Genomic DNA, 461,373 nt, shown 5'->3' with positions numbered 1-461,373 from the left:
AGCCTGAAAACGCCCAGAAGCGCATGGATGCCCTGCTCTCCGGCAGCTATGGAACGGCTTCCCTGGACGGCGTCCTGTCCCCGAACGACACCCTGGCCCGTGCAGTGCTGACCTCCGTACGCAGTGCAGGCAAGCCGCTCCCGATCGTGACCGGCCAGGACTCCGAAGTTGAGTCCGTGAAGTCGATCATTGCCGGCGAGCAGTACTCCACCATCAACAAGGACACCCGCAAGCTCGTTGAGCACGCCATCACCATGGTGAAGGACCTCCAGGCCGGCAAGCAGCTGGAGATCAACGACAAGGACTCCTACAAGAACGGCGTCAAGACCGTCCCCGCGTTCCTCCTGCCTCCGCAGATCGTGACCGCTGAGAACGTCAAGACCGCTTACGTTGACGATCCGGTACTCGGCCCGATCACCAAGTAACACCCTCTTCAGAGCAAGACAGCAAGCCCCGGTCCGCCAGCAGGTGGGCCGGGGCTTTCTCTTGCCCGCATTTCTGCTGGGACACCGCTGCCTGGCACGTACGTGTCCGAGCTAGCGGTGCGCGGTGTGGTCGGACATGGCGCGGCGGCACCGCTCCTTGCACAGCCACCCACCCCTGCGGAATGAGAGGATGTCAGTCATGACGCTCCCTATCGCCAAGCCGTGGCTTTCCTCCCAGACCAACCAGGATCCCCGGGCTGCCACCGGCCGGCGCTTGAAGTGGGGCGTCGTATCTACGGGCAACATTGCCAACAGTGTTTCCAAGGATCTGTCCCTGCTGGAAGACGCAGAACTCTACGCCGTGAGTTCCCGCACCCAAGCTGCCGCTGATGCGTTCGCGCACACGCTGGGTTTCGCCAAGGGCTACGGGGACGACGGCGGTGTTCCCGGCTACCAGCGTTTGGTGGAGGACCCGGCCGTGGACGTGGTCTACGTGGCCACACCCCATGCCCAGCACTTCCAGATCGCCGCAGCCGCTATAAAGGCCGGCAAGCACGTGCTCTGCGAGAAAGCCCTCACCATCAACGCCCGTGAGGCCTCCGAGCTGGTGAAAATGGCGCGGGAGAATAACGTGTTCTTCATGGAGGCCGTGTGGAGCCGTTTCCTGCCGAGCATGCAGCGGGCCTTCGAGATCGCAGCCTCGGGTGAGCTCGGACAAATCCAGTGGGTCAGCGCGGACCTTGGTTTCCCTGCACCCTATGATCCTTCGGCACGCATCTGGGCCCTCAACGACGGCGGCGGGGCTCTCCTGGACATCACCGTCTACCCCTTGCTGTGGGCCTTGGGAACCCTGGGATTCCCGCAGTCCGTCACGGCGATAGGCACGCTGAACGACGACGGCGTGGACACCCAGAACGCCCTGACCCTGGGCTATTCAAGTGGCGCGCAGGTTCAGCTCACTTCATCGTTGATGGCGCACGGCCCCCGGACGGCCACCGTTGCCGGCGGTCTGGGGTTCCTGCAAACCGTGGGCTCAGTGAACAACCCTCGTGAGCTGATGATCCGGATTGGCTGGGACGAGCCGCGGCACGAGCACTTCGAGACTGTGGGCATCGGCTACACGTATGAACTCCGCGAAGTAACGCGTTGCATCCAGCAAGGACTGACCGAAAGCCCGGTCATGCCACCGGAAGATTCCATCAACGTCATGCGCCTCTTTGACGGTGTCCGCTCCCAGTTGGGGATCCGGTATCCGAACGACGCGCGGTAAAAGCACCGCTCCGGCGACGACCTCCCTGGCGACCGACCTCCCTGGCGACGTGGCCGCCCAGCGAGTGCCGCCGTCGTGAGTTAACGCAGGCGCGCTATCTCCCGCGTGCCAGCGCAGCTAGCGCCGTGGACCGGCGGTTTGCTTTGCCAGCTTGCGGTCCACGGACAGAGCACCGGGCCCAAGGAACACGAAGGCCACCGAGATCGCGGCGTAGATGATCAGGAGTTCCGCGGTCACGCCGGCCTTGTCGGTGAGCAAGGGCTTGCCGGCTTCGGTCACGAACCAAATCCCGGCAAACATGATCGCGGCAAGGAAACCTGCCACCCGGGTCAGGGCGCCAAGTACCAGGAGCAGGCCCAGTCCCACTTCACCGGCAATCAACAACCAAGCCACGATCTCCGGCTTCTGCACGCCCATGGCGGCAACGGATGCAGCAAAGGCAGCATGCCCGGCCATGAGCTTCTGGATGCCGTGGACCATGATGAGCACGCCGAAGACCACCCGCAGGATGGTGATGCCACGGGCGGAGGACTTGGGTGAGGGGTGAAGGAATTTCACGCGTTCCAATCTTCCATGCCTGGGGCTGGGGTCCAAACGCGAGCCGGACTCAGTGGGTCAGGCCAGCAGCGCCGGGATATCCTTCACGCCGTCCAGGATGTGGTGGTGCGGGTGCACGGCAAGGTCTTCGCGGCCCAGCTTGCCGGTCAGGACTCCGACGGCGGTGACTCCCGCGTTATTGGCAGCGGCAAGATCATTCACGGTATCCCCCGCGGCCAGCACTGCGCGGACGTCCTGGACTCCGGTCAGTTCCATGGCACGGTGGATCATGTGCGGTGCCGGTCGTCCTGCGGCTACTTCGTCGGAGCAGACGACGGCGTCCAACAGGTTATCGTCGTCGGCGCTCCAGCCCAGCCGCGCCAGGAGGGGCTCGGCGACGTCGCGCGAGAAGCCGGTTGTCAGGGCCACTTTGACGCCTTGCCGGCGGAGTTCGCGGAACGCGTCTTCGACGCCCTCAAGTGCTACCGGCGGGTTGGCGTCGTAGAACTCCACGAGCAATTCCTTGAAGCGCTTGAAGGCGGCGGCGACTACCTGCGGCGTGGCAGCGCCTCCCCCGGCTTCAATGAGCGCTGTGATGGCCTCAACTTTGTCCGCACCCATCCATTGCTGCACTGCCTCAGGTGTGGTGGCCACTCCGGTTTCTTCAACGCAGCGGGCAAGGGCTACGTACACGTCTCCGTGTTCGTCGATGGTGGTTCCGGCCATATCGCAGGCAACAAGCTTGATCATGGGGTGGCTCCTTCAGTGTGGATGCGGACCAGGGCGGCCCTGCGTTCCACGGTGTTGTCGATGGTGAAGTTGGTCAGCGCCGGCAGGTAGCGGTCCTCCGAGTATTCGAGGGGTTGCCCATCGGCTGATCTGGTAATGCGGCGTTCGCGCAGGAGCGGAATGCCTTCGGTTTGTTCCAGGAGTTCGGCATCCTCCTCGGTGGCGGCGACGGCGTCGATGGTGTGGCGTGCACTGTGCAGGTCAACGCCTTGGTCCTTGAGGAAAGCGAAGATGGAGCCTGAGTCGGTATCAAAGTCGAACAGTTTCCGGCCCACCTCCAGGATGAACGTGGTGCGCTCGATCATCGCCGGCGCGTCATCCAGATAGCGCACCCGCAGGAGTTCCACCACGGTGGTGCCTGGCATCAGGCCAAGTGCCTCAGCTGCTTCCGGACTGGCTTCGCGCCGGGCCACTTCAAGGGTCCGCTGCCCGGGCTTTTTTCCGATCCCGCTGGCCCACTCAGTGAACGAGTTGAACGTCGAGAACGACTGCGATGGCACGGACGAGCGCACCATCGGTGGGCGGCCGCGCCCGCCGGTCACTGCACCTTCAGAGCGCAGGAAGGCGAGCGCCTGGCGGATAGGTCCGCGCGATGTTCCGAACTCCCGGCACAGCTCCGCTTCGCTGGGCAGCTGGAATCCGGGCGGCCAATCACCGTCAGTGATCCGGCGCATGAATTCCTCGCTCAAACGGACATGGAGGGGTTCATTCTGCTGTGTGCTCACCACTTGATAATACAAGTCGAGTGACCGGATAACACTGTATTTGAGCCGCTGTAGGTGAATTCGGCATGAACTCACATGAACAGAAGTTAAATTCGGATTAACTTGTATATACAAGATGCGATCTGACTTGATTTACCCTTCCTGGAGCCGTCAAGGTCAGTGATGTGAACAACCCAAGCATTCCCACCACAGCCGCCAGCAGCACCATAGGCCAACCCAGCGACGTCCTGATTGTGGGCGCCGGAATCGTGGGCCTGGCCCACGCCGCGCATGCCGTCTCCAACGGCCTGACTGTCACCATCATTGAACGGGACCATCACGCCGTCGGCGCCTCTGTTCGTAACTTCGGCCACTGCTGCATCACCGCGCAGTCCGGCGAACTGTACGAGCTCGCGCAGACCTCCCGGAAGTACTGGCTGGAGTTCGCCGAGCGAGCCGGGTTTTGGGCGTCCGAAGCCGGCGCTGTGGTCCTTGCCCGCACCGAAACCGAAATGGACGTCCTGCGCGAACTCTCCGAGGTGCGCGAGCCTGGACAGGTTGAGCTGCTCTCCCCCGCCGGGACCCGGGACCGGTTGGGTGCCACTGTTTCCGCCCGGGAACGAACGCACGACGACGACGGTGCTTCGGGTGCATCATGGCCCGCTCTGGTGGGCGGCGCCTTCCTCCGGGACGACCTACGCGTCGACCCCCGCACCACGGTGGCACAGTTGGCCGAGTGGCTGAGCCGGCAGCCCGGCGTCGAGCTTCACTGGAACACCGCCGCGCTGGGCTTCAATGAGTCCGCGGAGGGCGTCACCGTGCAGACGTCGCGCGGCGGGCTTCGTGCGAAGCGGGTCTTCGTATGCGTTGGCCACGACGTCGACTATCTGTTCCCGGATCTGGCCACCGAACACCGGATTCAACGGTGTTCGCTGCAGATGTCCTTGGCGGCCCAACCGTCAGGAGTCGAGTTCGCACCTGCAGTTCTCACGGCAACCTCGATGCTCCGGTACCCGGCTTTCACGGACATGCCCGCCGCCGCTGCACTCCGCGAGGAGGTATCGGAGAACCAACCGGAACTTCTGGAGATCGGCGCCAATGTGATGTTTACCCAGCGTCCTGACGGCACCATCATCCTGGGCGATTCCCACCACTATGCCCGCACGGCGGATCCCTTCCTGGACGAATCCGTCACCTCCACGCTCAACGCTGAAATCGAGTCCAGGATCGGCGAACCATTGGAGATCATCCAGCGCTGGCAAGGCATCTACGCGTCCTCCGACGTCGGCCCGGTCCTTGTCCGGGAAGTCCGCCCCGGCGTCACGGTGGTGTCGGTGACCTCCGGCGTTGGCATGACCCTGTCCTTCGGCCTGGCACACCGCAACGTATCCCACTTGTACTGAAATTTCCCGTTCTCTCCCATCCCCTTCACATAAGGATTCCCATGAAAACCTCGCTCTTCACCGGTTCCGCGCTAGCCCTCGCTACCGTTTTGGCGCTCACTGCCTGCGGTGGCTCGGCCCAGTCCTCCCCCGAAGCCACGACCGCCACCTGCCCCAATGGTGAGATCAAGTTCGGCATCGAGCCCTATGAGGACCCGGCCAAACTGAAGCCCGCTTACGACGTCCTGGCGGCCGCGCTGTCCAAGAAGCTCGAATGCCCCGTCAGCGTCCAGGTGGTGGAGGATTATGCCGCCGAGGTGCTTGCCATGCGCAACGGCAAGCTGGATCTGGGCCAGTTCGGCCCGCTGGGCTACGTGTTTGCTGATGCCAAGGCCGGGGCTGAGCCCTTGGTTTCCTTTGGCACTGCCGGGAAGGAGCTCAGCACTTACACCGCCGGGATCTGGGTTCCGAAGGACAGCCCCATCCAGGCCATTGGAGATTTGAAGGGCAAGTCCCTTGCCCTTGGCAGTGTGGGGTCCACCTCAGGTGATGTCCTGCCTCGCTTCGGCCTGCGTGAAGCCGGAATCGCCGATGCCGACATCAAGATGGACTACACCGGCGGCCATCCCGAAGCCCTGTTGGCACTGACCAACGGCAAGGTGGACGCGGCGCAGATCAACTCGCAGACCCTGGCGACGGCCATCGCCGCAGGCACGTTCGCTCCGGAGAATTTCCGCCAGGTGTGGACCTCCAACCCCATTCCCAACGACCCCATCACCGTGCGCGGCGACGCAGATCCCGCATTCAAAGCAGCCGTGAAGGATGCGTTCCTCAGCCTGGATCCCGCCGACGTCGCAAAGGTTGGCGAGTTCCTGGATGTCACCCCTCCAGGTCCGCTCCTGGAGGTCACCAAGGACAACTACACGCCACTGTTTGAGCTCGCCGAGACCATGGGCCTCACCGAGAAGGATCTGTAATGACTCTCTCGGTCCAAGGCTTGCGGAAGTCCTTCAGCGGCAGGACTGTCCTTCAAGGAGTGGACTTCTCCGTAGCCGCCGGCGAACTTGTGGCATTCCTGGGCGCCAATGGCTCCGGGAAGTCCACCACCCTGCGCTGTGTCATGGGCATCACGTCGCCGGACGCAGGGAGCATCAGCATCGATGGGGCTGCATTGGAATCTTTGCAGGGCCGTGAACTGCAGCAAGCCCGCCAACGCATGGCCATGATTTTCCAAAAGATCCATCTCGTCCCGCGCCGCACTGCCTTGGACAACGTTTGCGCCGGAGCCTTGGCCCGTATCCCCACGGTTCGCTCGCTGAGTCCAGTCCTGTTTCCGTCGGACGTCCAACAGGAAGCCCTCGACTGCCTGGACCGCGTGGGCCTGGCTGATCGCGCCTTCGACCGCGTGGGCCGCCTTTCGGGCGGACAGCAGCAGCGCGTCGCCGTAGCCCGGGCACTCTGCCAGCGCGCCGACGTCGTACTCGCCGACGAACCTGTCTCCGCACTGGACCCGCACGCCGCAGAGCAGGTGATGGCACTCCTGCGCGAACTCGCCCACTCCGAAGGGCTGGCGGTGGCAGCGGTCCTCCATCAACCCGATCTCGCGCTGCGATACGCCGACCGGTCCATCGGGCTGCTCCAGGGCTCCATGACGTTCGACCTCCCCTCCACAGAGGTCACGGCCGACCACCTCGACACGTTGTACGCCCCGGACAGGGACGTTTCAGACAGGACCCAGGCAGCATGACTCCCCACACTTTGACCCCGGCCGTCGCCCGCCGGAACCACACCAGCACACCCCGCGTGGCACTGGTCCGCCCGAAGAAGCCGCTGCGGTGGATCACGACGGCGGCAGTGGCGGCCGCCGTCGTCGGGCTTCATGCCGTGGCCATCGAGGGTACTGACTTCAAGCCTGAGCTCTTGGTGGACGGTTGGAAGGGTATGGCCGCGTTCATCGGCGACGCGTTCCCGCCGGACCTCAGCTGGGAAAAGACGCTGAAGCCCGGGCTCGAAGCCACCCTGGTGACCCTGTGGATTGGTTTGCTGGGCACCACGCTGTCCGTGCCGTTCGCCCTGCTGCTCGCGGCGCTGGCCGCCGGGAACACCAGCCCGCACCGGCTCGTCTACCAAGCTGCACGCGCCATCCTGTCCTTCTTCCGGGCCGTTCCGGACATCGTGTTTGCGCTGATCTTCGTAACCGCCGTGGGTCTGGGTCCTTTTGCCGGGGTGTTGGCGCTGATCTGCCACAACACAGGTGTGATGGGGAAGCTGTGGGCGGAATCCATGGAGGAAATCGACGCCGGGCCGCAGGAAGCACTCCGCACGGCCGGTGCCAACCGGATCCAGCAGGTCGCCAATGCCACGCTGCCCATGGTGGTTCCGCAGTTCGTGGGGCTGCTGCTGTACCGCTTCGACGTCAACGTGCGGTCCTCGCTGGTCCTTGGACTGGTGGGAGCCGGGGGCATCGGGCTGTTGATCAACCAGTCCATTAAGTCGTTCCAGTTCGACTCCATGCTCACCCACATCCTGATCGTGTTGGTGCTGATCATCGTGGTGGACCAGTTCTCCGCGTGGATCCGCAGGCGTCTGGCCGCCTAACGCTGCCTTGTTGCCCAACTAACGTTCCACTGAGTCCTCATTGCGACGTTCGCTGTCACCGAGTTGGGTCAGTGGGGGCAGAATGGGAGGTGGCCCCAGATTGTGGCCACGGTCCTGAAGCGGGCCGGGTGTGAACGGAGCAGGCATGCAGGTTGACGTTGTGGTTGTTGGCGGAGGAGCCATGGGATCAGCTGCCGCCTGGCAACTCGCCCGGGCCGGGCGCTCGGTGGTTCTGTTGGAACAATTTGAGGCCGGACACCACATCGGCGCTTCGCACGGCGCAACCCGCAACTTCAACACCGCCTACGCCGAGGCCGACTACCTCGATCTCCTGGCCGAATCCAAGACACTCTGGGACGAACTCGCGGCCGAGCACGGGGCTCCCCTGTTGGACATGGTGGGATTGGCGAACCATGGCAACCTTCCCCGCCTGAAGCAGGTCAGGGAGGCCCACGAGGAACGCGGCGTCGAAAGCTACTTCATCTCCGCCGAAGAAGCCGCCAACCGCTGGCGCGGAATGAACTTCGCCACGGACGTCCTCTTCGTGCCCGGCTCCGGCCGGATCCGTTCGGCGGACGCCCTGGTGGCGCTGCGCAAGTCCGCAGAAGCCCACGGCGCCGTTTTCAAGTATTCGACGCCGGTCCGGGACATCCGCATCGATGGCCCCGAGTCGGTGGTGGTAGTGACCGAAGAGACCGAGTACATGGCTGCCCGGGTAGTGGTGGCAGCGGGTGCCTGGACCCCGAAGGTCCTGAACGGACTCGCCAAGCTCCCGGCCTTGGTGGTGACCCAGGAACAGCCCGCCCACTTCACCCCCACAGACGACACGCTGGTGTGGCCTGGCTTCAACCACAGCCCTGATCCCGATCCGAACAACGAACTCTACGAATACTGGTTCAGCCCCGTCTACGGCATGCTCACCCCAGGCGAAGGCGTCAAAGCAGGCTGGCACGGAGTGGGGCCCGTCATGGACCCCGACGAGCGCACGTTCGAGCCCATCCCGCAGCAGCTCGAAGCGTTGGTGCGGTACGCAGAAGAGTGGCTGCCCGGCGTCGACCCTTCCACCGCAGTTCCCATCAGCTGCACCTACACCACCACGCCCAACGAGGACTTTGTGCTGGACAGCTTTGGGCCGTTGGTGGTGGGCGCCGGTTTCTCGGGCCACGGGTTCAAGTTCACCCCGGCTATTGGCCGGGTGCTGAAGGACATCGTCGACGGCGGCGTGGCACCGGAGCGGTTCCGCGCTAACCGCTAGGAGTTTTGTACAGATAATGCCCCCAAGACCGCGTCTTGGGGGCATTATCTGTACAAAAACTCGGAGCTCGGGCGCCCGTGAAAGGCACCCGAGCTCGAAGGACTACTTCTTCAGGTCTGCGAGGACCTTGTTGAACGTAGCCGACGGGCGCATGATTTCAGCGGCCTTGGCGGCGTCCGGACGGTAGTAACCGCCGAGGTCGACGGCGGGACCCTGGACTGCGGCGAGCTCGCCGACGATTGCCTCTTCGTTGGAGGTCAGGGCTTCGGCGATTGCCGTGAAGTCCTTGGCCAACTCGGCATCTTCGGTCTGCTTGGCCAGTTCCTGTGCCCAGTACGTGGCCAGGTAGAAGTGGCTTCCGCGGTTGTCCAACTCGCCGACGCTGCGGCGCGGGGACTTGTTTTCCAGCAGGAACGTACCCGTGGCGCGGTCCAGCGTGTCGGCCAGGACCTGTGCGCGGGCGTTGCCCGTGGTGGTGGCAAGGTGCTCGAAGCTGACGGCAAGGGCAAGGAACTCGCCCAGGCTGTCCCAGCGGAGGTGGTTTTCCTTGACCAGCTGCTGGACGTGCTTGGGAGCGGAGCCACCGGCGCCGGTCTCGAACAGGCCGCCACCGTTGATCAGCGGAACGATGGAGAGCATCTTGGCGCTGGTGCCGAGCTCGAGGATCGGGAACAGGTCCGTGAGGTAGTCGCGGAGGACGTTGCCGGTGACGGAGATGGTGTCCTCGCCCTTACGGATGCGCTCCAGGGTGAAGGCCGTGGCCTCAACCGGGGAGAGGATCTTGATCTCGAGGCCCTCGGTGTCGTGTTCCTTGAGGTACTCGTTGACCTTGGCGATCAGGTTGGCGTCGTGGGCGCGGGTTTCGTCCAGCCAGAACACGGCCGGGGTCTGGGATGCGCGGGCACGGGTGACGGCCAGCTTGACCCAGTCGCGGACCGGGATGTCCTTGGTCTGGCACGCGCGCCAGATGTCGCCCGGGAAGACCTGGTGCTCGGTGAGGACGTTGCCCTTGCTGTCCACGAGCTGGACGGTGCCGGCTGCCTGGATTTCGAAGGTCTTGTCGTGGCTGCCGTATTCTTCGGCTGCCTGTGCCATGAGGCCCACGTTGGGAACGGTGCCCATGGTGGTGGGATCGAACGCGCCGTTGGCGCGGCAATCGTCCAGGACAACCTGGTAGATGCCGGCGTAGGAGCTGTCCGGGATGACGGCCAGGGTGTCGGCTTCCTTGCCGTCCGGGCCCCACATGTGGCCGGAGGAACGGATCATGGCCGGCATGGAGGCGTCAACAATGATGTCGGACGGGACGTGCAGGCTGGTGATGCCCTTGTCGGAATCGACCATGGCCAGCGCGGGACCGTCTTCGAGGCCCTTGGTGATGGCTGCCTTGACGCCTTCGCGGACGTCCTCGGGCAGGTCTTCGAGGCCGCTGAGGATTGCTGCGAGACCGTTGTTCGGGCTGATGCCTGCGGCTGCGAGCTGCTTGCCGTAGGTGTCGAACAGCTCGGAGAAGTAAGCCTTGACGACGTGGCCGAAGATGATGGGGTCCGAGACCTTCATCATGGTGGCCTTCAGGTGTGCGGAGAAGAGGACGCCCTCTTCCTTGGCGCGGGCAACCTGTGCCTTGAGGAACTCGTCCAGGGCGTCGGCGCGGAGCACGGTGGCGTCCACAACTTCGCCGGCCAGGACGGGGAAGTCCTTCTTGAGGACCTTGGTGCTGCCGTCTTCCTTGACCAGCTGGATGGTCAAGGAGTCGTTGGCGTCCAGGACAACGGACTTCTCGTTGGAGCGGAAGTCGTTCTCGCCCATGGTGGCCACGTTGGTCTTGGAGTCAGCGGACCAGGCACCCATGGAGTGCGGGTTCTGGCGGGCGTAGTTCTTCACCGACAGGGGTGCGCGACGGTCCGAGTTGCCTTCACGCAGCACCGGGTTCACAGCGGAGCCCTTGATTTTGTCGTAGCGCGAGCGGATGTCCGTCTCGGTGTCCGAGGAAGGGTTGTCCGGGTAGTCCGGGAGGGCGTAGCCCTGGGCCTGGAGCTCGGCGATGGCAGCCTTGAGCTGCGGCACGGAGGCGCTGATGTTGGGCAGCTTGATGATGTTGGCTTCCGGCTGCTTTGCCAGTTCACCAAGTTCAGCAAGGGCATTGCCCGTGCGCTGTTCTTCTGTCAGGAAATCACCGAACACGGCGATGATGCGACCGGCCAGCGAAATATCGCGGGTCTCCACCTCTACTCCTGCGGTGGAGGCATACGCTTCAACAATCGGCAGGAATGAGTACGTTGCCAGCATCGGCGCTTCGTCTGTGTGGGTATAGATAATCTTGGCCATTGGCGGGGTTCTCCCTGAAAGTCTGCAGATTTCAACATCTCCTAACTTACCCGAGTAGACCGTTTTGACGGCCCTTCGTGTCCGGGATCACTCTCTGCGTTACCGCTCACAACAGGACCCACGCCCGACGGCGGGCTGGCCGCCGCCGCTGCCGGCCGCCGTCGTGCGCTTCTCCGGGCTCCCCCGACGAGGGTGCGCGGACATGAACTGCCCAGCCTCGACAAGAAGTGACAGCAAGTTATCACAAACTCTGAAACATCTCTTTACAAACTTGTCATACGTTGGGTAACTTCAATTGCGTCAGTCGGCGGTCGCCATCACTGGCCGCCTCACTCCCTCGATAGGTAGGAACAACGTGACAAAAACCAAGACCCTGGCCACAAGCCTGCTGAGTCTGTCCGCTGCCGCAATCCTGGCGTTGGTTGGAACCACCAGCGCCAACGCGGCACCGGTCAACACCACAGACTCCAGCGGCGCTGCGGTCAGCAGCCATGCAGTGTCGGACACCGGCGCTGCAGACTACTGGACGCCGGAACGCATGAAGAATGCCAAGTCCGGTGAGATCCTCTCCGCAAAAGCACTGGAACGCGGCAAACTCCTCAACGTCGGCAAAGCCCCGGTCACCGAAGCCCCGGGCGCCGTCAGCAGCATCGCCGGCCAGGCACCCGCAGCTGATTCCACAACCATCGACCGCAAGGTCAACCAGAGCGAAACTCCGGTCAAGCACATCGGCAAGATCTTCTTCACCCTGGGCGGCTCCAACTACGTCTGCTCCGGAAACTCCGTCACCGCAGCCAACAAGAGCACGGTCTCCACTGCCGGCCACTGCGTCAACGAAGGCCCCGGCGCTTACGCAACCAACTTCGTCTTCGTGCCTGCCTACCTCAACGGCGCGGCACCCTATGGGAAGTGGACGGCAAAGGCGCTGTACTCCCCCACCCAGTGGGCCTCCAATGGCAACATGCAGTACGACACCGCCTTCGCTGTCATGAACACCCTCAACGGCCAGAAGCTCGCCGACGTCGTCGGTTCCTCGGGCGTCCAGTTCAACGCCGCCCGCGGCCTGAGCTACAAGTCCTTCGGCTACCCGGCAGCCTCGCCCTTCAACGGTGAATCGCTCAAGAGCTGCTCCGGCAAGGCCACCAACGATCCCTACAATCCGCAGTTCAACAGCCAGGGAATCCCCTGCAACATGACCGGTGGTTCCTCGGGCGGTCCGTGGTTCATCGGCACCAGCTCCTCCGGCTACCAGAACTCCGTGAACAGCTACGGATACGGCAGCAACTCCAGCACCATGTACGGCCCGTACTGGGGCACCGTCATCCAGTCCACGTACAACACCGCAGCGGCGTCATAGCGCTCCTGAATTGCCACGCACGTCCCTGTTAAGAATGTGCGGATAAAGCACGACGGCGGCCGTCCCCTACCGGGGGCGGCCGCCGTTTCGCTGTGGTTCTTTGTGCTTGGTGCGCTGTGATGCTCAGCGCACCGTGGTGCTCAGCGCTTGCGCGCCAGGCTGGCCCACGCCGCCCGTTCCCTGGCCGAAGCGCAGCGAGGGTTAGGGCGGCGGTGGGGATTAGTGGAAGAAGTGGCGTGCGCCGGTGAAGTACATCGTGATGCCGGCGGCGTTGGCTGCGGCGATGACTTCCTCGTCGCGGACTGAACCGCCCGGCTGGACGACAGCGCGGACACCGGCGTCGATCAGGATCTGCAGGCCGTCAGCGAACGGGAAGAACGCGTCGGAAGATGCAACGGCACCGCGTGCGCGCTCAGGTGCGTTGGCACCGCTGGTGTTGGACGCGCCGCCCGCACCTTCGACGTCGGACTCCACCGTCACGCCCAGCGTGTTGGCGCGCTCGACGGCCAGGCGGCAGGAGTCCAGGCGGTTGACCTGGCCCATGCCGATGCCCACGGCTGCACCGTGGTTGGCGATCAGGATTGCGTTGGACTTTGCCGCGCGGCAAGCGGTCCAGGCGAAGGCGAGGTCGGCGAGCGTTGCTTCGTCTGCGGCTTCGCCGGCAGCGAGGGTCCAGTTGGCCGGGTTGTCGCCGTCGGCATCTACCTTGTCGGACATCTGGACCAGGACGCCGCCGGAAACCTGGCGCATCTCCGACGGGTAGCGGCCATAGCCCTCGGGCAGGGCAAGGAGGCGGATGTTCTTCTTCTTGGAGAGGATCTCCACCGCTTCGGGCTCGAAGTCCGGGGCGATGACAACCTCGGTGAAGATGTCCGCAACCGTGCGGGCCATGCCTGCGGTGACGGTGCGGTTCGCCGCAATGACGCCGCCGAAAGCGGAGACGGGGTCGCAAGCGTGTGCCTTGGCGTGGGCGTCCGCGATCGGGTCTGCAGCGTCGGCGGAACCAACGGCCACACCACACGGGTTGGCGTGCTTGATGATCGCAACGGCCGGCTCGGCGAAGTCGAAGGCGGCACGGAGGGCGGCATCGGCGTCGACGAAGTTGTTGTAGCTCATGGCCTTGCCGTGCAGCTGGTCGGCCTGGGCGATGCCCGCCGGAGCAGCTTTGTCCACGTAAAGCGCGGCCTGCTGGTGCGGGTTTTCGCCGTAGCGGAGGACCTCGGAGCGTTCCAGGGACAGGCCTGCGTAGGCGGGCCAGTCGATGATGCCGTCGCCGTCTTCGTCCAGGAACTGGCTGGCGGTCCAGGAAGCAACAGCGTTGTCGTAGCTGGCCGTGTGCGCGAAGGCCTTGGCAGCCAACCGGCGGCGGGTGTTGAGGTCGAAGCCCCCGTGAGCTGCGGCGTCGACTACTGCGCCGTAGAAGTTGGGGTCCGTGACAATGGCGACGGCGGCGTGGTTCTTCGCAGCCGAACGCACCATGGCGGGGCCTCCGATGTCGATCTGCTCAACAACGTCGTCCTGGGGCGCACCGGACTTCACGGTCTCGACGAACGGGTACAGGTTGACCACGACGAGGTCGAAGGTTTCGATCTCCATGCCGGCCAGGGTGTCCATGTGGGCCGGGACGCGGCGGTCGGCCAGGATGCCACCGTGCACTCGCGGGTGCAGGGTCTTGACGCGGCCGTCCAGCATTTCCGGGGAGCCGGTGACTTCTTCGACTTCCTTCACCGGGATGCCCGCGGCGGCGATCTTCTTGGCGGTGGAGCCGGTGGAAACAATGGCGACGCCGGCTGCATGCAGGCCCTTCGCGAGCTCCTCCAGTCCCGTCTTGTCGTAAACCGAGATCAGTGCACGGCGGATGGGAACACGGTCAAGCTGCGTCAAGCTCACAAAAGTCTCCGTCTTAGTTCGCGTAGATATCGCGGGTAGTCTCGCGGGTGGTGGGATACGGGCAGTTTATCGTGTTTCGTGGTTGGCCCGGTTTTGCGTCTTTGCGACCCTTCCGTTGCGAGGCCCACTCTGCACCCTTGGCCCGGCCCAAACCCTGCACACCCGGCCCCACAAATCCCACCCCCACGTTGCGAGGCCCACTACGCACCCTTGGCCCGGCCCAAACCCTGCACACCCGGCCCCACAAATCCCACCCCAGCGTTGCGAGGCCCGCACTACACCCCTGGCCCGGCCCAAACCCTGCACACCCGGCCCCACAACTCCCACCCCCAGCATTGCGAGGCCCGCACTACACCCCAACCCAGGACCCAGGACCCAGGACCCAGGATTACGACGCCGGACCCCGCCACCCGCGCGACACCAATGCATCGCGCACCTTACGTTCCGCGTTGGCCCATCCACTTTTCATTTGAACGTCGGAGAACCTGAGCACGATCCAGCCCATAGACCGAAGCCGGTCGTCACGTTCGATGTCTTTGCCCCACTGCACGGGGTCGGAGCGATGATGGTCGCCCTCATACTCCATGGCAATTTTGTACTCCCTGTACTGAAGGTCTGGCGTGGATACATATCTACCGTGTTCATCGAAGACCGGCTGCGTAACCGCTGGTTCTGGCAGCCCGGCGTCGACTATTTTCAACCGCAGCCTGGATTCCTGCGGAGAGTCGACCCCAACGCGAAGCAACGGCAGTATCTCCCGGGCCATCCTGATTCCCTTGACTTTGGGTCGCCGGTCAATGACTTCCTGGATGGCCTCGATCGATGACAGCGGATTCTCCCGAGCCAACAAAAAGTCTCCGGCCGCCACAAGCGAAGACCGCCCCATGTGCCGGGCTAGATCCAGCCATGTCCACTCAGGCGATGTCAATTGCACCCCGTTGACTACACGAACATCCTTGGCCAAGAGCGGCGCCCGATGCCCGATCACTCCCCTACGTTTGACTCGTCCAATCTCGTGTCGTCGCGTCACATGTATCGAGCCGTTGTTGCCTTCCTCCTCCAGATATATCGGAAGGGGAATCGACCAGAGGAGCGCAGAGGTCACATGGCTGACCGCGCACCTGGGAGTGACTGCCGTATGCAGCCGGGCAAGTAGGGCAACGTTCGGGCGAGCGCTTCGGTTAAGACGGATACCCCGGCTAGGTGTGACGAGGCCCGCTGATTGCAGCCTCCCGCGTGGGACCCCGGCGGCGTAGGCATCGCTGACCAGGAAGCCTTCGGGGTCGATCGCGGGCGGCAGGGGCATGGGTTTGCGCATTGGACCATGCTTGCGCGAAACGGTCGGCGGCGTTGCGTTATCCACAGATTTGGCCCCCGGAGGGCGCATGGACTGTTCCTCCACAGAAGTGCTCCCTGCGTTGCGAGGCCCACTCTTCCCACTAAACCAGCCCCAAACCCTGCAAAACAGGCCCCACAACGAAGGGGCCCACCCACTGCGAGGCCCACTCTGCCCACTAAACGAGCGCCAGACCCTGCAGAACAGGCCCCACAACGAAGGGGCCCACCCACTGCGAGGCCCGCTCTGCCCACTAAACGGGCCCCAAACCCTGCAGAGCGGGCCTCACAACATAGGGTTGATCCATGGAAGCCACCGAGGTTGTTCTTGTTGCCGATGTTGGGAAGAGCCGTTGCCGCGTGGAGTTGCGCAGCGGCTCTGAATTGCTGGGGGCTGCCGACCAGCACGGCTTCGCCGGCGTGCACGTGGACAACGGACCCACCCTGGCGTTCGAGCTCCTTCTCGAAACGCTCAGCATGTTGCCGCCCGGCCTGCCCGTCGGTGCCGTGACCAGCGTGGGTGCCGCAGTGGCCGGCGTCGAAGCATCTGCGGAGAAGTCGCAGGAACTCGCCACCATGTTGTCCAGGAGATTCAGCGTCCCCGCTGCGGTCCTCTCTGACGCTACGGCCGCCCAACTCGGCGCACTCCAGGGAGCCCCGGGGACCACGCTCATTGTGGGTACCGGTGCCGTGGCCTTCCGTTTCGATGAAGCCGGCGTCCTGCATCGGGCCGACGGCTGGGGACCCTATCTGGGTGATCGGGGCAGTGGACGGTGGATTGGACAGCAAGGACTTCAGGCCGTCCTTGAAGCGTACGACGGCGGCCCGGCCACCTCGTTGTCGGCCGCGGCGGCCGCTCTGGTTGAGTCGCCGGCGATGCTCCCGGGGTGGCTCGCCGCCCATGAGAACCCCTACCGCGCCATGGCCCGTTTCGCGCCGCTGGTTCTGCACGCAGCGGAGGCGGGCGACGCCGTCGCGCATGACATCATCGGCGAGGCGTGCCGCATCCTGACCCGCACCGTGAAGCTGGCCAACGGCGAGGCGGCCGGTTCGTCCCGCGTGGCGCTCCTGGGCGGAGTGGTGGGATCGGACTTCTTCGCGTCGCTCTTGCGGAAGTCCCTCGCTTCGGCTGGGATTGAGGTGGTTGCACCGCTCGGCGATGGCTTGGACGGTGCTGCCCTCGCTGCGACGCGCCGCGGGCTCATCCAGGAAAGGTACATCCACCGTGACGGAACAAACTGGCCCGACTAACGCCGACAAACTAGCGGGCCTGCGCACGGAACTCGCCGGGTTGGCGACCGAGGCCACGGCAGACGGCCTGGAAAACCTGGATATCCTGGGAACCGAGGAACTGGTCTCCGCGATGCTTGCCCACAGTGCAGGAGTACACGCTGCCGTTGAGGCCGCCAGTCCCGCAATCGTCCAAACGGTCGACGCCGTTGCGGAGCGGCTCCAGCGCGGTGGCCGCCTTTTGTACGTGGGAGCCGGCACGGCCGGGCGTCTCGGTGTGCTCGACGCAAGCGAGTGCCCGCCAACGTTCGGCACCCCGCCGGGACTCGTCGTCGGGCTCATCGCGGGCGGTACCAAAGCGATCCAGCACCCCGTGGAGTACGCCGAGGACAACGCAACTGCCGGGGCACGGGACCTGCACGATATCAACGTCACTGAAGCGGACGCCGTCGTGGGCATTACGGCCTCCGGCAGGACGCCGTACGTGATCGGCGCGCTGGAAGAAGCACGGAAGAGGGGCGCGTTCACGGCGTCGCTGGCGTGCAACAAGGGCTCGGCCGTAAGCCACGTCGCGGATGCAGCGATCGAAGTCGTTGTAGGTCCGGAGTTCATTGCCGGCTCTACAAGGCTGAACTCAGGGACGGCCCAGAAACTTGTCCTCAACATGATCAGTACGTTGGTGATGGTGAAACTCGGCAAGACGTACGGGAACCTCATGGTGGATCTTCGCGCCACGAATGAGAAGCTGCTGGCCCGCTCCCAGCGCACCGTCCAGCACGCTACCGGCGTCTCTGCCGAGGAAGCTGCTGCGGCTTTGGACTCCGTGGGTGGTTCGGTAAAGGCGGCCATTTTGGTGCTTCTGACCGGCATCGAGGCTGGTCAAGCCAAGGGTGCTTTGGAAGCAGCCGGTGGTTTCCTGCGACGGGCCATCGAGAACCAGAAGTAACGCGGACTTCCGCACCGTGCGCAGCGCATAAAGTTGCATGCAGGAGGCCCAATGAATACATACACAGCCGTGCCCAGCGGCGAGCAAGTTGTGCAGGAACTGCCGTGGCGGTGGAAGGTCCAGGGACGGATTTTCGTGATCGGCGGGCTTGGATTCATGTTCGATGCCTGGGATGTCACGCTCAACGGCATCCTGATTCCGCTGCTGTCCAAGCACTGGTCCCTGCAAGCTGCTGATGCGGCATGGATCGGCACGGCCAACCTTATTGGCATGGCCGTGGGGGCGTTCGCGTGGGGCACGATCGCGGACACCATCGGCCGCAAAAAGGCGTTCACTGCCACCCTCCTGATTTTCAGCATCTTCACGGTTCTGGGTGCCTTCGCCCCGGACATCGTGTGGTTCTGCATCTTCCGCTTCATGGCCGGCTTCGGCCTGGGCGGCTGCATCCCCGTGGACTACGCGCTGGTGGGTGAGTTCACGCCCCGGAAGCAACGTGGCAAGGTGCTCACGGCCATGGATGGCTGGTGGCCGATCGGTGCTGCGCTCTGCGGCTTCGTCTCCGCCGGACTGGTGGCGGCCTTCGGGGACTGGCGGCTCACCATGCTGATCATGGTGCTGCCCGCTTTGTTGGTCTTCTGGATCCGGCGTTCGGTTCCGGAGTCGCCGCTGTTCCTGATCCGGGCGGGCCGCCGTGCCGAGGCCGCGGCCGTGATCGATGGCTTGGTGGAGGCCACCGGCGCTTCGCCGCGCGCTTACAGCCTGCCTGAACCGCAAGCCGCTCCGCGCCTCTCCCCCGGCAGTGCGTGGGCACAGCTGCGGCGGATTTGGCAGTTCAACTGGAAGATCACCACTGCTGCGTGGGCCCTGTTCTTCAGCATCCTGTTGGTCTATTACTTGTCGCTCACGTGGATGCCGCGCATTCTCATTGGTGCCGGTTTCGAGGAGTACAAGGCGTTCGTCACGACGGCGAGCATGGCCGCCGTCGGACTCTTGGGCGTGGTGGTCGCGGCGCTGCTGGTGGAGCGCGTGGGCCGCAAGTGGATCCTCGCTATTACTGGTCCTTTGTCCGCGCTGACACTGGTGATCGTGGCGTTCGTGGTGGATGTGCCCTCGGCTGCTGTGTTCTGGCTGCTGGTGTTCGGGTTCGTGGTCCAGGTGGCCATCCCGGTCCTGTACGCGTACGTCTCCGAGCTGTATCCGACCGAGCTACGAGGCTCGGGCTTCGGCTGGGCTTCGACGTTCTCCCGGATCGGCGCAGGCTTTGGTCCGTTGGTGTTTGCCTCGTTCTTCTGGCCCGAGTTTGGGTTGGCTCAGTCGTTCGCGATGGCCGGTGGCCTGGTGTTGCTGTCCGTGCTGTGGATGGCGTTCTTCGCCCCGGAGACGAAGCAGCGCGAGCTCTCCTAAACCGCGGCTTCACCCGACTAATACGCAGATCAGGTGGTTCCCGGGGCTGGGAACCACCTGATCTGCGACGTACTTGGGTGTGGGCCTATGTGGGCGTGGGCCTCCGCGGGTGTGGACCTATGCGGGGGCGCCGGCGAGGTCTGCGAGGGTCTGGACCAGCAGGCGACGCTCCACTACCTTGATGCGCTCGTGCAGGGATTCCTCGGAGTCCTCCGGAAGCACGGTCACCGCTTCCTGGGCAATGATGGGCCCGGTGTCCACGCCGGCGTCGGCCCAGTGAACGGTGCAGCCAGTGACTTTGACGCCATAGGCCATCGCGTCGCGGACACCGTGGGCGCCCGGGAAGGACGGGAGCAGCGCCGGGTGTGTGTTGACGTACTTGCCGTCGAAAGCGTTGATGAAGTCTTCGCTGACGATCCTCATGAAACCGGACGACACCACGACATCCGGTGCATAGGACAGGACCTTGTCGCGCAGGGCAGAGTCCCACTCAGCGCGCGTTTCGAACGAGTTGAAGTTGACCACGAAGGTCTCGATTCCGGCCTCGTCTGAGCGCTCCACACCGTACGTGTCGGGGCGGTCGGCGCCCACAGCGGCGATCTCGACATCCAGTTCACCCGACTTCACGGCGTCGATGACTGCCTGAAGATTGGAACCGGTACCGGAGACGAGGACAACAATGCGCATTGCACTAGCTTATGGGCGGCTCGCGTAGGCTGGAAAACATGAATCCCGACGTCGGTCCCAAGCCGAGCCAGCAACCCCGCTCCGAGGCCGAAAAGTCAGCCCTCGGCGTGACCCAAATCCTGTTCCGTGCTTTCCTTCTGACAGCTTTGGGTGCGTTCTTCGTGTTCTCCCTGAACGTGAACTACGTCTGGTTGAGCGCCATTCTGACGCTCGCTGGTTTGGTGTTGGGGATCGTCGTGCTGGTGCGCACGCTGAAGTACAAGCACCCGCGGCTGATTCTTTTCGGGACAATTTCCGGACTGGTGGTCACGGCCGTGATGTGCCTGCTGATCCTGACGTCGGTGCTTTTCTTCAACCAGGTCAGCACGTACCAGGATTGCTCCCGCGGGGCGCTGACGGAGTCCGCCAAGTCGCAGTGCCTCACGCAGCTCGAGAACTCCATGCCGGGACCGCTGCGCTAAACCGACACCGGAGCAGCCCGGCGTAAGGGGCGTCGATCCGCTCAGGCGTGTTCGTCGTCGTACGCTGCTTCATCGAGGTTAGCCTCGCGCTCCTTCTGGCTGCGTTCCAGCCAAGGCCCCACCGCGTAGCCAATAACGACGCCGATACCTACTTCCGCGGCCAGCCAGACTGCCGTCCACAACGGATGGGGTCCGATTTCGGTGAGCCGCCCAATACCGGCCGAACCGCGGGCGATCCACGCCAAGGCACCACCCAGGAGTCCCGCAACGGCGCCAATGAACGCGCCCAGGAACAGCGTTGAAGCGGCCGCGGTGAACCAGCGGGCCTTGATCTTGATGGAGAGCCACTCGTCAAAATGGTTCTCGCCTTCACGGAGGAACCACCAGCCGGCCAGGATTCCGGCGACGACGGGCAGCGCAAGTGCCATGGCTCCGGCGTCGAGCTGTCCTGCGGGGAGGGCGCCCAAAACGGGGACCGCCGGGAGCGGCCCCACGGCTGTGCCCAACGGACCGGCTGTGGAGCCGATGCCGAGCGAGAAGCCGGCGCCCGTGGACCAGGAAAGGGCGAAAATGACGAGGTTTGGCAGGAAGCCCAGCTGCGCGATGGTGAGGACGGCCCCGCCGAGCGCGCCGGCCTGGATGCCCTCGTAGACGGCGATGATGTCCGTCCAGTGCCAGACGATGGTCACCGCCAAAAGCAGTGCGGCCAAACTGACCGAAGCCATGGCCGCAACGAACCCGGCCTTCAATGCCGAGCCCACGTACGAGCCCGCCCAACGGGAATGTTGGCTGGTCTTCGCAAGCCAGGCGACGGCGTCGACACCGATCAGGCGGCTCCAAGAGCCGGCCTCTCGTCGTGCGCCCACGATCATCCCCAAGCCAAACGAAACCAACGGAATGGTCATGGCGAACCACAGGTTGATGACCACTTCGGGGGTGCGGCACACGAAACCGGTTGCGGCCCCGAACGCCGCGTACACCACGAAGGCGCCGAGAAATGCCTGCCACAGTTGGTCGGTGTAGGAAGCCCGGGCAAGCCGACGACCCGCGCGCCACGCCAGCAGGAACGGGATGAGCGTCAGGCCCAACGGAATCAGGGAGAGCAACCCCGAACCTGGCTGGGCCGCGGTGCCGATGTTGACCTGCGCCAGTTCCAGCGGAACACCGTGGATCAGCAGCCAGGCTTGTCCGCCCAAGCGGGCCAGGGAGTCGACGTTGCGGTCCTGGAAACCATCGGTTGCCCAGACTCCCACCAGCGGCAACACCACCACGATGGCCGAAATGAACGCCGCCTGCGCCGCTTCCAAACCACCCTGGAGCCAAAGGGGCATCGGGAGGCCACGGTTTCCGGTCTGATCAGCGCGCAGTTTCATCGTGATCTATCGTGCCACGGCGGGCCGCTCCCACCCCGCAGGCTCCCCTGAAATACCGCGAATTCCAGCGCTTTTTCCGTGCGGCGGCCGTAAAATGGGAGGTGTTCTCCCGGGGCACGGAGCCCTCAACGACCACCTCAGCTCCGCCCCACCTGCGCAAACTTTGCAAGGCCCGGAAACAAACGAAGCCGGGAACTAGGAGCGGCCAATGGATCGGTGTCACAACTCATAACAGAAAGTCGTACTAGCAGCTGGTGCAGCCGCCAACGGATTCTCTCCATAGGCTGCACCAGCCTTCTTTTGGCCCCGCCGCACGCACCCCACCTGCACCCCACCGCACCCCACCGCCGAGGGGCGACATCTCAGCACTTTGAAGCCCACACATACTGCCGAGAGCTAACCCCTCACGAGCCAACCCACGACGGCGGCTCGGCAGCCCAAGCGCGCACCCCACCACCCCTCACCTCACCCCCCGCCGAGGGGCGACCTCTCGGCACTTTGAAGCCCACACATACTGCCGAGAGCTAACCCCTCGCGAGCCAACCCACGACGCCGGTCGGCCAGCCCAAGCGCGCACCCACCACCCCACCCACCCCGCCGAGGGGCGACATCTCAACACTTTGGAGCCCACACATACTGCCGAGAGCTAACCCCTCAATGAAGGAACGCACGACGGCTGCTGGCCAGCCCAAGCGCGCACCCCACCACCCCGCCGAGGGGCGACATCTCAGCACTTTGGGACCTTCTTACGGTCGAGAGCTAACCCCTCGCGAGCCAACCCACGACGCCAGCTGGCTAACTCAAGCACGCACCCCACCACCTCACGCCGAGGGGCGACATCTCGGCACTTTGAAGCCCACACTTACTGCCGAGAGCTAACCCCTCGCGAGCGGCCCCTAAAGCTGAGGCCCGTAAATGAACTCCTTGGCGTGGTTGACGGCCTTCTTGAAGGCGTCGTTGCGGAGTGTCACCTGCTCCCGGCTGGCTCCCCCATTGGGTTCAAGAAAGGTCGTGGGTCCGGGCCGGAGCATCCAAATGTCACCGGCCGGCGGAAGGTAGAACACGCCGAAAGACCGGTGCTCGGGGTCCTCGGTCCAGATCGGCACCACGGCAACCGCAGCGCCGGTGTCCGGATTGATCCACTGGGCCCGGGGCGTCGGCTGTTCATGGACTTCGGGGTCCAGGAAGGGCGCCGTTCCCCTCCCCCAGCGTTTCTCGAACCGCTCGTAGAACGCAGGAATGATGTGGCCGTCGTACGGACGCCAGGCGCTCATGAATGACTCCTTGGTGATCTCGATTTGCGGACCGATGGTTCCCAGCGGGGCGGCCCAAAAGTCAGCGGCGACTCCTTGGCGCCCGCGGAGGGTTTGGGTGAAGTCTCGTTACGGTGCACGCGGACTTTCACGGGGGTACCTTCGGTCCCGGACGAAGCCCCACCTTGGGAACCGGGCGTTCGCCGCGCATGATCGTAAGCCGCCCGCTTCCTTGGGTCCGACAAAACGACGTACGCCTGCATGATGGCGTGCAGTTCCTGGAGGTCGGCCGCGGTGGTGGTGCCGCCGTCGTCGACCTTTTGGCGGGTGTCCGGGTGATGTGTCCGAAGCAGCGTGCGGTAGGCGCGCGTGATTTCTCGGGTCGTCGCATCCGGCGACACGTGAAGAGTCGCGTAGTGGTCAGGTTTGATACTCACTGCTGGTTCCGGTTTCTGCCGCGGAGGTGGAGATGGCCCCCGGCTGAACCGGGGGCCATCGCTCGGGAGACGACATCGGGGGCCGCTTTCATGTGCGCTAAAAAACGCTGTGACGTGGCGCGAAGCCTGCGCCCAACTATTCCGATGCGGCCGCTTCCGTCGTTCCCGGCCGGCGCTCCGCTGGCGGGCCACCCCCGGGTGAGCCTTCCGGCGGAGCGTACGGTTATGCGTTGATTTCCTGCCTCTGCCCGCTGGAAGTAATTTCGATGCGCCGCGGCTTGGCCTTCTCTGCGACCGGGATCCGGAGTGTCAGGACGCCGGCGTCGTAGTTGGCTTGGATGCCGTCGGTATCGAGGGTGTCGCCGAGGATGAGCTGGCGGCTAAAGACACCCTGGGGGCGTTCGGCGGCGAGCATCTCGGTGTTCTCGCCCGCGGGCGACTTGCGCTCGGCCTTGACCGTGAGGACGTTCCGTTCAACATCCAGATCCACGGTCTCCGGATCAACCCCTGGCAAGTCGAAGGCAACAACGAATTGTCCGTCCTCCTGCCATGCATCCATCGGCATTCCGGCCGGGCGTGCTGTTGTGCCAAAAACCTGTTGGGCGAGCCTGTCGAATTCGCGGAACGGGTCAGTGCGCATCAGCATTTGGTTCTCACTCCTTAGATCTTGATGCTGATTCTGTTGTTCGTGCCAGCCACTTGATCTGTATCGGCTGGTATAGATTTTTTATAGCACTGGTGAGAGAGTGGATGCAAGTAGTTCTTCGGAAGATTTTTGGAGGTCTTTGATGGCAGCTTCGGATGGCACGACTGCCGCTGAAGGGTACGACGGCGGCCCGGCTGCTTCCGCGGCGAACGGCACCCCACCTTCTGCTGACGACCGTGACGCACGCGGGGTCTACGCGATCTCTGTGGCGGCGGAGCTTGTCGGCACGGGGCAACAGAACATCCGGCAGTACGAGCGCAAGGGCCTGGTCACCCCGGACAGGACCGACGGCGGCACACGTCGCTACAGCGAGGACGACCTTGTGACGCTTCGCAGGATCGGAGTGTTGTTGGATGAGGGGCTCAACCTCGCCGGCGTGAAAATGGTGCTCGAGTTGGAGGCTGAGAACCGGGGGCTGAGCGAAGACAACCGGGGGCTGGTTGACGACAACCGGGAGCTCCGGGCTGATAACCGGGGGCTGCGCAAGGATTTGAAGCGGGCGCGGGGTGGGGACGCTTGAGTCCGCAAGCGAACAGTGCACATACCGGGCAACCCGGACCTGTGCACTCTCCACGGAAGAGAAGATGTCAATGAGTACAGGGCAACTGGATGTGGTGAATGGGAAGTGGCATCAAACCTTAAGGTCGACACGTCCCGATAGGGCCCCCTGGATTCTACAGAACCGCCGTCATCCCGCCCCAGCCCGTGCCAACGCGGGAAGCCGTGGGCCACGCCGCTCCCCCGCTGCCGGCGTAGAGCCACAGCTCGCCGGCTGCGTTCCGGGCCAGGATGTCGGCATTTCCGTCACCGTTGAAGTCGCCCGGGCCAACAAGGGAGTTCATGACGTTCCAGCCCTGCCCGATGACGCGCTGCTGCTGCCAACTGCCGTATCCGTTGGGCGGGTAGAGCCAGAGCGCGCCGGAGCTGTCGCGGGCAACAAGGTCGGAGACGCCGTCAGTGTTGAAGTCGCCCACGCCGGTGATCTCGGACATGCCATTCCAGCCCGTACCTACTTGGATGGCTGACAGCCAGCCACCGGCTCCGTTGCCGCGGTACACCATCAGCACGCCTGAGGCGGTTCGGGCTGCGATGTCCACATGGGAGTCGCCGTTGAAGTCCCCCGCGGATTCGATGGCGGTCATTCCGGACCAGCCTGTGCCGACCTGAACGCGGGAAAGCCAGCCACCAGAACCGTTGCCCGGGTAAAGCCAGAGCAGCCCGCCGGTGTCACGCGCCAGGACGTCAGCGTTGCCATCACCGTTGAAGTCGCCAGGAGCAACCAGGGCATTCATGACGTTCCAGCCTTGGCCCACCTGGACACGAGGCAGCCAGCCACCTGAGCCGTCGCCCGGGTACAGCCACAGCACGCCCGAAGCTTCCCGGGCCAGGACATCAGCGAAGCCGTCACCGTTGAAGTCGTTCTTGACCGGCGGCTCAACGTTTGCGTCGATGATGCCCACGGATGCTCGCAAGTAACTGACCACGTAGACCTTGTCCGAGGCGGTGTTGACGCCTGCGGCTACGGGCTCGTTGCCTGTGTACACGGTGTAATTGGTGTTGTTTTGCCCGTTGATGACGGTAGTGCCGCCGCTGTAGGTGGCCGCGTAGATCTTGTTGTTGGTGGGGTTGACTACTAGCTCGTTGACGCGGGTAGTGGTCCCGATGGTAGCGATCTCGGCGTTGGTTGAGCCGTTGAAGACCTTCACACCGCCAGCAGTTGACGGCCCGTCTACGACAACATAAATCCGGTTGGTGGCAGTGTTAACAGCAACGAGGCCGAGTTGGCTGGACGATGCGAGAGTTGCGTCGATAGTGTCGCTGGCTCCGTCGATGACCAGGAGTTTGGAACCCGGATTCGCAACGGTCGACGCGTAAACCTTATTGGTCACAGTGTTCACGGCCACGCTGAGGATGGGGCTCCCGCTCGGGGCGATGGTTCCTGTCACGAAACCGCCGGCTCCAATGACCTTGATGGTTCCGTTGGACAGGACATAGGCCTTGCCCGTCACAGGGTTCACCACGATGTCCTGCGCTCCGCCGGCGAACGGTACGAACGTGGTGGCCAGGGTGGCTCCGTCAATGATGGTGACACCACCTTTGACGCCTACGTAGATCTTGTTGGTGGTCTCGTTGACGGACACGATGTATGGCTGCTCGCCGACCGTAACTGAGGCCTTGACGAGCTCCGTTGCCCCATCCACCACTGCTACCGTTCCACCGACCAAGCTTGCGTAAACAGTGTTGGTGACGGTGTTGACTTCGACGTCCCACGGCATGTCACCGGTGTTTATGGTGCCGCTGGCACTAACGCCGTTGATGACGGAAACGCCTTCGAAGGAAGCCACGTAGGCCTTGTTGGTCACCTGGTTGACCGCGATATTCCCCGGGCGTTCGCCGACCGGAACGAAATCCGTCACGGCGTCGGCAACAGCCGGCGTAGCATTCAGGCCCAAAGGCCCGGACAACAGAGCCAGCCCCAACCCGACGGCGACCATACCCGCCGCTGCCCGGCGCCGCCGTCGTGCATTTACTTCCCCGAGCGCGCGCGAATTATCCCCAGCAGCAACCATGGCAAGACCCCCAGAACTTTCGACGCCCAGCACGTCGGATACGCGAAGTCTACTTGGACGCTGGGACAAAACAGAGAACCACCTGTTAACCAACTCTTCCTCCACAGGCCACCGGATCGAACCCGCCACGCCAACCGCCCGGACCACCGTGGAAGGCGTGAGGATCGCAATCGTCGCCGAATCATTCCTGCCATTGATGAATGGGGTAACCCACTCGATACTGCGGGTGCTGGAGCATCTACAGGAGCGCGGGGATGAGGTGATGGTGATCGCGCCGTCGACGTCGGACACTGATGTTTCGAGCGTCGAGAAGGGTGCGTATGTGCACCGGCTTCCCTCCGTGCCGCTGGCCGGATATACGAATGTGCGGGTTGCGTTGGGTGGTGTGAATCGGGTCAAGCGAATCCTTGCCGATTTCTCCCCCGACGTCGTTCATCTCGCTTCCCCGTTCGTCCTCGGCTGGCGCGCCGTGCAGGCCGCCCACCAACTCGGCATCCCGACCGTGGCGATCTACCAAACCGAGGTTCCCAGCTATGCCGCCCGCTATGGCGTGCCGTTCCTGGAGAACTGGGCCTGGAACCGCGTGGACAACATCCACCTCCTGGCCACCCGAACCCTTGTGCCGTCCACGTTCGCGCTGAACCAGTTGCGCGGACGCGGCATCCTGCGCGTGGATATGTGGCGACGCGGTGTGGATACCGCCCGCTTCAACCCCGCTAAACGTTCGACGGCGTGGCGCAGCTCGGTAGCGCCCGACGGTCACCGGATCATCGGCTACGTCGGTCGGCTCGCCGTGGAGAAGCAGGTTGAGGATCTCGCCGTGCTGGCTGATCTGCCCAACACGAAGCTGGTGATTGTGGGTGACGGCCCGCAGCGCGCGGCTCTTGAAGCACGGCTCCCACACGCGCACTTTGCCCGATTCCTCGGCGGGGATGGCCTCGCTGAGGCTGTTGCCAGCTTTGACCTTTTTGTCCATCCCGGCGAGTTCGAGACCTTCTGCCAAACCATCCAGGAAGCCATGGCGTCGGGCGTTCCGGTGGTGGCGACCGGCCGCGGCGGGCCCTTGGACTTGGTCGAAAACTCCCGCACCGGGTGGCTGTACGAGCCCGGGAACCTCACCCAGTTGCGCGGCTACGTCCAGGACCTGACGGGCGACGACGCCAAACGCCGCGCGTTCGCCACGGCAGCAACCGCCTCGGTCCAGGGGCGGACGTGGCCTGTGCTCAGCGCCGACCTGGTGCGGCATTACACCGACGTCATCGCTTCCTTCTCCCGCGAAAACGGGCCCACAGAACTCACCTCAAGCAAAGGACCCTCCTCATGAAGATTTCCGTGATCGGCTGCGGCTACCTCGGCGCAGTCCACGCAGCAACACTCGCTTCGATGGGCCACAACGTGGTGGGCATCGACGTCGATTCCTCCAAGGTGGAGCAGCTCAACAAGGCTGTGGCCCCCTTCCACGAGCCCGGTCTGGACGAGCTCCTCCAGGACGGCCGCACCACTGGCCGGCTCGTGTTCACCACGGATTTCGCCGTTGCAGCTGATGCGCAGGTGCACTTCCTTTGCGTGGGTACCCCGCAATCCAAGACCTCTGACACCGCGGATCTGTCCTACCTGATGGGCGCCACGAAGAGCCTCCTCCCGCACCTGGCCAAGGGTGCCGCCGTCGTCGGTAAATCGACAGTGCCGGTCGGCACGGTGGAAACGCTCCGCGCGATCCTGGCCCGACGCTCGGACGTGCTGCTCGGCTGGAACCCTGAGTTCCTGCGCCAGGGCACGGCGGTGAAGGACTCGCTGGTTCCCGACCGGCTGGTTTATGGCGTCCCGGGTGGCAAGGGTGCCGCGGCCGGCGCTCCGGTTACTGCCGTGCTGGATGCGGTGTACGAGCCGCTGATAAGCGCCGGCATCCCGCGGCTTGTCTGCAACTTCGCGACGGCGGAACTCATCAAGTCGGCGTCGAACGCCTTCCTGGCTACGAAGGTCAGCTTCATCAACGCGATGGCTGAGCTTTGCGACGCGTCGGGCGCTGACGTCAGCGAACTCAGCGAGGCTATGGGCCTGGATCCGCGTATCGGCAACCGCTACCTGCACGCCGGACTGGGCTTCGGCGGCGGCTGCCTGCCCAAGGACATCCGGTCGTTCCGTGCGCAGGCACGCGAACTTTCGGTGCCGTCCGTGGATGAGTGGATGGCCCTGGTTGATTCGGTGAACCTGGACCAGCGATCCCGCGCCGTGGAGGTGGCCCGCGAGATGTGCCGCGGCTTCCTTTCCGGCCGCACGGTGACCATCCTCGGCGCAGCCTTCAAGCCCGACACCGACGACATCCGCGACTCCCCCGCCCTGGACGTCGCCCAGCAACTCGCTGCGGCAGGCGCTCACGTCACCGTCACCGACCCCAAAGCCATCAACAACGCCTGGATCCGCTACCCGCAAATCCGTTTCGAAGCCGACACGAAACGCGCCCTCGAAGGCGCCGAACTGGTGCTGCTGCTCACCGAATGGGACGAATACGTGTCGCTGTCGCCCTCGGTTGTGGGAGGCCTCGTACGACGCCGGATGGTGCTGGACGCTCGGAACGTTCTGGACGCTGAGGCCTGGCGGAGTGCGGGATGGACCGTGCGCGGGTTGGGGACGGGGGCTTCGGTTGTTGGTGCGGGGCGCGAGAGTGAAGCTGGGGTTGACGTGTCAGGGCGTTCCGGCGGTCCTGGGCGTGCCGGTGGGAAGAAGCACGCGCGGGCGTAAGCCCTTCGCAGGCGTGAGCCCTTTGCGGGCCCGGGCCCGGGCGGTCGCTCTGCCGACCGTAACGTGCGCCCCACCCAAAGTCATAGATAACTTCTCCTCCCCTTGTAGATGTGCCGAATGTTATGGTCACGGGACGCGCCATCGCATCGGCGCATCTACAAGGGGGCAATAAGTGAAAAAGGGTTCTATTCGCACGGCCAAAAACCGGCATTTGTCTGGCAAGTCTTCCTGGACTCAAAGCAGGAAGGCACTGGGGCTGGTGGCGATCGTGTCTTTATTGGCTATGAGCACTGCCTGCGGCCAGGGAGGGACAACAACTGCCAGTTCGGTGAACAGCACAACGTCAACTCCTTCTGCGACACCGTCGCCAACACCCAGCAAAGTCGCTGGGACGGTCTGTAAGAGTGAGAACGCGACTCAGAAATCGTCCGGTGAGACCTACGTCTGCGCGATTGACCGCGCCGGCACATTGACGTGGTTGGACTCAGCGACCGCCAAGAAACTTTCCGATGATCGAGCTGCGGAAGCGGCGGCGAAGGCTGCAGCCGAGAAAGCGGCAGCGGACAAAGCAGCTGCGGACAAGGCAGCTGCTGACAAAGCCGCAGCTGACCAGGCAGCGGCAGCTCAAGCCGCGGCCGCAAAAGCAGCAGCCGATAAGGCCGCTGCTGACAAGGCGGCTGCTGACGCCGCGGCCGCCAAGCTTGTTCCCAAGACTGTCGTCCCAGCGGCGCCGCAGGCACAGAGTAACTGCGATCCGAACTACTCGGGTTGTGTTCCCGTGGCATCCGACGTCGACTGCGCCGGAGGCAAAGGCAATGGGCCGGCGTATGTGCGGGGACCGGTGACTGTCATTGGTTCTGATATCTACGGCCTCGACAATGACGGAGATGGAATCGGCTGCGAGAAGTAGTCATCGTGTGGGTGACCGTGGCCGAGAGGCTGCGGTCACTCCGCATGTTGCACGCGCGGGCGTGAGCCCTTTGCTTTACTGGGGACATGGAAGAGCCTGCAAGAAAGGACCGTACCCTCAGAGCCGAGGGTACGGTCAACGCGCGCGATCTCGGCGGATTGGAGCGCGTTGACGGAACGCTGACGCCGAGCGGAGTGTTCTTCCGCAGCGACAACGTGGACCGGATCAGCCCCGATGGATGGCAGCACTTGCACGAGGCCGGGATCCGTACCGTCGTCGATCTTCGCCAACCGGAGGAACGCGAAAGGGACACCCAGAAACGCCCCGCCTGGCTCACCACCATCAACGTGGACCTCGATGGCCTTGAGAACACGGATTTCTGGGCCGGCTACTGGGACAACGGTTTGGTGGGCACCGCCATGTACTTCCTGCCGCACCTCACTGAAATGCCCGAACGAGCGGGAGCTGCTGTCTCGGCCATAGTCAACGCACCGCCGGGCGGTGTCCTCTTTCACTGCATGGGCGGCAGGGACAGGACCGGCATCATTGCCATGATTCTGCTTTCGGCCGTGAGCGCCGATACAGAGGAGATCGTTGATGACTACCTCGAAACGGTCCGGCTGGGCGATACCAGAGCAGCCAGCGACAACCGGAACAATGCCGAATCTCTACTGAACGAACTCTGCGAGCGCCACGGAACCACCACGGAAGGTGCCTTCCGAACGGCACTGGCCGGCTTCGACCTTCCCGGATTCATCAAGGCAGCTGGCCTCCACGAAAGTGACCGCGCCGCACTGTTCAGCTGGCGCGGCAGCGTCGTAGAGACCGCGGGTGCAGGTTCCTTGTGACGTCGTAAGAGTCGCCACGGCTCCAGATTCTGCCGGTCAAAGCCTGCGCGAGCTTCGGTGGCGATCTAACGTTGTCGCTGCATCGCGTCCAGAACTGACAGCAGCCTGGGTGCGTCCCGAAGGGTGTTGTCAACGATTCTCGTAGCCCGCAACCACGGCTGAGAATTCTCAAAGTAGATACGTTGACCGCCGACGTATCGCCGCATCGACGGATGTTCCGGGTCCGGGTTGCTCCCGTCCCTTATGGACATCCGCCTGGCTGTCTCGGAAAAGGGCACATCAAGGAAAATCGAGTAGTCCCAGAGTCCAACCAGCTCATCGCGGTGGAGGAACATGCCCTCTACTAGCACCAAAGCGTTGTCCGGGGCCAGCTGGGGTTTGACCTCGATTCTTACGTTATTGCCGGCATCTGTGGCCGCCCTTCGAATTCTTCCGTTCCCGCCATTTCTCAAAGGTGCGAGGACATTGTGGTCGAAAGCAGTGTAATCGTAAGTATCCAGCCAGAATCCCTCTGGAGATGCTCGGCCCCGGCGGTGGCGGACATCCTGAAGGTTGAGAAAATCATCCAGGTGAATTGTCACGACGGGCCGCCCATGAATTGCGAGGGCGAGCGCTTCCACGAAGGTTGATTTACCGCTTCCATCAACCCCGTCGATAGCTATAAGTTGACGGCTCGGTCCTAGCGCAAGTACTTCCTCGGCAAAGAACTGCAGCAGTTGCGCCCGACGCGGCACTCCGTTTTCTCTCGTCATCAGACAATGGTGGCACTGACGACGGGAATCACCCCAAGAGGTTCAGAGTGAACCTTGGCGCGATCAGTCCATCCGGCTCTGAACCTCCAAGAGGAACTTAACGCCGGCGTCGGACAACTTCTCATTCATCCGCACCCAACCTGGGCGTTCCCATAGCTCCAGTCGGTGCAGGTTACGTGTGACGTCGTAGTAGAGGTCGCTCGCCCACGACAGAGGAATCTCGCCACCCGTCCGGGTTCTCAAACCGCCGTGGTGAAGGGCGGCCTGGATCACTTGGTCCCGAAGATTGTAGGGCGGCTCGTCGCCAGTCAGCTCCCAATGAACGAACAGGGGCGTTGCCAAGCGTTCGGCATCGCTGCCTGGGTTCGCGAACTGGTCTGCCAGGAAAGCCCACAGGGCTTCGGGATCCCCGGCCAGTTTCCGTCCCCTGGGCGTGAGGAGCAGTTTGTCCTTGAGCTTGCGCAGAAGCTTCCACTCCTGCAACTGCTCCCGAAGACTCCGGATGGGCAACGTGCTCACCTCGACCCGTCCAGCCGAGATCCATTCGTCGTCCCAGCCAAGCTCGGTCATGGCGTGCTTGACGAAGGACGGCTTCAAGTATCCAGCAGAGGTCAACGGCAGACCGTCGTGCTGGGCTTCCTGGAGAAACCATAGGATCGGGCCCAGAACGTCCTCGTAGTCCGCAACCGTCACTTCACCTGACCAGAGCCGCTGCGCCAAACTGCGCAACTGTCCGCTGACTGCCACCAGATCAAAAGCTTTCGGATCGAATTTCAAGACACTCTCCTGCGTCACGAATTCAAGCCACTCAACGGCTTCCCTATGCTCGGGGTGCTTGGGGTTGGAGACAACAGCAACCACGTTGGCGTAGCCAGCCACTCCGCCGGAATCCTCAATAGGTCCCCGCATCGCACCGTCAAGGCAAGCGATGGTGTTCTCTTGCAGCTCGGCCGGGCCCACAACCTCAATCTCATGTGTCCAGCTGTCGCCGAAGTCGTACTCGTAAAGGAGGTCTGATACTCCCGGCTTCTGAGGGTCAAACAACTCCAGCAGCCGCGCGGCGGCCGGGTTTTCGGCACCTTCTGGACCGTCGCCGTCGTCGACGTCCATGAAGAGGCGCTTTTTACCCGACCGGTCGTGGCCAGCTACGGCGTAAAGGTGGGAATTCCTCCACCCAAACGCGCACTGGATGGCACCGTGCAACTCGGCGAGGGTGGCACTTTCCGGGAGGACAAGCTGACGCCAGATCAGGGGCTCCGTGCCACTGATCGAAAGGCGAAGCTCGACCGCCGGAACGGTTTGAGGCGAATCCATAACGGCAATTCTGCCAGTCACCCCCGATCCCGCGTCACTCGCCACCGGTTCCTCTCACTACCTCTATGTAGGGGGTCGAACTCAACGAGGACAAGGACTTGCCAGTGATCACGCATTTCTACCCGGCGGCGCTTCGCATCATCACGTGCGTCGTAGCTGTTTGCTCGGCTGTGTCGGCAACCCTGCTTGGTACGGCGCCCCCTCCTGATGGCCTCGACGTCCTGGACCCCGCAGATTTGAGGGCAATGGCCGTCGTCCTGACCATGGCGCTGGGAGTCGTGGCGCCGATCGCCGTGCTGATGGTCGGCTCCCTCAAGTGTCTTCTTCTCAAAGCGGGCGTCTTTGCTGCAGCCGGGTTCGGCAATGCCATGATGCTGAGCCCCTTGATAGTGGTTCCGTTCCAGGACACTTCCACTTTGCTGGCTGTGATTTTCTCGGTCGCGCTGACCATCGCGAGCATCGTCACCTACATGGAGTCGGTGGAACGACGGAACGCACGACGGCGGGCCAACACCTAGGCGCTCACCCTCACCACCTATTTTCTTCCGCACCAACACCTAATTTCTCCGCGTACGGCACCTAGTTGCCTCTTTTTGCCACCTAGTGGAGGAAAACGGGCATAGTCTCCTGTTGTGCCTTCGAAGCGGGAGTCCCGGTGTCCGGCGGGAGCCCCACCCGCTTTGGCGTAGGAGGCACTGCGGCACGGCTCCACCCGTCTACCCCCAGGTGGAGTCGTGCCCAGCCAGAGACTCCGTGAGCCGTCACAGGAGTACACGAGAACGATTATTGATAGTCTCGAACGTGCCTGCCGCCAAGGAAAGCCGTTCATGAAACCCGCCACCAGCTCCACCCAGACAGCACGCCATACCGGGGAACGGCCAGCCACCCCCAACCCGAAGCTCCTGCTCTCAAGCCAACTCATTTTCAATATCGGGTTCTACTCTGTGGTGCCGTTCATCGCGCTCACCATGGCCAACGACTTCGCCATGAGCGCGGTAGCCATCGGGGTTGTCCTGGGAGCTCGGACCTTTGCCCAGCAAGGGATGTTCCTGGTGGGCGGTGCCATCTCCGATCGCTGGGGTGCCCGCTACACGATGGTCGCAGGCTGCATCGTCCGGGTGAGTGGCTATCTGCTCTTGGCTGCGGCCGACAACTTCAGCCTCTTCCTCGCGGGAGCCATCGTCACGGGCATCGGTGGTGCGTTGTTCTCACCGGCCCTCGAAAGCCTGGTGGCCGCAGCCGAGGCACGGCGGGAACCGTCCGGGAAGCACCGGCCAACCTTGTTCGCGTCGCTCGTTATCGTGGGCGAATTCGGGGCCGTGGCAGGCCCGTTGCTCGGCAGCCTGCTCCTGGGTTTCGGCTTCGAAGTCTCCCTCTACGTCGCCTCGGCTATCTTCGCGGTGATGGCCTTCGTCTTCTGGCGGTTTCTGCCGCGCGCCGACCGTCGCGGACAGCCAAGAGACGCAGCAGTCCCCAAGCACCAACTGCTGGCCTGCCTTCGGGACAAGCGCTTCGTCGCGTTCGCCTGCTTCTTCAGTGTCAGCCTGCTGGCGCACAATCAGCTGTACTTCGGGCTCCCGGTGGAGCTGCGACGCAGCGGCCTCGACGCCGGCGCACTGGGTTTCGTGTTCGCGTACGCGTCCTTGTTGACGGTTTCGTTGCAGTGGCCCATCGCCAAGCTCATGCGCCGATTCGGCGAGCGCAACGCCCTGACATTGGGCCTCAGCCTGAAAGCCGCAGGATTCACCGCCGTCGCAATACTGGCCACTCAGCCGCCCATCGCATCGTTGCCAGTGTTGCCGGCCCTGGCTCTCGTCACCGGCCTGTGCCTTGGAAACATGTGTGCGAATCCCACGGCGATGCGGCTCGTTTTGGACTTCGCCGGTGGCCGGCCCACCGGCGCCTATTACGGTCTCCTCGCCAGTTGCGGGGGCGCAATGGTGCTGATCGGCAACACGGCCATGGCGCCGCTTTACGAGTTTGCAGACCAAACCTCGACGGCGGCCGCCTCGCCTTGGCTGTTCACTGGCGTTATCGCTGTGGTCTCGGCGGTTGCGATCCGCCGATTCCTCCCAGTGCCGGCCCGGGCAGTGGCCTAGCGGCCTACCCTCAGCCGGATGAGCCTGTACGCGATACCCACCACGAACATCAGCACGCCCAGCCCCGCGGACAACGGCGGCAGCGTCGCGACGAGAACAACGCACGCAATCGCTCCAGCCACCTGCAGGAATTTCGGGTATCGCCGGTCCTCACGTGGCTGGGTGTAAGCGGCGACGTTCGCCACCAAGTAATAGAGCAGCACGCCGAAGGACGAGAAGCCGATGGCACCGCGAAGATCGGCGACCGCGATGATCAGGCAGATCACTACAGCAAGGGTCACCTCGGCCCTGTGGGGAACCTTGTACTTGGGGTGGACAGCAGAGAGCCAGTGCGGAAGGTCGTGTTCGCGGGCCATTGCCAGGCTGGTCCGGCCGAGTCCGGCGACCAGTGCCAGCAGTGCACCCAGCGAGGCGACAGCGGCTCCGATGCGGACAACAGGTTCTGCCCACGCCAGCGTTCCTGCGCCGACTGCATCGGCCAGCGGTGTCGGCGTACCGGCAACACCCTGGGGCCCAAGGGCAGCCAGCAAGGTCACGGCGATGACGGCGTAGATGAGGATTGTGATGCCCAACGCGATCCCGATGGCCCGGGGAATGGTGCGTTGGGGCTCCCGGACTTCCTCGCCCATGGTCGCGATCCGCGCATACCCGGCGAACGCGAAGAACAAGAGCCCGGCGGATTGCAGGATCCCGTACCAGCCTTCGGCCAGCAACCCCTCCCCCAGGAAGTCGCCGAAGTCAGGACCGGACCCGCCCCACACTGCGGTGACAGCAATCGTCAGGGCAGCTAGAACCGCAATCACCAGTACACGGGTGAGCCCCGCCGTTCGGGTCACCCCGTGATAGTTCACCGCGGTCAAAAGTACGACGGCGGCAATCGCCACCGGGCGTTCCCAACCTTGCGGTGCGGCGTAGGCGGCGAAGGTCATGGCCATGGCCGCAGCGCTGGCGGTCTTGCCGATGATGAAGCCCCACCCGGCAAGGAACCCGGCCCAGGCTCCCAGCCGTTCCCGCCCGTAGACGTAGGTCCCGCCCGACGTCGGGTATCTGGCCGCGAGTTGCGCTGAGGACGTCGCGTTGCAGAAGGCCACGAAGGCAGCCACCACCAGGCCTATGAGCAGCCCGGATCCTGCGGCAGCAGCGGCCGGGGTGAAGGCTGCGAACACTCCCGCACCGATCATGGAGCCCAAGCCAATGAGGGAGGCATCGAACGTGCCGAGTCGACGGGCCAAGGCCGGGGAGTTATTCACTGAAACCCTTCACGCTGAGGGACCGGGCTCAGGGCATGGCGTCGGAGACCGGCGTTGGGAGAATTGCTTTCAGCTTATCCCGGCTCCTCTTGGCGGAAGTGAATTCCCAACCAGCATGAAGAGTCCATTGCGGGACGTTGCGCCGGTCTTGCGCAGTGCATTGGAGATGTGGTTTTCCACGGTCCTGGCGCTGATGCCCAGGTGTTCGGCAATCTCCACGTTGGTGCGGTGTCCTGCCAGCACGGCCACCTCGATCTCCCGTTCAGTGAGCGGTGTGGTCCTGAACGAGTTGAAGGAGAGTTGCTCGTTGGCTGCCGGGAACCTGACGGCGAACATGGACGAAGCCTGAGCCATGGCGTCTGCAGCGGCAGTGTCCCCTTCTATGACGTGCCTCTTGAGCGCGCCACGGAGAAGCATCCCCACTTGGTAGGTGTCGATGTCAGGTTCGTAATGCATCAGCAAGAGACCGAGAAGCTTGTGGTCACCTTCCACCACGGCGGTTGCGATGCCGATGAGTTGATCGTGAATCGTGACGCCGCTGTCCCGCAGGATCTTCTGCAACAGATCCAGGACCGGACGCCCCGGGTTTAGGCAGGTGCACAGCAGTGCAGTCATCAGGGCTTCCAGAACGTAGCCGCTCTTCAGCTGGCGCCGGACGAGCTTCGCGGCCTTGCGGTCAAACGTGGACGGCTGAGCGCTGTTGTGGGCAACCAGCTCATAGGCTCCCTTTCCAACACCAGGTAAGGGTCCGACGTCGGGCACTTCAGTCCGCGCCTGCGCGGCAATTGAGAGGGCCGGCGGCGTGGCAGTGGTTGCGTGGCGTAGGCCCGCGAGGCGCAGCATCGCATCGTAAAGGGCATCGACCACGAAGCCAGGCCTGCCCATCGCGAAGACGCTGCTCATGAGGTATTCGGCTTCTTCAAAGTGCCCGCGATACAGCAGTCCGTGGGCGGCGATGTAGCTGCTGGTGATCACGCCGAATTGGTCCAGGTTCTTGCGTGCTTCGGTCCGCCAGTCCAGAGCGAAGACAAGGGATTCCTCAACGCGTCCGGAAGCGAACATAGCGAAGCCGCGGATGAACGGCCGGAGGTGGGAGAAGGCGTCGTCATCATTCTGGCCTTCGACGGCGTCGTAAGCTGCGGCTGGCCTGAAACGGTAGAGCTCCAGTAGCCCGTGGACCAAGCCGCCCATCCCGGAAGGTTGAGGCTCCAAGGCATTGAGCGGCGTGGCCGCAGGAACCCGGCCGTGCGAGGCACTGAGGAAAGTGATCGCGTGGTCGACTTCTTCGGCAAGGTGCGGGTGATCGGCTGCGACGCTTTGGAGAATCTCGACGGCGGCGCCGGGGCCGAGTCCTGTGTGGACGGCGAGCATCGCGCGGGTAATGGTGACGAAGAGGAGGTCCTTGGGATCGGCGTCGGACGTTGTGGTTTCGTCGCAGATTCGGACCGCCCGCCGGACGTCAACAGGGGCACCCCAATAGATCCGGAGCACGGATGCGGCGTTGGCGGCGTTCTTGTTGGCTTCCCACCGCTCGAAACGGATACGTTCCCTTGCGGAACTGTGGTCGTGGAAGTGGCGGGCGGTGACGGCGTCGCCGTCGCCCCTTTCAGCTCTCAAGGTAGCCAGGACGCGGACGAGGCAGTCTGCCGTTGTCCGGTTTTCCTGCTCTGCCCCCGGTACGGCTTCCAGCACACCGGCGATCTTTCTGCGCAGGAGTTTCCGGTCCCTGAGGTTCTTGTTGCCGCTGAAGTAGTCAGCGATGACGGGTGGGCTGATGGCGGCGATGGAGCCATTGTGGTGATCGTCCATGACGGAGAGAAAGCCCCTGCGTTCGAGGCCTTCCAGTGCCTCGGGCTGGATGACTTTTTGAAGGACGTCCACGCGGGCGGTTCCGAGGATTGCCATGGTGTGCAGGGCTGTGAACTCGTCTGCGCTGAGCTCCGCCAGGAGCGACTCGAGCGTGCCCCGCAGGTGCTCGTTCCAGAGGGTGTTGCTGGTCATCCCCCACTGCTTATCCTTCATGACCAGCAAGTTGCTCAGGGACGCGGTCTCGGCGATCCGCACGATGAGGCGGGGGTTGCCGGCAGACTTGGTGAGTATCCGGGCTGTGGTGTCCGCATCAGCCGGGGCACCGAGGACGTGTGCGATCAGCATGTGAACCTGCTCGTAGTGGAGCGGGTCCAGTTGCAGATGTGCCTCGCGGCCGTTGTTGAGGATGGCCAGCTGCCCTTTGGAAAAGGCCCAGGTTTCGGGGGCCGTGGCCACCATGGGGCAGGTGGATCGGCGTCGAACCGCCTCCAGAACTGCCAGTGATTCGCTGTCCACCAGGTGGAGATCGTCGACGACGAGAAGGTGCTTCCCGTTGGTGGCCAGCTGACTGGTCAACACGTCCGCGATGTCGAACACGCCGCTGCGGCCAGGCCTCAAATCCAGCCCGAGTCCTTTGATGGCTGCATACGGGATGGTGCGGTGCGTGCGCAGTCCGGTGATGAAGTGAACGGCTACGCCGGTCTTTTCCAAATTGCTCATGACACTGCGGACTACTGACGTCTTGCCGCTGCCCGGGGCGCCGACGACCCTCACGCCGATCCCGCGTGCGACGTAGTCGAGGATTCGCTGAACCTCAGAATCGAACACTCGACCCAACCTTCTGTTTCTGTGGATGCCCGACATGCGGCTCACTTCGCAGGCTAGATCGAGAAAACGGGACTAGGTGGCAAAACGGCCTTGCACAGGCCGATTTGGGACCGTCTAGGTGGCGATTTGGGCAAATCTAGGTGGTGGCGGGACTCGTCTAGGTGGTGGGGCTGTTCGGTAGTCAGGTGATCCATGGGATGCTCCCTCAGCTCTGTTGGTGGATTACCTCCAACGCTACGGAGGGCTGAGCGAGAGTTACATGGGTGTAATTCGCTATGTGGATATGTATTCGAACTATCGTTTCCTGACTAGGAAATATGTTCTATATAGGCTTTCGCAGGCACGCTACCGGGCAGCCCGCCGTCGCATCGCATTTGACACAGGCCAGCTCGCAGGATGAGAGTGTTGCTCAATCACCCGGAACCGTCAGCGTGAAGGGGTGATTCTCGGGCATTCCATTGTGGGGGGACAAATGAGGATCAATGCTGCGCATCACCAACCTGTCCAAGAGCTACGGCCGCCATCGCGTGGTCAACAACGTCAATCTCCTAGTTCCGTCGACCGGAATCCACCTCATCCGGGGTGAAAACGGAACCGGCAAAACCACTCTCCTCAAGTGCCTCGCGGGGCTGGAGCGGTTCACCGGAGAGGCGACCTGGCACAAAAGCGATCTCCGCGACTATGTCACTGCAGCCTTCGCTGATTCAGCCCTTCATGAGCGCCTCACGGGAGTGCAGAATCTGAGCGCACTCCTGGACATCCCCCGGCGTCAGGCCGTTGCCCATCCCACCATCAGGACATTCCTCAGCCGCGATCTGCTGAATCGGAGATCGTCCACCTACTCGTTGGGGCAGCGAAAGAAGCTCAAGCTGGCAGCGGCTTTCGCAAGTGGCCGGCCATGCATTCTGCTGGACGAGCCGAACGCAGGCCTTGATGAGCCTGGGAGGCGTGCGCTTCGCCAAGCGCTCGAATCCGCTGAAGCGAGCACTTGTGTCATGGTCTTTGATCATAACTACTCCCCTTACGGAGACCTTGCCTCTTCCAGCTTCACCATTCGCCGAGGGAAAGTCCGTCTCGACCGGGAACCCGGGGCGCTCGTTCGATGAGCAAGTATCTGCAATCCCTGAGAACAGAACTCCGATACCAGCTCTGGAGCAATGCCTTGGTTCTACCCATCGGCGGTTTGGCAGCGTCGCTGGTCTTCGCCTTCGTCGGGAGCATCAGCAACGTCACGGCCACACTGTCGAGGCTGCAGACCTCGGAGGCACACGCTGCGGAAAATGGCCTGTCTTTGGGCGCAGCCATGGAACAACCAAACAACGTCCTCATCCAAGGCGCCCAACGTATCGTGGACAATCCCCTCCGCTTTGACTACGAGGCCGCCTACTTCGCCGACCGCGCCCTGGAGGGTACTCATGCCATCGGCACAGGGCTGGAGATGATCACTTTCTTGGTCATCCCGCTGCTCTTCTTCATCTATGGATGCGGGACAGCCGTGGGCGATGTTCGCCGGCGGATTCTGAAGGATCGAATTGTTGCTCAGGACGCTGCGGCCTATGTGGCAGGGAAGCTGACAGCAATCGCATTGGTTTCAGTGGCGGCGGTGGTCCTAGCAGCCTTACTGAGCTGGGGTGCAGCGCCGGCACTGAGGGCGCTCTTCCTACAGGGCAATAGCCACGACTTCATCTATTCAGTCAACGACGCCGGTGCTGGCAACCCCATCATTCAGATCGCGTTCGCCAGTGCTGTAGCCATCGGATTTGGTTCGTTAGGGCTCTTTACTGGGCTCGTGGCCAGGAGCATGCTGATCCCTTGCTTGGCCGCCGGCGCATTGCTCCTGCTGCTACCCTTCGCGGGTCCCTACGATCCCCGCAACATCCTTACGGCTGCGGCAGAAGGCGTCTTCAACTACTGGGGCGGATTTAACCCACGTGCGCCTTTTCCAGTGTGGACTGAGCTCGGGGTCTTGCTGTCCGTAGCGGCCTTGGTCCTGGTGGCTCTGGTCTCGACGGCGGCCTGGTCACGGATGTCGAAGTTCGTCTAATCCAGAATCACCGCTTTGAGGGCAAACAAAAGCAGGGCCGGTCAATGACCGGCCCTGCTTCTTTGTTATCCGAAGACTAGATAGCCTGGATGTTTACTGCCTGGGGACCCTTGGGGCCCTGCTCGACGTCGAAGGAAACCTTCTGGTTCTCTTCGAGGGAGCGGTAGCCCGAGGAGTTGATCGCAGAGTAGTGAGCGAAAACGTCCTGGCTGCCATCTTCAGGAGAGATGAAGCCGAAGCCCTTTTCGGAGTTGAACCATTTCACGGTACCTGTAGCCATTTTTTTCAGTCCTTACTGAAGGTGGAGATGCTCCCGACTTTCGGGTCTCCGGTGTGGGGTGTTCTCCACCGTTACTTCAGAAGGTCACGATCCAGAGGGACCGTGGGGACTGCCTGAACTACCAAATGCCAAACACAACAACACCGTCAAGTCTACAGAGTTCTGAGCAGATAGCTAGTGCTGGGAAATATTTATCCATCCGGTGGTGATCGGAGGACTCAAAAAGTGTCAGGGATCTGGCTTAGCCTGTGAATCAGGAGACTGGCAAGAAGCTGGTACAGACCCGGATCATCGAGAGATCATATGGACTTCTACGCCATCAATGCGCTGCGTGAGAACCACGCAGGTTGGGCACTTCTCCGCGCCCAGAACGCGCCATTGGCCCTGCACTTCTTCATAGCCGCCTTCACGGGCCCCAACCAACGCAACGTTGGGCGCCAGCAGCTCTTGGATACGTTGGACGATGTCCTGTTCGGAGTCCGGGAAACCTTCGGCGAGGACAGGTTTCCCCGCAGCGCCGCTGAATACCTTGACGACTGGGCAGACCCGGAACGCGCCTGGCTGCGGAAATATTACGTCCCGGGTGCGGACGAGCCCCACTTCGATCTCACCGCCGCAGCGGAGGATGTCGTCAGATGGGTGGAGAGCCTCAAGGGCCGCGATTTTGTCGCCACGCAGTCCCGGCTCACCAGCATCTTCGCTGTCCTGAAAACACTGGTGCAGCAATCCGAAACGGACCCCGAGGTGCGGCTTGCCGAACTCCAACGGCAAAGGGACCAGATTGATCACGAGATGGATCGGATCCGGGGCGGAGACGTCAAAGTCATGACGGGCCCGGAGGCCTTGGACCACTTCCAGCAGCTCACCGCTTTGGCCAAGGATCTACTGTCCGATTTCCGTGAGGTCGAGCAGAACTTCCGGAAACTGGACCGCCAGGTGCGGGAGCAGATCGCCACTTGGGACGGTAGCCAGGGTGAACTTCTGGACACTATCTTCGCCAACCAGCAGGACATCGGCAGTTCCCTTCAAGGCCGCACGTTCCAAGGCTTCTGGGACTACCTGATGTCACCCCAGCTCAGAAACGAACTCAGCGACCTCCTCAGGAGGGCCACCCACATTGAGGCGTTAGCGGGATCAGAGAACCTCCATGCCATCACCAACCTGCATCAGGACTGGCTGCCGGCAGTTGAACAGACTCAGGGCACAGTCAGGCAGCTGTCACAGCAAATGCGGAGGCTCCTTGACGACAAAGTGTTTCTGGAGAACAAACGCATTATGCAACTGATCCGAAGCATCGAGACGAGCGCCCTGGACACGAGGGAGCACCCGCCGTCGAGCGTTCTTATGGACCTGGAAGCGTCGTCTGTGGACGTCGCGCTGCCGTTCGAACGGCCACTATATGAACCCGGCAGCCGCGTGATGGTGGTGGATGAAGTAGTGGCGGCGGATGATCAAGACCTTGATGCGAGCGCGCTGTTCAATCAGTTCCATGTAGATAGGGAGCGGCTGAAATGGAACATCGATGACGTCTTGGAACGCAAAGACCAGGCAACTCTCGAAGAGGTTACCGACGCCCATCCGTTGACTCAAGGACTCGCGGAACTCGTCCAGTACTACCAGCTTGCGGTCGAGTCGGACTGGGCCACCATCGATCCGGAGACGACTCAGAACCTTCGGTGGCAGCTCCCGGACGGAACGCTAAAGGAAGCAACCATGGACCAGATCATCTTTGTGAGGCCGGCATGAGCACTGAACCAGCAAGCACACCCGACGAGCTGCCCGCCGTAGTGACGCGGCTGTTCAAAGGTGTGATGTACGCAGAGGCTGACCAGAAGATGTGGCAATCCCTGATCACGTTGACGTCCCAGGTGAGGGACTATGTGGCGGTTCTTGGCCTCAACTTGATCGTCGATGAGTCGGAAGGCTACGCGTTCCTCAAGTCACGTGAGGATCCCGAAGGTGTCCTCCCCCGGCTCATCCCACGCCGGCAACTCACGTTCGATGTCAGCCTGATGCTGGTCCTGCTCCGAAAGCGGATGCTGGAGTTCGACACCAACAGCAGTGAACTCCGGCTCATCATGACAGAGATGGAAATCAAGGACATGGTGTCCGTTTTCCTGCCCGAGTCCAGCAATGAAGCCCGGCTCCGGGACCGGCTGGGAACCAACATCAAAAAGGTGTTGGAGCTCGGCTTCCTGCGGAGGCTCAAAGGCCAGACCGAAGCCTACGAGGTCATGCGCATCGTCAAGGCCTACGTCGACGCCCAGTGGTTGGAAGAGTTCGACGCGCGGCTGGCGGACTACCGCGACTCACTCACCGGAGGCAACAAATCATGACCACCGACGTTCAGGACACGCTGTTCAGCATCGAGGAGACACCGGATAAGGAGCACGACGACGTCCTGCCGCCCGGGTTTCGGCTCCAGCGTTTGGAGCTGCTCAACTGGGGCACTTTCCATGACGGAGTGCGGACGTTCCGTTTGGACAGTGCCAACAGCCTGCTGACCGGAGATATTGGCTCCGGGAAGTCCACTGTGGTGGACGCGATCACCACGCTGCTTTTGCCGGCCAACCGGATCGACTACAACAAAGCCGCTGGTGCGCAGAAGCGCGAACGGACGCTGATGTCCTATGTTCGCGGCTATCACAAGAGCACCCGCAGCACAGGCGGCGAGTACTCCAAACCCGTCGCGCTCCGGGCGCCCGGCACCCTCACAGTAGTTCTCGGCATCTTCCACAACGCCGTGCTGGAGAAGACCATCACCTTGGGCGTCACATTGTGGACCATGCAGGAAGCGGGCACACCCACGCGCTTCTATTCCCTGGCGGAAGGAGAGCAGTCCATTGCGGAGGATTTTTCCAACTTCGGGCAGGATCCCGCAAAGCTGAAGAAGAGACTGAAGGCCAACGGCGTCAAGGTGGAAGACACCTTCGATCCATACGCGGCGGCTTTCAAGCGAAACTTTGGCATCAGCGGCAATCAGGCCATGGAGTTGTTCCATAGGACCGTCTCCATGAAGCAGGTGGAGAACATCACCCACTTCGTCCGGACCAACATGCTGGAGGACGATGATGTTGAGGCGAGGATCAGCAAGCTGATCGGCCACTTTGATGACCTCAAGAAGGCGCACGAAGCCGTGGTTCGGGCCAAGGATCAGATCGACCTGTTGCGGCCGATCTGTGCCGGGGCGGCCAGTCACCTCAAGCTCAGCACCGAAGAAGAACTTGCCCGCCAGCAGCGCGATCAGCTGCATTCGTGGTTCACCGATCAGCAATTGATCCTGAGCCTGGAGCATCAGGGCGAGCTGGACCGAACAGCGCAAAAGCTCCGCGAAGACAGCACCCACGTCGCCTCGGACATCGCCCGGCTTCGGCATGACCTCTCGATCGTTCAAGAGGACATCCGGACAAGTGGCGGTGGCCGTCTTGCTGCTATCGACGCTGAGGTGGCACAGCTTGAAGAGTTGTCCCAGACGCAACGAAAACGATTCGAGCAGTACGCGAGTGCCGTCGTCGAGCTTGGGCTGGTCACGCCCAATGACCGGGTGCTGTTTGAGGCGAACCGTCAGCAATTGGAGCAGGTGGAGCAGGACCTGGCTGCTACCACGGCCGAGTTGCAGGATCGGCGTACGGCCCTCCATTCGGAGGTCCTTGCGCTGGACTCTCGGCGGGAGGACCTGGACGCTGAATTGACGAGCCTTGGTTCGCGCCAGACCTTGCTGGGCCGTCAGCAGTTGGAGCTTCGTCGCCGTATTTGCGAAGGCACAGGGATTGCTGAGGCGGCACTGCCCTACGCTGCCGAGCTCCTGCGTGTCCGCGATAGCGAAGCTGAGTGGCAGGGCGCTGCCGAACGAACGCTCCGGAGCTTTGCGTTACAGCTGTTGGTATCCGCTGAACATTATGCTGCCGTGAGCTCGTGGGTGGATGGGAATGACCTCAAGGGCAAACTGGTGTACCGCCGGGTTGGCGATTCCTATCCGCAACGGATGCCTGCGGTGGGGACGCTTGGCGCGAAGATCGCCATCAAGCAGGGTACGCCGTTCCGCGATTTCATCCTGGATGAACTGAACACCAGGTTCGATTACGTGTGCTGCGAGAGCATGGAGGACTTCCGTCGGCTGCCAAAAGCCCTGACCATCAATGGCCAGTTGAAGGGCGCCCGTGGACGGCATGAGAAGGATGACCGCGCGGGGCTGATGGATCGTCGCAATTTTGTTCTGGGGTGGGACAACCATGACAAGATCGTGCGGATTCGTGCCGAACGGGATGATGTTGATGGCAAGTACCGCAGTGTTCGTGCCCAGCTTGCCAAGGTGGACGCGTCCCTGGGTGACTCAGGGCGGATGATCAAACTGCTGGGCAACGTCGGGTCCGTCACGGAGTTTTCGGAGATCAGCTGGCAACTGACTGCCCGCAGGGTCCAGGACCTGGTGGATGAAAAGCGTCAGCTTCAACTAGCCAGCAGCGTGCTCCAGCAGCTCACCGCCAAGAAAACCGAAATCGAGGACCGTATCGGGAAGCTTCAGGAACGGTCCGACAAGATTCGTGAACGAATCGGGGCAAACGATAAGGACGCCCGTGATATTGCAGCGGCAATCGTGGAATGTCGCCTGACTCTTCAAGGACAGCCGCTAACCAACGACGGCGATGTGCTGGCCGCCGTCGAACGGCTCACTACCGAGACCCTCGGGGACAGGGCGCTCACCTACCGGAACACCGTGTCCACCGAGAGCTCGGTTCGTTCGGGGCTGACCACCAGAATTGACGCGCTCACCAAGAAGATCGCGACGGCCGCGGCATCAACGGTGCGGCTGATGGCAGACTTCCGCAACAAATACCCCAACGAGACCACAGAAGTAGATGCGACCCTTGAGGCTGCCGATGAATACCTCGGGCTCTTGGAACAGCTTGAGCGTGATGACTTGCCCCGGTTCGAGGCACGATTCAAGGATTCACTGACGCAGAACACCATTCATGAGGTAGTGGCGTTCAACGCCTTCCTGGATAGCAGGCGGCAGGACATCGTGAACAGGATCGGCAAGATCAACCTGTCCCTGGCTGATATCGAATACAACCCTGGCAGACACATCCAGCTGGAACACCAGAACTCGACTGACCTGGATGTCCGGCAGTTCGGCATCGATCTAAGGGCCTGCTCTGAGGGAACCATTGGTGACGACGATCAGTACTCGGAGCAGAAGTATCTGCAGGTGGAGCGGCTGATTGAGCGGTTCCGGGGTCGAGAAGGCTTCTCCACCCTGGACGAGCGCTGGACTGCCAAAGTGACCGATGTCCGAAACTGGTTTACTTTCTCGGCGTCTGAGAAATGGACAGAAACCGGTGAGGAGTTTGAGCATTTCACGGACTCCGGAGGTAAATCGGGTGGCCAAAAAGAGAAGCTTGCGTACACCATCCTGGCGGCCGCCTTGGCCTTCCAGTTCGGGTTGGCTTCCAGCAAAGGATCCGCACGAAGCACCGGCCCCGGAAAAGGCAGGAGCTTCCGCTTTGTGGTGATCGACGAAGCCTTCGGTCGAGGCTCCGACGAGTCTGCCCGTTACGGCATGGAATTGTTCCAGCGGATGAAACTCCAGCTCCTGATCGTCACCCCGCTGCAGAAGATCAACGTGATCGAGCCGTTTGTGGCGCACGTGGGCTTCGTTGCGAATACGAACGGTAACGATTCCCAGCTGCGCAACATGACCATCACCGAATACCGAGAGGAACGGGAGAAGCGTGCCGTCTAAGACTTCCCGGTGGACCTCGCTCGCTGCGCTTCGTTCGCTCTCCCTGACGGCGTGGGACCGTGGCCAACTCATGCGAGAGGCCTTGGAGCCCTCGGGTGTGTATCCACGGCGCCGGGCCTTGAAGCGGCCTTCCGCCACGGAGCTTCGAGACGATTACGCGGCCGCACGCGAATGGGCTGCGGCTCTGTTCACCGCCGCTGGGCCTTACAGCCTCGAAACGGTCGACGTCGGCCGCACCACTATCGGGTCTAACCAGCTTCCCGCTGTGGCTGTGTTTGCATCAGCCGCGGATGAAGCAGCCTTTGTTGGCAGATCACGGGAGTTGGCTCGATTCCTGTCCTTGGCTGATTCGCTGGCTGGCTTGGACCCTTTGTTGCGGAGGTGGGCTGCTCGGCGGCCAAAGCCGCTCCTCGATCTGGGGGAAGCCGCGCTGACGGCTGCGCGTGTCGCCTCGTGGCTCCGGGAACATCCTTCTCCTGGTGTTTTTGTCCGGCAGTTGAGCCTTCCTGGGGTGCATACAAAGTTCATCGAAACTCACCGCAGGACTATCGATGAAATGGTGGCTGTGCTGGTGGGATCGCAGGCTTCTGCGCCGCTGGATGATCCAGCAGATTTGCCGATCGCCACGGATACCGATGAGGGTTTACTTGGTGCTCCGGCTGCCCGGACACCGGCAGCGCGTTTCGCTTCACGTCACGGATTCCTTCATCCGCCGGAGCAGCTGCGCTTCCGAATGCTGGACCCCTCAATTCCATTGCTCGGTGATGCCCGGGACGTGACGGTGACGGCGTCTGCCTTTCAGTCTCTTCGGCTCCCTGTGACGACGGTGATCATCACCGAAAACCTCGTGAACTTCCTCGCTCTCCCCGAGCGTGCCGGTGCCATGGCGATCTTTGGCAAGGGCTACGGCTTCTCCGCACTGCGGGACGCCGCTTGGTTGCGGGACTGCGAGGTGCTGTACTGGGGCGATCTGGACACCCACGGTTTTGGCATCCTGGATCAGCTCCGGGCAGTCCATCCGCAGGTAACGAGCGTGCTGATGGACGAAGCGACTCTGCTGGCACATCGTGAGATGTGGGGCGAGGAGACTTCGCCTTCGCGGGCTGCGCTGGGCCGGCTCACTGTTGAGGAGACGGGGGTTTACGAGGGCCTGCAGTCGGGCTCATATGGGGATCGGGTACGGCTGGAGCAGGAGTTGATTGGGTGGGAGTGGGCGTCGGATCACTTGCGACATAGACCCCCTGCCTAATGCCGTACAAATACCGTACACTCGAATGAGGAGGTAGAGACCATGTCGATGACCAAGACCCGACGACTGGAACTACGCACCGACGAGACCACCGACCAGTTGATCTCAGAGGCGGCGGAGTTACTGCACGTTTCCAAGACGGCGTTTGTCACTGATGCTGCCAGGCAGGCCGCGGAACGAGTAGTTGCACGCGCGGACACCACCCTCATGGCCCCGGAGATTTTCGACGCTATGATGGCTTCTCTCGACGTGGCCGACGAGTCGCCCGAACTGGAGACGCTGTCCAAGCTTCCACGGCTTATTCGTCGATGACCCAGCCCAGTTATTCAATAGTAAGGTTGGCCCCCGGAATGGATCTGGGGGCCTTCGACTGTGGCGAGGAGAGCTACAACCTGTGGCTCACAGAGCACGCCGCGAAATCAGTGGAATCTGGTGCCAGCATGGTCTACCTCTTCATTGAGAGCCAGATATCCACCGAGCAAAAGGTTGTTGGATACTTTGCCATTTGTCCGACGCAGGTGGTCCGGGACGATATGCCCAAGCCCCTCCAGCGGAATCTGCTGCGGAGCACACCCGCTTGGCTACTGGCAAAGCTTGCCCTTGACCGTTCTCTTCGCGGGGATTCTGAAAAGCGATGGGGCTGGCAACTCCTCAGAGTTGGATTGGAAACGATCGTTGAGGCCGCTTCACTAGGAGGCGGGCAGGTCATCGTGGTCGACGCTGACAATCCTGGACTGATTGGCTGGTACACCCGCCACGGCTTCAAATCCACGGGCGGAGATGATCTCCGCCTGTATATGAAGGTTGCGACTGCTCGAAAGTACCTTCTGGATAACTGAGCCGCACTGACAGCCGCAGCCCCGATGTCCGGAATGCCCAGCGCTGCTATACCTCGGGCCTGACTTTTCAGATCGCCTTTTTATCGCTGCTGCGTTTCGTCACCGTTGGTCGTGGCAGTGAGCCTGTCTTTGATCACCCAACTGGCAATTGACGGAGCGGCAGTCGCTATAAGGCACGCCGTCGCCCAGACGTTGTCCAATAGGCCGCTGACGAGCAGAAACAGGCTAACCGCGATCACCACCCACGTTGTGATGTCGAGAAGCCGAATCAATTTTGTAGTCGACATGTGCGAATCATCCCCCTAGATACGTTCCGAAAGCCTATGTCTTTTGGACACACGCGGCATCCTGCTACCTCGCATCGGGGACGTTCCAGCGGCAGCCGTTTCAGGTGCTCAGCCAGTAGAAATCCGTCTTCGTCCATCCCCTTACAGGTCTCCGAAGCGTACAGTTCACCCCATGGGACCGACCCTGGATACGGTCATCATCGGCGCAGGCCAAGCCGGCCTCACGACGAGCTACTGGCTCACGTAATTCGGCGTCGAGCATCAGCTCCTGGAACGTCGCGATTCCCCGGGCGGCGCCTTCCAGGACCGCTGGGACAGCTTCTACATGAATACCCCCAACCTTGCGCTGGAACTCCCCGGCATGCCGTACGACGGCGACGACCGGGACGCGTTCATCTCACGCATGCTGTCGTCAACCTCTTCAGGCGCTACGCAGAGCTTATTGCCGCTCCGGTCCACACGGGCGTGGAGGTGACCCGGCTATCCCCTGCGTCGGACGGCGCCTTCAATCTTGGGACATCGCTCGGGAACCTGCGGGCCAAGAACGTGGTCCTCGCGACGGGCGCATACCAAGTCCCCAAGATCCCCGCCCTGTCCGCCATGCTCCCCGCCGGCGTGACACAACTCCACACTCATGATTACCGCAACCCTGAGCAACTGCCGGAGGGCGCCGTGCTGATAGTCGGCACCGGTCAGTCAGGCGGACAGATCGCCGAGGAGCTCCACGCCGCCGGCCGCGAAGTCCACCTCTCCGTCTCAATCGTCCCCGAGGCGCCCCGGAGATACCGCGGCCAGGACCTCATCTACTGGATGCTCGAAACCGGCAAGCACGGTCCCGAGTTCGGCGTCAACGCCCTCACCCGCGAAGCACTCCCCTCCCCCGCCGCCCGTTTCGCGCCGAACCCCCTGCTCTCGGGTACCGACGGTGGCCACGCCATTCACCTCCGCGAACTCGGCTGTCGCGGCATGCACCTACATGGTCATCTGGAAACCATCGACGACGGCGACATCACCTTCAGCGACGACCTCGCCGACCCCCCCCACGGCATTTGGGGCGATCTTCGCGCAACAGTCGGGAAAGGCAATCGACGCACACATTTGCCGCGTACCTGCCGATACGCATAGCAGGGTCAGTTAGAGCACTGCCGTCATGATGTTCCAGCCGACGCCGACTTGTTTTCGTGGCAGTATCCAATGACCGCGTTCGCCTCTGGGGTAAATCCAGAGGTTACCAGACGAGTCTCGCGCCACGATGTCCACGTTCCCATCTCCATCGAAATCACCCGAAGAGGCAAGGGTAGTCATTACATTCCAGCCCGTTCCTATCTGGAAAGGGGCTTGCCATCCCCCGGTTCCGTTTCCCGGGTATAACCACAACGAACCGGCCGGATCTCGGGCAAGAACGTCGGCTGCGTTATCACCATTCAGATCACCTGGGCTGGTGATTAAACTCATCCCACCCCATCCGGTTCCAACTTGAGTGCGAGCAAACCAACCGGCTTTGCCGTTTCCAGGGTATAGCCAAAGCGCACCCGCATTGTCTCTGGCAAGCACATCGGACATGCCGTCACCGTTGAAGTCTTTGACGCCTTGGATGACGGACATCGCGTTCCATCCAGAGCCAATTTGTGTTCGGGGCAACCAACCACCTCGACCATTTCCGGGATACAACCAGAGGCCGCCTGAAATATCACGGGCCATGACATCAGTACTTTGATCGCCGTTGAAATCGCCACCACTTGTAATGGCTGACATGGAGTTCCACCCAGAACCTATTTGGAGTCTCGGCAGCCATCCTCCTTGGCCATTGCCCGGATACAGCCACAGCGTTCCCGTGGTGTCCCTAGCAATGACGTCGGCGTCACCATCGCCATTGAAATCCAACTTGACCGCGGGATCGGGCCCCGATTGAGCATCGAAATCGTAGCGGGCAAGTGCGAAGCTACCGACCCCTAAGGGCCTCGCGCTCGTTGCCGGCGCGTTTATGAACCCAGCAGCCACCACTCGGCCATCGTTCAAGGCCGCAGAGTCCATCATGTAAGCGCTACCTGCGGCGAAGTCGGTGGCTACCAGGCCGCTAATTCCAATGGACTTATCAACGGTGCGATCGGCATTCATCCTCCACAACGCAAATTTGTCGCGTCGGTCGTATGTTCCCCACCCGGCGACTATCACCCGATTGTTGTTGTCGACTTCCAAATCCGATATGTTCATGTCCGGAACCGTTAGCGCATCAAGTGGAGCACCTCTGGAAGTGTAGGCCACCAAAGTCGGGTACGAAGTTGCAATGAGAGTTCCGTCCTGAAAGCTCGCCACCGCCTGAACTTGCGGACTATTGAGACGGTGGATGACTCCAGACCCTGCCATTCGCGTGTCGGGTTGTCCCTCTGCAGTGAACTGAAAGATGCTGCCATACTGTTGGCTGTTCTGTTGCCCCTGAACAATGCGACCGCCGCCACCCGCGACGATGATAAAACCCTTCTTGTCAACGTCGATGTCTTCAGCTGCCCAGAAGACGGCGCCCTCCGGCAAGTTCACTGCGTCAAAGGTTGCAGCCAATCGTCCAGTTGAAGAAAAGCGCCAAACCCCGACTGCCACGTTTCCCGGTGACCCTGCTATCAGAATCGAGCCGTCCGTGGCCAATTCGAAAGCATCAAACTGGACTTCATTCGGCAGTCCCGGACCATTCGTCGGCAGAGTGGCCACTCCCGAAACTCCGAACGCCAGGTCTGGCTTCCCATCAATATTGAGTTGCCCAACGGCGGGAATACCATGGACCCCGTTCCGGGATATTGCTCCTAGAAGCAGCACTCGCCCATCAGGCCTGACCTCCAGGTCTTTCACGGCATGGAGGAAGGTCACGTCAACGACGCCAGCCTTGCCAAATGCTGGATCGGCTTGGCCGGAAGGCAGAAGCCGAACGACTATCGTCCGGCTTGCTTCCTGCGTCGCAACAATCCCCAAGATCAGCGTCCGATTTTTGGCATCGACGCCGGTTGCCAGCGCACCCGGTCCATTCGCCCCGCCAAAGTCGTTAACGTAAATGCCGGATTTCCCGAAAGTGGGGTCCAAGTGTTGGCTCGCAGAAGCCTGGGCAGCAGGCTCCCCCGCGACCCCGAGGGTTGATGCGCCAACCAAAGCGACTACGTAAGCGACCAGCACCCTAAGACGATTTCTCGACGATTTCTTCCTTGCCATTTGTTCAGTTTCCCCGTTTTCCTACACTTGAGTAAGTTACGAACAGTATTGTTATGTCCGATGGATGCCTCACCCATCTTGGTACTGATCTGCCCGTCGCGGCTGCTATTGCTTTACGGCATCAATTCTTCCCATCGAGCGGCAGCCCTTCTTTTGTTCCCCAACTCGGCCCCTGCACCTCTAAAGCTCCGTAGCTGACTCGTGCGATTCGTGGCTAGCCACCTTCTTCTGAAGCGTCAGCACGAGGCTCCAACCCGTGGTTAGTAAGGTATTTCAGCGTCCGCTCGATGGCGTCAATCTTCCGTTTCAGCTCCTTGAGCGCAGGCGCCGACGCATCAGAGAACTCATCAAGCCGCTCGTGTTCACGCCGCACCTCTATTTCGGTTTCCACGAGGACCGCCCAGAAGCCTCCGTCAGGATCTAGATGCTGCCGCTGGCGCAGAATTGCTGCAGCGAGCCGGCGCTCAATAACGCCAACAAGAGTTTCCGCCGTGGTTCCAGGACTGGCCAATCCGTATGCAATGCCGCCACCACCTGCCGTAACGAGTGTGCCCGCAGTTAGCAGGCCACCAATCATTCCGCCGGGACCGAAACTGGCTAAGGCGCTCGTGATCACTGCGGCTCCTGCAAGGCCTGGTCCAGCAGCGAGCGCCAATCCACCGGTCGCGACGACGATTGCTGCCGCGCCCGCACCAAAGGCACCCCACTTGATCCAGTTGACTCCGCGACTACCGCTGAGTGCTTCTTGCGCAAGCTTGGCCGCCACGAACACGTCGGCCCCGTACTGGCTTCCCAGCCCCATTTCGGCGGAGAGGTCTTCCATGGCTTCCTGCCACAGTCTTCTGGAAAAAGTGATCTCGAATGGACGTATGACGTTCTCTGCTGCCAGCACTGTCAGAAGGACAGCAGCTTCGCCTTTGGGAACATGACTGCTTGGAAGCGGCTCAGGTACCACCGCACCCAAATCGGAAACGTCGAATGCCAGCCTCGCAATTTCAGATGGTATCCCCCGGCCTTCGCGCGAGTTTCGTTTCTTGATGTCTTCGACGACCGACGCTTGCACTTGACGAAGCGCTCCCGCGAAACGATCATTCCCTTCGCCTTCCAAACGCGCCTTCAGGAGATAGGCATACCGTAGGGCCAGAAGTGCGAAGTGCTCAGTGGCGTCCAAGGGAATGTCAAGCCCGTTGTCGGCTTGTGCAACTTCAGTGGACTTAGACCCAAAAAGTGCAAAGCCGATGGCATCCACTACCGCGTCATTCGCGAGGTAACCGACGGCAGCGTGCGCGGCAATTAACACTTTATTCGTGTGAATACGAAAATCAATTAACCAAGGGAAGACGGATGACACTCCACGGTGGGCAGCTACGGGGTCGGCAGCATTCCAGAAGTTCACCCACCATGCCAAATTGGTCGGCGGCTCGCTCAACGTGTCACGAAGTTTGTCGACGTCGAATGCCCCACTCGCCAACGGGCTACCCATGGTGACCATACCCGCGACCTCAATACCAACGGGCAGACGCCGGAGGATGTCGGCTGCGATGACTGATCCCAGACTGTGACCAACGATCACGAGCCTTCCTGACTCAGGAAGTTTACTCAGAATGCGTTCCAGTACCTGTGCCCGAATTTTCGGATTAGTTAGGTAGTTGCGTGCTTGTTTGAGCAATGGCGACGCAACTGCAGCATCGACCAAAACGTCACTGCCGACGTAGCCGTTCCCTCTATCGTGACGCCCGAGCCTGTACTCCAGGGCTCCGATGCGACGCTCGAAGTCGCGTCGATTCTTTCTAGCTGCTTCCCGGAGAGGCTGCTTTACAGTCAAGCCCGGCAACTGGCACGGCTGGTCGGTGCCTTTTAGCAAATGTGCATATTTTGGGGCTATAACCCGAAATGACTCCAGCTCGGGGTAACCGAGCCGTGCCAAAGACTGCGTCAGCGCAACCATCCAGCGGTCCTCTGGGTCCCCAGTTCCCACTCCGTGCAAGAACAGCAAGATTGGTTCATTAGACAAGAAAAATCCCTTCGCATCCACCCTGGAAATCCTTAACGGCATGACCTGGCCTTTGGGCAAGCATAGTCATGAAAAAGGTGTCTTCCCGAAGAAACGAAACCTTGGTGCGTCTCACCGGCATAAGTCAAAGCGGTTTTACAAAATAACGCCGTAAGCCTAAAGCTTTCCTCGTGGCACCGAGGAGCAAGACCCCCCGTTTGACCCATCAGGATGACACGCTTACCAGCGCGCGGTTGTGCCACCGTCTTTCGATTGGGGCGACGTCATCTACGCCAACCTGGGCAAGCTTGGTAATTTCTCGGCCAAAGACTTTTAGGAGACCGCTGCCAGATGGACGTCGAATTCGCTATATGCGCGACTTGCTAATTCGCGAACCCGTGCCAGCAAGGCCTCCGGCTCCCGCGAAAGATCCAGCGGAAACTCCACCACGGATACTCCTGTGTTCAGTACTCTGCGGGAACGGGGGTTTCCCGCACCTGCGTAAACGAGCCAAGCACGCGGTACCCCAAGCGCGGTGCAGTAAGCCAGCATTTGGTAATGGTCCGCATTGGGATAAGCTCCACCGGCAGATGCGGCCTTGTACTTGGCATCGAAGATCATCGCCGGCCGTCCACGAACGGAGTGCACCACGTCCACATACATCCGTACTCTGTCGCTGCTCGGGTACCCGGGCTCTGCTTCATCCATGAAGACTTCGTATTGCCATTCGGTCAGCCCTGGGTATGGCTCCAGCGCCTCCTTTAGCGCGGTCGCAGCAAAGTCCTCAAACACGGTGGCCATGTTCACCACAAAAGACGCGACTGCACGGTGACCCATTCCAGCTTCGGCGGACATGTTCCGAAGGATGATCTCGGACAACCTCAATGCCGGCACGTAATGCCCGTTGATACGAGATTCGCTCCAAGACGGCAGCGGAGCTCCATGGTTCAAAGCCGAAACGCCGTCGAGTTTTGAATCCAAGTGCGCAAGTCGCGCAACAAGTGATTCAGTCAAACGGGGAACATGGAGCATCATCCGAATGGCCGCACGAAGAATCTGGTTTTCCACTACGTCCGAGGTGTAGTCGTCATAGGACACTTCTAGTGGCAAGAGCATCCCAGGCCGGCGGGTCATCTGATCGCCGACGCGAATGCGCCCTCTGACTGTTCGCAGTGATTCTTCCATGTGCACGTAGCCGTTGAGAGGGCCCCGTTCGAGTGCCCGTTCACCGTGCCTTGCAAGCGATTCACCCAGCGCAGCAAAGAGATCCTTATCCTCTTCCGCAGCCACGTTGTCTGGCCTAAACCCAGGGCCGGCGGCGTAGCCCAGCAAAAAGAGCAGCCTGCTGAGACCTACCTTTTCCTTAGGGTTCACCCTGACCAGAAGGTCATCGATCTGGACGGCTCCAACCTTGCCAGAAGGCAGAATTGTCCAAGCACCGTTATGGGCCGGGACAACGGTAACCAAACCCGTATCCCGCAGGGTGGCCGCTACATCGCGTTCCAGCACGACGGGCTCCGGGTAGCCCTGAAGCTCGTCGAGGATGATCTGCGTCTGCATTAGGCTTGGGCGTTGCCGGGGTCCGAAACATCGGCATCCAGGCCGTCTACACTGCTCGCCTTGCGCCGAATGGCGGCGAGGCCGAACTTCTCACGGATCTTTTCCCGACTCAATTGTCCGAAATAGTGTTCCTCGAGCAACGGCAACAACTCGTACCTCCAGATCTCGGCCAAGCCCTGATCAGTTTCCGCATGCTCCTTCATGAAGTATGAAGGCCCTATCATCAAGTCGCGCTTCGTGTCGCCTAGTTCGCTATTCAGTGCATTTAGGAGGTTGGCGCGTAGGGCCGGCTGCCCACTCGTCTCCAGAAAGCGCTCAAGCATGCCCGAGATCAAGCCTTCCTGTGGATGAAGCTCCACGAACGCGAAGCGCCGTCGAATCGCGGCGTCCACCATGGCAATTGAGCGGTCGGCCGTATTCATCGTGCCGATGATGAACAGATTCGGTGGCAGCACGAATGTCTGGTGCGGGTTGTACTGCAGGTTGATTCCTTGGTCACGGTACTCCAACAGGAAATACAGCTCACCGAAGATCTTGGCCAGATTCCCGCGGTTCATCTCATCGATGATCAGGAAATACGGCTTGTCACGGTTCCCGTCCAGCGAAGCCTCTGCGGCGATTCGCCGCAAAGGTCCGGGTTCCAGGCTGAAGCCAACATCCCCGCCGTCGGACTTCGCGGGACGATAGCCCTCAAAGAAGTCTTCGTACGCGTACGAAGGATGGAACTGTACCGTCTTGACGTGATCTCCGTGCTCCTCCCCCGCAAGGAACCGTGCGATCTTTCCCGCCAAGTAGGTCTTGCCTGTTCCCGGCGGTCCGTAGAACACAATCTGCTGACGTGTTTGTAGGAGCCGAATGACTTCGTTAATGTCGTCCCGCTCGACATGCAGTTTAGTTGCGAGGTCGGCGGTCGCTTCGCGCAGTTGAGGTACGACTGCGGGTTGTAGCGGCGTGGTCGGCCCCGGTTCGGTTACTGTCACCCCGGTTTCGGTCTCGAACCATGCTTTGATAATCGAGAGCCCATCTGTGAGGTCAACGACGGAGCCCTGTTCCTCCAACAACCGCGGCATCGGCGCCGGGAGATCATCATTAGCTATGGGTTCGCGGCGCCACGAGACTTGCCTACGCAAACGGGATGTCTCATCGTCCACGTACTCCGCTTCGCCGGTGATAACGCCCAAGTAGAGGTTGCTTTCGAAGGCTGTCAGGACGAAATCGTCCACCTTCATCTGGCTGAGGAATCGGTAGAACTCTTGGGCCCGGACTTTACGTTCCGCATAGTCGATGTGCTGATATCCGGCATTTACCGCGGCCTGTACCTCATCAAAATTGCTTCGAGGAGACGGTGAGCCGAGGTGCTGCGCCCTGAGGGAGGCGAAGTCCTTTCCGAGCCAGGAATCGGCCATCCCAACGCCGCCCTGATTTTGGCGAACCAGCCAAGCCCGTCGCCCCGAATTATCCGACGGCTGCCACTCGCTAAGGTACGGTTCGGCATACCACTCTACGTAGTCGTCCGAATCGCCCTGCTGAGCCCGACGGATATTGAGCAGGTCCTTGGCAATATCGAGATCGGAATCCCCGCTCGGCCCCCCGATAATTCCCGCGAACGCGTTGCGGATTTTGATCCGGTGATCACGGCTGACTATAGGCTGCAGGTGATCGGGCCACGCCAGAAAGTCGATGCAGTAACGGATTGTTGGCCAGTCCTTGGTGACCGCCTGCGTCAGTCCCATGAATGCCCACGGGTCCTCAAGAGCCACGTTGATTACGCTCGCAGGCTGCTCCGTAACGTGCTCCACAAAGCGGCTGAGCCAACCAACATGGTCTGCGACTTGAATATTGAAGCCTACTCCACCGTTGAAGGAGCCTTTAGCTTGAAGCCCTTGGCGGAGCACCTCCGGCAACTCGGCATCGGCCTCGGGCTCGGGCACCCACGATAGGACTTTCTCCACCCGGGCGATCTTCGTTGCCGGCGTAACGTTCTCCAGCGGAAATACCTGTAGGTAAACCAGCTCCGCAGCGAGAAGGACGGTCTCCCTTGGGGCGTCTGCCAGCTGTCGCTCCAACTTGGCCATGAAGGAGCCCGGGCCCACGTCGGTGTTCTTGCTCCGATTAGCAAGATCATTGGCCGTTTCCGACGTCCAGGTGTACGTGCGGCCGTCCGTAGGCGAAGGCTCGCCACGGAGACCGCTTCTAATGATCAGCTGGGCCGGAGTCTCGGCCTGCAACGTATCAAGAGGTGCTGCATTCACTTTGTCACCCCGCCATGCCCGGAATGCAGCACGGTCTTCAGGGCTCCATTCATCAGTCGGGTCCACATTCATGACAGTCCACATCAGTCCCTGCGCGTCCAAGCGGTCGCGAAGTGGAATGCCATGTTCGGGAGCCAGTCGAATAATTTCATCGAGCGCCTCCAAGAGCAGAGCATACCTACGTGCCGGATCGCCATTTGCACCTCGGTCTTCCCAGGCGACCAGCTTGAGGAATTTCTTGACCGCGCGTGCACGATAGGGAGGGAAGGTGAACGGGTCTCTGGCAAGCAAAAGAATCGAAGCGAATCCAATGATGCCTCCAACCGAGAACTGCTCCGGATTGTGCGGGCGGAGTAGTGCGGCGAAATCGTCGATGCAGCGAACTTCTGGCTCTCCATCCCAAAGCAGATCAATAGCTTGGCGAAGTTCTCCAGGCTTCGACCGGCCCAAATCGACCAGGCGCATCATGAAGTACTGGTTCACCAGATTCGACGACGAAATGTCGCGTCGCAGCACCTCAAACCATTCGGTGTCCCGGTTCAGGTAGATCTCACGGGCTTTTCTCAGGCGTTCTGCTAGGGCCATTTTGTAGTCGTACTCATCAGCGTCCAAGTCGACCGACTTAGCGAAGAGTGCCGCAAACTCCATGAACCGATCCCAGGGGGCATCGTTCATGGCAATGGCCGGCCTCACAAGCCGCCCCGGAGATCTACCATCAATAAAAGACATCTTCGAACTCCGTACTGTGTTCATTCAGTTCAACCAAAATATCCTGTGGTTGCAAAGCAGCCATGGACTGTCACGAGGCGCGTATGTCCATCTACATACCTAGCACTGTGGATACTTCCATCAGCACCCGACACGGGTACTCCGTCTAAATGACGCCTAGCCCTGGCACCGCATTCCGCGTCGGCATAGACATCGCTGACACGGCCTCATTCATCAGCCTTCGGAAAGCTGCCAAACACGACCAATCACTGTCAAGGCGCAAGTCTCTCCTCGGACGTTACGCGACTGTTTTCCCATCTGGCAACGTATGGCGATCAATGACCAGCAACGGACTACTACGACCGCGTGGCACCAGGCGATTCCTGCAACAGTCAGCACCTTCGCGATCCACTCGACGGAAACAGACCGCACGGGCTTTCGACGCGCCAGCGCACATTGTCCTTAGATCGGTCTGGCTTCCTTCATAGCCACGGCGGCGACACACCGACCGCAGGCAAGGAACGGGTCAAACCGGCGCGGCACCGATAGCCGTCATGCGCGAATCGTCGGATCCGCGGAACCTCTCGGCGTACTCCGAAGTGCGGAAATGTCGGAGCCTCCTACTACGCTTTCAAGTACAACACATTGATGGGGGCTACTATGAGCTACAACTCGAACGTTCAGACTGCACTGAGCCTGGTTTCTCAAGGCTTGGATCCTGTGATCCAAGAAGTCTTGGACCCACACCTTGGAGGCCTGGAATGGCCCATGGTGCTGCAAGAGCTTGACCGGATAAAGGGTCGTGCTGGTCGGACGTACTCGCGGACTGACGTCCAGTGCCAGCTGCGTGTCATTACAGAGCGACTCGGACCGCTCGGATTTCCTTTCGATGCCAACGATCCACACCGAAAGATGAGCATCTACGGTGGCGAGTTGCGGTTGGTTCGCAACCGATGGGCTCACAACGACGAATTCACCGCGCTGGAAGCCATGCGCGCTGTTGATACCGCATACATTCTTCTGACCAGCGTGGGCGATCAGGAACGGGCGAATCTCGCGGCGCTTGAACGTTCCCGGCTCCTCCAGACCTTGGTAGAGGCCGAAGCTACGTCCGATGCCGATGACGATGAGGTTGACAACGACTCCACGGCGGTTGCGACCCCAGACGTTCTCGTCCCTCCGGAACGTTTCAAGAAACCCCAGGAACGATTCGCCTCCCGGCAGACTATTTATGAACCTTGGAATGTCGTTGTCACTGGTGATGTTGACACTCTGGAGAACCTGCCGAAGAAGTCTGCAAAGGAATCTGTACGGGCAACGATTGAAGAAATCGTGGATTCAGAGGGGCCTATACACAGGGATCGTCTCACCAAGCTCGTGGGTTATACCTATGGTTTGAGCAAGGTGCACGAAGCCCGCGCAAGAAAAATTCTGTCGCAGCTAAGGGCATCCACCTGCTACACGGATAAGGACGGATTTGTGTGGCCTGATGGTATCGAGTTGTCCAAATGGATGATTTATCGCACGAATTCTGTGGGGACGCCTCGGAACTTCCTCGAGATCAGTCCTCGGGAACTTGCCAATGCCGCGTCGGATATTCTTCAAAACGGTTCTCTCGGTGAGATCGAATTGCGTCGGACTACACTCGAAATTTTTGGCCGAAAGAAAGCAAGTAAAGCCTTTATCTCTCACTTTGGCAAGGCCGTTAAACTCGCAAACCTTGAGGGGATATTCACTCAAGACCCTAGAACCGCCCTCTTCACTCTTCCCTCCGATGCTTAGGAAGCTAGATGCCCAAGATTTTTGACAACACCACCCAGCATCTAGGAGCTGGCCTTCGCGCCACCTTTGAAGCTCATTCCAGGATCGATATTGCGGCCGGTTATATGGATCTCCGCGGCTGGGATTCCCTCGCCGATATCGTAGACACTAAGTTTGGAGTTTCAGGCACGCACCCGCGGCCGGCTGCAAATGAGCTGTTCGACGGTTCCGCTGAACCAATTGCACGGATTCTGGTCGGAATGGTTGCGCCGGCAGACTCACAGCAAATCCTCGACTCGCTCCAGAGAGAGCTGGAAGCCCCAAACGAGCACGATGACCTTGCGGATTTTGAAACCGCCCGGATCCGCAAGGCTCGCTTAGTTAGCCACCTTCGTGAGCAGTTGATGCGCGGTCTATCCAGCGCGGAAGGCCAACGTACGCTCCAGGCACTCAAACGTCAACTCCAACAAGGTTCTGTTCAGGTCAAGGTTTTCACCTCACGCCCTCTACATGGCAAAACCTACATCCTGCACAATGAGGCTGGACACTACGCTCCCACAATGGCCTACGTTGGCTCCTCGAATCTGACCAAGGCCGGCCTTTACAGCAATCTTGAGCTTAATATCGATGTCATGGATCAGGACGCCTCCGCAAAGTTGGCTCAATGGTTCGAAACTCACTGGAACGATCCCTTCTCCCTCCCGGTGACGGCGGAAATTATCGCACTCATCGAGGAGTCATGGGCTGACGAACAGCAAGCAACCCCTTACGAAGTCTTCCTTAAAATTTGTTTCTTGATGTCGCAGGATGTTCGGGACGGCTTTGGCTATGTTCTTCCTGCCTCGCTTAAGAATCTCCTGCTCGACTATCAAGACAGCGCCGTGCGAATTTTGGCCAGACGAATAGTCCGACGGGGTGGAACCATGCTGGGTGATGTGGTCGGCCTCGGAAAAACGCTGACGGCCATTGCCACTGCCTCAATGCTCCAGAATGCGGAGGATTACACCACATTGGTCCTCTGTCCCAAGAACTTGGAACAGATGTGGACTGACCATCTCGACGCCTATGACGTTCAAGGCAAAGTCGTGGCGTACTCAATGGCGGCGAAGCTGCTCCCGGATCTGAAGCGGCACCATCTGGTGATATGCGATGAGTCTCATAACTTGCGCACGGGTAATACGCGTCAGGATTACCAAGCAATCAAGGAGTACGTCCGGTCGAACGATTCCAAGGTCCTTTTACTTACAGCCACGCCTTATAATCTCGCTTTCGAAGATGTCGCGAATCAAATCGGCCTTTACATCGACGATGACGATGACCTGGGGATTCAGCCAAACGCCGCTCTGGCACTCGACCCGGGGATTGCCGACAAGGTGAACGGCAAGACAAGTACATTTGGAGCGTTCCGCCTTTCCGAAGAGGCCGAAGACTGGAAGCGCCTCATGAGCGACCATCTTGTGCGGCGCACACGGTCGTTTATCAAGCGAACCGCCAAGACGACCGAACGTGTCCTCCAGGATGGTCGTGTCGTGCAAAGCGAATACTTGGAGTTTGCCGACGGCACGCACTTCTTCTTCCCCCAACGCATCGCCCAGCCGATAAGCCACGCATTTGATCAGGACGACGCAGCTAGGCTCATGGAGGATGATGAGACGCTAGATGCGATCAAGTCCCTGAAGCTGCCCCGATACGTTCTGGCGAACTACGATGCTCCCACACACAGGCACACTCAGGAGGATCTAAGCATCCTCGATGACATAAAGTCCGGCAGGGGTAACGTTGCTGGCTTTGTGCGGACCGGGCTCTTCAAGCGCCTTTCATCGTCGGGACATTCGTTTATTCTGTCTCTTCAACGGCAAAGGGCGCGTAATGAGCTGTTTCTCTTCGCCATCGAAAATCGCTTGCCCATCCCCCTCGGAACCATAGCGGAGCAAAATCTCGGAACGCCTAACGACGACGATGTCGAGGCAGCGTCCGAGTACGGCTCTGCGTCAGCACGCTATGAGAACTTGCGGCAGCACCTACCGAAGTCGACAAAGTGGATTAATTCCACGATCTTCAGCGATGCCTTAGCGAAGGATCTGGAGGAAGACAACCACATCCTGAATTGGCTGCTTGACCGATTCGGCACTTGGGATCCCGCAAAGGACTCCAAGATCAACACTTTGGTCGATCTGCTTCAGGAACAACACCCTGGCGAAAAGGTCTTGGTGTTCACCGAGTATAAGGACACAGCGGAATACGTTGCAGAGACTCTGCGTGAGGCCGGCATAGGCAATGTCGGCCTCGCTACCGGCGACTCCGGGGATCCCGGGTCAATCGCCCGCCGTTTCTCGCCGGGCTCCAACAAACTCCCTGGTCATTCGACGGTTGCCGACGTAGCGGATCCAATTGATGTGCTGATCGCAACAGATGTCCTCTCCGAAGGACAAAACCTTCAGGATGCCCACATTGTGGTCAATTATGACCTCCCTTGGGCAATTATCAAGCTCATCCAGCGAGCAGGCCGCGTTGACCGGGTAGGCCAACAATCGGAGTCAGTTTTCGTGTACTTGATATCGCACGAGAAAGTTGAGGAGCAGCTAAGTCTCCGCCAACGAATAAAACACCGTCTCGAGTCGTCAGCACAGGCGTTCGGATCTGACGAACAATTCTTCGGCACCGACAAAGAAGTACGGGTTCTGGATAACTTCTACCAAGGCTCGCTCTCCGATGAAGAGGCGGAGGAAGACGCCGCCGACGCTGTCAGCGAGGCATGGCTTGTTTGGTCTGCAGCAGCAGAGAAACACCCCGAAATTACCCAACGGGTGATGACCATGCCTGACCTGATTCACTCGACGCGTACTCAATACACCAAGGAAATGGTTGGCGGAGTGGCATGTTATGTATCGACCGACTCTGGGATCGACGCATTCGCGCTTTCGTCCGGCGGGCAGGATGGTCTTCGGGTACGGGAACGTCTGCTCACACCGGTGGAAGCTTTCCAGGTTTTCCGTGCTGAACTGGAGACGCCCACGGCCGAGCTACGTCCCGATCACTTCGAGCGGGTGAAAGACCTGGTGCGCGGTCCTCTCACGAGCGAAACAGTAGCCGCGGGAAACCTTAAAGGCGTGAGAAAACGCGTGTGGGAACGATATGCGAACTCATTGGACCTCGCGAAGGCACAAGAGGCTCTCGAGGCCCTGCACGCGAGACCCCTTCAACAATCCGCCGAACAACGGCTGCGTTCGGCACTCCGCAACCGGATGTCCGACGACGATGTTCTCGCCTTGCTAAATCAACTTCACGGGGATGAACGCCTCGTGGTTCCTCCATCCGATACCGACCCGGTGCGGATCATTTGTTCTTTGGGAGTGCTCGACTGATGTCTGAATTGCTGAAGCTTATCGAATCGAACGACTACCAAACCCTCTTCCTCCGCCACTTGCGTTGGTCGAGACCCGACCTCCAAACCATTTCCACAAATAATGGCAAGAGTCAGTCGTTGACAGCCAAGAACGTGTCCAGCTACAAAGGACTTCGCGTGTGGGTGTGCTCAGAACTTCCCGATTCGAACGGTCAGGCAGCGCTTGACCGTTCAATCGCTGCGAAATCCACGGATCGTCTGGTGATTTTTCACAATGAGCACCAACAGGTGTGGCGCTGGCCAGTACGCACAGTAAAGGGCTCGTCTGTGGTCCACCGTCTTTCTTCACATCGCCACGTCAACGGCCAGTCCAATCCGAAGCTCCTTAATCGGCTTGAGACAATCACGCTGCCTGTGGCACAGGAACTTGGCGTCACGGACGTGCTCGAAAGACTGCGCCAGGCATTCGATGTCGAAACCGAGAGGGAGACCAAGCGGGCATCCAGGCTCATGGCTGCAATGTTCGATGCGTTGACCAAGGCAGAGGTAAACGAGCATGAGACCTCGGTGACTCTGGCAAGGTCTCTTTTCCTCATGTTCGGTGACGACACAGACATGTGGGACAAGAACCTCTTCCAAGACTTCATCATCAATCACACCCGTTCAGACGGCTCCGACATTGCTTCAAAACTGAACGAACTCTTTGTCCAGTTAGACACTCCCGACGTCAATCGCGTGGAGACGACACCTGCGTTCAACAAGTTTCCGTACGTCAACGGCGGAGTCTTTACTGAACCGATCAAGCTCCCTGACACAGTTGGGAAGGCATTCCGCGATGCCATTCTGGAAGCGTCAAAACCTGACTGGTCTGATATTTCGCCGGCCATATTCGGCTCGATGTTCCAGTCAGTACGGGATGCAAAAACCCGACGGGAGTTCGGCGAGCACTACACATCCGAGCGCGACATATTGCGCACTCTGGAACCGTTATTCCTTGAAGACTTCCGAGAGCGGTTCTCGGCTGCCATCGGCCATCGCGAAGAGAGCTCAAAGCTAGAGAAACTCCGGGAAGATCTCGCGAAAGTCAAATTTCTCGACCCCGCGTGCGGCTGCGGCAACTTCATCGTTATCTCCTACCGCGAGCTCCGGATGCTGGAGATCGATATCCTTGAACGGCTTAAGGCTCTAGAGCACCGCCGCGGAAACGAAGCTGGATCGCAACTAGAAGTACATCTCGGTATCGATACCGACGTCTTCGGTCGACGCAGCTTTCTTTCCCCAAAAGTTTCTCTAGAAAACTTCTTCGGTATCGAGATCGACGAGTGGCCTGCTCGCATTGCAGAAACCGCAATGTTCCTCATTGAGCGACAATGCGACATGCGGATGCTCGAGCGCTTGGGCTGGGCCCCTACACGCCTCCCGATCGCACGAGCGGCAACAATCGCAACATCGACACCGGACTACCCAGACGGTGGAAATGCGCTGCGCCTTGAATGGAAGACGTTATTTACTCCGGACGATCGAACCGTGATCGCCGGAAATCCACCATATCTAGGTAAAACACAACGCTCTTCGGACCAAACCGCTGACATGAAGCGCGTGTGGGGTTCCTCGTACTCCGGGGAATTGGATTTCGTTACTTCTTGGTTCCCGAAGGCCGCCGAGTTCCTTCGAGGCACCGGAGCAAGATTTGCCTTTGTCACGACGAACTCTATCCATCAGGGCGTTAGCGTTGCGAATCTATATGGTCCGGCATGGTTCGATGGTTGGTCGATTGAGTTTGCCTACCCGACGTTCCCTTGGGACGGGCAGGCAGGAGTTCATTGTTCGATCTCAGGCTACGCAGAACATCCCCGCGAACGCATGCTATTCAGGCCCGACGATCAAGGTGGATTCCAGCCGCATAAGGTGCCCAATATTAATCCTTATCTTGCTGCCGCACGGGACGTTATGGTGCAAGAAATTCGCATTCCACGGTCTAAGCATCTTGAAAAGGATCTTCGTTTCGGATCAATGCCCGCCGATGGTGGGCATCTCATCGTGGACAAGGAGCAAGTTGCCTTGTTCAAGCAGGACCCCATAGCAGCTCCTTTCCTACGTAGCTTCGTTGGATCAAAGGAACTCGTGCAGAATCGGGAACGCTGGTGCATTTGGATGCCCGTACGGGATGAATTCGCTCTGCACAACAGCGACATTTTGCGTGAAAGAATAGAGGCAGTTGCGCAGTATCGCGATGATCCACGCAAAGATAAAGGCGTCTATGCTGATCGCCACAATGCCCACCGATTCCACCGAGTAAAGGACCGTACTGCATCGTATCTCTGTATTCCGCGAGTCGTCAGCGAGAACCGCAAATACTTTACAGCGGCACGGTTCGGACCCGAAGTGATCGCCAGTGATGCGGTATTTACAGCACCTGACGAAGACGGATTCCTTTTCGGGCTAATTTCATCCTCGATGTTCATCGCTTGGCAAAAGTCAATCGGCGGAAGACTTAAGTCGGACTATCGATTCTCAAGCACGATTGTTTGGAACAACTTCCCGCTCAAGTCTGTGACGTCTGAGGATCGTCAAGCCGTTATCGACGCAGGAAACCTCGTACTGGCAGCACGTGAAGAGCATCCCGGGCTGTCCCTTGCCCAGCTATATGACCCGAAGAAAATGCCGACCAACCTCCAGCAGGCCCACGAACATTTGGACGAGGTTGTCGATCCACTTTTCGGTCTGGATGACGAGCCTTCCGAAGAACGGCGACAGCAATGTTTGTTCGATCGCTACGCGGAGCTGACCGGTCAATAAGGCTCTTCAGCTATAGAACAATCAGGACAAGCAACGACTTAGGGTCCCTGCTGTAAGCAGGCTTAGGCTCAGCCGACATTTCATGTGACACCGAGTCCATCAAAGTCAGCTTAGTATCGCTATAGGTCTACACAGCCGACGAATAGCGCGGGGCAGCTCAGAAGCCCCGCGCTGTTCGGGCGGTTTCGGGGGCACCTTACTGGTTCCTTGCGAGTTGATGCTGAACGTTCCCCCGCATCACAAAAAGGATGCCCAACTCTTCCACCGTTCCTTCCACCTCGAATCGTAGAGCTTTAGGTCTAGATGCAGCTTCCGAACACAGGCTCCTGTCCCCACTAGACAACAGCACACCGGCGTCCTGGGGATTACCAACAGCACAGTTATGCCTGGAACGGCATGTGGCACGCTAGAGCATTAATTAGCGACACAGCTATGCTATTTTAAAGCGAATGTAAGCAAGTTCGAGGGCTTGGGGGCTCGGCCGCTCTCTCTTTCGCAGTGGGACGCTCATAAGTTTTTGCTCATGTCGTTCCTGCAGCCCGTATTTCAGCATTGGCCCGTCGACCTCCGCCAAGATGTCGCTTCTAATTTCCACGATCAGATCGGGCCGGATGCCGAGTATACCGGCGTCAAAGGCGGCATGGTGGATTTTGCACATTGCCATTCCATTGGAAACATCGGGCGTGCCCTTCTCGTCCGAATCCGGGATGATATGGGCGGCATCCAACAATTGCCGATGCTTCAGGTTGCACACGGCACACCGAGTGTCATAGGCCTTTATAACGCTGGAACGAAACAATCGCTGATGAAGCCGCGTCCTGGCGAGCCGCGTGCCGTACCGTTTAGCGATCTTGAGTTCCTGAGGATCCAGGTGATCACCGTTTAGGACGCCAAGTTGGGGATCTATATCAACGACAAATTGCTGATGCTCCTGCTCTTCGGATACGAGGTAGACGGGAAACACAGGCTGGTAAACCCCTGGCGCGATCCCGAAGAACCAAATGAGAGGAAGATGATCGGTCATGGCACGCCGCAAGGCTCGGTTGTCAGCTGCATCCGCGTCGTCGCCCTGCCATTTGTAGCGAAGCATGCCATCAGAACCAACTTCGTCTTCATAGGGCCGTTCCTGCCCGGCCCGTCGAAAGGTAGTGGTGATCGACAACGCCGCGTCGAGAGCTCGCGGCTTCCAGATGCCCCGTTGTCTGCTCTTGAGTGGAATTCGCTCATTCTCGAAATGGAAATCTTCAAGGTCAAGATAGTGGACGGCCTCCTCACCGTCATTTGTGCGGGCAGCCAACCATTCCTGCGCTGCCTGCCGAACTCGCTCATCCCACGACGCAGATTTACCGACCAGGAGGCCGACCACATCGACTTCGGGGATCTTGAAGGCACCGTGAACAGCACGACCAGACTCTAAATAGACATTAGGGAACCTACCTGTTTGTACCCAGTCGACAATTGTCGTTTGATGCACACCGATCTTCTCGGCCGCTTCACTCGTGCTGAGGTGGCGGCCGCTAACCACCGGGGTAGCCGGAAATACTCGGTTCATCCCGCCAGGATATAGGACGCCTTCAGTCGTCAGTTGCCCAACATGTGGGAGGAATGCTTGCCGGAGAACCATCGACCGGTTACCCGAGACATGCGGAACCTGCCCATGTAACCAACATCCTCGGTTGTCACGTCGACTCCCCAGGAGCGGCCGTCAGTGCGCTCAGGCAAACCGATCACTGAGCTTGTCAACGCTTGGTACCAGCCATAGCTGGTGGCTAGGTGCAGATGCGCCGAAATCATCGAACGAGCTTCGCGAGCAAAAGTGATGTTCGGACACAACGATTTGGGATGCATCAGCATCTGTTCCAGATGCACGCGCAGATGAAGAGAATCTGCCCCTCCCAGCAGCATCGCGGCCCAACTTTCAGTTTCTTCGATCTGCTGATCAGCTGGCCCGGCATCCCCGACGAGGGTATGACGCAATTCGTTTGCGAGATCCTGCTTGGTAGGCAGGTCGTCAGGCGTTCCCTTCAGGAGCTCTGCCACCCTCGAAATATTGTGGTTGAGGATGACCGCCGCACAATCGGCTCCAAAGAGCCGCTTAATGCCCGTCAGAACGGCTCCATCGTCCGGCATTCCGAGGTTCATCCACACCGTCATACCCCGGCTAGGGTCCGCCCATGCAAGGTGGGTGAGTAGAACGACGGCCAGTGAGAACCAATACGTCATGTAGGGCCGGAGGTCGCCAGAACCAATTGGATTCAGTGGGGGAACCCAATCTCCATGCGGACGACTGACAGCCCTCAACACAGAGGACAGGTCATATTCTGAATTAGTCAGACTTGACGTCCACCCCGCATTGAACTCATTCCACTGCCAGCCAAGGTCATCGGTACGCCTTGCCGCATGGATTGAGTCGACAATACTTTGCAGTCGTTTTAACAGTGACCCGAGAAGGTTCAGAGCCTCGGAGCTGATCGGAACCGTACTCAAAGTCGTTTGAGTAATAGCAGACAGACCGCGCAGGACCATGCCCGCATTCGGCGCCGGCTCCCGACGCAGGACCACCCATTCCTCCGAAGAGAGTTTCGGCACATTGCCTGGCAACATCATTTCACGTATGAAGCGTTCAAGTTTGCCCAAAAAGACGTAATTCGCCGGACTTGTGGCATGCCTTCCGATCTGGTCCCTCACAACCGGCAATCCATCAACGAGGGCTCGCAGGGTGGCGACATCTTCTGGCTTCAGCAAAGCCAATCTCAAAGCGACACGCGCCTCGAAGGCAAGGTCCGTCATCTGCGTTCTCCAGTCCGGCGTTTGTGTGCGTATGGAAGGCAAGGATCAGCGAATGCGCAGGTTAGTCGGTTCAAGACTTCGTCCGCACCCACAACCGCGAAGGCCTCCCCCGCGTCCCATCCGACATCTTTCCCGTTCCCACCAGCTTCGGCTCCATGAATCGTCGGAAAGTATCCCTCATGAGCGTTTCGCCGGCTACTGCTTCGTGAAGATCTCGCAGGTCCTTGAGCGTAAACGGTTCCTCAAGAAGTACCCCCGGATCCGGCGCCTCAGCGTACGCTAGGCGCATCCTCCCCACAGCGTTGGCCACAATGTCAGCGTGGCCGTACGGCAACCGTGCCACAACCTCCGGGTCCGCCATTACTGAAACCAGCCTGACGCCGTCGGACGCCAACGCGGACTCAAGCGCAGCAAGCGGCACCATGTCGACGTGCGCAACTGAGAGGACCCAGCCGCGGTCGTCACGATCCGGATCATCGAAGACGTGAAGCTGTTGAGGCACACGGCCAGTAATCCCGACTTTCTCGCGAAGACAGCGGAGCACCGCATCGGAAAGAAGCTCGCGCTCTCTGAGGAAGGTCCCAGGGAGCGCCCACTCCCCCGCCCTATCACCGCTTGCACGCTGAACCAACAGCACACTCAGCGCGCCCTCCGACACGGTAAGGACCGCCGCATCCACTGCAACTGAGGGTCTCGGATAGTCCAGCAGTGTGCGTGACCTGGGATTTCGGGAAGCGTTCACATCATCATTTATCGCAGACTTGCGCAAAAGAAGCAATCGCTGCATACTGAAGTCAATTAGCGCAAAAATGAGCTAATTCGAATCAGGAGGCACGAATGCAAGTCCCACAACTGCATCTGGGCGTTGGCACCGCTGTGGGCCCACTCAGCATCTTCCCGATCTGGACCTCAGGCCATGGTGACTTGGCCATCAGCACCGGTGCACACGCCAACGTCGCCGTCAACGAACTGCCTGACGGCGCCCAGGTAGGCAAGCTGATTGTCAGCAACAACGGTCCCCGTCCCGCACTCCTCCTCGAAGGCGAACTCCTGGAAGGCGGGAAGCAACACAGAACCTGCGCCGGCGACGTCATCCTTGGTGCAGGCGAGACCCGAACCATCGGGACCTACTGTGTTGAGGAAGGGCGCTGGGAAGCCGGCATGAGCAGTCATCGGCGACAGAGTCGCCGCGCTCCCCTCAACGTCCGGGCAGAGCTGGCATCCCGCGCCGGGGCCTCGGACTCAAGCAACCGTCAAAGCCGCATCTGGGAAAGAGTGCGCCGCTTGGACGCCGCGCGTGGCGTTTCAGCCACCAGCTCACTCGTCGACCACCTTGACCGCCAGACCTTGGCCCCGAGCTTCGACCTGGATGACGTTCCACCCCCAATCGACGGCCAGCGCGGAGTCCTGTTCGGGATTGGCACGCAGCCGCTGGTGTTGGAGATTTTCGGCACCCACACGATGTTCCGACGCCACTACCACCAGCTCATAGGCGCGGCCCTGCTGGACCTCGAGCTGCTTCCGGCCAAGGTCATGGCATCCAGCCGGATGTCAGGGCAACAGGCCAGGGACTTCGCTGCGGTTGTCCAAGGGCTGGATTTTGGAGCGTTCGACGGCGGCCCACTTACCGGCGTTCGAAGCCAAGGACCCCTCCGTAGCCGTCCAGTCAGCTCACTCCGGGCCGGGCTGGAAGGTGCCGGTATCGCCGTCGAACTTCCAAACCGCAGTCCAGAGCTGGCGCACCTGACCGTTTGGAACACCAAACACACCCTGATGGAGATCGCATGAAACTTAGTCCCCTGCAGAACGATCGTGCGGCAGGCGTCCTCGTGTCGCTTGCGGCCGGAGACGCCCTCGGCGCCGCTTACGAGTTCGGCCCGCCGCTGCCAGACGAAACGCCGGTATTGATGAAAGGCGGCGGACCCTTCGGCTTCGATCCCGCCGAATGGACCGATGACACGTCCATGGCCATTCCCGTGGCAAGAGCGCTTGTTTGGTCTGGACCTGAACTTGCCTCTGACGCGGCGCTGAGCAGAGTTGTACGCGAGTGGAGTGCCTGGGCTGCCGACGCCAAAGATGTCGGCGCCCAGACCAACGCGGTCATTGCCGCCGCTACCCGTGCAGCAACTTCCGCGGGGAGGCCGGTGACCGCCTCGGACTTCACAGCTGCCGCCGAAGCGTTCCACGGACGCATCGGCCGCAGCGCCGGAAATGGTTCACTCATGCGCACCGCTCCCCTTGCCCTCGCCTATCTCGATCGCGAGCCTGGTGAGCTGATGGCGGCGGCAGCCAGGGTGAGCGCGCTGACTCACGTGGATCCCGACGCCTTGGAGGCATGCGGTCTCTGGTGCGTTGCCATAAGGGAGGCGGTCCTGACCGGGAAGCTGAACGTGCGGGCGGGGCTGGCACTGCTGCCCCCTGACCGCAGCGCAGTTTGGCTATCGCGCATCGAGTCCGCCGAACAGTCACGTGCACGGGACTTTCACCGGAACGGGTGGGTAGTGGAAGCGTTCCAAGGTGCTTGGAGCGCCATTCACTCCACAGTGTCTGCAACCCGTGGGCCGGAACACCTCCGCCAGGCTCTGGAAGAAGCCGTCCGGGGAGGCGGCGATACCGATACTGTCGCGACGATTGCCGGAGGACTTCTGGGCGCGGCTTACGGCTTCACTTCGGTGCCCTTCGAGTGGCGACGGCATTTGCATGGGTGGCCCGGACTACGAACCCGCGACCTCATGACACTAGGAATGGAGCTCGCCCGTGGAGAAGGCTCACGGGAACAGTCCTGGCCGGGCGCGGCGCATCAGGACTACAGCATGTGGAGTCGCACCGATGTGCTGGTACAGCACCCTCACGACGACGGCGTGTGGTTGGGTGGCGCCGGTTCCCTGGGGCGGATGGAAGTTTTGGGGATCGACGCAGTTGTTTCCCTGTGCCGCCTGGGTACCTCTGATCTGTCCACTATTGCGGTGTCAGATCATGCATCGTTCTGGATTATCGATTCGCCGGACCCATCCGACAATGCTGACGCGGCGTTTGTCCTCGCTGAAGCGGCTGCCGCCATCGAGCAGTTCCGTTCTGAAGGGAAGACGGTGCTGCTCCACTGCGTGCGCGCTGAGTCCAGGACCCCGACTGTTGCCGCTTTGTACGGTGCTGCATTACTGGGGATTGATGCTGAAGCAGCGCTGGCAGACGTCCGGCAGGTGCTGCCGAACGCCTCGCCGAATCCCCTGTTCCTGGACATCGTACGGTCCGGCCGCTCTGCCACGGGCCGTCACAGTCCCTCGGCTCGCAACGGCCTTCCTCATAATGTCCGAACCGCCTGATAGGTATATGACCATGACCACAACTCCTGAACTCAGTCGGGAAGAACGCGACGCTGCAATGGTGGAGCGCTATGCCGACGGCGAGACTCTTGATGCCATCGGCCAGAGCTTCGGCGTCACCCGCGAACGCGTCCGCCAGATCATCGCAAAAGTAGGCGGCACAAGCGCCGAAGAGTCCCGCAAAAGCCGACTTGCTTCAAAGGAAGCCGCAGCGACGGCCGCCCGCAACGCCTTCATGGCCGCGTACGGCGACTTGGCTCGCCAAATGGCCCGGCGCGGAGTTACCAGGCCTGATGCGATCGACAAACTGAAGGCACTATTTCCCGCGATGGACGCTGAGCTTGCCGAGGATGCCCTGCGGACGTCGTCGATCGTTTTCGACAAGTCACAGATGGAAGACATCTTCTCTAAAGAAGCGGTGGCGGCAGGTGTCTGGTACCTGTTGGGGTCCAACCTTGGGCTTGCTCCGGACCGTCAATGGGCCGCTGTCAATATCGAGCTGTCTCTGATGAACGAGCTCCGGGCCGCCTTGGAGTCTGCCGAAGCCGACGTCGAGGATGTCTCCACCATTCTGGGAGTTATCGGAGCTGCGCAAAAATACCTCCAAGAGAATCCCGAAACCAGTATCACCGGACAGCGATATGAGCATCTTCGCGACGAACTCGTGCCGGCGCTGGGCCTCGTCTCTCGCCAAGGAGCATTTCCGTGGCCCCCTACTCGTCAGACCGTGACCAAGCGTTTCGGCGGGTGGAACGAGGGCCTCGAAGCAATGGGGATCGGAACAGCTGCGAAAGGACGGCCGAAAGGGCTCCTGAAGTTCACCCAGGCCGACTACGAAGACGCCGTGCGCAATTTCAACAGATTCGCCCTGTCCAGCGGAGTCAAGCCGACATTCGCAGGTTACGACGCATGGGTCAAGCAAGAGATTCATGCCGGCAATTCCCGGCCCTCAGGTGCCGCAGTCAGGAACATCTACGGCACGTGGCTTGACGCTGTGCGGGCAGTCCAGGAGTAGAAATCATGATGGGGGACGACAAGGACAGCGAAACACGTGCCGCGGTGATTCGGGAAGCATACCGTCGCGGAGATCCGCTGGAAACAATAACGTCAGCGCACAGTGTCGATGCCGGCGACATTTTCGATGCTATTGCTGATAAGCCCAGCGACGAACTTGCGCGAGCCCGGTCGGTGGGCAGCCGAGCGGTCAAATCTATGAGCGCTCTTTGGAACAACGTGGAAATGGTCAGCCGGTTGGATGATGCCGGCATCCCACTGTTGGACACCCCGAAGGTGATCGGTGCGCTCGGGAACGACATTGACGTGGATGTAGCCGTAGCTATTCTGAAATTCCTTGGCATTCCTGACGAAGCACCCGCGGAGCCCGCTCCTAAACTGCTGAGCGATAGGTTGAGCCTGCTCTACGTCGTCGGGAAGCATCACGGCATTGAACCCGACTACCAGCTTGCACTTGCAAAGATGCCGTTGGATGCCGTCGCTGCCTTTCGGGAGCTCGTGAAGCCCGAGGTTACTTACACTCGCTTGGCAGAGATTCTGGCGGTCGCTGAAACCACTGCCTTGGCCATACACGCCAAGTCGATTGCTACCCTCACTTACTCCGAGTACGACGAAATGGCCCAACAGATCTCGCGGCGACTGGGAAGAGTTTCCCGCGACGAGAAGGACCCGTGGCCAGTACCTATAGCCAGCCTCGTCAGCCGCTACGGTGGTGGCAGTTGGCAGGGAGCTTTGGACACCATCCGACTGAACGTGGGCACACCTGAGGGGCGATTCGGGACGAAAGAACACCAAGATGCCCTCGACTCGTTTCTCGATGAGTGCGAACTGTGCGGCTACGCAATGAGCGAAGAATCTTACGACCTCTGGGGCTTTTCGCAAGCGGGAATGCTGATCGAGCGACCATCCGCGAACGAAATCATGCGGCACTTTGGTGTTTCTTGGGACGAGCTCATTGATCAAGTATTTGGCAGTGAGCTGACCGAAATGTCAGCCACACCGCTTCAATCAAAGTTCTTGCTGCGAGCGCTCCGTGATGAGCACGCAATAGACGCCGACGGCGATGGGGAGCCTATCGACCACGATTGGCACCGGGCGGGAGTTCTCATCAGCGACCTACTCGCACAAATGCCTTGGAACAGCTTCCTAAGAGTGGAGTATGCAGGGACGAGAACCAACGGCGCCAACCCCTATGCACAAGCAACACCTAGCGCGGACGGAGTCTGGTGCGAGGTCGTTTCGGAGGAGTTCTTGCCTGCCACAGATTGGCCAATCGACCGGGAATTCTTGGCAAGTAACGACTGGTCGGAACCGGACGCCGATTTTCCCAACTGGTGGAAATCCCAGGTCTCACCACGCGATGCCGGGCATCAGATTGTCTCAGCCTTGAGATACGGCAGAAAGTGTGTTGACGTTACGGAGTTTCGCTGGTCCACAGGAGAGTTCCCCCCGGGCCCCGGACCTGACGGAGGAGTAACCCTGGATGATGCGCTAAATGGTGCGGTTCAAACCCTGAGGAACGCGAGTTGAAACCTGAGATGAACGTCGACGGAGCGTACTCAGAGCAGGCCATGAGGCTCCCCTTAAGGTGCATGGGTCCTACTCCCGAGGCCAAGGCGGCCGCAGCGTATCGGGCAGGTAGACCACTGTCCGCGATAGCTGAAGAGACCAGTGCCAGTGGGTATGAACTGCTCCGAAAGCTGGGCCCCAGAATCGCCGAACGCGGAGAACTGGAACGTTCACGGTCACTCATGGCGCGCAGTCAGAAGACGGCCGATCTCTTGGCTGAACAGCGAAATACGATCCAGCAGCTTCTGTCTGCTGGAATACACCACTCCGAGATCCCTAAAGTCCTTAAGGCTTTGGGCACTCCCGTCGACAGTGAAATCGCCGTGGCACTGCTCTGCAATCGGCGCTGGCTGGCGAACAACTCGGAGCGGACAACGCCAGCCAGGCCCATCGCTATTCTGGACCGGTTCAGCCTGCTGTACATAGCGGGCGTGCATCTCCGGGTTGAACCCGACTACAAGGCCGCGTTAGCCAACATGGCTCCGGGCGACATTCAAGAAATCCGGGACAATCTGGGCTCATTCCTCAGCAGCGCCCGCGTAGCTGAGATACTGGCCATCGTCGAAGCTACTACCCTTAAGGTCCAAGCCGACAAGGTCAATGGTCCTTCCATTACGGCTTACGGCGACGCTCTGCAAGCACTGGCCTCACCTGCTGAACTCAGCACGATGTGGCCCTATTCCGCCCGGAATCTTCGACGCCGGGTAGGTAAAGGATCGTGGGAACAAACTCTTCGCGCGGTTGGCCTCAGCATGAACGAGGCGGCAGCAAGGTTTGAAGCCGCGGATTTCGACGCAGCCGCTGAAGACTTCAAGGAAGCCTGCTCGGATCACGAGTCGCCGTTCTTTCCTAAAGACGTTTCCACCTACGACACCTGGGTCATCAACGAAGCAGCGGCGGGACGTGAGCGACCTTCTCCCATCGAGATGAGGAGACATTTCAATACGTGGGAAGAAGTCATCTCAGCTGCGTATTTCACCGATGACGATGAGGTGCGCAGTCTCTCGAATCAATTCCGTGCTGAAAACCGCTTGGAGCAGAAGTGGGCGTCCGTTGGAGAAGAGCTCAATGAGGCTTTGGCTGACCTGTCCGAAGGTTGGACCCTGATGATCGAATCCGGGAAAGAGACCTTGGAAGGCCCACCTCTACGTGCTCAAGCCAGCATCGTCAAGGGCGACGTGCTATGTGAAATCAGGCCAGCCTGGGGCTTCGCAGGCGAGCAAATATCCGACGAACCAAGTTTGGGACCTCGCGGTTGGCGAGCATCGAACTGCACAACATCCAACTTGTTAAACAACCTCGGAGATCCGATGAACGCTGGCCATGAAATTCTTGTCGTGCTCCGAGAGGGTTTCGGAATACGTACACCTGGCGAGATTCACTGGCAGACGATCCGTTCGGATGCCGATTGACACGCGTCTCAGGACAATTAGCCCACTAGGTGGACGAACCGGGCCGGATATCCAAAAGCGTGATACAACAACCAAACAAGCAAAATGGGGGCAACATTGATCGTCGAGTTCGGCTGGTTCCTGGACCGTGCGCCGTGGGCATTCAGCAATCCGGGACTGAACCGGGTTCGAGTTGGACGCAAGGGTTTTACCAACCTTCTCTTGACCAGGCTCGGACTCACACGGCCGGACACCACACACGCTGATCGTGTGGGGCAATACTTGCAACGTCTGCTGTCCATCGATTCCGAAGACAAATGGTTCCACAGCTCACTTGCAGTTGACCCGTGGTCCACAGCTGCAGAACTTCTGGAGGCCCGCGACGACGCCGTGAGCAATGGGTGGTCCGGAGTTCTGCCTGTGGACGCCACGCCCGGAGCCAAGGTCTCCCCTCTGCTGCAAACATTGGCCGCGGTCGAAACCGCCAACGGAGATGTTTCTCCAGCTTTGGCCGATGACATCCGGGGCTTGCCGGCTGCGCTGCTCTCACCGCTGCCATTGGGGATCGATCAAGTCATTCTTCAACATGCTGAATTTAGCTTTCCGAAAATCTGGCAGGACATCTTTATGCTTCTTAGGGGGCGGGGAATTCTGGTCAGTGAGAAAGCAGTGAATGGCGCACAACCACAGCTTCACGTTCTGACGGCGGAAACGGAGTGGGAAGCCGCGGAAAACGTCGCTCGCTGGTTGGCTTGCGGCGACAATACGAAAACTGCAGTTGTGTGCTCAGACCACACGTCTGTCCTCGACCACTATCTGGCTGATAGAGGGCTTCCGCGTTTGGGTGTCGGGGCAAGCTCCAGTTGGCGTGCCAATGACCAAATCATCCCCCTGTTTTTCGAGGTGATCTGGGGTCCAATCAACGTCCGGCTGCTGGCGGAGTTTCTCTCTTTGCCTGGAACTCCGGTGGAGCGCCCGGCCTCGGGGTATCTTCTTCAAGCACTCAAGCAAGCTCCCGGCACGGGCAGCGAGGCGTGGTTTGAGGCTTTGGATAAGATCGCAGACCATCAGGATTTGGGTCCTTCGTGGGCCTCTGACGTCGACCAGTTGTTCAATACGAGCCTCATTGACGGGGACACGGCACCCGGGTCCGTCCTTGTGGAAAAAGCGGCCTGGCTGACGGCACAGCTTCGTCGCCTCGCAAAGAAAAAGTCTGCTCTCCTGCCGACAGTGGAACAGCTCCTGCAGGTCATTGACCTTCTATCTACTGTCCCGGAAGTATCGAGGCGGGACGTGCGACGAATCGTCAGTTCGGTCATCACACCGCAATCGAGCTCCATTGTCGCTCAGGAAGCGAGCCCATGGATGCGGCTGGCTCACCTCAGCGAGCTTTCCGACGACGTCGATGATGTCCTGTGGTGGGGTTTCAAAGATGCAACCCTTATGCCCGGGAGACGGTGGGAAGCGCATGATGTGGCAACACTGGAGAAGGTCGGCATCAGTTTGCCCGCTCCAGAGGACGCAGCCGCTTTTGCCACCCAACAGACCCTGGCGTCTGCCGTCCACTGTAAAAACCTCATCCTTATCGAGGTAGAGCAGGCACACGGTGCACGAACGGAGGGACAGGGGTTGCTCGAAGCCCTTGTTTCCTCGCAGCCCTCAACAAATCCGGAAGACGCGACAAAGCCGCTGACGGACCGTGTGCGTGAACTGAGATCCGTGCCGGAGCAACTCACAACCGCTGATGGACTCTGGGATTTTGCCGGCCGCTCGGCTAAGCTCGCAGCCGCTCCCCAGCTGTCGCCCACTCCCCCGGCTGCAATTTACAACGTCGGCGCAAACCCGTCGTTGAAGCCGAAGCAATTGTCCTTCTCGCAGCTCTCAAAGCTGCTCGGTTGTTCTTTCGCTTGGGTGCTGGAGAAGAAGTCGAATGTGCACGCCACCGACGCTGCCCTGATTCCCGCTGACAACACGTTGCTCGGCATCTTTTCTCACAAGGTGGTGGAGGCTCTCCACCACCAGCTCAGTGCCGAAAACAGGGCCATTCCCGAAAAGGAAGAAATCCACCGCTGCATTCGTGCAGTCCTGCCCCAGTACGCGGCAGAACTGTTGCTACCTGGCCAGCAGCGACGTCGGGACGCGATCGTCGGTATCCTGATTGACTCGGTTCACGCCTTCTTCAGCCAACTTTCTAAGGGCGGAGTCACCCTTCAGGAGGTTGAACAGGAATTTGAGAAGAATCTTGAACTTGTCGGTTCACAGGACAATTACCTAGTAACAGTTCGTGGAAGCGCCGACGCCGTCGGGGTTGACGGCGATGGGCGACGGGTTGTCATCGACCTGAAGTGGACCAACCATGCTAAGTATCGTCGGGAGGAAGTTGCTGGCGGCACCGCGCTACAGCTTGCCCTGTATCAATGGGCACTGCACCAGGGTGCGGACACTACTGACGATCCCACTGCCTACTACATGCTCAAGCAGGGATCTTTTATCTCTGCTGACTCGCATTTCGGCCAGCCACTTCAGAGTGCGGTGAAGCCAACCGACGTCTGGGACAGCGCGAAAAAGGCGATCACATTCAGCATCGACGAAGTAGTTAACGGCCGTGTCACCGCCACCCAAGTGGTCGAGGACAATCGGGCCGAGACTGAACCGGGCCGCGAAAGCGAATGGCGGGACAGAGGCCTCCACTACATCAAGCCACCCTGCCGTTTCTGTGAATTGGGAGTGCTGTGCGGGTTGAAAGGTGACTTTTCATGACCAACCTCGACAATGTGACGATGGTTTCGGCAAGCGCCGGCACAGGCAAGACGTACCACCTGACCTCAGAGATCACGGATCGCATCCAGTCCGGACTGACGGCAACCCAGATCATGGCCACAACTTTCACTAAGAAAGCCGCTGCTGAGCTCCAGGAACGAATCAGCGCTCGGCTATTGGAACATGCCGGGGCTGCCGACGGTTCGCATGCCCGTTCACTACAGCTTGCTGCTCAACAACTTCCAGCGAGTCTTATTGGCACTGTTAACAGTGTCTGTGGTCAACTGCTGCAGGAGTACGCAATAGACGCTGGTCTATCTCCTGCACTTGAGGTCATCCCCGAAGAACAACTCAGGAGTATCTTCCACCTTGCCGTCGATTCCGTCTTGGCCGACCATGCGACGGGGATTCTACCGATTGCCCGCCGTATGGGAACCGACGAAGACTCGCCCTATGACTCGCAAACTTGGCAGGATACCGTCCGGTCAATTGTCGATGCGGCCAGAACCAACCTGCTCCGCTCAAGTGACTTGGCAGCCTGTGCAGACAGATCGTGGGCAGGCATCCGCGAGCTGCTCGACGATCCCGCCGAGGATGAACGTCCCGTTTGGCTGAGCGATATGCGCGCAGGGCGAGCAGAGCTGGAGGAACTGGCCAAGACAGGACTCGACGCCGCCGGCAGACAAGCAAAGATCGCTACTGGAGTGTTCGTCGAACAGTATCCGAAGGTCATCCAGAAAATTGACTCCGCAACGACGCCGGACGAGACCCCATGGGAGATATGGCGGGGTTTCGTAGCATCGAAACCCGCTGCGCCAATAGCTCAAATCTTCCTGGATCTCCGGACGCGGATACACGAAGGACTATTGTCCAATCCGGCATTTCACTCGGACATTGAACAGTACATTCGTAAGATATTTGCCTGCGCGGCAGAATGCCTGGAAACCTACGCTGATTTTAAGCGCCTCCATGGCTTGATGGACTTCGTCGATCAAGAGACCCTCGTCCTCGATTTGGCACGCACCAGCGATGCGTTTCGCTCTTCCTTCTCTCGGAGGATCAGCTTCTTGGTAGTGGACGAGTTCCAGGACACGAGTCCCCTCCAACTTGAGCTTTTCCTGCAACTGAGCGGTTTGGTCAAAGAAGCCGTATGGGTCGGCGATCCTAAGCAAGCGATCTACGAGTTCCGTGGAACAGACCCTGCCCTCATGCAAACCGTTGTGGATCAGGTGGAGAACAAGCGCCAGCTTTCAGAATCCTGGAGATCGTGCTCGTCTGTCATCGCATTGTCCAACGCTGTCTTTGAGCCTGTTTTCGGAACATTAGGGATGCCCGCTGCGTCAGTTCGGCTCGATATGCCTGACGCACACAAGGACTGGCCAAAGGGAAGCTTGGAAGCGTGGGCCCGTCCACAGAAGAACGACGACGACCGGCTTCTGGCCACAGCTGCCGGGGTAGCCGACCTCCTTAACCGTCGTAGGAACGTGAAGCCCGGCGACATCGCCGTTCTGACGCGCTCAAACAAGGACGTTGACGCCATCTCCGCTGCACTGGACGGTTTGGGTATTCGGGCAACACGAAATCCGCGCAAGCTTAATGAAGCCCGGGAAGTTCAGCTTGCTCGCGCAGCCATGGCATATGTTGCTGATGATCGAGACACCATTGCCCTCACCGAGTTGGTGGCGTTGCATCCTGGCCATCCCTCCAATGCAACTTGGCAGCGGGAGCTGTTATCCGCCGTCGAGCCCGAAACCGTCCACACCAGCTGGGCCCAGCAGCCTCAGGTACGTGCTTTGACCCGGGTCCGTGACCTCGCTGGCACAGCAACGCCACTTGAGATTTTTGAGGCCGTCATCGGCGCCGTCGGGCTGACAAATCACATAAAGTCTTGGACGTCTCCCGAAACCCGTCTCCTGAATCTCGACGCCATGAGAGGCACAATCGAAGATTACTATGAGCACTGCAGGGCGCTCCGGGCGCCCGGAACACTGCGCGGCTTCCTGACATTTTTCGCTTCCGCTAATCACCAATCAGCGGAAAACGCGGGCCCCGACGTCGTCAATGTAATGACTTATCACAAGGCCAAAGGTTTGGAATGGCCCGTGGTCGTTATGGAAGCCCTGGATAAGGACGTCCGCTTCGCCGCTTTCGGCACTGCCGTTGAACAGGACGGAGAGCTGGATCTGGAACAGCCGCTCAAGGACCGATGGATAAGATTCTGGCCAAGTCCGTTCCCCTATAAGGCTTCGCCGCTCGACGCGGCCGGCCAGACAAGCCAGGTCGCCGTTGACGCGGAGCTTCGGGAGCGCAACAACACGAGCCGGCTCATGTACGTGGGGATGACTCGTGCCAAAGAAACCACCATCCTGACTGCGAAGTCGAATCAGCCACAGCTCCTCAACTTGTTGGGTGTCCCCTCGCTCGTATCCTGGTCAGGAGAGGTTGAAGGTGGATTGCTGAACATTGCGGGAAGTTCTCCCCTGCCCGCCCGGGTTACCTCGTTTGACGTGCAAGAAACCAGGACCGACCAGACAGTTAACGTTGCCCAGTTCAGAGACCCAGCTAGCTTGCAGCCACTGCCCGTCTACCCTCCGGCTCGACTCACCGCGAGCTCCGAATCATCCTCCGACTATGACGTGAAAGTCCTGCTGGCTACAGAGCTCGGTCCCAGACTGGCTGCACGCGGTTCTGAAGAGTGGGGTGCAGTGGGAAGCGCCGTTCACGCGTACTTGGGGACGCAATACTCAACGCTTACTTCCGCCGACCAGCTTCAGCTTGCAGAGACAATCATCGAGCGATGGAAAGTAGGTCATGTAGTAGCTCCGGAACTGCTGATCGACTCCGGTGCGCGACTCGAAACGTATCTGCAAACGGAGTACCCGGGATGGACATACCATCGCGAGGCGGCCATTGGATGGCGGACTGAGAACAGAGTGATGCAAGGGTGGATAGACCTTCTGCTCGAGGGACCTGAGGGATGCGTCCTCATCGATCACAAGACCTATCCCGGGAATGACCCTGAGGGCCATATCCGAGACAAATACCTCGGCCAGATGGCAGCCTACCGTGATGCATTGGCGGCCGCCGGGATGCCCGTGATCCGCACGCTCATGCATCTTCCTGCTTTGGGCCAAATCTATGAAGTACTACCCGTTTCCGAAGCCGCCCAGCCCACCACGGAAGGCTGAGTAAATGAGATTCATACCCGAAGAACCGCATTTCACTGAGGGCCAGAGTGCAGAACGTTCAGTGTGGGAAGCCCTCAATCGAACCCTCCCGGACGATGCTGTGCTAGCCCACTCCGTTCAGCTGCGGGATGGCAGGGCAGAACATGAGATCGACATTTTGGTCCTCTGGCCGGGGGTGGGCATGGCGGCGATCGAAGTCAAAGGTGGCCGAATCTCCGTGGAAAATGGTCAATGGTTACAGTCCGACAGGGGCGGAAGCCACAAGATTCAGAGCCCGGTAGTGCAGTCTCAAAGTTCTCACCACGCCCTGAAGAACTGGCTGGGGCGGCAGCTCGGTACACCGCTGACCAGTCGCTTCGCCTACATGGTCGCGTTCCCCTACACCTCCGTTCCAAAGGAGTGGGGCATGGCTGGGTGCCCCCGCACTTTGGTTCTGGACGACAGACAATGCGAGTCGCCGGCTGAACTCGTCCGGAGGGCCATAGAAACAGAGGGTGGCGGTGCCTCACCACTGGCGACCGCGTTCATGGAACGTATCGAACGACAGCTTGCCGGGTCACTTGATGGCGGCACCGGCGCCCCCGTGAGTCCAAGGGAAGACGAGGACACCCAAGACCATCTAACTGAGCGCCAAGCAGTCTTGCTCCAGGCAACGCGTTCCCTTACCCGCGTTCGCTTTACCGGTGGGGCGGGCAGTGGGAAGACGTGGCTTGCTGTCGAGAAAGCCCGAATGTTGAGTAAACAAGGTAAGCGCGTCGGTCTCTTTTGTTACAACAAGGGATTAGGGCAATACCTGCAAGACCGGGTCTCGTCGTGGCGGCAAGCCAAACCAATCTTCACCGGCGAATTTCACGAGTACGTTCGCCAGCTTGGGGTGCCTGATGGCAAGGGCCAGGACTACTTCGATGTAGAGATGCCACGGCTTCTCCGGGAAATGGCCGGCACTATGCCCGCACACCAGCGACTGGATGCGGTGATCGTTGACGAAGCACAGGACTTCGCCCCTTTATGGTGGGAAGCATTGCTGGCATGCACTGCTGACCCAGAGAACGGCGAAGTTTATGCCTTCATGGACGACCGCCAGGACGTTTACAAAAGATGGGGCGGGCTCACGGCCGACCTCAACCAAGGACCTACAGCAACCTTTGTCCCCATCCACATCGACGAGAATCTGCGGAACACCCGAAAAATTGCGGAAACCTTCAAACCGTTTGCCGGCGAGCATTTCACGCCGCGAGGCAGCACCGGACTACCCGTTCGTAGAGTCCACTGCTCCACCGACGAAGCCCTCGACGTCGCGGGGGACTGTGTAGAAGCGCTAATTGATGAAGGGTGGGCAAATAACCAGATAGCCCTACTGACCACCAAGGAAAGGCACCCCGTTCATCTGGACTACTTTGACCGTGGTGCCACCGAGGAATACTGGCGCGAATTTCATGCGGGTGATGCGGAGTTTTATGGCCATGTCTTGGGGTTCAAGGGACTTGAAAGATCCGTCGTCATACTCTGTGTCAACGGCTTTAAGGACATGGCCCGAGCCGCCGAACAGCTCTACGTCGGGTTGTCCCGGGCACGGAGCTTGCTGGTCGTCGTGGGTGATTCAGAGCTCCTGGAAGAAGCGGGCGGACGGGAACTGAAGCACTCCCTTGCGCGCGCTGAGGCTTGGGACTACTCGCTGGCGGTGCCCGGATGAGCATCGCAAGCAATATTGTCCGGGCCTTCCATTAGCCTTCAGTAAGGAAGCACCACACAGTCCGATGGGGGATGAAATGCCGGAGTTGGTCGACGCGGAGTCGAACGGAATGACAGATCGGGTTCAGAGGCGTCTCCACACTGACCAGGTCTCAGTTTCCACATCCTATGACTACGCCTTCTTGTACGCCTGGCAGCAAGAGGCACTCAAAGCCTGGCACTCCAACGCCCGCCGCGGCGTTGTTGAGGCCGTCACTGGTGCCGGCAAGACACGAGTAGGAATCGCCGCAGCTTTCGAGGCGATTCGGCAGGGCATCAAAGTGCTGATTCTTGTGCCCACCGCTGAACTTCAGCGCCAGTGGTTGTCCTCCCTTAAGCGTGACCTCCCCGCCGCCCGACGAGGCGCTCTTGGCGATGGTCGAACCGACACCTTGGACGACGTTGATGTCCTTGTCGCCATCGTTCATTCGGCTTCCAATCGAATGACGCTGCGTAGCCACAAGGCCGGTTTGATCATCGCCGATGAATGCCACCGGTACGCCGCCCCTATGTTTACCGGAGCGTTGCAGGAAGGCTACGCGTGGCGCCTTGGGCTGACGGCAACCTACGAACGTGCTGACGGCGAGCACGAGAATCTACTGACTCCATACTTTGGCGGGGTCGTCTACAACCTCTGGTACGACCGCGCACTGGCTGACGAGGTCATTGCCCCCTTCGATATCGCGCTTGTCGGTGTGGAACTGACTCCAAGCGAACAGGTCAACTACGATGACCTTTCAAACACGATGTCTGAAACCTCCAGACATCTCGAATCGTATGCCGGTATCCCCCGCCGACCATTTCACAGGTTCGTTGCGGCGGTCGCCTCATTGGCCGCGTCGGAGTCCCCGAGCCGCGAGGCAACTCTGTCGCGAAAGTACATGCGGGCCATGGCGTCCAGGCTAACCCTGCTGGCGGATGCAAAGACCAAATATCATGCGCTCGCTGCCATTAAGGAGATCGTTGACTCCTCAAACGGCACACTCGTGTTCACTCAGACACAGGATTCTGCGAAGCGCGCTCAAGAGCTCTATACGGCCTTGGGCTCGACGGCCTCTGCGCTGTTCAGCGGAATGGCAAAGGAGGACCGGCGTCAAGGGATGGACGATTTCCGAAGCGGGGCCTCCCAGATTCTTGCGGCACCAAGGCTCCTCGACGAAGGTATAGACGTCCCGGAAGCAGACCTTGGCATCATCGTCGCCGCCAACCGAAGTCAACGTCAGATGGTGCAGCGGCTCGGCCGCGTCATCCGCAAGAAGGCAAATAATCGCGCCGGCCGCCTCGTCGTCCTCTATTCAAAGGGCACCGTGGAAGACCCTGACATTCAGGGCGAAGAGTTCCTGGGGAAAGTCCTGCCCTTTGCTGATCACGTGGAGTTCTTCGATATCAAGCACGAACTTGACCAACTGAAGGACTTCCTTCGTCCAAAGGTGCAAGTATCGGCCCCTATTGCTTCCGAGGGCCAGGCAGTTTTTGAGCCACGGACTTCTGTGGCAGAAACTGCATCAACTGTCCCCGCTGTCCCCAAGGAGCCCGAATCAGATGCACCCACCGCGTTCGATCTTCAGGATGACGGTTGGCTCGAAGGACTCGGAGACATCTCGGGCTACAGCGCCGACAGCGTCGCGGACTACCTGAAGCGGGCCTCGCAAGCAGATTTGCTTACAGCACAGCAAGAGGTTGAACTCGCACGTGAGATCGAAGCCGGTCTCTACGCTCAGCACTTACTAGACGATACGGCTTGGCGCAGCAGGAAGCTCTCCCGCGAGCTAACTCAAATCGCACAGCTCGGGGAAAGCGCCATGCACTCCCTCATCAGCGCCAACCTCCGTCTTGTTGTTTCCATAGCAAAGCGCCACACCGGACAAGGCATGGACTTCCTTGATCTCATACAAGAAGGCAACATCGGCCTGCATCGTGCGGCCTGTAAGTTCGATTACTCACTTGGCTTCAAGTTCTCTACCTATGCCACGTGGTGGATACGCCAGGCAATTACGCGGGCTTTGGCTGATCAGGCACGCCTCATCAGGCTTCCGGTCCACATCGTGGAGCAGGTCAACAAGATTCAGGGAATCCTTCGGGAAGCAGACCGCGCCGGGATCAAACATCACGTAACGGAGCTTGCGAAGCTTTCGGACAACACTGTCGAAAAAGTAGAGCACCTTCTCACCGCGTCCAGGTCAGTTCTCTCCTTGGACTTTCTAGTACCGGACGGCAGAGGCGGGATGGAGAGCCTTGCTAACCAGCTTATCGATCCTTATCCGCTGGACGTTGATGAGGTTATTGCCGCAGAGCAGTTGACGGCCGAGGTTCATGCGGTTCTGGATACGCTGACGGAGCGCGAGGCTGGAGTGATCGCCCTGCGCTTCGGACTTACGGACGGTGAACAGAAAACGCTGGATGCCATAGGGCAAATTTACGGCGTTACACGAGAACGAATCCGCCAGATTGAGGCCAAGACTTTGGTGCTCCTGAAAGACCCTGAGCGCTGTCGACGTCTCAGGGAACACTACTACGGCGGCGTCACAACTCCAGTCGAAGATTCCGCATCCGCCTGACCGCGGAGACCAAAAGGAGCAAACATGACATTGCCGAAAATCCTCTCACAAAGCAAAATCGATGAAGCCGCTGCACTGGTCGGTGAGTACTACACGAAGCTTTACCGTAACGACCTCCCGCAGACCGGAAGCCGATTCGACGATTGGGCAGGTGGGGGCGATAAAGGAGAAGTCGCGCATATCATCACTGCAGACGACGTCCTCGCTGTTTCGTTTCTATCCGTACAGGTGACTGCGAGAGCTGCAATCGGACTCATCGAAACCCATGCCGGTGAGGTGTCAGAGCTCCTCAAACGGATACCGACAGACTTGGATCTCTCCGCTGTTGCCCCTGACGAGTATGCCGAAGTCCTGGGCTCGCAGAGTCCGGCGAATCAACTGTGGCGTCTGCTGCGTGGCAGTGACTCCTATCGTTGGGGAATTGGGCCCACTACCGCCAGTAAGGTCATGGCGAGAAAGCGCCCACGGCTCATCCCAATCTTCGACTCGGTAGTGGGACCACTCATGGGCCATCCGACCTGCGACGGCCAATGGGAGACTTGGCACTCTGTTCTAACCGACGGTTCCGGCCTACCCGAGCGGCTAAGAATGATTCGTAGGAGGGCAGCGATTGACCACGACATCTCCGATCTTCGCACCATGGATGTCGTCTTGTGGATGTTCGGCAAATCGCAAGGTATGGCTGTTCATCAAGAGGCTGGCTAAGGATGGACATCCGGTACAAAATACTTGGCTGTTGCGTTCGCTCCGCTTGGAGGGAGCGTTAACCTCCGCTGACTCTTCTAAGCACACATCACTACATCATTGAAGGGCCGAGGCAAATACAATTTAGGTTGAAAAGCGATAGCATGCCTCAGCTGCATCGATTCCGAAATAGTCTAATTTAGACTTCCACCTTTTGAGCAAGGACATTCACAATGACAGCCGATGGTAATGCACTTGTGCCAGTTTGGACCTTGGCTACAGAGCCGGTCACCGTGCCCCAACTGTTCGCCGACGAGACCCTCACTTCGGCACGGCTCACAGAACTGCGTACAGTGCTCGCTGCTCTGGCAGATTCCTCCATCGCAACCTTAGAAATTCATCCGCGATCTACCATGCGAACCCGCACCAACGGCATCGCACTCAACGCAGCCAGCCCGCTCGCACAGCACTTGACGCAGCTCGCCGCGCATACGGCTAAGTCGGCACCGCCGACAGTCAATATTGCCGCAACGGGTGACGTACTTTATCGCATGGTAGTCCCTGCAAAAGTCGCTGCGCAGCTAGGCCAGGGGCTGGTCAAACCGATGGCCTCAACGGCTGCTGCAGGAGGTGTATACAGCGCACTCCGCGACTCCGCTGGCATTGTAGCCAATGCCACATTCGTGCCAGTTACGGGTCTGGCATCAACTTCAGCTGTAGCCACTGGAGCGACAGCTGCTGCTGGGGCAGCAACTGGCTCAGCCGCAACTGCTGGTGTGGCCGTCGCGAGTGCCGGAACCTTGACCGTTGCCGCACCGCTGGTGCTCATGGCCGTTTCCGTCGGCGTCAGCGCTTACGCAGATCATCAGCGTCAAAAAGCCATCCAAAAAATAACGGACCTCTTAGAGCAGCTGAACGACGAAAAGCTCGTCAAGGAACATACTTCGTTAGAGGCATGCGGTGACGCCGTCGCTGCCGCAACGTCGGTCCTTCTCGATGAAGGCGAACTCGGCCTGTCACTCGGACTCGATTCGGCGGTACACGCCATCAACGAGGCGTTCACCACAGTTCGAACTCGGCTCCGAAACTGGGAGGCTGCCCTTGATGGCGTTGACGGTCCAATCGATCTAGAGGAGCTGACCAAAGCCTTTCCTGGCATCGACGAAGAGCGCGGACGATTCCGGGCGCAATTGGAAATCGCGCGGCTGGCGATTGCTCTCAAGCGCAGGGTTCTTGTCGTTCAGGCGGTCGATCACGCCCAGAAGAATCCGAATAATCTCTTTAAGAGCTTCATCAGCAAACTAAACAAAACCCAAAAAAGCGTTGACGAGTTGGAGGCGCGCATAAGTTCAATTCTTCAACAGTTGTCAAAACTTGAGCTGAGGCGCCCGCGCGGATTCCGAGTGCCAGCATTCACATCTGGTGAGGTAGACAAACTACTTAGTGCAGCCTATCGCCTACGGGATCTAGGCGAGGGCACCTACGCGGGGAGCCAAAACGCTGATGTAGCAATCGAAATCGAACGGGACAGCGACGGATCCCTGACTGTTTTCGCCGCGATCGCGGTGAAACCGTGACTACAAAGGTTGAGTTACAGCAAGCAAAGAATCGCCAGAATAATCCGGGAGCAACAACATGAACGCCCCTGGCAGCAAAATGAAATCAATCATGGTCTCCGTATTAGATGCATTAGCAGGGGCTCTTGATGAGAGCCAACGGCGCAGGGAAGCCCTCCGTACCCTAGGAATCGACCCATCCAGCGATAAGTATGAAGAAACAATTGGGAAACTTGCACTTGCGATCATTGAGCTACAGACGGACAGAGAATCTAAGGAGAGCGGTCTAGCGGAGCCAGAGTCCCGCCCGGACCGCTGACATAGACGAAACTGACGACGGACCATCAGAGCAGGTGGCCACGTGTTAAGTCTGCTTTTTGGCGACAACGAGTGCACCGGCCTGCGTTCGCACAAAGACCCGTGTATCTGCACCTCTGCGGGTCCTCGTCGATGTTCTTGTCCCACGTGGAGACAACCGCTTCGCGTGGCGGTAGGTGGCGCCCATCCCCCCCCAGGCCGTTGCACCAAACCCACAGCCCCCAGCACCAACGCCGCGCCGACCAACTGCCACCCCGACAACGACTCCCCCAGGAACACAAACCCCAGCGCGGTAGCCACAAGCGGGCTCAGGAATCCCAGGAACGACACCACCATCGTCGGCAACCGCTCAATGCCCCGGAACCACACTGCGTATGCGGCCAGTGCCCCGATGACGCTGAGGTAGGCGAAGCCCGCCAGGTTGGGTCCGGAAACCGACGCAGGCAGCCCTTCAACCACCAACGTCACGGGCAGCAGCATCACCCCACCCATCGCTAACTGCAGGCCAGTGAACCCGAGCAGCCCCACGCCGTCGGGCCTTCCCCAACGTTTGGTGAGAACTATGCCGGCCGCCATGCTCAGCGCCGCCGCCATCCCGGCAAGCACACCCACAAGAGTCAGCGTCGCGTCGGATCGAAGGACGAGCAAGCCGACACCCGCGGCTCCCACCCCGCAGGCAATGATGTGAGCCATGCGGATCCTCTCCCCCAGCAACAGCACGCCAAGAAAAAGCACAAACAGAGGCTGGATGGACATGACCAGCGCTGCGAGCCCACCCGGCAGTTGGTACGCGGTGAAGAACAGCAAAAAGAAGAACAGCCCGATGTTGAGCGCACCCAGCGCCGCGGCTTTGAACCACCAACTCCCCCGCGGCCACGTCCGGGTGACCACCATGAGCACGATCCCAGCTGGCAGGGCCCTCACGGTTGCGGCCAGGAGCGGCCGGTCGGCGGGGAGGAACTCCGTGGTCACCAGGTAGGTGGAGCCCCAAACCATCGGGGCAAGGGCGGTGATGAAGAGGTCGCGAGGGGTCGCCTTGGACGCCCCAACTCCCGCCCTGCTGGCAACCGCTGCAGATGAACTCATCTTTCACTTCCATACATTTCGATGTCAAACTATTTGATGTAAGACAATGTAGGTGCTGTACTGTTTGAGGTCAAGCATGGGAGGACGATGGACCGCGACGCAGTGGACATGATTCTTGAGCAGTGGAACGCGGAGCGACCCGACGTGGACGTCAGCTCCATGGGCGTTCTGGGCCGGCTCAACAGGGCGAGTCGCCTCGCCTCGCTCGAGGTGCAGAAGTTCATGAACCAGTTCGGGCTTGAGCCCTGGGAGTTCGACGTCCTGGCAACGCTTCGCCGGTCGGCTGCCGAAGCTCCATTGACGCCAGGGCGACTCGCCAGCCTCACCATGATCGGTTCTGCGGCCATGACTAACCGCGTGGACCGGCTCGTAAACCGCGGCCTGGTACATCGCGAGACCAACCCCGAGAACCGCCGGCAACTCCTCATCAGCCTCACACCCGAGGGACTCGCCCTGGTGGACGACGTGGTGGAGCACCACGTCGAGAACCAACAGAAGATGCTCGAGGGCCTCTCCAAGGCTGAGCAGACACAACTGGCAAGCCTGCTGCGCAAGTTCCTGCTGACAAACAACGACGGCGAACCCTCCTAAGCGGTCGTGTCGCCCATGCGAGGATGAGGCGTGGACACTTCCTCTGAGCAACTGGCGATGGCAATCGGTAAAGCGCTGGGCGGCGGACAGGCAAGCGCCTACACCGGCACCTCGTATTGCCAGAGCGGCAACCACTTGGTGATGAGGCATGCAATTTCGGTGCACCCGAGGGTTTTCATGTGGACCGCGAAGGAACTGCCGGACGGACGGACCCGAACCTTCGACCCCCGAAGACTGATCATCCAGACCGACGGCGTCGATGATCCTTACGGCCTCTCCATAGACCGCATCCCGTTCTCGTTTCCTGAAGCTGTACAGCTCTCGTTCCCGCTCTCCCTACCCATCTGGGGTCGGCAACTGGACGACTACCACCCTGTCGCTTGTGAAGTGAACGGCTCGGACACGACACTCCTCCTGAGGCACCGAGTAGACCGGACAATCTTCGGGTCCTTCACCTTCGAAAGTGAAAGCGGCATCGCGAAAACCCTGTTCACGCCGACGACGGCACTAAAACTGGAGCGCGATCTTCCTCCGGACAACGGAGAGCACGACTTCGGCTTTGTGGCCGGCTTCGGTGACCCCGATCTGCAGAATCGCCTTCGCCCAGACGGAAACACCCATTAACAACGAGATGGCCCGCGGACATCAGTCCACGGGCCATCTGGGTCACTCAACCTCGTTGGGCTCCTGCCGGGATGCCGTACGTTTGCGCCGCCGCAACTCATAAACGCCGTAGCAACCGAAACCCAGCATGAGAACAGCAGCACCGGCACGCCACCATGCGAAAGGTTGCCAAACCGCGAAATTGACGGCCATGACGAAGAACATCACTACTTGGAGTGGATGCGGAGCCCTTTTCACCGCTTGCTCCTGCAAATAAGGCGCCCGCGCGTGGTGAGCTCACGGTACATTCCGAGGATCGCAGCAATGCTGAGAAGAGGGGTCGGTACAAAACTCAACGGGTGTCCCCTGAGAAGCAACGCCAACGTGGTCACCATTACGCAACCAGCGCTGAGTCCGGCCATGCCCGCTTCCGCCGAATCGGACGGCACCCACCCCCACTTCTTGTAGTGCAGGGCTGCGGCAAGGAGGAGCATCAACAACAAAATGCCGACGACGAAGATCATCGGTTCAGGAACCAGCCCCACAGACACCACACTCGCCCCCAGGATGAGTGACAACGTAATCGAGTACTGTTTGGTCTTCATCGTCGTTGCCGGCACAAACTCTCCCCCTGAAAACGGAATTGCTTTGACTCCCACAGCCTGAGCCCACAAATCGCCCTCTAGGTGTCAGAATCCGCGAAACTAGGTGCTGTCAGGACCAAAATAGGTGGCGAAAAGCCCGAAAATGAGTGCTCAAACACAGCCTCTAGGTGCTCCTACCCGGACCGTCAAAAGTCTGAACCTCCCACCCCTAACAAAAGCCACCCAGCAGGACTAGGCTCCGTTGCATCGCGTGATGACGATGTTGCTGATGGGGGTAACAGTGATGATCAGATCAAAATCGAGCAAGAATTCCTGCCACAAAACACAGGGAAAACCAAGGCGCCCACTTTTCATAGGGACAACTCTGGCCGCGATCGGGGCCCTGCTCCTGGGCACCACAGCACTTCCAGCACAGGCAGCCCAGCCGGGCACACGCGCAGCGAACGTCCCGGCAAACAACTGGGACTACGTCAACATCAACACCGGATACAACGACGACGTCCTGGCAAGGGATACTGCCGGCGACCTTTGGGTTTACCCCGGGGACGGCAAGGGCGGGTGGAAGAACCCCCGCTTCAAGATGGGCGAGGGCTGGAACGTGATGACAGCCATCATCGGTGCGGGCAAATTCCAAAGCGAGTTCAACGACGACCTTCTTGCCCGCGATACCAACGGCGACATGTGGCTCTACCCCGGCGGTTACGGGTACCTCAAACCACGAACCAAAGTGGGAGTCGGCTGGAATGCCATGACGGCAATCATGGGTCCGGGCGACTTCGACGGCGACTACTGCGCCGATGTCATCGCCCGCGATGCGGAAGGCCGACTCTGGTTGTACCCCGGGGACCACGCCGGCGGCTGGAAACCCCGGAGCCAAATTGGTGTCGGCTGGAATGTGATGACAGCTTTGATCGGGCGCGGTGACTTCAACGAGGACGGCAAGCGGGACGTCATGGCCCGGGACACCAGCGGAGCACTGTGGCTTTACCCTGGCGACGGCAAGGGCGGGTGGCTGCCCCGCATGCAGGTGGGCGAGGGCTGGAATGCCATGACGGCGATCATCGCCACCGGAAGATTCGACGGCAACTACCCCGGCTACTCACAGATCATCGCCCGCGACGCCAACGGAGACCTTTGGCTCTACCCCGGGGTCGGCAGCCGTCACTTGGAACCAAGGAAGAAGATCGGGGAAGGCTGGAACGTCATGACCGCGCTCATCTGACCCAACTGAAGCGCCACTAAGAAGCAGGCACCCAAGGAGGGCTCCGGCGTCGTACGTTTGCAGCGCCAGTGCTACTTTGTACGGAAGCTGCTGGTTCAGGGGGATGACATGGAAGCTTGGGAATGGGTCTTGGTGCTGCTGGCGGGACTGTCCGCGGTATTCGTGATGGGAGCGAACATTTGGGCAATCTTCGATGTCCTGCGCCAAGACGGCCTCGACCAAATTGCGCGGATCCTGTGGGTGCTGCTGTTCTTCGTGGTGCCGCTGTTCGGTGTTGTGGTGTGGCTGTACGCGAAGCCGCGGCTGACTAACATGAGCGGAGGCATACGCCTTCGCAGAACCCTTTAGTGCCATGAATTCACTGCTGCAAGGCCCCCGAGGGCGTCGCCTCTGCCTTGAACTCGCCATGGAAATGGACCAGGACATCCGGATCGCCGTCTTCCACCTCGGGTATAACCTCGATCCCGGCGCCGGCACGTCACGAAAACTTTTGACGATGAATCCCTCCGGCGAGGCAACGCCTCCCCCACCGGAGCCAACCGTGGATGAGCTCGCAACACTGATCAGGTCCTTGGATTTTCGGAGCATCACGGACGAGCTGGTTCAACACGCCCTACAACGCGCAGTGGATACCGCCAGATACTGGCAGGAGCCCGACGGCGAAGACGTCCTCGCCGCCGCACCCGAGATAACGAATGCCCTATGCCACGTCGCGGAGGGCGTCCTCGGGACATCTGCGGCAGAATCGTGGACCAGTGAGGCTGAGGTGAAGCAGTGGAGCATCGATTGGCGTTCGGCGGGAGACCCTGCGCCACTCGCCGGAAATCCCCGTCAGAAGCTGGCAGAGTGGTCGCGCAATCAACGAACCGGGGAGGATCGTGCTGCATGGGAACGCCCTGCAGACATCAGGGCCAACGTCGGCGGCGAGTGGTGGTCGACACCCCACAACCTCATGCAGACGACCGGGCAGATTCCCCAGGGACTGAATCTGGTGGAGGACTCGTTGGGGTGGGAGAACGCCACCGCCATCCCTGTCGCGGGAACGGGCAGGATCCTGGAAATCGAGTCGGCAGAGGTCTGGATCGAGCTGTGCAGGATGTTCCCACTCGAAGTGACTGCGTCTCGTAGGCATGACTGGTTCCGCACCACCGGCCGCCAAGGCCGCTGGGTCATCCCCAACTGGGAACGGGCAAGCTCACGTTGGGACGCTGTGCACCTCCCCATCAACGGCTATCTGCACCTTGCTGGGCGGGCGCTCGACGTGGACCCTGTGGAAGGAACGGCAAGTGTCATCGCCGGATGGAACCCCGACACCACGTTCTGGCTCAACGACGTAGTCCGCGAATCCGGGGAGCCCCGTCAGCATTGGCACCGGCCGCCTAACCAGGACGAGTGGCAGTTGGCTTCGGCGGGCTGAACCCACCCACGCAACCAGCCGCCGTCGTGCGTTCCCGCCATGGAACCGCCGCGGTTGGTTAGCCGCCCGCAATCTCCCGCAGCGTCTGCAGGTGCGCCGCCCACACGTCCCGCCCCACGGCGGTCAAACTCGCGGAAGTCCTCGGAAACTTCCCGGCGAAGCTCTTCTTGATCTTCACAAACTCAGCCTTCTCCAGGATGGCCAGTTGCTTGCTGAGGACAGAGTCGCTGACTTGGATGGCGTCCCGCAGGTCCTTGAAGTCCAGCGACTCGGCCTTGGCCAGCGCAGCCATGATGGAAAACCGGACCGGCGAGTGCACTATCTCGTTGAGCTGGTGGCGCGGGTGTTCGGCCGGGGTGCTCATGCGCGGAGCTCGCGGAAGGCGGCGGCGAGGCCAATGGCGGCCAGCGCGATGGCGGCCGGGATGTAGAACCAGAGGTTGCCGGTCGGGAAGTAGATAGCGCCGCATACGAGGGCCACGACATAGAGCCCGAAGTACCCCAATAGAGAGGTCAGGAACCGCTTGGTGTACCCGGCTTTGGTGGAGCGTTGAAACATTGGCCAGATGCTCGCGGTGATAGCTCCCCAGGCGCCTACGGAGCCTGCCAGCAAAGCAGCGCCGTATCCCGTGTGAGTCACAATGTGCATCCCGATCATCAGCAGCGAGCCCATGATGGCCAGGCTGGTGAACATGACGGCCACGGGCCAAGCCGCTGCATTGATGGATGAAGCACCCACTGAGTCGGCCCTCGCAAGGAGTTCGCGTGCTTCAGCTGGTGTCATGCTGCCGGTGGTCTCGTACATGGTTTCCCCCAAAGTTGTGCGGATCCCAAGACAGCCTAGTTAGCGCGCGAACCACCACTCCCGGTAAATTTAGAAAAAGAGTTTGACCCTCGGTGAGCAACACCACTCGCGCGCCTCACGAAAGCAGGATCATATGACCGTCTCTCCCCTCATTTGGGGCATCACCATCGTCGTCATTCTGGCGCTTCTGGCCTTCGACTACTTCTTCCACATCCGCAAGGCACACGTCCCCTCACTCAAGGAAGCGGCCATCTGGTCCTCCATTTACGTGGGCCTGGCTGTGGTCTTCGGCATCCTGGTACTGGTCTTCGGCGGCGCCCAAATGGGGTCCGAGTACTTCGCCGGCTACATCACGGAGAAGGCCCTCTCGGTAGACAACCTGTTCGTGTTCCTGATCATCATGGCCAGCTTCCGGGTGCCGCGTGAGGATCAGCAGAAGGTCCTGCTTTTCGGCATCGTGTTCTCGCTGATCGCCCGCACCGGCTTCATTTTCCTGGGCGCCGCGCTGATCAACTCGTTCGCGTGGGTGTTCTACATCTTCGGCCTCATCCTGCTGCTCACGGCCGGCAACCTGCTCAAGCCCGGCGACCACGGGGACGATCAAGCGAACAACTTCATGATCCGGCTCGCCAAAAGGCTCTTCCACACTACGGATAAGTACGACGGCGATAAGCTCTTCACCACCGTCAATGGCAAGCGCGCCCTGACTCCCATGCTCCTGGTAATGGTGGCCATTGGCGGCACGGACATCCTGTTCGCCCTCGACTCCATCCCGGCAATTTTCGGCCTCACCCAGAACGTATTCATCGTCTTCACCGCCACGGCGTTCTCACTGATGGGCCTGCGCCAGCTCTACTTCCTGATTGACGGCCTGCTTGACCGCCTCATCTACCTCTCCTACGGCCTGGCAGCCATCCTCGCGTTCATCGGCGTCAAGCTGATCCTGCACGCCCTGCACGAGAACAACCTGCCGTTCATCAACGACGGCGAGCACGTCAACGTCATCGAGATCAGCACCGGCCTCTCGCTGAGCGTGATCATCGGCGTCCTGATCGTCACCGTGGTGCTCTCCCTGATCAGCCCGGCGGGCAAGGCCCAGACGGCCATCAACAACGCCCGCCGCCACGCCGTCGATTACCTGGACCTCGACTACACCGCAGACGCCAACGAGCGCGAACGCATCTACCGCGCACTCACCGCGGAAGAGGCACAGATCGTCCAGATGCCGCTGAAGTACCGCAACAAGGCCAAGGACGTGGACACGATCCGCGAGCAGGTCAAGGAAGCGCATCGCCAGCACGAGGCATTCCTCAACCGCTAAATCCCGCCACGGCTAAGACCTCAGGCGCCCAGGAGCACGCTGATCTGATCCCGGATCTCGTCGCCAACCTGGGCGTCTGTCATTTCCATGGTGGCCGAGGACGTCATGCTGATGAACATGATGGACGATGTGATCCGCGCCAGCTTTCCGGGGTCGCGGGCCAGCAATTTCTTATCCCGGCCCAGGACGTCGGCAATGGCTTCTTCGGTGCGCATGGTCAGGGACAACGCCTCCGCGTGGTGCGGCTCGGAGGGATCTCCGAAGACGATTTCCTTGAGGTATGTCCGGCCATTTTCGATCTGGACGCGGTTGCATTCAATAATCGGCCGGATGATGGCCATCACCGCATCCAGCACCGCCGCTTCAGCGGACGCCGCGTCCACGCCTTTGGCCAGCGCTTGGGCGTACTTGACGTTGTGCACCAACAAAAGCAGCTCCGCCTTGGTCTTCGCGTACAGGAACAAGGTTCCCGAACCGACGTCGGCCTTTTCAGCTACTTGCTGGGTAGTGACCTCATCCACCCCGTACTGGGTGAAAAGCTCACGGGCTGCCGAGGTGATGCGGTCAAGCTTTTCCTGCTTATTCCGCTCACGTCGGCCAAGGGTCTGGGGCGCAGGCTGCATGGAGCTACCGTATCAGCGGGCGCCACATCATCGGCCCAGGAATTCGAGGGCTACGGGAACAAAGCGGTCGTGGAACTGGAAGATGCCGCCGTGCCCGGAGTCCGGGTAGATGACCAGTTCGCTGCCCGGAATCCGCCGGTGCATATCGCTCGAAAGTACCGAGGGGACCATGCGGTCGTTGTCGCCGTTGGCGATCAGCGTCGGTTGGCTGATGACGCCAAGATCGGCCGACGGCGACAATCCCCACCGGCGGATGGCTTTGAGTTGCGTCTGGAATGCGCCGAGCTTGATGGGCGCCTCGCGGTTGGTGGTGCGTTCCTTGAGCCGGTTGATGAAGGCCCTTGCGGCGGGCTTCCCTGCTGCGTTCCGATTGAAGAACAGGAATTCCTTGGGGTCTTGCCGCGTGAGGGTTCCCCGGAGAACGTCGTAGTACGTAGTGCCGATGATGTTCTGGATGCCTTCTCCACCTGCAGGGCCGGTGCCAGCGAGCACCATCTTGCGCACCATGCCGGGGTGCTTGAGGACCAACGACTGGGCGATCATGCCGCCAAGGGAGAATCCGAAAAGATCCACCTGCGGATAGCCGAGGGCCTGAATGAAGGCAGCGGCGTCGTCGGCCATGCTTTCGATGCTGTCCGGAACATCGCCTGTGGACGCACCCACTCCGCGGTTGCTGAAAGTGATCACGTGGTGCTTCGCAGCGATGGGATCGATGATGCGCGGATCCCAGTTGTCCATGGTCCCGGCGAGGTGGATCAGGAAGACCACCGGCACCCCGCCCTTGGGTCCCAGTTCGCGATACGCATAGGTGACGCCCCCGGCCGTCACCGTTTTTGAAGGAACCTGCAGATAGCTCTGGTTGTGCTGCTCACTCATGATGCTTGTCCTATCGGGTGGTTGATGGTGGCTAGAGGTGGCTGACGACGGTCTTGCCACGGACGCCGCCCTTTTCCAGGGCAGCAAGGACATCGGCCGTCTGATCGAACGGGACCACCCGGCCCAGAACAGGCTTGATCTCCCCGGCATCGATCAGCGCCGCAATTTCCCTCAGCTGGTTGCCGTCTGCGTGCATGAAGAGGAACTCGTAGCTGACGCCCAAGCGGCGGGCCTTGCGGCGGATGCCCGAGCTCAGCAGCGTCATCGCGCCCAGCAGTACAGGATTTCCGCCCAATTGGCGCGCGAAGCCGGCATCCGGCGGTCCCGCAATGCCGATAGCCTTGCCGCCCTTTTTCAAAACCTTCAGGGACCGCTCCAGGTTCTCGCCGCCGAGGCTGTCCAGCACGAGGTCGTAATCGTGAAGGATCCCCACGAAGTCCTCGGTGCGGTAGTCAATCACCACGTCCGCGCCAAGTTCACGGACAAAGTCCTTGTTCCCCGCGCTGACCGTGGTGGCAACCGTCGCGCCCAGGTACTTGGCCAGCTGAATGGCAATGGAGCCCACTCCCCCGGCACCGGCATGGATGAAGACCTTCTGGCCGGGGCCAACGTTGCCGCGCTCCACCAGTGCCTGCCAGGCGGTCAAAGCTACCAGCGGCAGCGAACCCGCTTCCTCCATGCTGATGGTGGCCGGTTTGATGGCCAGGTCTTCCTCGGCCACGGCGATGCGCTCCGCGAAGGTTCCAATCGTGTCGTTGCCGGGTCGGGCAATGACCTCATCGCCGGGCTTGAAGGACCGCACCTTGGGCCCTACCTGCAGAACGACACCGGCAACGTCATGGCCCAGCACCTGCGGAAGCTTGTACGGGAGGATCAGCTTGAACTCCCCCAACCTGATCTTCTCGTCCAACTGATTCAGGCCGGCTGCGTGGACCTGGACCAGCACATCGCGCTCGCCGAGCACAGGCTCAGGGACGTCGATCTGCTGCAGCGGTTCCTTGTACTGGTTGAGGACGAAGGCTTTCATGCGGGTTCTCCTGATTAGAATTTCTGACTTGACTCAATTATGAGTGTACTCAGTAAATTAAGCAAGGGGCAGCCCGAAGGGCTCCCCGAAAGGTCCTTGTTGCAGCAAAGTAAGCATGCTTAGCTTAAGAACACCCCGGCTCCCACCCTCCAGCGGGAGTCGGATTCCGAACCCCAAAGGAGAGACCCATGGCAACCTGCGATACGTGCGGAAACGAGTACGACAAAACCTTCACCATCACCCAGGGAGAACGGACCGGCACCTTCGACAGCTTCGAATGCGCCATTCACGCGATGGCCCCCAATTGCGGACACTGCGGCTGCCGCATCCTCGGCCACGGCGTGGAAAACGAAACCGGCATGTTCTGCTGCGAGCACTGCGCGCAGCACACCGGCGCATAGTCGGCAGGTACGCGTTCACCGCTGGCCCCGCACTACATAATGGTCGGGTGGGATGGCGGAAGAATGATGGCGCGAAAGAGCGATGGCGCACTAAAACACGATTGCCCCTGATCGTTGAGGCCCTGGTGGGGCGCGAAGAGGATCCCGCCGTGCGGCGGCTGATCGATGTCTTCGGCGGTCACCCGGTGGCAGCCAAGGAACGGCTGGTGGGCGAACCCGCTTACCTTTCGCGGCGGCTGCAGTTCGCCTCTGGCAGCGAAATCATCATGCACGACGACGCCGTCGTGGCAGTCGCGCTGCACGCAGCACCTACCGGGTTCGCACCGAAAGGGTTCAATCTTTCCCAGTGGATCCCGGGTCTGGACAAGAACGCCACCCTTGCCGACCTCAAAGCCGCCATCGACGCGCCCCGCACCCTCGGCGGCATGGGATTCATGCTGGACGGCGCGTATGCCGAACCAAGCTTCAAGAACAATCGCGGCTGGAATGACCCCGGCAACCTCCTCAGCATCAGCTTCACAGTGGAGGCTCCGCAACGCGCCTGCCGCCCTGAGGATGACGACTGCCCAAGCTGCAGCGATCTCCTGGTTCGAGCTAAGGCCCCGGGCAGCGGAGTCGACGTGGAGAACACCGTCGCCGCGCTCGCCAGCGCCGCAGCCGCGGGACTGATCACTGAGAGCGTTCGCTGGGTTCCGCTCGCCGACCTCCAAGCACTCCGCGCATCCCGGCTCATGGAACGGGTGGAGAGCCAACTCAGCTGCACGGCGTGCAAGCGAATCATCTGCCTGACCCTGTATCGCGAGTCACCAGCCACCTTCATATACACCGTATTCAACGAAGCCCGGCAGCGACCCCTCGAAGCCATCCCGCCGGTTGAGCAGTGGGGTGATGAACTGAGGCTCGCCCAGGACCGCGACACCATGCACTACGTGGACCACCAGCCTGGCTCGTGGTTCCTGGTGGAACAGCAAGGATCCCTTTTCCTGGAAGCACGGTACTGGCGCAACTCGATGGTGGATTCCTCGGCCCTGATCCGTTTGGACCAAGGCGAGACCGACTCCTACCGGACCGGCGGACACGATTACCTCTCCGAGCTCGTCAAGCAAATCGACAAGAGCGGGCCCCACACGGATGGGTCTCCGTATTTTCAGAGGGACCTCTACCGCGGGCCGGACAGTGCCAACTTGTCCAAGAGTTTCGCGGCAGCCATTGTGAATCACACGTGGATTGCGGAGCAGCGGCGAGGGTCGTGATGCGCGCTCGACTCTCTCAGCGCTAAACCGCGGGCTTCCGCCACATCACGGCCAGCACCAGCACCACGGCACTGAGCCCCAGCATCACCAGGACCATGATCCCCCAGTTGGCCTGGTTCACGCCCGGGCCATAGAGGACGCCGATCAGCACGGTGGCCGTAATGGCGCCAAGGTAGCGGCAGGTCTGGAAGATTCCGGCGGCAACGCCCCGCTCTTCGGGACGGGCTGAAACATACAGGCCTTGGTTGGAGGCGGTACTCACGACGCCATACGGAACGCCCATCAGCGCTGTCAGCACGAACACCAGCGGAGCCCACAACGTCATGGTCAGGAAACCAAGCGTTCCCGCCGCAACCGTCAGAATCAGGACGCCGGTGATCAGGACGGAACGAACACCGTACCGCTCAATGAACCTCACCGTCAGTGGCGTCACCACAACCGACAACGCCGCAAGGGGCAGCATCAGCATGCCCACCACACCGGCGTCGTACTGTCCTGCCTCCTGCAGCAGCTGCGGCAGGCCGAAGAACGCGAAGTAGTAGACGCCGCTGAAAACGATGAACAGCAGGTAGACCAGCAGCAGGGGCCGGTTCCTGCCCAGCAGCCGAAGATCCAGGAACGGCGGCTGAAAGCGCAACTCGCGCCAAGCGAAGAGTGCGCCGATCACGGTGGCGGCCCCCAGCAGGTACCAGCGGTAACCGGGCATGACGTTGAGCAGGGCCATCATGGCGAGCATCAGCGAGGTGACGAACGCGAGGATGCCGGGGATATCGGAATCGCGGATCAGTTGACCGAGCTTGCCGGTCTCGCGCCCGGAATCAACCGGTGCCACTTTGTACACCACGAACATGGCCAGCAAAGCGATGGGCACGTTGATCGCGAACAGTGCCTGCCACCCCACCAGGCTCACCAAAAGCCCACCCACCACGGGCCCCACGGCTGCGGCGGACGTGTTTGCCATCTGGATCCGGCCCAAGGGCCGCGTGGACGGCAAGTTAGCCAGCTTGCTCAGCTCGGTGACCATCACGACGGCGGACGGGTACGCCGTCGCGGTCCCTACGGCCATGAGCGCGCGGGCCACGCAGACCAGCGCGAAGTTGGGGAGGAACGGCGCGATGGCGCAGGTGACCGCCACCAACGCCATGCCGAACATGAACAGGCGGCGGGGGCCGAAGCGATCGGCGAGGCGCCCCATCAGCGGCTGGCCGGCGGCGGAGGCGAGGTAGAAGGAGGTGATGACCCAGGTGACCGTGGCGACGTCGAGCTCGAAATGCTCCCTCAAGACCACCAACGCGACGGCGATCATGGATGAGTTCAGCGGATTCAGCGCCGTCCCCAGGCTCAGCGCAAAGATCGCGAGGCCGGGGCGGGGTTTTTTGACGGTCACCCCACCCAGTGTGCTCCATGGTTGCCTTGGGTCACGAAACGGGGTCACAAAGCGGACTTTCGCGACCGCTTACTGGGAGGACGCTCCCATAAAGCACCTGTAGCATTACGCACACACTGCGCCGGACAAGCTAGGAATCTCATTTGGAAACTCTGGACCTCTCCCCCGTCAACCTGCGCGACCTCGGCGGGCTTCCCGTGTCCGGCGGCATCACCCGCTCCGGCGTGCTGCTCCGCAGCGACGACGTCTCGGTGATGCCTGCCGCGTTCGCCCAGCAAATGATCGACGACGGCGTCACGTCAGTCATCGATCTCCGCTCGCCGGAGGAGGCACTCTTCACCGGGCGGGGTCCGTTGACCGTAGCCGGCGTGAGCTACCACCACCTGGCCTTGACGGCGTCTATTGCGTCGCCTGAAACCATCAGCCACGACATGATGACGGCCGCCACCACGCCCGCACACGTGGGCGCCTGGTACGCCAACCTGCTCGAAACCCAGGCCCGGCAACTCGCCCTCGGTGTGACCCTGGTTGCCATGGCCGATGGCGCCACCGTCTTCCACTGCGCGGCCGGCAAGGATCGTACGGGAGTGTTCGCCGCCGTCGTGCTTTCTGCGTTGGGCGCTACGCCCGAAACCATCTCGGCCGACTACGCCGTCACCGCCACCCGCCTGCCACAGCTGTTCCCGAGGCTGAGGGCCATCCTGGGCGGGCTCATGCCGGATCGCGTCCTGGATGAGGAAGCCATCAAGAGCATGGGCGCCATGATGGGCGCGCACGCTGAGTCCATGGAAGCGATGCAGGCGCTGCTGATTGAGCGGCACGGAAGCGTGCTGGAGCCGGTTCGGCGGGCCGGTTTGTCCGACGCCACGATCGTCCAACTGCGTGAGCGTTTGGTGGTTCCGGGCAGCTGAAGGCCGCCTACTCCTCGAAGTGCGTAGTGACCGAGCCCGAGGAAACTGCCGCGATGATCGACTTGGCCAGATGCCGCAGCTTGATGTTGCGGTTGCTGGATGCTGTGCGAAGGATGGTGAAGGCCTCATCCTGGCTGCACTTGTTCTGCGCCATGATCGCCCCGACAGCGAGGTCGATCACGGTGCGGGACTGCATGGCCGCCGCGAGGTCGTTCCGGGCATCGCTGAGCTGGGCGATCTTCAGGGCCAGACGCAACGACTTGGAAGCATGCGAGGCAAACACTTCGGCACGTTCTATGTCCAACTCGCTGAAAGCATTGATCCGTTCCGAGTAAAGGTTCAGGGCCGCTCGGGTGTCACCCTCCACCAGGAGGGGGACGCTGAGGATGGATCGCAGTCCATGATGTGAGGCCGCCGCGACGTATTCCGGCCAGCGATGCTCCTTCAGCAGGTCCGGTACCAGCACGGAGGTCAGCTTATCCATGGCCGTGAGACAGGGGCCCTCAAAGTCGTTTTGAAGTTCGTCCATTGCGTGGGCGCGGTCATCGCTGCTGGCCGCTGTGGCCGCCTTCTTCCGGCGCAGCACGGTGATGCCGCAAAAGACGGTGGCGTCGGGATGCGAGAGGCTCTCGGCAGAGAAAGCCGCGAGATCGGCGAGAAAAGCTTCTACATCTTCACTGCCCAGGACTAGATCCAAAAAGTATCCATTCTGGAGAGCTTCCTGCTCAGGGCGGGGGTTGACCATGCACGTTCCTACTGACTGAAATGCGTCCCCAGCAGACAGCAAAGGAGCGAAAAGGGCCGCCCTCTGCAAAACGGTCTGGCAATACCTTATCGTCCAACGATCAACGGTACAAAGTGCGGCTCGAAAGGTTTTGACCTGCGGCAACGCAAGCGGCGAGGAGCTATTTTGTCAACCCCGGGCAGGCTTTCGGATCAACCAAGAAGTAAGTAGGCTTACTATGCAAGCGCGGCCTGGTATCAGGCCTTTCATGCAAAGGAGTCAACTGATGGGCATAGAAGACAGCATCCGCAAGACGGCCGAAAACGCCATGGAAGATTTGGCCGGTACGTCCGATCCCGTGAACAATGACCGCGTCCCTGAGCCCGGCGAAAAGGATGACGACGTCCAGGTCCACTCCTCCATCAGCGAGGGCTCCAACTCCATGGACTCTGATGTGCCGGGCGAAAATGATGACCCGCGCACTGCCGGCCACGCGGATCGCGGAACGACGCACGGCACCGCTTCGCACGGCACTGCTTCACATAGCACTGATTCACCCGAGACGACGGACGACGCCGACACCAGCCGCGGCAGCGAAGCGGACACTGACGTTTCCGCTGCCTCAGGTGACGTATCCGGCCCGGCAGGACTGCCACAGGACGATCCCGACGATCTTCGCGCGGACCCTTCCGAAGGCGGCGGGGATCCGTCGACGAGCATGGGTCGGGGCTAAGCAGGCCCGACTAAGACGCCTGGCTAAGACGCGGGGCTAAGCAGGCTCTGCCGAGACGCGGGGCTAGGTAGGCCCGACTCAGACGCCTGGCTAAGCAAGGCTCTGCCAAGACGCCCGGCTAAGACCGCTCGGGGCTAGGAAGGCCTGGCTAGGAAACCGGCGCCGCCGTCGAGCCCCTCACCACCAACTCCGTGCCGAGTTCGATCCTCTGCGGCAACTCCTCATCACCTTCAAGGTGCCGGAGCAGCGCACGCATGGCCGTCTCAGCCATCTGCACCACAGGCTGGCGGATGGTGGTGAGGCCGGGCTCGATCCACTCGGCGGCGGGGATGTCGTCGAAGCCGATGATGGAGAGGTCCTCAGGAATCCGGAGGCCTGCCGAGCGGGCGGCCCTGTAGGCGCCGAGGGCTTGGGCGTCGTTGCCGGTGAAGATCGCCGTGGGCCGGTCGGGAAGGGCCAACAACGCCTCGGTCCCCCGCGCCCCCGACTCGGTGGAGAAGTCACCGGGCACCATGAGGGTCGGATCAGCTTCCACGCCCCCACGGCGCAGCGCCGCAAGGTACCCGTCTTCACGGGCACTGCTGCACTGGAGGTCATCGCGTCCACCGATCATGCCGATTCTCTTGTGGCCAAGCTTCAGCAAATGCTCGGTGGCCGAGAAAGCACCGTCCCAGTTGGCTGCGCCCACGGTCATGAGGTCCGGTCCGGGCTGGCCCACAGGATCGATCAGGATCACGGGAATGCCGAGCGACTTGATCCGTTGGATCTGCTTGGAGTCCAGTTCGTACACGGCGAGAAGGACGCCGTCGGACTTTCGCTCTGCAAGGTTCGCCAGCCACGGCCGGATCCTCGAGCCGTCCAGCGACAAGCTGCTGACCACTGTGCCGTACCCGGCTTCCTGGGCCACCCGCTCCACGCCTTCGATGATCTCGCACGCCCACTCCGAACCCATGCCCGGGAAGACGAGGTCAATGAGTCCGGCCTTCTTGCTGCGCTTGGCGGGGCGGCGGGCGTAATCACGCTTGGCGATGATTTCTTCAACCCTCGCGCGGGTAGCTGCCGCGACGTGCGCATGGCCGTTGAGGACCTTGGAAACCGTGGGCACGGACACGCCGGCTTCCCGGGCGATCTCGCTGATCGTCGCCCGTCCCGAGTCCTGCTTGGTTACCATGGTCCCCACCTTCCCGGCCGGAAATCACGTCCCGGCGATGACAGTTTCGGAAAGTTCCCACGCTTGGATCCGGCCGCACATGCCGTAGATCCTGCGGGTTTTCCGTTCGCCCATCGTAGTCCTCGCATCCTGCATGTAGAAACTTTCCATGGACTCAAGAGAGGCCAACTGCTCCCCTGTGAGGCCGGCCTGTCGCTCGGCGCCCTCGTTGAGGTATCCGCGCCAGCGCTCGGTTTTCCCGTTCACCAAACGTGCTGCCGCTGCATGAAAGTCTGCGAGCGCCGAGACACCTGTTTCCTGCACGGCAGCTTTCAGTTCCAGATATCCCTCCAACGCCAGGTCACGACGACGGCGCGCAGCCGCCTCGGAGGACGCGTCACCGCCGTCGGCGTTCTTTGACGGCAGGGCGGCGGCGCGTGCGTAAGTATCGTGATCCACCAGGTGCTCGGGCGGAAACGTCATCACGGCGTCGCCATTCTCGGGCAGCCCTGCGTTCTGCATGACCACCAGAACCCTGAGGTCCCCCGAATCGTTGATGGCGCGGTGCACGGTACCGGGCGTAAACCAGACCACGGTTCCGGGCGTCAACGCAGTTGAAGTGAAGCCCCGGGAATCCAAAGTCTCAAGCCGCCCGACGCCCTGCTGCACCACATACGCTTCCGTGGACGCAGTATGCAGGTGCGGCGACCCTCCGGCCGCGCCATCCAGCCCGGGCCAATCGTAAATACTGACCTCGGACACAGCGGTTGCGCCCGGGAACGATGTGCACATCTCAGGCCCAGGCATCCAACGCTGTTTTCGCAGCGTGGGCGAGCGCTGCGGCCTGCTGGTCTTCCAGCGCGCCGTCAGAAATCACGACGGCGTACCGGTACGTCAGCGGCTGCCCCTCCTTGAGCGGGACTACTTCGCTGAAGAACGGCGCCGAGCCGAGGCAAGCGAACATGGACGAGCGGGCAAACCACTGGTTGGAGGCACCCGGGTTGGCTTGGTCCTCGACGAACAGGATGCTGGATTTCCGGCAGGTGACATCGTGCTGGCCGGTGAAAGCAATCCATGGTGAGCGGGTGCCCATGAACTCGTCCCCGCCGGTCCCGTTTTCGGATCGGAATTCCCCGCCCGTGAAGGACCGGGGTCCGCGCCAGAACAGGCCGCCGTATCCGGCGTTGTCGCGTCCCTCGGTGGTGGGGCTGCCGATCCCGATCTCAGCACCGGAGACGTTCTCCATGGTGGATTCGAAGAGGATCGTCCACGCGTTGCCCGCCGGGAGAAGTTGAATGGCGAAACGGCGCTGTTCGCGGATGAGGGGGCTGCCGGCCTCGGTTTTGCTGGCTGCGGCGGACTCATCCGGCTGGGCAGTCACTGCCGGCTGAGCGGTCCAGAGAAGCGTTTCCGCCGCGGTGATCCCCGCGCCGCCGCCCTCTATGCCGGTGACCTCGATGCTTGTGAAAGCCTCGTGGTTCATGGCCCCGTTGTTGTCCAGGTTCGAGTAGCCGGTCTCGCGGGTGTAAGTGGCTCCGCCCCAGAAGTTGTGCTCGCCCACGTTTGGCAGCGCCCATGAGAGACCCTTGTGCCAGACGTGATCCCACGGCCTGGAAATGGTGACCTCGTCCCCCTCCAAGGTGGTGAGCGGGTGGAAGTAGGGACGGGGACTCTCGTACTGGTCATCCGTGGGTCGGTAGGTGTACGTCGCGATGTCCTGGGTTCCGACAGTCAAGGTCAGGGAACTGCCATCATCCGTGTAGCTCAGCGTGTCGGCGGGGGCGGTTTGGGTAGTGGTCTGGGCTGTGGTGGTCATCAGGGTCTCCGTTGTGAGTAGGGTTTCAGGCGCGGGCTGTGGAGGCGAGGACGCGGGTACCACGGCCCTCGCCGTCCATGCCCTCATAGAAGGGATGGCCGGGAACGATTTCTCCGCGTCGGACGGGCTGCCCAGTAAAGGCTGAAGCGTAGATGGCGGCAGCGAACTCCAGCGTTTGCCGCGCAGAGTCCGCGCCGGCTGGGAGCGGCAATCCGGCGTCGAGCGCTTCATACATGGCAAGGAACTGGGCGGAGTGGCCGCTGCCGCGTTCCAACGGTTTCGCATTCCACGCGGCGGACACGGAGTCCTCGTGCCCGGGAGCTGCGGTGATGGTCCAGTCCTTGGTGCCGTACCCGTAGAGGTGGCTGAGTTCGATGGTGGCAAATTCGCAGTCAATCCGGATGTCCGAGGTCTCCCGCGGCGAGAGCAGCGAGTTGGTCACGGTTGCCGCGGCACCGTTCTCGAACCGGACCAGGGCGGCGGAGAAATCTTCAGTGGAGGTGGCCCGGGCTTGCCGGGAAGCGATCGCAGTGACCTCTTCCCACGGTCCCAGCAGGTGGAGCAGGAGATCGAACTGGTGGATGCCGTGGCCCATGGTGGGTCCACCGCCCTCGGCCTTCCACGTGCCACGCCAAGGGAGGTCGAAGTACTCGTCCGGGCGGTACCAGAGGGTGTCGCAGCGGGCTACGAGTGGGCGGCCAAAATCGCTGCCGCCGATCAGCGTACGGGCTGCGGCCGAGGCGTCGCCGAAACGATGCTGGAAGACGCAGGAGAACTGTGCGCCGCCTTTTACCTGGGCGTCGTTGAGGCGGTCGAAGTCGGCCAGGCTCAGGGCCGGCGGCTTCTCGGAGAGAACGTGGACGCCTGCTTCGAGGCACTCGATCGCTTGGTCAATGTGCATCATGGGCGGCGTGCAGAGGTGCACGATGTCCGGCTTGGCCTCAGCCAGGAGTTCCGTGAGGCTCTGGTAGCGGCCGGCGATGCCGTGCTCATCCGCGAAGCTCTGCAGGCGGGACTCGTCCACATCGCACGCTGCCACTAACTCCGCCCGGTTATCCGTCCGTGCCAGGTTGGACGCGTGGACTGCCGCAATCCCGCCTGTGCCAACAAGGGCCACTCTGTACGTGTGCATGTGAGTCTCTCCATCGGGATTCATTTCCGAAAGTTTCTTATTTCATTTGGTGAGTTTCTTCGGCTCACCAGATGAATGCTTCCGCTTCACTGCTCAACGCTATGAAGCCTGCGCTGAACAAGTCAAGGGTTTGGGACTATGGAAACTAAATATGGATTTCTGATAGTTTCTAAAAATCATCTTCAGAATCCAAGGAGAAGCCTGTGAGCACCGGCGCCGCCGATCAGCAAGCACTTGCCCGCGTTCCGGCGTCGGACGTCGTAGAGCACCTCATCCGCGAGATGACCCTCGAGGAAAAGCTCGCCCAATTGGTGGGCGTGTGGGTCAACGCCTCCACTGACGGCGATTCCGTGGCTCCTCTGCAAAGCCAGATGGCGGGAGACGCCCGTTCCTGGGACGAGATCATCGCTAATGGACTCGGACAGATTACGCGCATGTACGGCACCGTTCCTGTTGAGCCGGCCGAGGGCGCCCGACGCCTGGCCGCCGCTCAGGAACAGATCATGGCCGCGTCCCGGTTTGGCATCCCGGCCCAGGTTCACGAGGAATGCCTGGCCGGCCTTGCAGCATGGAAGGCCACAGCGTTCCCTGTTCCCCTGGCTTGGGGCGCCACGTTCAATCCGGCCCTGGTCCAGGAGATGGCAGCCCGCATCGGTAGCAGCATGCGGTCCTTGGGCGTCCATCAGGGCCTGGCCCCGGTGCTGGATGTGGTGCGCGACCTCCGTTGGGGCCGTGTGGAGGAGACCATCGGCGAGGACCCCTATTTGGTGGGAACCGTTGCCACCGCATACGTCCAGGGACTGGAATCCACCGGCATCGTCGCAACGCTCAAACACTTCGTGGGCTACTCAGCCTCCCAGGCCGGCCGCAACCACGCGCCGGTCTCCATGGGACCCCGCGAACTCGCCGACATCATGCTGCCGCCGTTCGAAATGGCGATCCGTCACGGCGCTCCCCGTTCGGTAATGCACGCTTATACCGACGTCGACGGCGTACCGGCCGCTGCGAACCGCGCACTGCTGACCGGGCTGCTTCGTGAGGAATGGGGTTTCACCGGGACTGTGGTTGCCGACTACTTCGGCGTTGCCTTCCTGGACGTCACCCATGGCGTGTCCGCGGACTCCGGTGACGCCGCTGTGCTGGCCCTGAGTGCCGGCGTCGATGTTGAACTGCCTACCGTGAACTGCTTCGGCGAGCCACTGCTGCGGCGTATCCGCGAAGGCGCGCTGGACGAATCCGTGGTGGACCAAGCCCTGCGCCGCGTACTGAGGCAGAAGGCGGAAGTTGGCTTGTTGTCGCCGGACTTCTCCCCTGTTCCGGCGGTGTTGGCTGATGGTTTGTTGGCTGACGGCGCGTTGGCTGATGGTGTGTTGGCTGATGGTGTGTTGGCTGATGGTTTGTTGTCCGGTAGTGACGGACCGGGCCGGGTTGATGGTGTAGTGGCTGATGGTTTGTTGTCCGGTAGTGACGGACCGGGCCGGGTTGACTTGGATCCCGCCGAAAACCGGGAGTTGGCGCGCCAATTGGCCGCCCAATCACTAGTGCTGCTGAGCAACCGGGACTTCGCTGAAGCTCCCGCTCTACCCCTCGGTCACGTCGGTTCACTGGGCGTGGTGGGTCCCTTGGCCGACGACCCCTTCGCGATGCTTGGCTGCTACTCCTTTGACGCCCATGTTGGAGCCTCCCACCCCGACGTACCCATGGGCATCTCCGTTCCGTCCGTGGCAGGCGTTGCCTCAGAACAATTTGAATCGGTGGCCACATCCGTCACCGGAAACTGCGAGGCCGCCACCGAGGAACAGATCTCCGAAGCCTGTCAGGTGGCAGCCTCCGTGGACACCTGCGTAGTGGTGGTGGGCGACAACGCAGGCCTATTCGGCAGGGGCACCTCGGGTGAAGGAAACGACGCCGCCGACCTCCGCCTGCCCGGCGACCAACACCGAATGCTGGACCGTATCCTCGTTTCCTGTGCTGAGTCCGGAACCCGCGCAGTGGTGGTTGTGTTGAGCGGCCGCCCGTACGCTTTGGGCGACTTCACTGACCGCGCCGACGCGATCATCCAAGGGTTCTTCCCGGGCGAAGAAGGAGCCGAGGCGCTCTGGGACGTGCTCACCGGCGTCGTCAATCCGTCCGGCAAACTTCCCGTCTCAGTGCCACGGTCCCCCGGCGGCCAGCCCGGCACCTACCTGCATTCCAAGCTGGCCGGTCCCAGTGGTGTCAGCGCGCTGGACCCCTCACCGCTGTTCGGCTTCGGGCACGGCCTGTCCTATACAACGTTCGAGTTGACCGGCCATCAGTGCAGCGCGCCCACCATGTCGACGTCGGACTCGGTCACCGTCAGCTGCACTGTCACCAACACCGGTTCCCGTGGCGGCGCCGAAGTTGTTCAGTTGTACCTGGAAGATCCGGTGGGCGAAGTGGTCCGTCCCGTGCGCGAGCTGATCGGCTATGCCCGCGTCGAGCTGGAAGCCGGCGCGTCCGCCGTCGTCGATTTTGTGGTTCACGCCGACCGCACCTCCTTCACCGGGCTGGACCTTCAGCGCGTGGTGACGCCCGGGCTGGTGAAGCTCCACGTCGCCACGGCCAGCACCGCCGACGCCCATACACATGAGGTGATCCTGCACGGGCCGCGCCGCGTGGTGGGGTTCGAGCGGGAAATGCTGACCCCGGTGGAGCTGCGGCCCCTGCCCTGATCGGTGTGCGGCCATCACCCACTTTGGACTCCGTGCGGGGCTAATGCAGCCAATAGCGGTTGTTTATCGGGGCCGCGGAGCTGAAAGTGGGTGGTGAAGTCACAGCCCGACGACGGGTAGGCTTCGGGGATGCTCCCCCACCCCACGCCACGGCTGCGCTTCCGCGAAATGACCATGGCCGATCTCGATGCGATGAGGTCGCTGCTGGGTGATCCCGAGGTGATGACGTACTACCCTGCTCCCAAAACCCGCGACGAAGCGGCTGCCTGGATCCAGTGGAACAGGGACAACTATGCGCGCGACGGGCACGGGTTGTGGATTATTGAAACGCACGACGGCGGATTCGTCGGGGACTGCGGATTGACGTGGCAACAGGTCAACGGGCGGTGCGAGCTTGAGGTCGGCTACCACGTTCGGCGGGAGCTGCAGGGCCGGGGGTACGCCTCGGAAGCAGCCTTGGCATGCGGGATCTTGCGCGGGATGTCCTGGGGGTTGAGCTCCTTGTTGCGATCATCCATCCGGACAACGTGGCGTCGCGCCGGGTCGCTGAGCGGCTGGGGATGCGGCACCTTGAAGATGATGGGGGCGGATCCGGCGGCGAACACATTGTGCGGACCGTGATGGGCGTGGAGTTGACCTAGCGGATATGCCATCAGGTGTGCCGTCACCACCCACTTTGGATTCCGACAGGCCGTAATACACCCAATTTCGGTTGCACCGCGGCCTATCCGGGATCAAAGAAGGTCAGGAAGCCACGCCTCCACAGCAGGGAAGCGCCGAAGTGCAGCAGTCCACCCCACTACCAGGGGAGGTCCGCCGCTCCGAGTGACACAAATCGAGGCGACACGCGGTCCCCCGAGTCCACCAACTCCCGCAGCTCGCGGGCGGCCAGCCGTGGATCCTTCGAGGCATCGGATTGCCCCATCCCCGTGGCCAGCTTCCCCGGGTGAACTGCCCAACAGCGCACTTGGCCGGAGAGGTCCTGGGCGAGGGAGGTGGTCAACATGTTTTGCGCAGCCTTGGAGATTTTGTAGGCGTAGCTCGTGGAAAGGTCCGAGTAGTCGCCCCTGGCCTGCGCCGCCACTGAGCCCAGGCGGGACGTGACGTTGATGATCACCGGATCGGGCGCGGCCAACAGGTTCGGCAGGACGGCCTGCACCAGGCGCAAGGGTCCAGCGACGTTGACGTCGACGGCGTTCATGACGCCTTCCGCTGCAATGTCGCCAAGGTTGGAATGCCGGGCTCCCTGGGCAGCATTATTGATCAGTACATCGATGTGGCTGTCCCCGAGGGCTGACACTAACTCAGCCGATGGCTCATGTCGGACATCGTGGGTGATTGTGGTGACGTGCTGCCGATCGGCCCACTCCGCGGGTGTCCGTGTGAGCGCCACAACCGCCCATCCGGCGTCGGAAAATTCTTCCACCAATGACTTCCCCAGACCGCGGCCGGCACCGGTAATGACCGCGAGCCTTTTCCTGGGCGTCAAGCGAACCGCACGTCAGTGTCCGGGTCCTTGCGGGAATCAAGCATGCTGACGATTTTGCTTTCGAGTGCGGCAACCGTAGCCTCCGGCAGGACAATCAAGCCGTCGAGTTCCTTGCGGGCACGCTTGTATGCGGTTTGGCGCTCGGCAGGGGTGGCGGCAGTGTCTTCGGCGATGCGCAGCAGCTTCCTCGCCGTCGCAAGCCGTTGACGTTCGGGGCCACTGAAGTTGCCGTCCTTGATACGCCGTGCTTCCCGCTCGGCCACATCAAAAGCGAGTTCGTAGCTGTGGACGGCCGCACGGTATTCAGCCAGCCGGGCCGGCGTCGAAATCTCTTCCGGGGTGGCGGTCCGTAAGCCGTCGGCCTCTTTCTTGGCGCGCAGGAAGGCGACTGTGAGGGGTTCTCTAACGTCGGTCATGAGCGGGAAATCAATGAGGTTGCCGACGTCCAGCTCATAGTCGAGCCATTTGTGGTTCACGGAATCGTGAGCGGACATCAGCGAAACGACCTCGGCCTGGTTGGCTTCCTCGTGCACCGCCAACTGGTTCTGCAACTTCAACAACTCCACTTTGCGGCGGTGCCGTTCCTCGCTGGCCTTGGACCACGACCGTGCCCAGCCACCAGCCATCGCGCCGATAGGGAAAATGAGCCACCAGTAACTGCCAAGGAAGTCGAAGAGGGGTTCCACTGCTCCATCCTCCCACCGGCTTGGACCAGGCCTCAACAGGCGGGCAGGACTCGCGCGGCGGGTATCGCCGTCGTACCTTCCCGTTAGGCTTCCCCTATGGAACAGCGACTGCATTTCCTCACGTTCGCCACGCCGGACCTCGACGCCGCCCGCGACTTCTATCGGGACGGGCTCGGGTGGGATCCGGCCATGGACGTACCCGGCGAGATTCTCTTCTTCCAGATTGCGCCGGGGCTGATGCTCGGCCTGTTCGATGCCGACAAGTTCGATCAGGACCTTGGCGCCAGCACTCCTTCCCCCGGCGTGAGCGGAGTGACGCTCTCCCACAACGTGGGCAGTGCGGCTGAGGTGTCCAGCACCATCGAGGCGCTGGCGGCGGCTGGTGCGACGGTTTTGAAACCGGCGCAGGCAGGAGCTTTCGGCGGCATCTTTCACGGGCACGTCAAGGATCCGAACGGCATCATCTGGGAGATCGCCCATAACCCCGGCTGGAACATCAACGACGACGGAACGGTGGTTTTCGGATGAGCGCACTGCCGCACACTTTCACTGAGGACGTCATCAACCAGGACGCCCGCACGCAGTTTGATACGTTCCTCGACGAGCACCGCCGGGCCCTCAACGAGTGCCTCGACGGGCTCACTGAAGAGCAAGCACGACGGCGGCTGGTCGCCTCGCGCACTACGCTCCTGGGCTTGGTGAAACACGCAACCTTCGTGGAGAAGGTGTGGTTCGACGAAGCCATCACGTGCCCATCCCGGGCAGAGATCGGCATCCCGGCGACGCCTGATGAGTCCTTCATCCTGGAAGATCACGACACCATTGCCAGCATTCAACGCGCCCATGCCGAGGCTTGCTCGGAGTCCCGGGAGGCGGCCTCATCCCTTGGGCTCGATGACCTGGTCCTGGGCAATCGGCGCGGGCCGCTGCCCCTTAGATGGGTATACCTCCACATGCTCCGCGAGCTCGCCCAGCATTGCGGGCATGCGGATATTCTGCGCGAGCAGGTCACTCGGTAGCGTAGGGTCCGCGTAGCGGGTGACGGCGTAGCGGAGGGTCCGCGTAGCGGGTGACGGCGTAGCGGAGGGTCCGCGTAGCGGGTGACGGCGTAGCGGGCATTGCGGGACAGGTCGCTCTGGGGCACGGTCATGTGGGAGCAGGCACGCAGGAGTCGAGCCCCTAAAAATGTCAGACCCTCCTGACACGATGTTTTTATGGAAGATGCAGGGCAGGTATCGGCACTAAGGGCGCAGACGTCCCCTGCTGTGGCTGCCTTGACCGCTTTCCGGTCACGACGCTTCTTGAGCATGCCGGACTTGCTGAGGGCTGGATTCAAGGATTCGACGCCGGTGACCGTCAGCGTCGGATTCCATGACGCTGGGTTCCCAAAGAAGCCGGCTAAGCGCGCTCCGTCGCCAGCCGTTGCCACGCGCAGCCCCGGATCGAGTCCGGCCCTCCAGCCGATCCAACGTTTCGATGCTACGCAGTCGAAACACCTTTCATCTGCCGCGCTGGACCTGAGGGCCCTTCTTAACGACAGTGCGGCACTTCTGGACTCCGCACGCGTCTCTGCTGCCGACGAAGCTTCTCTTTTTGCGTTTGTTGAGGCTGCTGATTTTGCCGGCAGGGTGGAGGAGATCGCCCGGTCCGTTGAGTACTTACAGGTCGTGGCGGCGCAGGCTGTGGAGCGGACGCGGACGGCGGCGCAGCAGTCGAGTGCGGGGACGTTGTCGGCAGCGACGGAATGGCGGACGGGCTGGGTCGAGCCGGTGCCGGTGACGGAGCAGAGGTCCGAGGGCGCAGCAACTTCCCAGTCCTGGACGGGAACCAGCAGCGCTCACGCTGGCAGCACTCACGCTGGCAGCATCGAGACCGGAGCGAAAACAGGGTCCGAGGCAGGTGTTGCGGGATCGGCCGGTGTCTTGGATGACGGGTACCGGAACGCGGCTGAGTTCTTGCGGGCACGGTTGCGGATCGGGATCGGCGAGGCCCGGCGCAGGCTCGCCCTCGCCCCGGATGTCCTCCCCCAACCCGGCATGACCGGCCAGGACATCCCGGCCCGACGCGGGATCCTGGCCGAAGCCCTGGCCACCGGAGACCTGCCGTCCCGGTCAGCGACCATCATCAGCAGCGCCCTGGACAAAGTCCGGAACCTCACCGACGACGCCACCATCACCCGGATGGAACACGCCCTCACCAAAACCGCAGTCGAGTCCGACCCCGACTTCGTCACCAAAATGGCCAAACGCTGGACCGACCGCATCGACCAAGACGGACCCGAACCTACCGAAGAAGTCCTCCGCCAACACCAAGGCGCGTTCCTGCGCCGCCGACGCCGCTACGGCCTGCACCACATCGAAATCTTCGCCACCACCGAACAATACGAAACCCTCACCACCACCATGAACACCGCCACCAACCCACGCCTGACCACCACAGGCGCCGGCACGGCCATGGCCGCTGGTGCTGACCCCCGCGTTAGAGCTGGCACTGGGGCCGGTGCGGGTCTGAGTGCTGATGCTGGCTTCGGTGCTGATGCTGGCCCTGATGCCGGCGACGGCCCTGACCTTGACCGGCGCTCCCGGGCCCAGAAACTCCTGGACGGCCTCACCGGCGCCTGCAACCTCGCAATGACCACCGCGAAACTACCCTCCAACGGCGGACTCAGACCCCAACTCACCGTCACCATCGACTACAACGAACTCTTCGATCAACTCACCCAACACACCAGCACCGGTTTAGGCGCGGGTACAGGCACCAGCCCAGACACAGGCACAGGCACAGCGACGTTCGCCGGACCCATCCACCCCAACACCATCCGCAAAATAGCCTGCGACGCCGACATCATCCCCGTCCTGCTCGGCAGCGAAGGACGCATCCTGGACATCGGCCGCACCACCCGGATCTTCCCACCCCACATCCGCAAAGCCATCACCGCCCGCGACGGCGGCTGCGCCTTCCCCGACTGCACCATTCCAGCACCCTGGTGCGAAGCACACCACACCACCTACTGGTCCCACGGCGGCACCACCTCAACACACAACGGCACCCTCCTCTGCAGCCACCACCACCACCTCATCCACAAAGAACAATGGCGGATCGACATGAAAACCGGCGTCCCCTGGTTCATCCCCCCACCCCACATCGACCCCCAACAAAAACCCCGACGCAACCACCACCACACACCCCAACGAACATAAAGGGTGTCGCGCGGATGCGCCGCGATCTTGGGTGAGCGTGTACTTTGCGGGTCGAAATTTGGGAGGGCCAGGCGAAGCGATGTTTGCTTTCGGGCCGCTTCCCCGTGCCCGCGATGTGCGACCTGCGAATGCCACCGCGGTAGACCAGCAGAGCGCCGGCGAACAAGATCAAATGCACGCTGGTAGGGGCCCGCACCGAAGCCGGCGATGAGAGGCCCGTGGTGCCCCGAAGCGGTTGCCATTTGGAATACCAAACATGCTGTTGATCCTGAGAGTTTCCCGTTATTGCTTGCGTCACACCTCTACGCTGAGGCATTCTGGAATACCAAATGCTCAACCGCAGGCAAGTAGCGGCCGGGCAGCTCGTTCCCCAGGAGTCCAATCATGTGCCTTCACGATCACACCTCAGCACCCAAACCCGAGGGTCAGTTGCCCCGCCGTGGCATCCTCGCCGGCGCTGCAGCATTGGCCGGAATCTCCGTTGCCGGCATAGCCGCGCAGCTGGCTTCAGCGCCGGCTGCCCTCGCCGACAACACGCAGTCGGCTCCAAACTACCCGGGCCGGCCATTGACCACCCAGGCCCTCATCATCGACGGCGGAACCGTGGTGGACCCAAAAACCGGCGATGCTGTGGCCGATGGGGTGGTAGTGCTCGACGGCGGCAAGGTCGCCGCCGTCGGTACCCGGGACGAAACGCGCAAGGCTGTTGCCGCCGTCGCGAACCGTGCCCGCAAACTCAACGCCTCGGGTAAATGGGTCCTCCCAGGACTCGTCGATGCCCACGTCCACGCCAACGCTCTGGCCGATGCCCGCGCCCTCCTGCAAGGCGGTGCCACCAGCGTACGCAGCGGTTCGAGCACTTTCTACCAGGACATTGCCCTCGCCGCCCTGCCGTCGTGGGCGCCTGGTCTCTCACCGAGGATGACGCCGGCGGGACTGTTTATCTCACCGGATCAAGGGGATTCACTTTTGGCTGATCCGGATTTGGCACCCTTGGCGACCCTCAGCGGTGGTGTGAAGGACCCGCAGGACCTCGCGTACCTCACCCGCATCAACCTCAAACGGGGCGCTGAGGTCATCAAGACCCGCGCCAACCCGCGCGCTGGCATTCCCGAACAGGATCCCCGTGAATTGGTCTACAACGTGGACCAGATCGGCGCGATCGTCAAGGCCGCCAAGGGAGCCGGTGTCCTCTGCCACGCCTACAGCGCCGAAGGAATCGATGGCGCCGTCCGGGCCGGGGTTCGCAGCATTGAGCACGGCGTCTTCATGACGGAAAAGACCATCCAGGAAATGGCCCGTCGCGGTACGTTCTTTACGCCCACCATGGACGCCATCACCAGCATGGCCCGCTCCGCCAACCCCATCCTGGCAGCACGCGGAACCGAGTACACGCCCATCCTCCAGGCCGCCGTACGGGCAGCCAAGGACGCTGGAGTGACTATCGTGGCCGGCACCGATTCCTTCGGAACGGGTGTGACGCCCATTGGCACGGAAGCGCGTTTGCTCGCCGAAGCCGGGCTGACCCCGTTGGAAGCATTGCAGGCAGCCACCACCAATGCGGCGCGGTTGCTGGGCCGCGGCGAAAATGTTGGTCGCTTGGTTCGCGGCTCCATGGCGGACGTCGTGGTGGTGGATTCGGATCCCCTGACTGACGGCTCGGCCTTGGAAAAGGTCAGCACGGTGATCGCCCAAGGTGCCGTGGTGCGGACCAACCTCTAGCCCGTCGCGGAGGAACCCGCCGGGGAGTAACCGGCCGCGGAAACCTCTGCAGCCACAGTGAACCTCTCCTCCACCAACTCCAGAAGCGGGCGGGAGTTCAAGCACAACAGGTAAAGGATCAGTCCGCCGACCAACAGCAGTAACCACACGCTGCTGGAAATCAGCACGAACCCAGCAACAAAGAGGATCCCCAGGTTCCCGAGGGCTACGCGCTTCCTGGCTCCAATGCTGTAAACCGACAACCGGTAGATGTCCACAGTGCGGAAAGTGAAGCGGGACAGCAACAGCATCGCGTGCACAGCAGCCGTGCTCACCACCAGGCCCAGGCCCACCAGCCCGACCCGGGCAGCAACCGTTTCAGGGTTGCTGCCCGGCAGGCTGCTGAGATTGGCAACAATGACTGCAAGGAGTGCTGCGTAGGGCAACCAAAGCACCAAGGCTTGGCCGAAGTTGCTCCGGTATGACTTCACGAAGTCGCCGAACACGCCAGTGTCCTCACCGGCGACAAGCCGGTTGAAGGCGTAACAGCAGGCCACCAGTGACGGCCCCACCAGCACGAAGCCCAACAATGCCGCGGGACCCACCAGCCCGGCCAGCAATGGCATAAGTACCACCAGCACATTCGCCAGCGCCAGCAATGCCCCGCCCACCATGACGCCGTACACCAGGCCCGCTGCCTTGAACAACGGGCCGGACCCGTACTGGGCTTCCTTCGCAGCCATCGGAAGGGCTACTTCTTGTCCGCGTAGGTCTTGTAGGCCTTGTTGGCCAACTCCACGTATTTGGTCTGGCCCTTGCTGTCGAGTTCCTTGACGTAGGCGTCGAACTCGCCCAGGGCCCGCTGCCCGGTGATGAACTTGAGAGCGTTCTGCTTGACGTGGTCCTTGAGCGGGGTGAGCGCCAGTGTTGCCTGTTCCCGGTCAACGTCGTTGAACGGTACGGGCGGGGGCACCGGGCGGGGCTTTTTGGACTTCATTGCCTCCTGGAACGCCAACTCCTCTTCATTGAACGTAGAGTGCAACAGTTCCGTGGCTCCGCCGTAGGCGAAGTTGCCACCGGAGAAGCCGTAGTCCACCCGGAGGTCCTTGGTGCCGGCGGGGTTGAGGCCCTGGAAGTTGATGTCGGAAGCGAGTTGACGCTTGCCGCCGGACTTGGTGAACGTGGTTCCTTCCACGCCCCACTTGCTGAACTCCTGGCCGGCGTCGCTGTAGAACAACCAGTCGATGTACTGGATCAGTGCCACAAAGCTGTCCTTGTCCTTCACGGAGGAGTTCAGCATGATGCCGTTCTCCAAGCGGGTGCCTCCAATGACGTCACCCTCCGGGCCTCCGGGAACCGTGATCTTACCGATCTCAAAGTTGCCCTTGCCCATGGACTGCTCCATGGAGGTGCGGTACGTGATGACATTCTGGGAGTTGGCGCTGATGACGAACGACTTGCCGGACACAAACTTCTGGATGGCTGAATCGTCGGTCTGGGTGAAGCTTTCGGGGTCCATCAGGCCCTCGGAGACCAACGAATTGAAGTAGGTCACCAGGTCCTTGAACTTGTCCGAGCCGGCGGCGAAGCCGAACTCCTTCTTGTCCTCATCGAACTGCAGGCCGTCCACCAGCCCCCACCCGGCCTGGGTCCCGAAAGCCGCACTGGCAATATTCAGGACACTGTCGCCCTTGAACCGGTCGGAGTAGGGAACCACATCAGGGTAGGCCTTCTTCAACGAGCGCAGGACCTCCCTGAATTCTTCCCACGTGGCGGGTTCCTCAAGGCCTTCCTTCTTCAACACATCCTTGCGGAAGCAGAGGGAGTAATCCGGCCAGAGTTCCTCATGCAGGCCCGGGAGGACGTAGTACTTGCCGTCTTCCTGCGTCAGTCCTGCAATCTCCGGCTCAAGCTTCCACTTCTTCACCTTCTCCTGGAAATGCGGCATCAGGTCCACGTAGTCACTGACCGGCAGAACGGCCCCGGCGGAAACGAATGCTGCTTCCTGTCCCGGGTAGGTTTTGGCGATGATTTCCGGGGCGCTGCCGGAGCTGATGAGCAGGCTGCGCTTTTGCTCGTAGTCGCTGTTCGGAACGATGGTGGGTTCCAGGGTGACGTTGTTGTCGCTGGCCATTTTGGTGAACAGCAGCCAGTCCTTCTTGTACGGGTAGGTGGGCTGGTCGGAGAACAGGAATGTGAACGTCAGCGGCTCCGTCGCCTTGAACGTGTCACCGACGCCGAAGCTGTCCATCGCGCCCTTGCGGGACTTGGAGGTGTCCACCTTTTCGGTGGTTTCGGCGTCGCAACTGGTCAGCATGAGGCCGATGGTGACAACAGATGCGAGTCCAAGAAAATCTCGTCTGCGAAGCTCAGGTTTGTGGATCATTGAATGTCCTTTCATAAGGGTTATTCCTTGACGGAACCGAGCATGACGCCCGAGAAGAAGTACTTCTGCACGAAGGGGTAGACGCAAAGGATGGGGATGACGGTCAGGACGATGGTGACCGATTGGATGTTGGCGGCGATCTGGCCGACGTTCTCCGCTGTTCCGCCGGCTGAGCCCGCTGTGGTGACTCCGGCGATCATGTTGCGCAGGTAGATGGTGACCGGGAAAAGGTCAGGGTTGTCGAGGTAGAGGAAAGCCTGGAACCAGGAGTTCCAGTTGGCCACGGCGTAGAACAGGATCATGGTGGCCACGATTGCCTTGCTGAGCGGCAGCACCACCCGGAACAGCACCCCGTACTGGGTGAGTCCATCGATCGATGCTGCTTCTTCCAGTTCGCGGGGCATGTTCTCGAAGAAGGACTTCATGATGAGCAAATTGAACACACTGATCGCGTTCGGGAGCACAACGGCCCAGATGGAGTCCCTCATGCCCAGGGAGCTGATGAGCACGTAGTTGGGAATCAGGCCGCCGTTGAAGAACATGGTGAACACGGCCAGGCCAATGAACACGCTGCGTCCTTTGAGGTCCTTTTTAGCGATCGCGTACGCGAATGCAGTAGTGAGGACCATGGAAATGGCCGTCGCCACCACGGTGTACAGGACGGTGTTGCCGTAGTTGTTCCAGAAGGTGGAGTCGGCCAGGATCAGCTTGTACGTCTCGGTGTTGAAGCCCATGGGGAACAGGTTGACCTGGCCCGCGTTGATGAACCCTTCGCTGGAGAACGATTGGGCAATGATGTTCAGGAACGGGTACACCGTCAGGAACACGACCAACAGCAGGAACACCAGGTTGACGGCCCGGAAGATCCGCATGGCGCGTGAGACTTTCATGTCTTTCACAAGGACGCCTTGGGCGGCGCCGCCCTTGATGGCAGTAGCTGTCTTGTTCACCACAGGCTCGTTCCTGCGAGGCGCTTTGAGATCGCGTTCGCTGAGAGGATCAGCGTGAGGCCGATGACGGATTCGAACATTCCGATTGCGGCCGCATAGCTGAAGTTGCTGGATTCCAGGCCCACCCGGTACAGGTAGGTGGAGATGACGTCTGAGGTTGCATAGTTGAGCGGGTTGTAAATGAGGAGGATCTTCTCGAAGCCCACCGCCATGAACGTGCCGATGTTCAGGATGAGCAGGGTAATGATGGTTGGCCTGATGGCCGGAAGCGTCACGTGCCAGGTCTGCTGCCAACGGTTGGCACCATCGATCCTGGCCGCCTCATACAGGGACTCGTCCACCCGCGTCAGCGCTGCAAGGTAGAGGATGGCGCCCCAGCCCATGGTCTGCCACACCTCGGAACTGATGTACATGGGCCGGAACCACCCGGGGTCCTGAGTGAAGTTCACGGTGGTGCCGAACAACGACTCCGCGATTTGGTTGACCGTGCCGTTCATGGAGAAGTTCTGCAGGATCATCCCGGCGATGATCACTACTGACATGAAGTGCGGCAGGTAGGCCACAGTCTGGACGAACTTCTTGAACTTCTGCGACCTCAACTCGTTGAGCATCAGGGCAAAAATAATCGGCATCGGGAAGCAGAACACCAGGGTCAGGACACCCAGGATGATGGTGTTCTGGAAGGCCTGCCAGAAGCTGGGATCGTTGATAAACAGGGTGACGTATTTGAAGCCCACCCACTTCTCGCCGAAGATGCTGCCGCCGGGTTGGAACTGGCGGAAAGCGATCACATTGCCGGCCATGGGCAGGTATCTGAAGATCAGCAGATACAGCAAGGGCAGCGCCAGCAATGTGTACAGGCGCCAGTCGCGTTTGAGGGCCAGCTTCCAGCTTCCGGGCTTGTCGCGACGCTTCTTGCCGGCACCGGTCTCAGGGCCGGCCACTGCCTTGGGCGGAACATCAAGTCGCAGTGCCATTAGTCAGCCTCCCGTCCCGTTGTTTCGTCCAGGATCAGGACACCGTTGGCAGGGAGCTCAACCAGCCCGCTGACCGTGCGTCCGCTGAGGCGGTCCGTGCCGCCGTCGAGCACGTCCACCATGGACGGAGCGTCGTTGTGGTTGAGCACCAGGAGGAAACTTCCGGCGGTGCCCTCAGCTGCGGTGCCAGTACGACGCCGGACCTGGACTCCGGCGGGCGTCTTCAGTTCCGGTTCCACACCGGCGGTGCGCAATTGGTCCGCCAATATCTGGTTCAGCAACCCGTCATCAATACGGGCCGATAAGTACAGTGCGGTGCCGCGCCCGAAGGAGTTACGGGTGACGGCCGGGGTGCCGGCAAGGCGGCCCGACGAGTAGCTGGCCAGGACCTCCGCGGATTCAGCGTGCAGGTGCTCGGTCCAGTAGCTCGCGGAGGAGGTGCCGCCGTCGGCCGTTGAGAGCTTTACTTGCTCATCCGCGCCGGCGAGCGGGTGCATTTCCTCGCTCCAGGCGCCCAGGACGTTCCTCAATGCCCCGGGGTAGCCGCCCAGCCGGACGGTATTGTCCTGGTCCACGATCCCCGAAAGGTAGGAGACCACCAGCTGTCCGCCGTCGGCGACGTAGTCCTCGAAACGCCGCGCGGCGTTGTCAGTCAAGAGATACGACGCCGGCATGACCACCAGGCTGTACCCGGAAAGGTCGCTGTTGGCGTTGACGAAATCAACGGTGATGTTGGCATCGAACAGCGGGCGGTAGAAGCGCAGGACCTCCTGGGCGTAGGTCAGGTCCGACCTCGGTGAGTTGCCGAGTTCCAGCGCCCACCAGCAATCCCAATCGAAAACGATGGCCACCTTGGCCGTGGACCTGGTGCCCGTCAGGTCGCCAAGGGACTTCAACTCCTGGCCGAGCTCGCAGACTTCCCGGAAGATCCGGGTGTTCGGTCCGGCGTGGTTCACCATGGCCGAGTGGTAGCGCTCCGTGCCGCCCTTGGCTTGCCGCCACTGGAAGAACAGGATGGAATCAGCGCCCTGGGCTATGGCCTGGTATGAGCCGAGCCGCATCTTGCCCGGAAGTTTGGAGACGTTGACAGACCACTGACTGACGGCGCCGGTTGCCTGCTCCATGACCATCCAAGGCTGTCCGTGGCGCAGCGACCGCATGAGGTCGAAGTTCAATGCAGCAGCAATGTGGGCGTCGTCCTCCCGCGGGTCCGGGTAGATATCCAGCGCTGCCGCGTCTTCCTCGGCTGCCCAGGCCCAGTAGTCGTTGGTCTTGTAGAAGCGCATGAAGTTCGTGACGATCGGCAGGTCCGGGCTGTGCCGGCGGAGGATGTCCCGCTCGGCCTTGAAGTGCTCCAGCATGCTGTCCGAGGTAAAGCGGTGGAAGTCCAGGCGTCGCGACGGGTTGGACCAGGTGCGGGGTTGGGCAGGGACGCGGACTTGGCTCCAGTCGGTGTAGAGCTGACCCCACACCGTGGTGCTCCAGGCCTGGTTGAGCTCATCCAACGACGAATACTTCCGCTGGAGCCACTCACGGAACGCCTTCTCAGCCCACGGACCATACGACACGGGTCCGTATTCGTTGCCGACGTGCCACATCCGCAGCGCAGGATGGCTGGCGTAGCGCTCGCCCATCTTCTCCGCCAGCGCCAGGGACTTGGCGCGGTAGACCGGGTGGGATACATCGAAGTGCTGCCTGGAACCGAAGCCGAAGATGCTCCCGTCCGGACGCTCGGGCATGATGTCCGGGTGCTGCTCCACCAGCCAAGCCGGGGGTACGGCATCCGGGGTTGCCAGGTCTACGCCGATGCCGTGCGAATGCATGAGGTCCATGACGTCATCCAGCCAGCCGAAATCGAAAACGTCATCGCTGGTTTCCAGCCGGCTCCAGGAGAAGACCGCCAAGGTCACCAGGTTTACCCCGGCCTGCCGCATGAGTTTGGCGTCCTCAAGCCAGACTTCGCGCGGCCATTGCTCGGGGTTGTAGTCCCCGCCGTAGGCTACGCCGCCTATTCGTTGGTGCAGTTGCCGCAGCCGCGCCCCGGCTGTCCGCAAGTCCTCTGGGTGGATGGTCATCATTGTCCTTCACTCGGCCTTCGTCGCCCTGAACAACAGTGCGACGCACATCACACAGAGAAACTATCGTAAAGTTTACGCAATAACAACAGGTTGATTTCGGAAACCCGTGAGTAACATGAGAGCCCCGGAAATAACGGATAATCAAGCGTTTGGCGGGGTTTCGGGCCGATGGATCGCAGTAGTGGCGGGCGCAGATCAACCTGAAAGCAGTTAAGTTTCCGACCCTTCATGGAAACTATCGGAGGCTGCCGGCGGCTCGGACCAACCCTGGCAGGTCACTGCTCTGCCTGGCTAGCTACCCTGCCGGGCGAACTGCCGAGTTCGTGGGAAAGCCTGCGGGATCGCGGGACCGGAACGGCGATCCAACACGCTTCCCGCGATCTCGCCGCCATCCCCGCACGCTTCCCGCGATCTCGCCGCCATCCCCGCACGCTTCCCGCGATCTCGCCGCCATCCCCGCACGCTTCCCGCGATCTCGCCGCCATCCCCGCACGCCCCCGGCCCGCTTCCCGCGATCTCGCCGCCATCTCCGCACCCTTCCCGCACCCTTCCCGCGATCTCGCCGCCATCCCCGCACGCCCCCGTCACGCTTCCCGCGACCTCGCCGCCATCCCCGCACCCTTCCCGCGATCTCGCCGCCATCCCGCACACCCACCCGGCGGCAAGGACCCAAAATCCATTGACACGTGACCAAAAGGTCACATATTCTGAGGTCATGGACGCCGTGTTCAAGGCCTTGGCAGACACCACCCGCAGGGAATTGCTGGACGAGCTCTTCCGCGAGGACGGCCAGTCCGCGTCTGCCTTGGGCGCCCGGTTCGAAATGACCCGTTTCGGCATCGCCAAGCACCTCAAGCTCCTGGAAGATGCCGGACTGGTCGTCACCCGCCGTCGGGGTCGTGAAAAGCTGCACTTCCTCAACCCGGTACCCATCCGCCTCATCCACGACCGCTGGGTGAGTAAATACTCAGAACCATGGGCCGCTGCCCTCAGCGACCTCAAATCCAGATTGGAAAGTCCCATGGAAAAGATCTTCGAAATCTATATCAAGACCACCCCGGAACGGCTCTGGGAAGCCATCACCACCAGCGAGATCCGCAGCAAGTACCAGTTCGGGAACACGCTGAGCTCCGATTGGACGCCGGGCAGCCGCTTCGAAATGCGGAACCCCAAGGCCGATGCTCCGCTGGGCGAGGGCGAGAACATCGAGGTTGATCCCCCACGCCGGCTCGTCCAAACCATGCAGGCGCTGTGGGGCGAGGATGTCAAAGCCGAGGGCACCTCGCGCATCACCTGGGAAATTGAACCCGTGGGCGACTCATGCCACCTCACCGTCACGCACGATCAGCTCCGCGAAGGCGCAAACGACCAACTCTACGGCGGCTGGCCCATGATCCTGTCCGGCCTCAAGACCTGGCTCGAGACCGGCGAAACCCTGACCACGCCCGGCTCGCTCATGTACGCGTAGCGGGCCTGAATAACAGCGGCTTAAAAGAGGACGACGACGGCGGGCCGCTGCCGCCGTCGTCGTCCCCTGTCACTCTTCCGCCAGTTACTCTTCCGCCAGTCAGGCGACAGGTTCCACTGCCCTTATCACTTCAGATTCCGTCAGCCAGGCCGCCTGCAGGGTTCCCAACAGGTGGGGCGCGAAGTCCTCGCCGATTTCCAGGACCACGCGGCAACGAGCGCCCCGCTGATCCGGCAGGCCAGCATAGAGCCCTCGGAGATCGCACACTGTCTGTCCGCGTCCCGGTCCGTCCGTAGTGTCCACCTGGACGCGGACGGTTGGTGCCGAGGCCAGCTCCACTCCCCTGACGGCGATGGCGGCGGCGAGGGGGTCGTGCATCGCAGAGCATGCCCGGCCGAAGATATCGACATAGAAGCCGAAGTAATAGCCCAGCATCTGGCCCAATGCCTGCGAGACGGGGTGCTCGTTGGCGAGCAGTTCCTGGCGGTGGTTTTCCTCCAGGACGTTGGTCATGGTGACATCCAGAGGTACCAGCGTCACGTTCCAGGCCGCCGCCAGGACCTCGGCTGCAGCTTCGGGATCGTTGGCGATGTTGGCCTCGGCCACCGGCGTAATGTTGCCCGGTGCCAGCGCCGCGCCACCCATGATGGTGACCCCGGCAACGAGTTCGGGCAGCTTGGGTTCCAGGCGCAAGGCCTGGGCAATGTTGGTCAACGGGCCAATCGCCACCAGCTGCAACTCCCCCGCGTACTGGTGCGCCAACTGGACTAGCAGTTCCGCTGCGGTAGCCTCCACCGGTTCGCGGTGGGACCGGACCAGGTCCACTCCACCGATGCCGTTGTCACCGTGGACGTGCGGGGCGCCGCCGTGGAAAGTACCAACCTGGGGATCGTGCGCACCGATTGCCACGGGAACGTCCGGGTGGCCGGCCAGTTTCAGCAAGTCCAGGGTGTTCCGGGCACCACCGGCTGCACTGACGTTGCCGCTGACGGTGCCGATACCCACCAGGTCTGCCTGCGGAGAGGCCAGGAGGTAGGCGAGAGCCAAGGCGTCGTCAATGCCGGTATCGCAGTCGAGGAAGAAGGGTGCGGGCTGGGTCATGGTGGTCTCTCGTTTCAGGTGGATCGGGCTGCAGTTGTGAGTTGTGCGGTGGATGCAACGTGCAGCGTGTCGGGTTCTGCTCGGATGTCCAGTTGGGGTGTGCGCTAGGCGCCAAAAGCGTGGTGCCGGCGTCGTGCGTTAGATCTTTTCGCCCTTGGGGGCTGCAATAAAGAGGCTGACGATGAAAGCCAGCGCCGTGATGGACACTGAGATCCACAAGGCTGTGGAGTAACCGGCCGCGGTGCCGACGCCCGCGAACGGTGCAACGATCACGACGCCGAGACTCGCCCCGATGCCGAACGAGGCACCGTTGATACCCGGCAAGGCAGCGGGCGCTTCCTTGGGCGAGAGCAGCACGGACAATCCGTTGATCGCAGTAAGGAAGAAGCCGTTGTAGAAGACGCCCAGCGCGGCAATGGCGATGAGGACCGCCACCTGGTTGTGTGAGAACAGTGCAGCGACGATTGCGCAGGCGAGGCTGGTTGCCGTGCCCACGCGGACGGTCTTGATCCAGCCACGGCGGTCGGCGATCCAGCCGGCGAGCGGAGCGGCAAAGACGCCGATGAGGGCGGCAGGAGTCAGGAACAGCAGGGCGGCAACCGACGCGGAGAGGCCAAAGCCGCTCTCCTTGTCCTGGCTGAGGAGCACCACGGTGAAGTTGATGATGGCGAAGATTCCGGCGAGGGTCAGCACGGTAGTGGCGATGACCGGCCAAACCTGGCGTGAGCGGAGGTGGTGGACGGCAACAAGGGGTGTCTCGCGTTTCTTCTCAATGAGCCAGAACGCGGTGAAGGAAGCGATGCTGCCCGCGAGCAGGCCGAGCGCGGCAGGTGAGGTCCAGCCAGCCGAGGAGCCCGTGGACACGAAATAGGTGATGAAGACCAGGAACACAGACAGCGAGCCCGCACCCCACCAGTCCATCCGGCCCGGAGCGACGGCGGATTTTCCGCCGGGAACCACTTTGATGACACACACGACGGCGATCGCGGCCAGGACCAGCACGGCAACAAAGATCGACTGGAAGCCCAGGGTCTCGGCCATGAGCCCGCCGAAGTAGCCGTCCACTCCGCCAACGCCACCGTTGATGGCCGCGATGATGCCGATGGATGTTCCGAAGAGCCGGGCGGGCAGGTACTCGTTGAGCACGATGTAGGACAGCGCAAAGATGGCGCTCGAGACGCCCTGCATGAACCGGCCAGTGACAAGCAATGGCAGCGTGGGCGCGAAAATGCACAGGACGGTTCCGACGGCCATGACAGCCAAAACCAGCAACAAAGCGTTCCGGCGGCCGATGAAGTCGCTCCACCGCCCGATCACGGGACCGGAAATTGCTCCTGCCAGGAAGAACATGGACTGAACCTGCGCCACGGCTTCAGGGGATTCGCCAAAGAAGGAACCGATATGCGGCAGTGCCGGGGTGATCATGCTGGCGTTGAGTTGGAAGGCCAGCACGGCCAAAACCAGCGTGGTGATCAGCAGCGCAGCGGCTTTGCCATGGAAGCGGCCCTCGTCCGTCTGCTCAGTTGTTGCTGCCGATGCTCCCGGGGGTTGGGTGTTCACGGGCTGCCCGTCTACTGTGTTCGGGCCTGTGGCGGTGGGGATGTTCACATCAAACTCCTTTGTCCGAGGGCGCGGGGCGGCGCCACGAGATGTGAGTTGTTATACAAGCATGTATTACGAGCTTGTGCAACCTATCACAGTCATCCGGTACAGTGTCCGTAACCCATCCCAAGTGAGGCACCCTTGACCGACAACGCCGTCCAGTTCCTGTCACGACCCATCGCTGCCCAGCCGGGCCAGCCCTTGCGCGTCGCAGCCTACTCGCGCATAGCCGAAGCCATCAGGACCAAAATCCTGCCGCCCGGCTCACTGCTGCCCACCGAGACCGAACTGGGCACCATGATGGACGTCAGCCGCACCGTGATCCGGGAAGCCCTGATGTTGCTCGAAGAAGACGGCCTTACCCGCGCACGGCGGGGTGTTGGCCGCTTTGTTGCCGACTCACTCCCCCGCATCGGAATCGAGCACATCCGCCCCTTCGATCAACTCCTTGGCGGAACCGAGCAAGACATCCAGGTCAAACGGGTGGCGGCCATCAAGCAGCCGGCGTCCGAATTCGTGGCGCCCGGCATCGGAGTCCAGCCCGACCAGGATGTGTGGTTCTGGGAGAGCGTGCTGATCCGCAACGGCGAACCCGTTGCCCACCTGCAGGAAAACGTGGCCCAGGAAATACCCGAAGCCGAAGCGCTCGCCGAGGCAGCAGAAGCCCCCACGTTGTCCGCCTCAACGCTCCTCGAGGTCCTGGGTGGGCTCCCGGGCATGTCCCTCGGCCCCGGCGAATGCCAGATCAGCCTCAGCACCGCCGGCCCCAGCCGCGCAAAGCTGCTGGGACTGCGCCCCTCCGACCCCGTGCTGGTCCTCACCCAATACGTTCGCCGCAACGGCAATGCGTTCTACCTTGCCAAATGCCTCGTAGCTGCCAAGGCGGGCCATCTCTCCGTCATCCAGTCCTCCTGATTTACCTCCCCGATCTTCCGTAAAGGACCTTCCATGAGCACGTCCCTCCAGCCTGCTGCGCCCTCTTCCCTGACCGTAGTGGGCAGCATCAACCTCGACATCACTGCCACAGCCGAACGACTCCCCTCCCCCGGTGAAACCGTGGGCGGCGGAGTCCTCCGCCAGCAGCCCGGCGGCAAGGGCGCCAACCAAGCCGTTGCGGCAGCCCGGCTCGCCGGCACTTCCCGCATGGTGGGGGCAGTGGGCCAGGACGACGCCGGACTCAGCCTCATCAGCGCCATGGCAGGTGCCGGCGTCGACGTCCAGGACATCGCCCGCGTGGACGCGGCCACGGGCACCGCGCTGGTGCTGGTGGACAGCAACGGCGAGAACCAGATTGTGGTGTGCCCGGGCGCCAACGCGGATGTGGCCCTGGAGGGCGTGACCTTCGGTGCAAACGAGGCCGTTCTCTGCCAGCTCGAAGTGGACCAGGACGTTGTCTTGGAAGCCGCGCGGCAGGCCAAGGGCTTCTTCGCCCTGAACGCCGCCCCTGCGGCACCGCTCATTCCTGAACTCCTGGAGCGCTGTGACCTGGTGATCGTGAACGAGACGGAGTATGAGCTGATCCCCGCTCTTCGTGACGCCCCGCTGGTGGCAGTGACCTACGGCGGGGATGGATCGGCCATCTTTGTCGACGGCGAACGGGTGGCCGAGGCTCCTGCCGTGCTTGTGAACGATATCGCCAACACCATCGGAGCCGGGGACGCCTTCTGCGCGGCGCTGGTCCTGGCACTTCAGTCCGGACTGGAATATGCACACGCTTTGGCTGTCGCCAATGCCGTTGGAGCGGACGCCGTCCGGGATGCCTCATCCCAGCCGGCTTTGAAGCCATTGGAGCACTACATCGAGGCGACGAAGACCGCTGCCCAGCCCGCTTGATACGCGCGAGGGGGCTCCAAAACCCGCGTGCTACGATTGCTACGGAGGCAAGCCATGACAACTATTCCGCACCGGGAACTACGCAACCAGAGCAGTAAGATTCTGGAACGCGTCAAGAATGGGGAAGTCATTGACGTCACCAACAATGGCGAGGTGACGGCCACCCTCATTCCTCCATCAGCTTCGCCATTTGAGCGACTTCTCCAAGCGGGCAGCGTCCGGCCCGCCAGTGAGTCGCCTGTGGACTTCACTCTCCTGCCTCGCATCAGCAGCGACATGACCACAGCCGAGATCCTGGCCGATCTGCGTGGCGATCGGTGATCGCCTACGTAGACACTTCAGCCGCCATGAAGTTGGTGGTCAATGAACGCGAGTCCTCAGCCGCTGCCGCCTACTTGGTAGAGGTAGCAGCCTCCGGAGGTCACCTGGTGGCCTCCATGCTCCTTTACACAGAGCTGCACTGCGCGGCCCGTCGCAGGAATATGCCGTTCGACGTTGTCAATGCCGTTTTGGCCGGCATCAATCTGGTGGACGTAACCCGCTCAGATCTCATGTATGCAGCTGCCCTTCCGGGACAACTTCGCAGCGCCGATGCCATTCATTTGGCCACAGCCATTCGGCTCCAGACCGACAAGTTGGTTGCTTATGACCATGAACTGCTCCTTGCCGCTACAGAGTCAGGCCTGACCACCACGTCACCAGGGGCGTAGCATCCGCAGACTCGCTAGTCCACAATCCGGAAGTCGCTGAACTCCCCTGTTGCTTCGGAGAGCTCAAGGTCAACATTCTCCACACGGCCGGGCGCGCGGGTGGAGTGGAGCCATGCCACGAGGTGCTCAACGTCGGAGACAGTTCCCTCGGCAACCAATTGCACAGAGCCATCGTGGTTGTTGCGGACCGTTCCCTTCAGCATGAGCTCGTCAGCTCTCCGGGCAGTCCAATAGCGGAAACCCACGCCTTGGACAACGCCGGTGATGCGGGCTGTGACGCGCTGGGCTTGGTCAGTCATGGAACCACCTTAACGAAAACCTGCCCCTGCCCGTCCCACTCACCGTTGAACTGGGAGTGGAGCGAACAAGGGCAGGTTTGATGCCGGCAAAGGAACTTAGCTGACCACGATGTCCCGGGTAGCGTGGCTGTACGTGATGGTGACCGGGCCGCCGTCGTGGTTCAACTCGTGGTTGGCGCCGTCGCGGGCACCGAACGCACCATAGTTCTCGTCCCACGAGCGGTTGAGCGCGATCTTGTAGGTGTAGAAACCGGCGGGCAGTTCAGCCGTGATGGTCCATACCTGGACCAGCGGGTTGAACTCCATCTGGGCTTCGTCATACTGTGGCGCCCAATCCTCCGGAGCACCGAGGATCTTGTTGAAGTCCCCGGCAACCGCTACGGCGTCCGGCTGCGGCAGGGTTTCGACGGCGGGAGGCGTCGCTGCTTTCGCCGGTGCCTTGCGTGTAGCCTTCTTCGCCGCCGGCGCCTTCTTCTGTGTGGGTGCAGACTCCCCAGCTGCAGCTTCGGTGGATTCAGACTCGGTGGATCCAGACTCGGCGGCTGCAGCCTTGCCCGTAGCAGCTTTGGCCTTGGGTGCCGAGACCCTGGCGGCAGCAACCTTCGGCTCAGCCACGTCGGTCGCGGCAACTGCGGGGCCGGTTGCCTTCTTGGCTGCAGCCCGTTTCGTTGCTGCCTTTTTCGCCGCAGGCTTCACTGGCGGGGCCGTGGGAACGGCGACGTCGGACGGAACCGGAGTTCCGGCGTCGAGCGCTGCTCCAAAGGCGGCCGCATCCGGGAAGGCCACCGTGGCACGCAAGCCGTCCTCCGGAATGGTCCAGCCAGAACGGCCCTTGACCAGCCAACCGGCCTTGACCAGCTTGGCCGACGCCGACGTCAGGGTCTTGTGCCCGCGGGGGATCCCCCCGCTGAGCAGCTCAGCCTCGTGATCATTGAAAGGTACGCGGACAATCGCTTCGGCCAGGACTTCGCCTGCGTTGAGGGTGGTCTCGGACCACACACTTTCAGCGAGGATGTCCAGTACGGCCTTCAGACGAAGGTTGGTGTTTTCGGCGGTGTTCGCGCCCATGCTTCTCCTTCAAAGGTGATTACTCTCTTTGCAGTTTGCCAATGAATTGTTAATTCCCGCGACTGCAGAACGTAAACACCGTGTGTCGTGACTGAGTGTGACATCCCCGACGCCGCAAGTGATGTACGGGTCTCAGCTGGGACGCCGGCGCGCGGGCTAAGGGTGGGGTACCGAGGCTTTTACCCACTCAGTGACCTCGTCCAGCAGGACGGATTTCCGCGCGTCACTGGCAAACGAGGAACGGATGGAGTTGGCAGCCAACGTAGCCTGCTCCGGCACCGAGAATTCCAGGACCTTGGCCAGCTGCTCAAAGTTATCGTCCACGTAGCCGCCAAAGTAGGCGGGGTCGTCCGAGTTCACGCAAACATTCAGGCCGATGGCCAGCATTTCGGGCAACGGGTGGTCAGCCAACTTGTCCACTGCGCGCAGCCTAACGTTGGACAACGGGCAGACCGTCAGCGGCACCTGCTCGGCCACCAACCGCTGGACCACCTCGGTGTCTTCCATGCAGCGGATGCCGTGGTCAATCCGCTCCACGTGAAGCACGTCCAACGCCTCGGTGATGTAGCTGGCCGGACCTTCTTCTCCTGCGTGGGCTATCCGGCGGAGCCCAGCCTCGCCGGCGCGCTGGTACAGGCGTTCAAATTTCGACGGCGGATTACCCACCTCTGCCGAGTCCAGACCGATGCCCACGATGGGCGCGTGCATGGCAAGGAGCTGATCCAAAACCTCCAAGGCGGAGTCCTCGGACATGTCCCGCAGGAATGCGGCAATGAGCAGCGTAGAGACCCCGAAGTCCTCTTCCGAGGTAGCCAAGGCGTTGGCCACTCCGTTGACGCAGGTTTCCAGGGCGACACCGCGGGAGACATGCGCTTGGGGATCCATCATAATTTCCGCGTGGCGCACTCCCCCGGCGGCAGCCCGCTCCAGGTAGGCACGCGTCATGTCGGTGAAGTCCTGCTCTGTCTGCAGCACAGCCATGTTGGCGTAGTACAGGTCCAGGAAGGACTGCAGGTCCGTGAACTGGTACTTCTCGCGCAGTTCCTCGATGTCTTGGTACGGCAACTCAATGCCGTTACGTTCGGCCAGGGCAAAGATCAGCTCTGGCTGGAGAGTCCCTTCGATGTGCAGGTGCAATTCGGCAACCGGGGGCGCCGTGGTGACAGTTTTCTCGTCAAAAGTTTCCACCCTGCAACTCTAGGCCCCAACAATGGCACGTGTCCCGGAGCACTCAACTTGGTTCTCACGCCCGGCACCCTCAAACTGAAAGGATGCAGACTTTCCTCCCTTTCGCCGATTTCCGTGAAAGTGCCAAAGCCCTCGACACTTCCAGGCTCGGCAAGCAGCGCGTCGAAGCGCTCCAGGTCCTCCGCGCGTTGGTGATCCCGGAGTACGGTTGGCAGCAGCACCCGGCTGTCCGGATGTGGATGGGCCATGTCCCCGCGCTGACCATGTACGGCCTGGCCATGGCCGACGAATGGATGGAACGTGGGCACCCGGACAACACGCGCGCGAACATCGCCGAGTTCGCCCCGCAGGCAGCCCACCCGGACTATGCCTCCCGGATTGTCATGCCGCCGTGGCTCGGATACGAGGACCTGCACCTCAGCCACCGGTCCAAGCTGCTCAGCAAGGACCCCAAGTACTACGCACAGCTGTTCCCGGGCACGGAGGAAAAGCTGGAATACGTGTGGCCTGAGCCCAAGCACGAGTTCCACCCCGAGGACCCGGAAGAGGACCGCCTCCTGATCCTTCGCTCCAATGTCGAAGACCTCCGCCCGGAGCAACTCACCGTTGTGAGCATGCCCCCGCACGGCAAGGCGAAGGCAACACCGGCCACGGACCCTGACGAGTACCAGTTTGTGTACGCCGAGGAGAAGTCCCGCCGCCAGGTGGGCGGTCCCAAGAAGCGGCCGGTTGCACCCCCGGAGAAGAAGCCCACGCGGAAGCGCCAAGCCCAGGAGCGCGCCTTCAACACCTTGCCCGGCAAGACGGAACTGGCGGTACCCTTCGACAACGGCCAGACATTCGCCGTTGGTTTGATCCAAGGCCGGCCCATCACGGTAGATGGCCGGTTTGCCCGCAACTTCGAAGTCACCAACGTGATCAAGCGCTCCGACTTCGACTACCCCGCGCTCCTTCAGGATCCCCGGGTCTTCTTCCCGGTCCCGGCGCCGGCGCTGTAGCGGCACCACCCAATAACGCACGACGGCGGCAGCCCGGGTTCTGTTCTTACGGAACCCGGGCTGCCGCCGTCGTTCTGTGTTCTGTGTTCTGTGTTCTGTGTTCTGTGTTCTGTGTTCTGTGAGACGGTGGGTGCACGCAGCTATCGGGGAGGGCCATGGATTTCCAGCACATCATTGAGCAAGTTGGCCGGTACATGGACGCGGCCGGGGTGGCGGTCATGGTGATCGGAGCGCTGGTTTCCATCCCGCTCGCGCTGCGCGGGTATCAGCCCAAACGCGCACGCGGCCTCACTCCGTTCACGCCCTACCGCTCGTACCGGCAACTGCTTGGCCGGTCCATCCTCCTGGGCCTGGAGCTTCTGGTGGCGGCCGACATCATCCGTACCGTCGCCGTCACCCCCACTTTTGAAAGCGTCGGAGTGCTGGCAATCATCGTGCTCATCCGGACCTTCCTCAGCTTCTCCCTCGAGCTGGAAATTACGGGCAAATGGCCGTGGCAGAAGGAAAAGGGCCCCGACGCCGGCGAGCCGCTACGATCGACGTCATGACCCAGCCATGGAAACCGGACATTCTTGGCGAAGGTTTTGAACAGCAAACGCTGACCCTCGACGACGGTGCTGTCGCCACCTTGGTGCGCTACCTTGGCAATGACCGGCCTTACCCCGACGCTGAAAGTGTTGGCCTCGACGCCGACGTCCTTTATGTGCACGGCTGGTCCGACTACTTTTTCCAACGCCATGTCGCAGACTTCTGGCACCGGGCCGGTGCCCGCTTCTACGCCCTGGATCTACACAACTACGGCCGGAGCCTAAGCCCGGACCTGGTACCGGGCTTTGTCACCAGTCTCTCCGACTATGACGCCGACATCTCAGCCGCCCTGTCCGCCATGGGCCGCACAGGCGCTGCCGGGGCTACCGGGACTACCGGGGCTACCGGGACTACCGCTGAGGATCGGCCGCTTATCCTGTTGGGGCACTCCACCGGCGGACTCACGCTCAGCCTGTGGGCTGCCCGCCACCCCGGCATGGTTTCAGCACTGATCCTCAACAGTCCCTGGTTGGAATTCCAGGCGACCGAACTCGGCCGGCGTGCCATTGCGCCGTTGGTTGGGCTCCACGCCCGGCTCCACCCTTTGGCCCCACTGCCACCAGTAGATCCGGGCATCTATACCCGGGCAGTATCAGCCACCTTGGATGGCGAGTGGGACTACAACCTCGAATGGCGGCCAGACCGGGGCTTCCCGGTTACTCCGGCCTTCCTCGACGCCGTGTTCCGCGGCCAAGCCACCGTTGCCGCCGGTTTGGGCATCGACGCACCAGTCCTGGTATTGCTCTCGGACAAGAGCTACCTGCAGCCCAAGTGGTCCGCCGATGCGCTCACTGCCGACGTTGCCTTGAACGTGGACGCAGTGGCCCACCGGTCGTTGTCCTTGGCGGACACCGTAACTGTGAGCCGGCTGCCCAATGCCTTCCACGACATCTTCCTGTCCCCCGAGCCCATCCGGCGCGAAGCATTCACCCGGATCGGACGCTGGCTGCCTATGGCTTTGCAACCAGCGGACGCGGTGGGGTGGGACGCCAAGACAGCGGGTTTGTAGCCCACGGGCGTTTGTAGCCCACGCGCGCCGGGCAGACCCGGCCTTGTTTGCCCGACCCACCATGGTGCGTTGCGCGTCAGGCTGTTGTGTGTCGGGCGAACCAAGGCGAGGATTCGACGGCGGTTGGCCTACTTCCCGAGTCCGGCCCGGCGGAGCGCTTCTGCCATGGCAGTGTTCGCGGGTTCCGGGGACTGCTGGGGCCTTCCTTGCCGCGAGCCGCCCTGCCCGCGATCACTCTGTCCCTGCCGCGGCGCCCCCTGACCGGGCTGACCTCCGCCACGCTGACCCGGCTGACCCCCGCCACGCTGACCCGGCTGACCCCCGCCACGCTGACCCGGCTGACCCCCGCCACGCTGACCCGGCTGTCCCCCGCCACGCTGACCCGGCTGTCCCCCGCCGCGCTGGCTACCTGCACGCTCGCCGACACTCTGCCCGCCCGAAGCACGCCCGCCGGAGCCGCGGCCACCCGCAGAGCCGGGTTCGTCGTCGAGCCTCAAGGTCAGGGAAATACGCTTCCGTTCGGGGTCGGCTTCGAGGACCTTGACCCGGACCACCTGGCCGGACTTCACGATTTCGCGCGGATCCGAGACGAACTTGTTGGACAACGCCGACACGTGGACAAGACCGTCCTGGTGCACCCCGACGTCCACGAACGCACCGAACGCTGCCACGTTGGTAACGGTGCCTTCAAGGATCATGCCGGGCTTGAGGTCTGAGATCTTCTCGATGCCCTCAGAGAACGAGGCCGCCTTGAACGCGGGACGCGGGTCCCGGCCGGGCTTCTCCAGCTCGGACATGATGTCCTTCACGGTGGGCAGGCCGAATGTGCCGTCCACGAATGCCTGCGGATCAAGCGCCGTGGCCGGTCCGCCTCCGGCTGCGACCAGAATTTTCCGGGCCACAGAATATGCTTCCGGGTGCACGCTGGAGGCATCCAGTGGCTCGGCACCCCCGGTGATCCGGAGGAAGCCCGCGCACTGCTCGAAAGCTTTGGCTCCAAGCCGGGGTACTTTCTTGAGGTCGCTGCGCTTGGCAAACGGACCATTCTCGTTCCGGTAGGCCACGATGTTCTCACTCAGGAGCGGTCCGACGCCGGCCACACGGCTGAGCAGAGCCGGCGAGGCAGTGTTCACATCCACACCCACAGCGTTGACGCAGTCTTCCACCACGGCATCCAGCGAGCGGTCCAGCTTCGCTGCGGTGACATCGTGCTGGTACTGGCCCACGCCGATTGACTTCGGCTCGATCTTGACCAGCTCCGCCAGGGGATCCTGGAGTCGTCGGGCAATGGACACGGCGCCGCGGAGGGAAACGTCCATGCCTGGCAGTTCGGACGCGGCGAGTGCGGAGGCCGAATACACAGACGCTCCAGCTTCGGACACCACCAGCTTCTGAATTCCCTTGGACCCTGCAGCTTCGAGGGACTTGATGAGTTCGGTAGCCAGCTTGTCAGTTTCGCGGGAGGCTGTTCCGTTGCCGATCGCCACCAATTCCACGTTGTACTGCTTGGCGAGGCGGCCAAGGGTGGCCAGCGCTTCATCCCACTTCCTGGCAGGTGCGTGCGGGTAGATGGTGTCCGTGGTGACAACCTTGCCCGTGCCGTCCACCACGGCCACCTTCACGCCGGTCCGGAGTCCGGGGTCGAGCCCGAGGGTGGCGCGGTTCCCGGCAGGCGCGGCAAGGAGGACATCGCGCAGGTTGGCCGCGAACACACGAACAGCTTCGTCTTCAGCGTCAGCGAACATACGTCCGCGGAGGTCGGTGGTCAGCCTGTCCAGGATCCGTCCGCGCCAGGCGAGCTGGGCGGTCTGCATCAGCCAGGTATCGGCGGGCCGTCCCTGGTTGGCGACCCCAAGGCACTTGGCCACCGCGTTCTCGTACTTACCGCGGGCGGCGGCCAGGGCGTCGTCGTCGGCTGGGTCCGCCTCAGCGAGGTCCAGCTCAAGGACACCGTCCTTTTCACCACGCAACAGCGCCAGCACCCGGTGCGAAGGCATTCCGGAGGGCACTTGCGTGAACTCGAAGTAGTCCTTGAACTTCTGGCCCTCAGACTCCATGCCCTTCTTCACGCGCGACACCATGCGTCCTTGCTTCCAAAGGCGTTCGCGCAGGTCCTCGGCGAGGTCGGCGTCCTGCCCCACCCGCTCCACCAGGATGGCGCGGGCCCCTGCGAGCGCAGCGGCAGCGTCCTCGATTGAGTGCTCGGCGTTCAGGTACTTCACGGCCTCGGCGTTGGGGTCCAGTTGCGGGTTGGAGAGCAGGACGTCCGCCAGTGGTTCCAGCCCGGCTTCGCGGGCGATCTGGGCCTTGGTTCGCCGTTTGGATTTGAAGGGGAGGTAAATGTCTTCCAGCCGCGCCTTGGTGTCGGCCCCGACGACGGCGGCTTCCAGTTCCGGTGTCAGCTTGCCCTGCGCTGCTATCGCCTCGAGCACGGACTTACGCCGTTCCTCGAGCTCACGCAGGTATCTGAGCCGTTCCTCGAGGTCACGAAGCTGGGTGTCATCGAGCGTCCCGGTGACTTCCTTGCGGTAGCGGGCGATGAAGGGGACCGTGGATCCGGCGTCGAGCAGTTCCACTGCGGCTTTGACTTGCCACGCCTTGACGCCGAGTTCTTCGGCGATCTGGGCGTGGATGGCTGAGTCTGCTGACTGGTGTTGGAGATTTGAAGTCACCATGACAGTTTGCCTCACCTGGCCGACAGTTTCCGAAGGCAGGTACTCGGCGGCCCTGTCCGGGCTGCGGTCTTAGTGCTGTAGTTGTATCAGGCGGGACCGCGGACAGGCTGCGATGACAGCGAAATCCGTGTGCCCCGGAGTCGGGCCGCGAGGCGTACCTTCCGGGGATGCCTCGCGGCGGCTGGTTGGGGGGCGGCCGGACTTGTCGGTTAGGCCAGCCGCACCGGTTCAACTGGTCAGTGGGCCATGTGCCCCTTGGCGGAAATGTGCTCCACCATTTCGCCGAGGCGCTGTTCGGCGTAGTGGTTGCGGGCAATATCGCCTTGGCTGATGATGCCAACCAGTTTGTGATCACTGATGACTGGCAGGCGACGCACCTGGTGCTCTTCCATCATGGTGACGGCCTCATCAACGTTGGCATCGGCGTCCACCCAGTAGGGCTTGCCTGTGGCCAGTTCGCTGGCACGCACTTCGCGTGCGTCCTTACCTTCTGCCAAACACTTGACCACAATGTCGCGGTCGGTGATGAAGCCGGTGAGCTTGCCGTCGTGGCCGCAGATGGGAAGTGAACCGCAGTCCATATCCCTCATCAGCCGGGCGGCTTCCTGAAGAGTCTTGTCCTCTTCGATGCACTGGGCGTTGGTTGTCATGAATTCGCGTACGGCACTCATGGGTCCTCCTTCATCGATTGGGATTATCGACGCGCGGGGCCTCTCGGCACCGACGCCGATGATGCCAGCCTACGCCCGGAGGGTGAGCGTGGCTAGGCGAATTTGTGGCCTTCCAAGGGGCCGCTTTCCGGCTGTTGTTCGGCGATGTCTTCAGCCCACAATTCGGGGTGTTCCTCTTGGAAAGTACGCATCATATCCACGCACCGGGGATCGTTCAGGACCACCACCTCCACGCCACGTGAGCGCAAGAGGTCGAACTCGCCCGGGAAGGTTTCGGCCTCGCCAACCACCACCCTCGGGATTTTGAACTGGATGATGGTTCCGGTGCACATCGCGCACGGTGCCAAGGTGGTGTAAAGAGTGGTGTCGAGGTACGTCCTCTGGCGTCCTGCCGCCCTGAGCGCAGACATCTCCCCGTGCGCAATCGGGTCGCCGTGCTGGACCCGTTCGTTGTGGCCGCTGGCCACCACCTCGCCGTTGCGGGCCAAAGCGGCTCCAATGGGGATGCCGCCCTCGCTGAGGCTCTTTTGCGCCGCTTGGTAGGCGGCTTCGAAGGCAGGGTCAAAGGCCTGGGCTGTTTCAGTCATGGGTGCAGTCTAAAGTGACTGCGCACTAAATTGTCGGTGCCCGCTGATAGCTTGGCTGCAAGGGTTTGTTGACGGCATGGAGAGGTAGGTGGGTCGCGGTGTTCTTCCTCGATCCTGAGATAGCGGGCGCTCCGCAGGACCTGGTGTTCTCGGCCAGCGACCTCGTTATCGCTGCAACCTGCGAGTACCAGCTGCTGCGCAAACTCGACGAAAAGCTCGGCCGTTCCCCCAAACCGGACTTCGCCGCTGATGCCATGCTGGAACGTACTGCCGCCCTTGGCGATGTCCATGAGCATCGGGTCCTGGACGGGTTCGTGGAAGAGTTCGGGCATTGGGATGCGGCCACCGGGAAGGGCGTTTACGACGTCGTTCCCGCCTCTGCGATGGACCGCGCCACCCTTTCGGCCAAGCACGCGGAATCCATCGACGCCCTGCGGTCCGGAGCGGACGTGGTGTTCCAAGCCGCCTTCTTCGACGGCCAGTTCCATGGGCGGTCCGATTTCCTGGTAAAGCAGCCCGGTGGGCTCTATGCGGTGTTCGATACCAAGCTCGCCCGCCACGCGAAGGTCACAGCCCTCCTGCAGCTCGCAGCATACGGGGACCAACTCCTGAACGCGGGCATCACTCCGGACCCCACTGTCACCCTGGTGCTGGGCAACGGAGTCCACAGCGACCATCCGTTGTCCCGCATCCTTCCTGTCTTCAAGGAACGCCGCGAACGTTTCCTCACCATGACCGGAGCGCACGTGAGGGCAAGCGGGCCGGTGGAGTGGGGCGATCCCCGGTATTCCGCCTGTGGCCGCTGTGATTACTGCGCTGAACAGGTGGAAATTCACCGGGACCTCCTCATGGTGGCCGGCATGCGGATCAGCCGCCGCAAAAAGCTCATCGAATCCGGCGTCACCACCATTGATGAGCTGGCTGCCCTTCCAGCGGTTGGTGACTCCACCCTGCTCAGGCTCCGTGGGCAAGCCCAGTTGCAGACTGGCACGGGCACCCCCGATGGCACCGTCCACTACTCGGACAAGTCCGGGGAAGCCAAAGCCATCAGTTACAACGTCTTGCCGGAGAACACGCTTGACCGGCTCCCTGCCCCGGACCCCGGCGACATCTTCTTCGACTTCGAGGGCGATCCCCTGTGGCAGGATCCCGCTACCGGAAAGTGGGGGCTGGAGTACCTTTTCGGAGTCATCGAGAATCCTGTGGAACCTGGTGCCCGGCCCGTGTTCCGGCCCTTCTGGGCGCACTCACGTGCTGAGGAGGGCAGGGCATTTGTCGACTTCCTCGACTACGTGGCCCAGCGTCGCGCCCGCTATCCGGGTATGCACATCTATCACTATGCCGCCTACGAAAAGACCGCCCTGCGCAACCTTTCCTTGACGCATGTGGTGGGTGAAACCGCCGTCGACGACCTCCTGCGCCAAGGGGTCCTGGTGGACCTCTACGACACCGTCCGGCACAGCATCCGGGTCTCCGCGAATTCGTACAGCATCAAGAAACTCGAGCCCCTGTACATGGGGCAACACCTGCGCTCGGGCGACGTGACCGACGCCGGAGCTTCCGTAGTTGCCTACGCGGACTACTGCACGGCCCGGGACAACGGAAACGCCGGGGAAGCAGCAGCCATCCTCGAAGGCATCCGGGATTACAACGAATACGACTGTCTCTCCACCCTGGAACTTCGGAACTGGCTGCTTGCCCGTGCTGCAGAGCGCTCCATCGTTCCCGGCCATGCTGTGGCCGAGGCTGGAAAACAGGACGCCGAGCCCGAAAAATACGAGGCTCCGCCCGAAGAGAAAGCCCTGTTCGAGTACGTCGCCGGGCTGCCTGTGGAAGAACAGTCATCATCGGATTCACGGGCCATCGGCATCGTCGCCGCCGGAGTGGGGTACCACCGCCGGGAAGACAAACAGCATTGGTGGGGACACTTCGACAGGTTGGAAAAGCCGACCTCACAGTGGCCCGATGAACGCGACCTCTTCATAGTGGATCGCGCCGAGGTGCTCCAGGACTGGGCCAAACCCACTCCCCGCAGCAACCCCGCCCGGAAAGTGAAACTGCTTGGCCGGTCCGGAGACGGCGCTGGATTGGACGCCAGCAAGAAGTACTTCAGGATGTACCAGTCTCCCCTGCCGGATGCTCTGGCTTCGAAGGAATCCTCGGTGCTCGGCCGTGCAGGGTGGGGAGGAACCGAGGTCATCGAGGTAGGGGAAGACGACGATTTCGAGTCAGTCACCATAGTCGAGAAGCTGCGAAACGACTCCACGGAATTTGGCCAAACTCCCATGGCCTTGACACCCGACAGCCCGATTCAGACCACTGGACAAAGGGCCGCATTGGCTGCCTTGGCCACAAAGCTCCGCGCCTCGCTGCCTTCCTGGCCCAAGGATCCTGCCTTGGACCTTGTCCGTCGGAAACCGCCCAGGCTGGGCACCCTCACTGCACTGCCGTTGGTTCCCTCCGGGCCCGATGGCTACGTTGAGGCCATCACAGCGGCGGTCAAAGACCTGGATCACTCTTACCTTGCCGTTCAGGGTCCTCCAGGCAGCGGCAAAACCCACGTGGGCGCCCACGTACTGGCCCGGCTGGTGGCCGACGGGTGGAAGGTGGGCGTAGTGGCGCAGTCACACGCCGTAGTGGAGAACATGCTCTGCGCAGCCGTTGAGAAAGCAGGTCTCGATCCCCGGCTGGTGGCCAAGGACGTCAAGCACAATGAGCCCGTGCCCTGGACCAATTGTGCCAAGGGAGATGTGGAAGAGCTCTTGTCCAGGCCCGGCGGTGCCCTGATCGGAGGCACTGCGTGGACCATGGTTGGCAAGGAAGTGCCCCCTGGATGCCTCGACCTCCTGGTCATAGATGAAGCAGGACAGTTCTCCCTGGCGAACACCATGGCTGTCAGCCGCGCCGCGCAGCGTCTGCTGTTGCTGGGGGATCCCCAGCAGCTCCCGCAAGTCACCCAAGGCAAGCACCCGGAGCCCGTTGATGAATCGGCCCTGGGTTGGTTATCCGATGGCCACAACACGTTGCCGTCCCACTTGGGCTACTTCCTGGCGTTGTCATGGCGCCTGCATCCCGAACTGTGCAGCGCAGTCTCTGAGTTGTCCTACGACAACCGACTGGAGGCTGCCCCTGCCGCCGCCCTGCGGGAACTGGAAGGGGCCGCCCCCGGGATTTCCTGTGTCTATGTCCAGCACAGTGCCAACTCGACGGCCTCTCCTGAAGAAGCTGCTGAGGTTGTCCGGCAAGTGCAGGCCCATCTAGGCCTGAAATGGCTGGACCCTTCAGACTCTCCGGAACGCCGTCCCCTGGAGGAAACGGACATTCTGGTGGTCGCGGCCTATAACGCCCAGGTCCAGCTGATCAAGCATGCCCTTCGCAGCGCCGGACTCGGGAAAGTACGGGTGGGTACCGTGGACAAGTTCCAGGGCCAGGAAGCGCCCGTGGTCATCGTCTCCATGGCCGCCTCCGCAGCCGAAGAGGTCCCCCGCGGCATGGAGTTCCTGCTCTCACGCAACCGGATCAACGTGGCAGTCTCCCGCGGGCAGTGGCGTGCCGTCGTCGTACGTTCGCCCGAACTGACCAACTACCTGCCCACGCATCCGGAAGGGCTGGAGAACCTCGGCGGTTTCGTGGCCCTCTGCCAGCGATCCTTCTAGAGCCGATCCGCCAGCTGACAGCCGCAGTCCAACCGACAGCCCACAGCCAGTGTTCAGCTGAGGGCGAGGGCCTCGTCCAGCACCCGGCCGAAGTTGGCGGGATCGTGGGCGAAGCGGCCGAGGAAAAGCCCGGATACACCGTCCAATTGTGGCAGGAGGCCGGGTTTCGCCGAGCCGCCATAAATAATGGGCAGGGTTGCCACCCCGTGGGGAGCCAAGGCGGCCCGCAGTGCGCCGACCACCTCGGAGACGTACTGCGCAGAGGCAGGCTCGGGTGCGCCGATCGCCCACACCGGTTCGTAGGCGATGACCATCCCGGAGGCAACGGACCAGTCGCCGGACACTGCCGCCTTCAGCTGCCGGAATACAGTTTCTGCCGCTGCTTCCGGGCCGGTCAGCTCCGTCTCCCCTACGCACAGCAAAGGCTTCAGGCCGGACTCGACGGCGGCACTGACCTTGAGCGCGATCATCGCGTCGTCTTCGGCAAAGTGGCGTCGCCGCTCCGCATGCCCGATTTCCACAAAGCCCACGCCCAGCTCCGCGAGCATGGAGGGTGACACCTCGCCGGTCCACGGGCCATCAGACCAGCCGCAGTTCTGGGCACCCAGGACCAGTGGTGTTCCCGTGATCAAACGCGCTGCCTCAGGTAGCACCGGGAACGACGGGATCACCAACGGGACCACCCGCCCGGCCGCGAGGGCCGGACGGGCGTCCACTTCGACTATCAGCTCTTCCAACCACCGCAGGCTGTGTGCGTAGCCCATGTACATCTTGGTGCTGACGCCAACGAACACTGTGTCCATGGGTGTGCCGGTAACAGCCATGTTCACGATCTACTTCCCCAGGAGCTCGTCGGCTTTGTTGCTGAAGCGCTTGGTGCCGAACATGAGCAGGGCCGCAACGAACGGCAGGACACCCAGCGCGTAGACACCCATGGTTCCTGTATCTGAAGCCGTGACCTGGTTGACAGTGGTGCGCAGGATTGGGGCCACGAATCCGCCCAGGTTTCCGAGCGAGTTGATCAGCCCAATACCGGCAGCCGCGGCAGTTCCGGTGAGGAACGCCGTCGGGTAAGACCAGCAAATGGGACCGGCGGAAAGGAAGCTGCACACCGCCAGGGTGATGAAGATGATGCCCAGGGCGGGCATCTGGTTGGCGCCTGCCCACGCGGATCCGAAAATGCACAGTCCAGTGGAGATGAACAACGCCGTGCCCCAACGGCGGCGGCGCTCCACGGTGTTGGCTGCCTTACCGATGAAGTAGCAGGCGAAGATTCCGAAGAACCACGGGATGGCGGCAAGGAGCCCGACGGCGAAGCCCACCTTTTGGCCGGTCAGTTGCGCCACCTGCTGGGGCAGGTAGAACGTCACGCCATAGACTGCCACCTGCAGGCAGAAGTAGATGACCGTGAAGTACCAGACCCGGCCGTTTCGCATGGAAGCCAGGACGCCCCGGGGGCCGGTTTCTTCCTTGACAGTGTCCTCAAGTGCCATGACATCGGACAGTGCCCGTTTTTCTTCCTTGGTCAGGAACTTGGCGTCCTGTGGGCTGTTGATGAGGAAGAAGTACGCGGCGACACCGGCCAGCACGGCCAGCATGCCCTCGACGAAGAACATGACCTGCCACCCTGCGACGCCCGGAACCTGATCGCCGATGTTGATCAGCCAACCGGACAGGGGTGCGCCCATCATCTGGGAGAACGGCTGCGCAAGGTAGAAGATGGCGAACATCTTCACGCGCACCTTGTTGGGGAACCATGCGGCCAGGAACATGATGACGCCCGGGAAGAGCCCGGCCTCCGTGACACCCAAAAGGAACCGGAGAATGATGAAGGACGTCTCGCCCTGCACAAACGCGAAGCACGCCGAGACGATGCCCCAGGTAATGGCGATGCGGGCAAGCCACACCTTGGCCCCAAATTTGGTGAGCAGCAGGTTGCTCGGAATCTCGAACAGTGCGTAACCGATGAAGAAAATACCGGCTCCCAGCGCGTAGGCGCCGGCAGTAATACCCTTATCAACTTCCAGGGCCGCTTCGGCAAAGCCAACGTTGGTGCGGTCAAGGAAGGCCACCACGTACAGGATGACCAGCATTGGCATGAGCCGCCGCGACGCCTTGGAGATCGCCGATTTCAAGACCGGCGTATCCAGCAACTCCTTCGTGGAATTGGTGGCAACAGACATTGAAACTCCTCTTTGAGTGACAGGAAAGTGATTAATGCAGCGCAATCAGCGCGGGAAGAAAATGAGCACCATGCCCACTGCGCAGGCAAGGACGCCCACGGCAAGGTAGATCTTGCGCTCTCTGGTCCAAGTCTTCATGCCAGGGACCTAGTGCATGTACAGTCCGCCGTCCACATTCAGCGTTTGGCCGGAGATGTATCCGGAGTTTTCGCTGATGAGGAAGGCGATGGCGGCGGCGATGTCCCTGGTGGAGCCCACACGGTTGACCACAAGGTCCTTGGTCAGCTCGTCCTTGCGTTCCTGGCTGAGCGTTCCACCCATGATGTCGGTGTCGATGGGTCCCGGGGAGATGGCGTTGACGGTGATGTCGTATTCGCCCAGCTCACGAGCCGTAGCGCGGGTCAGTCCGATAACGCCGGCCTTGGCCACGGAGTAGGGGGTCTTGGAGAACGTGCCGCCGCCGCGCTGGGCTGAGACGGAGGAGATGTTCACGATCCGGCCGATCCGGTTCTTCACCATGGACTCGGCCACACGGCGGGTGGCGTAGTGGACACCATTGAGGTTGATGTTCAAAACCCTGTCCCACTCGGCGGGTTCGAGATCCAGGTACCCAACCGGCGAGCTGACGCCGGCAACGTTGGCCAAAGCGACGATCTGCGGCAATTCCGATTCCAGTTCGTCAATGGCTGCCCGGACTTCGGCTTCGCTGGCAACGTTGGCGCCAACACCGTGGGCCTGGACACCGTACTCTGCGGCGATTTCCTTCGCGGCAATCTTGCAGGCGGCGTCATCCAGATCGATGATGCCGATGTTCCAGCCCTGTGCGGCCAGGTAGTTGACGGTTGCCCGGCCAATGCCGCGCTCGGAAACGGCTCCTGTGACAATTGCTGTGCGTTCTGCGGGGAAAGTCATCTGTGCTTCTCCTCTAAAGAGTTAGTTGATGGGGGCCGGGCCGAGCTCTTCAATGAGCTTCTGCATGGCGACGTAGGCCTTGTTGCGGTAGGCGATGAGTTCGGGAGTGCGTTCTGCAGGCACGTTGAGGAACCCGGCGCCGGTCTTGGTGCCGAGCTTGCCTGCCTCCACAAGGTCCGAGAGGATCTTCGGGGTCGCGAAGCGTTCCGGGAACCCGGTCTGCAGTGACTTGTAGCAGAAGTTGTACACGTCCAAACCGGCCATATCCGCAATGGCGAACGGACCAAAGAAGGGCAAGCGGAAGCCGAACGTCGTACGTACCAGGGTGTCGACGTCGTCCGCGGTTGCGATTCCCTGCTCCACAAGCTGCGCTGCCTCGTGGAACAGCGCGTACTGCAGGCGGTTGAGCACGAAACCGGTGACATCCTTGACCACCGCGGTCTGCTTGCCGGCGGCGTGAACCAGCTCCCGGGACGCCGCAACCGTCGCGGCTGAGGTTTCGGCGTGGGGGATGACCTCGACGCCGGGAATGAACGGCGACGGGTTGGAGAAGTGCACGCCCAGGAACCGTTCCGGATAGGTGACGGCTTCGGCCAGGGAAGCGATGGAAATCGTGGACGTGTTGGAACCGATCAGCGCCTCCGGACGGGCCGCTGCGCTGATGCGGGCCAGGGTCTGGTGCTTGATTTCCAGCACCTCGGGAACGCACTCCTCGATGAAATCGGCGTCGGCCACGGCTTCTTCGATGTCCTTGGCGGCCCACAGGTTCTGCTTGAGGATTTCTGTGGACCCTGCGGGGAAGAGTCCGTCGGCGATGAACTGGTCCGACTCCACCAGCAAGCGGTCATAGTTCTTCTGGGCGATCTCGGCAGAAACATCGGCCAGGGCAACGCGCGCCCCACCCAGCGCCAGCACCTGGGCGATGCCGCCGCCCATGTAGCCGGAGCCGACGACGGCGATCTTCCCGGCCGCGCCGGGCACCGTGGATTCAGTTGCTGCAGAAGCTTCAGGGTTGGTCATGATCAGACTGCCTTCGTGTAGTCGGGCTCGTAGGAGCAGATTGCGTCCACCTTTGCGGCGGAGGATGAGGTGTGGTCGAAGTGGTGGCCGAGCCATTCCCCGACGAGCTTCTTGGCCAGTTCCAAGCCAATCACCCGCTGGCCGAGGGTGAGGACCTGTGCGTTGTTGCTCAGCACGGACCGTTCCACCGAGTAGCTGTCGTGGGCGGTGACGGCACGGATCCCGGGGACCTTGTTGGCCGCGATGGCCACTCCCAGACCGGTGCCGCAAATCAGCAGCGCCCGGTCTGCTTCGCCTTCAGCGACCTTCCGGGCAGCGTCGACGGCCACGTGTGGGTAGGCGGTGGAATCGTTGAAGCCCACACCCACGTCCGTCACCGATGCCACCCGGGGATCTGCCTCCAGCAAGGCAACGAGTGCCTGCTTGTACTCGACGCCGGCCTCATCGTTGCCGACGACGATCCGCCAGCCTGGGTTGTTGCTCATGCTTGTGCTCCGTTTCCGGCCGCTGAGGAGGCGGCGGCCAGTTGTGAATCGACGAATTGCGAGATCCTGGCAGTGATCAGCCCAAAGGACACTGCACCGGGATCGGGATGGCCAATGCTTTTCTCGGCAAGGGGACGCGCCCGGCCCTTGAGCGGCCGGAGTTCGGCTGTCTTCGCGGCAGCGGACTCTGCTGCTGCGGCGGCGACGGCCAACGCCCTGTCAACGGGAGTTCCGCCGTCGAGCTCTGCCAGGAACGTGTCCCGGAATGGCAGGAGGGCGTCCACCATGGTCTTGTCCCCGGGATCGGCTTTGCCGAGTTCGGCAATGGCGCGGACGAAGGCCTTGACGGCAGCGGCCGCGTCGGCGGAGCTGTACGTTTCACGGTTGCCGAGGGAGATTCCTGCGGCAATCACGGCCGAACCCCAGAGGGCTCCGGATGTCCCGCCGGCCCGTTCGCTCCATGCTTCTCCGGCTGCGGTCAGGACGGCCGCTACCGAGGATTCACCTGCGGCCTCGCTGGCCGCGGCTGCTGCGTCAACGCCACGCCGCATGCCAATGCCGTGGTCCCCGTCGCCTGCGATCGCGTCCAGCTTCCCGAGCTCCTCTTCATGCTCGACGACGACGTCGCGCACCTGGGCGAGGATCGCCACGGCCTGCCGCCCGAGTTCAGCGGCCGCCGGGGTGGGCTGTTCGACGTCGGCGGTTTCGGCGTCGTCGAGTGCTGTCTCGGCGCGGGGTGCGCGCGGCACCATGCTGCCCTTGCGGAAAGCGGGAGTGTCAGCCGGCGCAGCCCAGTACTGCTCGAGTTCCTCGTCCAGCCACAGCAGGGTCAGCGACAGTCCGGACATGTCCAGGCTGGTCACGAGCTCCCCGCACTCGGGCTCCACTACGGTAAGGCCCGCGTTCGTCAGGAGCTTTTCGATCTTGCCGAACAACAGGAACAGTTCGTCGTACTTCACCGTGCCAAGGCCATTGACGATCGCCACCACACGATCCCCTGCGTCCTCCGGCTTGTCATCGAGAAGCTTCGAGACCAGGAGTTCGGCAAGCTCCGAAGCTGTGGGCATGGGGTGCTCGGAGATGCCAGGTTCACCGTGGATGCCCAGGCCCAGGGACATCTGCCCCGCAGGTACATGGAAAAGCGAATCCTTGGCACCGGGAAGCGTGCAACCGTCAAAAGCCACGCCCAGGGACCGCGTCCGGTAGTTGGTCTTGATGGCCAAACGCTCGACGTCGTCAAGGTCCAGTCCCGCTTCTGCTGCGGCTCCGGCAATCTTGAAGACTGTCAGGTCGCCAGCGATCCCCCGGCGCTTCTCGAGCTGTTCGATCGGCGCACTGGCGATGTCGTCGGTGACCGTGACCGTCCGGGTTTCGATGCCCTCGGCATTGAGCCGGAGCTGCGCTTGCCCGAAGTGCAGGACGTCACCGGCGTAGTTGCCGTAGCTGAGCAGGACTCCCCCGCCGGCGTTAGCAGCTTTGGCTACGCGGTACACCTGGCCGGCGGCCGGGGAGGCGAACATGTTGCCGCACGCAGAACCGGTGGCGAGGCCTGGGCCGACCAGTCCGGCGAACGCGGGATAGTGTCCGGAGCCACCGCCCACCACCAGGGCGACCTGGCCGCCGGGGACTTCAGTGGACCGCACCACGCCGCCGTCAACGCGGGCAACATAGCCGCGGTTCGCTGCAACGAAGCCGTCCAGCGCGTCATCGGCGAAGTCTGCGGGATTGTCGAAAATCCTGGTCATCGTCCTAGACTCCTGCGAGCTCGGTAGCCGGTACCTGGCGACCTTGTGCTACCTGGCTCTTGCCGAGCTCGTAGCCTTCAGTCTTCGGGAGAACATGCCTGCGGAGGTATTCCTGGTTGCTGGCGGTGACACTCAAACCATCTCCGCCGTAGTGCTCCGTGCAAAGGATGCCCTGGAAGCCCACGGAAAGTGCCAGCTTGAAGGCCTCACGGTAGTTGATGAGTCCGCTTTCCATCGGCGCGGGCATGGTGATGTAGCTGTCGCGGGCAACGTCTTCGTCGCGGATGTAGTTCTTCATGTGCCAGTAGTTGGAGTACGGCAGGGTCTTCGCCACCATCTCGCGCCAGTCCTCGATAGGGCGGTGAAGGCGGATCAGGTTGCCCAGGTCCGGGTTCAGGCCTACGTTGTCCAGTCCGATGTCCTGGACCAACTGGACCGAGGAGTCCGCGGTTCCGAGGTAGGTGTCCTCGTACATTTCCAGCGAGACCAGGATGCCGGCCTCTGCTGCATGCTTGCCGAGTTCACGAATTCGGGAGACTGCGTTGCCCCAGGCTTCCTTGTCCCCCACCGGGTCCTTGTAGCCTTCCACTGTCCAGAACCACAGCTGCTTTTGCTGCTCGGGAGTGATGGCCTGGTGCAGCCCGAAGGACACAACTTCGCAACCAAGCTCCGCCGCGGCGTCGATGGTGCGGTGGCTGTAGGCAAGGTTGTCCGCCCAGTCGGTGGCGTGGATGACGCTGCGTCGAATGGCGGAGATGACAGGGACGCCGATGCCCACTTGGTCAGCTGTCTGCTTGAACTCGGCCAGGCGTTCCTTGCTCAGGTCGCCCGGCCGGACCCAGCTGTCGGTGAGGTCCGCGTTGGCGAACCCGGTTTCCTTCACTTCCTGCAGGACGGATGCCCAAACCGAAGAGTCGGCGTCGTTGATGTGCTGTCCAGCGGCATCTGTGCCGGGGAACTGCAGGAGGGCCGCGGTGATGGGCCAATTCTCGGCGGTGTACGCCATGATGATCACTCCTTCGTGGAATCCTGTTTCCTATAGGATTTACGAACGAGGCAAGGCTGTCAACCCTTTTCGGAAACTTCCTAGATCCTATATGTCATACAAATGTGTGTGAAGGGGGTCACTGGGAGGTGTTTTCCGTGGTGGAGAGGGATCGAGCGGGTGCGCCCGTGCGGAAGCGGCAGCGCCCCGGCTCAGTCTTCCGGCGCGTCAGCCATGGCCCTGCCACGGACCTTTTCGACGTGGTCGATCATCATTTCAGCGGCCTTGTCCGGATCGCCGCTGGTCATGGCGTCGAGCACGGCCTGGTGTTCGGAAATGGCTTGCTCGGCGTCAGTGATGCCCACTCCCCCGAACAACCTGAAGCGTTGGATCTGTCCGCCCAAGGTGTTGTAAGCCGCGAGCAGGAACTGGTTGTTCGCCTGGGCGGCGATGAGTTGGTGGAACCGCTCATCGGCTTCCAGATAACTGCGGTACTCGGCGAATGTCCCGCCCCTGGGGGCGGTCTTCAGATCCTCGACAGCCTGCCTGAGGGCATCCAACCCCTCCGGTGTCATACGGGAACACGCGAGCTTGGCATTCACGGGTTCAATGGAAAGCCGGGCTTCCATGAGCTCAGCGAAATCTTCGCGGGTGAATACGGGCGCCACCCTATAGCCCTTCAACGCCACCCGCCGCACCATGCCGGTGTGCTCCAGACGGGCCAACGCTTCGCGCACCGGCGTAGGCGAAACCTCAAGCTCGCGCGCCATCCCGTCGATGCTCACTGCCGCACCAGGCTCAAGCCGTCCATCCATGAGCCACTCAAGGAGTGCTTCGTAGACGTGGTCGGCCAACACTTGGCGGCTAACGGGGAAGCCGGCGCGGGCAGCTGGGGAAGGAACAGACATGCCACAAATCCTATAGGAACGCCGGGTTCCCGCCGGGTAAGCGTATCCGTCACATTCCGCGCGGGCAGCCACGCCTCGGGCGCCAGGAAGTTAAACCACGACGTCGGCACTCGCGTGAGTGCCGACGTCGTGGTTCAACCTTGGGTTGGTGGTGCTGGAGTGGTTAGTTGGCGTAGAACGGGTAGTCCGTGTAGCCCTCAGCGCCGTCAGCGTAGAACGTGGAGGCGTCCGGCTCGTTGAGCGGCAGGCTTTCACGCCAGCGGCGGGCGAGGTCCGGGTTGGCAATGGCGGGACGGCCAACTACAACCGCGTCGGCAAGCCCGTTGTCGATGATGGCAAAGGCCTCTTCGCGGGTGGTGATCTCACCGAAACCGGTGTTCACAAGGAACGTTCCGTTGAATCGTTCGCGAAGGTCCTGGACCAGGCCGCTCTTGGGGTCATGGTGCAGGATGCTGAGGTAAGCAAGGTTCAGTGGCGCAATGGTGTCCACCAATACCTGGTATGTTGCGCGGACGTCGGCGGGGTCGGTTTCTGCGATCCCCTGCACGTTGTGTTCGGGTGAAATGCGGATGCCCACGCGGTTGGCGCCGAGTGCCTCCACCACGGCGTTTACCGTCTCAATGACGAAGCGCGCCCGGTTCTCCGGGGAGCCGCCGTAGCTGTCCGTGCGGATGTTGGAGTTGGGGGCAAGGAACTCGTGAAGCAGGTAACCATTGGCGGAGTGGAGCTCCACGCCGTCGAATCCTGCCTCGACGGCATTCTTTGAGGCTGTGACGATCTCCTGAATGACTCCCGGCAGCTCATCGGTGCCCAGTTCGCGGGGCACGGGGTAAGGCTGCTTGCCGTTGGGGGTGCGGACGTCCCCGTCGATGGCGACGGCGCTGGGGCCAACGATCTCGTGACCGCCGGTGATGTCAGCGTGGGAAACACGGCCTCCGTGCATGACCTGGGCGAAGATGCGTCCACCCTCAGCGTGAACTGCGTCGGTGACGGTCTTCCAGCCTGCGATCTGTTCCTCGGTGACAAGCCCGGGCTGCCCCGGGTAGGACTGGCCTGCCTGGACAGGGTAGGTTCCTTCGCTGACGATCAGCCCCAAGGAAGCCCGCTGGCGGTAATGCTCGGCGATCAACGGACCCGGCACACCATTCTGGCCTGCGCGCAGACGCGTCAGCGGTGCCATGACAAGTCGGTTGGAGAGTTCGAGCTCGCCGAGGGCCAGAGGGGAAAACAGCATGCGCAGTTCCTTTCAGAATGAATCAGGTTCATAGTGCGCAACTGCATGGCGTCTGCAACTATTCCGAAAGAGTTGCAGGTCACAGGATGTGCTACTCGAGTGCGCCCTCCAGCTTCCTTTGCTCCAGCAGCACCCGAAGGCCTTCCAAGTATGAATCGCCGAATCTCTGCATGGCTTGCTGATCTGCCATGAGGAAATCGGGAGTCTCAACGATCGACTCGAGAGTAAGGCTGCAGCCCCTGGCGGTCGGCTCCAGGCGGTACACCGTTTTTGTAGAGGCCCCATCCTCATCCGGAGGGAAGATCGACTGCGTCACGGCGAGCCGCTCGGGCACTTCCTCAATAATCTCCAGCATGGAAATACCGCCATTCTGGCCGAAAAAACATTGTCGTTCGCGCGGCCCGTCGGGGATGGCCGGAACGGTGAAGGCGTATGCGACGTTGCTTCCATCCACGATCGCAGCTTCCGCGGGCCGGATGGTTGACCAAACGACGGCTGGAGAAAAATCGTAGTCGGCGGTGCTCGTTGTGGCGGTGGTCCTGACACCGGGCATTTTGGCAGCTTTTGGAGGTTGGACCTTGACCCTGGCAGTGCGACTAATGATCACCCCATAGAGGAACGTCAACAACAACCCGCCCACCACAATGATGAGGACCAAGGCGCCGCGAGGGTCACTCTTCTGTAGCAAAGAGGCCCCTTGGATGCTCAACGTCACAAGGCCAGTGAGTGCCAAAACAGCGAAGTAGGCAATAACGGTGTTCTTCACGGGAACACCATGCCACGCACTTCAGTGATTCGAGGAAGCCACGCGCGTAGCCAGCGGCAGCCGTTCGGCCACCTGAGCGACGCCGCCCCGCCGGCCTACTCTTGGCCGGCGGCCTTCATGGCGTCATCAAAGCACTCGCACAACGCCAGAACAGCCACCAGGTGCGCTTCTTCAGCGTGGGCGGGGTCCGTGTTGACACAGATCGCCTCGCTGACGGACTGCGCAAGGTCCCTTGAGTCCCTGCCGGTCAGCGCCCACACCCGGGCGCCCTTGGATTTGGCGGCTGCAGCAGCAGCGCGAAGATCGTCCGTGATCCCCTTTGCCGCGAGCAGGACTACGATGTCGCCGTCATTGACCTGTTGGGAGACTTGGTCGCTGATGCTGCCGGCCCCGTCAGCCTCCGCATTGGCGTTCCTGGAGAAAGAGATGGCTTTGAAAGTGCCGCCGTCGCCGGGGTCGTGGGCTGAGAGTTCAGAAGCGAAGCGCTGCGCTTCGTGCGCTGATCCGTCGCTGCCGGCTGCGAACACACTGCCTCCACGGCGTCGGACCCGCGCCAACTCCTCACCCCATTCGGCCAGCCGGGAAGATTCCCTGCGCAGCGCTGCTACAGCTGGGCCGATCTCCCCCAGGTGCCCCAGAACCACATCCACTGCGTGCCTGCTCGCCTTCGACTCTGCAGAACGCACCGCCTGACCTGTCCGCCTCACCACGATGCTCACTTCCTGCCTCCCTTCCTCAACTGAAACTATGAATTCCGGTCGCCCTCGCGCGTTGATCCCTCACGGGGCAAATTTTCACGGCCGCTGCGGTCCCGGGTCAGACGCTCGCCCTCGTTGACCGACGCTTCGTCGCTCCGGTCACGGTCACCAACACGGTCGCGGTCACCAACACGGTCGCGGTCACCAACACGGTCACCGTCCCGCTCACCAGCACCGTCCCGCTCGCCGCGAACATTCGGGTCGAGTTTGTCGGCGTGACGAAGGTGCTCTTCAACCCGGTCGTGTGCTTCGCCGGCCTTCTGGGCGTGGCGCTCCGCGTCCTTGCGGAGACGGTTCGCTTCGACTTCCGCCTGGAGCGCAGCGGCCTCTGCCTGTGCCGATTCGGCCTTGGCCTGGTGGGCTCCGATGGCTTCTTCGGCTGCCTTCTCACGCAGTTCGGCGGCCCGATGCCGGTTGGCTTCGGCCTTCTTGCGGCGTCCGATGACTACCGCGACGATCACCACAGCAATAACAACCACGGCCAACACGATGATGAGAACCACTTGTCCTGTGTCCATCTGCACTACCTCCTGGTGGGCGGCTTGTGTGGGGCGCCGCCCGCGGCCCTCGCTGTGCTTGATACTCGAGGTGTACCCATATCGGGCACCTCAAAACTGCTGTCGCCTCAGGCCGGCAGCTCCATTCGGAAGCCGCAGCGGCACTGGATGACGCGGGTCTTCAAATACACGTCCGGCAGGTCCTCGTCCACGTCTTCGGTTGATATGGGCGCATAGACGCTCCGGCCTGAGTTCTTTGCGAACGTCATGGGCTCGCCGCAGTGTAAGTACGTGCCGCCGAATTGGAGCAACCCGGCAAAGCTTTCCTTGCGGTTCAGGACGGCGGCCACGTTCCGGAAGGAGGCGTTGTGTTCATAAGAGGATTCACAGGCCGAGCAGGTGTAGGCCACCCGGACCATCAGCTCGCCGGCATGCGGCTCGAGGGATTCGATGGTCTCCAGGTTCAAAAAGTAACTCGTACCGCAGCTGGCGCAGGCGAGCGCGTCCCCTGGTGGATGGGGCGCATCCCCGGAAATCAGCGGGTTCTTCCTCATGGGCACTGCGATCACTCCTCGGTCAACTCCGGCCGAAACTCTCTCCCTTTCACCATCTTAACACTAATAATCAGGTTGCTTACTATGCTCCGGGCCGGCCTCAGCTGCCGGTTGCCTCCGGGTGCTCCCTTGCGCGCTGCTCTTCCGGGGTCTCTTTTCGCTCGTCGGGGATAAAGGTCGGATCCGTTTCCGTAGTGAAGTCGCCGGTACCGGCGTCGCCTTTGTCATGCTCGACGGCGGGTGGCACAGAAGGTTCCGGGGCTTCAGGAGGTGCCCCGTCAGTTGTGTTGGGTTCATCGCTCATAGCCACAATGTAGGCGCGGCCACCGGTGGTGTCGAGGGTGGGCAACCTTGTGCTGAACTGCCAACTCTGTTTCGCTGGAAGGGTCTCCAGCAGCGAGGGACCCACCCAGCCGAAACGCCAGGGAGAACCAATCGTGAAAGCAGTGACATGGCAAGGCAGGCGCTCACTCAGCGTCCAAGAAGTCCCCGATCCCTCCATCCAGGAACCAACGGACGCAATTGTCCGCATCACGTCCACAGCCATTTGCGGCTCGGACCTTCACCTCTACGAAGTCCTGGGACCCTACATGCACAAGGGTGATGTGATTGGCCATGAGCCCATGGGAATTGTGGAAGAAGTCGGATCCGGAGTCCACCGGCTCAAGAAGGGCGACCGCGTGGTGGTTCCGTTCAATATTTCCTGCGGGCATTGCTACATGTGCAACCAGGGCCTGCAGTCCCAGTGCGAGACCACCCAGGTCACTGCGAAGGGATCAGGGGCAGCCCTTTTTGGCTATTCCGAACTGTATGGATCCGTCCCGGGCGGGCAGGCACAGTATTTGCGGGTCCCGTTCGCAGACTACGGTCCGGTCAAGGTCGATTCGGATGCCCCCGACGAACGCTACCTTTTCCTCTCCGACATCCTGCCCACCGCATGGCAGGCCGTTGAGTATGCCAACGTTCCCGACGGCGGCACTTTGGCAGTTCTGGGACTGGGACCGGTGGGGCAGTTCGCCTCCCGGATCGGCGTGCAGAAGGGCTTCCGGGTGATCGGCATAGACCCCGTCCCGGAGCGTCGGGCCATGGCCGAGGCACACGGCGTGGAAACCATGGACTACGGTCCCGACGTCAGCGGGCAGGTTCGCGAGCAGACACTGGGCCGTGGCCCGGACGCTGTGGTTGATGCGGTGGGAATGGAGGCGCATGGCTCCCCTGTGGCGTCCTTCCTCCACAAGGCCGTCTCCCTGCTTCCGGACAAGCCTGCACAGGTTGCCATGGAGACCATGAGCGTTGACCGACTCGCCGCCCTTCACACGTCAGTGGACATGGTTCGCCGCGGCGGAACGGTTTCGCTGAGCGGGGTTTACGGCGGCCAGGCCGATCCCATGCCGCTCATGACCATGTTCGACAAGCAAATCCAGCTCCGGATGGGCCAGTGCAATGTGCGGCGCTGGATTGATGACCTGCTCCCGTTGGTGGAGGACGACGCCGATCCGCTGGGAGTCATGCATCTGGTCACCCACACCGGCGGGCTCGATGAGGCGCCGGCGCTCTACGAGAAGTTCCAAAAGAAGCAGGACGGCTGCATTAAAGTGGTCCTCAAGCCTTGATTTGGGGGCGATCCGGACGGTCAGGCCAGGTGCTTCCCACCCGTGACACCAATGACCGAACCCGAGATAAAGCTGGAGTCCTCGCTGGCCAACAACACGTACGTTGAGGCCAGTTCGGCAGGTTGCCCCGCCCGGCCCAGCGGGGTGTCCTGGCCGAACTTCTGGATCTTTCCTGCTGGCTGGGTGGGCGGTTGGAGCGGAGTCCACACCGGGCCCGGGGCTACGGCGTTGACCCTGATTCCCTTGGGCCCCAGTGATTCTGCCAAGGAGAAGTTGAGGCTGTTGATGGCGGCTTTGGTGGCGGCATAGTCCATCAGCGAGGGGCTGGGATGGTAGCCCTGTATGGATGACGTGTTGATGATGGCGGCACCGGGCTGCAGATGCGGGAGGGCAGCCTTCGTGAGCCAGAACAGGGCGTACACGTTGGTTTTGAAGGTCCTGTCGAACTGCTCTGTGCTGAGGTCTTCGATCCCTGCGTTGGTGGTCATTTGGAAACCGGCATTGTTCACCAGGACATTGAGCCCGCCAAACTCGGTGAGGGTTTGGGCAATGACCTCCTGACAGAATTCCTCATCCCGGAGATCTCCTGGCAGGGCCAACGCCTTGCAGCCGGCATCCTCAATCAGCTGGACCGTGTGCTCGGCATCCTGCTCCTCTTCGGGCATGTAGGTGAAGGCCACATCGGCACCTTCCCGGGCAAAGGCAATGGCTACGGCTTTCCCTATTCCGCTGTCACCCCCGGTGATCAAGGCCCGCCGGCCGAGCATGCGGTGGTGGCCCACGTAGCTTTGCTCACCATGGTCCGGCCGGGGGTTCATGGCTTCGGTCCAGCCCGGGTAGTCCTGTGTCTGGGATGGGAATTCTCCCGACGGGTACTTTGTGCGGGGATCCCCCGACTCATCGTCCGGATCGTAGGATTCGGAGACCACATTGTTGACCAAAGCCATGGCAATGTCCTCGTCCAGGTCTGTATTTTCCGTTTGTTCGTTGCGGATCTCCTCAGCCATGCTCTTAGTGTAAGCACCCTGACTATCTATGGGACCCGTTCAGGAAGTACTCAGAATTGCTCGATAGCCTAGCGATTGTCAGCGTTGGATTACATCGAAGGAGGGCCCATGGGACTCGGAGACAAGATCAGCAACAAGGCACAGGAAGTCACCGGCAAGGCAAAGGAAGCCTTGGGCGACGCCACCAATAACGAGAAACTGCAGGCAGAGGGTGTCGCTGACCAGGCGGCAGCCAAAACCAAGCAGGCCGGCGAGAACGTCAAGGATGCCGCGAAGGACGCCTTCGACAAGTAAGCCGCACAGCACAAACCACACACAGCAGAACGCCCCGGTTCCCTTCATGGAAGCCGGGGCGTTCTGCATGAACCCCACTATGTCAGTTAGGTGGACAGGGGCTACTTTTGGGCCGGGAGCACCAGTCCGCCCGACTTATCCGTGGACAAGGCGAGGGACGAGATGTACTGGGGTTCGCCGTCGGGCCCGTCCTGGGCGGACCGGAGCATGTCCGGGCGCTCGAACTCCAGGCCGGTGACGTGGCAAAGCAGCTTCTCGTCGCTGGGGTTTCCGTCGGCGTCGAACATGGGAAGGTCAATACCGTCGTCGGTGCGGCGGAGGTAGTACCGGCCCTTCGTGGCAAGGGCCAATACGGGCGGCAACACCAACGCCAGGCCCACGGCGAAGATCGGCGAGAACGGCTGGACAGCTGCACCGAACGCTCCAAAGAACACCACAATGGACACCCCTGCGGACACCAGCATGGACACGAAGCCCACCGGATTCACGGCGTAGAGCATCCCGCGGCGGAATTCAGGAACCTTGGGCGAGATCTTCAACAGGTACTTGTTGATGGCAATATCGGAGGCCACCGTCACCACCCAGGCCATGGCGCAGTTGGCGTAGAAACCCAGGATGGTGTTGAGGAACTCGAACATGTTCGATTCCATGAGGATCAACGCAATGACCAGGTTGACCACCACGAACACCATGCGGCCCGGGTACGTCTTGGTGATGCGGGTGAACGAGTTGGTCCACGCCAGCGAGCCGGAGTAGGCGTTGGTCACGTTGATCTTGATCTGGGAAATGACCACCAGCACCACGGCCAGTGTCATGGCAAGCCATGCCGGCATCATTTCTTCGTAAACCCCAAGGAACTGGTGGACAGGCTCGTTCGCGTGCACAGCTGCTGCGGGATCGAGCTTGGCGATGAGGTAGATCGCAATGAACAGTCCGATGATCTGCTTGATGGCGCCAAAGATGACCCAGCCCGGTCCGGCCAGGATCACTGCACGCCACCAGGCGCCCTTGTTCTCAGCGGTCTTGGGAGGCATGAAGCGGAGGTAGTCGATCTGCTCGGCAATCTGCGCCATCAGGGACAGGCAGACGCCCGCAGCCAGCATCACTGAAGCCAGGTTGGGACCACCCTCGCCCGACGCCCCGGTAAAGGCGAAGAAGGCATCGATGCTCTCCGGGTGGGACAGGAGCAGGTAGCCCACCGGAACCACCATGAGCAGCAGCCACAGGGGCGTCGTCCATACCTGCAACGTAGCGAGCGTCTTCATCCCGTAAATCACCAGGGGAATGATGATGATGGTGGACACCGCATAGCCGATCCATTGCGGGATGCCCAGGCCCAACTGCAGGCCTTGGGCCATGATGGAGCCTTCGAGGGCGAAGAAGATGAAGGTGAAGGTGGCGAAGATGATGTTGGTGACCACCGAGCCGTAATACCCAAAGCCCGAGCCGCGCGTGATCAGGTCCAGGTCGATGTTGTAGCGGGCTGCGTAGTAAGCCAAGGGAAACCCGGTAGCGAAGATGATCACTGCAGCCACGATGATGCCGAAGATGGCGTTCACCGTTCCGTAGGCGATGCCGATGTTGGCGCCGATGGAGAAGTCGGCCAGGTAGGCGATGCCACCCAGTGCGCTCGTGGCCACAACACCGGCACTCCACTTCCGGTAGGAGCGCGGGGCGAACCGGAGCGTGTAATCCTCCAGGCTCTCCTTCGCAGCGCTCATGGCGTCGGCGTTGCCTGCCGCAGGTGCAGATGTGGTGCCGGGCCCGACGGCGGTGCGGGCCGCCGTCGTCGGTTCCAATGTGGCGGTACTCGTCTTGTCGTCGATCATTCGTGGTCGCTTTCGTCGTGGTCCATGCCTCGCCCACGACGCTAGTCACGCAGCGCGTCAATTCAGTCACGTCCATGTTTCACGGTTGTAACTTCTGCCAAAACCAACCATCCACGTTTGTCCGGACCCCACAAAACCGCCGCCCACCAGCGCCGATACCGTCAAGGACATGACCAGCCAAGGAACATATGAAGCCCCTGAAACCAGCACCTACGCCATTTTGGACACCGCCCGGGAGCAGGTCCTCGAACGCGGAGCAGGCCTGAACGAGGCCCAGCTGATCGACATCCTGGAGCTTCCCGATGACGCCATCCCCGCCGCCCTCCAGCTCGCCCACGAGGTTCGCCTCAAGCATTGCGGCGAGGACGTGGAGGTGGAAGGCATCATCTCCATCAAGACCGGGGGCTGCCCGGAGGACTGCCATTTCTGCAGCCAATCGGGCCTGTTCGATTCTCCCGTCCGGGGCGTATGGCTGGACATCCCGGAGCTGGTCAAAGCCGCCAAGGAAACCGCGGCCACGGGGGCCACGGAATTCTGCATCGTCGCAGCTGTCCGGGGTCCCGATATCAAGCTCATGAACCAGATCAAGTTCGCGATTGACCGCATCAAGGAAGAAGTGGATATCAACATCGCGTGTTCCCTGGGAATGCTGACGCAACGTCAGGTGGACCAGTTGGCCGGGTGGGGCGTCCACCGCTACAACCACAACCTGGAAACCGCCCGCAGCTACTTCCCGGAGGTGGTCACCACCCACAGCTACGAGGAACGGTTGGAAACCTGCGCCATGGTGAAGGCCGCCGGAATGGAATTGTGCTGCGGCGCCCTGATTGGCATGGGTGAGTCCTTGGCGCAACGGGCGGAACTTGCTGCCCAACTCGCCGCCCTTGAACCCCATGAGGTCCCACTGAATTTCCTCAACCCACGCCCCGGCACGCCTCTGGAAAACCAGGGCATCATGGACGGCAAGGATGCACTCCGCGCCATCGCGGCGTTCCGGCTCGCCATGCCCCGCACTGTGCTGCGCTACGCCGGTGGACGCGAGCTGACCCTGGGCGATCTCGGCACGCGCGATGGCCTGCTCGGCGGAATCAACGCGGTCATCGTGGGCAACTACCTCACCACGCTGGGCCGGCCGGCAAACGCGGACCTGAACCTGTTGGTGGAGCTCAATATGCCCATCAAGGAATTCCAGAAGTCCCTGTGACCACCGCCCAGATCCCGCCCTTCTGTGGGCACTGCGGCGGTGTGGCCGACGACGCAAGTGACGGTTCGACGTCGGACGCCCACCGAAGCTGCCACCAGCGGCTGGCGATGGAGCCGCCCCGCTTTTGCCCGGAGTGCCGCCGCCGCATGAAAGTCCAGGTCACACCTCTGGGCTGGACCGCGGAATGCTCCCGGCACGGCAGGCTGACGTCCTGAGCTCCTGGGTAGGCTGGACCCATGGGCCAGAGCCGGGACCTCCTGACGCCGGAGCAACGCAGCCGCAATATGTCCAAGATCCGCGGCAAGAACACCAAGCCTGAGTTGCTGGTCCGCAAGCTCCTGCACGCCAAGGGATACAGGTATCGGCTGCACGGTCAAGCTGGCTCAACGAAGCTGCCGGGCCGGCCGGACCTGGTGTTTGCAGGACGCCGGAAAGTCATTTTCGTCAACGGCTGTTTCTGGCATTTTCATGACTGCCGGGTCGGTCAGCACGCTCCTGCGGCAAATGCGGAGTTCTGGGAAGCAAAGCGCAGCCGTACCCGTCAGCGCGACGCCCTGCAACGTGAGCAACTCGCCACGGACGGCTGGGAGGTACTGACGGTGTGGGAATGCGAATTGAAGGACCGGTCAGTGCTGGAAGAGAGGCTCACAAGGTTTTTGGGGCGCCGGCAGTCGCCGGAAGACGTTAGTAGCCCGAAGCCGGCCGGAAGGCGTCAGCGGCCCGAAGGCGCCGAGGTAACTGACGGGGCAGAGTTGACGGACTGATTTCCCCCCGAGGGGTGCGTGCCCTGCTCCCAAAGCGCATAGGCAGCAGTCCCGCCTATGCCAAGGAGGACGGTCATGCAAAAGACGATGATGACCATCAGTCCTGGTGATGGACGTGCGCTGCTGTTCATGCTTTTCCCGTTCCTTGATACAAGCCTGGAATCCCCCGGATCCACGATCTTGCCTTTGCTTGTCCTACTCTGGGGGCCGGCAATCAAGACTCCCTCTGAGTCCGCTCAAGATTGGATCAAGCTTTCGTTTTGTGACGTCCTGCCGGTTCGCGGGGTCCTACTGTTGAATCGTGAATCTATTGTTTGGAGGCGGGAGGAGTCTGGTGTCTGAGTACGACGAGTGCACTGATTCCCTGGTGGATCGCACCGTTCTCACCGAACTCCAGGCCGAGCTTGGCGGAGACCAAGCCATCATCACCACGTTCGTCCGCAATTATGTGGGGCTCCTGCCGTGGCGCGTGGACCGCCTTCACATTGCCTCGGAAAACCTGGACATTGAAGACGCCATGGACGCCGTCCTCAGCCTGAAGACCTCAAGCCACATGGTGGGCGCCATCTGCATGGAACGCCTGGCCGCTGAGTTGGAGATCAGCATCAGGTTGCTGCCCAACGGGGATCATTTGGACGAACTCGCGGTACAGCTCCAGGAGATCGACAATTACGTGCACGGGACCATCCGCGAGCTCACAGCACCACGGTAACCCTGCGCGTCCGTTAGCCCCGGTAGAAAGCAGTTCAGGCCGTTCTGAGCACTCTGAACGGCCTGAACTGCTAACTGCTTGGGTCTTTTAATTATTGCTGGAGGCAGGCGCCAGCCGGTATCCGACTCCTCGCACCGTCTCCAGCCAGCGGGGCGCCTGAATGCTGTCGCCGAGTTTTTTGCGCAGGTTTCCCATATGGACCTCGACGGCCCGTTCGTCTGCGTCGCTGACGTAACTTCCGACGTCGTACGGTTCGTTACGGAGGCGACGCGCCAGGTCCGCCTTGGTCCGGACAATCCGTCCGGTTTCCAGCAGGGCGAGCAGGAGGTCGAACTCGGTCCGTGTGAGCTTCAGCTCCTGGCCGTTCAGGACGGCTGTGCGTGAGCCCGCGGAAACGGCCAAGCCGTTGTGGCTCACCTCGGGATCCACTTGTTCAGCGACGTTCTTGGAGTCCGACGACGCGCGGGGCCTTCGCATCATGGCCTCGACACGGGCGCGCAGTTCCCGGGGCCGGAACGGCTTGGTGAGGTAATCGTCGCCACCGGCCTCCAACCCCATGAGGGTGTCAAGTTCCTCGGCGCGGGCAGTGAGCATGATGATGTAGGCATCCGAGGACTTGCGGATTTGGCGGGCGACCTCAAAGCCATCAATGTCCGGGAGTCCGAGGTCCAACGTGATGACATCCGGATTCAGTTCCCGTGCCGACGTCACACCAGCAGAACCGGTGGACGCAGTGTGCACATCGAACCCTGCCTGGGATAGGACAACCCTTACCAGTTCACGGATATCCTGGTCATCTTCAATGACCAGCCCCACACGTACTTCACTCATCGCTGCCCCTCAGCCCCTTCGATAACCTCAGAAGTATATCCATTATGGTTAGGCTGATCTCATGAACCGACTTTCTTCTGCATCCGTGGTGGATGTGCCATGACCCACCCTTCGACGTGGGATATCGGTGAAAAGAAGAAACTCTTGTTCTTTCAGCGCTCTTTCCACGAACATACCCTGAGAATGCGGGTTGTCCTCAGCCAACTGCCGTTGTCGGTATGTGTTTGCATTTCTGCCATCCTGGTCTGGCTGTATTTCCCGGCCACACTGGAAAATCCGCTCTTTCTGATATTCCTGCTGAGCCAGGCACTGCTCTTGGCTTTGTGCGTCATGGTGCCGTGGCACCGGTTGCCCTTTGCCAGTTTCCTCAGCATCCCCATCCTGGACATGGTGTCCATCGGTTTCGCCCGCGAAGGCGCCGTGGAGTCCATCACAGGCCTCAGCGTTTTGGTGGTGCTGCCGGTCATTTGGCTGTGTGCCTCGGGCCTATATCCCAAGCTGGCCATTTCCATGTCCTTCCTCGGACCCTTGGGCATCGTGTGGGTTCCCCTGTTCGTTCGTGGCACCTTGACCGAGCAGGACCTCACCAAACCCCTGCTGTTCCCCATCCTCATGCTCGGCATCGGGATCTCGGTCAGCGTCCTGACCCTGAGCATGGTCCGCCAGCAACGGGCGTTGGAGGAAAAGGACCAGGCGCTCAAGGACGCCCTGGATGTCAGCACCAAGCAGGAACGGCTCCTCAACACCGTGATGGAGGCGCTGCCCCTGGGTGTGGTGGCTGTGGATGGCGAGGGCCATGACATCCTCATGAACCGCCGCCAACGCCAAACGCACATCCTGGCCACCCCCCGGGATAACGATGACCCCAACGAGTCCCAGTTGCTGATTTTCGATATTGACAGGACCACGCCGCTGGACGCGGACCGCCGGCCCGTGCGGCGCGCCGTACTGGGCGAACGGTTCACGGATCAACTGGTGTGGTTGGGGTCCGGGCCGGACCAACGCGCCTTTACCGCAAGCGCCCGCCCCATGGTGGACGACGACGGTAAGTTCGCCGGCTCCGTTGTGGTCTTCAGCGACGTCACCGAACTGGTGAACGCCTTGGCAGCCAAAGACGATTTTGTTGCCAATGTGTCCCACGAGTTCCGCACGCCGTTGACGTCCATCCTGGGCTATGTGGAGCTGATCATGGACGATCCCGATGCCCTTGACGCCCGCGCCCGGAAGCAACTGGACATCGTCCGGCGGAACGCCGAGCGCCTTCTGACCCTGGTCTCGGACCTCCTGGCAGTACGCTCCGGGCACATCGTCATCCAGCCCCACGCGGTGGACATCGCCGAATTGGTCCGTGGCAGCGTCAACTCCGCTGAACCACGCGCAGCGAAGGCCGGTATCCGGCTGTCCATGAACATCCCCGAGGCCTTGGAAGCCCGTGTCGATTCATCCCGCATCGCGCAGGTGCTGGACAACCTGGTGTCCAACGCGATCAAGTACTCCCCCGACGGCGGCGATGTGGAAGTAGCGGCCTGGGAGGATGAAGAGTTTGTGTTCTGCCGAGTCACGGACACCGGTATGGGCATGACCGAAGAGGAGCAGGCCGAGGCCTTCACCAAGTTCTTCCGTGCCGGTGCTGTACGCAAGAGTGCCATCCCTGGCGTCGGCCTGGGGCTGCCCATCAGCAAGGCGATTGTGGAGGCACACGGCGGCACCATCACCCTGACCAGCGAGCCGGGCAGGGGAACCACCTTTACGGTGAAAATGCCGTCGTAGTTCTCCCTAGCTCTTCAAGGCCGCCTCGCGACGCTTTCCGAACAGGAAGTAGCTGACCGGTCCGAAGAAGTTGACGAAGGACACTGCGCGCCAGAGCACCTTCTTGCCCCTGATCATCGAATCGGGCGTCTTGGCGATGCTGCGCTGCGCCGCCACCAGCAATGCCAGGTTCAGGGCCCCGCTGACCACCAATGAGATGCGTTGTCCCTTGCTCATCCCGCGCCATGATTTCTTGCCCGCCATCATGCCTCCTTTAGCTCCGAATCCGTTGTACTTTCAGGCTAGTCCGACGCCGATCGACCCGCCACAGCCTGGCGTACTACTTCACCCCAGGACTGCTCAGCGAGGTCAGCCACCGCTGCAAGGATTTCCGACGGCGGCAGTGACAAGTCCAGTGGATACTCCACAATGTCGATGTCCGTGTTCAGGATGCGCCGCAATTTCACGTCCCCCCGGCCGGCGTAGACCAGCCACGCCGTAGGCACCCGGAGCGCCGTGCAGTATGCCAGCAACTGGTAATGGTCGGCACTAAGCGAGGCACCGGCGTCGGAGGCAGCTTTGTACTTGGAGTCGTACACCACCACGGGGCGTCCACCCAGGAAATGGACAGCGTCCGGACGCACGGTGAGACGGTCAGAGTCGTGCACGGCCTCGTTGAGCAACGCACCGTACTGAAGGCGCATCTCCCCCGGATGGGCGCTCATGGCCCCCCGCAGCGCAGTTCCCACGAATTCCTCGAACACCCGGGCCATGTCCACCACAAAGGATGCTGTTTGCTGTTTGCCCTCGCCGGCTTCAGCGGAGGCATTGCGCAGGATCACTTCGGACAACCTCAACACGGGGTGGTAGCGCAGGTTCATCCGGCTGGCCCGCCACTGCGGCAGCGGCGCCCCGGGCTGAAGCCGGGTCACGGCGTCGAGTTTTCCCTTGAGCTGCCGCAGGCGGCTCAGGACATCGGGCCTGACTCCGGGGACCTTGCCCATCCGCTCCAGTGCGGCACGCAGGATCCGGTTCTCAGCAATGTCTTCGGTGAATTCGTCGTAGGCAACCTCCAACGGCACCATCATTCCGGGACGCCGGGAGATCTGGTCCGAGATCCTGATCCGGCCTTTGACGGTCCGCAGCGACTCCTCAACGGTCAGGTACCCCTGCAGGACTCCGCGGTTGAGGGCCCGGTCCGCCAACTGTGCCAGCGATTCGGCCAGCGCACTCCAGAGGTCCGGGTGCTCCACAGCCTCCACGGAATGGTCCCGAAACCCCTGTTCGCCGGCGTAGCTGAGCAGGAAAAGCAAACGGCTCAAGCCAAGGCGGTCCTTGGGCCGGACTTCCAGCTGCACCGTGGACGTGCGGACCGAGCCCACCTTGCCCAGCGGTTCAATCCGGTAGAGGCCCAGGCCCATGGGAGAGGCCTTGGCCAGTCCGCTGGTATTGATGAACGCTGCGGATCCCGGGTCGAGTTTGTCCACCACGCCGCCGGAGAGCTCGTCCATGACGATGTGCCGGGGACCTGTTGGGGCCTTTGCCGCTGAGGCAGGCGCCCGGCCCGGCCTTGGCGGGATGGCCTTAGCGGGCTGCAAGACGTCCCAGCAACTGGTCCAGCCCGAAGCGTTCCTCCAGCTGGGCCCGGTTCAGTTGCCCGTGATAGTGCTCTTCCAGCAGCGGCATGAGCTCGTACTTCCAGATCCGGCGGAGACCCGCAGGGTTTTGGGCAGCGTTCTTCATGAAGTAGGAGGGCCCGATCATCAGGTCCCGGTCCCAGTCATCAATCGCATCATTGAGCGCATCCAGCAGGTCCGCGTTGAGTGTGTCCAGACCCCGTGCCGCCAGGAACCGACGCAGGGTGCCGCGGATTGGCTCTTCCTTGGGATGGAGCTCAATGAATGCGAACCGGCGCCGGATTGCCGCGTCCATCATGGCGATGGAACGGTCCGCCGTGTTCATGGTGCCGATGATGTAGAGGTTGTCCGGCAAGCTGAAGGGCTCGTTGGGGCTGTACTGCAGGTAGATCCGGTCATCCCGGTACTCGAGCAGGAAGTACAGCTCTCCGAACACCTTGGCCAGGTTGGCACGGTTCATTTCATCAATGATGAGGAAGTACGGTTTGTGCGCGTTCTCCGTTTTGGCAGCTTCCTCGGCGAGCCGGCGCAGAGGTCCGGCGACCAGCTTGAAGGAAACCTGGCCGTCGTCGGTTTTGTCCGGGCGGTAGCCCTCAAAGAAGTCCTCGTAGGCGTACGAGGGGTGGAACTGGACCAGTTTCACCCGTTCATCGGTGTGATCACCGGCGAGCTCGGCTGCCAGGTGCTTGGCCAGGTAGGTCTTGCCGGTGCCCGGCGGACCGTAGAGGACCAGCTGCCGGTTCTCTTCGAGCAGTTCCGAGATTTCCTTCAACGGTTCCAAGTCCATGTGCAGGGACGCCGCGAACTCCTCGGTCAGCGGCCGGAAGCCCTGCTGGACAACCTCGACGACGGCGGTGGGCGGCGCTTCGTCCTCGCCGTCGGTTTCGGCTTCCACCGGGAGCAGTTCCTGCAGCGCCTGGATGACCCTGGTGACGTCCACCAGGATCCCCGGGGTGGACAGTTGACGCTGGGCATGACGGGGAAGCTCAGGGATGGCGTAGCTGTCATCGAACCACCGGACCTTGCGGCGGATGCGGCGGTTGTCCTCGTGGTGTTCGGGCTCGCCCAGGACCACGCCCACGCGAACCCGGCCGGCGTGCTGGTACAGGGTGAGATCGCCCGGTTTCATGACCGTGAGGAAAGCGAAGACAGCCGTCTTCGTGTCCTCGCGTTCGACGTATCCCAGGTGCTTGTAATCCTCGTCCACGGCGTGCTGGACCACGCCCGCCGTGACGCCTGCGGTCAGGGCGCGCAGGTGCTCCACGTCCAGGGTGGCTTTTTCCTCGGCGACCCAGGCGGCCAGGAGGTCCGCGTTGTCATGATGGGTGCGCAGGAGCCAGGAGCGGCGCCCGGGATCCCCTACTTTGCGCCATTGGCTCACCAGCTGGCGCGCGTACCAGTCGATGCGTTGGCCTGCCTGCTCATCGAGGTGCAGGCGGATGCGGTGGATGTCCGCGGTGATGTCCTCATCCGAATCGCCCTTGGCCCCGCCCACCAGTGAAGCAAAGGCGTCCCGGATCTCCTGGCGCTCCACGTCGGCCACCACGGGCTCAAAGTAGCTGGGCCACACCAGGTATTCGATGCTGCGACGCAGGGCGGGCTGGTCATCAGGTGTAGCGGCCGCGAGTTCGTGGAACTTCAGCGGGTCTTCCAGGGCTTCAGTGATGGTGGCCGTGCTCTGGCTGTCCACGTGGGCCACGAAGCGGCACAGCCACTTCAAGTGGTCCCAGATGGTCCAGTTGAACTCAGCGGTACGGTCCCGGATGACGCCATGGTCCGTCATGCCCTCGTAAAGGGCCTCCGGCAGCTCTATGGCCGGCTCAACCCAGGATGCGGCCTCGGCAACACGGGCACGCTTTACCCTGAGGGACTTGACCTCATGCGCCAGCGGCAGCGATTGCAGGAACAACAATTCCACCGCGAGCAGCTTGGCCTCACGCGACGCGCCTTCCAGGTTCTGCCGCAGGTTGGTCATCATGGGGGCTTTGGAGTCCTCGACGCCGCGTTCCAGCCGTTCCAGGAGCTCACCGGCGGCGTCCGCGGTCCACGTCAGCGTCTGTCCGTCCAGCGCCGAAGGTCTCCCCTGCAGCGCCGGACCGAGCACATACCAGGCCGCGTCCTCGATCTCCTTGGAAACTCCGGGGGCGCGGTCAATGGCAGGTTCTACGGAGGGAATCACCATGCCAACTTACCTTGTTTGGCTTACCTAAGCATCCGGATATCCACAGGCACCCGCTGCACCCGTTTGACCGGGACTAACTTCCGTCGCGCAGGTCCGCAGGAGGTTCTTCCGTCAAGGTGATGGCATCAAAACGTGCCTCGCAGCTCTCTCCCATCGGCGCCTGGGACATGAAGCCAACGTGCACGGGTTTCTCGGATTCCAGCCTGAAAAGGCGGACAAAGTCCCACGCACTGCCATCGGCTGACGAGTGGAACGCCCATGCCGGGCCCACCCTGCTGATGCGAAGGTAAACCCATGGAGCAGTGACCACGGGCCCATTCGAATCGTCGGAGAATCCGTTGGTGACCACACTGACCACCATGGCTTCGCCCTGCGGTGAATACTCGAAGCAGAGCTTTGCCCAGTGGTCGCTGTCCGCCCACAATGTCAGCACGCCGGCGTCGAACGTTGTCCGGGGTGAGGCCACCAGGACCCTGGCCGAGAGCGAGAAAGCCGCGGGAGCCCTGAACCCCAGTGCCGTGGCGCCATGTTGCGGCACCCCGCCCAGGGAATCGTTGGTCCAATCAACGCCGGGAGCTGCCGTGAGCACCAATGTCCCGTCCGCTTCGCCGTAGCTGGCATGACCGGGCGTTGAGGTCCACTCCATGGGCGGCAGTCCTGGTATTTCGGGGATCAATGGGCGCTCCTTGTATTCGGCAGTCAGGACATTCCTCTGCAACTTTTTCATACTGGACACAGAGAATAGTCCGGCTCCCCCAGGGGCCGGACCAGCAAAGCGTCTACTCGAACAACGACAACGTCAGGTTCGCAGTGTAGTCACCGGGTGCGACGGTAGCAGGCGTGCGGAGGAACAATCCGGCCGTTGCTGTCCACTGCCCTTCAGGCGCAATCGCTGCTGAGTCCAGGGCCAGGGCCAGCAATTCCTGGTCCACCAGGCCAACTGAGTCCGCGCCCGTGTCCATGACCGTTTCCACAACGTCACCCTCGGCGACCTGCCCCGATTCACCACCGTTAATCAGCGAAGGGGACCACCCCAAATGTCCAGCGCCGATCGCCGGCTGGCCCGTGGTTCCAGTGAAGTCGGTGGATGTACCAATGACGTACCAGCCGGCACCGGCCGGGATCTGGTCCGGGAGTCGCGTATCAGTCACCGTTACCGTGGGCAGCGAACCCGTGAATTGGCGCACGGTGGGAGACGAGCCGGCTTCCGTCAGGGTGGCCGTGGTTCCTGCCACGCTCATGGCCAGAATTCCCGGCTCATCGATCTGCGCAATCGCCACGTTCACGTCGACGTCCTGGTCGCCATGGTTTTCTTCAGCCAGTGCGGCTCCGGCCACGCCGGCCAGTAAGGCAGTGCCAGCGGCAACTGCTGAGATTCTTACGATCAAGCTTGCTTTGCTCATCGTCTTGCTCCTTCATTGCAATGCGGGGGAGATTCATGTCCAGAGGTGTCGGTAAGGGAAGCGCCAGGGCGGACTCTGTGCTCGTATACAGAGCCCCATTGGGCGAAATTCCACCCTCCCTCGCCCGCTGTGAGCGGTTGCCTCGAGGGTTGGCGGGCATGCTGGGCGATGCGCGGCTATGCGCATCGAAGCAGATGATTCAGGGAACCAGGTGCAAAGATTCCTAATAATGTTTACGTAAACTTACACGGAATACTGGTGCCCAGCAAGGGGTTTTTGTACCTTTTGGCGGGCGTGCATCCATGATGTCGCGTCCTCGGCCTAGCCGCCCGTGGAAAGGCGTCTCGTGGCGGTTTGCCCCCGACCGAAGAACAGGAGGAGCACCCCGGTCCCGCCGCAGAGCCCGGCAGCCACGAGGGCCCCTACGGGGTCGAGGCCCGTCGCGGGGAGTCCGTTCGGAAGACACTGACCGCTACATTCTGTGCGCGGCGCAATGTCAACACTGATCTTGATGTCGGAGCCGTTGATCTCCGAAGCCCAACCCGGCGTAAGCCCCAGCACCAGGCTGAAGCCGACCAGCACGCATGACAACAGAATCCTGGCAGAATCCGCTGAACGACTTCGAACAGTGAAGCGCCGCCGGGCGGAGCGAGGCATGCCCCGCGATCCCTTCGCCTCAGGCGTCATGCTTCTCATAGGTGTAGCCGTAGGGCACGTCCGGTGAGAGTTCCACCGTGTAGGACGCATAGTCCAGCCGCGTGACCAGGATCCCGCGGCGGCCTTCATTGCGCGCACGCTGCTCCGCAGCCTGGATGGCGGCGTTGAGGTTATTCTCCATGGTGGTCTTGCTGGTAGCCGTGATGGTTGCCAAAAGTTCAGGCGCCTCGATCATGATGTTCCTTTGGGATAGTGCGTTGCAGTGCTATTGGGTGGATAACTTCTGGTTCCCGGCTGCCGCCCAGGCGCTGGAGATCATGTCCCGGAGCGTATGCCTCGGTTCCCAGGCGATGTCCCGGCGTGCCAGTTCGCCGGAAGCGACGATCCGGGCAGGATCGCCGGGCCGGGCTGCGCAAATTTGTGGAGCGAACTGAATCCCCGTCACAGAGGCCATTTCAGTCATGATCTGACGGACGGATACACCGGTGCCGCTGCCGAGGTTGTAGACGGGCTCAAGGTCAACACCTTCCTGGAGCTTCCGGGCAGCTTCCACGTGGGCCGCGGCAACATCAGCAACGTGGACGTAGTCCCGAACGCAACTGCCATCCGGCGTGGCGTATGCGGTGCCAAAGATCTTTGGCGTTGCGCCGTCCTTCAGCGCTTGGAAGACCAAGGGAAACAGATTGTGGGGGCTGACATCCACCACGTCCGCGATTCCGGAGCCGACCACGTTGAAGTACCGGAGGGATGTATGGCGAAGCCCGGTTGCCCGTGATTGGTCTGCGATGAGCCACTCACCAATGAGCTTGGATTCGCCATAGGGAGATTCCGGCCTCGTCAGCGTCGATTCGGTCACGAGATCCACATCCGTATTCCCATACACGGCGGCGCTCGAGGAAAAGACGATCGCGCGCACAGAGGCTGCTTCCATGGCGGCGAGCAGGTTTCCTGTACCGGTGACGTTCTGGAAATAGGTGTGAAGCGGCCATTCAACCGATACACCGGCGTACTTGAAACCCGCTAGGTGGATCACGCCCGCCACATCGTTGCGATCGAATACTTCTTTGAGGAATTCAGTATCCAGCAGTGATCCCTGCTCGAAAGCAGCACCTTCCTGCACAAATCCGCGCTTACCGCTGGACAGGTCATCGATGACCACCACGCCGTGGCCGTCATCCATGAGTGCTTGGGCTACGTGTGAGCCGATGTAGCCGGCTCCTCCAGTTACTAGCCATGCCATGGTCAGTTGTCTCCTCTATGGTGGTTGCCCTGTGCGGGGCCGAACCGGTGTGAAATACCCCAGGTCGAAATCCATTCCTCCCCCGGTTCAAGCCAGCGCAGGCCGGCACCGGAATTGAAAGCGTTGGGGAGCGCCGTCATGGGTTCCACCGCTACCGCGGTCCGGTGGCCTCCCGCTGGATAGCTCTTAGTGGTGTACACCTGCGCGTACTGATAGTTGGCATCGCCCCAGACCTCAACGGCGTCTCTGTTGGGTGCTTCCAGGAGGTGCCGGTACCTTCCGTCCGGAGCAGGAGTGAGATCCAGGAATGCTGTGTCCAGGTGCAGCCAGCCCACTTTGGGCCCTGCGGACAGATCCATGGGGGTCCCGGAAACAGGGGACGTGCCCACGGGGTTTAGACGCTCATCCACCACCACATATGAGGCAGCGTTGAGGGTCAAGGAAACCTCCTGCATGGGCGTAGAACCAACCCGCAGGTACGGGTGGGCGCCGATGGCCGCAGGCGCGGGCGTGCCTGACTTGTTGGTCAACGCATGGGTGACCGTCAGCCCCTCCGGCGATACCGAGTAAGTGGTCTCCACGTCCACAGCGAACGGGTAGCCCTCGCTCGGGTAGATCCGAACCTGAAGGATCAGCTCGCTGGCGGACCGGCGAACCAGCGTGTGGGGACGCAGCCTGACCAGGCCATGAATGGCGTTGCTGCGCTCGGGTTCGCTGATGGCCAACTGGAGGTCTTGTCCGTCATGCGACCATCGCCCATCCCGGACCCTGTTGGGCCAAGGAATGAGGAGCTCCCCCTCGCAGTGTTTGGGAAGCCCGAACTCGGGAAACTCCTCGATCAAGGGCTCGCCGTCCACGGTGAGGCTGCGGATGGTGCCACCGATCTCAGTGATCACCGCCGTGACCACGCGGCCGTCGGTTTCCGATTCCGCGGAAATCCGAAACTGACGGCCGGTCGGAGCAGCAATTCCTGCCGTTATTGCTTGAGTCAGTGTCATGGTCAGAACTCCGTATGGCCCAGATCGTTGCTGGCCACGAAGGAAACGGAGCTGTGGGTGGCCGCTTGGAGTTCAAGCACGGTGATGGTGTTGCCGTGCTTACGCAGGAGGGAGCCTGGAACGTAAAGCGTGGCCTGCGGTCCTCGGGACCAGTACCGTCCCAGGCAGAAGCCGTTGATCCACACCGCTCCTTTGGTCCAACCCTTGGTGGAAAGGAAAGTATCGCCACCGCCGGGGAGGTCAAAAGTCCCATGGACAAAGACGGGCCCGGACACTGGTACGTCAGGAAGGGAGGGTTGTTCCTCCAATGCCGCTGAGACCGGAACTGCGTCGTCGAGTTCCAAGGGAAGGATGTCCCAGTTCCAGAGGGTTTCTCCGTTGATCCGGGCATTTCCGATCAAACCCTTGGACTCCCCCAAACGGGGACCGTAGTTCACGCGCCCTTGGTCCTCCACCAGGATTTCCAAGGTGCCAACCGCGTCATGGGGCAGCGCCAGAGACCTTTCATGGTGATCCCGGGAGAGGATTCCCACCGGCACCCTGTCCAGGAACACCTGGGCCCGGTCACGTACTTCGTCGAACTCCAGCACAGCGTGGCCGGAAACTTCGATTCCTCTGCGGTAGAGAGTGAATCCGGAGTAGTGGCCCAGCTCGTCGTGGGAGCGGATTCCCTCGTGCGAGGTCCACTTCCCGAGCCTGTCCAGGCAATCCCACAGCGGCAGTGATTGCGTCAGGTTGACGGACAGTGCCGAACCAAGCTGGGGCGGGGCCGGAACGTCGTCGTCGTCGAGGGTTGTGTATTTGGAAATAACCTCGCGGAAGGCCCAGTACTTCGGCGTCGGGTTTCCAGCTTCGTCCAAAGGGGCGTCGTAGTCGTAGCTGGTAACGATCGGCTGGTAAACACCCTTGTCGTTCGCGCCGTTGGTGAATCCAAAGTTGGTGCCGCCGTGGAACATGTAGATATTCACGGACGCGCCAAGCTCCAGCAGCACCTCCAGATCGTTGGCGGACTGCTCCACGGTTGTGGTGTGGTGGTGCGCTCCCCAGTGATCGAACCAGCCCACCCAGAATTCAGAACACATGAGGGGGCCGGTGGGCTGATGGCGGCGAAGTGTTTCCAGGCGCTCCGCAGAGCGGCTGCCGAACGAGCCCGTCTTGTGCAGTTCCGGGAGGCTGCCGTTGGCCAACATGTCATCCTGCGGCTGGTCAACCGTGGTGAACGGCACGGTCAGCCCCATTTCCCGGTTGACCTTGACGAGCTTTTCCAGGTAGAAACGGTCGGCGCCGTAGGCACCGTACTCGTTCTCAATCTGGATCAGGATGATGGGACCGCCGGCATCTATCTGGCGGGGAACCAGGATGGGTGCGAGCTGCTCGAGATACTCGGTGAGGGCTGCCATATACACGGGATCATCGGCCCGGATGGCAGCAGCGCCACGGTCAAACAGCCAAGCAGGGAGCCCGCCGTTATCCCATTCCGCACAGATGTACGGCCCCGGGCGAACGATCGCGTGCATCCCTTCCGCAGCGACGAGGTCCAGGAAACGGCCAAGGTCCAAGCCACCTGAGGTATCGAAGACCTCCGGGGAGGGAGCATGCGCGTTCCACGGAATGTAGGTCTCAATGGTGTTGAGCCCCATTTGCCGGGCCTTCCGGATCCGGTCCGCCCATTGATCCGGATGGACGCGGAAGTAGTGCAAAGCGCCGGAGAGAATCCGATGGGGCTGACCGTCGAGCATGAAGTCCTGCTCGCCGATGGTGAAGGTTGGCATAGGGGAAATCCAATCTGAAATGGTGGAGCAGAGTCCAGGACCGGGGGACGCCCTGGACCCGCGCCACGGCCTTACTTGGTGGTAACGGTGAAGCCCTGCTGCTGTCCGTACTTGGCGGTGGCGTCCTGCCAAGCCTTCAAGCCGTCGTTCAGGTCACCCTTGGAGCCGTAAGCCTGGCCAACGGTGTCGCTGTAGATGCTGTTGGCGTAGGTCTGGAAGGGAAGGTAGCTCCAGCCCGGCACCACGTCCTTCGACGCCTGCACCAGGACCTCGTTGATCTTCTGGCCGCCGAAGTAGGCGTTCTCGGCGTTCAGGAACGAATCGCTCTCAAGATCGGCCGTGGTGGACGGGAAGCCACCGTTTGCAGCGTGGATCTTGGATCCTTCAGGGCCGTTTGCGAACTGGAGGAAGCCGTAGGCCGCAGCCTTGTTCTTGCTCTGCTTCAGTACGGCGTCGCCACCGCCACCATTCTCAGCCGTTGCGGCTGCGCCCTTCTCGTAGGTCGGCATTGGGGCTACCCGCCACTGACCGCTCGCGCCTGCCGCACCCGATTCGAGGTTTGCGGGCATCCATGCGCCGATGATCAGCGTGGCGATGCTTCCGTCCGAGAGGCCCTTGTACCATTCGTCGCTCCAGCTGGTGACGGGCGAGAGGAGATCGTTCTTGAGCAGCTGGTTCCAGGTGCCGGTCCACTTCTTGGCGCCTTCATCCTGGAGATCAACGGCTACTTTGGTGCTTCCGTCCAGCGTGTAGGGCTTGCCGCCGGCCTGCCAGATCATGCTGGTGGTGAAACCGGCATCGCCGGTGTCACTGGTGATGTAAGCCTTGGGATCCGCAGCGTGGAGCTTCTTGCCGGCTTCAACGTACTCATCCCACGTGGTGGGGATGCTGATGCCGTGCTTTTCGAAGACGTCGGCCCGGTAGAACATGGCCATGGGACCTGAGTCCTGCGGCAGGGCGTAGACGCCACCGTTGAGGTTCACCGAGCCCCAAGTTGACGCTGTGTAATTGTCCTTGAGCTCCTCCGCGCCGAAGTCCTTCAGGTTGACCAAGGAATCGGACAGGGCGAACTGCGGCAGGGCGTTGTATTCGATCTGTGCAACGTCCGGAGCCCCGCTTCCGGCCTTAACAGCGTTCTGCAGCTTGGTGTAGTGGGCGTTGCCCGTTCCCACGTTTTCCAGGTTGACGTGGACCTTGGGGTACTTGGCTTCGAAGGCCTCCACGATTGGTTCGAGCTGCGGCGCCCAACCCCACACTGTGAGGGTGGTCTCGGTGTCCAGTGCCTTCGCGATGTCCTCGGCGCTGGCGCCTTCGGCCCCGGCGTTGGCCGTTGTGCCGGAGCCACTGCAGGCGGCGAGGCCACCCATCAGGAGGCTTGCCGCCAGAGCGGCGCCGGCTGCCCGCCGGAAGCGATGATTGTTCTTCATTGAATGTGGTGCCTTTCAGATGCGGTTTGGGAGATTCACGACGGCGGGAGGTCGCCGTCGTCGGGGCTTATTACTTGACGCTTCCGGCAGACAATCCCGACTGCCAGAAGCGCTGGAGGAAGAGGAACGCCCCCACGATGGGCACGATGGTGAGCAGTGATCCGGTGATGACGAGGTTGTAGATGGCCTCGCCTCCGGCCGTGGTCGCTTGGGCGTTCCAGCTGTTGAGCCCCACGGTGAGCGGGTACCAGGTTGATTGGCTCAACATGATCAAGGGGAGGAAGTAGTTGTTCCACGTGGCCACCACGGTGAACAGGAGGACGGTGATGAAGCCTGGCGCCAGCATTCTCAGCGAGATGGTGAAGAAGGTCCGGAACTCCCCTGCTCCGTCCATGCGGGCTGCCTCCAGCACTTCCGTCGGCACGGACTCGAGGGCATAGATCCACACCAGGTAGAGCCCGAACGGACTGATCAGGGACGGGATGATCACCGACCACGGGGTGTTGGTGAGCCCCATCTGGCTGAACATCAGGAACGTCGGGACTGCCAACGCCGTACCTGGAATAGCCACGGCACCGAGAACAACTGCGAAGACGCCGCGTTTGCCGGGGAAATCAAACTTGGCCAGTCCGTAGCCGGCCAGGGTGGCAAGGAATGTCGCCCCGCCGGCACCCACCACGACGTAGAGCATGGTGTTGGCAAGCCAGCGCAGGAATTCGCCGTCGTTGTAGGTCAGGGTGCCCACAATGTTGTCCCACAGTGCGAAGTCCCCGGAGAACCACAGGCCGAACGAGCTGAAAAGGGACGTCTGGGTCTTTGTGGAATTGACCACGAGCCAGAACAAGGGAAGCAGTGCGTACACAGCCATGACCCCCATCAGGATGGTGAGCAGAACGGAGCTGCGCTTCCGGGTGACGCCGTGGCGCCGGGTGTTCAACCTAGGCGCAGGTGATCGCCGGGGCCTAGCCGCCGGTGTCGGCTTGGGCGAGGTATCGCTGGAATGGGCTGGGCTCAAACGTACGGACATGGGCTAGGCATCCTTTCGCGAGCCGGAGATTTGGACGACGTAGGCGACCACCACGGTGAGGACGCCCATGATGATGGAGATCGCTGCGGCGTAATTGAACTGCTGGCCTGCGAACGAGAGGTTGAAGGCGTACATGTTCGGCGTGAAGTAGGAACTGATGGAGTTTGGTGCCAACGCCTTGAGGATGTTCGGCTCGTTGAACAACTGGAAGCTGCCTATGACGGAGAAGATACTCGCTATGCCGATAGCCCCGCGGATGGAGGGAAGCTTGATGCTCCGGATCACCCGGAACGTGCCTGCTCCGTCAAGATTTGCTGCTTCATACAGTTCGGCGGGGATGACCTTCAGCGCCGAATAGAAGATCAGCATGTTGTAGCCGGTGAACTCCCAGGTGTTGATGTTGCCGATTGAGGCGAGGATCCAGCTGGAAGACAGGGGCTCCGCAAGGTTCAAACCGAAGAAGTCGTTGATGCTGCCGAACAGGCCAAACCTGGGGCCGTAAATGAATCCCCACATCAGCGTCGCCACCACTGCGGGGACCGCGTACGGGAGGAACACCGAAATACGGAAGAACGACGACGCGCGGAGACGTCCGCTGTCCAGTGCCAAGGCTGCGAAAAGGGCGAGGAACAACATGATGGGGACCTGGACCACCAGGAAGACGGCCACCCTGATCACGGAGTCCCAGAACTGGGGATCGCCAAGTGCCTGAAGATAGTTGGCTCCCCCAACGAACTTGTCCCCGCCCACCATCTGGTTCTGGAAGAGGCTCAGGTAGAACGCGTAGAGGACTGGAGCCACGAATACCAGCAGGAAGACAGCCATGAACGGGCCCACAAATGCCCACCCCATCCATCGACCTGCGCGCTTGCGGGATTGGACCAAGGGTGGAGCGTCGGCCACGGGCGACGTCGTTGTCATGATTAATTCTTCTCTTCTCGCTATGTTTACGCAAACATTCTTGAAAGAAGATTAGCATGTTTAGGTGAACATACAAGAGGATGCCGCAGACGGTGTTAGCCCTGCCAGCACGTCGCACACCAGCGATTCAGCCTTGGTCAGGAGTGCCCGAGCTGCACGTGGCCCCTCAATCGGCGATGTTGCACGAGCAGCCGGAGTTTCCGCCCAGACCGTCTCCCGCGTATCCAACGGCCTGACGAATGTTGAAGAAAAGACCAAGCAGCGGGTGCTGGACGCCATGAAACAACTGGGCTATCGACCCAACAGGGCCGCCCGCGCACTCAAGAGCGGTCAGTTCAAATCCATAGGCGTCATCATGTTCAATCTCTCGACCTACGGCAACAGACGCACCCTGGATGCGATCGCCACGGCTGCGTCACAGGCCGGCTACTCGGTGAACCTCATCCCCCTCCACGATCCCACTACGGGTACCGTGACAGGTGCCTACACCCGGCTGAAGGAACAGGATGTGGACGGGGTGGTCATCATCTTCGAGGCGCACCTGTTTGATCGTGCGGACATTACGTTGCCCGAGGACCTCCCCGCTGTGGTCATCGACTCAAGCCCCGGTTACGGCTATCCCATGGTGGATACAGACCAAGCCGAGGGTGCGCGCTTTGCTACCGAGCACCTCCTCGACCTAGGCCACCAGCAGGTTTGGCACATAGGGGGCCCGGTGTCCTCCTTTTCTGCCAGGCACCGGGAAGAGTCCTGGAGACGGACGCTGGACGAGGCAGGCATCGAAGCGCCCACGGTCCTTCATGGAGATTGGTCCACCGAATCCGGATACCAGGTGGGGATGGAGCTCGGCCGCGATCGGGAAGTCACCGCAATCTTCGCCGCGAACGATCAGATGGCGCTCGGGGCAATGCGAGCCCTTCATGAACTTGGGCGCCTCATCCCGGAGGATGTCAGCGTTGTGGGATTTGATGACCTCGAGGAATCCACGTCCTTCTGGCCTCCGCTGACCACCATCCGTCAAGACTTCCTCGCAGTTGGCCGGGTGAGTATTGAAAAGCTGCTACAGCAGATCGCCGGAAACACCCCGGCCAGCGCCGTCACCACGGTGCCGACGCGCCTCATGGTGCGCCAAAGCACGGCCGCGCCGGCCCGTTAGGGCAGCGCGACCGTACTGGCCTAACGGGCCGGCGCGGCCGCTTACGGGCAGTTGGCGCCGGTGTAAGGAACTGTCGAGGTGAATCCCGCAGACTCATCCGGTACACCCGAGGTGACACTGACGGAGCCGGCTGGGAGCACCGCGGCACGGCTGTTGAAAGCGATAGAAGCGCTCTTCCCCGGGGCTACCCCGGCAAAGGACTTGGCCCCGTACGCAGTATCCACAGCGATAGTCAGAGCCTCTGCCATGGTGTTCTGCACTGAGACCGCGAGGTATGCCTTGTTTCCGATGCATCGCACGGCGGTGGTGGCCGAATGCGTGGGCTGGTTACCGGTTTCCCCAGGGGTCGCGGCACTGACAATGAGCCAGCTCAACTGCACATCAGAGGAGCGCGTCTTGCTGAGCGTAAAGGTGAGTTCGCCGTTCTCGCCAACGGTGACGTTGCCGTAGGCCTCGGTCTGGTTCTCCGAAGAGTAGTCATGGTCGGCTTCGCGGACCTCATTGTTAATGGTCACCTTGGCGCCGCGATTGTCCCAGGACCAGGGATCGGCATACCCGGCGTGAACCGCGTACATGCCCGGCTGAAGGTTTCCGAACCGGTAGGTCAGGTCCCGGCTGGACACGGCGTACCGCAACGTTGAGAACATGTCCCCGCTGGATTCGCCGCTGCTCCCACTACCGGAGCTTTCGTATCCCCAAGGCGCTCCGCCGGCCGGGTCCGCACCGAAGGGCTGATCGGCCGCACTGTTGAGGAGACCGCCGTCCTGGGCGGCCGCACCGGTCAGCGACAGCCAGTCAGACGTCTGCTGTCCGCCGGCGTTGACCACGTAACGGATGTCGGACGCCTCGATCGCGTCCTGGATACCCACCGCGTCCACAGCCCAGAAGGAACTGTTCTCTCCCGTGTAACGGAACCGGAACTGCGCCGTCGTGGCTCCTGTGGGCACAGTGAAGGGCAGCTTCTCCACCGTATTCGTCGCCGTGGAGTAACTCTTCAGCGTCTGGGTGGCCCCGGTATCGAAGGTTACTGTGACCGTGGCTGACTGGGGACCATCGATGGCATAGTTGGTTGCGTAGCTGAGGCTCGCGCGCCGCAGCCCGTCAACGGGAAAAGCGGGACTGACCAGCGTCGAGTCGAACTGACCGGACGCGTGCTGCTTGTCGTCCCATTCGTCCGAGTCAGCCACCGCGATCACGTCGCGGCCACGTACTGTGGTTTCACGGCGCTGATCGCGATCGGCCGCTGACCAGAAGTCATCCGTGGCAAAGGTCCACCCCCGCCACTCCGCAGTCCCACCGCTGGGCATTGCCGAGTTATCGATGGACCACCCCATGGGCGTCGCCTTGGTCCACCCGAGAGTGCCCGCGGGGATCGCGGTCTCATCGACGCCGGGCTGCAGAACTGGGCGGAGAGAGTCGAAGGCATCATGGATGAGGCTGCCAACGGATGTTCCATCGAGATTCCATTCGGACTTCACTGGCACGCCCGCGGCGGCCATGATGGTGGGGGCAACGTCCACAAGCTTTTCGTCGTACCGGGTGACGTTCGCGGCGATTCCTTTGCCAACCATCGTGGTAAATACTCGCCGCTCCCCCGCGGAGCTTCCGCCGTGGCCTCCTGCGGGGGTGTGACCATGGTCTGTGGTGACAACAACCGTCCATTCCTCATTGGTTGGGCGTGCCGCCACCGCGTCCATGACTTGGCCAATCCTTGCGTCCGCTATGGCAAGAGCCGCGCCGTAGTCAGCGCCGCCGGTGCCCACACGGTGCCCCACCGTGTCCACGTCCTCCAGGTAGAAGAAGAGATCGTCAACTGAGCCAGTGGAGATTGCGTCCACTGCGGCTGTCGTTGTGTCCGCATCGGTGGAGAATTTGGTCCGCACGTCCACACCCGGACCGAAAATGGTGGCGGTAATCGGCTGCCACGTTCCCATTGCCGCGGTCTTGCGCGACGGAGATGCCGCATTGATGCGTGTCAGGTAGTCCGGGTAAGAGCCAAATTTTGGAGAGCCAAACCCGTTGTCCAGGACGTTGTGCTTGTCCGGCCAGACGCCGGTGGCTATGGTTGCCCATCCCGGCCCGGAGGACGTCTCCGCCATTGGCTGGGTATACAGGTTGCTGACCGACGTTGTGCCCTGAGCACGCAGGGCATCCAACCGAGGCATCTCTGCCGGGCCCAGCGAATTGAAGGCTGCCCCGTCAATCCCGATAATCAGCGTCTTCGCAATGGGCGCCTCGGCGGCGATCACGGGCGCGCTGGACAAGACTGTGCCGGTAAGTGCCACGGCCGTAGCCGCGACCCCCGCCCACAGACGTAGATGGTTTGCCATGGAGTGGTTCTCACGATCTCTAGGGTGCTCGTGATGCAGCGACCAGCTGCCAGGGAGTGCCCCACCAACACCCGAAATCGTCTGCACCGACGAATGATTACGTAAACATTGAAGGGTTACCCGGCGTCATTGTCAAGGGTGGGAACCGCGACCAGCCACGACAAGGGCGTAGTCGCGGACTAACCGCCGACGTCCCCGTCGAAGGCGCTTGGACTACCCGCGTACAATGTACTATTTTGGTAGCTATTGTTTGATAATGGTGCAATCCTTAGGGTGGATCGGGTTCGTTCTGAAGCTTCTTGTCGCTGGACGCACAGGCCGCTTCCGTGCCGTCGACGACGCACCCTGACGGGCTTCCCGAACAACAACGCCCGGGACACCGCTGCGCTTTCCCCAAGACCGCTGTCTGCTCCCCCCCATCAGTTTCGTTGCGCACCAAGGCGCAGAATGAAGGAATGGTCCATCGATGTTTCCGGCCACGTTTCCCAAGCCTCAGCTCTTCTCCCCCGGCAAAGACGCTCCGGCGTTGGGTTGGGGGCTGCTTGCGCCTGGATGGATAGCGGACCTTTTCGTGTCTGCCATGCACCAGCACACTGACCAACGATTCGTCGCCGTCGGCTCCCGGTCTGCTGACCGTGCACGATCATTCTCAGTGCAGCACAGTATTGCCAGGGCGTACGACTCGTATGAGCAGCTCGTCGCCGACCCCGAGGTTGACGTGGTCTACATAGCTGCGCCGCAAAGTGAGCACTTAACGCTGGGGCGCCTGTCTATCGCTGCCGGAAAGCACACTTTGATCGAAAAGCCGTTGGCGACCACTGCCGACGAAGCCCGAGCGCTGGCCGCGGCGGCTCAAAATGCCGGAGTCCTACTGATGGAGGCGCTGTGGAGCCGCTACCTACCGCAGACCTCCGTGGTGCGCACTCTGGTCAACGACGGGTTCCTCGGGGATGTCCGTTCTGTGGTCGCCGATCACGGCCAGGCCATTCCTGGCTACCCGCATCATCGCCTTCACCGCCGTGAACTGGGCGGAGGAGCACTGCTCGACCTCGGCATCTACCCCGTACAACTGGATTCGATGGTACTGGGGAAGCCACAATCGATCACGGCGATCGGCGGTCTGCTCGATACCGGCGTCGACGCCTTCTCCACTCTTGTGCTTGGACATGGGCGTGATGTCCAATCCACCCTCACCACCAGTCTTGCCGTCCGCACTCCGTCCACCGCAGTCATCTCCGGCACACAAGCGAGTATCGAGATGGATGGTTCCTTTTACATGCCGACCACTTTCCGCCTCGCGGGCAACGATGGTGACGCAATGGTGTGGAACGATACGACCGGGGTGACGTCCATGGCCGGGCTGTCTTGGGAAGCGACGGCATTGGCGCGATTCGTTGGTGAAGGCCGTATTGAATCACCCCTCCATACTCTGGACGAGACCATCTCCATCCTCGAGACACTTGACGAAGCGCGCCGTCAGCTCCATGAATCCGCATCGCTTTAGACAACCCGTCCTTCCGTAGGCGCCGACCTCCCGGCCGTTCCGGCACTGGAGGCCTTTTGGGCAACATTTGGAAATATCTACGCAAACAGGACTGAAAGTGACAGTACCTTTGTTTAGGTGAACATGGATCAGGAGAACACAAGCATCGAGGCTCCGGCGGGAGAGTCCAAGCAGTCCAGGAAGCTCGCGGCCAAGAAGCGCGCCGCCAGGGGCCCATCCATTGGGGACGTGGCAAAGGCCGCAGGCGTGTCCGCACAAACGGTTTCCAGGGTTTCCAACGGACTCACCAACGTCGAAGAATCCACTAGGAACAGAGTCCTCGATGCAATGAAGGAACTTGGCTACCGGCCCAACAGAGCCGCGCGTGCACTGAAGAGCGGCCAGTTCAAATCCATCGGCGTCGTCATGTTCACGCTCTCCAGCTTCGGCAACATGCGCACCCTGGACGCCATTGCGACCGCTGCCTCACGGGCTGGCTATTCAGTGACGCTCATACCCGTGCAGGATCCCACTACCGGAACCGTGTCCGGGGCTTACGAAAGACTGCGCGAACAGCAAGTGGACGGTGTGGTGATCATCTTCGAGGCCCACCTCCTGGATGAAGCTGACATATCTCTTCCTGAGGACCTCCCGGCAGTGGTGATCGATTCCAATGCCGGTTTCGGCTATCCCATGGTGGATACCGACCAGGCCCAGGGTGCACGGTTCGCTACCCAGCACCTTCTGGACCTTGGCCACCAACAGGTGTGGCATATCGGTGGGCCCACCACCTCTTTCTCGGCGACGCACCGGGAAGAGTCATGGCAGCGGACATTGGAAGAAGCCGGGATTGAGGCTCCCCCGGTCCTCCATGGCGACTGGTCCACAGAATCCGGCTACCAAATCGGCTTGGAGCTTGCGGGCAACCCGGATGTCACCGCCATTTTTGCCGCCAATGACCAAATGGCCCTGGGGGCAATGCGGGCTCTGCACGAACAAGGACGGAGCATCCCGGACGATGTCAGCATTGTGGGATTCGACGACTTGGACGAGTCCACCTCCTTCTGGCCGCCTCTGACAACCATCCACCAGGATTTCTACGCCGTGGGCCGCCTGAGCATCGAAAACCTGCTTCAGCAGATTGCCGGCACCGGTTCGGTGGACGATTTCACCACGGTGCCTACCAGCATGGTGGTGCGCAAGAGCACTGCCGCTCCCCCTGCCAGCGCAAGGCCACCTGCCCGGAAAAAGCGCGTAGCTGCGGATAAGGGCTAGCCCTCCTCCGCAGCTACACCGTTCAATACTGCTTACCCCTTGCTTGCGCCCAGGGTAAGCCCGGCCACGAACTGTCGTTGCAGGACCAGGTAGATGATCATGGTGGGAATCAAGGTGATCATGGCACCGGCCGCGATCAGGTTGTAGTTGCTCAGGAACTGGCCCTGAAGGTTGTTGATAGCGGTGGTGATCGGGAGCCTGTCACCGCTCTGGATAAACAGCAACGGCCAGAAGAAGTCGTTGTAGATGAAGATGACTTGAAGCGTGCCCAGTGCTGCGAGTGCCGGACGGCAGAGTGGCATGATGATGTTCCAGTACTGCCGCCAGATTCCAGCGCCATCCACCAACGCAGCTTCCGTCAGGTCTTGCGGCAGGGCTTTCATGTAATTGGAGAGCACAAAGGTGCAGAAGCCAATCTGGAAAGCAGTGTCCACGATGATGACAGCTATGTAGGTATTGAGCAGGTTACCGGAGTCGCTGATGGAGTACGGCAGGGAAACATGTTTGAACATCTCAAACAGCGGTGCTGCAAGGACCTGCGGTGGCAGGAGGTTGCCGGCGGTGAACATGATCAGCAGCGTGATGTTGAACTTCCAGCTCACCCGCGATACTGCAAAAGCCATCATGGACGCGAAGAGAAGCGTCAGCAGGACGGTGGGAACGGTGATCAGGACTGAGTTAAGGAAGTACTTCGAGAATCCTCCCTGGTTCCACGCCTGGACGAAGTTCTCGAAGCCGAAGCTGCCGCCGAAGCTGAAGTAGCCGTATTTGTCGGTGTCCTCTTTGGGACGGAGCGCCGTATAGAGCGACCAGAGCAGCGGCACAAGCCAGATGGCGGCCATGACGATGAGGAAGATGTGAGTGCCATAGTGGCGTTTGCCGGTCTTGCCGGTCCTGCCGTTCTGGACTGGAAGGGTACGGGCGATGGTGCTCATGCCTCTTTCTCCTTGCCGAAGGTGCGGATGAGGTAGAAGACAATCGGTACCAAGGAAATCACGAGCAGTACCACGGCCAATGCTGAACCGACGCCGATCACCTGTCCTTCACCGATCAGGTTTTGGATCACCAGGGCGCTGAGCAGTTCAAGCCCGTTGGTGCCGCGGTTGATGACATAGACAATGTCAAAAGCGCGGAGGGACTCAATGATGGTGATGACCACGATCACGATGTTGACCGGGCGCATGGCGGGGAAGACTACTCGGAAGAAGGTCTGGACAGCATTTGCGCCGTCAATCGACGCTGCTTCCCTGAGGGCGGGGTCAACACCCTTCAGGCCAGCCAAGTAAAGGATCATGACGTAGCCTGCGTGGCGCCACGTAGCTGCGATCATGGCGGCCCAGATGTTGACGTTCGAATCACCGAACCAGTCCACGGCCTGGGGCGTGCCGGCCGTACCGAGCAGGAAGTTCAGCAGACCGCTGTCGCGGTTGTAGAAGAGCTGCCAGATGATACCGATCAATGCCAGGGAGAGCATGACGGGCGTGAAGAAGATGCTTTGGTAGATCTTGCTTCCCCGGATCTTCTGGTCCAGGAGCACAGCGAGCAGAAGGCCCAGCGGCGTTGCAATCAGGGCCAGGAAAGCCAGCCACAGCACGTTGTGCTGCATGGCCGGCCAGAACGGTGGGTAGTTCTGGCTGATGAACTCATAGTTTTCCGTCCCGGCAGACTTGATGTCTGCCAAGTCCAGCCCGTTCCATCGGGTGAAGCTCAGCCCAATTGAGGCCAGGGTGGGCAACCAAACGAACAGCAGCTGAATGAGCGTTGGAAGGCCCACCATGATGCCAAGGACGATTTTGTCCCTGCGGCTCAGGCGGCGAACCTTCCTGGACTTATTGCGCTTTCTTCCGGCAGTTGCCGGCGAGGCGTGTGCTGCCCCGCGTTGGGCGCCCCCTGCAGGGGGCCCACTGTTCGGGGAGGCCGGTTTTTCGGCTGTGGTACTCATGGGAATTCCTTTGGTATTCGTCGCACAGGGGCCGGCCGCGGTGCGACCCGCGGCCGACCCTTGCTCGGGAAGCCTGGCCGGTTGACCAGCAACCGTAGATCCAGGGCAGTCCTGCGCTATTGGGCCGCGTAGAGCGACTTTGCCTGCGCTTCCAGATTCTTCACGTCGACGCTTCCATCCTTAATGAAGGATTGAAGAGCCGGGATCATGACGTTGTTGGCCATGGCCGGCAACGCATCGCGGTCCAGGAACTGGCTGATGTACTTCGCGTTGGCAATGGTGTCCGCACACTTCTTGTTCAAAGCAGAGTACTTGGACGCGTCAGCGCCCTTCACCGTTGCGATGTTGGAGGTATCCACGGCCGCATAGGCGTCCTGGCCCTCAGGAGTTCCCATGAAGGCAAGGTAGTCGCGGGCTGCCTGATTCTCGCCACCCTTCTTCGACAGCAGCAGGCCATCGATCGGAGCCTCAACGGCGTCAGTGCCTTCCATGGCGATCTCGGGGAACGGGAAGAAGTCGATGTCCGCCAGAACTGCGGGATCCGTGAACTGCTGTGTCACGAATGAGCCCAGGAGATACATGCCGGTCTTCTTGGCCTCGAGGGCTTTGGCTGCGTCCTGCCAAGTCTGCCCCAGTGCTGCGGGGTCCTGGAACGGCAGGAGTGCTTTCCAGGTATCGAAGACGTCGCTGACCTTCTTCTGATCCCAGCTTTCCTTGTGGGCAGTAAGGTCTACGTGGAACTGGTACCCGTTGAGCCGCATGTTGATGTAGTCGAAGGTGCCCATGGCCGGCCAGCCGTCTTTGTCGGCGAAGCCGATCGGGATGATGCCATCGGCCTTCATCTTGGCCGACAAGGTTGTCAGCTCATCGAAAGTGGCCGGAACCGCGTAGCCCTTTTCTGCCCAGAGACTCTTCCGGTAGAAGAAGCCCCATGGATAGTTGTAGTTGGGAACCAGGTACATTTTTCCGTCAGGACCGGTGGAAGCCTTCTTGATGGCGTCGGAGAAGTTTCCGCCGATCTTCTCCCAGACGTCGTCGACGGGAGCTAGCAGGCCCTTCTCGGCGTAGTACTGCATGCGGTAACCGGCGAACCAGGTGAAGGAGTCATCCGGGCTGCCCTGCAAGTAGGAGTTGATCTTGTTCTGAAAGTCGTTGTGGGGAACCACGTTGGTCACCACGTCGAAGCCCGACTTTTTGGTGAAGGCGTCCGTTACTGCCTTGTAGGCAGCGCGGGGAACTTCGTCCGATGAACCCGAGCCGAAGGTGAGGCTTTTTGATGAAGCACCAGGCGCGGGTCCGGAACCACCCGTGCATGCTGACAGCAAAGGGATGCCGGAGGCGGCGACGGCGCCAATTCCAAGTGTCTTGAGGAAGGTTCGCCGTCCTGGACCGGCGCCTTCCGCCGCCTGGAACGGGCCAAGATTTACAGCCATGATTACTCCTTTGGATCGTGGTTCTTCGTGAGACTGTCCAACATCCGGATGCGCACCGTGAGATAGCTCAAGTGTGGGCCTGTGGAAGCAGAAAGTCGCCGGATCTAATCAACATTCTTGTGGATGTTCACGTAAACATTGAGTTGCAAGAAGTTTACGTAAACATCGTTGGTTTGACAAGGGATTTCTGCTGCATTCCGGTAGTTTTACGGGAGCGCGGCAAGCACCCCCGATATCAGGGGGTTCCCGCTTCCCGACGCCCGGCCTCGCGGGCCTCCTCCACCAGCCGGACCAGCTCCTTCTTCCGCCGCTTGCGCCCCCGGAAGAGACCCGCAAACAGAAGCAACAAAGCAACAAGAACGGCGAGCTGCGGCCACGGAATCGCCCAGAGCGCCACATTTTCCCACACCGGGTCCAGCGTCTGAGTGGCACCGTCAGGGGCAATCACCCCTTGCGAGACCGTCACTGGCAAGGTCATCATGCCCAGCGGCCACACCTGAGGGACGTGGATGCTGACGGATCGACGGTCTCCGGGCAGCAATTCGAGAGTTCGGGCTTCGTCGGTCCCAGCGGCCGGCCACCGGGCGTCGTTCACCATAGTGGAAGGGTCCACGGATAAACGGACGTTGCCCGTGTTCTCTAGGTCAACCGTGAGGTCCGCAGATCCGGGTTCCAAGGGATTCCACGACGTATCGTAGCTAGCGGTTGCCTTCATGCTCAGCGCGGGTTTTACCTCGCCTTTTACCCGAGTCATGACCCGGAACCCGACGCGGCTCTCCACGCCCAGTTGAGTCCCGTCCGAGCCACCTTGTGAATAGATCGAGGCAGCTATACCCGCTGCATGATCGCCTGGCGTCGCGTTGTCCGGGACCGTCACCGTGAACGGCACCACGGCGGTACTTCCCGCCGCTACGGTGACCGTCTTGTCCATGGAGATCCAGGTACCTGCAGCTACCGACTGTTTGTCGCCAGGGAGCATGTTGAAGCGGCCGGCCGGAGTGAAGTACCCATCAGCCGCAGTGAGAGAGAAAGTGACGTCCCTGTCGCTGAGGTTTCTGACCGCCAAATATTCATCCACGCTCACCCCGGAATCGAGTTCCAGTTCCACCCACGAGCGGCCGTCAGGGCCGGTAGCATCCGCGGGAGTCACGGCCCACGTGACCGGACTTGCCGTGGGATCACCGGTGGTGGCAAAGCCGGCCGGCGCAAAAGCGGCGCTGACAAAGATTACAGATGCCACAAGGTACATGGCCACGACAAGCCGCCTTGGGGCAGTACGACCGGCCCGCCCCAGCATTGGGAGCCTCATAGGATGAAGATACCTCCGGCGCATCTATTCAAACAGGGACAGAGTGAGCTTCGCGGTGTAGTCGCCCGGCGCCACGGCTGCAGGCGTCTTCATGAACAAGTCAGCGTTGGCTGTCCACTGCCCTTCAGTGGCAATTGCTCCCGAATCCAAAGCCAGCGCGAGCAGTTCCTGGTCCACCAGGCCTACTGCGTTGGCGCCGGAATCCATCGAGGTGTTCACCTGGTCGCCTTCGGCTACCTGACCGGACGCGCCGCCGTCGATGACTTTCGGTGCCCAGCCCAGGTGGGAGGCGCCTATGGCAGGTTGTCCCGCGCCGCCGGCGAAATCGGTTGAGGTACCCAGCACGTACCAGCCGGCACCGGCAGGGATCTCATCCGGGGACCGGGTATCTGTCACCGTCACGGTAGGCAGGGTGCCCTTGAACTGCCGCACCGTGGGTGTGGAGCCATCCTCAGTCAGGGCCGTGGCGGTGCCCGCCACGCTCATGGCCAACACACCGCCGTCTACGATTTCGGTAATGCCGACATTGACATCGACGTCCTGATCGCCGTGGTTCTGGTCTGCCATCGCCATTCCGGCGACACCCAGCAACAATGCCGTTGCAGTCGAAATGGCTGCGCCTCGGGCCAGGAATTTATGTCGGTTCACTTTTCATGCTTCTTTCACGAAGGTCCGGCGATTCAGCCGGGAAGGTTGGGGGCTAAAGAGGCTGGTGGCCCGCCAATCAGGCGGGCCACCAGCGTCAGGTTAGTTGCAGGATGCTGCGTTGTAGGCGGCGTTCGCTGTCACTGTCACGGCTTGTCCGTTCACTGTGGCCTTGGCTTCAACGGCCACGGTGCCTGCTGGTACCGAAGCAGCACGGGTGCTGAAGGCGTGGAGCGCGTTCTTGCCCGGCTTGACCTCAGCGAAGGTCTTGGTTCCGTAGACCGACGTGAAGGTAGCCTGAACCGACTTGGTGTCGTTGTTCGTCAGTTGCGCGGTCACGGTGACCTTGCCGGCAACACACTTGGTGCTTGCCACTGCGGTGACCTTCAACTGCGGTGCGGTCTCGGTGAGCACCGGGTTGGCGATCATCAGCCAGCTCAACTGCACATCCGGACCACGGGTGGGGCTCAGCGAGAAAGTCAGCTTCCCGTCCGTGCCCACCGTGACGTTCTGGTAGGCCGCGGACTGGTAGTCGCCGCTGTAGTCGTGATCAGCCTCAACCACTGCACCGTTGACGGTGACCTTCGCTCCGCGGTCATCCCACTGGGCCCACGGATCGTAGTAACCGGCGTAAACCGTGTAGGTACCCGGAGCCAGATTATTGAACTTGTAGCTCAGGTCCCGGCCAGCTGCTGCGTAACGGAGGGTGGTGAAGATGTTGTCATCAGCGGTGCCTGTCACGCCGCTGCCTTCACTTTCATAACCCCAGCTCTTGCCCGTGACCGGGTCAGCACCGAACGGCTGGTCCGCTGCACTGTTCAGGACAGGACCGCCCTGGGCTGCCGCTGCCTTCAAGGCGGTCCAGTCAGCGGTCTGCTGCCCACCGGCATTCACTGCGTACTGAACACCATCCGGAACCACCGGGATGGTCCGGGTGAACGTCCGGTTACCGAAGCCGGGAAGCGTGCCCGTGGCAGTAATGACGCCCACGGTGTTCGTGTTGCCACTGACCTGCCAGGTCACCGGCTGGGTGGAGCTCTGCCCGTTCTGGGTGACCGTCACGGAGTTCACACTGAAGGTTGAGCCCACAGCCAGGCTGGCAGGAACACCTGAGACGTCCCATGCAGCGTTCGCGTCGAGGTCCTCAAGTTTCCACTCAGACGGGGCCTTCACTGCCAGGGTCTTGCCGCCTTCGCCCATCTGGATAGGCATCCACACCATGGGTGCCGTGGCCAGGGCCTGGTCCGATCCGCCGTTCCAGCGGTCACCCATATAGATGAACTTGCCGTTAGCCGGGTCTACGGGGATCACCGAGGACGGCTGGGAGTTGTTGGAGTTCCAGGACACGTCACTGCTGAACGGATCTCCCTTGTCGGTCCACTCCCCCAGGATGCTGGTGGCCGTGCCGTACCGTGACGGGTTGGGCGACCAACCAGTGGTTCCCGAAGAGATGATGAAGTAGCGGCCGTTGTATTTCATGATGGCCGGTGATTCACGGGACTGGTTGACGAAGGCCCGCCGGAAGTCCACACCCTCCAACGCGGTGTCCGGCGAAGCGGACAGGTAGGTGTAGTCAGCGTTGAGCTTGGAGATGAACATGGTGGCGTTTTCTTCGCTGGAGTAGATGATGTAGCCCGTGCCATCGTCATCCACGAAGAGGTTCATGTCCCTGGCCATGCCCGGGTTATTCGGAGCCTTGTTGGTGGGATCGCCGGCCGCTGCCTTGTGAAGGCGGTAGCTGTCGATGTACCGGAACGGCCCGAAGGGCGAATCGGAGATTGCTACGCCGGCGTTGGCTTTGGCGTACTGAGCGGTAGACCACGACGACGGTCCGTCAGCGTGCACCCACATGACCCACTTGTTGGTGGCAGCATTGTAGATGACCTTGGGTCGCTCAAGGATCGGCGGGGTCTGGCCATTCACAGGAACCGTACCGAGGTCACGGTAGACGGCGTCCTTCTGCTCCGTGGTGTAACCCGAGTACAGGTTCTGGAAGTACGGATCCGAGTCGATTTGCCCGCGTGAGGACAACGTCTTCAGCGCAACTCCCTCGTCCTTCCAGTTATAGAGATCGTAGGAGCTGTAGCCGTGCACGCCCGGTGCCGAGTGGTAGCCGTTGGTACGGTCTTCGCCGTACAGGTAGTAGATGGTCTTGCCGGCGGAATCCTTGGACGTGACCACCTGACCACCGTGGGCTTGGATCAGATTGCCGTTGTTGTCCCGCCAGTCCTGGCCGGGCCGGAAGCTGTTGTAGCCGGTGCCCTCGCTGGCGTTCCGGAGGGTGAAGGTCTGGTTGGCCCCGCCGTTGGAGGTCCATAGCCCGATCCAAGCACCTTCGTGCGTGGAGTTGTTCGAGACGTCCAGGACCTGGTGAAGGCCAGCATTCAGGAGGCTGAACGAGCTACCGTCCGTGGTGCTGAACAACCACTGCGCCGAGCTATCCGTGCGGGCTTCCTCATCGGTGATGCTGCGCAGCGTGGTGCCATTGGAATCAGCGGCCAAAGCGCGGCCATCGGCGAGCCTGAGGACAAAACGGTCACGGGTGGTGCCGTCTTCATCAGCGATGAGGGTTGCCTTCCACACCTGATTGCCGCCAGCCACCGAATCAGAGAGCACCGTCTTGGGAGATCCGTCCGAAGCCGAAACTGCGCGGCCACTCTGAACTCCAACGAAGCTGTAGGACTGTCCATCCTGTACCGCCGGCGCATCGGCAGCGACGCCGGATGCCCCGTTGACCACGAAGGTGGTGACGGACTTGGCAGGAACAGTCAGCGTCGCCGAGCGCGTTCCGGCGTCGACGGCCACGGCGGCACCACTGACAAGTGCGTTGGCCGTCGGGTCGCCGGACGGAGACTGGGTGGTCACCACCGGGGTAACCGTTGCACCAGCGGCGATCGTTGCGAACTTGGACAAGTCCACCTTGATGGTCTTGGCCTGGTCGGAATCGTTGGTGTGCACCATCGACAGGCCGGAACCATCGGCCTTCAGCGCAGATGTGGTCTTGCCGTCGCTGGTGGGAATGATCCGGTCACCCGGTGCGATGTAATGGGTGAAGTTGCGGATGGTGTTGTACTTCGAGTTCACCGTGGTGCGGCACGAAGGATCTGCGGCGCCTGCAGCCAAACGCCGCACGGAGTCGCCGTCGGCGTTGCAGTCGAAGTCGATGAAGACGGATCCCCAGTTCTTCTTCTCGCCCAGTTCCATGTTGTAGAGGTCTTCAACCGGCTGCCACAGCACCCAGGACTCAGGATCGAGCTCACGGAGGTCATCTGTTATGCGGGTGGCCATGCCCAGACCGTTTTCGATGCTTTCCGGGTTCCAGGAGTCACCGCCCCAGTTGCCTTCGACTTCGCTCATGGACAGCGGCTTGTCCGTTGCCTTGGCGATGTCGCGAACCGCGAGGCGGTCGCCAGTGGAGTAGGTGTGGACGTTCAGCTGGCTGACAGCCTCCTTGGTTTCCGGAGTCCAGCCGTTCCAATCTTCCAGGAAGCGGCTCGGCGACGTCTCATCCGGACCGGAGACCTTGGCCTCAGTGGCGGTGCCGGGCTCGGCGAGCTCGGCAGCCATGGCGGTCAGCACCTGGGACTGCAGGGCGGGGCCTGCGTGAGCACCCTCTTGGCCTCCCCCATTGGGCAGCCCGTTGCCACCGAAGGTGGTCTTCCAGTAGTTGGTGTTGGGTTCGTTGAGGGGGTTGATCGTGTCGAAACTGATGCCTTCAGTTTCTTCGACGTGTTCCGCTACCTTTTTGACGTAATTGACGAACTTATCGATGGCGGCGGGCTTGATCTGGTCGGCGTTGGGGTCCGTACCGCCACTGACGTAGCCGCTTTCGGTCATGAAGTAGGGCGGGGAGTTGCTGAAGGCCTCCCACGTGGTGACTTTGTCCTTGATGGCCGCGATCCAGGCGCGCTGGGAGGCATCGGCGTCGAGGTTGTAATCGGAGTCGTTCTCGCCGGTCCACGCGGCCAGGAAACGGTCCCGATCAGCGTAGTTGGTGGTGATCGGCCCGGCCTGGTCAGAGAGGCCCGTATTCGGGTTCCACCAGCCGGGAACGGCGCCACCCGGACGGAGGTAGTCGGGGATGTCAGTGGCATTGCCGCCACCCACGTTGTAGCGGGCGATGTTGAGGTTCAGGCCGTCGTCACCGAAGACCTTGTCAATCAGATCGTTCCGGATGGCTTCCGGGTACTGGCCTGTGGCGTTGGCCATCCAGACCAGGCTGGTGCCCCAGCCTTTGAACGACGGCCCGGCCTGTGCGGGGTTGGGGGTCAGGACAAGATCCTCAGCAGCGGAGGCTGGCGAGGCTAGTAGTGGCAGGGTGCCCAGTGCGAGGGTTGAAGCCGCTAGGGCCGCGATTAAACGATGACGCGACGATGCGTGCGAGCTCGACAACATTGTCTAAATCCAATCCGTTCATGTTTACGTGAACATAGAAGAGGTTTACGTAAACATACAGTGACGCACGTCACCCGTCAAGGGGTGATCTTTGCTGGCCGCCCAATGTCTTCCACCTGGCCGCGGGGATAGCGCATTCCCACTGGAACCCACTATCCCCGGGACTTTTTATCCCTCGAAGGGACTAGTGCATGCCGAATTGGTAGCTGAACGGCACCGCCTCCCCCGGACAAACCTCCTGCCACAAGGCCGAGATCGCATCTTCGCCTTCGCGGAGGTCCGGAATCTCGACACCCTCGCGCAGGATCGCCGCTGCCCCGCCGGGGTTCCCCGTCCGTGCGAGCGCCAATGCCTTCAGGAACCGCAAACGTCCGACGCCGGGGCCCTCCTTGGGTGCGGTGTCGTTCAGTTCCAGCGCCATGGCCGGGTCGCCGTGCCGGATGCTCAGCGTGACAGCCTCGGTGAGCAAGGACGCGTTGGCGGGGTCGGCAGCCACACCCTTCCGAAGCCACGCGAGTCCTTCCGCTTCCTGTCCCCCAGCGAGCAACGCCAATCCCAGCCCCCGATGGGCAAGCGCCTTGGTCCGCGGCCTCACATCGTTGGCCGCCACTACCTCCCCATAGAGGGCTTCGGCCCCTTTCAGGTCCTGGCGGGCATGCTGGATGGTGGCCAAGTGGAAGCGCGCCTCCGGGCTGTCCTGACCTGCCAGCAAGTCCTCCCAGTCAGTACCGGCGACGAAGCTGGGCGCGCCGTCGAGCGCCTTTCCATGCAGCAGCCCCAGCCACGGTTCCTGCTCCCCCGTGATGCTTTCATCCACGAACGGTGTTCCACTCTCGTCCACCCAGCCTTTGCCGGTCCTCAGCCGCCGGGCCCGCTCCACCACGCCCCAGCCGCTGCCGTGCAGCAACATTTTCGACGGCGGGACGTCGGCATCGGCGATGGCTGCGGGAAGCATCGCCTCGAGTTCTTCGTGCGGCAGAAGCCCTTCCAAACGTTCGCCGGCGTGCGCCACCGCGGCGGCCCAATCATCACCGTGGGAGGTCCCGGGGTCCAGGTGTCCGTTCCCGTAGGCCTCCACCCACGCCCATTGCGCACCGGCAGGCATCACCAGGTGTTCAAACTGGGTCTGCGCAAGGCCGGCCTGGATTTCGGCGTACGGTCCGGCTCCGGGGCTCAACCATTCCTGCCACCGTTTCCCACCCTGGCCCTGGCCCCAGACGAAGAGCTTCTTTCCCCGCAGGAGTCCCGTTGACAGCATCGCCAGCCCATCGCCGTCGTCGTCCGCGGCCACAACCCAACGCCGTTCGGAGGGGTCGATGTCGAAGAAGAAGTCGGCCGCGTGAGGGCTGTTGACCAGCCACGTCCCGTCGTACCCCTCATGGCTGGTGGGCCGGACGCGGGTGATGTCCGTGGTGTAGTCACTGCCGAATGCTTCGTCCGCCGGGGCGATCACGCGGGTGCGCTCCGTTTCGGGGATGGCGGCGTTGCTCCACCAATACATGGGGACATCGTGGTCATTCGGGTTCCGCAGCCGGACGGCGGCGAACAGAACGGCTGAGTCTTCCGGCAACCAAATGTCCACCTGAAACACCACTTCCCTCAGCCGTTCAAACTCCCAGAGGCGAAGGATGTGCTTGCCGTCCTCGGTGTGGACGATTGCGGTGTGCAACGGATCGCAGCTGGTGGGCGAATGTCCACGGGTTCCGATGTTCCACTCAAGCCCACCGGCAAACCACGCCTTGCGCAGGGCAATATTGGCCAGCTGCGGAGCATTGTGGGTGTGGAGGAGCTGTTTGCCGGTGGCTTTGTCGAAAAGCTCCCAGATGCGGCCGCCCAGCGAAGGGATGACTGTCACCTTGAGTTTGCTGTTTTCAAGCACGACGGCGGGTACTTCCCTGGGTGCCGCCTCACGGCTGTACCCGTCCTGCATGAGATAGGGGTAGACGTTGGGCACCACTCCGTAGCGGGCCGACGCCTGGAGTTCCTCGGGCACGCCCTCACCCACGGTGTAGGGCTGATCAAGTTCGGCGGCCACCACGGGCAGGGGATTGAGCGGACCGGTTTCGGCCATGGTCAAGGTGATGGTGGTGACGGTGAGGTTGGAGCTCGCGGCAGTGTTCACGTCAGTATCCGATCGTCAGGAGGAGGCCGCGCTGCGGCTGGAGGGTGATGGCTTCGCCGGGGGCGTAGCTTGCTGCGGATTGGAATCCCGGAATGGCCGGGGCATGCACGGGGCCGGCGGCAGCGTGGTCGTCGTCGAAAATCAACGTCACCTGCTCAGTGTCCCCGGCCCATGACGCCAGCGCCACCACCAGTCCTTGAGCGGTCTCCCACGAGGTGGCAAGAACGTCCGGGTGGCTGGTCCGCACCGGCGCGTCCGGGTCCCAGAAGCCGCGCATTTGCGCGCCCTCCAGCCCTGTTTCTGCCCAGAAATCCCAGAGGGGACGGTTGTCGACGGCGGGTGCCCGGCCCGTCATGCCGAACACCATCCCACGCCACGGATTGCCGCCGCCTTCCAACATCTCCCCCATCAGCCCGAACGGGATTCCGGAGAGCTCCACCAGCCAGTAATCGGGACCGGTGGAGTCGTAGTCGAAATACTCCCCCAGCCAGAGCCTGTCCACATAGGGCAGCTGCTCCATGTACAGATTGGCGGAGGATGCGTAACCGTCATGTGTCGTGAACTGGTTGGCAGAGTGGAGGTCGATCTCCGGACCGTCCACGCCGCGGTCTTCGCAGGCCCGCTCCAGGACCTTGCGGACCCGGAGCATTGCATGCCGGTCATAAGCAATGTCATCCAGGTAGATGCCGTCAATCCCGTCCTCGCCGGAGGCCAGCTCCTGCAGGCTCCGCACGTAGAAGTTCTCCCACCGCGACTCGCCAGTGGTCACCACGGCGATGTCCTCCACATTGGGAGCAAACCAGGCGGACACATAGCCAGTGCCGGCATGCTCCTGCAACCAGATGTGCCCCTTGCCCGGGCCATCGCTGAAGATCTCATGGTCCAGGTGCAGCAACGGCAACAACACCGGGCTGTGGAAAGTGAGCTCCCTGACCGTGTTGTACACCTTGGCTTTGAGTCCGTGCCGGTGACACTCAGCCACATACCTACGGAGCCTGTCCTGCGTCAGTAACGGATCGTTGATGTATGGCGCCGGTGCCGTGGCGTGATGGACGTTGACCACCGTGGCTCCCGCCGCCTTGATGTCCGCAGGCTCCGCCGGTTGGTGGAAGTACCGCTTGGCGAGGTGGTTGCCGGGCTGGATGGGTTTGAACGGCGTCAGCAGCAGGCGGAAATCGAAGTCCAGGGGTTCATGGGCCGCCAGAGTTCGCGCGCCACTGTGCGCACGGACGGTCACTGTCCCCTCGTGGGTCCGAAGCTTGACCCCTCCCCGGACTGCGGTGCCGGAACCGGACACCTGGCGGTTGGCCCAGGACGACGGTTCCACCAGCGGCTTCCCGAGGTAGAAGTTGGTATTCAGTGGACGCTCGTAGTTGCCGTCCCGCAGTGCCAGCTGCATCCCCACATTCACGCTACCCAACCACAGCGCATCCTGGTTCCTCGCCGCAACGTCCCAGGTCCAATCCAGGGATTCCGGACGCCGCCCGCCCGGGACTCCCAAGCCCATCGCGAGCGGAACCGCAGCCTCATCAAACGCAAGCCGCAGGCCGACGTCGGGCACCTCCAGGGTTCCCAGGGACCTGAGGCGGAGTGAGTACGAGACCGCACCATCGGCCTCGAGGACGCCCTTCAGCTCCAGGCACAACACAGGGTTTCCGTCTATTGCGCCCATCCACGTGGACTGCCACGAGACCCTCCCGGGCCCCTCCTCCGTGAAGGTCAGCGGCGGGTGACTCCACTGGATACCGTCGATCTCCAGCAGCATCGGGCTAGTGAAAAGCCCGACGCCGGGACCGTCCGTTGCGGTCACGGCCGCGGTGAAGGTGGACGTCACCTGCGCCGGAAGCCCCGACTCCGTCAACTCCAGGACCCTGCCCCGGATCCCCAACGTCCTGCTGTCCCGGTCCAAGGTGATGGCGGTGAAAGGACGGACCAGCCCGGCATCCTGGGCCACACTGGAATCCAGCCAGGCCAGGCGCCGCAGGTAGCGCGGATCGCCGAAACCTCCCCCTGGCTGGTACTTGTCGCTTGCCGCAGCATCGTCGCTTGCAGTGGCCACATCGCTCGCAGCAGCCACATCGTGCGCCGCAGCAACCTTGTCCGCAGTGGCCACATCGCTTGCAGCAGCCACATCTCTTGCAGCAGCGTCGCGTGCAACAGCCACTTTGTTCCCAGCAGTAACGTCCAAGCAGACCTCAACAGCTTGGGCAGCGTGACCGGAGGCGGTGACTGTGACCACCGCTTCGTGGCGCCCTCCAGCACTGTCCTCGGGGACAGGCAGTAAGACGTAGAGTGCGCGCACCGTCCCAGCCCGAAGATCCAGAGTCCTTCGCCACGGCTTGCCGAACCGGTCCACGCCGTCGGTGTTGAGGCAGTGTCCGCCCGCCGGAGAGGCCACCTGCACTTCGACGCCTTCCAGGTCCTCCAGCGCGTACAACCCCAACTGGACTACATAGTCCTCCCCGCATTGGGCCAGCGCGTGAAAGTTTTGGGCCGGCCCCTTGATCACCCAGTGCGCCGGAAGCTCCCGCCGCGGGGAAAGGGGATTCAGCCGATCCTCCGGAAACAGCAGGAACGCCTTGCCGGCATGCCTGTTGTGCAGTTGTTCCAGCTCGTCCGCGCGGGCAGTGAAGTTCATCGGGGCAAACGAGTCGCGCTGGCTCGCGGACTCATAGCGAAGGACAGTTGCTTGGGGAATCGGGCCCTTGGCGGCCTGCCATGGCGAAGGCACGACGCCGGCCGCCCACCCGGGCTCCGCCGAGGGCCGGTACGGGAGGTACTCCGCCTGCGGATAGTGGGGTTTCCCCAGCATGGCGTACGGCAGGTAGTAGACGAAATAGAGCCCCGGACCATCCGTGGGCTCGAAAACGATGGTTCCCGCCTCCCGGGTGGCTTCTTCGACCACCACATTGCGGACCCGGGTCCCGCTTCTTTCCGAGATCACGATGACGTCCACCGATAATGGGTCCTGGTCTTGGCGACGCCATGGAATCAGGAGCCGGCGGGCGGGTACTTCGCCTTGCTCGTCCCGGTCCCGTTCCTGGACTTCAATCACGAACCGGTGGTTTCCATAGCGCAATTGGTCCCACGTCCCGATGCCGCATTCCACCTCCGGGTGGCCTGTTGTCCGCTTGCTTCCGGCAAGTGGGTGGGCGGGCATGACAACCGGTGAAACCGGCGTGGGCAGCGGCATCGCTGGGACTCCTGAAGGTAGCTTCCGGGATGTATTCACCGAGTTGGTGAATCCTTACATCATCCCGGCCTCCTGCGGCCCGGTAAAGGGTTATTGCGATGCGTACTTACTGGGATTCATACGGCGGGGCGCATGCCGTATCCATCCTTGGCTATGAATGCCGCACGCTCGGGCTTCAGATCCCGGCGTCCAGGTTGAGCGCGTTCACCATCGCTTTGGCGGCCCGGACCACTTCACGGTCTGTGACTGTGTAGGCGGTAGGATCGGCCCCGTCCTGGGCACCAAGGGAGATGGTTCCCTCCCCGGGGGTGGACACGGTCTTCTTGGCGGACAGATGGACGGCCGAGAGACCGGCGGCGTGCATGGCAGGGATGTCTTCGAGTGCCAGTCCCCCGCCAGCCATGATTTCCAAGGCGCCCGCTGCCCGCTCGACCATGTCCGACAAGGTTTGCAGCCCAGCGCCCGCGGTGGCCGCATGCCCGGAGGTCAGCACCCTGGTGAACCCCAGTTCCAGCAGCCGCTCCAGCGCAGCTATGGGGTCTTTGGACTGGTCGATGGCACGGTGGAAAGTCAGTTGCACTGCAGGGTTGGCCTCTTTGGCAGTGTCCACGAGCCGTTGGATCGCATGAACGTCCACTTCGCCTGAAGGCGTCAGAGCTCCGACCACCACTCCGTGGGCGCCCTGTGCCAGCAGATGGCGGATCTCATGGACCATGGTGTCCACATCCGATGCCGAGTATTGGAAATCTCCTGGCCTGGGACGTATCAAGGGATGGATTTCCAGGCGGCCATCGACGTGCTCCATGCTTGCCTCCATGAGCCCCTGGCTTGGAGTGATGCCACCAAGTTCCAGGCTGCTGCACAGTTCAACGCGGTGCGCCCCCTCGGAAGCGGCGGCACCTGCGCCGACGGCACTGACCACGGCAATTTCAAGTTTCATGCTGAAACTCTACGCGCAGTTTTTGTACAGGTAATGCCCCTAAGAAGGCTCCTTAAGGGCATCAACTGTACAAAAACTCGTCAGGCTTGATAGCGCCCGAGCTTTTCCTTTTGCTCCGGAGTGAGCCTGAGGACCCGTCCGGTGGCTTCAGCTACGAAGGCCAAATGAGTGGTGGCCTTGACGCAGTCTTCCCGGGTAACGGGATCCTTGATGACGTAGTGCAGATCGAAGCTTGCACCCTTGATCGCCCCCACCCAGATTTCCACAACGGCAGGAATGTTGCGGTAATCCAAGGTCCTGACGTACCGGACCTTGTGTTCGACCACAAGGGTCATGGTGCCTTCATCGACATCGTTGAACAGGGCAGCCGGCGGCTCTACGCCGGGAAGGCCTGCTCCGCGGGGTGGACCGAAGGCCGCAATACGGGCTTCCTCCAACATCCGGACGATCTGCACGTTGTTGATGTGCCCGTAGGCGTCCATGTCACCCCAGCGCATGGGTACTAAAACCTCCATGCGCCGGGGTGCCACGGACTCCGTCAGTGCTTCGGTGCTCAGCTGTGCACCGCCGTCGAATCGTCCACGGCGGTCTCTTCCTCACCCGCGAACTGGGACATGTACAGCCGGTAGTACGCGCCTTGGAGGGCGAGCAACCGGGCGTGGTTGCCCTGCTCGACGATCTTGCCGTTCTCCATGACAAGGATGGTATCGGCGTCCCGGATGGTGGAGAGCCGGTGCGCGATCACAAAGCTGGTCCGGTCCGTGCGGAGGGCAGCCATGGCCTTCTGCAGCAGCAACTCGGTGCGGGTATCCACGGAGCTGGTGGCTTCGTCCAGGATCAGCAGGGAAGGATCGGAAACGAACGCGCGGGCAATGGTGATGAGCTGCTTCTCACCGGCACTGACGTTGTTTCCTTCTTCATCAATGATCGTCTGGTAGCCGTCAGGCAGTGCACGGACGAACCGGTCCACATAGGTGGCCTTGGCTGCTTCCATGATCTGGTCCTCTGTGGCGTCCAGGTTGCCGTACTTGATGTTGTCGTAGATGGTCCCGCCGAAGAGCCAGGCATCCTGCAGCACCATGCCCACCTTGGACCGGAGCTCGGAACGGGTGAGGTCCTTGATGTCCACACCGTCCAAAGTGATCCGGCCGGCGTTGAGCTCGTAGAAACGCATGACGAGGTTTACCAGGGTGGTCTTGCCGGCACCTGTTGGTCCAACGATTGCAACGGTGTGCCCCGGTTCTGCAGCGAAGGACAGATCCTCAATGAGCGGCTTGTCCTCCACATAGCTGAACGAGACATGTTCGAACTCAACGTGGCCGTCGGTCTTGGCGGGCAGGTGGCGGGTGCCGTTCTCCTCTACCTCTTCCTCAGCGTCAAGGAACTCGAAGACACGCTCGGCTGAGGCTACGCCGGACTGGAGCATGTTCGCCATGCCGGCAATCTGCCCCAGCGGCTGGGTGAACTCACGGGAGTACTGGATGAATGCCGTGGCATCGCCCAGGCTCATGGAGCCCGAAGCCACCCGAAGGCCGCCTACCACTGCGATGCCTACATAGGACAGGTAGGACACAAAGTTCATGGCCGGGAAGATCACGCCGGAAACAAACTGCGCGCCGAAGGAGGCTTTGTAGAGTTCCTCGTTCTTCTCGTCAAAGCGCTCCAGCATGTCCGCGTCACGGCCGAACACCTTCACGAGGTCGTGCCCGGAGAACGATTCCTCGATCTGTCCGTTGAGGGTGCCGGTGTTCTTCCACTGTGCCGCGAAGAGCTTCTGGCTGCGCGCGCCGATGACACCTGCCACGATGCCGGAGAGCGGCAACGCGATCAGGGCGATCAAAGCCAGCTCCCAGGACACGATGAACATCATGACGGTGATGCCCAGGACGGTCAGCACGGAGCTGACCAGCTGAGCGAAAGCCTGCTGCAGGCCCTGCTGGACGTTGTCGACGTCGTTGGTAACGCGGGAGAGGATGTCACCACGCTGGCGGGTGTCGAAGTAGTTCAGCGGAAGCCGGTTCAGCTTCTTCTGGACATCGTTGCGGAGCTGCTTGATGACCCGCATGACGATCCGGTTGAGCAACCAGCCTTGGGCCCACAGGAAAATGTTGGCCACAAAGTACATCAGGAGCACGATCGAAATCAGGAACGTCAGCTTGGGGAAATCGATCCCGTTGGTGAGCTCCATCTTGGACACCATGTCCGCAAAGTTGCCTTGCCCCTGCTGGCGCATCAGCTCGACGAACTGTTCCTGGGAGACCCCTTCGGGGATCTGCTTGCCCATGACGCCACCGAAAATGACGTCCATGGCGTTGCCAAGGACCTTGGGGGCGATGACGTTGAGGACAACTGAGACCACCACGAGGCCGATCACGATGTACACGCCGACGCTCTCTGGCTTCAGCAGGCCCATGAGGCGCTTGGCCGAGGGCCAGAACGCCTTTGCTTTCTTGGCCGGAACATCGCCGAACATGCCGCCGTCGGCCTCCGAAGGAACGTATTCCTCTTCTACGAAGTCGTCGTCGTCCAGGACCTCTGTTGCCACCTCGGCCTCGGCTGTTGCCTTGGCATCCTTGGCGGCCTCGGCTTTGGCGGCCCAGCCACGCTTCTTCTGCTGGTTCTGCTCGCTCATGCCACTTCCTCCACGCTCAGCTGGGATTCAACGATTTCCTGGTACGTCGGTGACGTCTCCAGGAGTTCGTCGTGGGTACCGCGGTCAACGATGCGCCCGTTATCCAGCACAAGGATTTCGTCAGCATCCGCGATGGTGGAGACGCGCTGGGCCACAATGATGACCGTCGCATCCCGGGTTTTGGCCTTCAGGGCCTTCCGAAGCCGGGCGTCAGTGGCGACGTCCAAGGCGGAGAAAGAGTCGTCGAACAGGTAGACGTTGGGCTTGGTGACCAAGGCACGGGCGATGGAAAGCCTCTGGCGTTGTCCGCCGGAGACGTTGGTTCCGCCCTGGGCGATGCGTCGGTTCAAACCTGAGGACTTTTCCTCCACGAAACCCTTGGCCTGGGCTGTTTCCAGCGCGTCCCAGAGTTCCTCGTCGGTGGCATCGGGTTTGCCGAAGCGGAGGTTGTGCTCGATGGTTCCGGAGAAAAGGTAGGGCTTCTGCGGCACGGCCGATACTCGGCTGGTGATCTCCGAGGCATCCATGGCGGTGACAGGGACGCCGTCGAGCAGTACATCACCGGAGGCGACATCGTAAAGCCGCGGGAGCAGCGAGACCAGGGTGGTCTTGCCGGCACCCGTGGAACCGATGATGGCCAGGGTCTTGCCCGGCTCGGCAGTGAACGAGATATTGCTCAGCACGGGAGCCTCGGCTCCGGGGTACTTGAAGGTAACGTCGCGGAACTCCACCCGCCCCTTCTTCTCGGCCGGAACCACCGGCGCGCTGGGGTTATGGATGGAAGGCTCGACGTCGAGCACCTCGCCGATGCGGTCTGCACAGACAGAGGCGCGGGGAATCATCATGGCCATGAATGTGCCCATCATGACAGCCATCAGAATTTGCAGCAGGTACTGCAGGAACGCTGTCAGGGCGCCCACCTGCATCTCACCGGAGTCAACGCGCTGGCCACCGAACCACAAGACGGCGGCAGTCGAGAGGTGGAGGATCATCCCGATCGCCGGGAACATCAGGACGAACAGGTTGCCGATCTTTACGGACACGGCCGTGAGGTCTTCGTTGGCGTTGCCGAAGCGCTTGGCTTCGTGGGGTTCACGAACAAAAGCGCGGACCACGCGGATACCGATGATCTGTTCGCGCAGCACTCCGTTGATGGCGTCGATCTTGGTCTGCATGGAACGGAAGAGCGGCATGAGCCGGACCACAAGGTAACCCACCACGGCTACCAGGACAGGCACGGAAACCCATACAAGCCAGGAAAGGTTGAGGTCCTCGCGGAGGGCCATGATGATGCCGCCGATGCACATGATGGGCGTGGACACCATGAAGTTCAGGCCCATGAGGACCAGCATCTGAACCTGCTGGACATCGTTGGTTCCGCGGGTGATCAGCGTAGGGGCACCGAACTTGTTGACGTCCTGTGCAGAGAAGCTGCTGACCTGCCGGTACACGCTGCGGCGCAGGTCCCGGCCGATCGCCATGGCAACGCGGGAGCCGAAATACACGGCGATGATGGCAGCGAGCACCTGACCAAGGGCAACGGCGAGCATGAGCGCGCCCGTCTGCCAGATGAAGTCGGTATCGCCGCGGGAAACACCCTCGTCAATGATTTTGGCGTTGAGGCTGGGAAGGTAGAGCGTGGCGATGGTGGACGCCAACTGAAAGATCAGCACGGCCACAATCTGCGGCAAATACGGCTTGGAGTAGCGCCGTATAAGGGTGACAAGCATGCCCACGGGTCCTTAGAAAAAGTGCACGAATGAGATAAGAGAAAGTGTTGCAGCAAGGGCTGACAGTATTAGCCTCCCTACTCTACGAAATCCTTTGCTCCGGCGAAACAACTTACGGAAAAGATCATCCCAGCGGAGTATTTGCCGTGTCGCTGGTGCTCCCGCCGGTGCAGGAACATCGGGAGGCAGAGTCAACAAGGCGCCGGCTGGAATTCCAACCGGCGCCTTGTTTCCGCTGCTTCGAGCGGGGCAGTCATTTACTTCAGAATCACCCTGCGTGCTTGCCGTGGTCAGGCCGGGCATCCACGCCTTGCAGGAGCAGCAGCGCCATGCGCTCCTGCTGCCGGCGTTCGCGCTTCAGTTCCTTGCGGATGGCGGCAAGTTCCTCGGCAGTGTTGGCCTGCTGTTCGGCAATGGCCTGCTGTTCCCGCAACCTCGCCTGCAGTTCCACGTTGGCGCGGCTAAGCTGCAGTTGCTGTTCGGCCAGGACGTACTGCGTGCGGGACAACTGCTCCTGCACGTCTTTGACGTCGCTGGCAGCTTTGACGTCACTTGCCGCCTTGACGTCGCTTGCAGCGTGCGGGCGTTCCTGGGTAAGGATCCGGGCGAACTCAAGGTCGAGGTCGGATCCGGAATCCTGGCGTGGGGCAGGGTGTCCGGCTTTCGGAACCTGCCGTTCCCCCACCGGAAGCCCCTGCCCGGCACCCAAGGTACCGGCGTCGTCGTCGTGCGCTTTCATTCGGTCCTCTTTTACGGCGTCCAGGGAGGAGGTATCCAGAGACATCCCGGCATCGCCGGAAGCGGTCGCCATGAGTTCCTTCTCCGGTGCGGCGTCCACGGTCCGGCGCAGGGGGCGTTCCTTGATGAACAGCACTGCCAGAAGGGCCACGACGCTGATGATCGCGGAGATCAGGAAGATCTGGGCGGTCGCATCACCATAGGCAGCGCGCATGATGTCAGCGATGGGAGCAGGCATGTCGGCCAGGTCCATGCTGGCTCCGGAGCCGCCGCCCTGGATTGGAATACCGGCAGCTGCCATGCCCTCAACGGCCAGGTCCTTCACGTGGTTGGACATGATGGCACCCAGGACGGATACGCCGATCGCGCCACCCACCGAGCGGAAGAAGGCCACCGAAGCACTCGCGGTTCCAATATCCTTCGCCTGTACGGTGTTCTGGACAGCCAGGACCAGGTTCTGCATCAGCATGCCCAGGCCCAGGCCGAACACTCCGGTGTAGATGGCAACAATCCAGAGTTCAGTGGTGTGGTCCATGGTTCCGGCGAACGCGAGGCCGCCGATCAGGAGGACGGAGCCTGCAATCAGGAACCTCTTCCACTTACCGAAGCGGCTGATCAGGATACCGGAGGCGACCGAACCGATCAGGTTTCCGGCAATCATTGGCAGCGTCAGCAGGCCGGCTTCGGTGGGCGTGGCGCCGCGGGCTACCTGGAAATACTGGCCCAGGAAGGTGGAGGAACCGAACATGGCGATACCGACAGCAACGGAGGCAATGATGGCCAGGGCGGTGGTGCGCTCGGAGATGATCTTGAGCGGGATGATCGGCTGCGCCACTTTGGTCTCCACGAACACCAGGACGGCCAGCAGCGCTACACCGCCACCCACCATGAGGGCTGATTGCCAGGAGAACCAGTCGTAGTAGTCAGGGTTGCCGGCGAAGGAAACCCAGATGAGGAGCAGGCTGACGCCCGAGGTCAACAGGATGGAACCCAGCCAATCGATCTTGGCAGGACGCTTGATGTGCTCGATCTTAAGGGTCACCTGAAGCAGGATGAGCGCGACGACGGCCAGCGGCACGCAGACGAAGAACGTCCAGCGCCAGCCGAGGGGGCTGTCAACGATGAAGCCACCCAGCAGCGGGCCACCGGCAGTACCCACGGCCATGACGGCACCCATGTAACCGGAATACTTGCCGCGGTCGCGGGGCGGAATCATCGATCCGATGATGGCCTGGGCCAAGGCGGTGAGGCCACCCATGGCAACACCCTGGATGACGCGTGCGGTCAGCAGGAGTGGAATGGTTTCCGAGAGGCCGGCCATGACCGAACCGGCTACGAAGATGATGATGCTCAGCTGGACCAGGAGCTTCTTGTCGAAGAGGTCCGCGAGCTTGCCCCAGATGGGGGTGGTGGCCGCGTTCGCCAACAAGGCGGCCGTGATGACCCAGGCAAAATCGGTTTGCGTGCCCTTGAGCTCGGACATGATGGTGGGCAGCGCGTTGGCAACAATGGTGCTGCTGAGGATCGCGGTGAAGAAGGCCGCGAGGAGGCCCGTGAGGGCTTCCATGATCTGCCGGTGGGTCATGGGTGCTGCGGCTTTGATGGCCGCGGTGCTGACTGAGGCGTCCGCCGCCTTGGTGTTCTGAACTGCTGGTGTGGCCATGGTGGCTCCTAAGCTGTCTGGTGTGTTGTGGTGGAGCCGGCCGCCGTTGCCCGGATTGAGTCCTTGAGGGACTCTGTGAGTTTGTTGATGACCTGGGAGGCCTCGAGGGCGTCAGCCTCGCTCCAATCCGCCAGGTAATCCCGCAGTCTCACGCTGCGTTGTTCTTCAAATTCGCGCAGTTTCGCTGCCCCTTCGGGCGTCAAGGCAAGGAGTTGGGCCCTGCCGTCGGCCGGGTCCGGCCGCCTGACCACGAACCCCAGATCCTCCAACTCCGTGACGTGCCGGCTGAGGACCGGGGCGCTGACGCCCAGGCGCGTGGCCAGATGCGTAGCGCGGGTCTCCCCCTCGCCGATGAACCGCATGACGCCCTGAACTGCCATTCCGACGTCGGGAACGCGGGCCATGTGGGCGGTGACCACGCAGCGCAGGGTGCGTTGGAGATCGAAGATTTGATGCACAAGATCGGTTGCTGTGGCAGAACCGACGGACATGGAAAACACCCCTCTTTTTGTTTGCCTAAAGCAACTATAACCTAATTTGATTGCTTTGGGAAACTAAAGATGGCTCCGGGGTTCAGCCTGCCAGGTGAATCGCGGCTCCTATGACCTCATCCACCCGGCGCGCCCGCTTGATTCCAGGAGGGACGGCGGCAACAAGCCAACTCTCGGGAAGCTCATCCTTGATGGGCACCAGCGCAACCTTGGCGTCGGCATAAACAGGAGCCACTCCCGGCCATGCGTGGGTCACGGAAATCGCCCTCCCGCTGGCCACCACGCCGCGAATGGTCTGCGCCACCACACTTTTCCAGCGAACCCTCGGCTCGATCCCCGCCGCAAGGTACATAGCCGTAACGCGTTCGGCGCTCGGCGGCACGTTGAAGAGTATGACGTCCTCGTCCGCAAGATCCGCAAAGCTGAGCGACGCACTTCCCGCCAAGGGGTGGCCGGCCGCGAGCATGAACTGGGGACGCGACTCCACCACCTTGACGACGTCGACGCCGGGCACCACTTGCAGGGAGTAGACGAAGGCAAGGTCCAGCTCCCCCTCCCCTACAGCCTTCTGCAGGTCTTCGGCCGCGCCCTCCACAAAGTCGAGTTCCACCTCGGGCCACTTCTCGGCGAAGTAGCCAATAAGCTCCGGGATGACCCGGGGCGAAATGGCCACCATGCAGCCAATGGAGACCCGTCCGCGCATCTCCTCATGCGATCCCAGGAGCGCACCGCCCCGCAGGTCCGCAGTCTCCCTGAGGATCCGGCGCGCCCGCAGCCCCAGCTCGATTCCCGCCGCCGTCGGCTCCACACGCTTGGCGCGGGTCCGGATCAGCAGGTCCAGACCGAGGCTCTTCTCCAATTGGGCAATGGCCATGGACGCTGCGGCCTGGGAAATATTGCTTTCGCTCGCAGCCTTGGTGAGGGATCCGTGATCGAGGACGGCCACGAAGTACTCGAGCTGGCGCAGCGTGAACTCAGCCATCAGTCCTCCTTATGAACTTCTTTGAATTGATTGATTATACAAGTCACGTGAGCCCGGCCACACTTGAAGAAAGCCAAGAACTGCAAGGAGAAACAATGACGACGACGTCATCCCTGAAACCACACGTGATCACGCTGGGTACGGCCGGCGGCCCGCGTTGGTGGGCGGCAGCAGACTCCGGCGAGCGCACGGGAATCGCCACGGCCGTGGTGGTGGGAGACGCCTTCTACCTGGTCGATTTCGGCCAAGGTGCCGGACGCCGGCTCAGCCAATCCGGGCTCGAGCTTAAGGATCTTCGGGCGCTCTTCATCACGCACCTGCACTCGGACCACGTCTACGATCTCGCAGGCCTTGGCATTTTCGGACTGTATGCCCTCGCCGATCGGAGCGAAAACCCGGTCAAAATTATTGGGCCGGGCAACCGGGGCGAGTTGCCCCCGGTGTCGCCACGCGCCGTCGTCGAGCCTCTTCCGCTGGCGCCGGAGAATCCGACGCCAGGTACCCGGCAGATGTTCGAGCAATTGATGGCCGCCCACGCTACGGACCTCAATGACCGCATCCTGGACAGCCTCAGGCCCAGCCCGCTCGACATCTTCAACGCCCAAGATATCCAGGTACCGGCCGGGTCCGGGTACCACCCCAACAACAATCCGACGCCGGACATGGAACCGTTCGAGGTCTACCGCGACGAGCTGGTGATCGTAACGGCCATCCTGGTGGAACACCCACCGGTTGCTCCGGCGTTTGCCTTCCGCTTTGAGACCACCGAGGGCTCCGTGACTATTTCCGGCGACACCGCCTACACACAGAACATGATCACGTTGGCCCAGGACACGGACCTGCTGCTGCATGAGGCTATCGACTTCGCCTGGGTGGAATCGCTGTACGCGGACAAGACCGACGACGGCAGCCGGGCCGCCCGGGACCACCACTACAAGTCCCACACGAGCGTGCGCGAGGCAGCGAAACTGGCCGAAGCCGCAGGCGCCAGGCACCTCGCCCTGCATCACCTCGTACCCGGCTCGGCCGCCGCATCAGTTTGGCTCGAAGCCGTAGAACACTTCACCGGAACATTCACCGTCCCCAACGATCTCGACGTCATTCCGTTCGCCCGTCAGCGCTGATGAGCGAACCCTAACCACCGTGAGGAATCACATGAGCTCAGCATCACCGCAGGACACCCTGCCCGGAACTGCAACGGACACGCCCCAAGCCTCCATGAAGTCCAAGGACATGCGCCGCATCCTTGCCTCCAGCTTCATCGGCAGTGCCATCGAGTACTACGACTTCATGCTGTACGCCACGGCCGCCAGCCTGGTTTTCAACAAGGTGTTCTTCGCCAACCTGGGTCCTGGCTTCGCGCTCTTCGCCTCCTTTGTCACTCTCGCCGTCGGCTATGTTGCCCGCCCCCTTGGAGGCCTCATCTTCGGCCACTTCGGCGACAGGGTGGGCCGAAAGAAGATGCTGGTTCTCTCCATGCTCATCATGGGTTTCGGGACCACGATGATCGGTTTGTTGCCAACCACGGCCCAGATCGGCATTGCCGCGCCCATTGCGCTGGTGGCACTGCGCCTGGTTCAGGGCGTCGCGGTTGGCGGCGAGTGGGGTGGCGCTGCATTGATGGCCATAGAGCATGCGCCCAAGAAGCACCGTGGATTCGCGGCAGCTTTCGCCAATGCCGGCGGCCCGGCGGGAGCAATCCTGGGCACGCTCGCGTTGTCCCTGTTCGCAGCGCTCTCCGGCGAGGACTTCCTGGCCTGGGGTTGGCGCGTGCCGTTCCTGCTCAGTGCCGCGCTGATCGCCGTCGGCATGGTCATTCGCCTCAAAGTCTCCGAGACTCCTGCTTTCCAGAAACTTGAAGCAGAAGGAGCCAAACGGCGGGTGCCCCTTCTTGACGTCCTCAAGAACAACCGCCGCGCCGTGGTACTCGGATTGCTCGCAACCACAGCGTTCTATGTGTGCCAGTCGATGACTACCGTGTGGGGTGTATCGGTTGCCGTGGAAAACGGCGCCGACAAGAACGGCATCCTGAACATCAAGGCGTTCGCGGCACTGTTGACCTTGATTATCTGCTTCTACTCGGCACGCCTCAGCGACAGGATCGGCCGACGCCGTGTCCTCATTGGAGCGTCGCTGCTGGGCGCCGTCCTGGCTTACCCCATCCTGGTGCTCATCAACAACGGCGAACTGTGGGCATTTGCCCTCGCCATCGTGCTGGGCAATGGCCTCGTGCAAGGTTTCCTCTACGGACCTATTGCTGCCTACGTTGCAGAACAGTTCCCCACCCGCAACCGTTACACGGGCGCTTCGCTGGCGTATCAAGGTGCCTCGATGATTGGTGCCGGTTTTACTCCCATGATCGTCGCCGGCCTAAGCCTCGCGACCGGTGGTGGCCTGTGGCTTATTGCAGTGTTCTGGATCGCTGCGATGCTTGCGGCGGTTGTTGCCGTGAAACTCACACCGGAGGGCACCGAGCGCGAACTCGACTGAGTGTCAGGATAAAAGCCAGCCCCCGCACGGATCACCGTGCGGGGGCTGGCTGAACTGCGTGTCTAGTCGTCCAAATGCGTGGGGCCGAACATCTTCAAAAGCGTTTCAACCACGACGACGTTGGGTCCGTCCGCTGCAAAGGACGCCTTCAGCGCGTCCCCCACTTCCTCCGGGGCAACCCGGCGGGCCGGGACACCGAAGGACTCGGCAAGCTTGACGAAGTCCGGGCGGGCAAGCTCGGTGGCCGTGGCCTGGCCGAAAGCCCCCACCATGTATTCGCGCAGGATGCCGTAGCCGCCGTCGTCCACGATCAACCAGGTGACCGGGACGTTGTGCTGCTTGGCGGTGGCGAGTTCGGAGATGGAGTACATGGAGGAACCGTCGCCGGAAACTGCAAGCACACGTGAAGAACCGTTGAGTTTGCCGGTCGTTTCCAACCCCACGGCACCGCCGATTGCTGCCGGGAAGCCGTAGCCGAGGCCACCGGCGCCCTGTGCGGAGTGGAACTGGCCCTGCCGGGCGTCCCAGCAGCTCCAGCCCCAGTACGCGGAGATGGTCATGTCCCAGAACGTCTGCATGTCAGCCGGTACGGCCTCGCGGATGTCGGCCATGAACTTCAGTTCCTTGGCCAGGTCCTGTGATTCCAGGCGTGCCTTGACCTTGGCCAGGGATTCCTTGACCACGTCTTCCGGGCTGCTGCCATGCCAATCCCGCTTGGTTGCCTCCGAAGCCCCTGCTGCTGCGAGGGCTTCGTCCAGGGCTGCCAGTGCCTGGCCGGCGTCGGCACGAATGCCCAGGCCTGGCCGGTTGGATTCGAGGACCCGCGGCTCGGCGTCGATCTGGATGATCCGGCCGCGAGGCTCGAACGTGAAGTAGTTCGAGGTCACTTCACCCAGGGATGAGCCGATCACGATCAGCACGTCGGCGTCTTCAAGGACGTCGGTCATATACCGGTCTTCGATCCACGACTGCAAGGACAACTCGTGGGTCCACGGGAACGCACCGTTGCCACCGGGAGTGCAAATGACCGGGGCGCGAAGCTGCTCGGCGATCGAGAGCAGCGACTTCTCAGCCCGGCCACGGCGCGTACCGCCACCTGCGATGATCGCGGGACGTTCCGCCGTCGAAAGCCACTTCACGGCCTCGCGGATCAACTCCACGCGGGGCGGGTTGTCGAATGCCTCGGCGAGGGCGTCTTCAACCGGGGGGACCATGATCGGATCCAGCAGGACGTTCTGCGGAATTTCGATCCAGACCGGGCCCTGCGGCGAGGAAATCGCTTCGGTCCAGGCGTCCTGGATGGCCGACGGAATGCCGGAGGCGTGCTGGATCAGCCGCTGGCTCTTGGTGACGTTGGCCGCCGAGGCCTTCTGGTCATCGAGCTGGTGCAGCATGCCTTTGCGGCGTGCGCCCAGGCCGTCGAGCGGGATCTGGCTGGCCACAACCACCATGGGAACACCCGTGGCGTAAGCCTCCTGCAAACCGGCAAGGGAGGTCAGGGCGCCGGGGCCTGTGGACAGGAACAGCACTCCCACTTCGCCGGTGGCGCGGGAGTACCCGTCAGCTGCGAATGCGGAGTTGTTTTCCACTCGGGAGGAGACGAAGTGCAGGTTGCCGCGGCCCATCGCGTCGAAAAGACCCAACGCGTGCTGGCCCGGAATACCGAACACGGTCTTCGCGCCCAGCGCCTCGAGGGTCTCGACGACGAGGTCCCCGCCGTTGCGCTGATTGGTGCCAGCGTCCCCACCTGCAGCAGCGGCTGCCGTGCCGGGGTCGAAATCGATCATCGCTGATCCCCGGCCGCTCCCGTTGCCTGCGCGATTTCTGCAATGCGTGCGCCAAGAGCCTGCTGTGCATAGCCGTTCGGAGCGCCGTGGCGATCCCCTTCAACGGCGTTGTCCGCCATGAGGGTTACCAGTTCATAGGCCACGTGGCTGCCTGCAACGCCGGTGATTTCAGCGTGGTCGTATGCGGGGGCGACTTCCACGACGTCCGCGCCAACGAGGTTCATGCCACGGAAACCGCGGATGATTTCCAGGAGCTCGCGGCTGGTGATGCCACCGGCTTCAGGGGTGCCGGTTCCCGGGGCGTGTGCCGGATCCAGGACGTCGATGTCCACCGAGATGTACAGCGGACGGTTGCCGATGCGGTCCCGGATCTTTGCAACCGTCTCCAGGACACCCTGGTAGTAGACATCAGCGGAGGTGACAATGCCGAAGCCGAAGCGGTGGTCGTCGTCGAGGTCCTTTTTACCGTACAGCGGGCCACGAGTACCCACGTGGCTGATGGCTTCGGTGTCCAGGATGCCTTCCTCGACTGCGCGGCGGAACGGTGTCCCGTGTGTGTACTCGGCGCCGAAGTAGGTGTCCCAGGTGTCCAGGTGGGCGTCGAAGTGGAGCATGGCGATGGGTTCACCGGCACGCTCTGCTGCTGCGCGGAGGAGCGGCAAGGCAATGGTGTGGTCACCACCAAGGGTGACCAGCTTGCTGCCGTTGGCCGTGAGGTCCATGGCGTTCTGCTGGATGGTCTCGATGGCTTCGTTGATGTTGAACGGGTTGACGGCCATGTCACCGGCGTCGGCGACCTGGACGTTCTCGAACGGGCTGACGTCCCAGGCGGGATTGTACGGGCGCAGCAGACGGCTGGCCTCGCGTACGTGGTTGGCGCCGAAGCGCGCACCGGGGCGGTACGAAACGCCGGAGTCGAAGGGGACGCCAACAACAGTGACGTCGGCCTTGGAGACCTGGTCCAGGCGGGGCAGGCGGGCATAGGTGGCGGCACCGGCATAACGCGGGATGCGGGATGAATCGATGGGACCAAGGTTGCCGTTGGCCTCAATACGGAGCTCTTCCAAAATGCGCCACTCCTTAGTGGATAGCTGGGATGACTGTGACACCCATCATACACTCAAAGTTGTCTAATATGCATCACTTGTTTACACATCTGATTTGAAGGCGGGCGTCATGAGATGCCCGTCACAGCAGGCGTAAAGATTCCATAAAAACCGGGGTCCCGGCGTCGAAAGCGGTCATACGCTCCTTTCGGAAGCAGCACAGTGCTGCACGAAAGGACACAGTGACCACCTTGTCGAGGCCTCCGGCCGATCCGGCCAACCGGCCGAAGAATTCCTTCCAGCTCAAGCCCTGGCTGCTGGAGGGAATGCCGGACACCTCGGGCAAGAGGCAGGGCCCCCACGGCCGCCCCTCGGACTCCCATAAGCCGCAAGCCTGGTGGAAGGTCATGTGCCTCACCGGCCTGGACTACTTCTCCACCCTGGGCTACCAGCCCGCCATTGCCGCGCTTGCCGCCGGGCTGCTCTCCCCCTTGGCCACCCTCCTCCTGGTGTTGGCGACCCTGGCCGGCGCCCTGCCCGTTTACCGACGCGTGGCTAAGGAAAGTCCCCGCGGAGAAGGCTCCATCGCGATGCTGGAGCGGCTCCTCCCCCGCTGGGGCGGCAAGCTCTTCGTCCTGGCCCTCCTGGGGTTCGCCGCAACGGACTTCATGATCACCATCACCCTTTCGGCAGCCGACGCCACGGCCCACTTGATCGAGAACCCCTTCGCCCCGCACTTTTTGGAAGGTCAGCAGGTGGTCATCACGCTTGCCTTGATCGCCGGGCTCGGTGTGGTCTTCCTGCGCGGATTCAAGGAAGCCATCAACGTGGCCGTAGTCCTCGTGGCCGCATTCCTGGCCCTGAACCTGGTGGTCATCCTCGTGTCCATCAGCCACCTCTTTACTGAGGCACGCGTCATTTCGGACTGGTGGAGCGCCCTCACCACGTCCCACGGCGATCCGATCATGATGGTTGCGCTGGCCCTCCTGGTCTTCCCGCGCCTGGCACTGGGACTCTCCGGATTCGAAACCGGCGTGGCCGTCATGCCGCAGATCAAGGGCCACCCTGCAGACACCGAAGCAAACCCCGCAGGGCGGATCAAGGGTGCCCACAAACTGCTCACCACCGCAGCAATCATCATGAGCACCTTCCTCATCACTTCCAGCTTCACCACGATCATGCTGATCCCGGCAGCCGAATTCCAGGAAGGCGGCAAAGCGGAGGGACGCGCCCTCGCCTACCTTGCCCACAAGTTCCTCGGCGACGGCTTCGGCACCGTTTACGACATCAGCACCATCGCCATCCTCTGGTTCGCCGGAGCATCTGCCATGGCCGGACTGCTGAACCTGGTCCCCCGCTACCTGCCGCGCTACGGAATGGCTCCGGCGTGGGCCAGGGCGCTGCGCCCATTGGTCCTGGTGTTTACGGTCATCGCGTTCATCGTCACCGTCATCTTCAAAGCCGACGTCAACGCCCAGGGCGGCGCCTACGCCACAGGCGTGCTGGTCCTGATCACGTCCGCATCCATCGCTGTCACCCTGTCCGCCCGCCGGAAGAAGCAACGGGGCCAAGTCATTGGCTTCGGGATCATCTCCCTGGTTTTCGTCTACACCACGGTGGTGAACTCGATCGAGCGTCCCGACGGCCTGAAAATCGCGGCGCTCTTCATCCTGGGCATCATGGTGGTCAGCTTCATATCCCGCATGAGGCGCGCTTTCGAACTCCGGGCAACCCACATCAAGATGGACGAGAAAGCCTTGGAATTCACCGCCAACGCTTCCGAAGGGCCGGTCCGGATCATCGCCCATGAACCAAAACACCTCAGCGCCAGCCGGTACCGCGAGAAGCTCCAGCACGCCCAAGAGGCAAGCCACTTACCTGTCGATTGCGACGCCGTCTTTCTTGAAGTGATCGTGGACGACAGTTCGGACTTCGAACAGGAACTTAAGGTGGTCGGCAAGACGCGGCACGGCTTCAAGATCCTTGAAGTGCACAGCAACAACGTTCCCAATACCGTTGCCGCAGTGCTGCTCCACATCCGCGACGTCACTGGGTTCATGCCGCACATCTACTTCCGCTGGACCGAGGGCAACCCGATCTCCAACCTCAGCAAATTCCTGTTCTTCGGGGAAGGCGAGATTGCCCCGGTGACCCGTGAAGTGCTGCGGGAGGCAGAGCCGGACATCACCCGCCGGCCTTGGGTGCACGTCGGCTGACCGCTCCCACCCTCGCCGCGTTCCTCCCCACTTCCTGGCGGGAGCGGGGAGCATGGATCCCGGATTCCCGTGTCCAGGGATCAGCCTTGGGCCTCCCGCGCCGAGGCAACCGGGAAGGAACGCACCCACCACCCGAGGCAACCGGGAAGGAACGCACCACAAATCCGGAAAGCCTCCCGGGTTACCCACATACGGGCACCCCGGCATTCCCTGGGCCCCCTCAGTCCCGGTGGACTTGCTGGATGGATGCTCTCCAGTACCTCCAAAAAGTAGGCGGCGTGGCCCGGACCGGGCAACTCCTGGCCGCAGGCTACTCTCGTACGGACGTTGCCCGGCTGCCCACCCAGGGAGCCGGGCAACCGCGCCGTGGCGTCTTCATGCTCAAGGACTGCAGGGCGGAATTTGCCGCGGCGATCCGGAACAACGCCAAAGTGACGTGCGCGAGCGCCGCCGGCCACTACGGCCTGTGGCTCAGGAGGCCGCCCGAACGGCACCACTTGGCGTGTAACCACGGCCATGGATCAGGTTTCGTGCGGCACCGGACCGTGAGGTTCGACGGCGATCCAACACTTCCCGTCGCGGGCGTGGAGGATGCCGTGATTCACTCGCTCGGATGCCTCGAGCCCAACGCCGCAGCAGCAATGGCGGTTTCGGCTGTTCGGCTTCACGGAGTGCCCTTGGCCCTGCTGCGGGAGGAACTCTCTGCAGACAAGTCGCGGCCGGCTCTGGTGATCCTTCAAGAACTCGATCTGCGGGCCGAATCCATCGTGGAAGTTGACGCCCAGTACCTGTTCAAAGCCCACGGGATTGGCTATGACGCCCAGGTGCAACTCCCAGGCATCGGCCGCGTGGACTTCCTGATCGAAGGAATGCTCATTGTGGAGGTGGACGGCTTCGCTTTCCATGCGGACCGGGCTTCCCTGCGCCGGGACCTGTTCCGGAACAACGCGTCCACACTCAAGGGATTCTCTGTCCTTCGCTATCCGCCGGAGGCAATCTGGTACGAACCGGGCCGGGTTATTGCGGAAATCCGGGCAGTCTTGAAAAGGCTTCGCGACGTTCCTCCCCGGTTCGTCAGCAGCTGAATCGAACCTACCCCCGGCAGTGGCAAGGGCAAGGAGAACCACAGCTCCGAAAATTCGGGGTAACCGGGAAGGAGCGCCGTGGCTCGGGGACCTACCGGCTCGCCGCTGGCACCAAAACCCAGAGCACCTCGACGGTCTCGTCCGTGGGGTTGATCCACGTGTGGGGTTCACGGCCGGGGAAGGAGAGCGTGTCCCCTTCTTCGAGGTCGTACTCCTCGTTGGTCAGAATCAGCTTGATGCGGCCTTTGACCACATGCAGGACATCCACATCGCAATCCACGGCGTAGAGCTCGTTTTCCCCACGGCCCCGAGGTTCGATGGTGGCCTGCAGAATCTGGAGGCGGCGCTCCGAACGTGCCGTCAGCAACCGCTCCACGATGCCTTGGCCACCCAGGGAGATGCGGGGGCCGTCGTCGCGCTTGGTCAGGTGCGTTTCCGGGGCGGCGAACAAGTCGCCAACCGAGACCGACAACACCTGGCACAGGGTGACCAGGGAAGCGACCGACGGCGATGTCAGATCGCGCTCCACACGGCTGAGGAAGCCCTTGGTCAGCCCGGTAGCGTCCGCCACTTGCTCGATGGTGAGTCGCTGCGCCTGCCGGGCTGCGCGGATTCTGGAACCGATGGCAACGGGTACATTGCTCGGTTCAACGGGGAGAGCCTTCATTCACGAACCTTTCAGGCCTGTCATGTGGCCCTGTCATTGGAGCAATAGTAGCCGGGAGACGGGCCAACAGGGCCAGAATCCGCGTAACCATGACCAAAGCATCTTGACTGTTACTCCGATCACAACATATCCTCATAGGCAACAAGTGTTGTCTGTGAGGCACACAACACCTCCCCAATCTCCAATCGTCAGCACAGAGACTTCGACGCTTCGCAGGAGTATCGTCGAAAACCCCAACCTCCGTGCATCAGCTCCAAGGACCGTTCATGGAATCTTCGGCTATTAACATCGCAATCGTGGTGGTGTACCTGCTCGCCATGCTGGCATTCGGCTGGTGGGGCAAGTCCCGCACCAAGAACAACAGCGACTTCCTGGTGGCCGGCCGCCGCCTGGGCCCCTTCCTTTACACAGGAACCATGGCCGCAGTGGTCCTCGGTGGCGCATCCACCGTGGGCGGCGTAGGCCTCGGCTACAAGTTCGGCATCTCCGGCATGTGGCTGGTCGTAGCCATTGGCTCGGGCGTCCTGCTGCTCAGCCTGCTGTTCGCCGGCACCATCCAGCGCCTGAAGATCTACACGGTCTCCCAGATGCTGAGCCTGCGCTACGGCAGCAGGGCAACACAGACCTCCGGCATCGTCATGCTGGCCTACACACTCATGCTCTGCGCAACCTCCACCGGTGCCTACGCCACCATCTTCGTGGTCCTCTTCGATTGGGAACGCTGGCTGGCGATCGCAGTCGGCGGCGCGATCGTCCTGGTCTACTCCACCATCGGCGGCATGTGGTCCATTACCCTGGCCGACCAGGTGCAGTTCATCATCAAGACCGTAGGCATCTTCTTCCTCATGCTCCCGTTCGTCATGAACGCAGCCGGTGGCATGGATGGCATCCGTTCACGGCTTGAGGACAGCTTCTTCCAGATCGACGGCATCGGCACCCAGACCATCATCACGTACTTTGTGGTCTACACCCTGGGCCTGCTGATCGGCCAGGACATCTGGCAGCGTGTGTTCACTGCCAAGACCCCCACCGTTGCACGCTGGGGCGGCGCCACCGCCGGTGTTTACTGCATCCTCTACGGCATCGCGGGTGCACTGATCGGTCTGGCTGCCCGTGTAGCGCTCCCGGATATCGACGTCGCAAACCTCGGCAAGGACGTTGTCTACGCAGAGGTTGCAACGCACATCCTGCCCGTCGGTATCGGCGGCCTGGTGATGGCAGCAGCTGTTGCCGCCATGATGTCCACCGCTTCCGGAGCGTTGATTGCAGCGGCAACGGTTGCCCGCGCCGACGTAGTTCCGTTCGTGGCCAGCTGGTTCGGCAAGACCATCAACACCGATGACAGCGAGAACCCCGAGCACGATGTCAAGGCCAACCGCTACTGGGTCCTTGGACTCGGTGTTGTGGCCGTACTGATCTCCATGGCCGCACAGGACGTGGTGGTTGCCCTCACCATCGCTTACGACATCCTGGTCGGCGGCCTCCTGGTGGCAATCCTCGGCGGCCTGGTGTGGAAGCGCGGTACGGGCATCGCCGCCGCGTGGTCCATGGCAGTGGGCTCGGTGCTGACGCTTGCCCTGCTGATCCTCTTCGCCGCCGGTATCATTCCGAGTGCGGACGGCGTCTACGCCAACGAGCCGATCTACTACGGTCTCGCCGCCTCCTTCATCGCCTACGTGGTGATTTCGCTGCTCACCCCGCCCACCGACCCTGCAGTCCGCGAGGCCTGGGACAAGCGCGTTGCCGGGGCCGTCTCTGAGGAACTTCCCCCTGAGGCCCACCCGGTCAGCAGCCACAAGTAGGACCCCACGCAATACCCCAACAACAAAGTTCGACGGCGGCGCCTCCCCTTTTCGGGGAAGCGCCGCCGCTGTTTTTTCCCCGGGGAAGAGGGCGTTGCGTGGCCCGCTTTGCTCCCTAAAACCTCGCCAAAGCCCGCAGAGCAGGCCTCACAACGGGAGGGAAGAGGGCGTTGCGTGGCCCGCTTTGCTCCCCAAAACCTCGCCAAAGCCCGCAGAGCAGGCCTCACAACGGGAGGGAGGGAGGGGGTGGGTGGTGTGCGGTAAGGTTGTCCCAGCTTCAAGAGATGTGGTGCCAAGCTCCGACTGGCCACACACCAACCCCATGTTCACGGGTGGTTCGGATGAGGAAGCGGCCCGTCCCGGACCAGAGACAACCGAGCGGGCAAGAGCACTCCCCAAGGAGAAGTCCCTTGCCGTACCAAGGCACTACCACCCCGGCCGACTCATCAGACCCGGCAATTTCCAAGCCCACGGCCCCCGTTGCCTCGACGGTCGCGGTGATTCCCGCCGTCGATCTCTTCCTCGGCACGGTGACGATCGTGGCAAAAGCTGGAACGGCAAAGTTCCGCCATCCCCAACCGCACCTGATCGCGGGGGCGTTGGCCCGGGCCGTCAGGCCCACCCGCTGGTGCGGGCCGACCAGGACCCTCACGGTGACTGTTGCCGCCGTCGGCCAACGGGCGGGTGCGCAGCAGCACTACACCCTCACCGACCAGGACCCGTCCTAGATCTCTTCGTCTTCCTCGCGGAATTCTTCAGACTCGTCCAGGGGAACCACGCGTTCGTCGTCCTCCGGGGCGTCTACTTCCTCTACCCAGGGTTCGTCCACTGGCTGGTCTTCGGCGTAATCGTAGGCCGGGTCGGACTCAATGGTGGTCCGTTCCGGGTGGTTGGCGTGTGATTCGGTGGTGTCCATGGTGCAACCTCCGTCTCGCGGGCCGCTCAAAGCCCTGGTGACCGTGTGCGGGGTGGGCCCCGCCCCTGTCCTTCCATCTGAGCACCGGCGCAGGCGAGGGTCAAGGGCCCAAAATTACGGTGCGCCGAACATTCCGATTGAGGAATACCGGCCAAAAAACCGCGCAAATACGCGGTACAGTGGGGCGTGCAATGGGGCCGCAACTACCCCACCCAGCACAGGAGAAAAAGTGCAAAAGCACCAGGAATCCCACGGTTCGTCGAGCCCCGCTCCGGACCCCGCCCCCGAAACAGCAGACCCCGGCAACGCCTCGCAGCATCCCACGTCCTCGGACATCCGCCGCTGGCGGCAGTACCTGGCCGACGAGCGGGCCGAAGCCGCCGTCTACCGCGAACTGGCCCAGCGACGCGATGGAGAAGAGCGCCAAATCCTGCTGGCTCTGGCCGAGGCCGAAGGCCGCCACGAGGCCCACTGGCTCAAGCTCCTGGGCGAGCACGCCGGAATGCCCAAGGCAGCATCTGCCCGGAGCCAGTTCCTGGGCTTCCTGGCCCGCAACTTCGGATCAGTCTTCGTACTCGCCCTGGCCCAGCGCGCAGAGGGCCGCTCCCCTTACGGCACCGAACCCGCAGCAACTCCTGCCATGGTGGCTGACGAGCAGATCCACGAGGAAGTTGTCCGTGGCCTGGCAACGCGGGGACGGAACAGGCTCTCCGGAACTTTCCGGGCCGCGGTCTTCGGCGCCAACGACGGTTTGGTGAGCAACCTTTCGCTGGTCATGGGCATGGCCGCCACAGGTGTGCCCAGTCCCGTGGTGCTGATGAGCGGCGTGGCAGGCTTATTGGCTGGCGCGTTGTCCATGGGCGCCGGGGAATACGTCTCGGTCCGCTCCCAGCGCGAACTGCTCAACGCTACGTTGCCAACGCAAGCCACCCTCACGGCCGCACCGTCCCTGGACATCGAGCACAACGAGTTGGTCTTGGTCTACCTAGCCCGCGGAATGACGCGTGAGGCCGCAGAGCACCGGGCCGCGGAGCGCATGGGCTTGTTCAGCTGCGATTGCGATCCCAGCCTTTCCTTGCAGCCTGAGAAGCCTGCCACCGATGAGCACGAATCCGTTGGCTCGGCGTGGGGCGCGGCAATGTCCAGTTTCTGCTTCTTCGCCTCCGGCGCCATCGTTCCCATCCTGCCTTTCATTTTTGGGATGACCGGCTTCGCCGCCTTGGTAGTGGCCGGCGCTTTGGTGGGCGTCGCGCTTCTGGCGACCGGCGCCGTCGTGGGCTTGCTGTCCGGAACCTCGCCGCTGAGCCGCGGCCTGCGCCAGCTCGCGATCGGGTTGGGAGCAGCTGCCGCCACCTACGGGCTGGGCCTGGTGTTCGGCGCCACCATCGTCTAGTTTGGACGGCTCCCCCCGCAGCCCGTAATGTTGGTTCGTCCTCCGCGCTGCCCCGCGTGACCAGGGCGTGAGGAATGGAGAACCGTGGACTCAGAGCGGGAAACGCGTGCGCCCAGACACCGGCGTGCCGGTACAGTGTGGCGCATTCTGCGGGGTGTGCTCATGGCCGCAGTTGCCGCTGTAGTGGCAGTGCTGGTCAGCGGCTATCTGCATGGCGACCCACGGATCACGGCCCTTTTCCCGGGTCTGAGCGTCCCTGGAGCAGCGCCGGGCGCGCAAAAGCAGGCCGCGCCCGCACGCGCGGAAGACGCCCCGCCTCCCGGGCTGGAGGAGGCGGACGCCCCGCTGGCCCCGCCGGCGCCGCCCGCCACCATCAACAGTTCATATAAGTTCCTGGCCACCAACGACGACGGCACTCCGGTGGGGTACTCGCCCTGCCGGCCGTTGCACTACGTGGTGAACAATGCCTCCGCGCCGGAGGGCTCCGATGCCCTGCTGGAGACGGCGATCGCCAACGTCTCCGCCGCTTCCGGGATCCGGTTCATCAACGACGGCACCACCGACGAGTTGCCGGTGGACCGCCGGGAGCCCTATCAACCGGCCAAATACGGCGATCGTTGGGCTCCCCTGCTGATTTCGTGGACCACCCCTGAAGCGGCACCGGCGTTGGCGGACAAAGTCATTGGTACCGGCGGCAGCACCATGTATTCGCTCAACAAAGGACCCAAAAGCTACATCACGGGCAGCCTGGAGCTGGACACACCCCAGGTCTCCGAACTCCTCGCCAGCCCTGAAGGAGCAGACTACGTTCTGGCGGTCATGCAGCACGAATTGGGGCACGTCATGGGTTTGGACCACGTTGATGACCCGGTCCAATTGATGTATCCCGAGATCGGCGCCCCTGACGGTCTTGCCGCGGGCGACCTGACGGGCCTGCACCTCCTTGCCTCAGCCCCCTGCCGCAAGGACATCTGAGAGCCCGTTCCCTGGCCATGGACTCCCGGCCCGTCCGGCCCTATGCTGGCGATTACGGCCGACGGCGGCGCCCCACCTCCCGTCGCAGCCTCGACGTCAGGGGGTTCCATGGAACCTTACGGGCCGCCCCAGTGGCAGGACCCCGATCCCCGCCGCCCCCATGATCCCTCAAATGATCCCCCAAATGATCCCCTGGACAGCCTCCATCACTACGCGCCGGAGCCCACGCCGACACCTCCCATCAAGCACAGCAGCATCGCGGCCATCCTGTTCTTCCTGGGCATCCTGGGCCTGGTATGTGCGGGGGCCTATTTCAGCGGCGACCTCCAGCGGTTCCTGTACGGCTCCTCCGCGACGCAGAGCCAGGCGCCCCGGCCCGGGCTGGTTCCGTTCGGGCAACGCCAGGACCCTGTGCCAGGTTTGGAAGAGGCAGATGCACCGCTGGGAACCCCGGCGCCCGTGAACCGGACCAGCACTTCCTACAAGTTCCTCGCCGTGAAAGAGGACGGCACCCCCTTGGCGTATTCCCCCTGCAGGCCCATCCATTACGTGGTGAACTCGGACCTGGCCGATCCCTCCTGGCAGCTGTTGGTGGAAGAGGCCATCCGGCAGGCCAGCGTGGCCACGGGTTTGAAATTCATCTATGACGGTCCCTCTTCAGAGGTCCCCTCCACCAACAGGCAGGGGTACCAGCCGGCCAGATACGGTGACCGGTGGGCGCCCGTCCTGATCGCCTGGAGCACGCCGGAGCAAGTACCCCGCCTGACCGGCCAAACCGTGGGCCTGGGTGGGAGCTCCTCGATTGGATTGAGCAACGGATACAAGGCCTATGTCACTGGCACTGTTTCCCTTGACGCGCCGCAGTTCGCCGGCATCGTGGACACCTCCGAGGGGAAGGAGATCGGTGTAGCGGTGATCATGCATGAGCTGGGACATCTGGTGGGCCTTGACCACGTGGACGATCCCCGCCAACTGATGTTTGACCAGGCGTCCTGGGTGCGGCAATACGCTGCCGGCGACAGGACCGGCCTGGCCCAACTCGGCTCAGGTCCGTGCAGCAAGGACTTCTAGGCGCACCTCATGCCGCGCCGGCCACCACTGCGAGCGCATCCTCCACGGTGTCCACCAGGAAGATCTTCTCCGCCATGGGTTTTCCCGCGGCAAGGCTCTGCAGCATGGGCCATGCGGGCAGTGTCCGCTCCCAGTGTTCGCGGCCCACCAACACCATGGGACTGATGGTTTGGGGCGCTCCGTAGTAGTTCTCGCAGGCGTCCTGGAAAATCTCCTGCACCGTTCCGGCGGCACCGGGAAGGAAGACAGTCCCTCCGGTGCACAGCTCCAGCAGGATGGCTTCCCGGACGGCGTTGGCAAAGTATTTGGCAATGTGCGTGGCGAACAGGTTTGGTGGCTCGTGTCCGTAAAACCAGGTGGGAATGCCCAGCGTGGGCGCACCATCGGGATGGCGTTCGACGACGGCGGCCGCCAGCCGCGCCCAGGCCGTCACCGAGGGCCTGAACCCGGGGACTTCGGCGAGGGTTTCGAGCTCGGCCGCAGCATCGGCGTCGGGGATCCGGCTCAAGTAGGCGCCCAGGTTGGCTGCCTCCATGGCCCCGGGTCCCCCGCCGGTGGCGACCCCAAAACCAGCCTGGGCGAGCAGGCGGCCCAGGCGGGCGGCGTCGGCGAATTCGCTGGTGCCGCGCTGGGCGGCGTGTCCGCCCATGACGCCCACGACTTTGGTCCCGGCGAGGGCCCCGGTGTCCAGGAGTTCGTCCAGGGCGTCGCCGATTGCGTGGTCGTGCAGGGCAGCGGCGAGGGTGGCGTCCAGGTTTCCCCGTTGCCCGGGAATGATGCTCCACTGGTAGACCCGGGCGTCCAGGGTGGATTCATACTCTGTGGAGGAGATGTCCGGGTAGAGTTCCGCTGCTGTGTACAGGCCGTTGCGGTAGGGGTTGAAAGGCACACCGGCCAGCTTGGGGAAGATGAGCGCTCCGCGTCGCCGCAGGCTCTCTTCCACGCCGTCGTCGAAGGTACATCCCAGGAAGATCGCGCCTTGGGCGTCCATGGTCTTAAGCTCCTTGGCGTGGCCCCTCAGGTCCAGTGACTGTGCATGCCAGCCGCTCATGGACCCGGCTCCCCCGGTGACCAGGTTCTCGAAGTGGAGCACGCTTTCTACATCCAGTGTCCGCGGGCTCGGGTTCAGGGGTCCGGTGCGATTCATGGTTTCAGCGTAGTATCGGCCGGGCATGACGCCGGCTTTTACGTGCGGTGCTGTTGCCCGGTGCATCATGGAGCATGAAGAGTTCAGAAGTGGGCCGTCCGCGCATCGGTGTTCCGATCAGGCTCAGCAGTTCGGACACCCCGGACGCCAGGGTGGGTGCAGCCAATCAGCTCTTCACTTTCATTGTGGAACTGCTGCGCGAGGCCGGCGCGCAGCCGGTGCTGCTGACTCCGGTCTCGGCGGACAGTGCCGGCCGATTGGCGGCCGAAATGCAAAGACTCGACGGCGTGCTGCTGCCCGGCGGCGGCGACATCGACCCCCGCCTGTATGGCCAGGATCCCGAGGACGCGCTCTATGACGTGAACCAGGAGCAGGACCACCTGGACATTGACGTTGCCCGCGCAACCATTGATGCCGGCCTGCCACTTTTGGGAATCTGCCGCGGCCACCAACTCCTGAATGTGCTGTACGGGGGGACCTTGACCCAGGACATGGCCGTTACCTCGGTGACGCACAGCAGCCTGGGCCCTGGCAACCCGGGGGCCAGCGAATGGGCTTGGCATGATGTCCGGCTCTCCCCCGGCTCCAAGGCCGCTGCACTCCATGGCTCCCCCGAAGGCTCCACCATCAAGGTCGCCTCCGGGCATCACCAGGCGGTGGCCCGCGTAGGGGAAGGCCTGGTGGTCACGGCGATCGCCGACGACGGCACGGTGGAGGCGCTGGAAGATCCGTCGCGGTGGGTTGCTTCCGTTCAGTGGCACCCGGAGGTTTCGCAGCTTGCCGACTCGGACCGGCTTGTACTTTTCAGCTCCTTTGTCCAAGTGTGCCGGCACCCTACCCAGGCTCGTCCTGGTGGAGTACAGTAGCGCTCACTGCATCGCTTTCAGCCTCGCTGGAAGTTCAGCCAGTACCAACTTCATCTGCAATGACGTCCGCGGGCGTCGTAAGTTTGCCGGCTGGGGGGCCCAACATCTGCTCAAAGGAGCATGGTTGTGGACCGTCCAAAATACGCCAGTCGACCCCTACGTACTACTATCCGCACTTCGTTCCATCGCTGGGTCCTGGGCTTTCTGCTCGGCCCCGCCATGGTGATGGGCTCTCTGGTCCTCACCACTGCATCTGTGGCAACCGCCGCCGAACCGCCCTGTGCGGGCACGGGTGGTGCCATGCAGATCGTTGCCCATACGGACGATGACCTGCTCTTCCTCAGCCCTGACTTCATGCGGGACATCCAAGCCAAGCGTTGTGTCCAAACGGTTTTCACCACAGCAGGTGAGGCCGGCGAGGGAGCAACGTACTGGCGCAGCCTCGAATCGGGCATCCAGGCAAGCTACGCCAAAATGGCCGGCGTCTCCAACAGCTGGACGACCTCAGACGCCGGCGTACCGGGGCGTCCGCTGACAATGCGGACCCTCAACGGCGCTCCCAACGTCTCTGTGGTGTACATGCGGCTGCCGGACGGCTTTCCGAACGGCTTGGGCAGCGCCGCCTACAACAGCCAGAGCATCCTGAAACTCTGGGATGGCCGGCTTTCCTCCATCCGCCCCGTGGATAATGCAGCGACGTTCACCAAGTCCCAGTTCCAGTCGGCGTTGAACCGGCTTGTGGCGAACTTCCAGCCCACCACTTTCCGCACCCAGGACTGGACCGGGAACTTCAACAGCCCCTATGACCACAGCGACCACTGGGCCACCGCAAAATTCGCCCAGCTCGCAACCCGCAGCTACACCGGGCCGCACACTTCCCTCGCCTATGACGCCTACGTCATTGACGAGTATGCCCAGAACGTGACGGGGGCAGAACTGACGGCCAAAGTGGATACCTTTGTCCGGTTCTCCGACTTCGACATGTATATCTGCAGCACCCCCGGTGAGGGCTGTCCGGATTCCCCGTATGACGAGTGGCTGAAACGGCAATACATCACGGCCATTGAGTGGGTGGGCAACGCCGCCAAATCGGCGGGCACCACCGTCACGGCTTCCTCACAGAAGGCCGCCGCACAGAGCCCGGAAAAGGCCCGCGACGGGTACCAGTGGGGTGCTCCGATGGATGCCACCCGTGAGTGGGTGTCAGCCGGGGAAAAGGCGGGCAGCTGGATCCAGTACAACTTCTCCCCCACCCGGACAATCGATGCCGTGACGTTGTCCGACCGACCTTTGCTCACTGACCAGATCACCGCCGGCAACCTCCAGTTCTCCGATGGAAGTACGGTGGCTGTACCGGCCCTGCCCAACAACGGCTCCGGCCTCACCATCAAGTTTCCTGCGAAGACGGTGAGCTCGGTGCGGCTGAACATTACCGGGGTCAGTTCCGGGACTACGAATGCCGGCTTGGCCGAGTTTGAGGCCTACCTTGGCGCTGATACCGCGGCTCCGGTAGTCACCGCAGCGCCCCCGGGCGGAAGTTACACCGCAGGCCAGGCGATCACCCTGACGGCCAACGAAACATCCACCATCTACTACACCACCAACGGAAGCACCCCGACCACCGCCAGCAGCAAGTACACGGCACCGCTGATCCTGAATGGTCCGCTGACGCTGAAGTACTTCGCCGTGGACGCAGCGAACAATTCATCGGCTGTGGTCACACAGACATACTCCACGGGTCCGGACGTCACCAAGCCCGTGGTCACGGCCAACCCCGTGGGAGGCCAATACGCTGCGGGAACCACCATCACCTTGTCCGCGAATGAACCGGCTGAGATCCGCTACACCACGGACGGCACGGATCCCCTGACGGCAGGACTGACCTACACCACGGCCATCCCCTTCAACGGTCCCGGTCCCATGACGTTGAAGTACTTCGCCAGGGATACCGCCGGCAACGTCTCCGAGGTAAGCACTCAGAGCTATTCGATTCCGCCGGACACAGCCGCCCCCACGGTCACTGCCAACCCCACCAGTCGTGCGCTGGCCAGTGGAGCAACCATCGCACTGTCGGCCAATGAACCTGCCACCATTTACTACACCACCAACGGAAGCACGCCAACGGCCACGGAATCGGCCACCAACATCAAGTACAACCCCGCCAATCCGGTGGTCATGGGCAGTTCCACCCTGGTGCTCAAGTACATCGGCGTAGACACTGCCGGCAACACCTCGCCTGTAGGCACCCAGACCTACACTGTTCCGGCAGCCGGGCCGCCGTCCAGCCATGACTTCAATGGAGACGGACGGGCGGACGTGCTGGCCGCCGATACTGCGGGCACCCTGTACCTCTACCCCGGCAATGCCTCCGGCGGACTGGACCCACGTCAGGTCGCCCTGGCCGCACCAGCCTGGTCCACCATCACTGACACCGTCACCCCCGGTGATTTCAACAAGGACGGTAAACCGGATCTGCTGGCCCGCGCAGGCGACATCCTCTGGTTCTACCCCGGCAACGGCACAGGGAGCTTCGGGGCACGGACACAGGTCAGCACGGGATGGAGCACCATGACGCAGATCTTCTCACCCGGCGACTTCAGCGGCGATGGCATCCCCGATTTCATTGGTCGTCGCAGCAACGGCGAGCTCCGGCTCTACGAAGGAAACGGGACCGGAGGGCAGCGGGCTCCCTACACCGTGGGCTGGGGCTGGGACGTCATGAATGCCATCTTCAGCACCGGCGATTTCAACGGCGACGGCAAGGCAGATGTACTGGCGCGGCGAACCGACACAGGCGCATTATGGCTATATCCGGGCGATGGAACCGGGGGCTGGCTGCAATGGACCCAGATTGGGACGGGCTGGGGAACCCGCACAGCGCTGGTCGGTCCGCGGGACGTTGACGGCGACGGCAAGAACGACATCCTGGGCCGCATCGGAGACACGTTGTGGCTGTATCCGGGCTCGGGAGGCGGAACGCTCAGCAACGTCCCGCCGATCAGCCTCGGCACCGGCTGGCAGGCCATGAAAGTCATCGCCTAGCCGACCCCCTGGACCTGGCGCGGGTCGGAGTTTTCCCCCAGACTCTTCGGCTCGCGTCAGCTGCTTAAAGTACGACGACGGCCCGGTACCTTCCGCAGGGAAGGCGCCGGGCCGTCGTCGTACTTCTTGTGCCTTCGGCGGTAAACCTAGAGCGTGGCGAAAACTTCGCGCAGCAGCGTAGCGGTCTCGGACGGCGTCTTGCCGACCTTCACGCCTGCGGCTTCGAGAGCTTCCTTCTTGGCCTGCGCGGTGCCTGCAGAGCCGGACACGATGGCGCCGGCGTGGCCCATGGTCTTGCCCTCGGGAGCCGTGAAGCCGGCAACGTAGCCAACAACGGGCTTGGTGACGTTGGCCTTGATGTAGTCGGCTGCACGCTCTTCAGCGTCGCCACCGATCTCACCGATCATGACGATTGCCTTGGTCTCCGGGTCAGCCTCGAACGCAGCCAGGGCGTCGATGTGCGTGGTGCCGATGATGGGGTCGCCACCGATGCCGATTGCGGTGGAGAAACCGAGGTCGCGGAGTTCGTACATCATCTGGTAGGTCAAGGTACCGGACTTGGACACCAGGCCGATGGGGCCCTTGCCCGTGATGTTCGCCGGGGTGATGCCCACCAGGGCTTCGCCGGGGGTGATGATGCCGGGGCAGTTCGGCCCGATGATGCGGGTGATCTGCTTGCCGTCGGCGTCAACCTTGGACTGGGCCAATGCCCAGAATTCGGCGGAGTCCTGAACCGGGACGCCTTCGGTGATGACAACAACGAGGCCGATGCCGGCTTCGATTGCTTCAACAACGGCGTCCTTGGTGAATGCCGGCGGGACGAAGACGATGGAGACGTCTGCGCCGGTTTCAGCGATGGCTTCCTTGACGGTGCCGAAGACGTTGATTTCCTTGTCGCCGTGCAGGACCGTGGTACCGGCCTTGCGGGCGTTGACGCCACCAACAATGTTGGTGCCGGCCTTGAGCATCAGGGCGGTGTGCTTGGTGCCCTCGCCGCCGGTGATGCCCTGAACGATGACCTTGGAGTCTTTGTTGAGGTAGATAGACATTGTCGCGTCCCTTTACTTAGCTGCGTTGGCGAGCTCGGCAGCCTTGTCGGCGCCCTCGTCCATGGTGGCGGCCAGGGTAACCAGCGGGTGGTTGGCCTCGGTCAGGATGCGGCGGCCTTCCTCAACGTTGTTGCCGTCGAGGCGGACTACCAGCGGCTTGTTCGCAGAGGTACCAAGCTCAGCAAGTGCACCCACGATGCCCTTTGCCACGGCGTCGCACGCGGTGATGCCACCGAAGACGTTCACGAACACGCTCTTGACCTGGGAATCGCCAAGGATGACGTCCAGACCGTTGGCCATGACCTCGGCGGAAGCTCCACCGCCGATGTCCAGGAAGTTGGCGGGCTTGACGTTGCCGTGCTTTTCGCCGGCGTAAGCAACGACGTCGAGGGTGGACATCACGAGGCCGGCGCCGTTGCCGATGATGCCTACTTCGCCGTCAAGCTTGACGTAGTTGAGGTCCTGCGCCTTGGCCTTGGCCTCGAGCGGGTCAGCTGCGTCTTTGTCTTCCAACGTGGAGTGGTGCACGTGGCGGAAGTCGGCGTTCTCGTCCAGGGAGACCTTGCCGTCGAGGGCAACAATTTCGCCTGCACCGGTGCGGACCAGCGGGTTGACCTCAACCAGGGTTGCGTCTTCCTTCTTGAAGACATCCCAGAGCTTCAGAATGACGTCGGCGACTTTGCCGCGCAGTTCTTCAGCGAAACCTGCTTCGGCGACGATTTCGTCGGCCTTGGCCTGGTCGATGCCCACAGCGGGGTCGATGGCGATCTTGGCCAGGGCCTCGGGACGCTCAACGGCAAGCTGTTCGATCTCCATGCCGCCCTCTACCGAGCACATGGCCAGGTAGTTGCGGTTGGCGCGGTCCAGGAGGACCGAGAAGTAGAACTCTTCGGCGATGTCTGCGCCCTGGGCGATCATCACCTTGTTGACGGTGTGGCCCTTGATATCCATGCCCAGGATGTTGGTGGAGTGCTCAAGCGCCTCTTCGGCAGTCTTGGCAACCTTGACGCCGCCAGCCTTGCCGCGGCCACCAACCTTAACCTGTGCCTTGACGACAGTTACGCCGCCGATCTTCTCGGCAGCTGCCTTTGCTTCTTCAGGAGTGTGCGCCACGATGCCGGCGAGCACGGGTACACCGTGCGCTTCGAACATATCGCGCGCCTGATATTCAAACAGGTCCACGGTTTAGTGTCCTTCTACGTCGAAGTAGTTTTCTGTTCAGCCGGGAACCGCGATGACCGCGATAGCCAGCTGCGGAGAGTACGCGGTAACAACCAGGATTGAAGCCGGTCACATTGCGTAAGGTCCTCTCGGAACTTTAGCCCTTTGAGGAGTCCCGCCAGCTACACACTACCTGTTAAGTGAGTAACCTTACACTTCTATGCGCTGTAGAAAACCCGCAGAATTTCGCGGTTTTTGGGCCATCCACCGGCTGTCACGACGCTTGTTTCAGCTTCCCCGTGACTGTTTTGCCGCCGTCGGAAATCAGCTGGTAGCCCTCTGGCGTCACGAAGAAGGCCACGCCACCGGAGACGTTTCCGCAGGCAACCCCGCCGTTATAGGCCGAACACCGCAGCCCGTTACGCTCAATGTTCTGCCCATCTGCCAGTTCCCGCAGCTTGGAGATTGGCCCGTTGCGGCTGCCCTTGGGACCGAACTCGGACTCCATTTGTGTTACGCCGGAACGACACGAGCCGTAGACCGCCTTGTCCGGAGAGAGCAGTACCGTACCGCCGAGGTAGCCCAGCCCCGTTCCGGCGCAGTCATCGGCGATGTCGGTTAGATCGGGCTTGGCGTACTTCGCCAGTTCGCAATGAGCCACCGGAACCACCGGGAACTTGTTGTTGGCTGCGTCCGAGTAGGAATTTGCCTCGTAGGGCAGGTTCAGGTGGCCGCCCTTGGACGACGTCAAGGCGCACACGATGCTCTTGTCCTGAGTGACGAAGGCAGTGACATCCTCCCCGGCCGCCAGAGTGGTCTGCTCCGTGACAGGAACCTGCTTCAGTTGCTCAAGGGGTGCCAAAGGGGCCGGTGGAACGTAGTCCGGATCCTTCGTGGCGAAGGAGCACCCGGTGGCCAATACCAGGAGCACGGCAGCAAGAATCCCCAAAACAGTCCGTCGCATGCCACCAATTATGCCGGTAACCTCACGCCGTACTGCCTCGGCGGCGCCGGAGGCTGTTGAAGACCACCAGCGCGACGCCCGCCGCAAACATGGCGGCAGCTGCCCACAGCAAGGTGCGCAGTCTTCCGGATTCCAGGCCGGTCGCCGCGAGTTCAGCGCTGCCGTATTCAGAGTTGCCATATTCAGCGCTCGACGCCGGGACCACCGCTCCTGCCGGAGTCACCGCCGCTGGAGGTGCTGGCGCCTCGGCAGCCGGCGGCGGGTTCTCCGCGGGCGGCCGGGTTTCGAGGACGGTCACGACCGTAGAGAACACCCACTGTTTGTACAGACCAGAGTCACTGAAGTACACAAAGATCTGGAAAGACCCGGCCCTGGTAGGGATGCCTTGCAACACGCCATTGTCATCAATAGTGAGCCCGTCCGGTCCCGGATCGTGCCACGACAGGCTACCGGCCATATGGCGGGGCGTCGCCCACCAAAAATCATAGGGAGCCACGCCCCCGGTGACGGAGGCGATCTTCGCAGAATACGGTTCACCCAAGACTGCCGCTGGAACGGCGAAACCCGTGGGCTGTGGCCTTGAGGCGCGGACAGTCAAGGTGAACTGCGCATCGATGGATTCATAGAGGTCCGAGAACCGCACAGTGAAGGTGTACGTTCCCGCCGCAGTCGGAGTGCCGGAAGCGGCGTTCCGCCCCCACGACATCCCCGGCGGAAGAGCACCTGAAACCACAGCCGTGGTGTATGGCTGCCCACCCACTGTCCAGACCAGGATGCTCTCGCTGTACCAGGCTCCAACGACGCCGTCAGTGAACTTCTCCGAGTTAGTCACCGTCCTGAAGTTGGGCGGTGCGTAGTCGAAAAAGTCTATTGCGACCTCCTGGACAAGTGATAGCGCGGGCTCTGATGAATCCGTCACCGTGACAGGCATCCGGAAGTAGCCCGCTTGGGTGGGCATGCCGGTGAATCTGAGGCTCGCTGGGTCGAACGTCAGACCGGGCGGGACGTTACTGACGGTGGCGGTGTAAGGTGCTGTTCCTCCGGAAATCACCAGCGGCGCATCGTACGCCTTGGTGAGGTACCCCCTGTCCACGTAAGAGCGCACAGTCAATGGATCAGCGAGGTCCGCTACAGCTGGTGCAGGTGGCTCTTGCTGCGGCGCGGCCGGATTCGTCGCGGGCGGATTGGTCACCCCCGGTTCCGCGAGGGCCGGCTGGGTGGCCCCGGAAATGGCAGTGGGTGTCGGCGTTGGACTGGTGCTTGCCGATGGGTTCGGGCTGGCCGTCGGCGTCGGGCTGGCGGTTGCTGCCGGACTCCCGGTTGGTGACGGCTCCGCATCGGCTATCCCAGGCGGAGCGAACTGGAGCGCCAGGGCGCTTGGCACGGCCCCCACCAGCAGCAGCCTCGCGGCCTTGCCCCGCAAACGACGTTCCCCAACAAAAGCGCCCACGCGCGTCCTCCCCCACAAGAATGCAAGCAAATTGGCATTGCAAGGAGGGAAACAAACCGGCGTCGGCCCCAGTGCAACGCCCGGTCAGTCTAGGCTGGGATGGGGTTCAGGACAATGGGTATGGAGCGCTGCGGTGCTCAAGCATCGAGTTTTGTCAGCGGCGCGTACCTCAGCAGCAGGCGCTTCTCGCCGACGTCGAACTTCACCTTGGCTACCGTCTTGTCTCCGGCGCCCTCGACGCCCAACACCACGCCATTGCCGAAGCTCGTGTGGTTGACCTTGTCCCCCACCACCACGGAAATAACTTCCTTCTGCGGCTGCACCCGGTTGCGGGCGACAGCGGCAGGAACGTCGGCGTCGAACCCTGCTGTGGGGCTTGCGGCAGCCCCGCGTGAGGTGCCCGCCCCCCAGAACGAACCACCGTACCGGTTGGAGCCGATGGGGGCGCCTCCCCAGCCACCGGCTTGGCGGCTCATACCTTCGCGCTTCCACTCCACGAGTTCGGAGGGGATTTCCTCGAGGAATTGGCTGGCGGGGTTGTACTGGCTTTGGCCCCACATGCTGCGGACTTCGGAACGCGTGACGTAGAGGCGCTTGCGGGCGCGGGTCAGGCCCACGTATGCCAGCCGGCGTTCTTCCGCGAGCTCCTTAGGGTCCGTGGCCGAGCGCTGGTGCGGGAAGATCCCGTGTTCCATGCCGGTCAGGAAGACCACCGGGAACTCCAGGCCCTTGGCGGTGTGCAGGGTCATGAGCGTGACCACACCCATGCGCTTTGCCTCTGCCACTGCGGCGTCGATGTCAGCGCCCGGTGCATCGGGGATCTGGTCGGCGTCGGCTACCAAGGAGACCTGTTCCAGGAACTCCCCCAGGGAACCTTCCGGGTTGTCGCGTTCGTACTCACGGACCACGGCAACCAGTTCGGCGAGGTTTTCCACCCGGGATTCATCCTGCGGATCCGTACTGGCGCGCAATCCGGCAAGGTATCCCGTCTGCTCCAGTACGGCTTCCAAAGCGGCAGCGGCGCCTGAACCCGATGCCACCTCAGCAAGGTCATCCATGAGTTTCACGAAGCCAAGAACCAGGTTGACCGAACGGCTGGCCATTCCGGGCGCTTGGTCGGCGCGTCGGGCGGCGGCCATGAAGGAGGAGCGCTCACGTTCGGCCAGGGCAGCCACCGCGCCTTCAGCCCGATCCCCGATTCCCCGCTTGGGTTCGTTGAGGATGCGGCGCAGGTTGACGTCGTCATCGGGGTTCACCAGGACGCGAAGGTACGCCAAGGCGTCCTTGATTTCCTTGCGCTCATAGAACCGGGTGCCGCCCACAACCTTGTACGGCAGGCCCACCCGGACCAGCACGTCTTCAATGGAACGGGACTGGGCGTTGGTGCGGTAGAAGATGGCGACGTCCCCCGGACGCAATCCTTCCTCGTCCTGCAGCCGGTCAATTTCCTTGGCAATGAACTGGGCTTCGTCGTGCTCGTTCTCGCCCACGTAGCCGATGATCTTTTCGCCATCGCCCTCCGCAGTCCACAGGCGCTTCTCCTGGCGGTTGGGATTGCGTGAGATCACGGAGTTGGCCGCGCTAAGGATGTTCTGGGTGGAGCGGTAGTTCTGCTCGAGCTTGATGGTGCGGGCGTTGGGGTAATCGGCTTCGAACTCCACGATGTTGCGGATGTCCGCGCCACGGAAGGCGTAGATGGACTGGTCCGAATCGCCCACCACTGTCAGCTCGCTCGGCTGGACACTGGTGTCCGTTCCCACTCCCACGATTTCCCGGACCAAGGCGTACTGGGCATGGTTGGTGTCCTGGTATTCATCCACCAGCACGTGCCGGAACCGGCGCCTGTAGGACTCTGCGAGCGCCGGGAAGGCCCGGAACATGTAGACGGTCTCTGCAATGAGGTCGTCAAAGTCCATGGCATTGGCTTGGCGGAGCCGCTGTGTATAGCCCTTGAAAACCTCGGCAACCGCTGTATCGAAGGGGTCGTTGTAGTTCGCGGTGGAGGCATAGGAATCGGCGTCGATCAGCTCATTCTTGAGTGCCGAGATCTTGTGCTGGATGGCCTTGGGCGCAAACTTCTTGGGGTCTAGGTCCAGGTTCTTGGACACCAGGGTGATCAGGCGCAAGGAGTCCGCTGAGTCATAGATGGAGAAGTTCGAGTTCAGCCCCACCGTGGTGGCTTCCCTCCGCAGGATCCGGACGCAGGAGGAGTGGAAGGTGGAGATCCACATGGCCTTGGCCCGCCCGCCGACCAGCGCTTCGATGCGTTCCCGCATTTCGGCTGCAGCCTTGTTGGTGAAGGTGATGGCCAGGATTTCGCCGTGGTGGGCACGCTTGGTGGCGATCAGGTAGGCGATCCTGTTACTGAGGACACGGGTTTTGCCGGACCCTGCACCGGCCACGATCAGCAAGGGAGTGCCCGCGTGTTTGACGGCTTCTTCCTGCTGCGGGTTCAGCCCTTGCAGGAGTGCATCGGCAGAGGGAAGTCCGGACCCTCCGCTGTTGCCCCATCCTCCGGTCGCCGGCCCTCCGGCAGTGTCCGTCGACCCGCCGCTGCCCCCTTGGACGCGGGCGCCGGCAGCGCCTCCCCCGGGGTGGGAAAGCTCCGGGGCAGCCTTGACTGCGGCCTTGGTGCCTGCTTTGAAGGGTCCGTCTGCGTAGGGGTCAAACAACATATCCATGGTGCCTACCAGTCTAGGCGTTGGCCCCGACACTATAAGGCGCCGGGTCTACAGCCCCCGTAATCTCCACGGATATGGAAGCATCCAAGCGCTTCTGCGGCTTTACTCCCTAGGCAAACTGGGGAACAGAGGTGAGGGCAGCGCTCAACTCACGTACCGCCGTCGGGCCTCCCGCGACGAACCAGTTCAGCCCGTTCACTTTCACGACGGCGGTGTCCCCGCCTGCTGCGCGGACAATCGCTTTGCCGGGGAGCCAGTCCCATTCGGGGCAGCTGTGCTGGAACCAGCATCCGAGCTCGCCGTCCGCAACGCGCCCGAGATCACAGGAACCCGAGCCGAACATGCGCAACGAGGCGGCTGTGATCGCCGCAGCGTGCCAAGGCATTGCCGTGCGGGGATCGGCCAGCCAGGTGGGGTGGATGTAGGTGGCCGCACTGATTTCACCCACGGCCCGATCGCCGGACCCGGAGATCGGTTCTCCGTTCAAGGTGGCGGGGTGTTCTTCCCCACCCAGCCACAGCTTGTCCAGCTCAGGCTGGTAGATGGCTCCGAGCAGCACCTCAGGGTCCGCTGCCGGGCTGGTTCCGTGCTCCGGGCTGTCCCGCTTGAGGGCGATCGCTGAGCACCAGTACGTGGATCCGTGCAGGAAGTTGTAGGTGCCATCCACGGGGTCGATCACCCAGGTCCGGCCACTGGTTCCGGCGACGGAGGCGCCTTCTTCTCCGAGGATGCCATCCTCGGGCCGACAACGCCGCAACTGTTCCAGGACGTAAGCCTCGGCCGCGTGATCGGCTGCCGTGACGACGTCGGACACTGAGGTCTTCCGTTCGCCTTGGAGGCCGCCCATGCGCATGAGCAGCGCCAACTGGCCTGCCTCACGGACCAGGGCGCTGGCCAGTTGGTAGTCATCGAGGGTGGGATCAAGTTCAGTTGCGGTGTGCCTGCCGGTGGTCATGGTTCCAGCTTATGTGGCGGGATAATGAATGACATGGCCAAGACACCAGCCCAGCGCATCAAGAAGCACGGAGCAAAGGCAGTGGTTCCCGATCACACGCTGCCTCCCGTGATCAACACCACCACCGGGCGCACGCCGCAGAAGGCGCAGAGCAACTCCAAGCTCATCGTGATCGCGGGCGTGGTGGTCAGCTTGTTCCTGTTCTGGTACCTGCACCTGCTCACCTTGAACCAGATGACGCAGCTCTCCGGCGGATTGGCCATGCCGGATTCCCTGATCGGCGGCTTCTCGCAGGACTACATCAGCCAGCTTCGCGGGGCCATGGACGAGTCCGCCCGCGGCCAGCTCAACTACGTGCACAAGACCGCAGGCACCCTGTTTCCCCTGATCTTTGGATTCAGCTGGCTCCTGTTGATCGGTACCAATGTGGCGCGTAAGTCGTGGCGCTGGGCTATGTGGGCTGCTCCCCTGCTGTTCGCTGTGGCCCACTTGTGGTCCAACGTGGCCATTGATTCGATGCTGGCATCCGAAACGCCCGACGCCGGTTCGGTGGCCTTGGCATCGTCACTGACGGTTGCGTCGTGGGTGCTGTTCCTGATCAGTCTCCTGTGCGGCGTGCTGGCTGTATTTGTGGGTCGGAAAAGCGCAAAGCCCTCCTGACACGTAGTCCCCGCACCCGTACCCGCCCGACGCACCACTTGTTCGCCAGCACCGCACCCCTACCCGCCCGGCGCACCACTTGTTCGCCAGCACCGTACCCCTACCCGCCCGGCGCACCAGAGCTTACGGGCGCGATCCGCGGCAAAGGGTGCAGCACCCCAAACTCCGCCACCGCACCCCTACCCGCCCGGCGCACCACTTGGTCGCCGCCACCGCACCCCTACCCGCCCGACGCAGCACTTGGTCGCCGCCACCGTACCCCTACCCGCCCGGCGCACCACTTGGTCGCCGCCACCGTACCCCTACCCGCCCGGCGCACCAGAGCTTACGGGCGCGATCCGCGGCAAAGGGTGCAGCACCCCAAACTCCGCCACCGCACCCCTACCCGCCCGGCGCACCACTTGTTCGCCGCCACCGCACCCCTACCCGCCCGGCGCACCAGAGCTTACGGGCGCGATCGGCGGCAAAGGGTGCGGGACAGGCCAAGAAAATTCAGCGCGAACCCACCCGTTGCCTGGCCATGTGGGCTTTCCGTTCCGTCTGGACACGCTGGGCGATTACCAAACCGGCCGCAGCCAACCCGATCGTTACCGGGTAGCCCATGAAGCGTTCCAGAAGGCCGGGCAAGGGCACCTCCATCCCAGTGATTCCGCCGAGGATGAGCGCGCCGATGCTTACCAGGCCGCACACGCCCAGGAACCAGCTCATGGGTGTCTGCTGGAACCACAGGATGCCCAGCAACAGCAGTGCGAATCCGCCGCCGATGAAGAACATCAGGGCGCCGGCAAAATGCCATGGCGAGTCGAGGTCTTCGGGAACCAGGCCAACAATGACCGTCCCGACGCCGGCCACACCAGTGAGGATTCGAATGGCCACCGCCAGGATCCACGGGACCGTCAGCACCCTGGCCGGCTCACTGCCAACAGAACCACCGGAACCAAACGTGCCACCTCCAACAGACCGGAAACGGCGGGCAGCAACGCCGGGTTGTGCCGCAACGCAAAGGAGCCCTGCGGTCAGGAACAGCGCACCCAGGACCAGCGCCAATCCCTGGACCACGAACGAGGCATTCATGAGCACGTGCAATGGCGAGCAGACTGCCCGTTCTGCATACACGCCGCACGAGACCGCTCCGAGGTCGCTGATGTATCCGGTGGCCCGGCTGTAGGGCTCGGGTCCGGCCCACGCTTGTATGACGGCCGCCTCGGCCACGAAGTACTGGACAACGCTCAGCTGCGCCCAGCCGCCGATGTTGGCCCTGATGTTGCGGACATCGGGAAAGAACGATCCGGCCTGCGCCGGTGCAGAGGAGGGCCCAGTCATGCTCGCCAGCCTAGCGGTGTTCGGGCAGCGCCCCGGCAGCTTGTATGCTTGTAGTCGTGTCCGGGCCCTCGAGCTCCAGCAGTGGGATTTTAGAGTCATGGACATACAGGCCCTCGTAGCTCAGTGGATAGAGCACGGCTCTCCTAAAGCCGGTGTCGTTGGTTCGATTCCAATCGAGGGCACTTGAATCACCAGCAACCCGCCCAGGACTTGCAGGCCTACCTGGCCGGCAGCTGGAGTGTGGAGCGGACACTCCGGGACCGTACCTCCGGCACCAACGGAACCTTCACCGGCGTCGTGCGTTATTCCCTGAATCCCGACGGCGGCCTGGGCTACCGCGAAGACGGAACCATGCAATGGCCCACCCATTCAGGGCCGGCTTTCCGTGAGTATGTCCTCAAACCGGGCGCCACCGCGGACTCGATGGACGTTTTCTTCCCCGATGGCGGGCCGTTCCACACCATGAGCTTCTCCGAACGGGGCAACCAGGACAAGCACTGGTGCGACCCCGACGATTACCACGTCAGCTATGTGTACCAGGGTCCGGATTCGTTCAGCTTCACCTGGGACGTGCACGGCCCGGCAAAGGATCTCCTGCTCGAGTCGCACTTGGTCAGGATCGACGCCGGGAGGCAAAAGTGACCACTACGGACCTCATCGTTGTCAGCGCCGTGTGCGTGTACAACGCCGAAGGGCACCTGCTGACCGTCCGCAAACGCGGAACGGATAAGTTCATGCATCCCGGCGGCAAGCCCGAACAGGGCGAGACCGCGGCGGAAGCGGCCTCACGGGAACTGCAGGAAGAAGTAGGCATCGAGGTCAGCCCCGGGCAGCTGGAGTTGCTGGGCGTCTGGCTCGCCGTGGCTGCCAATGAAGCGGCCACCACCATTGAAGCCACCGTTTTCACCGCCCCCGGCACCTGGGAGGCGCACCCCTCGGCGGAGATCGCAGAGATCCGCTGGCTGGACCTCAACGGCCCGTTGCCCGAGGATCTGGCGCCCCTGCTGACGGACCACATCATCCCGCTGCTGAAGTAGCTACAGTTCCGGGACGGCTTCCTGCGCCACAGCAGTGGCCTCCGCGAACTGCGTTTGGTAGAGCTCGGCATAGCGCCCGTCCGCGGCGAGCAGTTCGGTGTGCGTGCCCCGCTCCACAATCCTGCCGTCCTCCACCACCAAAATGGCGTCGGCGGCGCGGATGGTGGACAGCCGGTGGGCAATCACGACGGCGGTGCGCCCCTCGAGCGCCTCGCCCAGGGCCGCCTGGACGGCGGCTTCGTTGGTGGAATCCAGTGCTGCCGTGGCTTCGTCGAGGATCACAACCCGAGGCTGCTTGATGAGCAACCGGGCAATGGTGAGCCGTTGGCGTTCACCGCCGGAGAGCCGGTAGCCACGCTCCCCCACCACGGTTTCCAGGCCATCCGGAAGTGACCTGATCATGGGTTCAAGACGTGCCCGCCGGAGCACATCCCACATGTCGTCCTCGGTGGCGTCGGGACGGGCCAGGCGCAGGTTGGAGGCGATGGTTTCGTGGAACAGGTGGCCGTCCTGCGTCACCATGCCCATGGTGTCGCGCAGCGATTCAAAGCTGAGCTCCCGGACATCAACACCCGTTCCGGACTGCTTTCCGCCAAGCCGGACAGCCCCGGAGTCGACGTCGTACAGGCGCGAAAGGAGCTGGGCCACCGTGGACTTGCCTGCACCGGAAGAACCCACCAGGGCAACGGTCTGGCCCGGTTCAACCCGGAAGCTGAGTCCGTGCAGGACTTCCTCACCACCGCGGGTATCGAGGGTGGCGACGTCCTCCAGGGAAGCCAGCGACACCTTCTCGGCCGAGGGGTAGGAGAACCGGACGTCGTCGAATTCCACGGCAACCGGTCCCGCAGGAACGGATACGGCGTCCGGCTTTTCGGTGATGAGCGGCTTCAGGTCAAGAATTTCAAAAACCCGCTCAAAGCTGACCAACGCACTCATGATTTCCACACGGGCGTTGGACAGGGCTGTCAGGGGCGCGTAGAGCCGTGTGAGAAGCAGCGCCAAGACCACGACGTCGCCCGGGGCCAGCTGCCCGCCGAGGGCCAGCCAGCCACCCAGCCCGTAGACCAGGGCAAGGGCAAGGGCCGAGACCAGTGTCAGGGCGGTGACGAACGTGAACTGCAGCATGGCGGTCCGGATTCCGATGTCCCGCACCCGGCCTGCGCGGTCAGCGAATTCACGGGATTCCTCATCCGGGCGGCCAAACAGCTTCACCAGGGTGGCCCCCGGGGCGGAGAACCGCTCGGTCATCTGCGTGCCCATGGCGGCGTTGTGCGCGGCGGCCTCACGGCGGAGGTCAGCCAGCTTGGAACCCATCCGCCGTGCCGGGATCAGGAAGATCGGCAGCAACACCATGGCCAGTACGGTCACCAGCCAGGAGGTGTTCAACATGACCACAAGAGTCAGCGCAAGGGCCACCACGTTGCTGACCACACCGGAGAGCGTGCCGGCAAAGGCGGACTGCGCTCCGATGACGTCGTTGTTCAAGCGGCTGACCAGGGCACCGGTCCGGGTCCGGGTGAAGAATGCGATGGGCATGCGCTGGACGTGGTCAAAAACCCGGGTCCGGAGGTCCACAATGACTCCCTCGCCGATGATCGAGGACAACCAACGGGTCAACAAACCTACGCCCGCTTCACCCACAGCGACGATGGCGATCAGGACTGCGAGCCAGATGACCGTGCCCACGCCTGCGTTGGCGATGATGGCATCCACCACTTGCCCGGCCAGGACCGGAGTAGCAACAGCGAGGAAAGCACCCGCGATCGATGCGATCACAAAGGCGATGAGCTTGCCTTTATGCGGGGCGGCAAAGGCCATGACCCGTTTCAGGGTTTCCTTGGAAAACGGCTTGGATCCGCTCTTGGCTGTAGTGATGTTGTACAGCGAGCTCCAGGCCACGCGGTCCATGCTCATGGGTTATTTCTCCTGGCTTGGGGTGTGGTGCAGTTCCTGGACCTGGCCGTTTTCCAGGTGCCAGCGTGAATCGAGCCGGACGTTTTCCAACAGCCGGCGATCGTGGGTGACCAGCAGCAGCGCGCCTTCATAGCTCTCCAGCGCCTCTTCGAGTTGCTCGATCGCGGGGAGGTCAAGATGGTTGGTGGGCTCGTCCAGCACCAGCAGGTTCACGCCACGGGCCTGCAGCAACGCCAGGGCCGCGCGTGTCCGCTCCCCCGGGGACAACGAGTCCACCGTGCGCGAGGTGTGGTCGGCCTTGAGCCCGAACTTCGCGAGCAGCGTCCGCACATCTGCGCTGTTCCAGTCCACCAGGACCGCTTCGACGGCGTCGCCAAGCGGCTGCCCGCCGTCGAGCAATCCGCGTGCCTGGTCGATTTCACCGATGGCCACTGAGGCACCCATGGAGGCATCGCCGTCGTCAGGTGTTTGCGTTCCGAGCAACAGCCGCAGGAGTGTCGACTTTCCGGCGCCGTTGGGTCCTGTGATGCCGATCCGTTCGCCGCCATTGAGTTGGAGGTTCACCGGTCCCAGCGTGAAGTCGCCTTGACGGGCGACGACGTCACGCAAGGTAGCGACGACGGCACTTGAGCGGGGTGCCTGGCCGATGCTGAACTGCAGCTGCCATTCCTTGCGGGGCTCCTCCACCTCAGTGAGCCGGGCAATGCGGGACTCCATTTGGCGGACTTTCTGGGCCTGCTTCTCGGAGGACTCGCTGCTGGCCGCGCGGCGGATCTTGTCATTGTCCGGGTTTTTCTTCATGGCGTTCCGGACGCCCTGGGAACTCCACTCCCGTTGGGTGCGTGCGCGGGAGACGAGGTCAGCCTTGGTGTTGGCGAACTCGTCGTAGCGTTCACGGGCATGGCGTTTGGCCACGGCGCGTTCTTCGAGGAACGCCTCATAGCCACCGTCGTACACGGCCACCGAGTTCTGGGCCAGATCCAGTTCCACCACAGTGGTGACGCAGCGGGCCAGGAATTCACGGTCGTGGGATACCAGCACCACGCCGCCGCGAAGGCCCTGGACAAAGGCCTCAAGGCGGGCCAGTCCTTCAAGGTCAAGGTCGTTGGTGGGTTCGTCAAGGAGGACCACGTCAAAACGGCTGAGCAGCAGGGCAGCCAGAGCCACGCGTGCTGCCTGCCCGCCGGAAAGCCCCGTCATGAGGGCATCGGCGCCCACTTCGAGTCCGAGGTCCGACAACACAGCCGGTATGCGGTCCTCAAGGTCCGCCGCACCGGAGGCCATCCAACGGTCGAAGGCCAGGGAGTAGGCGTCATCGGCTCCAGGAGCCCCGGAGCCAAGGGCTTCTGCGGTGGTTTCCATTTCCACTGTGGCCTGGGCGCAGCCTGTCCGGCGCGCAATGTAGGCCGCAACGCTCTCGCCGGCGGTCCGCTCATGTTCCTGGGGAAGCCAGCCCACAAAAGCGTCCGACGGCGCAAGGCTGACGCTGCCGGCCTGGGACTGGTCCACGCCTGCAAGGATGCGGAGCAGCGTGGACTTCCCGGCCCCGTTCGCGCCCACGACACCCACAACATCGCCCGGAGCAACGGTCAGGGAGAGGTCGGAAAAAAGTGTGCGATGGCCGTGGCCACCGGCAAGGTCCTTGGCCACCAAGGTTGCTGTCATGTGTCTATCCTCCAGCAGGGAAACGCAGGAATTCAGGCCGCGATTCCCGCAGGCATGGAAAAACCCGTTGGTCCGGACTTGGGGGGTGTACGGACCAACGGGTTCAAGCATCAAGCATAATTCAATGTGGCGTCAGCGTAAAATCGTTTCGTACTCCCACTTACGGCCTGCTCCTGTCCTGCCCCGCGACCCGTCCCGGAAAGTTACCCATGCCCTTACCGTCCAAGGCGTTCCAGCGCTGGCTTCACGGCGTCGCGCCCGATGCCAGCACAGCTGATGTCTGCCGGATTGCCGGCATCAAAAGGACAACACTGGCCCAGCAGCTGGTCCGCGGCAAGGTTGCTGAATCAACGCTCGTGAGCATCAGCCGTGGATTCCATGTGGATCCCGTGCAGGCCCTGGCCACCTTCGACCTTTACGCCGAGCTCCGCGGCGGACCCGTGCCGCCCACCCCCTGCGAACTGGTCAGCCAGGTGGCCACGATTGATCTGCTCCGGGCAGTAGTGGAACGCAGCGAGCCGGGCACTGCCGCGGCGGCCCCCCTCTCTGAACCACCGCACCCTACGTCGGTGCGGAACTGGGTGGACGCAATCGACGACGGCGAGTTGCGGCACCGGGTCAGCGAAGCCACCGGGATCGCGCCACAGAATTTCTCAGCGCATCTGACGGCCAACAGGCTTCCTCCTGAACTGGCCATCGCCACCTCCCGGGCTGCCGGCGTCGGACCCGCAGGAGGACTGGTGGCCGGAGGACTGATCACTGAGGCAGAAGCCGGGTGGGCACCGAATGCCCGCCGGGAAGCGCTGGACCGAATGAGCCAAAGCGCGCTGGTCACCTTGGCCGGCGAGCGGCTCCTGGCGATGGGAAAGACCCTCAAACGCCAGGAACAAGACCACGAACGTACAGAACGAATTTGGGAGAACCTCGGATGACGGCCGTCCTGCCCTGGATAACGCTGCTTGTCTGCCTGGCCATCACTGTGGCGCGGATACCCAGTGCACTGCGCGGGGAGAACAGGGTGGTCTTCTATATTTTCGCCCTGATCTCCTTGAGCATCTTCATCAGCATCGAAGCGCCATACCTGGTCCTTGACGGCTGGCTTGGCGGGATGAACGTATGCAACCTGGTCCTGCGCTTCCTGCTGTATGCGACGTTCTTCCTCATGGGCATCAAGATCGCCACCGCGTTCGGATCGCCGTCTGCCGTCCGTGCCATCCGCGGTCCCATTGGCCTCACGGTCGCGGCAATCGTGGCCGTCCTGACCGTCTACTTCTTCGTTGTCACGGACACCCGGGGTTCTTCGGCCGGCATGAGCGGTCTGACATGGGGCCCCTCCTTGGAGGCCTATGCCTTCATGGGCCGCTTCTACCCAGGTTTCGTCGCTGCCTGTTTGGTTCCCGCAATCTGGCGGACGGTGGTCAGCGCCGCCCCGGTGTTGCTCCGGGTGGCTTCGGCCCTGTTGCTCCTGGGATTGTGCCTGCTCCTGCTCTCCCAATTGTTCCCGTTGATCCCCTTCTCAGAGGCCTGGCTGCGGGTCCTCATCAACTACTCCGCAGCCATGGCCACGGCCCTTGGGCTGGCCGGAATCTGGTTCTCGAAGGCGTATTCGCGACGAAAACGACGTCTCGCAGCGTAAGACTTTCACAAAAGCATTAGATCGTGGCACAATCATGAATGTGTGAACACGGTTGCAGCCTGACACCGGAATCAGAGAACGGGTTTCCGGTGGATGTGGCGCCCATGGGATCACAATTGGGGGGATGAGTGGTGGCGGGCTGTTGGGGACCGCCCCCACTCAGCCTTTTTAACGCCCCGTTGCGGCCCACCGGAAGCCCACACCCAGCAAGGCTCCTTACGGTGGCTAAGATGGCTCCATGAACAGCCTTCGCACCCGCCGCTCCATCATCGCCGCCACTTTGGCCTCGGCCGCCCTCGTGCTCACAGCGTGCGGTGGAGGTTCAACTCCCGCGCAGTCAGGTGGAGACACGTCCCTCTCGGACGTCAAGTCCAAGGGCGAACTGGTGATCGCTACCGAAGGCACGTACCGCCCCTTCAGCTTCCACGCAGAAGGCGCCGGCGACCTCACCGGCTTCGATGTCGAAGTGGCCCAGGCCGTAGCCGGAAAGCTCGGCGTCAAGGCTACCTTCCAGGAGACACAGTTCGATGGCATCTTCGCCGGCCTGGACTCCAAGCGCTTCGACACCATTGCCAACCAGATTTCCATCAACGACGAACGCAAGGCCAAGTACGAGTTCTCCACTCCCTACACCGTCTCCACGGGCGTGGTGGTAACCAAGTCGGACAACTCCAGCATCAACAGCTTCGCGGACCTCAAGGGCAAGACAACCGCCCAGTCGCTGACCAGCAACTTCTACAAGATGGCTGTAGAAGCCGGCGCCAATGTCCAGGCCGTGGAAGGCTGGGCGCAGTCCGCTACGTTGGTTCAGCAAGGCCGCGTGGACGCGACCGTCAATGACAAACTCACGTACTTGGATTACGCCAAGAACACCCCCGATTCCGGCCTGAAGGTCGCTGCGGAGGCACCGGACAAGACCGAAAGCGCGCTCGTCTTCCGCAAGGGCTCAACCGAGCTCACCTCTGCCGTGGACAAAGCACTGGCTGACCTCCAGGCAGATGGAACCCTGGCGAAGATCTCCGAAAAGTACTTCGGCGCGGACGTCACCAAATAGATGAACTGGGACCTCATCTGGAGTTCCTTCGGCCCGCTCATCACCGGGGCCGTCACGGGGACCATTCCCCTGACCCTCGCCTCATTCGCCTTCGGCCTGGTGCTCGCCTTGGTGGTGGCACTGATGAGGCTGAGCCCCAACTGGCTGCTCTCCGGAATCGGCCGTTTCTATGTCTCCGTCATCCGTGGCACTCCCCTGCTGGTCCAGCTGTTCGTGATTTTCTTCGGCCTGCCCAGCATCGGCGTCAGGCTTGATCCCTGGCCAAGTGCCATTATCGCGTTCTCCTTGAACGTGGGCGGGTACGCGGCGGAGATCATCCGGGCAGCCATCCTGTCCGTACCCAAAGGCCAGTGGGAAGCCGGCCACACCATCGGCATGTCCCGGCCGCAGACGCTGGTACGCATCATCCTCCCCCAGGCAGCCCGGGTCTCGGTTCCCCCGTTGTCCAACACCTTCATCTCCCTGGTGAAGGACACCTCGCTGGCGTCCTTGATCCTGGTCACCGAACTGTTCCGCAATGCCCAGCAGATCGCTGCTTTCAGCCAGGAGTTCATGGCCCTGTACCTGCAGGCAGCCTTGGTGTACTGGGTCATCTGCCTGGTCCTTTCCACGGCGCAGTCCGCCGTGGAAAGGAGATTGGACCGCTATGTCGCCCACTGACGAAACACTCCCCGCCACAGTGCTGCAAGCCCGCAACCTCGCGAAGGCTTTCGGCAGCAACGTGGTGTTGCGGGACATCGACATCGATATCCGCCGCGGACAGGTGGTGGCTCTTATCGGTCCTTCCGGCTCGGGCAAGACCACCGTGCTGCGGTCGCTGAACGGCCTGGAAACCCCCGACGGCGGCACTGTCACCTTCGGGGGCAGCGACGGCGGCGCAGGGCTGTCGATCGACTTCAACGCGAAGGTGGGCAAGAAAGAGATCGCGGAGTTGCGTGACCGCAGTGCCATGGTCTTCCAGCACTACAATCTCTTCCCGCACATGACGGTGCTGAAAAACATCACCGAGGGCCCCATCCAGGTCCAGAAGAGGCCACGAGCCGAGGCCGTTGCCGAGGCGGAACGGCTTCTGGAGCGGGTGGGGCTGGCCGATAAGCGCGATGCCTACCCCTTTGAGCTCTCCGGCGGACAGCAGCAACGCGTGGGCATCGTCCGGGCCCTGGCGCTCAAGCCCCAGCTCCTGCTGTTCGATGAACCCACCTCTGCGCTGGACCCCGAACTGGTAGGGGAAGTCCTGGGAGTCATCAAGGAACTCGCCGAAGAGGGGTGGACCATGGTGATCGTGACCCACGAACTCGCCTTCGCCCAGCATGTGGCGGACGAAGTAATTTTCATGGACGGCGGTGTGGTGGTCGAACGCGGTCCTGCTGCAGATGTCCTGCGGGCACCCACGCAGGAACGCACCAAACTTTTTGTGAAACGGCTCCAGCACGACGTCTAGGAGGCTCAAGGAAATGGGGGAAGAGACTTTGGACGCAACACCCGAAACCGGCCGCAGGAAGTCCCGGCGTACCATCATCATTGCCGCGGTGGTCGCCGCTGTGGTTGCGGCAGGCGGGCTCGGCACTTGGTTTGCGCTCTCCCGCCCGGCAGGTGTCCAGCACGCAGATGTTGTCCGTTTGGATAAGGAGCGGGCAATTCTGGACAACTCGATGAATCTCTACGATCCCCTGTTCAACCAGTTTTCGGTCCGCTACTCAAGCGTGATGACCGAAAACGCGGAGCAGGAGGAAAAGGAGAAAGTCCTCAACCGGGATGGTGAGCGCCTGAAGCGCGAGTCACGGACCAACCTGGACCGGCTGGATCGGATGGCGTCCTCGCCGGCAGTCCAGGAACAGGAAATCGGGGACGCCTTCAACCGCTTCAAGGAACAGTACGGCGCCGTGATCGCCTATAACGACCAACTCGTGGTCGATACCTCCAACATCAACGAATCCATCGGCGGTCCCTGCGCGCCGCTGCACTCCACGCTGAACGTTGGCGCTGAGTCGTACTCCGCGGATTACGTCAAAGGCGCCGATGAGTGCCTTGCTGCGATGAGCACCGCCAAGGACGGCACCGATGCTGAAACAACTGAACTGCTGACGGCGGTGGAAGGCATCATTCGCGGACAGCGGGACAAGCAACAGGAAGTCCTGGACAGCAAGGACGACCTTGAGCGGCTGGCCAAACGCACTCTGGCCGGTGTAGCCATGCTGGACATCAACGATGCCCTGTCAGCGGCACAGACCAAGTATGAGAGCGCCATGAAGGAGAAGTACAACCAGTTGGTGGCCAACGCCAACGAATCCAACAAAGCGCTCGAAAGTGCCCTCAAGATACGCACTGACCAGTTTGATGCTGCAGGCAAGGACGGGAAATAGGCCATGACTTTTGAATCCGGTCCCGCCCAGCCTGCCCCTCAACCCGATCCCGCCCAACCCGGTCCCACCCAACCCGATCCCGCCCAGCCGCCGGTGCCCAGGAAGCGCAGGCTTGCACTGATCCTTGTTTCCAGTGCTGTTGTTCTGGTGATCATTGCCGTGGCGGCGGTGATAGCTGTGGCGCACTTCTCCGGGCAGCAACGCAAGGAAAACCTGCAGGCCCTGAAAGACGGACACCTCACGGCGTTGGTGGATGCGCGGGGCAAGCTTCAGCCCGCGGCCAACGCCTACCTGGCCGCGTACAAGAAAGCCCGGAACGCCCCCGCCTCCCAGGAGGAAGCGGAGAAGAACTCCGCAAAAGAGCGGGACGCGTTCCAACAGGCTGTCAATGACGCCCGTGCGGCCCTGTCCACGGTCAAGAACGCCCAGTCCCCCGCCGATGGCGGTGTCGGCGTCGCCGTGGGGCAACTGGAAGAGTCCTACCAGGGCTTCATCGACCACATGGAAGGACTGGTGGAGGCATACCCGCAGTTTGAAGGTCTCTTCAGGGAAGACGGAGCCGGCTGCAACGGCTTGTTTGTTGGCTCCAAAGCCGCCACCCTTCGTGAACGCCAAACACTGCTCGGCCAGGCCGCAGGTCCCTGCCGGGAAGCGGTGGACCAACTCAAGGAATCCAAGAACGTGGCCTACGTCGAGTTTGCCCGCACATTGGACAACCGGGTGGCACAGCTTGAATCGAACGCCGAGATCACGGCAAAGTCCGAAGAGAACTACAACGAATTCGTGAAGATCAAGGATCAGATGACCCAAAAGGTCGACGACGCCACCGCCCGCAATGCCTCCGATGAGGAATTCCGCAAGATTGCCGACGAGCTGAAGGTCCTCAACACCCGTATCCGGAACAACAGGTCGGAGTTCGACTTCGCTGCCAAGCGCTACCTGTCCGGTGTCAAGGAAATGCCGGCTCTGGTCGAGGAAGTGTTCTCCAAGAAGATTCCGGCCGAAATCAAGAGCTACGAATCCGTGATCCCCCTGCGGACCCAGATCTTGAAGGACGCAGTGGACGTCGAGTTGGTCGAATAGGCACCGGCAACACGAACAAACGCCGACGGCATTGCAGGATTTCCCCGCAATGCCGTCGGCGTTTTGCTGTCTCTTGGGATCAGCGCGCGAAGCGCAAAGTGACCAATTGGAACGGACGGAGCACCAAGTCCACCGCCGAGTCCTCCCCGGCAGTGACTCCAGGAGCTTCTGCAGCCCGTTCCAGCAGATCCGTGGCTGTCACGCCGGTGGTCTTGAAACCGGGCCGGAGAGTGGCAGCTGAGCGCTCACCAAGGGATTCGTAGAGCCTGACGATCACATCGCCCGACCCATCCTCGGCCAGCTTCACCGCTTCGACCACAATGGCCGGGTTCGAGACCGACACCAGAGGATCAACCCCGTGGCCGCCGGTCACGAACCGGGGGTTCAGGTTGGTCCTGTACCCCTCTTCGACGGCATCGGAGATTGCAGCTCCGGGCCTGATGGAAACCTCCAACGTGTGCTCCCCCCTGTCTGCTTCAGGGTCCGGGAACCGGGCCGAGCGCAGCAGCGAGGTGCGGATCGTCGTCGTGGTTCCGCCGTCGGTGCGGACGGCCCTGGTGACGTCGTGCCCGTAGCTGGAGGAGTTGCTGACGGCCACGCCATAACCGGGCTCGGCAACGTGGATCCAGCGGTGTGCACAGATTTCGAACTTTGCAGCTTCCCAGGACGTGTTGGTGTGCGTCGGCCGGAAGACGTGGCCAAACTGTGTCTCCGACGCCGAACGATCAGCCCTCACATCCAGCGGGAAGGCGATCTTCAGCATCTTTTCGCGCTCCTGCCAGTCCACCGTGGTGGAGATTCCCAGGGACTTGGCACCGGCGTCGAGCGTGATGCGCTGCGTGATGGTGGAGGCGCCCACCTTCCGTTGGACCACCACGACGGCGCCGGCCGGCGTACGTTCGAGATCGATGGTGTCCGCGTGCGTCAGTTGCGTGACGTTGCGGCGGTAGAACTCTTCGATGTCCCACGCATCCCATTCGTTGGGAGTGTCCCGGAACAGCTCCAGCAGGTTACCGGCCTCCCCGGGAGCTATGGCGTCTCGACCGCTGGCATGGTCCACCAGTGAGGTGAGCAGCCCGTTCCCGTCCAGCACCGCGCGGACGATGCCGTTGTCGAGCACGAAGCCCTCGCCCGGCTCCTCCACCTGGACGCCGGTGCCGTGTCCGCCGGTTTCGGCGATCCCCAATGCCGGCACGCCCCTGCGCTGATGCGGTGCGGCGTTGAGCAGGTAGCTGGTGTTGCCGGTGCCTACCAAAGCCTCGGCGGCTTCACTGATGATGGCCTCAAGGTCACGGGCAATGGCCCCGTAGTTGCGCTCGGCGTCCTGATGGACCCAGGCGATGGAGCTGCCCGGGAGGATGTCGTGGAACTGCTGCAGGAGGACCAGTTGCCAGAGCCGCTTCAACTCCTCGCGGGGATAGGTGTAATCCGTACCGAGACGAACCGCTGCGGTGGAACACCACAACTCCGCCTCCCGCAGCAGGTGTTCGCTGCGACGGTTGCCACGCTTGGTCTTGGCCTGGCTGGTGTACGTGCCGCGGTGCATTTCCAAGTACATCTCGCCCACCCAGACCGGCAGGTTGGTGTACTCCGCCTCGGCTTGGGTGAAGAAGTCCTTCGCGGTGCCCATCCGCACCTTCGGGGATCCTTCCAAATCCGCCGTGCGGTGCGCGGCCGCGACCATCTCCCGGGTAGGTCCGCCGCCGCCGTCGCCGTAGCCGAAAGGCACCAGCGACATGGTTCCGCGGCCGTGGTCCCGGTAATTTCGTTCTGCGTGGGCCAGTTCTCGGCCGTGCAGTTCAGCGTTGTACGAATCCACCGGCGGGAAGTGCGTGAAGAGCCGGGTGCCGTCAATTCCTTCCCAGGAGAAGGTGTGGTGCGGCATCCTGTTGACCTTGTTCCAGGAAATCTTCTGGGTGAGGAACCAGCGCGAACCGGCCTCTTTCACGATCTGCGGGATGGCACCGGAGTAGCCGAACGAGTCAGGAAGCCAAGCCTCCTGGCATTCGACGTCGAACTCCTTCAGGAAGAAGCTCTTGCCTTCCACGAACTGGCGCGCCATGGCCTCGCCGCCGGGCATGTTGGTATCCGATTCCACCCACATGCCGCCCACGGGGATGAACTGGCCGGCCCTGACCTTCTCGCGGATCCGGACGAAAAGTTCGGGGAAGTACTCCTTGATCCACGCCATCTGCTGCGCCGAGGAGCAGGAAAACACAAAGTCGGGATCTTCATCCATGAGCGCCACTACGTTGGAGAACGTCCTGGCGCATTTGCGGATGGTCTCCCGGACCGGCCACAACCAGGCAGAGTCGATGTGGGCGTGGCCAGTGGCAAGGAGTTGGTGGGCCGAGGCATAGGCGGGCCGGCCCAGCACTTCCTTCAAGGCCTCACGGCCGGCCATCGCTGTTCCGGGAACGTCGTCCGGATCCATGATGTCCAGCATCCGCTCCAGGGCCCTGAGGATTTCATGGCGGCGGGGAAGTTCGGTGGGGAGTTCATGCATGAGCCCGCTGAGCGTCCAGATGTCCTGGTTCAGTTCCCACACGGTCTCGTTCAGCTCTGCCATGGCGATGCGGCCCAGGCGGTACCGGGGATCGTCGCCGGAGGTGGCTTTGTCTCCGAGCGGGGTGGGAGCAAAGGACCAGCCCTGGGCGACGTCCGGGTTCGCGGCCGCCTCGACGTAAAAATCCACCGAGTGTCCGCCGCCCAGCAGTTTGAGGGGGACGTGGTAATTCCGTGGCGAGATCGCCTTGATGATGCTGCCGTCCGCCCGCCACGCAGTGCCTTCGCATTGGAACCCGGGGACGTCGCTGTTGAAGCCGAGGTCCACGATGATCTCCACGGACGTGGAGTCAGCCATGCCCCAGTCCTGCGGGACTTCACCCTGCAGGTGCAGCCATTTGGTGCTCCAGGCCTTTCCCCACGCGGCTCCATGCTCCTGGGGAGTGAAGAGCTGGCGCATGGCCTCCGATGCCGGCACAGGTTCGCCGGGTACCTCCCAGCTGCTGAGCTGTAGCGGTATTGCCCTGCCGTAAATGGCCGGAAGAATGCGTTCCCGAACGAATCGATCGAGGCGCTGTTCAGTGATCCGGCGGTCGTCGTGCAATTAATTCCCCTTTGGGCTTTAGCTGGATATCACGAATGGTTCACGCACCTGGGGTGCATGCCCGCGCGGCAGTTCTGGGTTCGCTGCGCTTCCAATCGATGGATAAAATCTACGTTGTTCCAGCTCAATAGCCAAGTGATCGGCCGCTATCCCCCACGGACAGTGCGTCCGGCTGGGCGGGTTCTGCAATGATCCTGTCCCGGCCTGCGTAGACGTTGAGACTGTGCCCACGGCTGAAACCGGCCAGGGTAATCCCGGACTCCTCCGCCAGCTCAGCGGCCAGGCTTGAGGGCGCACTGACCGCAGACAGTACGGGAATGCCGGCCATGGCCGCCTTCTGGACCAGCTCGAAGGACGCCCTGCCGGAGACCTGGAGGACTGTCCCCTTCAGCGGCAACATCCCTGCCCGCAGCGCCCAGCCCACTACCTTGTCCACCGCATTGTGCCGACCAACATCTTCGCGAAGGCACAGCAATTCGGAGGTGCCGTCGTCGTGGATCCTGAAAAGGCCCGCGGCGTGGACGCCGCCCGTTTTATCGAAAACGGCCTGGGCCTCCCTGAGCCGGTCCGGCAATGCGGCGAGCGCCCTGACCGGTACAGTGACGTCGTCCTCCTTGGGGCTGTGATGCGAGGCTTTGCGGACTGCGTCAATGGAGTCCGTGCCGCAAATTCCGCACGAGCTCGATGTATAGACGTTGCGGCCGGTATCGGGCCGTTCCACATCGGGCCGGAGTTGGGCGTCCACCACGTTGAAGGTCTGGACACCGTCCTCGTTTTCCCCGGCGCAGAAACGCTCCGAGATCAGTTGGGAGGGTTCCCAGATGATGCCCTCAGAGACCAGGAATCCGGCGACGAGGTCAAAGTCGTCTCCCGGGGTCCGCATGGTCACGGAGAAGGACATCTCGCCCAAGCGGATTTCCAGGGGTTCCTCCACCGCGAGTACGTCTTCCTTGAAGCGGACCGGATGCTCCAGTGCTTGCGGCGAGCCGTCCAGGACAAACTTATGCACCTTTCGGCGCTGAGTTACGCGTCCCACGTCAGGATCCGTCCTCCTCTGTTTTGACGAAACGTACTGTCATGGCCTTGTAGCCGGGGGTGTTGGATTCCCTGGCCACCAGTTCGCGGTGCACCAGGGCGTTGGCCTCCGGGAAGTAGGCTGCGGCGCACCCCTTGGCGGTGGGGTACTCAACCAGCCGGAACCTGTTGGCCCGCCGCTCCGTCCCGGCGAACGTGGAGATGACATCCACGAGATCGCGGTCCTTGAAACCGAGTTCGGCCAGGTCTTCAGGGTGGACCAGGATGACCCGGCGGCCATCAGAGATCCCGCGGTATCGGTCGTCCAGGCCATAGAACGTGGTGTTGTACTGGTCGTGGCTGCGCACCGTCTGCAGGATCAGGTGGCCTTGTGGGGCCTGGAGGTACTCCAGTGGCCGCACCGAGAACCGTGCTTTGCCGATGTCCGTGGCGAACGTCCTGGTGTCCCGGGGCGGGTTGGGCAGCACGAAGCCGTTCTTGGTGCGAACCCTCGTATTGAAATCCTCGAAGCCCGGTATCACCCGGGAGATGTGGTCCCGGATGACGTCGTAGTCTTCAGCCATGGCACGCCAGTCCACGCTATGCTCATCGCCCAGGGTCGCCTGCGCCATGCGGGCTACGATCACCGGTTCGCTGAGCAGGTGCTCCGAGACAGGTTCCAGTCTTCCCTGCGTTTTATGGATGACGGACATGGAGTCTTCCACCGACAGGAATTGCTTGCCTTTGGGGTGTTTGTCATCCGTGTCAGTCCGGCCCAGCGTAGGCAGGATCAGCGACGTTTTGCCGTGGACCACATGGGCCCTGTTGGGTTTGGTGGAGATATGGACGGTCAGTCCAGCGGTCTTCAGGCCCTCTTCCAGGGCTGCGGTGTCCGAGCCGGCGGCTGCAAAGTTCCCGCCCATGGAGACGAAGACATCCACCTCACCCTTTTCCAGGGCGTGCTGGGTTTCCACGGAGTCATATCCGTGATCGCGCGGCATATGGAAACCGAATTCCTGGTCCAGCGCTGCCAGGAACGATTCCTTGGGTTTCTCCCAGATCCCCATGGTGCGGTCGCCCTGGACATTGGAGTGTCCGCGGACGGGGCAGGCTCCGGCGCCACGCTTGCCGAAGTTCCCTTGAAGCAGCAGCAGGTTGATGATTTCACGCAGGGTATCCACCGAGTGCGGCTGCTGTGTCAGTCCAAGGGCCCAGCAGATGATGGTTGCCTTGGAGGCAGCCATCATTTCTGCTGCCTTGGTAATTTGCCTCCGCGTCAGGCCGGTGGCCCGCTCGGTCTCGGCCCAGTCCAGGACCGCACGGGCTTGGGTGTAGGCGGCGAACCCTTCGGTCTGCTGCTCAATGAAGGAATGGTCGACGACGGTGCCCGGGTTGCGCTTCTCTTCCTCCAGGAGCAGGTGGCCCAGTGCCTGGAACAGCGCCAGGTCCCCACCGACCTTGATCTGCAGGAATTCATCCGCGATGGTGGTGCCACCGCCGATAACGCCATTGAGGGACTGGGGGTCCTTGAAGTTCAGCAGGCCCGCCTCGGGAAGCGGGTTCACGGCGACGATCTTTCCGCCGTTGTTCTTGCAGTCCCGCAGTGCAGACAGCATCCGGGGATGGTTGGTTCCCGGATTCTGTCCCACCACCAGGACCAGTTCGGCGTGGTGGATATCCTCCAGCGAGACTGTGCCCTTTCCGATTCCAATGGTGGGGTTCAGTGCGCTGCCGGAGGACTCATGGCACATATTGGAGCAGTCGGGCAGGTTGTTGGTGCCCAGGCTTCGGGCGAACAACTGATACATGAAGGCGGTCTCGTTGGCTGTTCGGCCCGAGGTGTAGAAAACGCACTTGTCCGGAGTGGTGGCGTTGATGTGCTCACCGATCAAGGCGAAGGCGTCGGTCCAACTGATGGGTGAGTAATGCGTGTCCCCGGGCCTGATGACCACGGGCTCGGACAATCTTCCCTGGCTTCCCAACCAGTACTCGGTCTTGTCTTCGAGATCCGCCAGGGAGTGCTTCGCCCAGAATTCGGCGCCTACCGTGCGGGTGGTGCTTTCCTCGGCGATCGCTTTGGCGCCGTTCTCGCAAAATTCGGCGGGGCTCCGCTTGCCCGTGATGGATTCAGGCCACGCACACCCCGGGCAATCAAAGCCGTCATGCTGGTTCACCCTGAGCATGGAACGGACCGTGCGGGCTACTCCGGCCTGGGCGTAACCGCGTTCAAGGGCCACCGTGACAGCTTTGAGGCCGGCAGCGGCTTGTTTGGGCGGGTGGATTTGCAGGTCATCTTCATTGATGTCCTGTTCGGGAGCATGCCTGTTCATATGTCCATCATTGCACTTTGTGTGAGCCTGTTACCTGGTTCGCCGCAGTGCCAGCCAGTACAGCCTTCAGGCGTCGAGCGCGCTCCAGTCCACCGGCCCGGAGGGAGCCTTCTTCGCTTGCCGTGTGGCGGCCTTGCGGGGCTGGTCTTCCGGGGGCTTTGGCTGGGGCAACGGTTTGCCCCAGGGCAAGGCAAACGCAGGGACCAACTCCCCCAGTTGGACTCCGTGGGGTGGGACCACCATGACCCCGTCCGCAGCGGCCAGGCCCCGCATCATTCCCGGTCCTGCGTGCTGCGCCGGCGAGGCCAGGCCATACACCAGCTTGAACGGCATCAGCCGGGTCCGGCCGGGATCGGCCTCGAGCATTGCGCCGCACGGTACCTCACCCACCTGGGGCGGCTTCCGGTGGCCCAACGCAGCAAGCAATGGAGCGCCCACCGTGAACAGCGCCATCATCGCGGCAAGTGGATTTCCAGGCAGGCCCAGGACAAAGCGGCCATCGGGCAACTCGGCCAGTACGGCGGGGTGGCCGGGTCGCATCGAAATACCGTCGATCAACAGCCGGCCACCCAGTTCAGCCACCGCTCGGCGGAAATGGTCAGTCCCCGACCGGCCTGTACCGCCCGTAGTGATGACGACGTCGGCCGGGGGTTCGGCTTCTTCATCGGAGCCAGCCGCGAGCTCGTCCACGGCAGGCTCACTCTCCTGGAGGGCGGCAATCCACTCCTCATAGTTATCGCCCACCCGGAGCTGCTCTCCTGCTATGCCGCCCAGGAGCTCTACAACGGCACCCAACTGCGGACCAAAGGTGTCGCGGACCTGTCCGGGCAGCGGGATCCCCCGTTCCACAACCTCGGAACCTGTCAGCAGGAACCTGACCAACGGTTTGCCGAGAACCTCTACATGGTCCAGTCCGGCCAGTGCAGCCAAAGCGATGTGGGCTGGATTGAGTACCGTTCCAGCGGTCAGCAGGATCTCCCCCTCGGCAGCCTCCTCCGCGGCTTTGCGGATGTGCTGGCCGTTGCGGGGTTCACCGGGCTTGGCGGCGCCGCCCAAAGCCAGGACCGGCAGGCCGTCGTCGTCGGTGGTGATGACGCCACTCTCGCTGCGCAGCACGGCCTTGGCCCCCGGCGGAATGAGGCCACCGGTCACAATGGGGCTTGCCTGGTGCGGGGCAAGCCTCTGGCCAGGTTCGCTCAGGATCCACGGACCGCTTCCGTTGACGGCCCAGCCGTCCATGGCCGACGAAGCGTAGTGGGGCATGTCCTGCACTGCCAGGGCATCGGCTGCAAGGGTGCGGCCCAGCGCCGAGGTGAGCGGCACGGGGCCTGGTGGAATGGGAGCGGCACACTCAAACGCGCGCTGGCGGGCCTCCTGCCAGGTATGCGCTGCGTGATGGCCCTCGGCAGGGGCCTGGGTCATTCGGCGTCAGCCTCGGACTCCGAGTACTCCTTGGCGACTTTGCGGGCCAACTCCAAGGCCGCGTTCATGGACGCATCATCGCTTGCCTGGCCAATGCCGCGGGCCATGCCTGCCGCATAGCCGGCAATGAACGTGGTCAAAGGCGCAGCGGGACGAACCACTGAATGCGCTGCCACTCCGGCTACGGCGAGTACTTCGTTGACGTCCACCTCAACGCCTTCAAGCTCGAATGCCTGCAGCAACGTGCGGCACCAATCCTCGAGCGTCTCTTCCTGGCTCTTCACGTCCGCCTCCAACTTGTAGTCAATGCCCAGGGCCGCAGCGTCCTCCCACGTATCCACGTCATCCGTGGAGCCAGCGGGGACAGCAACGTCCAGCAGGTTCAGCCTAGCAAGCAGCCGGAACACAGAAGAGTCCGCCAGACCGGCACCTTGGGATGCTGCGGCTGCTTCACGTTCCAAGGCTGCAGTGTTGTAAACACCCAGGAGGGGTTGCTTCCGCCCGTCCACGGAAACGGCCATGGCACCCTCAACGCCTGGGTGGGCGGCCAGGGCATCCCACAAAGCGGAAACTCCACGGGACGCATGCGGCATGTCGCAGGCAAGGACCAGGGTCCACCGGGCGCGGGAACGCCCGCTTTGCAGCGCCGCCAGGCCGGCTGCGATTGCCGCTGCCGGCCCGGCAAACGCCGGCTCCTCGCGGGCATGCAGCACTTCCACTGGGAACGGCACACCGCCCGCTACCGGAACATCGGGGCCTACCACCACCACGGCTGAAGCACCCCGGGCAGCCTGCAGGGCATGCGAAAGGAGCGTGGCGCCGTCGTACGTCAGCGATGGTTTAGGCACGCCACCGAGGCGGGTGGCCCTGCCACCCGCCAAAATCACGGCATTGAACTCCATCCGCCCAGAGTACCCGGACGTCCGGAGCTCAGCAGAAATCGATCAGGCAGCGGATTCCGGCAACAGGAACGGGTCCCAGTCCGGCGCAGGTTTCTCGAGTTCCTTGATCTGCCACATGGTCCCCTGGGGCACACCGGGTTTGAAACGGAGTTTCCAACCCATCTCGGCCAGTGTGTGGTCGCTCTTGGCGTTGTTGCACTTCAGGCACGCCGCAACCAGGTTTTCCCAGGAATCCGCGCCGCCCCTGGACTTGGGGTGGACATGGTCAATGGTGTGGGCTGTTTTCCCGCAGTAGGCGCAGCGGTGGCCGTCGCGGCGCAGTACCCCGCGCCTGCTCACGGCTGTGATCTTGTTGTACTGGGGACGGATGTAGCGGTTGAGGAGGATCACGGATGGTCTTCCGAGAACTTCCTGCGGCCCGACGACAGGCTCGTCGCCTTCGGCCACCACGCTTGCTTTCCCAGTCAGCACAAGGACCAGCGCCCGGCGGAAGGTTATTACCGCCAGCGGTTCATATCCAGCATTCAGAACGAGTGTGCGCATGCACGTACCTCTTCACGGCCGCACCCGTCAGGGGCACGAGGGCCGGCTGCCCTCTGCATGTACGGGCTGTGGATCGACAAGATAAGGGTAAGCACTTGTATGCCGTATCAACGAATTTATATGTGCTTTCGCCCACAGTGTCGCCCAGAGTTCATGCATCGTTAGCGGAAGGGGCGTCCGATCTGCCCCCTGAACACCCGATCTGGCCCCTAGGCAAAGGATCCGCGGTTAAACAGAACACCCCGCGGGCCGTAGCCTGCGGGGTGTCCTGGAAGTGCGAAGGGCTGGATCAGCCGTTGACCCGAATGAAGACCGGGCCGGAGCCGACGTTGACGCTGAACAGTGCCGTGGTGGATCCGTTCCATCCACCGTGAACTGCCTGGCCGTTGCCGACGTAGACAGCAATGTGGGCCTGTCCGGCCAGACCACCGTTGGCGTAGTAAGCGAGGTCGCCCGGCTGTGCTTCCGCTGCGCTGACGGTGCGGCCAAGGGAGAGGTAGCCGGCCGGCCAGTCGTGGAAGTTGATGCCGACAGCTGCCAGGGAGTTGGTCACCAGCATGGTGCAGTCCTGGGTTACGCCAAGCTGTGCGTACGCGGCCGCGGCGATTGCGGCACCAAGGCCGCTGGCAGCGGCGGGAGCCTTAGCCGCAGGAGCCGTGGTGTTGACGGCCAGCGTGGCGTTTCCGCCTGTTGCCGTGCTTGCCGCCGGCTCCTTGGTTTCAGCCTTCGCGGGAGCCTTCTTCTCTACGGGAGCCGGAGCCTGCACCGTGGTGACCACGGGACGTTCGTAGGAGATGGCAACCGTGGAGTCGGCAGCGATAGTGGACTGCACAACCGACTGGACGTCCAAGGTAGACGTCGAAGTGGATTCGCGGTCCACTTTGGTCTCGGCAGCGTTGGCTGCGACACTGCCGGTCAGGACCAGGCCTGAAGCTGCGGCAATAACGGCTGCCTGTCGGCCCACGCCGCCGGCGTTTTCACTGACGGACTTGGCGATCACGGCAAACGAGCTGGTCTTGGGGGCCTCAGCGCGATGCCGTGCAACCTTGTGTGCACTGGTCATGGTTTTCTCTTTTCGTATCCGCGTGCAGTTGGGGTACACGCGGCTCATTGGCGCGCCGGCACTTGGGGGCATGCCGGCGAACCCCGAATCGGTTTGTTTCTAGCGGAGGGTGAAGAAGGAGGAGGTGCCCGTGGAGGCAGCCGAGTGCAGGAGCGTGCCCTGTCCCGGGTTCAAGGCGCTGATCATCATGCCGTTGCCCACGTAGATGCCTACGTGCGCTCCACCGTTCTGCATGACCAGGTCACCGGGGGCAGGGGTGCTGGTGGGCTTCATGGCCGTCCAGGCGTTGACGCGCGGGATGCTGATGCCGGCCTGGGCGTAGACCCACTGGGTGAATCCGGAGCAGTCCCAACCGTTGGGGGTGGTGCCGCCCCAAACGTAAGGGTGCCCGATGCCGGTGTAGGCGATCGCGGCGAGGCCGGAAGCGGCGGCGCTGGAAGCAGCATCCTTGGCTTCGGAGGACTTGGCGGTCACAGCGCCTGCTGTGGCCTGGTCGCCGGAGGCCGAGGTGCGTCCGGTGGTCTGGGAAGCGCGCTGGACAACCTTGGGAGCTTCCTTCGTGGCCACTACGGGGCTTTCGAAGGAGACGGTTGCCGTGGGCTCTGCGGTGACTACCGCAGTGGTGACCATCTGCTGGGTGCTGGAGGCTTCCGACTTTGAAACATCGGTGTCTGCTGCCTGGGCCGGCAGACCAACGCTGAGGACGAGACCTGAGGCTGCTGCCAGGACAACAGCCTGGCGGCCGACGGTACCGGCGTTGGATGAAACAGCCTTGGAAAGCGAGTTCAAGGGGTTCGTACGAACCGATTCAGCGCGATGGCGCGCAGGGGTAGTGCGTGATGACACGTAGGTAGCCTCTCCCAATGCCTGCGAGGTGAGCTGTCGGATTCGGATGGGAGTCATCCGGCCGCGCTGCTTCAAGGAAGCTTTCGCGACTTAACCCCAAGGTCTTCTCACGAAGACCAGAAGTGGTTCCCCCGCCCCTGCCAGACGATTTATGCGAACGGACCTTGAGTAGTGGCAGAGCTAGGCAATCCACTCAAGTGCACCGGCCCCCTAAAAAGCCGATGCGCTTTGTACGGTACAACAGTTGAACGCGAATGTCACATTCAGGTCACGAGGCGTGTCACGAATGCGAGAGACGACCATCAAATGGACTAAAGCCAGCCCATGGGGTCAACAACTTCGCCATTGACCTGTACTTCAAAGTGGAGGTGGCAACCGGTGGAGGCGCCAGTGGTGCCGCTGAGCGCCACGGTGTCGCCGCGGGTGACCGTCTGGCCGACTTTGACGGTGAAGGACGACAGGTGGTTGTACGTGGTCTCAAGGCCGTTGCCGTGGTCGATGACCACGCGGTTGCCTCCGCCGTACTCGTGCCATCCGGCGAAGGTGACCTTGCCGGATGCTGCTGCGTGGACGGCCGTGCCGCACTGCGCCACGAAGTCCTGGCCGCGGTGGAAGTCGCCGGCGCCTCCGGTGAGGGGGCTGACGCGGTAGCCGAACGGGGAAGCTGTGGTCAGCGTGTCGAGGGGGCTGGCCATGGTGCCTGCAGAGGAGGCGCGCTGGATGCTGCCCGCGGACTGGGCGCTGAGCAGTTGCTTCAACTTGCCGTCGGGGTCGGCAGCCGTGGCAACCGCTGCCCGGCTGAAGTCGATTTTGGCCGATGCGGCCGCGGAGACCTCCGGCTGGCTGCCACCGGATACTGCCAGGGCAGACTCGGTCTGGCCTGATTCCGAGGTGGCCATGACGGGGCTTGTGGCCGGCAGACCGACAGTCAAGGCCAGGCCGGTGGCGGCAAGCGCAACTCCGGCCTTTTGCCCGACGCCACTGGCTGCAGCGAAGTCGGCAACCTGGCGCAACGGGCTCTTACGGCGGCGAACCTGGCGTTTGGTGTCGCGTGGCCGGATCTCCGATACGACGCGGGCTGGCCGCAGCTCAGCAGCGGGGCCCGACGCGCGGCGACGGCCCCTGACGTTCTGCGTTGTCAAACTCTATTCCTCTCTAAAAAGCCTGCGAAGTTAGCTGTCGGATTCGGGTCAGAGAGTTTCAAGACCCGGCCCGCACGAAGCGCTCACGGCACACAGGTATCCCAAGAGGGACATGCGTAAATGGGCACTTCTGCTGCGGACTTCACCCCAAGGCTGCTTCTTTAGACAGCCGCTTGTGGTTCCCCCGCCTCTGCCAGTGGTGGATGGCACACCTGTTCCGCTGGCAGAGCTCGGCTCCGGAACAGGTAACGCTTTGGTATCAGCGCTAGTAGATAACTATAGGGGATTAAGGCCCGCAGTAATAAATTCGTTATCAACAGGAACGGGCATGCGGGCGGCAACCCCTTATCACTAATCCCGAAAAACCGCAGGTCACGTGCTCGCCGGGTGCCTAAAAGTGAGATATGCCACCGTGCAGCAAGGCAGGTTTGTCAGCCAACGGAGACGAAGACGTGTGCCGCAACCTCAGGTGGGAGCTCCAGTGCACCTTCAATGCCTGGGACGCGGACGGAAATGTACTCCCCCACACGTTCCAGCGAGACCGCAGCGCCGGGCCTGATACCGCCCTCGTCCAACTGGGTAAGAAGTTCAGGCTCAACCTGGATGGGCTCCGCCAAACGGGTGACAGCTACCCGGGAGTTCGCCGCGTAACCCTCCATGGCCTGCAGGAGGTTGACGTCCACGCGGGGGAATGGCTGGGTGGCAAGACCGCCGAGCGCTTCCAGGCCCGGGATGGGGTTGCCGTACGGGGATTCCGTGGGGTGTTCCAGGAGTTCGTACAGGCGGCGCTCCACGCGCTCGCTCATCACGTGCTCCCAGCGACATGCTTCGTCATGGACATAAGCCCAGTCCAAGCCAATGACGTCAGCCAGGAGCCGCTCCGCGAGGCGGTGCTTGCGCATGACCTCGGTGGCGCGCTTCCGCCCAACCTCGGTCAGTTCGAGGTGGCGGTCGTTGGAGACAATCACCAGGCCATCGCGCTCCATGCGTCCGATGGTCTGGGAAACCGTGGGTCCGGAGTGCCGCAGCCGTTCGGCGATGCGGGCCCTGAGAGCCACGATGTTTTCTTCTTCAAGCTCCAAAATGGTCCGAAGATACATCTCAGTGGTATCGATCAGATCCGTCATCCAGCTCAGCTCTCCTCGAACGCAGTTCCTTGCGTAATCTCCACCGTACAGCGTCCCTTGCCGGGGTAGGCGGAGTGCACCGCCGCCCCTTGAACGCCAACCCCTAGCCTAGCTTATTTGGAATTACTCTGGATAATTCCGGTCGCATATGGTTTGCCGGCGTTCCACGTGGCGGACTATGACGGCCACAGGTTCCTGCCGTCGCACCGGGTCAGGCAGAATTGGGGTGTCGAAGGGGCAGTTGATGCCACCTGCCACGACCCATCTCTAGCCGATACCCATTGGAGCCACACGTGAGCGACACCAGCATCACCATTCCCGCCGATCTGCTGCCCAAGGATGGACGCTTCGGTGCCGGACCGTCCAAGGTCCGTCCCGAACAGATCGAGGCCCTGTCTGCCGCGTCGTCCACCATCCTGGGCACGTCCCACCGCCAGGCTCCGGTCAAGAACCTCGTGGGTTCGGTCCGCGAAGGACTCAGCCAGTTCTTCCGCGCGCCCGAGGGCTATGAAGTTGTCCTCGGCGTCGGCGGTTCCACGGCCTTCTGGGACGTCGCCGCCTTCGGCCTGGTCGAGAAGAAAGCACAGCACCTTTCCTTCGGTGAGTTCGGTTCAAAGTTTGCTGCCGCCACCAACAAGGCTCCCTTCCTGGATGCTTCCTCGATCATCAAGTCCGAGCCGGGCACCCGTCCAGTGTCCCAAGCCGAGGCCGGAGTCGACGTCTACGCCTGGCCCCAGAATGAGACCTCCACGGGCGTAGCCGCTCCCGTCAAGCGGGTCCAGGGCGCCGACGAAGGCTCCCTGGTCCTGGTCGATGCCACCTCCGCTGCAGGCGGGTTGGACGTAGACGTCGCCGAGTCCGACGTCTACTACTTCGCCCCGCAAAAGAACTTCGCCTCAGACGGTGGTCTCTGGCTGGGGCTGTTCTCCCCGGCCGCCCTGGAGCGCGCTGCACGGATCAAGGCGTCCGGCCGCTGGATCCCGGACTTCCTGGACCTGCAGACCGCCATTGACAACTCCAAGCTCAACCAGACGTACAACACTCCTTCGCTGTCCACCCTGGTCACCTTGGACGCCCAGGTGCAGTGGCTCAACAGCAACGGTGGCCTGGACTTCGCCAGCAAGCGCACTGCGGACTCGGCCAACCGCATCTACTCCTGGGCTGAGGCATCGGAGTACGCGACGCCGTTTGTCACCAATGCCGAAGACCGCTCCAATGTCATCGCCACCATCGACTTCGACGACTCCATTGATGCCGCAGCCATTGCCAAGGCCCTGCGTGCCAACGGTGTGGTGGACACGGAGCCTTACCGCAAGCTTGGCCGCAACCAGCTGCGCATTGCCACGTTTGTCGCCATTGAACCCGACGACGTTTCAGCCCTGCTCGCCAGCATCGACTACGTGGTTGGCGAACTGAAGAAGTAGGACCACAGACTGCTGGTCGGCGTCGTTCGGAGGTATTCCGGACGACGCCGCCGCCGTTTAAGGCGCCTTATCCGCCCTGCCGGCCCACGCCGTCGTCGTCCTCCTCGGTGACGGGACGGGCCAGCAGCGACTCCACCCGGAAATGCTTGAGTCCGCGCGCACGGCGATCAAAGCGGAGGCGCAGCTGCTTTGCGCGGATGATCCAGACCAAACCCACGACGGCGGTGCTGACGCCGGCCAGCGCAGCGACGCCGACGGACCATCGCGGCCCGCCAACGTTGGCCACCCATCCCACCAACGGTGCTCCGATGGGAGTACCGCCCATGAAGATGGCCATGTACAAGGACATGACGCGCCCCCTCATGACAGCCTCGGTGGTGGATTGGACATAGCCGTTGGCGCTGGTGATTAGCGTCAGGGCGAACAGGCCGCAAGGAATCAGGGCCAGGCCAAAGAGCACGGCGTTGGGAGCCAGTGCTGCCAAAGCGCTGGCGACACCGAAACCACCCGCTGCCGCGAAGATCAACCTCAAGCGGGGCCGTCCGCGTCGGGCGGCCAGCAGGGCACCGGCCACGGATCCGATGGCCATGACGGAGTTCAGGAGTCCGAATGCTCCGGCGTCCATGCCGAACTGAGTACCCACCATGGCTGCGATGAAGAGGGGGAAGTTCAGCCCGAAGGTGCCCACGATGAAGATGGCCACCAGGACAACTTGGATATCGGGTCTGTTGCGGACGTAGCGGAGGCCCTCCCGGATCCGCCCTTTGCCCGCGGCGGCGCGGGGCTGGATCCGGAGCGAGGACACCGGGATGAGCTTCAGTGCCCAGAGCATGGCGACAAATGAGACGGTGTTGATCAGGAAGACCCAGCCGGGACCCACCACCACCGTGAGGACGCCGGAGACGGCCGGTCCGATCATCCGCGCGACGTTGAAGGATGCACTGTTGAGCGCCACGGCGTTGGGCAGGTATTCGTCGGTGACAAGTTCGGAGACGAAAGTCTGGCGCACGGGTGCATCCAAAGCCGTCACGATCCCCAGCAACAAGGCAAAGACGTAGACGTGCCAGAGTTCAGCCACCCCCAGCAACACCAGGATGCCCAGGCCGGTGCTGAGCAAGGCCATGGCCACCAAAGTGATGAAGAGCAGTTTCCGCCGGCTGTAGCGGTCGGCGAGCAGTCCGGCCCAAGGGGCAAGGAAGAGTTGGGGACCCAATTGAAGGGCCAGGGTTATGCCCATGGCCCCTGCGTCGTGCGCGGTCAGGTGGTCAAAGACCAGCCAGTCCTGCGCGGTACGTTGCATCCACGTGCCGATGTTGGAGATCAGGGCACCGAAGAACCAGATGCGGTAATTGAGGATTCCGAGTGACCTAAAGGTGGACATCAGTGTCCGCCTTCGCTCTGGTCACCCCGGGTTTCCGCAACGCTTATTCAGCCCCGGTTTCGTACTGGTCCTCGTCGACGTCCGCGTCGATGTCCTCGTCAACGTCCTCGGAACCTTCCGGGTCGGCAGCGGGCCCGGTCAATTCGTCCTCGTCGGCCTGCACGGACTCTTCCGTGACATCTTCCACGGTTTCCTCCACCAACGGAGTCTCGTCCTCAGGCCGGACGCGCTTGGCCCACGGCACCCATTCGGGCGCCAGGATGGAGTCCTCCGAGGGCAGCAGCCCAAGTTCGCTCACGGTGACGATCTTGGAGCGGGAGTTGCGGGTCACCACTGCGTACCACTGCCACCCGCCGTAGCCGGCGAGCTTGGATTCAAAGAGGTGGGTCACCACACGGTCACCCTCCGACTTGGCACCCAGGTGCGACCCGATTTCGCCAGGGTTGGCAATGCCTTCCACTGCCTCGCGGGCAACATCGACGGCGGCAGCAAGGTAGGCGTCCGGCTTGCCGGTGCGCCACACGGGCAAACCGGCGCGCGGCTTGTCCGCAACCGGCTTCCGCGCGGGGGCTTCCCCGAGGCCAGGAGCCTGGGCAGCGTCGGGGCCGGCCGCAGGACTTGCCTGGGCGTCCCTTCCGGCCTTTGTATCCTGTGCGGATTCCGATGTCATGGCCGGTCCTAGGCTTCCAGCTCGTCGGCGACCTTGCGCAGCGCCAGGCTGATGGCCTTGGCTTTGTTGCCGTCCGGGTATTTACCGGAGGACAAGGAGCCGGAGAGGTTGTCCAGAACCGTCACAAGGTCCTGCACCATGGGTGCGAGGTCCTTTGCGTTCATCCGTTTGGCCTTGGCAATGGACGGCGTCTTTTCCAGAACGCGCAACCCCAGCGCCTGGGCTCCGCGGCGGCCATCAGCCACGCCGAACTCCACACGGGTTCCAGCCTTAAGCTCGGTTACTCCCGCAGGCAGGGACGTCTTGGGAAGGAATACTTCCTGGCCGTCCTCAGCCGCGAGGAATCCGAAGCCTTTTTCCTTGTCATACCACTTGACCTTGCCGGTAGGCACGTAATCAACCTTCTTCGTTTCTTGCTCTGGGAGACACGTCGGGCCAATCACCGCATCCGCAGGGTTCTGCGGGATCGAGGGTGGCAGCCCGGTCCGTGTTGGTCTATTCCTTCAAGGTTATCCTGCCCGGCCCGCTATTCCCGCTTTGCCGCGTTCCCTGAGGGCCGGATGAGGACCAAGACGGCCGTTTACTTCTCTTGAAGCACCGTGATAACCCCTGAAAGCGTGTTCCCAGCAGCAAGGCGCGAGTCCGCGGGTGTGCATCCGGATCAGACCCGCTTCAAACTCGGCGACCATTCCCTGGACGTTGAACAACAGCATGCCTGACCGGTCAGTGGGGTCGTGGGTGCTTTCACGGAGACTCAGCATAAGCGCCCTTAGCCGTCAGCTCATGGGCATCGTCCCTTGCATCAGGAAGAGAACAGGGCCAGCCGGTCCAGCTTGGTGACCACGAGCGTATCGCTAGCCCTCGCTTCAGGGAGCCCGGAGTGGACCCGGTTCGCTCCCGTCAGTTCGTGATCGACGAAGATCTTCTTTTCCTCAACGCGAAGGGTAGAGAGGGCTTTTCGCTGCACGGCGAGATCTTGGTCGTTTGTGGAGACCCGGGTATAACCGACCTTTATTCCAATCGTAAGAAACGTGGTTGCAGTAATCTCTCCGTCACCGTGCATTTCATCGTGCGGGTCTTACGTACATGGGCCCAAGCCCGCAGTGGCGCGGCATGTGGCGACAGACTTTGGCAGCACGGTGATCGACCGGCTTACGGGCGCGCAAGATGCGCGTTTCCTGTGGCGACTGATGTATTTTCAGCCAAGGATCAACACCCGTGACTTTGATCCGGCGACCAAAGGATTGACACCATGCGTATGCCAGCACCACACGACCTTGCCCAAGCGCCGCTTTGGGAGATCTACATCATCGCCCAGACTGTGGCGGCCATGCGCGGTCTGATCCCGAAACATGCCCTCGCGGTCGGTGTGGAGATCCATGGCGTCAAGGTCAAGCTGCGGTTCCAGCTCTCGAGGGTCACTGAAGAAGATAAAACTGACATGGACGACATTCTTAGCGAGCTTGCGGCCTATGTCGGTCAAGACGTGGAAGTTGAGTCCGCCTACGAGATTCGAAAGGAACGTCGAGTCCTACCGGATGGAACAGACAATCTGTATTCAGTGTTCCTCGCCCGGATTGACGAGACGCCGTGTGAGTAACCCACAAAGCCGCCTTCGGGAGTTGCGCCTATCTGGGCCGCCTCAGCTCATCGGCAGAACGTATCCGGCTGCCCGCTAGCCGATCGGTTTTAGGGACACGAGCCGCGCGTTTATAGGCGAAGATTCTTTTATGCACGATTCGGTTCTTTCCGCCCAGGTTCAGCTGGCGACCAGGCTCGGGGCTGTTGCAGCACTGCCCTCGCAAGGAGTGAAGGTAGGAGTTTCCGAAAACGTGCGGTCGCCGCATCTTCTTCCCCTCAACGGTCTAAGGCATCCCGCCGCAACTGGCACCAGTGGCTGGTTCATTTGGCGCGGCGAAGAGCTCGGAACCGCGCCCGACTTCTTCGTTCCCCTGCACATCGAGCACCTCACGACCTGGTGTCCAGAAGTCCTTCCCTATCTCGCTTTGCCTCCGGGGTGGCGATTCCTCTTAGCACCTGGCTACGAAGATGTCTGGTTCGACGAGACGTTGTTGAATCCCTGAGGAAAGCTGATGATGCGGCTCAAGCTCCTTCCGGTTCACCGTCCGGTGAAGGATCCCTCTCCGGGACGAGCGCCAGCCGAGCACTAGCACCATGACGCTAGCTGGATTTCTCTCCCCAGAAGTCCCTTGCTTCTCCACCGACCACGTCGTAGCGGGGCAAACCCTGCAAGACTTCATTTGCTGTAGGGGTGTCTTCCGATGCGATCTCTCTCCACACTTTGAGGTCGCGACGCTTCTTGGCCAGGTCCCGGGGGTGTTCTTCATGCACACACACCCCTGCCAAGGCGATTGCCTTGTCTACGAGCATGCTTCCCCCACTCTCCGGATGGGGACCGAAGTGCAGAATCCATTCAGCTACAGTGAGAGTTCTTTGCAGTTCCTCGACTGAAGCCTCGCGCGCCCATTCGGCGACGGATTCTTCCCCATATGACTTCAGTGCAGCGACGATCATTCCGCGTCGAGTATTGATCATCGGCTCAGTCTCCCATGGCACGGGGAGGGACCGTCTTACGGGCGAAGCGTGAAGAGTTACTCGGTGCATCACCAGGTCCGGACTTACCCGCGTAGAGCAACGAGTTCTGCAACACTTACTGACCAATTGATGGGCTAGTAGGATCCTCAGCTGTGGATGGACTCGTCATAGACCCGTAAACTATTCGCGCTGACCAAATCGGTCCTCGCCGGGGAACTGCCGGCGGATCAAAGCCCGACGTCTTCTTTTATGAGAGTCGGGGCATTTTCACCTTGCCCGAATAACGAAGCAACTGGGGCCCCGCAACCGTAATTGCAGCGCCCAACGTTTTACTGGGGCCACAGTTTGCGTAGGTTGGGTTGCCCAGTCAGTTGTTGGGGCGAGGCGCGTTTTCCTGGGCATGGTCGAAACCGAGCTTGCGGAGTAGGGCTGCGGTTTCCTCAGCCGCAAGGGCTAACCGTTCCCCGCGGCCGCTGTCCTGTTCTTCCACGGCCGCGGTGAGGCGTTGGGAGCTGTGGGCAAGCTTGGACAAGGACGCGTCAATGGTTTTCAGCCTGCCAAGGAGGGAAGTGCTGGCGGTGGCCGTAGTGCTCAAAAGGAAAGAGCCTGTCTCCAGCTCGAATTCCTCACGGTACTTCTTCTCCTTGGGGTCCTGGTACCGGAGTGCGACCGTAACCGACTCGGGAGTGTCGAACGCGTTCACCTGCCTGCGCTGCCCCGACACTTCCTGGCCCCGCCACCAAACATTTCGAAACTCCTGGTTCGGGCTAAAAGAGTGAAACGTCGTGCCCGCATAGCGTCTATAGATCAGCTGCCCGATAGTCCACTCATCTCCGCTGTCGTCGGTGATGTGCCGGTCGAATTCCACGGAAAGATTCCGGGCGATCGTTGGCCCATAATTCCGGATAACCAAGTCAAGATGCGACGGGCTGTCCTTCGCAAACTGGAACTCCGCTACTACCATCGGACGGCTCCGATTATGGCTATCCTTCGCCGTCCTCACTACAGCGGATAGGGCGATGACGGCCGAGACGACGGCAACAAGCAAGCCGAGCGGCCCGGAATTTGCCGCTACCCATTTCCATACGTCGCCACCAACAGGGCCCAGCGTGCAGATATCCATGGGTCAAAATCTACAGACTCGCTTCGTAAAAACAGCGAGCCCCGCAACCGTGACGGTTGCGGGGCCCTGAGTTTCCCTTCGGTGGCGCTGGTCGCCGCTTCTCAGCAGATGCGTGTCTTGCTAATGATCTATTGATGAAACCAGCTTCGCGATGGATACCCTCAGTGCTGCCCCGCCCATCGGGCGGCTCATCCGCGCCCGCCTCGACCGCCGAACAGCCCGAAACTGCGGTGAAGCTCAGCTGGCATGGTAATGGACCGGTTTGAGGCCGCTACGGGTGGTGGCAAGGTGGTGATTGCGATTCCTATGAACTCCCGATTGCTGTCACTTCGCATCGGTGAGTGATGATTGGGAGCGTGCTAATAAATGGCTTTACTTTCCGCGGCTACCGAAGCTTCCCATCAGACCAGCCAGCGGTGCTCTACCCCCTTCGCAGAGTTAATCTCATCGCAGGCCAAAACAACACTGGCAAGTCGAACGTTCTGCGTGTCATTTTCGACACTTTCTCCACCGAGAAAAGGGACCTCTCACAGTGGGATCGCCCGCTTGGAGATGCGGAACACACGTTTAAACGGTCCGAGATACATAAGATTTCCGAGATTCTCACTTGGCCAGGAATTGACACGCAGAGCGCCAGCGTTTTAGAGCACCTAGAACGCTTTCTTTGCCTACCAGGGATAGTTTTCCCGGGGAGCTCTGACGGCGTAAGCTTCGGGATTTCCGGACAGGGCGGCATTGACAATGACAGCCTCAGGCAAATGGCCCGCGAAGCTAGGCAAGGTCAGCTAGCACAGTCGTTGTCCGGGGCTCTGACGAGTACCCGGGGCGGAAATCCGGGTGAGGATGCCTACCGGGTTCTTGAGTGGGTCGCGAGGAAACGTCCGGCTCCCCCCACTTCATTCACAGTCAGTGGCGTGAGAACAATTTCCGACGACAGCAGTCATGCTCCCGACCTGAACGGGCAGAGCATAAAACGTCGCCTCCTCGAATTGCAAAATCCCTCGACGGATCGTCTCCATGACAAACAGGTGTTTCTAAAAGTGCAGGAGTTCGTACGTGCCGTCCTTGACGACGCGACGGTCACAATAGATGTTCCCCATGATTTGTCGACGATCCACGTTACCCAGAGAGGCAGGACTCTCCCCATTGAGAACATGGGGACTGGTGTCCACGAGATAGTGATCATCGCCGCGGCCGCAACGGTGGTCCAGGACTCGATCATGTGTATTGAGGAACCCGAAGTGCACCTTCATCCGATCCTGCAGCGCAAACTCCTTCGATACCTTGCACTAAACACGACGAATCAATACTTCGTAGCGACTCATTCTGCACACATGCTCGACTCGGAGATAGGCAGCATTTTCCACGTTACCCAGAGAGAGGGACTTTCAAGTCTCAGATTTGCAGGGGCAGCGCGGGAGCGAGCGGCTGTGTGCGCCGACCTTGGATACCGACCATCGGACCTCGTGCAGACGAATGCAGTCCTGTGGGTGGAGGGGCCTTCCGACCGCATCTATCTAAAGCACTGGATCGAGAAGCTTGCTCCAGGCAGGTTTGTTGAAGGGACGCACTACTCCATCATGTTCTACGGAGGTTCTCTGCTCAGCGCGCTATCACCACTCGATGCCGAAGAAGTCGAAGAGTTCATCTCCCTCCGAAACCTCAACAGATACATGATGGTTTTGATTGACTCGGATAAGAAGCGCTCTGGAGCTTCTTTGAATGACAGTAAACAACGGGTTATCGAGGACCTCAACAGCGACCCCTCGACGGGTATGGCGTGGGTCACAGCAGGCTACACAGTTGAGAACTACGTACCTGAACAGGTGCTTACGGCTGCGATACACGTTGCCCACCCCTCAACCAAAAAGCGTACGCTTTCCGATCAGGTGCGATGGGCAAATCCCTTGACGGCCGACAGGCTAGGCATCCAGCAGCCAAGCAAAGTTGCCATTTCGAAGGTTGCAACAAAAAACTGGGAAGATGAGTGGCCCCTTGACCTGAAAAAGAAGGTCCAGAACGTTATTTCGCTTATCGCCGCAGCCAACAGCCACATCTAAGCAGATACTGCAGTGGTCTCCAAGGCCCTCACGTCCGCGCAGAGAGCAATTAGCCGCGAGCCTCTTGCGCGGCAAGTATCCAACTTTACAAGCCGTCTCACTCCGCCCTCAGGTTTGGCATGCACGGTGAAGGATCCGCCAGCGGACAACAGGCTACTCGAGGAGAGTCTTTACCCGATCGACGTACTGCTGGCACAAGGGTTCGTAGTTCTTCTCATACCTGTCTAGATTTTCGGATTAGTCGGGCGGCAGTGTGAAGTACTTCCCGATTTCGAAAACTGACGTGCCGTCATCCGCGGCACGCACAACGTACTGGAATCGCGCTGCCGGATCTTCGTCCCCCATGTAACGGGTGATCGCCAGTTCGCACGGAATCTCCTCCATCACCTCCACGGCGGGATCGGCTAGCGGGCTCGCGCGTCGACCGTTGGTGTGTCGACGGGTGGATCGGTTATTGCGTCCTCCGAAGCATCATGGTCATTGGCAAACTCTGGATCGCCATCAAGCTCCTCGTTGAATACGAAGAATCTGTAGGCAAGGAACCTGAAGATCGTTCCGAGGATCAAGCCAATGACTCCTCCCGCCACGAAGTCAGCGGTAAACGTTTGAAAACCCAAGACATAACGGGAAACCACCTGGCAGGCGAGAACGATCCCTAGCCCGATCCCGTTCATGACGAGGAACAGTCCGAACTCTTTCCAGACCCTCTCGGAACGTCTATGACGAAATGTCCAATAGCGATTGGCGAACCACGAGAACAAGGTTGCCACACCAGTAGAAACTATCCGAGCCTTGATGGTGCTATCCGACATTGGCCCATGCCAAAGGACCGCGTAGAGTGCGTTGTCGATGATCCAGCCCAAGCCGCCGACAAGGCCAAACTTGGCTATTTCCCTCCAGAGAAGGTCGATCAGTCCAATGATGCGGTGTGTCAGCGTGCGCACGATTCCCCCATGGGATTCCCCCAAAATTTCAATCCATCGATCCATCGCGAGAAAGCAGTAGACCGAGTATCAACCATAAGCCCGAAGTGCCGGCGGCCTGGAACCCTTCCTAGCGCTTGGGTCGATGCCCTGACCCTTTACAACAGATGTCCGTATGCCGGTCGGCTTACGGGCTCGATGCCCGCGTGAGACTTAGCAATACGATTGCTCGTTCGCCGACCAATCGCCAGTTGCTGAGGCAACTAATGAGTCGTCAGCGATGGATATGATCATTCAATGCAGACCACGCGCCCGGACTCCGGGTTGATAGATGGGCCCACTGCTTTCGTTCTCTGGCGGTGGCGGTACCGTTTCACGACAATAACGCTCGCTCTTTGCCTGTTCTTACTCGTATTGAGCAGATCAGGCGTACCGCAGTCCTGGTTCATCACCACACTTCTGGTACTAATGATGGTCACCGGATTCTTGCTGGTGATTCTCATCGGCTGGTGTTCGGTGCGGGAGCTCGCAGAAAAAGAGTCTGGGTACACGACACTTCGAACGCGCCGTAATGAGCTGAACCAGCGTGACCCCTATCTGGGCCAGGTAATTCGACCAGCTGGGGCACCGTCATTGACCCGCCAACAGTTCCTCAAAATCATCGAAACCGCTAAAGTGACGCCCTCCAAGTAGGAAGCGGCCCTCCGCACATTGGAGGATGACCCAGCAGCATCATCTTCACCTTCCGCGTTCTGCGTGTCCCGTAAAGGATCGGCTTACGGACGCTTTCGAGGGAGTCGGCCGTATGATCCAGCTATGACGGCTCCGGACCTTTCTGCAAGCCAGCGCATCCTTTTGTGGCAGGCCGTTGAGGACTACGGAGGATTATGGGAATCGCCTTGGGAACTCCGAGCACTCTACCCTTCAGCCAGTGAGGAATCCCTAGTCCTAGAGGCAACGAACGTCGTCTCTGAACTCCTCGCCATGGGACTTGTTAGGCTCTACTCCTCCCAGGAGCCTTACGGCGAGATGAGGCTGCTTCCTGATGCCAAGGCCTTCGAATTGCTTAGCACCAGCGATGTCTGGAAAGTGCCTCCGCCAAGAGCCGTTTCTGTGCGATTTTCGGCAACAGAAGAAGCTGCCGCTGTCTTCTTCAAAAGAGACAGTCCTTGACCGCAAGTCGATTCACTCCACACGCAGCGACGGCCGGCGCAGCCCAGCGTCCCGACTGAACCGTACTCGTGACGTTCAGCGCAAAATGGCGGTGTTTCCAGCACTGTTTGGCATATGGGGTAGTCCACAAGGGGATCGGTCAACGGACACGAGCCATCATTCTTGATGGCTCAGTCAACTCGGTGAAGCCGTATTGGCCGTATAGGCCATGGGCATCGGCAGTTGAGAGCAGAACGCGTTTCAGGTCCAGTGGTTCCAGGTCCGCCATGACACCGGCGGCGAGCATCTTGCCGATGCCCTGACCCCGGACTTCGGTCGCAACGAACACATCGCAAAGCCAAGCAAACGTAACGCCGTCAGTCACGACGCGAGCATAAGCCACCTGCTCTCCAGTCCCGATGTCGTAGACGCCGTAGTTCCGGGAGGCGTCGATAGCTGCATCCTGTTTCTGGCGAAGCCGACCCTGCGCCCAGTAGGACTGCTCACTGAGCCACTGGTGTACACGGGCGCGATCAACCCTGTCGGACTCGGCTGAGAAGACGTAGCGTTCAGTCATGAGAACACCCTAGGGGAACCAAACAAGGAAGCTCGAAACAACGCATGCCAACGTTCGTCTGGATTTACCGCTGAAAGTCACACTTCCTTGCACCCCCTTTTACACCGCCTTCAGGCGCTGCTGCTAGCGTTGGGGACATGACTTCCCCGGTTTACCGCCGCCCCCTCATGATCGTCGCCGCCTTGATTGCGGTGGCCTCCCTGGCCGCCGTCGGCGCTGTCATGGCGATCGCCTACAACGGCAGCACGGCTCCGGTCTGGATCACCTCGGCTGCCCTTTACGGCCTGCCCTTGGCCTTCATGCTCGCTGTGGTCCTGGTGTTGGACGCCATCCGGCTGCGCCGCCGGCAATAAGCAGACCGGCTGCAACAGAACGCGCTGGTGACGGGCAACAAGTTGCCCGGGGGCGGTAACGTTGGATTGATGTCCCTCATACGCGCGCTCAGCAAGGAACTGGAAGCGCGCAGCGACGATTCGCTGCGGGCCTTGTTTGCCGCGCGACCAGACCTGATCTCTCCCATGGCGCCGGACTTCGCTGCCTTGGCTGCGAGGGCGAGCGCCCGTGTCAGCGTCCAGCGGGCCCTTGAACGCCTGAATAAACCTGAGATGCAAGTGCTGGAGACGCTCCACCTTTCCACCAACGCCGATACCGGGCACAGTATCTCCGCGGCTGGCCTGAAGAAAGTCATTGCCGGTTCGACTCTTTCGGCGCTGGACCCGATCCTTGCCAAACTGCAGGAGCTGGCCCTCATCCATCGTGCCGATCCCCCGGCAGGTTCGCCCGCTACCTCCTCACGGCAGCGCTTCTACCTTCCAGTGGGCAGCCTCAAGGACGTTATCGGCATCTACCCTGCAGGTTTGGGCAGGAGCTATACGGAACTGGTGCGGTTGCAGCCGGCTTTTGCCCAGCGGGTAGTTCAGTTGGTGGCCGAACTCCACCAAAGCGGTGCCGGCATCCACCCCGCCAGCACGCCCATGGATGCTGCCCTTGCACTCCAGCGCTGGACTTCCACGCCGGAGAACCTGCGTTCCATCCTGGCAACTGCGCCGGAACGGACGGTTGGCCTCCTTGATAAGTTCGGCAGCTGGGCCATGGGCGCGGTCCCCCAGGCGCAACGTCGTGCCTCCGTTACCCACGAAAGCCACGACGTCGGGCCTATCGACTGGTTGCTGGCGCGCGGCTTGCTGGTCCCCCTCGACGCCGGCCATGTGGAACTTCCCCACAGCGTGGGCCTTGCGCTTCGGGGCGGCGCCATAGTTGACGACTTCACGCTCACCCCACCCGTTCCGGAGCTCGGTCATACCAGCGCGGCCCTGCGACGCAATGCTGCCATGGGCGCCATTGCGGAGATCCTAAGACTGGCTGGTGAACTGCTGTTCGCCGTGCGGGAGCAGCCTTTGGCCACGCTCCGGAGCGGTGGCGTGGGAGTGCGCGAACTCCGGCGCCTGGCCGAGTCCATCCGGATGGGCGTCCATGAGACCGCTGTCCTCTTGGAGTTGTGCGCGATGGCCGGGCTGCTCCGCCTTGACGTTGACAGTTCCACGTGGGTCCAGCCGCCCTCGCTGGAGTGGCTCACCCTCCCCCGGCAGGAACAGTGGCTCTGGATGGTCAATGCCTGGCTGGCCAGCGAGCGCGCACCTTCACTGGTGGGGCAGCCGCTCACCGGACCTTCGACAACCGCCCATCAAGGGGCCGCGGGTACCACCATCAACGCATTGTCCGCCGAAGCACAGCGGCCCGATGCTCCGGTGGTGCGGCGCCGGGTCCTGGAAATCCTGAATGAACTTACGGTCGAAGCTGCGGCACCGGATGGCAAAGCGCCTGTCCTGGATGCAAGGGCCGTCATGCAGCGGGCTGAATGGTCGCAACCGCGAATGTCCCGGCGTTTCAGCTCCTTGGTGCGCGGCATCCTGGAGGAAGCCACGCTCCTTGGCCTGATGGGCTCCGGCGCCTTGACCCAGTTGGGTGCGGCCATTGCCGAGGCCCGGCCGGAACAGGCCATGACAATCCTGGGTGAGCATTTGCCCGCGGCTGTGAACCACATCCTCTTGCAGGCCGACCTCACCGCCGTGGCTCCGGGGTACCTGGCCCCGGAACTCAGCGAGACACTGCTCCTGATGGCCGACGCCGAGGGGCAGGGTCCGGCGTCCATCTACCGTTTCTCCGCCGCCACTATCCGCAGGGCGCTCGACGCCGGACAGGATGCGGAATCGCTGTTGGCGTTCCTCAGGGAGCACTCGGCCACTGACGTGCCGCAGCCCCTGGCGTACCTAGTCCAGGACACGGCGTCCCGGCACGGCCGCTTAAGGATCGGCACCAGTGCCAGCTTTATCCAAAGCGACGACGAAACGGCCATCAGCGATTTGTTGGCCGAGGCCCGCACCTCCGTTCTGAGCCTGGTGCGGATCGCCCCTACGGTCCTGACCTCCTCGGCCAGCCCCAAGGAAACTGCGCGGGTGTTGCGCGAGCTGGGACTTTCCCCTGCCGTCCAGGAGGCTGAACCCGCCGTCGTGCGTTTTAAACGGACGACGGCGGTGCCGGGCAGTGCCCGCCCGGTCTACACAGCCCCGCGCACGGCTCCTCCGGACGATGACGTCGACGCACAGTTGTTGGTCCTGCGGCAGCACCGCGGAGTGCGGTCCGAGGCTGGAGGCGAGGCATCCACCCAGCTGGGCCTGGAGACCCTGCAAACGGCCATCCGACTCAAACAGGCTGTCACCATGAATGTGGTGGACAGCTTGGGGAATGCCAACACAGAAACCGTTGTTCCTGTATCTGTCTCCGGTGGACGCGTCAGGGTATTCGACCCCGCGAAAGACACCGAACGGGTGCTGTCCATCCACCGGATCATCGATGTGGAACCAGCAGGAGACCTGCGTTCATGAAGAGGAATCAACAGTGACCGACGGTCCGCTGATCGTACAAAGTGATAAGACCATCCTGCTGGAAGTCGACCACGAACTCGCCACCGAGGCACGGCACGCCATTGCGGCCTTTGCGGAGTTGGAACGCGCCCCTGAGCACATGCACAGCTACCGGTTGACGCCTTTGGGCCTGTGGAACGCGCGGGCCGCTGGCCTGGACGCCGAGCAAGTGCTGGACACCCTGCTGAAGTACTCCCGGTTCCCGGTCCCGCATGCCTTGCTGATTGACATCGAAGAGACCATGTCCCGCTACGGCCGGCTACGCCTGGAGAAGGATGCCCAGCATGGATTGGTGATGCGCACCGATGACTACCCCGTGCTGGAGGAAGTCATCCGTGCCAAGAAGATCGCACCCCTGCTTGGCCCCAGGATCGACGGCGAAACAGTCGTGGTCCACTCCTCCCAACGGGGCCAACTGAAGCAGCTGCTGCTCAAACTGGGGTGGCCGGCCGAGGACCTCGCAGGCTATGTTGACGGTCAGCCACACCTCATCATGCTGGACGAAAGCGGCTGGGAGCTGCGTCCTTACCAGAAGCTGGCCACGGAGAACTTCTGGGCCGGCGGCAGCGGCGTCGTCGTACTTCCCTGTGGTGCCGGCAAGACGCTGGTGGGTGCGGCAGCGATGGCGACGTCCTCCACCACCACGCTGATCCTGGTGACCAACACCGTCTCGGCCCGGCAGTGGAAGGATGAGCTGCTCAAGCGGACATCCCTGACCGAAGACGAGATCGGTGAGTACTCAGGTGCTGTGAAGGAAGTCCGGCCTGTCACCATTGCCACCTACCAAGTCCTCACTACCAAGCGCGGTGGGCTCTATCCTCACCTGGAGCTCGTGGATGGCCACGACTGGGGTCTTATCATCTATGACGAAGTCCATCTTTTGCCCGCCCCCATCTTCCGCATGACCGCCGACCTCCAAGCCAGGCGCCGGCTCGGTCTCACGGCAACGCTGGTGCGGGAAGACGGCCGGGAAGGGGAGGTCTTCAGCCTGATCGGTCCCAAGCGCTACGACGCCCCGTGGAAAGACATCGAGGCCCAGGGCTACATAGCGCCCGCCGACTGCGTGGAAGTCCGGGTGGACCTCCCGCGGGACGAGCGGGTGGCTTATGCCATGGCTGATGACGCCGACAAGTACAGGCTCTGCGCCACCTCGGAAACCAAGACCAAGCTTGTGGAAGACCTCGTTGCCGTTCACAAGGGTGAGCAGTTGCTGGTGATCGGCCAGTACATCGACCAGTTGGACGAGATCGCCGAGCGCCTGGACGCTCCCCTGATCAAGGGTGAAACCACGGTCAAAGCACGGCAGAAACTTTTTGACGCCTTCCGCAAGGGTGAGATCCAGACGTTGGTGGTCTCCAAGGTGGCCAACTTCTCGATCGACCTTCCGGAGGCATCGGTCGCCATCCAGGTATCGGGTTCGTTCGGTTCACGCCAGGAGGAGGCCCAGCGTTTGGGACGGCTCCTGCGCCCCAAGCAGGACGGCCGTGCTGCCCGGTTCTACTCCTTGGTGGCCCGTGACACCCTTGACCAGGATTTCGCCGCCAAACGCCAGCGGTTCCTTGCAGAACAGGGATATGCGTACCGGATCATGGATGCAAAAGACGTGGGCAAGGACGTCGGCCAGGAGCAGTAAAGGGCTGCGGGAAGCAAGAAACCCTTGCTATTCATCTCCAGCAAATTTACGATTCCAAGTGAAGCTCTCCGCCTTTGAAAGGCTGCCCCTGGTCCAGGCAGCCCGGCGGCCAGTCGTCGGCGGTGGGGGTATCCCGCAGGCAGGGAGCCGGCGACCAGAAGCCCTGGAAGAATCCGAGAATTCCCATCAGAGGATTTCCCCGTGAGCAAAGCCCTTGTGGCCCTTTCCGTGGTTGTCCTGCCGTCTGCCTTTGCGCAGTTGCTTCCTTCGGATTTCTTCCATTTCCAGAACAGCCTGCTTGGTGCTTTGGCGGCAGGTACCACTAACCGCCATCCCCGCGGCTTGGGCCGCGCTGGCCGGTGTTCCGTGCTTGCTGAGGAGGCGGAACACCGGCTTAACATCCCCGGCGACGGGAGCGCCAAGCACTGCTTGGCGACGTCGTCGCGTACAGCCCTGCAGGGTACGATCCTGCAGCGTTCCACGCAAAGGTGGACCGCAGTGGCCGGTCACGACCTCAGCGGTCTGGGGTTGCTGGGCTCCTCAGACCGCAAGGCCGTGGCGGGGGTCAGACCTAGGCAACCATCCGGCTGGTCTGCTGAAGGGTGACGTGATCCACCACTGCCCAGCAATCCTCGTCACGGAGCTGGGCACTGGCGAAGCGCTCGGCGGCGGCGAGGTCCTGGAAGTCCTCCCGCCTGACCCGTCCCGTATCGCTGTCAAGGTAGGTCACATGGAACTCGACGAGCGCTGCGTCCTGATGCTGGTGAATGCTGACTGGAGCTGCTGTGTTTGCCATGGTTCCAGTGTGGAACTGGGCACTGACATTTTTGGAAGCATCCATGGGCGTGTTCGGAATCAGCGGTTCAGGGCGTGCTCAGGTATTGGCCGGACACCTCGCGGACGGTGTCGCTAAGAACATCCAGGACCTTGGACGCTGCCTTCCACCGCTGCCAGTACAGGGGGACGTCGAACGGCCTCTCCGGAGCAAGTTCAACCAGGCGGCCTTCGGCAATGTCCGGTCCACACTGGATCTCAGGGATCAACCCCCAGCCCAGCCCGAGCCGGATCGCGTCACCAAAATCGTGGGACGCCGGAACATAGTGGCGGGGCCCGCGGCGTTCCACTGCTTGACCGGTTTCGCCCGGCCAGGACCGCACGAATGCCCACTGGTAGGTGTCCTTGCGGTCGAAATCAACCGTGGGAGCCGTGTTGAGGACTTCCCCGTCCAGTCCTTGGGGAAAATCGGGAAACCACCGGTCCACGAAATCCGGCGCAGCAACGGCCCGGTACCGCATGACGCCCAGGCTTTCCACGCGGCACCCCTGCACCGGCTCGGGCGTGGCCGTAACAGCTGCCATGACTGTCCCCGAACGCAACAAGGAGGTGGAGTGCTGTTCATCATCCCGATGCAAGTCAAAAGTGACATTGAGGTCGCGAGGTACTCGCGCCAGCGCCTGGAGGAACCACACTGCCAGCGAGTCCGCGTTGACCACAATCGGCAGGGCCAGCTGTGCCCTGTCCGCGCCCAGGCCGAGTTCCCTGCCGGCATCAGCTTCCAGCTGGGCGACCTGGCGCGCCAGTCGAAGAACAACTTCGCCCGCTTCCGTAGCCTGGGCAGGATTGCTGCGTTGCATCAGCACTCTGCCGGCCGCCTGTTCAAGGGCCTTCAATCTCTGGGAGACCGCCGATGGCGTGATGTGGAGCAGCCGCGCTGCGGAATCCAGGGTGCCTTCGGAAAGCACGGTGGCGAAGGTCAGCAACTGCTCTGATGGAAACTGCGACATAAGAGCATCTTATGCTGCATCAGAATCATTAGCTGGTCTAAGGGCACATCCAGCCGTAGTTTCGAAGAGTGAACTACACCGACTTCCTCCAGTCCGCAGGCCTCGGCCTTGCCACCGGCCTTGCCCTGATCGTCGCCATTGGCGCCCAGAATGCCTTCGTCCTCCGGCAAGGAATCCGCGGCGAACACATCGTTCCGATCGTCGCGGTCTGCGCCCTCTCCGACGCCGTGCTGATAGCTGCCGGAGTACTTGGCACCGGTGCGCTCATTACGGCAGCCCCTGCCGCCGTCGTCGTTCTTCGCTATGTGGGGGCCGCCTTCCTGGTGACCTACGGAGTCCTGGCGGCCCGGCGCGCACTCCGTCCGCAGGCGCTGACCACCAGTGAGGGGTCAAGGAACGACGGCGGCGCGAAACGGGGCGCAGCAGCGGCGGTCACCACTGTCCTGGCCCTGACCTGGCTCAATCCGCACGTCTACCTGGACATCGCGCTCCTCGGGTCCATTGCCAGCGCACAAGGCACTCCCCTGCAGTGGTGGTTCGGGGCCGGCGCAATGCTGGGAAGCATCCTATGGTTCTGCTCCCTGGGTTTTGGCGCCCGTTTCCTCCGGGGCTTCTTTGCCCGGCCCCGCTCGTGGCGTTTCCTGGATGGCGGCATAGCCGTCACCATGGTGGCGCTGGGTGCGGGACTGGCGCTCGGGGCGTAGCAAGCTACGCAGAGGGCTCACATGCAGCGTCCAGATAACTCCCAGTTTCTGGGAGCATCATGGGTGTCATGAAAAAGAACGGCCCCGAAGCCAAGCTCCTTGTCGTCGATGACGAACCCAACATCCGCGAGCTTCTCTCCACGTCCCTGCGCTTTGCAGGTTTCGAGGTCGTTGCCGCGTCCAACGGTCGCGAAGCCCTCGCAGCAGCCGACCTCCACGCTCCGGACCTCGCCGTCCTGGACGTCATGCTGCCGGACATGGATGGTTTTACGGTGACGCGCCGCCTCCGCGCAGCAGGCAAGCACTTCCCTGTCCTGTTCCTGACCGCGAAGGACGACACCGAGGACAAAGTCACCGGCCTGACAGTTGGTGGCGATGACTACGTCACCAAACCGTTCAGCCTGGACGAAGTAGTGGCGCGGATCCGGGCGGTCCTCCGCCGCACCCAGCCCTTGGAGGACGACGACGCCGTGATCCGCGTCGACGACCTCGAACTCGACGACGACGCCCACGAGGTCCGCCGCGGCGGCACAGTGATCGAGCTGTCCCCCACCGAGTTCAAGCTCCTGCGCTACCTCATGCTGAACCCCAACCGAGTACTGTCCAAGGCCCAGATTCTGGACCACGTTTGGGAGTATGACTTCAACGGCGACGCCTCGATCGTGGAGTCCTACATTTCCTACCTCCGGCGCAAAGTGGACATTGATCCCGATGCCGCGGCCCTTATCCAGACCAAGCGCGGCGTGGGCTACGTGCTGCGGACGGCAGAGAAGCGCTGACCTTGCTGCAACGCTGGAAATCGGCGTCCCTGAGGTCCCAACTCGTCGCCATCATTATGGGCCTGCTGCTGTTGGCCTTGGCGGCCACAGGTGCGGGAACCCTGACGCTCGTCAAGAGCTACCTGCAAGGCCAGGTGGATGACAAACTCAAGGCCGCGGTCGCCTTGGCGCAGAACGAGAAGTCCTTCCTGAATCCCACTCAGCCGGACCCCATCGCACCCAGCGGCTCTGCCGTACCCACGGACTACTCGCTCACCCTGTACGTCGACGGCTTTGATCCTTATCCCTTGGGTGGCAGCCAAACTGACCGTCCCGCGATCCCCAATATCACTCCTACTGAAGCCAGGCAGCGCGGCACAACCCCTTTCCAAGTCAAAGGCACAGCCGGCACGAACTGGCGTGTGATTGCATTGGGCGTCGTGGTTACCAGCGGTCAAAGCGGCGTGGTCATCATCGGGCTGCCTCTTAGCCCGGTGGACAAAGTGATGGAACATGCGGTCCTGGTGGTGGTGGGCGTTGGCCTTTTGACGCTGGTATTGGCGTTCTTCATCGCCACGTGGACTGTTGCCCGGTCCTTCCGTCCGTTGGCCAAGGTGGAGAAAACGGCCGCCGCCATTGCCGCGGGCGATCTGTCCCGGCGTGTGGACGTAGACAACCCCCACACCGAAGTCGGCCGGCTCGGCGGTTCCCTGAATGCCATGCTGGCCCATATTGAAGCCTCCTTCGCAGCCCGGGCAGCTTCCGAAGGGCGGATGCGCCGCTTCGCAGCCGATGCCTCCCACGAACTGCGCACCCCCTTGGTGACCATCCGTGGCTTCTCTGAGCTGTACCGCCACGGTGCGCTGACCAGCGAGGAAGACGTCGCGATGGCCATGGGCAGGATCGAGAGCGAAGCCAAGCGGATGGGCTCCATGGTGGAGGACCTGTTGATGCTGGCACGCCTGGACGAACAGCGTCCGCTTCAACTCAAGCCAGTGGACCTGCAACTCCTTGCCCATGACGCCGTGGTGGACACCAAGGCCTCCTCCGGAGACCGTCGCATCACCCTCACAGGACTCGACGGCGACTCCCCCACCGCTGCTCCCGTCCAGGGCGACGAGGCCAAACTGCGCCAAGTCATCGGCAACCTGGTGGGCAACGCGCTGCGGTACACGCCCGAGGGCAGCCCCATTGAGCTGGCTGTCGGTGTTCGAACTACTGCTTCGGGAACGTTCTCGGTCATAGAGATCCGGGATCATGGGCCCGGTATTCCGGACGCGGAAACCAACAAGATCTTCGAGCGTTTCTACCGCGCCGACACCTCCCGGACCCGCGAGACCGGTGGCAGCGGCCTGGGCCTGGCCATTGTTGCCGCCATTGTTGGCTCGCATGGAGGTACCGTGCGGGTCACGGAGACCGAAGGCGGAGGCGCAACCATGGAGGTCAGCCTTCCGTTCCGCGAAGAGCCGGCAGAGTTGGTATCCAACTAACGCTGGGGCCGTTGTCCACATACCCCTGCTGTCCGGCAGTTGTCCACATAGCGGCGAAGCTGTGTTCCGGGGCTACCGGCGGGTGCCTAGGCTCAATGTTGTGGCCCACGCATCCCACCGCGATGAGCGGAACATCTTCGTCGAAAGGCACCACCCATGAGCGTCATCTCCGTCGATACCGAGTTGCTTCAGCTCAAATCGGCCAACGTAAAAGGAACCGTAGATCGCATCAGCTCCGATGTGTTGGCCATGAAGCGCGGCCTGGACGAGCTGGAGGCAACGTGGCGGGGATCCGCCGCCACCAACTTCCGGTCCTTGGTCCTTGAATGGTCAGTTACCCAGGGAAAGGTTGAGGACTCCTTGGCATCCATCAACCTGGCATTGGCTTCGGCCGCCACAAGTTACTCCGAGGTGGAGCAAGGAAACACGCAGCGCTTCGCCTACTGAGCACCTTTCCCTATGAGCTCCTGCGGGGCCGGCTGTCTTCCCCCTGTGCATGCCGGCCCTGCAGGTCATAGGTCAGTAGGACTTCGGTCAGTAGGACTTCGGTCAGCAGGACTTCGGTCAGGAGGTCATCAGATCATCAGCCAGTAGCCCATCGGCCAGCATGTCATCAGACAGCATGATGCAAGTCGGCAGGTGACACAGCCGAGCCCTTCGGTGCCTGGACGTTCAAAAACCCTAGCTTTCCAGCGTCCCCTGATGGAACCGGAGCCTCCATTGACCGCGGTCCAATATCCAGACAGAGCTGCGCAGTGCCGAGCCCGCGTGGGAGAAGCTGCGATAGTTCAGCAAAATGGTGTTTTCGCTGAGACGGTCGGCGCTGAGCAGTTCAAGCTCCGTGGGTTCGCCGGGGTCCTCTTCCAGGGCCATCATCATGGCGTCCCGCGTCCAGAACCGTCCCGAGCTGCCAATCTCGGCAAAGTCGGGGTGGAGCAGCACACCGATCCTGCCAATGTCGGCGCGAACGTCGGGCCGAAGAAGTTCCCGCTCCAACGCCAGCACCGTCTCCTCAGCGGAGAGCTCCTGGGTGGAAGCATCCTCGAGCTCACTGAAAAGATCCGGTTGGCCAAAGATGCCTGATTCTCCGAAGAGCGTCGGCTCAAAATGTGGTCGGGTGCTGCGTTCACTCCTGGCAGGGCTGGAGGCTGCCCGGCCCTGCGCCGGCACCTGTACCGGAACCAGCGCCGGAGCCGGCGCTGGAACCCCTGCCTGCGTAAGGTTCTGCGGTCCGCCCTGCGCGGAGGTCTGCGTTCCACCCGGCGCGGAGGCTTTCACGAGCTCGTGGTCCTGCCCCTGCGCGCCCGGGAAGCCGGGGCCGCTCCGGTGCGCGACACCCTGTTGGAAGGCCGTCGCTGCAGCCCGTGCCCGCTCATCGGCTGCCTCGTTGAGGTCGTGCCCGGCATGTCCTTTGACCCATTCGAAGGTGTACTTGCGGCCAACTATCGCCTGGTCGATGTCCTTGAGAAGGTCCACGTTCAACACAGGCTTGCCGTCGGCTTTGCGCCAGCCTTTGCGTTTCCAGCCTGGCATCCACTTGCTGATGCAGTTGATGACGTACTGGCTGTCGCAAAGGATCAGCAGCTCTTCCTCCGGCACGTGCGCCGTGGAACGGAAGAGGTCCAGGACAGCCATGAGCTCACCCTGGTTGTTGGTGCCATGCGGCCAACCTCCTGCGCGCCAACAGGAGTCATCAACGTACCAGGCCCAACCGGCCGGCCCAGGATTGCCGAGGGCGGACCCGTCGGCGGCAGCAATAATCGTCATAACGTTAATCCTGCCAGACCCCACCGACACTGAATCCGTGATAACACCCAAGTAGGTGCAGTGGATGCCCTTTGAGCGCTCATAACGGCATGTACTGCTACCTACTTGGGTGCGCACAACAAAACAGCGGCCCCCACCAAAAAGTGGGGACCGCCGTCGTTTGCTCTAAAGCGTGACGCCTGGGCGCTGTATTGCTACAGCAGAGGGGCTTAGAAGCCGCCCATGCCGCCCATGTCGTCGCCGCCGGGAGCCGGAGCGTTCTTCTCGGGCTTGTCAGCAACTACAGCCTCGGTGGTCAGGAAGAGACCAGCGATGGAAGCAGCGTTCTGGAGAGCCGAGCGGGTGACCTTTACGGGGTCGTTCACGCCGGCAGCCAGAAGGTCTTCGTAGACGCCCGTGGCAGCGTTCAGGCCGTGGCCCGAAGGCAGGCCGCGAACCTTGTCCACCACAACGCCCGGCTCGAGGCCGGCGTTGAAGGCGATCTGCTTCAGCGGAGCGTCGATGGCAACCTTGACGATGTTGGCACCGGTTGCCTCGTCACCTTCGAGGGTGAGGTTGGCGAATGCCTTGGCACCGGCCTGGATGAGGGCAACGCCACCACCGGCAACGATGCCTTCTTCAACGGCAGCCTTTGCGTTGCGGACTGCGTCCTCAATGCGGTGCTTGCGTTCCTTGAGCTCAACCTCGGTTGCGGCACCGGCCTTGATAACTGCAACGCCGCCGGCCAGCTTGGCCAGGCGCTCCTGCAGCTTCTCGCGGTCGTAGTCGGAATCGGAGTTCTCGATCTCAGCGCGGATCTGGGCCACGCGGCCTGCGATCTGCTCTGCGTCGCCGGCACCTTCAACGATGGTGGTCTCGTCCTTGGTGACAACAACCTTGCGGGCGGTGCCGAGGAGTTCGAGGCCGGCGTTTTCGAGCTTGAGGCCAACTTCTTCGGAGATGACCTGACCACCGGTGAGGATGGCGATGTCGGCCAGCTGTGCCTTGCGGCGGTCACCGAAGCCCGGAGCCTTGACGGCGACGGACTTGAAGGTGCCACGGATCTTGTTGACGATCAGGGTGGCCAGGGCCTCGCCCTCGATGTCTTCGGCGATGATCAGCAGCGGCTTGTTGGACTGCATGACCTTCTCCAGAACCGTGACGAGTTCCTTCACGTTGGAGATCTTGGAGTTGACGATCAGGATGTACGGGTCCTCGAGGACCGTTTCCTGGCGCTCAGCGTCGGTGACGAAGTAAGCGGAGATGTAACCCTTGTCGAAGCGCATGCCCTCCGTGAGTTCGAGCTCCAGACCGAAGGTGTTGGATTCCTCGACCGTGATAACGCCTTCCTTGCCCACCTTGTCCAGGGCTTCGGCGATCAGGCTGCCGATTTCCGGGTCACCGGCGGAGATGGAAGCCGTAGCTGCGATCTCTTCCTTGGTCTCGATTTCCTTGGCGGAAGACAGCAGTTCGTTGATGACTGCCTCAACAGCCTTCTCGATGCCGCGCTTGAGGGACAGCGGGTCGGCGCCGGCGGCAACGTTGCGCAGGCCTTCCTTCACCAATGCCTGGGCGAGGACGGTTGCAGTGGTAGTACCGTCGCCAGCGACGTCATCCGTCTTCTTGGCAACTTCCTTGACCAGTTCTGCACCGATCTTCTCGTAGGGGTCGTCCAGTTCGATCTCCTTGGCGATGGAAACACCATCGTTGGTGATCGTGGGGGCGCCCCACTTCTTTTCGAGGACGACGTTGCGTCCACGCGGGCCGAGGGTGACCTTGACGGCGTCTGCGAGGATGTTCAGGCCCCGCTCGAGGCCGCGGCGTGCCTCTTCATCAAATGCAATGATCTTGGCCATAACGGCGGTAGTCCTTTCGGGACAGTCGTTAAGAAGGTACCTGTCAGATAGGGTGCCCGCGACGGACGGTCCCTTGCCCGCGGCCTCTGTATGCCCCGCGCTCCGGACCTCACCCCACCAAGGTGTTTCTTGATCCTCCGCTGGAACGGACGCTGCCCAGTCCCGGAGTAAACCGGCCTGGACTTAGCAGTCGAACCATAGGAGTGCTAAATCAATAATTAGCACTCGGCCGGGGAGAGTGCAAGCAGAGATGCCATTTTGCTCTATAAACACAGGGCTTTCAGCCGAGGGCTGACCCGGATGCCGAGGGCTGACCCGGATGATGCGGAAGCCGGCCTGGCGCTACGCGACGCGCACGCCTTCGGCTTGCGGCCCCTTCTGCCCCTCGCCCAGTTCAAATTCGACCCGCTGGCCCTCTTCAAGGGCACGGAATCCGTCCATTTGAATGGATGACCAGTGCACAAAGACGTCGTCACCCGATTCATCCACAGTGATGAATCCGTAGCCTTTTTCGGCGTTGAACCATTTGACGGTTCCCAATGCCATGATGCCCACACTTTCGCAGTAGCCAAGACCGGTTGCCGGGATCTCCGTACCGGATCTAATCCACTGTAACCACAGTCACTCTGCCGGCGCTCCCACGGAGGGCCAGGGCATGGGTTTTGTTATTGAGGCTTAACCGAGTTGGGGCTTTGGGGCCTTGGGACGGGCCGGAGGGCTACTGGTAGCCAGGTCCTGCCACAACCACCAAGGGCTGCTGGATTTCAGGCGATTCAACAACCGACTGGATTCCCAGCAACGCGCCGAGCGCCTCGGCGTTGGCCTTCTGCCCGGGTGTGTTGTAGAAGATGACGGACGTCTGCTGCGGCAGTCCGCCCCAGTTGCCCACCGTGCCCAATGTCCAGCCATCTGCTTGCACCAGGCCGGCCACCCGGCCCGCCAAACCTGCGGTGCCTGCTCCGTTATAGACCGCTACGGGGGTGGTCTTGTCCACGGGAGCGGAAGATGTGGTTGCCGAAGGGCTCTCGGACGGAGTGGGTTCACTGGAAGCAGACGGCGCACTGCTGGATTCGCTCGGAGCAGCAGAAGGCGTCGCATCGCTTTGCTGAGGCGCCGGCGTCGAGACACTGGGCGCCGCAGTGGGAGCTACTACGCCGAGGTTTGGCAGGACCAGGAAGGCCACCAGTCCGAGGACCAGGGCCACCGCCCCAACGGTCAGGACCGGCCACAGTGTGGGACGCGCAGTCTCCTGGGCGTCACGGTGAACGCCCTGCCGGGAGGTGTTCTGCGGGACCTGGTCGAATTCGTCCTTGGCATATTTGGTCATGGTGAAGCGATGTCCTTGCTGGTTGCTGCTGACAGATCAGCCTGGCGATTTACGCGTCGGACCCCAAGCGACGTGCCGTCCGCGCGCGCTGGCGGGACGTACGTAGTCTACGCAATCTCTTGACGAGCATGGGATCGTGGGCCAACGCGTCTTCAGTATCGATCAGTGCGTTCAGGATCTGGTAATAGTGTGTAGCCGAGAGATCGAACAGCTCGCGGATCGCCTGTTCCTTGGCCCCTGAGTACTTCCACCACTGCCGTTCCAGGGCCAGCATCTGCTGGTCCCGTTCGCTGAGCGGCGAATCGCTGCGGGTCCCGGCCGCAAGGTCTTCGAGGGCAAAACCACCTGACCGCGGCGCCATTGGTTCCGGTGCGGGCTCTGCCACGGCATACTCCTTCGACGCTTGTTGGGAAAATGTCCTACCCCCATGTTACGGGCGAATAACAACGCTGTCATTCGCCAACACTGTCATTCGCCGGGCCGGGCACGCGCGGGAGACAATGGCGGAGTGAATGGCGAGGATGCACTCTTTGACCTTGAGCCGACCGACCTGGGGGAGGCCGGTTTCGCCGGGCTGCCCGATCGCCCGCTGGAAGAGCTGATGGCCCCGGACTGGGCCGACGCCCTCCGCCCTGTAGAAGGCCAGCTTCGCAGCGCCTTGGCCTTTGTGGCGGGCCAAGCCAAGAGCGGGGCCCACGTCCTTCCGGCCGCCAACAACCTTCTGCGCGCCTTCCAGCAACCGTTGGCCGACGTCAAAGTGCTGATCCTTGGGCAGGACCCGTACCCCACGCCGGGACACGCCGTCGGCCTTTCCTTTGCGGTATCACGGCAAACGCGACCGATCCCGCGAAGCCTGGCCAACATCTACCGCGAACTCCACGACGACCTTGGCCTGCCACCCCGGGTCCACGGCGACCTCAGCGCCTGGACGGATCAAGGCGTCCTGCTGCTGAACCGCGTCCTCAGCGTCAAAGCCGGAGATGCCGGCTCACATCGTGGCAAAGGATGGGAGGCCATCACGACGGCGGCAGTTACCGCCGTCGTCAACCGTACCGACGGCGTGGGGCGCCGTAGTCCGTTGGTGGCCATTCTCTGGGGGAAGGACGCCGAGGGCGTCGTGCCGCTGCTCGAAGGAGCGCCCTCGATCATCTCGGCCCACCCCAGTCCCCTCTCCGCCTCCCGCGGCTTCTTCGGTTCCAAGCCCTTCAGCCGCAGCAATGAGCTGCTTCTCGAACAGGGCGCCCAACCAGTCAACTGGGAACTGCCTGTCCTGTAACCGCTCGTCCTGAAACGCTCACTCACATTCAAGCCCTTCAAACCCAACGCTCACTCACATCCCAAGCCCTTCAAACCCAACGCTCACTCATCTGGCTCCCGAAGCACCTGGGACATGCAAGAGGGCGTGTAACCTTCGACTCATCCCCAGCAGACGTGCAGGTAATTAGCTTAGGCTTACCTATATGACTGCTCTCCCTGTCACTTCGTCCGCCACCCGCACAACACGCCCGCAGGTCAACCTGACAGTCCTGCGGAACGAACGCCTTTCACCACACATGGTGCGGATCGTGGCCGGCGGACCGGGCTTCGGCGACTACGCGAACAACCAGTACGTGGACCGCTACGTCAAGATCGTCTTCCCCCAGCCCGGCGTTGACTACCAGCTCCCCCTGGACCTGTGGGCCATCCGCGAGACCATGCCGCGGGAACTGTGGCCGCACACCCGGACCTACACCATCCGCTGGGTGGACCTGGAAGCCCGGGAGCTGGCCATTGATTTCGTGGTCCATGGCGATGAAGGCCTGGCAGGTCCATGGGCAGCAGAGGCCAAACCCGGCGACTCGTTGGTCTTCACGGGTCCCGGTGGCGCTTACAACCCGGCCCCGGAAGCCGACTGGTACTTGTTCGCCGGCGATGACGCCGCGATCCCGGCCATCGCTGCCTGCGTGGAGGCCCTTGCCCCTGAGGCCCGCGGAACAGTCTTCCTTGAGGTGGACAGCGAAGCGGACATCCTCCCCATCTCGGCACCCTCGGGGGTCAAGCTGCACTGGCTGTACCGCAACGGAGTACCTGCGGGTTCCAGTGACTTGCTGCTCGAAGCCCTGCGCAGCACCGAATGGCTTCCAGGCCGGGTGGACGTCTTCGCCCACGGCGAGCGGGGCTACATGAAAGGCCTGCGGGAGATTTTCTTCGTACAGCGTGGGCTGGAGCGCTCCCAGGTTTCACTGTCCGGCTACTGGGCGCAAGGCCGCGTGGAGGAAGTGTTCCAGGCCGAGAAAAAGCTTCCGGTCGGGAAGATCTAGCCTCAGCCGCTAGCACTGGCTGCGCATTAGCGACGAAAGGCACCGCCTCCAGGCGGTGCCTTTAATCGTTGGATCATCAGCGCCTGCGCACCCTGCGCCGCTCATTGCTGGACAGGCCCTTCGTCAGCGGCCTGGCCAGGTTGTCCCCGAGCACGATGCCCGCAGCCACTCCCAGCACGATGGCCCCGGCGTTGAGCATCCCGCCCGCACCAAGGAGGATGTCTCCCTCTTCCACGGTCAAAACATACATGGACCGGAAGATGGTGAGGCCGGGAAGCAGGATCAATGCGGCGGGAACTGCGACCACCAGCTGCGGCGCACCGAGTTTGAGCGCCACTACCCGGCCCAGCAGGCCGATCACCACCGCAGCCACTGCGGGCGACAAGCGATCGCCGAGTCCGGCTGCGCCGGCCCCCCACAAAACGAAGAAGCCCACCAAGCCGACTGCCGCCGTCGGGAATAACAAGCGCATTTGCGTTTGTTCGGTGACGCCGATGGCCACCACCGCGATGGCGATCAGGATCGCCCTCCCCCACAAGGGGTACGCGTCGGGGAATGTATCAGTGACATCCAGGACGGCGCTGCCCATCAGCGTTCCGACAACCACGGCCACACCGATACCGGCCACGATGGCACCGAACGTCAACGCCGTGGAAAGGAAACGACCCGCCGCAGTCACAGGGAAGCCGTTGATCGCGTCCTGCACTGAAGAGACAAGGCGACCCGTTGGCAGGAGCAGCAGGATCCCACCGGCAACCACAATGGACGGAGCAATGTCCACACCAGCCCACCGCAGCATCAGGGCAATGAAGGTAACCAGGAACGCGCACGCCATGGTGTTAAAGAAGTCCGCCGTCCGCCACCGTGCCAACTGCCGTGACAGCAGGCTGATCAGGATGTTGGAGCAGAAAGCCACAGCAGACGCACCCAGCCCACCGCCAAGGACGCCCACGAAAACGGCCGAGAAAATACCGAACGCAATGGTGACCATCCAGCGAGGGAACGGCTTGGCGCTGCGGATGATCTCGTTCAAGCGGCGCACAGCTTCATCGCGCCCCACGCCCCCGGCCACAATGTCAGTCACCAGTTGGTGCACTTGCGCCAACCCCGCGTAGTTGTTGGTCCAGGAGCGGACAACACGCAGGAGCGTGATGGGTGTCTGGTCCTTGGGTGCGTAGTTAATGGCCACCGACTGGTTGGTGATGTCCACTTCAACGTTCTTCAATCCCAGCGCCGCCGTCACCGCGATCATGCTGGTCTCCACCTCAAGGGCACCGGCACCGTAGCGGAACATGACCTCGGCCAGATGCAGGGCGAAGTCGATGGTTTTGCGGGCGGAAGCATCCACTCCCACCACCTGGATGGTGGGGTTGGCATAAGGGCTTCCTGCCAACCGGTCCACGATGTTCATGGGTGCCGTGGGCGGGCTGTCACCTTGGACCAAGCGCATGAGCATGCGTTTGGCGTTGACGTTCTGCCGGACCTGGGATGGCCGCAGCGGCTGCGTTTTGGGCAACCCGTCAGTATGGGGCCTGCTGGCGGACCCGTCGGGGCGTTCAGTCACGCGGTGATCCTCCCTTGGCTTGTGTGATTAGCGGTTCCTCCGAAGTTTTCCTACTACCGGCAATTTCTCAAGTGGCAATCGTCCCAGCACTGTCTGGGCGGCCCCTGCGAGCTTCCTGACCGCGCGGTATCCGTGGAAGATGACCGGATTGACCGGGGCCACGAAGTCCCCCACCAGTTGGACCACTTCGCCGCCGAAGCCCTTCTTGAACTCGTAACCTCCGTGGCCGGTTTCATCCTGGCCCTGGATGCCGAATGTGCCATAGAAGTTGTACCGCGAGTATCCGTTGTTCAACGCGTGCAGCATCATGCCCCAGTAGAGGGACGTAGCGCCGTTGAAGTAGATGTAGTCCTGTACGGTGCCGCCAATGACGCACACCAGTTCCTCGCCGGAGCAGGCAAAGTGGATGGCGGCCACAGTGGCTACGCCGACTGAATCCGGGAAGCGTTCGATGTCCTTGAGGCTGCGCTCGTAACTGTCAACGAGGTCCTGGACAACCTTGACCCTGTTGGCCTTCTTCTTGCTGCCGGTCTCCTCGACTTCCCGCTTCAGGTCTGCGAGGGTCTTGGATTCGGCATCGAGCCGTTCGGTGATCGAGGCCCGGTATTCCGGGATGTTGATCTTGGCCATCATGAGCTTGGTGAACTCGTCCGAGGTGTTGCGGAGCAGTTGCTCGTAGTACTCGCGTTCGCGGTACGTGAAGCCTTTCTCGTCCCCGGCAGTGCTCAGTGCGTTGTAGAACTCATCCAGCGTCTCCAGCGTTGCCTGTTCGAGGTAGACGCCGTTCTTCTCGGCTTTCCGGATGGCTTTGCGGGTGCGGTAGTTCATGCCCATGATGAGCTCTTCGGAATCAGCGATCCCATCCAGCTGCTTGATGAACATCCAGTTGATGTTGGCGAAGTTCATCTCGAAGCCCTGGTGCTTGAAGCCCAACCCTTCGAATTCCTTCAGCAGCGGACGGTTGTCCTCAACTTCGGGGTGCTCGGCGCCTTCTTCGTCCCGGGCGATGTACCGGATGTTGGGCGAGATCCGCAGTTCGGCGGCCTTCTTGCCGGCCGCGTGCTTCTTCAACTGCTCGACGACGAACCTCACCAGGGTGGGATCGCTGTAGTCCATCAGGGGTCCCTTGGCGCAGTCAGCGGTCTTGTAGCCCAGGCGGTTGGCCGTGTAGACCAGCTTTCCTGCAGCGATCAGGCCGCCGTTCTGCGTTACTCCGAAGAGTTCCACTTCCTGGCCACGGGCACGCTGGAATCGCGTGAGGTCCAAGGACTGAATGAAGCTGCCCTGCGGGTGTCCCTTGGCGAATGTCTCGAAATCAGCGTCACTGAGAATCACGAATTCCATGTCGGTTCCAGCCTCAATCGGAGTCAAAGAAATTACCTCACCTAACAGTAGATTTGCACCCGTTGGTGGCCGGGGCGGGCCTGAATTTAGCTTGGGGACTTTGTGGAGTGGCGTCGCCCGGGGCCCGCTCCTAGTAGAACTGTCCGCCGGTGCGCGTGGTCTCGAGCCGACGGAAGATGCGCTCCGCACCCTTGACCCACAGCTTGTGGCGGACAGGGCCCAGGACGAGGTCGTAGCAACCCACAAAATCCGTGACGGTCTTGGTAAAGCTTGTCTTGAACGATCCCAAGCCATAAAGCGGATGGGACTTGTCCTTGATGTGCGCGGCCGGCGGAGTTCCGCAGAAGTCGTACTCCACGCATCCGAGCTCCTGCATACGCTGGATTGCCGCCCACTGCGCCAGGTGTGAATCGCCGTACTGCTTACGGTTCTGGGTGGATCCACCGTCCTTGTACGTGGCCTTTGATCCGTAGTTGATCACGAAAGCACCAACGCTGGGTGCGCCGTCCTCATGGACGAAGAAGAAGTGGCCCTGCCCGCGGCTGCAGAACTCTTCCCAGAACTTTGCGTAGTACTCGTAGCTCCGCAGGGGCATGGCCCCTTTAGCGTCCATGGTGTTCCGCATGAGGGCGTACAGCTTGCGGTAACTGTCCTCGCCGGGCTCTCCCTGCACAACCTCGCACCCTTCGCGCTCGGCCCTGCGGACCGCGTTGCGTGCACGCGAGGAGATGCTCCTCAGCACTTCGTTGGCCGGGGCCGAGATATCCAGAATGGCAGTGGAGTCGTTGGATTGGATGTTGGGCGCTTTGACCAACCCGGCGGCTTTCAGTTGCGCGGTCACCTCAGGTGACTCCACGACGTCGGGCTCTATCTTGATGGTGAAGACGTTCATCTTCTGTTTCTTGGCCAAAGTAGCCACGGCCTTCAGCAGGGGCTGGATGTCTTCCACAGCAGCAACGTCCGGGCCCTTGATCAGATACCAGAGCCGGCCCAGGACAGGGAACTTCTTCTCGAGGAGCAAGTTGTAGCTGCTGTACTCCTGGGTTTCGATGACGAGCCGGCGGACCAACCAGCCGTTACCGTCCTTGACTGCGGCGTAGGCGTCGGACTGCAGCATGTTGCCGCCGTTCGGGTTGGCCGTGACGTGCTTGTCCCAGTTGTCGATTTCCTCGGCGGTGGCAAAGCGGGCGGTAAATTCTCGCAAGGTGGCCGTGTCCAATCTCAGGGGTTTGGTGCAGTGTTCAAAAGCTCGGTACGCATGCGGACATGCAGCCCCAAGTCTATCGGGCCAAGCGAAATCGGCTGGTCTATGAGCAAAAGCGCAGATCTGCCGTTGCTCACAAACGGATCTGGTCCGGGCGCTCCAACTCGATCGCCTTCGGTTGCCTGCCCAGTTCACGCTGGCCGCTGACGAGCCGGTCCGCGTTGGCAAGCCTGCTGAGGCTCAGCCCGGTTAGGTCTGCGATCTGCCCAATGGGAACCTGGAAGGTCCGGAACGGTCCCAGCGGAGGTGGCTCTCCTTCGAGGAGGCGCTGATCGATGGCCCGTTTCAGCTCGACCTTGCCCAGGAGCGGCGACTGGTCCAGGAGGAAGCCCACGGCAGCCAGCTTGGCATCGTTGGTCCACGCGGCGATCTTCCAGAATTTGCGCGGGATTTGGACGCCCCGGTAAGGCTGGTCATCGTCCAGGAGCACGGGTCCCGTGAAGACGCTGATCTTGGCCTCGTGGGCATCCGCATGACTCAGCACGTGGTCCTCGAGCCCCACCCAGAGTTCTTTGCCTTGGTTGAAGTCGTCCACCTGTGGGGCAGCGTTGGTGAAAACGAAGGTGTCCTGGTTGGCTTTCTTGGCGGTAGCCGCATCTCCCCAGACGGGATCCAGCCGCCGGACCAGGTGGCCGCGGTCGAAGGCGTTGTTCTTGTAAACGTCCGGGCCCGCCTGCTGTTCCCGCGGAATCCTGTCGTCGAAGTGCCACGTTCCCTCACGGGCCAGTGGGTTCAGCTCGGCACCGCTGATGTTGACTCCCACGATCGCCGCGAGCTTCCGGGACACCCGGAAACGCACGGAGAAGTGGATGTAGTCCAACAGAATCGTCGTTGCCGACGGACTGGGCAGCTCAAGCCGTGCCCGCAAAAAATCCCTGTCGTATCCCCCGCTCATGGATACAGCATGGCACTAGGCACTGACAGTAAACAGACTCAGCATTCGACGACGTTGACAGCGAGGCCGCCCATCGCGGTTTCCTTGTACTTATCGGACATGTCCTTGCCCGTTTCCCGCATGGTCACGATCACCTCGTCCAACGACACCCGGTGCGTACCATCACCCCACAACGCCATCTTCGCCGCGTTGATCGCCTTCGCCGCAGCAATCGCGTTCCGCTCAATACACGGAATCTGCACCAACCCGCCGATCGGATCACACGTCAACCCCAGGTTATGTTCCATCGCGATCTCCGCCGCGTTCTCCACCTGCCCCGGCGTACCACCCATCACCTCAGCCAAACCAGCAGCAGCCATCGACGACGCCGACCCCACCTCACCCTGGCACCCCACCTCAGCACCGGAAATGGACGCCTGCTCCTTATACAAAACCCCCACAGCACCAGCAGTGAGGAGGAACTTCACCACCACATCGTCCCGGTCCTTTTGGGAGGCCTTGTCCATCCCCGGGGCGTAATTCAACGCGTAATACAACACCGCCGGAATGATCCCCGCAGCACCATTGGTCGGCGCCGTCACCACCCGGCCGCCCGAAGCGTTCTCCTCATTGACCGCCAACGCGATCAGGTTCACCCACTCCTGCCAATACTTCGGATCGTTCCGGTCCTTGTCCTCCTTCAGGAGCCGCTCTAACCAATCAGGAGCACGACGCCGGACCCGCAACCCACCAGGGAGCACACCCTCACGCTTCAAGGACGTCTCAACACAGGCCTCCATCACGGACCAGATATGCAGCAAACCCTCCCGGATCTCCTCCTCGGAACGGGACGCCCGCTCATTAATGAACATGATGTCGCTGATCCCCAGCCCCTTGGACGCACACCGGCCCAACAACTCCGCCGCCGTCCTAAACGGCAACGGCAACTCCTTCTTGGACTCCTCCAACTCCTGCTGCGCCGCGTTCTCCTCACCCTCACGGACAATGAACCCGCCACCAACAGAGAAGAACGTCGCCTCCCGCACGATGTTTCCCTCAGCATCCGAGACAGCAAACTTCATCCCGTTCGTATGCCGCGGCAACACCGTCAACGGATGCAACACCATATCCTCCACCGCATACGGCAACTCCACCCCCCCACCAGAGGCACCAGCCAGGTTCAACACACCCGTCTCAGCAATAGCAGCCAACCGCGCCTCCACCTCCTCAGGCAGAATCAACTCCGGGTGATACCCCTCCAAACCCAACAAAGTCGCCGTCATGGTCCCATGGCCACGACCCGTCGCAGCCAACGACCCATACAAATCCACCCGCAACGACGCCACCGAACCCAGGACACCAGCGTCCCTCAACTCACCAGCAAACACCGCAGCAGCCCGCATCGGCCCCACAGTATGAGAACTCGACGGACCAATACCCACGGAAAAAAGATCGAAAACACCAACAGCCATGGTCGGGATTCCTTAATACAGTTTGAAACGGTCCGGCAGATGGTCCTGCCGGATGGCCTCCCCCGCTTGTGGCGGAGATCGGCCGAAGCACGACGCCGGATGGCCCCCAAAGGCGGCAACCCGGCGTCGCAATTTTATTCAGTTCTACAATCCCACGCTACGCCCCTGGGCTTGAGTGGTGGGGGGGTGCCCGATCGGCCAAGCTCGGCCGCTGCAACGCCCACTACGGGGGTCCGCTGCCAAACATGCCATGCGCACGGCACCCCCAGCAGCAAACCCACGAATCGGCCAAACAACACCTCACCGGAGCCCGGACGTGGCCCCACCTGGGACTGGCATCCAAGCTCGGACGCTGCAACGCCCAATACGGGGATTCGCTGCCAAACATGCCGCGCGCACGGCACCCCCAGCAGCAAACCCACGAATCGGCCAAACAACACCACCGGAGCCCGGACGTGGCCCCACCTGGGACTGGCATCCAAGCTCGGACGCTGCAACGCCCAATACGGGGATTCGCTGCCAAACATGCCGCGCGCACGGCACCCCCAGCAGCAAACCCACGAATCGGCCGGTGCACTTGGGGTCGGCGTCCGGAAGCGTGCGTCTGAGGGAGCTTCGCGTCCGCCCAGCGGGCGCCCAAGCGACCGAGCACGCGGAGGATGCCAGCCCCCAACGGGCGCCAGCTAAGAGGAGCAGGGCTTAGGAGAGGTCTCCGCCATTCTTGGAGGCGTATTCCTCGGCGGAGAGCAGCGGGCCGTCGGACTCGGCGGCGACCTTGAACAGCCAGCCGGCGCCGTAGGGGTCGTTGTTGATCAGTGCGGGGTCCGAGACAACGGCGTCGTTGATCTCCGTGACCTCACCGGTGACCGGCGAGTACAGGTCCGAGACGGACTTGGTGGACTCAACTTCGCCACAGGTCTCGCCAGCGGTCACCGAAGAACCAACCTCGGGCAGGTCAACGTACACAATGTCACCCAGAGCGTCGGTGGCAACCTCGGAAATACCGACGGATACCGAGTTCCCTTCGCCGCGGGAAACCCACTCGTGCTCGTCGGAGTACTGAAGTTCGGGCGCTACTTTGGGCATTCTGTTTCCTTTACGTGTAGTGGCTACATCTAATTGTGTCGTGTCTGGGCCGTGAGCGTGGCTGATTCGCGGGCGTGGGGCACCGAATTCCTCCGCGTGCTGCTCCTCCGTCGCTTTGACGCACGCTTCCGGAATCCGCTCCCCCACCGCACGGCCACGCGAGTCAGACCTTCGGAACTACGCGGGCCCCTTCGAGTCCGGGATCCGGAAGCGTGCGTCCAAGGGAGCGTCACGTCCGCTCAGCGGGCGTTCCCGCGACCGAGCACGCGGAGGATGCCGGACCCGACGGGCTTTTGGGCGACCCGTCGGGTACGGCTCCGGCTTACTTTTGGCGTTTGTAGAACGGCAGTGCGACGACTTCGAACGGCTCGCTCTTTCCGCGGAGATCAACATCGAGTGAAGTTCCCGGCTCAGCGAAAGCGACGTCGACATACGCCAACGCTACCGGGTAGCCGAGCGTGGGGCTTGGCTGGCCGGACGTGACTTCGCCAATTACTGCGCCGTCCTTGAGGACCGGGTAGTGGCCTCGGCCGGCACGGCGGCCCAGGCCCTGGAGGCCAACAAGCTTGCGTCCGCTGGTGGAGCCTGCGCCATCTGCCTTGAGGGCAGCGAGTGCGTCCTTGCCGACGAAGTCGCCTTCCTTGGACAGAGCCACCACCGGTCCGAGTCCTGCTGCGAAGGGGTTGCCTTCGCGTGAGAGCTCGTTGCCGTAGAGCGGCATGCCGGCTTCCAGGCGCAGGGAGTCGCGGGAAGCCAGGCCCGCGGGAGTAAGTTCGCCGTCTTCAGCGGCGTCGGCGATGGCCTGCCACAGGGCTGCTGCGGATTCGTTGGCGACAAAGATCTCAAAGCCGTCTTCGCCGGTGTACCCGGTCCGGGCCAACAGCAGTTCCTGCGTGCCGCCGTCGAACGTGAACGGGACATCAACCGCGGCGTAGTACTTCAGGTCGGTGACCAGCGCGTGCTGTTCGGCGGGCACCAAGCGGAGCAGGATCGTTTCAGCCAGCGGCCCCTGAACGGCAATCAGCGAAGTGTCAGCGGAGGCGTCCTCAACGACGACGTCGAAACCGGCGGCGCGCTCCAGAAGGGCTGCGGCAACAACCGCAGCGTTTCCGGCGTTCGGTACCACGAGGAACTTCTCCTCACCGCGACGGTAGGCGATGAGGTCATCGATGATGCCGCCGTCTTCCTGGCAGATCAGCGAGTACTTGGCTTTGCCGATGGCCATGGCGGAGATTTTGCCCACCAGGGCGTAGTCCAGGAAGGCTGCTGCCTCGGGACCGGTGACCCAGACTTCGCCCATGTGGGAGAGGTCGAACAGGCCTGCGGACTTGCGGACAGCATGGTGCTCAGCCAACTCCGAGGAGTATTTGAGCGGCATCTGCCAGCCACCGAAGTCGGTGAAGGACGCGCCGAGTTTCTTGTGCTCTTCGTAAAGAGCTGTGTAGTTCTCTGTCATTTTCCGGAACCCCTTAGTTCTCGAAGTCTTCGATCGGCGGGCAGGAGCACACCAAGTTGCGGTCACCTGCAGCGCCGTCAATACGGCCGACCGGCGGGAAGTACTTGTCCTGCTTGAGGTGGTGGACGGGGAAGGCGGCCTGCTCGCGCGGGTACTCGCGGTCCCAATCGGAACTTACGACGGCGGCAGCCGTGTGGGGCGCGCGGCGAAGCGGGGAATCCTGCACGGAGAAATCGCCGTGAGCCACCTGGTCGATCTCGGCACGGATGGTGATCATGGCTTCGATGAAGCGGTCGATCTCGGCAAGGTCCTCGGACTCGGTGGGCTCCACCATCAGGGTTCCGGCAACCGGGAAGGCCAGGGTGGGGGCGTGGAAGCCGAAGTCGATCAGGCGCTTGGCAACGTCCTCAGCGGTGACGCCGGTCTTGGCCGTCAGTTCGCGGAGGTCCAGGATGCACTCGTGGGCCACCAGTCCGCCCTCGCCGGTGTAGAGGACAGGGAAGTGATCGTTCAGGCGGGATGCGATGTAGTTCGCAGCCAGCAGCGCCGACTTGGTTGCCTCGGTGAGGCCCTGGCCACCCATGAGCTTCACGTAGGCCCAGGAGATGGGCAGAACGCCGGCGGAACCGAAACGCGATGCCGAAATGGGCACGTCGTTGCCTTCGGTCCAGGAGGCTGCATCGCCTGGCATGAACGGTGCAAGGTGCGCCTTGGCTGCCACAGGACCAACACCCGGGCCGCCACCGCCGTGCGGGATGCAGAACGTCTTGTGCAGGTTCAGGTGGGACACGTCGCCGCCGAACTTGCCCGGCTGGGCGAGCCCAACCAGGGCGTTGAGGTTGGCGCCGTCAATGTAGACCTGGCCGCCGGCCTCGTGGATGGCGTCGCAGACTTCGCGGACGTCGGCATCGTACACACCGTGCGTGGACGGGTAGGTGATCATGATGGCCGACAACACCTCGCGGTTGGCCTCGATCTTGGCGGCAAGGTCCGCGTGGTCGATCGTGCCGTCAGCAGCCGTGGCCACCACAACAACCTTCATGCCGGCTAGCACTGCGGAGGCTGCGTTGGTGCCGTGGGCGGAAGCGGGAATGAGGCAGACGTTGCGCTGCTCGTCGCCACGGGACAGGTGGTAGCCACGGATGGCCAACAGACCCGCGAGCTCGCCCTGGGAACCGGCGTTCGGCTGGATGGACACTTGGTCGTAGCCGGTGATCTCGGTCAGCTGGGATTCGAGGTCCGTGATGAGTTCGCGCCAGCCCTCGGTCTGGGAATCCGGAGCGAACGGGTGGATGGAGGCGAATTCCGGCCAGGAAATGGCTTCCATCTCGGCGGTGGCGTTGAGCTTCATGGTGCAGGAACCCAGCGGGATCATGGTGCGGTCCAGCGCGAGGTCGCGGTCCGAGAGCTTGCGGATGTAGCGCAGGAGCTGGGTTTCGGAGCGGTGCGTGTTGAACACGGGGTGCTGCATGAAGTCGCTGGTGCGCTCCACGGAAGCTTCAAGCGCGAGACCTTCAGCGGTTTCGGCAACTGAAGCGCCGAAGACCCCCGCGACGTCAGCGACAACCTCGGAAGTGGTGGTCTCATCAACAGAGATACCAACGGTGTCAGCGTCAACGCCGCGCAGGTTGATGCCCTTGGCCTCGGCAGCAGCGACGATCTCTGCAGCTTTGCCCGGGACGCGGACCGTGATGGTATCGAAGAAGGAACCGTGAAGGACCTCGACGCCGGCAGCCTTCAGTGATGCTGCAAGGGTGCGGGCGTGGCTGTGGGCGGTCTCGGCAATAGCCTTCAAACCCTCCGGGCCGTGATAGACCGCGTACATCGAGGCCACGATGGCCAGCAACGCCTGCGCGGTACAGATGTTGGACGTCGCCTTTTCGCGGCGGATGTGCTGCTCGCGGGTCTGCAGCGCCAAGCGGTAGGCGGGGACACCGGCGTCGTCCTTGGAAACGCCTACCAGGCGGCCGGGCATGGAACGCTCCAGGCCTTTCTGGACGGCCATGTAGGCCGCGTGCGGGCCGCCGAAGAACAGCGGAACACCCAGGCGCTGCGCGGAACCAACAGCAATATCGGCGCCCTGCTCACCGGGAGGGGTGATGAGCGTCAGGGAGAGGAGGTCGGCTGCGACCGTGACCAGCGCGCCGCGTTCCTTGGCTTCAGCAATGACAGCAGAGTGGTCGAACACGCGGCCGGAAACGCCGGGCTGCTGCAGGACAACGCCGTTGATGGCGCCTTCCGGGAGGCCCAGGGAGAGATCGGCGACCTCAACCTCGAAGCCGAGTGCTTCGGCGCGGCCCTTGACGATGGCGATGGTCTGCGGGAGGCAGTCGGCGTCGAGGACGGTCTTGCCATCCTGGACAGCCTTGTTCTTGTTGGCACGGCGCATCATGAGGACGGCTTCGGCAACGGCCGTTGCTTCGTCAAGCAGGGAGGCGTTGGCGATGGGCAGGCCAACCAGGTCCTGGACCATGGTCTGGAAGTTCAGCAGCGCTTCAAGGCGGCCCTGGGAGATTTCCGGCTGGTACGGGGTGTAGGCGGTGTACCAGGCCGGGGACTCGAGGATGTTGCGGCGGATCACCGGCGGCGTCACGGTGTCGTAGTAGCCCTGGCCGATCATCTGGACGGCAGTCTTGTTCTTGGATGCGAGCTTGCGCAGCTCGGCAAGAACCTCGACTTCGCTCAGCGCGTTTTCCAGGGTGAGGGCAACATCCTGGCGGATATCGTTCGGAACGGCGGTGTCGACCAGCGAATCGACGGTGTCGTAGCCGACGGACTTGAGCATGGTCTCAATCTCGGATTGGCGGCGGGCGCCGATATGCCGATCGACGAAGGTGGTGGAGGCAGAACTAACCGTCACGAAGGAACTCCATTACTTGGGCGGCGTTTGGGTACGCCACAGCGGCTGGGTTCCTCCCCGCTCTGTATTGGACCTGAGAGTTTCCGCGGGTTGCGTGAACAACCATCGCTTGCACCGTCGGTGAGCACAGCGCCCATCCACCCTGAGGTGTGCTGAGTGCCTGCTGCTTTCCAGAGTTGCCTTGCCGCGGCGGTGCGTGGGCCTGAGAGATTCCTGGGGAGGGTTTGCTCCTACGGCGCCTGCATCACTTGCTTGCAGGACTCTCCCGCCGCAGATCAAAGGCATGTTCAGTTGTAGGTGGGCACCTTGTTGGGCACGCCACAAGAGTTAATTGTCCTACGCGCCGGGCTCTGCAGCAAATGGATGAATCACTACTTCCGCAGCCGCTCCAGGACTCCGAGCAGGATTTCGACGTCGGCCTCCCGCCCGGCGTTGCCGCCTTCCTGGCCGCCTTCAAAGATGGCATTGAAATAGAGGCCGTCGCCCATGTAGCTGACGGCTTTGGCAACCTCCGGTCCGACGTCTTCGGCCAGCACGTCCAGCCAGCGCTGCTGGATGGCGGCGAACCGGCGGCGGGTTTCCTCGTGGGCCACTTCAGCCAGGCGGGTGGCAGCGACGAAGGCCCTGTCCATGGGGGTATCTGCCCACAGCGATGACCGGATGAAGTAGGCGGCCGAACCATCGGGCGCTGCCTTCATCAGTTCAGTGTCTTCATCGGCGAGCAGGTCAAGGCGTTCCAAGAGTGCCGTGATCAGCGCTTCCTTGTTCGGGAAGTGGTAGAGCAGCCCACCTTTGGATACCCCGGCACGTTTGGCAACGGCATCGAGGGTGGCAGCCCTCTCCCCTACCTCTATAAGGAGGGCTTCAAAGGCATCCAGGACCGCGTCCCGGGCAACTGGTTTTCGTGGCATGTGTCCATCATTCCCTAAAGGCTCATGGGGCTGGTCAGTTGAAACTGTACCGTCTGGACGGTACAGTAGTGGAATGTTCTCGCCGTCCCCAACCCAAGCACTCCGTTCCGCTGATCCCGTTAAGGGCCAGGCAGCACCGTGGCGCGACTGGACGGCTCTGGCACTCCTGATGTTTCCGGTGCTGCTGGTGGCCGTCGACAACACCGCGCTCACCTTTGCCCTGCCCGAAATTGCCCGCTCCCTGGACGTCGGCGGCGTCCAATTGCTCTGGATCGTTGACGCCTACCCGCTGGTTCTTGCCGCGTTGCTGGTATCCATGGGCAACCTCGGCGACAGGATCGGACGACGGCGGCTGCTGCTGATCGGCAGCACGGGCTTCGCGGCGGTTTCGGCTGCTACAGCTTTCGCGCCTTCGGCTGAGTGGCTCATTGCAGGACGCGCCGGCCTTGGCGTCTTCGGCGCCATGCTGATGCCCTCAACGCTGTCCTTGATCCGGAACATCTTCGCCGATCCCAACCGGCGCCGGCTTGCCATCGCTGTCTGGGCTGCCGGGTTCTCGGGTGGTGCCGCCCTTGGGCCCATCTTCGGCGGTTGGTTGGTAGAGCACTTCTGGTGGGGTGCGGTGTTCCTCGTGGCCGCTTTCCTGCTTTTGCCCCTGCTTGCTTTCGGCCGGGCACTCATTCCGGAATCCAAGGACGCCAATCCCGGCCGCGTGGACGTGGCCAGCATTGTCCTTTCCGTGGTCACCATGGCTCCGTTCGTCTACGGCATCAAGGAATTCGCAGTCCACGGCTTCGGGGCGTCCGCGGCCGCATTCATGGGCTTCGGCCTGGTGATGGGCATTCTGTTTGTGCGTCGCCAGCAGCGGATCGAGAACCCCATGCTGGACGTTGCCCTGTTCAATAACAAGGTCTTCAGCACTGCAATCGTGGCGAACGTCCTGTCGCTCTTCTCCATGACAGGCTTCATCTACTTCTTCGCCCAGCACCTGCAGCTTGTTGAGGGTCAGTCACCCATGGAAGCCGGAATCGCCATGATTCCCGCCCTCCTGGCAACAGTCATCGCCGGCCTGCTGGTGGTGCCGCTGGTCCGGCGTGTCCGCCCCGGATACGTGGTGGCCGCCGGCCTGACACTCAGCGCCGCGGGCTACTTGATTGTGATGGTGGGCGACCACGGCAGCGGCCCCGTCTTCCTGCTGTCCGCCCTGACGGTCCTCGCAATCGGCGTGGGCGCAGCGGAAACCATTTCCAATGACCTCATCCTGGCTTCCGTTCCGGCCGACAAGTCCGGCGCCGCCTCCGCAATCTCCGAGACCGGCTACGAACTGGGCTCGCTCCTGGGAACGGCTGTTCTCGGCTCGATCCTCACCGCTTCCTATCAGCACAACCTCGTGATTCCAGACGGCGTTTCCCCGCAGGCAGCCGGGAAGTCCAGCGAAACCCTTGCCGGCGCCGTGGATGCGGCCGCAGCCCTTCCGGCACCTTTGTCGGAGGCCCTGACGGTCGCCGCCCGGACGGCTTTCGAGTCCGGCGTCCACATCACTGCGGCGATTGGGCTGGTATTGATGGCTGGCGCGGCAGTGCTCGCCGCCGTCGTGCTCCGCCGTGTGCCGAAGGCGCAGTAGAGGCTCAGTAAGGACACAGCGCCGTTGTGAGGCCCGCTCTGCGTGATTCCGTAGGGATTTAGCACGCAAAGCGGGCCTCACAACGCTTCGGTTGGTGCCGCCTTTTTGTCGACGCCGGCAGTCAGGTCATCGATTCTGTCAAGGGCGTCGCCGAGCCTGCTGACCGTGCTCCATAGCTCTGGGTGCTGCTCCTTGACTTCCTCCAGCGCGGTTCCGGCGGAGGTCAGGGAGGCGAGGTCGAAACTTACGTTGGTTCGGGCTCCGCTGATGGCTGCACGGAGGGCTCCGAAGCCAACCACGACGTCGGCGATCAGCGCGGGATTGCCGTGGGAAGCGAGCCAGCCGAGGTCTTCAATGGCGTGGATGGCCCGCTCGCCCAGGACTGCCGAGGCCTTGGCAGCATCAACAGAGGCCTGGTGGATTGCGTCGTCGCGCTCCGGCCCGGGATCCAGGCGGAAGGCGGCGCCGAAGGCGTTGGAGGCGGAAGAGTCGTCGTCCGCCAATTGCAGGGCATCTTCACGCAGTTCACGGGCACGGGCATGGATGCCCGAGAGCTTTTCGTGCTGGTCCTCCCCGGCCTCGGTGTATCCGGCCACCATGGAGGTCAGGGAAGCGGCGATGGAGAGCATGACTCCTGTCCCGGCGCCACCGCCCGGCGAGCCGGTGGATTCGGCCAGCGCTTTGGTCCATTCCTCAACAGTGGATTGCTGTGTCGTGGCTGCTTGGGAATCATTCATGCCATCCAGTGTGCCGGGGCTTCCCAGGCTTTGCATCTTCAGGCTGGATACACTGGCCAGACCTAGGCGTCGAATGAAAAGGGCAGACTCATGACCATTGACCTCGAAAAGCTATACAAAGACCTGCACGCCCACCCCGAGTTGTCTTTCCAAGAGACCCGGACAGCCGGGATTGCAGCGGGGCACCTGGAAGACCTTGGCTTCACTGTCCACCGAAACATCGGAAAAACCGGCGTGGTTGGCGTTCTGGAAAACGGACCCGGACCGGTAGTGATGCTCAGGGCAGACATGGATGCACTGCCTGTCAAGGAAGCAACCGGCCTGGACTATGCAAGCACGGCCATGGGTGTTGACCATGAGGGCAAGGACATGCCGGTCATGCACGCTTGCGGCCATGACGTACACGTCAGTTGCCTGGTTGGCGCGGTGGAGGTTTTGGTCGCGCAACGTGATCAGTGGCAGGGCACCCTGGTGGCCCTCTTCCAGCCAGCCGAGGAGTGGGGCGGCGGGGCCGAAACCATGGTGGCCGGTGGCCTGTACGACGCCGTGCCCAAACCCGACGTCGTACTGGGCCAGCACGTAGCCCCCTTCCCCGCCGGCTGGTTCGGAATCCGGCCCGGTGTCACCATGGCATCCGCCGATTCCCTCAACATCACCCTCCATGGGCGCGGCGGTCACGGTTCACGCCCGGAGACCACTGTTGACCCGGTGCTGATGGCTGCGGCAACCACCGTCCGGCTGCAGGGCATTGTTGCCCGTGAGCTGGCAGCGAGTGATTCCGCTGTGGTAACCGTGGGGCAGATCCACTCGGGCACCAAGAACAACATCATTCCCGAAACAGCAACTTTGGGACTCAGCGTCCGCACCTTCAGCAACGACACCCGGGACAAGATCCTCGGTTCCATCGAGCGCATTGCCGCGGGGGAATCCAAGGCATCCGGGGCACCCAAGGACCCCGAGATTCAGTTTGAAGAGCACTTTCCGCTGACCGTCAACGATCAGGATGCCACCGAAAGGGTGTCTGCGGCCTTCAAGGCAAAGTTTGGCGAAACACAGATCATTGACCCCGGCCCTGTCTCCGGAAGCGAAGACGTGGGCGCCTTGGCCAAGGCCGCCGGCGCTCCCCTGGTTTTCTGGTTCCTTGGTGGTGCCGAGCCTGCCTTGTTCAAGGAATTTGCAACAACAGGGCGCCTTCCCGAGGATATTCCGTCGAATCACTCACCGTATTTTGCGCCCATTATCCAGCCGACCCTGACGCGGGGAACGGAAGCCCTGGTGACGGCGGCCCGGGAATTCCTGGCTGCCAGCACCTAGGCCTTCAGCCAGCCGGCCCGACACCAGTGAAGGCGCCGCAAGCGCAGCGCCTTCACTGGTGTTTCCTTGGTGCGGTCCGGTCCCTGCCTAGACTTTCTCGCTGATGCGGTTCATCGTCGGTTCGGAAACCTCGGAATCCCTGCGACGGCGGGCCAGGAAAGTCCACAGCGTTCCCTCTGTCCGCGGACGGCTCTCCACGGTAACTTCAGGTGCTTTTTCCGGCTCGGACGTGTGCGTCTCGGGCTTGCGCGCGGAGTCTTTCTTCGTGCGCCGCTCGAAGTCGTCGTAGTACGCGTAGCACATACCCAACCTCCTTCAACGGCTGTCCTTCCATCGTCCTCCGGCAAGGCCCGCACGTCGATGGTTTTGTGCTTTGTGATCGGCCGGCTCAACGTGCGTCACGGCCGGTCCAGGAACTAGCGGGACAGGGCCGCGTGCCGCGCTTCCCGGACAGCCAGGGTGGTCTCCTCCATCATGAGATCGGCGTTGATGGCCGCGCCCGCCATGACACCCGCAGCCGCGGAGGCCATCACTTGTCCCGTGAGGTCCGTGACGTTACCTGCTGCCCAGACGCCGGGCACCGATGTCGCCCCACCCATTGGGGCGGCTTCAACATGGGTCCCGACGCCCATCGCATGCTCCACCGTGGGAACGCCCAAAGACTCAAGCACGCCGGACCTTGCCTCCAACCGCGGGCCGGTGACTACGGCGTCCACCGGAATCACCGTTCCCGAGGCCAGGACAACGCCACTCAAGGCGTCGTTGCTGACTTCCAAGGCCTGGACTTTGCCGTCCACCACAGTGATGGAACGGGCAGCCAATTGCTCCCATTGTTCTTCCGTCGGTTCCACCACATCATTGAGGAACAAGGTGATGTTGGAACTCCACTGGCGGAACAGCAACGCCTGGTGCAACGCCATGGGCACCGAACCCAGGATTCCGATTGCTTTGTTCCGGACTTCCCAGCCGTGGCAGTAAGGGCAGTGGAGAACGTCGCGCCCCCACCGTTCCCGGATCCCCTCGATCTCCGGCAGGACGTCAATCAGCCCGCTGGTGACCAGCACGCGGCGCGCTTTTACTGTCCGGCCATCGGCCAGGTCCACCTCAAAGGCGGGCCCGCCCCCAGCGGTGGGGTCCGGCGTCGAACGTGCCTCTACAGCAGTGCCGGACATGATGTCGGCTCCGTACCCGACGGCCTCGGACCGTCCCAAGTCCAGCAGCTCCTTGGGATTGATACCGTCCCGGGAGAGGAACCCGTGAACCCCGGCGGCCGGGGCGTTCCGTGGCTCGCCGGCGTCGATGACCACGACCGACCGCAGCGCCCTGCCCAGGGTCACGGCGGCACTTAACCCAGCTGCGCCACCTCCAATCACCACGACGTCGTACTCCGACACTCCACTGTTCATTGCGTCCATTACCGACTGCCTCCATGCGTCTCCTGCGGCCATGCGCCGCTCCTTCCATGGTTGGGCAGGACAACCAAGAACAGCAAGGAAGTTTGCCAGTATGGCAAAATGAGCGGCATGACAACGGATTTCAGCACAATGCTCGACGCCGTCGGCCCTCGCCTGCGTGCCATGCGGACCCAACGCAACGTGACCCTGGCGGAGGCTTCGGAAGCTACCGGCATTTCTGTCAGCACGCTTTCCAGGCTGGAATCGGGCCAACGTAAACCAACACTGGAGCTTCTCCTCCCCATCGCGCGGTTGCATCAGGTCCCCTTGGAAGAACTCATCGATGCCCCGGAAACCGGCGATCCCCGGATCCACCTGAAGCCGCACGTTCATGAGTGGGGCACCGCACTTCCCCTAACCCGGCGCCCGGGCGGCATCCAGGCGTTCAAAATGGTGCTGAAAAGCGGCACTGGAAAAGAAATACCGCAGCCCCAATCCCATGAGGGCTATGACTGGATGTACATACTCAACGGCAAGCTGCGGCTGGTGCTGGGCGGCAACGACTTCGTCCTGAAACCAGGCGAGGTTGCCGAATTCGATACCCGGACTCCACATTGGTTCGCCAGCGCCACATCAGAGCCGGTGGAGCTCCTGACCTTGTTCGGCCAGCAAGGCGAGCGCCTTCACGTGCGCGCACGGCCCAAGCGATAAGTCGCGCACGCGGTGAGGCTAGGAAGCGAGCCATTCCCGGGAGTTGCGCCGGGATACCGCCGGGTCGGCACCGAGCTCGGTGCGGTTGATTTCAGCCCAGACGTCATCGAGGGAGAGTCCGAGGACATCAGCAATGGCGGCAACGGTGGGGAAAGCCGGCGTCGCCACCCGGCCGGACTCGATCTTACGGAGCGTCTCGGGCGAGACCCGGGCATCCAAGGCCGTCTCCAACATGGAGCGTTCACCCCGGGCGCGCCGCAGAAGGGCGCCGAGACGTTGTCCTCGCTCGGCCTCTGCGGGTGTAAGGGGCAACCTGACCATGGCTCCAATTGTAATACCGGGATAATATGGCCGGGATAGTTATTGGTCGCCCCATGAAAGGCCCCCGCATGATTGAGATCCTGAGCCGTCCGGAGCTAAGCCGCGCCAAGGAGGCCGGCGCCCTGGTCGCCAACATTCTGCACACGCTGAAGGGCCGGGCAACGGTGGGCACAAATCTGCTGGACATCGACAAGTGGGCCAAGTCCATGATCCTCGAGGCCGGAGCGGTGTCCTGCTACGTCGACTATGCGCCCTCCTTCGGCCGCGGACCGTTCGGCCACTACATCTGCACCGGGGTAAACGACGCCGTCCTGCACGGCCTCCCCCGGGATTACGCCTTGGCTGACGGCGATCTGCTGACCCTCGACCTGGCTGTCTCCAAGAACGGAATCGCCGCAGACTCCGCCATCAGCTTCATTGTGGGCGAGTCCAAACCTGCGGAGAGTGTGGCAATGATTGAAGCCACTGAACGAGCCTTGCGGGCAGGCATAGAGGCTGCCCGTCCCGGCGCACGCATCGGCGACCTCTCCTACGCCATCGGCTCGGTCCTCAGTGAGGCCGGCTACCCCGTCAATACCGAGTTCGGTGGGCACGGCATTGGCTCCACCATGCACCAGGAGCCCCACGTGCCCAACATGGGCCGCCCCGGCCGCGGGTACAAGCTCCGGCCCGGACTGCTGCTCGCCCTTGAGCCGTGGGTCATGGCCGATACGGCACAACTTGTGACCGACGCCGACGGCTGGACCCTCCGCAGCGTCACCGGTTGCCGCACCGCCCACACCGAGCACACCATCGCCATCACCGACGGAGCAGCTGAGATCCTTACCCTGCCAACCCTGGCGCCCTAACCCGCGAGCCCGGCCCCGCCCGGCCGAGCCCGCGAGCCCGAGCCCGCCACAGCCCACCCCGCCGAGCCTCCACTTCACCCCCATGTTGACCACAAGCATGGGGGTGAACTGCTATCTCCGGGGGCTGAACCCCAAGCCCCACCCGGTCATAAATGAAAGGCATTCACTTAACCCCTTGCGCTCAGCAGTGACTCGCGCCATACTAAATGAACGCTATTCATTTAGTGACTGTCGTCTCACCGGAGTACATGCCACCATGATTGAAATAACCTGCCTCGAAGCCCCGACTTCCCTGGCCCGCACCGAGCCCTCAACGCGCACCCCCTTGCGGGTAGGCGTTGTCCAGCACCGCTGGCACGCCGACGAGGCCGCTCTCCGCGCCGAACTCACAGAGGGCATCGAGCGTGCTGCCAAGCTGGGAGCCACCGTTGTTTTCCTGCCTGAGCTGACCCTCTCCCGCTACCCCGCGGACACCCGCCCGGAGAACAATCCGGCTGCAGGCATCCGCCCCTCGGACATCACCGAGGACCTCCTCACAGGGCCCACCTTCACCTTTGCTGCTGAAGCCGCCAGGAAGTACGGCGTCTCAGTGCACGCCTCGCTTTACCAGCGGGCCGAAAACCCGGACGGCAGCGATGACGGCCTGGGCCTGAACACCGCCATCCTGGTGAACCCCGCAGGCGAACTGGTGGCCCGCACCCACAAACTGCACATCCCTGTAACCGCCGGCTACTACGAGGACAAGTTCTTCCGCAAAGGCCCGGAAGCAGAAGACGCTTATGCGGTCCACGCTCCGGCCGAACTGGGGGGCGCGCGCCTGGGCATGCCCACCTGCTGGGACGAATGGTTCCCCGAACTTGCCCGCCTGTACTCCCTGGGCGGCGCCGAAATCCTGGTCTACCCCACGGCCATCGGATCCGAACCGGACCACCCCGATTTCGACACGCAGCCCTTGTGGCAGCAGGTGATCGTGGGCAACGGCATCGCCAACGGACTGTTCATGATCGCCCCCAACCGCTACGGCAACGAGGGCACCCTGAACTTCTACGGTTCATCCTTCATCTCCGATCCCTACGGCCGTATCCTGGCCCAGGCACCCCGCGACGAATCAGCTGTCCTGGTGGCAGACCTGGACCTCGACCAGCGCAAGGACTGGCTGACGCTGTTCCCCTTCTTGGCAACCCGCCGCCCGGAAACCTACGCGCGCCTCACCGAACCGGTGGACCCCAACGCCCCGCTCGGCGCAGCACAAGCACAAGCAGTCTCCGCATGAGCGCCTGGCGCATGCCCTCCGAAACGGCTCCCCAGGACCGTGTCTGGATGGCCTTCCCCACCGGCGGCTACACCTTGGGCGATACCGAAGAAGAAGCGCACGCCGCCCGCTCCACCTGGGCAGCTGTAGCCAACGCCATCCTTGAGTTCGAGCCTGTCACCATGGTGGTAGCGCCCGACGACGTCGAAACGGCCTCGCGCTACCTGGACCCCCGCGTTGAGGTACTCACCGCCGAACTCAACGATGCCTGGATGCGCGACATTGGGCCCTCGTTCGTGCTGGATGCAAACAACCAGCTCGGTGCCGTGGACTGGATCTTCAACGGCTGGGGCGGCCAGGACTGGGCTGCGTGGGACAAAGACTCCCTGATGGCCGCAAACGTGACCGAACGTGCCGGCGCCACCCACCTCCCCTCCGGGATCGTGAACGAGGGCGGCGGAATCCAGGTCGATGGCGAGGGCACAGTCCTGGTCACCGAGACCGTGCAGCTGGATCAGGGCCGGAACCCCGGACTGACCAAAGCCGACATCGAAGAAGAGCTGGCGCGCACCATCGGCGCCACCCACGTAGTGTGGCTGCCCCGTGGCCTCACCCGTGATTCCGAGAAGTTCGGCACCCGCGGACACGTGGACATCGTGGCAGCCATCCCCAGCCCCGGCACGCTGCTGGTCCACTCCCAGCAGAACCCGGAACACCCGGACTACAAGGTCTCCCGGGAGATCATCGACTTCCTGCGCACCACCCACGACGCAGCCGGCAGGGAATGGAACATCATCGAAGTTCCCGCCCCCGAAGCCCTGACCGACGACGAGGGGTTTGTGGACTACAGCTACATCAACCACCTGGTGGTCAATGGCGGCGTCATCGCCTGCAGCTTCAACGACCCCATGGACGAGAAAGCACTCCGCATTCTCGCCGATGCCTACCCCGGCCGGCGCGTGGTCAGTGTTGACGCACGCGAACTCTTCGCCCGGGGTGGCGGCATCCACTGCATCACACAGCAACAGCCTTCGGCCATCTAGAAAGGGCCTCCCATGAGCCAGACAATCCGCGCCGGTGCTTCCAAAAGCACCGCTGACGCCGCAACGTCGCACGACATCAGCGGCAAGGGACTGAAGACGGGGCAGTTGGGGCTCCTCGCCGTCGTCGTTCTTGGCATTTCAACCATCGCCCCGGCGTATACCTTGACGGGCGCGCTTGGCCCCACGGTCAACGAAGTCGGGCTGCAACTGCCCGTGATCTTCCTGATCGGCTTCATCCCGATGATCCTGGTCTCGCTGGCCTACAGGGAACTCAACGCGGATTCCCCGGACAGTGGAACCACGTTCACCTGGGTCACCAAAGCGTTCGGCCCGTGGGTGGGCTGGATGGGCGGTTGGGGCCTCCTCGCGGCCAACATCATTGTCCTGTCCAACCTGGCAGGGGTAGCCGTGGACTTCTTCTACCTGTTCCTGGCCCAGGCCACCGGCTCACCCGAGCTCGCCGACCTCGCCTCCAACAAGCTCTTGAACGTGGCCACCTGCTTCGTTTTCGTGGCCTTGGCAGTGTGGATCAGCTACCGCGGCCTGCACACCACCAAAATTGTCCAGTACGGACTGGTGGGGTTCCAGCTGCTGGTCCTGGGCATCTTTGTGGCCATGGCCTTTGCCAACTGGTCCACGTCCGAGACCGCTGTTCCCTTCAGCTGGGACTGGTTCGACGTCACCAAGATTGAAACCTTTGGCCAGATAGCCGCCGGTATCTCGTTGTCGATCTTCGTGTACTGGGGCTGGGACGTCTGCCTGACCGTGAACGAGGAAACCGCCAACGGCAAGAAGACCGCCGGACTCGCAGGCACGCTCACGGCCGTCATTGTGCTGGGCATCTACCTCCTGGTCACCATTGCCACCATGATGTTTGCCGGCGTGGGCGACACAGGCATCGGCCTGAACAACGAGGAAAACCACGCCAACGTCTTTACCGCGCTCGCGTCGCCTGTGATGGGTCCGTTTGCGATCCTCATGTCCCTCGCGGTGCTGTCCAGTTCGGCGGCCTCCCTGCAGTCCACCTTCACCTCGCCCTCGCGCAGCCTGCTGGCCATGGCGCACTACGGCGCCCTGCCGGAGCGCTTCAGCCACATGAGCAAGAAGTTTTCGACGCCGGGCTTCGCCACAGTTGCTGCCGGTGTCCTGTCGGCGGGCTTCTATGCAGTGATGCACGTAATCAGCGAGAACGTCCTCAACGACACCATCCTGGCCCTCGGCCTGATGATCTGCTTCTACTACGGACTCACAGCCATCGCCTGTGCCTGGTACTTCCGTAACAGCGTGTTCGACAATGCCCGGAACTTCTTCCTGCGGCTTGTGTGCCCCCTGGTGGGTGGCGTGGGACTGTTCGTGGTGTTCGTGCAGACCGCCATCGACAGCTGGGCTCCGGAGTTCGGCAGTGGGTCCGAGATCTTTGGCGTAGGGCTGGTGTTCGTCCTCGGCATCGGGATCCTGGCACTGGGTGCTGTGCTGATGCTGATCATGGCCCGCATCCGGCCCGGGTTCTTCCGGGGCGAGACCATCCGGCAAGACACACCCGCTTTGGTGGTACCTGAGTAGCGCGCTTCCCGAAAACGCTCTTCCCGAAAATGCTGGAAAGCTGCCAGTTCGCCGGAATTTTCCGGCGAACTGGCAGCTTTCCTGGGTTCTGGGCATACCCTCAGCAGGCCTACCAATGATGGGCGACGTCCACTACCAGGCGGGAGCCGCCGTCGGGCCCGTCCAAGGTGAGCACCCTGAACGGAAGCCGGGCACGCACTCCCAGCCCAATGCTTGTGGTGCCCTCAAAGCTGCCGGCATAAACCACCTGCCGGAAGGTCTGGTAACCGGAGACGTCGGAGAGCTCCGCCTTGGCTGCGGGCAGGTAGGTCGGCTGGCTGTACTGGTTGTACGACGGCGCGGTCACTACCACTTGCAGGTCCGCGTCACCGATCACCGGGATGGGGTAGCCCGTGGCGTCCTGGGTGACCACCGGAACATAGCGGACGGAGTAGCCGGCCACTTTGCCCGTCATGTCAATCACCAGGCGGTCGAAACAGGGCTGCTGGCCGGTCCGTACGTTGGTGACATTGGCTGAACTCATATCAGGGTCGGCCTTGGCCAACGAACCCCAGGCCAACCCGCAGTAAGATGCTGCCGAGGCTGGCCCCGGCGCCGCCAGACCGAGCCCGGCAGCAGCCAGGACCGCTGCCAGGCCCGCTCCAATTTTCCTCATTTTTTGTGCCCCCTTCAGGCGAAGTTGATACTTCAACAGTAGGAGGGCAGGAGGCATTTCGGGCCTGTTGTGGCCGCTTCGGCGCACAACCGTTAAAGGGACAACGGGGTGGTCACGGGACGGGCATTAAGGACGGCTTTTGCGGCCGTTGCAGGGACATTCCAGGGTCTTCGCACCCGTGTTCGTGATCGAAGATAACGGAGACCCTGGCGTGGTTTAGCCTTCGCAGTCCTTGCAGAACTTGAGGCCGTTCTTTTCAAGCGCAATCTGGGAGCGGTGCCGGACCAGGAAACAGGAACCACAGGTGAATTCGTCCGACTGCTCGGGGACAACAATGACGGTCAGTTCTTCGCCGGAAAGATCGGCGCCCGGAAGGTCGATTCCTTCGGCAGTATCGTTCTCTTCGACGTCGATTACTGCAGTCTGTGCAGCGTTGCCACGGGATGCCTGAAGAGCCTCAAGAGATTCAGCGGGAGACTCTTCTTCGGTCTTGCGCGGGGCGTCGTAATCAGTAGCCATTGAGGGTTCGCTTTCGTTGCTGCATGGTGCCTCTTCCGGCACCCAGTGAAGCAGTTTAGGGCATAGTACCCGCGATCAACGAATAGTGTGCCCAACGCAACATTGTGCAGCTTCGACAGCAATCCCTATGGCTCTGAGGGCACCTTTAGGGCGTGGGACTGGATGGCCTGGGCGCCGGCCACTGTCACCCCGCTCAGCGCGGGCAACCACGCCAGGTGGTGCTCATCGGCCGCCTCCCCTTCGGCGCAATCCAGGACATAGGCGGCTTCGATCCACGCCAAAAATCCAGTGCCGATGCGGGTTGCCAGCGAGGCCAGTGAAGCGATCATGCGGCAACGGTATCCAGCCATGATGTGGGGGCCGTTTCTGCCGCGTCACGGGCATGTTAACTCCTCAGTCCTGCAGCGCCTGCTCCACGATGTACTCCGCAATGGCCATCGACGACGTAGCCCCCGGCGATGGCGCGTTGCGCACCAAAACGGTGTTCCGGCGTCGTGCAATCACGAAGTCGTCCACCAGTGAACCGTCGCCGTTCATGGCCTGGGCCCGCACGCCACGGGTGCCGGGGAGGATGCTTGCCCCTTCCAAGGCCGGAACAAAGCGCACTGCTTCCCGGATGAATTTTTTCCGGCTCACTACCGTCTGGAATTCGCGGACAGCCGACGGCACGTTCTGTCGGGCAAAATTCCAGAACCCCGGGAAGAGCGCGTAATTGGCGACATCTCGCAACGCCACCTGGTTCCAGGCATAGGACTCCCGCCCGAACGAGATAAAAGCGTTCGGGCCGAGCATCATTTCCCCGTCAATGCGCTTGGTCAGATGCACGCCCAGGAAAGGATGCCTGGGATCCGGGACAGGGTAGATGAGGCCGCGCACCTGATCCCGGGCTTCCTTGCCCAGCAAGTAGTACTGCCCAAAGAACGGCACGATCCGTGGGGTTGAGGGCTCCCCGGTGGCCGCGGCCAACCGGTCCGACTGCAGTCCGGCACATGCCACCACCAGGTCATAGTGTTCCCCGCCGTCCTTGGTACTGACCAGCACGCCACTGCCCTGCTGTTCAAGTGAGATGACTTCCTGCCCCAGGCGGATGGTCCCACCCTGGCTTCTGACGTCGTCGGCGAGCGCGTTGGTGATGGCCGTGTAGTCGACGATCGCCGTTTCCGGGGAGTGCAAGGCGGAAAGTCCGACGGCGTTTGGCTCCACCTCGCGTATCTGCCCGCCGCTGAGCATTCGTACGCCGGGGACTCCGTTGGCCGTTGCCCTGGCGAAGATGGCGTCCAGCCGCTTGGATTCCCCGGGGGTCTGGGCGATGACCAGCTTGCCGCACGCCTCATAGGGAAGGTTCTTGGTGGCGCAGAATTCCTGGAGCAACTCCACTCCCCTGCGGCACAGCCTTGCCTTCAGGCCACCGGGCTCGTAGTACAGGCCGGCGTGGACCACCCCGGAGTTGTGCCCGGTCTGGTGAGCTGCGAGCCGGTCTTCTTTCTCGTATACAGTCACGTGGACGTCTCCGAGCCTGCGGCCCAACTCCCTGGCTACTGCAATGCCGATGATGCCGCCGCCCACCACGGCGCAACGCCTGATGGTCCTGTTGCGTGGAGGGTTGGGCATGGCACTCCTCGTCTTTGGGGCTGGTCCATCGTTGCGTGGGTCCGTGTCAGTCACAGCATGTCACGGTGTTCCTTTTGCGGCACGAAAGTCACGGGAAAGGCATGAAAAAGGGCGGCACACGTGGTGCCGCCCTTTTTCTTATGGAACGTGGTGCTTGGCTGACTAGGCAGTCGGCTGGTCAAAACGCTGGCCGGCCGGGTTGGACGGCAGGAGCGACATGATGAGTACAGCCAACTGGCCAGCGAAGGGAATCAGGAGCAGCAGGGCGAACAAGCCGCTGAAGTTCCCATCATGCAGGCGACGGATGACCAAAGCGATGGACGGGATGATGGTGGCAAGGCCCCAAATGCCCAAAAGGGCCAGGCCTACCATGTAGCCGGCACCAAAGACCGGGGTTCCGTCGGCATCCACAGACAAACCCGTGGTCATCAGAATCTGGAAAACGATGAGAACTACGGCGTTGACCAAGGTCCACCACCAGTATTCGCTGCGGCTGGCACGGCCGCTGAACGCGGTGTACTTCTTGAAGAAACGCTTAACAGCGGCACCAATGGGAGCGCCGTAGTACGGTGCCCACAGCGGCGGTTCGCCGGTCTGCGCGGCGTAGGGCTGGGTCTGCTGCGGTTGTTGCGGGTAAGAGCTCATTGGTATATCCCCCGGGGTTAGGTGTGAGTCGATGATGCGTCTTGCTCAGAGTGAGTCGTGCTTATCGTAATGCCCCGGAGGCGAATTAGGCAGTTCGATGGAGGAAATTTACCCGGATTTAGCTTGGTAACGGATTATGTCGGCCGGTAGCCGCCTCTCGGATCTTTAGCTACCCGACAGTAAAGACATCGATTTCCACCGAACCAGGCCTTCGGCGCCCGGTTCCGAGAGTGACTACCCTGTTCAGCCAGGCCAGTTCCGGAGCGGCGGTGGAAAACCGTGGGGTGCAGCGGAAATAGATCAATGCCGGGTCTACGTCCTCACCGCGGTTGAGCCTGTCCAGGTCTTCCGCCGCTCCGGAACGAAGCGCCTGGTTGTGGACGTAGACCATGGCTCCGTCCTCAAGTTCCACAACGTACCTGGCGTCCAGCTCGGTCAGTCCGGCGTCGCGCTGGACCTGGTAATCGGCACCCGCCGGCAGCACCTTTCCTTGAAGGCGTGGTCCGGACACGGTTCCTCCCACGATGGGGATGACCCGCCGTTGCCCTTCCGGGGTCATCCCGACATCCAGCGCCAGGCCCACTTTGACATTGAGGGTGGCGAGGAACGTCAACGCAGGAGCTTCGGGCAAGCCGGTCACAGCGCGTACTGCTTCCGAAGGTCCATCTTGCGGATCTTGCCGCTGGCGGTGCGTGGCATCTCCTCGACGAACACCACTGACTTGGGGATTTTGTACCGGGCCAGCCGGCCTTCCAGGTGCGAGCGCAGTTGGTCCTCGCTCAGGGAACCGCCGTCCCGCAAGGTGACGATAGCCCGGGGTACTTCGCCCCATTTCTCGTCGGCAACGCCGATCACCGCCACACTTCCCACTGCGGGCAGCTCAGCGATGGCTGCCTCCACCTCAGCCGGGTAGATGTTCTCTCCGCCGGAGATGATCATGTCCTTGAGGCGGTCGGATACAAACAGGAATCCCTCGTGGTCCTGATGGCCCATGTCTCCGGACCGGAACCATGAGGAATCGGCGTGGCTCTCCGCGGTGGCCTCCGGACGGTTCCAGTACTCCTTGATGACGTTGGGTCCGGAGATCTGGATCTCCCCCACCTCGCCAACTGCAGCCATTCCGCCCATGGGATCGACGATCCGCACATCGGTGAAGAAGTGCGGCAGCCCGGCTGATCCGGCCTTCTCCTTGGAACGCGATACCGGCAGCATCGTAGCCCCGGGCGCCGTTTCGGTCATGCCATAGCAGCTGGTGAATCCGATACCACGGGCTTCGTAGGCCTCCAGCACCCTGGCCGGAACCGCGGAGCCGCCACAGGTGAGCTTGTCCAGGGACGTCAGGTCCGCCGTCGACCATCCGGGGTGGTCGCAGAGCATCTGGAAGGTGGTGGGCACACCGTTGAGGGTAGTGACCCTATGCAGGCCCACCAGCTCCAGCACCCGGCCGGCGTCGAATTTGGCTTCAAGCACCACCGTGGCGCCCTTGAGCAGCATGGGCAGCAGGCCCATGTCCAGGGAAGCAACATGGAAGAGCGGTGAAATCATCAGCGCCACGTCGTTGCGGTTCAGGTCCATGTCCACCACGGTGTTGATGCAGTTCCAGGTGATGTTGCCGTGGGTCAGCAGCGCACCCTTGGGCTTGCCGGTGGTGCCGGAGGTGTAGAGGATCATGGCACCGTCCTCCAGCGTTACCGTCTCATCGAGCGGCGCGGCGGACGCTGCCGCCATTACTTCCCCATAGTGCTCGACGCCGGACGGCAGCTTCAGCGCGGAACCGTCAGTGTCGTCGTCGGGCGCCACCACCAGACGGTGGGTTACGAGTGTCTCCTTCACCGATGCGGAGGCTACGGCGTCCAGGGCCGCGGCGTTGACCAGGAGCCGTGCGCCGGAGTCCTGCAGCTGGAATTGCAGTTCAGGGGCGGCGAGCCGGGTGTTGAGCGGGACAAAGATGGCGCCCAACAACCCGCAGGCAAAAAAGGTCTCCACGAAGGACGGATGGTTCTCCCCCAGGTAGGCCACACGGTCCCCCTTGGCTACTCCCCTGTCCTTGAGGGCGTTGGCCAAATGGTCGGTCCGTTCGGCGAGGGCTGCGTAGCTCAGGGTTTGCCCGCCGGAGATGAGGGCCGTTGCGGCCCCGGACTTGATGCGGCGGCGGTGCAGCCAGGATCCAACTCCGTTGTTGTCCATGGTGCGCAACTCCTAACTGACCGTTGAGAGGTCGTTGTTCTTAGACTCCCGCGTCAGCAGGATGAAGACAATCGAGACCAGCGACATGACGGAGAGGAACACCACCACGGGCACGATGCTCTGGCCTGCGTCCTTGTACAGTCCGGCCACGATCCCGGGGGTGAAGCCTGCACCGATCAGTGTTGCCAACTGGTAACCGACCGCTGCACCGGTGTAGCGGTTGGTGGTGCCGAACTGCTCGGAGACAAAGGCGGCGAGGGGTCCGTAGAGGGAGGAGTGCAGGATCAGTGCCACCGTGAAGGCCAGGAAGACCAATGCGATGTTGCCGGAGCTGAGCATTCCGAACATCGGGAAAAGGTAAAGGATGAACAGCGCCAAGCCGGTGACCATGACCGGGCGTCGGCCGAGGCGATCGGACAGGCGGCCTCCCAGGAGCACGAACAGGATGGAGATGGCCGAGGCTCCGGCGAACGCGTAGAGAACTCCTTGCTGGGGTGCGCCCTTGGATACCGCGTACGTTACGGCGAAGGTCGGCAGGACCACTTGGAGGCCGAATCCGGCCGCACCGGCAAACATGATCATGACCAATGCTTTGGGGCGCTTCAGGACTTCGAGAAGCGGGATTTTGCGCTTGGTGCCCTGGGCGCTTTCCTTGGCCACAGCTTCGGCAAAGATGGGGCTCTCAGAGACCCGCAGCCTCACGAACATGCCCACGATCAGCAGCACAAAGGACAACAGGAACGGCACGCGCCAACCCCAGGCCAGGAACGCGTCCTGGGGAAGTGCGGAGAAGATGCCCATGACTACGGTGCCAAGGACGGCGCCCGTAGGTGCACCGGCATTGACGAACGAGGCTGCGAATCCGCGCCGCTTGGGATCCGAATGTTCCAGGGCCATCAGCGCGGCCCCACCCCATTCGCCGCCCACGGCGATTCCCTGGCAGACACGCAGGACCACCAGGATCACCGCACCCCAGGGACCAATAACGTTGGCGCCTGGAATCAGGCCGATCAGCGTTGAGGCAATGCCCATCATGGCCATGGACACGATGAGCATGCCCTTGCGGCCGATTCTGTCACCGAAATGGCCGAAGATGATGCCGCCCAGTGGGCGGGCCACGTAGCCTGCCGCGAACGTGGCGTACGCGGCTACTACTCCCACCCATTCATCAGTGCCGGCGAAGAAGACTTTCGGGAAGGCGACTGCTGCCGCTGTTGCGTAGAGCAGGAAGTCGTAGAACTCTATGGTGCTGCCCAAATAGCTGGACATGATGACCGTGCGCGCTTCTTTGCGTTTGGCGGCCGTGCTCGACGCGGCGAGCGCAGTGTGTCCTGACATGGCTGTTCCTTGGGAGAGGAGGGACGGGATTCTTACTTGTAGAAACGGGCGAGGAATTCGGCGACGACGGCGGGGCGTTCCTGGCCTTCGATTTCGATGGTGGCGTTGACCTTGATTTGGGCGCCGCCTTTGACTTCGGTGACCTCGGCGATGCTGCCGTTCATGCGGACTTTGGAGCCGACCTTGACGGGCGAGGTGAAGCGGACTTTGTCCAGGCCGTAGTTGACCTTGGTGGTGACCCCGTCCACGTCGAAGAGTTCGCCCCAGAACGGGATGATCAGGGACAGGGTGAGGAAGCCGTGGGCGATCGGGGCTCCGAAGGGTCCATCCTTGGCGCGCTCGGGGTCAACGTGGATCCACTGCTGATCGTCCGTGGCATCGGCGAACAGGTTGATTTGCTGCTGGGTAATTTCGCGGTAATCGGTGGTGCCTAGGTCCTTGCCGGACATGGTGAGCAAGGTGTCGAAATCGACGACGAGATTGGGCATCTTTGCCTCCTGTTGATTGGTTTGAAAAGCGTTAGCTGGTGAAAGCGCCGGCGCCGGTGAGGGCGCGGCCGATGATGAGGGCGTTGATCTCGTGGGTGCCCTCGTAGGAATAGACGGCTTCGGCGTCAGCGTGGAAACGCCCGACGTCGGCGGCCAGGGTAATGCCGTTTCCGCCCACCACTTCGCGTGCCAGGGCGACGGTTTCGCGCATCATCAGGGACGTCTGCATTTTGGCCAGCGCCGAGTCCTGGTCCCGGTAAATCCCCCAGCCCTGCTGCTCGGTCAGCCGTACCACCAGCGAAAGCGATGCCGTGACGTTTCCCAGCATCCGGGCCAGTTTCTCCTGGACCAGCTGGAACGACCCCAGGGACCGGCCGAACTGCTGCCGCTCCTTGACGTACGCCAGGGCGGCTTCGAACGCGCCGGCCTGGATGCCGGTAGCGATCCAGGCAACGTCCGAGCGCATCGCCCGCAGCATCGCGGCGACGTCCTTGAACGAGTTCACGTTATGCAGGCGCATGGCGTCCGGGACCCTGACATTATCAAGGGTGATGTGGGCGTTCTGCATCATCCGCAGCGAGGTCTTGCCGTGGATTTTCTCCAAAGACACCCCTTCGGCGGTACGGTCCACCAAGAACGCTTTGACCTGCCCGTCCGCGACGTCGCGGGCGAACACGCACAGCACATCCGCTGTGGAGGCTCCACCGATCCACCTCTTGGCGCCGCCCAAAACCCATGTTCCGCCGTCGGGGTTGGTTCCGGTACCCGGTTCGAACCGGGCGGTGGTGGCAAGGCCGCCGGCGATATCCGAGCCGTGTTCAGGTTCAGTCAGTGAGAAGACGCCCTTGAGGGAGAAGTCGATGACGCGGGGCATCCACTCCTTTTGCTGTTCCTCCGAGGCACCAACCCGGATCGCGGTCCTGAACAGCCCAGCCTGCGCGGTGTACCACGTAGCCAACGATGCATCCGTGCGGGCCAGTTCGAAGATCCGGAAGCCGTGGTAGATCCCCCGGGCCGGTGCATCGACTGTGAGATCTGCCGGTTCCATCAGGTCCAGGTCGATCAGCGGCCGGGCCAGTTGCTCCGGGAATTCGCCGCGTTCCCAGTACTCGGCCAGCAACGGCTTCGCCTCGACGGTCAGGAACGTCCGCAGCCGGCCAAGGACCTTGCGCTCTTCGGTGGTGAGGAGTGCTTCGGCGTCGTACCAGTCCGCCACGGTATACAGCCGCTGATCCGTCTCTGTTGCTGCCGTCGTCGTGGTCATTTCAGCCTCCGAGTCCGAGGAGGCGGACGGCGTTGTCCTTGAGGATCTTTGGCCGGACTTCGTCTTTCAACGGCAGGTCAGCGAAAGCACCCAGCCATTTCTGCGGGGTGATCAGCGGGAAGTCCGTGCCGAACAGCACCTTGTCCTGCAGCACCGAATTCGAGGCCTTCACCAGCGACTCCGGGAAGTACTTCGGCGACCATCCGGACAGGTCGATGAAGACGTTGGATTTATGCGTCGCGATCGAGTTTGCCTCGTCCTGCCACGGCACCGAGGGGTGGGCCATGATGATCTGCAGTCCCGGGAAGTCCGCGGCTACGGCATCGAGCAGCAACGGGTTGGAGTACGCGAGCTTGATTCCGTATCCGCCGGGAAGGCCCGCGCCCATGCCGTTCTGGCCGGTGTGGAAAATGCAGGGCAACCCCAACTCCTGCAGCGTTTCCCAGAGCGGGTAGAACTGTTCGTTGGACGGGTCGAAGCCCTGCAGGGAAGGGTGGAACTTGAACCCACGGGCACCAAGTTCCACTGCCTGGTGCTTGGCCCCGGCGATCGCGTCCTCCCCCGTCCTGGGGTCAACACTGCCGAACGGGATCAGCACATCGTTGTTGCGGGCAGCCCCGGCAATCAACTCCGGGATGCTGTTGGGTTCGTGCTTGAGCTGCGTCCGGGCGTCCACGGTGAAAACGACGGCGGCCATGTTCAGTTCCCGGTACAGCTCGGCGATCCTGTCCAGCGACGGTGTCCGGTCCTCGGCCTTGAAGTACTTCGCCGAGGCCTCCGTCAGCGCGTCCGGGAGCGAGCCGTGTCCGCAACTGTCCACCTCGAGGTGGACATGCATATCAATGGCATCCAACGCCGAAGCGTCGATGCCCAACTCATAACGGTCAGCCATGATCAGCGTGCCTGCACGGGTTCAGACGTGGCCGGCTCAGCCTTAACAGGCTCGGGCTGCAGCTCTGCGGGCAGCGGCAGGAATTCCTCACCGAAGCTTTGCAGGGTGTCCGAACTGAACAGGGACCCGGCGTTTTCCTGCAGCGCCTCGTAGTCCCACCCGCCCTGCCGGTACTCGGTGGTTGCTGCCTCGGGGTGCGTCCAGACCTGCAGCCGGTCACCTCCGGCACCAATCGCCTGGCCGGTAATTCCCGCAGCTGCGTCAGAGGCGAGGAAGGCAATCAGCCCGGCGACGTCGTCGGCCGTTCCAAAACCAAGATCATGACGGAAGAAGGACGGCATCGCCTCACCACGCTCTTCGGCCTCGACAGCCTTCTGGAAATACGGGACGGTCTTGGTCATTGCCGTCGCGGCCACCGGGATCACGGAGTTCACCGTCACTCCGGCCTTCTTCATCTCCAGCGCCCAGGTGCGTACCATGCCCACGATCCCGGCCTTCGCCGCAGCATAGTTTGTCTGCCCGAAGTTGCCGCGCTGCCCGGTGGGCGAACCGATGGTGATGATCCGGCCCGCGACGTTGTTTTCCTTGAAGTACGCGAATGCCTCACGCACACAGGTGAATGTGCCCTTCAGGTGCACGTTGATGACCAGGTCAAAATCCTCGTCCGTCATTTTCAACAGGCTCTTGTCCCGCAGGATCCCGGCGTTCGTGACCAGGATGTCCAGGCGGCCGAACGACTCTACAGCGCCCGCCACCAAGGCTTTCGCGGCATCGGTCGAGCCCACGGGAACCACCACTGCGGTGGCCCGGCCGCCGTCGGCCTGGATCTGCGCGACTGCGGCGGCAGCGGTTTCGGTGTTGACGTCATTAATCACGACGGCGGCCCCCTGGCGGGCGAGCTCCCTCGCGTAAGCCAGTCCAAGACCCTGCCCACTCCCGGTAACGATCGCAACCTTGCCGTTCAAGCTCATGCCGTGCTCCTTCGCGTGCAGTAACCGGCCGGAGCCGGTGGGGCCGATCCCACGGCGTCGTGAGATCCTTGTCATGATCAATGAGAATACGGATCATTGAAAAAGTCAACGATTGTTTTTCATTACTATTGGAGTTGTCATGGGACCGCAGAGTACCGAAGTGGAAATCCCGCGCCTGGCCGCGGCCAAAATCGGAAACGACGTGGGCCTGCTGTTGGCCAAGCTGCATGCCACCGGCTCACTCCTGAACAACAAGGCGCTGGCGGACTATGGACTGCGGGAACGATCCTTTTCCGTGCTCACCCTGGCGTGCAGCGGACTCGAACCCACGCAGCGGGAGCTGGCCGATTTCCTCAGCCTTGACCCAAGCCAGGTTGTCAGCTTGGTGGACGACCTCGAGCACCGGGGCCTGGTCAAGCGGGCGCAGGGCAAGCAGGACCGCAGGGCAAAGATCATCGTCTCCACTGCCGAGGGCCGGCGGATCCATACCAAAGCACGGACCGGGCTCGAAGCATGCGAGCAAACCCAGCTGGCGGCACTGACCGATGAAGAAAATGTGCAACTGCGGGCACTGCTCAAAAAGGCGCTGTGGGGCTAAGCTTCCCTCCGCGCCCGCCCGGCCGGGACGTAACTGCGAGCGGTCCTGGACATCTGCACATCACATCGCGTCTACCGTAGGCACATGTCCATACCGGCCCGGAGCAGCTTCTGTCAGGATCGGAAACTATGGACTTCCCACTCTTCCACGATCCCCTGCAGGGCAGCGTCAGTGTCGACGCGTCCGTGCGTGAGCCCAAACCCCACCGCCAGCCGCGCAGTTCCAACAGGCCGGCGCGTCAAGGAACCGGCCCATCCACGCCGGGTCGAGCCGTCAGGCAACGTGAAGTGGCCAAGGTAGCCGAAGACCTTCGCGCCCTGATGGAGAGGTCCGGAGCGAGGGGCTGAAAATAGCCCGCTCCTTGACGCAGCTTGAGGAATAGAACCGGCCCAAGTGGGTATAGATAGGGGAAACCCATCTCAATCCATACCAATCCTGAGGGCCGGAGGTGTGCTGTGGGCTGGAAAACTTCCACGCGGTGGGCAGAACCAAACAACGTTTCCGAAACGGCGACCACGGACGTGCTCATCCCTACGTGCGATCGACCCGCCGAGGCGGCAGTTACCCTCGCCGGCTTGGCGGCGCAGTCCGAACCCCCGTTCAGGGTGGTGATGAGCGATCAATCCACGGACAGCCCGGACTGGGAACATCCTGCCGTCGCCGCGGTCATCCGGGTACTTGAGGCCCAGGGCAGATCTGTTGCCCTTTTCCGCCACCTCCCTCGGCGTGGGCTTGCAGAGCACCGGCAGTTCCTGCTGGAACAGTCCACCGCAGAACAGTGCCTGTTCCTGGACGACGACGTGTGGCTGGAGCCTGGCGCCTTGGATCGCCTCAGCCGCGCCCTGGATGAACTGGGTTGCGGTTTTGTGGGCATGGCTCCCCAAGGCCTGTCCTATCTGGGCGAGAGGAGGCCGGATGAGACGGCCGGATTCGAACCGTGGCAGGGCCCTGTGATGCCCGAACGTATCCGCCCGGGCACCGCTGCCTTCAACCGTTGGCCCCTTCACACAACGCCGCCAACCTCAGCCACCTCAGTACCGATCTTCCCCTGCCTCCGGACGGATGGGTGCCCTACAGGGTTGCCTGGTTGGGCGGGTGCGTGCTGTACAACAGGCACGCCTTGATCGAGTCGGGCGGGTTCAGCTTTTGGCGTGGACTCCCGGCCAACCACGCCGGAGAGGATGTGGTGGCGCAGTGGCAGGTCATGGAGAGGTTCGGGGGTGCCGGCATCCTGCCTTCGGGCGCGGTCCACCTCGAGTCGCCTACCACCGTCACCGACCGGCGGGTTGAGGCGTACGACGTCGTGCTGGGCGCCAAGGACTAACATCCACACCATGGCGATCCACATCGGCACATCAGGCTGGAGCTACGATCACTGGGAGAACGTGCTCTATCCGCCCGGACTTCCCGCGTCAAAGCGCCTGGCCCTGTATACCGCGAGGTTCAAGACCGTGGAACTCAATGCGAGTTTCTACCGTTGGCCCCGGGAAACGACGTTCGCCGGCTGGCGTGAACGCCTTCCGCCGGGCTTCGCGATGTCGGTCAAGGCCCCCCGGGGGCTCACGCATGCCAAAAAGCTCTACAGTCCCGAGGTCTGGGTGGAACGGATTACCCGCTGCTGGCATGAGCTCGGTGACAAGCGGGCCGTGCTCTTGGTCCAGCTGCCACCGGGATTTGCCCGTGACCATGCGAGGCTCGACTACTTCCTGGCCGCATTGCCCCATTGGATCCGGGTAGCCGTCGAGTTCCGCCACGACAGTTGGGACCATCCGGAGGTGTATGCGCTGCTGGAGCGGCATGGCGCTGCCTACTGCATCATGAGTGGCGCCAATCTGCCCTGCATCCTCCGCGCCACCGCACCGTTTGTGTACATACGGCTTCACGGCCCGGACCACGAGCACCTTTACGGCGGCTCCTACTCCGATGACGACCTTCGGTGGTGGGCGGACCGGATCCGCGAATGGGCCGGCGCGGGCAAGGACGTGTACGCCTACTTCAACAACGACGGCGGCGGCAATGCCGTGCGGAACGCTGAGACGCTGCGGTGGCTGCTTGGGGTTGGCTGACGCATGGCGACACCAACCCCACGGCCACTCAAGCCAAACGGCCCCGCACGATTTCGCTGACCGTCTTACCGTCGAAGCGTCCTGCAACTTTGGCGGTGACAGGCTTCATGACGGCTCCAATGGACCGCATGGAGAGTTCCTGGCCATCTGCGGTCAAAGCCGTGATGGCCTCGTCCACGATTGCCTCTACTTCTTCGCGGGTGAGCGCCTTGGGGAGGTACGCCTCAATAATCTCCGCTTCGGCTACTTCGGCTGTTGCCCGGTCCGCCTCGCCGGCTTCAGTGTAGATCCGGGCCGTGTCGCGGCGCTTGGCAGCTTCCTTCTGCAGCAGCGAGGTGACTTGCGCGTCGTCGAGCTCCACCGGCGTCTTGCCCGACTTTTCCCGCGTGCTGATCTCGCCCAACACGTTGCGAACCGTGGTCAATGCGACCTTGTTGCCGGCCTTCATGTGGTCAACGACGTCCGCTTTCAAGCGTTCTTTGAGTGTCATGATGTTGCTCCTTGTTTGGTGTTCCCAGTGCTATCTTCCCAGCTTGGGTGCCGGAGAGGGGCCTCCCGTCCGGCGAGGGGAAGCACACAGTACGGGCGACATGCTTGCGGTCTGAATAGTAAGCATGCTTAGCTTATTGGGTCACTGGAAAAGGGTCGCCCCTGAACCGGTTGATCTCCAATCTCACAAAGCAGCCTCAGCGCTTAAGGAGGGACTCCCATGCCACTTTCTGAAAGGGAGCGCAAAGTACTTCAGCAACTTGAGCGCGAACTGTTCATCCAGGATCCCGACCTGGCCCGGCAACTCGAATCCGGGGTACCTGTGCCCGGACCGGCGCAACCCCGCCTCCGTGATGTCGTGGGCGCTGCACTCGGGGTCCTGCTGATGCTGCTGGCGATTCCCTTGCACGTGTTTCCCCTTGCCCTTGCCGGGGCACTCTTCGTAGTCCATGCACTGGTGGCACACCGCAACTACAAGAAAGCGGCGGGGTCACAGCTCCTTTGAGATCCCGTACTTAGCTTGGATCCTGGTCCGGTGATTCCTTCTCGACAGGCCCGCTGACCACCACTTGGGCAGGACTATGGAGAAGATAGCCATTGAGCCAGGAGAACAAGGCACGGACCTTTTGTTGCAGCCCCGAAAGCAGGGCCAGATGCACCAGCAGCCAGGACAGGAAGGCAAGGACGCCTTGCAACTGGACTCGCTTGCGGCCCAGCTCCGCCACTGCCGCGCCACGCCCGACCATGGCCATGTAGCCTTTGTCCACATAACGGAATGGTGCCCGGCTGCCCCCGTCCAGGTCCGCGAGGATGTTTTTGCCGGCCCATTTTCCAGCCTGTTGAGCCACCGAACCCAGCTGCGGCAGCTTTGCCCCCGTTGAATCCGTGATGTTCGCTGCGTCTCCAATGACGTAGACACCGTCCACGCCCGGAGCGGTCAGGTCAGGATGAACGTCAACCCGGCCCCCTCTCCCCTGGGCCAGTCCGGAACCATCAATCAGGCCGCCGGCTTTCAGCCCTCCTGCCCACACCACGATTTGTCCCGGTACCGAAGTTCCATCTGCCAAGGCCACCCCGTCGGGACGGACCTCGGTGACGCCCACCCCCATGTGCAGTTGGACCCCCACTTTCTTCAAATGCTCCGTGGCATACTTCTGGGACTTGGCGGAGAACATGTTCAGGACGCTGGGGACCATATCCACCAGATGCACCCTGCACCGCGCGGCAAGCTCCGGCGAGAAATACTTGCTCACAACGTATTTGACGTTCTCTGCCATCGCTCCCGCGGTTTCCACGCCGGTAGGGCCGCCTCCCACCACCACAACGTCAACGGAACCGTCCGGGTTTCTGTCGGCCTGGTCCAGCAGACGGGTGAGGCCCGTGCCAAGCCTGGTGGCATCAGTGACCGAATAGAGGGGGAATGCCAGTTCCGCCGCACCCGGAGTGTTGAAGAAGTTAGGGACCGCCCCTACGGCGATCACCAGGATTTCTCCGTGCACCGTGCGGCCATCGGTGGTGGTGACCGTCCGTTCAGCCGCGCTGACTGACTCCACTTTCGCGGTGAGGACCTTGACGGTCTTGTAGCGACGGAAAACCGAGCGCAGGGGGCGGGCAATGGCTGAGACACCTATCTGGGACGTCGCAACCTGATAAAGCAGGGGCTGGAACTGGTGATAGTTGTTTGAGTCGATGAGCAGGACGCGGATGCCTTTGCCCCCCAGCTCCTTGGCTGCTGCTACGCCTGCAAATCCGGCACCGACAATGACCACTGGGTATGAGTCCTCCATGCGAGCAACTTACTTCACTCCAAGTCCGGACAAAAGGGGTTCCCAATCCCCCGTTTACCATCCGGCCTTGGCGGGTACGCAGTGGGTAGTGTTCTGCATTCGGCAACGCACGCGGAGGGGTGATCTTTGTGGTTGAGGACGGGCTGACGGACGCAGTGCAGGAGGCTGGTGCCGTGGAATTGCTGCTGATCCGGCACGGCGAGAGTGAAGGCAACGTGGCCGCGACGGAGGCGCGCCTGGCCGGGGCCGAGGTTATCCAGGTGCCGGCCAGGGACCCTGACGTGAACCTCTCCGCTACGGGCCAGGAGCAGGCGAAGGCATTGGGGACGGCGCTGGCAAGGATGGCTGAGGAGTTCCGGCCCGATGCTGTGGTGTCCTCACCCTATGCCCGGGCCCGTCAGACGGCCGAGATCGCCGTGGAGGCGGCAGGCTGGCCGGTAAAGGTCCTCATCGATGAACGCCTGCGTGACCGGGAGCTGGGGATTCTGGACAGGTTGACGCGACTAGGCGTTGAGGCACGCTACCCGGACGAGGCCGAACGGCGGCTCTGGCTCGGCAAGTTGTACTACCGGCCGCCGGGTGGTGAGTCCTGGGCCGATGTCGCCCTCCGGCTCCGCTCGGTCCTGGACGAGCTCAACACACTGGGAAACGGCCACAGGGTGATGTTGGTCTGCCATGACGCCGTCATCCTCCTTGTCCGTTATGTCCTGGAAGGAATGTCCGAGGACGAGATCCTGGACCTGGCAGCCACCACATCGGTGCTGAATGCCTCCATCACCCGGTACGTCCGTCCCACGGGTGCCGGCCCTTGGCAACTGGAGAGCTTCAACGTAGCTGACCATCTGAAAGAGCAGGGTGTGGCAGTGACCGAACATGCCGGAGATGCCAGTGTCCACCCCCAGTGAGCCCGGCAACCCCACTCTGGTGACCCCCTCCCTGCTGCGGGACTGGCCCTTGCCCGCTCCCGGCGAAGACAAGTATTCGCGCGGAGCGGTGCTGGTCATTGGTGGCGCGCGGGCCACCCCGGGCGCAGCCCTGTTGGCCGGCATTTCGGCGCTCCGTGCGGGTGCTGGAAAGATCACGCTGGCTGTGGCAGGGTCCGTGGCGCCGCAGGTGGCCGTGGCCCTGCCCGAATGTGGGTCTGTGGGCCTGCCGGAGAACGCCGACGGCTCTGTCACCGGCGAAGGGCTGGACCGGGTGGCAGCTTATCTGGAGAAGGCCGACGCCGTCTTGATCGGTCCGGGACTGGACGACCGGGACCTTGCCGAGCATCTCCTGGACGCCCTTCTGGCGCGGGAGGAAGGCGAGGGTGGCGACGGCCCGCAAGGAGGGCCCGCCGTCGTGCTTGATGCTTATGCCTTGGGCGGGCTGGCCCGGATCGAAGACCGGCTTGGCCCATGGCGTGGCCGGCTGCTCCTGACTCCCAACCCGACGGAAGCGGGAATCCTGCTGGGACGGGACGTTGAGGACCTGGAGAGGGATCTGGTGGCCATCGCCCAGCGCTTCGGCGCAGTGGTCAGTTGCCAGGGCTTCATCGCCGGACCCTCATCCGGAAGTTCGCAGGAACCGGGACTGTGGAAGATCACCACAGGTTACGGCGGACTGGGAACTTCCGGCAGCGGGGACGTTTTGGCCGGCACCATCGCCGGGCTTCGGGCCAGGGGCACAAGCGGCGTGCAGGCAGCGTGCTGGGGCACCCACCTTCACGCCGCCGCAGCTGATCGTTTGGCGAGCAAGCTCGGTCCGCTGGGCTTCCTGGCCCGCGAGCTCGCCGATGAGCTCCCGGCATTGATGCTGGAGCTGAACACCTGAGGCGCCCTGGTATCTAGGCCGGCTTCAACAGCTCATGTTCGACGACGGCGGATCGGGACAGGGTCTTGTACCCCTCCTGCTCGAAGAGCACAGTCATGACGTCGTCCTCGTGCCGCATCACCAGGCCTTGGCCCCATTCCTTATGGACCACAGTGGATTGGAGCGGAAACAGTTCAGGTGCCGCGGTGTCATCCGCTGCGTCCTGGAGATTCACCCTGTCCGCGGAATCCTTGCAGGCATCGCAGTTGCCGCAGGGCTCGGGCATGTCCTCGCCAAAGTAGCCCAGAAGGAATTGCCGGCGGCAGCCGTCGGTCTCCGCGTAGCCCCGCATCATGGTGAGCCGGGATTGTTCCACCCGTTGCCGGGCCTCTGCACGTTCTACAGCACGGCGCACCAGCGCGGAAAGTTTGGCCTTGGAAGCAAGGCGGACACCGCGCTTCCCCGTGGTGACGGCGCCGGCATCTTCCAACTGGTTCACCAGTGCAGTGATCCGGCGCCCTGGAAAGCCCGTGAGCTCAACCAAGGCGGTTTTCGGAGCCGGTGCGCCTGCATTCCTGATGACTTTGAGCACCGCGGTGAGCGCCTCAGGATCCGGGGAGTGTGTAGTGAAGAACTTGCGAAGCCCCAGGTCTTCGGCACGATAATGCAGGACCGCCTGGGCAGGCTCGCCGTCACGCCCGGCCCGGCCGATCTCCTGGTAGTACGAATCCAGGGAATCCGGAATGTCTGCGTGGACCACGAACCGGACGTTTGGCTTGTCGATCCCCATGCCAAAGGCAGTTGTGGCAACAACAACGTCCAGTTGGTCATCCAGGAATGACTCATGGACCTTCTCGCGGTCAGTGTCGGACCGGCCCGCGTGGTAGGCGTCGGCCCGCAGGCCTTCCTCTGCCAGCTTGGCCGCGTACTTCCCGCTGTCCTTGCGGGTTGCCACGTACAGCAAGCCCACTCCCCCGGCCTTGGCGAGGGCGGCAACCTGCTCCACCACGGCTTTGCGCTTGCCCTTGTCCTCCTGGTGCCGGACCACATCGAGGCTGATATTGGGGCGGTCAAAGCCGCGGATCAGGACCAACGGGTCCTTCATGCCCAGCCGCTCCAGAATTTCGTTGCGCACCGGCGGTGAGGCGGTAGCAGTCAGCGCCACTACCGGCGGGTTGCCCAACTGTTCGCGGACGGTACCCAGTTCCAGGTAGTCGGGCCGGAAATCATGGCCCCAGGAGGAGACACAGTGCGCCTCGTCCACCACGAACATGGTGATGTTCAGCGCCGCGATCCGGTCCACGGTGACCTGCTTGGCCAGTTGCTCCGGGGCAAGGAACAAGAAGGTGGCCTGGCCGGATTCAGCCGCCGCCCAAGCCGCCTCCACTTCCGAATCGCTGCGGGAGGAGTTGATGGCCACGGCGGCGCCGGGGCCAAGGTCCTCGGTGAGCCCGTCCAACTGGTCTTCCTGCAAAGCAATAAGCGGAGAAACCACGACGGCGGGCCGTCCCGTTTGGTGGTGAAGGTACCGGGCAGCGACCTGATAGGTAGCGGACTTTCCGTAACCGGTGGGCATGACCGCGAGGACATCGCGGCCTTGGACGAGGGCGCTCATCCCAGCCAGTTGGCCGTCGCGCAATTCGGGGAGGGAGAAATCGGACGCCGCGAGGGCGCTCAGGGCAAGGTCATCAGACATTCGTAGGGTGGCTCCGCATAGAGTTTCCTGCGGCCACTTGCATCAGCCGAGGTGACCAGCCTATCGGAGCCGGGGACCCGGCGTCGTGCGTTGCCTGGTCGGCTGTGGATAACGCCTTGTTGGCTGCGACCTGTCGTTGTACAGGGTGGATCAGGTGGGTCACCCGGGTGCTTGTCACATGCGAACTGCCCAACGGACCCGGAAGAACGACGGCGACGCACCCGCCTGCTGCAGCGTCGCCGTCGTTCTTTCCAGCCGTGGGACGCAGGCTTAGATGGGGTTCCCGAACTCGTGGATGGTGATGCCGGTGAATTTGGCCGGACCGCCGTCCGCATAGAGGGAGATCCCCGTGTCCCCGGCCGCGAAGTGCACCTGCTGCGAAACCACCGTGTGCCCGGAATTTACGAACACCTCAACACTTTGGGTGTCTACAAAGATGCGCAGGTGGACGGATCTGGCGTTCGCATCGATGGGCGCGGCGGCGCGGGTGTAGGGTGCCAGCGCATAACCGCTTTGCTCCGAGGATGCGCGATCGACGTACAACTCGTCACCGTATTTGCCGATGTTCGTATGGCGGCTGCCATCGGACGAGCGGCCCACCGAGACTCCCACGTTCGCTGCCGTGTCCCATGAAATATCGAGTTCCAGTTCATACGCCCGGCCGCTCCACGGAAGTACGAAACTGCCGTTGACTGTGCGGTCCGGAAGGGTGGTGCTGGAGGTGGCATAGTTCGAAAGCGCCGGAACGGGCGTGCTGAGCAAGGTATACCAGCCGCCCGATTGGCGCTCGAGCCTGAGCTCGCGCGTGATGGAATTTTGCCCGTTGTAGCCGTCGGACGCGTCCGTGGGCACGTTGCGGGCGGCATATTTCCAGTTGTTCATCCACGCGGTGGCAAGCCGCTTGGTCTCAGGTGCTTCGGCGGCCGGCCAAGTCACGGCGGCGTACCAGTCCCATCCCCAGTCAAGCCACTGTGGTGTGAGGTTGTCGGCGATGAATGCTGTGCCGTTCCATGAACCTGTCCAATAGGCAAAGGTCATGGGCAGGCCGATGCTGTAGGCGTCCATGCTCGCCCCGAACACCCAGTGCCGGGTTCCGTCTCCTGCGGTCATTTCGAACAGATCCGGGCATTCGATACCGCCGAGGGCGTGGTTGGGGTAGTCGAAGTTGGACTTCCATTGCCAATCCCGCAGGTTGGGAGAGGTGTAGAAGGCAGCGTAGCGGGCCCTGCCGATGACACAGACCCACTCGTTGCGCGTCGCGTCCCAGTGAATTTTCGGGTCGCGGAACCATTCTGCGTTCTCCACCTCGGCGGGGGTGGTGGCCGTCCGTCCATCAGTGTTCACAATGACCGCGTCAGGCAATGCGGTGAAGGAGTAGCCTCCATCCGTGGACCAGTAAAGGTACTGTTCCTGGAATTTCCGGACTCCGTCCGTGGGTTGGGTGGCGAGCGCGATGACTGCGCCGGCGCCGAAGCCGGCGGTGTTGGCGGTGTCCACTACTGCCGATCCCGACCACACGGGGAAGTCCGGCTGCAGTGGCATCACCACTCCATGGTGGGTGTAGGACACTCCGTCGCCGGTGGTCGCGTGGTCCCATCCGCCCGGTCCGTTGTTCTGGCCGGAGTGGAGGTAGTAGAGCTGGTAGGCGCCGTTTGTATGTACGGGTCGCTGCGGATCACATAGCCAGCCGGAGGGCGGGGTCATGTGGTAGATCGCCCGGAGGGATGTCTGGGCGTGGGCGGCCACGGGAATGGCATTGCTCATGAAAAGTGCCAAGGCACCAACCCCTGCACCTTGCAGGGCAGTGCGGCGAGAGATGTCATACGTCATCGATTCGTTTCCTCTCAGTGTTCGGCGGGCGCGACGACACGCCAAACGTCATGGTGATGGGTGTGTGAGACCGTCGGGAAAGGTCCCGGGCAGCCTGGTACTGCACGTCAGGTGGAGAGCTGTATTGGTACTCATTGCCGGGTCCGGACGGCTCGGCATCGAGCGGTCCGGTGAGTCATCGGCTACGCAGGACATTAGCGGCGGACAGTTTTCCGGTCAAGCGTTTTAGCACCATAAGTTCAGACAAAATAAATAATTGCTAAAACGCTTGATCGCTGCTGAATTTCCGGCTAGCTTACGAGTGATCAAACGCTTTAGCAGAATGGACATCAGCGCAGATGAAACGCCCAGTCTTCTTCCAACCCGCCGACGGATGGGTTGGGGACCTTATCCCCTACGAGAAGGACGGAGAGTTCTGGCTCTTCTACCTTCACGAAGACCGCTCGGACCCGAAACCGGGAACATCCTGGAACCTGGTCACCACAAAAGACCTCACACAGTTTGAAAACCATGGTGTCTCCCTGCACCACGGCAGCGAAACCGACCGGGACTTCAACGCCTACACCGGCAGCGTCGTTGCGGACGGGTCCGGCGTCCACCACCTCTTCTACACCGGCCAAAACCCCCGGAACCGCGGGGCCGACGGCGTACCGCTCCAGTTGGTCATGCACGCCACCAGCACCGATGGCATGCGCACTTGGCAAAAGCACCCGGAACTGACATTCGGCGCTCCGGACGGCTACGAGTCCGGTGACTGGCGGGATCCCTTCGTGTTCTGGGATGACACCAGGAAGCAGTGGAGGATGTTGTTGGCAGCCAGGCACTCCACCGGTCCGGAGCGCCGCCGCGGCGTGATCGCCCAGTGCGTATCCACTGACCTGATGACCTGGCAACACACCGACCCGTTTTGGGCCCCACGCCGGTACATCACCCATGAATGCCCGGATGTCTTCGCTTGGGGTGACTGGTGGTACATGGTGTACTCCGAGTTCTCGGAATCGTTCACCACCCGCTACCGCATGGCCAAGAGTCCCGACGGCCCGTGGACTGTGCCATCTTTGGACAGCGTCGACGGCCGCGCCTTTTACGCCTCAAAGTCCGCTGAGCGCGACGGCCGCCGTTTCTTCTTTGGCTGGATCGCCACCAAGGAAGGCAACACCGACAATGGGCCATGGCAGTGGGCCGGCACCATGTCTGTGCTCGAAGCCCGCCAAAACCCGGACGGAACCTTGGGATTCTGCTTCGCGGATGAACTGGTGGAGAGCTTCTGGGATGACGTCCCCGTCTCCCTGACAAGTGCCGTGCCCACCCGGTTCGATGTGCCGGATGGGTACACGTCGATGGTGTCCGACGAGGAGATGCCGGAACAGTTTTACGCCAAGGTGGTGCTGGACATCGCTCCGAACACCACCGAGTGCGGGTTGCTGCTCCGCTCAAGCCACGACGGCGACCACTCCTACGTCCTCCGCTTGGAACCCAAGCGGGGCCGGCTCGTCTTCGACCGCTGGCCGCGCGCGGTCACCGGTGATGCACAGTGGCACGTCTCAGGCGATGTCCCGTTCGACGTCGAACTTGAGCGACCCTGCGACCTCGCCCCCGGCGTACACACGCTTGAGGTCATCGTCGACGGCGACACTTGCGTCGCCGTCGTCGACCGCCAAGTGGCGCTCAGCGCGAGGATCTACGACCTCACTACCGGGCGGATCGGCGTCTTCGTCGGCGAAGGATCCGTCGCTGTCACCGAACTTGAAATACGCCAACGTACCGACAACTGAATATCCCGCACCCACCCCAACCTCTGTTCCAATCAAGGGAGATTGCCGTAATGAAGAAACTACTCCGTGCTGCCGCCGTCGCAGCCGTCGCTGCCCTGGCGTTGACAGCCTGCGGCGGCGGAGGAGCTGCTACAGACCCCGCCAATGTCAGCCCCACCGGTGAGATCAAACCCCGCGAAATCTCGTGGCTCCTGTCCAGGCCTGCCGACGGCGCCGTCATCAACATCATGAAGAAGCTCGCCGACGACTACGCCAAGGACCACCCGGGGTTTGCACTGAACCTCATCACCACCCCGGACCGCCCCTCCTACATCCAGAAGCTCGAAACCCTGGCAGCGGCCAACAAGCTCCCCGAGCTGTTTGACACCGATGCCACTCCGTTCGCCCAGCAGCTGGCCAAGCAGGGCAAGATGGTGGAGGCCGACAAGCTGCTGAAGTCGCTGGACCTCTATGACGACTACCGGCCCGGGGCCCTGGACTACCAGCGGTTCGATGACGGGTCCCTTTACATGATCCCGTTCCAGTTCGAGCTCGAATTCATCTGGTACAACAAAGCCCTGCTCCAAAAGGCCGGCGTAGCCGTTCCTCAGTCCTTGGACGACATCCCAGCGATGTGCACCGCCCTGCGCAGTGCCGGAATTACTCCGATCGCCATCGACGGGCAGGACCAGTGGCCGCTGGAACGCTATGTGGCGTACCAGCCCTTCCGGGCTGCCGGCCCCGACTTTGTCCAAAAACTGAAGAAGGGTGAAGCTGCGTTCAGCGATCCTGCGGGCCAAAAGACCGTTCAATGGATGTCCGAACTCGGCAAGGCCGAGTGCTTCCAAAAGGGCTTCTCCGCGCAGGGCTACTCGGACGCGCAGAACCAGTTCACCTCCGGCCAAGCCGCGATGTACAACATCGGCACGTGGGAACTGCCCAGCCTCGCCACAGACAAACTCAACCCTGACGTCCGGGACGACATCGACTTCTTCACCCTTCCCACAACATCGGGTTCCGTGACGGCGGCCAACGAGTTCGTTTCCCCGTCCGGCATCGGCATGGCAGTGAACTCAAAGACGTACGATCCCCTGGTCAGCGACTTCCTGAAGTTCGCGTTGCAGAAGTACCCGGCTGAATACGCTGCCACCGGGGCGCTCTCCCCCACCACCACCGTGGAAACCACCGTCCCCGCGAACGCCACGCCGCTGTACAAAAAGGCCCTCGAAACGGCCAATACCCTCGGCGAAAAGCAGGCCATGCCGTGGGACACCCAGCTGGACCCCACCACCAATGGCCGCTTGCAGCAAGAGCTGGTCCTCCTGGTCCAGGGCAACGTCACGCCCGAACAATTCACCAAGACCATGGACGACGCCATCAAGCAGAACGCGCCCAAGTTCTTCAAGTAAACCGAAACGGCGGGGGCCTGTAGTGCCCCCGCCCGAAAGGCCCACCATGCTTCCCAACAGGTCAAGGACCTCAGTACTGGTTTTCCTGCTCCCGCCCCTGCTGCTCTATTGCGCAGCAGTCCTCTTTCCCATACTTCAGTCCCTGGTCCTGAGCTTCTTCTCCTGGAATGGCATCAGTGACATGGAGTTCGTCGGGCTGGCCAACTACGTCCGAATGCTCACCGCAGATGACGTCTTCTGGCGTTCCTTCTTCAATGCCCTGCTTTACCTGGCCATCTGCCTGGTCCTGCAACTGGGCGGCGCCCTGGTTGTCGCCAGCCTGCTCACATCCCTGAGCAGGGGACGTGAACTGATCAAGACCCTGTATTTGCTGCCCGCTGTGATCTCCACGGTCGCCATTGCGTTCCTCTTTGTCCGCATCTACTCCATTGATCCCGTCGGCCTGCTGAATCAGCTCCTGCACTGGGTGGGACTGGGTTCCTTGGAGCGGGCCTGGTTGTCCGACGTCAACACCGTCCTGGCCGCAGTCTCCGCCCCTGAAGGATGGCGCTTCACCGGGCTCTACATGCTCATCATCTACGCGGCGTTGATCGCCGTGCCCAAGGAGCTCGAAGAAGCTGCGGTCCTGGATGGCGCATCGAAGTGGACCCTGTTCACCAAGATCCGCTTCCCCTACATTCGGCCCGTCTGGATTACCACCACCATCATGGCCACCACATACGGCCTGCGGGGCTTCGACATCCCGTACCTCATGACCAACGGCGGCCCCGGGCAGTCGTCCGAGCTCCTCACCACCTACATGTACAAGACAGCCTTCACCAGCACGGATTTCGGCTACGCAAGCACCATCTCCGTCTTCATCGTGATCGAGTGCCTCGTCGCCGTCGGCCTCATCTTGTTCATGCTCAAGCGGAAGGCAGATTAATGATCACCCAGACAGCCCCGGCCCGGCCCACCCGTGCACGTCCTGCTGCCGTCCCTCAGAAGCGGCGGCGGAAGCCAAGCCTTTACCGGACACTCTCGAGGGTCCTGATCATGCTCATCGTGATCGTCCAGGTCTATCCGCTTGCCTGGCTGTTCTTGACCAGCCTCCGGACTGAACACGACTTTGCCACCGGAGATCCTTTCGCGCTTCCCAGCTCACTGACCTGGGAGAACTACGCCCGGGCTTTCGAAACCGGTGACCTCGGACGGAATATCCTGAACAGTTTCATCGTCACCATGGGTGCCAACGTGTTGATTGTCCTGTTCGGCATGATGGCCGCCTACGCCATCCAGGTCCTTGGCTTCCGCCTCAGCAAGTTCGTCCGGGGCTTGTTCCTGGTCGGCATCATTGTTCCCGTCCAGATCGCGCTGGTCCCGCTGTTCATCGACTATTCCGCGGTGAACCTGTTGGACACCTACCAGTCGATGATTATTCCGCTGGCCGGCTTCGCCCTGCCGATGTCCATCTACCTCTTCTCGTCCTTCTTCGAGTACATTCCCCGCGAAACCTATGAGGCAGCATCCCTCGATGGTGCCGGACCTTACCGGATCTTCGGGCTGATCACCCTGCCGCTGTCGCTCAACACCGTGGTCACGGTAGTGCTGGTCAACAGCATCTTCATCTGGAACGACTTCATCTTCGCAAATACCTTTGTGCTCTCCGAAGAACTCAAAACCATCCCCCTGGGCCTGCAGAACTACATCGGCGCCATGGGCAAGGTCGACTGGACGGCCACCTTCGCTGCTGTCTGCGTGACCATCACGCCTCTGCTGCTGGTCTTCCTGGTCCTCAACAAGGCCATGATCCAAGGCCTTGAGAGCGGAGCGAACAAGGGATGACCTCAATGGCCGACGGTTATACTCCTGATGGAGGACAGATGATTTCGCAGGAGAGAGAGTCGGGCAGCGCGGCCACCCCCGCAATGCCTGCCAGAACAGGCCGTGCCCATCCGGTGACCCTCCGGGAAGTGGCTGAACTGGCCGGAGTATCCACTGCCACGGTGTCCTTGGTGATCAACAAGAAGAAGAACGCCCGGATCGCCGACGAAACGCGCCAACGCGTCACCGAGGCGATCACCCAGTTGGGTTACCGTCCCAATGCCATGGCCAAAACACTGGTGAGCGGCACGTCCAAGTTCATTGGACTGGTCGCCGACGGCGTAGCTACTACGCCGTTCGCCGGCCAAATCATCCACGGCGCCCAGGACGAAGCCTGGAAACATGGCTACGCCCTCCTGATCGCGAACACTGAAGGCAACCAGGAGCTTGAAAAAGACGCAATAGCAATGATGCTCGAATACAAAGTACGCGGCATCCTGTACTCCACGTGGTTCCACCGTCCTACGGAGATTCCGGCAACGCTTCGGGAATCTGACTTCGTCCTGGTCAACTGTTTTTCCCCGGAATCCGGAACGGCCCGCGCCGTGGTCCCGGACGAGACACAGGGCGGCCAATCGGCCGCCGGGATCCTGCTCCGCGGTGGCCACCGTCGTATCGCGTTCATCAACGCCACTACCCCCTCACCTGCCAGGGATGGCCGGCTCCAGGGGTACAAGGACGCGCTCAGTGCCGCCGGAATTGGCTTTGATCCGGCGTTGGTGTTTGAAGCCTACCCGGATCAGGAGGGCGGCTACGGCGCCACGGAAAGGCTGCTCACCCTCGGGGTGAGCGCGGTGTATTGCTATAACGACCGCATGGCTATGGGACTTTACGATGGCCTGCGGGAAAACGGGCTGTCCATTCCGGAGGACATGGCCGTGGTGGGTTTCGATAACCAGGAAGTCATTGCTGCCCACCTGCGTCCGCCGCTCTCCACAGTGTCCCTGCCTCATTACGAACTGGGCGCAGCCGGCGTACGCATGCTCCTGGGCCTGGATGCGGCTCCACTTGAATCAGCCGTAAAGATCGCCTGCCCGCCGGTTGAGCGTGCGTCCGTAGCCGTGCATTCACCCGCACAACGGCGCGCTTGATCCACGAAGGATCGAAGTCGTACCCCCTGCGCATTGCCCGCAGCCGCGTGGAGGAATAGCGTTGTGGGTGGAAGCCCAGTGGTCCCCCATCACTGGGCTTCCCTTGTGGAACTGTCAGCTCATGGAAGGACATCGCTTTGTTCGGCTCTTTGGAAACGGGTGGTTCCGCTGATCAGCTGACCGGAATAGTGGGCGTTGCCGCCAAGGTCATCGAGGCCCTCGGCGAATGGGGAGTGGGCTTGCTGACGTTTCTTGAGACGGTGTTTCCCCCGATTCCCAGCGAAGTCATCCTCCCTTTGGCCGGCTTCCTCACCCAGCAAGGCAGCATCAACCTGCTGTTGGTGTTCCTCACCAGCACCCTTGGCGCTTACGCAGGGGCTCTGCTGTTGTATTGGCTGGGCTACAAAGTGGGGATGAAGCGGTCCATCCACTTGCTGTCGAAGCTTCCACTGGTTGACCGGGAAGATTTCGAGAGGGCAGCCGGTTGGTTCGAGCGCCACGGCAAGTCCGCCATCTTCTTCGGAAGGCTGTTGCCCGGGGTGCGCAGCCTCATCTCCCTCCCGGCCGGCGCCGAACGCATGAACCTGGTGACCTTCAGCATCTTCACCATCGCCGGAACCGGAGTATGGAACGGGCTGCTCATTGGATTGGGCGCGTTGCTGGGCAAGCAATACCACTTGGTGGACCAGTACTCGCGCTTCCTCAACTACGCCGTCTACGCCGGGATTGCCGGCTTCATAGCGTGGCTGGTTGTCCGCCGGGTCAGGCGGGGCAAGGCAAACGCCAAGTAGGCAGCCCGGCTCAGTTGATGATTTCGCCGCGTTCATCCGCTTGGAGTGCGGCCAACCGTTCCTTCCACGCCTGCAGTTCCCCTGGCGTCAGCCGTGTCCAGTCGGTGACTTCACCAATGACCCTGAGCGGGGCGCTGCTGCGGTATGAGCGGGTGGGATTGCCGGGGAACTTCTTGTCAGTCACGTTGGGGTCGTTCTCGAAGTCCCCTGTCGGCTCCACGGCGTAAACGCGTGGCTCGCCGTCGCCGGCGGCCAGTTCCGCGGCCAGACCGGCGCCGTCCCGAAGTGCCGTGAAATAGATGTGGTTCATGACCACCTCAGGACGATAGTTGGACCGGAAACCCGCACTCAGGAGATCGCCTTCGCGAAGATCGGCCTTTGTTCCGTGAAAGAAGGGGCCCTCATCCAGTGGTCTATTCGAGGACGGCAGTGGTTTATTCGAGGACGGCAGTGGTTGATTCGCAGATGACGGCTGGTTCACAGATACAGCCTAAGCCCGCGGTTTCAGGAGGCAACCGCTGCCGGGGAGCCCGGGGCTTGCGGCTTGGAGAGTGGCGGATGGATATGGCGGTCAGTTGCGGTGAACAGCGCAGCGGGAGCACCGCCGGCGGCTCCCCGGCTTTTCCGGCCGGTGTCATTGAGTTGCGGCATCATTTTTCGGGTGAAGTTCCCGGCGGGCAGGGTCGTTTCCCACACGGCGTCGTAAACGGTGCGAAGCTGCGTCATGGTGAATTCTTCAGGCAGAAGGCGGGCGGCAACGGTGGTGTATTCCATTTTCCCGGCCAGTCGCTCCAGCCCGTCGGCCAGGATCGTGGCGTGATCGAAGGCCAACTCTTTGCTGCGCAGAATGTCATGGACCCCGCACCAGCCGCTGGAGGCAGCATCGGATCCGGCGGCGATCTTTGGCAGCGAAATCCCGTCGGATGCCAGAAGGGCAACGTGGGCTACCGAGACAACCCGCATCCGCGGATCCCGATCCGGGTTAGTGTAGGTGGCCAACTGCTCGACGTGAACCGCCAGTCTTCCCAGGTCCAGCCCGGTCTCTTCAGCGAGTTCACGCCCGGCTGCCTGGCCGGCTGACTCCTCCGGGCCAACAAAGCCTCCCGGGAGGGCCAGTGCGTCCTTGAAAGGGTGTTCGCCCCTGCGGACCAAGGCCACCTTCAGCACGCCGTCCGTGACTGCAAACACCACCAGGTCCACGGTCAGGGCTATGGAGGGATAGTCGCCGGGGTTGTAGTTTTCCAGGAAGTTCCTGGCGGACTTGGCTTGGGAGGTCACGCTGCTGCACCTTCCAGAACGGTCCTGGCAGCCCACGGCGGGGAAGCAAGACTGCTCCGCTGGGCAAGGACCAGGTCAATGATTTCGACGGCGGTCTTCATGCGCCGATCGTGGTCGCCGGTGACCAGGATCCATGAGTGTCCCTCCTCAGTCAGGGTTTCCTTAAACCACTCAGTCATTTCTGCGCGTCGGTGTTCGCCTTCACGCCATCCATCGTCTTCGAACTCCACGCCCTCGTGATCGGTGATCAGGTAGAGGTCCCGACGGGGCAGAACGTCAGCAGCGTGGTAGGAACCGAAGCTGCCTTCGCCCAGGTAGAACCGCTCCCAGAGCGTGGTGGCCAGGGCATCGGTATCTGCAATCACCAAAGGACAGGCGTCGGCTGCCGCATTCTCCAAGACGGTCTGCCGGGCACCAACCACACCGAAGTCCTGGGCTGTCCACACCATGTCCTGGAGTCCGGCACCAGGCGTCCGGGCACGGAGCTCATCAAACTTCAGGTACGTGTATTCACGGCCGAATTCGGGGACGTCCAAGAGCCGGGGGAATTGCTGGCGGTAATGCCCGGTAAGTGCCTTTGCCAGCGTGGTGGTCCCCGTGGATTCGGCACCAACCACAATGATCCGCGTTGCCATGTCCTGACGGGCGGGAGGGATGATCCAGGACCAGGCGGCCCCAAGATCCTCACGGCACAGGGTGCCGCTGACCGGGTAGGCGCTCCGGGAGAGGTCTACCAAGACGTGCTCCGCGTCAAAAATCCCAGCCAGCCGGGCACCGTATTCTTCTGAGCTGAACAGTGCGTCCACTGAGGATATGCCGTGGGACTTCAGGGCCAGACGCATCAGCTCGGCCTGGGCTTTCCAAATTTCGTCCGAGTGGTAATCATCCGGGCAGTCGTTGGGCATCCCGATGATCTCCACACCTTTGACCTCCTGAAATTCCTCGGCGAGCCATGCGCGTCGATCCTCAACGCTGATGGACTCGAATCGGTTGCCAAGGACCAGGACGGCGACCCTTTCGGCTTGCGCTGCAGCGGTGGTGATCAGGTGGTGGTGGCCCGCGTGGGGCGGGTAGAACTTGCCGATAACCATGGCCTGCTTGTACATCTCATGCTCCTGTCTTGATGGCTTCGGAAAGGGCCGGAGTTTCAGCACGGCGGGCACGTTTCCAATCGATGAGTCCGTAAATGCAAAGGGCCAGGAACCCGATGTAGAGGATGGCAGTCAATGTCAGGCCGCGGCTGAAGTAGAGCGGAACAGAGACCACATCGATGAGAATCCAGACGTACCAGTGCTGGAAGATCTTTTTGGCCTGCCCATAGGTTGCTATGAGCGAGGCGGTCAGCACGAAAGCGTCCGGCCATGGCACCTGGGAATCAGTTCCGTGGGTAAGGACCAACGCCACAGCTACAGTTCCGACCAACGCAATACCGACGCCCAGGACGACCTCCCTGCCCGTAGCGTCTCGGATCAGCAGGTCATTCTTGACGTGGGTGTCGGAGTTGCCGCGCACCCAATTGAACCAACCGTAGGCCGAAACGACCGCGAAGATCACCTGAAGTACTGTTTCCCCATAGAGTCCTGCTCCGAGAAACAAAACGATGAACGCCAGGTTGTTCAGGATGCCAACGGGCCAGTTCCACAGCTTCTGCCGGGCTACGCCATAGACGCAGGCTGCACCGGTAACGAAGCCGATTACCTCGATCCAACTCACCGGGCTGCCGAAAAGGTTGGGGATTGCTGCGGAGTTCATCCAGTCGAGCAGGGCCATCATTGTCGTCTTCCATTCTTTATTATCACTCTGACAAGAACAAAGTAGCAGACTTATCGTCACTCTGACAACAACCCATTGCTGAGGCATTTCGAACAGCCTGGAAATGGCCCTCAGCGCGGTGCGGGAGTCTTGAGTTTTTCCTGAGGAAGTGTTGCGGGTTTGCAGGATTTGTTCTTGATCCTGCCCCGGCACAGTAGTTCTTGTCAGCCAGTCAGGCAGACACCAAAGAACAGGCCGGCCGGTCTCACGGTGGCCCATCGAAAGGACACTGATTCCCATGGCCATCAGCCTCAAGACCACCTCCGGCAAGATCCTCGCTTCCGTCGCACTGGTCGGCACCGCAGCCGCCGTCGCCGGAATGGGCACCTACGGTGCGTTCACGTCCTCGACCTCCGCCTCCCAGGCCGTCACCGCCGGCACCGTCACCATCGCCCTGGGCACCGGCGCCGCGAACACCCTCAACGTCCCGGTCACCGGCATGCTCCCCGGCGACAAAGCCGAAAAACTCGTCACCCTGGCCAACACCGGCAACTCCGACCTGAACAACGTCACCCTCACCACGTCCGCCGGCGCCACCGCCTCCCTGCTGACCACCGACCCCACCAACGGCCTGCAACTGAGCATCGAGAACTGCTCCGTAGCCTGGACCGGTACCGCAGCGCCCTACACCTGCGCCGGAACCAAAACCACCGTCCTGTCCAACGGCCCGGTCATCACAGCGAACAAGGTCCTGAACAACCTGACCTCCCTGACCTCAGCCAAGACCGACAACCTCAAAGTCACCACCACCCTGCCCGCCACCGCAGACAACACCTTCCAAGGCGCCACCTCCACCCTCGCCTTCTCCTTCACCGGCACCCAACGCACCGAAACCACCAAATAACACCCGGCAGCAACCAGCCCCCGTGGGGGTTGCCCGATAGACCCCAGGGGCCGGCCGGTATGCCCTTCCGGCCGGTTCCTGGCCATTTCCTGATCAAGTCTTGAGGCCTTCCCGCAGACTCCCTTGAGCAGGGCACGGAAGACTGAAATCACGTCAAGCCCCACGAAAGGAACGCCAGACATGAGCGCGCTGAGCACCATCACCACTCCCGCAGTACATGGCCGGCGTTCCGCCGCGGCAAAAGGCGAAACCCGACCCACCGCCGTCGTCCCTTCCGCCCCTGAAGCTGCCGCTGTGCAGCAGGCCGCAGCGGCCACACCGAACACCCGCACTGCCGGCACGTTCCGTCGCGTCGCCGGTAAAACAGCCCGTGCAATCGGTGCGGGCATGCTGGTCCTCGCCGCCCTTGTGTTCCTGTTCCTCGCCATCGGCCCCCGCGTCCTGGGCTACCAAACCTCCACCATGCTCACCGGCTCCATGGCACCCATAATCAACCCCGGCGACATCGTCGTCACCGTCCCAACCCCCATCGCGGACATCAAAACAGGCGACGTCATCACCTACCACATCCCGGTCGAAGACCAACGCGTGGAAACCCACCGCATCACCGAAATCACCCCCACAGCCGACGGCGGCACAGCAGTCCAAACCAAAGGCGACGCCAACAACGGCATCGACCCCTGGATCGCCACCCTCCAAGGAACCACCGTGGACAAACACGTCGCCACCATCCCCGGCGTAGGCAACGCCATCCGCACCCTGCGCCAACCCATCACCATAAACATCCTGATGTACGGCGCACCCAGCATCCTGGTCATCGGAATGCTCGCCTCCATCTGGACCAAAAACCCCACCAAGACAGCACCGGAAGAAAAGGCCGGTACCGGCAATGAAGCCCTCGGGTAATCCCGGCGGCGAATTGGACCTGGGCAGGCTCCAATCTCTCGCCGAGGAGCTGGGAAGCCCCGAGCCGGCCCTGCGTTTTCTCGCCAAGTACCTGGCAATGCTCCCGCAGCGCGTCGAGCGGATCATCCATGCCGTGGACGAACACGATCCCAAGGAGACCACTACTGCCGTTCTCAGCCTGAAGATCAGTTCCTCCATGGTGGGAGCCATGGAAACGGAGCACCAATGCCGGGCCATCGAATCAATGATCCGGGAAAACCACTTCGACGACGCTGCCCATGCACTGCCCGCCCTGCAGCAAACGGCAGACCGTTGCCTGGCTTCGCGTTCGGACCTCATCCGGGCCGCGCACACATCGCTGACCCGGCACAGGGGATTTTTCCGGTCTTGAGCGGACCTTGAGTGTTCACCGAGGTGTTTCCTGAGGCCCGTTCGCCACTATGGAAACAGAACATTCGCACTACGGGGACGGCAGCTAAGCACATGCAGGGCAAGGGCATCATCTGGCAAGTACCGGCCATCATCATGGCCGCCGTATTCTTACTGATGGGCGTCCAGATTTCACCGGCGCACGCAAAGTTCAACGACACCGCAACAGGTGCCCTGGCCGTCAGCGCGGCAAAGATCCCGGCCCCGGCCGTCAATACAGTGGCCGTGACGAAGTCCTGCGATTCATTCCTCTGGTTCGCCCAGGCCAAGATCAGCGTCAGCAGTTTCACCGCCGTCACCTACGCCAACTATCACGAACTGAAAGTCATAGACCCCGACGGCGTGGTGCAGTTCACGGGCGACCTCAGCAAGGCTGCGGGAAAGTCGTACAACTCCGGCGTCCAAAGCTCTGGCAACCTCACCGGGACCTGGACGTACCAGATCCGCGGCTACTACAAGGTGCCCAACTCCACCAACGCATGGGCAAGCCCGCCCCTTACAGGCACGCTGAATTGCCCGTGATTCGTTGACTCGCGTGCTTTCATCAGGCCATGAAATGGTTTCCAAAAAAGGTCCACGGCCACACCGACGACCTCATCGAGGTTTAGCGGTCACTTTCGGCAAACACAAGCAGGGGCGGGTGTTTTTGACTTGAACGGGCGTATTTCAGCTGCGCCTCTTAGGATTAGACGAAACTGGAGTCATGAAAGGCCTGGTCTTGGGGGAACAACGGCAAGCCATACCTGATCCACTTTGACGAGCCTAAAACCCACATTGACGTGGTTTTGAATACTTCCGGCAAACCTTCGGCGTTTACAGCAAGCCGGAACCCCCACCCGCACAAATCGTCCCGCACAACGAGAAATGAATATGGAACTTCTTGACGCTCAAACAGTTGTGATCTCTGCCGTCCTCCTGGTGCACATCACTGGCGTGATGATCGTGGCTGCCTCGATTGCCGGCCTGGTGATCTCCCTGTTTATCGTCGTCCTCGGGGTGCATTTCATCCGAACCACATGGGAATTGACGCAGAATTGGCGCAGCAGCAGCCGATTCCGCGGCACCATCAGCATGGTTGCCGGCTTCCTGAGGGCAGGGGTTGCGGCGGTACGCCCCGTGATAGCTGCGGCTCGTCGGAAAGTGAGCCAGCTGGCGTCGTTCAAGGTTCAGTAGTAACCGCCAATGCTGCCACGACTGGAGGAGGGTCCTTGGAAGAACCCCTCCCCGAAGTCGTGCAGGGCTTCTGCCTTTAGGGCTTATTCGGCGGAGATCGCCGGCTTGCGCAGGAAGAGGCCCACCACCACCGCGGTGAGCAAGCAGAGGCCGGCGTTGACCCAGATGGCGGCGGTGACACCGCTGAGGACGGCTTGGGCCTCGTCGTTGCCGATGCTGAGGATTTGGGCTGTGAAGATGGCACCCATAATGGGGATGCCCATGGTGATGCCGATCTGCTGGCTCATTGTTGCCAGTCCCGTAGCCATACCTTGTTCTTCATCAGGCAGCCCGGAGGTTGCCGTGACCATGAATCCGACGATGACAACGAGGTTGGCTGCGCCACCGATGAAGGTGGCGAGCAGCAGCAGACCGATTGATGCGGGGTCTGCGCTGAGCAGGACGAGGACGCCTGTGGCAATGGCCTGGACTATGAATCCGTAGATGATGGCATTCTTGTTGCCGATCCTGCTGATCACATTGGGTCCGAGGATGCCGCCGAGTACCGTGCCGAGGCCAAGGACTGCGAAGGCCAAGCCAGCACCGAGCGGTGTGTAGCCGAGAACTTGCTGCAGGTAAAGCGTCAGCAAGAACACCAGGGACGTTTCAGTGACGAAGGCCAGGATGCCCGCGATGTTGCCCCAAGCGACAGTGGAGCGCTTCAGAATCTCCAGTGGTACCAGCGGCCAGGCTGCCCGGCGTTCGACGGCGACGAAAGCAACGAAGAGCACAACGGCTGCCGCGAGGGAGCCCAAAGTAAGAGGGTTGGTCCACGAGTGCTCGGCGGCGTTCGTCAAACCGAAGACAAGGGCCAGAAGGCCGAGGGTAACGGTGACGGCGCCCGGAACGTCCAACTTCAACTTCGAGGTGGGTTTGCTCTCAGCGAGGACGATGGGGGCGATGACCAGTACTGCGATGGCAACAGGCACGTTGATGAAGAACGCCCAACGCCAGCTCAGAAGGTCTGTCAGGAGCCCGCCGAGGATAGCGCCGGTCGTAAAGCCCGCGGCCATCAGTGAGCCGTTAAGGCCCAGTGCCTTATCGCGCAGCGGGCCTTCCGGGAACGATGCCAGCAACAAGGACAAGGCTGCGGGAACGACAATGGCCGTAGCGACGCCTTGGCCCACGCGAGCGATAAGCAACAACGCCGGCTCGGCAGACAACCCGCCGGCAAGTGACGCCGCGCCGAGCAGGGCCATGCCGATGATGAACATCTTGCGGCGCCCGGCAATATCGGCGACACGGCCAAACAGCAGCGTCAGGCCCGCAGCGCAGAGTGCGAATGACGTCGCAATCCACTGAAGGTTCTCCATGCTGAAGCCAACATCGGTGCCGATGGCCGGTAGGGCTACGTTGAGGATGGAGAAGTCGACAGCGAGGGTAAAACTCGCTGTGAGCAGGACAATGAGTGCCAGCCGTTGCTTGGCGGTCATCTGCCTTTTCGAGTCCGGCTGGGGTTCATGGTCGGTGGCATACGGAAGGCTGGTGCCTTTGGTGACATCCGGTTGTGTCGTCATGGAAGATCCTTTGCTGGAGCTGTATCCGCCCGTGGGCGGCTTTCTTCACAGCTCCAACGGTCCAGGTATGCCCCCGGATCAACCACACCCCCTCTTGCCTACCCCTGACAGGGACAGGACACTGCCACCGGGGACCGGCAGAATGGTGAACATGACTATGGTGAGTGAACTTGGGGAGTTCCTTCGAGTCCGAAGGGCCTCGCTGCAGCCGGAAGACGTCGGCCTCTTGAATTACGGCATCCGCCGCGTACCAGGTCTCCGGCGCGAGGAACTGGCAATGCTCGCGGGAGTCAGCAATACCTACTACACCCGCCTGGAGCAGGGCCTCAGTAACAACGCTTCTGATGCCATCATTGATGCGATTGCCCGGGCCCTGAATCTCAACACTGACGAGCGGGCCCACCTGTTCAATCTTGCCCGCGCCCGCCCCGCCAAACGCCGCACCGTGACGAAGCCGGACAAGGCCAGGACAGGGACGCTCCGCCTTATTCAGTCAATGGCCAGCACCCCCGCCATCGTGCTGGGACGCCGCAGCGAGGTGCTTGCCTGGAACCGGCTTGGCCATCGCCTGGTTGCCGGGCACTTGGACTTCGACGCACCGATGTCGGCTGCAACAAGGCCAAACATGACTCATTTGTTGTTCCTTGACCAGCACACCCGCGAACTTTACTCACGGTGGCTGGAGGAAGCCACGCGTGCAGTGTCATCACTGCGGCTCATCGCCGGCCGGGCCTCGGATGACCCCGAACTCGCCTCTTTGGTAGGTGAGCTCACTTTGAAGAGTGAGGAGTTCGCGAAATTGTGGGCTCGGCACCCCGTGCAGAACTGCATGTCCGGGTTGAAACACATGCACCACCCCGAGGTGGGCGATCTGGAACTGAACTTCGAGGTCCTCACACCGCCCGATGAATCCGGCCACAGAATCCTCATGTACGCCGCGGATCCGGGGACGCCGGCCGCGGAAGCACTTCAACTGCTGGCCGCCGGCGATGTGGTCTCCGAAGAGCCGCGCAGCTTCTCCCGGGATCTATGACCGTCCACGACGACACAGTCCGATAGTCCGTTCCGACTTCGCTAGGCTGCCCCTATGCCCTCGCCGTGGACTTTACTCATCGCCCTGCATGCCATCGCAGCGGGCTACGCCCTGATCTTCGGTGCCGTGAACCTGCTTCGCCGCAACAAGGGCAGCGCAGCGCACAAGACTTTGGGCCGCATCTGGGCGGCGGCCATGTACGTTGTGGTCCTGACCTCCTTCGGGATCCGGACCATCGACGGCGGGTTCAACTGGCTTCATGCCCTGTCCGTGCTGACGTTCTGCACCCTCACGATGGGTCTAGTGACAGTCCTCCGCGGCAACATCCGTGCCCATCAGCGTTTCATGACCGGCAGCTACTTCGGGCTCCTCGGGGCGTTCGTCGGCGTCGTAGCGGTCCCGGATCGACGGCTCCCCCAAATGGCTGTCCACGACCTCGCCGGCCTCACCCTCTGGATAGCAGCACTGGCGGTTTCAGCCGGCCTGACCATCGCCGGGCTCATGAACCTTCGCGCGAAGACTGCAACGGGGCAGTAGCGCCGAACAGCGATTGGGTTGGTCAAGCAATGTCCATCCAAAGAATCGTCACCGAGATTCCTCAGCAGCCGCCAAAGCCATTGGATCAAACAACCCTGTGGCCCCACCTCATAGCGACGATCGACAGGTTAGATGCCGCCGGTCAGGAGCGCAACGCACTCGGTTTGGCGGGCGAAATGATCGCCTACCACTGGTTGTTAGAGCGCGACCCCGGACAAGTGGACGAGTACTGCTGGAAGTCTTCAGGGCAGATAGCCGATCCACGTACAGCTTCGTGGGTAACAGCGTGCGCCTACGCTTCGCACTCCACATCTAACTCCAAGATGCAGAACTTTCGAACCATCTCAATGGAGGTGTCAGTTCGACGCAAGCGAGATAGAGACGAGGGAACGCGATCCAGTACAGGAGTCCGTTGAATGCCAGTGAGGAGAAGATGAGCCAGGCGAAGGGACCTCGTATCTCATCGACATCCGTAGTGCCGGTGGCATAGGTAATTCCTAAAACCAGCAAAAAAGCAGTCATGGTGGACGACAACGCGGCCATGATCAGATGTATAGCGACCACCTGAAATTCCTTGGCTCTATCAGTCAGTCGAAGACGCAGAGTGGAAGTGAGTGAAGGCTGTCAGCGTTCCACCGGCCAGCAGGGCAACAGCCGAAAGGAACGCACCAGGCTTCTGCAGAACGACCGGGACATGGAACGTTGATTCGAGTTGCCGCTTAAGGAGTAATGAGATGGCACGATGAGGCGGAGTGTATGAGACACCTATGGACAGCCAGCGGGCAACAACTCAAATGTCAGGACTGATCCCTCTTAACTAGAGTTTGCGGGACGCCTGACGGCATGCTGACCACAGCTCGCTTGTAACCGTGGCTCTCATGCCCTGCCGCCCATCGAAGCGTCTTTGCAGACGCCTGGGCCTGGACGCCGGACACCTTGTTCCTGCGCCGTGCGCGACCGCTGCCCGCACGATGACCACGGCCGCCATCACCGTCATCATCACCGTCACCGTCGTGCTCATGGCCGCCCCCGTCGTCGTCGTCGCGACCCCATCTGAGGTCTCCGACACCAGCTTCTCAAATGAGCAATAACCGTCGGACTATTTTGATTTGATGGCTAAAATCTAAATAACTACATCTTTATTCGGGTGGGCTAGTCGAGGTCAGCGCCGCCTCAGTTGGTGTCGAACCCGGATCGGTGCCTTCAACCAGGATGCTGTACATGACTCCGGCACCCAGCACAGCGGCCGTCACATCATGCGGAACGTCCTCCGGCTCGACGAGATAAGGGCCTTCCAGGGTGAAGCAGTACGCGGCCTTCTTGCCGCGAAGGATGTGCCAGTTCTGCGGGACCTCAACGCTTCCACCGGCGCTTGGCTCCACCTGCAGCCCCGGAGAAGCATCCACGAGAGCGGTCAGCGCCTCAGCGCCCAAAGCTTCGGGCAGGTACACAGCAGGTCATACGACATGATCCACAGGCTAGAGGCAATCACTCCGTCGGCAAAACGCGCCACAGCAGTAGCGGCGCAAACTCGCCACTTCACCTCACGGCTTATTAATCCATTCGGTGTAGCGTGAGTCGGGACACCCATCGCCAAGAAAAGGAACCCCGGCATGAAAACCGCGCGCGTAGCAGCCTTCCTGTCCTTGTCACTCCTGGCAGGTGGCGTCGCGGTAGGAGCAGGCGTAGCCGCTGCACCTGCAGCCACTGCCGCGGTCCCCGGATTCACTGCTTGGCCTTATGTCTCCTGGGACGCTTGCACCTACTGGCAGGGCCAATACGCCAAGAAGGGCTACCTTGTGACCGGCTGCGTCTACAGCCAGTCCCACAACGGGTACAGCTTCCAGTACAAGCGCCAACTCCGCTAAGGGTCTGACTGGTCTCCCCAAACGGGCAGGCCTAGTCAGCCTTGACGTCTCTCTTCCTCATCCGCGGCGGCGGCCACTGAACGTCAATCTGTACCGGCCTTTTGCCCGCCTTTGGCTCAGGAACACCCCGTTCCTGTCGACGTGAATCGGCGTGCCAGTCCTGCCGCGCCCAGACGACGTGGAGCCAGGCGAAGAGCCCCACCATAACCGGCAGAACCATCCTGACCCATTGGCCGTCCCCTAGGGACGACATGACTGCCATCACTGTGCAGGCGAGGGCTATTCCGGCCCACATGACGGAGAACGTTGTCATGAACCAAATTGGGGCCACCGCCGATGAGTTTCCTTGGCGATACAGCGTGACCTCGTCCGTGCGGTAACTGTGAAGTCCACCCTCCACCGTCCGGGCAAGAATGCGCTCGTTCCCCGCGGCAACAACTTGGTCGTGCCATCGCCTGACGCACTCATCATCCCGCTGGCCCGTGCTGGCTTCTCGCGCTGCTACTGGGTTTAGTCCCTCCCTGTCGTACTCGTTTCGGTGTTCCGAGAGGTCAGACAACGGTGCTCATGACGTTCCAGCCCTGCCCAACCTGAACACGTGGCATCCACGCGGTGGCGCTTCCGCGCGGATACAACCACAGGATTCCAGCGCTGTCACGTGCCAGCAGGTCGGCGCGGCCATCTCCATTGAAGTGGCCGACCGCAGGGTTACCACCCTGAACGGCAACGGCGGAAAAGAGAGCCAGGACCACAACGCTGACGATTCGAGCCAGGTAACTGCGCATGCGGCTCACCCTACCGTCAGTCATGAGCCTCACAAGGTTATCCCGTTGATCGGGCGTGAACGTGCCATTGCAGCGGCCTCTCGACCCGTCTCCTACTACGCACTACTATAAGAAATATAAAGACTTTAAAAAATTTATAGGAGTGTAAAAGTGGCAGCGAAAAACCCGTTCAAACCGACAGCTGGTGCCCGCCCACCGCTTCTTATCGGCCGGGATGACATGCGCCAAGATTTCGCAGAGAGCATCGAGAATGGTCCCGGCGCCCCCGGATTGCTCTCTATCTTCACCGGCCCCCGCGGCATCGGCAAGACCGTCATGCTGGGGGAAATCGAAGACGAAGCCATCGAGCACGGCTGGATTGTCATCTCGGAAACCGCCACGGCCGGACTCGTCGACCGCATCGGCAGCGGCGTCCGCGCCGCGGCTGAAGAGCTCGGGGACGGCCCTGGCGGCCGCCGGGTTACCGGGGTGACGCTCGGAATCGTGCGCGTGGATACACAGCTTCCGGCTGCGCGTGAGGTTCACTGGCGGCGGCAGATTACCGAACTGCTGGAGAAGTTGAGCGAGCAGGACACCGGGTTGCTGATCAGCATCGACGAGATTCATGCCGTGGACCGGACCGAACTCTCCGAAATCGCAGCGGTCGTCCAACATCTGATCCGCGAAAGTCTTCCCATTGGCCTGGTCCTTGCTGGTCTGCCGAAGTCTGTCGAAGACCTGCTCAACGAAGGCGTCTCCACCTTCCTTCGCCGCGCCGAAAAGTACGACCTGCACAGGACCTCGATAGGCGAGGTCGCCGAAGCCTTCCGGGATACTTTCTCGGAAAGCGGCGTGAACATCAGCGACGAACATCTCCGGCAGCTGGCCGAAGCGACGGGCGGCTACCCATTCCTGATCCAGCTCGTCGGCTACCACGTGTGGAGTCAAGCCAGAAAATCAGGGGCGGTAGTCACCGACGAGGCGCTGGCTGCCGGAGTACAGAAAGCCCGCCGTCGCATGGGTGCCACCGTCCTGCAGTCTGCCTACTCGGCTCTTTCCGATGTCGATCAGTCGTACCTGCTGGCCATGGCTGAAGACGATGGCCCGTCCAGCACCACAACAATTGCGGAGCGTTTGGGCGTCAACGCCGTATACGGCGGCCAATACCGGCTTCGGCTATTGGCTGCTGGGGTCATCGAAACAACAAGCCGGGGATACGTCGATTTCGCCGTCCCGACATTCCGCGAATTCCTCCGCGACACACCCGCTTATGGACTTCGGCTGCAGCACCCCAAACACTGAGAGCCACGCTGTAGCGCTCTGCGCGCAGTAGAAAGGAAAGAATTGGGAAAGCGGAAGCCAGCGGCGTGGGGAATTGTCGTCCGTCTCGATAACGGATTGCAGTTTTACTACTACCTGCACCCCAACCGTCCAGGAGACGAATGGAGCCCCAGGGAGAACCAAGCATTGCGGTTCACATCAGAGGGGGAAGCTCAAACCCGCTGCAACACGTTCCTCACCAACAGCAAAGCCAAGGAGTACTAAGTCGTACCGCTACCCCTTTTGAGGTCGTAGATCACTGACAGCTTCAGGTCTGGTCTCTCGCGTGGCCTCGCACCAGCTATGCGGAAACACGTAATGTGCCCAGTGCGCCAATCGGAGGCTGGACCTTCCCATCAGGCGGTCCCATTCACTGGCTCAGAACAGTCCGGCACTTGGCGGCCCTTCGCACATTGCCTCTACATTGCTGATGCTTCAAGGCGCAGGAGTCACAGCCGGCACAGATGTTGTTCCGGGTATCCATCGGAATCGGTTGAAACCTTCCGACCGCCCTGCAGAAAACGTGTCCCGCCCTGCATTCCGGACATGAAAACCCCTCCATCCCGTGCAAATTGTCCGGAATGGAGGGGTTCGTGGAGCCCCCTGTCGGATTCGAACCGACGACCCCCGCTTTACAAGAGCGGTGCTCTGGCCAACTGAGCTAAGGAGGCATGCTCCGGTTACCCGAAGCACAGCGCGAAAGAGCGCTAGATAAGGTTAGCCCAGACCATCCCCGTCAACGAAATTCGCCGGGAACAACGCCGAACAAACCGGGAACAACCCGCACCAAACCGCGAACAGCCCGAACCAAACCAGACAACAGCGGCCGGCCACCCATGAAGAAAAGGTGACCGGCCGCCGTCGTACGTTCCGCGGGTGTTAGCCCTTGGCGTCTACTGCCGTCTGGATTTCGGCGTTCAGGTCCGTGCTGCCGTCCCACTGCTTGCCGTCGATGAACACGGTGGGCGTGCCCGTGACGCCGATTGCCGCAGCTTCCTGGGTGGCAACCTTGACCCACGGACGGAACTGCTTGCTGTCGACACAGGAGTCGATGTTGGCCGCGCCTACTTCGGTGGCCATCTTCTTCAGGTCGTTGTCGGAGATGCCCGCACTGCCTTCAGCCGGCTGGCGCTCGAAGAGCAGGTTGAAGAAGTCCGCATACTTTTCCGGGGAGGTGTTCACCACGCACGCAGCGGCGTTGGCTGCGCGGGAGGAGTAGTTGGTGGTGGACTGGCGGTCCAGGAATCCGAGGGGACGGTATTCGAGGGAGATCTTGCCTTCGTTGCGCAGGTTGGTCAGCGACTCACCGTAAGTGGTCTCGAAGCGCTTGCAGACGGGGCAGATGAAGTCGATGTAGGCAACAACCTTCACTGGCTTACCGGCTTCAGCCTCGCCGCCCGGGACCGTCACGGTTGCCGGCGGGGTGGCTGCCGGGGCGGGAACGTCGGCGACGTTGACGCTGGCCGGCTCGGACTTAACAACTTCGCTGTTGGCCAGCAGCGTGACGCCGCCGTGGACGTTGCCGTTGGCCGGCGTCGGGCCCTGATCTGCGATCGGCGCGTTGTTCTGCGCCTGGCCGATGACCACGAACGCCACCACGGCGATGATGACCACAACGGCAACCACAATGCCCCAGCCGACCAGAAGCTTGTTGCGCTTGTCCTTCTTCAACTGCTCTTCGCGGATTGCGCGCGCCTTTTCCCGTGCCTGGGCGGTGCGTTCGGCCTTGGACAGGCGTTGTTCGTTTGCGGGGCTCATCAGTTCCTCGGGGTATTCGACATCATGGGGCGTAGGGCAACGGGGTCAGTTTACGGGAGCAAACTTGAAGATCCGCCGCAGACCCTCCTGCCCGGTTGTTGAACGATCAAGTGCCATGGAAGATTCCGCTAGTAGGCTGGGAGTTGAGTCACAGCAACCCCAGGGAGCATTAATGCAGGATTTGGCAAGCGAAAAACTCAAGACCGAAGAAGGCGTTCGGGCTGCTCCAGTCAAGAAGCCCACGGCAACAAAGTTCGACTTCATGGTGGTCTCCAACAGGCTGCCCGTGGACCGCATCAGTGATGACGACGGACACGGCGCCGACGGCTGGCGGCGTTCGCCCGGGGGCCTCGTGACGGCGCTCGCGCCGATGATGACAAAGTCCGACGGCGCGTGGGTGGGTTGGCATGGCGCCCCGGACGAGACGGTCCGCCCCTTCAGCCACGAGGGCATGGACCTCATTCCGGTCCAGCTGAGCAGCGATGACGTTGAACTGTTCTACGAGGGCTTTTCCAACGCGACCATCTGGCCGCTGTACCACGACGTCATTGCCCCGCCTGAGTTCCACCGCACGTGGTGGGACTCCTACCGCAAGGTCAACCGGAAGTTCGCCGACGCCGTCACCCGGCACGCCGCCGATGGCGCCACCGTGTGGGTGCAGGACTACCAACTTCAGTTGGTGCCGCGCCTGCTGCGCGAGACGAGGCCCGACCTCAAGATCGGCTTCTTCAACCACATCCCCTTCCCGCCGCCGGAGATTTTCGCCCAACTGCCGTGGCGCCGGGAAATCATTGACGGCCTGCTGGGCGCGGACCTCCTGGGCTTCCAGCGTCCCAGCGATGCCGGCAACTTCATGCGCTCTGCCCGCCGCTTCCTGGGTGCCAGCGTCAAGCAACAGCAGGTCCACGTCAAGGGCCCCGACGGCGAGGTAACGCACATCGCCAGGGCGCAGGCTTTCCCGATCTCCATCGATGTTGCCCAGATCCGCGAGCTCGCCACCAAGCCGGAGATCATTGAACGCGCCCAGCAGATCCGCAAGGACCTTGGCAACCCGAAGACCATCCTTTTGGGCGTGGACCGCCTGGACTACACCAAGGGCATCCGGCACCGGCTCAAGGCTTTCGAGGAACTTTTGGCGGACGGCCACATCAAGGTGGAGGACGCCACCCTGATCCAGGTGGCAAGCCCCAGCCGGGAACGCGTGGAACAGTACAGGCTGCTCCGCGAGGAGATCGAGGGCACGGTGGGCCACATCAATGGCACCTACGACACCATCCAGAACACTGCGGTCCGCTACTTGCACCACAGCTATCCGGTGGAGGAGATGGTGGCACTGTACCTCGCGGCGGACGTCATGCTGGTCACCGCGCTGCGCGATGGCATGAACCTGGTGGCCAAGGAATATGTCACGGCCCGCTCCGAGGATGATGGCGCGTTGGTCCTCAGCGAGTTTGCCGGTGCCGCCGACCAGCTCAAGCAGGCATTCCTGATCAACCCGCACGACATCGATGGCCTCAAATCCACCATCCTGCGTGCTGTGAACCTTCCCCCGAAGGAAGCCCGACGCCGCATGAAGCTGATGCGCAAGCAGATCCTGGATCACGACGTCGATCACTGGTCGGCTGAGTTCCTGGCCGCCCTGGAGGAGAAGGTGGTGCGCGATGACAGCTGAGAAGCTCTCACTATCGCCTGAGCTGCTCGAAGCAGTACGCCGCATATCCAGCACGGAGCACTTGCTGGTGGCGCTCGATTTCGACGGCACCCTCTCCCCCATCGTGGACAGGGCGGAGGATGCCAGGCCGCTGCCCCGCTCCGCTGCGGCGTTGGAGGCCCTCGCCGAACTGCCGCGCACGACGACGGCACTCATCTCGGGCAGGGCACTGGACAGCCTGCGGCTGGTTGCCTCCCCTCCTGCGGACACGCTGCTGATCGGCAGCCACGGGGCCGAAGTCTGGCTCGGTGAAGGATCCCTGGGCCTGGAACTGGACGACGAACAGCGCACCAAGCTGGCCGCGGTCCGTGAAGTCCTCGCGGAAATCGTGAACATCGCTCCGGGGACGCTGCTTGAGGACAAGCCCGCCGGCGTCGTCCTCCACACCAGGATGGCCGACGACGACGTCGCGGAGGACGCCGTCGAGGCCGCCACCCGGGTGCTTCGCGAGCATCCGGGAGTTTACCTCAAAACCGGCAAGCGCGTACTGGAGACCTCGGTGGTCCACGCTTCCAAGGGTGAAGCGGTGGAGTTCCTCCGGCAGGCAACCGGGGCCACGGCCATCTTGTTTGCCGGCGATGACGTCACTGACGAAGACGCCCTGGGCAGGCTCCTGGGCGATGACGTGGGCATCAAAGTCGGTCTGGACTTCACCCAGGCCCAGTACAGGGTGGAGGCGCCGGTGCACGTGGCGGAGCTGCTTGAGGCCTTGCTCAGTGAGCGTCGGCGGGTCACGGCAGGGGCTTGAAGCGTGACCAGCGCAACATGTGACGTTCGTAACATTTAGGTAGTAAGTCCAAAAGTCTGACATACTCTTGGATGTGATGTGACGCACAGTACCGTGCGGCGTCATGCGATCCTCCCCGGCCATCGGCCGGGGAGTTCAACTGAAGAAAATGAACCATTCACAACGGATCGTCCGGCACGTACCTGCCGGTGAAGGGATTGATAACTGTGGCTACAGTTACTTTTGATAACGCTACGCGTCTGTACCCGGGCACAGATAAGCCCGCCGTCGATAAGCTCAACATCGACATCGCCGATGGCGAATTCCTGGTCCTCGTTGGACCCTCCGGTTGCGGTAAGTCCACCTCCCTGCGCATGCTCGCAGGTCTTGAGGACGTCAACGCAGGCCGCATCCTGATCGGCGACCGCGACGTCACGGACGTTCCGCCGAAGGACCGCGACATCGCCATGGTCTTCCAGAACTACGCCCTGTACCCGCACATGACTGTTGCGGACAACATGGGCTTCGCACTGAAGATCGCCGGCGTCTCCAAGGAAGAGCGCGCCGAGCGTGTTCGCGAAGCCGCCAAGCTTCTTGACCTCGAGCAGTACCTGGACCGCAAGCCGAAGGCACTCTCCGGTGGTCAGCGCCAGCGTGTTGCCATGGGCCGTGCAATCGTCCGTAACCCGCAGGTCTTCCTCATGGATGAGCCGCTCTCCAACCTTGACGCCAAGCTCCGCGTCCAGACCCGTACGCAGATCGCATCCCTGACCCGCCGCCTCGGCGTCACCACGGTCTACGTGACCCACGACCAGGTCGAGGCAATGACCATGGGTGACCGCGTCGCAGTGCTGAAGGACGGTCTGCTCCAGCAGGTCGACACCCCGCGCAACCTTTACGACCGCCCGCAGAACGTCTTCGTTGCAGGCTTCATCGGCTCCCCGGCCATGAACCTGCTGGAACTGCCGGTCGTCGACGGCGGCGTACAGTTCGGCGGAACGGTTTACCCCGTGCCGCGCGACGTTCTCGAAGAGGCTCACGGCCGGACCGTCACCGTCGGTTCGCGTCCGGAAGACCTTGAGACGGTCGGCAACGGCGAGGGCCTGCAGGTTGAGGTTGACGTGGTTGAAGAACTCGGCGCCGACGCTTACGTTTACGGCCACACCATCCTTGATGGCAAGAGCCACGACATCGTTGCACGCGTCGACGGTCGTCGTCCCCCGATGAAGGGCGAGTCCATCTTCGTTCGTCCGCAGTCCGGCCACGTGCACCTGTTCGACACCAAGACCGGCCTCCGCCTGGGCGACTAGTCCAGGCCGGCGCTGACGCGTCATTCATTTCCGCATCTTGATAGCGGCCCGACCCCTCCAGGTCGGGCCGCTCTCGCGTTAACCTTTCTCCCGGAAAGAACGGTATGAACACCACAGATAACCTGGTCCCCCGCCCCTCCCACGTCGCGCTCCAGGACACCCCTGCCTTCACCCTCGCCCCCACAGCACGGATCGCAGCGGCAGACTCAGCTGCCGCGGTCGCTGAACAGCTGGGCCTGGTGCTGCGCGCCGGCACTGGTTTCGAGTTGCCCGTCGTCGAGGACACCCGCCCAGGCGATATTGCCCTTGAGTTGGCGGACGCGTTCGACGGCGGCCCGGAAGCCTATACCCTCAGCGTCACCGGGAGCGGAGTCGGGCTCACGGCTTCCACTCCGGCCGGACTTTTCAATGGAGTCCAGACGCTCCGGCAGCTTTTCCCAGCCACTCTCGAGAGCGGTAGGCCAGACGGCGACTGGGTGATTCCCGCCGTCGAGATTGCCGACGCACCCAGGTTCGCCTACCGGGGCCTCATGCTTGATGTTGCCCGCAGCTTCTTCACGGTGGAGGAGGTCAAGGAACAGATTGACGTCATGACCCAGTTCAAGCTGAACGCCCTCCACCTTCACCTCACGGACGATCAGGCGTGGCGCATCGAGATCCACGAACCGGAACAAAACCCGTCGGGATTGCCGTACGCGGATCTCACCACCGTGGGAGGACAGGGTGCCGTTGAGGTCCCTACCGCCATGCCGGTGAGGGGCCGTGAAGGCTTCTACACGCAAGAGGATTTCAAGGACATCCAGGCCTACGCCGCTACCAAGAACGTCCTGGTGATACCGGAGATTGACCTGCCCGGGCACGTCAATGCCGCCCTCGCAGCGATTCCGCAACTTAACGCCGATGGCCTGGCCAAGCCCATGAGCACCACCGCCGCCGTCGGCTGGTCGACACTGGACGGTTCCCTTCCTGCCACGTACGAGTTCGTCCGCGAGGTCCTGGCTCAGCTCGCCGCGATCACTGCAGGCCCGTACATCCATATCGGCGGTGACGAAGCGAAGGTCACCGACCACGACGACTATGTTGCCATGGTGCAGGAATTCGCAAAGATTGCCGCCGCGACCGGCAAGACAGCCATGGGCTGGAACGAGTACGCCGCGGGTGAGCTCCCCCAAGGTTCAGTCATCCAGTATTGGTTCGGCGATCTCACCCCGGTGGTCAAGCAGGCAGAGACCGGTGGTTCGCCGGTGATCATGTCGCCGGCCGCCAACACCTATCTGGACCAGAAGTACTCCCCGGAGAGTCCTGTTGGGCTCGAATGGGTGGAAGGCGGGCCGTTCACATGGGCGGAGTACTACAACTGGGATCCGGCCCAGGGCGGCCTGACGGACCAACACATCCTGGGCATCGAAGGCCCCTTGTGGACTGAAACCGTCCGCAACAACGCCCAGGCCCAGTGGCTCCTCTACCCCAGGGCTGTCTCGTTGGCGGAAGTCGCGTGGTCGGGCCAGGAGGTCCGGAACGCAGGTGACTTCCGACGTCGGCTCGGCGCCTTGGGCGAGCGGCTCGCCTACCAGGGCGTCGCCTTCGAAGCAGCGCCCGACGTCGAGTGGTCAGCAACGTCGAGGTGGCCGTTCCCGGACGCCGGGACGCCGGCCGCCGCTGAGTACGGAACAATTGAGGCATGAGCGAGCAAAACGGAGCCCAGTGGCACGACGAACCGACCGACTACGGGCAGATCGGCAAGCTCCCCCGCACTGAAGCGGCGAGTGCACAGGACACCGCGCCTCCCGCCAGTGTCATCGGTTCCCTGAACATCACAGCGGCGTCTGCGGACCCGGAGCTGTTGGACCTTCCGTGGCATATCGCCTTGGAAGATTGGCCGGCCGAAAACCTTGCGGCACTCCCCCGCGGTATCTCCCGGCACATCGTGCGTTTCGCGCACCTGGGTGGTTCGGTGATCGCCATCAAGGAAACCTCCGAGCACGTGGCCCGCCATGAGTACCACATGCTCCGGAAGCTGGCCCGGCTGGATGTTCCCTGCGTGGAGCCGGTGGCTGTGATCACCGGACGCACCACCGCGGATGGCCGGCCGCTGAACCCGGTGCTGGTGACCCGGCACCTGAAGTTCTCCATGCCGTACCGTGCACTGTTCTCCCAGATGCTCCGCAAGGACACCTTGACGCGCCTCATTGACGCCCAGGCACTCCTGCTGGTTCGCCTGCACCTTGTGGGCTTCTACTGGGGAGATGTTTCACTGTCCAACACCTTGTTCCGCCGCGACGCCGGCGCGTTCGCCGCCTACCTGGTGGACGCTGAAACCGGCGAGCTCTACCCGGACCTGTCCATGGGACAACGCGAATACGATCTCGAAATCGCCCGTGTGAACATCGCGGGCGAGCTGATGGACCTGCTGGACGGCGGGCTCATCGAGGAAAAGGTGGACCCCGTGGCCACCAGTGAGCTGATCATGGACAGCTACCGCCGGCTTTGGACTGAGCTGACGGAGAAGGAGTCCTTCGAACTCGGCGAACGGTGGCGTGTGGCCGCCCGCATCCGCCGCCTCAACGAGCTCGGCTTCGATGTGGAGGAGTACGCCATCAAGACCACGGCGGACGGCTCCACCATCCAGCTCCAGCCAAAAGTCGTCGACGCCGGCCACCACCAGCGACGTTTGCTGCGCCTGACCGGCCTGGACGCCCAGGAGAACCAGGCACGCCGGCTCCTGAACGACATGGACCAGTTCCGGGCGGACAACAACCCGGACCTGGACGAGGAGATCAGCGCCCATATCTGGGTCAGCCAAATCTTCGAGCCCATTGTGCGTTCCATTCCGCGTCACTTGGCCGGGAAGCTGGAGCCGGCCGAAGTGGTCCACGAGGTCCTGGAGCACCGCTGGTACATGAGCCAGAAGCAGGACAGGTACGTCCCCTTGGCCGAGACGGTGCAGTCCTACCTGGATACGGTGCTGCAGCACCGCCGCGACGAGGCCGCCATCATGCTGAACCCGGACACTGAGCTGCTGAAGATCCTTGAGGTCGAGGTGGAGGAATCCGGGCGCTACGACGATGAAGACGAGGAAGAGTACCCGGACGCCGACGACTAGCGGAGTTTTTGTACAGATAACGCCCGGAAGAGGGCCTCTAATGGGCGTTATCTGTACAAAAACTCACGGTTCCAGGGTTTCGGCCAGGCCGGCCAGGACCGGCTCACGGCCCAACTCAATGTGCGAGTACGCCAGGGAGTACGCCAAATCCGGCTTGCCCTTCAGGATCGCGTTGCATAATTCGGTGTGTTCATCACGCTGGAGTTCGTTGCTGCGGTTGTGGGCCAGTCCGAAGATCCAGCGCATCCGGCCAAAGAGGGGCTTCACGGACTCGATCAGCAGCCGGTTGCCGGACAGGCGCACAATTTCGGCGTGCAACTCGGCGCTGATGACGGCAACGTCGTCAGTCCGGTCCTCGTCAATGGCAATCTTGGACGCTTCCATGAGTTCCACGAGCCGTCCACCGTCGCTGCCCTCGGCAACCCGGGTGGCGGCCATCCTCGCGGCGAAGGTTTCCAAGCACAGGCGAACATCGAAGAGCTCGTTGACATCCGTCAGGGTCAACTGCCGGACCACAGCACCCCGGCGTGGGAACGTCGCCACGAAACCGTCCTGCTCAAGGCGTTGAATGGCTTCCCGGACCGGTATGCGGGAGACGTTGTAGAGCTCGGAAAGCTCGCGTTCGCGCAACCGCATACCCTGCGCGTAGGTCCCCGTGACGATGCCTTCCAACACCAGTTGGTAGACGTTCTCCGCACGGGCCTCATCATCACGGCCGTTTCCGTTGTCCGGCATCGCCTCAGCCACTGTAAAACTTCCCTTCATGCCGGCGTCCGCTCCCTGTGCCGGACGGCGCCGGTCAGCGTTCCAACCGAGCATACACGGGAGGAAACAGCTCATCGGCCGGTCGGTTCCGGGCATCGCGGACGGTGTAGGCGCGGCGCATCTTGTCGAAGAGTTCCTGGCCCTTCGCCCGCCAGAAGCCCAGGTCCACACCCTCGATGACGCCGTCCGCCATGATGGTCCTGCCGGCCACCACGGAAAGCACCGCCTGGCGGGCCGTACCGTTCAGGATGAGGGTCCGCAGCGGGTCCCCATGGACGCCGTCGCGGAAATCTCCGAGTTGGAAGGCCACCATATCTGCTTGGGCGCCGGGCTCGAGGCGACCCAAGTCAGGACGGCGTAATGCCTGTGCCCCGCCCAAGGTGGCGGCGTCGAAGTATCCGGCGACGTCACCGGCGTCGTTCCTCCCGGCCAGGATTTTGGCGAGTTGCACGCCGGCATCAATTCCCCGGAGGAGGTCCGGCGGGAACGAGTCCGTTCCCAGCGAGATGTTGATGCCCGCTTCCTTGTAAGCCTGGAAGGAATCCAGCGTGCTGCCGTAACGCATGGACGTCAACGGGCAGTGGATGATGCTGGCGCCACTGTCCGCGAGCTTTTTGAGATCACCCCGGTCTTCACCGAACACCGCAGGGTTCCGGTCAGTGTAGGTGGCATGCGGGATCAGGAGCCGCTCGTTGAGCAAGCCCGCCTGGTCCAACAGTTCCAAGGGCGTCACACCGTGCCACTGCAGGATCAGCTCGCGTTCCACCAGGCCCTGGAGCGAATGCAGGCGGACCAGGACATCCCGTTGCCGGGAAGCCGCGGCGGTCTCCTTAAGCAGCCCGACGTCCAGGGTCTCTATGCGGCACGGGAGCAGGACACCGTTGACCAGGGGGTCGTTGAGTTCCGTTGCATGGTCCACGAAGCGCAAGGCGTCCGCCAGCCCCTCACGGCCGCGGTCGTCGTCGAACATGACCGAGCGTTCGCCGTTGTCCAACACGACGTTCACGCCCGAGCGGTAGGCGGGGCCAAGGTAGCCACGCAGGCCCAGGCGTCGGCTGGTCTCTGCCATCCCCGCCAGTTCCTCGAAGGACTCGGCCCATTCGGAGTGCACTTCGGAGGCAATCGGCATGTACGTGGTGACGCCGTGGAGGAGAAGCTGGATCAACGCATACTCGCGGATCTCCTGGCGTTCCTGGGCGCTAAAGACATCCGCCCGGTGGTTGCGGAAGTAGTCCTCGGACCACTGGTGGCCCTTGGCCTGCTCCGGGCTTGCCCAGCTGTCCAGGATGAGGTGGTCGATGTCGGTCAGGGCATCGAGGTCGATCAATCCAGGCATCAGCAGGGCCTCCCCTGCGTGGAGTTCCTCGTCCACGGGCCCGTTGTAGTCATGGCCGACGTACTCAACGACATCCCCGCTGTAGACAACGCACGCGTCATCCAGCAGCACATGGCGTCCGTGGTGATGGCCCAGCACATAGCGGGCAGTGACCTTGGTGCGCACGGCAGCTCCTCTTCCTGTTTGTGGTTCAGATCCCAAAAGAAAAGTCTCTGGTATTCCAAACAGTACATTATTTGTGATTTACATCGCATGAATCCTGCTCTAGTCTATTTTGGTATACAAGAACTCCGGAGCCAGCTCCTTGGATCATGAATCGAGCAGAACCGTTGACCCAGTTACAGTCAGAACCAAGCATCGGCAGCCCGCCGCCTCCTCCGGCAACGTCGCCGGAGGAGAAAGCGGCCGCACCCGCCGAGGCCCGCTCACTGCTCGCCACCGCCTGGATGCGGATCCGGCGGAGCAAAATCGCTTTCCTTAGCCTCTGCGTTGTTGTGGCCATCATGTTGTTCGCCATACTGGCTCCCGTCCTCAGCGCCATGTCCGGCAACGATCCCTTCACGTCCAACACCAGCCCGGATGTCCTGGATGACTTTCAGACCCCGGGACTTCCATTGCCCGGCTACATGTATCCGTCCGCCCAGCACTGGTTGGGCGTGGAACCCGGCCTGGGACGCGACCTCTTCGCCCGGCTTGCCTACGGCGGACAGGTCTCCTTGACCATCGCGTTGCTCTCCACAGCAGTCTCCGTGGTCCTCGGAACGGTCCTCGGCGCGGCGGCAGGCTACTTCGGCGGCAAGACCGATGCCATCATCAGCCGCATCATGGACTTGTTCCTGGCATTCCCGCACCTTCTGCTGGTGCTGTCCCTGACCCCCATTTTGCAGTCACGGCTCCGGGACACTCCCTTGGGCGAAGGCAGCTTCCTGCCCATGGCCTCGCTGGTGATCATCCTGGGTTTCTTTGGCTGGGCCTACCTGGCACGAATCGTCAGGGGACAAGTGCTCAGCCTCCGCGAGCGCGAATTCGTGGAAGCTGCCCGGTCCTTCGGCGCTTCCCACCTCAGTGTCCTGTTCCGGCAGATCATTCCCAACGTCATGGGCGTCGTCCTGGTTTATGCCACCATGCTGATCCCCACCAACATTTCGGCAGAAGCCGCACTGTCCTTCCTGGGTGTCGGCGTCAAGGACCCCACACCGTCGTGGGGCCAGATGCTCAACGCAGCCCAATCCGGCAACTGGTACCTCAGCGATCCGTGGTTCCTCGCCGTTCCCGGCATCATGCTCATCGTCACCGTCCTGGCCTTCAACCTCCTGGGCGACGCAGTCCGCGACGCCCTTGACCCCAAGTCCTCCCGCTAGCAAATTTCGCACTGACCCTCATCCCCGCATCGCCTTACACCCTCACAAGGAGCACCATGAAAACCCCTGCAAGAGCTCTGGCACTTTCGGTGTTGATCGCCATGGCCGCCACCGGCTGCGGAGCCGGCCAAAGCCAGCCCGGCAGTTCACAGACGGCCGGCTCAGTCACTGAGTTGGCCCCCAACGTGGTCAAGTCCGGCTTCAACGGCAAGGGCGGCAACATCAACGTCCTCATGTCATCGGACTTCCAGACCCTGGACCCGGGCAACAGCAACTATGTCCAGACCGCCAACGTCGGCCAGTTGTACTACCGCACGCTGACCATGGCCAAGGAAACAGCCGGCCAGCCACCAACCGTGGTCCCGGACCTCGCCACGGATACCGGCAAAGTCTCCGACGACGGCCTCAGCTGGACCTTCACGCTCAAGGAAGGCGTGAAGTTCGAGGACGGCACGCCCATCACGTCGGCCGATATCAAGTACGGCGTGGAGCGCACCTTTGCCCAGGACGTCTACACCCAGGCGCCCCAGGAATTGAATGCAGCGCTCGACGCCGGTGGGTACAAGGGTCCGTACAAGGATCCTTCCGCTGTGCTCAAGGCGGTGGAAACACCCGATGACCGTACGGTGGTCTTCCATTTGAAGAAGCCGTTCGCGGAGTTTCCTGCCTTGGCATCACGCTCCAACACGGCCCCGGTGCCCAAGGCCAAGGACACCAAGCTGGACTACACCAACCACCCTGTGTCCTCCGGGCCCTACATGGTGGAGTCCTACAACCGCGGCAAGTCCCTGAAGCTGGTCCGCAACCCGCACTGGGATCCGGCCACGGACCCCAACCGTTCGGCACTTCCTGACACGTTCAGCTTCTCGCTCTCCACGTCCCAGGCCACCATCAGCCAGCAGCTTTTGGCCGACTCGGACCCCAACGCCATCACCTTGGACTCCAACGGTGCGCTTCAGACCTCGGATTCTGCCAAACTGGCGGACGCCAAAGTCAAAGACCGCGTGGCCTCGGGCCTGCTCGGATGCAACGATGTCCTGAGCCTGAACACCGAAAAGATCAAGGATCCGGACGTCCGCAAGGCCATCGCCTTGGCGCTGGACCGCCAGTCCATCCTGGTCCAGTACGGTGGACGACGCTTTGGTGAGATCACCCAGAGCCCGTTGAACTCCAAGATGCGCGGCTATGTGGAGACAGAGCTGGAGCTGGATCCCACCGGCAAGCCCAAGCTGGAGGAAGCCAAGAAACTCCTCGAAGGCAAGGACTACCCCAAGAGCCTCACCTACGGCTACGCCAACAACCGGGATGCCTTCAAGAACACAGGCACCGTGGTGCAGCAGAACCTGAAGGCCCTGGGCATCGATGTTGAACTGGTGGCGATTCCGGCACCCAACTACTACTCGGTCCTGGCCAGCGAACAGCTCCCGGACATGGGCCGATCCGGCTGGTGCGGCGGTGCCGACCCCGCGTCCATCCGTACGTCCGCAGATCCCTTGCTGGGTCCGAACAACGAGGGCACCAGCTACGGCTTCTCCAACACGTCCCGCTACTTCGATCCCGTAGTTTCCAAGGCCATGTTCGATCTCCGCAATACGGACGGCACCTCCGAGGAACTGGGCAAGAAGTGGTCCGAGGCCTTCGGGTCTGCTTTGAAGACCTACCCGATCGTCCCGCTCATCCGCAGCCACACCAACAGCGTGGTGGGCTCGAATGTCCGCAATGCCCAAGTGGGCTACTTCTTCGGCGGCATCGACCTCTCGATCGTCGGCGTCGAGCAATAACCGGACTACGAAAAACTATTCGGGCATAGTCCAGAAGGAGAAGCGGGCCGCCTGCACCAACGGGCGGCCCGCAACCACCACCATGATGACTTTCATTCTTCGCCGGACCGGATCACTGGTCCTTCTTCTCGCCGCAGTCAGCTTCATCACCTTCACGCTCTTCCAGTTGGGCCCCTCGGATCCTGCCGCTGCTGCCTGCGGACAGGAATGCACGCCCGAGCGCGTTGCCGAGGCCCGCGTTGCCTTGGGCATGGACCAGCCTTTCCTGGTCCAGTACGCCGACTACATCCGGGGGCTCTTTTCGCCGCGGATGATTGGTGCTCCCGGCGCACAAACGCTGTGCGAATGGCCTTGCCTTGGCAAGTCCTTCCAGACCAATGAGAACGTAGCGGACATCATTGCCCGTTCACTCCCCTACACCTTCTCCATGGCTATCGGCGCGTTGGTCCTGTGGACCATCACCGGCGTTGGCCTGGGTCTTTTGGCTGCCCTGCGGAAAGGAACGCCGATGGACAAGTTCATTGTTGGCGCGGCTTCCGTGGGCGTCTCACTGCCCATCCCCGTGACGGGCCTGTTCCTGCTGCTCCTGTTCGTCAACCAACTCCACCTCCTGCCGTTCACCACCAACGAGATCAACAGCCCCTTTGGCCCCCAAGGCCCCGGAGCATGGGTAGCCAACTACCTGTTGCCGTGGATTGCATTGGCTGTCCTCTTCAGCGCGTCCTATATCCGAGTCACCCGCACCAACATGATCGAGACATTTGGCGAGGACTTCATCCGGACAGCCCGCGCCAAAGGCCTGGCACCGCGCACTGTCACGTTCAAGCACGGCGTGCGGGCAGGCATCACCCCAGTGGTCACCATGCTCGGTATGGACATCGGCCTGCTGCTGGGCGGAGCGGTCCTGACCGAACAGATCTTCTCCGTCCCCGGCCTGGGCTTCACGGCAGTGCATGCCGCCATCTCCGGTGACCTCCCTGTCACCATGGCCATCACCATGCTGGCCGCGTTCTTCGTGATAGTCGCCAACGTTGTGGTGGACCTCGCCTACGCCGCCATCGATCCCCGAGTGAGGCTCCAATGACCCCAGCACACAGCACAACCCAGACCGCTGGTGCCCGGCCCGGCGGTCCTTCAGCCGGCACTGCTCCCTTCCTGGAGGTCCACGACCTTACCGTGAAATTCCCTACGGACGACGGCGTAGTCTCCGCAGTGAACGGCATGGACTTTACGCTCGAACGCGGTCAAACCCTTGGCATCGTCGGCGAATCGGGATCGGGAAAATCCGTCACCAGCCAGGCGCTCATGGGCCTGCTCAAGGGCACCTCGGCCCAGGTCACCGGCACTGCGATGTTCCAGGGCAAGGACCTGGTTGCCCTCCCCGAGTCCGCCATGCGCCAGCTCCGTGGCCGCAACATCGGCATGATCTTCCAGGACCCGCTCTCAGCACTGCACCCTTTCTACACCGTGGGCCACCAGATCGCCGAGGCATACCTGGTCCACAACAAGGCAAGCAAAAAGCAGGCCCGGGCGGCCGCCGTCGACATGCTGGGAAGGGTGGGTATCCCAAGCCCCGATCAGCGCTATGACGAGTACCCCCACCACTTCTCCGGCGGCATGCGGCAGCGTGCCATGATCGCCATGGCGTTGATCTGCGAGCCGGAGTTGTTGATCGCCGATGAGCCCACCACAGCACTGGACGTGACGGTCCAAGCCCAGATCCTGGATTTGATGTCGGAGCTCCAGGAGGAAACCAACTCCGCGCTGATCCTCATCACGCACGACCTCGGGGTGGTGGCCGAGGTATGCGACGACGTCCTGGTCATGTACGGCGGCCAATGCGTGGAGTCCGGCCCGGTTGATGACATTTTCTACGACACCCGGCACCCCTACACCCTGGGCCTGCTCAACTCGATGCCCACGCTGACCAGTTCCTCCGGCAGGCTCAATCCCATACCCGGCCAGCCGCCGTCGCTCCTTGACCTGCCCAAAGGCTGCATCTTCAGCGCGCGGTGCCAATACGCCGAACTCGCCGGCGACGGCGTCTGCGTCAGTCAACGCCCTGAGCTGCGGGTCGAGGACGGGCACGGCAAGCGGTGCCACTTGAGCGGCCCGCAGATCATCACCATCCGGAATTCGCGTTAGGACCCGCCATGGAACATCAGCCCATTCTCCAGGTGGAGAACCTGCAAAAACACTTCCCACTCAAGGGTGGCTTGCTTCCGGGGACTGCCAAACGCTCGGTCAAAGCGGTCGACGGCGTATCGTTCAGTCTTGCCCGCGGCCAGACTTTGGGGCTCGTGGGCGAGTCCGGGTGCGGTAAGTCCACCACTGGCCGGATGGTTGCGCGCCTTTTGGATCCGACCGGCGGACGGATTGTGATCGACGGCGTGGACATCAGCGGGTTGCGTGGCAAGGACCTGTACAACTTCCGGCGCAAGGTCCAGATGATCTTCCAGGATCCTTTCGCTTCCCTCAATCCCCGGCAGACCGTGGGAACGGCCATCGCAGCGCCCATGGTGGCACAGAAAATCAACCCGCCGGGCGGACTCAAGAACCGGGTCAAGGAACTGCTGGAGCAGGTGGGGCTCAAACCCGAGCACTACAACCGGTTCCCGCATGAATTCTCCGGCGGCCAACGTCAGCGCGTGGGCATCGCCAGGGCTGTTTCCCTGAACCCGTCAGTGATTGTGTGTGATGAGCCCGTATCCGCGCTGGACGTCTCCGTCCAGGCACAGGTGGTCAACCTGCTGCAGCAGATCCAGCGCGATACCGGTGTTTCCTACATCTTCATTGCCCATGACCTGTCCGTGGTGCGGCACATCTCCCATGAGGTCGCTGTGATGTACTTGGGAAAAATTGTTGAACAGGGGCCGCGCGAGGCCTTGTTCAGCGACCCGGGGCACCCCTACACCAAAGCGCTGCTCTCCGCGGTGCCGCTGCCGGACCCCCGCGCTGCACGGGAGCAAGTGAAGATCCGCCTTCGCGGCGACCTGCCCTCCCCTGCCAACCCGCCCAGCGGCTGTGTCTTCCGGACCCGATGCCCGCTGATCGGCACCCTGCCTGAGGATCAGCGGCAACGCTGCATCGACCAGATCCCCACTCCAGCCACGCCCGCTGCCCCCGCCTGCCACCACACAGGTATGGCGGAATCGGTGCTGGCAGGCGTGCAATAGATTCACTACCGAAGGAGTACCCATTGAACACCCTGATTCTCGCCGCCCGTCCTTGGGGTCAAGGGCTCAGCGACGTGAGCATCGCTGACGGCAAGATCACCGCCGTCGAACCCCATGACCCGGCCCGCAGCGTTCCGGACGGTGTCACGCTCATCTATGGCCGCGGCCGGATTCTGTTGCCGTCCTTCTCCGACGTCCACGTCCACCTGGATTCCACGCGCATCGGCTTGCCGTTCCGGGAACACACCGGCGGACCGGGCGTGTGGGCCATGATGATGAACGACCGCCAAAACTGGCGCAACGCGGAGGTTCCCCTGCAGGATCGCGTGAACGACACCCTGGGGCGGATGATCGCACGCGGCACCACACGGGTCCGCTCCTACGCCCAGGTTGACGTGGACTGCCGGCTGGAACGCTTCGACGCCGTTGCTGCCGCCAAGGAAAAGTTTGCCGGCCAGGCGTCGGTGGAGATCATTGCCTTCCCCCAAGCCGGACTCTTGCTGGAGGACGGCACTGTTGAATTGATGGAAGAGGCGCTCAAGGCCGGGGGCAACGTGATGGGCGGCATTGATCCCTGCACCCTGGACCGTGATCCAGCCAAGCACCTGGACATCGTCTTCGGCCTCGCGGAAAAGTACCAGGTCCCCATCGACATCCACTTGCACGAACCCGGCGAGCTGGGGGTCTTCAGCACCGACCTGGTGCTTGAGCGCACCCGTGCACTGGGCATGCAGGGCAAGGTCACCATGTCCCACGCCTATCAACTGGGCAGCGTCAACGAGGCCACCACCCGCAGGCTGATTGATGCGTTCGCGGAGCTGGACGTTTCCCTGGCCTCTGTTGCTCCTTCGGCTGCCGGGCAATTGCCCATTCCCCTGCTGACCGAGGCCGGGATACGGCTGGGCCTGGGCGAGGACGGCCAGCGCGATTACTGGTCCCCCTACGGCAACACCGACATGCTGGACCGCACCTGGCAGCTCGCCTTCACCCACGGCTTCCGCAAGGACGAGCTGATCGAGCACTGCCTGGCCATCGCCACCATAGGTGGCGCCAGCATCCTTGACCCGAACGCCACCAGGCTCAAGGACATAACCCACCGCCCCGGCGTCGAGGTTGGCGACCCCGCAGAACTGCTGCTGGTGGACGGCGAAACAGTGGCCTCCACCGTCATGGACCGCGGCAAGGACCGGACAGTGATCCACCAGGGCAAGATCGTGGCTGACCAGCTGGAGCTGGTCTAACCTCTCCCGGACCCGCCCTTGGCCGATCCCCCGCAGTTGAACGCGGGGGTGATTGGTCAAGGGCGGGTTTCGTCGTTAAGCGCTACTCGCTCCGCGCCGTGGGAGCATCGTCCAGCGGCGTCCACCAGGTTACTGGCGGCGTCACCTTGAAGCGGCGGCCCGTCACCGCACTGGGTGTGATCCGGATGAACTGGTCCTTTTGCCCTGCCTCCCAGGGGAAGAGGAGGAGCCCCACGGTGTCGAGGACGTCCTGGGTGAGCTTCACAGCGGCTGCCTGGCCTTTGACCACCACGCTCCACGCCACACCCGTCTCCGCGTTAACACCGTCAGCCTCTATCGCGACGGGAGCATCGCTGAGGGCTGCGTGGAGTTTGGTGCCTTCACCTGTCCGGAACACCATGGTGCCGTGGTCTACCTTGTAGTTCACAGGAAAGATGTCCGGATGGTCATCCACCCACACCGCGAGCCGGCCTACGGAGACACCCCTGAGGAGCTCCCAGCATTCGTTGGTTTCCAGGACTTCGGTGGCGGGCTTGCCTGGCTGATCGGTCCCCGATGGTGAGTTCGTCATACCGCCGAGGATACGCCGCGCAGGTGCGCCCGGACAGGGCAGGTGTGCCCGGACAGGGCAGGTGCGCCCGGACAGGGCAGGTGCGCCCGGACGGACCGGGCCGGGCAGGTGTGCCCGGACGGACAGGTGCGTCCGGGCGGACCGGGCCGGGCAGGCGCGTTCGGTGGGGCTACCGAACCAGGCTGTGTTTGGACGCAAGGTCAGCTGGTGCCGGTCCCCGCCCAACACTGACCAGAGGCCCACGGATGGCGAGGAACCCGGCGATGGCCAGCACCACGGCTTCAGCGGCGAGCGCCAGGAACGTCACTTCCCAACCACCGGTCATGGCGTGCAGCAATCCCGCTCCCAGCGGGCCGAGCGACGCGACGGCGAAACCTATCCCCTGGCTCATGGCGGAGAGCCGTCCTGCCGATTGGGGTCCGGCCGAGCGGATTACCACCAGGGCCATGGCGAGTCCGAAGCCTGCGCTCTGGACTACCCCGAGGATCCCGACCATGAGGAATTGCACTTCAGCCGGCGCTGCCAATACGCCCACCAAGGCAAGCGCCACTGAAAGCCCAAGCCCCGGCGCCATGATCCTCAAAATGCCGGGCCTGCCTGCGAGAACAGGGGCCAGCAAACTGGCCGGCAGCCCAGCGAGGCTGAACCACGCGAGCAGGGCGGCCGACTCTGCAGCCGGGATTCCCCGGGACACCAGATACACAGCCAGCCATGAGGTGATGGCGAAGTACAGCATCGCTTGAAGGCCAAAAAACGCCGTCACCGCCCACGCGGTGCGCTGCTTCCTGAGGGGCAGCGCCGACTCAGCGAGGACAGGCTCGGTGTGGCCCGGCTTCGTGGTGATAGCCGACGACGTCGTATCCCCGGCCGCCGCGCGGTTGGCACCCTCCGTTGGGGTACCTGCCGCCGGAGCGCTTCCTGAACGTTGGATGAGGAGGGCACCCAGGAGGGCGGGCAGCGCCCATACGGCCAAAGCCCAGGGCAAGCTGCCACCGAGGAGGTGCTGCAGTGGCTGGACCAGTCCGGCACCAAGGGCTGCACCCAACCCGAATCCCATGGTGCACAGTCCTGTCCACCATCCCGTGCCCCGGTTTGCTTTGACGATCTGCGGTACCAATACGCTGGCACTCATGATGGCCATGCCGGCCAGGAAGGTTCCCGGCAGGAGAAGGGCCGGGACCAGCACACGGACAATCAGCGCCAAGGCCAGGACCACCAATGCAAGGGCAACGGCCCGTCCGGTACCCAGGCGCCTGGCCAGCCACGGCCCAATGGGACCCGAAACCCCAAAGGCCAGCACAGGCAGAGTTCCCAGCAGGGGCAGCAAAGCGGCGTCGAGCCCGAAGACCACCGGCACCTGGTTCATGACTCCGGCAACGGTGGTGATTGCGGGTCGAAGGTTAACCGACACCATCACCAGCGCAAGCAAAACCAACCCCGTTGTCAGCCTCGGACCCAGTCCAGCACCGCCCTGCCGCTTCTCGCGCACGTCATTCCCCTCATAGCAACTTTGGTATACCAAGTAAGCCTAAGAGGAGAACAGAAGAAAGTAAATACAGTCAAACACGGCAACAAGAAACAACAGCGATCCACGCTCAACAACTTTGGAATACCAAGAAAACCTTGAGGGCAGGAGGGAGCGTCCCACAAAACCCAAGGGGACCTGAAAGAGCGTCCGACCAAACCACCCCGGGATGTAATAAACCACCCCGGGATGTAATAGAGCGTCCGACCAAACCACCCCGGGAAGTGATAGAGCGTCCCCCAAACCACCCCAGGATGTGAGAGAGCGTCCGACCAAACCACCCCAGGATGTGAGACAGCGTCCTGCAGGGCCGGAACGCGGCAGCGCGCGTCTAAGGGAGGAACGACCGAGCGCGCCGAGCGTTCCGGCCATGCGGGACGGCCATGCGGGACGGCCCTGCGGGACGGGCCTGCGGGACGGGCCTATCCCTAGATAGCCTTCCCCGGGTTCAGAATCCCCTGAGGATCGAACAACTCCTTGATCCGCCGTTGCAGCTCCCGCACAGGCTCCGGCTGCTCCAGCCCGAGCCAGCGGAGTTTGTATTGGCCCACACCGTGCTCCCCTGTGATGGTCCCGCCCATATCCAGGCCCACCCGGATGGATTCATCAAGGGCAGCGTTGAGGCGCACCAAGGCGTCGGCATCGGTGGCTGGATCTACGCGGTCCATCCAGAACGTGGGGTGCAGGTTGCCGTCGCCTGCGTGGGCCACCACCTTGAGGCGTACCTGGAACCGCGCGGCCATGGCTTCGAGTTCGGCGACGAAGTCCACCAGACGGGAGCGCGGGACTGCGATGTCTTCGCCCACCCTGAATTCGTCGTCCACCTCTACGCCGCGGCTGTTGCGCCTGAGTTCCACGAGCATTTCGGCTTCGGCACTGGCTTCGGTGGTCACGGTGGCGCCGCCGTCGGCGAGTACTTGCCGGACGACGTCGGCTTCTGCCGCCGCCCCGAAGCCGTCTGTCTGGATGAGCAGGAGGGATTTGCCGCGCTTTTGGAGGTCGCCGCCGTGGAGTTCGTCGAGCTGGACCAGGGTCCCGTTGTCCAGGAGTTCCATGATGGCGGGCTGGACACGGGCCCGGCCCACCGCGAGCACGCCGGCGGCGGCGCTGCGGAAGTCTTGGTAGAACGCGGCAATGGTGTGCACTTCGCGGGGCAGGTATTTCAGGCGGACGGTCACGCCCACCACGATTCCCAGGGTCCCTTCGGAACCTACCAGCAGCGCGGTGAGGTCGTACCCGGCAACCCCTTTGAAGGTTTGATGGCCGGTGTGCATGAGGGAGCCGTCGGCCATGACAACGTCCAGGGCCAGCACGGAATCGCGGGTTACTCCGTATTTGGCGCAGCGCAATCCGCCTGCGTTGGTGGCCACGTTGCCGCCGATGGTGGACATTTTGTAGCTGGCCGGATCGGGCGCGTACATCAGGCCGTGCTTGGCTGCTGCGGCGTTGAGGTCAGCGTTGATGACACCGGGTTCGACGACGGCGGTTTCGTCGTCGGGATTGAGCTCAAGGATGCGGTTCATCCGTTCAAGGCCCAGCACGATGCATCCTTTGGTGGCGTGCGCACCTCCGGAAACGCCGGTTCCCGCGCCCCGCGCGACGATCGGTACCTGATGTGCGGCACAGGTGCGGACGATGTGTTGGACGTCTTCCACCGATTCGGCCCAGACGACGGTCAGGGGCAGATGCCTTTCCAGCATCGGGCCTTGGTCGATGGAGTAGATGGTGAGGGTTTCTTCATCATCGGCCATTTGCCCGGCCCGAAGCCCGGCTGCCAACTCCTGAAGGAAAGCCCGTTGCCCGGTTGTCGGCCGGGTCTGTTCAGCATGCCCGACCGTGCGGTCCTTGATGCGTTCCTCTGATGTACCGGCTACAGCCGTTTCGTCCGACAAAGCACTACCTCCACATGGGTGCCGCGGACACGCCAAACCGGCAGTCTTCGCAGCGTTTTCAGTGCTCACAGTCTAGCCAGAGCGGCATGGGGTCGATGCCGCGGACTTCAGTGTCACCAGGCAGGTGTCACCAAGCAGGGGTCACCAGGCAGGGGTCACCAGGCAGGGATAAACAGGCGGGCCTTTGCTGTGGTCCGGCTCAGGGGGGTGGGAATCGTTGTCCCCGGCATCGCCCAGAATCCCGCGGAGATACCACCGGCGCGCAGGCAAACACTGTCGCGCAGGCAAACACCGTCGCGCAGGAAAACACCGTCGACGCCGGATGGCCCGGCAGGTGCCGAGGTCACCTTTCCGGTCCCGTACTGTGGGGCGGCAAGCAATGCCTTTCGCTGGGCAATATTGAGCATGGCGTCGGGAAGGGCTCCAAGGCCACTCCAACGCTGGTGATATGGCTCACAACTGCAAGCGCTTCCACAGACTACAGCCCATCATGTGGATATGAAAACCCCACCCTGCGGAGCGGTCGAAAAGACAGCACCCTTAGGACTGGAAGCGTTTACAATTTTCCGAAATCTCTTTTACGATGTGTTCATGTCCGTTGATTCAATGCTCTCGGTTGCGGCCCACGAGCCCACTGCAGCTTTCACCCAGCTGACCCCGGTCCACGACGCCTCCAAGGCGCACGGATGGTGGCGTTCGGCTGTGATTTACCAGATCTACCCGCGCTCGTTCCGCGACCTCAACGGCGACGGCATCGGCGATCTGGCAGGGATTACCGCAGAGCTCTCCCAGTTGGCCGGATTGGGCGTCGACGCCGTGTGGTTGTCGCCGTTCTACCGCTCACCCCAACGGGACGCAGGCTACGACGTCAGCGACTACTGCGACGTCGATCCCCTGTTCGGCACCCTGGCCGACTTCGATGCCCTGATCGCCGAGGCCAACAGGCTCAACCTGCGCGTCATCGCGGACCTCGTTCCCAACCACTGCTCCGACCAGCACGTGGCCTTCCAGGCAGCACTCACTGCGGGCGCCCACAGCGCCGAGCGGGACATGTTCATTTTCCGCGACGGCCAGGGACCTGACGGCAGCGAGCCACCGAACAACTGGCAGTCCCATTTTGGCGGCCCGGCGTGGACACGCATCACGGAGCCAAACGGCCGGCCGGGGCAATGGTTCCTCCACCTCTTCGATTCCTCGCAGCCTGACTTCAACTGGGACAACCCGGCGGTGCACGCTGAGTTCGAACGCGTCCTCCGCTTCTGGCTGGACCGCGGAATTTCCGGGTTCCGCGTCGACGTCGCCCACGCGCTGGTCAAGGCAGCCGGACTGCCCAACTGGGGCGGACGCGCCGACGGCAACAGCTCCGATGGCTTCCCCGGCCAGGATGCCCCGATGTTCGGCCAGCCCGCCCTCCATGACATATACCGCCGCTGGCGTTCCATCCTGGAAGAATACGGTCCTGACCGCATCCTCTGCGCCGAAGCTAATGTGGATCCGCTCCCCCGGCTTGCCCAGTGGGTACGTCCCGATGAAATGCACCAGGCGTTCAATTTCCCCTACCTGCATGCCGGGCTGGACGTTAACCGCCTGCGCCACATCATCACCGATTCCCTGGTGTCCCTCGACGCCGTGGGCGCTCCCAGCACATGGGTGCTGTCCAACCACGATGTTGTCCGACACGTCTCACGGTTCGGGTACGACGGACCGGGGCCCCGCGACGGCGACGGCATCGGCCCGGACGACGCGCAGCCCAACGAAGAACTCGGACGACGCCGGGCTGCCGCAGCAACCTTGTTCATGCTCGGACTCCCGGGTGGTGCCTACCTCTACCAAGGCGAAGAATTGGGCCTCCCCGATTCCTCCAGCATTCCAGGCAGCATGCGCCAGGACCCAACCTTCGCCCGCACGGGCGGAGCCCGCATTGGCCGCGACGGCTGCCGGGTGCCGCTGCCCTGGCGTGCGTCCGAACCCCACTCGGGGTTCGGCAGCGGCAGTGATCCCTGGCTGCCCCAGCCCGAGTCGTGGCCCGCACTGGCAAGGGACAAGCAGGAGTCCGATCCGGCGTCGCACCTTAACCTGTACCGTGCCATGCTCGCCGAACGCACCACGCACCGGCTCGGCGAGGGCTCCCTCGCCTGGGTGGAGGACTACTGCACGGAGTCCTCACTGGCCTACCTGAACGGGAACACGCTGGTGGTCATGAACGTCGGTGCCGATCCGCTGCCACTCCCGGATGGTGCGACCATCCTGCGCAGTGCTGAGGCACTGGGTTCAGATCAAGCAGGCCCGGATCAACTAGGCTCAGGGGAGACAATCTGGCTGACAGTCAGCTGATTTTTCACCAAGGAGCGGCATGACGGGCATCAAGGACGTAGCCGAGCGCGCAGGGCTGTCCGTTGCCACAGTTTCACGGGCGCTCAGCGGCAAGGGCAACGTATCGCCCGCAAGCCGTGAGCGCGCACGCGCAGCCGCCGCCGAGCTGGGCTTTGTCCTGTCCTACCATGCTTCAAGCCTGGCCTCCGGGCGCACGCACAACGTCGGCTTGGTGGTGCCCTCGGTCCACCGCTGGTTCTTCTCAGCGGTGATCGAGGGCGTCTCGGCCGCGCTTCTCGAAGCCGGCTACGACCTCACCCTTTACAACATCGGAGAAAACACCGAGCACCGGCACAGCGTCTTCAACGACTTCCTCCTGCGCAAACGGGTTGACGCGGTGATCGCCGTGTCACTGGAACTGAGCGAAGCCGAACTTCAGCAGCTCCACGCGATGCACCGGCCAATCGTCGGCATCGGAGGTCCTTTGCCCGGAGCCTCTACCATCAGGATCGACGACTCCGCTATCGCGCGAAAGGCCACCAACCACTTGCTCGGCCTGGGTCACACCAAGATCGCGCACATTACCGGCAACGAGGCCTACGACCAGGACTTCCATCTTCCGGGAACCCGCCGGAGCGGATTCGAAGACGCAATGAACGACGCCGGATGTCCCGTCAGTCCCGAATGGATCGTTTCTGCTGACTTCACCATTGAAGGCGCCTACGCCGCAGCCAGACAGCTGCTTGCCAGCGCCCCTGACAGGCCCACAGCTGTTTTTGCCGCTTCCGACGAGATGGCCATCGGCACTATCCTGGCTGCCCGGGACTTCGGGCTCCGAATTCCGGATGACCTTTCCGTCATGGGAATCGACGGACACGACCTTGGCAACGTCCTTGGCCTGACCACCATTGACCAGGATGCCAAAGGCCAGGGAGCATTGGCTGTCCGTACACTTCTGGGTGCGATCGCGCAGGGAATGGTCCTGGAACCAGCTGACACCGAACATCCCACTAAGTTGGTGGTCCGCTCAAGCACCGCTGTTCCCAGGGCAGGGACCTCCTAGGCGTTCAGTCCTTGCCGGGATATGCCGGTGGCTCCGTCAGCAAGCCGCCGTTCCATGGTGAGCTCGCGTTTGGACGTGTCTTGCGGATAAGCCCGGCTGGCGCCTGTTGCCTCAAAGCCATGACGCCGGTAAAACGCCAGAGCCCGTGCATTGTCCTCGTGGACCCCGAGCTCGATAGTCTGCGCCCCGAGTTCTTCCCCGGCCGCTTTGCAGGCCTCGTTGAGGAGCTCATCGGCCAGACCCAAGCCCCGGAGCCGCGGAGCCACGTAAACGCTGATGAGCATGGCCTGCAGCGGCTTCTCCGGGCTTTGGGGGTGCTTGAGGACCACACGCATCAACGCGCAGAAATTGCTGCCCTCATGACCGGCATCGGCCACCAAGGTCAAGCTGTTGTCCCCGGACATGGCCGCGGCACGTTCCCGCCACTGCGTGTCGGTCTGCCGACGTGCTGACTCAAGGCTCTCAATGTAGGCCATGGGGGTGTCCGCGAGCATTTCCAGCCGAACCTCACGCAGCAACTGCCAGTCACTCGAATGAAGCCTGCGGATCCTAGGCAATGGCTCCGCCCATGAACCTGGCGTAGCGATCCAGAACACGCGGCCAACCTTCGGCGTAGGACGCACGCGAAGCCGCGGGATCCTCGGCGCCTTCCCACCCGTCGTGGATCAGACGTACTTCGGTCCCGTCCTCCACAGCGCCAAAGACCACGCGGATCTCAGTGGACCACAGCGGAGTGCCGGCCGGATACCAGCTGGCATGGAAAGACAGTGGGGGCTGCCAGTCGTCGATGGTGCCCCAGACCGAGGTACGCCCGTCCTCGGCCGTCTCAAGAATCAGGTTCTCTTCGAACTCCACATGGGACCCAACGCCGTAGACACTCTCTTGCTCCAGCGGCCACCACAGGTGCGGATGATCGGTGAATCCTTGGAAAGCGTGCGAAATGTTGGTGGGCACTACAACGCTGAAGATGAGAGGCTCCAGTGCATCGCCCACTGGCTGTGACGGCTCGGACTCAGAGGCTGGGTGGCTGAAGAGGTTTTCCATGACCACCAACTCTACCGGTGCCGGGAAAATGCTGTCTGGCTGGGGTTTTTGTGCCGTGTTGTGGTGGTTAAAGGGGAAGAGCCCCGACCTGTGGTCGGGGCTCTTGCCTAATGTGTGTCCGGCGGTGTCCTACTCTCCCACACCCTCCCGGGTGCAGTACCATCGGCGCTGTGGGTCTTAGCTTCCGGGTTCGGAATGGGACCGGGCGTTTCCCCCACGCTATGACCGCCGTAACCTTTTTACCCGTCCCGGACTGACCGGACACCCTGTGTTGGGGGTGTGGTTGTCCTGGGTGGGAAGTTTATTGGTTACAACTGTGGTGCTTGGTTGTTATTCAGTTGCTTGGTTCCTGTGAACGGTTGTTGTTCGGGAACCACATAGTGGACGCGTGCAGTGTGTTTGTGTGGTGTAAGTTGTTGGCCTATTAGTACCGGTCAGCTTCACGAGTCTTTAGTCCTCGCTTCCACATCCGGCCTATCAACCCAGTGGTCTGGCTGGGGGCCTCTCACACATAATGTGTATGGAAATCTCATCTTGAAGCGAGCTTCCCGCTTAGATGCTTTCAGCGGTTATCCCATCCGAACGTAGCTAATCAGCGATGCACTTGGCAGTACAACTGACACACCAGAGGTTCGTCCGTCCCGGTCCTCTCGTACTAAGGACAGCCCTTCTCAAATTTCCTGCGCGCGCAGCGGATAGGGACCGAACTGTCTCACGACGTTCTAAACCCAGCTCGCGTACCGCTTTAATGGGCGAACAGCCCAACCCTTGGGACCTACTCCAGCCCCAGGATGCGACGAGCCGACATCGAGGTGCCAAACCATGCCGTCGATATGGACTCTTGGGCAAGATCAGCCTGTTATCCCCGAGGTACCTTTTATCCGTTGAGCGACGGCCATTCCACAATGTACCGCCGGATCACTAGTCCCGACTTTCGTCCCTGCTTGAGATGTCTCTCTCACAGTCAAGCTCCCTTGTGCACTTACACTCGACACCTGATTGCCAACCAGGCTGAGGGAACCTTTGGGCGCCTCCGTTACTTTTTAGGAGGCAACCGCCCCAGTTAAACTACCCATCAGGCACTGTCCCTGACCCGGATCACGGGCCGAAGTTAGATGTCCAAAGTGACCAGAGTGGTATTTCAACGATGACTCCACCCGAACTGGCGTCCGGGTTTCAACGTCTCCCACCTATCCTACACAAGCCACTCCGAACACCAATACCAAACTATAGTAAAGGTCTCGGGGTCTTTCCGTCCTGCTGCGCGTAACGAGCATCTTTACTCGTACTGCAATTTCGCCGAGTTTATGGTTGAGACAGCGGGGAAGTCGTTACTCCATTCGTGCAGGTCGGAACTTACCCGACAAGGAATTTCGCTACCTTAGGATGGTTATAGTTACCACCGCCGTTTACTGGGGCTTAAATTCTCAGCTTCGCCCACAAGGGGCTAACCGGTCCTCTTAACCTTCCAGCACCGGGCAGGAGTCAGTCCGTATACATCGTCTTGCGACTTCGCACGGACCTGTGTTTTTAGTAAACAGTCGCTTCCCCCTGGTCTCTGCGGCCCACACCCGCTCACGGAGAGCAAGTCTCCATCACGGGGCAGGCCCCCCTTCTCCCGAAGTTACGGGGGCATTTTGCCGAGTTCCTTAACCATAATTCTCTCGATCGCCTTGGTATTCTCTACCTGATCACCTGTGTCGGTTTGGGGTACGGGCGGCTAAAACCTCGCGTCGATGCTTTTCTTGGCAGCATAGGATCACCGGATCCCCCCTTACGGGAGTCCCATCAGATCTCAGGCACGTGCTCGAAGCACACAGGAACGGATTTGCCTATCCCTGACCCTACATCCTTAGACCGGGGCAACCATCGCCCGGCCCGGCTACCTTCCTGCGTCACACCTGTTAATACGCTTACCTCCCAGGATCAGGTCCCGCGCTCGGCCAAAACCCACAACACCACAAGGGTGAGCGGGCAGGCTCCGGGCGGTTAGTATCCCCCGCTTGGCATGGGCGGTTTTTCGCCGGTACGGGAATATCAACCCGTTGTCCATCGACTACGCCTGTCGGCCTCGCCTTAGGTCCCGACTTACCCAGGGCAGATTAGCTTGACCCTGGAACCCTTGATCATTCGGCGGACGGGTTTCTCACCCGTCTTTCGCTACTCATGCCTGCATTCTCACTCGTGTAGGCTCCACCGCTGGTTTACACCGCGACTTCACTGCCCACACGACGCTCCCCTACCACTCCACACCCCTGAACCACGAAGGCTAGGGCAATGTGTGAAATCCACAACTTCGGCGGTGTACTTGAGCCCCGCTACATTGTCGGCGCGGAATCACTTGACCAGTGAGCTATTACGCACTCTTTCAAGGATGGCTGCTTCTAAGCCAACCTCCTGGTTGTCTTCGCAACTCCACATCCTTTCCCACTTAGCACACGCTTAGGGGCCTTAGTTGGTGGTCTGGGCTGTTTCCCTCTCGACTATGAAGCTTATCCCCCACAGTCTCACTGCTGCGCTCTCACTTACCGGCATTCGGAGTTTGGCTGACGTCAGTAACCTTGTAGGGCCCATCGGCCATCCAGTAGCTCTACCTCCGGCAAGAAACACGCAACGCTGCACCTAAATGCATTTCGGGGAGAACCAGCTATCACGGAGTTTGATTGGCCTTTCACCCCTACCCACAGCTCATCCCCTCCATTTTCAACTGAAGTGGGTTCGGTCCTCCACGACGTCTTACCGTCGCTTCAACCTGGCCATGGGTAGATCACTCCGCTTCGGGTCTAGATCACGCCACTACACTCGCCCTATTCAGACTCGCTTTCGCTACGGCTACCCCACACGGGTTAACCTCGCGACGTAACACTAACTCGCAGGCTCATTCTTCAAAAGGCACGCCGTCACCAGAATCAGACTGGCTCCGACGGATTGTAAGCACACGGTTTCAGGTACTGTTTCACTCCCCTCCCGGGGTACTTTTCACCTTTCCCTCACGGTACTGGTCCGCTATCGGTCATTAGGAAGTATTTAGGCTTATCAGGTGGTCCTGACAGATTCGCACGGGATTTCTCGGGCCCCGTGCTACTTGGGATACTCTCCAGGCTGCACACAACATTACGGTTACGGGGCTCACACCCTCTCTGGCCGGCCTTTCAAGACCGTTCACCTATGCACGCACATCACCCCACTGGTCCGGCAGAACCAGAACGGAAAGTCCCACAACCCCGCCCATGCAACGCCCGCCGGCTATCACACATGGAAACGGTTTAGCCTGATCCGCGTTCGCTCGCCACTACTAACGGAATCACTATTGTTTTCTCTTCCTGCGGGTACTGAGATGTTTCACTTCCCCGCGTTCCCCCCACGCACCCTATGTGTTCAGATGCGGGTCACACAATCACCTCACAGCGTTGTGCGGGGTTTCCCCATTCGGACATCCTGGGATCAACGCTCGGTTATCAACTCCCCCAGGCTTATCGCAGATTCCTACGTCCTTCTTCGGCTCCTAATGCCAAGGCATCCACCGTGTGCCCTTAAAAACTTGACCACACAAGATCAATAAACTTACTCGAGAGAACCATGACCACAAGGGCCAGGTTCATTCATAAGAAATTGCTGTAGAAACACACACACACCAACCACCCCCACCCACCCCAAAGGGAAGGACAAAAGGATAATCAGCCACCGTGCATGTTTCAGATGCTCGCGTCCACTATGTAGTTCTCAAACAACAACCCCATCAACCAGCCCCCCACCCACCACAACCCACACACCAACGTGCACGGACCATGACAAACAGACAAGGAAAACCGGAAGCAGGAACAAAAGAAACACCAGAAGATGCCCCCCTGCATTGCTGCAAAAAGGTCCTGTTGCCTCAGGACCCAACAGTGCGCCAAACACAACCCACCAACCACGCCCCAGCAGCGTTCCACACACCCCACACCCCCCAAAAGAGGACACAAGATGCCGTACTAACACCAGGACACAACCAGCAAAGGCCATGCCAAAAAAATGATTTGTTGATATTCCACCCATGAGCACCCACCGCAGAACAAACGCCTGCGCAATGGGCAACACTGGCAACCCGTCATCCACCCATGCAGGCAAACAACACAACTGCTAGCAGCTCCTTAGAAAGGAGGTGATCCAGCCGCACCTTCCGGTACGGCTACCTTGTTACGACTTAGTCCCAATCGCCGGTCCCACCTTCGACGGCTCCCCCCACAAGGGTTAGGCCACCGGCTTCGGGTGTTACCAACTTTCGTGACTTGACGGGCGGTGTGTACAAGGCCCGGGAACGTATTCACCGCAGCGTTGCTGATCTGCGATTACTAGCGACTCCGACTTCATGGGGTCGAGTTGCAGACCCCAATCCGAACTGAGACCGGCTTTTTGGGATTAGCTCCACCTCACAGTATCGCAACCCTTTGTACCGGCCATTGTAGCATGCGTGAAGCCCAAGACATAAGGGGCATGATGATTTGACGTCGTCCCCACCTTCCTCCGAGTTGACCCCGGCAGTCTCCTATGAGTCCCCGCCATAACGCGCTGGCAACATAGAACGAGGGTTGCGCTCGTTGCGGGACTTAACCCAACATCTCACGACACGAGCTGACGACAACCATGCACCACCTGTAAACCGACCGCAAGCGGGGCACCTGTTTCCAGGTATTACCGGTTCATGTCAAGCCTTGGTAAGGTTCTTCGCGTTGCATCGAATTAATCCGCATGCTCCGCCGCTTGTGCGGGCCCCCGTCAATTCCTTTGAGTTTTAGCCTTGCGGCCGTACTCCCCAGGCGGGGCACTTAATGCGTTAGCTACGGCGCGGAAAACGTGGAATGTCCCCCACACCTAGTGCCCAACGTTTACGGCATGGACTACCAGGGTATCTAATCCTGTTCGCTCCCCATGCTTTCGCTCCTCAGCGTCAGTTACAGCCCAGAGACCTGCCTTCGCCATCGGTGTTCCTCCTGATATCTGCGCATTTCACCGCTACACCAGGAATTCCAGTCTCCCCTACTGCACTCTAGTCTGCCCGTACCCACTGCAGAACCGGAGTTGAGCCCCGGTCTTTCACAGCAGACGCGACAAACCGCCTACGAGCTCTTTACGCCCAATAATTCCGGATAACGCTTGCGCCCTACGTATTACCGCGGCTGCTGGCACGTAGTTAGCCGGCGCTTCTTCTGCAGGTACCGTCACTTTCGCTTCTTCCCTACTGAAAGAGGTTTACAACCCGAAGGCCGTCATCCCTCACGCGGCGTCGCTGCATCAGGCTTGCGCCCATTGTGCAATATTCCCCACTGCTGCCTCCCGTAGGAGTCTGGGCCGTGTCTCAGTCCCAGTGTGGCCGGTCACCCTCTCAGGCCGGCTACCCGTCGTCGCCTTGGTAGGCCATTACCCCACCAACAAGCTGATAGGCCGCGAGTCCATCCAAAACCACAAAAGCTTTCCACCCCCCACCATGCGATGAGGAGTCATATCCGGTATTAGACCCAGTTTCCCAGGCTTATCCCAGAGTCAAGGGCAGGTTACTCACGTGTTACTCACCCGTTCGCCACTAATCCCCCAGCAAGCTGGGATCATCGTTCGACTTGCATGTGTTAAGCACGCCGCCAGCGTTCATCCTGAGCCAGGATCAAACTCTCCGTTGAAGTAAAACAAATCAAACAGACACAACCACACCCACCGGAAATAACGACAGGACGCGGCTGCACAAAATTCGAAACCAGCTGAAAACCAGACCACCACACACGGGGGTGCGCAGCAATCCGGCCATAATTTCAACCAATCAATAAAACAATCGGCATCAACAAACTTGGCACACTATTGAGTTCTCAAACAACAGGTCACTAATCCAAAACGTCACCACCAGCCTTGGCTGGTCGCTCCGGAGCAACTTTTCAAACTTACCGGCTAGCTTCACCTGAGTCAAATCGGCAAGACTGACTTGATTTTTCCTTGCGGTTTCTTGTCAGTTTGCGGTCTCAACCAGTGGATCAGCGCGGGTACTAACTATACCCACACTTTGCCCCCGTTGGCAAAGCCACCTTGGTGAGGGCCGCCGTCGTCGGACGTTTGCCCCTGAACCGGGCCGCAAACCAAAGCCGGGCGGAACCAGCAACGCTCCCCCACCTGAGTGAGGGAGCGTTGCTCGAAAGCGGCTGTTATGTGAGAGAGGGACGCTGGAAAAGGGCGTTGATGCGGGAGAGGGTCAGTCCGCCAGGGTGAACCACGAAGCGCCGAGCGGTGGCAGGGTGACTGTCAACGCTGCGGGCTGCCCATCTGCTCCGGGAGTCGATGCCGTCAGGGATCCTGCATTCAGGACTCCGGAGCCGCCGTAGGTTTCGGAGTCGGTATTGAGGACTTCGGTCCATTCCCCGGCAGCAGGCACACCAAGGATGTAGTCCTTGTGCGGAGCACCGGAGAAGTTCACTGCGCACACCAAGGGTTTGCCCTCGTGGTCCCAACGGATGAAAGTGAGGACGTTGTGGTCAGCGTCCGCGCCGTTGATCCACTGGAAACCGCCGGCCTCGTTGTCCCGCTGGTACAAGGAAGGCGTGGAGGTGTAAAGCCCGTTCAAATCCTTGATCAGGAGTTGCAGTCCACGGTGTGCGGGAATGTCAGCGAGGAACCAATCCAGTCCGTACTGTTCGGACCACTCTGCTTCCTGGCCGAACTCGGTACCCATGAAGATCAGCTGCTTGCCCGGGTGCGCCCACTGGTAGGCGAAGAACGCACGCAGGTTTGCCAGCTGCTGCCAACGGTCCCCTGGCATCTTCCGCAGCATGGAGCCCTTGCCGTGAACTACTTCATCGTGGCTGATGGGCAGCAGGAAGTTCTCGGTGAAAGCGTAAACCAGGGAGAACGTGATGGTGCCGTGGTGCCACTTGCGGTTGATGGGGTCCTCTGAAATGTACTTGAGGGAATCGTGCATCCACCCCATGTTCCATTTGAGTCCGAAGCCCAGCCCGCCGTGGTTGGTGGGAGCGGTGACGCCGGGGAATGCCGTGGATTCCTCGGCAATGATGATGGCCCCCGGGTGCGACTTGTAGACCGTGGCGTTGACTTCCTGCATGAAGGAAATCGCTTCAAGGTTTTCGCGGCCGCCAAACTTGTTGGGCCTCCACTGGCCTTCCTCGCGGGAGTAGTCCAGATAAATCATGGAAGCCACGGCGTCTACCCGCAGGCCGTCGATGTGGAATTCCTCCAGCCAGTACAGCGCGTTGGCCACCAGGAAGTTCCGGACCTCGCTGCGTCCAAAGTCGAAGATCAAGGTTCCCCAGTCCGGGTGCTCCCCCAGCGCGGGATCGGAGTGCTCATAAAGCGGCTGGCCGTCGAACTGCGCCAAGGCCCAGGAATCCTTGGGGAAATGGGCCGGGACCCAGTCCAAGAGCACACCAATTCCGGCCTGGTGGAGGGAGTCCACCAGGAACCGGAACTCATCCGGGTGGCCGAAGCGTGACGTCGGCGCAAAGTAGGACGTCACCTGGTAACCCCACGAACCGCCGAAGGGGTGCTCGGCCACCGGCATGAACTCGACGTGCGAGAAGCCAAGCCATTTGACGTAGTCAACCAGCTCTTTGGCGAGCTCTTTGTAGCCAAGGCCCAGCCGCCATGAGCCCAAGTGGACTTCGTAGACGCTCATCGGCGAATTGTGCGGGTCCTTTTGGGCCCGGGCCGCCATCCATTCCGCATCCTTGAAGCGGTAGCCGGGTTCAACCACGCGCGATGCCGTCAACGGCGGGACCTCGGTACCGAAGGCCAAGGGGTCGGCCTTCTCTATCCAGTGACCGGACTTGGTCAGGATCTCGTATTTGTAGCACGCCCCTGCTACAACGCCCGGAATGAAGATTTCCCACACCCCGGACGAGCCCAGGGACCGCATGCCGTGGGATCGACCGTCCCACCCGTTGAAATCGCCCTTCACCCGGACGGCTTGGGCATTGGGAGCCCAGACGGCGAAGGAGACACCGTCCACCTCGCTGAGCGCGGATCGATAATGCTGGACGTGCGCACCAAGCACATCCCAGAGGCGCTCGTGGCGTCCTTCGCCGATCAGGTGCAGGTCCACCTCACCCACGGTAGGCAAGTAGTGGTACGGGTCATCGATGGTGACGGGTTCGACGTCGTACACCACTTCCAGACGGTAGTCCGGCACGTGGCCCGCCTGCAGCGGTTCAAGGACGGCAGTCCAGACGCCGTGGGACTCGTGCGTGGCCTCGATACGGCCCGCTTCGGTCACTACTGCCACGGACTTGGCGAGGTGCTTCACAGTACGGATGGTGACGTGTCCGTGGTCGTCCAAGTGGGCGCCGAGGACCGAATGCGGCGCGTGGTAGGCGCCGGCTGCCACGCGTTCCAAGGTCTCGGAGTCCACGTGCAGGGGAACTCGGGGCCGTTCGGTGCGTGCAGAGCCAGTCATGTCATTACCTTCCGCTATAGCTGCCGCGTGCTTTCCGCGGTTTGTGTTGTCGAGGATTCGTCGCGATGCATTCACCGGGATGGCCAGCCAATCCGGCCGGTTCCGCAGCTCGTACACCACCTCGTATAAGGCCTTGTCCAGCCACAATGCCACAAAGAGCGGCGAGCGGCGGTCTATGGTTCCCGGGGTGACATCGCTGTACCCCTCAAGGAACGCTGCAGCACAGTCATCCACCCAGGTTTCGGGCACCTTGGCTGCGGTTTCTTCGTTTTCGCGTTCGGCAGCACCGGCGGCGTAGTCGAATGACCGCAGCATGCCCGTCACGTCGCGCAGGGGAAGATCCGGGCTGTTGCGCTCGTCGATGGTCCGGAGCGGCTCACCCTCGAAGTCGAGGATGGCCCAGCGGCCGGCCTGCCCATCGCTGCCGGACAGGGACCCTTCGCCGGGAACCAGCAGAATCTGGCCCAGGTGGAGATCACCATGGACGCGCTGCAACTGCCCTACGTCCCGGGGATCCAGAGCCGCCAGCAGTTCCTCAAGGTTCCCGTCATAAGGCCCGACGGCGGACGCGGCCTCCGCCCACGACTGGCGGACGCGCCGGGCTACAGTGGCAATGATGTCCGAGCCCTGTTCCTGCCCGTCCTGGGTGCCGAAAGTTTCTGCAAGCCTGGCATGAACGGTCGCCGTGGCGGCTCCGAGACCCCGGGCCTCTGCAGTGAAATCCTTGCCTGCAGCGGCCGCTTCCACCGCCAACCGCCAGGCATCCAGCCCACCGAGCAGGAATTCGTGCGCCACGGTCAGCTCGCCGGTGGCCACCGTGGAGCCGCTCGTTCCCGGCCCGTCCCAGGAACCGGTGATCCAACCCAGCGTGGCGGGAACCTCACTGGTCCCGGCTGCGGTCAGGGCAGCGCCAAGTTCAACCTCAGGGTTTTTTCCGGCCGCCAGCACGCGGAAGATCTTCAGGATGGCAGCAGAGTCACCGTCGTCGATGATGACTGAGGTGTTGGACTGCTCACCGGACAGGACGCGGACGGAGGTGGGGTCTCCCGGCAGCGACACGCGGCCACGGGTCAGGTGCCCCTGGGTGCCGGCCGTGCCTTGGCCCGGAACAGTTCCTTCGCTCCGCATGAGCTTCAGCCACGCGGTGATGAATTCCGAATCGTAGACGGCGTCGTACACCAGGCGCAGGCCGGAATCGTCAGTAAACTCGCCCAACAATGCTGCCGGAGCATCCACCAGTGGTTGTTTCCTGTAACTCAGCGGAACCTGCACCACGTCAGTCCGGGGACCGCCGTCGGCCGTCCGGTAGGTGACCGCCAGCAACACCACCTCAAACGCGGTATCGCCGTCGGCACCGGGCAGCCTGAAGCCGCCCACCTGCTTCAGGGCAAAGTCGGGGCTCTTGACGGGGAACCAGCGCTTGCCTGGCAGCCAGGTCAGGAGAAGTCCTTCAATGGAGGGGTTCAAGTTGTCCTTGCTCATCTCATCCTTTGGAGGTCACCACGGGAATCGCCTGGGTAAAAGGCGACGATGGATTGGAAAAGGCCGAGCGCACCCGCAGCCAATAGAAGCTGTGGCTGCCCAGCATCACGGTCAGGTGACCGTTGTCTCCGACGGCCGGGAAGGGCTGGCCGCCGAAAATATCGCGCAGGCCGCGGCCCGCGAATTCGGGGATGTCCAACGTTGCCGCGACTGGGTGCTGGGAGAGGTTGAAGACGCACAAAATGGTCTCTGCGTCCTCGCCCTCGGGGTTGCCCGCCGGCAATTCCCGTACGTAGGCCAGCACCACTTCATGGTCGGCCTCGATGTGCCGGAAGCCGCCCAGGCCGAACACCGGATGGTTCTTGCGGACACTGAGGATCTGCCGGGTCCAGCGCAGCAGTGAACCGGAGTGCGCGGCCTCGGCCTCAACGTTGGCCATGCTGTAGTTGTAAACCAGGGACTGGATGACCGGAAGGTACAGCTTGCCCGGATCAGCTCCGGAGAACCCCGCATTGCGATCCGGGTTCCATTGCATCGGAGTCCTGACGGCATCGCGGTCATCGAGCCAGATGTTGTCCCCCATGCCGATCTCGTCCCCGTAGTACAGGAAGGGACTGCCCGGAAGGGAAAGAAGCAGGGCATTGATGAGTTCGATCTCGGAACGGGAGTTGTCCAGCAACGGCGCCAGTCTCCGCCGGATGCCGATGTTTGCCCGCATCCGGGGATCAGGGGCATACCATCCCAGCATGGCGGCCCGTTCCTCGGCCGGCACCATCTCCAGCGTGAGTTCATCGTGGTTGCGAAGGAACGTCCCCCACTGGGCACCCTTGGGAATTTCCGGAGTGTCCCGCAAGGTCTCGATGATCGGAGCGGCTTTCTGGTCCCGGAGGGCGTAGTACAGCCTGGGCATGATGGGGAAATGGAACGCCATATGGCACTCAGGCGCTTCCTCCGTGCCGAAGTACTCCACCACTTCATGCGGCGGCTGGTTGGCCTCGGCAATGATCACCCGGCCGGGATAATTCGCGTCCACCATGCGGCGAAGATCCTGCAGAAAAGTGTGTGTTGCCGGCAGGTTCTCGCAGTTGGTGCCGTCTTCCTCGAACAGGTACGGAATGGCATCCGCACGGAAGCCATCGATCCCCTGGTCCAGCCAGAACCGGATCACGTCATAGAGGGCCTCAATGACTTTGGGGTTCTCGAAGTTCAGGTCCGGCTGGTGGGAGAAGAAACGGTGCCAGAAGAACTGGCGCCGGATGGGATCGAACGTCCAGTTGGATTCCTCGGTGTCAACGAAGATGATGCGGGCGTCCTGGTACTTCTCGTCCGTATCGCTCCATACGTAGAAATCTCCATAGGGGCCCGTGGGGTCCTTGCGGGATTCCTGGAACCAGGGATGCTGGTCCGAGGTGTGGTTCAGCGGAAGGTCGATGATGACCCGAACGCCCCTGGCGTGGGCCTCGGCCACCAGCCGCTTGAAGTCGCTGATGGTGCCGAACTCGTCCAGGACCGAGGTGTAGTCCGCAATGTCATAGCCGCCATCGCGCAACGGGGAGTGGAAGAACGGCGGCAACCACAGGCAGTCGACGCCCAGCCACTGCAGGTAGTCCAGTTTCTCGATCAAGCCATGGAAATCACCGGAACCATCCCCGTTGGCATCCGCAAAGGCCCGCACCAGTACCTCGTAGAAGACTGCCTTCCGGTACCAGTGTGGATCATGCTGGAGACCGGGGGCGTTCAACTCGAAGGTGTTCTTCGGAGTGAAGTACTGGCTCGGGTTCTGCGGAGAAAAACTCACTAAGGCTGCCTCCGGATGCTCAGGATGTGCGCGGGTTCACCATGGGCATCCAGCCGGACGTAGTTGTGCTCGCCCCACTCCCAGCTCTGGCCGGTGATCAGGTCATCCACCCAGAACCGGCCGTCCTCGTTGAGGTCGCCCGGGTCCAGTTGCAGGGCGGCAAGATTCAGCGAAACCGTGCTTTCGCGGGCGCTGTGCGGATCCACGTTGACCACCATGATCAAGGTGTCCTTGGTGCCGTCCGGCAACGTCTTGTGCTTGGAGTACACGATCGTGGCGTCATCGGTGCTGCTGTGCAGGGTCAGGTTCTGCAGGTCACCCAGGGCTACGTGATCCTTGCGGATGGTGTTGAGCCTGGTGATGTACGGCGCCAGGGTGCGCCCGGATTCCGCTGCGCCTTCCCAGTCCCTGGCCTTGTACTCGTACTTTTCGTTGTCGATGTACTCCTCGGCGCCCGGGCGGGCCACGTGCTCGTAGAGCTCGTACCCTGCGTAGACGCCCCAGAGGGGGCTGGCCGTTGCAGCAAGTGCAGCCCGGATGCGGAAGGCTGCCGGACCGCCATACTGCAGGTACTCAGTGAGGATGTCCGGGGTGTTCACGAAGAAGTTCGGCCGGAAGAACGCCGCAGTCTCGCGGCTGACTTCGTGGAAGTACTGCTCCAGCTCAGTCTTGGTGTTCCGCCACGTGAAGTAGGTGTAGGACTGCTGGAATCCGGCACGGCCCAGGGCGTGCATCATGGGCGGACGGGTAAAGGCCTCCGCAAGGAAGACAACCTCGGGGTTCTTTTTGTTGATCTTGCCGATCAGCCATTCCCAGAACCACACGGGCTTGGTGTGCGGGTTGTCCACACGGAAAACCTTGACGCCGTGGCTGATCCACAGCTGGACGATCCGCAGGATTTCCTTGGAAAGGCCGGCCGGATCGTTGTCGAAGTTCAGCGGATAGATGTCCTGGTACTTCTTCGGCGGGTTCTCTGCGTAGGCGATGGAACCATCCACGCGCGTAGTGAACCACTCAGGGTTGGACGTCACCCATGGGTGGTCGGGCGCTGCCTGCAAGGCAAGGTCCAGGGCGACTTCGAGTCCAAGCTCATTGGCGCGTGCCACGAACGCATCAAAGTCCTCAAACGTCCCCAGCTCCGGGTGGATGGCGTCATGGCCGCCGTCCTTGGAACCGATGGCCCAGGGCGAACCCGGATCCTGCGGTCCCGGCGTGAGCGTGTTGTTGCGTCCCTTGCGGTGTTGGAAACCGATCGGGTGGATGGGCGGCAGGTAGATGATGTCGAAGCCCATGTCCGCAACGGCGTCGAGCCTCCTGGCCGCCGTACGGAAATTGCCTGACGTCCACACTCCGGTGGAGTGATCCAGCACGGCACCCTCGGAGCGGGGGAAGAACTCGTACCAGGAGCCACGTCCAGCGAGGTCGCGCTCCACCTGCAGCGGGAAGCGCTCGGACACGGTCACCAGTTCGCGGATCGGAACGCGTCCGACGGCGGCCTGCACCTCAGGGCTGAAACCGGCGCCAAGGCGCTCCTCGGCGGTCTTGGTGGTGTCGCCAAGCACAACGGAAGCGGCACGCAAGGTGCGCTTTTCCGCAGCGCTGCGTCCGGCGTCGTCATCGGCTGCTTCGGCCAGGAGGGCAGCGCCCTCGGCGAGCATCAACTCGACGTCGATGCCGGCTCCGACCTTGACTTCGGCATTGTGGTGCCAGGTGCCGTAGCGGTCATGCCAGGCTTCAATGACGAAGGACCAGGCTCCGGTGCCGGTGGGCGTGATCAGGCCCTCCCAGCGGTCCAGGCCCTTCCACTGCTCGCCCTCGGCCGGGGACAGGCGGACGCGCTGGCGCTCCTTGCCCCTGGGATCGAGCAGCACAGCGGACACGCCGAGCTGGTCATGGCCTTCCCGGAAGACCGTGGCGCCGACAACAAGGTCCTCTCCCGGCAATGCCTTCGCCGGGAAACGGCCACCCTCAACCACCGGCTGCACGGCAGTGATGGGGAACCGGCCGAAGCGGAGTCCCTGGGTGATGTCCGTAGTCGTCTTGGATTTCAGAGCGGTGATGGTTCGCGCGGTTTTCGTCACAACCACGACGTTAGCGAGAAAAATCACAGAATGCTAAGCACACGACCTATCTACCCGACGCAAGATGACTTTTACCTAAAAGAAACCCAATCCAGTTCCGGCTGCCATGTGAGTCCGTTAGTGTGGCGCTCGTGAAGGCTATTCGAAGGTTTACAGTCCGTACCGTCCTCCCCGAGCCCATCCGGCCCCTGGCCCGATTGGCGACCAATCTGCGCTGGTCCTGGCACCGGCCCACACGGGAACTTTTCGCGAGCCTCAACCCGGCTCTCTGGGAGGCCTCGCAGCACGACCCCATAGCGCTCCTGGGGTCCATCAGCCGCGAACAACTGCAGGACCTCGCAAACGACGGCGAACTGGTGGGCCGCGTCCAGGACGCCGCCTCCGACCTGGACCGTTACCTCAGCGAGCCCCGCTGGTACCAGGGCCTCGGTGAAGATGCACCGGCCTGCATTGCGTACTTCTCCCCCGAGTTCGGCATCACTGAGGTTCTGCCCCAGTACTCCGGCGGCCTTGGCATCCTCGCCGGCGACCACCTCAAAGCCGCCTCGGACCTCGGCGTGCCGCTGATCGGCGTCGGGCTCCTCTACCAGGCCGGCTACTTCAAGCAGTCCCTGTCCCGCGACGCCTGGCAGCAGGAAACATACCCGGTACTGGACCCCGACGGATTGCCGCTGACCCTCCTCCGCCACCCCGGCAAGGACGGCATGCCCGGCAAACCCGTCCACATCTCCCTTCCCTTGCCCAACGGCCGCGAGCTGCACGCGCACGTCTGGCGTGCCGACGTCGGGCGCGTTCCGCTGCTGCTGCTGGACTCCAACGTTCCCTCCAACGACGAGGCCGCCCGCGGCATCACGGACCGCCTGTACGGCGGCGGAGGCGACCACCGGCTGCAGCAGGAACTGCTCCTGGGCATGGGCGGCGTCAAGGCCCTCCGCGTCTACCAGGAACTCACCGGCACCCCCGCGCCTGAAGTTTTCCACACCAACGAAGGCCACGCCGGGTTCCTGGGCATCGAACGGATCCAGGAAGCGATGTCCGATCCCGCTGAGCCCCTCAGCTGGGACGAGGCCCTGGCCGCCGGACGCGCATCCACCGTCTTCACGACGCACACGCCCGTCCCCGCCGGCATTGACCGTTTCGAGACCGTCCAGATCAAGCACTTCTTCGAAGCCGGCCTGGCTCCGGCCGTGCCCACGGACCGCATCCTGGAACTCGGCCGTGAAAACTTCGACGGCGGCAACCCTTCGGTCTTCAACATGGCAGTGATGGGTTTGCGCCTGGCGCAGCGTGCCAACGGCGTGGCCAAGCTTCACGGCGTGGTCTCCCGTGAAATGTTTGCCGGCCTGTGGCCAGGATTCGACCACTCGGAAATCCCCATCACCTCCGTCACCAACGGCGTCCACGTCCCCACCTGGGTGGACCCCCGCATCTCCACCCTGGCCCGCACCCAGTTCGGTGCCGAAGCCGAGGCGTTGGGCCGCTGGGACCTTGCCTACAACGTCAGCGACGAAGACGTCTGGGCATTGCGCCGGGAACTGCGCGCCCAGCTCATCGAGGACGTCCGACGCCGGCTCCGGGCTTCCTGGAAAAAGCGCGGCGCCGCCGACGCCGAACTCGGCTGGACCGGCTCCGTACTGGACCCGGACGTGCTCACCATTGGCTTCGCACGCCGCGTACCCACCTACAAGCGCCTCACCCTCATGCTCCGCGATCCCGCCCGCCTGAAGGCCCTCCTGCTGGATCCCAAACACCCCATCCAACTGGTCATCGCAGGCAAGTCGCATCCCGCAGACGACGCCGGCAAGAAAATGATCCAGGACCTGGTCCGCTTCACCGACGATCCCGAAGTCCGGCACAGGATTGTGTTCCTGCCCAACTACGACATCGCCATGGCAAGGACCCTGTTCCCCGGCTGCGACGTGTGGCTCAACAACCCCCTCCGCCCGCTCGAAGCCTGCGGCACTTCCGGCATGAAAGCCGCCATCAACGGCTCGCTCAACCTCTCCGTCCTGGACGGCTGGTGGGACGAAATGTTCGACGGCGAAAACGGGTGGGCAATCCCCACCGCCAACAACGGTGCCTCAGCCGACGAACGCGACGACATCGAAGCGTCCGCGCTCTACGAACTCCTCGAAAACCAGGTAGCCCCGCGCTTCTACGGCACCACGGTGGCCCAAGGCGCCGGAGCTGCAGGACCGTCCGAGTCCAGCCGCGAAACAGTGCCCACGCACTGGGTGTCCATGATCAAGCACACCCTGGCGAACCTCGGCCCGGCCGTTTCCGCTGAACGCATGCTCCACGATTACGTCAACAACCTCTACTGCCCCGCTGCTGTTTCCGGGCGCAGGGCTGTTGCCGAAGCCTTCAAGGAAGCCAAGGAACTCGCCGCCTGGACCACCAAGGTCCGGAACGCCTGGCCCCAGGTTGTGGTGGAACACGTTGACTCCGTGGGCGTCTCCGAGGAACCCCAAGTGGGCGACAGCCTTCAAGTCAACGCCTACGTGGCCCTCAACAGCCTCACCCCGGACGACGTGTCAGTCGAGGTAGCTTTTGGACGCGCCGAGGACTCCGACGAGCTCGAAGACGTAGTGGTTGCAGAACTGGACTCCCTGGAAGACCTCGGCGGCGGACGCCACCTCTTCCACGGCTCCCTGGTCATCAACCGGTCCGGCTCCTTCGGCTACACCGTCCGGGTATTCCCGAAGCACTCGGCGCTGGCATCGAAGGCTGAACTGGGATTGATCGCGAACGCGTAAGCCCTAACCAGACGACATCCGCCGGATGTCAGTCATCCTCCGCGTGCTGCTCCTTCGTCGCTTTGACGCACGCTTCCGGATAACTGGCATCCGGCTTGTTGTTTGGCGGGCCGCTACGGTTGGGATCCATAGGGCCCGTTGGCGCGACTAGTTTTCGAAAACGGCGATCACTGCGAGGTCTCGGCCGGCGTAGCGCTCGGCGTCCTGGAGTACTTCGCAAACTACCCCGAAGGACCGGTCTGTGCGGTAGGCGGCCGGGACCTGCCAGATCATGGTGACCGGGCTGCCGTCGTCCTCTGAAAGGGCGTCTGCGTAGTCGTGCAGGGAGTCGTTCAGGGCGTCGAGGTTCACGCCGTAGTACTCAGGGAAGTCCAGTACCTGGGCGAAGACTTCCAGCACGGCCTGCTTGGTGTTTGCCGGCGGGACCATCACTGTCCTGCGGCCGGCGTCGGAAATTTGTTCCTGCAGTTCTTCCAAGGTCCAGGTGTCTGCGGAATAGATCTTCATGGGCTCCTACTTGTCTTCGACGATGAACTTGAACGACTCGTAATGGTCCGGGGTGTAGTACTTTGCTGAGTCCTTGCCCACGATGATGCGGCGGGGTCCACGGTCGAACTCTCCTGGTGTGGTCACCGTGTATTCCTTGTAGAACCCACCGGACTTCTTGGGCAGCAGGCCTTCAAAGTTGCCGAAGTTCACGCCGTCACGGTCGTATGGGTAAGGGCCGCCCTTGGCGATCAGGGCCAGGGTTTGACGGGCTTCCCTGGGCAGCTGCGAGGCGTTGATGGCAGGCAGTGTTGAGGGGTTTGCCACGGCGGCAGCCGACGACGACAACGCAGGGCCAGGTGCCGGCGTCGTGCTTTGCGCTGTTGTTTCTCCGCCGGAAGGCGGCGCACTGCTTGGCGCCGTCAGCGAGCCTCCGCCCACCATGGCGACAACCAGCACGACGACGGCGATCACCAACCCCGCGAATGCCACCAGTTTGCTGCGGCTGCGGTTCATCTGAAGTGCTCCTGGGGTAAGTGCCTACGTGCGGTAAATGTTGATGGTGTTGGCTTGCAGGATATCCCGCTCGCCGGAGGCCACCAACGCGCCCTTCCGGCGCTCGTGCAGCACCGATGTAGTGAAGCGGAGCTCGAACATGCGCTTGCCGATTCCGGTTTCGCTGAGGATCTCCGGCAGGACCATCTTGACGTCCTGGTTGCTGCCGTTTACCGAGATCAAGCCACGGATTTCGCTGTCCTCATGCCCCATCAGGAGCTGGACGGAACGCACATTGGGATCATTCCAGCGTGCTGGAGTCATCTGCTGGCCTTTGTCGTCAAACCACTGGAGGCTGGAATTGTTTGCGTTGCCAGGGAAACTCTCGGGCTGGTGACGCAGGAACCAGCGGCGGAGCCGGACCAACTCCCGTGTGGTCTTGAACATGGCGTTGGCTTCCTGCGTGCGGCTCCAATCCAGCCATGCCGTGGGATTGTCCTGGCAGTAGGCGTTGTTGTTGCCCTGCTGGGTCCTGCCGATTTCGTCGCCGGCCGTGATCATCGGGACGCCGAAGGACAGCAACAGGGTAGCCATCAGGTTCCGGACGGACAGGGCGCGGGCAGCCACAATGGCCTCGTTCTCGCTCCGGCCCTCCACGCCGTGGTTGTAGCTGCGGTTATCGCCGTGGCCGTCGCGGTTCTGCTCACCGTTGGCCTCGTTGTGCTTACGGTCGTAGCTCACCAGGTCCTTGAGCGTGAAGCCGTCGTGCGCCGTGATGAAGTTGACGCTGGCCAGCCGTGTACGCCCTGATGATGCGAAGAGATTTGCGGAGCCTGCCATGAGTTCAGCCAACGAGGCCACGGAACCACCTTGGCCACCGGCCTCAATCGCAGCGCGGTCGGACAGCCAGAAGCTGCGGACGCCGTCACGGAAGTGATCGTTCCAATCCGACCAGCCCTGCGGGAAACGCCCCGTCTGCCAGCCCCCATAGCCAACGTCCCACGGCTCGGCGATCAGCTTGACCTCGGACAACACCGGGTCCTCCGCAATCGCCTGGAGGAAGGGGTGCCGGGGGTCAAAGGTGTTGCCGGCGTCCCTGCAGAGCGTCACGGCCAGGTCAAAGCGGAAGCCATCGACGTGGAAGTCGTTCACCCAGTACCGCAGGGAATCGAGGGCCAGGTCCACCACTACAGGATCACTGAAGTCCAAGGTGTTGCCGCAGCCGGTGGTATCCAGGTAGCGCCCGTGGGCATCGTGCCGGTAGTAGCGTTTTTCCGCCAGCCCACGGAAGCTCAAGGCCGGCCCATCGGGACCTGCCTCGGCGGTGTGGTTGTACACAACATCGAGGATGACCTCGATTCCCGCCGCATGGAGCAACTTGATCATGCCCTTGAGTTCATCCTGTACCGCGTGGGGGCCGGCGTTGCGGGCAGCCTCCGTGGCGTAATCCGCATGAGGGGCGAAGAAGGCCGCCGTGTTGTAGCCCCAGTAATTGGTCATGCCCAGGTCCTGCAAGTGGGACTCGTCCAAGTGGAAATGGATGGGCAGGAGCTGGACAGCCGTGATGCCAAGTTCCGTGAGGTGCTGGATCATCACCGGGTGGGCCATGCCTGCGTACGTACCCCGGAGGTGCTCCGGGATGTCCGGGTGCAACATGGTCTGGCCGCGCACGTGCGCTTCGTAAATGACGGAGGTCCGCAAAGGGACGCGGGGCGGCTGGTCATCGCCCCAGTCAAAACCTGTTTCCACATGCACACTGGTGAGGAACTCGCCCCGCTGGTCCACAGCGCGGCCGTAAGGGTCCAGCAGCAGGCGGTGTTCGCCGTCGTCGTCCAGGTCCACCGCCGGCAGGGACATGGGGAAGGTGCCCTCCGAGGGGGCCGCGCGGAAACCATAGCGGGTACCCGGCGGCATACCGCTGACCACTCCGAAGTGCACGCCGTCCTCAACGTTCGGAAGGATGTGGGCCCGCCAAGGTTCTCCGGGGGCTTGGAAGGCGATTTCAACCGCTTCCAAGTCGGGTGCGAAAACCGCCACGTTCACCTGGTGGTCCTGCATTTTTTCGGCATCGTCAAGGCCGGGCTGGGGCACGCTCAGTCCGAGGGGCCGTGGCCGGGAGGCGTCGACGGCAGCTGCTGTGTCAAAAATAGGCATAACCATTGCTTGCAAGTTTAGTTCCACGCAGAGTAAGTGCCGCGCCGACCCCGCATGTGACGACGTTCCTCATCGCGATTTGATTACTTGCCTGGGGAGGGCCGGATTCCTCGGGCCGTTCACGTGCTGCAACGCGGTTTCAGCCTGCGCATGCATACCTTTGCAGTTGCGCGAATAAGTCGGAGGCTCAGTCTTTCGGCGCGAGCACTTGGCATACTGGGACGGAGACAACTGGAGGTTCTATCGTGCGTGTGGCACTCGCCCAAGTCATCACCGGCAGGGACGTTGCCGGCAACCTGCGGCTCCTGGAGGAGTACGCCCGCCTGGCAAAAGAGGGTGGAGCCGGGCTGGTGGTCTTCCCTGAGGCCATGATGCGCGCGTTCGGGAACTCGCTGCTGGATATCGCCGAACCACTGGATGGACCGTGGGCCAGCCGGGTCCGTGATCTCGCCCAAGAACTGCAACTGGTGATCGTGGCAGGCATGTTCACTCCCGGTGCTCCCTCATCCTCAGGGTCGCGCCGTGTGCGGAACACGCTTCTGGCCACTGGACCCGGAGTAGAAGCGAGTTACGACAAGATCCACCTCTTCGACGCGTTCGGCTTTGCGGAGTCGGACACCGTTGAGGCGGGTACCGAACCTGTGACGTTCGACGCCGGTGGCCTCACCTTCGGCTTGGCCACCTGCTACGACATCCGTTTCCCTGCCTTGTTCACAGCCAACGCCGACCACGGAGCAGTGGTCAACATAGTCTCGGCCTCCTGGGGATCCGGGCCTGGCAAAGCAGAGCAATGGCAACTCCTGGCTCGTGCACGCGCCGTGGACACCACCACATTCGTGCTCGCCTGCGGCCAGGGTGATCCGGCAACGCAAGGTGTTGAGGTCAAGGGTTCCGCGCCCACAGGAGTGGGGTACTCCGCCGTCGTGTCCCCGTTCGGCCAAGTGCTGGAATCCCTCGAGGGCGAACCCGGCCTCATCTTCCACGACCTCGACTCCGCAGCGGTGGAAGAAGCGCGTGCGAAGCTCCCGGTGCTGGCCAACCGCCACCACTTCTAGCCCTCTTCCACATCCCCCCACCCTTCACCGGAACGCTCTCCCACATCCCCCACCCTTCACCGGAACGCTCTCCCACATCACCCACCCTTCCGGCCACAACCAGGGGATGTGCGAGAGCGTCCGCCCCAACCCCAGGGGAACTGATAGAGCGTCCAGCCCACACCCAGGGGAACTGATAGAGCGTCCGGCCCAAACCCAGGGGATGTGCGAGAGCATCCGCCCCACACCCAGGGGATGTGCGAGAGCGTCCAGCCCACACCCGGGGGATGTGCGAGAGCGTTGGGCACGGAAAAGGCGCCGCAAGGGCCATCCGGAAGCATGCGTCTAAGCGAGGTACGAGCGAGCATGCGGAGGATGGCGCTTGCGGCGCCTTAGCCAGGTGGATGGCGCTTGCGGCGCCTTAGCGAAGACTACTTGGCGGCGCGCTGCCTCGACACTTCGTACAGCGAGATACCAACGGCCATGGACGCGTTGAGCGATTCCATGGCGGAGTCGATCGGGATGGAGACGATCTGGTCGCAGTTTTCGCGGACCAGCCGGCTCAGGCCCTTGCCTTCGGAGCCCACCACGATGCACACGGGCTCGGTTGCAACGGTGAGGTCGGGCAACGAAACGTCGCCGTCGCCATCGAGGCCAAGCACGTAAATGCCCATGTTCTTGAACTGCTTGAGGGCGTTGTTCAGGTTCGACGCGCGGGCCACCGGCACGCGGACAGCGGCACCGGCGCTGGTCTTCCAAGCGGACGCAGTGACGCCGACGGAGCGACGTTCGGGCACGATGACGCCGTGGCCGCTGAACGCGGACACGGAGCGGATGATCGCACCGAGGTTGCGAGGGTCCGTAATGCCATCCAGTGCCACGAAGATGGGTGCGTTGGAGATGTGCCCCTTCTTCCACTTGGCCAGCGTCGTCTCGGCGAGGTCGTAGGCGTCCTCGTACTCGTACGGCGGGATCTGCAGGACCAGGCCCTGGTGGACGGCGTCCTCGGTCATGCGGTCCAGTTCAACCTTGCCGGTTTCGAGCAAGGGGATGCCACGCTCGGCCGCAAGCTTGAGGGATTCCTTGACGCGGTCGTCCATCTCAATGCGGATGGCCACGTGCAGTGCCTTGGCCGGGATGCCGGCGCGGAGGGCTTCGACCACCGAGTTGCGGCCGGTGACCAGTTCTTCGGTTGCACGGCCCTTGGGGCCCGAGCGCGCACCGGCGCCACCCTGACGGGGACCTGTGCCGCGCTTGGCAGCTGAGCGCTCAGCCAGCTGCTTGTTCTTGTATGCCTTGTGGTAGGTGCGGTCCTCCGCCTTGGGCGTGGGACCCTTGCCCTCCAGGGCCTTGCGGCCGTGGCCACCGGTTCCGGTGGAGGGGCCCTTCTTCTGCTTGACCGACCGGCGACCGTTGTTGGCCATGAGATTCCATCCTTGATTTTGTGAGTAAGTCTGGAATCAAGTCTACTGACCCGATGCAATTCGGCCGCCGCGGCCTTTTGTCAGTCGCGTTTGAGGCTCCAGGTTGCCCCGTCCGCACCATCTTCGACCACGACGCCCGCGGCAGCCAGGGTGTCCCGGATCGCGTCCGAGGCAGCCCAGTCCTTGGCGGCCCTGGCAGCAGCCCGGGCGCCGAGTTGGGCATCGATCAGCACTTCCAATGCGGCGTGCTCGCGTCCTTGAACAGCTTCGGGGCGCTTGACCGCATCCAGGCCAAGCACTTCGGTCATGGAGAGCACGCTGTACAGGGCAACTTTGGCAGCGTCGAGATCGCCCGAAGCCAACGCCGTGTTGCCTGCCCGCACCGTTTCGTGAAGTACGCCGAGGGCCTGGGGCACGTTGAGATCGTCGTCCATGGCCGCAATGAAAGCAGCGGGCATGTTGGCCTGCGGGGAAACGTCCGAGACGGCTGCCCCGACTTTCGCCGACGCCTTGTGGATGAACCCGTCAATGCGTTCGACGGCGGCCGCAGCCTCCTGCAACGACGTCGGCCGGTAATCCAGGATGGAGCGGTAGTGCGCCTGGCCCAGGTAGTAGCGGACCACGCGGGGCGATGCGAGCTCCAGCATTTCGGCCGGGCTCACCGTATTGCCGATGGACTTGGACATCTTTTCACCCTCGTAGGTGACCATGCCGTTGTGCATCCAGAAGTTGGCGAAGTCGTCGCCGGCCGCCTGGGACTGGGCCATCTCGTTCTCGTGGTGCGGGAAGCGCAGATCCAATCCCCCACCGTGGATATCGAACCGGGACCCGAGGTATTTAGTGACCATCGCAGAGCACTCGAGGTGCCAGCCGGGACGTCCGGCACCCCAAGGGGACTCCCACTTGGCGGTGACGGGTTCACCGTCCTTGAAACCCTTCCACAGCGCGAAGTCGCGGGGATCCCGCTTACCGCGGGGGTCCGCGTCGGCGGCTCCCTGCATGTCATCAATATTCTGCCGCGTCAACGAGCCGTACTTGCTCCAGGAGCGGACATCGAAGTAGACGTCGCCGGAATCGTCCAGTGCGGGGTAGGCGTGGCCGCGGTCGATGAGGCGCTGGATGAGCGCGTGCATTTCGGGGATGTGGCCCGTGGCCCGGGGTTCGTAGGTTGGCCGTTGAACACCAAGGGAGTCGTAGGCGTTCTGGAATTCCTGCTCGTAGCGGTAGGCCAGGGCCCACCACTCTTCAGCCTGGCGCGCGCTGGGCTCGGCGTCCCAGTCCGGCCCGAACGACTGGGCGGACTTGGCGAGGATCTTGTCGTCAATGTCAGTGACATTGCGCACCACTGTGACGCGGAGGCCGCGGAATTCAAGCCACCGGGTCAGTTGGTCAAAGGCGATGGCGGACCGGACGTGGCCCACGTGCGGCATTCCCTGAACAGTTGCCCCGCAGTAGTACACGCTGGCCTTGCCGTCTTCGAGGGGAACGAAGTCACGGACTTCGGCGGAGGCGGTGTCATAGAAGCGCAGGGTCACCGCTCCAGATTAGCCGATGACGCGGCGTGACCTGCCTACTTGCAGTATTCGCCGATCTTATTGAACTGAACCTTGAGCTTTTCCTGCTGGTCCTTGGTGGCCGCACCGAGCGATGAAGCCGCAGCGTCATCCATGATCGCCGCCATCTCCTTGATGGGGTTTCCGATCTCCGGAGCAAGCTTGCCCGCGATCTCGTGGTAGTGCGCTGCGATCTGTTTGGACTGCTGTTGCTGGTTGCCGTCGGGCTTGAAGGTGTCGTTGTTCAGGAATTCGCAACTGGCCGCCACGTCCATGGTGGAGGAACCCGCACAACCGCCCAGCAAGAGCGCGGCCGCAAGGCCGGCGGAAAGCACCACCGCCGAACGCACGACGCCGGCACGCGGCTTATCCATGCGGCGCACCTTTCGCCGGTCCCGGCTCCGCTACGGTGGCCTCGTGTCCGGAAACCGGATACACCAGGGCTGTCGCAACAGCGGAGATCCCGTCCCCACGGCCGGTGAAACCCAGTCCGTCGCTGGTGGTGGCGGTGACGCTGACAGGAGCGCCGGCTGCTTCGCTGAGGACGCGTTGGGACTCTTCGCGCCGCGGCCCGAATTTGGGACGGTTGGCCACAAATTGCACTGCGACGTTGCCAATCGCGAATCCGGCCTCGCGCACAATGCGCGCCGCTTCCCCGAGCAACTTCACTCCCGAGGCCCCGGCAAACTCGGGGCGGTCCGTGCCGAAGTGCGTGCCGAGGTCGCCGATTCCGCAGGCGGAGAAGAGTGCGTCCGCCGCAGCATGGGCCACGCAATCGCCGTCGGAATGCCCTGAAAGTCCTGGCTCACCTTCCCAGAAGAGCCCGCCAAGCCAGAGCGGCTGGGGGTCGTCCGCGGGGGCAAATGCATGGACATCAATGCCGATACCGGTGCGGGGCAGGATCACGTTGCGGTCCGGTGCCATCAGCCCTCCACCCAACGAATACCCAAAGGTCCCTCCAGGAGTCCTTCGGCGATGATGAGGTCCAATGGCGTGGTGATCTTCAGGGACTGGCTGGCTCCCCGGACGGCATGGACCGGGACACCCAACAGCTCAACCAGCATGGCGTCATCAGTGACGGACGCGGCTTGCTTGTCGTCAAAGAGTGCAGCAGCCTCGTGGGCACGGCGCAGAGTGGCCCACTCGAAGCCTTGCGGAGTCTGTACGGCCCTGAGTTGTTCGCGTGGCGCCGTCCCAGTGACAACTTCCGGAGCGATGGAGGAGTCAGCCTCGGACGTCCCGGAGACTGTCTTGATGGTGTCCACCACGGGCATGGCGGGAATGACGGCCTTCGCACCCGCAGCCAGGGCGTCGGCGACGCGCTGGAAGACGCGCTCCGGGGCCAGGGCACGGGCAGCATCGTGCACGAGGACGAATTCCGTGCCGTCTTCCAAAGCACCCAAAGCGGAGCGGACGGAATCCGCGCGGGACGATCCGCCGTCGACCACGGAGATCTCCGGGCCGCCGTCCACCAGATCAACGGTGAAGTCGGCGATCAACTCACGGAGCTCCGTGTCGCCTTTGGGGACGGCGATGCAGATCTGCCGGGCTACGTCTGCTGCCACTACTCCCCGAAGGGCATGCATCAGGATGGCTTCACCGCCGAGCGGGACCTGGGCTTTGGGCATGCCGTAGCCCAGACGCTCACCGGAACCGGCGGCAACCAGGATCACGGCCGTAACGGCGCGCTTGGAAGGAGTACTCATGCGCCCAACGTTACTGGGAAAGTACCTGCAGATACTTGATGATCATGCGTCTCCGGGCACTTTTCCGCCTGAAGATACTTGATGATCAAGTACCTCCGACCGTATTTGGGCAAAAAGAAACCCGGCGGCGCTTTCGCACCACCGGGGCTCAATTCTTAGGAAGCCAAGACCTCGTCAAGAACGCTTGCAGCCTTCTCTTCGTCCGTCTTCTCCGCCAGGGCCAGTTCTGAAATCAGAATCTGCCGCGCCTTGGCCAGCATCCGCTTCTCGCCTGCGGAAAGGCCGCGATCGTGATCACGACGCCAAAGATCGCGAACGACCTCCGCCACCTTGATGACATCGCCTGAAGCAAGCTTCTCCAGGTTCGCCTTGTAACGACGCGACCAGTTGGTAGGCTCTTCAGTGAACTCGGCGCGGAGAACGTCAAACACGTGCTCCAAGCCTTCTTTGCCCACTACGTCCCGGACCCCAACAAGGTCAACGTTCTCTGCTGGAACTTCAATGGTCAGATCACCCTGAGCCACCTTGAGCTTGAGATACATCTTCTCTTCGCCCTTGATGGTGCGCATCTTGATTTCCTCAATTTTTGCTGCACCGTGGTGAGGGTAAACTACTGTCTCGCCGACCTCAAAAACCATGTGGACTTTCCCCTTTCCCGCAGATTAGTCTATCACGATTAAGGCATACGACTGGCACCCGGAAGGCGCTTCTGCCGCGCCAATACAGGGGAAAAGGCCTTAAGCGACTTCCTCCAAGGTCTTGACGTATTGGCCTAAAGATGCTTTGAGCAAGCAATGTGCGAGCAAGATCTCCCCCGCCGGCCGCGCCATAATGCCTCCTCGAATCCTTATTTCGACCTGTTTGCCGATAGGCTATGGCTGAAAAGTGTTCCAATGACTCTTGAGGAGTAGGTGTCGTGCGCAATACTGCGATGAACCCTGTCCAGCGCGGCAAGCTGGCAATTGCGGCGGCTGCAATCGGCGTCGGTCTTCTGTCCGTCACCGGCTGCGGATTCGTCAACGCCCAGCAGACTACCCACCAGTACTCGGCATCGGACGGGGTCAAAGCTGATCTCGGCAAGCTGCAGTTGCGCAACATGCTGATTGTTGCCTCCGGTGAGAACGAGCCCGGCCGCGTTATCGGCGCTGTGTTCAACCAGTCCGGCTCGGATGCGACGCTCACCATCAGTGGTGCAAACGGCGCCCAGACCGAGATCCCGGTCAAGGCAAACTCGGAGACGTACCTGAACGACTCCGCCGACGCCGCCATCCTGAGCACAGCAGGCGTGATCCCCGGTGGTCTTACCCCGATCACGATCCGCAGCGGATCCGACTCCGCCACGATCAACGTCCCGGTAGTAGACGGCACCCTGCCCGAGTACGCCAAGTACCTGCCCGCCACGGCCAGCTCATCGGCAACGCCTACGTCGACGGAGTCCGGTACGCCGACGTCGACGTCGTCCGCGACGCCCTCCGAGTCCGCAGCAGCCGGACACTAGCAGGCAATACGCTACAAGCCTTACAACAAAGGAAGGGTCCCGCCTCGGCGGGACCCTTCCTTTGTTGTTGCAGCTGTTATTGGCAGGAGGCCTTTACGGCTCGAACTTGTAGCCCAGCCCACGCACCGTGACCAGGTAGCGTGGAGCGGAGGGATCGGGCTCAATCTTGCTGCGGAGCCGCTTCACGTGCACATCCAGGGTCTTGGTGTCGCCAACGTAGTCCGAACCCCACACGCGGTCGATCAACTGGCCACGCGTCAGCACCCGACCTGAATTGCGAAGCAGCATTTCCAGCAGTTCGAACTCCTTCAGCGGCAACGACACCTGTTCGCCGTTGACGCTGACCACGTGCCGCTCAATGTCCATGCGGACCGGCCCGGCCTGGACGGTGGAGGTGATGAGTTCCTCCGGTTCACCCTGGCGTCGCAAAACCGCGCGGACACGGGCCACGAGTTCCCGGGAGGAATACGGCTTGGTGACGTAGTCGTCGGCGCCGAGTTCCAGGCCTACGACCTTGTCGATCTCGGAGTCCTTGGCAGTCAACATGATCACAGGCACACTGGAACGCTGGCGCAGCTGGCGGCAGACTTCGGTGCCCGGGGTGCCGGGCAACTGCAGATCCAGGAGGACCAGGTCTGCTCCGTTCCTGTCGAACTCCACCAAGGCATCACTGCCGTTGTCCACTACCTCGACGTCGAACCCTTCCTTGCCCAGGAGATAGGACAGGGGGTCGCTGAAGGACTCTTCGTCCTCCACAATCAAAATCCGGCTCAAGCGCTGGCTCCTTGCTCTTGGACGCCGCTGGCGCCCCTTTGTTGACCCGCGATAGGGGTTTGCTGAATCGCATTGTTGGCTTGGTGAACGGTCCGCTGGGGCTCGACGGCGACGCCTGGCGCCGGAAGTTCCGCGGCGGAAACCGCTGTTGCAGCGGCAGCCGGCTGGCCGCCGTCGTCGTCCTGGCCTTCCATTTCCGGAAGGCGGATGGTGAAGGTGGACCCCTGGCCGGGCTGGGACCATACGGTCACCTCGCCGCCGTGGTTGGAGACCACATGCTTGACGATGCTCAGGCCAAGGCCGGTGCCGCCGGTGTGCCGGGAACGGGCTGCGTCAACGCGGTAGAAGCGTTCAAAGACCCGTTCCTGGTCCTCGGGGGTCAGGCCCTCGCCCTGGTCAGTCACGGAGATGGCGACGACGCCTTCCCGGGTTCGGATGCCAACCCCCACGCGGGTGTTTTCGGGTGAGTAGCGGATGGCGTTGTCGATCAGGTTGCGCAGTGCGGTGACCAGCAGGTCCCTGTCGCCAAAGACCAACGAGTCTGAGTGGCCGCCCACCACAATCTGGATGTTCTTGCTCTCTGCCGGCAGCTGCGAACGGTCCACGGCCTCGGTAATCACAGTGTTGATATCCACCGCGTGACCTTGCTGGGCAACGTTGGCACCCTGGAGGCGGGACAGTTCAATGATGTCCTGGACCAAGGCTGCGAGCCTGCCGGATTCCTTGTGCATGCGCTTGGCGAAGCGGCGCACTGCTTCCTCGTCATCCGGCGAGGCTTCAAGAGCCTCGGCAAGGAGCGAGATGGCGCCAACGGGAGTCTTAAGCTCATGGGAGACGTTGGCCACGAAGTCGTTGCGGATCTCTTCGGTACGGGTAATTTCGGTGCGGTCATCGGCCAGGAGGACGATGTATTCCTGGCCCAGCATGGCCGCACGCACCTGCACCACAATGGTCCCCTTGCCCAGCGGACCGCGGGGAAGCTCATACTGCTCCTCCAGGATCACGCCATCGCGGCGTACCTTGGCAGTCATGTCCAGCAGTTGCTTGTGCACCACGGTGTGCCCGCGGACCAGTCCGTAGGCGTACGCGGCGGGACTGGCACGGACGACGCCGTCGATCACGTCCACTACGACAAACGCACGCCCGACGACGGCAAGCACCTCGGCGGCACCTTCAGGCAGGCGGGGCTCGGCAACGTCCAGGTCCACGATGCTCCGCTGACGTTCGCTGATCCTGAACGCGAGCATGCCAAAGACGCCCAACGACAAGCCAACGAGGCCGGCGACGACACCTATGAGCAATGGATCCACGGCTCCAGCTTATGCTGTGGAAAGACGGGCAAGCAGTGATCCGGCGCCAAACGCGGACGGTTCAACTAACGTTCATCTAAAGGTGCCGAACAGTTCACTGGGCCCTGACACAGTTACTGGTTGGACTGCCAATGGTTTTGAAGTCCGGCCCATCCCCCGGGAACCGGATTTCCAAGGAAAGGACGCCTTAGTGCGCAAGGTTTTTCAGGAGGAACTCACCCAGGTAGGTGACGACCTCATCGAGATCTCCAAGCTGGTTCACGAAGCAATCACGAAGGCCACAACATCCTTCGAAGGTGCCGATGTGGATCTGGCACAGGACGTCATCGCGGCAGATGCACGGATCGACTTCCTCCAGAACAGCCTCGACGAACGCGCCATCGACATCCTTGCACTGCAGGGTCCGGTGGCCAGCGACCTCCGCATGATCGTAGGTTCCCTGCGCATGAGTGCCTCGCTGGAGCGCATGGGCGACCTCGCCCGCCACGTAGCCCAGCTGGCCCGCCTGCGCTACCCCGCTACTGTGATCCCCGCTTCGCTGACCCAGACCTTCAAGGCCATGGCCCAGCACGACATCGAGATCACCGCCAAGGTCATCGAGCTCCTGGAAACCCGGGACCTCGAAGTGGCCCGGGACATCCTCAAGATCAACATCGCCGTGGACGACCTCCACCTCAGCGTTTTCAAGGCCATCGCCGCCCCAGAGTGGAGCGAGAGCCCCTCAACCACCGTGGACGTTGCCCTGGCAAGCCGCTACTTCGAGCGCTTCGCCGATCACGGCGTCTCGGTTGCCCGCAAGGTCACCTACCTGGTGACGGGCGAATGGCAGCCTGAAGGCTTCTAGCCTCACCCGCAAAAAAACGACGGCGGCCGGTCACGTAAAGTGACCGGCCGCCGTCGTTCAATCCAGCTCCGTAGCAGGTGCCGCGGGCGAACTGCGTCCAAGGGAGGGACGACCGAGCAGTCGCCGCGGCAGCAGCGGAGGAATTATTTCTTGCCCTGGTTCGCCACCGCGAGGATGGCCTGCGCTGCTGCGTCGGGGTCCAGGTATGTTCCACCGGGGTTGACCGGCTGGAAGTCCTCGTCCAGTTCGTACACCAGCGGGATGCCCGTGGGGATGTTCAGTCCTGCAATGGCTTCATCGCTGATGCCATCCAGGTGCTTGACCAGGGCCCGCAGCGAGTTACCGTGGGCGGTGACCAGGACGGTCTTGCCCGCCTTGAGGTCTTCCTTGATGTCCGATTCCCAGTAAGGGAGCAGGCGGACAAGGACGTCCTTAAGGCACTCGGTGCGCGGCAGGGCGTCGCCGAGATCCGCGTAGCGGGGATCGTGCGCCTGGGAGAATTCACTGTCGTCGGACAGGGGCGGCGGCGGGGTGTCGTAGCTCCGGCGCCATTCCATGAATTGCTCTTCACCGAACTCGGCGAGGGTCTGGGCCTTGTCCTTGCCCTGCAGGGCGCCGTAGTGGCGCTCGTTGAGCCTCCAGTCGCGCTTGACGGGGATCCAACCGCGGTTGGCCTTGTCCAGCGCCATGTTGGCAGTGTTGATGGCCCGCTTCAGGAGCGAGGTGTAGAGGACGTCCGGGAGGATGTTGTTCTCAACCAGCAGTTCCCCACCGCGTACTGCTTCTTTGCGGCCTTGATCGTTCAGGTCAACGTCCACCCAACCGGTGAACAGGTTCTTGGCGTTCCAGTCGCTGTGGCCGTGGCGCAGCAGAATCAGCTTGTAAGTCATGGTTTTCATCCTAGCTGAGCGGTTCCGTTGCCTGCCCGGCGTTACGAAGAGCAACGCGGGGTCACTTATGGCCCCTTTGAAAGCCCTCAAGGGGCCATAAGTGACCCCGGGTTGCAGGATAAAGTGGTGGCCGTGGTGCAAAAGGCGGAACGGGTGGGCTCTCCCCGAAGCAGGGGCGGCAAGCCGGTTGGCAACATCACCCGGGGTACCACCAACCCCAACCGCATGCGCCGCTTGGACCGATGGCTCGCCGGTCCGCAGTCTTGGCGGCTGCGCACCGCCGTCGACCCCCTTGTAGTGGATCTGGGCTATGGCGCCTCGCCCACCACAGCGGTTGAACTTTTCGAACGGCTGCAGGCCGTGCGTCCGGATGTGCGGCTCTGCGGCATCGAGATTGAACCGGAGCGGGTCCGGAGCGCCATGGCTCTCGAGCGGCCCGGGCTGAGCTTCCACGTGGGCGGTTTCGAGATTCCGGTGCCGGGAAAGCCCGTGCTGGTCCGCGCCTTCAACGTGCTGCGGCAATACGAGGAAGCCGACGTCGCCGGGATCTGGCATCTGGTGCAGTCGCGGCTCGCGCCGGGCGGACTGTTCATTGACGGCACGTGCGATGAGATCGGCCGCCGCGTCACGTGGGTGGCCCTGGACTCCGAGCGCCCATTGAGCCTCAGTTTTTCGGTGCGGTTCGGCAGTTTCGAGCTGCCTTCGGAGATAGCTGAGAGGCTGCCTAAAGCCCTGATTCACCGGAACGTTCCCGGCGAACCCATCCACGCGTTCCTCCAGGCGATGGACAAGGCCTGGCTGGAGGCGGCCCCGCTGGCATCGTTCGGGAACCGGCAGCGATGGACCGCCATGTGCCATTCACTGCGTGACGCCGGGTGGCCGCTTCAGGATGGTCCGGCGCGGTGGCGCCTCGGTGAAGTGACAGTGGCGTGGGACGCGGTGGCGCCCAGGTAGAGCCTTCTACCAGGGACCGTAAGGGCCCACATTGCGGTTGCCGCCACTGCCGGCCTCGCGCAGGGCGGGACGGACATCGGCGAGGTACACGCAGGCCGCGGTCACGGCTGCGATGCCGAAGAGATTCAAGCTGCCACCGACGCCCCACAGAGCCAGTGCACCGATCACAAGGGCAACCCCGGTGAGGGCCAGCCAAAACGTCTTGGTCCGCTTGGAAGCAGCCACGAAGAGCGTCGGACGATGGCGCAGGCAGTCCGCGAAGGCCCACACTTCCAAGGCAAGGGCCACCAGCCCAAGGATCAAGTAGATCCCGCTGGTGACAAAGCTGATCAAGAGTTTTCCGTCCACGCCCTTTAGCCTATATGTCCAGCGACTTCAGCGCTTGCTCAAGGTCGGACCAGAGGTCTTCCATGTTCTCGATCCCAACGCTCAACCGGACCAGATTCTCCGGGACGCTCAGCGGCTCGGCCGTGTGCCGGCGTCGGCGTTCAATCAGTGATTCGACACCGCCCAGGGATGTTGCAGGCAGCCAGAGCTGCAGGGCGCGGACCAGTTCGTCCGCAGCGTCGGCACCGCTGCGCTGCTCATCACCGGCAATCTGGATGCAGAGGATGGACCCGTAGCCCTTCATCTGTGCTTTGGCGCGCTGGTGCCCGGGATCGCCGGGCAGGCCCGGGTAGCGGATTGTTTCGACGCGCGGGTGGCTGCTGAGCCGTTCGGCGAGGGTTGCCGCCGAGGCCTGCGAGCGCTCAATCCGCAGCGCCAGCGTGCGGAGGCCGCGCAGCGCGAGCCAGGCCTCGAACGGTCCGGCAATTCCGCCGTGGATGATCCGGTGATGCAGGAGCGTGGCGCGCAGTTCCGGGTTGGAGGTCACCAAGGCGCCCAGCACGACGTCCGAATGTCCGGCCAGGTACTTGGTCACCGAGTGAAGTACGACGTCGGCACCCAGGCTCAGTGGCTGCTGCACCAAGGGCGTTGAGAAGGTATTGTCCGTCACCACGATTGCGCCCACCGCGTGCGCGGCATCTGCCAGTGCCTGGATGTCGGCGATGCCGAGCATGGGGTTGGTGGGGCTTTCCAGCCAGAGGAGATCGGCTGCCTTGCCGTTTTCCGGGCTGATGAGGGCCTTCACTGCATCCGTGTCCGTGATGTCCACCGTTCGCAGCTCCAGGAATCCCTTCTCTGCCAACTCCGTTGCCATCACCAACGAACCGGCGTAACTATGCGAGGGCATCACCACGACGCCCCCGGCCGGTACCAGGGACAGTGCCGAACTGACTGCTGCCAGGCCGGAGGCGTACAGCAGGCCGGGGAGGGTGGCACCCTCCAGCTTGGCCAGTGCGTCCTCGAAGGGATCCCATGTGGGGTTGGCGTAGCGTCCGTAGCCACGGTCACCGTCGCTGAGGGAGCCGGTTCCGAAGTATGTGGAGGACAGGACGATGGGCGGATTGACCGGCTCATCGTGGGCGCGGTCCGGGCGGCCGGCTGCAACAACCACGGTTTCCGGCGACAATTCGGCGGCATGCTGATCGGAAAGGCTCATGGTGTCAGCGTAGTAGGGGTGCAGGCTGTGGATGAAAGGCATGACGCGCTTGGAAGTCAGTGAAGCTCGGTAGGCTAGACGGGTGAGTATTCAGAGCCCAGGTCTATTTATCGCCTTCGAAGGCGGGGACGGAGCGGGTAAGTCCACGCAGGCGGCCCGGCTCTCTGAGACCCTCCAGTCGCGGGGACTTTCCGTGCTGCGTACCCGCGAACCCGGCGGCACTCCCATCGGTGAAAAGTTGCGCTCCCTGGTCCTGGACCACGGGCACGGCACGATCGATGCCCGCACCGAAGCCCTCATGTTTGCTGCTGCACGCGCCGCACATGCAAGCCAGGTGATCCGTCCGGCCCTCGCGGAGGGAACTGTGGTCATTACTGACCGCTACATTGACTCCTCCGTCGCCTACCAGGGTGCCGGACGCGGCCTGGGTGCCGAAGGAGTTCTTGCGCTGAACCAGTGGGCCACGGAAGGCCTGCACCCGGACCTGACGGTACTGCTCGACGTCGACCCCTCCGACGGCCGCCGACGGCGGACCGCGGGGGACGCCACGGAAGACCGGCTGGAGTCCGAACCTGATGAGTTCCACTCCGCCATCCGCCAGGCTTTCCTGCAACGTGCCGGGGCCGCTCCCTCGAGCTACCTTGTCTTGCCCGCCAACGCCGATATTGAAACACTCGCAGCGCAGATCCTGGAGCGGGTGGAATCACTCCTGGCCGGCCACGGCAATGGTGAACCCGTGAACCCTGTGTTGCGCACCGGCGAAACTGTTCCAGGCGACCGTCCGTGAGTGTCTGGGACGACCTCCAGGGGCAGGCGCCGGTTGTGGCTCAATTGAAGCAGGCGGCTCAGGGTGAAACCGGCCTGACCCATGCCTGGCTGTTCACCGGTCCTCCCGGATCCGGCCGTTCCAACGCAGCAAAGGCCTTCGCCGCTGCCCTGAATTGCCAGCAGGATGATGTAACCCTTCGCGGCTGCGGAGAATGCGCGGCCTGCCACACGATCCTTGGCGAAACCCACTCCGACGTCACGTTCGTGCGGACCGAAAAAGTCACCATCACCATCGACGAGGCCCGGGAACTGGTGTCCAAAGCCGGCGACAGGCCTGCCACTGGCCGCTGGCGCATCATCGTGGTGGAGGACGCGGACCGCATGGCCGAGCGGACCACCAACGTACTACTCAAGGCGATCGAGGAACCGACGCCCCGCACCATTTGGATGCTGTGCGCTCCCTCCCCCGCCGACGTCCTGGTCACCATCCGTTCCAGGTGCCGCCCGGTAAGCCTCCGTCTCCCGCCTGCCTCCGACGTCGCCGATCTCCTGGTGAGGCGCGACGGCGTCGAACGTCAACTCGCTGACCGCGCAGCCCGGGCTGCACAGAGCCACATCGGCATCGCACGGCGGCTGGCCCGCGACGCCGATGCCAGGCAGCGCCGGCTGGATACGGTGAGGATTCCGCTGGGTTTGCGGGGCGTCACGGCAGCGGTAATGATGGCCGAGAAGCTGGTGAAGATCGCCACCGAGGAAGCCAACAGCTCCAATGACGAACGCGATGCCGCGGAAAAGATTGCGCTGCTGGCAAGCCTGGGCGCTCCGGAGTCGGGCACTCTGCCCCCTTCCATGCGCAGCCAGGTCAAACAGCTTGAGGACGACCAGAAACGGCGGGCCAAGCGGTCCATTACCGATTCCCTGGACCGTACCCTGACGGATCTTTTGTCCTTCTATCGCGACGTGCTGATCATCCAGCTGGGGAACGCCGTGGAGCTGGTCAACGTTGAGCTCAAGAGCGAACTGGAAGACTACGCCGGCAGTTCAACCCCGGAAACCACGCTGGCCCGGATGGATGCCATCAACAAAGCCCGTGTCCGAATCACCACCACCAACGTGGCTCCCTTGTTGGCGGTCGAGTCCATGGCCACGAGCCTCATCCAGCAATAGGAGAACCCCATGACGTCCGCACCCCGCCGGTTCGCCGGTGCCCCCTCAAGGGACCGGTCCGCCAAGCGTGGGGCCGGTCGCGGCTTCGTGGCTGCCTGTGTTGCCGTTGCGGCCGCGCTGGTTCTGAGCGCGTGCACTGTGCCGTTCCTTCCGGCGCCTACGGCCAAGCCGTCCACCAGCACGGTTGATCCGTCCATCGCAGCTTCTGCACCCAAGGGCCTGGAGAAGTTCTACTCCCAGCCGGTGGAGTGGAGCTCTTGCGAAAACGGCTTCCAGTGCGGCAAAGTCCAGGTACCCAAGGACTACGCCAACCCTGGCAATGGTGAAATTTCGCTCGGCGTCATCAAGTTGGCCAGCACCGGCAACAAACAGGGGTCCATCCTGGTAAATCCCGGTGGTCCCGGTGGCTCGGGCGTGGATTACCTCAAGGATGCGGGCAACACCAATTTCACCGAAAAGCTGAAGAACAACTTCGATCTGGTGGGCTTTGATCCCCGCGGTGTGAAACGCTCCGCTCCTGTCACCTGCATGACCGACGCCGAACGTGACGCTGCCCGCGAAAAGGTCTTCCGGAAAAACACGGACGAAGGATTGGAAGCTGCACTGGCTTTCAACAAGTCCTTCGCGCAGCAGTGCTCGGAGCAGACCGGTGATGTCCTGGGGCACATCGATACCGTCAGTGCGGCCAAGGACCTGGACGTCCTGCGTGCGGTGCTTAATGACGCCAAGCTCAACTACCTGGGCTTTTCCTACGGCACCTTTCTGGGATCCACCTACGCAACACTGTTCCCGGACAACGTCGGCCATCTGGTGCTCGATGGTGCCGTGGATCCCTCCATCAGCAACGAGGAACTGACGGCCGGGCAGGCCCGGGCCTTCGAACGGGCCATCCGCACCTACGTGGCCAGTTGCCAGGGCCAGAACCAGTGCCCGCTCAGCGGCTCCGTAGACAACGGGGTCCAGGAAATCCGTGAACTCATCAACGCCGTGGACCAGAACCCACAAACGGCCAAGGACGGCCGGTTGGTGACGGGCAACGACTTCGTCAACGGCTTGATCCTCCCCCTCTACAACGACCAAAGCTGGCCCGCCCTGACCCAGGCATTGGAGAGCGCCTTCTCCGGCGACGCCTCCCAGATGATGCGGCTCGCTGACCTTGGCGCCGACCGCGAGCCAAACGGCACCTACAGCTCAAACTCCGCCTTTGCCTTCCAAGCCATCAACTGCCTGGACTACCCCATGGTCACTGACACCGCAGGCATGCGCGCAGAGGAAGCCCGACTGATCCAGGACTCCCCCACCTTCGGCGCTTTCTTTGCCTACGGCGGAGTCAACTGCAAGGACTGGCCGTACAAAAACACCCGGACCCCTGCACCGGTTGACTACAAGGGCTCCGCTCCGATCGTGGTGGTAGGCACCACCGGCGATCCTGCCACTCCCCTGGAGTGGGCCCAGTCGCTGCGGAAGCAGTTGGAGAACGCCTCACTGGTCACGTGGGAAGGCGAGGGGCACACCGCCTACGGCCGCTCGAACTCGTGCGTCAGCACCGCCGTCGACGAGTACTTTGTGGACGGAAAGCTGCCGCAGGACGGCCTCACCTGCTAAAGGCGGCTGGCTTCCCGCTTCTCCACCAGCAGCGGGAGGTGCTTGATGGAATCCACGACGGCGGTGGCGCCGGCCGCGCGCAGCGTCGCCTCGGAGTGGGATCCTGTCAGGACGCCCGCAACAAGGGAGGCTCCTGAACGGACGCCGGAGAGCATGTCCGAGCTCGTATCGCCCACCACGGCCACCTCGCGGACGTCGTCAAGGTCCAGGGCGAGGACGGCGGTCAGGATCATGTCCGGGTAGGGCCGCCCGCGCCCCGCATCCGCCGGGCACAGGCTCAAGTCCGCCAGGCCCATCCACCCCAGGGATTCCAAAACCATGTTCTGCGTATGCCTGCCGAAGCCCGTGGCCAGGCAGACCTGCATCCCGGACTCACGCATCCACAGGATGGTGTCCTCAGCACCGGGAATGGCCCGGACGCCGCCGTCGTCAATCATTTCGTCGTAGGCCTTCTCGAAGACCTTGTTGGCGCTGGCTGCCACCGCTGCATCCTCGAAAAGGTGGCCGAACACGGTCATTTTCGAAAAGCCCATGGTGTCCCGGGCATAGCCCAGCATGCTCGCGAAGGTGGTGCTGCCCGGTTCGACGCCGTGCTCCACCAATGCCCGCGACATGGCCCGCTCCGTGCGGCCGTCATCGGTGATGGTGGTACCCACCATGTCCACTACCGCCAGCCGCAGCCGGTTGGTGGTGTGGCTGGCGTCCCTGGTCAATGCGTCCCCGGTCATTGAGCGGCTCCTTTGGCTTGTCTGTGTGGCGGGTGTACCCGCCACAGTTGATTCCCCAGCTTCCGGCGGCAGGGAAACGCCCGCCTGAACCCGGCCCGACGCGTGAGTGAACATCCCCGCAACTGCCGCCACCGCCCTCGTTTTGACCCGGGTGCGGTGCCTCTATTACAGTTATGTCTTGCGTGATCGCCGGGAAACCGGGGATGGACGCGGTGCTTCCTTAGCTCAGTCGGTAGAGCGTTTCACTCGTAATGAAAAGGTCATCAGTTCGATTCTGATAGGAAGCTCGGGCCAAGCCCCGGACAACCCTTGTTGGGTAGTCCGGGGCTTTTCGCTTTTTAAGCCTGGCGCCCGCGGCAGAGGTGATGTTGGAAATATCGAACATTTACCGTAATTTGCAAAATGTTCGAGATATAGGACATTTCAGGAAGTGGGCCGGGCTGTCGATGCCGCCTCCCTAGGTAGGTCCATCGCAGATGCGCGCAAAGAAGCCGCAATCACGCAGCGGGATCTCGCCGTGAAACTGGGCGTCACCCGGGGAACCATCGTACGTCTCGAAGCCGGCGGAGAAGTCTCCGTCGTCGTTGCCATGCAGGCCATCAGGGCAGTGGGCCGCGACGTCGCTTTGGTACCGCGCTTTTCCAAGCTGGAGGTGCGGCCGTGAGTCCGCGTAAAACCCTGGCCGTGTACCTGCGCGGGGAGCGCATCGGTGAGCGGCGCGGCAGCGGCCTCACGGGGTTTCCCTCCTCCTGCGCCGGCAAGTACCCGGCAGTGCGTCGATTCAGCACAGCCTTGCTCGAAAGCGCTGCCGGCAATGCAGATGCCGGCCCGTCAAAAAGATCCTCGGTATCCCCCATGCGCCCATCCTAGGCCGAGCCCCCAGGTTTGGCCCTGCGTCGGATCAAGGGCGCCGGATCTTGTGCGCCGGATCAAGGGCACCGGATTCCCAGCCGGGACATCAACACTGCGACGGCGGCCGCGACTCCTCCGGCCAGCGAACCTTCCAACTCCGGGGCGAAGAACGGCGAATGGTTGACGGGAATTGGGCCGGGGCCTTCGTGCCCGGAGGCAGGGGTACCGCCGAACATCCAAAACACTGACGGGACCCCGATAGCGGTGCCCAAGTGCCCGAAGTCTTCGCTGCCCATCATGGGCGGAGTGATTTCAACTGCCTCAGTCCCCAACGCCAGCCGCAGTGCCTCAACCACGTCAGGGACGGCGTCGGGGTCGTTGAAGCATTGGGGGAAGCGGTACATTTCCTCGATGACCGGCGCCGGCGCCCCGGATGCTGCGGCCTCTGCCTCAATGATGCGGCGAACGGCGGAGAGAACCTGTCCGCGGACGTCGTCGTCGAAGGTGCGGATGTTGAGCGTGAACTCGGCCGAGGCGGGGATGATGTTCTCTTTCAGTCCTGCGTGGAAGGTCCCCACCGTGACGACGGCGGACTTGCGTGGGTCAAGTTCCCGGGAAACTATCCCTTGGAGCCGCGTGACCATGTGCGCGGCCATGACGATGGGATCGATGGAGTCCTGCGGCTGGGATCCATGGGACTGTTGGCCGTGGACCGTCACCCGGAGCGAATCCGCCATGGCGGCTACCGGACCGTTGGAGATCGCGACAGTACCCACAGGCCGGGGCATGACGTGCTGTCCGAACACCACCTCCGGACGCGGAGCTTTGTCCCACAGGCCATCGTCCAGCATGGCAAGTGCTCCTGCTGCAGTTTCCTCGCCGGGCTGGAAAATGAGTACCAGCGTGCCGGACCAGGACTCCAGGTTGCCAGCGAGGACTTCAGCGGCACCCAGCAGAGACGCAACATGGGTGTCGTGCCCGCAACCATGCATGACGGGCACCACCGTGCCGTCCGGAAGGGTGCCGGTGTCCGTGCTGGCGTAATCCAGCCCCGTGGCTTCCTCGATGGGAAGCCCGTCCGAGTCGGCGCGGAACGCCACTACCGGACCGTCGCCGTTCCTCAGGATGCCCACAACCCCTGTCCCACCGCATCGGAAGTGCTCGATCCCGAGTTCGTCCAGCTGATCTTCAATCAATCCTGCTGTGGCGAACTCCTGCATGGACAGTTCCGGATGCGCATGCAGGTGCCGGTACAGGGAGTGCAGTTTGGCGGTCTGTTCGGCATCGAGTGGCGTGGCGGTGGCGAGTGCGGTGGCGGTGGCTGTCTGGGTCATTGGCCTGTCTTCCTGGGTGGTTTCTAGGGCTGCTGCGTGCGGCGCTGGAGGGTGCTATTCCATGTGGATCGGCTTCGCTTCGATGAAGGATGTCTTGCCGCGGAAGAACCACCCCAGCAAGATGGTGCCCAGGACAGCGATGGCGGTGGAGACCATGGCGAGCGAGGGCACCAGCGGCAACACCACGAACACGACCACGGCTGAGACCAGCAGGGCGAATACCGTAGTGCGGGGCTGCTTCAGGGACACGATGGCCTGCACCAGCACCGCGCCAAGGACGGCGGGCAGCACGTATGAACGCGTCCCCAGCAGCACCGACGGCGGGATGACGCTGATCAGCCAGCTGCCCAGGAGGCCCACGAAAATGGCGAGCGAAATCAGGTGTACTGCCGCCGCCCCGCAGATGGCGACGACGGCGGCCAGCTCGGCGCGCTTGCTGCCTGGCTTGGCGCCGATGTTGGTTTGGGCGATCAGGGCGGCGGGCAGGAGTTTGTTGGAGATGTTCCCGATCATGAAGGCCTGGTACATCGCTGCAGGGCCAAGGATGGGGTAGTAGGTGAGGGGCTCAACGATCCAGATGATGCCGAAGGTTGCAGCCACTGCGGCGAAAGCGATCCACAGTTGCGCGGGCCCTATGTCCAGGCCACTGGCGAAGACGAGAAACAGTGGCCCGGCTACCGAGATCAGCAGGCCGCAGATCATGGTGATCTGGCCCCAGCGGGAGGTGGTGCGGTTGAAATCAGCCATTGTGGAGCTGCTGGTACTGGCAGGAGCGGAAGTGATGGAGGACATGAGGGTGTTCCTTTCGTGCTCAAGAATCAAGGCTTTTGACCGGAAGCGCGATCACGGGGACGGGATCACGCAGGCGGGATCACGCAGGCGGGATCACGCGCCGACGGCGAGGTAGGCGGCTCCCAGCCCGATGACGATGGAGAATCCGAGCCCCCACTCGCGCAGCCAGCTCTTGCCGAGTTTCCTGGCCAGCAGCAGGCACAGGCCCATCACCGCGGCCGAGACCATGAACGACAACACATGGACACCGGATTTGGGGAGCTCGGTGAAGCCCAGGCAAGAGAAAGCTCCAATCAGGGCAGCGGCCGGAACAATGGCCATGGCCGCAGGATTTACCGAGCGGATCTTGGCGTCTCCTTTGCGGAGCAGTGGGGTCAGGATCAGGGTGGCGAGCATCCACATGGCACCGCCAATGCTCATGGCAAAGAAGGCCACGGCGAAGACGCTTTGTGTATAGCTGGCATCGCCGAGCTTGGCCCCCATGGAGCCTGCGGCAATGCCGGCGGCCGATACGTCATAGGCTGCTGAACCGATGAGGCCGATCCTGGAGAGCACTGCGGGAGCACCAAAGAGGCCCAGCAGGGCAATGGCTACGAGCGACACCGCCAAGGAAGGTCCGATTGCGGAGACCGCACCGGAACGGAACGAGGTCTTGATGTCCTGCGGTCTCATCTCCACGGATGGTGCCGCGCGCTTGGCCGCCTTCATGAAGATGACGGACTGGATGATGATGACGCCGAAGACGCCGGCGACGCAGATCCACAGGACGGGATTGTTGGCGACGGACATGATGTCGGTTGATTCGGTGGGCACTTGCAGGGCCGCTTGTTGGGCCAGGAGTCGGTGCATGGAAACCTCCGGTGTGTGCCCCGCAGCACTTCCACCTCCGGACGACGTTGTCCGGCGTGTGGCGCAATGGGGCAAATCCATTCCCACCAGCCGGATCGGCCGTGGGGTTACCAACACCTTTGACTATGAGCCTGATCACCTTCAATAGCTGACGGAATCAGCCTGAATCATGGCCGAATCCGTCATACCCTTGTTTCGCTTCGCATGGGCTTCCGGCAGCGCGGTGTGACGCGGCACACTTCAAGCAGTACACATCCAGCAAAGGAGCACCATGCCCGAGTCCATTGGCGAGCTGTCCGCCGTCGAACTTTCCGCAGCGATCCGCAACAAGAAGATCTCGGCACGCGAAGCCCTGGCCGATCACCTGGAGCGGATCGCCGCGGTCAACCCCGTGGTCAATGCAGTGGTCACCCTGGACGCCGAAAGTGCCCAGGCCTTGGCGCATCGTGCGGACCAGATGACCGCAACGGGAGCAGAGCTGCCGCCGCTTCACGGTGTGCCGATGACCCACAAGGACACCAACAACACCGCTGGAATGCGCACCACGCAGGGCTCGCTCGCCTTGCGCGACTTCGTTCCCGACGCCGATGACCTCATCATCGCGCGGTTGAAGGCGGCCGGCGTGGTCAGTACCGGAAAGTCGAACGTTCCCGAGTTCGGAGCCGGCTCCCACACATTCAACGACCTCTTCGGTACCACCACCAACCCCTACGCGCCCACCCTCAGCGCCGGCGGAAGCAGTGGTGGGGTGGCCGCCGTCGTCGCATCCCGCGTCCAAAGCATTGGCGACGGCAGCGACATGGGCGGCTCGCTCCGCATCCCGGCCTCCTTCTGCAACGTGGTGGGTTTCAGGCCCTCGACGGCGGTGATCCCCATGCCGTCCGACGTCAACGCTTACGCGTGGTTGGGAAGGACTGGCCCCATGGCTCGGAGCGTGGAGGACATCGCTTTGTTCATGTCCGTGACTGCGGGCAAGGATTCCCGCGTTCCGCACCCTGCGGTTCTGGATCCCGGCGTTTTCCGGGCAGGGCTCGAGGCGGACATGCGCGGGGTCCGGATCGGCTGGTCCAGGGACTTCGGAATCGGAGTTCCCGTGGATCCCGAAATTCTGGAACACCTCGAACGGCAACTGGAGGTCTTCGAAGGCCTGGGCGCAATCGTGGAAGAAGCCACCCCCGATTTCAGCGAGGCAGACCTCGTGTTCGGCAATACCCGGGCCATGGACTTCGCCGCAGGGCTGGGACCGATCCTGGAACGCGCCGGAGACGTCATCAAGCCCGAGGTGCATTGGAACGTCCGGAAGGGCTTCGATCTCACTGTCCGGGACCTGATTGAGACCGCGGCGGCCCGAACACGGTTGGAACAAAGCGTCCAGTCATTCTTTGGGCAGTACCACCTCTTCGCCAGCCCGTGTGCCCAGGTCCTCCCCTTCGATGCCTCGCAGCGGTACCCGGCGGACATTGCCGGGGTGCCTTCCGAAACGTATCTGGACTGGATGCGCTCGGCCTGTCTGTTGTCGGCAACGGGGCTGCCTGTGCTCAGCGTGCCGGCAGGCTTTGGACCTTCCGGCCTCCCCATCGGGCTGCAACTGGCCACCAATCACTACACGGACATGCAGTTGCTCCGGTATGGCCGCGCCTTCGAACAGCAGACCGGCTACGCCGCCGTCGCGCCCGTTGTTACCCCGGCCCGGGAGCCACTGACTACCGTGAACGCATAACCCGGCCGCCGCGTTTTCCTGCGTCCAGCAGGATGGAGACATCCACCGTGACCGCATGCTGCGCCCACTCGGAGTCGGTGATGAAGCGGTAGAGGGCGGCCATGTCCTCCACCGTCACATCCGCCATGATCTGGTAGTCGCCGGCAATGGCCGCTGCATAGCGGACGGTGGGCAGTTCAGCCAGGCTCCGGCCCACTTGTTCGACATGTTGGGGAGAAGCCCGGACCCAGAGCAATGCCTCGACGTCCAGCCCAAAGGATGCCGGTTCGACGATCGCGCGCAGGTGAACCTGGTTGTTGGCCAGGAGCCAGTCGGTGCGGCGCCGGGCTGTCGCTTCCGAAACGCCGACCCGCCGGCCCAATGCTTCAAAACTCATCCGGCCATCAGCGCAGAGGGCATCCACGATCTCGTGGTCCTGACGGCTGAGATCCTGCCGCGCCACCAGGCTGCCTGAGTCCGGCGTGAGGCTGGAGCGGAGCGCCTCCGCCTTGTCATTGCCGAGGATTTCCGGCCGCCAGCCGCGGATTGTACGGAAGTACCGGAGCACAGGGTAGCTGGTGGAGTCACGCAGGCCGATGGTGGCAGGCAACCCGTCAGAGAGGACGTCGCCCATGCGTGAAGGTTCGGTGAGGATCTCCGCCACGCAATCCCCGGCACCGGTGGTGGTGTACACGAAGGTGGTGTCCAGCCGTTGGCACAGGGCATGGCTTGCCGCCCGCACCGTACCGGGCAGGCAGCGCATCTGTACCAGGACCACGGCCGGCTGGGGCCGGATACCCACCACCGCGACGGCACCGGACTCCAAAAGCTGTGACCCCCGTCGGGCGACGGTGCGCTCCGCCTCGCCCAGGACGGCTGCCATTTTCCGCCAGGGGCAGCGGGGATCAAGTTGGAGCGCAGCAACGATCTGCCGTTCCAGGGCGTCAAAGACCACCATGCAAGTTCCGTCCTTCGTGGGCTGGGTTTGCTCAATTTCACCACGGACTTTGGTGCGGTGCGTCACGACGCCGGGTGCCGGCGTCGTGCGTTAACGGCAAGTGCCCCGCCCCCGGCGAGGGGGACGGGGCACTGATGACCAGGCTTCGGCTCTAGGCGAAGTCGGAGACTGCCGGGTCGGGTCCAATGCGTCCTTCGGCACCGCGGTCAAGACCGTTGATGGCCTCGATGTCCGTGGCGTCCAGCGTGACATTGAGCGCCGCGAAGTTCTCCTGGATGCGGGACTCGGTGACGGACTTGGGAATGACCACGTTGCCGATGGCCAGGTGCCAGGCGATGACCACCTGGGCGGGGGTTGCCTGGTGCTTGGCGGCAATCTCAGCAACCGTGGCGCTTTCGAGCAGCTCGCCACCCTGTCCCAGCGGGGACCAGGCCTGGGTCAGGATGCCCTTGGACGCGTTGAATTCGCGAAGCTCGGCCTGGTTGAAGAAGGGGTGAAGCTCCACCTGGTTGATGGCCGGAACAACGCCGGTTTCATCGATGATGTGCTGCAGGCCTTCCTTGGTGAAGTTCGAGACACCGATGGACTTGACCCGGCCGCGCTTCTTGAGCTCGATGAGGGCCTTCCAGGTGTCAACGTACTTTTCCTGCTTGGGCTGCTGCCAGTGGATCAGGTACAGGTCCAGCGTCTCGAGGCCGAGGCGGTCCATGGACTCCTCGAAGGCAGCCAGGGTGGATTCGTAGCCTTGGTCGGCGTTCCACAGCTTGGTGGTAATGAAGATGTCCTCGGCTGAGAGGCCGGAGGAAGCAATGGCGCGGCCGACGCCTGCCTCGTTGCCGTAGATCTTGGCGGTATCGATGTGGCGGAACCCGGCGTCGAACGCTTGGCGTACTACCTTTTCGGCTACATCGTCTTCAACTTGCCACACCCCGTAGCCGAGCTGGGGGATGGTGTTGCCGTCGTTGAAAGTAAGTGTTGGTGACGAAGTCATGTTTGCCATCCTGCCAGCAAGAAGCTCCCAAAAGCTCGGTTTGTTACGCATATAAGCTATGCGCTTAACTTCTTGCACCTGAGGAATATCGGCGCACGCGTGTAGTTGCGCACGCGCTGCTTATTTCTCCGGCCTACTCCGTAGCGAGCAGACGCTCCGCATCAGCAACCTGCTCGAAAACTGACTCCGCACGCCGCCGGACGGAGAGCGCACCCACTGGAACAGGCCCCACCGCCAACCTCAACATGGCAGCAGCCTCGGCAGTGGTGGCGAGGGAATTTCCGGCTTTCGACAACGCCCGGTGTACTCCCGCCAGAGCCCCGGGGACATCCAGCCCATCACTGGGCGAGCGCCTCTGCGCCTCCACGCAAATGGTCCTGACACGGGGCGACAACTCCGCGAGCTCGTTCGCGATCTGCACCAGCTCGTTGTAGAGCTGGTCGTCATCGACGCCCTCGAGGACCTGGTGGTACCGATCCAGGCCACGGTGGAAACGGTCGTGCGCGCGGCGCCACAACCCCTTGCCAAGCTCCAGATCGTCTTTTCGTCCTTGGCGGACTGCCCCAAAGAAACCCACCTGGGAACTCAGAGGTACTGACCCGGACCGTGATCGGGGTCTTCCGGCCGGCCGTGCTGGGAAGCAGCACCGGGAGCTCCCGGGGCAGCGGCGCGCTGCGGCTGGCCATTCTCGCCGATGACGATTCCCGGAGCAATCATGGTCCCCGGCGGGAGCTGACGAAGCTGCATCTGTGCCGCGGCATGTTCCTTGGCAGCCTGCTGGGCCGCGATCGCCGCTTGAATGCCGTGGAACAAGCCCTCCAACCAGCCAACCAGTTGCGCCTGGGCGATACGCAGCTCAGCATCCGAGGGCGCCTTTTCATCAGGGAAAGGCAAGCTGATGCGCTCCAGCTCCTCAATAAGTTCGGGCGCGAGCCCGTCCTCGAGTTCCTTGATGGAGCGCTCGTGGATTTCGGCGAGGCGCCCACGGGCAGCGTCATCCAAAGGAGCGGCCTTAACTTCCTCCAAGAGCTGGCGGACCATGGTCCCGATCCTCATGACCTTGGCCGGCTCGTCAACAAGTTCGTGAAGATTCCCACCCTTGGGCTTGGCAGTCTTCCCGGACTCTCCCCCGCCCGATTGCTGAGCAGGGGACGTCTCAAGGCCCTCTTCCAGCATGGTTCCCTCCACGGGGGTGTCATCCGAAGCGTCATCCGTGGGCTGAATGTTGTTCAGATCGCTCATTCGTTCATACTCTCATGGGGTTCCCCGGAACCGCCGTCCGGTCCCTCAATTTGGACTTCGTTCGTAGCGAAACCTGGTTTCCGCTCAGCAGCACCGCCCCTGGGGGTTGCTGTCCTGCCGGTCCATGCGGTCCCGCCAGAACTCACGCTCGGTCATGGCGGGACCGGCGTGACCACTGGCGTTGAAGTGTTCAAGGTACTTCCGGTACGCATCCGCCCCCATGAGTGAGCCCATGTACGCAGCGAACCCGCGGAGCCCTTTGGCCACGGCGTTCATCAGTGGTGTCCGGCTGGTTGCGTTCGCTTCTCCGCAGGCAGGGCATTCCACTCGGCCAGCAGTGCCTTCTCCGCGGCTGTGGGAATCAAGCCCGCGGGCGCATACACCTTGGAGGGCACGGCGGGGTCTTCATGGTCCTGTCCGCCACCGGCACGAATGGCCTTGATGGTTGCCAGCAGGGCCGCCACGATCACGAAGATGCTCAGGGTCACGAAGATGACCGACAACACGCCCTGGATCATGGTGTTCCGGACCACCGCCTCCATGGCGGCCACGGTCTTGGCGGTGCCAAACTCCGTCTTGCCATCAGCCAGGGCCTTGGAGAACGCCTGGTTGTTGGCGAAGTAACCGACTGCCGGAACCGGCGAGAAGATCTTGTGGAAGCTGGCCGTGATGGTCACCACTGCGGCAAAGGCCAGCGGCACAGCAACGATCCACAACCACTTGAACACTCCCCTCTTGGCCGTGATGGCCATGCACACGGCCAAAGCGATTGCGGCCAGGAGCTGGTTGGCAATCCCGAACAGCGGGAACAAAGTGTTGATGCCGCCCAGCGGATCCGTCACGCCCATGATCAGCACCGCACCCCAGGCTGCCACCATGATGGCGGTGCACAGCCAGGCACCGGGACGCCAGGAGGCTTCCTTGAACTTGGGAACAAAGTTGCCGATGGAGTCCTGCAGCATGAAGCGGGCAACACGCGTGCCGGCGTCCACTGCGGTGAGGATGAACAACGCTTCGAACATGATGGCGAAGTGGTACCAGAAGGCCATCATGCCGGGCCCCCCGATGAACTGCTGCATGATGTGCGCCAGGCCCACCGCCAAGGTGGGTGCGCCGCCGGAACGGGAGATAATGCTTTCCTCGCCCACGTCCTTGGCTGTCTGGGCCAGGACGTCGGGAGTGATGTTCACGTTGGCCAGGCCGAGGCTGTTGACCCATTGCGCCGCGGATTCCACCGTTCCGCCGGTGAGCGCAAGGGGTGCGTTCATGGCGAAGTAGATGCCACGGTCGATCGAAATGGCAGCCACCAGGGCCATGATGGCCACGAAGGATTCCATCAGCATGCCGCCGTAGCCAATGAAACGGGTCTGCCGTTCCTTCTCGATCAGCTTGGGCGTGGTGCCGGAGGAAATGAGGGCGTGGAAGCCTGACAAGGCACCACAGGCGATGGTGACGAACAGGAACGGGAAGAGCGCACCGGAGAAGACCGGACCGTTCTCGCGGCTGGCGAACTCGCTGAACGCCGGGACGTTGATTTCGGGCCGCACCACGATGATGGCGAGGGCGAGCATCACGATCACGCCGATCTTCATGAAGGTGGAGAGGTAGTCTCGCGGCGCCAGGAGCAGCCATACCGGCAAGATGGCGGCAATGAAGCCGTAAACGATGATGCCCCAGGCGATGGTGACCTTGTCCAGGTGGAAGAAGGCCGCACCCCATTCGGTTCCGGCCACTGCCCCGCCGCCAATGATGGCAGCCATGAGGAGGACAAAGCCGATGATGGACACTTCCATCACCTTGCCGGGCCGGATGAAGCGCAGGTAGACACCCATGAACAGCGCGATGGGGATGGTCATCCCCACGGAGAAGACGCCCCAGGGGCTCTCTCCCAAGGCGTTGACCACCACAAGCGCCAGGATGGCCACAATGATGATCATGATCAGCAGCGTGGCTACCAGGGCCGCCGTTCCGCCAATGACGCCCAGCTCTTCACGTGCCATCTGGCCGAGGGAACGGCCGCCGCGGCGCATGGAGAAGAACATGACCAGGTAGTCCTGGACTGCGCCGGCAAGAACGACGCCGATGATGATCCAGATAGTGCCTGGCAGGTACCCCATCTGGGCTGCGATGACGGGTCCCACCAGCGGACCTGCACCGGCAATGGCGGCGAAGTGGTGACCAAAGAGCACGTTGCGGTCAGTGCGGACGTAGTCCTTGCCATCGGCCTTGTATTCGGCAGGAGTGGCGCGCCGGTCATCGGGCTTGAGCAAGTAGCGCTCAATAACCTTGGAATAGAACCGGTAGCCGATCAGGTAGGTGCATACCGCGGCGAAAACGAACCAGATCGCATTCACGGTTTCGCCCCGGACCAGCGCAAGCATGAACCATGCCACCGCACCCAGCAACGAAATTGCTATCCACAGCCCGATCTTGGCCGGAGTCCAGTTCCGCTCTTCAGCCTCCCGTGCGGCGTCGTCAACGGCCGGCGAAGGAAGTGTGGGGTCCAGTCCTTCCGCGGGTCCGGTCTTGTCAGGAACCTTGGCCATATCTCCTCCTTGAGAACCACTGCGCTGCCGTGGCACGGGCGCGTGTCACGGGCAAGCTAGCAATGAGGTACCCCTTGGAGGGACAAAACCCACCGGATCACCGATGCTGTTGCGACGAACGGTATCCCTGGTGCGATGAACGGTCCTTAGCTGGCGCCGGACTCCCCCGGACGTCCTTAGCTGGCGCCGGACTCCCCCGGACGTCCTTGGGCCTGCACCATGCGCGCCTCGCACAGGTCCAGCCAGCGCACTTCGGCTTCGGCCTGGAAAATCAAGGAATCGAGGACCAGGAGTCCGGCCGTATCCACAGCGCGCTGATTGGTGGTCACTGCCTTCCTCGCTTGCGTATGCTCCTGCAGCGCCCTGACGGAGACCTCCCGCTGGGACTGGATCACAGCGGATGTATCAACACCAGGCAAGGTCACTGCAAGGGCAAGCTTGATGGCCACCTCGTTTCGCACTGGAGTGCCGCGCTCCACGGCGCCTGCAAACCAAGCCACCACTTCCTCAGCCCCGGCGTCAGTGATGCTGTAGATGACGTGGCCACCGCCGTCGTCGCCGTCTTTACTGACCAGGCCATCGCGCTCAAGGCGGTCCAGGGTGGTGTAGACCTGCCCGATGTTCAGCGGCCAGGCGGCGCCGGTCCGGTCTTCGAATTCGACCCTGAGCTCATAGCCGTACCGGGGCTGGTCCTGGAGCAGGGCCAGCAGGCTGTGCCGGATGGACATAAAGCTCCTCGCTGCGGATTGGACGGACAGGTCAGAGAAGCAGCAGGACCTTGCCCACATGCTCACCGGAATCAAAATACCGGTGGGCTTCACGGACTTGGTCCAGCGGGAAGGACTTGGCTACCAGGGGCTTGATCCTGCCATCGGTGAGCATCGGCCACACGGACTCGCGGACGGCGGACATGATGATGCCCTTTTCCGCCACCGGGCGCGGCCGAAGCGCTGTGCCGATCACCGCAGCACGCTTGCTGAGGAGTTGTCCCAGGTTGATCTCTGCCGTGGTCCCGCCCTGGAGGCCGATGACGATGAGCCGGCCGTAGTCGGCGAGCGCCTCAATGTTCTGCTGGAGGTATTTGGCACCCACGACGTCGAGGATCACGTCCGCGCCTTTGCCCCCGTTCTGTGCCTTGAGGCTTTGGGCGAAGTCCTCTTCGGTGTAGTTGATGGCGATGTCCGCACCCAGGAAAGCCTTGGCGGTTCCCACCTTCTCGTCCGTTCCAGCGGTGGTGGCCACTGTTGCGCCGTACGCTTTGGCCAACTGGATGGCCATGGTGCCGATGCCTCCGGTGGCACCGTGGATGAGTACCGTCTCCCCGGGCTGCAGCTGAGCGGTCATGATGAGGTTTGAGTAAACGGTGGCGGCCACTTCGGGCAGGGCAGCGGCAGTAATCAGGTCCACGCCCTCGGGAATTCGCAGCACTTGCTCAGCGGGAACGGCCACCTGCTGGGCGTAGCCACCGCCGGAGAGCAGCGCCACGACCTTGTCTCCCACGGAGAATGCCTTGGTGACTCCTGGTCCAAAGGCTGCGATGCGTCCGGAGACTTCAAGGCCGGGGATCTCCGAAGCTCCCGGTGGCGGCGGATAGAAGCCGCGCCGCTGCTGGACATCGGCACGGTTCAGGCCGGCAGCGACGACGTCGATGAGCACCTCGCCGGTGCCCGGCACCGGCGCAGGGACCTCGCGGATTTCGAGGACTTCGGGCCCGCCTGGCTCTGGGATGTAGACGGCTTTCATGACGAACTCCCGGTTTCTTGCTGGTCCTCGGGCCCCCGGGGCAGGGGTTGGAGGACGTGATGTTTTGGAACAGCCAACTCCCTATGAAACACTACTAGGCGAGGAAGGTTGTCCGAGCGGCCTAAGGAGCTGGTCTTGAAAACCAGTGTGCGGTAACCCCGCACCAAGGGTTCAAATCCCTTACCTTCCGCCAAGCAGGTGCCCCGGGTCCCAGGACCCGGGGCATTTTTGTGCCCTCGGAGCACTTTTCTTCCGGGTGTCCGAGCCGTCTGCGGGTCCTTTTGCGGGCCGCCTGCGGGCGTCTTTGCGGGCCCTTACAAGGCCCTTACAAGGGCGGCGAAACCCGGAAGCGGGAACTGGCTCCCGGAAGATCATTGAAACTGTCTGACCCCCCGCATAGTGTTCTGTCTGTCTCCACACCACTGACATATGCCGTAGCTTCCGCCGCGGAAAGACAACAGGAGCCTGACCCATGCCTAAGCCTGACATCACTCCCGGCGCACCCTGCTGGATTGATCTGATGACGTCTGACACCGAGAAAGCGAAGACGTTCTACAACGCGCTGTTCGGGTGGACGTACGAGACCGGGGACGAGGAAAAGTACGGCGGCTACATCACGGCACTCAAAGACGGCCGGATGGTGGCAGGCATTATGGCCAAGCAGGCTGACATGGGAGCCATGCCGGACGTGTGGTCCACTTACCTGCGCACAGACGACATCAAGGCAACCACCGAGGCAGCAGCTGCCAATGGCGGACAGGTGTACCTGGAACCCATGGAGGTCCCGGAACAGGGCAGCATGGCCATGTACGGCGATGCCTCAGGTGCCTCAATCGGCGCCTGGGAGTTCGGTGAAATGACTGGCTACGAGCTCGCGGCTGAGGCCGGTGCTCCCGCCTGGCATGAACTCCTTTCCAAGGACTACGACGCCGCGGTCACGTTCTACCAGAAGGTCTTCGGCTGGAACACGGATGTCATGAGCGATACCCCGGAGTTCAGGTACACCACCCTCGGCGCCGGGGATGAGGCCAAGGCGGGCATTATGGATGCCTCCGGTTTCCTCCCGGAACAGGTCCCTTCCATGTGGAGCGTCTATTTCGCCGTTGAGGACACGGACGCCGCCGTGGAACAAGCCACAGCCTTGGGCGCAACCATCACACAGCCCGCCGAGGACACGCCCTTTGGCCGTTTGGCCACTCTCCAGGACCCCACGGGCGCTGTCTTCAAGGTCATTCAGGACCTGGGCCAAACCGTCTAGATTTAACCCATTGGGCCCGGCCGTCTGCCTCCTACCCAGGGGCGCCGGCCGGATCCGCTCATTGTCGGCGTTGGGGGATCCGCCGGCGTGGGTCCTTGTCTGGTCCCTCACTGCCGACCATAGGCCTGGCGCCTGTGATCATTTCGGGAACGAGGACCCATATGCACCACTTTTCACGAGGCCTGAAGACTGCCGCCGCACTTGGCATGGCATCGATCGCGCTGGCGGGCTGTTCGTTGATAAGCAGCGGCGATGCCAAACGGGACGAATCAGGAAAGCCCACGGAATCGTCCAAGGCCGATGCCTTCAAGGTCAAACTTGGCGACTGCATCGCCAATCCGGACAGCCAGGAAGTTGTGGATGTCACCATCATTCCGTGCGATCAGAGCCACGACCTTGAGGCCTACGGGGTAACCAATATGGACGCCTCAACGTTCCCCGGCGACACGGAAGTCGGTGCCGAGGCCGAAAAGTACTGCGGTGCCCAATTCACCACCTTCGTTGGCTTGCCGTTCGACGAATCCGAGCTGGAGGTCACCTTCCTGCACCCCACCAGTGATTCCTGGAAAAACGGCGACCGCGAAATCGTCTGCCTGGTCGGCGGAGCGTCCGGAGCCGCCACCACCGGGTCACTCAAGGGCGCCGCCAAATAGTCCTTGTGACCCAAGGAACCGTCCGGCCACCCCCGGTCCACCTCCCATTCATTCCACCGTGTTCTGCTATGCCCGAGCAACAGGTTTACCCCGGAGTAACTTCCGGAACAACGCCCACTTCACAAGAGCGTGGGCGTCGTCCAAAGGGCCCCACAGGGCCCCCTAATGAAAGTTAGAGCGGATGCACCAACAACATTGGAAAGTACTGGCAGGATCGGTCCTGTCGGCGGGGTTGCTTGCGGCCCCGCTGACAGCCGCTCCGGCCATGGCAGCGGATGATCCCTCGGCGCCTGCCGGCGGGTCGCCGGTGGTCATCAACGAGGCCTACCTCAGCGGTGGGAGCGCCGGTGCCGCCTACAAGAACAAATTCGTGGAGCTCTACAACTCCTCCGACTCTCCCGTCAGCCTGGCGGGATGGTCGCTGCAGTACCGGTCCGGCACTGCCACCGCTGCTCCCACGGGGATCACCCCGCTGACCGGCAGCATCCCCGCCAAGGGCTATTTCCTGGTCCAGGGCGCCACCAACAGCGGAACCTCCACAGCTCCGGCCCTTCCCACGGCCGATGTGCAGGCCACCGGGACACTGAACCCCAGTGGAACCACCGGAACGCTGGTCCTGGCACGGCAGGCCACCGCCGTTAGCCCGCTTCCTGCGGGCCCGGTAACAGAGAACGCATCAATTGCCGACCTTCTGGGCTACGGCACCTCCAACACTTTCGAAACGGCTGCGGCAACTGCGCCCACCGGCAACTCGGACGTCAAGAGCCTGAACCGCGCCAACGGCGTTGACACCAATTCCAACGCCGCCGATTTCAGCCTCAGCGCCACCATCACCCCCACTTCCTCCAACGGCGGCGGAACTCCGCCCGTTGACCCGGGCCCTGACCCGGAGCCCGGTGTCAAGACCATTGCCGAGGTCCAGGGAACCGGCACGGCCAGCCCACTGGTGGGCAGCACGGTCACTACCAGGGGCAAGGTCACCGCTGTGTACGCCACGGGCGGACTCAACGGCTACTACGTCCAGACTCCCGGAACCGGCGGCGGGACCGCCGGGGCGGCCAGGCCGGCGTCGGACGCTGTATTTATCTACTCACCGTCAACGGCCGCCACAGTCCAGGCAGGCGACTATCTGGAACTCACAGGCGTGGTCAGCGAATTTGCCAACCAGACCCAGCTCACGGTTGAAGCTGCCGGTTTGAAGAAGCTCGCTGAGGCCGCCCCCGAGGTCAAGTCCACACCGTTCACGTTGCCGGCCAATGAGGCCGCCAGGGAAAGCCTCGAAGGCATGCTCGTGGCACCCCAGGGCGACTTCACCGTCACGGACAACTACTCCTTGAACCAGTACGGCGAAATCGGCCTCGCGGCCGGGAAGTCGCCCCTGGTGCAGCCCACGGCTGTGGCCGCTTACGGCTCAGCCGAGTACGCGGCAGTGGTGGCGGACAACGCGTTGCGTGGTATCAAGCTCGACGACGGCGCGTCCACCAACTTCCTCAAGGACGCAACCACCAAAGCCCAGGCCCTGCCGTACCTGACAACCACAGATCCGGTACGCGTCGGTTCAGCCGCGCAGTTCCGCACGGACGTCATCCTGGGCTACGGCAACAACTCCTGGAAATTCCAGCCCCTTGCTGCCTTGAGCCCGGCCAATGCTGAGTCCGTCCAACCGGCCGGCTTCACCGCCAGCCGGCCCGACGGTCCGTCCGATGTTGGCGGCAACCTCAAGTTGGCTTCGTTCAACGTGCTGAACTACTTCCCCACCACCGGGGACCAGCTCACGGGCTGCAACTTCTACACTGACCGCGACGGCAACCCGATCACTGTCAAGGACGGCTGCAATGCACGCGGCGCTGCCAACGCAGAGAACTTTGAGCGCCAGCAGGACAAAATCGTAGCGGCCATCACCAAGTCGGGTGCCGACGTCGTGTCCCTTGAGGAAATCGAGAACTCGGCTCAGTTCGGCAAGAACCGTGATGACGCCCTGTCCAAGCTGGTGGACGCGCTCAACGTCAAGACACCTGGGGTGTGGGACTACGTGCGCACTCCCGCAAACGCTCCGCCGTTGAGCGATGAGGACATGATCCGGACCGCATTCATCTTCAAGAAGGCCGCGGCAGAGCCTGTGGGCGAGTCAGTCATCCACAACGACACCGTGGCATTCGCCAGCGCCCGCAAGCCCCTCGCGCAGGTTTTCAAGCCGGTGGGCGGAGCCGATGACAGGAAGTTCATCGCGATCGTGAACCACTTCAAGTCCAAGGGCTCGGCCGCCACCGCGGACGATACCGACAAGGGCCAGGGTGCCTCGAACATTGCCCGCACCAAGCAGGCCGAATCATTGCTCGCTTTCTCCAAGGACCTCCAGGCCTCAAAGGGCACCAATAAGGTCTTCCTGATCGGCGACTTCAATGCCTACGCCAAGGAAGACCCCATCAACGTCCTCACCGGAGCCGGGTACACCGACCTTGAGGCAGGCACGGGCAAGCACTCGTACCTCTTTGGCGGCATGGTGGGTTCTTTGGACCACATCCTCGCCTCCCCGGCCGCCCACAAGGTGGTCACCGGCACCGACATCTGGAATATCAACTCCGTGGAGTCCGTCGCACTGGAGTACAGCAGGTATAACAACAATGTGACCAACTACTACGCCGCGGACGAGTTCCGGGCCAGCGACCACGACCCCGTGGTGGTGGGCCTGAACCTGGCCACGGACGCACCGGCAAGCGTTGACCTGCAGTTCCTGGGGATCAACGACTTCCACGGACGCATCGACACCAACACGGTGCTTTTTGCCGGAACGGTTGAAAAGCTCAGGGCCGCAGCCGCCCCCGGCGCTACGGCCTTCATCTCGGCCGGTGACAACATCGGAGCCTCACTCTTCGCCTCTGCGGTGGCAAAGGACCAGCCCACCATTGACGTCCTGAACGCTTTGGAACTGCAGGCCTCTGCTGTGGGCAACCACGAGTTCGACGGCGGTTGGCCGGACCTGCGCGACCGCGTCGTCGCTGGAGGCGCCAACGCGAAGTTTGCCTACCTCGGAGCCAACGTGTACCAGAAGGGCACCACCACACCGGTCCTGCCGGAGTACAAGGTCCTGGACATGAACGGGATGAAGGTGGCCGTTATCGGCACAGTCACACAGGAAGTTCCTTCGCTGGTGACACCCGCCGGAATCGCGGACCTCGAATTCGGCGATCCTGTGGAGGCCATCAACCGGGTGGCGGCCAAGATCAAGGCCGGCAACCTCGCTGACCTCATCATCGTGGAAAACCACGACGGCGCGGCTTCCGGGACCCCTGAGGGTGCCACGTTGGAGCAGGAAGTCGCAGCGGGCGGTCCGTTCGCCAAACTGGTCAATGAAACCACTCCGGACGTGGCGGCGATCTTCACCGGCCACACGCATAAGGAATACGCCTGGGACGCCCCGGTACTGGACTCCAACGGCCAGCCGACCGGCAAGACCCGCCCCATCGTTCAGACCGGCAACTACGGCGAGAATGTGGGCAGCGTGACGCTCACGGTGGATACCGCAAGCAAAGCTGTGACTGCTTACAAGGCAGCCGTGGTGGACCGGACCACCGAAACCGCGGAGGCCTTGGTGGCTGCCTACCCACGGGTTGCCGCGGTAAAGACGATCGTGGACAAGGCTCTGGCCCAGGCAGCGGAAATTGGCAACCAGCCAGTAGGCGCAGTCACCGCTGATATCACCACTGCGTTCACTCCCGATCCTGCCGGCGGGGCCCCTAAGCGCGACGATCGCGCGAACGAGTCCACGCTGGGCAACCTGGTGGCGGACTCCCTGGTGGATACGCTCAAGGCGCCAGAACTGGGAACCGCGGAGATCGGCGTCGTCAACCCGGGCGGCCTGCGCAACGAGCTCTACTACGCGCCCGACGGCACCATCACCTACGCCGAGGCCAATGCGGTCCTGCCGTTCGTGAACAACCTGTGGACCACCTCCCTGACGGGCGCACAGTTCAAGATCCTTCTTGAGCAGCAGTGGCAGACAAACCCTGACGGAACCGTACCCAGCCGCCCCTACCAGCAGTTGGGTCTGTCCAAGAACGTCAATTACACCTACGACGCCGCACGCGCTGCCGGAGACCGGATTACGGGCATTTGGGTGAACGGCGCCGTGATTGACCCCGCCAAGCAGTACAGGATCGGCACCTTCAGCTTCCTGGCTACCGGTGGTGACAACTTCCGGGTCTTCAAGGAGGGGAACAACACGAAGGACACCGGGCTGGTGGACCGTGATGCGTGGATCAAGTATCTGCAGGGGCACAAGCCTGTGTCGCCGGACTTCGCCCGCCGTTCCGTCGCCGTGGTGAACTCCACCGCAGCAGAGGTCAAAGCAGGTGGATCCATCACGCTGGCTGTCTCCAAGCTGAACCTCACCTCGATCGGCAGCCCAGCCAACGCAACACTGAACGCAGTCTTTGTTGACAGCAAGGGTGCCACGTTGGCCCTCGGATCCGTGCCGGTAACAGCAGGGGCGGCCACCGTGGACCTCAAGGTGCCCACAGCGGCGGCCGCAGGTACCGGCACCGTGGTGCTGACCGCCGTCGAAAGCGGGACCGTGGTGAAGGCACTCGTGAAGGTTGCCGCGACCGGCCAGAACCCGCCCCAGTGCACCGCACCCACCAAACCCTCCAAGTGGTACGACATCGTGGGCTGGCTCAGGTATGGGTTCGCCTGGTTGGAGTACCAGAGGTGCCTGAGGGGCTAACCGCTTCCGGGCATGAACAATAAAGGCAGGGCCCCTCACGATCTTGGTCGTGAGGGGCCCTGCCTCGTGCTTGGGAGATACTTGTGCTTGGGAATTACTTGTGCTTGGCAGCTACTTGGTGGCGGGGTACATTCCATCCGGAGAACCGCACGCGCTGACCGAAGGGCGGGTGCCCACAACCTGAAGCCGTCAGCGACCCAGAATGCTTCGGGCGATCTCGTCGGCATCGCGCAGGGTCCGCTGTCCGCTGGCGTAGGCGGGGCCCTTCTTTGGCCGGGCCTCGGCAGCAATGGCAGTGCCCCACTGGGTTGCGGACAGCTGAAGGCCCAGGACGTACAGGTTCGGGGTGATGGAACCATTGGCGGCCAATGGCCTGTAGGGATGTGGCTCCACGTCCAGTCCGGTGGTCTGCACGGGCGCACCCTCACCACCCATCATGATCTTGGGGCGTACCAGGCCATCGGCGAGCATCTGCTCCAGCAGGGGGGAAACATTCATGGCCACCCGGTTCGCCGGCGACATCGCCTCAATGAGGGTGGGGGCTTCCACCGGGGCGTCATGCACCCAAGGGGACGCGGCCCGGAAAACCTTGGCGGTCCGGTCCACGCTGAACTTCGGATCCGGACCGACAAAACTCACGACGCCGGCACGCGCCAAGGCTGCCAACTGCTCCGAACGCAGCGCAGGGGCTCCGCTGGCCAGTCCTTCCACGAAGGACTCGAACCAGCCACGCAAGCCGGAGAGCCATGATTCGTCAGTGATGCCGCCATCGGCCACCACCGATTTGAGGATGGCCCGGCCGGTGTGGAGCGCTCCGATGGCCATCTTGACGGGGTCTGCCTCGCCGAGGGCGGAGCGCCGGGCATCGTCATCCAAATAGGCCGTGATGGCAAGGTCCAGCTCGTGCCGGGAGGCAAACGTCCGTCCCGCTAGCGGTGCGGCCAGCCCCCGGAGGTTTAAGCGGCGTGAGGGGACAACGTGTTTTTCGACGAGGTCGCCCACGCTGCTTTCCCAATGCGTGGTGGTATGGGCGTGGACCTGGAGCGCATCCTCAAGATCGGCCAGGAACTGCGCGGGATCCTTGATGGCCGCGGGCTGGGAACGGGCCAGGGTTGAATAGTAGGCCCACAAAGCGTCACGGTGCAGCAGCGGCCACAGATCATGGTCAAAACCAGGCTGGATTCCTGCTGCCCGGAAAACATCCACGGCATCTTCGGTCAAGTACCTCATGGTGATGCTGGCCGGATAGTAGCCATCAAGGCCCGCCTTGGCCCGGTACGGCGTGCCGCGGCGGGAAGCTGCGATGATTTTGGGTTCCCTCCCCGACGCCCGGTACTCCAGAACCCCGGCTCCCGGGGCACCGGCCTCAACAAACTTCCCGCCCCGGCCTTCCGTCAACTGGCCCATGACGTCAAAGAAATTCAGGCCCATGCCGCGGACCAGTACAGGCTCGTTGTCCGGCACCCCCTGCCAGTCCACGTCCGCCGGCGGGGCAGGCGGGAAATACAGCAGGCCCTGGTCCTCGGCTGCGCGCTGGAAAGAACGCTGCTCCGGATTCAGGCGGGACTCAATGTGCCCCAGCGCGAGGACCAGCGAGCCGACGGTGAGGGTGTCGCCGTTGGCGAGTTCGACGTCGAATCCGTCCTGCGTGCCGCGGCTTACCGGCCGCGCAGCAACGGCGAGCGTTTGATGGAAGGTGACTTCGACGCCGTCGGGCAGCCGTTCCAGCACGCCCGCCAAAGTCTGGCGGAGGTACCTGCCGTACAGGGCGCGGCTGGGGAAGTCGCGCGATTCCAGCGTGGCCAGCTCCGCCTTTTCGGCCTCGTTGAGTCCCTCGCCATCACGACGCCGGGCTTCACGCCATTGGTCGAAGGAACCACCCGCCAAGGGCTCAGCCAGCTGCGGGTCTTCGGGGATGAGCGTCGGATAAAACGATTGGGTGTTCATCAGGTACAGGCGCGACTGCTCCGGCTGCCACACGTGGCCCGAACCGGCAGGAAAGGGATCCACCACATCGATCCGGAGGCTTGATCCCCGTGGTGTCGCTGCAGCCCAATTCGCAAGCAGCCGCTCAAGGACACTGGTGCCCCTGGGGCCGGCCCCTACCAGGGCAACACGGATGGTTTGCGATTTAGCCACGCTCAAGCCTAACTTCTGTGTGACTTGCTTCCAGTCGAACACTGTTGCTTGGATGGGGCGATGACCACCACAGAAGCTGATCAGACGCCACTTCCCGGGACGGGCACCACTACCTCCGGGCCGCGCCATGCCGCAGACCTCGCGCCTGAGCCCACCGATGAGAACGTCTGGCTCGAGGACATCCACGGCGAAGAACAGCTGGCGTGGGTCCGTGAACAGAACGCCCGCACCGAAGAACTGCTCGAAGACGCCGGGTACGCCGCTGTTGAAGCCGGGATCCTGGAAGTCCTCGACTCAACGGACCGCATCGCCATGGTTTCCAAACGCGGGGACTACTACTACAACTTCTGGAAAGACCAGGAACACCCGAAAGGCCTCTGGCGCCGCACCACCTGGGAAAGCTACCTCACTGAGCAGCCGGAATGGGATGTCCTGCTGGACATCGACGCTCTTTCCGCCGCCGAAGGCGTGGAGTGGGTCTTCCACGGCGCCGGCTTCCTCCGGCCGGCCGACGGCAGGGAGTACCGGCTGGCCATGGTCTCGCTCTCCCCCGACGGCGGCGATGCGGACCGGCACCGCGAGTTCGACGTCGAATCCCGCACCTTTGTGGAGGGCGGCTTCGACCTCCCCACCGCCAAAGGAAATGTGAGCTGGCTCGATGCGGACACTTTGCTGGTATCCAGCACAGCGGACGGGCTGCCTGCAACGACGTCCTCCTACGCCCGGACGGGCGTAAAGCTCCGACGCGGCCAGACGCTGGCCGAGGCGGAGCGACTATTCGAGATCCCCCAAGACCACATGCTGGCCATGGTGGCCCACGATTCAACCCCCGGCTACGAGCGCACCTTCGCCGTGGACTACATCGATTTCTACAACAGGAGCACCTGGCTGCTGCGCGATGACTCGTGGGTGGCAATCGACGTTCCCACGGACGTCAACATCAGTGCACACCGCGACTGGTTGCTGTTCCGTCCGCAGAAAGACTGGGAGCTGTCCGGTTCCCTCTACCCTGCCGGATCGCTGCTGGCTGCCGATTTTGAGTCCTACCTGGCCGGATCCCGTACACTGCTGGTCCTGTTCACACCGGATACCCAGACCTCGCTGCAGTCCTGGAGCTGGACCAAGGACTACCTGCTGCTGAACCTCCTGCGTGACGTTTCTTCGGAGATCCGGGTACTGGACCCTTCCACGGTTGACTCCGCAGGTGCCTGGGCGTCCACCCCCCTGGACGCCTGTCCACCCCTGCATGACGTCAACGCCTATGCCGTGGATGACGAAGACCAAGGCGCTGCCGGCAATGACTTCTGGCTGGTGGCCACCGGCTTCATCACTCCCACCACCCTGACCCGGGGAACCCTCACCACCGCCGGGGACAAGCAGTCCGGCGGCGTGGTGAGCCGGCATGCGGAAGTGAAGCGGTCGCCGTCGTTCTTCAACGAAGCCGCGTACGAGGTCCAGCAGCACTTTGCCGTCTCCGCAGATGGAACGAAGGTTCCGTACTTCCAGGTAGCGTCCAGGGATCTGGTGCTCGACGGCCAAAACCCCACCCAGCTCTCCGGCTACGGCGGATTCGAAATCTCCCGGACCCCGGCCTACAGCGGAACCATCGGCCGCGCATGGCTTGAACGGCGAACTGCTGGTCCTTCCGCTGGAGACGGCGCCGGACCACACTCGCGCGGCGGCGTATATGTGGTGGCCAACATCCGGGGCGGCGGCGAATACGGACCTTCCTGGCACCGGGCTGCACTCCAGGAAAACCGTCACCGGGCCTATGAGGACTTCGCTGCCGTGGCCCGCGACCTGATCTCCCGCGGGGTCACCAGCCGGGCACGCCTGGGATGCGTCGGCGGCTCCAACGGCGGGCTGCTGGTGGGGAACATGCTCACGCAGTACCCCGAACTGTTCGGTGCCGTGTCCTGCGGAGTGCCGCTCCTGGACATGCGCCGTTACACCAAGCTCTCCGCCGGTTATTCATGGATTGCCGAATACGGGGACCCCGATGTCCCCGCACAATGGGAGTTCATCCGAACCTTCTCGCCGTACCACCTCCTTCGCGATGGCGTGGAGTACCCCGAGACGTTCATCTGGACTGCCACTTCCGATGACCGGGTGGGACCCGTCCAAGCCCGCAAGATGGCTGCCCGCATGCAGGCCATGGGCATCCCGAACGTCTGGTTCCACGAGGCCCTTGAAGGTGGCCACGCCGGCGCATCGGACAACAGGCAGGCCGCGGCGTTGCAGGCGCGGAGCAACCACTTCCTGTGGCGTTCGTTGGCTGGAAGCGACTGACCCTCCCATTTCGTGGGAGAGGCCCTCCCCGTTTCGGGGGTTCCCTGCTGAGAGTGCCGCGCGAACGGCACGGCTGGCAGGGAACCATCGAATTGGGGAGCTTGGCAAAGGCTGTTTTGCGCTGGACGCCACGTTCTGCGTATCCTTGGTGGGCTAGCAATAGCAAAGGGAGACGTGCCAGAGCGGCCGAATGGGCTTCACTGCTAATGAAGTGTGGGGCACAACTCCACCGGGGGTTCAAATCCCCCCGTCTCCGCGAATTGGTCCCGGTTTTTCGAAACCGGGACCTTTTGCGTTTAAGCGTGCTTCCTCCCGCCGAAATCCGGAGGTATAGCCGACGTGCATGAATTCCGGATGCGCAAAGGGGCAGGAGCTCAGCCGCGCTTCACTCTGCCGCCGGGCTTAGCTCCCCCGCTGTGCTCTGCTGGTTTTGCCTCTTCCGGTTGTGACGCCGCCGCTGACCTCAGCCCCCGCATGGCGGTGCAGGGTGAGGCTGTCCACGGTGCTGATCAGCATCAAGGCAGCCATGGCCACGAAAGCACCCTTGTACGCCGCCACCTGGTCCGGGCCGAAGGCATCAGTGGCCTCGAACAAGCGCAGGAACAAAGCGCCCACCGCAATCCCGGCCGCGGCCGCCAACTGGACAAGCGTTGCCGAGATGGCGTTGGCGGAGGGCAACTGCCCGGGAACGATGTCCGCATACTGAACCGAGGCGTAGGCAGAGAAACCGATGGAACGGAAGGCGCCGCTGAACAGCAACAGGGCGAAAATGAGGGGCTCAGGGGTCTGGGCGTCAAGGAAAGCGCACAGGGCAAACGTCACAGCCGAGGCGAACGAGGCGAAGACCAGCACCGGCTTGAACCCAAAACGCCTGATCAAAGGCGTAGTCGCCGGCTTGATTCCTATGTTGCCAACGAACACGGCCGCCACCATCACACCTGCTTTCAGGGGATCCCAGCCAAACCCGTCCTGGAACATCAACGGCAACAGGAATGGGACGGAGCTGATGGTGAGCCTGTAAATAAACCCACCCGTGGAGGTAGCCCTGAAGGTCCGGGTGCCAAAGACGCCGAGGTTGAACAGGGGTACCTTCGCTTTCCCCATCCACCAGACTGCGCCTGCAAGGGACAGGACCCCCGCGAAGACCACTCCTGCGGCAAGGAGGTTGGATGCATGCCCACCCAAAGTCTCCAGGCCCACCACCAACGCACCTACGCCCAGGGTCGTCAGGAGGAGTCCGAACCAGTCCAAACGCCGTTTCCCGTCAAGCTGGGTCCGCGGTACCAGCCTCAGGGCGGCGATGAAAGCAGCCAGGCCGAGTGGAACGTTGATGATGAAGATCCAGTGCCAAGACAGGAAGGTAGTCAGTGCCCCGCCCACCATCGGCGCCAAGACAGGTGCAAGGAGCCCCGGCCACACGAGGTAGGCGGTGGCGCGCAGAAGCTCGGACTTGGGTGTGCCCCGAAGCACCACCAGGGTGCCCACGGGTACCATCATGGCTCCGCCCATCCCCTGGGCTACCCGGCTGAGGGTGAGCATGGTCAGGTCGGTGCTGATCGCGCAGAGCAGGGAGGCAATGGTGAAGACCGAAATTGCGAGACAGAAGATCCTACGGGCACCAAAACGCTCCGCCAGCCAACTGCTCAACGGAATGCCCATGGCCACCGTCACCAGGTACGCGGTCATGGTGATGTTAATGTCGGCCGGTGCCACTCGGAAATCGGAGGCGATGCTGGGAATGGCCGTGGTCAGGATGGTCCCATCCAGGAACTCCATGAAGAATGTCGCTGCCACCAGCAGTGCCAGGCGCGGCCGCCACGTCGTATGTTCGGTGGCGTCGACGTCGGTGTTGCTCGGGTTTGCGCTCATGGCTCCGGTCCGGGTTCTGGCGTAGGCCTGCGACGGGCAGCAGGCTGTTTGCTCGATCCTATAGATGCAGCGTGGGAGCGATCACAACATGACGTAGTTCTACCGGTGAGCGACCAGTGCACGACCCTGTTTGGGCGGCACTACCCGGGATGGGTCGGCACTACCCGGGATGGGTCGGCACCACCCGGCTTGGGCCAGCCCTACCCGGGATGGGTCGGCACTACCCGGCTTGGGCCAGCGCGAGCGGCAGCACCGCGCCCACTCCGGCCTGGCGCAACGCCCTGGCCGAGACCGTCATGGTCCAGCGGCTGTCAATGAGGTCATCGACCAACAGCACGGGTTGGCCACCGAGACCTGCCAAAGCCTGGGCGAGGTCCGGTCCGACCACGAGCCTGTCCCACACCCCTGCCAAGCGGTAAGCACTGTTGCCGCCACGTGCGCCGGTGGGCCCGCCATGCTGGGGTTGGAGCTGCCCGAGGTACGGCATCCGTCCGATGCCCGCTATTCCTTGAGCCAGGGATTCGACCAACTGCGGCTTGCTTCGTGAAGGAATGCTGACAACTGCCGCCGGACGTCCGGCTCCGCTCCACGGGGTTCCGCCCTCCGCTCCGGACCATTCGCGAAGGACCTGGACACACGCCTGCAGCATGGCAGGGTCAACGGGCCGATCAGGGGCACCGGCAGCAAACAACTCCCGCAATGCTCCACCCCAGCCAAGGTCGGTGAGCCTGGCCAGAATCCGCCCCTCGGCCACGCTTTCGTCCGGCTTGATCTTTCCCTTGACCGGTACTCCGAGACGGTCCATGCCACTTGGCCACTGCAGCCGTGGTTCCAACGCTATTCCTGCACGGCGCAGGGTTTGCCCGGCGGCGTCGGATGCCGAGGCCGCGACGTCCACGGGGAACCACCGGCCAGCGCAGTTGTCGCAGCGCCCACAAGCGGCAGCCGTTTCGTCGTCCAGCACCGAGGTGATGTATTCCATGCGGCATCCCGCGGTGTCCTGGTAGATCACCATGGAATCCTGCTCATCCACCCTGGCCTCGGCGATACGGGCGTAGCGCTCGGCGTCGTAGTTCCACGGCAAGCCTGTGGAACGCCATCCTCCGCCAACCCGTTCCACAGCTCCATCTACCGCCAGGACCTTGAGGAGGAGTTCCAAAGGCGTACGGCGAAGGTCCACCCTGGCTTCCAGCGCCACCGTTGACAGGGCCGAACCGGCTTCACCGAGGACTGCCAGTACGGCGTTCGCCTTCTCGGCGGACGGCATGGATGCCGTGGCGAAATACTGCCAGATCTCACGGTCCTCGGAGCCGGGAAGCAGCAGGACATCGGCGTTGGCCGCCCCACGTCCTGCACGGCCAACCTGCTGGTAATAGGCAACTGGCGACGATGGCGCGCCAAGGTGGATGACGAAGCCCAGGTCCGGCTTGTCGAAGCCCATTCCCAGGGCGGAGGTGGCCACGAGGGCCTTCACCTGGTTGTCCTTGAGGAGCTGTTCGGCACGCTCCCTGTCTGCTGGGTCCGTCCTGCCAGTGTAGGAAAGGACATTGTGTCCGGCTTCAGCAAGGAGCCTGGCAGTATCCTCGGCCGCCGAGACCGTGAGTGTGTAGATAATCCCGCTCCCGGGCATGTCCGCAAGGTGGGTCAACAACCAACCAAGCCGGTCCCGGGAATCGGGCAGTGTCAGCACTCCGAGCCGCAGCGATTCACGGCCCAGCGCACCACGGATGGTCAGCACGCCCTCGCCAAGTTGCTCTTCGATATCGTGGACCACCCTGGAGTTGGCCGTAGCGGTGGTTGCCAGGACAGGCACGGATGGCGGCAGCTGGGCTATGAGGTCTGCGATGCGGCGGTAGTCCGGGCGGAAATCGTGTCCCCAGTCCGATATGCAGTGGGCTTCATCGATGACCAGCAGACCGGTACGCCGGATGAGCTCCGGAAGCTGGTTCTCCCTGAAGGAAGGGTTGGTCAGCCGTTCGGGCGAGACCAGGAGAACGTCAACCTCGTCAGCGGCCAACTGGGCCAGTACGGTATCCCACTCCAAGGCATTTGCGGAGTTGATGGCAACAGCCCGCACTCCAGCCCGGGCGGCTGCGGCAACCTGGTCGCGCATGAGCGCCAGCAGCGGCGAAACAATCAGGGTAGGGCCCGCTCCACGCTTTCGCAGCAACAAGGATGCAACGAAGTAGACAGCGGACTTTCCCCACCCCGTGCGCTGGACCACCAAGGCCCTGCGCCCGGCATCAACCAACGCTTCAATGGCCTCATATTGGCCATCATGGAACCGGGCTTCGGGGTGCCCCACCAACTCCCGCAGGCAGGCCAATGCTTGCTGCTGGGTGGGTGATTGCACGGAAACTGCAGTGTTTTGGGGTTCGTTGGCCATCACCCCAGTATTCCAGCCGGCCCTGACAGCCATCACCCGCAGACCCCGCTATGTGGACAACAATTATCCACAAGGAAGGTCCGTGCGTGCCTGCCCGTTTGCGTTGCCACAGTAGGATTGAGCGCGTGACTAGCGAGCAGAACAAGACATTCGACCTCTCGGCCTCCTTCAAGGCGTATGACGTCCGTGGGATCGTGGGTGAATCCATTACGGCTGAAATCGTCGAGGCCGTCGGTGCTGCCTTCATCGACGTCCTCGGACTTGAAGGCCAGACGGTCCTGGTCGGTGGGGACATGCGTCCGTCCTCCCCCGAGTTCAGCCAGGCATTCGCCAACGGTGCGGCCACGCGTGGCGCTGATGTCCTTTTGCTGGACCTTATTTCCACCGATGAGCTGTACTACGCGTGCGGCGCCTTGAACGCAGCCGGGGCAACGTTCACCGCCAGCCACAACCCTGCCGAGTACAACGGCATCAAAATGGCCAAGGCCGGCGCCCAACCCATTTCCTCGGAGTCCGGCCTGAAGGAAATCCAGGCCCTGGCCGAGCAATACCTGAACTCAGGCACCATCCCGGCCGCGGGCACCCGCGGTGAAATCGGCGTGCGCGATGTCTTGAAGGATTACTCGGAATACCTGCGCCAGTTGGTGGATCTCTCCGGTTCCCGTCCACTGAAAATGGTGGTGGACGCCGGCAACGGCATGGCCGGACTGACCACTCCCGCAGTCCTCGGTGACAAACTGCTCCCGGCCCTGCCGTTCGAGATCGTCCCGCTCTACTTCGAGTTGGACGGCTCCTTCCCCAACCACCCGGCCAACCCCTTGGAACCGGAAAACCTCCGGGACCTGCAGGCCGCCGTCATCAAACACGGCGCGGACATTGGCCTGGCGTTCGACGGCGACGCTGACCGCTGCTTTGTGATCGATGAGAAGGGTGAGCCCGTCTCCCCGTCTGCGATCACCGGAATGGTGGCCCGCCGGGAAATTGCCCGTGCACAAGCTGCGGGCGAAGAAACCCCTGTGATCATTCACAATTTGCTCACCTCCAAGGCCGTGCCCGAGCTTGTCGCCAAGGATGGCGGCCGTGCGGTACGGACCCGCGTGGGTCACTCCTTCATCAAAGCGGTCATGGCCGAGGAAGGCGCGGTCTTCGGCGGAGAGCACTCCGCCCACTTCTATTTCCGCGATTTCTGGAACGCTGACACCGGCATGCTTGCCGCCATGCACGTCCTGGCCGCCCTCGGCGAGCAGGACGGTCCGCTGTCCGAACTGGGCCGCCAGTACGAGCCCTACGTATCCTCCGGCGAGATCAACTCGGAGATCGAGGACAAAGCAGGCGCTGTGGAACGCGTTCGCGTCGACTTTGAAACCGAGGACGTCGAGATCGACCACATGGACGGCAGCACCTTCACGGCCAAGGATGGCAGCTGGTGGTTCAACCTGCGCCCATCCAACACCGAGCCCTTCCTCCGCCTGAACGCAGAGGCCAAGGACCAGCCCACCATGGAGAAGATCCGCGACCGCGTCCTCGCACTGGTCCGGGCGTAGGTCTGTCATGAACCACCAGTCCACCAACGAGGGCCTCCCGGAGGAATCAGACCAGGATCGCGAACTCCGCGAAACCCTGGGCACTGCTTTGGGAACCGCCCAGGAGCACATTCAGCAAAATGGCGGCTTTTTCCCGTTCGGAATCACCATGTCCAATGATGGTGAACTCCGGATAGTCATGATTGCCCCCGGCGAGCCGGATGAAAACGGCGACGTCGATGCCGGCCAAATGCTGAATGATGTTCATGACCTGCTGCGCCAGGGCCGGGATGACTTCCGGGCCATAGCCGTGGTCAGTGACGTCAGCCTGCCCGACCATGGGTCAGACGGCATTCACGGCGCAGCCGAGCACCGGAACGGCGACGTCCTGGCGGCTATCATTCCCTACTCTCCTACCGCCGACGGTTTTGCCTTCAGCGCAATGGAACCTGATACACACGAGCCATCCATCTGGGTGGACTAGACCCTGACCGTTAGCCGGACCCTAGCCGGAAGTTGATGCCATGAAAATCAACGCGTTTGCAGATGTCAGCCTCCGGGCCATCATGGTGTTGGCCGCCGCTCCAGAAGGTGTGCTCCTGACCACCCAAGCGGTGGCAGACGCCGTGGGAACACCGTACAACCATGTCAGCAAAGCGATGGTCCGCTTGCGCGCACTGGGCTACATTGACGTTGAACGGGGACGCCTGGGCGGTTCCAGACTGAATGAAACCGGACGCAAGGCTACCGTTGGCGAAGTCTTGCGTCATTTGGACAGCAGGCAGGACCCGGCAGAGTGCCAATCCCCCACCAAGAGTTGTCCGCTCATCACGGAATGCGGCCTGCGCCACGCGATGAACCGGGCCAGGGAAGCCTTCTACCGCGAGTTGGACACCGTGGTCATTGCTTCGCTTCCCCACGCCCGCCAGATGAATCCGGTGTTCCATTCCATTGGGCTGCGTCCGGAATTCAGGTTGCCGGCTACCCAGCCTTAGGGCTCCCCAAAGCGCCTATCAGGGACCTCCCTCCCAGTTTGCACATCACTTCTACGAGGTGTAGAAATTGAGGTATCAATATAAGCATTTCAAATGCTTATATATTTTGGCCGGCAAGCCCTGCCCCTAACACCCAGGAGAACCATGCTCTCGGAAAAGTCCCGCCCCATCATCGAAGCAACCCTTCCCTTGGTGGGCTCACGGATCGGCGCGATCACCGTGGACTTCTACCAGCGGCTTTTCTCGGCGCACCCCCAGCTGCTTGACGGCCTCTTCAGCCGTTCCAACCAGCGTTCAGGTGACCAGCAACGGGCACTGGCCGGAAGCATCGCAGCTTTCGCCACCCACCTGGTCAACAACCCAGGCACCCTTCCGGAGAAAGTCCTGTCCAGGATCGCGCACAAGCATGCCTCCCTCGGAATCACCGAAGAGCAGTATGACGTGGTCTACGAGCACTTGTTCGCCGCGATCGCCGCAGACCTGGCAGAGGTCATCACGCCCGGGATCGCTGAGGCCTGGACTGAGGTCTATTGGCTCATGGCTGACGCGCTGATCAAGCTGGAAAAGGACCTCTACGCCTCGCAGGCAAACAGCAAAATGTGGATGCCCTGGCGTGTTACGGCCAAGGAACCGGCAGGCACCGACGCCATGACCTTCACTCTGGAACCGGCCGATGACACCCCGGTCACCCCTGCGGTTCCCGGTCAGTACATCAGCGTCAAGGTCCGCCTCAGTGACGGGCTCCGTCAGGTGCGCCAGTATTCGCTGTCCGGCGACACGGGCACCAGCCGGACCTTCACTACCAAACTGAACGACGGCGGTGAGGTATCCACCGCCCTGCACACCGGCGTCGAACCTGGCGACATTCTGGAAATCTCGAACCCATACGGCGAAATCACCCTCAAAGAGGGAGCGGGACCGGTCATTCTCGCCTCGGCAGGCATCGGTTGCACCCCGACGGCGTCCATCCTGCGTTCGCTCGCCGAGGCTGGAACGGACCGGCAGGTCCTGGTCCTCCACGCCGAGAAGGCCATGGACAACTGGGCACTCAGCGGGCAAATGACGGCAGACGCCGCGGCAATCGACGCAGACCTGAAACTTTGGCTGGAAACTCCGCATGCCGCGGCCACGCAGGGTTTCATGTCACTGCGGGAAGTTGACGTCCCTGCCGATGCCTCGTTGTACCTCTGCGGACCGCTTCCCTTCATGAAGAAGATCCGCGACGAAGCCATTGAGGCTGGAATTCCGGCCACGCGGATCCACTACGAGGTCTTTGGCCCGGACGTTTGGCTCGCCAACTAGGTCTGGCTCGCAACCACACTGGCCAGGGATCGGAAACGACGGCGGCCCGCCACCTTCCAACGGAAGGTGACGGGCCGTCGTCGTTCACTTAAGAACGCCGTTGTTCCTAAGAGGTCTAGCCCAGACGGGTCTTGAGACCGTCCAGTTCGGACTGAAGCGCCGCCGGGAGGGACTCGCCAAAGTTGGCGAACCATTCCTCGATGGACGCCAGTTCGGTTGCCCATTCCTCCGGGTCCACGCGCACAGCCGATTCAACCTCAGCCGGTGTCATGTCCAGGCCCTCGAGGTCGATTGATTCGCCGGTCGGAACAAAGCCGATCGGGGTCTCAATGGCGTCGGCCTTGCCTTCAAGGCGCTCGATGGCCCACTTGAGCACACGGGCGTTGTCCCCGAAGCCAGGCCAGGCGAAGCCGCCTTCAGCCGTGCGGCGGAACCAGTTGACCAGGAAGATCTTGGGCAGGCGCTCGGGGTTTGCCTTCGCGGACAGGTTTACCCAGTGGTTCAGGTAGTCCCCTGCGTCGTAGCCGATGAACGGCAGCATGGCCATGGGATCGCGGCGAACCACGCCTACGGCACCAGCGGCAGCAGCGGTGGTTTCGGAGGACAGGGTGGAACCCATGAAGATGCCGTTTGACCAGTCGCGGGCTTCGGTGACCAGCGGGATGGTGGTCTTGCGTCGGCCGCCGAACAGGATCGCGGAGAGCTCCACGCCTTCCGGGCTGAAGTATTCCTCTGCCAGCATGTCGATCTGGTCGATCGGCGTGCAGAAACGGGAGTTCGGGTGGGCCGCCGGGGAGTCGGAGTCCGGAGTCCAGGACTCACCACGCCAGTCGGTCAGGTGTGCCGGAGTTTCCTCCGTCATGCCTTCCCACCACACGCCACCGTCGTCGGTCAGCGCCACGTTGGTGAAGATGCTGTTGCCCTTGGCAATAGCGCGCATGGCGTTGGGGTTGGTGCCCCAGCCGGTGCCCGGCGCAACGCCGAACAGGCCTGCCTCGGGGTTGACGGCGCGGAGTTCGCCTTCCTTGCCGAAGCGCATCCAGGTGATGTCATCGCCAAGGGTCTCAACTTTCCAGCCCTTGATGGTGGGGTCGAGCAACGCGAGGTTGGTCTTGCCGCAGGCGGAGGGGAAGGCTGCAGAAACGTAGTACGTCTTCTGCTCCGGGGAGGTCAGCTTGAGGATGAGCATGTGCTCGGCCAGCCAGCCTTCATCGCGGGCCATGACCGAAGCGATGCGCAGTGCGTAGCACTTCTTGCCCAGGAGGGCGTTTCCGCCGTAGCCGGAGCCGAAGGACCAGATGGAGCGCTCTTCGGGGAAGTGCACAATCCATTTGTCCGTGTTGCAGGGCCATGCGACGTCGGCCTGTCCGGCTTCCAGGGGTGCGCCCAGCGAGTGGAGGGCGGGGACAAAGAAAGCGTCGGTCTGGGTGATGCGGTCCAGGACGTCGGTTCCGATGCGGGCCATGATGCGCATGGAGGCAACAACGTAGGCGGAGTCGGTGATCTCGACGCCAAACTTGGGATCTTCTGCATCAAGGTGGCCCATGACGAACGGAATGACGTACATGGTGCGGCCACGCATGGAGCCGGCGAACAGGCCGCGCAGCTTCTGCTTCATCTCGGCCGGGGCCATCCAGTTGTTGGTGAAGCCTGCGTCGCGCTCGTTCTCGGAGCAGATGAAGGTCTGCTCTTCCACACGGGCGACGTCGGCCGGGTCCGAGAACGCCGCGAAGGAGTTCGGGAACGTTTCCGGGTTGAGCCTCTTCAGCGTGCCGGCCTCAACCAGCTCGTCCGTGAGTTTCTTGTTTTCTGCTTCGCTGCCATCGACCCAGTGGATGCGGTCCGGCTGAGTCAGCTCGGCAACTTCCTCAACCCAGGCCAGCAGGCGTGCATGCGTAGTAGGTGCCTTCTCAAGCAGCGGCAGTCGCGCCAGATCGCCCATTGCGGTTCCCTTCCTCGGGTTCAGTGGTGTGTCCTAAACGATAGGGGCCGCGGACCAGACCAATCCGCTGTCAGACATCGGACATCCAAAGCCTTCAAAAGCAAAAACCGCTAGAAATAAGGGGTTGGCATCCCAGAGGAGTGAATTTAAGTGACTAAGGTCACGTAGACCGGTCTAGTTGCGCAGATTACAGCTTTTCGATTTGGAACTTCTCATGAACTTCTGTAAAGTTTATTGAGGTTCGAGGGGGTCAGAGAAACAGACCGCCGAGAATCACACGAAATGCGCCCATAGCTCAGCTGGATAGAGCGTCTGTCTACGGAACAGAAGGTCAGGGGTTCGAATCCCTTTGGGCGCACAAATGAAGACCCGCACCGGTTCGCCGGTGCGGGTCTTTTTTCATGCCCGGCGAGCCCAATTACGTAACAGCAGATGCTCTATTGAGCGCTCATAACGACATGTGCTGTTACTTGGTTGGGTGGGCGCGGCGGCAGGTGACCCGCGCTCAGAACGGAAAGGGCCGCCGTCGTACTTTTCAAGAAGTACGACGGCGGCCCTTGCGTTAAGTGCCGAACGCTTAGTCGGCGACGGCCTCGCTGATCCGGCGGCGGATCCCATCGAAGTGGCGGTTGAGCAGCTCGGAGGCCAGGACCTTGTCCCCCGAGGCTACGGCGGCATAGATTCCCCGGTGCATCGCGGCAGTCTTCACCAAGTCCTCGTTGCCCGGGCCGATTTCCACGTGGATCTTCCGGTAGACCTTCCAGAAGACGCCCATGAGGTTGATCAGGAGTTCGTTGTTAAGGGGTTCGAAGAGCCGGCGATGGAACTCGGCGTCCGCAGCAACAAAGTTTTCGCCGGCAGCGGCGAGCTCTTCCATCTGCTTGACGGCTTCTTCGATGGAAGCGAGCTGCTCCTTGGTCATGACGTCAATGGAGGATCCAATCAGGCCGGACTCCAACGCCTGGCGGACATCCACCAACTGCAGGGCCTCCAAGCCCTGGTGCCGCAACGACAGCCGGCCGCGGAATGTCAGGCCATCGGCAAGGGCGTCGAAGTTGCTCGGTGCAACGAACATGCCAAAGCCGTGCCGGATTTCGATGACGCCCAAGGCCTGGAGTACTTTGAGCGACTCTCGCAGGGTATTGCGCCCCACTCCCAGCGCGCCGGAAAGCTCGCTTTCGGTTGGCAATGGATCGCCTGCCTCGAGCTCGCGCTCAAGGATCAATTCCATAATGTCCGACTGCAGGGCGCGCAGCCGGGCCTGTGCACTGAACCGCGCCTGCGGAACCACACCGGAAGTTGTCATGGCTTTCTCCTTGCCGATGCACCTGCTTCGATAACCCGGCGGAGACCGGTCCTTATGCATGTGCGGTGTTAATATTGAGGCGAGCCTAGTGCCCACCCAAGAATGAGTGACTCGCAACATACAATATCGGATGTCCCACCTCCGGCATAGCTATGTACGGTGAAATCGCTGGGATTTCCCGCCAGGACCGGCCGCAGCCGGCACACCGTCAGCGCGCAACGGCATCTCAAACGCTCCTTCTCACTTGACGTTCCCTTGTGACCGCCCTTACAGTTTCCATACGAGCATCGGACGTCCTACATCCGATAACCCACGAAACGCGATTGGTGAGGCACCCTATGAGCAAGACGATCCAAAGCCTGCCGCTGGTCAACGACGCCAGCCGCCGGAACTTCCTGAAGATAAGCGGCGCAGTTGGTGCAGCAGCCGCCTTCACGGCAACACTCTCTGCGTGCGGCGGCGCTGCCAGCACCACAACCGGAACCGCTGCCAACACTGCCGCAGTCAACAAGGACCTCACCATTGAGGCTGGCATCTCCTACGCCTTGTCCACCGGTTTCGATCCCCTGAGTTCCTCGGGTGCCACCCCGATGGCAGCAAACCTGCACATCTTCGAAGGCCTGATTGAACTCCACCCGGCCACACGCCAGCCCTACAACGCCTTGGCTGCCACGGATCCCAAGAAGGTCAACGACACCACTTACCAGGTGACCATTCGCGATGGGGCCAAGTTCCATGACGGCTCCCCCGTCACCACCGAGGATGTCGCGTTCTCCTTCACCCGCGTGATGGATCCGGCCAACAAGTCCTTGTTCTCCCAGTTCATCCCCTTCATCCAGGACGTCAAGCCACTGGATGCAAAGACCGTGGAGTTCACCCTTAAGTACGCCTTCCCCGGTTTCGGTCCCCGCATCTCCGTGGTGAAGATTGTGCCCAAGGCACTCGCTACGGACCTGAAGGCCTTTGACGCTTCACCCATCGGCTCCGGTCCCTACAAACTGGTCTCCGCCGTCAAGGACGACAAGATCGTCTTCGAAGCTTTCGCCGACTACAACGGCCCGAAGCCCGCACTGGCCAAGGGCATGACCTGGCTGCTGCTTTCAGATGCAGCAGCCCGTGTCACCGCTGTACAGTCCGGCCGGGTCCAGGCAATCGAAGACGTTCCCTATCTGGATGTCGACGGGCTGAAGTCCAAGGTCAAGGTGGAATCGGTCCAGTCCTTCGGCCTGTTGTTCCTCATGTTCAACTGTGCAAAGGCACCGTTCGACAACAAGCTTGTCCGCCAGGCCCTGCACTACGGCCTGGACAAGGAAGCAATCATCAAGAAAGCACTGTTCGGCAACGCAAAAGCCGCTACTTCCTACTTCCAGGAAGGCCACCCGGACTACGTCAAGGCCAAGAACGTTTACGGCTTCGATACCTCCAAGGCTGAGGAACTGCTGAAGCAGGCCGGCGTTACCAGCCTCGAGTTCGAGCTCCTCACCACGGACACCGCCTGGGTCAAGGACGTTGCACCCCTGATCCTCGAATCCTGGAACAAGATCCCGGGCGTCAAGGTCACCGTCAAGAGCCTTCAGTCCGGAGCCTTGTACAGCGACCGTGTTGGCAAGGGCGATTACTCGGTGGTCGCAGCCCCCGGCGATCCGTCCGTGTTTGGCAATGATGCAGACCTCCTCCTGAGCTGGTTCTACTCAGGTGCAACATGGATGGACAAGCGTGCCTTCTGGACAACCCCCGAACGCGCCAAGCTGCAGGAACTCATGAACAAGGGCTCCCAGGCTTCGGGCGAAGAGGCGAAGAAGATCGTGGGCGAAATCGTGGACATGGTCTCGGACGAAGTCCCCCTGTACCCGATCTTCCACCGCCAGCTGCCCAGCGCCTGGGACGAGAAGAAGCTCAACGGCTTCAAGCCGCTGCCCACCACCGGCCTGTCCTTCGTCGACGTCGGACGAACCGCCTAAGCACCCTTCGAGTTGCGGGGCCCGCTCTGCGGCGTAAATCCCCCGAATAACCCGCAGAGCGGGCCCCGCAACCAGCAGCACCCCAACCAACCGG

397 protein-coding genes, 6 tRNA genes, 3 rRNA genes, 1 pseudogene and 4 riboswitches (1 of these 411 cut by a window edge) are annotated in these 461,373 nt (G+C 62.3%); of the genes and pseudogenes, 184 read left to right on the top strand and 223 right to left on the bottom strand.

All coding sequences use genetic code 11. The features are described from left to right. Both LDN85_RS06300 and LDN85_RS06295 read left to right on the top strand, forming a co-directional pair. Window positions 1-425, top strand: the final stretch of a protein-coding gene (locus LDN85_RS06300; protein ID WP_043432846.1) for a sugar-binding protein. Its footprint begins 673 nt before the window's first position; only the last 425 of its 1,098 coding nucleotides appear in the window; its start codon lies off the left edge, out of view; it ends in the stop codon at window positions 423-425. A gap of 199 nt (window positions 426-624) precedes the next feature. Continuing rightward, window positions 625-1,695: a Gfo/Idh/MocA family oxidoreductase gene (locus LDN85_RS06295; RefSeq protein ID WP_223944912.1), complete on the top strand. Its 1,071-nt coding sequence runs from the start codon at window positions 625-627 to the stop codon at window positions 1,693-1,695. Window positions 1,696-1,812: 117 nt separating this feature from the next. Here the strand turns inward: LDN85_RS06295 and LDN85_RS06290 are convergent, their stop codons facing one another. The 3 genes from LDN85_RS06290 to LDN85_RS06280 are packed head-to-tail and all read right to left on the bottom strand — an operon-like array spanning window position 1,813 to window position 3,746. Continuing rightward, window positions 1,813-2,253 (bottom strand): DoxX family protein, encoded by a 441-nt coding sequence (locus LDN85_RS06290; protein ID WP_223944911.1) that lies wholly within the window; start codon window positions 2,251-2,253, stop codon window positions 1,813-1,815. 57 nt (window positions 2,254-2,310) lie between these two features. Then, on the bottom strand, window positions 2,311-2,982 hold the full coding sequence (locus LDN85_RS06285) for a phosphonatase-like hydrolase (protein WP_223944910.1): 672 nt from the start codon (window positions 2,980-2,982) through the stop codon (window positions 2,311-2,313). Further along, on the bottom strand, window positions 2,979-3,746 hold the full coding sequence (locus LDN85_RS06280) for a GntR family transcriptional regulator (protein ID WP_026547536.1): 768 nt from the start codon (window positions 3,744-3,746) through the stop codon (window positions 2,979-2,981). The genes LDN85_RS06285 and LDN85_RS06280 overlap by 4 nt, the downstream gene beginning before the upstream one ends. Before the next feature lie 164 nt (window positions 3,747-3,910). Here LDN85_RS06280 and LDN85_RS06275 point away from each other — a divergent pair, with 164 nt between their 5' ends. From LDN85_RS06275 to LDN85_RS06255, 5 genes are all read left to right on the top strand, one after another. After that, complete coding sequence (locus LDN85_RS06275) at window positions 3,911-5,128, top strand: TIGR03364 family FAD-dependent oxidoreductase (protein WP_223944909.1); 1,218 nt, start codon at window positions 3,911-3,913, stop codon at window positions 5,126-5,128. A gap of 41 nt (window positions 5,129-5,169) precedes the next feature. Next, entirely contained in the window at window positions 5,170-6,084 is a 915-nt protein-coding gene (locus LDN85_RS06270; RefSeq protein WP_223944908.1) for a phosphate/phosphite/phosphonate ABC transporter substrate-binding protein, read from the top strand. After that, a complete protein-coding gene (locus LDN85_RS06265) occupies window positions 6,084-6,854 on the top strand; it encodes a phosphonate ABC transporter ATP-binding protein (RefSeq protein ID WP_026542895.1) in 771 nt (256 codons plus the stop codon). Before LDN85_RS06270 ends, LDN85_RS06265 begins: the two co-directional genes overlap by 1 nt. After that, window positions 6,851-7,705, top strand: coding sequence for a phosphonate ABC transporter, permease protein PhnE (phnE, locus tag LDN85_RS06260; protein ID WP_223944907.1), 855 nt, complete (start codon window positions 6,851-6,853; stop codon window positions 7,703-7,705). The genes LDN85_RS06265 and phnE overlap by 4 nt, the downstream gene beginning before the upstream one ends. Before the next feature lie 145 nt (window positions 7,706-7,850). Next, on the top strand, window positions 7,851-8,960 hold the full coding sequence (locus tag LDN85_RS06255; protein WP_223944906.1) for an FAD-dependent oxidoreductase: 1,110 nt from the start codon (window positions 7,851-7,853) through the stop codon (window positions 8,958-8,960). Between the two features lie 102 nt (window positions 8,961-9,062). Here the strand turns inward: LDN85_RS06255 and LDN85_RS06250 are convergent, their stop codons facing one another. Further along, window positions 9,063-11,285, bottom strand: coding sequence for an NADP-dependent isocitrate dehydrogenase (locus LDN85_RS06250; RefSeq protein WP_026542898.1), 2,223 nt, complete (start codon window positions 11,283-11,285; stop codon window positions 9,063-9,065). A gap of 355 nt (window positions 11,286-11,640) precedes the next feature. Between LDN85_RS06250 and LDN85_RS06245 the strand changes: the two genes are divergently transcribed. Then, entirely contained in the window at window positions 11,641-12,642 is a 1,002-nt protein-coding gene (locus LDN85_RS06245; RefSeq protein WP_223944905.1) for a hypothetical protein, read from the top strand. A 219-nt stretch (window positions 12,643-12,861) separates the two neighbouring features. On the opposite strand, the gene purH is transcribed toward LDN85_RS06245, so the two are convergent. After that, window positions 12,862-14,532 (bottom strand): bifunctional phosphoribosylaminoimidazolecarboxamide formyltransferase/IMP cyclohydrolase, encoded by a 1,671-nt coding sequence (purH, locus tag LDN85_RS06240; protein ID WP_091550874.1) that lies wholly within the window; start codon window positions 14,530-14,532, stop codon window positions 12,862-12,864. A gap of 388 nt (window positions 14,533-14,920) precedes the next feature. Beyond that, a complete protein-coding gene (locus tag LDN85_RS06235; protein WP_223944904.1) occupies window positions 14,921-15,379 on the bottom strand; it encodes a DUF559 domain-containing protein in 459 nt (152 codons plus the stop codon). Between the two features lie 794 nt (window positions 15,380-16,173). Here LDN85_RS06235 and LDN85_RS06230 point away from each other — a divergent pair. Genes LDN85_RS06230 through LDN85_RS06220 form a run of 3 tightly spaced genes read left to right on the top strand, consistent with a single transcriptional unit; the run spans window position 16,174 to window position 19,447 of the window. Further along, window positions 16,174-17,118 (top strand): BadF/BadG/BcrA/BcrD ATPase family protein, encoded by a 945-nt coding sequence (locus LDN85_RS06230; protein ID WP_026542902.1) that lies wholly within the window; start codon window positions 16,174-16,176, stop codon window positions 17,116-17,118. Then, the gene (gene murQ / locus LDN85_RS06225) at window positions 17,093-18,043 is read left to right on the top strand and encodes an N-acetylmuramic acid 6-phosphate etherase (protein WP_026542903.1); all 951 of its coding nucleotides are present in this window, start codon (window positions 17,093-17,095) and stop codon (window positions 18,041-18,043) included. Before LDN85_RS06230 ends, murQ begins: the two co-directional genes overlap by 26 nt. 51 nt (window positions 18,044-18,094) lie before the next feature. After that, the gene (locus tag LDN85_RS06220; protein ID WP_026542904.1) at window positions 18,095-19,447 is read left to right on the top strand and encodes an MFS transporter; all 1,353 of its coding nucleotides are present in this window, start codon (window positions 18,095-18,097) and stop codon (window positions 19,445-19,447) included. 117 nt (window positions 19,448-19,564) lie between these two features. On the opposite strand, the gene purN is transcribed toward LDN85_RS06220, so the two are convergent. Then, window positions 19,565-20,134, bottom strand: coding sequence for a phosphoribosylglycinamide formyltransferase (gene purN / locus LDN85_RS06215; protein WP_026542905.1), 570 nt, complete (start codon window positions 20,132-20,134; stop codon window positions 19,565-19,567). Between the two features lie 11 nt (window positions 20,135-20,145). On the opposite strand from purN, the gene LDN85_RS06210 reads away from it, so the two are divergent. Continuing rightward, the gene (locus LDN85_RS06210; RefSeq protein WP_026542906.1) at window positions 20,146-20,595 is read left to right on the top strand and encodes a hypothetical protein; all 450 of its coding nucleotides are present in this window, start codon (window positions 20,146-20,148) and stop codon (window positions 20,593-20,595) included. Window positions 20,596-20,636: 41 nt separating this feature from the next. Here LDN85_RS06210 and LDN85_RS06205 read toward each other — a convergent pair whose 3' ends face one another. From LDN85_RS06205 to LDN85_RS06190, 4 genes are all read right to left on the bottom strand, one after another. Next, on the bottom strand, window positions 20,637-21,968 hold the full coding sequence (locus LDN85_RS06205) for a DUF6350 family protein (protein ID WP_026542907.1): 1,332 nt from the start codon (window positions 21,966-21,968) through the stop codon (window positions 20,637-20,639). A gap of 896 nt (window positions 21,969-22,864) precedes the next feature. Next, window positions 22,865-23,242, bottom strand: coding sequence for a hypothetical protein (locus LDN85_RS06200; protein WP_223944903.1), 378 nt, complete (start codon window positions 23,240-23,242; stop codon window positions 22,865-22,867). Beyond that, window positions 23,239-23,658: a J domain-containing protein gene (locus LDN85_RS06195; RefSeq protein WP_223944902.1), complete on the bottom strand. Its 420-nt coding sequence runs from the start codon at window positions 23,656-23,658 to the stop codon at window positions 23,239-23,241. Before LDN85_RS06195 ends, LDN85_RS06200 begins: the two co-directional genes overlap by 4 nt. A 223-nt stretch (window positions 23,659-23,881) precedes the next feature. Then, window positions 23,882-24,304, bottom strand: coding sequence for an Hsp20/alpha crystallin family protein (locus LDN85_RS06190; RefSeq protein ID WP_026542910.1), 423 nt, complete (start codon window positions 24,302-24,304; stop codon window positions 23,882-23,884). 142 nt (window positions 24,305-24,446) lie between these two features. On the opposite strand from LDN85_RS06190, the gene LDN85_RS06185 reads away from it, so the two are divergent. Further along, window positions 24,447-24,884: a MerR family transcriptional regulator gene (locus tag LDN85_RS06185; RefSeq protein ID WP_223944901.1), complete on the top strand. Its 438-nt coding sequence runs from the start codon at window positions 24,447-24,449 to the stop codon at window positions 24,882-24,884. 154 nt (window positions 24,885-25,038) lie between these two features. On the opposite strand, the gene LDN85_RS06180 is transcribed toward LDN85_RS06185, so the two are convergent. After that, the gene (locus LDN85_RS06180) at window positions 25,039-26,934 is read right to left on the bottom strand and encodes an FG-GAP-like repeat-containing protein (RefSeq protein WP_223944900.1); all 1,896 of its coding nucleotides are present in this window, start codon (window positions 26,932-26,934) and stop codon (window positions 25,039-25,041) included. 157 nt (window positions 26,935-27,091) lie between these two features. On the opposite strand from LDN85_RS06180, the gene LDN85_RS06175 reads away from it, so the two are divergent. The 4 genes from LDN85_RS06175 (at window position 27,092) to LDN85_RS06160 (ending at window position 31,434) form a co-directional block, all read left to right on the top strand. Beyond that, on the top strand, window positions 27,092-28,258 hold the full coding sequence (locus tag LDN85_RS06175; RefSeq protein ID WP_223944899.1) for a glycosyltransferase family 1 protein: 1,167 nt from the start codon (window positions 27,092-27,094) through the stop codon (window positions 28,256-28,258). Next, window positions 28,255-29,676 (top strand): UDP-glucose/GDP-mannose dehydrogenase family protein, encoded by a 1,422-nt coding sequence (locus LDN85_RS06170; RefSeq protein WP_223944898.1) that lies wholly within the window; start codon window positions 28,255-28,257, stop codon window positions 29,674-29,676. The genes LDN85_RS06175 and LDN85_RS06170 overlap by 4 nt, the downstream gene beginning before the upstream one ends. A 478-nt stretch (window positions 29,677-30,154) precedes the next feature. After that, a complete protein-coding gene (locus LDN85_RS06165; RefSeq protein WP_346347060.1) occupies window positions 30,155-30,586 on the top strand; it encodes a hypothetical protein in 432 nt (143 codons plus the stop codon). 86 nt (window positions 30,587-30,672) lie between these two features. Then, window positions 30,673-31,434, top strand: a complete 762-nt coding sequence (locus LDN85_RS06160; RefSeq protein ID WP_223944896.1) for a tyrosine-protein phosphatase — start codon at window positions 30,673-30,675, stop codon at window positions 31,432-31,434. A gap of 65 nt (window positions 31,435-31,499) precedes the next feature. Here LDN85_RS06160 and LDN85_RS06155 read toward each other — a convergent pair whose 3' ends face one another. Together LDN85_RS06155 and LDN85_RS06150 are read right to left on the bottom strand one after the other, a co-directional pair. After that, entirely contained in the window at window positions 31,500-32,186 is a 687-nt protein-coding gene (locus LDN85_RS06155; RefSeq protein ID WP_223944895.1) for a uridine kinase, read from the bottom strand. A gap of 63 nt (window positions 32,187-32,249) precedes the next feature. After that, window positions 32,250-33,500 (bottom strand): plasmid pRiA4b ORF-3 family protein, encoded by a 1,251-nt coding sequence (locus tag LDN85_RS06150; RefSeq protein WP_223944894.1) that lies wholly within the window; start codon window positions 33,498-33,500, stop codon window positions 32,250-32,252. Between the two features lie 104 nt (window positions 33,501-33,604). Between LDN85_RS06150 and LDN85_RS06145 the strand changes: the two genes are divergently transcribed. Then, a complete protein-coding gene (locus LDN85_RS06145) occupies window positions 33,605-34,018 on the top strand; it encodes a hypothetical protein (RefSeq protein ID WP_223944893.1) in 414 nt (137 codons plus the stop codon). Between the two features lie 309 nt (window positions 34,019-34,327). Next, window positions 34,328-35,599 carry an MFS transporter gene (locus LDN85_RS06140; protein WP_223944892.1) on the top strand — a complete coding sequence of 424 codons (1,272 nt, stop codon included), beginning with the start codon at window positions 34,328-34,330 and terminating at the stop codon, window positions 35,597-35,599. Here the strand turns inward: LDN85_RS06140 and LDN85_RS06135 are convergent. Then, window positions 35,596-36,849: an APC family permease gene (locus tag LDN85_RS06135; protein ID WP_223944891.1), complete on the bottom strand. Its 1,254-nt coding sequence runs from the start codon at window positions 36,847-36,849 to the stop codon at window positions 35,596-35,598. The genes LDN85_RS06140 and LDN85_RS06135 overlap by 4 nt on opposite strands. A 69-nt stretch (window positions 36,850-36,918) precedes the next feature. Next, window positions 36,919-39,486 (bottom strand): LuxR family transcriptional regulator, encoded by a 2,568-nt coding sequence (locus LDN85_RS06130; protein ID WP_223944890.1) that lies wholly within the window; start codon window positions 39,484-39,486, stop codon window positions 36,919-36,921. 482 nt (window positions 39,487-39,968) lie between these two features. Here LDN85_RS06130 and LDN85_RS06125 point away from each other — a divergent pair, with 482 nt between their 5' ends. After that, window positions 39,969-40,592, top strand: a complete 624-nt coding sequence (locus LDN85_RS06125) for an ATP-binding cassette domain-containing protein (protein WP_223944889.1) — start codon at window positions 39,969-39,971, stop codon at window positions 40,590-40,592. Further along, entirely contained in the window at window positions 40,589-41,530 is a 942-nt protein-coding gene (locus LDN85_RS06120; protein ID WP_223944888.1) for a hypothetical protein, read from the top strand. Before LDN85_RS06125 ends, LDN85_RS06120 begins: the two co-directional genes overlap by 4 nt. 76 nt (window positions 41,531-41,606) lie before the next feature. Here LDN85_RS06120 and LDN85_RS06115 read toward each other — a convergent pair whose 3' ends face one another. Next, on the bottom strand, window positions 41,607-41,810 hold the full coding sequence (locus tag LDN85_RS06115) for a cold-shock protein (protein ID WP_011773907.1): 204 nt from the start codon (window positions 41,808-41,810) through the stop codon (window positions 41,607-41,609). 303 nt (window positions 41,811-42,113) lie between these two features. Between LDN85_RS06115 and LDN85_RS06110 the strand changes: the two genes are divergently transcribed. The 7 genes from LDN85_RS06110 (at window position 42,114) to LDN85_RS06080 (ending at window position 51,053) form a co-directional block, all read left to right on the top strand. Next, window positions 42,114-43,556 (top strand): DUF3375 domain-containing protein, encoded by a 1,443-nt coding sequence (locus tag LDN85_RS06110; protein WP_223944887.1) that lies wholly within the window; start codon window positions 42,114-42,116, stop codon window positions 43,554-43,556. After that, window positions 43,553-44,146 carry a DUF4194 domain-containing protein gene (locus LDN85_RS06105; RefSeq protein ID WP_223944886.1) on the top strand — a complete coding sequence of 198 codons (594 nt, stop codon included), beginning with the start codon at window positions 43,553-43,555 and terminating at the stop codon, window positions 44,144-44,146. Before LDN85_RS06110 ends, LDN85_RS06105 begins: the two co-directional genes overlap by 4 nt. After that, the gene (locus LDN85_RS06100; protein WP_223944885.1) at window positions 44,143-47,553 is read left to right on the top strand and encodes an ATP-binding protein; all 3,411 of its coding nucleotides are present in this window, start codon (window positions 44,143-44,145) and stop codon (window positions 47,551-47,553) included. The genes LDN85_RS06105 and LDN85_RS06100 overlap by 4 nt, the downstream gene beginning before the upstream one ends. Beyond that, window positions 47,543-48,802 (top strand): DUF3322 and DUF2220 domain-containing protein, encoded by a 1,260-nt coding sequence (locus LDN85_RS06095; RefSeq protein ID WP_223944884.1) that lies wholly within the window; start codon window positions 47,543-47,545, stop codon window positions 48,800-48,802. The genes LDN85_RS06100 and LDN85_RS06095 overlap by 11 nt, the downstream gene beginning before the upstream one ends. A 42-nt stretch (window positions 48,803-48,844) precedes the next feature. Next, complete coding sequence (locus tag LDN85_RS06090; protein WP_223944883.1) at window positions 48,845-49,114, top strand: DUF1778 domain-containing protein; 270 nt, start codon at window positions 48,845-48,847, stop codon at window positions 49,112-49,114. Further along, window positions 49,111-49,641, top strand: coding sequence for a hypothetical protein (locus LDN85_RS06085; RefSeq protein WP_223944882.1), 531 nt, complete (start codon window positions 49,111-49,113; stop codon window positions 49,639-49,641). Before LDN85_RS06090 ends, LDN85_RS06085 begins: the two co-directional genes overlap by 4 nt. Before the next feature lie 323 nt (window positions 49,642-49,964). Beyond that, window positions 49,965-51,053 (top strand): NAD(P)-binding domain-containing protein, encoded by a 1,089-nt coding sequence (locus tag LDN85_RS06080; RefSeq protein ID WP_223944881.1) that lies wholly within the window; start codon window positions 49,965-49,967, stop codon window positions 51,051-51,053. Window positions 51,054-51,062: 9 nt separating this feature from the next. On the opposite strand, the gene LDN85_RS06075 is transcribed toward LDN85_RS06080, so the two are convergent. From LDN85_RS06075 to LDN85_RS06060, 4 genes are all read right to left on the bottom strand, one after another. Then, complete coding sequence (locus LDN85_RS06075; RefSeq protein WP_223944880.1) at window positions 51,063-53,126, bottom strand: FG-GAP-like repeat-containing protein; 2,064 nt, start codon at window positions 53,124-53,126, stop codon at window positions 51,063-51,065. 214 nt (window positions 53,127-53,340) lie between these two features. Then, on the bottom strand, window positions 53,341-55,161 hold the full coding sequence (locus tag LDN85_RS06070; RefSeq protein WP_223944879.1) for an alpha/beta fold hydrolase: 1,821 nt from the start codon (window positions 55,159-55,161) through the stop codon (window positions 53,341-53,343). A gap of 291 nt (window positions 55,162-55,452) precedes the next feature. Then, complete coding sequence (locus LDN85_RS06065; protein WP_223944878.1) at window positions 55,453-56,679, bottom strand: McrC family protein; 1,227 nt, start codon at window positions 56,677-56,679, stop codon at window positions 55,453-55,455. After that, window positions 56,679-59,660 carry an AAA family ATPase gene (locus LDN85_RS06060; protein ID WP_223944877.1) on the bottom strand — a complete coding sequence of 994 codons (2,982 nt, stop codon included), beginning with the start codon at window positions 59,658-59,660 and terminating at the stop codon, window positions 56,679-56,681. Before LDN85_RS06060 ends, LDN85_RS06065 begins: the two co-directional genes overlap by 1 nt. 639 nt (window positions 59,661-60,299) lie before the next feature. Here LDN85_RS06060 and LDN85_RS06055 point away from each other — a divergent pair. From LDN85_RS06055 to LDN85_RS06045, 3 genes are read left to right on the top strand one after another with little or no spacing between them, the layout of a single operon-like run. Then, window positions 60,300-61,421, top strand: coding sequence for a DUF3320 domain-containing protein (locus tag LDN85_RS06055; RefSeq protein WP_223944876.1), 1,122 nt, complete (start codon window positions 60,300-60,302; stop codon window positions 61,419-61,421). 8 nt (window positions 61,422-61,429) lie between these two features. Beyond that, complete coding sequence (locus LDN85_RS06050) at window positions 61,430-64,765, top strand: helicase-related protein (RefSeq protein ID WP_223944875.1); 3,336 nt, start codon at window positions 61,430-61,432, stop codon at window positions 64,763-64,765. Further along, window positions 64,765-67,545, top strand: a complete 2,781-nt coding sequence (locus tag LDN85_RS06045) for a DNA methyltransferase (RefSeq protein WP_223944874.1) — start codon at window positions 64,765-64,767, stop codon at window positions 67,543-67,545. Before LDN85_RS06050 ends, LDN85_RS06045 begins: the two co-directional genes overlap by 1 nt. Before the next feature lie 430 nt (window positions 67,546-67,975). Here the strand turns inward: LDN85_RS06045 and LDN85_RS06040 are convergent, their stop codons facing one another. The 3 genes from LDN85_RS06040 to LDN85_RS06030 all read right to left on the bottom strand — a co-directional run bounded on the left by LDN85_RS06040 (window position 67,976) and on the right by LDN85_RS06030 (window position 71,077). Continuing rightward, window positions 67,976-69,097, bottom strand: a complete 1,122-nt coding sequence (locus LDN85_RS06040) for an HNH endonuclease (protein ID WP_223944873.1) — start codon at window positions 69,095-69,097, stop codon at window positions 67,976-67,978. A 29-nt stretch (window positions 69,098-69,126) separates the two neighbouring features. Next, window positions 69,127-70,335, bottom strand: a complete 1,209-nt coding sequence (locus tag LDN85_RS06035) for a hypothetical protein (protein WP_223944872.1) — start codon at window positions 70,333-70,335, stop codon at window positions 69,127-69,129. Between the two features lie 70 nt (window positions 70,336-70,405). Next, window positions 70,406-71,077, bottom strand: a complete 672-nt coding sequence (locus tag LDN85_RS06030) for an NUDIX domain-containing protein (protein ID WP_223944871.1) — start codon at window positions 71,075-71,077, stop codon at window positions 70,406-70,408. A gap of 95 nt (window positions 71,078-71,172) precedes the next feature. Between LDN85_RS06030 and LDN85_RS06025 the strand changes: the two genes are divergently transcribed. The 11 genes from LDN85_RS06025 (at window position 71,173) to LDN85_RS05975 (ending at window position 90,130) form a co-directional block, all read left to right on the top strand. Further along, entirely contained in the window at window positions 71,173-72,123 is a 951-nt protein-coding gene (locus LDN85_RS06025) for a DUF6569 family protein (protein WP_223944870.1), read from the top strand. Further along, the gene (locus tag LDN85_RS06020; protein WP_223944869.1) at window positions 72,120-73,658 is read left to right on the top strand and encodes an ADP-ribosylglycohydrolase family protein; all 1,539 of its coding nucleotides are present in this window, start codon (window positions 72,120-72,122) and stop codon (window positions 73,656-73,658) included. Before LDN85_RS06025 ends, LDN85_RS06020 begins: the two co-directional genes overlap by 4 nt. 13 nt (window positions 73,659-73,671) lie before the next feature. Continuing rightward, on the top strand, window positions 73,672-74,673 hold the full coding sequence (locus tag LDN85_RS06015) for a sigma factor-like helix-turn-helix DNA-binding protein (protein WP_223944868.1): 1,002 nt from the start codon (window positions 73,672-73,674) through the stop codon (window positions 74,671-74,673). A gap of 5 nt (window positions 74,674-74,678) precedes the next feature. Then, a complete protein-coding gene (locus tag LDN85_RS06010; RefSeq protein ID WP_223944867.1) occupies window positions 74,679-76,202 on the top strand; it encodes a hypothetical protein in 1,524 nt (507 codons plus the stop codon). A 251-nt stretch (window positions 76,203-76,453) separates the two neighbouring features. Beyond that, window positions 76,454-77,653, top strand: a complete 1,200-nt coding sequence (locus LDN85_RS06005; RefSeq protein ID WP_223944866.1) for a hypothetical protein — start codon at window positions 76,454-76,456, stop codon at window positions 77,651-77,653. A gap of 84 nt (window positions 77,654-77,737) precedes the next feature. Continuing rightward, window positions 77,738-80,392 (top strand): PD-(D/E)XK nuclease family protein, encoded by a 2,655-nt coding sequence (locus tag LDN85_RS06000; RefSeq protein WP_223944865.1) that lies wholly within the window; start codon window positions 77,738-77,740, stop codon window positions 80,390-80,392. Beyond that, entirely contained in the window at window positions 80,389-83,580 is a 3,192-nt protein-coding gene (locus LDN85_RS05995) for a UvrD-helicase domain-containing protein (RefSeq protein WP_223944864.1), read from the top strand. The genes LDN85_RS06000 and LDN85_RS05995 overlap by 4 nt, the downstream gene beginning before the upstream one ends. A 4-nt stretch (window positions 83,581-83,584) precedes the next feature. Then, on the top strand, window positions 83,585-85,273 hold the full coding sequence (locus tag LDN85_RS05990; protein ID WP_223944863.1) for an NERD domain-containing protein: 1,689 nt from the start codon (window positions 83,585-83,587) through the stop codon (window positions 85,271-85,273). A 76-nt stretch (window positions 85,274-85,349) separates the two neighbouring features. Further along, window positions 85,350-87,869 (top strand): sigma-70 family RNA polymerase sigma factor, encoded by a 2,520-nt coding sequence (locus LDN85_RS05985; RefSeq protein ID WP_223944862.1) that lies wholly within the window; start codon window positions 85,350-85,352, stop codon window positions 87,867-87,869. 24 nt (window positions 87,870-87,893) lie between these two features. Beyond that, on the top strand, window positions 87,894-88,574 hold the full coding sequence (locus tag LDN85_RS05980; protein ID WP_172324565.1) for a DUF6308 family protein: 681 nt from the start codon (window positions 87,894-87,896) through the stop codon (window positions 88,572-88,574). A gap of 212 nt (window positions 88,575-88,786) precedes the next feature. After that, window positions 88,787-90,130 (top strand): hypothetical protein, encoded by a 1,344-nt coding sequence (locus LDN85_RS05975; protein WP_223944861.1) that lies wholly within the window; start codon window positions 88,787-88,789, stop codon window positions 90,128-90,130. Here the strand turns inward: LDN85_RS05975 and LDN85_RS05970 are convergent, their stop codons facing one another. Then, window positions 90,131-91,513, bottom strand: a complete 1,383-nt coding sequence (locus tag LDN85_RS05970; protein WP_223944860.1) for an EamA family transporter — start codon at window positions 91,511-91,513, stop codon at window positions 90,131-90,133. A gap of 87 nt (window positions 91,514-91,600) precedes the next feature. Between LDN85_RS05970 and LDN85_RS05965 the strand changes: the two genes are divergently transcribed. Both LDN85_RS05965 and LDN85_RS05960 read left to right on the top strand, forming a co-directional pair. Beyond that, a complete protein-coding gene (locus tag LDN85_RS05965; RefSeq protein ID WP_223944859.1) occupies window positions 91,601-92,104 on the top strand; it encodes a MarR family transcriptional regulator in 504 nt (167 codons plus the stop codon). Between the two features lie 30 nt (window positions 92,105-92,134). After that, a complete protein-coding gene (locus LDN85_RS05960) occupies window positions 92,135-92,728 on the top strand; it encodes a hypothetical protein (RefSeq protein ID WP_223944858.1) in 594 nt (197 codons plus the stop codon). Window positions 92,729-92,770: 42 nt separating this feature from the next. Here the strand turns inward: LDN85_RS05960 and LDN85_RS05955 are convergent, their stop codons facing one another. After that, complete coding sequence (locus tag LDN85_RS05955) at window positions 92,771-92,965, bottom strand: hypothetical protein (protein WP_223944857.1); 195 nt, start codon at window positions 92,963-92,965, stop codon at window positions 92,771-92,773. Beyond that, entirely contained in the window at window positions 92,962-93,327 is a 366-nt protein-coding gene (locus LDN85_RS05950) for a hypothetical protein (protein ID WP_223944856.1), read from the bottom strand. Before LDN85_RS05950 ends, LDN85_RS05955 begins: the two co-directional genes overlap by 4 nt. Window positions 93,328-93,595: 268 nt before the next feature. Between LDN85_RS05950 and LDN85_RS05945 the strand changes: the two genes are divergently transcribed. From LDN85_RS05945 to LDN85_RS05935, 3 genes are all read left to right on the top strand, one after another. After that, a complete protein-coding gene (locus LDN85_RS05945; RefSeq protein ID WP_223944855.1) occupies window positions 93,596-94,534 on the top strand; it encodes a VCBS repeat-containing protein in 939 nt (312 codons plus the stop codon). Window positions 94,535-94,642: 108 nt separating this feature from the next. Beyond that, entirely contained in the window at window positions 94,643-94,882 is a 240-nt protein-coding gene (locus tag LDN85_RS05940; protein WP_091550959.1) for a PLDc N-terminal domain-containing protein, read from the top strand. Between the two features lie 4 nt (window positions 94,883-94,886). Further along, the gene (locus LDN85_RS05935) at window positions 94,887-95,951 is read left to right on the top strand and encodes a hypothetical protein (protein WP_223944854.1); all 1,065 of its coding nucleotides are present in this window, start codon (window positions 94,887-94,889) and stop codon (window positions 95,949-95,951) included. A gap of 58 nt (window positions 95,952-96,009) precedes the next feature. Here LDN85_RS05935 and LDN85_RS05930 read toward each other — a convergent pair whose 3' ends face one another. Further along, window positions 96,010-96,315, bottom strand: coding sequence for a transcriptional regulator (locus LDN85_RS05930; RefSeq protein WP_223944853.1), 306 nt, complete (start codon window positions 96,313-96,315; stop codon window positions 96,010-96,012). Then, the gene (locus tag LDN85_RS05925) at window positions 96,312-96,755 is read right to left on the bottom strand and encodes a hypothetical protein (RefSeq protein ID WP_223944852.1); all 444 of its coding nucleotides are present in this window, start codon (window positions 96,753-96,755) and stop codon (window positions 96,312-96,314) included. Before LDN85_RS05925 ends, LDN85_RS05930 begins: the two co-directional genes overlap by 4 nt. A gap of 133 nt (window positions 96,756-96,888) precedes the next feature. On the opposite strand from LDN85_RS05925, the gene LDN85_RS05920 reads away from it, so the two are divergent. Continuing rightward, a complete protein-coding gene (locus tag LDN85_RS05920; RefSeq protein WP_223944851.1) occupies window positions 96,889-98,076 on the top strand; it encodes a TerC family protein in 1,188 nt (395 codons plus the stop codon). Window positions 98,077-98,096: 20 nt separating this feature from the next. Here the strand turns inward: LDN85_RS05920 and LDN85_RS05915 are convergent, their stop codons facing one another. Genes LDN85_RS05915 through LDN85_RS05905 form a run of 3 tightly spaced genes read right to left on the bottom strand, consistent with a single transcriptional unit; the run spans window position 98,097 to window position 100,602 of the window. Next, window positions 98,097-98,699, bottom strand: a complete 603-nt coding sequence (locus LDN85_RS05915; protein ID WP_223944850.1) for a TetR/AcrR family transcriptional regulator — start codon at window positions 98,697-98,699, stop codon at window positions 98,097-98,099. A 27-nt stretch (window positions 98,700-98,726) separates the two neighbouring features. Beyond that, window positions 98,727-99,578 (bottom strand): alpha/beta hydrolase, encoded by an 852-nt coding sequence (locus LDN85_RS05910; protein WP_223945432.1) that lies wholly within the window; start codon window positions 99,576-99,578, stop codon window positions 98,727-98,729. A gap of 28 nt (window positions 99,579-99,606) precedes the next feature. Continuing rightward, window positions 99,607-100,602, bottom strand: coding sequence for an NADP-dependent oxidoreductase (locus LDN85_RS05905; RefSeq protein ID WP_223944849.1), 996 nt, complete (start codon window positions 100,600-100,602; stop codon window positions 99,607-99,609). Window positions 100,603-100,790: 188 nt separating this feature from the next. Here LDN85_RS05905 and LDN85_RS05900 point away from each other — a divergent pair, with 188 nt between their 5' ends. Beyond that, window positions 100,791-101,003, top strand: a complete 213-nt coding sequence (locus tag LDN85_RS05900) for a hypothetical protein (protein ID WP_026542949.1) — start codon at window positions 100,791-100,793, stop codon at window positions 101,001-101,003. A 101-nt stretch (window positions 101,004-101,104) separates the two neighbouring features. Beyond that, a complete protein-coding gene (locus LDN85_RS05895) occupies window positions 101,105-102,256 on the top strand; it encodes a hypothetical protein (protein WP_223944848.1) in 1,152 nt (383 codons plus the stop codon). 22 nt (window positions 102,257-102,278) lie between these two features. On the opposite strand, the gene LDN85_RS05890 is transcribed toward LDN85_RS05895, so the two are convergent. Next, complete coding sequence (locus LDN85_RS05890; protein ID WP_223944847.1) at window positions 102,279-103,643, bottom strand: MFS transporter; 1,365 nt, start codon at window positions 103,641-103,643, stop codon at window positions 102,279-102,281. A gap of 143 nt (window positions 103,644-103,786) precedes the next feature. Between LDN85_RS05890 and LDN85_RS05885 the strand changes: the two genes are divergently transcribed. Continuing rightward, the gene (locus tag LDN85_RS05885; protein WP_223944846.1) at window positions 103,787-104,554 is read left to right on the top strand and encodes a tyrosine-protein phosphatase; all 768 of its coding nucleotides are present in this window, start codon (window positions 103,787-103,789) and stop codon (window positions 104,552-104,554) included. Window positions 104,555-104,561: 7 nt separating this feature from the next. On the opposite strand, the gene LDN85_RS05880 is transcribed toward LDN85_RS05885, so the two are convergent. Continuing rightward, on the bottom strand, window positions 104,562-105,299 hold the full coding sequence (locus LDN85_RS05880) for a GAF and ANTAR domain-containing protein (protein WP_223944845.1): 738 nt from the start codon (window positions 105,297-105,299) through the stop codon (window positions 104,562-104,564). A gap of 265 nt (window positions 105,300-105,564) precedes the next feature. On the opposite strand from LDN85_RS05880, the gene LDN85_RS05875 reads away from it, so the two are divergent. Then, window positions 105,565-106,011 carry a hypothetical protein gene (locus LDN85_RS05875; protein ID WP_223944844.1) on the top strand — a complete coding sequence of 149 codons (447 nt, stop codon included), beginning with the start codon at window positions 105,565-105,567 and terminating at the stop codon, window positions 106,009-106,011. A 148-nt stretch (window positions 106,012-106,159) separates the two neighbouring features. Here the strand turns inward: LDN85_RS05875 and LDN85_RS05870 are convergent, their stop codons facing one another. From LDN85_RS05870 to LDN85_RS05855, 4 genes are read right to left on the bottom strand one after another with little or no spacing between them, the layout of a single operon-like run. Next, window positions 106,160-107,182 carry a LacI family DNA-binding transcriptional regulator gene (locus LDN85_RS05870; protein WP_223944843.1) on the bottom strand — a complete coding sequence of 341 codons (1,023 nt, stop codon included), beginning with the start codon at window positions 107,180-107,182 and terminating at the stop codon, window positions 106,160-106,162. 24 nt (window positions 107,183-107,206) lie between these two features. Next, window positions 107,207-107,953, bottom strand: coding sequence for a cupin domain-containing protein (locus tag LDN85_RS05865; protein ID WP_223945431.1), 747 nt, complete (start codon window positions 107,951-107,953; stop codon window positions 107,207-107,209). Window position 107,954: 1 nt separating this feature from the next. Continuing rightward, window positions 107,955-108,977 carry a PmoA family protein gene (locus tag LDN85_RS05860; RefSeq protein ID WP_223944842.1) on the bottom strand — a complete coding sequence of 341 codons (1,023 nt, stop codon included), beginning with the start codon at window positions 108,975-108,977 and terminating at the stop codon, window positions 107,955-107,957. Between the two features lie 25 nt (window positions 108,978-109,002). Then, entirely contained in the window at window positions 109,003-110,109 is a 1,107-nt protein-coding gene (locus tag LDN85_RS05855) for a Gfo/Idh/MocA family oxidoreductase (protein ID WP_223944841.1), read from the bottom strand. 203 nt (window positions 110,110-110,312) lie between these two features. On the opposite strand from LDN85_RS05855, the gene LDN85_RS05850 reads away from it, so the two are divergent. Together LDN85_RS05850 and LDN85_RS05845 are read left to right on the top strand one after the other, a co-directional pair. After that, the gene (locus LDN85_RS05850) at window positions 110,313-112,802 is read left to right on the top strand and encodes a glycoside hydrolase family 3 N-terminal domain-containing protein (protein WP_223944840.1); all 2,490 of its coding nucleotides are present in this window, start codon (window positions 110,313-110,315) and stop codon (window positions 112,800-112,802) included. A 129-nt stretch (window positions 112,803-112,931) separates the two neighbouring features. Continuing rightward, a pseudogene (locus LDN85_RS05845) lies at window positions 112,932-113,443 on the top strand (GNAT family N-acetyltransferase). Window positions 113,444-113,601: 158 nt separating this feature from the next. Here LDN85_RS05845 and LDN85_RS05840 read toward each other — a convergent pair. Then, window positions 113,602-114,228, bottom strand: a complete 627-nt coding sequence (locus tag LDN85_RS05840; RefSeq protein WP_263422081.1) for an SDR family NAD(P)-dependent oxidoreductase — start codon at window positions 114,226-114,228, stop codon at window positions 113,602-113,604. A gap of 59 nt (window positions 114,229-114,287) precedes the next feature. Continuing rightward, complete coding sequence (locus LDN85_RS05835) at window positions 114,288-114,977, bottom strand: hypothetical protein (protein WP_223944838.1); 690 nt, start codon at window positions 114,975-114,977, stop codon at window positions 114,288-114,290. A gap of 96 nt (window positions 114,978-115,073) precedes the next feature. Here LDN85_RS05835 and LDN85_RS05830 point away from each other — a divergent pair, with 96 nt between their 5' ends. The 4 genes from LDN85_RS05830 to LDN85_RS05815 all read left to right on the top strand — a co-directional run bounded on the left by LDN85_RS05830 (window position 115,074) and on the right by LDN85_RS05815 (window position 119,899). Then, on the top strand, window positions 115,074-115,505 hold the full coding sequence (locus LDN85_RS05830) for a VOC family protein (RefSeq protein WP_223944837.1): 432 nt from the start codon (window positions 115,074-115,076) through the stop codon (window positions 115,503-115,505). Then, window positions 115,502-115,996 (top strand): DinB family protein, encoded by a 495-nt coding sequence (locus LDN85_RS05825; RefSeq protein ID WP_223944836.1) that lies wholly within the window; start codon window positions 115,502-115,504, stop codon window positions 115,994-115,996. Before LDN85_RS05830 ends, LDN85_RS05825 begins: the two co-directional genes overlap by 4 nt. Window positions 115,997-116,191: 195 nt before the next feature. Further along, entirely contained in the window at window positions 116,192-118,177 is a 1,986-nt protein-coding gene (locus tag LDN85_RS05820; RefSeq protein ID WP_223944835.1) for an HNH endonuclease signature motif containing protein, read from the top strand. A 384-nt stretch (window positions 118,178-118,561) separates the two neighbouring features. Next, window positions 118,562-119,899 carry an amidohydrolase family protein gene (locus LDN85_RS05815; protein ID WP_223944834.1) on the top strand — a complete coding sequence of 446 codons (1,338 nt, stop codon included), beginning with the start codon at window positions 118,562-118,564 and terminating at the stop codon, window positions 119,897-119,899. Here the strand turns inward: LDN85_RS05815 and LDN85_RS05810 are convergent. From LDN85_RS05810 to LDN85_RS05790, 5 genes are read right to left on the bottom strand one after another with little or no spacing between them, the layout of a single operon-like run. Next, on the bottom strand, window positions 119,896-120,621 hold the full coding sequence (locus LDN85_RS05810) for a YesL family protein (RefSeq protein ID WP_223944833.1): 726 nt from the start codon (window positions 120,619-120,621) through the stop codon (window positions 119,896-119,898). The genes LDN85_RS05815 and LDN85_RS05810 overlap by 4 nt on opposite strands. Window positions 120,622-120,629: 8 nt before the next feature. Continuing rightward, a complete protein-coding gene (locus LDN85_RS05805; protein WP_346347059.1) occupies window positions 120,630-122,279 on the bottom strand; it encodes an extracellular solute-binding protein in 1,650 nt (549 codons plus the stop codon). Window positions 122,280-122,284: 5 nt separating this feature from the next. Then, entirely contained in the window at window positions 122,285-123,154 is an 870-nt protein-coding gene (locus tag LDN85_RS05800) for a carbohydrate ABC transporter permease (protein WP_223945430.1), read from the bottom strand. A gap of 56 nt (window positions 123,155-123,210) precedes the next feature. Continuing rightward, on the bottom strand, window positions 123,211-124,191 hold the full coding sequence (locus LDN85_RS05795; RefSeq protein ID WP_091551000.1) for an ABC transporter permease subunit: 981 nt from the start codon (window positions 124,189-124,191) through the stop codon (window positions 123,211-123,213). Further along, on the bottom strand, window positions 124,191-126,269 hold the full coding sequence (locus LDN85_RS05790; RefSeq protein ID WP_223944831.1) for a beta-galactosidase: 2,079 nt from the start codon (window positions 126,267-126,269) through the stop codon (window positions 124,191-124,193). The genes LDN85_RS05795 and LDN85_RS05790 overlap by 1 nt, the downstream gene beginning before the upstream one ends. Window positions 126,270-126,497: 228 nt before the next feature. Here LDN85_RS05790 and LDN85_RS05785 point away from each other — a divergent pair, with 228 nt between their 5' ends. Both LDN85_RS05785 and LDN85_RS05780 read left to right on the top strand, forming a co-directional pair. Continuing rightward, window positions 126,498-126,959, top strand: a complete 462-nt coding sequence (locus tag LDN85_RS05785) for a hypothetical protein (RefSeq protein ID WP_223944830.1) — start codon at window positions 126,498-126,500, stop codon at window positions 126,957-126,959. Window positions 126,960-126,984: 25 nt separating this feature from the next. Continuing rightward, window positions 126,985-127,737: a metalloregulator ArsR/SmtB family transcription factor gene (locus LDN85_RS05780; protein WP_223944829.1), complete on the top strand. Its 753-nt coding sequence runs from the start codon at window positions 126,985-126,987 to the stop codon at window positions 127,735-127,737. A gap of 99 nt (window positions 127,738-127,836) precedes the next feature. On the opposite strand, the gene LDN85_RS05775 is transcribed toward LDN85_RS05780, so the two are convergent. Then, window positions 127,837-128,838, bottom strand: coding sequence for a nucleoside hydrolase (locus tag LDN85_RS05775; protein ID WP_223944828.1), 1,002 nt, complete (start codon window positions 128,836-128,838; stop codon window positions 127,837-127,839). Window positions 128,839-128,976: 138 nt separating this feature from the next. Beyond that, entirely contained in the window at window positions 128,977-130,398 is a 1,422-nt protein-coding gene (locus LDN85_RS05770; protein ID WP_223945429.1) for an MFS transporter, read from the bottom strand. Between the two features lie 183 nt (window positions 130,399-130,581). On the opposite strand from LDN85_RS05770, the gene LDN85_RS05765 reads away from it, so the two are divergent. From LDN85_RS05765 to LDN85_RS05750, 4 genes are read left to right on the top strand one after another with little or no spacing between them, the layout of a single operon-like run. Then, entirely contained in the window at window positions 130,582-131,355 is a 774-nt protein-coding gene (locus LDN85_RS05765; RefSeq protein WP_223944827.1) for a GntR family transcriptional regulator, read from the top strand. A gap of 33 nt (window positions 131,356-131,388) precedes the next feature. Next, complete coding sequence (locus LDN85_RS05760) at window positions 131,389-132,273, top strand: PfkB family carbohydrate kinase (RefSeq protein WP_223944826.1); 885 nt, start codon at window positions 131,389-131,391, stop codon at window positions 132,271-132,273. A gap of 54 nt (window positions 132,274-132,327) precedes the next feature. Continuing rightward, on the top strand, window positions 132,328-132,594 hold the full coding sequence (locus LDN85_RS05755) for a type II toxin-antitoxin system prevent-host-death family antitoxin (RefSeq protein ID WP_026548047.1): 267 nt from the start codon (window positions 132,328-132,330) through the stop codon (window positions 132,592-132,594). Then, window positions 132,591-132,983 (top strand): type II toxin-antitoxin system VapC family toxin, encoded by a 393-nt coding sequence (locus LDN85_RS05750; protein WP_091551006.1) that lies wholly within the window; start codon window positions 132,591-132,593, stop codon window positions 132,981-132,983. Before LDN85_RS05755 ends, LDN85_RS05750 begins: the two co-directional genes overlap by 4 nt. Window positions 132,984-132,997: 14 nt before the next feature. Here the strand turns inward: LDN85_RS05750 and LDN85_RS05745 are convergent, their stop codons facing one another. The 3 genes from LDN85_RS05745 to LDN85_RS05735 form a co-directional block, all read right to left on the bottom strand. Then, window positions 132,998-133,282, bottom strand: a complete 285-nt coding sequence (locus tag LDN85_RS05745) for an acylphosphatase (RefSeq protein WP_223944825.1) — start codon at window positions 133,280-133,282, stop codon at window positions 132,998-133,000. Window positions 133,283-133,378: 96 nt separating this feature from the next. Then, window positions 133,379-134,350 carry a glycosidase gene (locus tag LDN85_RS05740; protein ID WP_223944824.1) on the bottom strand — a complete coding sequence of 324 codons (972 nt, stop codon included), beginning with the start codon at window positions 134,348-134,350 and terminating at the stop codon, window positions 133,379-133,381. Between the two features lie 156 nt (window positions 134,351-134,506). After that, window positions 134,507-135,538: an adenosine deaminase gene (locus tag LDN85_RS05735; protein ID WP_026543115.1), complete on the bottom strand. Its 1,032-nt coding sequence runs from the start codon at window positions 135,536-135,538 to the stop codon at window positions 134,507-134,509. 83 nt (window positions 135,539-135,621) lie between these two features. Here LDN85_RS05735 and LDN85_RS05730 point away from each other — a divergent pair, with 83 nt between their 5' ends. The 3 genes from LDN85_RS05730 to LDN85_RS05720 all read left to right on the top strand — a co-directional run bounded on the left by LDN85_RS05730 (window position 135,622) and on the right by LDN85_RS05720 (window position 138,133). Beyond that, window positions 135,622-136,536 (top strand): MSMEG_6728 family protein, encoded by a 915-nt coding sequence (locus tag LDN85_RS05730; RefSeq protein WP_026548050.1) that lies wholly within the window; start codon window positions 135,622-135,624, stop codon window positions 136,534-136,536. Window positions 136,537-136,691: 155 nt separating this feature from the next. Beyond that, window positions 136,692-137,084, top strand: a complete 393-nt coding sequence (locus tag LDN85_RS05725; protein ID WP_026543117.1) for a DUF1622 domain-containing protein — start codon at window positions 136,692-136,694, stop codon at window positions 137,082-137,084. Next, complete coding sequence (locus LDN85_RS05720; RefSeq protein WP_026548051.1) at window positions 137,081-138,133, top strand: alpha/beta hydrolase; 1,053 nt, start codon at window positions 137,081-137,083, stop codon at window positions 138,131-138,133. Before LDN85_RS05725 ends, LDN85_RS05720 begins: the two co-directional genes overlap by 4 nt. Before the next feature lie 128 nt (window positions 138,134-138,261). Here the strand turns inward: LDN85_RS05720 and LDN85_RS05715 are convergent, their stop codons facing one another. The 3 genes from LDN85_RS05715 to LDN85_RS05705 all read right to left on the bottom strand — a co-directional run bounded on the left by LDN85_RS05715 (window position 138,262) and on the right by LDN85_RS05705 (window position 142,066). Continuing rightward, window positions 138,262-140,808, bottom strand: coding sequence for a Tex family protein (locus LDN85_RS05715; protein WP_223944823.1), 2,547 nt, complete (start codon window positions 140,806-140,808; stop codon window positions 138,262-138,264). 236 nt (window positions 140,809-141,044) lie between these two features. Further along, window positions 141,045-141,479, bottom strand: coding sequence for a CBS domain-containing protein (locus LDN85_RS05710; RefSeq protein WP_223944822.1), 435 nt, complete (start codon window positions 141,477-141,479; stop codon window positions 141,045-141,047). Between the two features lie 92 nt (window positions 141,480-141,571). After that, complete coding sequence (locus LDN85_RS05705; RefSeq protein ID WP_223944821.1) at window positions 141,572-142,066, bottom strand: nucleoside deaminase; 495 nt, start codon at window positions 142,064-142,066, stop codon at window positions 141,572-141,574. 98 nt (window positions 142,067-142,164) lie between these two features. On the opposite strand from LDN85_RS05705, the gene LDN85_RS05700 reads away from it, so the two are divergent. Then, window positions 142,165-145,722, top strand: coding sequence for a TM0106 family RecB-like putative nuclease (locus LDN85_RS05700; protein WP_223944820.1), 3,558 nt, complete (start codon window positions 142,165-142,167; stop codon window positions 145,720-145,722). 53 nt (window positions 145,723-145,775) lie between these two features. Here LDN85_RS05700 and LDN85_RS05695 read toward each other — a convergent pair whose 3' ends face one another. The 14 genes from LDN85_RS05695 to LDN85_RS05630 all read right to left on the bottom strand — a co-directional run bounded on the left by LDN85_RS05695 (window position 145,776) and on the right by LDN85_RS05630 (window position 158,073). Beyond that, window positions 145,776-146,546 carry a triose-phosphate isomerase family protein gene (locus LDN85_RS05695; RefSeq protein ID WP_223945428.1) on the bottom strand — a complete coding sequence of 257 codons (771 nt, stop codon included), beginning with the start codon at window positions 146,544-146,546 and terminating at the stop codon, window positions 145,776-145,778. Window positions 146,547-146,555: 9 nt separating this feature from the next. Beyond that, window positions 146,556-147,905, bottom strand: a complete 1,350-nt coding sequence (locus LDN85_RS05690; protein ID WP_026543124.1) for an MFS transporter — start codon at window positions 147,903-147,905, stop codon at window positions 146,556-146,558. A gap of 147 nt (window positions 147,906-148,052) precedes the next feature. Then, complete coding sequence (locus LDN85_RS05685) at window positions 148,053-148,817, bottom strand: SDR family oxidoreductase (protein WP_223944819.1); 765 nt, start codon at window positions 148,815-148,817, stop codon at window positions 148,053-148,055. 21 nt (window positions 148,818-148,838) lie between these two features. Continuing rightward, entirely contained in the window at window positions 148,839-149,837 is a 999-nt protein-coding gene (locus LDN85_RS05680) for a 3-hydroxyacyl-CoA dehydrogenase family protein (protein WP_223944818.1), read from the bottom strand. A 2-nt stretch (window positions 149,838-149,839) separates the two neighbouring features. Then, window positions 149,840-150,322, bottom strand: a complete 483-nt coding sequence (locus LDN85_RS05675; protein ID WP_026543127.1) for a ribose-5-phosphate isomerase — start codon at window positions 150,320-150,322, stop codon at window positions 149,840-149,842. Then, window positions 150,319-152,067 carry a dihydroxyacetone kinase subunit DhaL gene (gene dhaL, locus LDN85_RS05670; RefSeq protein WP_223944817.1) on the bottom strand — a complete coding sequence of 583 codons (1,749 nt, stop codon included), beginning with the start codon at window positions 152,065-152,067 and terminating at the stop codon, window positions 150,319-150,321. The genes LDN85_RS05675 and dhaL overlap by 4 nt, the downstream gene beginning before the upstream one ends. A gap of 4 nt (window positions 152,068-152,071) precedes the next feature. Then, the gene (locus tag LDN85_RS05665; protein WP_223944816.1) at window positions 152,072-153,073 is read right to left on the bottom strand and encodes a sugar phosphate isomerase/epimerase family protein; all 1,002 of its coding nucleotides are present in this window, start codon (window positions 153,071-153,073) and stop codon (window positions 152,072-152,074) included. A 191-nt stretch (window positions 153,074-153,264) separates the two neighbouring features. Then, the gene (locus LDN85_RS05660; RefSeq protein ID WP_026543130.1) at window positions 153,265-153,960 is read right to left on the bottom strand and encodes a GntR family transcriptional regulator; all 696 of its coding nucleotides are present in this window, start codon (window positions 153,958-153,960) and stop codon (window positions 153,265-153,267) included. 163 nt (window positions 153,961-154,123) lie between these two features. Further along, the gene (locus LDN85_RS05655) at window positions 154,124-155,194 is read right to left on the bottom strand and encodes an alkene reductase (protein ID WP_223944815.1); all 1,071 of its coding nucleotides are present in this window, start codon (window positions 155,192-155,194) and stop codon (window positions 154,124-154,126) included. 91 nt (window positions 155,195-155,285) lie between these two features. Then, window positions 155,286-155,960, bottom strand: a complete 675-nt coding sequence (locus LDN85_RS05650; protein WP_223944814.1) for a hypothetical protein — start codon at window positions 155,958-155,960, stop codon at window positions 155,286-155,288. A gap of 95 nt (window positions 155,961-156,055) precedes the next feature. Continuing rightward, window positions 156,056-156,679 carry an SIS domain-containing protein gene (locus LDN85_RS05645; protein ID WP_223944813.1) on the bottom strand — a complete coding sequence of 208 codons (624 nt, stop codon included), beginning with the start codon at window positions 156,677-156,679 and terminating at the stop codon, window positions 156,056-156,058. Between the two features lie 26 nt (window positions 156,680-156,705). Further along, a complete protein-coding gene (locus LDN85_RS05640) occupies window positions 156,706-157,236 on the bottom strand; it encodes a hypothetical protein (RefSeq protein WP_223944812.1) in 531 nt (176 codons plus the stop codon). A gap of 107 nt (window positions 157,237-157,343) precedes the next feature. Continuing rightward, on the bottom strand, window positions 157,344-157,769 hold the full coding sequence (locus LDN85_RS05635) for a hypothetical protein (protein WP_223944811.1): 426 nt from the start codon (window positions 157,767-157,769) through the stop codon (window positions 157,344-157,346). A 100-nt stretch (window positions 157,770-157,869) separates the two neighbouring features. Then, a complete protein-coding gene (locus LDN85_RS05630; protein ID WP_223944810.1) occupies window positions 157,870-158,073 on the bottom strand; it encodes a hypothetical protein in 204 nt (67 codons plus the stop codon). Window positions 158,074-158,206: 133 nt separating this feature from the next. Here LDN85_RS05630 and LDN85_RS05625 point away from each other — a divergent pair, with 133 nt between their 5' ends. Then, on the top strand, window positions 158,207-159,382 hold the full coding sequence (locus tag LDN85_RS05625; protein WP_026543137.1) for a zinc-dependent alcohol dehydrogenase: 1,176 nt from the start codon (window positions 158,207-158,209) through the stop codon (window positions 159,380-159,382). Between the two features lie 20 nt (window positions 159,383-159,402). On the opposite strand, the gene LDN85_RS05620 is transcribed toward LDN85_RS05625, so the two are convergent. Further along, window positions 159,403-160,389 (bottom strand): SDR family oxidoreductase, encoded by a 987-nt coding sequence (locus tag LDN85_RS05620; protein ID WP_275966478.1) that lies wholly within the window; start codon window positions 160,387-160,389, stop codon window positions 159,403-159,405. A gap of 108 nt (window positions 160,390-160,497) precedes the next feature. Here LDN85_RS05620 and LDN85_RS05615 point away from each other — a divergent pair, with 108 nt between their 5' ends. Beyond that, on the top strand, window positions 160,498-160,683 hold the full coding sequence (locus LDN85_RS05615; RefSeq protein ID WP_018777112.1) for a CsbD family protein: 186 nt from the start codon (window positions 160,498-160,500) through the stop codon (window positions 160,681-160,683). A gap of 101 nt (window positions 160,684-160,784) precedes the next feature. Here LDN85_RS05615 and LDN85_RS05610 read toward each other — a convergent pair whose 3' ends face one another. After that, window positions 160,785-162,512, bottom strand: coding sequence for a hypothetical protein (locus tag LDN85_RS05610; protein ID WP_223944809.1), 1,728 nt, complete (start codon window positions 162,510-162,512; stop codon window positions 160,785-160,787). A gap of 169 nt (window positions 162,513-162,681) precedes the next feature. On the opposite strand from LDN85_RS05610, the gene bioB reads away from it, so the two are divergent. The 3 genes from bioB to LDN85_RS05595 all read left to right on the top strand — a co-directional run bounded on the left by bioB (window position 162,682) and on the right by LDN85_RS05595 (window position 165,192). Further along, window positions 162,682-163,716, top strand: a complete 1,035-nt coding sequence (gene bioB / locus LDN85_RS05605; protein ID WP_223944808.1) for a biotin synthase BioB — start codon at window positions 162,682-162,684, stop codon at window positions 163,714-163,716. Between the two features lie 236 nt (window positions 163,717-163,952). Beyond that, window positions 163,953-164,480 carry a very short patch repair endonuclease gene (locus tag LDN85_RS05600; RefSeq protein WP_223944807.1) on the top strand — a complete coding sequence of 176 codons (528 nt, stop codon included), beginning with the start codon at window positions 163,953-163,955 and terminating at the stop codon, window positions 164,478-164,480. 334 nt (window positions 164,481-164,814) lie between these two features. After that, window positions 164,815-165,192, top strand: a complete 378-nt coding sequence (locus LDN85_RS05595; RefSeq protein WP_026543142.1) for a hypothetical protein — start codon at window positions 164,815-164,817, stop codon at window positions 165,190-165,192. Between the two features lie 87 nt (window positions 165,193-165,279). Here the strand turns inward: LDN85_RS05595 and LDN85_RS05590 are convergent, their stop codons facing one another. Next, a complete protein-coding gene (locus tag LDN85_RS05590) occupies window positions 165,280-166,023 on the bottom strand; it encodes a response regulator transcription factor (RefSeq protein WP_223944806.1) in 744 nt (247 codons plus the stop codon). 99 nt (window positions 166,024-166,122) lie between these two features. On the opposite strand from LDN85_RS05590, the gene LDN85_RS05585 reads away from it, so the two are divergent. Beyond that, window positions 166,123-167,793: a HAMP domain-containing sensor histidine kinase gene (locus LDN85_RS05585; RefSeq protein WP_223944805.1), complete on the top strand. Its 1,671-nt coding sequence runs from the start codon at window positions 166,123-166,125 to the stop codon at window positions 167,791-167,793. 6 nt (window positions 167,794-167,799) lie between these two features. Here the strand turns inward: LDN85_RS05585 and LDN85_RS05580 are convergent, their stop codons facing one another. The 12 genes from LDN85_RS05580 to LDN85_RS05525 all read right to left on the bottom strand — a co-directional run bounded on the left by LDN85_RS05580 (window position 167,800) and on the right by LDN85_RS05525 (window position 181,036). Further along, window positions 167,800-168,009, bottom strand: a complete 210-nt coding sequence (locus tag LDN85_RS05580) for a PLDc N-terminal domain-containing protein (RefSeq protein WP_223944804.1) — start codon at window positions 168,007-168,009, stop codon at window positions 167,800-167,802. 65 nt (window positions 168,010-168,074) lie between these two features. Next, window positions 168,075-169,283 carry a restriction endonuclease gene (locus LDN85_RS05575; protein ID WP_035761254.1) on the bottom strand — a complete coding sequence of 403 codons (1,209 nt, stop codon included), beginning with the start codon at window positions 169,281-169,283 and terminating at the stop codon, window positions 168,075-168,077. A 73-nt stretch (window positions 169,284-169,356) separates the two neighbouring features. Then, on the bottom strand, window positions 169,357-171,591 hold the full coding sequence (locus tag LDN85_RS05570) for an AAA family ATPase (protein ID WP_091551040.1): 2,235 nt from the start codon (window positions 171,589-171,591) through the stop codon (window positions 169,357-169,359). Window positions 171,592-171,664: 73 nt separating this feature from the next. Next, window positions 171,665-172,318 carry a DUF1349 domain-containing protein gene (locus LDN85_RS05565; protein WP_223944803.1) on the bottom strand — a complete coding sequence of 218 codons (654 nt, stop codon included), beginning with the start codon at window positions 172,316-172,318 and terminating at the stop codon, window positions 171,665-171,667. 52 nt (window positions 172,319-172,370) lie between these two features. Next, the gene (locus LDN85_RS05560) at window positions 172,371-172,994 is read right to left on the bottom strand and encodes a hypothetical protein (RefSeq protein ID WP_026543149.1); all 624 of its coding nucleotides are present in this window, start codon (window positions 172,992-172,994) and stop codon (window positions 172,371-172,373) included. 676 nt (window positions 172,995-173,670) lie between these two features. Then, the gene (locus tag LDN85_RS05555; protein ID WP_026543151.1) at window positions 173,671-173,886 is read right to left on the bottom strand and encodes a hypothetical protein; all 216 of its coding nucleotides are present in this window, start codon (window positions 173,884-173,886) and stop codon (window positions 173,671-173,673) included. 30 nt (window positions 173,887-173,916) lie between these two features. Beyond that, window positions 173,917-174,891, bottom strand: a complete 975-nt coding sequence (gene galE / locus LDN85_RS05550) for a UDP-glucose 4-epimerase GalE (protein WP_026543152.1) — start codon at window positions 174,889-174,891, stop codon at window positions 173,917-173,919. Between the two features lie 2 nt (window positions 174,892-174,893). Continuing rightward, on the bottom strand, window positions 174,894-175,889 hold the full coding sequence (locus LDN85_RS05545; protein ID WP_223944802.1) for an aldose 1-epimerase family protein: 996 nt from the start codon (window positions 175,887-175,889) through the stop codon (window positions 174,894-174,896). 2 nt (window positions 175,890-175,891) lie between these two features. Continuing rightward, a complete protein-coding gene (locus tag LDN85_RS05540) occupies window positions 175,892-177,661 on the bottom strand; it encodes a beta-galactosidase (protein ID WP_223944801.1) in 1,770 nt (589 codons plus the stop codon). Window positions 177,662-177,732: 71 nt separating this feature from the next. Next, window positions 177,733-179,088 (bottom strand): sugar ABC transporter substrate-binding protein, encoded by a 1,356-nt coding sequence (locus tag LDN85_RS05535; RefSeq protein ID WP_026543154.1) that lies wholly within the window; start codon window positions 179,086-179,088, stop codon window positions 177,733-177,735. A gap of 70 nt (window positions 179,089-179,158) precedes the next feature. Next, a complete protein-coding gene (locus LDN85_RS05530) occupies window positions 179,159-179,965 on the bottom strand; it encodes a carbohydrate ABC transporter permease (protein ID WP_223945426.1) in 807 nt (268 codons plus the stop codon). A 153-nt stretch (window positions 179,966-180,118) separates the two neighbouring features. Further along, window positions 180,119-181,036, bottom strand: coding sequence for a sugar ABC transporter permease (locus LDN85_RS05525; RefSeq protein WP_026543156.1), 918 nt, complete (start codon window positions 181,034-181,036; stop codon window positions 180,119-180,121). Between the two features lie 64 nt (window positions 181,037-181,100). Here LDN85_RS05525 and LDN85_RS05520 point away from each other — a divergent pair, with 64 nt between their 5' ends. Then, entirely contained in the window at window positions 181,101-182,192 is a 1,092-nt protein-coding gene (locus tag LDN85_RS05520; protein ID WP_346347058.1) for a LacI family DNA-binding transcriptional regulator, read from the top strand. Window positions 182,193-182,233: 41 nt separating this feature from the next. On the opposite strand, the gene LDN85_RS05515 is transcribed toward LDN85_RS05520, so the two are convergent. Next, window positions 182,234-184,522 carry an alkaline phosphatase family protein gene (locus LDN85_RS05515; protein WP_081733632.1) on the bottom strand — a complete coding sequence of 763 codons (2,289 nt, stop codon included), beginning with the start codon at window positions 184,520-184,522 and terminating at the stop codon, window positions 182,234-182,236. Window positions 184,523-184,988: 466 nt separating this feature from the next. On the opposite strand from LDN85_RS05515, the gene LDN85_RS05510 reads away from it, so the two are divergent. Both LDN85_RS05510 and LDN85_RS05505 read left to right on the top strand, forming a co-directional pair. Next, on the top strand, window positions 184,989-186,026 hold the full coding sequence (locus tag LDN85_RS05510) for a Gfo/Idh/MocA family oxidoreductase (RefSeq protein ID WP_026543158.1): 1,038 nt from the start codon (window positions 184,989-184,991) through the stop codon (window positions 186,024-186,026). A 123-nt stretch (window positions 186,027-186,149) separates the two neighbouring features. After that, window positions 186,150-187,280, top strand: coding sequence for a LacI family DNA-binding transcriptional regulator (locus LDN85_RS05505; protein ID WP_081733444.1), 1,131 nt, complete (start codon window positions 186,150-186,152; stop codon window positions 187,278-187,280). A gap of 32 nt (window positions 187,281-187,312) precedes the next feature. Here LDN85_RS05505 and LDN85_RS05500 read toward each other — a convergent pair whose 3' ends face one another. The 15 genes from LDN85_RS05500 to LDN85_RS05430 form a co-directional block, all read right to left on the bottom strand. After that, on the bottom strand, window positions 187,313-188,215 hold the full coding sequence (locus LDN85_RS05500; RefSeq protein ID WP_026543159.1) for a carbohydrate ABC transporter permease: 903 nt from the start codon (window positions 188,213-188,215) through the stop codon (window positions 187,313-187,315). Further along, window positions 188,212-189,222: a sugar ABC transporter permease gene (locus LDN85_RS05495; protein WP_223944800.1), complete on the bottom strand. Its 1,011-nt coding sequence runs from the start codon at window positions 189,220-189,222 to the stop codon at window positions 188,212-188,214. The genes LDN85_RS05500 and LDN85_RS05495 overlap by 4 nt, the downstream gene beginning before the upstream one ends. A gap of 116 nt (window positions 189,223-189,338) precedes the next feature. Next, window positions 189,339-190,655 carry an extracellular solute-binding protein gene (locus tag LDN85_RS05490; RefSeq protein WP_026543161.1) on the bottom strand — a complete coding sequence of 439 codons (1,317 nt, stop codon included), beginning with the start codon at window positions 190,653-190,655 and terminating at the stop codon, window positions 189,339-189,341. 235 nt (window positions 190,656-190,890) lie between these two features. Beyond that, a complete protein-coding gene (locus tag LDN85_RS05485) occupies window positions 190,891-191,904 on the bottom strand; it encodes a hypothetical protein (protein WP_223945424.1) in 1,014 nt (337 codons plus the stop codon). Between the two features lie 84 nt (window positions 191,905-191,988). Continuing rightward, window positions 191,989-192,612 carry a hypothetical protein gene (locus tag LDN85_RS05480; RefSeq protein WP_026548075.1) on the bottom strand — a complete coding sequence of 208 codons (624 nt, stop codon included), beginning with the start codon at window positions 192,610-192,612 and terminating at the stop codon, window positions 191,989-191,991. 99 nt (window positions 192,613-192,711) lie between these two features. Continuing rightward, window positions 192,712-197,004 (bottom strand): glycoside hydrolase, encoded by a 4,293-nt coding sequence (locus LDN85_RS05475; RefSeq protein ID WP_081733445.1) that lies wholly within the window; start codon window positions 197,002-197,004, stop codon window positions 192,712-192,714. A gap of 184 nt (window positions 197,005-197,188) precedes the next feature. Beyond that, the gene (locus LDN85_RS05470) at window positions 197,189-199,126 is read right to left on the bottom strand and encodes a DUF5107 domain-containing protein (RefSeq protein WP_223944799.1); all 1,938 of its coding nucleotides are present in this window, start codon (window positions 199,124-199,126) and stop codon (window positions 197,189-197,191) included. Between the two features lies 1 nt (window position 199,127). Beyond that, window positions 199,128-202,319, bottom strand: coding sequence for a glycoside hydrolase domain-containing protein (locus LDN85_RS05465; RefSeq protein WP_223944798.1), 3,192 nt, complete (start codon window positions 202,317-202,319; stop codon window positions 199,128-199,130). A 175-nt stretch (window positions 202,320-202,494) separates the two neighbouring features. Continuing rightward, complete coding sequence (locus tag LDN85_RS05460; RefSeq protein WP_223944797.1) at window positions 202,495-203,259, bottom strand: copper homeostasis protein CutC; 765 nt, start codon at window positions 203,257-203,259, stop codon at window positions 202,495-202,497. An 80-nt stretch (window positions 203,260-203,339) separates the two neighbouring features. Beyond that, on the bottom strand, window positions 203,340-203,756 hold the full coding sequence (locus LDN85_RS05455; RefSeq protein WP_091551047.1) for a thioesterase family protein: 417 nt from the start codon (window positions 203,754-203,756) through the stop codon (window positions 203,340-203,342). A gap of 56 nt (window positions 203,757-203,812) precedes the next feature. Further along, complete coding sequence (locus LDN85_RS05450; protein WP_026543168.1) at window positions 203,813-205,891, bottom strand: ABC transporter ATP-binding protein; 2,079 nt, start codon at window positions 205,889-205,891, stop codon at window positions 203,813-203,815. Further along, window positions 205,888-207,621 carry an ABC transporter ATP-binding protein gene (locus tag LDN85_RS05445; protein WP_026543169.1) on the bottom strand — a complete coding sequence of 578 codons (1,734 nt, stop codon included), beginning with the start codon at window positions 207,619-207,621 and terminating at the stop codon, window positions 205,888-205,890. Before LDN85_RS05445 ends, LDN85_RS05450 begins: the two co-directional genes overlap by 4 nt. A 268-nt stretch (window positions 207,622-207,889) precedes the next feature. Then, complete coding sequence (locus LDN85_RS05440; RefSeq protein ID WP_223944796.1) at window positions 207,890-210,022, bottom strand: MFS transporter; 2,133 nt, start codon at window positions 210,020-210,022, stop codon at window positions 207,890-207,892. A gap of 8 nt (window positions 210,023-210,030) precedes the next feature. Further along, complete coding sequence (locus LDN85_RS05435; protein ID WP_026543171.1) at window positions 210,031-210,513, bottom strand: MarR family transcriptional regulator; 483 nt, start codon at window positions 210,511-210,513, stop codon at window positions 210,031-210,033. 82 nt (window positions 210,514-210,595) lie between these two features. After that, window positions 210,596-211,495 (bottom strand): LysR family transcriptional regulator, encoded by a 900-nt coding sequence (locus LDN85_RS05430; protein WP_026543172.1) that lies wholly within the window; start codon window positions 211,493-211,495, stop codon window positions 210,596-210,598. Window positions 211,496-211,590: 95 nt separating this feature from the next. Here LDN85_RS05430 and LDN85_RS05425 point away from each other — a divergent pair, with 95 nt between their 5' ends. Together LDN85_RS05425 and LDN85_RS05420 are read left to right on the top strand one after the other, a co-directional pair. Continuing rightward, complete coding sequence (locus LDN85_RS05425) at window positions 211,591-212,619, top strand: MBL fold metallo-hydrolase (protein ID WP_223944795.1); 1,029 nt, start codon at window positions 211,591-211,593, stop codon at window positions 212,617-212,619. A 31-nt stretch (window positions 212,620-212,650) separates the two neighbouring features. Then, complete coding sequence (locus tag LDN85_RS05420; RefSeq protein ID WP_026548084.1) at window positions 212,651-213,985, top strand: MFS transporter; 1,335 nt, start codon at window positions 212,651-212,653, stop codon at window positions 213,983-213,985. Between the two features lie 62 nt (window positions 213,986-214,047). Here LDN85_RS05420 and LDN85_RS05415 read toward each other — a convergent pair whose 3' ends face one another. Beyond that, window positions 214,048-215,772, bottom strand: a complete 1,725-nt coding sequence (locus tag LDN85_RS05415; protein WP_223944794.1) for a thiamine pyrophosphate-binding protein — start codon at window positions 215,770-215,772, stop codon at window positions 214,048-214,050. After that, window positions 215,769-216,839, bottom strand: a complete 1,071-nt coding sequence (speB, locus tag LDN85_RS05410) for an agmatinase (protein ID WP_026543176.1) — start codon at window positions 216,837-216,839, stop codon at window positions 215,769-215,771. Before speB ends, LDN85_RS05415 begins: the two co-directional genes overlap by 4 nt. A gap of 221 nt (window positions 216,840-217,060) precedes the next feature. On the opposite strand from speB, the gene LDN85_RS05405 reads away from it, so the two are divergent. Both LDN85_RS05405 and LDN85_RS05400 read left to right on the top strand, forming a co-directional pair. Then, on the top strand, window positions 217,061-219,034 hold the full coding sequence (locus LDN85_RS05405; protein WP_223944793.1) for an APC family permease: 1,974 nt from the start codon (window positions 217,061-217,063) through the stop codon (window positions 219,032-219,034). Window positions 219,035-219,276: 242 nt separating this feature from the next. Continuing rightward, a complete protein-coding gene (locus LDN85_RS05400; RefSeq protein WP_223944792.1) occupies window positions 219,277-220,119 on the top strand; it encodes a DUF559 domain-containing protein in 843 nt (280 codons plus the stop codon). A gap of 91 nt (window positions 220,120-220,210) precedes the next feature. Here LDN85_RS05400 and LDN85_RS05395 read toward each other — a convergent pair whose 3' ends face one another. Further along, the gene (locus LDN85_RS05395; protein WP_024819844.1) at window positions 220,211-220,786 is read right to left on the bottom strand and encodes a cupin domain-containing protein; all 576 of its coding nucleotides are present in this window, start codon (window positions 220,784-220,786) and stop codon (window positions 220,211-220,213) included. 266 nt (window positions 220,787-221,052) lie between these two features. Between LDN85_RS05395 and LDN85_RS05390 the strand changes: the two genes are divergently transcribed. Next, window positions 221,053-222,588 carry a sodium:solute symporter gene (locus tag LDN85_RS05390; protein WP_223944791.1) on the top strand — a complete coding sequence of 512 codons (1,536 nt, stop codon included), beginning with the start codon at window positions 221,053-221,055 and terminating at the stop codon, window positions 222,586-222,588. Between the two features lie 275 nt (window positions 222,589-222,863). Continuing rightward, window positions 222,864-222,983: riboswitch (SAM riboswitch) on the top strand. A gap of 15 nt (window positions 222,984-222,998) precedes the next feature. Further along, on the top strand, window positions 222,999-223,316 hold the full coding sequence (locus LDN85_RS05385) for a hypothetical protein (RefSeq protein WP_026543178.1): 318 nt from the start codon (window positions 222,999-223,001) through the stop codon (window positions 223,314-223,316). Here the strand turns inward: LDN85_RS05385 and LDN85_RS05380 are convergent. Then, window positions 223,313-223,504 (bottom strand): hypothetical protein, encoded by a 192-nt coding sequence (locus LDN85_RS05380; protein ID WP_026543179.1) that lies wholly within the window; start codon window positions 223,502-223,504, stop codon window positions 223,313-223,315. The two genes, LDN85_RS05385 and LDN85_RS05380, sit on opposite strands and share 4 nt — an antisense overlap. 229 nt (window positions 223,505-223,733) lie before the next feature. Here LDN85_RS05380 and LDN85_RS05375 point away from each other — a divergent pair, with 229 nt between their 5' ends. The 3 genes from LDN85_RS05375 (at window position 223,734) to LDN85_RS05365 (ending at window position 226,943) form a co-directional block, all read left to right on the top strand. Continuing rightward, a complete protein-coding gene (locus tag LDN85_RS05375) occupies window positions 223,734-224,897 on the top strand; it encodes a VIT1/CCC1 transporter family protein (RefSeq protein ID WP_026543180.1) in 1,164 nt (387 codons plus the stop codon). Window positions 224,898-224,981: 84 nt separating this feature from the next. Beyond that, window positions 224,982-225,872, top strand: coding sequence for a matrixin family metalloprotease (locus LDN85_RS05370; RefSeq protein WP_223944790.1), 891 nt, complete (start codon window positions 224,982-224,984; stop codon window positions 225,870-225,872). 108 nt (window positions 225,873-225,980) lie between these two features. Continuing rightward, window positions 225,981-226,943: a matrixin family metalloprotease gene (locus LDN85_RS05365; protein ID WP_223944789.1), complete on the top strand. Its 963-nt coding sequence runs from the start codon at window positions 225,981-225,983 to the stop codon at window positions 226,941-226,943. 7 nt (window positions 226,944-226,950) lie between these two features. On the opposite strand, the gene LDN85_RS05360 is transcribed toward LDN85_RS05365, so the two are convergent. Then, a complete protein-coding gene (locus LDN85_RS05360) occupies window positions 226,951-228,090 on the bottom strand; it encodes a Rossmann fold nucleotide-binding protein (RefSeq protein WP_223944788.1) in 1,140 nt (379 codons plus the stop codon). Between the two features lie 74 nt (window positions 228,091-228,164). Between LDN85_RS05360 and LDN85_RS05355 the strand changes: the two genes are divergently transcribed. Together LDN85_RS05355 and LDN85_RS05350 are read left to right on the top strand one after the other, a co-directional pair. After that, a complete protein-coding gene (locus tag LDN85_RS05355; protein ID WP_026543184.1) occupies window positions 228,165-228,956 on the top strand; it encodes a gamma-glutamyl-gamma-aminobutyrate hydrolase family protein in 792 nt (263 codons plus the stop codon). 120 nt (window positions 228,957-229,076) lie between these two features. Next, complete coding sequence (locus LDN85_RS05350) at window positions 229,077-231,998, top strand: chitobiase/beta-hexosaminidase C-terminal domain-containing protein (protein WP_026543185.1); 2,922 nt, start codon at window positions 229,077-229,079, stop codon at window positions 231,996-231,998. Between the two features lie 146 nt (window positions 231,999-232,144). Here the strand turns inward: LDN85_RS05350 and sucD are convergent, their stop codons facing one another. From sucD to LDN85_RS05320, 6 genes are all read right to left on the bottom strand, one after another. Next, a complete protein-coding gene (gene sucD / locus LDN85_RS05345) occupies window positions 232,145-233,047 on the bottom strand; it encodes a succinate--CoA ligase subunit alpha (RefSeq protein ID WP_026543186.1) in 903 nt (300 codons plus the stop codon). Window positions 233,048-233,059: 12 nt separating this feature from the next. Beyond that, a complete protein-coding gene (gene sucC / locus LDN85_RS05340; RefSeq protein ID WP_026543187.1) occupies window positions 233,060-234,229 on the bottom strand; it encodes an ADP-forming succinate--CoA ligase subunit beta in 1,170 nt (389 codons plus the stop codon). 253 nt (window positions 234,230-234,482) lie between these two features. Continuing rightward, window positions 234,483-235,172: a hypothetical protein gene (locus LDN85_RS05335; RefSeq protein ID WP_035761261.1), complete on the bottom strand. Its 690-nt coding sequence runs from the start codon at window positions 235,170-235,172 to the stop codon at window positions 234,483-234,485. Between the two features lie 22 nt (window positions 235,173-235,194). Then, window positions 235,195-236,622, bottom strand: coding sequence for a putative Ig domain-containing protein (locus LDN85_RS05330; protein WP_223944787.1), 1,428 nt, complete (start codon window positions 236,620-236,622; stop codon window positions 235,195-235,197). Between the two features lie 137 nt (window positions 236,623-236,759). Beyond that, the gene (gene pcrA, locus LDN85_RS05325) at window positions 236,760-239,303 is read right to left on the bottom strand and encodes a DNA helicase PcrA (RefSeq protein ID WP_035761264.1); all 2,544 of its coding nucleotides are present in this window, start codon (window positions 239,301-239,303) and stop codon (window positions 236,760-236,762) included. A gap of 109 nt (window positions 239,304-239,412) precedes the next feature. Continuing rightward, complete coding sequence (locus tag LDN85_RS05320; RefSeq protein ID WP_026543191.1) at window positions 239,413-240,258, bottom strand: inositol monophosphatase family protein; 846 nt, start codon at window positions 240,256-240,258, stop codon at window positions 239,413-239,415. Between the two features lie 33 nt (window positions 240,259-240,291). Here LDN85_RS05320 and LDN85_RS05315 point away from each other — a divergent pair, with 33 nt between their 5' ends. Continuing rightward, window positions 240,292-240,918 (top strand): hypothetical protein, encoded by a 627-nt coding sequence (locus LDN85_RS05315; protein WP_035761266.1) that lies wholly within the window; start codon window positions 240,292-240,294, stop codon window positions 240,916-240,918. Between the two features lie 492 nt (window positions 240,919-241,410). On the opposite strand, the gene LDN85_RS05310 is transcribed toward LDN85_RS05315, so the two are convergent. Next, window positions 241,411-242,241, bottom strand: a complete 831-nt coding sequence (locus LDN85_RS05310) for a membrane protein (RefSeq protein WP_026548294.1) — start codon at window positions 242,239-242,241, stop codon at window positions 241,411-241,413. A gap of 109 nt (window positions 242,242-242,350) precedes the next feature. On the opposite strand from LDN85_RS05310, the gene LDN85_RS05305 reads away from it, so the two are divergent. From LDN85_RS05305 to LDN85_RS05295, 3 genes are all read left to right on the top strand, one after another. Beyond that, a tRNA-Arg gene (locus LDN85_RS05305) sits at window positions 242,351-242,423 on the top strand. 1 nt (window position 242,424) lies between these two features. Further along, a complete protein-coding gene (locus tag LDN85_RS05300; RefSeq protein WP_026548293.1) occupies window positions 242,425-242,883 on the top strand; it encodes a DUF6314 family protein in 459 nt (152 codons plus the stop codon). After that, on the top strand, window positions 242,880-243,278 hold the full coding sequence (locus LDN85_RS05295; protein WP_026548292.1) for an NUDIX domain-containing protein: 399 nt from the start codon (window positions 242,880-242,882) through the stop codon (window positions 243,276-243,278). Before LDN85_RS05300 ends, LDN85_RS05295 begins: the two co-directional genes overlap by 4 nt. Here LDN85_RS05295 and LDN85_RS05290 read toward each other — a convergent pair whose 3' ends face one another. Further along, window positions 243,279-245,192, bottom strand: a complete 1,914-nt coding sequence (locus LDN85_RS05290) for an ABC transporter ATP-binding protein (protein ID WP_026548291.1) — start codon at window positions 245,190-245,192, stop codon at window positions 243,279-243,281. It abuts the gene before it with no gap. 3 nt (window positions 245,193-245,195) lie between these two features. Continuing rightward, window positions 245,196-246,857: an ABC-F family ATP-binding cassette domain-containing protein gene (locus tag LDN85_RS05285; protein WP_223944786.1), complete on the bottom strand. Its 1,662-nt coding sequence runs from the start codon at window positions 246,855-246,857 to the stop codon at window positions 245,196-245,198. A gap of 209 nt (window positions 246,858-247,066) precedes the next feature. On the opposite strand from LDN85_RS05285, the gene LDN85_RS05280 reads away from it, so the two are divergent. The 7 genes from LDN85_RS05280 (at window position 247,067) to LDN85_RS05250 (ending at window position 252,993) form a co-directional block, all read left to right on the top strand. Further along, window positions 247,067-247,789, top strand: a complete 723-nt coding sequence (locus LDN85_RS05280) for a hypothetical protein (protein ID WP_026543198.1) — start codon at window positions 247,067-247,069, stop codon at window positions 247,787-247,789. Next, window positions 247,786-248,493, top strand: coding sequence for a hypothetical protein (locus LDN85_RS05275; protein ID WP_223944785.1), 708 nt, complete (start codon window positions 247,786-247,788; stop codon window positions 248,491-248,493). The genes LDN85_RS05280 and LDN85_RS05275 overlap by 4 nt, the downstream gene beginning before the upstream one ends. Window positions 248,494-248,731: 238 nt before the next feature. Then, window positions 248,732-249,547 (top strand): amino acid ABC transporter substrate-binding protein, encoded by an 816-nt coding sequence (locus LDN85_RS05270; protein ID WP_026543200.1) that lies wholly within the window; start codon window positions 248,732-248,734, stop codon window positions 249,545-249,547. Further along, window positions 249,548-250,207 carry an amino acid ABC transporter permease gene (locus tag LDN85_RS05265; RefSeq protein ID WP_026548287.1) on the top strand — a complete coding sequence of 220 codons (660 nt, stop codon included), beginning with the start codon at window positions 249,548-249,550 and terminating at the stop codon, window positions 250,205-250,207. Continuing rightward, a complete protein-coding gene (locus tag LDN85_RS05260; RefSeq protein WP_275966476.1) occupies window positions 250,194-250,988 on the top strand; it encodes an amino acid ABC transporter ATP-binding protein in 795 nt (264 codons plus the stop codon). The genes LDN85_RS05265 and LDN85_RS05260 overlap by 14 nt, the downstream gene beginning before the upstream one ends. 13 nt (window positions 250,989-251,001) lie before the next feature. Then, the gene (locus LDN85_RS05255) at window positions 251,002-251,910 is read left to right on the top strand and encodes a hypothetical protein (RefSeq protein WP_223944784.1); all 909 of its coding nucleotides are present in this window, start codon (window positions 251,002-251,004) and stop codon (window positions 251,908-251,910) included. Between the two features lie 3 nt (window positions 251,911-251,913). Then, window positions 251,914-252,993 carry a hypothetical protein gene (locus LDN85_RS05250; RefSeq protein ID WP_223944783.1) on the top strand — a complete coding sequence of 360 codons (1,080 nt, stop codon included), beginning with the start codon at window positions 251,914-251,916 and terminating at the stop codon, window positions 252,991-252,993. A 79-nt stretch (window positions 252,994-253,072) separates the two neighbouring features. Here the strand turns inward: LDN85_RS05250 and LDN85_RS05245 are convergent, their stop codons facing one another. From LDN85_RS05245 to LDN85_RS05200, 10 genes are all read right to left on the bottom strand, one after another. Further along, window positions 253,073-256,102, bottom strand: coding sequence for a glycoside hydrolase family 38 C-terminal domain-containing protein (locus LDN85_RS05245; RefSeq protein ID WP_223944782.1), 3,030 nt, complete (start codon window positions 256,100-256,102; stop codon window positions 253,073-253,075). 124 nt (window positions 256,103-256,226) lie between these two features. Further along, window positions 256,227-257,138, bottom strand: coding sequence for a formate dehydrogenase accessory sulfurtransferase FdhD (gene fdhD / locus LDN85_RS05240; RefSeq protein ID WP_026543205.1), 912 nt, complete (start codon window positions 257,136-257,138; stop codon window positions 256,227-256,229). Between the two features lies 1 nt (window position 257,139). Then, window positions 257,140-259,446 (bottom strand): FdhF/YdeP family oxidoreductase, encoded by a 2,307-nt coding sequence (locus LDN85_RS05235; protein WP_026548282.1) that lies wholly within the window; start codon window positions 259,444-259,446, stop codon window positions 257,140-257,142. Window positions 259,447-259,512: 66 nt separating this feature from the next. Then, entirely contained in the window at window positions 259,513-260,868 is a 1,356-nt protein-coding gene (locus LDN85_RS05230; RefSeq protein WP_091551080.1) for a molybdopterin molybdotransferase MoeA, read from the bottom strand. Further along, window positions 260,865-261,770, bottom strand: coding sequence for an NTP transferase domain-containing protein (locus LDN85_RS05225; RefSeq protein ID WP_223944781.1), 906 nt, complete (start codon window positions 261,768-261,770; stop codon window positions 260,865-260,867). The genes LDN85_RS05230 and LDN85_RS05225 overlap by 4 nt, the downstream gene beginning before the upstream one ends. Window positions 261,771-261,812: 42 nt before the next feature. Continuing rightward, a complete protein-coding gene (locus tag LDN85_RS05220) occupies window positions 261,813-262,313 on the bottom strand; it encodes an HNH endonuclease (RefSeq protein WP_026543209.1) in 501 nt (166 codons plus the stop codon). Window positions 262,314-262,602: 289 nt separating this feature from the next. Beyond that, a complete protein-coding gene (locus LDN85_RS05215) occupies window positions 262,603-263,376 on the bottom strand; it encodes an NlpC/P60 family protein (RefSeq protein ID WP_026543210.1) in 774 nt (257 codons plus the stop codon). A 99-nt stretch (window positions 263,377-263,475) separates the two neighbouring features. Beyond that, window positions 263,476-264,222, bottom strand: coding sequence for a C40 family peptidase (locus tag LDN85_RS05210; protein ID WP_263422080.1), 747 nt, complete (start codon window positions 264,220-264,222; stop codon window positions 263,476-263,478). Between the two features lie 4 nt (window positions 264,223-264,226). Next, window positions 264,227-264,395, bottom strand: a riboswitch (cyclic di-AMP (ydaO/yuaA leader). A gap of 138 nt (window positions 264,396-264,533) precedes the next feature. Beyond that, a complete protein-coding gene (locus tag LDN85_RS05205) occupies window positions 264,534-265,364 on the bottom strand; it encodes a M23 family metallopeptidase (protein ID WP_223944779.1) in 831 nt (276 codons plus the stop codon). A 4-nt stretch (window positions 265,365-265,368) separates the two neighbouring features. Then, window positions 265,369-265,610, bottom strand: a riboswitch (cyclic di-AMP (ydaO/yuaA leader). Between the two features lie 185 nt (window positions 265,611-265,795). Continuing rightward, window positions 265,796-266,491 carry a metal-dependent transcriptional regulator gene (locus tag LDN85_RS05200; protein WP_026543213.1) on the bottom strand — a complete coding sequence of 232 codons (696 nt, stop codon included), beginning with the start codon at window positions 266,489-266,491 and terminating at the stop codon, window positions 265,796-265,798. Window positions 266,492-266,784: 293 nt separating this feature from the next. Between LDN85_RS05200 and serC the strand changes: the two genes are divergently transcribed. Continuing rightward, complete coding sequence (gene serC, locus LDN85_RS05195) at window positions 266,785-267,915, top strand: phosphoserine transaminase (RefSeq protein ID WP_223944778.1); 1,131 nt, start codon at window positions 266,785-266,787, stop codon at window positions 267,913-267,915. Between the two features lie 67 nt (window positions 267,916-267,982). On the opposite strand, the gene LDN85_RS05190 is transcribed toward serC, so the two are convergent. From LDN85_RS05190 to LDN85_RS21975, 4 genes are all read right to left on the bottom strand, one after another. Further along, complete coding sequence (locus LDN85_RS05190) at window positions 267,983-269,296, bottom strand: MFS transporter (protein ID WP_223944777.1); 1,314 nt, start codon at window positions 269,294-269,296, stop codon at window positions 267,983-267,985. A 43-nt stretch (window positions 269,297-269,339) separates the two neighbouring features. Beyond that, complete coding sequence (locus tag LDN85_RS05185) at window positions 269,340-269,966, bottom strand: DUF3027 domain-containing protein (protein ID WP_026543216.1); 627 nt, start codon at window positions 269,964-269,966, stop codon at window positions 269,340-269,342. 8 nt (window positions 269,967-269,974) lie between these two features. Then, window positions 269,975-270,358, bottom strand: coding sequence for a cold shock domain-containing protein (locus tag LDN85_RS05180; RefSeq protein ID WP_026543217.1), 384 nt, complete (start codon window positions 270,356-270,358; stop codon window positions 269,975-269,977). A gap of 410 nt (window positions 270,359-270,768) precedes the next feature. After that, on the bottom strand, window positions 270,769-270,933 hold the full coding sequence (locus LDN85_RS21975) for a hypothetical protein (protein ID WP_346347057.1): 165 nt from the start codon (window positions 270,931-270,933) through the stop codon (window positions 270,769-270,771). Between the two features lie 285 nt (window positions 270,934-271,218). On the opposite strand from LDN85_RS21975, the gene LDN85_RS05170 reads away from it, so the two are divergent. Continuing rightward, window positions 271,219-271,566, top strand: coding sequence for a hypothetical protein (locus LDN85_RS05170; RefSeq protein ID WP_026543218.1), 348 nt, complete (start codon window positions 271,219-271,221; stop codon window positions 271,564-271,566). Window positions 271,567-271,696: 130 nt separating this feature from the next. After that, the gene (locus LDN85_RS05165) at window positions 271,697-272,050 is read left to right on the top strand and encodes a hypothetical protein (protein ID WP_026543219.1); all 354 of its coding nucleotides are present in this window, start codon (window positions 271,697-271,699) and stop codon (window positions 272,048-272,050) included. A 97-nt stretch (window positions 272,051-272,147) separates the two neighbouring features. Here LDN85_RS05165 and LDN85_RS05160 read toward each other — a convergent pair whose 3' ends face one another. Continuing rightward, a complete protein-coding gene (locus LDN85_RS05160) occupies window positions 272,148-272,522 on the bottom strand; it encodes a hypothetical protein (RefSeq protein WP_223944776.1) in 375 nt (124 codons plus the stop codon). A gap of 367 nt (window positions 272,523-272,889) precedes the next feature. Continuing rightward, window positions 272,890-273,645, bottom strand: a complete 756-nt coding sequence (locus tag LDN85_RS05155; RefSeq protein ID WP_223944775.1) for a hypothetical protein — start codon at window positions 273,643-273,645, stop codon at window positions 272,890-272,892. Window positions 273,646-273,989: 344 nt separating this feature from the next. On the opposite strand from LDN85_RS05155, the gene LDN85_RS05150 reads away from it, so the two are divergent. Then, window positions 273,990-275,705, top strand: coding sequence for an AAA family ATPase (locus LDN85_RS05150; protein ID WP_026543222.1), 1,716 nt, complete (start codon window positions 273,990-273,992; stop codon window positions 275,703-275,705). Between the two features lie 237 nt (window positions 275,706-275,942). Here LDN85_RS05150 and LDN85_RS05145 read toward each other — a convergent pair whose 3' ends face one another. Further along, complete coding sequence (locus LDN85_RS05145; protein WP_155854664.1) at window positions 275,943-276,089, bottom strand: hypothetical protein; 147 nt, start codon at window positions 276,087-276,089, stop codon at window positions 275,943-275,945. A 20-nt stretch (window positions 276,090-276,109) separates the two neighbouring features. Further along, the gene (locus tag LDN85_RS05140) at window positions 276,110-276,649 is read right to left on the bottom strand and encodes a GtrA family protein (protein WP_162150863.1); all 540 of its coding nucleotides are present in this window, start codon (window positions 276,647-276,649) and stop codon (window positions 276,110-276,112) included. Between the two features lie 276 nt (window positions 276,650-276,925). Between LDN85_RS05140 and LDN85_RS05135 the strand changes: the two genes are divergently transcribed. Next, entirely contained in the window at window positions 276,926-277,321 is a 396-nt protein-coding gene (locus LDN85_RS05135) for a hypothetical protein (protein ID WP_223944774.1), read from the top strand. A 123-nt stretch (window positions 277,322-277,444) separates the two neighbouring features. Next, the gene (locus LDN85_RS05130) at window positions 277,445-277,801 is read left to right on the top strand and encodes a hypothetical protein (RefSeq protein WP_026543224.1); all 357 of its coding nucleotides are present in this window, start codon (window positions 277,445-277,447) and stop codon (window positions 277,799-277,801) included. A 139-nt stretch (window positions 277,802-277,940) separates the two neighbouring features. On the opposite strand, the gene LDN85_RS05125 is transcribed toward LDN85_RS05130, so the two are convergent. Continuing rightward, on the bottom strand, window positions 277,941-278,357 hold the full coding sequence (locus tag LDN85_RS05125) for a GNAT family N-acetyltransferase (protein WP_026543225.1): 417 nt from the start codon (window positions 278,355-278,357) through the stop codon (window positions 277,941-277,943). Window positions 278,358-278,494: 137 nt separating this feature from the next. On the opposite strand from LDN85_RS05125, the gene LDN85_RS05120 reads away from it, so the two are divergent. The 3 genes from LDN85_RS05120 (at window position 278,495) to LDN85_RS05110 (ending at window position 282,914) form a co-directional block, all read left to right on the top strand. After that, window positions 278,495-278,710 carry a hypothetical protein gene (locus LDN85_RS05120; RefSeq protein ID WP_026543226.1) on the top strand — a complete coding sequence of 72 codons (216 nt, stop codon included), beginning with the start codon at window positions 278,495-278,497 and terminating at the stop codon, window positions 278,708-278,710. Window positions 278,711-278,779: 69 nt separating this feature from the next. Beyond that, entirely contained in the window at window positions 278,780-281,242 is a 2,463-nt protein-coding gene (locus LDN85_RS05115; RefSeq protein ID WP_223944773.1) for a helicase-associated domain-containing protein, read from the top strand. A gap of 13 nt (window positions 281,243-281,255) precedes the next feature. Beyond that, window positions 281,256-282,914 (top strand): DNA repair helicase XPB, encoded by a 1,659-nt coding sequence (locus tag LDN85_RS05110; protein ID WP_091551182.1) that lies wholly within the window; start codon window positions 281,256-281,258, stop codon window positions 282,912-282,914. Window positions 282,915-282,960: 46 nt separating this feature from the next. On the opposite strand, the gene LDN85_RS05105 is transcribed toward LDN85_RS05110, so the two are convergent. Further along, a complete protein-coding gene (locus LDN85_RS05105) occupies window positions 282,961-283,101 on the bottom strand; it encodes a hypothetical protein (protein ID WP_155854161.1) in 141 nt (46 codons plus the stop codon). Between the two features lie 14 nt (window positions 283,102-283,115). Between LDN85_RS05105 and LDN85_RS05100 the strand changes: the two genes are divergently transcribed. After that, entirely contained in the window at window positions 283,116-283,520 is a 405-nt protein-coding gene (locus tag LDN85_RS05100) for a hypothetical protein (RefSeq protein ID WP_223944772.1), read from the top strand. Here LDN85_RS05100 and LDN85_RS05095 read toward each other — a convergent pair. Together LDN85_RS05095 and LDN85_RS05090 are read right to left on the bottom strand one after the other, a co-directional pair. Further along, window positions 283,486-283,710, bottom strand: a complete 225-nt coding sequence (locus tag LDN85_RS05095) for a hypothetical protein (RefSeq protein ID WP_026543230.1) — start codon at window positions 283,708-283,710, stop codon at window positions 283,486-283,488. The two genes, LDN85_RS05100 and LDN85_RS05095, sit on opposite strands and share 35 nt — an antisense overlap. A gap of 67 nt (window positions 283,711-283,777) precedes the next feature. Further along, complete coding sequence (locus LDN85_RS05090) at window positions 283,778-284,698, bottom strand: LysR family transcriptional regulator ArgP (RefSeq protein ID WP_026548267.1); 921 nt, start codon at window positions 284,696-284,698, stop codon at window positions 283,778-283,780. A gap of 68 nt (window positions 284,699-284,766) precedes the next feature. On the opposite strand from LDN85_RS05090, the gene LDN85_RS05085 reads away from it, so the two are divergent. From LDN85_RS05085 to LDN85_RS05070, 4 genes are all read left to right on the top strand, one after another. Further along, complete coding sequence (locus LDN85_RS05085; protein ID WP_026543232.1) at window positions 284,767-285,402, top strand: LysE family transporter; 636 nt, start codon at window positions 284,767-284,769, stop codon at window positions 285,400-285,402. Between the two features lie 68 nt (window positions 285,403-285,470). After that, window positions 285,471-286,181: a response regulator transcription factor gene (locus tag LDN85_RS05080; protein WP_026543233.1), complete on the top strand. Its 711-nt coding sequence runs from the start codon at window positions 285,471-285,473 to the stop codon at window positions 286,179-286,181. 2 nt (window positions 286,182-286,183) lie between these two features. Further along, the gene (locus LDN85_RS05075) at window positions 286,184-287,650 is read left to right on the top strand and encodes a HAMP domain-containing sensor histidine kinase (RefSeq protein ID WP_223944771.1); all 1,467 of its coding nucleotides are present in this window, start codon (window positions 286,184-286,186) and stop codon (window positions 287,648-287,650) included. 156 nt (window positions 287,651-287,806) lie between these two features. Then, window positions 287,807-288,097, top strand: coding sequence for a WXG100 family type VII secretion target (locus tag LDN85_RS05070; protein ID WP_026543235.1), 291 nt, complete (start codon window positions 287,807-287,809; stop codon window positions 288,095-288,097). Between the two features lie 234 nt (window positions 288,098-288,331). Here LDN85_RS05070 and LDN85_RS05065 read toward each other — a convergent pair whose 3' ends face one another. The 5 genes from LDN85_RS05065 to LDN85_RS05045 form a co-directional block, all read right to left on the bottom strand. After that, window positions 288,332-289,417, bottom strand: a complete 1,086-nt coding sequence (locus tag LDN85_RS05065; protein ID WP_026543236.1) for a ribonuclease HI family protein — start codon at window positions 289,415-289,417, stop codon at window positions 288,332-288,334. Window positions 289,418-289,626: 209 nt separating this feature from the next. Next, complete coding sequence (gene groL, locus LDN85_RS05060; RefSeq protein ID WP_026543237.1) at window positions 289,627-291,252, bottom strand: chaperonin GroEL; 1,626 nt, start codon at window positions 291,250-291,252, stop codon at window positions 289,627-289,629. Between the two features lie 342 nt (window positions 291,253-291,594). Beyond that, window positions 291,595-291,798: a cold-shock protein gene (locus LDN85_RS05055; protein WP_026543238.1), complete on the bottom strand. Its 204-nt coding sequence runs from the start codon at window positions 291,796-291,798 to the stop codon at window positions 291,595-291,597. A 172-nt stretch (window positions 291,799-291,970) separates the two neighbouring features. Further along, window positions 291,971-292,579: a LytR C-terminal domain-containing protein gene (locus LDN85_RS05050; RefSeq protein WP_026543239.1), complete on the bottom strand. Its 609-nt coding sequence runs from the start codon at window positions 292,577-292,579 to the stop codon at window positions 291,971-291,973. Window positions 292,580-292,628: 49 nt separating this feature from the next. After that, entirely contained in the window at window positions 292,629-292,940 is a 312-nt protein-coding gene (locus LDN85_RS05045; protein ID WP_223945422.1) for a DUF3263 domain-containing protein, read from the bottom strand. 147 nt (window positions 292,941-293,087) lie between these two features. On the opposite strand from LDN85_RS05045, the gene LDN85_RS05040 reads away from it, so the two are divergent. Both LDN85_RS05040 and LDN85_RS05035 read left to right on the top strand, forming a co-directional pair. Next, window positions 293,088-293,855: a uracil-DNA glycosylase gene (locus LDN85_RS05040; RefSeq protein ID WP_223944770.1), complete on the top strand. Its 768-nt coding sequence runs from the start codon at window positions 293,088-293,090 to the stop codon at window positions 293,853-293,855. A 184-nt stretch (window positions 293,856-294,039) separates the two neighbouring features. Beyond that, window positions 294,040-294,879 carry a siderophore-interacting protein gene (locus LDN85_RS05035; protein ID WP_091551102.1) on the top strand — a complete coding sequence of 280 codons (840 nt, stop codon included), beginning with the start codon at window positions 294,040-294,042 and terminating at the stop codon, window positions 294,877-294,879. Window positions 294,880-294,955: 76 nt separating this feature from the next. On the opposite strand, the gene LDN85_RS05030 is transcribed toward LDN85_RS05035, so the two are convergent. The 9 genes from LDN85_RS05030 to LDN85_RS04990 all read right to left on the bottom strand — a co-directional run bounded on the left by LDN85_RS05030 (window position 294,956) and on the right by LDN85_RS04990 (window position 307,710). Further along, the gene (locus LDN85_RS05030) at window positions 294,956-296,443 is read right to left on the bottom strand and encodes a threonine/serine exporter family protein (RefSeq protein ID WP_026543243.1); all 1,488 of its coding nucleotides are present in this window, start codon (window positions 296,441-296,443) and stop codon (window positions 294,956-294,958) included. 27 nt (window positions 296,444-296,470) lie between these two features. Beyond that, window positions 296,471-297,787, bottom strand: coding sequence for a peptidoglycan bridge formation glycyltransferase FemA/FemB family protein (locus tag LDN85_RS05025; RefSeq protein ID WP_026543244.1), 1,317 nt, complete (start codon window positions 297,785-297,787; stop codon window positions 296,471-296,473). Between the two features lie 130 nt (window positions 297,788-297,917). After that, a complete protein-coding gene (locus tag LDN85_RS05020; RefSeq protein WP_223944769.1) occupies window positions 297,918-299,006 on the bottom strand; it encodes a peptidoglycan bridge formation glycyltransferase FemA/FemB family protein in 1,089 nt (362 codons plus the stop codon). Window positions 299,007-299,124: 118 nt separating this feature from the next. Next, a complete protein-coding gene (locus LDN85_RS05015) occupies window positions 299,125-299,946 on the bottom strand; it encodes a DNA/RNA non-specific endonuclease (RefSeq protein WP_223944768.1) in 822 nt (273 codons plus the stop codon). A gap of 38 nt (window positions 299,947-299,984) precedes the next feature. Next, window positions 299,985-301,397, bottom strand: coding sequence for an L-serine ammonia-lyase (locus LDN85_RS05010; RefSeq protein ID WP_223944767.1), 1,413 nt, complete (start codon window positions 301,395-301,397; stop codon window positions 299,985-299,987). A gap of 699 nt (window positions 301,398-302,096) precedes the next feature. Beyond that, window positions 302,097-302,483, bottom strand: a complete 387-nt coding sequence (gene gcvH, locus LDN85_RS05005) for a glycine cleavage system protein GcvH (protein ID WP_223944766.1) — start codon at window positions 302,481-302,483, stop codon at window positions 302,097-302,099. Between the two features lie 322 nt (window positions 302,484-302,805). Further along, the gene (gene gcvT, locus LDN85_RS05000) at window positions 302,806-303,939 is read right to left on the bottom strand and encodes a glycine cleavage system aminomethyltransferase GcvT (protein ID WP_223944765.1); all 1,134 of its coding nucleotides are present in this window, start codon (window positions 303,937-303,939) and stop codon (window positions 302,806-302,808) included. Between the two features lie 13 nt (window positions 303,940-303,952). Next, window positions 303,953-306,799: an aminomethyl-transferring glycine dehydrogenase gene (gene gcvP / locus LDN85_RS04995; RefSeq protein WP_223944764.1), complete on the bottom strand. Its 2,847-nt coding sequence runs from the start codon at window positions 306,797-306,799 to the stop codon at window positions 303,953-303,955. Window positions 306,800-306,979: 180 nt separating this feature from the next. Continuing rightward, a riboswitch (glycine riboswitch) is annotated at window positions 306,980-307,077 on the bottom strand. 93 nt (window positions 307,078-307,170) lie between these two features. After that, window positions 307,171-307,710: a TetR/AcrR family transcriptional regulator gene (locus LDN85_RS04990; protein WP_026542543.1), complete on the bottom strand. Its 540-nt coding sequence runs from the start codon at window positions 307,708-307,710 to the stop codon at window positions 307,171-307,173. A gap of 73 nt (window positions 307,711-307,783) precedes the next feature. Here LDN85_RS04990 and LDN85_RS04985 point away from each other — a divergent pair, with 73 nt between their 5' ends. Next, window positions 307,784-309,334 carry an MFS transporter gene (locus LDN85_RS04985; protein ID WP_223944763.1) on the top strand — a complete coding sequence of 517 codons (1,551 nt, stop codon included), beginning with the start codon at window positions 307,784-307,786 and terminating at the stop codon, window positions 309,332-309,334. Between the two features lie 77 nt (window positions 309,335-309,411). Here LDN85_RS04985 and LDN85_RS04980 read toward each other — a convergent pair whose 3' ends face one another. Continuing rightward, complete coding sequence (locus LDN85_RS04980) at window positions 309,412-310,071, bottom strand: cyclodeaminase/cyclohydrolase family protein (RefSeq protein ID WP_223944762.1); 660 nt, start codon at window positions 310,069-310,071, stop codon at window positions 309,412-309,414. A 90-nt stretch (window positions 310,072-310,161) separates the two neighbouring features. Here LDN85_RS04980 and LDN85_RS04975 point away from each other — a divergent pair, with 90 nt between their 5' ends. After that, a complete protein-coding gene (locus LDN85_RS04975) occupies window positions 310,162-311,385 on the top strand; it encodes an amidohydrolase (RefSeq protein ID WP_223944761.1) in 1,224 nt (407 codons plus the stop codon). Between the two features lie 87 nt (window positions 311,386-311,472). Here LDN85_RS04975 and LDN85_RS04970 read toward each other — a convergent pair whose 3' ends face one another. Then, a complete protein-coding gene (locus LDN85_RS04970) occupies window positions 311,473-311,688 on the bottom strand; it encodes a hypothetical protein (protein WP_026542547.1) in 216 nt (71 codons plus the stop codon). A 113-nt stretch (window positions 311,689-311,801) separates the two neighbouring features. Next, complete coding sequence (locus LDN85_RS04965; RefSeq protein WP_026542548.1) at window positions 311,802-312,800, bottom strand: NAD(P)/FAD-dependent oxidoreductase; 999 nt, start codon at window positions 312,798-312,800, stop codon at window positions 311,802-311,804. 108 nt (window positions 312,801-312,908) lie between these two features. Between LDN85_RS04965 and LDN85_RS04960 the strand changes: the two genes are divergently transcribed. Continuing rightward, on the top strand, window positions 312,909-313,490 hold the full coding sequence (locus LDN85_RS04960; protein ID WP_139183531.1) for an XRE family transcriptional regulator: 582 nt from the start codon (window positions 312,909-312,911) through the stop codon (window positions 313,488-313,490). Between the two features lie 18 nt (window positions 313,491-313,508). Here LDN85_RS04960 and LDN85_RS04955 read toward each other — a convergent pair whose 3' ends face one another. Next, the gene (locus LDN85_RS04955; protein WP_026542550.1) at window positions 313,509-313,811 is read right to left on the bottom strand and encodes a helix-turn-helix transcriptional regulator; all 303 of its coding nucleotides are present in this window, start codon (window positions 313,809-313,811) and stop codon (window positions 313,509-313,511) included. Between the two features lie 68 nt (window positions 313,812-313,879). On the opposite strand from LDN85_RS04955, the gene map reads away from it, so the two are divergent. The 4 genes from map (at window position 313,880) to LDN85_RS04935 (ending at window position 318,517) form a co-directional block, all read left to right on the top strand. Further along, window positions 313,880-314,659 (top strand): type I methionyl aminopeptidase, encoded by a 780-nt coding sequence (map, locus tag LDN85_RS04950; protein WP_026542551.1) that lies wholly within the window; start codon window positions 313,880-313,882, stop codon window positions 314,657-314,659. 256 nt (window positions 314,660-314,915) lie between these two features. Next, window positions 314,916-315,932 carry a nitrilase-related carbon-nitrogen hydrolase gene (locus LDN85_RS04945; RefSeq protein WP_091554315.1) on the top strand — a complete coding sequence of 339 codons (1,017 nt, stop codon included), beginning with the start codon at window positions 314,916-314,918 and terminating at the stop codon, window positions 315,930-315,932. After that, window positions 315,929-316,954 carry an agmatine deiminase family protein gene (locus tag LDN85_RS04940; RefSeq protein ID WP_026542553.1) on the top strand — a complete coding sequence of 342 codons (1,026 nt, stop codon included), beginning with the start codon at window positions 315,929-315,931 and terminating at the stop codon, window positions 316,952-316,954. The genes LDN85_RS04945 and LDN85_RS04940 overlap by 4 nt, the downstream gene beginning before the upstream one ends. 12 nt (window positions 316,955-316,966) lie before the next feature. Beyond that, entirely contained in the window at window positions 316,967-318,517 is a 1,551-nt protein-coding gene (locus LDN85_RS04935; RefSeq protein ID WP_223944760.1) for an APC family permease, read from the top strand. Between the two features lie 109 nt (window positions 318,518-318,626). On the opposite strand, the gene LDN85_RS04930 is transcribed toward LDN85_RS04935, so the two are convergent. The 12 genes from LDN85_RS04930 to LDN85_RS04875 form a co-directional block, all read right to left on the bottom strand. Beyond that, the gene (locus LDN85_RS04930; RefSeq protein WP_091554308.1) at window positions 318,627-319,172 is read right to left on the bottom strand and encodes a hypothetical protein; all 546 of its coding nucleotides are present in this window, start codon (window positions 319,170-319,172) and stop codon (window positions 318,627-318,629) included. Window positions 319,173-319,388: 216 nt separating this feature from the next. Beyond that, window positions 319,389-319,691 (bottom strand): DUF4193 domain-containing protein, encoded by a 303-nt coding sequence (locus LDN85_RS04925; RefSeq protein WP_026542556.1) that lies wholly within the window; start codon window positions 319,689-319,691, stop codon window positions 319,389-319,391. A gap of 125 nt (window positions 319,692-319,816) precedes the next feature. After that, window positions 319,817-320,020 carry a hypothetical protein gene (locus tag LDN85_RS04920; RefSeq protein ID WP_026542557.1) on the bottom strand — a complete coding sequence of 68 codons (204 nt, stop codon included), beginning with the start codon at window positions 320,018-320,020 and terminating at the stop codon, window positions 319,817-319,819. Window positions 320,021-320,084: 64 nt separating this feature from the next. Continuing rightward, window positions 320,085-321,302, bottom strand: a complete 1,218-nt coding sequence (lhgO, locus tag LDN85_RS04915) for an L-2-hydroxyglutarate oxidase (protein ID WP_223944759.1) — start codon at window positions 321,300-321,302, stop codon at window positions 320,085-320,087. 162 nt (window positions 321,303-321,464) lie between these two features. Continuing rightward, window positions 321,465-321,947, bottom strand: a complete 483-nt coding sequence (locus tag LDN85_RS04910; RefSeq protein ID WP_223944758.1) for a DUF805 domain-containing protein — start codon at window positions 321,945-321,947, stop codon at window positions 321,465-321,467. A 169-nt stretch (window positions 321,948-322,116) separates the two neighbouring features. Then, window positions 322,117-322,587: a DUF3237 domain-containing protein gene (locus LDN85_RS04905; RefSeq protein ID WP_223944757.1), complete on the bottom strand. Its 471-nt coding sequence runs from the start codon at window positions 322,585-322,587 to the stop codon at window positions 322,117-322,119. Further along, window positions 322,584-324,134, bottom strand: a complete 1,551-nt coding sequence (gene menE / locus LDN85_RS04900; protein ID WP_223944756.1) for an o-succinylbenzoate--CoA ligase — start codon at window positions 324,132-324,134, stop codon at window positions 322,584-322,586. Before menE ends, LDN85_RS04905 begins: the two co-directional genes overlap by 4 nt. A 12-nt stretch (window positions 324,135-324,146) precedes the next feature. Beyond that, window positions 324,147-325,472: an MFS transporter gene (locus tag LDN85_RS04895; RefSeq protein ID WP_026548246.1), complete on the bottom strand. Its 1,326-nt coding sequence runs from the start codon at window positions 325,470-325,472 to the stop codon at window positions 324,147-324,149. Between the two features lie 32 nt (window positions 325,473-325,504). Continuing rightward, window positions 325,505-325,960 carry a MaoC family dehydratase gene (locus LDN85_RS04890; RefSeq protein ID WP_026542563.1) on the bottom strand — a complete coding sequence of 152 codons (456 nt, stop codon included), beginning with the start codon at window positions 325,958-325,960 and terminating at the stop codon, window positions 325,505-325,507. Window positions 325,961-325,991: 31 nt separating this feature from the next. Then, window positions 325,992-327,224, bottom strand: coding sequence for an acyl-CoA dehydrogenase family protein (locus LDN85_RS04885; RefSeq protein WP_223944755.1), 1,233 nt, complete (start codon window positions 327,222-327,224; stop codon window positions 325,992-325,994). Window position 327,225: 1 nt separating this feature from the next. Then, window positions 327,226-328,116, bottom strand: a complete 891-nt coding sequence (locus LDN85_RS04880; protein WP_026542565.1) for an amidohydrolase family protein — start codon at window positions 328,114-328,116, stop codon at window positions 327,226-327,228. Between the two features lie 2 nt (window positions 328,117-328,118). Further along, complete coding sequence (locus tag LDN85_RS04875) at window positions 328,119-329,087, bottom strand: SDR family NAD(P)-dependent oxidoreductase (protein ID WP_223944754.1); 969 nt, start codon at window positions 329,085-329,087, stop codon at window positions 328,119-328,121. Between the two features lie 139 nt (window positions 329,088-329,226). Here LDN85_RS04875 and LDN85_RS04870 point away from each other — a divergent pair, with 139 nt between their 5' ends. The 5 genes from LDN85_RS04870 to LDN85_RS04850 all read left to right on the top strand — a co-directional run bounded on the left by LDN85_RS04870 (window position 329,227) and on the right by LDN85_RS04850 (window position 331,751). Beyond that, a complete protein-coding gene (locus tag LDN85_RS04870; RefSeq protein ID WP_026548243.1) occupies window positions 329,227-329,685 on the top strand; it encodes a MarR family winged helix-turn-helix transcriptional regulator in 459 nt (152 codons plus the stop codon). A gap of 128 nt (window positions 329,686-329,813) precedes the next feature. Next, complete coding sequence (locus tag LDN85_RS04865) at window positions 329,814-330,032, top strand: hypothetical protein (RefSeq protein ID WP_081733408.1); 219 nt, start codon at window positions 329,814-329,816, stop codon at window positions 330,030-330,032. 108 nt (window positions 330,033-330,140) lie between these two features. Further along, the gene (locus LDN85_RS04860; RefSeq protein WP_223944753.1) at window positions 330,141-330,809 is read left to right on the top strand and encodes a glycosyltransferase family A protein; all 669 of its coding nucleotides are present in this window, start codon (window positions 330,141-330,143) and stop codon (window positions 330,807-330,809) included. Further along, window positions 330,785-331,009: a hypothetical protein gene (locus tag LDN85_RS04855; RefSeq protein WP_223944752.1), complete on the top strand. Its 225-nt coding sequence runs from the start codon at window positions 330,785-330,787 to the stop codon at window positions 331,007-331,009. Before LDN85_RS04860 ends, LDN85_RS04855 begins: the two co-directional genes overlap by 25 nt. A gap of 10 nt (window positions 331,010-331,019) precedes the next feature. Beyond that, a complete protein-coding gene (locus LDN85_RS04850) occupies window positions 331,020-331,751 on the top strand; it encodes a DUF72 domain-containing protein (protein WP_091554291.1) in 732 nt (243 codons plus the stop codon). Window positions 331,752-331,779: 28 nt separating this feature from the next. Here LDN85_RS04850 and LDN85_RS04845 read toward each other — a convergent pair whose 3' ends face one another. Further along, entirely contained in the window at window positions 331,780-332,241 is a 462-nt protein-coding gene (locus tag LDN85_RS04845; protein ID WP_091554289.1) for a GatB/YqeY domain-containing protein, read from the bottom strand. Between the two features lie 219 nt (window positions 332,242-332,460). On the opposite strand from LDN85_RS04845, the gene LDN85_RS04840 reads away from it, so the two are divergent. Continuing rightward, the gene (locus LDN85_RS04840; protein WP_026548241.1) at window positions 332,461-332,745 is read left to right on the top strand and encodes a DUF3040 domain-containing protein; all 285 of its coding nucleotides are present in this window, start codon (window positions 332,461-332,463) and stop codon (window positions 332,743-332,745) included. 10 nt (window positions 332,746-332,755) lie between these two features. Here LDN85_RS04840 and LDN85_RS04835 read toward each other — a convergent pair whose 3' ends face one another. Then, window positions 332,756-334,027: an FAD-dependent oxidoreductase gene (locus LDN85_RS04835; RefSeq protein WP_091554287.1), complete on the bottom strand. Its 1,272-nt coding sequence runs from the start codon at window positions 334,025-334,027 to the stop codon at window positions 332,756-332,758. Window positions 334,028-334,146: 119 nt separating this feature from the next. On the opposite strand from LDN85_RS04835, the gene LDN85_RS04830 reads away from it, so the two are divergent. Both LDN85_RS04830 and LDN85_RS04825 read left to right on the top strand, forming a co-directional pair. Next, window positions 334,147-334,932, top strand: a complete 786-nt coding sequence (locus tag LDN85_RS04830) for a histidine phosphatase family protein (protein ID WP_091554285.1) — start codon at window positions 334,147-334,149, stop codon at window positions 334,930-334,932. Beyond that, complete coding sequence (locus tag LDN85_RS04825) at window positions 334,916-335,839, top strand: NAD(P)H-hydrate dehydratase (RefSeq protein WP_223944751.1); 924 nt, start codon at window positions 334,916-334,918, stop codon at window positions 335,837-335,839. Before LDN85_RS04830 ends, LDN85_RS04825 begins: the two co-directional genes overlap by 17 nt. A 13-nt stretch (window positions 335,840-335,852) precedes the next feature. On the opposite strand, the gene LDN85_RS04820 is transcribed toward LDN85_RS04825, so the two are convergent. Further along, window positions 335,853-337,514, bottom strand: coding sequence for a RecQ family ATP-dependent DNA helicase (locus LDN85_RS04820; RefSeq protein ID WP_223944750.1), 1,662 nt, complete (start codon window positions 337,512-337,514; stop codon window positions 335,853-335,855). Between the two features lie 270 nt (window positions 337,515-337,784). Then, entirely contained in the window at window positions 337,785-339,344 is a 1,560-nt protein-coding gene (locus LDN85_RS04815; protein WP_223944749.1) for a glycoside hydrolase family 32 protein, read from the bottom strand. Window positions 339,345-339,682: 338 nt separating this feature from the next. Between LDN85_RS04815 and LDN85_RS04810 the strand changes: the two genes are divergently transcribed. The 6 genes from LDN85_RS04810 to LDN85_RS04785 all read left to right on the top strand — a co-directional run bounded on the left by LDN85_RS04810 (window position 339,683) and on the right by LDN85_RS04785 (window position 346,252). Continuing rightward, window positions 339,683-341,119, top strand: a complete 1,437-nt coding sequence (locus LDN85_RS04810; protein WP_223944748.1) for a family 43 glycosylhydrolase — start codon at window positions 339,683-339,685, stop codon at window positions 341,117-341,119. A 50-nt stretch (window positions 341,120-341,169) separates the two neighbouring features. Beyond that, window positions 341,170-342,507: an extracellular solute-binding protein gene (locus LDN85_RS04805; protein WP_223944747.1), complete on the top strand. Its 1,338-nt coding sequence runs from the start codon at window positions 341,170-341,172 to the stop codon at window positions 342,505-342,507. Window positions 342,508-342,553: 46 nt separating this feature from the next. Then, complete coding sequence (locus LDN85_RS04800) at window positions 342,554-343,432, top strand: sugar ABC transporter permease (RefSeq protein WP_026542579.1); 879 nt, start codon at window positions 342,554-342,556, stop codon at window positions 343,430-343,432. Then, window positions 343,432-344,331, top strand: coding sequence for a carbohydrate ABC transporter permease (locus LDN85_RS04795; RefSeq protein WP_026542580.1), 900 nt, complete (start codon window positions 343,432-343,434; stop codon window positions 344,329-344,331). Before LDN85_RS04800 ends, LDN85_RS04795 begins: the two co-directional genes overlap by 1 nt. Before the next feature lie 38 nt (window positions 344,332-344,369). Next, entirely contained in the window at window positions 344,370-345,461 is a 1,092-nt protein-coding gene (locus LDN85_RS04790) for a LacI family DNA-binding transcriptional regulator (protein ID WP_223944746.1), read from the top strand. Window positions 345,462-345,598: 137 nt separating this feature from the next. After that, window positions 345,599-346,252, top strand: a complete 654-nt coding sequence (locus tag LDN85_RS04785) for a DedA family protein (RefSeq protein ID WP_026548234.1) — start codon at window positions 345,599-345,601, stop codon at window positions 346,250-346,252. A 10-nt stretch (window positions 346,253-346,262) separates the two neighbouring features. Here LDN85_RS04785 and arr read toward each other — a convergent pair whose 3' ends face one another. The 4 genes from arr to pnuC all read right to left on the bottom strand — a co-directional run bounded on the left by arr (window position 346,263) and on the right by pnuC (window position 349,303). Then, complete coding sequence (gene arr, locus LDN85_RS04780) at window positions 346,263-346,682, bottom strand: NAD(+)--rifampin ADP-ribosyltransferase (protein ID WP_035761178.1); 420 nt, start codon at window positions 346,680-346,682, stop codon at window positions 346,263-346,265. A 74-nt stretch (window positions 346,683-346,756) separates the two neighbouring features. Then, window positions 346,757-347,530, bottom strand: coding sequence for an NUDIX hydrolase (locus LDN85_RS04775; RefSeq protein WP_223944745.1), 774 nt, complete (start codon window positions 347,528-347,530; stop codon window positions 346,757-346,759). Continuing rightward, window positions 347,527-348,636, bottom strand: a complete 1,110-nt coding sequence (locus LDN85_RS04770; protein ID WP_026542585.1) for an AAA family ATPase — start codon at window positions 348,634-348,636, stop codon at window positions 347,527-347,529. Before LDN85_RS04770 ends, LDN85_RS04775 begins: the two co-directional genes overlap by 4 nt. Window position 348,637: 1 nt before the next feature. Beyond that, entirely contained in the window at window positions 348,638-349,303 is a 666-nt protein-coding gene (pnuC, locus tag LDN85_RS04765) for a nicotinamide riboside transporter PnuC (RefSeq protein ID WP_223944744.1), read from the bottom strand. Window positions 349,304-349,580: 277 nt separating this feature from the next. On the opposite strand from pnuC, the gene LDN85_RS04760 reads away from it, so the two are divergent. The 5 genes from LDN85_RS04760 to LDN85_RS04740 all read left to right on the top strand — a co-directional run bounded on the left by LDN85_RS04760 (window position 349,581) and on the right by LDN85_RS04740 (window position 352,694). Further along, window positions 349,581-350,186: a TasA family protein gene (locus tag LDN85_RS04760; protein ID WP_223944743.1), complete on the top strand. Its 606-nt coding sequence runs from the start codon at window positions 349,581-349,583 to the stop codon at window positions 350,184-350,186. A 180-nt stretch (window positions 350,187-350,366) separates the two neighbouring features. Next, window positions 350,367-351,092, top strand: a complete 726-nt coding sequence (locus LDN85_RS04755) for a signal peptidase I (RefSeq protein WP_223944742.1) — start codon at window positions 350,367-350,369, stop codon at window positions 351,090-351,092. Next, on the top strand, window positions 351,076-351,483 hold the full coding sequence (locus tag LDN85_RS04750) for an Hpt domain-containing protein (RefSeq protein ID WP_091554340.1): 408 nt from the start codon (window positions 351,076-351,078) through the stop codon (window positions 351,481-351,483). Before LDN85_RS04755 ends, LDN85_RS04750 begins: the two co-directional genes overlap by 17 nt. Window positions 351,484-351,575: 92 nt before the next feature. After that, on the top strand, window positions 351,576-352,043 hold the full coding sequence (locus LDN85_RS04745) for a hypothetical protein (protein WP_223944741.1): 468 nt from the start codon (window positions 351,576-351,578) through the stop codon (window positions 352,041-352,043). 348 nt (window positions 352,044-352,391) lie between these two features. Continuing rightward, window positions 352,392-352,694 (top strand): hypothetical protein, encoded by a 303-nt coding sequence (locus LDN85_RS04740; protein WP_223944740.1) that lies wholly within the window; start codon window positions 352,392-352,394, stop codon window positions 352,692-352,694. A gap of 83 nt (window positions 352,695-352,777) precedes the next feature. On the opposite strand, the gene LDN85_RS04735 is transcribed toward LDN85_RS04740, so the two are convergent. Beyond that, entirely contained in the window at window positions 352,778-354,166 is a 1,389-nt protein-coding gene (locus LDN85_RS04735; RefSeq protein WP_223945421.1) for an MFS transporter, read from the bottom strand. Window positions 354,167-354,401: 235 nt separating this feature from the next. Here LDN85_RS04735 and LDN85_RS04730 point away from each other — a divergent pair, with 235 nt between their 5' ends. From LDN85_RS04730 to LDN85_RS04720, 3 genes are all read left to right on the top strand, one after another. Next, window positions 354,402-355,283 (top strand): helix-turn-helix transcriptional regulator, encoded by an 882-nt coding sequence (locus LDN85_RS04730; protein WP_223944739.1) that lies wholly within the window; start codon window positions 354,402-354,404, stop codon window positions 355,281-355,283. A 54-nt stretch (window positions 355,284-355,337) separates the two neighbouring features. Beyond that, entirely contained in the window at window positions 355,338-355,820 is a 483-nt protein-coding gene (locus LDN85_RS04725) for a DUF2306 domain-containing protein (protein WP_223944738.1), read from the top strand. An 869-nt stretch (window positions 355,821-356,689) separates the two neighbouring features. After that, on the top strand, window positions 356,690-356,911 hold the full coding sequence (locus LDN85_RS04720) for a hypothetical protein (RefSeq protein WP_223944737.1): 222 nt from the start codon (window positions 356,690-356,692) through the stop codon (window positions 356,909-356,911). Window positions 356,912-356,959: 48 nt separating this feature from the next. On the opposite strand, the gene LDN85_RS04715 is transcribed toward LDN85_RS04720, so the two are convergent. Next, window positions 356,960-357,271 (bottom strand): hypothetical protein, encoded by a 312-nt coding sequence (locus LDN85_RS04715; RefSeq protein ID WP_223944736.1) that lies wholly within the window; start codon window positions 357,269-357,271, stop codon window positions 356,960-356,962. A gap of 162 nt (window positions 357,272-357,433) precedes the next feature. Here LDN85_RS04715 and LDN85_RS04710 point away from each other — a divergent pair, with 162 nt between their 5' ends. Then, window positions 357,434-357,688: a hypothetical protein gene (locus LDN85_RS04710; RefSeq protein ID WP_223944735.1), complete on the top strand. Its 255-nt coding sequence runs from the start codon at window positions 357,434-357,436 to the stop codon at window positions 357,686-357,688. A gap of 31 nt (window positions 357,689-357,719) precedes the next feature. Here LDN85_RS04710 and LDN85_RS04705 read toward each other — a convergent pair whose 3' ends face one another. Both LDN85_RS04705 and LDN85_RS04700 read right to left on the bottom strand, forming a co-directional pair. After that, the gene (locus LDN85_RS04705; RefSeq protein WP_223944734.1) at window positions 357,720-358,001 is read right to left on the bottom strand and encodes a hypothetical protein; all 282 of its coding nucleotides are present in this window, start codon (window positions 357,999-358,001) and stop codon (window positions 357,720-357,722) included. A 238-nt stretch (window positions 358,002-358,239) separates the two neighbouring features. Next, on the bottom strand, window positions 358,240-358,497 hold the full coding sequence (locus tag LDN85_RS04700) for a hypothetical protein (protein ID WP_223944733.1): 258 nt from the start codon (window positions 358,495-358,497) through the stop codon (window positions 358,240-358,242). A gap of 126 nt (window positions 358,498-358,623) precedes the next feature. On the opposite strand from LDN85_RS04700, the gene LDN85_RS04695 reads away from it, so the two are divergent. Further along, window positions 358,624-359,754: an ATP-binding protein gene (locus tag LDN85_RS04695; protein ID WP_223944732.1), complete on the top strand. Its 1,131-nt coding sequence runs from the start codon at window positions 358,624-358,626 to the stop codon at window positions 359,752-359,754. Window positions 359,755-360,366: 612 nt separating this feature from the next. On the opposite strand, the gene LDN85_RS04690 is transcribed toward LDN85_RS04695, so the two are convergent. Together LDN85_RS04690 and LDN85_RS04685 are read right to left on the bottom strand one after the other, a co-directional pair. Further along, window positions 360,367-360,443 (bottom strand) — tRNA-Thr (locus LDN85_RS04690). 208 nt (window positions 360,444-360,651) lie between these two features. Continuing rightward, complete coding sequence (locus LDN85_RS04685; protein WP_026548385.1) at window positions 360,652-361,530, bottom strand: thioredoxin domain-containing protein; 879 nt, start codon at window positions 361,528-361,530, stop codon at window positions 360,652-360,654. Window positions 361,531-361,702: 172 nt separating this feature from the next. On the opposite strand from LDN85_RS04685, the gene LDN85_RS04680 reads away from it, so the two are divergent. From LDN85_RS04680 to LDN85_RS04660, 5 genes are all read left to right on the top strand, one after another. Beyond that, window positions 361,703-363,202: a trehalose-6-phosphate synthase gene (locus LDN85_RS04680; protein WP_026542646.1), complete on the top strand. Its 1,500-nt coding sequence runs from the start codon at window positions 361,703-361,705 to the stop codon at window positions 363,200-363,202. Next, complete coding sequence (gene otsB, locus LDN85_RS04675; RefSeq protein ID WP_223944731.1) at window positions 363,192-363,989, top strand: trehalose-phosphatase; 798 nt, start codon at window positions 363,192-363,194, stop codon at window positions 363,987-363,989. Before LDN85_RS04680 ends, otsB begins: the two co-directional genes overlap by 11 nt. A gap of 206 nt (window positions 363,990-364,195) precedes the next feature. Beyond that, window positions 364,196-365,278 carry a sn-glycerol-3-phosphate ABC transporter ATP-binding protein UgpC gene (ugpC, locus tag LDN85_RS04670; RefSeq protein ID WP_026542644.1) on the top strand — a complete coding sequence of 361 codons (1,083 nt, stop codon included), beginning with the start codon at window positions 364,196-364,198 and terminating at the stop codon, window positions 365,276-365,278. Window positions 365,279-365,382: 104 nt separating this feature from the next. Then, the gene (locus LDN85_RS04665; RefSeq protein ID WP_223944730.1) at window positions 365,383-366,963 is read left to right on the top strand and encodes a beta-N-acetylhexosaminidase; all 1,581 of its coding nucleotides are present in this window, start codon (window positions 365,383-365,385) and stop codon (window positions 366,961-366,963) included. Then, window positions 366,960-368,381, top strand: a complete 1,422-nt coding sequence (locus LDN85_RS04660; protein WP_026542642.1) for a DUF4032 domain-containing protein — start codon at window positions 366,960-366,962, stop codon at window positions 368,379-368,381. The genes LDN85_RS04665 and LDN85_RS04660 overlap by 4 nt, the downstream gene beginning before the upstream one ends. Window positions 368,382-368,444: 63 nt before the next feature. Here LDN85_RS04660 and LDN85_RS04655 read toward each other — a convergent pair whose 3' ends face one another. Continuing rightward, a complete protein-coding gene (locus LDN85_RS04655; RefSeq protein ID WP_223944729.1) occupies window positions 368,445-369,146 on the bottom strand; it encodes a GntR family transcriptional regulator in 702 nt (233 codons plus the stop codon). Window positions 369,147-369,180: 34 nt separating this feature from the next. Then, entirely contained in the window at window positions 369,181-370,647 is a 1,467-nt protein-coding gene (locus LDN85_RS04650; RefSeq protein WP_026542640.1) for a chlorohydrolase family protein, read from the bottom strand. Window positions 370,648-370,793: 146 nt separating this feature from the next. On the opposite strand from LDN85_RS04650, the gene LDN85_RS04645 reads away from it, so the two are divergent. The 6 genes from LDN85_RS04645 to LDN85_RS04620 all read left to right on the top strand — a co-directional run bounded on the left by LDN85_RS04645 (window position 370,794) and on the right by LDN85_RS04620 (window position 378,041). Then, window positions 370,794-371,843, top strand: a complete 1,050-nt coding sequence (locus tag LDN85_RS04645) for an ABC transporter permease (protein ID WP_223944728.1) — start codon at window positions 370,794-370,796, stop codon at window positions 371,841-371,843. 56 nt (window positions 371,844-371,899) lie between these two features. Beyond that, entirely contained in the window at window positions 371,900-373,624 is a 1,725-nt protein-coding gene (locus tag LDN85_RS04640; protein ID WP_091554354.1) for an ABC transporter substrate-binding protein, read from the top strand. Window positions 373,625-373,706: 82 nt separating this feature from the next. Beyond that, on the top strand, window positions 373,707-374,708 hold the full coding sequence (locus tag LDN85_RS04635) for an ABC transporter permease (protein ID WP_026542637.1): 1,002 nt from the start codon (window positions 373,707-373,709) through the stop codon (window positions 374,706-374,708). Beyond that, on the top strand, window positions 374,705-375,769 hold the full coding sequence (locus LDN85_RS04630; RefSeq protein WP_223944727.1) for an ABC transporter ATP-binding protein: 1,065 nt from the start codon (window positions 374,705-374,707) through the stop codon (window positions 375,767-375,769). The genes LDN85_RS04635 and LDN85_RS04630 overlap by 4 nt, the downstream gene beginning before the upstream one ends. Before the next feature lie 8 nt (window positions 375,770-375,777). Continuing rightward, window positions 375,778-376,800: an oligopeptide/dipeptide ABC transporter ATP-binding protein gene (locus tag LDN85_RS04625; RefSeq protein WP_223944726.1), complete on the top strand. Its 1,023-nt coding sequence runs from the start codon at window positions 375,778-375,780 to the stop codon at window positions 376,798-376,800. A gap of 23 nt (window positions 376,801-376,823) precedes the next feature. Beyond that, on the top strand, window positions 376,824-378,041 hold the full coding sequence (locus LDN85_RS04620; RefSeq protein WP_223944725.1) for an amidohydrolase family protein: 1,218 nt from the start codon (window positions 376,824-376,826) through the stop codon (window positions 378,039-378,041). 82 nt (window positions 378,042-378,123) lie between these two features. Here the strand turns inward: LDN85_RS04620 and LDN85_RS04615 are convergent, their stop codons facing one another. The 4 genes from LDN85_RS04615 to LDN85_RS04600 all read right to left on the bottom strand — a co-directional run bounded on the left by LDN85_RS04615 (window position 378,124) and on the right by LDN85_RS04600 (window position 382,436). Then, a complete protein-coding gene (locus tag LDN85_RS04615; protein WP_223944724.1) occupies window positions 378,124-378,612 on the bottom strand; it encodes a pyridoxamine 5'-phosphate oxidase family protein in 489 nt (162 codons plus the stop codon). A gap of 169 nt (window positions 378,613-378,781) precedes the next feature. After that, window positions 378,782-380,101 carry an MFS transporter gene (locus LDN85_RS04610; RefSeq protein ID WP_051421665.1) on the bottom strand — a complete coding sequence of 440 codons (1,320 nt, stop codon included), beginning with the start codon at window positions 380,099-380,101 and terminating at the stop codon, window positions 378,782-378,784. 464 nt (window positions 380,102-380,565) lie between these two features. Beyond that, window positions 380,566-382,029 carry an FAD-linked oxidase C-terminal domain-containing protein gene (locus tag LDN85_RS04605; protein WP_223944723.1) on the bottom strand — a complete coding sequence of 488 codons (1,464 nt, stop codon included), beginning with the start codon at window positions 382,027-382,029 and terminating at the stop codon, window positions 380,566-380,568. A gap of 155 nt (window positions 382,030-382,184) precedes the next feature. Continuing rightward, the gene (locus LDN85_RS04600; RefSeq protein WP_223944722.1) at window positions 382,185-382,436 is read right to left on the bottom strand and encodes a hypothetical protein; all 252 of its coding nucleotides are present in this window, start codon (window positions 382,434-382,436) and stop codon (window positions 382,185-382,187) included. Window positions 382,437-382,620: 184 nt separating this feature from the next. Between LDN85_RS04600 and LDN85_RS04595 the strand changes: the two genes are divergently transcribed. After that, on the top strand, window positions 382,621-384,363 hold the full coding sequence (locus LDN85_RS04595; RefSeq protein ID WP_223944721.1) for a glycoside hydrolase family 13 protein: 1,743 nt from the start codon (window positions 382,621-382,623) through the stop codon (window positions 384,361-384,363). Between the two features lie 19 nt (window positions 384,364-384,382). Then, on the top strand, window positions 384,383-385,405 hold the full coding sequence (locus LDN85_RS04590) for a LacI family DNA-binding transcriptional regulator (protein WP_223944720.1): 1,023 nt from the start codon (window positions 384,383-384,385) through the stop codon (window positions 385,403-385,405). On the opposite strand, the gene LDN85_RS04585 is transcribed toward LDN85_RS04590, so the two are convergent. From LDN85_RS04585 to LDN85_RS04550, 8 genes are all read right to left on the bottom strand, one after another. Next, window positions 385,402-385,962 (bottom strand): N-acetyltransferase, encoded by a 561-nt coding sequence (locus tag LDN85_RS04585; RefSeq protein WP_223944719.1) that lies wholly within the window; start codon window positions 385,960-385,962, stop codon window positions 385,402-385,404. The two genes, LDN85_RS04590 and LDN85_RS04585, sit on opposite strands and share 4 nt — an antisense overlap. Then, window positions 385,955-386,449, bottom strand: a complete 495-nt coding sequence (locus tag LDN85_RS04580) for an SRPBCC domain-containing protein (protein ID WP_091554368.1) — start codon at window positions 386,447-386,449, stop codon at window positions 385,955-385,957. Before LDN85_RS04580 ends, LDN85_RS04585 begins: the two co-directional genes overlap by 8 nt. 116 nt (window positions 386,450-386,565) lie before the next feature. Then, window positions 386,566-386,682 (bottom strand): 5S ribosomal RNA (gene rrf, locus LDN85_RS04575). 170 nt (window positions 386,683-386,852) lie between these two features. Then, a 23S ribosomal RNA gene (locus LDN85_RS04570) occupies window positions 386,853-389,996 on the bottom strand. 590 nt (window positions 389,997-390,586) lie between these two features. Then, a 16S ribosomal RNA gene (locus tag LDN85_RS04565) occupies window positions 390,587-392,106 on the bottom strand. The 16S, 23S and 5S rRNA genes sit together here, the layout of an rRNA operon. Window positions 392,107-392,666: 560 nt before the next feature. Further along, window positions 392,667-396,359 (bottom strand): 1,4-alpha-glucan branching enzyme, encoded by a 3,693-nt coding sequence (locus LDN85_RS04560; RefSeq protein WP_223944718.1) that lies wholly within the window; start codon window positions 396,357-396,359, stop codon window positions 392,667-392,669. A gap of 1 nt (window position 396,360) precedes the next feature. Next, window positions 396,361-398,157, bottom strand: coding sequence for a maltose alpha-D-glucosyltransferase (treS, locus tag LDN85_RS04555; protein WP_026542157.1), 1,797 nt, complete (start codon window positions 398,155-398,157; stop codon window positions 396,361-396,363). Further along, window positions 398,157-400,244, bottom strand: a complete 2,088-nt coding sequence (locus tag LDN85_RS04550) for an alpha-1,4-glucan--maltose-1-phosphate maltosyltransferase (protein ID WP_272944988.1) — start codon at window positions 400,242-400,244, stop codon at window positions 398,157-398,159. The genes treS and LDN85_RS04550 overlap by 1 nt, the downstream gene beginning before the upstream one ends. A 125-nt stretch (window positions 400,245-400,369) precedes the next feature. Here LDN85_RS04550 and glgP point away from each other — a divergent pair, with 125 nt between their 5' ends. Then, the gene (gene glgP / locus LDN85_RS04545; protein WP_223944717.1) at window positions 400,370-402,994 is read left to right on the top strand and encodes an alpha-glucan family phosphorylase; all 2,625 of its coding nucleotides are present in this window, start codon (window positions 400,370-400,372) and stop codon (window positions 402,992-402,994) included. Between the two features lie 147 nt (window positions 402,995-403,141). Here glgP and LDN85_RS04540 read toward each other — a convergent pair whose 3' ends face one another. Genes LDN85_RS04540 through glgX form a run of 3 tightly spaced genes read right to left on the bottom strand, consistent with a single transcriptional unit; the run spans window position 403,142 to window position 406,135 of the window. After that, complete coding sequence (locus tag LDN85_RS04540) at window positions 403,142-403,501, bottom strand: barstar family protein (RefSeq protein ID WP_026542160.1); 360 nt, start codon at window positions 403,499-403,501, stop codon at window positions 403,142-403,144. A gap of 6 nt (window positions 403,502-403,507) precedes the next feature. Then, window positions 403,508-403,996: a ribonuclease domain-containing protein gene (locus LDN85_RS04535; RefSeq protein ID WP_223944716.1), complete on the bottom strand. Its 489-nt coding sequence runs from the start codon at window positions 403,994-403,996 to the stop codon at window positions 403,508-403,510. 24 nt (window positions 403,997-404,020) lie between these two features. Next, entirely contained in the window at window positions 404,021-406,135 is a 2,115-nt protein-coding gene (glgX, locus tag LDN85_RS04530) for a glycogen debranching protein GlgX (protein ID WP_223944715.1), read from the bottom strand. A 239-nt stretch (window positions 406,136-406,374) separates the two neighbouring features. Between glgX and LDN85_RS04525 the strand changes: the two genes are divergently transcribed. After that, on the top strand, window positions 406,375-407,184 hold the full coding sequence (locus LDN85_RS04525; protein ID WP_223944714.1) for a carbon-nitrogen hydrolase family protein: 810 nt from the start codon (window positions 406,375-406,377) through the stop codon (window positions 407,182-407,184). Window positions 407,185-407,594: 410 nt separating this feature from the next. Here the strand turns inward: LDN85_RS04525 and rlmB are convergent, their stop codons facing one another. The 6 genes from rlmB to LDN85_RS04495 form a co-directional block, all read right to left on the bottom strand. Next, window positions 407,595-408,587, bottom strand: a complete 993-nt coding sequence (rlmB, locus tag LDN85_RS04520) for a 23S rRNA (guanosine(2251)-2'-O)-methyltransferase RlmB (protein WP_026542164.1) — start codon at window positions 408,585-408,587, stop codon at window positions 407,595-407,597. Between the two features lie 80 nt (window positions 408,588-408,667). Beyond that, window positions 408,668-410,122 (bottom strand): cysteine--tRNA ligase, encoded by a 1,455-nt coding sequence (gene cysS, locus LDN85_RS04515; RefSeq protein WP_223944713.1) that lies wholly within the window; start codon window positions 410,120-410,122, stop codon window positions 408,668-408,670. 35 nt (window positions 410,123-410,157) lie between these two features. Next, window positions 410,158-410,514: a hypothetical protein gene (locus tag LDN85_RS04510; RefSeq protein WP_223944712.1), complete on the bottom strand. Its 357-nt coding sequence runs from the start codon at window positions 410,512-410,514 to the stop codon at window positions 410,158-410,160. Then, entirely contained in the window at window positions 410,507-411,064 is a 558-nt protein-coding gene (gene ispF / locus LDN85_RS04505; protein ID WP_223944711.1) for a 2-C-methyl-D-erythritol 2,4-cyclodiphosphate synthase, read from the bottom strand. Before ispF ends, LDN85_RS04510 begins: the two co-directional genes overlap by 8 nt. Beyond that, window positions 411,064-411,846 (bottom strand): 2-C-methyl-D-erythritol 4-phosphate cytidylyltransferase, encoded by a 783-nt coding sequence (gene ispD / locus LDN85_RS04500; RefSeq protein WP_026542168.1) that lies wholly within the window; start codon window positions 411,844-411,846, stop codon window positions 411,064-411,066. Before ispD ends, ispF begins: the two co-directional genes overlap by 1 nt. Window positions 411,847-412,001: 155 nt before the next feature. Then, window positions 412,002-412,484, bottom strand: a complete 483-nt coding sequence (locus LDN85_RS04495; protein ID WP_011690592.1) for a CarD family transcriptional regulator — start codon at window positions 412,482-412,484, stop codon at window positions 412,002-412,004. Between the two features lie 293 nt (window positions 412,485-412,777). Between LDN85_RS04495 and LDN85_RS04490 the strand changes: the two genes are divergently transcribed. Continuing rightward, window positions 412,778-413,344: a hypothetical protein gene (locus LDN85_RS04490; RefSeq protein WP_026542169.1), complete on the top strand. Its 567-nt coding sequence runs from the start codon at window positions 412,778-412,780 to the stop codon at window positions 413,342-413,344. Window positions 413,345-413,437: 93 nt separating this feature from the next. Here the strand turns inward: LDN85_RS04490 and LDN85_RS04485 are convergent, their stop codons facing one another. Together LDN85_RS04485 and LDN85_RS04480 are read right to left on the bottom strand one after the other, a co-directional pair. Further along, on the bottom strand, window positions 413,438-414,118 hold the full coding sequence (locus tag LDN85_RS04485; protein ID WP_020608526.1) for a response regulator transcription factor: 681 nt from the start codon (window positions 414,116-414,118) through the stop codon (window positions 413,438-413,440). After that, window positions 414,115-415,419: an ATP-binding protein gene (locus tag LDN85_RS04480; RefSeq protein ID WP_223945419.1), complete on the bottom strand. Its 1,305-nt coding sequence runs from the start codon at window positions 415,417-415,419 to the stop codon at window positions 414,115-414,117. The genes LDN85_RS04485 and LDN85_RS04480 overlap by 4 nt, the downstream gene beginning before the upstream one ends. 199 nt (window positions 415,420-415,618) lie before the next feature. Between LDN85_RS04480 and phoU the strand changes: the two genes are divergently transcribed. Next, a complete protein-coding gene (phoU, locus tag LDN85_RS04475; protein WP_026548399.1) occupies window positions 415,619-416,272 on the top strand; it encodes a phosphate signaling complex protein PhoU in 654 nt (217 codons plus the stop codon). Window positions 416,273-416,415: 143 nt separating this feature from the next. Here the strand turns inward: phoU and LDN85_RS04470 are convergent, their stop codons facing one another. Further along, window positions 416,416-417,162: a phosphoglyceromutase gene (locus tag LDN85_RS04470; RefSeq protein WP_223944710.1), complete on the bottom strand. Its 747-nt coding sequence runs from the start codon at window positions 417,160-417,162 to the stop codon at window positions 416,416-416,418. A 132-nt stretch (window positions 417,163-417,294) separates the two neighbouring features. Between LDN85_RS04470 and LDN85_RS04465 the strand changes: the two genes are divergently transcribed. Beyond that, a complete protein-coding gene (locus tag LDN85_RS04465) occupies window positions 417,295-418,116 on the top strand; it encodes a class I SAM-dependent methyltransferase (protein WP_223944709.1) in 822 nt (273 codons plus the stop codon). Window positions 418,117-418,122: 6 nt separating this feature from the next. On the opposite strand, the gene LDN85_RS04460 is transcribed toward LDN85_RS04465, so the two are convergent. Together LDN85_RS04460 and LDN85_RS04455 are read right to left on the bottom strand one after the other, a co-directional pair. Then, the gene (locus tag LDN85_RS04460; RefSeq protein WP_026548402.1) at window positions 418,123-418,464 is read right to left on the bottom strand and encodes a DUF2516 family protein; all 342 of its coding nucleotides are present in this window, start codon (window positions 418,462-418,464) and stop codon (window positions 418,123-418,125) included. 10 nt (window positions 418,465-418,474) lie between these two features. Continuing rightward, entirely contained in the window at window positions 418,475-419,659 is a 1,185-nt protein-coding gene (locus tag LDN85_RS04455; RefSeq protein ID WP_223944708.1) for an aminotransferase class I/II-fold pyridoxal phosphate-dependent enzyme, read from the bottom strand. Between the two features lie 82 nt (window positions 419,660-419,741). On the opposite strand from LDN85_RS04455, the gene tmk reads away from it, so the two are divergent. The 3 genes from tmk to LDN85_RS04440 are packed head-to-tail and all read left to right on the top strand — an operon-like array spanning window position 419,742 to window position 423,199. Further along, window positions 419,742-420,446 carry a dTMP kinase gene (tmk, locus tag LDN85_RS04450; protein WP_223944707.1) on the top strand — a complete coding sequence of 235 codons (705 nt, stop codon included), beginning with the start codon at window positions 419,742-419,744 and terminating at the stop codon, window positions 420,444-420,446. After that, the gene (locus LDN85_RS04445; RefSeq protein WP_026542177.1) at window positions 420,443-421,594 is read left to right on the top strand and encodes a DNA polymerase III subunit delta'; all 1,152 of its coding nucleotides are present in this window, start codon (window positions 420,443-420,445) and stop codon (window positions 421,592-421,594) included. Before tmk ends, LDN85_RS04445 begins: the two co-directional genes overlap by 4 nt. A 9-nt stretch (window positions 421,595-421,603) precedes the next feature. After that, the gene (locus LDN85_RS04440; RefSeq protein WP_091552816.1) at window positions 421,604-423,199 is read left to right on the top strand and encodes an alpha/beta hydrolase; all 1,596 of its coding nucleotides are present in this window, start codon (window positions 421,604-421,606) and stop codon (window positions 423,197-423,199) included. Here the strand turns inward: LDN85_RS04440 and LDN85_RS04435 are convergent. Next, window positions 423,196-423,927, bottom strand: a complete 732-nt coding sequence (locus tag LDN85_RS04435) for an HAD family hydrolase (protein ID WP_223944706.1) — start codon at window positions 423,925-423,927, stop codon at window positions 423,196-423,198. The genes LDN85_RS04440 and LDN85_RS04435 overlap by 4 nt on opposite strands. Before the next feature lie 214 nt (window positions 423,928-424,141). On the opposite strand from LDN85_RS04435, the gene LDN85_RS04430 reads away from it, so the two are divergent. The 3 genes from LDN85_RS04430 to LDN85_RS04420 all read left to right on the top strand — a co-directional run bounded on the left by LDN85_RS04430 (window position 424,142) and on the right by LDN85_RS04420 (window position 424,797). Next, a tRNA-Thr gene (locus LDN85_RS04430) sits at window positions 424,142-424,214 on the top strand. Between the two features lie 143 nt (window positions 424,215-424,357). Then, window positions 424,358-424,591 carry a helix-turn-helix transcriptional regulator gene (locus tag LDN85_RS04425; protein WP_223944705.1) on the top strand — a complete coding sequence of 78 codons (234 nt, stop codon included), beginning with the start codon at window positions 424,358-424,360 and terminating at the stop codon, window positions 424,589-424,591. Then, a complete protein-coding gene (locus LDN85_RS04420) occupies window positions 424,588-424,797 on the top strand; it encodes a hypothetical protein (protein WP_223944704.1) in 210 nt (69 codons plus the stop codon). The genes LDN85_RS04425 and LDN85_RS04420 overlap by 4 nt, the downstream gene beginning before the upstream one ends. A gap of 59 nt (window positions 424,798-424,856) precedes the next feature. Here the strand turns inward: LDN85_RS04420 and LDN85_RS04415 are convergent, their stop codons facing one another. The 3 genes from LDN85_RS04415 to LDN85_RS04405 form a co-directional block, all read right to left on the bottom strand. Beyond that, the gene (locus LDN85_RS04415; RefSeq protein ID WP_223944703.1) at window positions 424,857-426,113 is read right to left on the bottom strand and encodes an amidohydrolase; all 1,257 of its coding nucleotides are present in this window, start codon (window positions 426,111-426,113) and stop codon (window positions 424,857-424,859) included. Between the two features lie 54 nt (window positions 426,114-426,167). Then, a complete protein-coding gene (locus tag LDN85_RS04410; RefSeq protein ID WP_223944702.1) occupies window positions 426,168-426,905 on the bottom strand; it encodes a hypothetical protein in 738 nt (245 codons plus the stop codon). 93 nt (window positions 426,906-426,998) lie between these two features. Beyond that, entirely contained in the window at window positions 426,999-427,754 is a 756-nt protein-coding gene (locus LDN85_RS04405; RefSeq protein ID WP_223944701.1) for a DUF5058 family protein, read from the bottom strand. Here LDN85_RS04405 and LDN85_RS04400 point away from each other — a divergent pair. Both LDN85_RS04400 and LDN85_RS04395 read left to right on the top strand, forming a co-directional pair. Continuing rightward, complete coding sequence (locus tag LDN85_RS04400) at window positions 427,753-427,902, top strand: hypothetical protein (protein ID WP_175493464.1); 150 nt, start codon at window positions 427,753-427,755, stop codon at window positions 427,900-427,902. The genes LDN85_RS04405 and LDN85_RS04400 overlap by 2 nt on opposite strands. 123 nt (window positions 427,903-428,025) lie before the next feature. Next, window positions 428,026-429,474 (top strand): amidase family protein, encoded by a 1,449-nt coding sequence (locus tag LDN85_RS04395; protein ID WP_223944700.1) that lies wholly within the window; start codon window positions 428,026-428,028, stop codon window positions 429,472-429,474. Here LDN85_RS04395 and LDN85_RS04390 read toward each other — a convergent pair. The 8 genes from LDN85_RS04390 to LDN85_RS04355 form a co-directional block, all read right to left on the bottom strand. Beyond that, window positions 429,458-430,411: an AsnC family transcriptional regulator gene (locus tag LDN85_RS04390; protein WP_026542185.1), complete on the bottom strand. Its 954-nt coding sequence runs from the start codon at window positions 430,409-430,411 to the stop codon at window positions 429,458-429,460. The two genes, LDN85_RS04395 and LDN85_RS04390, sit on opposite strands and share 17 nt — an antisense overlap. A 151-nt stretch (window positions 430,412-430,562) precedes the next feature. After that, a complete protein-coding gene (locus LDN85_RS04385; RefSeq protein ID WP_026542186.1) occupies window positions 430,563-431,402 on the bottom strand; it encodes an aldo/keto reductase in 840 nt (279 codons plus the stop codon). Between the two features lie 133 nt (window positions 431,403-431,535). Next, window positions 431,536-431,979 carry a hypothetical protein gene (locus LDN85_RS04380; RefSeq protein ID WP_223944699.1) on the bottom strand — a complete coding sequence of 148 codons (444 nt, stop codon included), beginning with the start codon at window positions 431,977-431,979 and terminating at the stop codon, window positions 431,536-431,538. Window positions 431,980-431,987: 8 nt separating this feature from the next. Beyond that, complete coding sequence (locus tag LDN85_RS04375; RefSeq protein WP_223944698.1) at window positions 431,988-432,644, bottom strand: bacterial proteasome activator family protein; 657 nt, start codon at window positions 432,642-432,644, stop codon at window positions 431,988-431,990. A gap of 84 nt (window positions 432,645-432,728) precedes the next feature. Beyond that, the gene (locus tag LDN85_RS04370; protein ID WP_026542189.1) at window positions 432,729-432,920 is read right to left on the bottom strand and encodes a YbdD/YjiX family protein; all 192 of its coding nucleotides are present in this window, start codon (window positions 432,918-432,920) and stop codon (window positions 432,729-432,731) included. Continuing rightward, window positions 432,920-435,190 (bottom strand): carbon starvation CstA family protein, encoded by a 2,271-nt coding sequence (locus LDN85_RS04365; RefSeq protein WP_223944697.1) that lies wholly within the window; start codon window positions 435,188-435,190, stop codon window positions 432,920-432,922. The genes LDN85_RS04370 and LDN85_RS04365 overlap by 1 nt, the downstream gene beginning before the upstream one ends. Before the next feature lie 176 nt (window positions 435,191-435,366). Further along, on the bottom strand, window positions 435,367-435,918 hold the full coding sequence (locus LDN85_RS04360; RefSeq protein ID WP_026542191.1) for a PadR family transcriptional regulator: 552 nt from the start codon (window positions 435,916-435,918) through the stop codon (window positions 435,367-435,369). A 31-nt stretch (window positions 435,919-435,949) separates the two neighbouring features. Beyond that, window positions 435,950-436,933: an NAD(P)H-quinone oxidoreductase gene (locus LDN85_RS04355; RefSeq protein ID WP_026547032.1), complete on the bottom strand. Its 984-nt coding sequence runs from the start codon at window positions 436,931-436,933 to the stop codon at window positions 435,950-435,952. Window positions 436,934-437,035: 102 nt separating this feature from the next. Between LDN85_RS04355 and LDN85_RS04350 the strand changes: the two genes are divergently transcribed. The 4 genes from LDN85_RS04350 to LDN85_RS04335 all read left to right on the top strand — a co-directional run bounded on the left by LDN85_RS04350 (window position 437,036) and on the right by LDN85_RS04335 (window position 443,567). Continuing rightward, window positions 437,036-437,126, top strand: a tRNA-Ser gene (locus LDN85_RS04350). Between the two features lie 279 nt (window positions 437,127-437,405). Beyond that, window positions 437,406-438,191: a VOC family protein gene (locus LDN85_RS04345; RefSeq protein ID WP_026547031.1), complete on the top strand. Its 786-nt coding sequence runs from the start codon at window positions 437,406-437,408 to the stop codon at window positions 438,189-438,191. Between the two features lie 161 nt (window positions 438,192-438,352). Beyond that, entirely contained in the window at window positions 438,353-438,844 is a 492-nt protein-coding gene (locus LDN85_RS04340; protein ID WP_051420825.1) for a septum formation family protein, read from the top strand. Between the two features lie 181 nt (window positions 438,845-439,025). After that, entirely contained in the window at window positions 439,026-443,567 is a 4,542-nt protein-coding gene (locus tag LDN85_RS04335) for an ExeM/NucH family extracellular endonuclease (protein WP_223944696.1), read from the top strand. 189 nt (window positions 443,568-443,756) lie between these two features. Here LDN85_RS04335 and LDN85_RS04330 read toward each other — a convergent pair whose 3' ends face one another. Next, window positions 443,757-445,706 (bottom strand): FAD/NAD(P)-binding protein, encoded by a 1,950-nt coding sequence (locus LDN85_RS04330; protein WP_223944695.1) that lies wholly within the window; start codon window positions 445,704-445,706, stop codon window positions 443,757-443,759. A 60-nt stretch (window positions 445,707-445,766) separates the two neighbouring features. On the opposite strand from LDN85_RS04330, the gene LDN85_RS04325 reads away from it, so the two are divergent. Both LDN85_RS04325 and LDN85_RS04320 read left to right on the top strand, forming a co-directional pair. Beyond that, a complete protein-coding gene (locus LDN85_RS04325; RefSeq protein WP_223944694.1) occupies window positions 445,767-447,995 on the top strand; it encodes a prolyl oligopeptidase family serine peptidase in 2,229 nt (742 codons plus the stop codon). A 168-nt stretch (window positions 447,996-448,163) separates the two neighbouring features. After that, window positions 448,164-448,251: transfer RNA gene (locus LDN85_RS04320), tRNA-Ser, on the top strand. A gap of 146 nt (window positions 448,252-448,397) precedes the next feature. On the opposite strand, the gene LDN85_RS04315 is transcribed toward LDN85_RS04320, so the two are convergent. Beyond that, complete coding sequence (locus tag LDN85_RS04315; RefSeq protein WP_223944693.1) at window positions 448,398-449,864, bottom strand: MFS transporter; 1,467 nt, start codon at window positions 449,862-449,864, stop codon at window positions 448,398-448,400. A gap of 220 nt (window positions 449,865-450,084) precedes the next feature. Beyond that, a complete protein-coding gene (locus LDN85_RS04310; protein ID WP_223944692.1) occupies window positions 450,085-452,250 on the bottom strand; it encodes a RecQ family ATP-dependent DNA helicase in 2,166 nt (721 codons plus the stop codon). A gap of 125 nt (window positions 452,251-452,375) precedes the next feature. Between LDN85_RS04310 and LDN85_RS04305 the strand changes: the two genes are divergently transcribed. The 4 genes from LDN85_RS04305 (at window position 452,376) to LDN85_RS04290 (ending at window position 456,070) form a co-directional block, all read left to right on the top strand. Then, window positions 452,376-453,794: a phosphomannomutase/phosphoglucomutase gene (locus LDN85_RS04305; RefSeq protein ID WP_026542199.1), complete on the top strand. Its 1,419-nt coding sequence runs from the start codon at window positions 452,376-452,378 to the stop codon at window positions 453,792-453,794. Between the two features lie 7 nt (window positions 453,795-453,801). Continuing rightward, the gene (locus LDN85_RS04300; RefSeq protein WP_223944691.1) at window positions 453,802-454,257 is read left to right on the top strand and encodes a hypothetical protein; all 456 of its coding nucleotides are present in this window, start codon (window positions 453,802-453,804) and stop codon (window positions 454,255-454,257) included. A gap of 40 nt (window positions 454,258-454,297) precedes the next feature. Then, window positions 454,298-454,768, top strand: a complete 471-nt coding sequence (locus LDN85_RS04295; RefSeq protein WP_026542201.1) for an Rrf2 family transcriptional regulator — start codon at window positions 454,298-454,300, stop codon at window positions 454,766-454,768. A 144-nt stretch (window positions 454,769-454,912) separates the two neighbouring features. Next, window positions 454,913-456,070: a globin domain-containing protein gene (locus LDN85_RS04290; protein WP_223944690.1), complete on the top strand. Its 1,158-nt coding sequence runs from the start codon at window positions 454,913-454,915 to the stop codon at window positions 456,068-456,070. Between the two features lie 115 nt (window positions 456,071-456,185). Here the strand turns inward: LDN85_RS04290 and LDN85_RS04285 are convergent, their stop codons facing one another. Then, the gene (locus LDN85_RS04285) at window positions 456,186-458,012 is read right to left on the bottom strand and encodes a phosphoenolpyruvate carboxykinase (GTP) (RefSeq protein ID WP_026542203.1); all 1,827 of its coding nucleotides are present in this window, start codon (window positions 458,010-458,012) and stop codon (window positions 456,186-456,188) included. A 284-nt stretch (window positions 458,013-458,296) separates the two neighbouring features. On the opposite strand from LDN85_RS04285, the gene LDN85_RS04280 reads away from it, so the two are divergent. Then, a tRNA-Arg gene (locus LDN85_RS04280) sits at window positions 458,297-458,370 on the top strand. Window positions 458,371-458,589: 219 nt separating this feature from the next. On the opposite strand, the gene LDN85_RS04275 is transcribed toward LDN85_RS04280, so the two are convergent. Beyond that, window positions 458,590-459,318, bottom strand: a complete 729-nt coding sequence (locus LDN85_RS04275) for a FadR/GntR family transcriptional regulator (RefSeq protein WP_026547684.1) — start codon at window positions 459,316-459,318, stop codon at window positions 458,590-458,592. Window positions 459,319-459,656: 338 nt separating this feature from the next. On the opposite strand from LDN85_RS04275, the gene LDN85_RS04270 reads away from it, so the two are divergent. Continuing rightward, a complete protein-coding gene (locus LDN85_RS04270) occupies window positions 459,657-461,279 on the top strand; it encodes an ABC transporter substrate-binding protein (RefSeq protein ID WP_026542205.1) in 1,623 nt (540 codons plus the stop codon). The last annotated feature ends 94 nt before the right edge of the window (window positions 461,280-461,373 follow it).

The organism is Arthrobacter sp. StoSoilB20, assembly GCF_019977295.1.
GTDB lineage: Bacteria > Actinomycetota > Actinomycetes > Actinomycetales > Micrococcaceae > Arthrobacter > Arthrobacter nicotinovorans_A.
This window is presented reverse-complemented; position numbering and strand designations above follow the sequence as displayed.

Coding starts and splice junctions, on each gene's coding strand:
- LDN85_RS06295 (WP_223944912.1), top strand. CDS start 625: ATGACGCTCCCTATCGCCAAGCCGTGGCTTTCCTCCCAGACCAACCAG.
- LDN85_RS06285 (WP_223944910.1), bottom strand. CDS start 2,982: ATGATCAAGCTTGTTGCCTGCGATATGGCCGGAACCACCATCGACGAA.
- LDN85_RS06270 (WP_223944908.1), top strand. CDS start 5,170: ATGAAAACCTCGCTCTTCACCGGTTCCGCGCTAGCCCTCGCTACCGTT.
- LDN85_RS06265 (WP_026542895.1), top strand. CDS start 6,084: ATGACTCTCTCGGTCCAAGGCTTGCGGAAGTCCTTCAGCGGCAGGACT.
- phnE (WP_223944907.1), top strand. CDS start 6,851: ATGACTCCCCACACTTTGACCCCGGCCGTCGCCCGCCGGAACCACACC.
- LDN85_RS06255 (WP_223944906.1), top strand. CDS start 7,851: ATGCAGGTTGACGTTGTGGTTGTTGGCGGAGGAGCCATGGGATCAGCT.
- LDN85_RS06250 (WP_026542898.1), bottom strand. CDS start 11,285: ATGGCCAAGATTATCTATACCCACACAGACGAAGCGCCGATGCTGGCA.
- LDN85_RS06230 (WP_026542902.1), top strand. CDS start 16,174: ATGGAAGCCACCGAGGTTGTTCTTGTTGCCGATGTTGGGAAGAGCCGT.
- LDN85_RS06220 (WP_026542904.1), top strand. CDS start 18,095: ATGAATACATACACAGCCGTGCCCAGCGGCGAGCAAGTTGTGCAGGAA.
- purN (WP_026542905.1), bottom strand. CDS start 20,134: ATGCGCATTGTTGTCCTCGTCTCCGGTACCGGTTCCAATCTTCAGGCA.
- LDN85_RS06210 (WP_026542906.1), top strand. CDS start 20,146: ATGGGCGGCTCGCGTAGGCTGGAAAACATGAATCCCGACGTCGGTCCC.
- LDN85_RS06205 (WP_026542907.1), bottom strand. CDS start 21,968: ATGAAACTGCGCGCTGATCAGACCGGAAACCGTGGCCTCCCGATGCCC.
- LDN85_RS06200 (WP_223944903.1), bottom strand. CDS start 23,242: ATGAGCGCCTGGCGTCCGTACGACGGCCACATCATTCCTGCGTTCTAC.
- LDN85_RS06190 (WP_026542910.1), bottom strand. CDS start 24,304: ATGCTGATGCGCACTGACCCGTTCCGCGAATTCGACAGGCTCGCCCAA.
- LDN85_RS06185 (WP_223944901.1), top strand. CDS start 24,447: ATGGCAGCTTCGGATGGCACGACTGCCGCTGAAGGGTACGACGGCGGC.
- LDN85_RS06180 (WP_223944900.1), bottom strand. CDS start 26,934: ATGGTTGCTGCTGGGGATAATTCGCGCGCGCTCGGGGAAGTAAATGCA.
- LDN85_RS06170 (WP_223944898.1), top strand. CDS start 28,255: ATGAAGATTTCCGTGATCGGCTGCGGCTACCTCGGCGCAGTCCACGCA.
- LDN85_RS06160 (WP_223944896.1), top strand. CDS start 30,673: ATGGAAGAGCCTGCAAGAAAGGACCGTACCCTCAGAGCCGAGGGTACG.
- LDN85_RS06155 (WP_223944895.1), bottom strand. CDS start 32,186: ATGACGAGAGAAAACGGAGTGCCGCGTCGGGCGCAACTGCTGCAGTTC.
- LDN85_RS06150 (WP_223944894.1), bottom strand. CDS start 33,500: ATGGATTCGCCTCAAACCGTTCCGGCGGTCGAGCTTCGCCTTTCGATC.
- LDN85_RS06140 (WP_223944892.1), top strand. CDS start 34,328: ATGAAACCCGCCACCAGCTCCACCCAGACAGCACGCCATACCGGGGAA.
- LDN85_RS06125 (WP_223944889.1), top strand. CDS start 39,969: ATGCTGCGCATCACCAACCTGTCCAAGAGCTACGGCCGCCATCGCGTG.
- LDN85_RS06120 (WP_223944888.1), top strand. CDS start 40,589: ATGAGCAAGTATCTGCAATCCCTGAGAACAGAACTCCGATACCAGCTC.
- LDN85_RS06115 (WP_011773907.1), bottom strand. CDS start 41,810: ATGGCTACAGGTACCGTGAAATGGTTCAACTCCGAAAAGGGCTTCGGC.
- LDN85_RS06110 (WP_223944887.1), top strand. CDS start 42,114: ATGGACTTCTACGCCATCAATGCGCTGCGTGAGAACCACGCAGGTTGG.
- LDN85_RS06105 (WP_223944886.1), top strand. CDS start 43,553: ATGAGCACTGAACCAGCAAGCACACCCGACGAGCTGCCCGCCGTAGTG.
- LDN85_RS06100 (WP_223944885.1), top strand. CDS start 44,143: ATGACCACCGACGTTCAGGACACGCTGTTCAGCATCGAGGAGACACCG.
- LDN85_RS06090 (WP_223944883.1), top strand. CDS start 48,845: ATGTCGATGACCAAGACCCGACGACTGGAACTACGCACCGACGAGACC.
- LDN85_RS06085 (WP_223944882.1), top strand. CDS start 49,111: ATGACCCAGCCCAGTTATTCAATAGTAAGGTTGGCCCCCGGAATGGAT.
- LDN85_RS06080 (WP_223944881.1), top strand. CDS start 49,965: ATGTCTTTTGGACACACGCGGCATCCTGCTACCTCGCATCGGGGACGT.
- LDN85_RS06075 (WP_223944880.1), bottom strand. CDS start 53,126: ATGGCAAGGAAGAAATCGTCGAGAAATCGTCTTAGGGTGCTGGTCGCT.
- LDN85_RS06065 (WP_223944878.1), bottom strand. CDS start 56,679: ATGCAGACGCAGATCATCCTCGACGAGCTTCAGGGCTACCCGGAGCCC.
- LDN85_RS06060 (WP_223944877.1), bottom strand. CDS start 59,660: ATGTCTTTTATTGATGGTAGATCTCCGGGGCGGCTTGTGAGGCCGGCC.
- LDN85_RS06055 (WP_223944876.1), top strand. CDS start 60,300: ATGAGCTACAACTCGAACGTTCAGACTGCACTGAGCCTGGTTTCTCAA.
- LDN85_RS06050 (WP_223944875.1), top strand. CDS start 61,430: ATGCCCAAGATTTTTGACAACACCACCCAGCATCTAGGAGCTGGCCTT.
- LDN85_RS06045 (WP_223944874.1), top strand. CDS start 64,765: ATGTCTGAATTGCTGAAGCTTATCGAATCGAACGACTACCAAACCCTC.
- LDN85_RS06040 (WP_223944873.1), bottom strand. CDS start 69,097: ATGAACCGAGTATTTCCGGCTACCCCGGTGGTTAGCGGCCGCCACCTC.
- LDN85_RS06035 (WP_223944872.1), bottom strand. CDS start 70,335: ATGACGGACCTTGCCTTCGAGGCGCGTGTCGCTTTGAGATTGGCTTTG.
- LDN85_RS06025 (WP_223944870.1), top strand. CDS start 71,173: ATGCAAGTCCCACAACTGCATCTGGGCGTTGGCACCGCTGTGGGCCCA.
- LDN85_RS06020 (WP_223944869.1), top strand. CDS start 72,120: ATGAAACTTAGTCCCCTGCAGAACGATCGTGCGGCAGGCGTCCTCGTG.
- LDN85_RS06015 (WP_223944868.1), top strand. CDS start 73,672: ATGACCACAACTCCTGAACTCAGTCGGGAAGAACGCGACGCTGCAATG.
- LDN85_RS06010 (WP_223944867.1), top strand. CDS start 74,679: ATGATGGGGGACGACAAGGACAGCGAAACACGTGCCGCGGTGATTCGG.
- LDN85_RS06000 (WP_223944865.1), top strand. CDS start 77,738: ATGGGGGCAACATTGATCGTCGAGTTCGGCTGGTTCCTGGACCGTGCG.
- LDN85_RS05995 (WP_223944864.1), top strand. CDS start 80,389: ATGACCAACCTCGACAATGTGACGATGGTTTCGGCAAGCGCCGGCACA.
- LDN85_RS05990 (WP_223944863.1), top strand. CDS start 83,585: ATGAGATTCATACCCGAAGAACCGCATTTCACTGAGGGCCAGAGTGCA.
- LDN85_RS05985 (WP_223944862.1), top strand. CDS start 85,350: ATGCCGGAGTTGGTCGACGCGGAGTCGAACGGAATGACAGATCGGGTT.
- LDN85_RS05980 (WP_172324565.1), top strand. CDS start 87,894: ATGACATTGCCGAAAATCCTCTCACAAAGCAAAATCGATGAAGCCGCT.
- LDN85_RS05975 (WP_223944861.1), top strand. CDS start 88,787: ATGACAGCCGATGGTAATGCACTTGTGCCAGTTTGGACCTTGGCTACA.
- LDN85_RS05970 (WP_223944860.1), bottom strand. CDS start 91,513: ATGAGTTCATCTGCAGCGGTTGCCAGCAGGGCGGGAGTTGGGGCGTCC.
- LDN85_RS05965 (WP_223944859.1), top strand. CDS start 91,601: ATGGACCGCGACGCAGTGGACATGATTCTTGAGCAGTGGAACGCGGAG.
- LDN85_RS05945 (WP_223944855.1), top strand. CDS start 93,596: ATGATCAGATCAAAATCGAGCAAGAATTCCTGCCACAAAACACAGGGA.
- LDN85_RS05940 (WP_091550959.1), top strand. CDS start 94,643: ATGGAAGCTTGGGAATGGGTCTTGGTGCTGCTGGCGGGACTGTCCGCG.
- LDN85_RS05935 (WP_223944854.1), top strand. CDS start 94,887: ATGAATTCACTGCTGCAAGGCCCCCGAGGGCGTCGCCTCTGCCTTGAA.
- LDN85_RS05930 (WP_223944853.1), bottom strand. CDS start 96,315: ATGAGCACCCCGGCCGAACACCCGCGCCACCAGCTCAACGAGATAGTG.
- LDN85_RS05925 (WP_223944852.1), bottom strand. CDS start 96,755: ATGTACGAGACCACCGGCAGCATGACACCAGCTGAAGCACGCGAACTC.
- LDN85_RS05920 (WP_223944851.1), top strand. CDS start 96,889: ATGACCGTCTCTCCCCTCATTTGGGGCATCACCATCGTCGTCATTCTG.
- LDN85_RS05915 (WP_223944850.1), bottom strand. CDS start 98,699: ATGCAGCCTGCGCCCCAGACCCTTGGCCGACGTGAGCGGAATAAGCAG.
- LDN85_RS05905 (WP_223944849.1), bottom strand. CDS start 100,602: ATGAAAGCCTTCGTCCTCAACCAGTACAAGGAACCGCTGCAGCAGATC.
- LDN85_RS05900 (WP_026542949.1), top strand. CDS start 100,791: ATGGCAACCTGCGATACGTGCGGAAACGAGTACGACAAAACCTTCACC.
- LDN85_RS05880 (WP_223944845.1), bottom strand. CDS start 105,299: ATGGTCAACCCCCGCCCTGAGCAGGAAGCTCTCCAGAATGGATACTTT.
- LDN85_RS05875 (WP_223944844.1), top strand. CDS start 105,565: ATGGGCATAGAAGACAGCATCCGCAAGACGGCCGAAAACGCCATGGAA.
- LDN85_RS05870 (WP_223944843.1), bottom strand. CDS start 107,182: ATGGTAACCAAGCAGGACTCGGGACGGGCGACGATCAGCGAGATCGCC.
- LDN85_RS05865 (WP_223945431.1), bottom strand. CDS start 107,953: ATGTGCACATCGTTCCCGGGCGCAACCGCTGTGTCCGAGGTCAGTATT.
- LDN85_RS05860 (WP_223944842.1), bottom strand. CDS start 108,977: ATGACCACCACAGCCCAGACCACTACCCAAACCGCCCCCGCCGACACG.
- LDN85_RS05855 (WP_223944841.1), bottom strand. CDS start 110,109: ATGCACACGTACAGAGTGGCCCTTGTTGGCACAGGCGGGATTGCGGCA.
- LDN85_RS05830 (WP_223944837.1), top strand. CDS start 115,074: ATGGAACAGCGACTGCATTTCCTCACGTTCGCCACGCCGGACCTCGAC.
- LDN85_RS05825 (WP_223944836.1), top strand. CDS start 115,502: ATGAGCGCACTGCCGCACACTTTCACTGAGGACGTCATCAACCAGGAC.
- LDN85_RS05820 (WP_223944835.1), top strand. CDS start 116,192: ATGGAAGATGCAGGGCAGGTATCGGCACTAAGGGCGCAGACGTCCCCT.
- LDN85_RS05815 (WP_223944834.1), top strand. CDS start 118,562: ATGTGCCTTCACGATCACACCTCAGCACCCAAACCCGAGGGTCAGTTG.
- LDN85_RS05810 (WP_223944833.1), bottom strand. CDS start 120,621: ATGGCTGCGAAGGAAGCCCAGTACGGGTCCGGCCCGTTGTTCAAGGCA.
- LDN85_RS05805 (WP_346347059.1), bottom strand. CDS start 122,279: ATGAAAGGACATTCAATGATCCACAAACCTGAGCTTCGCAGACGAGAT.
- LDN85_RS05800 (WP_223945430.1), bottom strand. CDS start 123,154: ATGAAAGTCTCACGCGCCATGCGGATCTTCCGGGCCGTCAACCTGGTG.
- LDN85_RS05795 (WP_091551000.1), bottom strand. CDS start 124,191: ATGGCACTGCGACTTGATGTTCCGCCCAAGGCAGTGGCCGGCCCTGAG.
- LDN85_RS05790 (WP_223944831.1), bottom strand. CDS start 126,269: ATGATGACCATCCACCCAGAGGACTTGCGGACAGCCGGGGCGCGGCTG.
- LDN85_RS05785 (WP_223944830.1), top strand. CDS start 126,498: ATGGAAACTATCGGAGGCTGCCGGCGGCTCGGACCAACCCTGGCAGGT.
- LDN85_RS05780 (WP_223944829.1), top strand. CDS start 126,985: ATGGACGCCGTGTTCAAGGCCTTGGCAGACACCACCCGCAGGGAATTG.
- LDN85_RS05775 (WP_223944828.1), bottom strand. CDS start 128,838: ATGACCCAGCCCGCACCCTTCTTCCTCGACTGCGATACCGGCATTGAC.
- LDN85_RS05760 (WP_223944826.1), top strand. CDS start 131,389: ATGAGCACGTCCCTCCAGCCTGCTGCGCCCTCTTCCCTGACCGTAGTG.
- LDN85_RS05755 (WP_026548047.1), top strand. CDS start 132,328: ATGACAACTATTCCGCACCGGGAACTACGCAACCAGAGCAGTAAGATT.
- LDN85_RS05745 (WP_223944825.1), bottom strand. CDS start 133,282: ATGACTGACCAAGCCCAGCGCGTCACAGCCCGCATCACCGGCGTTGTC.
- LDN85_RS05740 (WP_223944824.1), bottom strand. CDS start 134,350: ATGGGCGCGAACACCGCCGAAAACACCAACCTTCGTCTGAAGGCCGTA.
- LDN85_RS05730 (WP_026548050.1), top strand. CDS start 135,622: ATGCAGACTTTCCTCCCTTTCGCCGATTTCCGTGAAAGTGCCAAAGCC.
- LDN85_RS05725 (WP_026543117.1), top strand. CDS start 136,692: ATGGATTTCCAGCACATCATTGAGCAAGTTGGCCGGTACATGGACGCG.
- LDN85_RS05720 (WP_026548051.1), top strand. CDS start 137,081: ATGACCCAGCCATGGAAACCGGACATTCTTGGCGAAGGTTTTGAACAG.
- LDN85_RS05715 (WP_223944823.1), bottom strand. CDS start 140,808: ATGGTGACTTCAAATCTCCAACACCAGTCAGCAGACTCAGCCATCCAC.
- LDN85_RS05710 (WP_223944822.1), bottom strand. CDS start 141,479: ATGAGTGCCGTACGCGAATTCATGACAACCAACGCCCAGTGCATCGAA.
- LDN85_RS05705 (WP_223944821.1), bottom strand. CDS start 142,066: ATGACTGAAACAGCCCAGGCCTTTGACCCTGCCTTCGAAGCCGCCTAC.
- LDN85_RS05695 (WP_223945428.1), bottom strand. CDS start 146,546: ATGGCTGTTACCGGCACACCCATGGACACAGTGTTCGTTGGCGTCAGC.
- LDN85_RS05690 (WP_026543124.1), bottom strand. CDS start 147,905: ATGTCTGTTGCCACCAATTCCACGAAGGAGTTGCTGGATACGCCGGTC.
- LDN85_RS05685 (WP_223944819.1), bottom strand. CDS start 148,817: ATGACTTTCCCCGCAGAACGCACAGCAATTGTCACAGGAGCCGTTTCC.
- LDN85_RS05680 (WP_223944818.1), bottom strand. CDS start 149,837: ATGACCAACCCTGAAGCTTCTGCAGCAACTGAATCCACGGTGCCCGGC.
- LDN85_RS05675 (WP_026543127.1), bottom strand. CDS start 150,322: ATGAGCAACAACCCAGGCTGGCGGATCGTCGTCGGCAACGATGAGGCC.
- dhaL (WP_223944817.1), bottom strand. CDS start 152,067: ATGACCAGGATTTTCGACAATCCCGCAGACTTCGCCGATGACGCGCTG.
- LDN85_RS05665 (WP_223944816.1), bottom strand. CDS start 153,073: ATGGCGTACACCGCCGAGAATTGGCCCATCACCGCGGCCCTCCTGCAG.
- LDN85_RS05660 (WP_026543130.1), bottom strand. CDS start 153,960: ATGTCTGTTCCTTCCCCAGCTGCCCGCGCCGGCTTCCCCGTTAGCCGC.
- LDN85_RS05655 (WP_223944815.1), bottom strand. CDS start 155,194: ATGCTGTTTTCCCCTCTGGCCCTCGGCGAGCTCGAACTCTCCAACCGA.
- LDN85_RS05640 (WP_223944812.1), bottom strand. CDS start 157,236: ATGGACACAGGACAAGTGGTTCTCATCATCGTGTTGGCCGTGGTTGTT.
- LDN85_RS05635 (WP_223944811.1), bottom strand. CDS start 157,769: ATGAGGAAGAACCCGCTGATTTCCGGGGATGCGCCCCATCCACCAGGG.
- LDN85_RS05630 (WP_223944810.1), bottom strand. CDS start 158,073: ATGAGCGATGAACCCAACACAACTGACGGGGCACCTCCTGAAGCCCCG.
- LDN85_RS05620 (WP_275966478.1), bottom strand. CDS start 160,389: ATGGCTGAGGAGATCCGCAACGAACAAACGGAAAATACAGACCTGGAC.
- LDN85_RS05615 (WP_018777112.1), top strand. CDS start 160,498: ATGGGACTCGGAGACAAGATCAGCAACAAGGCACAGGAAGTCACCGGC.
- LDN85_RS05610 (WP_223944809.1), bottom strand. CDS start 162,512: ATGATCGACGACAAGACGAGTACCGCCACATTGGAACCGACGACGGCG.
- bioB (WP_223944808.1), top strand. CDS start 162,682: ATGACCAGCCAAGGAACATATGAAGCCCCTGAAACCAGCACCTACGCC.
- LDN85_RS05600 (WP_223944807.1), top strand. CDS start 163,953: ATGGGCCAGAGCCGGGACCTCCTGACGCCGGAGCAACGCAGCCGCAAT.
- LDN85_RS05590 (WP_223944806.1), bottom strand. CDS start 166,023: ATGAGTGAAGTACGTGTGGGGCTGGTCATTGAAGATGACCAGGATATC.
- LDN85_RS05585 (WP_223944805.1), top strand. CDS start 166,123: ATGACCCACCCTTCGACGTGGGATATCGGTGAAAAGAAGAAACTCTTG.
- LDN85_RS05580 (WP_223944804.1), bottom strand. CDS start 168,009: ATGAGCAAGGGACAACGCATCTCATTGGTGGTCAGCGGGGCCCTGAAC.
- LDN85_RS05575 (WP_035761254.1), bottom strand. CDS start 169,283: ATGGACGAGCTCTCCGGCGGCGTGGTGGACAAACTCGACCCGGGATCC.
- LDN85_RS05570 (WP_091551040.1), bottom strand. CDS start 171,591: ATGGTGATTCCCTCCGTAGAACCTGCCATTGACCGCGCCCCCGGAGTT.
- LDN85_RS05565 (WP_223944803.1), bottom strand. CDS start 172,318: ATGAAAAAGTTGCAGAGGAATGTCCTGACTGCCGAATACAAGGAGCGC.
- LDN85_RS05560 (WP_026543149.1), bottom strand. CDS start 172,994: ATGAGCAAAGCAAGCTTGATCGTAAGAATCTCAGCAGTTGCCGCTGGC.
- LDN85_RS05555 (WP_026543151.1), bottom strand. CDS start 173,886: ATGATCGAGGCGCCTGAACTTTTGGCAACCATCACGGCTACCAGCAAG.
- galE (WP_026543152.1), bottom strand. CDS start 174,891: ATGGCATGGCTAGTAACTGGAGGAGCCGGCTACATCGGCTCACACGTA.
- LDN85_RS05545 (WP_223944802.1), bottom strand. CDS start 175,889: ATGACACTGACTCAAGCAATAACGGCAGGAATTGCTGCTCCGACCGGC.
- LDN85_RS05540 (WP_223944801.1), bottom strand. CDS start 177,661: ATGCCAACCTTCACCATCGGCGAGCAGGACTTCATGCTCGACGGTCAG.
- LDN85_RS05535 (WP_026543154.1), bottom strand. CDS start 179,088: ATGAAGAACAATCATCGCTTCCGGCGGGCAGCCGGCGCCGCTCTGGCG.
- LDN85_RS05530 (WP_223945426.1), bottom strand. CDS start 179,965: ATGGGGGTCATGGCTGTGTACGCACTGCTTCCCTTGTTCTGGCTCGTG.
- LDN85_RS05525 (WP_026543156.1), bottom strand. CDS start 181,036: ATGACAACGACGTCGCCCGTGGCCGACGCTCCACCCTTGGTCCAATCC.
- LDN85_RS05515 (WP_081733632.1), bottom strand. CDS start 184,522: ATGGCAAACCATCTACGTCTGTGGGCGGGGGTCGCGGCTACGGCCGTG.
- LDN85_RS05510 (WP_026543158.1), top strand. CDS start 184,989: ATGTTTCCGGCCACGTTTCCCAAGCCTCAGCTCTTCTCCCCCGGCAAA.
- LDN85_RS05505 (WP_081733444.1), top strand. CDS start 186,150: ATGGATCAGGAGAACACAAGCATCGAGGCTCCGGCGGGAGAGTCCAAG.
- LDN85_RS05500 (WP_026543159.1), bottom strand. CDS start 188,215: ATGAGCACCATCGCCCGTACCCTTCCAGTCCAGAACGGCAGGACCGGC.
- LDN85_RS05495 (WP_223944800.1), bottom strand. CDS start 189,222: ATGAGTACCACAGCCGAAAAACCGGCCTCCCCGAACAGTGGGCCCCCT.
- LDN85_RS05490 (WP_026543161.1), bottom strand. CDS start 190,655: ATGGCTGTAAATCTTGGCCCGTTCCAGGCGGCGGAAGGCGCCGGTCCA.
- LDN85_RS05485 (WP_223945424.1), bottom strand. CDS start 191,904: ATGTACCTTGTGGCATCTGTAATCTTTGTCAGCGCCGCTTTTGCGCCG.
- LDN85_RS05475 (WP_081733445.1), bottom strand. CDS start 197,004: ATGTTGTCGAGCTCGCACGCATCGTCGCGTCATCGTTTAATCGCGGCC.
- LDN85_RS05465 (WP_223944798.1), bottom strand. CDS start 202,319: ATGCCGCTGCCCACGCCGGTTTCACCGGTTGTCATGCCCGCCCACCCA.
- LDN85_RS05460 (WP_223944797.1), bottom strand. CDS start 203,259: ATGAAACTTGAAATTGCCGTGGTCAGTGCCGTCGGCGCAGGTGCCGCC.
- LDN85_RS05455 (WP_091551047.1), bottom strand. CDS start 203,756: ATGCGCTGGGGTGACATGGACGCCTACGGGCACATCAACAACGTGCAG.
- LDN85_RS05450 (WP_026543168.1), bottom strand. CDS start 205,891: ATGAGCGAGCAGAACCAGCAGAAGAAGCGTGGCTGGGCCGCCAAAGCC.
- LDN85_RS05445 (WP_026543169.1), bottom strand. CDS start 207,621: ATGCTTGTCACCCTTATACGGCGCTACTCCAAGCCGTATTTGCCGCAG.
- LDN85_RS05440 (WP_223944796.1), bottom strand. CDS start 210,022: ATGGCCACACCAGCAGTTCAGAACACCAAGGCGGCGGACGCCTCAGTC.
- LDN85_RS05435 (WP_026543171.1), bottom strand. CDS start 210,513: ATGTCCGTCGGTTCTGCCACAGCAACCGATCTTGTGCATCAAATCTTC.
- LDN85_RS05430 (WP_026543172.1), bottom strand. CDS start 211,495: ATGGCTGAGTTCACGCTGCGCCAGCTCGAGTACTTCGTGGCCGTCCTC.
- LDN85_RS05425 (WP_223944795.1), top strand. CDS start 211,591: ATGACGACGACGTCATCCCTGAAACCACACGTGATCACGCTGGGTACG.
- LDN85_RS05420 (WP_026548084.1), top strand. CDS start 212,651: ATGAGCTCAGCATCACCGCAGGACACCCTGCCCGGAACTGCAACGGAC.
- LDN85_RS05415 (WP_223944794.1), bottom strand. CDS start 215,772: ATGATCGATTTCGACCCCGGCACGGCAGCCGCTGCTGCAGGTGGGGAC.
- LDN85_RS05400 (WP_223944792.1), top strand. CDS start 219,277: ATGGATGCTCTCCAGTACCTCCAAAAAGTAGGCGGCGTGGCCCGGACC.
- LDN85_RS05395 (WP_024819844.1), bottom strand. CDS start 220,786: ATGAAGGCTCTCCCCGTTGAACCGAGCAATGTACCCGTTGCCATCGGT.
- LDN85_RS05390 (WP_223944791.1), top strand. CDS start 221,053: ATGGAATCTTCGGCTATTAACATCGCAATCGTGGTGGTGTACCTGCTC.
- LDN85_RS05380 (WP_026543179.1), bottom strand. CDS start 223,504: ATGGACACCACCGAATCACACGCCAACCACCCGGAACGGACCACCATT.
- LDN85_RS05365 (WP_223944789.1), top strand. CDS start 225,981: ATGGAACCTTACGGGCCGCCCCAGTGGCAGGACCCCGATCCCCGCCGC.
- LDN85_RS05360 (WP_223944788.1), bottom strand. CDS start 228,090: ATGAATCGCACCGGACCCCTGAACCCGAGCCCGCGGACACTGGATGTA.
- LDN85_RS05355 (WP_026543184.1), top strand. CDS start 228,165: ATGAAGAGTTCAGAAGTGGGCCGTCCGCGCATCGGTGTTCCGATCAGG.
- LDN85_RS05350 (WP_026543185.1), top strand. CDS start 229,077: ATGGTTGTGGACCGTCCAAAATACGCCAGTCGACCCCTACGTACTACT.
- sucD (WP_026543186.1), bottom strand. CDS start 233,047: ATGTCTATCTACCTCAACAAAGACTCCAAGGTCATCGTTCAGGGCATC.
- LDN85_RS05335 (WP_035761261.1), bottom strand. CDS start 235,172: ATGCGACGGACTGTTTTGGGGATTCTTGCTGCCGTGCTCCTGGTATTG.
- pcrA (WP_035761264.1), bottom strand. CDS start 239,303: ATGGATATGTTGTTTGACCCCTACGCAGACGGACCCTTCAAAGCAGGC.
- LDN85_RS05320 (WP_026543191.1), bottom strand. CDS start 240,258: ATGACCACCGGCAGGCACACCGCAACTGAACTTGATCCCACCCTCGAT.
- LDN85_RS05315 (WP_035761266.1), top strand. CDS start 240,292: ATGGCCAAGACACCAGCCCAGCGCATCAAGAAGCACGGAGCAAAGGCA.
- LDN85_RS05310 (WP_026548294.1), bottom strand. CDS start 242,241: ATGACTGGGCCCTCCTCTGCACCGGCGCAGGCCGGATCGTTCTTTCCC.
- LDN85_RS05290 (WP_026548291.1), bottom strand. CDS start 245,192: ATGAGCATGGACCGCGTGGCCTGGAGCTCGCTGTACAACATCACTACA.
- LDN85_RS05285 (WP_223944786.1), bottom strand. CDS start 246,857: ATGACAGCAACCTTGGTGGCCAAGGACCTTGCCGGTGGCCACGGCCAT.
- LDN85_RS05280 (WP_026543198.1), top strand. CDS start 247,067: ATGCCCTTACCGTCCAAGGCGTTCCAGCGCTGGCTTCACGGCGTCGCG.
- LDN85_RS05275 (WP_223944785.1), top strand. CDS start 247,786: ATGACGGCCGTCCTGCCCTGGATAACGCTGCTTGTCTGCCTGGCCATC.
- LDN85_RS05270 (WP_026543200.1), top strand. CDS start 248,732: ATGAACAGCCTTCGCACCCGCCGCTCCATCATCGCCGCCACTTTGGCC.
- LDN85_RS05265 (WP_026548287.1), top strand. CDS start 249,548: ATGAACTGGGACCTCATCTGGAGTTCCTTCGGCCCGCTCATCACCGGG.
- LDN85_RS05260 (WP_275966476.1), top strand. CDS start 250,194: ATGTCGCCCACTGACGAAACACTCCCCGCCACAGTGCTGCAAGCCCGC.
- LDN85_RS05255 (WP_223944784.1), top strand. CDS start 251,002: ATGGGGGAAGAGACTTTGGACGCAACACCCGAAACCGGCCGCAGGAAG.
- LDN85_RS05250 (WP_223944783.1), top strand. CDS start 251,914: ATGACTTTTGAATCCGGTCCCGCCCAGCCTGCCCCTCAACCCGATCCC.
- LDN85_RS05235 (WP_026548282.1), bottom strand. CDS start 259,446: ATGAACAGGCATGCTCCCGAACAGGACATCAATGAAGATGACCTGCAA.
- LDN85_RS05230 (WP_091551080.1), bottom strand. CDS start 260,868: ATGACCCAGGCCCCTGCCGAGGGCCATCACGCAGCGCATACCTGGCAG.
- LDN85_RS05225 (WP_223944781.1), bottom strand. CDS start 261,770: ATGGAGTTCAATGCCGTGATTTTGGCGGGTGGCAGGGCCACCCGCCTC.
- LDN85_RS05220 (WP_026543209.1), bottom strand. CDS start 262,313: ATGCGCACACTCGTTCTGAATGCTGGATATGAACCGCTGGCGGTAATA.
- LDN85_RS05215 (WP_026543210.1), bottom strand. CDS start 263,376: ATGACCAGTGCACACAAGGTTGCACGGCATCGCGCTGAGGCCCCCAAG.
- LDN85_RS05200 (WP_026543213.1), bottom strand. CDS start 266,491: ATGACGGATCTGATCGATACCACTGAGATGTATCTTCGGACCATTTTG.
- LDN85_RS05190 (WP_223944777.1), bottom strand. CDS start 269,296: ATGTCCACCTTTAGGTCACTCGGAATCCTCAATTACCGCATCTGGTTC.
- LDN85_RS05185 (WP_026543216.1), bottom strand. CDS start 269,966: ATGACATCGGAATCCGCACAGGATACAAAGGCCGGAAGGGACGCCCAG.
- LDN85_RS05170 (WP_026543218.1), top strand. CDS start 271,219: ATGCGTATGCCAGCACCACACGACCTTGCCCAAGCGCCGCTTTGGGAG.
- LDN85_RS05165 (WP_026543219.1), top strand. CDS start 271,697: ATGCACGATTCGGTTCTTTCCGCCCAGGTTCAGCTGGCGACCAGGCTC.
- LDN85_RS05160 (WP_223944776.1), bottom strand. CDS start 272,522: ATGATCAATACTCGACGCGGAATGATCGTCGCTGCACTGAAGTCATAT.
- LDN85_RS05155 (WP_223944775.1), bottom strand. CDS start 273,645: ATGGATATCTGCACGCTGGGCCCTGTTGGTGGCGACGTATGGAAATGG.
- LDN85_RS05150 (WP_026543222.1), top strand. CDS start 273,990: ATGATTGGGAGCGTGCTAATAAATGGCTTTACTTTCCGCGGCTACCGA.
- LDN85_RS05145 (WP_155854664.1), bottom strand. CDS start 276,089: ATGGAGGAGATTCCGTGCGAACTGGCGATCACCCGTTACATGGGGGAC.
- LDN85_RS05135 (WP_223944774.1), top strand. CDS start 276,926: ATGCAGACCACGCGCCCGGACTCCGGGTTGATAGATGGGCCCACTGCT.
- LDN85_RS05130 (WP_026543224.1), top strand. CDS start 277,445: ATGACGGCTCCGGACCTTTCTGCAAGCCAGCGCATCCTTTTGTGGCAG.
- LDN85_RS05125 (WP_026543225.1), bottom strand. CDS start 278,357: ATGACTGAACGCTACGTCTTCTCAGCCGAGTCCGACAGGGTTGATCGC.
- LDN85_RS05120 (WP_026543226.1), top strand. CDS start 278,495: ATGACTTCCCCGGTTTACCGCCGCCCCCTCATGATCGTCGCCGCCTTG.
- LDN85_RS05115 (WP_223944773.1), top strand. CDS start 278,780: ATGTCCCTCATACGCGCGCTCAGCAAGGAACTGGAAGCGCGCAGCGAC.
- LDN85_RS05105 (WP_155854161.1), bottom strand. CDS start 283,101: ATGGGAATTCTCGGATTCTTCCAGGGCTTCTGGTCGCCGGCTCCCTGC.
- LDN85_RS05095 (WP_026543230.1), bottom strand. CDS start 283,710: ATGGCAAACACAGCAGCTCCAGTCAGCATTCACCAGCATCAGGACGCA.
- LDN85_RS05090 (WP_026548267.1), bottom strand. CDS start 284,698: ATGTCGCAGTTTCCATCAGAGCAGTTGCTGACCTTCGCCACCGTGCTT.
- LDN85_RS05080 (WP_026543233.1), top strand. CDS start 285,471: ATGAAAAAGAACGGCCCCGAAGCCAAGCTCCTTGTCGTCGATGACGAA.
- LDN85_RS05070 (WP_026543235.1), top strand. CDS start 287,807: ATGAGCGTCATCTCCGTCGATACCGAGTTGCTTCAGCTCAAATCGGCC.
- LDN85_RS05065 (WP_026543236.1), bottom strand. CDS start 289,417: ATGACGATTATTGCTGCCGCCGACGGGTCCGCCCTCGGCAATCCTGGG.
- groL (WP_026543237.1), bottom strand. CDS start 291,252: ATGGCCAAGATCATTGCATTTGATGAAGAGGCACGCCGCGGCCTCGAG.
- LDN85_RS05055 (WP_026543238.1), bottom strand. CDS start 291,798: ATGGCATTGGGAACCGTCAAATGGTTCAACGCCGAAAAAGGCTACGGA.
- LDN85_RS05050 (WP_026543239.1), bottom strand. CDS start 292,579: ATGACCAAATATGCCAAGGACGAATTCGACCAGGTCCCGCAGAACACC.
- LDN85_RS05045 (WP_223945422.1), bottom strand. CDS start 292,940: ATGGCGCCGCGGTCAGGTGGTTTTGCCCTCGAAGACCTTGCGGCCGGG.
- LDN85_RS05035 (WP_091551102.1), top strand. CDS start 294,040: ATGACTGCTCTCCCTGTCACTTCGTCCGCCACCCGCACAACACGCCCG.
- LDN85_RS05025 (WP_026543244.1), bottom strand. CDS start 297,787: ATGGAATTCGTGATTCTCAGTGACGCTGATTTCGAGACATTCGCCAAG.
- LDN85_RS05015 (WP_223944768.1), bottom strand. CDS start 299,946: ATGAGCGGGGGATACGACAGGGATTTTTTGCGGGCACGGCTTGAGCTG.
- LDN85_RS05010 (WP_223944767.1), bottom strand. CDS start 301,397: ATGGCTGTTGGTGTTTTCGATCTTTTTTCCGTGGGTATTGGTCCGTCG.
- gcvH (WP_223944766.1), bottom strand. CDS start 302,483: ATGCCCAAAGTAGCGCCCGAACTTCAGTACTCCGACGAGCACGAGTGG.
- gcvT (WP_223944765.1), bottom strand. CDS start 303,939: ATGACAGAGAACTACACAGCTCTTTACGAAGAGCACAAGAAACTCGGC.
- LDN85_RS04990 (WP_026542543.1), bottom strand. CDS start 307,710: ATGCCACGAAAACCAGTTGCCCGGGACGCGGTCCTGGATGCCTTTGAA.
- LDN85_RS04985 (WP_223944763.1), top strand. CDS start 307,784: ATGTTCTCGCCGTCCCCAACCCAAGCACTCCGTTCCGCTGATCCCGTT.
- LDN85_RS04980 (WP_223944762.1), bottom strand. CDS start 310,071: ATGAATGATTCCCAAGCAGCCACGACACAGCAATCCACTGTTGAGGAA.
- LDN85_RS04975 (WP_223944761.1), top strand. CDS start 310,162: ATGACCATTGACCTCGAAAAGCTATACAAAGACCTGCACGCCCACCCC.
- LDN85_RS04970 (WP_026542547.1), bottom strand. CDS start 311,688: ATGTGCTACGCGTACTACGACGACTTCGAGCGGCGCACGAAGAAAGAC.
- LDN85_RS04965 (WP_026542548.1), bottom strand. CDS start 312,800: ATGGACGCAATGAACAGTGGAGTGTCGGAGTACGACGTCGTGGTGATT.
- LDN85_RS04960 (WP_139183531.1), top strand. CDS start 312,909: ATGACAACGGATTTCAGCACAATGCTCGACGCCGTCGGCCCTCGCCTG.
- LDN85_RS04955 (WP_026542550.1), bottom strand. CDS start 313,811: ATGGTCAGGTTGCCCCTTACACCCGCAGAGGCCGAGCGAGGACAACGT.
- map (WP_026542551.1), top strand. CDS start 313,880: ATGATTGAGATCCTGAGCCGTCCGGAGCTAAGCCGCGCCAAGGAGGCC.
- LDN85_RS04945 (WP_091554315.1), top strand. CDS start 314,916: ATGATTGAAATAACCTGCCTCGAAGCCCCGACTTCCCTGGCCCGCACC.
- LDN85_RS04940 (WP_026542553.1), top strand. CDS start 315,929: ATGAGCGCCTGGCGCATGCCCTCCGAAACGGCTCCCCAGGACCGTGTC.
- LDN85_RS04935 (WP_223944760.1), top strand. CDS start 316,967: ATGAGCCAGACAATCCGCGCCGGTGCTTCCAAAAGCACCGCTGACGCC.
- LDN85_RS04930 (WP_091554308.1), bottom strand. CDS start 319,172: ATGAGGAAAATTGGAGCGGGCCTGGCAGCGGTCCTGGCTGCTGCCGGG.
- LDN85_RS04925 (WP_026542556.1), bottom strand. CDS start 319,691: ATGGCTACTGATTACGACGCCCCGCGCAAGACCGAAGAAGAGTCTCCC.
- LDN85_RS04920 (WP_026542557.1), bottom strand. CDS start 320,020: ATGATCGCTTCACTGGCCTCGCTGGCAACCCGCATCGGCACTGGATTT.
- lhgO (WP_223944759.1), bottom strand. CDS start 321,302: ATGCCCAACCCTCCACGCAACAGGACCATCAGGCGTTGCGCCGTGGTG.
- LDN85_RS04910 (WP_223944758.1), bottom strand. CDS start 321,947: ATGAGCTCTTACCCGCAACAACCGCAGCAGACCCAGCCCTACGCCGCG.
- menE (WP_223944756.1), bottom strand. CDS start 324,134: ATGGACAACAACGGAGTTGGATCCTGGCTGCACCGCCGCCGCATCAAG.
- LDN85_RS04895 (WP_026548246.1), bottom strand. CDS start 325,472: ATGTCAGGACACACTGCGCTCGCCGCGTCGAGCACGGCCGCCAAACGC.
- LDN85_RS04890 (WP_026542563.1), bottom strand. CDS start 325,960: ATGCCCAATCTCGTCGTCGATTTCGACACCTTGCTCACCATGTCCGGC.
- LDN85_RS04885 (WP_223944755.1), bottom strand. CDS start 327,224: ATGACCACGACGACGGCAGCAACAGAGACGGATCAGCGGCTGTATACC.
- LDN85_RS04880 (WP_026542565.1), bottom strand. CDS start 328,116: ATGGCTGACCGTTATGAGTTGGGCATCGACGCTTCGGCGTTGGATGCC.
- LDN85_RS04875 (WP_223944754.1), bottom strand. CDS start 329,087: ATGAGCTTGAACGGCAAGGTTGCGATCGTTACCGGGAGTGGGCAGGGT.
- LDN85_RS04870 (WP_026548243.1), top strand. CDS start 329,227: ATGGGACCGCAGAGTACCGAAGTGGAAATCCCGCGCCTGGCCGCGGCC.
- LDN85_RS04865 (WP_081733408.1), top strand. CDS start 329,814: ATGGACTTCCCACTCTTCCACGATCCCCTGCAGGGCAGCGTCAGTGTC.
- LDN85_RS04850 (WP_091554291.1), top strand. CDS start 331,020: ATGGCGATCCACATCGGCACATCAGGCTGGAGCTACGATCACTGGGAG.
- LDN85_RS04845 (WP_091554289.1), bottom strand. CDS start 332,241: ATGACACTCAAAGAACGCTTGAAAGCGGACGTCGTTGACCACATGAAG.
- LDN85_RS04840 (WP_026548241.1), top strand. CDS start 332,461: ATGCCACTTTCTGAAAGGGAGCGCAAAGTACTTCAGCAACTTGAGCGC.
- LDN85_RS04835 (WP_091554287.1), bottom strand. CDS start 334,027: ATGGAGGACTCATACCCAGTGGTCATTGTCGGTGCCGGATTTGCAGGC.
- LDN85_RS04820 (WP_223944750.1), bottom strand. CDS start 337,514: ATGTCTGATGACCTTGCCCTGAGCGCCCTCGCGGCGTCCGATTTCTCC.
- LDN85_RS04815 (WP_223944749.1), bottom strand. CDS start 339,344: ATGACGTATGACATCTCTCGCCGCACTGCCCTGCAAGGTGCAGGGGTT.
- LDN85_RS04810 (WP_223944748.1), top strand. CDS start 339,683: ATGAAACGCCCAGTCTTCTTCCAACCCGCCGACGGATGGGTTGGGGAC.
- LDN85_RS04805 (WP_223944747.1), top strand. CDS start 341,170: ATGAAGAAACTACTCCGTGCTGCCGCCGTCGCAGCCGTCGCTGCCCTG.
- LDN85_RS04800 (WP_026542579.1), top strand. CDS start 342,554: ATGCTTCCCAACAGGTCAAGGACCTCAGTACTGGTTTTCCTGCTCCCG.
- LDN85_RS04795 (WP_026542580.1), top strand. CDS start 343,432: ATGATCACCCAGACAGCCCCGGCCCGGCCCACCCGTGCACGTCCTGCT.
- LDN85_RS04790 (WP_223944746.1), top strand. CDS start 344,370: ATGATTTCGCAGGAGAGAGAGTCGGGCAGCGCGGCCACCCCCGCAATG.
- LDN85_RS04770 (WP_026542585.1), bottom strand. CDS start 348,636: ATGTACAAGCAGGCCATGGTTATCGGCAAGTTCTACCCGCCCCACGCG.
- pnuC (WP_223944744.1), bottom strand. CDS start 349,303: ATGATGGCCCTGCTCGACTGGATGAACTCCGCAGCAATCCCCAACCTT.
- LDN85_RS04760 (WP_223944743.1), top strand. CDS start 349,581: ATGGCCATCAGCCTCAAGACCACCTCCGGCAAGATCCTCGCTTCCGTC.
- LDN85_RS04755 (WP_223944742.1), top strand. CDS start 350,367: ATGAGCGCGCTGAGCACCATCACCACTCCCGCAGTACATGGCCGGCGT.
- LDN85_RS04750 (WP_091554340.1), top strand. CDS start 351,076: ATGAAGCCCTCGGGTAATCCCGGCGGCGAATTGGACCTGGGCAGGCTC.
- LDN85_RS04745 (WP_223944741.1), top strand. CDS start 351,576: ATGCAGGGCAAGGGCATCATCTGGCAAGTACCGGCCATCATCATGGCC.
- LDN85_RS04740 (WP_223944740.1), top strand. CDS start 352,392: ATGGAACTTCTTGACGCTCAAACAGTTGTGATCTCTGCCGTCCTCCTG.
- LDN85_RS04735 (WP_223945421.1), bottom strand. CDS start 354,166: ATGACCGCCAAGCAACGGCTGGCACTCATTGTCCTGCTCACAGCGAGT.
- LDN85_RS04730 (WP_223944739.1), top strand. CDS start 354,402: ATGACTATGGTGAGTGAACTTGGGGAGTTCCTTCGAGTCCGAAGGGCC.
- LDN85_RS04725 (WP_223944738.1), top strand. CDS start 355,338: ATGCCCTCGCCGTGGACTTTACTCATCGCCCTGCATGCCATCGCAGCG.
- LDN85_RS04710 (WP_223944735.1), top strand. CDS start 357,434: ATGAAAACCGCGCGCGTAGCAGCCTTCCTGTCCTTGTCACTCCTGGCA.
- LDN85_RS04705 (WP_223944734.1), bottom strand. CDS start 358,001: ATGACAACGTTCTCCGTCATGTGGGCCGGAATAGCCCTCGCCTGCACA.
- LDN85_RS04700 (WP_223944733.1), bottom strand. CDS start 358,497: ATGACTGACGGTAGGGTGAGCCGCATGCGCAGTTACCTGGCTCGAATC.
- LDN85_RS04685 (WP_026548385.1), bottom strand. CDS start 361,530: ATGAGCCCCGCAAACGAACAACGCCTGTCCAAGGCCGAACGCACCGCC.
- LDN85_RS04680 (WP_026542646.1), top strand. CDS start 361,703: ATGCAGGATTTGGCAAGCGAAAAACTCAAGACCGAAGAAGGCGTTCGG.
- otsB (WP_223944731.1), top strand. CDS start 363,192: ATGACAGCTGAGAAGCTCTCACTATCGCCTGAGCTGCTCGAAGCAGTA.
- LDN85_RS04665 (WP_223944730.1), top strand. CDS start 365,383: ATGAACACCACAGATAACCTGGTCCCCCGCCCCTCCCACGTCGCGCTC.
- LDN85_RS04660 (WP_026542642.1), top strand. CDS start 366,960: ATGAGCGAGCAAAACGGAGCCCAGTGGCACGACGAACCGACCGACTAC.
- LDN85_RS04655 (WP_223944729.1), bottom strand. CDS start 369,146: ATGAAGGGAAGTTTTACAGTGGCTGAGGCGATGCCGGACAACGGAAAC.
- LDN85_RS04645 (WP_223944728.1), top strand. CDS start 370,794: ATGAATCGAGCAGAACCGTTGACCCAGTTACAGTCAGAACCAAGCATC.
- LDN85_RS04640 (WP_091554354.1), top strand. CDS start 371,900: ATGAAAACCCCTGCAAGAGCTCTGGCACTTTCGGTGTTGATCGCCATG.
- LDN85_RS04635 (WP_026542637.1), top strand. CDS start 373,707: ATGATGACTTTCATTCTTCGCCGGACCGGATCACTGGTCCTTCTTCTC.
- LDN85_RS04630 (WP_223944727.1), top strand. CDS start 374,705: ATGACCCCAGCACACAGCACAACCCAGACCGCTGGTGCCCGGCCCGGC.
- LDN85_RS04625 (WP_223944726.1), top strand. CDS start 375,778: ATGGAACATCAGCCCATTCTCCAGGTGGAGAACCTGCAAAAACACTTC.
- LDN85_RS04615 (WP_223944724.1), bottom strand. CDS start 378,612: ATGACGAACTCACCATCGGGGACCGATCAGCCAGGCAAGCCCGCCACC.
- LDN85_RS04600 (WP_223944722.1), bottom strand. CDS start 382,436: ATGCTCAATATTGCCCAGCGAAAGGCATTGCTTGCCGCCCCACAGTAC.
- LDN85_RS04595 (WP_223944721.1), top strand. CDS start 382,621: ATGTCCGTTGATTCAATGCTCTCGGTTGCGGCCCACGAGCCCACTGCA.
- LDN85_RS04590 (WP_223944720.1), top strand. CDS start 384,383: ATGACGGGCATCAAGGACGTAGCCGAGCGCGCAGGGCTGTCCGTTGCC.
- LDN85_RS04580 (WP_091554368.1), bottom strand. CDS start 386,449: ATGGAAAACCTCTTCAGCCACCCAGCCTCTGAGTCCGAGCCGTCACAG.
- LDN85_RS04560 (WP_223944718.1), bottom strand. CDS start 396,359: ATGAGCAAGGACAACTTGAACCCCTCCATTGAAGGACTTCTCCTGACC.
- LDN85_RS04540 (WP_026542160.1), bottom strand. CDS start 403,501: ATGAAGATCTATTCCGCAGACACCTGGACCTTGGAAGAACTGCAGGAA.
- LDN85_RS04535 (WP_223944716.1), bottom strand. CDS start 403,996: ATGAACCGCAGCCGCAGCAAACTGGTGGCATTCGCGGGGTTGGTGATC.
- glgX (WP_223944715.1), bottom strand. CDS start 406,135: ATGGTTATGCCTATTTTTGACACAGCAGCTGCCGTCGACGCCTCCCGG.
- rlmB (WP_026542164.1), bottom strand. CDS start 408,587: ATGGCCAACAACGGTCGCCGGTCGGTCAAGCAGAAGAAGGGCCCCTCC.
- LDN85_RS04510 (WP_223944712.1), bottom strand. CDS start 410,514: ATGGATAAGCCGCGTGCCGGCGTCGTGCGTTCGGCGGTGGTGCTTTCC.
- ispF (WP_223944711.1), bottom strand. CDS start 411,064: ATGGCACCGGACCGCAACGTGATCCTGCCCCGCACCGGTATCGGCATT.
- ispD (WP_026542168.1), bottom strand. CDS start 411,846: ATGAGTACTCCTTCCAAGCGCGCCGTTACGGCCGTGATCCTGGTTGCC.
- LDN85_RS04495 (WP_011690592.1), bottom strand. CDS start 412,484: ATGGTTTTTGAGGTCGGCGAGACAGTAGTTTACCCTCACCACGGTGCA.
- LDN85_RS04490 (WP_026542169.1), top strand. CDS start 412,778: ATGAACCCTGTCCAGCGCGGCAAGCTGGCAATTGCGGCGGCTGCAATC.
- LDN85_RS04470 (WP_223944710.1), bottom strand. CDS start 417,162: ATGACTTACAAGCTGATTCTGCTGCGCCACGGCCACAGCGACTGGAAC.
- LDN85_RS04455 (WP_223944708.1), bottom strand. CDS start 419,659: ATGAGCCTTTCCGATCAGCATGCCGCCGAATTGTCGCCGGAAACCGTG.
- LDN85_RS04440 (WP_091552816.1), top strand. CDS start 421,604: ATGACGTCCGCACCCCGCCGGTTCGCCGGTGCCCCCTCAAGGGACCGG.
- LDN85_RS04435 (WP_223944706.1), bottom strand. CDS start 423,927: ATGACCGGGGACGCATTGACCAGGGACGCCAGCCACACCACCAACCGG.
- LDN85_RS04415 (WP_223944703.1), bottom strand. CDS start 426,113: ATGACCCAGACAGCCACCGCCACCGCACTCGCCACCGCCACGCCACTC.
- LDN85_RS04410 (WP_223944702.1), bottom strand. CDS start 426,905: ATGTCCTCCATCACTTCCGCTCCTGCCAGTACCAGCAGCTCCACAATG.
- LDN85_RS04400 (WP_175493464.1), top strand. CDS start 427,753: ATGGAAACCTCCGGTGTGTGCCCCGCAGCACTTCCACCTCCGGACGAC.
- LDN85_RS04405 (WP_223944701.1), bottom strand. CDS start 427,754: ATGCACCGACTCCTGGCCCAACAAGCGGCCCTGCAAGTGCCCACCGAA.
- LDN85_RS04395 (WP_223944700.1), top strand. CDS start 428,026: ATGCCCGAGTCCATTGGCGAGCTGTCCGCCGTCGAACTTTCCGCAGCG.
- LDN85_RS04390 (WP_026542185.1), bottom strand. CDS start 430,411: ATGGTGGTCTTTGACGCCCTGGAACGGCAGATCGTTGCTGCGCTCCAA.
- LDN85_RS04385 (WP_026542186.1), bottom strand. CDS start 431,402: ATGACTTCGTCACCAACACTTACTTTCAACGACGGCAACACCATCCCC.
- LDN85_RS04375 (WP_223944698.1), bottom strand. CDS start 432,644: ATGAGCGATCTGAACAACATTCAGCCCACGGATGACGCTTCGGATGAC.
- LDN85_RS04370 (WP_026542189.1), bottom strand. CDS start 432,920: ATGAACGCCGTGGCCAAAGGGCTCCGCGGGTTCGCTGCGTACATGGGC.
- LDN85_RS04365 (WP_223944697.1), bottom strand. CDS start 435,190: ATGGCCAAGGTTCCTGACAAGACCGGACCCGCGGAAGGACTGGACCCC.
- LDN85_RS04360 (WP_026542191.1), bottom strand. CDS start 435,918: ATGTCCATCCGGCACAGCCTGCTGGCCCTGCTCCAGGACCAGCCCCGG.
- LDN85_RS04355 (WP_026547032.1), bottom strand. CDS start 436,933: ATGAAAGCCGTCTACATCCCAGAGCCAGGCGGGCCCGAAGTCCTCGAA.
- LDN85_RS04345 (WP_026547031.1), top strand. CDS start 437,406: ATGCCTAAGCCTGACATCACTCCCGGCGCACCCTGCTGGATTGATCTG.
- LDN85_RS04340 (WP_051420825.1), top strand. CDS start 438,353: ATGCACCACTTTTCACGAGGCCTGAAGACTGCCGCCGCACTTGGCATG.
- LDN85_RS04335 (WP_223944696.1), top strand. CDS start 439,026: ATGCACCAACAACATTGGAAAGTACTGGCAGGATCGGTCCTGTCGGCG.
- LDN85_RS04325 (WP_223944694.1), top strand. CDS start 445,767: ATGACCACCACAGAAGCTGATCAGACGCCACTTCCCGGGACGGGCACC.
- LDN85_RS04315 (WP_223944693.1), bottom strand. CDS start 449,864: ATGAGCGCAAACCCGAGCAACACCGACGTCGACGCCACCGAACATACG.
- LDN85_RS04310 (WP_223944692.1), bottom strand. CDS start 452,250: ATGGCCAACGAACCCCAAAACACTGCAGTTTCCGTGCAATCACCCACC.
- LDN85_RS04300 (WP_223944691.1), top strand. CDS start 453,802: ATGAACCACCAGTCCACCAACGAGGGCCTCCCGGAGGAATCAGACCAG.
- LDN85_RS04295 (WP_026542201.1), top strand. CDS start 454,298: ATGAAAATCAACGCGTTTGCAGATGTCAGCCTCCGGGCCATCATGGTG.
- LDN85_RS04290 (WP_223944690.1), top strand. CDS start 454,913: ATGCTCTCGGAAAAGTCCCGCCCCATCATCGAAGCAACCCTTCCCTTG.
- LDN85_RS04285 (WP_026542203.1), bottom strand. CDS start 458,012: ATGGGCGATCTGGCGCGACTGCCGCTGCTTGAGAAGGCACCTACTACG.
- LDN85_RS04275 (WP_026547684.1), bottom strand. CDS start 459,318: ATGACAACTTCCGGTGTGGTTCCGCAGGCGCGGTTCAGTGCACAGGCC.
- LDN85_RS04270 (WP_026542205.1), top strand. CDS start 459,657: ATGAGCAAGACGATCCAAAGCCTGCCGCTGGTCAACGACGCCAGCCGC.